Origin of the sequence: Paenibacillus andongensis, from assembly GCF_025369935.1 — a bacterium.
In the GTDB taxonomy this organism is placed as follows: Bacteria; Bacillota; Bacilli; order Paenibacillales; family NBRC-103111; genus Paenibacillus_E; species Paenibacillus_E andongensis.
Genome location: NZ_CP104467.1, coordinates 4,434,968 through 4,896,340, shown reverse-complemented (window position 1 = coordinate 4,896,340; position 461,373 = coordinate 4,434,968). Strand labels below are relative to the sequence as shown.

Below are 461,373 nucleotides of genomic sequence, written 5' to 3'. Positions count from 1 at the left end.
AAGGCTTTCATATCAACGGGAAATTAATGAAATTAATCGGAGCCAACCGACATCAGGAATATGTCTATGTGGGAGATGCCCTATCGGATTCTCTGCATAGAAGAGATGCGATCAAGCTTAGAGAAGGCGGATTTACAATCATTCGTACTGGACACTATCCGCAATCTCCGGCTTTCATGGACGCCTGTGATGAATTAGGCCTGATGTGTATTGTGCCGACTCCTGGATGGCAGTGGTTCAGGGATAACGATACGTTTAAAGAAAGATCCTATCAAGATATACGAGAAATGATTCGTTATCATAGGAATCGCCCTAGTGTCGTATTGTGGGAGCCTATCTTGAATGAAACCGATTATAGTGAACAATATACACGAACAGCCCTAGAGGTCACCCATGCCGAATATCCAGGTGATCAATGCTATGCAGCCTGTGACAATTATAGAATTGCAGCCATCGACTATGATGTCGTTTACGGAGCAGCACTTCGTGAAAATCAGGGATCTTTCATCAGAGAATGGGGGGACCATTATTTGGAGCAGGCGGGTCCAAGGCATACGCATCTCAGATGTTCAAGAGGAACAAGAGATTTCTACCCAGGCGGCGAGTCTGGCATGCTGCAGTCTTCGAAAGAGCGCACCGACATTTTAAATAATATTCTATCTACCAGTGGACTTAGCGGGGGAGCGCTGTGGACTGGTATCGATACGAACAGGGGATACTACGATAATATAGCTGCCTGTGGTGCACTGGATTTATATCGTTTACCCAAATATAGCTATTATTTATTTCAAAGCCAAAGTGAACCTCATTTACAAATATCGGGTATTCGTACAACGCCAATGGTATTCATTGCTAATGATTGGACAGCGACTTCAACTAGGGATATTACGATATATTGCAACTGTGAAAGAATCAGGCTCTATCTGAACGGAAGGCTTCTGGGTGTTAAGAAACCAGATGCAAGCTATAGCAGTATGCCGCATGCACCTTTCATTTTCGAAGGGGTAGAATGGGAGTCGGGAACATTAATGGCTGAAGCGATTGTTGACGATGTTATTGTAGCAACGCATGCCGTCATGACACCGGGGACTCCGGATTATTTATCATTATCTGTGGATGATTGCGGTATTGATCTGAAAGCGGATGGTTCTGATTTAATCATGGTTCATGTGTATGTGCGAGATGCTAATGGAACCGTAGTTCCGGATGCCTACAATAAGATCGCATTCCAGTTGACTGGGCCGGCAGAAATTGTCGGTGATGGAGATAGCAGAGTGGGGTCTAACCCCGTAGAAGCAGAAGCGGGAGCCATCGGAGTTCTCATTCGTGCGACGAAGGAACCTGGCCTAATCACACTGCTTGCGGAGTCAGATGGATTGAAACCTGCGACCGTAGAAATCATATCGAAGCCCATCTCTGAGCCATTTGTACCGGGAAAATCACAAATACCGCCAGCTCGAAAACCGGAATATGAAGTAGATCGGATTCCTTACTTTTCGCCACCATCATCAAGATATTGGGAGCACTGGACGGATGTTGCGATCAATAAACCGGCGAAAGCCAGCTCTGAGCTTCCTGGATGCAGTGCTAGCCAAGCAACAAGCAATATCATGGCTGATCGATGGAGCGAGCGTTGGAGTGCTGGAAATAATGACCTGCCGGTGTGGTGGAAGGTAGATCTTGAGGGGGTCTATGAATTGGATGGCTGTAAGATCTATTGGGAAAGTGATAATACAGAGTATGACTATCAAGTCGAAGTTTCATCTGATGATGTCCATTGGAAAGTAGTGGCTTCTCAAAGACAAACGGGACAAGAAATGGGCATGGATGAATTTCATGAAACAGGAATCCGGTACGTGCGAATTGTTGTGAGCGATGTATCCAAAGGACTAGCCAGTTTTTATGTAGTGAAAGTATTCGGGAAAGAGATGTAATCTGCCTAACTCATTCGGCAAGGCTACCTTGCTTGAAGGCAGAGGCCTTTCTGCGTTATAGTTAAGTTGAGTTTGGGCATCCTACGGCCTTGCGCACAGAGCTTTCGCGCAGGGTTGTTTTGGGTTCATCTACTATCCCTACTCTCTTTCGAATGATGTTGCAGAAAGTACAACAATAGCTGCCTGTTTCCCGCCCCTGTCACTTCATTGTTGCATTATGTACAACAATTGGGGCCTAGGAGATTTCGCATCAAATGGGCCCGAATTGTTGTACGAACTGCAACTTCAAATTGTGAAATAGCCTTTTGTCGTGTGAATTGTTGTAGAAAATGCAACATTAGTATGCACCACAGCCAATCTGCCCTCATGAGAGCTGTATGGCTCTAAAATCAATTTTGGAGTTATGTTAACTAGTGGGTAGAGGTCATAATGTAGGAATCGACAGCCTACTTCAAATATATTGAAACAATTGAAAATTAAAGCGAGGGATCTCCCATTGATACTTTAGGAAAAATAATAGGTCAGAACGATGCGAGTGCTGGGGTAAAGATTGGCATTGTCGGACCTAAGGAAACGGTGTCTAAGATACTCAAAGTCATCAAAAATTTCCCCACGTTTGAACCCGTTGTTAGGTATTCAAAGAATGAAATGGAAACACCAAATTTATCCGATGAAATAAAGAATGAAGTCGAAGTTTTGTTATTATGCGGTCCTGTCCCTTACCGAAAAGTGCTGGAGAAAGTGAAATCGGTCGTACCTGTTCATTACGTGAGGTATAACGAGACCGGACTATATAAGGCTTTTTACAACATCCAAAAAAAGCTTGCCAAGGTAAATGGTAATTATCAAATTGTTGGAAATGCCATAAGTGTAGATACGGTAACTCCGATCATGGTAAAACGATTTTTGGAAGAAATCGATGAACAAGATTTGCAAATCATTTGCTATGAAGAGGCCAGCAACCCGACAAGGGAACAACTGTTGGAGTTCCATAAAGATTGTTTTAACAAAGGTTTGACCTCGGGAGCGCTCACTGGAATCCATTCCATTTCGGCAGAATTAAATGATATAGGTATCCTCAATGAATGGATGGTACCAACCACGCAGGACATCGTTGTTGCTCTAGAGAGAGCGCTTCTATCGACGGATGCAAGAAAAAGTAAGGAATCACAGATCGTAGTTGGTTTGATTAATGTGGATGGCTTTGGCAAAATCGTCGATCGCCATAACTCGGAGCATGAAATTCAAAAGCTGAAGCTCAATATTCACCGAATTTTGCTGGATTATGTGGACTCTTTACGAGGTCATCTCACGCATCTGGGAGGAGATGAATATTTATTTTTTACAACCAGGGGGATATTTGAACAAGAAACGGCTGGATACAAAAGAGTTCCTCTGGCATCAGAAATCTATAGATCCTATCAGTTAACGTTAAGTATTGGTGTTGGATTCGGCAGAACGGCCAATGAAGCGGGCTCGAATGCAAGATCGGCCTTGCGGAAATCCAAGGAAGCGAGCGGCAACTCATGCTTTATCGTTAGAGAGGACAGAGGCATACTTGGACCTTTGGAGATGGTGGATGCCCAGGTGAAAGATTTGGAATTGGTGAATCCTGACTTTATTAAAAAAGCAGAGAACGCCAATATGACTTCTCCTTACTTAAGCAGGCTGCTTGTCACCTATGCCCGTACCGGCAAGAAAGAGTATAACGTTCAAGAATTAGCTTTGCTGCTCAATATTACGGTTAGAAGCACCCATCGATTACTGCTCGAATGGTCGGATACAGGTTTAGTCCGGACAAGCGGTATGGAGAAAATGCCGAAAGGCCGTCCACGGCAAATTTTCGAGTTTGCGTTTCTGGATGAAAGCATGAACAACTAAGGTGAGATGGAAAGGGATTCGTCCTATCCCTCTGTTTATTTATAGACATTTTAAAGACTTGTCTTTTAATGTATCGGCTCATTAAAATAGGGATGTAGACTTGAAAATCGAGAGGAGAACGACATGAAAACAATCCACGACTTAGAAACAAAGCTAGCTCAGCCTTCGTCCGCTTTAATCAATGATATTGCAGCACTCGATGGGGATATTCTGTTACTTGGTATTGGCGGTAAGATGGGACCTAGTTTGGCTAGGTTAGCCATGAACGCGATCAAAGAAGCCGGTGTAAATAAAAAGGTGATCGGCGCTTCGCGGTTCTCTTCCGAAGGCTTAAAACAAGAACTGGAAGGAGACGGTGTTGAAACGATTTCTGTTGATTTATTGAACGATCAACAGCTTCAGCAGCTGCCTGATGTGAAGAATGTGATTTATATGGCGGGAAATAAATTTGGCACGATGGGGAATGAACATTTTACATGGGCAATGAATGCTTACCTCCCTGGACGTGTTGCGGAAAAATATAAAAACTCTCGAATTGTCGCTTTTTCTACAGGGAATGTGTACCCATTCACACCGGTTGCTCATGGAGGAGCTACAGAAGATACGGCGACAGGCCCGATCGGAGAGTATGGTCAATCTTGTTTAGGTCGTGAGCGAATTTTTGAGCATTTTTCCCGTAAGTATAATACGCCATTGACCATTTTCAGACTGAATTATGCGGTGGATTTGCGCTATGGCGTGCTTTTGGAAATAGCGAAATCAGTTAAAGCAGGGAAACCTATCAACATCACCATGGGCAATGTGAACTGTATTTGGCAGGGGGATGCGAATGAAATGGCTATTCGTTCTTTGAATATTGCCAGTTCCCCGCCTAACTTCTTAAATGTATCCGGTCCTGAAACGTTATCGATGCGTTGGGCGGCAAATATGTTTGGCCAAAGATTTGGTGTAGAACCTATCTTTGTAGGTGAAGAATCGCCTACAGCTTTATTGAGCAATTCTGCAAAAGCCCATCAGTTGTTCGGTTATCCTCAAGTTTCCATGCAGCAAATGATTGAATGGACTGCCGAGTGGTGTTTGGCTGATGGTCACACTTGGAATAAACCAACCCATTTCCAAGAGCGGGAGGGGAAATATTAAAGATGAGTATATTCAAACCACTTACTCCGGAAAAATACAGAGCGCTGCACGAAGGTCAGGTTATTCCCGCACATCCGCTTGCGTTAAACGCTGCAAGAGAAATGGACGAACGCAGGCAAAGAGCCTTGACACGTTATTATATGGCTTCAGGAACTGGCGGCATCGCAGTTGCTGTGCATACGACACAGTTTGAGATCAGGGACAAGGAGCATAATCTTTTCGAAAAGGTACTGAAATTAGCATCCGAAGAAGTGAAGAATGCCAAGTTAAACAGACCTTTCCTTCAAGTAGCCGGCATATGCGGCCCAACCGAGCAAGCCGTTTATGAAGCGGAAACAGCAGTGGGTCTCGGATATGATCTCGGTCTAGTCAGCATGGGAGGACTTCAGAGCTGGACAGAGAATGACTTACTGAAGCGAATTGCCAAAATCGCGGAGATCATTCCGGTATTCGGCTTTTACCTACAGCCTTCCGTCGGTGGGAGAGTACTAAGCTACGATTTCTGGAAAGAATTTGCGAACATTTCCGGCGTGGCGGGAATCAAAATGGCACCGTTTAACCGTTATCAAACGATCGATGTCGTGCGTGCTGTATGTAATTCTGAGCGAAGAGATGAAATCGCTCTGTATACAGGCAATGACGATAATATTGTGAATGATCTGCTGACCACATACCATTTTGTCGTTAACGGAAACAAGGTTGAGAAAAAAATAGTGGGCGGTTTGTTGGGTCATTGGTCTGTTTGGACGCAAAAGGCTGTTGAACTCTTGGATGCCATCAAACTTGTACGAAACGATGAAAGTCTAAGTTCCCACTGGTTGACGCGCAATATTGAAGTAACGGACTCTAATGCGGCATTTTTCGACACAGCGAATGGATTTGCGGGCTGTATAGCCGGGATTCATGAGGTGCTTAGGAGACAAGGTCTTTTGGAAGGACGTTGGTGTTTAAATCCCGAAGAAGGGCTCTCTAACGGACAAATGGAGGAAATTGACCGCGTCTATCGCAATTATCCGAGCTTGAACGACGATGAATTTGTTAAGAAGCACTTATCTGAATGGTTAGCAGATTGATTGTGGAATGGAGGATTTACGGATGATGTCTGGTAAACCGATTCGAATTGGTATGATAGGACTCGATTCATCGCATGCTCCCACATTTACGCAATTGTTAAACGATAAGAATCATGCTTATTATGTGCCCGGCGGGGAAGTGACGGTTGCTTATCCAGGCGGTTCAGCCGACTTCGAGATGAGTTATTCACGAGTTGAAGGGTTTACGGAGCAAGTTCGCGACAAGTATGGTGTGAAAATTGTTGATTCGCCGGAAGCGGTGGCTGAGGCTTGCGATGCTATTCTGATGGTGTCGGTCGACGGGCGGGTTCATCTCGAGCTGTTTCGACGCATTGCGGCTTATCGCAAACCGATTTTCATCGATAAGCCAATGGCTCTTTCTTCCTCCGATGCGAAGGCTATCGTGGAATTGGCCCAGCTGCATCGCATACCGATGATGAGCTGTTCTTCGCTTCGTTATGCCGAAGCATTGACGGAGGCGTTACTGGAATCTGAAAGCGGCAGCATTATCGGCATGGACTGCTATGGTCCGCTAGCTATGCAACTCACACAGCCGGGGCTATACTGGTATGGCGTGCATACGGCAGAGATGCTTTTTAAAACACTGGGCAAAGGTTGTGTGAAGGTCTCGGCTGTTACAACTGATGACCATGATCTCATTACCGGTGTCTGGGAAAATGGTATCATCGGTACGATTCGCGGCAATCGCAAAGGCAACTCCGAATTTGGCGCACTGCTGCATAGGGAAACCAAAACGCAATTTATTGATGTGTATCGACATCCGAAACCTTATTATGCCAGCTTAATGGAGAAAATTATGAGCATGTTTGTATCAGGGACACCTGATATTGACATGGATGAGACACTGCAGATTATAAGATTCTTGGAAGCGGCTAACGAAAGTCGTGAATCCGGTTTAGAGGTATATTTGTAGAATCGGGAAAGGATGAAACGGCCATGCAAAAAGCAGAATTAAGGGTAGCCGTGCTTGGTGCGGGTATTATAGCCAAAGAACATTTTGATGCTATCCGGGCAACGACGGGATTTGCAGCTTGCGCGGTTGTAGATATCAATCTCGATAAAGCGAATGAAATCGCCCAGCTCTATGAAATAATGGCCTATAACGATTATCGGGAAATGATCACACAGGAAAGACCGGATGTGGTCGTCATTGCGTTGCCTCACTATTTACATAAAGAGACAGCCGTGTTTGCGGCGGAACATGGCTGCCATTTGATGTTGGAGAAACCGATGGCTTTGTCCGTAGCAGAATGTGATGAGATTATCCAAGCTGGAATTAAAGCGGATATTCGTATCTTGGTCGGACATACTCAGCATTATATTGCTGAAAATATTCAGGCCAAAAAGATCATTCAAAGTGAAGAATTAGGAAAGCTTGTCATGATTCATGATGTCAGACATACGAATTACTTCCAAGACTCGCGTCCACAGTGGTTTCTCGAAAAAGAGAAATCAGGAGGTGGTATTCTGGCCAATTTGGGAACGCACTCTATCGATAAAATTCAGTGGCTGACGGATGGTACAGTCCGTAAAGTAAGATCATCTGTGAGTTATCATGGGAGCAGAGGCAATGTAGAAGGCAGCGGAATGATTTATCTGGAACTTGCGTCAGGAATTCCTGCGATGATTGTTCAATCGGGTTATTTAGGGGCATCACGCAATGAAACGGAGATTGTGTTTACGGGTGGTATGCTGAAACTAGTAACCGGTGATAGCTTATGGATGAGTCGGGGCGGTGAGTATGAGAAGCTGGAGATATTAAACACGGCTGCTCCATTCGAATTGCAATATTCCGACTTGCTCACGGCTATTCGAGACCATTCGGAAACAAGCTGCTCTCCAGCGTATGCACGAGGTGTCATAGCTGCATTGGAAGCTGTTTACCGATCTGCAGAAACAGGTTTGGAACAGTTTGTGGATCGTGAAATTGGATAGAGTAGATGAAAAAAAGGGTTGTTTTCAAGGTCTTCTCAGACCTGGGAAATAACCCCTTTTGTTTTCTAGAATTTATGCACACATTGTTGAATTGAATGCATATACTCATGACCTCCATAGATTTATAATCTATGAGAACACCGAATGTAAACGCTTTATTTAAGGGTGGCAAACTAATTTGCTAGGAAAGGAAGGTTATTTATGAGTCGAATAAAAGGTTCGCAGTTTCTATCTGTTTTCCTATCTTTTTTAATGGTGCTTTCGGTATTTACGGTATTTCCCGGAAAAGCTAAAGCGGACCCGCTGCCGATTCTTCCTAACAGTGGATTCGAGCAGGTTTCCGGTGGAAAGCCTCTTAACTGGTCCGTTATGAGCGGGACGGTGACATCTTCAACTTATACCGTACACAGCGCAGTTTACAGCGTGCAGTTAACGGATACTAGCAATACGGCATCTGTTGGTCTGCGCAGTCAGAAGATCACGGTTACACCTGGAAAAGAGTATGAGGCTTCCGTGTATTCTTACAATGCACAGGGCAGCTCGTCCCTTTACTTAGAGTTCTGGGACGCGAATAACACGCTCATCTTGTTTCCAACAGCTACGAATAATACTTTGAATCAATGGAAGCAGCTCGGTATCACTCAAACTGCGCCGACTGGAGCTGTTTACGCAAGTCTGAGAGTTTATTCAGGGCAAGGGAATATCGGAACTTCCTATTTTGACGATGCGGATTTCCGGGAGTTGGTGAAGGATCCGAATACGCCACTCAGGAACGGTGGAATGGAGAGTACGATTGACGGAATGCCTCGCTACTGGGATTCTATCTTCGGCGGTAATATTACGTCCTCTCTGGAGAGGAAGCGTTCTGGAGATCGCAGCGTAAAAATGGTCGATACGAGCGCAACCGCTGGCATCGGAGTCCGAAGTCAGAAAATGCCAGTTTCAGTTGGGGTGAAATATGAAGCGGAGGTATTTGCCTTTGACGAATCCGGCGCCTCTACCATTTTCCTGGAATTTTGGGATACTAACAACACAAATTTAACGAACGTGATTACGGCTAGCACTTCTCAGAATGAATGGAAGCCGATTCGTGCGGTCGGTGCTGCGCCTGCTGGAGCAGCTTACGCCACGATAAGATTGTATCTGGGGGGCACTAACATCGGTACGACTTTTTTTGACGATGCCAAATTCGGTGAAGCGCCTCCGGATCCGAGTGCAAATTTGAATAACGGCAGATTCGAACTGTTGGATAATGGAAAGCCAAGCAATTGGCGTGGGGTCGACGGCACTGTGGATGTATCCAGCGAAAAGGCCTACGACGGAGTCCGCAGCATCAAAATAACCAATGCGGCGGACCAATCTGCTGGATTGCGCAGTCATCTCATTCCCGTTTCGCCCGGCGTTGAATATACGGCAAATGTGTTTGCTTCCACGAACTCAGGGACAGCTGAACTGAAGGTCGAACTATGGGATGCGGACAAAGTTTTCCTTTCATCGGTATCCCAGACGGGTTCGTCCAGTAACAGTTGGACGCCTATTACGCTCAAGAGCGTTTTTCCGGAGCAGACCGCCTATATTAGTCTGCGATTAGGCACCTCGCCGCCAGCCGGAGGAACTGTATATTTCGATAATGCGACATTCCTTAGGTCAGGTGAATTGATGAATCGTAAAACGAGGACAACATTGTACAGTCAGGAGAAGGTCGCGGCCGCCCGGCAAAATATACAGCAGCTGCAATGGGCAAAGAGCTTGAAGGATACGGCGGTTTCAAACGCGGATAAGTATCTGGCTAAAGGATTGGACTTTTTGTGGAATGCGGTTCCAAGTCAAAAGCTTCCCCGCAGTTATGCGGTTAATCAGTCGCTAGGCAGTCCGATAACCGGCAAGGAGATCGATAAATACGGGAATTATCCTTATCGTATCGATCCATTGAACGACCCATGGAAAATTGTGGATCCATCAAGTGGGTACAAATTTCCGACGAACGACTTTGGAGCTTATTACCGCAGCGGTTTGGATGAACACGGTATTTTCCTTCCGGAGCTCGCAGATCGGAGTCTGCTCGTCAACACGCTCTACCCCGAAAAGGGGCCTTCCTGGGGAGTCGATGATGGCTATGGCTGGGTAGATGAGCAAGGAAAACGGTATACTTTCATCGCCTACTATGTCCACTGGTCATGGTATGGGGGAGATTCTTTGATTCAGCGTGCGCTGAATGCATTCCGCGATGCTTATCTATATACAGGGGACATCAAGTATGGCCGTGCTGGTTCGATTTTAATAGATCGGGTGGCGGATGTTTATCCGGAAATGGATATCAGCAAGTTTGATAGAACGGTGTTTCTAAATTCATCGGGCAAATCTGTTGGTAATGGCAAAGTATTAGGCGGCATTTGGGAAACCGAATTAGTGAAGTCGTTTATTAGTGCCTACGATGCTCTATTCCCGGCACTCGATGACCCGGAAACCGTTCAGTTTCTAAGTGAGAAATCGACGCAACTTCGACTGGTCAATCCGAAAAATACCGGAGCAAACATTCGTCGCAATATAGAAGACGGTATAATTAAGCAAGTATTTCCGGCTGTAAAAAAGACGCAAATACTAGGCAATGACGGCATGCATCAAAGCGCTCTGGCCATGGCTGCGGTTGTCTACGATACGATGCCTGAAACGAAAGAATGGCTGGATTTCATATTTCAGACAGGAAGCGTCCTTGCCAATCCGACCCGCTTGACAGGTGGAAATATTCTAAATTCACTTGTTTCGGACGTTGATCGAGATGGAAACGGTAATGAAAGCGCGCCTGGTTATAATGCTTTGTGGCTGGTGAATCACCGGTTGACGGCCGATATTTTGGAGGGCTATGATTTATACCCGCAGGCCGATCTGTATAACAACGTGAAGTTTAGAAAAATGTTTTCCGCTATGAGTACGCTCATTTTGAGCGAAAAATTTACTGCAAACATCGGGGATACGGGCCGAACCGGAAATCCATTTATCATTGAGCGAATGACGGATTCTCTCAAAGCGTTTGAAAAATTCGGCGATCCGATTTATGCGCAATTGGCCTATTTTCTGAATAATAATACGACCGACGGGATTCATAAGGATGTATTTTCCTCCAGTCCTAATGCGATCGCGGGTCAAATTCAAGAGGTTATTAACGCCAAAGGTCCACTGAATATGGAGAGTGTGAATGAGAGTGGATATGGATTTGCCGCGCTGCGGGACGGTGATAACCCGAAAGTCGATTATGGAACGAGGATTGGCTTTAGCGGTATGAACGTGTCCGCACAAAGTGTACCGACGAAGTTTGTTGAGGCAACCAGTTCCATCCAGCTTACGGCAACCCAAAGCGGAGAGACGGCAGCATTTGAATTTAATGTTCCAGCTGCGGATGACTATGAGTTGGATTTACTACCCGTAAAAGCGCAGTCTAATGGCATATATCGTATTTCCATCGATGGGCAACCCGTTAAAGAGTTTGATTTTTACGGAACAGATACGAATGCATACGAAATCATCAATCAGATGAGCCTTACGCAAGGACTGCATACCATTTCCTTCGAGGGCATTGGGAAGCATCCGTCATCCAGCGGCTTTAACCTAGACGTTCGCGTATTGAATCTGCTAAATGCGCAAGCGCGTGCTCAGCGAGATGCCCAGCTGAACGCGAATAACACGCTTCGGGATGAATGGATGTTCTATGGACGCAACGTAAGCCACGGTCATGCGGACACGTTAAATGTTGGTTTTCACGCGTTTGGGCTCGATTTGTCGCCAGATTTGGGCTACCCCGAATTCGCGGACAGCGTCGATATGCATCGGGCGCAGTGGGTCATCAATACAATCAGCCATAATACAGTTGTCGTGGATAAGCGAAAACAGAACATGAATTTATGGGCTGCGGAGGCTAAGCATTTTGACGATACAGACTTGGTGAAGCTCATTGATGTGGAAGCGCCTAAGGTATATCCGCAAACGACGTTGTATAAGCGGACTACGGCCATGATCAAGGCAGATGACAAGAACTCCTATACCGTGGATCTGTTCCGGGTAAAGGGAGGCAATGATCATTATTTCAGCTTCCATGGAGCAGAAGGAACGGTTGAGACGGAAGGCTTGAACCTGGTTCCACAGGCAACGGGGACGTATGCGGGAGCTGACGTGCCTTTCGGTGAAAGGGTCGATGATGTCGCAGGAGTCGGTTACATGGGCAGTGGATTTCATTATTTGAAAAATGTGGAACGCGATGCATCTCCAGCGGACAAATTCAGTATCGACTGGAATGTGAAAGATACCTGGAATATGTATGGTCAAGGCAGCGGGGCTGCGACCGACGTGCACCTAAGGTTGACGATGTTAGGCAATGTGGATGATATAGCCCTAGCCGATGGAGTGCCGCCACGTAATAAAGTAGGCAATCCGAAAGATCTCCGGTATTTGATCGCACATCGCAGCGGCATTAGCATGGATAGTTTATTTACATCGATCATTGAACCGTATAAGGGAGAAAGTTTTATCAGCTCCATTACGCCATTGATCGTTAAGATGAATGGGCAGACCGTGGATGACAGCGGTGTTCGAGCGGTTGGTGTGAAATTGAAAAACGGCAGAACCGATTATATCGTTAGCAGCTTGGATTCCAGTAAAGCTTACACGGTTGATCTGCCTGATACCACGTACTCCTTGGAGTTTAAAGGATTCTTCGGCGTATATTCGGTTCATGAGGATGGAAGTGCGAGCACCTATTTGCACGACGGCTCGTATATCGGAAAGAACAATGAAGTCCGGCAGGATCGGGTGGGAGCCGTTACTGGAACGGTCGTTGACTTTACGAGGGATTTGTCGCCGCATAATGAGATCATTATCGAAGCGTCCGGGCTTTTTGGAACCCCTGCAGATTTGATCGGTAAGAGCATCTCCATTCAAAATGATGGAATCCGCTACGCGTCATACCGTATTAAGGATGTATCCGTCTTGGAAGGAACCCGATTGAAGCTCGACATTGGGGACATTACACTTGTCAGGTCCTATAAAGATTCAAATGATTTCAGCAAAGGATATATCTATGATATAGCAAATGGTGCCTCATTTAGGATCCCACTGACTTATAGCACAAGTCAAGCTGCGCAACCACCAGCTGATGCAACTTTTACTGCAGATATTACAGCACCGACCAACACGGATGTCACCGTTACGATTAGTTACCCGTCTGCTGCAGCAGTGAAAGAATACAAAGTAGGTGCTAGCGGCACATGGACAGCGTACACAACGCCGGTAGTCGTTTCCGAAAATGGTTTGATTTATGCGAGAGGAACAGATGCGGCAGGCCATGCGTCCAATGTTACCAGCTATACGGTGAATAACATTGACAAAGTAGCACCGGTTACAACAGCCAGTGTGAACCCGTCTCAACCGGACGGACCAAACGGTGCTTACGTTGGGCTGGTTACAGTTAGTTTAAGTGCAGTGGATGTTGATTCAAGTGTGAAGAAAACAGAATACAGTCTGGATAATGGGACTACGTTTCAGCCCTATACATCACCTGTTACGTTGGATAAGCAAGGTCAATATACCTTGATCTATAAGTCAACGGATCAAGCAGGGAATGTTGAATCTGCGCATAATCTTAGTTTTTCTCTTGTTACAACGGCGGTCAAGGTTGAGTTAAAAGACAGTAATGGCAATCCACTCAGCGGCGGAGTCGTGAAATACTACGACGGAGGATGGAAAGATTTTGGTGTGACGGACGCTAGCGGCAGGGTAAGTAAATCCATAGCTGACAAAAGCTACACCTTCGGCATTACCTACGAGGGAACCTATAAGGAGAAGGTGCAAAATACCGGAACTGATGCCGTAGTCGTATTCCAGACAGTAAAGACCAATGTGCAATTGAAGGACAGTCAAGGAAATCTGATGGACAGCGGCAGTGTGAAATACTATGCGGGTGGCTGGCTGACTTTCGGTAATACGACCGGCGGAGAGGTCAGCAAGGAGTTATTGCCAGGTTCTTATACTTTCGGTATGACGAACGAAGGAGCGTATAAGGAAAAAGCCCAGAATATAGGAACGGATGCCGTGGTCGTATTCCAAACTGTCAAGGTCAACGTACAACTGAAAGACAGTCAAGGAAATCTGATAGATAGCGGCAGTGTGAAATACTATGCGGGTGGCTGGCTGACTTTCGGTAATACGACCGGCGGAGAGGTAAGCAAGGAGTTATTGCCTGGTTCTTATACTTTCGGTATGACGAACGAGGGAGCGTATAAGGAAAAAGTCCAGAATATAGGAACGGATGCCGTGGTCGTATTTCAAACTGTCAAGGTCAACGTACAACTGAAAGACAGTCAAGGGAATCTGATGGACAGCGGCAGTGTGAAATACTATGCGGGAGGCTGGCTGACTTTCGGTAATACGACTGGCGGAGAGGTCAGCAAAGAGTTATTGCCTGGTTCTTATACTTTCGGTATGACGAACGAAGGAGCGTATAAGGAAAAAGTCCAGAATATAGGAACGGATGCCGTGGTCGTATTCCAGACCGTCAAGGTCAAGGTACAACTGAAAGACAGTCAAGGGAATCTGATGGATAGTGGCAATGTGAAATACTATGCTGGAGGCTGGCTGACTTTCGGTAATACGACCGGCGGAGAGGTCAGCAAGGAGTTATTGCCTGGTTCTTATACTTTTGGCATGACTTATGGGGGAACGTACAGAGAAATTGTAAGTAATATAACAATAAATCCCATGGTCGTATTTCAGATGTAAAAGTATGTCCTTCTAACAGGTGCTTTCTGAAAGGGAACAAATTGGTGGAGAAGCTCGCTTTTGTGGCGGGCTTCTTTATTTTATTTTGGATAAATGAAATTTTTGGATTGAATATAAATTCGTATTTATGTATAATTATGCATTATTGAATGGAGGGAATTATGGATGCCACTTATCGTGAGAGATGCAGAACCAGATGATGAAAACAGCTTGACCGAATTAATGTATGAATACATCGTTGGTTTTTATCAAAAACCTAAGCCAGCCGATGGAAAAATACATCAATTGATTCAAACCCTTTTAGAGAAACAATTAGGTATACAGTTTGTCGCCGAACAAGATGGAAAGCTAGTTGGCTTTGCGACCTTATACTTTGCGTTTAGTACGATGAAAGCAGATAAAATTACCATCATGAACGACCTTTATGTCATGGAGCCATTTAGAGGTACAGAAGTGGAATCCGAACTGTTTTTAGAATGTCAAGGTTACTCAAAGGATCAAGGCTATGCGTATATGTCTTGGATAACGGCTCCTGATAATAAACGAGCTCAACATTTCTTTGAGAAAATGGGAGGGGTTCAAGGGGAATGGGTTAACTATTCGATCAGCTAAAAGCTGTAGTGATTAATTTGGCCACTGATCGGTCCGAAATCATGATCAGCGGTCTTTTTTCAATCGCAGAATGTCCTTCGATTGGTGGAAGGGCTTTTTGCAATTGCTGCTGGCAGCTAGCAACTCCCAGGCTTCATTGGGGCGCTAATTCAGCAGCGCCCGAATAAATAAGCGCGGAAACCGCGCTTAATCGGAAGCCCCCCGAACCAATAAGCGCGGAAAGCGCGCTTAATCTGGAGCGCTTGAACCATAAGCGCGAAAACTGCGCTTACAGCGAGAGCCACGCGAGCCGAAGCTCGCCGGGAGCGCCTGAGAAGTCGGAAATCGACTTCTCAGCAGTCCATCCCGCGCGTCCGTTCGGAATAAGCGCAAAAAACGCGCTTAATCAGGCGGGACCGAACAAATAAGAGCAGAAAACGCGCTTACAGCGAGAGCCACGCGAGCCGAAGCTCGCCGGGAGCGCCTGAGAAGTCGGAAATCGACTTCTCAGCAGTCCGTCCCGCGCGTCCGTTCCGAATAAGCGCAAAAAACGCGCTTATTCGGAAGCCCCCGAACAAATAAGCGCGAAAACCGCGCTTACAGCGAGAGCGCGGCGTGCCGAAGCTCTTCGACAGCGCCTGAGAAGTCGGAAATCGGCGTCTCAGCAGTCCGTGCCACTCTTCTGTGCTGATTAAGCTCTAAAAACGTACTTAATCGAACGCTGCCGACTTCTCAGCCGGAGGAGTCCCGTCAAATATGGTCAGTTAAATGCTATCAGCCTCAAACCACCAACCCTTCCCAATTTGCAAGAACGTGCTGTGCTACTCTATAACATCGCAAACGAGCAAGACCTTCACCTGCCGGTTCAAGAAGTGATTTCTGATACATCGCTTTAAGAGTCTGTTGTGCTTTTCTTTGTCCGAACTGAAATTGTTTTTGAACATCAACAGGTTTGATTGCTCTTCCCAACTTGTGAGCTAAACGAATGACTTCTTTTTCTAAATAATTTAGCTCTAGGTGATTCTGTCGAATTAGTTGGTCTGAGAATTGGGAGCGACTGATATCAGCGAAATGGGGGCCAAAGCCATCAATTTCAATCGCTAGTCTGAAAGAGTGGCGAAGAAAGGCAAAATCTAAAAAGCGTGTACCGTCGCGAAAATCTTTGATCTCATATTCCGGATGCAAGTCTTGAAAATGTCCAAATGCGTTCCACCAAATCTGCTCAAGAAACAACTTCTCCGCATGTCCATGACCCTCTTTAAGTCGCTTTAAACGTTCCCCGCCCCTCATCGAAATGTGTTTAGTTAAAAAAGCTTCATGGGCATTTTCAAATTCATTCATAAATGTTTAGGCCGCCTCCAGAAATAAATAAGCCGCTCCTCCGAACAGCTGATGCTGATCTGGAAAAGCGGCATGTGCTTCACAACCGTTTGATATTAATTATTTAAAATAATATCATATTGTTCAAAATTTAACAATTAACCATTGAGGGACTATTTTCCTTTACATTCGTTAGTTGGAATTTTCGTTGTATTTGATTCATTCATTAGTTGGATATTTCACGTTGTATCGTATTTGATTCGTTCATTAAATAAATTTCTCGCGTTGCTTCTTCAACATACATTTCCTCCAATACATTTTTTCTTAAAATTCCTTCACATGGGGAATAATACCTTTAACTCAAAAGGGTTATTTCACAGGGGGTTATGATGATGAAAATATTACTCGCAACAACAGCAGTTACGGCATTACTCCTGACTTCGATAGGTTGCAGTTCGACTAAACCAAATGCAACGCCCTCAGCATCTGCGCCGAGCAAAGCCGAAATTACGATCGGTACCGAAGGTACATATGCACCGTTCACTTTTCATGATAAGGCTGGCAAGCTTACGGGATTTGATGTCGAGACGGTAGAAGAGGTATGCAAACGAATTGGCATGACGCCGCGTTTTGTTGAAACCAAGTGGGATGGAATGATTGCGGGACTTGATGCAAAGCGGTATGACATGGTGGCCAACGAAGTGGCTGTTCGCCCGGATCGTTTGGAGAAGTACGACATGTCTACGCCTTATATTGTTTCTCGCGCTGTTCTTGTGGTGCACGCCAATAATACGAATATCAAGACGTTGGATGACCTTAAAGGCAAGAAGGTTGGACAATCCCTCGATAGTAATTATCGGAAAATAGCGGAAGATCACGGTGCCGTAAATACAGTTGTGGAGGGTTTTAATCAAGCGATTGATCTTCTGACTTCGGGCAGGATCGATGCGACGCTTAACGATAGTTTGTCCTATTTGGATTTGAAAAAGCAGCGTCCCGAACTTCCGATCAAAACAGTTTATGAGGAGCCGTCCGCGACGACCAACGCATTTTTGTTCCGTAAAGGAAGCACGGATTTAGTTAGTAAAGTCAATAAAGCTCTGGCAGACATGAAATCGGACGGTACGTTAGTTCAAATTTCGCAAAAATGGTTCAATGCCGACGTAACGAAGTAAGGACACAGCCTAATGACAAATGATCGTATTGAGCGAATTATAGGGATCCTGTCCGATTCCTTCTTTCCTATTATAAAGGCGGGACTTGCGTACACAGTTCCGCTTACTTTAATCACATTTACTTTGGGACTTAGCTTAGCTTTTATCACGGCGCTTTCTCGATTATCAGACTTTGCCATCCTTCGGGCGATAGCGAGATTCTATGTTTGGGTTTTCCGCGGGACGCCATTACTTGTCCAGTTGTTTATTCTTTTTTATGGTTTTCCGAGTTTGGGTATAACGCTGGATCCTTTTCCGACAGCCATTATCGGGTTTACGTTAAATAAAGGAGCGTATAGCTCCGAAATCATTCGTGCCGCGATATTATCGATTCCCAAAGGCCAAAGTGAGGCCGCTTATTCGATCAATATGACGAAATGGCAGGCGATGAGGCGGATCATTTTACCCCAGGCTGTACGAGTCTCTATTCCTCCATTAGGAAATTCCTTCATTAGTTTAATTAAAGATACATCTTTGGCCGCGACAATTACGGTTACGGAAATGTTTCAAAAAGGGCAGCAGATTGCGGCGGTTACTTATGAGCCATTATGGCTTTATATCGAGGTGGCCTTCGTTTATTTAGTTTTCAGTACTGTTCTTTCCTATTTTCAATCCAAGCTTGAGATCCACTATGAACGTAACATTGCTAAGTAAAGGGGGGCCAGCATGATTCGAATGGAAGGTATACACAAACATTTTCATGACCTCCACGTCTTGAACGATATTGATTTGGATGTTAAAAAAGGGAGCACGACCGTAGTAATCGGACCTTCCGGTTCCGGCAAAACGACCCTACTAAGATGTCTGAAATTATTAGACTTTCCAGATCAGGGGACCCTCTCGATAGCCAAAGCGATGATGACATTTTCAAGTGAAGTCAAATTGAGCAAGACGGACATCCGTTCCATCCGTAAACACACGGGTATGGTATTCCAGAACTACAACTTATTTCCTCATTTAACTGTCTTGCAAAATATTATGGAAGGCCCTGTTATTGTCCTTAAACAATCCTCGAAAACCGCTAAGGATAAGGCGTTATCCATTTTAGACAAGGTTGGACTTCGTGATCGTGCCGATCATTATCCTCATCAACTGTCTGGTGGACAACAACAACGCGTTGGAATTGCTAGGGCAATGGCGATGAATCCTGAGGTGCTTTTATTCGATGAACCAACGTCAGCGCTTGACCCGGAATTGGTAGGCGAAGTGCTAAAGGTGATGAAGGATCTAGCTTTCGAAGGCATGACGATGGTCATTGTGACACATGAGATGGGCTTTGCCAAAGAAGTAGCGGACCAAGTTGTCTTTATGGATCAAGGTGCGATTGTTGAGAGAGGAACACCAGCCGACATTTTTGATGCTTCAACGAATGAGCGGACCTTGCAATTTTTGAGAAAAGTGAATCGGAAAGCAGATTAAGATTAAGATTAAGATTAACTTAGCATGCTTTTAATAGAAAGGATGGAAGGAAAATGAATGTATTTGTCGAATGTTATCTCCAGCCAACATAGAAATTTATAAGGTTGTTGTCAGTATAGAGGGGTCGTTTATATGATAAATCCTGCGAATAGATTACTTGATGTGAAGACACTCCTAAGCATGATGGATAATATGGAAGACTCGATTTACATCATGAGTGTTGATGGATCGGATATCAAATACTATTATGTAAACCGCGCTGCTACGAAATTTAGTGGAATTACAATGGATGCTTTCGGACTAACATTTTTTGATACAAACACGAGCCAGATGGCGAACTACTTACATAAGAAATATACGAGAGTGATTAATGAACGAAGAACCATCAAGTATGAGGATGGCATTGTGCTTCCCAATGGTATGTTAAGCGGAGAAAGTGTACTTACGCCTATTTTCAATGAAAACGGTGATATGGAGTTCATCGTCACGGTTACTCGTGATATTACCGAGCGTAAGCAACACGAAAATTTGCTTTATCATTATGCCTATCATGACGATCTTAGCAAGCTATATAATCGAAGATTCCTGCTTGAGCATGTGAACAATCCTGCGATCATTTATTTACTTGATCTGGACTATTTCAAAAATATTAATGATATTTTCGGACATGCTGTAGGTGATACCGTGCTCGTGGAAGTCGCTAACCGTCTTGTTGAGAAATTTGGCACGGAGTATATACTTGTACGATTGGGCGGAGATGAATTTGTTGTCGTAGCCATGGGGGGAGCTGGATCAGCTGAGGAGACTGCCGACCAAATTAATCAACTTTTCGTGGCTCCATTTACGGTAAACGATCATCCAATGAAGTTAAGCGTAAGTATCGGTGTGGCTCAAAGTGTGAATAGTGAAACTATCCAAACGCTTTTAAAACAAGCAGATATTGCCTTGTATAAGGCCAAAGGGGCGGGTAGAAAAAGATTTCATATTTTCGAAGCTTCATCTAAATACGACCATGTTGAGAATTTCATTCATGAGCTTGCTCTCTCAAATGCGATTGAGAAAGAAGAATTGCATTTGCATTACCAGCTTATTTATAATCCGGTTCGTGAGGAAGTCATCGGAGCGGAGGCGTTGTTAAGATGGAATTCTGCGAACATGGGAATGATCCAGCCCAATGATTTTATTCCAGTCGCCGAGGATACTGGATTGATTATTCCGATTGGATACTGGGTCATTAGGCAAGCTTGTAAGGATTGGCATCATTTAAACGCGGAATACGGTCCTCAATTTAAAATTTCGGTCAACATTTCAAGGATTCAATTAAATGAATCTCTTTTCGTAGATCAAATGCTTCATATATTGGAAGAAGAGCATGTGGACCCACGTGTGATGGAGTTAGAAATAACAGAAAGCACGACGATGCACTCGATGGAAGATGTCCAACAAACGCTGCGTAGGTTGCGCGCTGAAGGTTTTACCGTTGCCTTAGATGATTTTGGAACCGGTTATTCCTCGTTAAGCATGTTAACCTTGCTGCCTATAGATAAGTTGAAAATTGACAGATCTTTCATTTGGGAAATGAATGTCTCTCTCATTTCAGCCATTTTAGCCATGGCCCATGCATTGAACCTGCAAGTAATCGCAGAAGGCATAGAGACGTATGAACAATATAAGATGTTAAAAGAAATGAATTGTTGGGGAGTACAGGGTTATTATATCAACAAACCAACACAATTTGACTTGTTATCCAAACAGGTGGTTGTTAGAAAGTAAATGAGAGGTCAACGTCCAGTGTGCGCGCTGATGATGTTGATCTTTTTTGTATAGCATGAGGAATATGATACAATTTTTTAAGCAAGATTAGCTTGTTGGAGGTAGTCAATGAAAGCACTAATTTTTGAGCAATTTGGTGGGCCAGAGGTCCTACAGTATGTGGATATTCCTGAGCCCAGCTTAGAACTAGGCCATATCTTAGTGAGAACGGAAGCCATCGGTTTGAATTTCGCCGACATATATAGGAGACGAGGCAACTATCATTTGGCTGGGAAACCACCCTTCGTTCTAGGGTATGAGGGAGCCGGTATTGTTGAGCGAGTAGCTTCAAATGTGGACCAGATCAAGGTCGGAGACCGAATTGCCTTCGTGGATGTTCCTTTTGCCAATGCAGAATTGGTTGCTGTGCCTATAGATCGAGCTATACCTTTGCCTGTAGATATCACGTTCGAACACGCCGCGGGTATTTTGCTTCAAGGAATGACGGCGCACTACCTGGTAAATGACAGCTATCGCGTACAATCCGGGGACGAAATCGTCGTACATGCCGCAGCAGGGGGCGTTGGGCAGATTTTGACGCAGCTATGCAAAAGTAAAGGCGCACGAGTCCTCGGTTTGACCTCTTCAGAAGCTAAAAGGGAAATTGCCTTAAAGGCCGGTGCCGATGATGTTCTAAGTTATGTCAGCGATTGGGTAAATGCCGTCAAACATTGGTCCGTCGACCATCAAGGCGTAGATGCCGTTTACGATTCAGTTGGGTCTACGTTATTGGAAAGTTTCGCTGCTGCGAAAACGAAGGGGGCAGTCATTTTCTATGGCATGGCTGGAGGAGATCCACCTCCTATCGACCCAAGAATGCTGATGGATACCTCAAAGACGCTGACGGGGGGCGACTTATGGAACCATGTGACTACCTTGCAGAATCGAATTGATCGTTCAAACGAACTATTTGATGCGCTGCGGCGAGGGATTATTCAAATAGAGAGCTTTACATGCTTTCCTTTGAAGGAGGGGGCGGAAGCCCACAGACTCTTAGAGAGCAGGAGAAGCACAGGGAAAATCTTATTAATTCCTTAACATGGAAAAAGGCGATAGAATACGTTTTTTTACGTATTCTATTGCCTTTTTTGTTTTTTCATTGCCTGGCAGGAGGTATTGCTTGTTATGTTAATAGTATAGGTCATCTGGAAAATGAAAGCCTTTTTTTGATCATATAATCCATGGATATGCTCATCCTATGCATTCTACCTCAGCAATAATCATGCTATCCTGATTACATATGACACGAAGGAGGCAAGTATTAGCAATGAGCATAAACAAATTGAAAATTGGTGTAATCGGTGCAGGTTCCATATCCGATATGCACTTTGAGTCCTATGTGAAGCAAGCAGACGCAGAATTGGTAGCCGTATGTGACTTGAATCGTCAAAGAGCTGAGGATAAAGCCGCAAAGTATAATGTTGAGCTTATTTACACCGATTATCGGGAGCTTCTGGCCAATCCAGAGGTCGATGCTGTAAGTATTTGTACTTGGAATAATACACATGCTGAGATAAGCATTGCAGCTTTGCGTGCCGGCAAGCATGTTCTTGTAGAAAAACCACTTTGCAAAACCGTGGAAGAGGCTGAGCGCATTCAAGAAGCCGTTCGTGAAACGGGGAAAATTCTGCAGGTAGGTTTTGTACGAAGATATGATACCAATGCTCAACTCGTTAAGCGCTTTATCGATAACGGCGATTTGGGAGAATTGTACTATGCCAAAGCTTCGTGTCTTCGTCGTTTAGGTAATCCAGGGGGCTGGTTTGCTGACACGGAACGATCTGGCGGTGGACCTTTAATCGATATCGGTGTACATGTGATTGACTTATGCTGGTACTTAATGGGGAGACCGAAGCCTGTATCGGTCAGTGGCCATACCTATAATAAGCTTGGGAATCGGGCGAACGTACGCAATCTTTCCTTTTACAAAGCCGCTGATTATAATGTTGATTTGAATACCGTCGAAGATATGGCCAATGCCTTAATTCGCTTTGAAAATGGAGCTTCCCTAATGGTTGATGTTAGCTTTACCCTGCATGCCAAAAAGGATGAAATCGCTGTCAAGTTGTACGGAGATAAAGGCGGCGTGGAATTGGAGCCTGAACTTGTACTCGTTACGGAAATGCTGGATACCATTTTGAATGTATCGCCACAGACAGATAGCAAATCTATCAACATAACAGAAGCTTTTAGTCAGGAGATCAGTCATTTCTTAAGCTGTTGTCGAACTGGGAATTCACCGATTAGTCCTGTAGAAGATGGACTTACAATGATGAAAATTCTTTGCGGTATTTATGAATCAGCTGCCAAGGGTCAGGAAATCAGATTATAACTATCTAGGATCAGATATGGAGGAACGGATATGAAACTTGGGGTTAGTACGTATAGTTTATTTCAAGCTCTGAAGTCTGGAGAAATGGACATTTTTGGTGCTATTGACTGGATTGCTGACCAGGGTGGCGAACATGTTGAGATAGTGCCCCTTGGCTTTGATTTACCCGGGAATCTGGAACTTGCAGATGAGATAAGACTTAAGGCGCAGTCACGCGGCATCGAAATATCTAATTATGCGATTGGAGCAAACTTTCTAACGGATTCTCAAGAGGCCTATGAACAGGAAATTAAACGGGTCAAAGGGGAAGTCGATCTCGCTGCTAGGCTTGGTGTAAAGAGAATGCGTCATGATGTCGCATCAAGTGAGGATCGTTCTATTGCGAACTTTAACAAAGAACTTGAGCGCATGGCGGAGGCCTGTCGGCAAATTGCTGACTATGCTTCGCAGTATGGCATCATAACGAGCGTTGAGAATCACGGATACTTTGTGCAGCATAGTGACCGCGTTCAAACGTTAATTCAAGCTGTAGACCGTCCTAATTTCCGCACAACGCTAGATGTTGGCAATTTCATGTGTGTAGATGAAGATTCTGTTGCTGCAGTGAAAAATAATCTACCCTTCGCTTCGATGGTCCATGTGAAAGATTTTTACCTTCGTCCTTCGTATCAAAATCCAGGCAATGGTTGGTTTCAAACCTTACAAGGCAATCATTTGCGCGGCGCTATTGTGGGTCATGGTGATATTGATATGAAAGAAGTATTACGCGTTATTAAAAGCTCCGGCTATGACGGATTCATTTCCTTGGAATTCGAAGGCATGGAGGAATGCAAAATGGGCACGATGATTGGGTTGCAAAACATTAGAAGGCTATGGGATGATGTTGGATAGGCAATAGAATTCAGCAATGCGAAAGGTGTGTTGATGAAATATGGGGAATCCGATTGGCATTATGGTTGACAGTCTGCGTCTTGGTTTGCGCGACGGTTTGAAGAAAGCCAAAGAACTCGGTGCAGACGGGGTACAAATATATGCAGTTTCAGGTGAGATGGACCCAGCGAACTTATCACCTCAAGCGCGTAAGGAATTGAAAGCTTACATCGAGTCATTGGGGCTTAGCATCTCTGCTCTGTGTGGGGATTTAGGCGGTCATGGCTTCCAAGATCAGTCCGTGAATGCCGACAAAATTGAAAAATCAAAACGTATTCTCGACCTTGCGGTTGAACTGGGAACCAAAGTCGTAACCACTCACATCGGTGTCGTACCTGAACAAGCCAATGGCCCAATCTATGAGACGATGCTGCATGCGTGTGAGGAATTAGGCGTATATGCTAGCAGCTTAGGCGCTTACTTTGCTGTGGAAACCGGACCAGAAACAGCTGCTCACTTGAAAAGCTTTCTAGACACATTGTCTACCAATGGCGTCTCTGTTAACTTTGATCCGGCGAATATGGTGATGGTGACTGGCGATGATCCTGTTCAAGGTGTTATTACGCTGAAAGACTACATTGTCCACACACATGTGAAGGACGGTATCCGACTGCGTCAGGCAGACCCGCGTGAAGTGTATGGTTCACTGGGGTATCAGCCGATGAGTCACGAGCTTATCGCCGAGGCAGCGACATCAGGCCCCTACTATCGAGAGCTCGCTCTCGGCGAAGGTCATGTCGATTTTGGTCGCTATTTTCAGGCGCTTCGTGACATTGGTTACACGGGCTATTTAACCATTGAGCGCGAAGTTGGGGAAAAGCCTGAGGTCGACATTGCGAATGCGATTGCGTTTATTAGGAAATATCAATAGATCGTCGGGACAGCATCGGTATCATCAGGGGATTATTGGTGAACCGTCGATTGAAATCGATAAATAGAAATCGATAAAACATCGAAAAACATCGATAGAACATCGATAGAACATCGACAGAACATCGGAAAATATCGGAAATCATTGAAAAACATCAGAAAATCACCAGAATCAAAAGAACTTCGCAATCTTGCGAGTTCTTTTTTATTTTATAATTTATATGTTTTGGGTTTTGGTTTAAGGTAAAACTTAACCCTTATTTAAACTATAAGAATTTAGTCGGGAAGCAAAAAGGAAAAAACAAATAGGGGATGCCATAGTCTCCGCAAGCAACTACCTTCTGTCAGCGTATGAACAACCTGCATTTCATACATGATAAACATTCAAAAAGTAGAGTTATAAGGGATAACCTGCAAAAGATACATCTAAATCGAACGTTTTAGTCGCTATTGGCGCTTTTCGAGCAAATGAGATGTAGTTTTGCACCTAGAATTAAAAGTGGACATCTCTTAAGTGAAACTAAGATAATATCAATAAGAGGAAGAGGTGTCCGGGATGGAACGAAATCGTTATAGTGAAGAATTTAAGAAGCAGACAGTGAAGTACATCTTAGAGCAAGGTAAATCAATGCCGCAGATGTCCGAAGAGCTCGGGATATCTGCGGGTGTTCTGCACAACTGGAAAGCTACATACCGTGACGAATTTCAGACGGAGTCAGTAATTACTCCGGAAAGAGTGCGCCAGCTTGAGCAACAGTTACGTGAAAAAGATCTGGAGTATCAGGAGAAAGAACGCCAAAATCAAGATCTCCAAGAGGAACTCGCTATTTTAAAAAAGGCGCTGCACATCTTCAGCAAAGAAAAGAACTAAGGTTCCAATTCATCGAGGATCATCGCTCCGAGTTTCGATTGGAGAAGATGTGTGACGTGCTACAAGTGTCTAGGAGCGGCTATTACAAATGGAAAACTGTTGTTGTGTCCGAGCGTAACAAGCGCAAAGAGGAACTAACTAAACGCATTAAGTGGCATTTTCATGATTCGGATGAAACTTATGGCAGCCCGAGGATATTCAAAGAACTTGTGAAAGAAGGCTGGACCGTAGCGGAACGTACGGTGGGTCTTATTATGCGCGAACATGGATTACGTTCGTGTATGGCGCGGAAGTTCAGGGTCACTACGACAGATTCTAATCACGATCAGCCCATTGCTCCCAATATCCTTGAGCAAGACTTTAAAGCAACGAAACCAAATGAAAAGTGGGTAGCTGACATAACCTACATTCCTTGCCGTCAAGGGAGGCTCTATCTGGCTAGTATCATGGATCTGCACACGAAACAAATCGTTGGATGGAAACTTAGCGATCGAATGACGACTGACTTGGTAATGGATGCGCTAAATCAGGCATACGCCTCTAAGAAGCCAGGCAAAGGTCTTATCCATCATTCTGATCGCGGCTCCCAGTATGCCTCAAAGGAGTACCGTGAGCAGTTAGCAAGCTACGGTATGAAGCCAAGCATGAGTCGTAAGGGCAACTGTTATGACAATGCTTGTATTGAGGCTTTTCACAGCATCTTAAAACGTGAGTGTATCTACAGCAAACCCAAATTTAAGACGAAGCAAGAAGCGCAGGAGAAGTTGTTCCGATACCTCGAAATCTTTTACAACCGGAAACGATCTAACAGCACGATTGGCTACATGTCTCCGTTACGCTTCGAAAAGTTGTACTACCAGAACGCAGCTTAACTAAAGAAGTGTCCACTTTCTTGACAGAAGAGCATTTTTACAGGTAAGCACCTTGAAAACGGCAAATCTTCTAAAATAAGATGTACTTTTTGCAGGTCGAGGCTGGTCTGCAGACAGTGAAGTTTATTTGTTTGACTTGTTCGGAAACCGCAAACATACCGCTTAATGTTGTGCAGGATTTCGATCGAATGGATTCAGGATATGCCACAGTCCCCCCACAATTCGCATGTGAAAGTTGTGGCGGAGCCATGTACTCAGCGCATTACAAAGGGGTTCGTGGGCACGAATACAAAATTAAGGATGTTCGCTAAACCAAATAGGACCGTCGGGAAATGTTCCTGACGGTTTTCCTTATTGATCAGGTTTGGCGGTCGAAAATAGACCGCCCATGGTTGAAGCGGTAGAGAAAGTGCTGTGAGAGGTCCGAAAAGAACCTCTCAGCAGCAAGTGAATCGAACAAAAGCTGGCTTGCGACTTGAGAGGTCGAAAATAGACCGCTCGGGGTCGAAACGGTAGAGAAAGTGCTGTGAGAGGTCCGAAAGAGCCCCAAAAACGACTTTACAAAGCGTTAATAAATAAAATTCCCGTAGGGAATTTATGGTACAAAAGGATGATTTTTTTTACTGCGTTGAAATCCCTTTCAGTTTTTTATTCGCCAAATGGCTAGGTCTATGTAATCAAAACGTCTAGACCTTTACTCCTGAAAATTACTATTTTCCAATTAATGAGACAGAAAACTACAAATAATACGAAGTATGTAGTCATATCCAGCCCTTTTGACTGTAAAAATTTAACTGTTATGATAATGGTAAACTTGGGTATTGTTTAAGGAACCAAATACAAATATCGGTTAAAGGATGATTACACAGATGAGAAAGATGTTCTCTGGTGAAAGTAAAGTCTTTTACTTGTACCGGTATATTTCACTTGGTGGAACTTCGTTAGTGTATGCCATTGAGGATCGTGGTCCCCCGTTAAGTATCAAAATTGGCATCATCTTGGCGCTGTTCATCTTTGCCAAATGGATTACGGACATGTATAGCCGAAGTGGCCAAGCCTCTCGCACAATTAAAATAACCGTTGGCTTGGAAATGACCGGGATGATGATCCTGCATCTTCTAAGCGGCGGTATGGACAGTCCGTTTCTGTGGTGTGTATTCAATCCCGCCTGGATGGCTGCCAGCTATCTTTCCTCGGTTTACTGCTGGTTTATGATGCTGAGTTACTTCTTATTTGTCACCGCATTTTCCTACTTTTTTGCCAATGACCAATCGCTAACCACTATTTTGCTAGAAGAAAATCGATTTTACTTGATGTTATTGTTCATGACGCTCTCGATTCAGCTATTAGCTGGCGTCAAAAGTAGGCTTGAGATTGCGAACGCTCGAACCACGGAGACGATGGAGCATATGAAGTCGCTGTATCAAATTGTGGAAGCAGCCACGCATAGCGAATCGGAGAATTTGAAATTGATTTTTGCTGAATTTGCTCTAAAGCTGACCAAGCTCAAGATGTCCTTCTTCTGGGATGTCAGTGGGAATGGCGGGCATGATCCACTTATTACCCAAGGTGTTACGCCAGTTGGCGTAGAAGCTTCCCTGACTACAGCTATTGAAATGCAAGCAGCCGAGCTTAGACAGCTCGATAGCTGTATGGTGATGAATTTACCTGAACATGGTGATTTTCTTGTAATTCCCATCAAGTCGTCAACCCGATTCTGGGGTGTGATGGGGGTGAAGATTGAGCGTACCAGCTATGAGGAAGGCAGGCATTGGTTCGTCAAACAGCTGTATTTTCTATCTGAGCTATGCGCCGTCATTTTGGAGAGACATCAGCTCGAGCGAATCGAGAACCAGTTGATGATTATCGAGGAGCAGAATCGAATTGCCGATGAAATGCACGACAGTGTTTCGCAGTATATTTTCGGAATTGTGTATGCCGTACATTCACTGAGCCGCAAATGGAAAGACATTTCAACGGATCAGATCAAGGATCAGCTGCAAATCATCCAAGAGTCATCTGTAGCGGCATCTCAAGAGCTTCGTTCCACCATTTATAGTCTGAGCTCGCGGAAAAATGGCGGTGCGTTTTGGATCACAACCGTCAAGTCCCATCTAGACAGCTTGTCCAAGCTGCACGCTGTGAAAGTAACGTTGAATGTTACTGGAGATGATCATGGTTTACAGGTCAATTATCAAAAGGCATTGTTTAGAATCATATCGGAAGCAACCGGAAATGCCATTCGTCATGGCCGAAGCAGTCACATTAAGGTAGATCTCAGTATGAAGTCAGATGAAGTGAAGCTATCGGTCTTGGATAACGGAAGTGGATTCAGTGTCACAGAACGGTTGTCGGATCCTACGGTATCTGGACTTGGTGTGAACAACATGGAGCTGCTAGTTCAGTCTTTTGGCGGAACGATTAGCATTCAGAGCACGACAGGAAAAGGTACACATATTCAAGTGACCCTCCCATCCGGGCATCAGGATAAAAAGGAATTAAATGAACTTCAGATGATGGGCTAAACAAGGTCATGAAGGCTATTCCCATTCTTATGAAAGCAGGTGGTACTGTGAAAGTTGTTATCGTAGATGATCATCCGTTGGTGCGAAAAGGATTGTCAGCTGTGCTAAAGCTTGAAGCTAACATCGAAATTTCTGGTGAATCGGAAACGGTGGAGCATGCACTCCAGTTAATCAAGGAAACGAAACCGGATCTGGCTATTGTAGATCTTAAGCTGGGGAATCGCTCGGGGCTCGAAGTGGTTGAGAATATCAAGGATTCGTCATGCCGAAGTATCATTCTGACCTCATCGACCATGGAGCAGGATGTAAGAAGGGCAGAGGCTGTAGGTGCGGATGGTTATGTACTCAAAGAGGCGCTGCCAGAGGAATTGCTGCTTGCCATTAAATTGATTTTCAAAGGGAAAAAGTATTACGATCCAGGATTAATGGAAATGTTGTTCAAGAAAGAGGAAGAGGATAGCTTCAGTAAGCTTACGCCGAAGGAGCGGGAAGTGTTAATTGGTCTTGGAGAGGGTTTGTCCAATCAAGGAATGGCTAAGAAACTGATGGTAACTGAGTTCACAGTCAAGAAGCATGTTAGCCAAATTCTAAACAAATTATGCGTCAACGATCGTACCCAAGCGGCTTTGTTAGCGCAATCCAAGGGACTGGTCAGCAGTTTTCAGTAAGACATCCAAGCAGTCATGGTCCGAAAGTATACCATCGCTTTATTACATATAACCATTGGTGGATACACAAAATAGACCCTAAAAATTATAATATCGAGTAATATCATAATTCTGGGAATTCATATAGTATTTGTGTATAACCAACTAACTGACAAAAAGCGGCATTCTTCATTCCTTTTGATCGTAGAGTGCTTCACCTTAGCTACTAACTAGCTAACTCTGTCGAAAGAGATTGTTGAATGCTCTGGCTAAAGGAGTGATTGAATGTCGGTTCGATAGTGGGGGATTCAGGTAAATGAAACGCTTTCATTGCAAATATCATAGCTCAATTTTGTAGGAAAAGCAAGACAGTATTCATCGATTTTTAACTATTTTTTTCGGGAGGGTACCATGGAGAAATCGATCTTGGATTACTTTGTACTCATTCGCAAAAAGCTGTGGATGATTGCACTGTTCGTTCTACTCTCGTGTCTGACAACGTTCTATGTCAGCAAGACTTTCGTCGAGCCTGTTTACAAGGCAAACACACAAGTGCTGGTTAGCAGCACGTTCAAGAGTGAAGAGGCGATAGATCTTAACGATGTGTCAATGAACTTGAATTTAATCGAGAGCTACAAGGAAATCATGAAATCAGATCATATCATTCAAATGATGCTGCAGAGTCACCCTGAATTCGGAATGACCCAGAAGGAGCTGCTGAAGAATCTGAAAGTGAGCTCCACAGATAAAACGCAAATTATCAAAATTGAGCTTGAGGATCATAGCTATGAAAAAGCGGTTGTGATTACCAAGACACTTGCTGATACGTTCATTAGTGAAGTGCCAAGCTTGATGAATATGAATAATGTCAAGATTTTTTCTAGTTCTGATGCTGCTGTGAAGCCATTGCCAGTCAATTCCAGCGTAATCATCAATCTTGCTTTGAGCTTTATTTTATCGGCGATGGCAGCCATTGGTGTTTTCTTCTTCTTTGAAAACATGAATGACACTATTCGTTCTGAAAAAGAAGCCGAGCACATCGTTGGGCTGCCGGTACTCACTTCCATCGGAACAATTAAAAAGGGTAAAGCATCGAAACCTTCGCGTGCACGAAGCAGAGAGGTAGGGGAAAAGGCATATGTCACAGCTAAATAATGTTCTTGTGGCTGAGTTGGATCCGATTTCGTCGGTCTCCGAAGCTTATCGTTCCTTGCGTACAGCGGTACGCTATAAAAAGGTTGTACCAGCCGGGCAAGGAATGGTGCTCATGGTTGCATCTCCCAAGGCGCAAGAAGGCAAGACGACGACCCTTGCTAATCTGGCTATTACCTACGCTCAGGAAGGCAAGTCTGTCCTGGTTCTGGATTGTAATTTACGGCAACCAGCCCTGCATGAGATGTTTGGTGCTAAGAATACGAAAGGTTTGAGCCACTTCTTAAATAAGGGGCTAACCATAGAGGATGTCATTACACCGACAGGCATCATCGGGCTTGATCTCATCGCCAGCGGTGGTCAACCGCTGAATCCATCCGAGCTGTTAGGCTCCGCCAATATGGAAGCCTTGATGAACCAGCTAAGGCAGCGTTATGAAGTCATTCTCATCGATTCGCCATCAACGCTTGACTATACGGATGCTTGTTTACTTTCTGAGTATAGTGACGGCGTGATGTTAGTTGCCAAGAATGGCAAGACGAAGCGAGAGTGGGCTAAGCAAGCGAGAGCACAGTTAGAGATGTCTGGAGCCAGAATGCTCGGTATTGTTTTCAACCAATAATTGCATACATTAGCGGCTAGACTTTCTATAATCGGTAGGAGGATGAAAAAGATGAAAAAGGTGAAAAAAGCCATTATTCCGGCCGCAGGTTTAGGAACGAGATTCCTGCCTGCTACGAAAGCAATGCCCAAAGAGATGCTCCCGATCATCAACAAGCCGACTATTCAATACATCGTGGAAGAAGCCATTGAATCCGGAATCGAAGATATTATCATTGTTACGGGTAAAGGGAAGAGGGCAATCGAAGATCACTTCGATAATGCTTTCGAGTTAGAAAACAAGCTGTTGGAAACAGGGAAGCTGGAGCTTCTCAAGGAAGTTCAGCGTTCATCCAAGGTAGAGATTCATTACATTCGTCAAAAGGAACCCAAAGGTCTGGGACATGCGGTCTGGTGTGCAAGAAGGTTCATTGGGAATGAACCCTTCGCTGTACTGCTAGGTGATGATATTGTCACAGGGAAGGTGCCTTGCCTAAAACAGCTCATTCAGCAATATGAATTATCAGAAAATTCAGTTATTGGCGTACAAACTGTACCTCCAGAGCTTACCAATCGTTACGGTGTCATTGATCCAGGTGAGCAAAATAACCGCTTGTATCAAGTGAAAGACTTTGTTGAGAAACCAAAATTAGGCACTGCCCCTTCCAATCTTGCCATTATGGGTAGATATGTGTTCTCCCCTAAAATCTTTGAATTTTTGGAGCTTCAGGAGAAAGGCGCTGGCGGAGAAATTCAACTGACAGACGCGATTCAGAAGCTTAATCAAATAGAACGAGTGCTTGCGTATCATTTTGACGGTATCCGTTATGATGTGGGTGAACGCCTCGGTTACATTCTCACGACAATGGCATTCGCCTTGGAGAGTAAAGATCTTCGGCCCGATGTACTTGAAGCGATGGCTGCCATCCTTATCAAGGAGCAATATGCACCAATTCTAGAGCATCTGGGAGGTGGAGACCATGAGCTTGCGCGAACTGCAGGAGGATTATGAGTACCTGGGACCTCAGAAAATTCCCCAGAAGAGCTATTACACGGCTGCTACCCCTAGACCGCAAGAAGGGAAAAGCGCTGCTTCCTATTTGTTTGTTAAGCGGATGCTCGATATTGTGTTGTCCCTCATGGGCCTTCTCTTCCTGACACCGTTATTTATCATCATTGCGATTTGGATTAAGTTAGAAGATCCGAAAGGCTCTGTTTTCTTCAAACAAAATCGAGTAGGTAAAGACGAAATACAGTTTCCGATGTATAAGTTTCGCTCGATGGTGTCCAATGCGGAAGAGCTGAAGCAGCAGTTGATGAGTCAGAATGAAGTTGAAGGCGCAATGTTTAAAATGAAAAATGACCCTCGCGTCACACGCGTCGGACGATTATTGCGCAAAACAAGTATAGATGAGCTGCCACAATTGTGGAATGTACTCGTTGGTGATATGAGCTTAGTCGGACCAAGACCCGCTTTGCCGAGCGAAGTTAACGAGTACACACCTTACGAGAAGAGACGTTTGGTCGTTACTCCTGGTTGCACGGGTTTGTGGCAAGTCAGCGGACGAAGTAATTTAAGCTTCGGGCAAATGGTTGAACTCGATTTGACTTACATCAGAGAACGAAGTATTTTCTATGATTTGAAAATCATCTTGAAAACCGTTTCGGTCCTTCTTGGCTCCAAAGATGCCTTTTAGCGAACAGAAGGGAAAGGAGCAACACCATCGTGTTCATTCATTCAAAACTAAGGGTATCCATTGTCATCTGTACCTATAATCGTGCGGAATTGCTTCAAATCACCTTGGACTCGTTACCTGCTTTAAAGGCGATAGACAAGGCTGAGATTCTCATTGTGGATAACAATTCCACAGATCGTACACGAGAGATCTCACAATCGTTTATTCAGCGTCAATCAGGTGTGACGGACGTTCATTATTTATTTGAACAAACCCAAGGGCTTTCGGCTGCGCGAAATAGAGGTATCCAAGAAGCTAAGGGTGATATTATTGCCTTTCTCGATGATGATGCAGTTCCTTGCATGGAATGGATTCGCACCATCATAGACACCTTCGATAGTCGGCAGGATGTCTATGCGCTGGGAGGTGTGATTCGACCTCGTTTCGAAAGTGAACGACCGAAATGGCTGATCAAGTCGCTAGAGCTGCCCTATACGATTGTTGATATGGGAGCAACTATGCATGAGTATCCGATGAACAGGCATCCATTTGGCGCGAATATGGCGATACGTAAATCCTTTCATGACAAATACTTGTTCCCAACCGACCTAGGAAGGAAGGGGACACTGCTGTTGTCTGGGGAGGAATCCTGGATATTCGATCAGATGAAGAAAGAAGGGAAGGCTATTCTTTATCAGCCTTCCATGGTGGTTGATCACTTCATCGCGGATAGCCGGTTGACGAAGGATTGGATCAAGCAGCGCTATTATTATCAAGGTGTTACGAATGGCTCGATGCATAAGAGTCTTATCAGCAAGCTTGTTCTTCTCGGTAAGGTTGCCAGCAAGGTGCTCTACATCGCCGTAGATGCCTTGTTCGCACATACCGAAGGAAGAAAATTGCTGATCACGTGCCGGTTGCAAAGCATACGAGGCACGCTAGACACGTTACGTAGACGTGGAAAAATGCGCTTAACAGGGTGAGGATACTGATGACGACGGATCTTCCAATTCAGCTTAAAAAACCGATGTATTATGGTGCGGTCTATGTCCTTCTTGCCGTCATGTTGGGCGTAGCAGCTGCATATCAGCCTATGTTCAGTATTTTGGGGCTGGTCATGCTATTCTCAATCATTTATGCCATCTATCGGCCAGAGAAAATGAGTTATCTAGTCCTTTTATCGACCGCCATATCGATTAACTACATCGTTGAAGCGAATGTACCTGGATTAGAGATTATTTCTCTTTATAAACTTGGGATTTTAATTCTGTTAGTTCCCTGTATGCTGCAAAACGGACTTCGATTGAAGTTCATCTATCCCATAGCAGCTATCGCCAGCATGTTATTCCTTACCATTTTCTTCTCTGATTGGCATCCAAGGCTGACATTATCACTCACCTTGAAAGCATTTATCGGACTAACGCTTCCCTTCTTTTTTCTCATGATTAAATGGAAAAAAGGGATAGCGCAAAAACATATCCGGATTATTTGCCTACTGCCTTTGGTAAGTGTTGGAACTGGGGCGTTGCTTCAATTGGCTCATCTGTATTCGTTTCTCAATGTCGAGTTCACGGGAGCGATTCGGGTACAAGGGGCGAATATCGCACCCCACTTGGCGATGCTAGCTTTTCTAGGCATTACCGTTGCATTAATAGAGACTAAACGCAATCCGCAGCAAGCCAGATTTTTGTATTGTACATTGGCTGCTAACTTTGCGATTCTGATCGCTACGGGAACTAGAGGGCCTATCCTCGCCATGCTGGCCATGGCTGCTTACTATTTTTACGATATGGTTAAGCAGTATATCAAAGGGAAGCTAATCTTAATTATACCGCTGCTTTGTTCCTTGGCCTTGATCGGAGGGGCTGTCTATGTGCAGTGGGACAATATGACAAAGCGTTCGTTCGAACGCCAGACCGGCACGGGGATTGACTTGTCAGGAAGAACCGAAGCATGGAGCTACTTCTTGAAAGGGGTGAAAGATTCTCCCCTGACAGGTAGAGGGCTAGGAGCGGTTACCGTTGCAAATGATGGAAGTTTATATGAAGGATTTGTGGTCCCCCATAACGAGTACATCCGCTTTTATTACGATGCTGGTTATATCGGATGCAGCCTGTTGTTCCTTTCATTACTAGTCTTATTTGGAATGATCTATCGAGTAATCCCGCAGAGAATTAAGATTTATTACGTGGCGTTCATCCTGGCATTCTTTCTATATTCCTTGTCGGATAACACGTTATCGACTGTTCAATTCATCATTCCTTTTTGCTGGTATTTGAATAGCTTGTATATTCTGTCAACGACAAATTCGAAAAAAGAAGAAGTGATCTGATGAGTAGAGTGACTATGTTCGATGTACACTTTGATAATTATGATTTTCTGGACTTGCTTGCCTATATGGATGAAGTCATACGTCAGAAAAATCATTCTTACATTTTGACCTGTAATGTCGATCATTTAATCAAGCTCAGAAAGGATGCTGAGTTTCAGAAGGTGTATTCAGGTGCAGGGGCTATTGTTGCGGATGGTATGCCGATCATATGGGCATCGAGGATGCTCCGTAAACCGCTCAAGCAGAAAGTATCCGGATCCGACTTGTTCACAAAGTTAGGTGAAGCTTTCGCAAGCAGGCAATATAAGCTCTTCTTCTTAGGATCAGCTGTCGGAATTCCGGAGCAAGCGGTAAAGAATCTGAAGCTCGTATTTCCAAATCTGAATATCGTTGGCTGCTATTCACCCTCCTATGGTTTTGAGAAGAAAAAAGAGGAGAATGAGCAAATTGTTCAGATGCTGATTGATACGCAGCCTGACATTGTGTTTGTTGGCGTTGGCGCTCCGAAGCAGGAAAAGTGGATTTACCAGAACTATCTTCAGTATAAAGTCCCGATCTCGATTGGCGTTGGCGCAACGTTCGATTTCATTTCGGGCACAGTGAAGAGAGCTCCGAACATTATGCAGAAAACAGGATTCGAATGGTTCTGGCGTCTTGCTCAAGAACCACGAAGATTGTGGAAGCGCTACTTGGTTCACGATGCGATGTTTGCGGTCCTGCTATGGCGGGAAGTTATTAAGCAATTCAAGATGAAACGGGAGGGGACGGGAATCAAAAGTGGATGAAATAAGCAAAATGATTAAGCCCCCTTCTATCATGATGCAGGCTAGTCGGATGACAGTCCTGTTGGTTGGAATGGCTTTGCTCGTCTCTTTACTCATCGGTTATTCTAGTGCAACTCTGAGTCCTGAACTTAGTATTCAAATCACGATCCTGTCGATGCTGCTGTTTCCCGCCTTTGTACTGGCCTTGCTAGATTCGCGTCGTTTGATTCCTTATATGCTGCTCGTTTGGGTCATTTGTCCGGAGATCCGGAGAATTCAGGATTGGATGGAAGGTACATACCATTCTGTTTCCTTGCTGAGCATTGCCCCGCTGTTAACGAGTGCGGTGCTTATCATTCCAGTCCTTGCCAAGTTTCATCAGATGGAATCTCGCATATACAAGCTGCTCATCTATGTGGGGATTGTGCTGCTGTATGGAAGTCTGATTGGCGCAGCTAAGAATGGAAGCGGAGCTTTCTATGACTTAGCTAACTATGTGATTCCATTATTGTTAATCCCTTATGCTGCCTTATCTCATTTCGATAACAAAGCGTTGGACCGCTTAATTGTCGCATTCTCTAACACCGCCATCTTGGTGGCTGTATACGGCATTATCCAATATGTAATGGTACCGCCATGGGATGCATTCTGGATGAACCACGTGGAGATGACCTCCATTGGTCACCCGCTTCCTTTGGAGATCCGAGTATTCTCTACCTTGAATTCACCCGGACCAGCAGGGATGTATATGGGAACTGCGCTTGCACCGATGATTCTGGAAAAAAGGTGGCGGGGACCGCTGGGCTGGATCGGTATTATTCTAGTAACAGTAGGGCTGCTCATCACGTTAGTTCGATCTGCTTGGGTTATGTTATTCATCGATATTGCCATTTATACGGCCGTTTCTGCAGGAAGACAGAAATGGAAATTGATTGCTCAATTAACAGCGGTTATTGCAGCCATGTATCTGATTATTCCAAAGCTGCCCGGTGCACAGGGGCTGATCGCCCGATTAGATACAATGACAGCCATTCAAGACGATCATTCATATAATGAAAGACTGGATTTCTTTCATACCGTTTTCCCGATGTTGTTTGCTAAACCGCAAGGCTTAGGTCTTGGCAGTATTGGTGTCGGCACCAAGCTAAGCAACGGAGGAGCACTTGGTGAATACGGCATTTTCGATAATGGATTCGTTGCCATTTTCCTGACCTTTGGCATTCTCGGAGGCTTGTTGTTTCTATGGGCCTTATGGCTTGTGACTCGTTTTCTTTTATCCCAAAAGAAACAACCGGGCGGTATAACCGCTTACGGAAAACTAGGGCTCTCGGCTTTGCAAGGAAGTATCGTATGTCTCGTATTTGAAAATGGTTATACGGGTTTGAAAGGCTTTCTACTATGGATGGTTGTAGGAATTGGAATCATGGCGCATCAAACGATCGTTCAAGAGAGGAGGCAAATTCCGGATGCAGCAACCAGTCAACTTGAAAATAGTCCGCATAAAGCCTCTATTCGGCTTCATTAAAGCATTCTTTTCAAGCAAGAGTCATATCTCGGCTTCTATCAGAACGATGTTTTTCAGTGTACTTATCTTAGTGATTAACATGCTTACAGGTATTTTAACAGCACGTTTTCTAGGACCATCCGGCCGAGGAGAGCAAGCAGCTATGGTCTTATGGTCACAGTTCCTAGCCTTTAGTTTCACTTTCGGTCTGCCTTCCGCCATTATTTACAACGTGAAAAAGAACATGAAGGATTCCGCCAAGCTTTATTCGACCGCTGTTCTTATGGGTTTGACCGCAGGCATGCTTGCAATGAGCTTGGGGATACTGGTTTTACCCTATTGGCTCCGTACGTATTCAGACAGCGTGGTCCTTTTCTCCCAATGGTCCATGGTGCTCGTGCCTCTCATTGTATTGTCTCAGATTAATAATGCGATGATGCAGGTAAGGGGCGAATATAAGCTGTTCAACCGTCTGCGCTTTCTTGTTCCACTTAGTACGCTCATCGGCTTAGGGCTGCTAATCCTAACAAGAACAATGAATCCTTACACGTCAGCCGTGGCCTATCTCGCTCCGGCGGTTCCCTTTTACATATGGACGACAGTGCGCTTACTTAAGCAGTACGAATTCGTGATCAAGGATGCTTTGCAATCCTTCAAAACATTAATTCGGTACGGTATTGGATCTTACGGTAATGATTTAATGGGCAATGTCTCCTATTATATCGATCAAATTGTTATTATCGGTCTCCTGAATCCGGCAGAGCTTGGACTGTATGCGGTGGCGGTAAGCCTTTCCCGTGTAGTCAACATCTTCTCAACATCGATTATTGTGGTGTTGTTCCCGAAAGCCTCGGGTTTACCTAAGGATCAAGTCGTTGAGATGACCTTCCGTGTATACAGGATCAGTACATGTGTTGCCTTGTTTTGCTCATTGCTGATTATGCTGGTTGCACCTTTCGTAATGCCTTTACTGTATGGCCCTGATTTTAAGGAAGCGATCAGTGTTTTTCGAATGCTGCTCCTCGAAGTTTCCATATCCGGTGGAACCATGGTTTTGGCTCAAGCTTTCATGGCATTAGGCAAGCCCAAGATTGTTACGATTCTGCAAGGAATAGGGCTGCTCATCGTCATCCCGTTACTAACGGTACTGATTCCTAAGTTCGGATTGTTCGGTGCGGGAATGGCCATATTATCGTCGGGTTTATTGCGATTCGTCTTTATTTTATTGAATGTCAGATTCACCTTAAAGACGAAATTACCTAAATTATTGATTAATAAAGATGATGTGCGTTGGTTACTTTCAGCAATATCAGCATATAAAGCCAAATAGTTTGTTTGAAACTGGGGGAGGGGCGAACGAAATGAGTCACTATAGTGACGCTGTGGGAGAAAATCGAATTTCTGTTGTCATCATTGCACAAGACGATGAAACGAGAATAGCGAGTGCGATTGCCTCCTGCAAGCCTTTTGCAGACGAAATTGTTGTCATTGATGGCGGGAGCAAGGACGGAACAGTCCGTGTATCTGAGCAGCTGGGCTGCAAAGTATATGTGAACGCTTGGCCTGGTTATGCAAAGCAGCGTATTTATGGCAGTGATCAAGCTGCCTATGATTGGATTTTCGTTATTGATACCGATGAGGTAGTTAGTGAACCTCTGGCAGCTTCGATTCTGAAGTTGAAAAGTGACTTGTCTGATCCGAGCCAAGCTTATGCTGTCTTGCGTATTGGTGACTTTCTGGGACGCTGGATGGGCAAGGGCGAGAAGCTTGTCCGTCTATATAACCGTACCGAAATTCAGTACCGGGAAAGTCTTGTGCATGAAACACCAGATGTCGCAAGTGAGAATATCACATATGTGCCAGGTGTTCTGTGGCACTATGGTTTCCGCAGCATTCATGATCACATTCAGCGGTTTAATAAGTATACCGATCTGGAAGCGGAAGGCGCTGTTGCTGCAGGGAAACGATTCAGCCTGCTGCGAATGATCGTCCGTCCTCCCTTGCGATTTGTACAGAAATATATCGTTCATGGCTTGTATAAGAAGGGTATTCCAGGACTTGCGGTATCCCTCTTCTGGGGCATATACGAATTCCTAGTATGTATGAAACAGTATGAGCTTGGGCTTGCTCGAAAAAGAGTGAAACAGTCCCAGGAAGAGCCAATTAAGGAGGGGAAAGCTTATGCTACACTGCAATAGTTTGCGGATCTTGTGTACCGGAATGGGTTGGCCATCTGCACAGCCTGGAGGACTAAACACCTATTTCAAATATATTTGCGGAAGCTTAGCGTCCCGTCATGAGCTAGAAGTGCTAGTATGCAGTGCGAATAAGCCAGTCGTTCAAGATGACCTCCGCGTCACGAACGTAGCTGTCACAGATTTGAAGTTAAGTAAAAGACGAGATGCCTTTCGGAAGCACGCTGCCGATCTAATGAATAGCCAGAATATCGATATCGTTTATTCCCACTTTGCTCCTTATAGTATAGGAGTTGCCATGGAGGCCAAAAAGCGAAATATTCCAGTGGTGATGACGTTTCATGGTCCGTGGAGTGAGGAAATCCGGCTCGAAGGCAAGGGGTTGAGACATCGAATCAAAACCATGATCGCTAAGAACTGGGAAATGAAGGCTTATCGGCTGGCGGATGCCTTCATTGTGTTAAGTGAAACCTTCCGCGATATTCTTCATCACCAGTACGGTGTACCGCTTTCCAAGATTCACATCATTCCAGGCGGAGCTGATGTTGCCCGGTTCAAGCCGGCTGCAGATCGCACAGCGATAAGAAGAAAACTGCAGCTGGAGGAAGGGACAACAGCAGTGTTGACCTTAAGAAGATTAGTCAACCGAATGGGTCTTCTTCAATTACTGGAAGCTTGGAAAGAAGTTGCGAGAACGGTTCCGGATACTGTCCTGTTCATTGGGGGCAAAGGGCCGCTGCACGGAGAGCTGGAAAGCCGAATTGCTGAATATGGACTCCAGTCCCGTGTCCGATTGCTTGGCTACATCCCTGATCATGAGCTTGCTGACTATTATCAGGCAGCTGATCTGTTCGTTGTACCTTCCCAAGCGTTGGAAGGCTTCGGATTAATTACCGTGGAAGCCATGGCCGCCGGGGTTCCCGTCATGGCGACACCGATTGGAGGCAACCGTGAAATTCTTCAGAAATACCGGCCGGATATGCTGTTTGCAGGTAAAAGCAGTGAAGATATGGCTTCTGGTTTAATTCGCTTATTGCGGCACAGTGAAAAGTGGCCTACAGCAGAGCAATGTAGAAACCATGTGTTGGAGAATTACACTTGGGATCGTGTATCCCAACAGGTAGATGGTGTATTTAATCACGTCATCGATCAACATCTGATAGCTTACGGCGGCAGTCGTCAGGAAACCGCTGGGAAGAAAGGAGGACGTGAACAAGATGAGGGTAGCTTATTTGGATCATACCGCTAGATGGAGCGGGGGAGAAGTCGCACTTTATAACATCATTACTCATCTCGGAAACGAGGTAGATCCACTCGTCATTGTGGCTGAAGAGGGTGATCTCGTAAATCGATTAAGGGAGAAAGGTGTCGATGTTCGCGTCTTGCCTTTAAGTGATAAGGTACGTAATCGCAACCGGAATGCGGTGAATTTGCAAGCTGTATCTGCCGCTTTTGAGCTTCTCACCTATGGGAAGAGGCTCTCCAAATTATTGAAATCAGAACAAGTCGTCTGTGTACATACGAATTCGTTGAAATCAGCTTTTTATGGAGCTGTAGCTGCTAAATTAGCAGGTATTCCTCTCATCTGGCATATCCGGGATCATATCGGAGTTCCGTACTTGAAACCGATCGTCGCTCAGGCGATACGATGGATGTCCCGCTTGCTGCCTAACGGCGTCATAGCGAATTCAAATTCAACCTTGAATGCTCTGCAATTGCCGAAGTCGAAAAAAACGTTAGTGGTTTACTCGGCTTTCGCAAAAACGAAGAATTCAGGGATGGCTGTAGAGAAAAACTGGATGAAGCCCTACGTAGTTTTGCTTGTTGGCAGGCTAGCGGAGTGGAAAGGCCAACATATTTTACTCGAAGCGGCTAAGTCGTTTCTACCCGATCAGCAGGTTCAGTTCTGGTTAGCCGGGGATGCCTTGTTCGGGGAAGACGCGTATAAGCAGCAGCTGCTTCAGCAAATGGCAGATAACAAGCTCTACAATGTCACCTTATTGGGGCATGTGGATGATATTCAAACCTTAATGCAGCAAGCAGATCTTCTGGTGCATACTTCCATCACACCTGAACCTTTTGGTCAGGTCATTGTAGAGGGGATGGCGGCTGGATTACCCGTGATTGCTTCTAATGAAGGCGGTCCGACTGAAACGGTTGTGAATGGCGAAACGGGACTTCTCATTACGCCCGGGGATCCCGCATTGCTTGCCGATTCCATACGCTACCTGCTGGAACATCCAGAGGAGCGGCGCAGAATGAGCGAGAACGGCATCAAACGCGTGGAACAACATTTTGTCATCGAACGAACCGTTACCCAAATCACTCATTACTATGCAGGTTTAATTGCTAACTCGTAATTATCCGCTAGTAAATAAAGGATGGATCAAATGAAAATAGCAATCGCGCATGATTATTTGGTTCAAATGGGCGGAGCCGAACGAGTGGTTGAGGTCTTTCACCAAATGTACCCGAGTGCTCCCATCTATACGACCATGTTTAGCAATAATCGGCTGCTCGATGAGCTAAGAGATGCGGATATTCGAGCTACCTGGTTGCAAAAAATGCCCGGAGGGAAAAGCCATTTTAAAGAAATGCTCCCCCTATATCCGTTTGCGATTAAGGATTTTGATTTCCGAGAATTCGATATCGTGCTTAGCTCAAGCAGCGCTTTCATGAAAAGTATTCAGGTTCCAAAGGAAACGTTTCATCTCTGTTACTGCCATACCCCGATGCGATTCGCTTGGGATTATGACACCTATATGGAGCGACAATCCAATTCAAGCGTAATGAAGCGGCTTTTGAAGATCTATATCGATAGGCTTAAGCAATGGGATCAAAAAACGTCGGCTAACGTGAATCAGTTTATCGCGAATTCCTCCGTCGTAAAAAATCGCATTCGTAATTATTACCAACGCGATTCAGATGTCATTTTTCCGCCGATTAATACGTCGCGTTTCCACAGTTCAACATCCATTGATGATTATTATTTGATTGTATCGAGACTTGTTTCGTACAAGCGAATTGATCTTGCGGTAGAGGCTTTTAATCAAAATGGACTGCCTTTGTACATCGTTGGAGAAGGACCCGATATGGCGAGGCTTAAGGCAATGGCCAAAGGGAATGTCCGTTTCCTTGGAAGGCTGGATGATGGTTCGGTGACCCAAATGATGGCGCAGTGCCGAGCGTTAATCTTTCCTGGTGAGGAGGATTTCGGTATTACACCGCTGGAAGCGAATGCTGCCGGAAGACCCGTTGTTGCCTATCAAGCAGGAGGTGCATTAGACACGATTGTGCCTCATGTGAATGGTGTGTTTTTCAAACGGCAAGAGGTAGAAGATCTGCTGCTTGCGATTCAGGAAGTGGAAAACCATGCATGGGATGTAAGGCAAATCGTGCAGCACGCACAGAAATTTGATGAGAAAACATTCATGGATAAACTAAAAGACTACATGGGTAAGGCCTACCAACAATTCAGAGAGGGGCATTGATTATATGGATATTGCAGTAATCGGGACGGGGTATGTGGGGTTAGTTTCCGGGGTATGCTTCGCTGAAGTGGGCAATAACGTCATCTGTGTGGATCATGATGAACAGAAAATTGAAAAGCTGCAAAACCTCATTTCTCCGATCTATGAACCTGGCATTGAGCAGCTGATGGAAAAGAATCTGAATGCCGGTCGGTTGACCTTTACCTCTGATTTGGCACAAGCCATCAGTCAATCCGAGCTTATTATCATTGCGGTAGGCACACCTTCTTTACCAAATGGAGAGGCTAATCTGGCCTATATCGAGCAGGCGGCCATGGAAATCGGGAAGGCGATGAACAGCTACAAAATCATTGCAACGAAAAGCACAGTTCCTGTAGGAACGAATGAGCATATTCAAATGATAATTGCCATGAATACGATGCAGTCATTCGACGTCGTATCGATTCCAGAGTTTCTGCGGGAAGGCTCGGCGATCGACGATACCCTTCATCCGGATCGGATTGTCCTCGGGATTGAAAATCCAAGCTTAGCCGCACCTCTTACGGAGCTGCACCGTTCATTTACCGATCAAATCTTCGTTACGAGCATTCGCAGCGCGGAGATGATCAAGTACGCCTCGAATGCTTTTCTGGCGACCAAAATTTCCTTTATTAATGAAATATCAAACATTTGCGAGAAAGTTGGCGCAGATGTTACCGAAGTTGCCAAAGGAATGGGGCAAGATAAGCGAATTGGCTCTTCCTTCCTGAGTGCGGGTATCGGCTATGGGGGTTCCTGTTTTCCAAAGGATACAGATGCGTTGATTCAAATCGCCGGTAATGTCGACTATGAGTTTCAACTGCTTAAGTCGGTTGTCGAGGTGAATAAATCACAACGGTATAAGGTGATTTCCAAGCTGAAGGCGTCACTCGGTCCGCTTAGCGGCAAATCCGTTGGCATCTGGGGATTGTCTTTTAAACCGAACACGGATGACATTCGTTATGCGCCTTCCATCGAAATTGTTGAAACATTGATTCGTGCGGGAGCAAGGCTGAAGCTGTATGATCCCATTGCGATGGAGAAATTTAGGGGACGCCTCGACCATCCGGCGATTCAGTGGTGTGAGAATGCCATGGAGGCAGCCACGGGGTCTGACGCTATTTGTTTACTTACAGATTGGGAAGAATTCAAAGCTGTCCCCTTGTCACAGCTCATTTTCGTTATGGAGCAGCCGATTCTTATCGATGGTCGCAATGTGTTTAGCAAAGAGCAGGTACAGGGAACTGGGCTTAAATATTATTCCGTAGGGCGACCTGACTTGATCGGGGCATCCCGTCCGAAAGCACTGGCTAGATAATTGTCAAATAAACCGAGTGGAGCGTGGTATTCATGAAATTGGTTCTTCTTTCCGGCGGGTCGGGTAAACGACTGTGGCCATTGTCCAACGATTCCAGATCTAAGCAATTCTTAAGGGTACTTGAAGATGCTGAAGGCAGAAGCGAATCCATGGTTCAACGTGTATGGAGACAACTGCAGAATACGGGGCTCGGCGACGATGCTTACTTGGCAACGAACCGCTCCCAGGTCGAAATGATTATAAGTCAATTAGGCGGCAATGCCCCGCTTATTGTTGAGCCTGAGAGAAGAGATACCTTCCCTGCAATCGCGCTTGCTGCTGCTTATATGTATGATGTTGAGAGCTTGCCCCTGAACACAGTGATTACAGTGTTACCTGTAGATCCGTATGTCGACGAGGCTTTCTTTCAGAAAATCAAACAGTTAGAAGATGTTCTGCACGAAACGGATGCGAATTTGGCACTAATGGGCGTTGTTCCAACGGTTCCATCAGAGAAATACGGGTATATCGTTCCCTCTGATAAACGCAGAGAAGGGTCAGAAGCACTTCACGTTAACCATTTTGCGGAAAAGCCGAATCGTGAACAGGCAGCTGCTTTGATTGATCAAAAGGCGCTTTGGAACTGCGGCGTCTTCGCTTTTCGACTAGGTTACCTGATTGAAGTCATGGTAGAGAAGGGCATCCCGATTCAGTATGAAGAAATGCTTAAAAATTATCATAAATTAACGAAAATTAGCTTTGACTACGAAATCGTAGAGAAGGAAGCCAGCTGTGTTGTCGTACCTTACGACGGCTACTGGAAAGACCTTGGGACCTGGAATACACTGACAGAGGAAATGAGTCGATCCCAGATCGGAACGGGCATCGTAACCGATGATTCCGATAATACCCATTTGATTAATGAGCTTGATATCCCTGTCACGGTGATTGGGATCAAGGACGCTGTCATTGCTGTCAGCCCTGATGGGATTCTAGTAACGAGCAAGTCGGAGAGTCCTCGCATTAAGGAAGTCATGAATAAAATTGAACACCGTCCGATGTACGAGGAGCGCAGGTGGGGACGTTATCGCGTGATTGACTACGTCAAATATGCCGAAGATAATGAGGTGCTGACCAAACGGATTCTCGTCCATGCAGGTAAAAATATAAGCTATCAGCTGCATTATAAACGCAGTGAAGTGTGGACGATCGTAAGCGGCGTTGCGGATATTGTCATTAATGACAAACTCTATCAAGTGAAGCCTGGAGATGTCGTTCGAATACCTGATGGAACCCGGCACAGCATTCGAGCCATCACGGATGTTGAATTTATTGAGGTTCAGAGCGGATCCGAATTAGTTGAGGAAGACACAGTTCGTATATGTATGGCATGGAAGGATATCCCGCTTCACCAATTTATTTAAGATTTGTTTTGAAACAACGAACCGCCTTCTATTCGATTAACGCGAATGGAAGGCGATTCCTTGTTTGAAAGCATAACTGAAATTGGAAAAACTTTCAAAACATTAATATAATGCTTATACAAATCTAATATATCCCCTGTATGGTAGATTAAGCAGAATGAACACGCTTATAAGTAGCGTAAATCAGGGTTCATTGTGTCAAACTACCATACTGGAGGAAAGATGATGATCGATTTTTTTGGAAAGGCGGGTGTGCGTAAGAAGGTGGTTTCCTTATTGTTTCTACTCACTTTGCTTGCACCGAATCTGCTTCACCCTAATGTAACGAATGCGTCAGTTGTTCCAATCAACTCACAGGCTACGTACGAGGCTAAGGCAGTACTGCAGCAATTGTATGCCATCTCGGGTGTAAGCATCATTAGCGGGCAGCATGATTATCTAGAAAGTCCGGATGAATGGACGAATCAAGTCAAAGGCATGACGGGTAAATATCCGGGTCTTCACGGTTATGAATTCGGTGCCATTATGAATCAATCCGAAAGTCAACTGGCAGATCAACGACAAAAGGTGGTTAATAGTGCGATTGCGTGGAACCAGGCTGGCGGTCTGGTAACGATATCATTTCATGAAAGTATTCCCGGAACATGCCTATGCTGGTCGAATGTACAGAAGGAAATGAGTCAAGCCGATTTTGATAAATACGTTACGCCAGGTACTCCCCAGTACACGCAATTGCTGGCAGATCTCGATAAAGCAGCTGTGTACTTAGGGAAACTTAGAGATGCAGGTGTTCCTGTCTTATGGCGCCCGTATCATGAAATGAATGGGAATTGGTTCTGGTGGGGCAAGAAGAGCAACTTCTCTGCCTTATGGAATATCATGTACGACCGCTTCGTAAACGTGCATAAGTTGAACAATTTGCTTTGGGTGTGGAGCCCGAATGCACCGAATGCATGGTCTGACTCGTATACAGCCACTTTTCCTGGAGAAAATAAGGTGGATGTTCTCGCCGTTGATATTTATGACAATGATTACCATCCGGATTATTACGCGAAAATTGTTGAATTGGCGAATGGTAAGCCTGTTGCGGTGGGGGAAAACGGTGAGCTGCCTAGCGGCACTATTCTGAATGAGCAGCCCAAATGGGCCTATCTGATGACATGGGGCAAAATGCTGGCCGAAAATAATAAACTGCAAGAAATTGAAACCTTCTATACGAATTCCAAACTACTGACAAGAGAGTCTCTTCAATCTGTGAAAGCTCCTGTTTCAGCACCTGTCTTACAACCTGTCTTACAGGATGAGAGATACGGATTGCGAGCGGAATATTACGATAATAAGGATTTGACCGCGCTGAAGGAAACGAAGGAAGATGCCAAGATTGATTTCAATTGGTCAACGTCAGCTCCTTTTCCTTCTATGCAAGCAGATACGTTTTCCGTAAGATGGACAGGTAAACTTAAACCCAAATATACGGAAACCTATAAGATTTCTACCTTAAGTGACGATGGCATCCGAGTTTGGGTGAATGGCGTGTTGGTTATTGATAGTTGGTTTAATCAAAGCTGGGTGGAACGAACCGGAACCATTGCATTAACCGCTGGCGTGCCTGTTGATTTCAAGGTTGAATATTATGATAATACGAATGGTGCTGTTGCTAAAGTCATGTGGACGAGCCCGTCCCAAGTGAAAGAAATTATTCCCGCGAGTGCTCTATTACTTCCTTGATGGTTGAGAGGTATCTAACATGATGAGATATGTGATTGTACCAACTGCCTTGTTGATCTTACTGATCCTGACCTCGGCGTCGAATAACTACGGTGCATCGGCAAAAACAGATTTTGTAAAAGTGATGACAGTTTCCAATCAGCTTGGTAATCAAATATGGATGTTGGGCAATCAGGACGATTCCGATTTGGAATTTGGTAAAGAAAGCGCAGGACAGAGCAGCTATACCGTAACGCCCGAACTGAAGCAGACGGATGCTTGGGACAATGTGCCTCAAGGTCTTAATAAATCCGTGAATCCTACCTTTGCGATCAACTTCCCGCTCACTGAAATACCCGAAAATGGTGTTCATTTCCGAGTGAGAATTCTGGATGCTTATAAAGCAGTTCCACAGATGGCGGTTTTCTCCAATAAGATGCTTTCTGGCATCATCCAGATTGCTGGAGTCGGGGGGACTACAAGCTCCTACTCGTACAAGAAATTATATGAGCTTTATATTCCTAAGGAGCAGCTGCAGCTGGGAACTAACGAATTGAAGCTGTCAGCCGTAGGCTGTTTGTATTGTACGGCAGATGAGGATAAATTTCTATGGTGGAAATGGGACTACCTAGCACTTGATGCGCTGTCTTCACCTGCTGAAGAACCGATTCATGGGAGATATGTGGAATCCGGTACGAAGGTAAGCAATCTGTCATTCTACTATGATCAGGGAGCAGTAAGGCACCTTCCTTACGTATTGAAATGGTTAGGCATCGCCTACAGCGGCAATGTGATGAGGGTAGATTGTGCGACGGATGTGAAGATGGGGTGCTCGTCGATCAAGTCTTATTACGAAACCCTGCGTGATTACAATACTGCAGCGGTAGCCCTACATCTGCATACAGGGAATATTAAGTTGAAAGAGGATGGCACACTGCCAGCAGATGCAGAGAATAAATTATTGGATTATGTGAAGCAGTATGGGTCCATGTTTCAATATTATGAGATTGATAATGAGCCGGGCTTGTTCAATCGCTCCAAAGGGGTGAATCTAGCCATTGCGAAGTGGTTAAAGACCCATCTTCCTGAGCTTGCTCCTCATGTGAAAACAGTGGCTCCCGGCTGGGCATATGCACCTAAATACAACATGAGATCATGTAGAAATCAATCCTCATCCGGCATGTTTAAATGTGGAGATCCCGACGGGTGGGAAGACGATTCACAGCAGCGCATGGAGCTAGAAGAGTTGACAGATTTAACGAATGGGCATGCTTACGGAAATTCGTATATCGATAATAAGGACGGAAGCTTCTTAGAAAATCTGCAAACCTTCGGAGGGTCAGAGGATGGCCTCAAGAAGCAAATGTTGAATACGGAGTATGGAACTTCGGATAGTCATACGGATCCTAAAGAATTTGGTGCTGCGCAGCCTCATTCGGCGATCTTCGATCGCATCATGAGGGCTCATATCGGTTATGCTGATATGTTTATGCAGCATGCGGCGTTTTATCCCCAATATGCCTTGTTTGAGTCGGGGATTGATTTGAATAATCAAAATCCAGCGCAAATGAAGATTCATAAGAACGTGATGGACAAAGATACTCGAGTTGGGATTATGCGCAGGTTGAATCTGGCCTATGCCACGCATGGGAAACCGCTAGTGTACGAGCTAACTAATAAGTCTGAGTTGGCTGATAAACTTGTTTATTTTCGCGGCGTGGATACATCGACATTGCCTCCACTGCCAGGATCAGGAGCGAAGTCGGATAAAATTCTGTTGAACTTCGTAAATTTTGGGACGAGTACGCAAACGATACAAGCCAAAGTAACTATGCCCGAAGCTGCTTTGTATGAGGGAGAACGATTCGGAGCTGGTGAGACCTATGCGTCAGCTCGTACATATTTGACTGGACTGCAAGCGGCTCCTGAGCTTGAATTCAAGGAAACGCTGCTGCCAGGTGAAGCTGTACAGTATATTTTGGCGCGGACAGATCGGGTAAAACCGATTGCACCTTCGTGGATTCAGGCAAAGCCCATAGAGAATCATGCGATTGAGCTTAGCTGGAAGGAATCGGAAGGAGCTCATAGTTATGATATTTTACGTAAAATAGGTACGGCTGAAGGCGGCTACGAGGTGATCGCTGAACAAGTGGCAGATACAGGCTTTGTTGATGCGGATACGTTGGTTGGAAACACATACATGTATCAGATCCGAGTATCAGGTGCCAAAGAGATTTCACCAGCGGCAACGGCGACGGCTGCTGATGTAGTTGCCCTGAACCGGGCAGAATGGGAAGTAACCAGCAGTTCTGGTAAACCGCAAGGTGCGATTGATGGCAGCCCCTATACTCGCTGGGATACAGGGACAGCTCAAGCACCCGGGCAATACTATCAAATTGATATGAAGAATTCATTCACAATCAACAAGATAGTGCTGAGAAGTGAGAACTCGCCGAATGATTATCCAAGGAAGTATGAGGTATATGTATCTAATGATGGCTTCAATTGGGGATCTTCCGTAGCATCGGGTGTTGGCACAAGCGTTCTAGAAATCAACTTGAAGCCACAAAATGCGCGATACGTAAAGATCATCCAGACGGCGAAAGCTGGGAATTATTGGTCCATCCATGATCTGCAAATCTACGGTCAGAAAACGGATTGATAGTAGTTTATAACGAATAGCAATGAAGGAAGGACAGCTGCTCCGAAGGAGGGCTGTTTTTTTGATGCCAAATAAGAGGAAATGGGCGTTCGGTTCCCGAAAACCACTTCTTATTAGGTCACTCATCTTTGAATGGCCTTGATAGACTCTATGGTGGAGTTTTGCTGATGATCCAATCCAACCAGTCCCTTAACCCTAAACCGCTCAACCGTCCCAACTCGTGTCAACTCTCAAATTTAGCCGCTCCTTCTGCTAAGTAGCCAGATATGTATTGTTCACCTACCTGTGAACAACTTCTTGATGATCTACCTGCCCTCGTACTCAACTTTCTACAATATACGCCAATAAAGGGGCACATCTATCTCATGGCCCAATCAGAGATAAGCAGCACCAACTCATTGCGCAATCACAGGTAAGCTGCATCATCTCATGGCCCAATCACAGGTAAGTTGAGCTCCATTGTTCATCGTTCTATATCCCAAACTCAACCAGACCCAGCATCACCAGATTAAAGCGGAACGTAGAGGCCTTATTTTGCTCAAAAACGCGTATTTCACGTTTTCACGGAACGAGGAGCCTCTATTTCCTTCTTTGGAGGTGTAGAAACCAGAAAAACGCCAAAATAGCGCACCCTCGTTCCGCATGCCGGACCTGCAACGGCATAATAGCCGAAATAGCGTCGCCTCGTTCCCCGCGTTCCTCAGATTAGCAGCTTATATGTCCAAAATCACGCCTACGAGTTGGAATTGTTGTGACTTACATTATTTTTCAGGAGCTGAAGGAGCAAGTGCAAGGGGGCACATTGACCTAGGTGGTAACAACACCTTGAGAAAAGGAATAAATTCTGGGTTGCCCTTCTATTTGATACCGATTATGAAAATTCGCCGATCAAGGGAGTAAGATCATAAAGAAAGTGAGCGACATTTATGAACAGGAGTTCACACTACTGCATCAACAGAATACACTTAAAATAGGTGATATTTAACAACGGTGTGACGAGGAGGGATACAGTTGAGATATACAGTGCAATATATACCTCTAAGTAAGATTAAGCCGGAAAACATCGCTGCTAAGACAGCACTAAGAAATAAGGAGTTTAAAAAAGTTGCGCAAGATCTAATGCACCTGTTGATTGTGCGTAAAAGCAGAAAAGAAGGTGGTTACGTCATCCTTGGCGGACATCATCATTTCGATTTCCTCAAAAAGCATACAAAAAAAAGTGCTGCTGTATGTCTTGTAGATGAAAGTAAGATTTCTGCAAGTGTTAGAACATGGATGAATCGCTTCAGGAAACGACCACTACCTTATGATATTCCTGAAATCTCACCGGAGCGGATTGCAGTCAACAGCTGGTCTATCATTCGTACTTTTCTGAAAAGGGAGCCCCGATTTCGCAGGCTTTCCCGAAGACAGCAATTGAAGGTACTTCGGCTTGGTATTCAATATAGGAAAACAACGATACGATCCATGCAAGCCAAAGTAGAAGATTTATTAAAAAAGATTGTGAACTGATTAGAAAAAAGAAAGGGGCTGCCGCGGGGCAGCTCCTTCCTTTTTACCTAACTAAAAAAATGCCCAAGACGTAGACCATTTTAGCTCGTGGAGCTCTCCCTGTAAGCGCGAATTTCGCGCTTAATTGTTCGGGCGCTCTAGAATAAGCGCGTTTTCCGCGCTTATTCAGCATGGACGCGCGGGACAGTCTGCTGAGAAGTCGATTTTCGACTTCTCAGACTCTGTCAGCAAATTGTTCATAAAATAAGACCCACAGCCAGCTGCTGTGAGTCACTTTTTTGTCGTTATTCCTTCATGTACGCACCGATAAATTGGGCTACTTCACGGTCATATCTCACTGGATTCGAATGTCGGGCAAGACCGTGTCCGGCACCGGGCATGATCAGTAATTGTTTAGCCAGTGGAGCGTTCTTGAACAATGCGTATACCATCTCGGACGGCACGAATAAATCAGCGTCGCCGTGGATGAATAGCATGGGCGTTTTGGATTTTTGGATTTGGTCTATAGCCGAAGCTTCACCGAAAAAGTACCACGCTCGAAGTTTGGTCATCAAACTGGTTAAATGAAGGAGTGGAAATGCCGGGAGCCGATATATTCTTTTCAGCTGGTAAGTCAGTTGGTCCTTCACAGAAGTATAGCCGTAATCCTCTAGAATGGCTTTGACGTTAGTCGGCAAATCCTCTCCGCTGGTCATCATTACCGTAGCTCCGCCCATAGATACACCGTGTAGGACGACCTTCGACTGCTCGCCCGTATGTACGATAACTTGGTTGATCCATTGGACGTAATCCTTGCGTTCGGGCCAACCGAATCCGATATAATGGCCTTCGCTTCGGCCATGCCCGCGGGCGTCGGGGAGGAGGACGTTAAAGCCTAATGTGTCTCTATACATTTGCGCTAGATTGCCCATCTGCGTAGCTTGTCCAGCATACCCGTGCGCGAGAATGACGGTTTTATCTGTCGGTCGATCGGCGGCGATATAGTAAGCATAGAGCTTTAATCCATCGATGGACGTAATGCTCCATTCTGTAATCATTTGCTCCCTCCACCAGGATTCGTTGCCACTAAACGGATTTTCGACGCTTGAAGTAACAGCTAGATCGGGATTGTTGTTCAAAAAGCTTTTGTCGGCGCGGGCAATGGCAACGCGATAGAAATAAAAGCTTGCGGAAACGAGGATAAGAAAGACCATTGCCAATATGACTGCGATCAACAACAAAATCAACAACAAACACCCTTTCAGCTACATGTAACGGAGCCAAATTATGAAAGCAATTTCATCTCACTTAATTTATCAAAAATGATTTGGCAAACAGGAGAGACACGATCCCGGTCATGATAGGTTAACCAGACCAACTCCTCAATTTCAGAAGCTGGACGCAGCTCTCCCTCAAAATCCCCCGTGTAACAAGTCATTTTTACATGCATACCTTCCGATTTACCATGTGCCCCAGCCTCGAATGTGCCAAAATGCAAGACGGTTTCCGGCTTTATTCGAACGGATAATTCCTCTTCTATTTCTCGTAAAAGAGTGTCGACATCGGTTTCATCCGTTTCCCTTTTTCCGCCAGGTAAATAATAGATGTCTTTTCCTTTGGAACGAGCGACTAATATTTGACCATCAACAACGTATATCCAAGCAATTTTATCTATTAATGTAGTCATCAGTAACTCCCTTAGATTATTTTCTGAAATTATAGCATAACGGCATACAAGAGTGTACTCATTGATCAGGCTGCGGCGGCGGGCAGTTGACTATAAATGAAGTCGCAGAGATTAGTTGTGAAAAAGGTATTTCAACAAATGAAACCGAAATAGATATAGTGTAGAACGAGTATGGAAATGTACGATCGAATGCCACACTGCAATGGATGGCTAAATAAAAAAAAGGTCAACCCGTAAAACGGGCTGACCTCATTATATAATGCTCTATGCTTTGAAAGTGGACCAATGCGTTGGTCTAGTGAGCGACGGTGGCAGCTTGGTGTCGCCATCTCCCTTCGCCGCGTTGAGTTGGGCTTGGGTGAGAAAGATACTATCGGTAAGGTTAGCACCGCTAAGATCAGCGTCTCGGAAATCAGCCCCGATGAGGTCAGCCACTCTCAGGTCGGCACCTCTGAGGTTAGCTGCTATAAGGTAAGCCCCCCTCAAATTGGCGCCTCTCAGGTCAGCGCCTTTGAGATTGGCCCCGATGAGGTCGGCTCCTCGACCGTAGGTCTTCTTACGCCCAGCGGGGTTCTTCTGCTTGCGAAGGGCTTCGGCTCGCACGAGCTCGCTCGTCCGTAGAAGCAGAACATTGACATCGGCTCGGTGAGCTGCCACGTCCAGTTCCATGAGAGATTCGGCACTAAGGTGAGTGAGTCGTTCCGTTTCGTCGAGCGCAGAGCTGAGTTCACCGTGGATAGGACGGGCCGGCTGCAACGTCAGCGCTTCAGTCAGATACCAGAGCAGCTCATGGAGCTGGCGCATGATCGGGAACACCTCGAACATTTGCTTCGCGGACCCTGGAACTTGACGCCAGTCGCGTCCACCGAAGGTGACATGGGAAACCTTTTGTCCCGCGCCGAAGCAGTCATAAACCGTACAACCTCGAAAGCCCATCTGTCTGAGGTTCGTGTGAACGCCGCAGCGGAAGTCCGCTTGCAGGTTGGGGCAGGGCTGGCCGGCATCTTTGTCGATCGCGAAGTCTGACGAAGCAGCGTAGGGCAGTGCGACACAGCATAATCCGAAGCAATTCTCGCAGTCGGATTGCAGACTGAGGGGATTCCTGCCGTTCAAAGTTTCTGTATAATCGTGATTCTCAGACATTATTAGCCTCCTTCCGCTATACCATAATCTCATACTTGTCTATTTTAATCGGCAAAGGCTATGTAATGGTCATAGAATGTTTTTTTATAAATGAATAATGAATGATTTATTCAATTCTCTTATAGTATTACTGAATATTTTTTCTGTCAATCGTTGTCTATCACTAGGAGCTAGTTGAGCGCTCGCAAGAATAAGCACCAATACGAAGGAGTAGATATCTATCAGCAGTAATTGGTTCGTTCATAATTATGATAGATTAATGAAACCCTTGGAGACCAAAAGATTTACAGCTATTCGCTCTCAGTTAATCATCAAAGCAAAGGGAGAAGTTCTGGAAATCGGATGCGGAACAGGTATTAATTTCAGCTTCTATAAGGATGTATCTGTAACAGCAATTGAGCCGAATCCATTTCTGAGAAAGACCTCGCTTGAGCGTGCTTCCGTTGCTAAAGCGGCTATCCATGTCATTGAAGGAAGTGCTGAGCAATTGCCATTTGCAGATCATTCGTTCGATACTGTGGTTGGGACACTTGTTTTATGTACGATACCCAACCCAGTAGAAGCGATTAGAGAAATTAGTAGAGTATGTAAACCAACTGGAACCATTTTATTATTTGAGCATGTTCGACATGAAAATAGGCTGCTCAGGAAGCTGCAAGATCTCCTGACTCCGTTCTGGAAACGAGCTTGTGATGGGTGTCATTTGAATAGAGATACCATTCACTTACTGAGTCAAGAAGATATAGAAATAATTGAGATAAATAAACATTTAGGAAACATTTTTATTAGCGTTGAAGCTAGAAAAAATCAGTAGTGAGTACAAATAGGTTCAGTGTAACCATGTTAAGGCGGCAGTGGATTTATAATCATATTTTTTTTGAAAATCGTATTTTTAATAGAGGTTTTTATCCATTAGAGCCGAATAAGCTACAAACACTTGTTTGAAATAAGGGGATGTTTACTCTTGATATTGAAAGAACATCTAATCGATTCCTTTATGAATTTAACCTCAGACGGAATTGTCATCGTTGATGTTACCGGAAAAGTGTTAGAGGTGAATAAGAAGTTTGAAGAATTACATGGCTGGACAAGAGATGAAGTGATTGGGAAAGTTTTGCCGATGACTCCTGATAAATATAAGGAAGATGCTCTTCGGCTCTATCAGTCTTTAATAGATGGGCAGCAAAGTTCGGATTTCGAAGCTTTAAAACTAAGAAAAGATGGTTCTACGTTTTATGCGAATGTGACGGTCTCACCTATGAAAGATAATGAAGGAATTGTTATTGGGTTTATTGGTGTAGAAAGGGACATAAGTGAAAAGAAAAGAGCCGATGAGGAACTATTAGAAAGAGAGAATCAATTTAGAAGGTTGATTAAACTTAATCCAGAACCCATTGCTCTGCATAACGATGGTATCATCAAGTTTGTAAATGATGCTTGTTGTAAGCTGTTTGGAGGTGTTTCTTCCGATGACTTCAAGGGAAAACCCATCTACGAATTTTTCTGTTTAGCTGACAAGGATTTCATTTTGGAGCGGCTTCAGTATGTGATGCAGTCAGATTCTTACACGGAGTTTATGGAGAAAAAGCTGCGAAAATTAGATGGCTCTTTTTTTGATGCCGAAATATCCTCCATTTATGTCCACAAAAACATGGGGTTTCCTGTCGTACAGACCGTGATACGTGATCTTACTGAGCGCAAAAAGTCTGAAGAAGCCCTTATTAGATCAGAAAAACTGTCACTCATTGGCCAATTGGCAGCAGGGATCGCACATGATATACGTAATCCTTTAACCTCCTTGAAAGGCTTTGTGAAATTATTAAAGGCGAAAAATGCCGATTATGTGGATGTCATGCTGGAAGAATTAGAACATATTAACTATGTTGTCAATGAGTTCATGACGCTAGCTAAGCCGCATCTGAATTGTTACATGGAGAGCACTTCCCTAGGACTTGTCAAAAGTGTGGTTGGTTTTCTGCAACCACATGCCCATCTTTATAACGTTCAAATACATATAGATTTGGATCCAGACATACCCGCTATTTATTGTAACCCAGATCAAATCAAACAGGTTTTAATTAATATTTTTAAGAATGCCATCGAGTCTATGCCAAATGGGGGAATCATTCAAATCGCTATCCGAAAAATCCATCAAGGTGTGGTGATCCGCATCGAAGATCAGGGTGTAGGCATTTCTGTAGAGAGGTTATCCCAGTTAGGGGAGCCGTTTTATACGACTAAAGTGAATGGCACGGGTTTAGGGCTTATGGTTTGTAAACGAATAATCGAAGGGCACGGAGGCAAATTGTTAATTCAAAGCAAAGTTAATGAGGGTACTACGGTGGAAATCGAATTGCCTTTAAAAAAAAAGAGCTAGAAGAGCTAGTTCCATGTATTTAAAAAACTAAAAACCGACTCTTCCGCATAAGCTTGCGTAAAGAGCCGGTTTTCTCATTCCTTAGTCAGCGTCACTCTAAGCATTAGACTCGGCAGCTTCCTCCGCCTGATCGGCAGCTGTTTCAACCGGCACTTCAAGTTTCTGCATGCCAAGTATGGTGACCAGAATGGTTTCAGGAGCACTTAACACTTCAACATGCTTGGGAACTTCAAGATCAGCAACGGTTATATGTTCACCGATATTTAGCTTGCTAATATCAATGGCGAGATGTTCTGGCAGTTTTTTCGGCATACAGCGGATCATGACCTCATGGGTTTCTATTTGGAGAATTCCGCCTTCTTTGGTACCTTTAGCTTCTCCTGTAAAATGGACGGGAATCGATGTATCTAGCTGTTCTTTCATATTAATTTGAAGAAAATCAATATGCAGCAATTGCCCCGTCAGGCTGTCCTTCTGGACTTGATGGACGATGACCGGCTGTTTGGTTTTGGACGGCAGGGTAACATTCAGGATGGCACGCGGATTGCGTTTCAGTGATGCGCGGATTTCTTTTTCCGGGACAGTGACATGTTCGGAATCCATACGTGAGCTATACACAACAGCAGGTATATGCCCCTCAGCTCGCAGCTTCTTTACAGGACCTGATCTTTCGGATAGTAAAATCGTTGTAGTCATGCGTTGCACCTCCGTAGCATTTGTAAAGCGGCTTTCAGCCCTAAGACTCATTTACCCAATAAATTGTGCATTGAAACAGGAAAGAATCAGGAAAATTTTTCGTTTTGGGCTTCTTTATCTCTTCATTTGATAGTAAAATAGAGGACAAGAGGAGGATTGATAAATGATGAGTACACTGAAGAGTTTCACTGATTCAGATCAACAAATATCGTTGGAGTTAAGAGATGATCATTTAACTGTGCTTCGTTTCTACGGTGAAACATCCATTTACCCGTTCAAAAATATTTCTCTTGCCTCTGAGCCGATTCCTGAATATCCACTCAATCGTGTGGCTTTAACGGTTATTGATTTCAACACTGGTGTAACCGATTTCAAATTCTCTTCTAGTAAAAATGATTTTGAGATATTCGTCCAAAAACTGATCGAAATTCATAGTGAATTTATTCCGAACCACTAGTTTTTTCGGTAATTGCCCAATGCTGCCAAGGACAGACGATCCCAATCGTTCTGTCCTTTTTGTATTCGCTTATGCAAACACATTATTGTTCCAATCACGCCAAAAAAAGAGGGAGTTTGTCGTAATTTGTAGAATATATACTCTTGAACATCATACACAGTCTCAACCAAAGAGAGGGCTTGCCACATGCAATGGATTCGGAACGCTAAAATAAATTACAAGCTGATTATTATGATTGTACTGCCTATGTTGGGATTGTTGTATTTCTCCTCCAATGCCATCTATGGAAAAGTGAAAGAGCTGTCAGAATTGAACAATCTGCAAACACTGGTCACAACGGAGATCTACATCAATGATCTGATACATGAGTTACAGAAAGAACGGAGCCTTTTGTCAGGTTACTTTGAAGATAAAACGATTACGCGACAACTAGTTGATCAACGTAAGTTAACTGATGAGAAGTCTAGTGCATTTCGGGAGCAATTAAAGTCATTGAACACATCCGTTTTGGGTGATAAGTTCAAGAAAAATGCAAATACTGCGGTGAGCAAGCTAGACCAATTTGTGATTCTTAGGACACAAGTGGATCAAGGAAAAGCGAATGAGGATGAAACACTTTCCTTTTATTTGGAAACGGTGGATAGTCTCTTTGAAATGATGCAAAACACGAACGAAATTAGCTCGAATAAACAAATTTCAAACATGCTTACTTCCTATATTTTGTTTTCCAAAAGTAAGTTTGCCGTGAGCAGGGAGCGCGCAGTACTATTTCATGTTTTTTCCGGTAATCGTGCGGATTTAAATGATATTGAACAGATCGGTGTGTTAGAGAACGAACAATTGCTTTATTATAAGGAATCCAAATTACTCGCATCCGAGGCTGCCCAACAAATTTATCAGAAAATGGTGAAAGGACAAGTAGTTGCCGAGGTCGATCGTCTCGTACAACTAGTCCTAAAAGCAGAACCCGGGAAAGCCCTTGGGGTGGATTCTCAGCAATGGTATAACGTGGCGACACAAGAAGTAGATCTACTTAAAGAGGTTGAGGATGGACTTTCGTCAGAATTAATTCAAAACATGGAATCCATCAAAAAGAGTACCACGCGATCGTTGATTGGTGTGGCCATATTTAATGTCATTATTCTAATCTTCTCCTTTTTGGTCATCGTTTTGATTTCCAGAATGCTTTTATCTCAAATCCACCTGCTAAAGAGATCTACGGAACTCATTCTGACAGGCGTTACAGATATTCATCTGGATGTTCAATCGAAGGATGAATTTGGCGAGTTGATGGAAGCCTTCAATCACATGGTAGCTAGCTTTAAAGAGGTCATTACTCAGGCAGATCGCATCTCATTAGGTGAATATGAGCAGACGATTGTTCCCCGATCGGATCGAGATCAGCTAAGTGTGGCATTAATTCGAATGCTAACCTCTTTAAAAGAAACAACCGCTGAAAATGAACGGCAATTCTGGTTGAAAACGCAGTTAGCTCGTCTGACAGGGCTTTCACAAGGCGTTGCCAATGTACAGCAGCTGGTGGGCATGCTGATCTCTGAAATATCAGGTCTAGTCGGAGCAGGTCAAGGTATTATCTATTTAAAAGAGTCGCAATCGAGTGCGAGCCCATTCAATGAATTTGTCCTGCTGGGCAGCTATGCCTTTAAAGAAAGAAAGAATGTAGCAAATCGGGTTCGACCTGGTGAAGGTCTAGTCGGTCAATGTATCCTTGAGAAAAAGACGATCTTGTTATCGAATGTGCCTGGCGATTATATCCACATACAATCAGGTCTTGGGGAATCGAAACCGTTCCAAATCGTCGTTCTTCCTATCCTCTTCGAGGATGAAGTGTTGGCCGTTATAGAGCTTGCCGCTTTTAAACCATTTACTAGCATAGAGCACGAGTTATTGGAGCAATTATCCGATACACTAGGCGTTGTCATTCAAGCTGCTATCAGCCGCCAGAAAACGGAAGCGTTATTGCGTGAATCACAGCTATTAGCGGAAGAGCTTCAAACGCAGCAGGAAGAATTGCGCACGGCCAATGAAGAGCTGGAAGAACAGACGCTGATGCTGAAGCAGTCCGAAGAAAAGATGCGAATCCAAAGTGAGGAGCTTCAGGCGATTAATGAGGAGCTAGAAGAAAAAACCAACTATCTGGAAGTACAAAAAGCTGACATCGAGAAGCAAAATGCCTTTATTCAATCATCGAAGCAGGACTTAGAAGAAAAAGCGAAAGAGTTGGAGCAAGCGAGTCAGTACAAATCGGAGTTTTTGGCCAATATGTCACATGAACTTCGTACACCGCTTAACAGCTTACTGATTCTATCAAAATCATTATCCACTAATGAAGATGGTAATCTAACGGAAGATCAAATCGAGTCGGCAAAGATTATTCACAGTGGCGGCTTGGATTTATTGACTTTAATTAACGACATTTTGGATTTATCCAAAGTGGAAGCGGGCAAATTGGACATTCTAATCGAAGAAGTGAGGCTGGATGATCTACTTCAGTCACTCCGTTACCAATTTAACCCAGTTGCCAAAGAAAAGGGTCTTTCCTTTATTTTAAAACTTGACGATCAAATCCCGGAAATCGTGACGACAGATGGTCAGCGTACCGAACAAATCCTGAAGAACCTTTTATCCAATGCCTTTAAGTTTACGGCTTCCGGAAGCGTTACGGTTGAGATCGCACGTGCTGGAAAAGGAACAGCTTACCAAAATCACCATCTAGAAGAAAATGGGGCTCTAGCTTTGACTGTAACCGATACGGGGATAGGTATTCCTGCAAGTAAACAGCAAGCAATCTTTGAAGCGTTTCAGCAGGCGGATGGCACGACAAGCCGCAAGTATGGAGGAACGGGCCTTGGTTTAACCATTTCAAGAGAATTGGCTAAGTTATTGGGCGGCGAAATTCATATGCGAAGCAGCGAAGGGAAAGGCAGCAGCTTTACGCTTTATCTCCCGCTAGAAGGAACCGCTAATACCGAAATGACGGAGCCAAAGATAGCGCCGATTAAAGTTGCTGCTGCAGTTGATACTCTACAGACTTCAAGTGAATTGTTGATAGCTAGCACTATGGAAGATCATCTTTTTGCAGATCAGACAGCGAAAACGTTCTTACCTGATGATCGGGAACTCCTTAAGAATAGCATGCAAGACAAAGTTATTTTGATCGTGGAAGATGATCCGGCATTCGCCAAAATTCTTATGGACATGTCATATAAAAAGGGATTCAAATGCCTTGTATCAGGAGATGGCTTTAGTAGCCTTCAACTAGCCAAGCAATATATTCCAAGCGCGATTCTTTTGGATTTGGGGCTTCCAGACATGGATGGCCTTAAGGTTCTTGATCATTTGAAATATCATAATGAAACACGTCACATTCCTGTGCACATTATTTCAGGTCGGGATAAAAGCTCAGACTCCATGCAGCGCGGGGCCATCGGCTATTTGTCCAAACCGATTCAAGCGGAGGACATTGAAGCCGTTTTTAACAAAATTGAACATAAGCTGCAAGAACGCATCCAACAGGTCTTAGTGGTAGAGGATGATTTGAATAATCAAAAGGCTATTCATGAACTGCTCAAGCATAAGAAAGTTGATATTCATAGTGTTTCCACGGGGAAAGAAGCTCTGCAGCTTATGCGATCACAGTCCTTTGATTGTGTAATTCTGGATCTAACATTGCCGGATATGACAGGCTTTGAACTGCTGCAGCAGTTAGTTGTTGATTCGGAGGGCTCCGTACCACCAATCATTATTAATACCGGAAAAGAGCTCACACAAGAAGAGTATAAGGAATTAAACCAGTTTACGGACAGCATTGTGATCAAAGGTGCGAATTCACCGGATCGCTTGCTGGATGAGGTTTCTCTATTCCTTCACAGCGTTCATAAATCTCTGCCACAAGCGCAGAAAGAAATGATTCGTATGGTACGAGATTCCGATGAAACCTTGAAGGGACGCAAAATTTTGCTGGTGGATGATGACCTTCGCAACACGTTTGCTTTATCTAAAATATTAAGAAAACACGGCTTGGATGTTGTGATGGCGGATAATGGGAAGCTGGCTTTGGATAAACTGGAAAGTGAAACCGGGATTGAGCTGGTCATTATGGATATTATGATGCCGGTAATGGATGGATATGAAGCCATAGGTCATATTCGCACCATACCGAAGTTCCAGTCCCTCCCGATTATTGCTTTAACCGCAAAGGCCATGACGGGTGACCGTGAAAAATGTATAGAGAGGGGAGCCAATGATTATATGACGAAACCGGTAGATACCGATAAATTGTTGTCCTTAATCAGAGTGTGGCTCTTACGATAAAAAATGCCTGAGAAACTCGCCGAAAAGATTGAAGTCGATCTTGTACTGGAAGCCATCTATCAGCGGTATGGGTATGATTTCCGTAATTATGCCCGTTCATCTTTAATGAGAAGATTGCACTATGTCAGGCAGAAATCAAGTCTTGTTAGACTGTCAGATATGATTCCGTTAGTTCTCTATGATGAAGCGTTTGCCAATCAATTACTGCTGGATATTTCGGTAACCGTCACCGAAATGTTTCGGGACCCGGAGTTCTTCGTTGAGCTGCGCAGTCTCGTGATTCCCTTGCTAAAGACGTATCCGTTTGTGAAAATATGGCATGCCGGATGTGCGACAGGGGAAGAAGTTTACTCCATGGCTATTTTGCTGGAAGAAGAAGGCTTCTACGATCGTGTACAGATTTACGCGACGGATATGAATCAAGAGTCACTAGCTACTGCGGAAGAAGGCATCTATCCGATCGAAAGTATTCGGAATTTCACTAAAAATTATCAAAAAAGCGGAGGCAAGTCCTCTTTCTCGGATTACTATCATGCGAAATATCAGATGGGCAAAATGAAGGAAGCTTTGAAAAGAAACATCGTGTTCTCGCAGCATAATTTGGCAACGGACAACGCCTTTGGTGAAATGCATCTCATTATTTGCCGGAATGTGCTCATTTACTTTGATAAGCAATTGCAAAATCAAGTCTATCAGCTTTTCAACCAAAGTCTCGTTCCACGTGGCTTCTTATGCCTCGGAAGTAAGGAATCTATCGAGTTTTCGGAGATTCAGTCTCAGTATGAAGCACTCTCCCCTAAGTGGAGAATTTTTAGAAAGCAGCTGCCAGTGTAAGCAAGGTATTGGAGGGGAGTGAGTCCATGCGCCCATTGGAAGCTGTTGTTATGGGGGTATCGGCAGGCGGGTTAAAGGCACTCTCGCGTCTGTTATCTTATCTCCCGTCGGACTACAGCCTACCGATTATCATCGTACAGCATATCTTAGAGAGCAGCGACGGCTATTTAGCTGAATATTTAAATACGCAAGTTGCTATACACGTCAAAGAAGCGGTAGATAAAGAGACCATTCGATCTCAATACGTTTATCTCGCTCCACCTGGTTATCATTTGCTTATTGAAGATGATCGCTCGTTCAGCCTATCCATTGATCCTAAAGTTAATTATTCGCGGCCTTCGATTGACGTTTTGTTTGATAGTGCTGCGTTTGCCTTTCAAGAGGGGTGTATAGGCGTTGTATTAACAGGTGCAAACCGAGATGGCAGCGCTGGGCTCAAGACGATCAAGGAGAGTGGCGGCCTAACGATTGTGCAGGACCCTGAAACAGCGGAGTACCCTGTCATGCCGCAAGCAGCTATTGACACTGTAAAGGTTGATTATATTTTGTCCTTAGAAGACATAGGAAAGTTTCTGAGACAATTCCATGATCTCGAACGAATCCATCATTCTAAGAATTAGGAGGGCCTATATGGAAACTCAGAAAAATAGGCATCAGGCGCCAAAAATTTTAGTCGTTGATGATCGTAAAGAAAATTTATTCGCGATGCAGAAAATTCTCCAAGTGCTCCATTGTGATGTATATGTCGTCCAATCAGGGAATGAAGCCTTATCTTATACCCTGCGCCATGACTTTGCGCTTATTTTACTTGATGTGAATATGCCGGAAATGGATGGCTTTGAGCTTGCAGAGCTGCTGCGAAGCAATGAGGAAACGAAGCATATTCCTATCATTTTTGTAACAGCCAGTAATAAAGAGGATCAGAGCGTATTCAAAGGCTATGAGAGCGGCGCTGTGGATTACTTGTTCAAGCCTGTCAATGCCGATATTCTGCTCAGTAAAGTGAAAATATTTCTAGAACTCAATCGAAGAAATAAAGAGCTGGAGGCCATACAATCGGAGCTTGAACGCAGTAACGAGAGCTTAAGGGAGTTCGCACAGGTCGTTTCGCATGATTTGAAAAATCCGCTGAATGTAATTACAGGGTTGAGCGAGCTTCTTATTGCTAGGCATAGTGCGGATATGACGCCAAAAGGTAAAGAATATATGAACCAAATCTCAGCGACTGCTGAGCGGATGAACCACTTGATCACCGATTTGCTCTCGTATGCCCAGTTAAACGCGAAGTCGGTTACTTTTGGAAATGTTGATTTGAATGATGTCGTGACGAATGTGATCTCTGACCTAAGCAGCACGATCGAACGAAATGAAGGCCAGATCATCATCCAAGACAGGCTACCAATTATTCAAGCGGATGCTACGCAAATGTATCAACTGTTTCAAAATATTATCGCAAACGGGCTGAAGTATCGTAGAAAGGAACAATCGCCGATTATTCAGATTTCCTTATTGGAAGGAAATGAACCGGATACCTTTGTCATTCAAATCCAAGATAATGGCATTGGTATGAAAAAAGAAGACATCCCGTCGATTTTCACTCCTTTCAAACGGTTGGACAATGCCAAAGCCTACGAGGGTACCGGTTTAGGGCTTGCCACGGTGCAGAAAATCATCGAGAGACATGATGGTCTCATGGAAGTGGAAAGTGTTCTTGGTGAAGGCACGACTTTTCGTGTGTATCTTCCGATTTCTCAAGGTTTTTAAAACAAAATGTAAGGAGTCAAGTGAAAGACTTGGTTTAACCCAGGGGGTTTTCCAATGTCTATTCTATGGGGAAACTTCAAACCGCCGCGGCGGTTTTTTTGTTATTTTGGTTTGGGTAAAAAAGCTTCCCCGCGCATTAGCCCGAAAGGTGCTTATTCTCCATATATGTCTCGATAATATCGAGAAGAAATTTATTTTTGATCGGTTTGCTCAAATAATCATCCATGCCCGCAGCGAGACAGCTTGTGCGATCTTCTTTTAAGGCGTTCGCCGTTACAGCAACGATCATGGGACATCGTTCTGGCGGGAGTGTTTGTTTAATTATAGCGGTTGCATCTAATCCGTTTATGATCGGCATTTGGAGATCCATGAATATTATATCAAACCGGTCTCTTAAGGCGAACTTCACCGCTTCTTCCCCGTTAGCAGCAACTGTAATGAGATGCCCCTGCTTCTCTAGCATTTTAATTAAAACAAATTGATTAATGGCATTGTCTTCGGCGATTAGTATGTGCAGGGAAGTATGCGCGATACCTTCATTCGCATTACCCAGGTCCTCATCTGAATGATGATCCTCTTTGAGACAAAGGGTGAAGATGATCGTAGTACCAGGGTCGTCGGAAGGCTCTACCCAAATATCGCCTCCCATGAGTCGAACCAGCTTTTTTGTAATCGCCAAGCCAAGCCCTGTACCCTCATATTTGCGTGTCATCACATGATCGACTTGGTTGAAAGGCTCGAAGATATAGCTTCGCATATTAGCTGGAATGCCGATCCCGCTATCTTTTACGATGAATTCCAGCTGTATGACGTGATCCTCTTGTATACGTTTATTGACATTCACGGAGATGCCACCGAATGGCGTAAACTTGACGGCATTGCCAACTAAATTAATAAGTATCTGCTTCAACCGTTCTGAATCACCAACCAAAGAGTGTGGGATAGTGGGATCTACTGTAAAAGTCGTGGATAACTGCTTTTCATCCGCTTTGATTGATAAAATATGAAACGTTTCAGCGATCGCATCTCGGATATTGAAAGGGATTTCGTGTAATTCCGTTTTCCCAGATTCGATTTTGGAGAAGTCTAAAATGTCATTAATAATACGGAGCAGCGTTTCACCGCTCTTATGAATAATCTCGACATACTCTTTTTGTTCTTCGTCTAACGTTGTCGTTTGCAGGAGAAGGTCCGTCATTCCGATAACGCCATTCATCGGCGTCCGAATTTCATGGCTCATCATCGCCAGAAATTCACTCTTCGCTTTATTCGTATTCTCAGTGATTTGGCGGATATGATCAATCTTCTTCTCCATAGAAGCATCTAATAGGGAATCCGTAAGGATTTGTTTCACATTGTTTTTGCCAACAAATCTTGAAAATGGCATTCCTACGAATTCATTGTTGTAAAAGCCTAACAACTCCTGTGCCCGTGCATTGCCATTGACAATAATACCGTCCAAATCAAGCGAAATGACGGCATCATGTGTATGCATTTTCAGAGGTGTATACCGATCAATTGATTCTTGCAGCTTTTGTTCCACGAACTTGAGTTGCGAAATATCCGTCATATGAACGATACCATAAAGAGGAGGCCCGGATTGAGTATCGTAAACGAATGTGAGTTGGACGGAAGTCCAAATGATGTCGCCATTCTTGTGCAGATATCGTATTTCCATGGTATAAGAAGAAGCAAGACGATTTATCAAGTATTGAACTTGATCAGAGTAGGGGAGCCAATCATCAGGAAAGGTGATTTCACGAATGTTAAGCTTCTCGAGCTCATCTTCCGAATACCCCAGAATCGAGCAATAAGCTGGATTTACTTTCAGTAGGGACCCGTTTAAGGATAAACAGGCAATCCCATGAGGAGAGAACTGAACCATCTGCTCGAAGAAACGATGCTTATCGAGTTGTAAGCTGCTCATCATTAGCCCCCAATCATTTTACCCATATATAACCATCATAAGCTTTTTTTGAAACGAAAACGAATGTCATGCAGGCAGTCAAACTAACGGAAGTCTTCCGATTGGTTCTTTTTATTGTATTGATTTCTGAAAACTTCGGGCGTCATACCGACAGATTTGCGAAATGTCGAGATGAAATGCGAAGCGTCGAGGAAACCGGTCGCGTCAGCGATTTGTTTAACCGTTTGATTAGGCTGGGCGATTAGCAATTCTTTGGATTTCTGTAGGCGCAGCTGCAATAAGTATTGGTACGGAGAGAGACCAAATGCTTTGCGGAACAAGGTATTAACGTGTTGAGAGCTTATGCCAAGCAATTGTGCCATCCATCCGAGTCCAACTTCGGAAGATGAGAAGCTAATTTCAAGCTCCAATAAAAGCGGCAGTAAACGCTCGTGGCTTTGGGAAAAAGATGCACTTCTATTTACGTTGCCGTGCTTTTTGAGCAGAGTCAAGAATTGATAGATTTCAAGTGAACCATTCATGCCCGTGAAGTCATGGCTGTAGCGGTACTTTTCGTAATAGTACTCATGAATACCAGCGAGAGGAGTTTCCGTACCCCAGCTAATTGATGTGGATAACGGTATCTCTAAGGCATATACAATGGAAGCAGCGAGTGCGCCATCGAAGGTTAAATACCACGTCGACCACTTGGCGGCCGTGATGTTATATTCATGCGGGACGCCTGCAGGCAAGAGCATGCCTTGATTCTCACTCAGCTTGACGGATCCGCTTTCGAGGATGATCTCTCCGCTGCCTTCAATCGTTTGGAGCCAATGAAAGCAGGGATAGCCTTCTTCTCGCTTGTAGAACTGCTGCTCATTCTCGTAACCGACAGTTTCAAGGATGAGAGGAAGCTTCCGATCTGTTTCTGTAATGACGAAAAATTTCCTATAATCGGTAGCCATCGCTCAGATCTTCAACTCTTTCATTTTTTAATATGGAATGCGTATTATCTTATATTTTAAAAGAAAATATTGTCTTGTACAATAAGAAGGTAGTTGAAGAAATTTATACAATCTATAGAAGTGAGGAATTCAAAAGATGGCTAAAAAATTTGTATATACACCGCCCGTTAATGGATACCCGGAATGGAATAATAATCCTCAGATTTTTCAATTGAACCGCATGGAAGCGCACGCCACATTAATGCCTTACAAGTCCGAAGAAGAAGCACTTGCAGGGGTTCGTGAAGCGTCTGATTCTTACCAATCCTTGAATGGAACTTGGAAGTTTCATTTTGCTGAGAATGCTGGGGGCCGTCCGCAAGAGTTTTACAAGAGCGATTACGATTGCAGCAGTTGGGCGGACATCGCTGTGCCTTCCCATTGGCAGCTGCAAGGCTTCGACTTTCCGCAATATACGAATATCATCTATCCTTGGGTGGGCCATGAAGATTTGAAGTCCCCATTTGCTCCAGTAAAGTATAACCCTGTTGGCTCTTATTCCCGCAGTTTCACAGTCCCGGCAGCATGGGCAGATCAACCCGTATACATCAGCTTTCAAGGGGTTGAATCGGCTTTTTATGTGTGGGTAAACGGCGATTTGGTGGGCTTTAGTCAGGATTCGTTTACACCTGCGGATTTTGATATAACCCCCTACTTGGTAGAGGGTGAGAATAAGCTTGCCGTCGAGGTGTACCGTTGGAGTGATGCAAGTTGGTTGGAGGATCAAGATTTCTGGCGGTTAAGCGGTATTTTCCGCGACGTTTATTTGTACAGCACGCCAACAACGCATATTTCAGATTTCAAGGTACTGACGAATCTGGACGATTCCTTCGAGAATGCGGAGCTCCGTATTCAAGCAAAAGTCACAAATTACGATGGACTTACCAGCGGTACACGCCGTGTGGAAGCTTCTCTTTATGATAGTGAGTTGAAGCCGGTGTGGAAGGAGCCTCTTTCCGTAGAAGTAAATGTAAGTGGCGCTCCTAATCAGGAAGTAGAGCTCTCCGTCCAAGTGGATCGACCTGCAAAATGGAGCGCGGAAAAGCCAAATCTTTATACACTTGTTTTGAGCTTAAGAGATGAAGATGGCTCGCTTCTGGAAACGGAAAGCTGCAAGGTTGGATTCCGTAAATTCGAAATCCAAGACGGTTTGATGAAGATTAATGGTGAGCGCGTTGTGTTCAAAGGCGTTAATCGTCATGAATTCGATACAGATCGCGGCCGTTCGGTTGATCAGGCAAGCATGCTTTCTGATATTTTGCTCATGAAACAACATAATATCAATGCTGTGAGAACCTCACACTATCCAAACAATACGTACTGGTATGAGCTATGCGATCAATATGGGCTGTATGTGATTGATGAAACGAATCTCGAGACACATGGCACATGGAGCTACGGATCGGACGTTGAAGCAGACGCCGTACCGGGAAGTAAGCCGGAATGGACGGGAGCTGTGCTGGACCGGGCGAATTCGATGATGCAAAGAGATAAGAACCATCCATCGATTGTCATTTGGTCGTTAGGCAATGAGGCATTCGGTGGCGATAACTTTATTAAAATGCATGACTTCTTGCGGGAAGCCGATCCATCTAGAGTCGTACATTACGAAGGAGTTTTCCACTTCCGCGCATCAGGCGCGGCGTCGGACATTGAAAGTCAAATGTACTCCCGAATTGAGAATATCGAAGAATACGCGAGAAGTAACCCGAAGAAGCCGTTTATTCTGTGTGAATACAGCCATGCGATGGGGAATTCATGCGGCAATTTATTTAAGTACTGGGAGCTGTTTGATAAGTATCCGGTTCTCCAAGGCGGCTTTATTTGGGACTGGATCGATCAATCGATCCGAACAACAACACCAGATGGTGTTACCTACCAAGCCTACGGCGGCGATTTCGGTGATACACCGAATGATGGCAACTTCTGCGGCAACGGATTAATTTTCGCTGATCGTACACCATCACCGAAGATTTATGAAGTGAAGAAATGCTATCAGAATGTGAAGTTCGAGGCTGTCGATCTTGGTAATGGCCAAGTGAAAGTGACGAATCAGTATTTATTTACGGATCTGAGTGAGTTTGATTGGACATGGTCTATCGCACGTAATGGTGAGCCTCTAAGTGATTCCAAGCGTGGAGTATTCACTGTGAAGCCAGGAGAAACAGCTGTTATTGAGTTGGCTCTAGATCGTATGGAAACCATTTTGCCGAAAGATGAGTTCGTTCTGACGATCAGTCTACAGCTGAAAGAAGATACGATTTGGGCGCAGAAAGGACATGAAATCGCTTGGGAGCAATTCTTGGTTCCAGTAAGTAAAGCGGCTTGGTCTTATTCGGAAAAGGCAGTCCAAGAATCGGCAGCGACCTTGTCCGCTCAAGAAGCTGTACAAATTGCATCCACGAAGGAAACAATTAGCCTTAAGGGAAGCGACTTCTCTCTTCAATTCAGTGCTGCAACAGGTGATATCACTTCTTACGTGTACGAGGGAAGGGAGCTGTTCTTGACAGGTCCTGCACCTAATTTCTGGCGTGCTTTTACCGATAATGATCGCGGCAACCAGCATCACATTCGCTGCGCGCCATGGCAAGAGGCGGGGAGTGGAAGAACGCTGCAATCTTTGACAGCTAAATCGATTGGCGATGGCCGCGCCGAGGTGAATGTTCGCTTTGAATTAGCGACTAAGCCAAGTTCAGTGGTGCAATTGGTTTACTCAGTATCACCTAGTGGTGAAGTAGAAGTACGAATGGAGCTCGTGCCTGGAGATCGTTTGCCAGAAATTCCGGAGATTGGCGTTCTCTTCCAATTAGATAGCTCCTTCCAGCAATTGAGCTGGTACGGCCGTGGTCCGCATGAGAACTATTGGGACCGTGCTGCCGGAGCCAAACTAGCTTTGCACAGCGGTACCGTCCAAGAGCAGTTCGTTCCCTATTTACGCCCGCAGGAATGCGGCAATAAAACGGATGTGCGCTGGGCGACGTTGACAGATGCGAACGGGCATGGACTCCGTATAACAGGGCTGCCAACCGTGGAATTGAATGCTCTGCCATATTTACCTTCCGAACTGGAAGCTCATGACCATACGTATAAGCTGCCAGCTAGCGACAAAGTCGTGCTGCGGGTGAACTATAAGCAAATGGGCGTCGGCGGTGATGACAGCTGGGGTGCAAGAACACACCCTGAGTTCACGCTGTATGCCAATCGTACCTATGCCTACTCATTCACGTTTAAAGGAATTTAAGTGATTCATATCAAATGAAAAGTGCCACTTCATCTACAGGTTTGCTGTAGTTGGAGTGGCACTTTTTTTGTTCTAATGTGACATAGCCGCTTCGGTTTCTTGGGCTGGATCCAGCTTCTCTTTGCTCATCGCGATGGCACAAACGAAGGCAAGAACAGCAGGGAGTATAGTCCAAGCAAAGGTGAGCACGATGGAAGACGATAGTGCGGTTGTTATTTTCTCGAGAACAGGCGCAGGAATCTCCAGTCGTTTGGCGGGATCAAGCAGCGTATGCGAGTCCCCGGTTGGTATGGCAGCTCCCGTTTGACCTTGGCCTGCAAATACATCCGTCAATTTTCGCGTCAAAGCATGACTCTGAACAATTCCGAAAACGGTGATACCGAGCGTCATCCCCAAGGAGCGGAGGAAGTTCAGTGTTGAAGAGGCTGAACCGCGCTGCCGTGGCTCGAAGAGATGAATAGCAGCGTTACTTAATACGGAGAAGGAAGCGCCGATGCCAAGTCCGATAATAATCATGTAGATCGTGACCAGTGAGCGAGGGGATTCAGGCGATAACGTAGTCAATAGAGCTGTTCCGACAATAAGGAGGAAGGTTGTTGGAATCATTATCGCGCGATAGCTCATTTTATTCATTAAGAAACCGCCGCCTGTTGCCGTTACGACGGAGCCCAACATCATAGGAAGTAGAACTAAACCGGAATTGGTAGCGGTCCCGCCTAATACACCTTGAATGAAAATTGGGATATAGACAGACGCTGTGATAAAAGCTGCGCCGCTAAAAATGGCAACGGCATTACTTGATGCATACAACCGATTCTTGAACATTGCAAAAGAGATAATAGGCTCTGCAGCCCGACGTTCAACGAAGACGAAGATGATGGCTAACACCGCAAACAGCGTGAATAAACCAAGGATAACGGATGAATCCCAAGCGTATTGCTTGCCACCTAATTCTAACGCGAACATAAGGGATACGATGGCACCAACGAGTGTAAAAGCGCCCCACCAATCGATTCTTTGTTTAGAATGCTCAACCGATTCGCGATAGAAGAAAGCGACAAAAACAAGCGAGATTAAACCAAGCGGGAGGTTAATGTAAAATACCCATTTCCAGTTCACATAGTCTGTAATATAAGCGCCTAGAAGTGGTCCGAAAATGCTGGACATACCGAACACGGCGCCGAACAATCCACCTAATTTACCGCGGCTTTCTGCGGGAACGGCATCGAACATAATCGTAAAGGCAACCGGCATCATGGCGCCGCCGCCGATACCTTGAATAGCGCGATAGACGCTTAGCTCTATAATCGAACTTGCTGTTCCACATAGGATGGATCCAAGCATAAACACGATAACACCAAAGACGAAAAACTTTTTACGTCCGTACATATCGGATAGCTTACCGAATATCGGCATGCCGGCCATTTCCGCAACCATATAAGCCGAAGTGACCCAAACGAATTTATCCAATCCGCCTAATTCACCGATGATGGTGCCCATGGCTGTAGCTACAATGGTATTATCCATGGCTGCCATTAGGATACCCAGCAATAGCCCGGCGATGACAATGCCTAATCTTTTGTTTTTATTTTGCGCTAACATAATATTGTTTTCCTCACTTTCTTTGAATCCGATTTAATTTTATTTTCTATAGGTGAGCTGCTAAATGAGGGTAACATGACTTAAGTCGGCTTTAAAGGCTTTTAACAAAGCATAGGTTACTTTATCCATCTTAGCCCCATCAAAGATTGTTTTTTTGACGTCAGCTTTGAAGGAACAGCTTTGAAATGTGGCGTTTCGGAACGATGTTCCTTTTAGATTAGAATGATGAAAAATAGTTCCTGTAAAGTGTAGATTATCCAGACATACACCAGTTAAATCGCTAGAACGGAATTCTGCTAGATCTAACTTACAATTCTTAAAGCTGGCTCCTCTTAGATTGGATTTAGATATCTTTGCTCCCGTCAAATTCGTACCATCGAACTTAACCCGATCTAAGTTGCTGCACTTAAAGGAAGCATTCGTTAAGTCAGAATTGCTGAAATCGGAATCCTGCAGATTGCTGTAATTGAACTTGCCATTATGGACTTGGATAGACTTTAGGTCGGATTTTTGCAAATTATGCATAGAGAAATCAATGCCAATGATTTGTTGGAGCTTCGTGGTGTTGGCATGAATGCTTTCAATTAGTTCGGATATTTCGCCGATGGATGCGATCGTCCTTTGAAAGGCAGCTTCTTCATTGAAGCCATCCTTTTGCAAATCTAGGAGCCTTTCCTGCAAATCACTCAAAAGCTCTTCTTTTAATTCCTGGATGGGTCTCAAATCCTCATAATGTGAAAAAACATCATTCAAATAAGCAACGAGCCTTGGGTTTGGTTTCATTCCTCATACCACCTTTCTAAATGAGCAAATCGAGAATAGTCTTCGCATGTTCCCAATTTAACTTGTTGTTCTTGAGAACCACTTTGCCTTTATCGGTAATGCGATAGTATTTCCTGCGCCCGCCTTGCGTCTCATCCCCCCAGTAAGAGGTTATGCTTTCTTCCTGTTCTAGTCGCTTGAGGCTGGCGTACATAGTCGCTTCTTTCAGTTCATATTCCCCGCCTGAAGCAACATGCACCAGCTTTGAAATTTCATAGCCATATTTATCACCGGAAATTAAAAGCTTGAGAATAATGCTGTCGGTGTGTCCTCGAATGAGATCGGACGTTATTTTCAAGTCAACGATGACCCTCACCTCCTGTATTATAATATATGATAAAGTACTCTATCTGTCAAAGTAATTTTATTTCTGTTATACATATAGGCACATGTTCAGTTTGACCAGATGCACAGACGGTGATAACTTAAGAATGAAACATATTCGAAATCCGTTACTGTTAAAATGAGAGGTGGCATTCATTGTGGTAATCAATCCGGCACAAACGATTGTAGGCTTAGTAGGGACAGGTGTCATGGGCAAAAGTATGGCTGGCCATTTTATTCAAGCAGGCTACGAGGTACATATATATAATCGAACGAAATCCAAAGCACAGGACCTGTTGGATCAGGGGGCTCACTGGCAGGATTCACCGGGACTATTGGCGCAGCAATGTGATGTAATTATTACAATGGTAGGCTTCCCTAATGACGTTGAAGAGATATATTTAGGCGAAAATGGTCTTCTTACTAACACTAAGCCGGGCAGCTATGTCATTGATATGACTACGTCTAGTCCAATGCTGGCCAAACAGATTTATGAAAAAGCACTCGCACGTCAAGTGTTTTCACTAGATGCTCCTGTTTCCGGCGGTGATATTGGAGCAAAGGAAGCGAGATTATCAATTATGGTTGGGGGCTCGCGTGATGCTTTTGATGCCATGCTGCCGCTTTTTCAGAAGATTGGCACGAACATCGTCTACCAAGGAGATGCGGGTGCAGGCCAACATACGAAAATGTGCAACCAAATCGCAATTGCAAGTAATATGATGGGCGTTGTTGAAGCTCTGGTATATGCGAAGAAATCAGGACTCGATCCTTCGACTGTGCTCAAAAGCATTGAGTCGGGCGCGGCGGGCAGCTGGTCCTTAAGCAACCTGGCGCCGCGCATCATCGCTGGGAATTTTGCTCCTGGCTTCTATGTGAAGCACTTCATCAAAGATATGAAGATTGCGCTCGATTCTGCCGAAGAAATGAAAGTGGAGCTGCCTGGACTAACCTTGGCGAAATCCCTTTATGAGCAATTAGCAGCGAACGGTGAAGAAGACAGCGGGACTCAAGCGTTGTTTAAGATTATTGATAAGTAGCTCTGTAGGAGTAGAAAAGGAGGGCATCCCGGGGAGGGATGCTTTTTTTGTTGAGTTTTTCTGATGAGCCAATCCTTATCAGTCCCCTAACCGTAATCCGCTCAACCGTCATCTCGTGTCGATCGTGTTGGAGGCGTTGATCGGGGCTTCAGCATCATATCATGACAGGTTCTCGAATACATATGAATTAGGGAAATGGAAGGTTGTCACATACATAATCCTGTTAGCGAGCGAGAGCGCTTTACTACTTGAGTTTCAACATTTTATTGAAGAGGTGATACGAAAATGAGTACGGAAAAAAACAAGCTTACAACCAGCTGGGGAGCTCCTGTTGGGGACAACCAAAACTCAATAACGGCGGGGGCACGGGGGCCAACGTTGATTCAAGATGTTCACCTTTTAGAGAAACTGGCACACTTTAACCGAGAACGCGTACCTGAACGAGTCGTTCATGCCAAAGGTGCCGGAGCGCACGGCTACTTGGAAGTCACGCAAGATTTGACGAAGTATACGAAAGCGAGCTTATTCTCAGAGGTAGGCAAGCGTACACCGTTGTTCGTTCGATTTTCGACCGTGGCGGGGGAGAACGGTTCTTCGGACACTGTCCGGGACCCGCGCGGATTCGCCGTGAAATTTTATACGGATGAAGGTAATTATGATTTGGTCGGTAATAATACGCCTGTATTTTTCATTCGCGACGCGATTAAATTCCCTGACTTTATTCATACACAGAAAAGGCACCCTCAAACTCACTTGAAAAATCCAAATGCCGTCTGGGATTTCTGGTCATTATCTCCTGAATCTTTGCACCAAGTCACGATTTTGATGTCCGATCGGGGCATTCCCGCAACGCTGAGGCATATGCACGGATTTGGCAGTCATACATTTAAATGGGTAAATGCCGAGGGTGAAGGCGTGTGGGTGAAGTATCATTTTAAAACCGAACAAGGCGTTCAGAACTTAGCGCCAGATGTGGCTGCACAGCTCGCGGCTGACAATCCGGATTATCATACCGAGGACTTGTTTAATGCGATTGACAAAGGCGATTTCCCAGCATGGAAGCTATGCGTGCAGATTATGCCGCTGGAAGATGCGAATACGTACCGATTTGATCCCTTTGATGTCACGAAAGTGTGGTCACAGAAAGATTACCCTTTAATTGAAGTTGGGCGTATGGTGCTGGATCGCAATCCGGAAAATTATTTTGCCGAGGTTGAACAAGCCACATTTTCACCAGGGACACTTGTACCAGGCATCGAAGTATCGCCAGATAAAATGCTGCAAGGACGCTTATTTGCTTATGGGGATGCACATCGGTACCGGGTAGGGGCTAATCATCAGTCATTGCCAATCAATCGCCCGCGGAGTGAAGTGAATAACTATCAGCGTGATGGTCAGATGCGTGCGGATAACAATGGCGGGGGTTCTGTCTATTACGAGCCGAACAGCCTTGGAGGACCAAAAGAATCGCCTGCGGATAAACCGGCACCCTACGAGGTGTCTGGGGCAGCTGACAGTGTTACCTACGATCATCATGATCATTACACGCAACCAGGTGATTTATATCGCCTGTTAAGTGAAGAGGAACGTACTCGTCTTGTTCAAACGATTGTTGGTGCAATGAAACCTGTCGAATCGGATGAAATTAAGCTCAGACAGATTGGTCATTTCTATAAGGCAGATCCCGAATATGGGGTCCGCGTGGCAGAGGGTCTCGGGTTATCCATACCGGAATGAAATGAAATAGTAAGAGGCAGCTACCTTTTCGCCACAAAAGGATAGCTGTCTTTTTTCTATGGCATATGCTAAAGGGAGCAAGGCATAATCCGAAGAGGTGATCATGGTGGGAACTCGTTTATTGTCCGAGAAACTTGTGAGAAATCGTTTTCCGCATTTAAGATATATAAGAATTCATACACCTGAAAAGCATAAAGCGACGATCTACGCTTGGAATGGAGATTTGTATTTACCCGAGAAGGATGCTCAAAGCCTACAGCATTTTGCAAGCGGTTACTTATATCCCTATGTCAACTTTCAAGTCAAGGCATACAGCGCGGTTCAACCCGATAAAGTCCCACAACTGCAAGAAATACCGACAGCAATCATCGAAACTGCGATGCGTAGAAACTTAAATCAATATGGCATTATAGAGGCGATAAATCGATTATTTCCTTACGGACGTTTAAAATTTAAAAGATATAATGCTGCGGATAGTATCATCCATTTTGATTTTCATGCAATTAGATTGCTGCATGATAAGGAAAAAAGGGCCATGTACGATTATTTGCAAGAATTGATACCTCTAGGTTCCTATAGTGAAGTGACCTTTTATTAAGGTTGATGGCTGGAGCGTTCCTCGATACGGAACTCACTTTCATCCCGCAAATAATTCGTTTCACCAATCTTTACGTAATGTGTCGTATACTTTTCGATTATGCCTGCGGCAATGAAAACAGGAATATCATCCGCTGTATGTTGAATGACAGCTACAGTAACTTGCAATAGCGCAGCCGCGAATAATTCCATATCCGTTGACAGTGTTTTGTTCATTGGGCTTTTCACCTCCGTGCTCCTTGTCTCGTTAAGCCATTCCTCTGATTCTAGCACAGGAACATTAACGTTAAAAGAGTCTGGATCGGTTATCGCGGCTTTTAAGGTGAAAGCTATCGAATCATGCCGTAGTCACGAATTGTGGCGTCTACTTCTACACGGATATCTGCATGGGGGTAAATGGATTTCCAATTCAAATTGGTCCATTTCTCATAGCTCATGCTGTTTCGGACGTAAGTGCCAATACCCAAGTTATCCCCACCGCTTCGTTGCACATGATTCACGATCGATTGTAATTGTTCTCGAATGGCTTCGGACAAATCCTGATCTAATTTTTTTTGCTCTTCCGGCTTTTTGAACGTCGATTTTCCTGTGTATTCCAAAATAATGCCACTCAATCGAATACGGATAACGACTTGGGGTATAGTTCTTGTACGTTCCTGTTTTTTTACAATCACTTCTCTTTTGCTGGCGATTGAACTAATCATCGCACTTTCTTTCCGTCCAGTGGAACTATCAGTGAATTCAATATCGAATTCACCCATTTTGAAGCTTTTATTGAGAATAGCAAATAGTACGGTTTGTTCTGCATTGATTTTGCCAATGTATCGATCTTTTTTGAAAAGGGCAATCCCATCGATTTCAATATTATCACCTTTTACAACTAGCATAGGAGCGATTGGATCAGTACCATCATCATAATAGTCGCGTACGAAACTGTAGAGAGATACGTCAGGAACCTCATGGATTTTGGCATCTTTGATTAATAACTGATCAATATGACTCCCGACGGATCGTATTTGAGCATATTTATGGGTCAACATGTCTACAGCACTGCCGTTAACAACGACAATTTTTAGCTTTTCTCCAACGGTATAATCGCGGCGATAGGAATCTAGTTCCTTCCAGATCCCCTGTTTAGCCAAGTCTTTCCCGAACAGCATACTTCTCAATTGCCCTGAAACAAGGACTTTGTTGATTTTACGAGACAATTTGATCCGACCATCTTTAGGGGATTCAGCTATTGTTTGAAGAATGTCTGCTTGCTGATTGTCCAAAGTTCCAGGTTTCGGGACGGAGATAGCATTAGACACTTCCCTTTCTGAAGGTTTCCCATTCTCTTGATACACGGAGTCCAAAGCAACGGTATCAGACATGCCTAATTTCTCAATGCGATTTTGTTCGACACAACCAGTGAGACACAATAGTACGCCAACCATAACCCAGCTACGCATAATTCCGACCTCGAAACTTGTTAATTAAAAGGAGCACGAATAGAAAGATCGGCAGCAAGAAAGCAACTCCTGCTTCAGATAATCCAAATAAGTTTAACCAATGTTCTGTCTTTTCAAGTGTTGATGGTATGACAAACAAGGCAGTTATTGGGAAAATAGCAAAAATAATATAGGGGATCCACTGCTTGTTTGAGGCTGGCAGGATCCATTTTATCGTTTCAATCGCTGCCCAACCGTATAGGACATTTGTAATGAGAACTCGGAATAAGGTGAGATTAAATACGATATCATCAATTCTTTTCACAAAGGGGAGTTCCACATACGAGAGCAAACTGAGTATAGGAAACTTCATATGCTGAAGTTGATGCAGGCTGAAAAAGCCAAAGGAAACAAATGCAACTAACGTATAAGTAAATGTGGTGATCAGATTTGCAATTTGAAAAGCGCGGATTAAGTGTGTTTTTTCATTGGTATAAGGAAAAAGCAAAAGACTAAGTTCATAACCCAGAAAGGCTATGTAAACTTGAAGCCATCCTTTGAATGAGTGAGTCGCCTCCTTAAACCAAAAGGTAGTCATTCGCGATAGTTCAAAATCTTCATAAGCATAAACCAATAGCAAAACATTCCAAATAATGAAGTAAAAAGAAATGACCACGGTATTTGAGATACTCATAATGCCCTTGGTTAAAAGCAAGAAAACAAGAATCTCAAACAAAATATACAAGTAGGCGGGATGGAGCGAGGGAAAAGATAACGATGTTAGAATCAAAATAAATTCTTTCCCAACCAAGCTGCCTAGAATTGCCCATAATCCAGCTAGAACCCCGAAAAATGGAACTAAAATGAATTTCGGTAAAGCAGATTGTGAAATTTCGAAAATAGATCTTCCTTTAGCAAATCGATAAACGAATGAAATGAGCAATAGATTGAAAGCGGCAACGGAAGAACAGATAAGTAAAGCTAACCACCCATTTGTACCGATATTCTCTGATAATAGCCGAGGAAGGCTGAATACGACGACACCGGTTTGAGCGAAGTTTGCCATAATAGTGGTCTGATAAAATGGAAGCTTAGCGCGCATGAGTGTCTCCTTCATTCGTTCGGATTATTGGTGGGAGGCTTTTTGAGTTTGGTCAAAATATGAATAGGTGCTCGGATAATAAGTTCTAACCAACGACTTGGTTTCGACGGTGCAATTGGGTATAAATAAGAGATGCCAAACATGTTTAAACCAGAAAGTTGAATCATTATAAAGCTGAGTCCAAACACCAGTCCGAAATTTCCAAAGAGACCAGCCATAATAATGATCCCAAATCGGAGTAAGCGTATGGAAGAGCTCATGATATAGCTTGGTATGACGAAGGAGGCGATAGCCGAAATTGCAACCGAGATAATGAGGATATTACTAGTAATACCAGCCTGGACGGCAGCTTGTCCGATGACGATCCCGCCGACAGTACCGATGGTTGGACCGATTTTGGTAGGTAAGCGTGCGCCTGCTTCACGAAGCAGCTCGATAGTCATTTCCATGACAATGGCCTCTAGAAGAGGCGAGAACGGCACTTTATTGCGTGATTCCATTAAGTTTAATAATAGAGATGGCGGAATCATTTCATAATGATAAGTAACTAGAGATACATAAAATGCAGTGAAGCAAAGTGTGATGAATAAGGCAATGAAGCGTAGAATGCGAATAGCAGAGGCAACAGGCCACGGTTGATAAAAATCATCTGGCGATGAGAAAAATTCAATAAACGAGGTAGGCGCACTGAAAGCGAACGGACTCCCGTCAAGAAGCCCGATTATTTTGCCGCTTGTCAGCTTGTCTGCTATATGATCAGGTCGAGCACTTGTCAAGAATTGCGGAAAAATCGATAGTTTGTTAGGTGTTAAGTGTTGTGAAAGTGTATTTGTATCATAGATCGTTTGGATATCAAGCTTATCAATCATTTCGCTTAACTGCTGCACATGTGTGGGTTCTGCAAGTTCCTCTAAGTATAGCAGAACCATCGTCGTCGCTGTTCTTGTACCGATGGTGAAAGTGATCGCTTTTAATCCAGAATCCTTGATGCGCCTCCGTATCAACGACAAATTTGTATTTAGCGATTCAGTAAATGAATCCATGGGACCATTAATGACGCTTTCTGTCTCTGAATTTTGGATGGATCGAGATTCAGGCGCGTAAGCTTCGTGTAAGTAGCCTCTATTTTTATAGAAAATAGCGATGTTTCCACCCAAAATGCCTGTAACTAGCTCGCTTGCTTGCAGCTTAGTTGTATACGAAGACTGGCTCAGAATAGCGACCATATTAGCGTCTTTACTATTGAAAGGCTCTATGGCATCTTTTCTTAAAGTCTCTGTACTGACAAGGTGACCGAAATAAATGATATCAATTTGCGGAAGCGGGAGATGCAGATGAGATAAATCGGAGCAATCGCAGAGCAACTGCAAGGTTTGCTCTAGCAGACCATCTCCAAACGTCATGTCTCCGTTCATGCTTATCGATCTCCTTCCTCGCTGTGATTCAGGATTGCCCAATATTTCCATTCTTTATTATGTTTCTTTTTCGAATTCGCTATTCGACTTCAGGGAAGCGATCCCAATCCAGAGTCTTATTTTCTATACATCGCCATTTGGGATAAATCATATGTTATCATGATGAATGAATAAGTGATTAATGAATGAATAAGTGATTAATGAATGAATAACTGAATTAATTAATAACTGAATTAATTAATAACTGAATGATCCAAGAGATATACAAAAAAGGAGCTCGAATCAATATGATCAAAAATTCCCCCTACATTCTGCTAGTTCTCGCCACATGTATATGGGGAGGGAATTTTGTTGCTGGCAAGGCATTGGTCCTGCATATTCCGCCGATTACGCTTGCTGCGTTACGTTGGAGTATTGCATTTCTTTGTCTTCTTCCATTCTTTGGCAGGCAGGCTTGGCTGCTAAGAGCTGAATTTCTCCGCAGTTGGAAAATGATTCTTTTCCTATCCGCAACCGGTGTTGCCGGGTTCAATACGTTAACCTATGTGGCTGTCCAATATACAGGTTCAATTAATGCGTCTTTAATGAATTCGGCTACGCCCATTATGGTTGTACTGCTTACCTGGTTAGTCATGAAAGAGAGGTTCGCTTGGTCGGCTTTACCTGGAATTTTGGTGTCAATGGCTGGTGTGAGCTGGATAATTAGTCGAGGGAGTTTGTCGGCGCTGTTGAGTCTTTCTTTTAACAAAGGCGACCTATTCATGCTGGTTGCCATTCTGTGTTGGGCTCTATATTCGGTAGGTATGAAAAAGATGTCAGGACGATTCCCGTCCAGTCCCTATTTACTGATTCAAATGACTGTGGCCTTAGTGCTGCTGCTTCCGCTTTCGGCCGTGGAGTGGGCGCTGAAATCGCCACAAGTTGATTGGAGTCCACCTTTAGTAACTGGTCTTATTTATATTGGTTTGTTTGCATCGATTGTAGCTTTCTTGAGCTGGAATCGGGCGATTGAGCTTGCTGGACCTCAGCGTTGTGCGGGTTTTCTCAATTTGATTCCGATGTTTAGCGCCGTTTTTGCAACTGCTTTTACCGGGGAAGCATTGAGGATGTATCATCTTTTAGGGGCTATTTGGATCGTTGCTGGGGTGTACATCACGAATTATGCAATAAAGAAGCAGCAAACAAAAGGTGCAAGAATAGAGATAGCAAAAACCTAGCGAGCTTCAGCTTCCGCTAGGTTTTTCACTTCAATGTGAGACCAAATGTGCCTTCTGACGTCCTGCCGTGGAACAATTCAAAGGAATAACGTAGAAAGTTTCGTTAGAAATCAAGCAGCTGAGAGGGATGAATATATGATTGATAAAGCATACTAAACACACAACACAGATGCATTTAGGAGTGTAATAAGATGTTTATAATCAAAAGATCTCACAAAACAATGATTTTAACCGCAACGATCATGTCCATTCTTGTATCGGGATGTGCAGCTAAACCAAATACCCAAAAACAGCAAAATACACCCATTAAACAGCAACAAGTACAACAACCAGGTAATGAGGATAATCGCATCCAAATAGCGAAAGAAGCAGCAGCGAAAATAGCAGAGCTAGACAGCGTAAAACAAACAAATGTGCTGGTAACCAAAAGAAATGCCTATGTTGCTGCTGTGCTAAAACACGACCAACAATTAACACGTAATATTGAAGACCAAATTGCCAATCAAGTGAAAGCAACGGATCCGAATATCCAGAATGTTTACGTCTCAACGAATCCAGATTTAGTGAACCGCTTCAATACGTATGTACTTGATGTTCAACAAGGAAGACCTGTTGCAGGTTTTGTTGACCAGTTTAAAGAGATTGTAGCTAGAGTTTTCCCGACAGCCAAATAATTTCTTATAAGGGTTGGAAAAAGTTGATGAGGAGGCAGCCGGCATTATTAGCGGCTGCCTGATTGCGTTCCCTTGTCTATGGATGACGCTTTCTTTTGTAGTCATTGCAAAAGATTAGATTCTTTTATTTCAGTTATCAGCATATGAATCAGACAAGCCTTGTACAGGAGCTGGTTTGTTTGCCTTCGTTACAAAAAAATGCAGCAATCATTTTGGGGAGTTTACTAATCTCAATGGGTATCAATTTTTTTCTAATACCTTTTCAGATACTAGATGGCGGGCTCATTGGAATTGCTCTTATTATCAATTATTTATTTGGGCTCAAAGTAGGACTAATTATGTTTTTGTGCAGCATTCCTATTTTTATATTGGTATGGTTTCATTACAGTGAAATGTTTTACAACAGCATTTATGGGTTGCTTTTTTCTTCATTCGTTATCGATTTCTTAGGGCCATACCGTGATCTTATCTTATATTATGTGGATTTAACATCATTTAGCAGCTCCGTGATCGGCGGATTTATTGTGGGTACTGGAATAGGAATCATGCTGCGTTATGAAACCAGTACCGGAGGAACGGACTTGCTGGCTCAATATTTTTCAAAATGGGTACCTTTAAATGTCGGGTTAATTATTTTTATAATCGATGGTATGATTATCTGCCTTGGAGGATTACTGCTTTCGGCTGAAACATTCCTGCTTTCCATACTTACAATTACGGCAGGCGGGATAGCGACTAGTCTTTGTACGATGAAATGACAAAGCACCAGAGTGCCAAAAACTGCGTCCTCTACTACCGTAGAGAACGCAGTTTTTTGTATTCAATTGTGCCGATAGAGGCATAAATCTAACTTTTAACCAAAGTGAATTAAACTTAGAGTACTAATCGGGATGATCGGGATTGAACTAGACGTAAATCTTGCATTATAAGCGATAACAATGAAAGGGATTAAATCTTTTGATTGGACAAAAATCTATCTTTAGTTCAAAATAGAATTAAGTGCAGGGGAGGTCAACCAACATGCCGATGAATAACTATCGTCATTTACTACGTATTTTTTGGACGTTTCTTCGTATCAGTCCACTCACATTCGGTGGTGGTTATGCCATGCTGCCTGCTATCCAAAGAGAAGTTGTCATCACGAACAAGTGGATGACCGACGATGAGATGTCGGAACTGCTTGCGATATCTGGAGCCGCTCCGGGTGGTGTAGGCGTCAATGTATCAGCTTTAGTAGGATATCATTTGGCTGGAATAAGAGGAGCAGTAGCAGCCGTCATCGGCATTACGCTTCCTACTTTTTTTATCGTGATACTGCTGAGTATCCTATACACATTCCTTCAAAGTTATCCTAAAATGCAGGCCATTATGGAGGGTATCCATGCGGCTATCGTAGGATTAATCGCTGCTGCTGCTTACAAAATGGCGAAATCCTCTATTATTGATAAAATGACGCTAATAGCCGCAGTTTGCACGGTTCTTCTGCTGCTCTTCCTGCCGATATCACCTATTGTAATGATTATTTTCGGTCTATTGGTCGGGATTGCCGTTGTTTTCCTGAAACAACGCTGGGGAATGAAGAATCCGATCAAGAGGCAAGAAGATTCTATGTCAGTAGACAAAAGCAATCGTGCTGCCGACTATTACTTCGCAGACGGGATTTGAGGAATGAGGTGAAGTATGCTTATAAGTTTGTTTCTTACTTTCTTTAAAATTGGCATGATCTCATTCGGTGGTGGTTACGCCATGATGCCTGTTATTCAAAACGAGGTGGAGAGGCATCAATGGCTCACTTCCGATGATTTTAATAACGTTATATCCTTAGCTGGTACAGGACCCGGACCGATTGCAACGAATAGCGCCACGTTAATCGGATTTCATACAGCGGGTGTGCCAGGTGCTATTGCAGCAACGTTAGGAATGGTGCTGCCTTCACTCATCCTTATTATAGCTTTAGCCGCTTTTTTGTATAAGTGGCATGCGAATAAATGGTTTAAATCTTCTTTCTATGGTTTGAAACCAGTCGTAACGGGCTTTATCATTTTTGCAGCGATCCACTTCGGGTGGTCGGGATTAGGGCCAGTGAAGCACCAAATATCTTGGGACCAAATTGCGACAGTGCTTATTGCGGTAGGTGCCTTTCTAGCCATTATTAAATACAAGCTCCATCCTTTTATGGTCATCGTATTCGCGGGTGTTATGGGCATTGTTTTTTTTCAGTAATATATAAAGCATCTTCTTTTAGGGCTCTCTTTTCATTCCTACAGATGGAGTGAAAGGAGAGTTTTTCATATTATTGTGTATTATTTGTGTCGAATAGTGATAAAAAAATATTTTATGTGCTATAAACAATATTATATTCACTTATTTTATTATATAATGTACACTATATAATAAATAGAACACACTATATATATGATACCTTATCAACGAGAGGAATGGGAGAATGAGCATAGAACTAAAGGTTGAACAACTAAGAGCAGGTGCCACCCACTATAATTTGTCAGTGTCAGAGCTAATGAGAGTAAGCATCGAGCGCAAAGAAGGATCATTCGCGTCCTCCGGAGCGCTTCAGGTGAACACTGGTAAATATACAGGGCGTTCTCCCAAGGACAAATACATTGTAAATGAAGCCTCTGTAACTGATCATATCGATTGGGGAGCTGTGAATCAGCCGATGTCGGAGCAGCAATTCGAGCGGCTGTATCAAAAAGCGCAAGACTACATGGCGACGAAAGAATTATTCATCTTTGATGGTTTTGCAGGAGCAGATTTGGCGTACAGGCTGCCGATTCGAGTAGTCAATGAGTATGCTTGGCACAACTTGTTCGCCCGTCAACTGTTTATTCGTCCTAGTCAGATGGAATTGCTGTCGCATAAGCCGGAGTTCACAGTTATTGCTCTGCCCGGTTTTAAAGCTGATCCTCTCATCGACGGCACCAGATCGGAAACGTTCATTTCCATTTCTTTTGAGAAAAAAATCGTACTGATTGGCGGTACAGAGTATGCTGGTGAAATGAAGAAATCCATTTTCAGCGTTCTGAATTATCTCTTGCCTGGCCAAGATGTTCTACCTATGCATTGCTCGGCAAATGTTAGTGAAGAAGGAAATGTAGCCTTGTTCTTCGGGTTATCTGGCACAGGGAAAACGACACTTTCGGCGGATCCGAATCGCCGTCTTATTGGCGATGATGAACATGGCTGGACGGAGACGGGCGTATTCAATTTCGAGGGAGGCTGCTACGCAAAATGTGCTGGCCTTACAGAGGAGAAGGAACCGCAGATTTGGCAGGCCATCCGATTCGGTACGGTATTGGAGAATGTGGTGCTTGATCCTACGAGTGGCGTTGCCGATTACGGCAATACACAGATTACGGAGAATACACGTGCAGCCTATCCTTTGGAGTATATCCCTGGCGTGAAGATTCCGGGAATCGCCGGTCATCCTGATGTCATCATGTTCTTGACGGCTGATGCCTCCGGCGTTCTGCCTCCAATATCCAAGCTGACGAAAGAACAAGCGATGTACCACTTCTTGTCTGGTTACACGTCAAAGCTTGCAGGTACGGAACGCGGAGTTACTGAACCGGAAGCAACATTTTCAACTTGTTTCGGGGCGCCGTTCCTGCCGCTTCGTCCTAACGTTTATGCGCAGATGCTGGGACGTAAGATCGAAGAACATAAGGCCAACGTTTACCTCATTAATACAGGCTGGGTTGGCGGTTCATATGGCGAAGGCAAACGCATGAATTTAGCATATACAAGAGCAATGGTTACAGCTGCTCTAAACGGCAGCTTGGAGAATACGACGTTCACGGAAGTTCCTTTCTTCGGACTATTATGTCCAGATGCGGTACCAGGGGTTCCGAGCGAGCTCTTGCTGCCAAGGAATACATGGCAAGATCAAAGTCAATATGACGTCAAGGCGAAGGAATTAGCGCAGCGTTTTATCCATAACTTCCAAAAATTCGCGGGTGTCGATGAACGCATCATCGCAGCTGGACCTAAGATTTAAAACAAACTTTAGATGAGTTAGAATAGCTTTGACAAGATGTATGAAAGGAGGGAAACATCATAGAGCTTACATCCCGGCAAATGGAAATGATCGATCTCGTCAAAAAGCATGCACCTATTACAGGGGAGCGAATTGCTGAATTGCTTGGAATAAGCCGTCCGACCATTCGTTCCGATCTTGCTGTTTTGGTTATGCTTCGCTATATCGATGCCAAACCAAAAGTTGGATATTTCCTAGGCACGGCTGCTCTTGAAGTAGATTCGCCATTCAAACATATAGAAGCTGTAAAAGTAAAGGATGTTATGGGAATCCCTATTGTACTAAGGGAAACCGTTACTGTAAGCGATGCTGTAGTCACTCTTTTTCTCGAAAATGTAGGAAGCTTGATTGTTGTGAATATGCAGGGGACTTTAGCCGGTATTGTTACACGGAAGGATCTGCTAAAAGTCACGCTGGGGCAGGCGACAGCAAATACGATGCCCGTTTCACTAGTCATGACCAGGCACCCGAATATCGTGACCGTACACCCGGAAGACAGTGTATTAGAAGCAGCGCGGAAAATGATTCATCATCAAGTAGATGGGCTGCCTGTGGTTAAGAGTGAGGCTGATCAAGAGCCAGATGAAGTGGTTGGCCGAATTACGAAAACAACAATGACCAAATTGCTGCTTGATGTAGCGCTGGGTACTTAATCAGGGGGAGTGTAAGTGGGAGAGAAGATCCATACGATTTTCGTTTGTTCGGATTCAGTGGGAGAAACAGCGAATACTGTCGTACAAGCAACGATCCGCCAATTTAATGCAAGCCAAGTACAAGTCAGGCGTTTCGGATCTATCCGAACGGAAGATGAAGTACGTGCTTTAGTAGAAGAGGCTGCGAAAGTGGATGGTTTCATTGCATATACGCTCGTACTGCCTGAGCTTAGAGAGATGATGCGGCAGGAAGCCATACGATTAAGTGTAAATGCCATTGATATCATGGGACCCATGATGCAAGCTTTCATAGATACCTTTAAGGGTTCCCCGAAGCGGAAAGTCGGTTTGCTTTATCAGCTTGACGAACAATACTACCAACGAGTAGAAGCGGTAGAGTTCACGGTAAACAGTGACGATGGCAAGGACCCAAGCGCTATGAAGCAAGCGCAGATTGTTTTAATTGGACCTTCCCGAACCTCCAAAACGCCACTCAGCATTTATTTGGCGCACAAAGGCTATAAGGTGGCGAATTACCCGCTTGTTCCTGAGGTAAAGCCGCCTGCAATTATATATGAGCTTGACCCGAGTAAATTGATTGGTTTGACGATGAGTCCCGAACAACTAGTACGTATTCGTACGGAACGTTTAAAGGCCGTCGGACTTCCTTTTGGCGCTAAATATGCGACAGGGGAGCGAGTCGAAGAAGAGTTGGCATTCGCTTTGAAGTTATATCGTGATCTAGGATGTAAGATCATCGATGTAAGTGAGAAGGCCATTGAAGAAACGGCTGGTCTGATCCTAGCAGACAGATAGCCGGGAAGCCAATATTTCCTATTAGAAAGGGTGAATGATGTATGCAAAGAGATTTGTCTCTGGAAATTGTACGAGTAACAGAATCTGCAGCTTTAGCGTCCGCACGTTGGACGGGAAAAGGGAATAAACACAGCGCTGACGAGGCAGCAACTTCTGCTATGCGTTCCATTTTTAGCTCCATACCTTTCCGAGGAACGGTTGTCATTGGTGAAGGTGAGATGGATGAAGCCCCAATGCTGTTCATCGGTGAGTCTGTAGGAAATGGGTTGGGTCCCGAATACGATGTGGCAGTTGATCCGCTCGAAGGTACAGATATTGTAGCAAGCGGCAGGAACAATGCCTTGTCCGTGGTAGCCATAGCTGAGAAAGGGAACCTGCTGCATGCACCGGATATGTATATGGAGAAGCTGGCAGTAGGACCGCGTTTGGTTGGCAAATTGAATTTGGATGACCCACTCGAATTAACGATTAGAAAGGCTGCTGCTCAGTTACAAAAAGAAATAACAGAGCTGACCGTTTCCATCTTGGATCGCAAAAGGCATGCTGATAAAATTCTTGTTTTACGGACGCTGGGTGTCAAAATTCATTTACTGAATGATGGTGATGTTGCGGGTGCAATGGCAGCAGCTTTTCCAGAAACGGGCATTGATCTGCACGTAGGTTCCGGAGGCGCACCGGAAGGGGTGCTCGCAGCGGCTGCACTTCGTTGTATGGGAGGCGAATTTCAAGGACGGCTTCTTCCGGAAAATGAAGATGAGATAGGGCGATGCAAAGAGATGGGGATTGTTGATCCATCCAAAGTGCTTGGCATGCGCGAGTTAGTAGGCGAGTCTGACATTTATTTCGCTGCGACCGGTGTAACCTCGGGAGACTTCCTGAGCGGGGTTAAATTTTTATTTGGCGGTCGCGCAGAAACACATTCGGTCGTAATGAGGGCGCAAACTCAGACGGTCCGTTTCATCCAATGCGTTCATCAGATGCATGAGTACCACCTCGGAAGCGCCTGAGATGACCTATTGAGAATATAATCAACGCATGCAAAGAAATCTCTCTTTCGTATAAGGAGAGATTTCTTTGTGTTTTAACAATAGATTCAACTTTTATATGATATTATAATCAGATGGCACGATTCTTGCTAGATATCGATTGGAAATCTATACTTAGTGAGCTATAATAGAATTATAATAACCGTAAGCGTTTTCATGAAGAGAAACGTATGCACACCCCGAAAAGTGTTACCAAGGCATAACTCAAGGAGGAACAAGGTATGAAAACAGGCTATAGTCTAACACAAGTGCAGAACCAAAAGTTAACGATGACTCCTGAACTGCAGCAGTCCATTCATATATTGCAATTATCAAGCTATGAGTTGTCGCAGTACCTCCAAGAGCAAGCCTTGGAAAATCCCTTACTGGACATTGAATCTTTCACAAGTTCGTATTTGAAAGCGGGTAAATCTTCACAAATGGCTGGTTCAATTACAGATCCGCTATGGAAGGCGAAGGCGAGAGAGGAAACATTGGAACAGTGGCTTCTCAGCCAGCTGCGGATAGCAGGGGTTTCCGATACCTTGTATCAGACGGCAGCTTATCTGGCAGGAAATTTAGATGATCGAGGTTATTTGCCTCTTTCGATTACGGAAATAAGCTCGTTTTTGAATAAGCCTAGTGAGGCTGTCGAAGAAGCGCTAGCTTGTCTACAATCGCTGGATCCTCCGGGGGTAGGAGCTAGAGACTTGCAGGAATGCTTATTGCTGCAGATTTCTAAGGATGACGACGCACCGGATGGCACTTATGAAGTGGTCAGCCAATGTATGCAGCAGCTTGCTCAGATGAAGCTGGATAAGATTGCGCTGCAGTTAGGTTTAACACTCTTACAAGTGAAGGAGATCGTCACCTATATTCGTAATTTGAATCCACGACCAGGTATGGCCTTCAGCCGGATCGAAGAATCTTATATCATTCCCGATGCTACCATTTATAAAGAACACGGGAACATCGTGATCCAGATGAATGCAGGCGCAGTACCAAAGACCTCGGTTAATACCGACTATTATAGCCAAATCCAGCATGCTGGTTGTAAAGAATCCGTTTCTTTTCTGAAAGAAAAATGGAAAACAGCCGATTGGATTGTGCGCAGCTTGGAGCAGCGAAAGATGACTCTGTACCGGGTTATTTGGGCTATTTTTGAAGAACAGCTGACGTTTTTAGAAATTGGCGAACGCGGCATGAAGCCTTTAACCTTAAAAATGATTTCCGAGAAACTTGACCTCCATGAATCTACGATAAGTAGGACGGTACAAAATAAGTACATCCGTACCCCGTACGGCGTGCTTGAGCTAAAATATTTCTTTTCCTCGGGACTGCAATCGGATGAAGGTGAACTAACGTCTATCAAAACAATCAAGATTAGAATCAAAGAACTCATTTCACAAGAACAAAAGAAACAGCCTTATTCTGATCAAAAGGTTGTAGAAATCTTAACGGAAGAGGGCATTCGCATTTCACGCAGAACGGTAACCAAATATCGTGAGGAGCTGCATATTCTATCTTCTGCACTGCGTAAAAGTATTTTGTAAGCATGAACCCGCCAGAGGCAATTTGTCTCGGCGGTTTTTTTGTCTTTTAGCTATGCAAAAGATAGTTATTATTACCGCTCCCCAAACAGCAAATACCGAATAGGAAAGCGGCGTTTTCTTCACGGACCGGCATGACTATGAATAAATATAGTTATCGTAGATGATTGAATGGAGTCAACCACTACCAACAACAAAAGTGGCATCATTATTGCTAAGAAGTATATACATATGCTAATTTCAGCGTTGTTAATAAGGAGGATGCTTAACATGAGCACTAATCATCGACAATTTGTATCTATCGCAAGTGCAGTACCAGGAGTTAAATCACTGGAACTGCTTGAGCAAAGAAAAAGATATGTACCTAAGGGAGTTAGTAATAATACGCCTATCTTTGTTGAAAAGGCAGAAGGGGCTTTATTGTACGACGTAGATGGTAATGTATTTTTGGATTTTGTTGGTGCGATCGGTTCATTAAATGCAGGGCATTGCCCGCCGGAAGTTGTCCAAGCAATTCAAAAACAAGCAGAATTATATCTGCATACCTGTTTCCATATTGCGATGTACGAACCTTACGTGCAGCTTGCCAAGAAATTAGATGAGATCACGCCAGGCAATTTTGAGAAAAAGACGATTTTTCTGAACAGCGGTGCGGAAGCCGTTGAAAATGCGGTGAAAATCGCTCGGAAATATACGGGGAAAACAGGCATCGTTTCGTTCACACGCGGCTTTCATGGACGCACATTACTTGGCTTGTCACTGACTAGTAAAGTAAAGCCATATAAATTTAACATGGGACCTTTTGCACCGGCTACCTATAAAGCTCCGTTCCCGTATCCTTTCAATCGTCCTGCATCGATGACGGAAGAAGAATATGCAGATTTTTGCCTGAAGCAGTTTGAAGACTTCCTATATACAGAAGTTGCCCCAGAAGAGATTGCCGCGGTTATTATGGAGCCTGTACAGGGTGAAGGCGGATTTATTGTGCCTCCCAAATCTTTTGTGCAAGGTGTTTACAATATCTGTAAGCAGCATGATATTCTTTTTATCGCTGATGAGATTCAGACGGGTTTTGGACGGACAGGTACGATGTTTGCCACTAGTCAATTCGATATTGAGCCGGATTTAATGACGTTATCTAAATCGATTGCGGCGGGACTTCCCATTAGTGCAGTGGTCGGCAGAGCGGGCATTATGGATGCGCCTGGGCCCGGGGAAATCGGAGGCACCTACGGTGGGAGCCCGTTAGGCTGCGTGGCTGCTTTGGCTGTTATTGAAATGATGGAGCGAGACGACCTTCCAGGGAAATCCAAAATCATTGGCGATAAAATCCGCAGTTTTTTTATTGACTTGCAAAATGATGTTCCACACATTGCCGATGTGAGAGGACTTGGAGCGATGTGCGGGATTGAGTTTGTCGACCCGGTAACGGGTAAACCCTCGAAAGAACTGGTGGCTAACTGCGTAAAAGCTTGCTATGAAGAGGGCGTCATCGTGCTGAGTGCAGGTGTTCAAGGTAACGTTCTGCGTTTCCTCACGCCGCTGGTCATTACAGATGAGCAGCTTCAAGAGGGATTGGACATTATCGGCGAGGTTCTGAGGAAGTTAGTTCCGGCCAAATCAACGATGGGGGTATGATGTTCGTATGAAAAAACATTTATTTATTAATGGAAAATGGAAAGAAGCAGCCGTCTATACCGATTTGTTCTCGCCCTATTCCGGGGAACTTATTGCTCAGGTAGCCCAAGCAGATGATGAGGATGCTGAAGACGCGATTCAGGCAGCCGAGGCTGCAAGCACGATTATGAAAAAAATGCCTGCGCACGAACGCGCAGCCATTTTGGAGAAAACTGCACATCTGATGGAAGAGCGCAAAGAGGAGTTAGCCCGTCTGCTGGCGATGGAAGCGGCCAAACCGATAAGAACAGGCAGAACAGAAATTTCTCGGACGATTCATACTTACAAATTTGCTGCTGAAGAAGCTAAACGCATTCACGGCGAGACAGTCCCCCTAGATGCCGCCCCTGGTGGCGAGGGGCGACTAGCATTCACTGTGCGTAAACCGCTTGGTGTTGTGGGGGCCATTACACCATTTAATTTCCCATTCAACCTTGTTGCCCATAAAGTAGGGCCTGCGATTGCAGCCGGCAATACGGTTGTATTGAAACCAGCAGGTCAAACTCCGTTGAGTTCGCTTGCATTAGCAGAGATTATGCTCGAAGCGGGCTTACCTGCGGGTGCTCTTAACGTAATCCCAGGTAAAGGATCAGTCGTTGGCGAGAAGCTGGTTCGCGATCGGAGAATTGCGGCTATCACCTTTACAGGCAGTCCTGAAGTGGGCATTGCAATGAGGAATAAAGCAGGGCTTAAGCGTGTCACCCTTGAGTTAGGATCCAATTCAGCCGTAATCATCGACAGTAATGTGGACATTACGCAGCAGCTAGTGGATCGTTGTGTGCTGGGAGCTTTCTCCTTCAGCGGTCAAGTGTGCATTTCCATTCAACGTATTTATGTTCATGAAAGCAAATACGAAGCGTTTGCAACTATGATCAAAACTGCGGTAGAGAAATTGGTCATTGGTGATCCACTTGAGGAATCTACCGACATGTCATCTTTGATTTCCTGTAAAGAGGTTGAGCGCATTGCAAGCTGGGTATCCGCTGCAATCGCAGGTGGAGCGAATGCTCTGTCCGGAGGCAAAGCTTTATCACCGAGCCTATTTCCGCCAACGATTTTGACGAATGTGGCTGAAACGGCAACGGTCTCGTGTCAAGAAGTCTTCGGACCCATTGTGACATTGACTCCTTTTACCACGTTGGATGAAGCTGTCTCCGCCGTCAACAACTCTCGGTTCGGGTTGCAAGCAGGCATCTATACGAACGATATCAACGCGGCATTACGAGCTGCAGAAGATTTAGAGGTAGGCGGAGTGATGATCAACGACATTCCGACCTTCCGTGTCGACAACATGCCTTATGGAGGGCTCAAAGATAGCGGAGTCGGACGTGAAGGTGTGAAGTATGCGGTGGAAGAAATGACTGAACTGAAACTAATCAGTTTGAAGTTGTAATCATACCGAAACTGGCGTGAGTTCGAAACGTTGTGACTGAGTGCACATGGGGCAAGTTCTCTACCGCATATACTTTAGTTGAGAATGATGCGAAAAGAGGGATAACGATGAGTGTGACCCCAATTGATTTTCAATCCGTCGTCCGAAGCTGTATACCTCAGGAAGCCGAGGTTGTCGTTTTGCAGAGAGATGGGAGCCCGGCGGCTATTATTTATGCGGATGTAGATGGCGATGGTCACCCTGAAATTACAGCCTTGTATAGATATTTAGACAATCAATATCTGTTTTCGCTCAAAAACTATTCCGGTAACTGGTTTCCAATTGCCTCTGCTCCTACGGGCAGAACCCAAACAGTTACGGATTTCGCTGCTGCCCCAGTGTCACGAAGAGAAGGCTGGGACCTTGTTATTGGCTGGCAAAATGAGCGTGAATCCGCCTCCGAGCTAGATATCGTGCAGTGGACTCCAACCGGTTTCCAGCGCCTGATTCCTCCGGGAACTTTCTACAACCATCTGGAAATTGAAGATATGCCTGGCCGAGCCGGAAGAGACGGCCTTTGCGAAATAGCGCTTTGGGTGCGTGAACAGGATCAAGCCTTCAATGTGGAAACCTATCGTTGGGATCCTTACAGACTTATCCCCATACAAGATGTGTATTCGTATTATTTCCAGAAGGTTACTCGTTATTATGAGGATTTAACCCGTGATCATCCGGATGAGCAAGTATATAGAAGTTATCTGGAGGATGCACAAAGGAAAGCAGGCGGAAGTGAGTCATCGTAGAAACATGATAAACCAGGTGGTTAACACCCATCTGGTTTTTTATGTCGTAATTTCTTAATCTGATTGTCCTAAAGTTAGACTAAAAATATCGCTATTCCTATGCTACATTTATGACAGATGTCTTAATATCATATAGCGATGAGGTAATCTCGATGAACAAAACGTTGAGGATTGGCATTATTGGAGGCGGCGGAATTGCTGGCGCTCATGTCAGAGCATATCGTGAGCTTTCTGACGTAGAGATTGTAGCGGTGGCGGATGCGGTACCAGGCAAAGCGGCGCAATTCATTGATTTTTGGCAAATTCCTTCGGCACAAGCCTTTGATGATTATCGGCAGCTGTTGGAATTAGACCTTGATGGGGTAAGCATTTGTACTCCAAATGTGGCTCATCACCGGACGACTGTTGATGCTTTACTGGCAGGGAAAAACGTTATGCTGGAAAAGCCGATGTCCGTCACGCTGGAAGAAGCCGTGGAGATGGCGCAAACGGCGAAGAAAACGGGCTTCATGCTCAATGTTGGCTTCCAGCCGAGATATGATCCTAACATGAAGATTATTCAGGACGTGGTTCAATCCGGTCAACTTGGTAAGGTCTATTATGTAGAAACAGGCGGAGGACGCCGCAGAGGCATGCCTGGCGGCACATTTATTAGCAAGGAAATCGCCGGAGCAGGAGCAATGGCTGATATCGGTTGTTATTCACTCGATATGGCTCTGAATGCGATGGGCTATCCGAAACCGCTTACCGTATCCGCTTACAGCAGTAATTATTTTGGAACGAATCCGTTATATCATAACGAAGCTAGTCGATTCGATGTAGAGGATTTCGGTGTCGCGATGATCCGTTTTGAAGACGATCTCGTACTGAATTTCAAAATTTCATGGGCGATGCATATGGATACACTAGGACCGACCTTATTCCTTGGTACCGATGGCGGACTCAAAGTAACGCCAGCCGGTAAAGGGCCATGGAGCGGAGTGTTCGACGGAAATGTAGGTTCCATTTCCTATTTCCATGACGTTCGCGGACATCACACGGAAAGCCAAATTCCGTTGATTGATCATAAACTAAATTTGTTTAACGAGAAAGTCCGCGATTTCGTTGAGGCTGTTCGGGATGGCAAACCAGCCCCGATTCCTGGCGAACAGATCGTTCGCAATCAAGCTATCATTGATGGCATCATTCGGTCATCTCTCATTAAACGCGAAGTCACGATTGAACTTCCTAATTAATTCAAAACTACACACTACTCTGGAGGTATTCTCATGTCACGTATTTTCCGTATTGGTATTATCGGTTGTGGAGGCATTGCAAACGGCAAGCATTTGCCAAGTTTGAAAAAACTTTCGAATGTTGAACTGGTCGCATTCTGTGACATCGTGCAAGAGAAGGCTGAAACTGCCGCTGAGAAATATGGCTCCAAAGCAGCTAAAGTATATGAAGATTACAAAGAGCTTTTAGAGGATGCTACGATTGATATCGTTCATGTGTTAACACCGAATGATTCACACGCCGAAATTGCCATTGCTGCGTTGGAAGCTGGCAAGCATGTGATGTGTGAGAAGCCAATGGCCAAGACAGCAGCGGATGCTAAGCGCATGGTTGAAACAGCGAAACGCACTGGCAAAAAGCTGACGATCGGATACAACAACCGTTTCCGTGCTGACAGCCAGCATTTGAAGCGCGTATGTGAGGAAGGGGAGCTTGGCGAGATTTATTTCGCGAAAGCACATGCTATTCGTCGTCGCGCTGTTCCGACATGGGGCGTATTCCTGGATGAAGAGAAGCAAGGCGGAGGACCGCTTATTGATATCGGTACACATGCTTTGGATCTAACGCTTTGGATGATGAATAACTACAAGCCGAAAGTGGTGCTGGGAACGTCTTACCACGAATTGTCCCAAAAAGAAAATGCCGCCAATGCTTGGGGGCCTTGGGATCCGAGTAAATTTACGGTGGAGGATTCCGCTTTTGGGATGATTGTGATGGAAAACGGAGCAACGATTATGCTGGAATCCAGCTGGGCACTGAATACGCTTGAAGTCGATGAGGCCAAATGCTCATTAAGCGGTACCGAAGGCGGAGCCGACATGAAAGGCGGGCTTCGCATCAACGGTGAGAAACATAGCCGTTTATTTACAACAGAGGTGGATCTGAAAGCAGGCGGTGTTGCTTTCTATGACGGTGCTAAGGAAAGCGATGCGGATCTCGAAATGCGTACATGGATTAAAGCCATTGAAACGGATACAGATCCTGTAGTGACGCCTGAGCAAGCTTATGTCGTTTCACAAATTCTTGAGGCGATTTATGAGTCTGCACGTACAGGGAAAGCCGTTTATTTGAATGCTTAATGCGTCAAACCTAAAAGAGTTATCAGGAGGAGCCTAGGCTCCTCTTTTTTTAGCAGTTTTTGAATAAGCGCGTTTTCCGCGCTTATTCAGAACGAATGCGCAGGATGGTCTGCTGAGAAGCCGTTTTTCGGCTTATAAACTGCACTTTCGCAGTTATTGTGGGCCGTTGAACACCCCACATCACCCTCTCCGTGAACTAAAGTATGAGTTTACACCAAGGAGCTGGCCTGAGTTTTTTTAAAATCCATAGAAATTTGAAAAAATGAGTGGAATAGGAGTATGCTAGAATTATTGAAATACCCAACTAAGATTGATGGAAAGGAAGCGTGAAGCGATGCATTTGGGATTGCAGGGGAAGGTCGCCTTGATTACTGGGGGAAGTAAAGGAATTGGATTGGCAACAGCTATTTCCTTATCGCGAGAGGGAGCCAAAGTTGCGATACTCGCGCGGAATGAGGAACAGCTTCAAGAAGCCGCTATCCAAATAGGTAATTTGACAGAGGGTGAGGTGCTTACGATACAAGCGGATGTGACCTCGGAAGCTGATTGTCAGCGCGCTGTGGAACAAACCGTTCAGCGATTTGGGGGTTTACATATTTTGGTAAATAATGCAGGCACGTCTGCAGCTGGGCCATTTGAACAGGTAGGCACGGAATTATGGCGGCAAGATCTTGAGTTGAAATTATTTGGAGCCATTCATTGCTCCCGGTATGCCATCCCTTACATGCGTCAAGCAGGAGGCGGCTCTATCGTGAATATAACGACTTCCGCAGCCAAAACACCGCCTGCTTCTTCGCTGCCGACTTCGGTCAGTCGTGCTGCGGGTCTTGCATTAACGAATGCGATGAGTAAAGATCTGGCATCAGCCCAGATTCGTGTGAACACCGTTTGCATTGGGAAAATTCGCAGCAGCCAGATTGAGAGAGGTTGGAAGAAAGAGGCGCCAGAGCAGACTTGGGAGGAGTATGCATCGGATCCCAAGCATGACATTCCGCTCGGTAGGATTGGGAACGCGGAGGAAGCAGCTAATGTCATCACCTTCTTATCCTCGGATGCAGCTTCCTACGTTACTGGCACTTCCGTCAATATAGATGGCGGTAAGGGTGCGGCACTTTAGGTTGAACAGTGAAGGGTTCTAACCCTTAAACATGAATATTTTACTAACAGTAAAAAGGCTGCATCTCTTGAAGGAATGAATTCTTCAGAGGAGCAGCCTTTTTCCAATCAACCTCGACGAACGCTGGCGTCCTGCTGGACGTCGTAGGTTTTTATCCGGATGTATTTATTTCGTAGGGACACGAGTCATGTTACGCTCTTCGCTTCTTTCGTAAATACCAGACCAACATAGAGATAGTGTCCCGGATTGAAGCGGTTTGATGAAAAGCGAGTGTCGTTGTCATAAGCAAGAAACCTCCCTAACGCTGAAAAATGTCATGCATAAAAAGTATTACGTAAGAAAAGTGTAAATGGTTTTATTTTTTTTTATGTAAATGCACACAGAAAGAGACCCACAGCGTGTGCTGTGGATCTGAATTTTATTTTTACAGAATACGCTCTATTACCAAGCAAAAGTCATTGTAATAATAACCAATAAAATAAAGAGAACCAATACTGCTGCTGAACTAGTACCGTAGCCTGCTGTTGTTGCTGCTGCTGGATATCCCATATTTAGCCACTCCTTTCATCGTTTTTTGAGGACTCCTCATTAGCCATTAAATCAATAAGGACAAGTGGAGAGATTGGGGTGAAAAATGGGTTGAATGACATCCATGTACTTCCTACGAATGTTGCATTCTATTTAAGGTGTTTTACGAATTACCATACAAATGCGCTTGTAATTATCACCAGTAGAATGAAGAGAACCAAGACTACACCTGTACTTGTACCCAAACCACCGCCATAACAACCTCCTGCAGCATAACCCATTCCATATCGCTCCCTTCTGCATTAAGATAGACTATTGTATTTCAATGGCATATAAAATGTATGGACGAATGCCAGTTAAGGGAGCCCGTTTTGAAATTGGAATCAATTGTTATCAAAAATGGTTCGTGGGCTGAACAAACAGCAGTCAAGTGATCCTCCAAATCCAGTGGGTTCCATCGAAATTGAGAAGCTGTTAAATTATATATTTTACTCTTGACAGGTTAAACGTTTCAAATTAAGCTAATAGAGGATGTTAAACGTTTAACAAAACGGAGTTGAAACAAGTATGAGCAAGCCCAAACAAGTCACAATTGTAGAAGTGGCGGCAGCAGCAGGAGTATCCATTGCCACAGTCTCCAATGTGCTGAATCGAGGTGGTATTCGTTCGTCCAAAGAGACGATTCGCAAGGTCGAATTGGCTGCTGAGCAATTAGGTTATCGACGGAATACGATGGCAGCGGGGTTAAGCCGCAGTAAAACGTATGAGATCGGTCTTATCTTACCAGGGTTAACGAATTACTATGGACAGCTCGCTGAACGTTTGCAAATTGAAGCACATAATGCGGGGTATCACTTATCAGTGTTTTCTTCTGGGGGATTCGATCCGGATATTGAGCGGAGAAATCTCGAAGTTTTGCTGCAGCGTAGAGTAGACGGATTGATTTGTCATGGTTTAGCCATGGGTTTCGAATCTACACGGTCGATCGTAAACAGCGGAACGCCATTAGTTCTTATCAATGGTTGGAACTGGCCGGAGGATATTGCGTTAGGCGCAGTGAATTTAGGTTTTGCCGAGGCTTGCAAACAATCCACGAAATTGTTGGTGGAACGTGGCTGTGGAGCGCTTTGCTATGTAGGCAGTAAAGGTTCTAAAGTCATCGACGAACAGCGTCGCAAGGGTTTCAATACCGGGGTTCAGCAATATGCAAGCGATGTCATTCATGAAATCGTGGACACGAAGGATTTGGATATAGAAGCTTTTCTTAAAAGTTTATTGCAGCGGCATGCGATGCCCGTAGGTATTGTTGCTTTTGATGACCATGTTGCCTTACGAATCTTATCGGCAGCCAATAAGCTGCGGATTGATATCCCAAACCAGCTTCAGATTATTGGGATTAATAACGATTTTATAGCTAAAAACAGTTATCCGGGTATATCAAGTTGGGATATTCCTTATGACTATCAAGCCCAAACGGCCATTAACAAGCTGCTACATAAGTTTGGCAATAAGGCTGAGTCTGTTGAGGAACGAGAGATCGAGGTCCCGCTTACTTTTATAGAACGAGAATCAACCAAATCATTGAAAACGGAGTGAATCGAACATGTGGAAACAAGCCATTGAAGATGCTTTGCAAAAAACGAAAGTGAATATCGAACGTTTTGGGGATTTATTTCCTCACGTAAGTGAAAATGATGTGTATCATTTGAATCCGAATACGGATTGGACGGACGGCTTTTGGTCAGGTATTTTGTGGTTAGGTTACGAATATAGCGGTGACAAAGCGTTCCAACAAGCCGCTCAGAAAACAGTTGCGAGCTTTAAGCAAAGACTCGAAAACAATGTAGCACTAGACCACCACGATATTGGGTTCTTATATTCTTTATCTTCTAAAGCGCAATGGATTATTGAGAAAGATGACTCTGCGAGACAACTTACGCTGCAAGCTGCCGATGTGCTGATGAAGCGCTGGAGACCGAAGGGTCAATATATTCAAGCTTGGGGACCAGAAGGGGATAAAGAAAATGGGGGCCGTATCATCATTGATTGCTTAATGAATTTGCCTTTGCTGTACTGGGCTTACGAGCAAACAGGCGATGCCAAATACAAGGATGTTGCCATGATTCATGCGGATTTGAGCCGCCGCTATTTGGTTCGTGGCGATGATTCTTCCTATCATACGTTCTACTTTGATCAAGAGAATGGTGAACCACTTCATGGCGGGACTGCGCAAGGTTATAGCGATGGATCGACGTGGACTCGCGGCCAATCTTGGGGAATTTACGGGTTCGCGCTTTCTTACCGCTACACCAAGAACCCGCTTTATCTAGAAACTGCCAAACGCTTAGCCCGTTATTTCTTTGACCGCTTGCCTGAGGATGATGTTGTTTACTGGGATTTCAATGCGCCTGTGAACGCAGAAACGAAGCGGGACAGCTCAGCTTCAGCCATTGCTTCAGCGGGGGCTTTGGAAATATTAGAGCATTTATCGGCAGATGATGCAGATCGCGGTTATTTGGAAAATGCGATTCAGCGTTCCATGGCTGGCTTAGTGAAATCATACGCAAGCAAGCCAGATGCACAAGGCTTCATTGAGCGCGGTTCTTATAGCGTTCGCGGCGGAGCGGCGCCTGATGATTTCGTGATTTGGGGCGATTACTACTATTTAGAGGCCCTGGTTAGATTGGAAAAAGGAATCAAAGGCTACTGGTATGAATAATCGCGCTGCAGCCGGCAATGACCGAGCCTATTGGTTGGCTACGATGCTTCGCATAGCTGATCCTGTGATCAAGGCATTGGCATCTAGAAAGCTGCGCGCAACAATGCCGGTAGAAAATAAAAAAGAGGAGCAGCTCCAGTATTCGCATCTAGAAGCATTTGCGCGGACACTGGTAGGCATGGCACCGTGGTTAGAAAATCCAGCTCTGGACGTTGAGGAAGAGAAACTTCGTCTTCACTACGGCGAGTTGGTCCGAGCCGGTCTGGACGCGGCGACGGATCCGGAGTCGCCTGATTTTTTGAACTTTTCCAAAGGCATGCAGCCGATTGTAGATACGGCATTCTTGGCTAATGCGATCCTAAGAGCCCCTAACACGCTTTGGCATCGTTTGGACAGCCGTGTTCAGGGCAATCTGGTGAAAGCCATGAAGGCAACAAGAACGCGCAAACCGGGTTTCAACAACTGGCTCTTATTTGCAGCTATGACCGAAACGGCATTAGGTGTAATGGGCGAGGATTGGGATACGATGCGTGTGGACTTTGCTCTTAAGCAGCACGAGCAGTGGTACCTTGGTGATGGGATGTACGGTGATGGTCCTCATTATCATGCCGATTATTACAACAGCTTCGTGATTCAACCCATGTTGGTTGATATCATTGAGCAGGTTCAGGGGCATTACGAAGATTGGGCGGAAATGCGCGAGAATATTCTGATTAGAGCCCAGCGTTATGCAGCTGTGCAGGAGCGATCGATCTCACCGGAGGGGACATTTCCTGTTACTGGCCGGTCGCTTGCCTATCGTTTCGGCGCTTTTCAATCACTCGCGCATTCTGCATTACGCCGAGAGTTGCCGGCTGGTGTTGCGCCAGCACAAGTAAGGTGCGCATTAAGTGCGGTCATCCACCGGCTAATTGAAGCCCCAGATACATTCGATGAGGCCGGCTGGCTAAAGATTGGACTTTGCGGACACCAGCCCGAACTTGGCGAAACGTATATCTCCACAGGCAGCCTATACTTATGTTCCGCTGTTTTCCTTCCTTTAGGATTGCGAGCAGATGATGAATTTTGGCAGGGGGCAGATACCCCTTGGACGTCTCAAAAGGTATGGTCTGGGCAAACCGTTACCATTGATAAAGCGTTATAATTGATTGGCTTAATAAAAAGCGTTCTGTTTCCTAATGAAACAGGCGCTTTTTTCGTGTAAACTTAGAGGGACAATTAGCTTGAACTTATGTCAATTAGCTGTTGATTCGTATTTATCCACAGATAGCCAGAATGGACGGTTGTGGATAACTTTTGATATGAGTGGAAAGAAAGTGGAGTGACTCCTTTGAATCAAGATTATCAATTAACGCTGCAGGAAGTGCTGGGACGACCCAGTTTTGAGCAGGCTTATATGGCGGCAGGCAAACAGGGATTACAGCGTCTAGTGCGCTGGGTACATATCATTGAAGTGATACAGTTTGAACAATTGCTGCAGGGCGGAGAAATGATCCTTACGACAGGAGCTGCCTTTAAGAGCGATACGGAATTGTTCATGTCATATCTAAAGCAATTGATTAATAAAAACGTGACGTGTCTCTGTATCGAAATGGGACACTATTTGAGTTCAGTTCCACAGGAATGGATACAAGCGGCGGAAACCTATCATTTCCCGCTCATTATTTTTCCGCAAGCTGTGCGGTTCATTGACATTACGCAGGATATTCATGCCCATATTATCAATCAACACCATAAAGCACTTCAGGATTTGGAGAAAATATCACGTGAATTCCATCGAATGACGCTATCTTCACAAGGAGTTTCCCATGTATTGGGTCTGCTGCAAAGTAGTACCAAAGCACAAGTTATTTATGTACCACTGAATGGACAGCCGAAGTTTATCCCGCATTTAGGGAGCCGGGAGTCAGGACAGTGGCTGGATTTTCTTGAAAGCCGACTGGTCGAAAGCCTGAACAATGGAAATACAGCAGCTCCTTACGTGATGGAAGTTGAGGGTCAAACTGTTATCGTACAACCCGTTGGGGCTATGGGTAAAACATGGGCACATATCATCCTAGTGTTCAGCCGAAAGCCGCAGGAATATGAGTACTTAATTCTGGATTCCGCCTCATTGTCTATCGCACAGGATTTGCTGCGCAAACGATATATCGAAGAGCGCAAATTGTATTCACAAACGCTTTGGGTAGATGATCTGCTCCACCTGCGGATTCATGACGAAGAGCAAATTAAAGTATTGATTGGGTCTGAATTTAAGCGGCTTAACGAGCTACCCTATCACGTCATTTTGATCGAATTTGAGCATGAACAAGCGGAGGGGGATAACAAGGAAGAAGAGGGAGTGGAGTCTTCGGGTATTCATCTTTCACTTGCCGTAAGATCTGTTTTTGAGCAGCATTCCTTTCATCCATTGATTACGTTAAAAAATAATAGACTCGTCGTCGTAGCCTTTGATAAAGCAACGAAAAAACGGCCGTCTAAAGAACGCCTTCAGCAGGTTTTCCAATCCATTCAATACCTGAAGGCCGAGGATGAGATCAAGTTAACCATTGGCGTTGGCCAGAGCAATCGAAGCTTTTTGCAAGCTCACATTAGCTACCAGGAGGCGCTTCAAGCGATTTCGCTTTCTCCAACACTGCAGGGAAAGGTGCTGTTTTTCGATGAGCTTGGCGTGTTTCAATTGTTATTACACATGCCAGATAAACAGATATTACAATCCTTCGTACGTACGTATCTAGGACCAATCATCGATCATGATCAAATGAAAGGCAGCGAGCTCCTGCGCACACTCAAGGTTTACCTCGATACGGATGGCTCCAAGCAAATTGCAGCTCAGCAGCTATTTATCGTCCGACAATCGCTTTATTACCGCTTGGAAAAAATAGAAGAGCTGCTTGGAGCCGACTACATGCTGCCGGAAAAGCGCTTGGCGCTTCAGGTGGGGATACGGGCTTACCAGCTTTTGAATCCGCAAATGAAAATGTGAAAAGAATTTGTAAACATTTTTTACAATTTGTCTAATGGAACGTCCATGGATCGGTCTTATACTTGGAGACGAGATGAGATTGATCCATTTTTTATGGGATCATCCAGAGAGGTAGATGCAGAATGATCATTGGGGTTCCTAAGGAAATAAAAAATAATGAGTTTCGTGTGGGCATGACGCCTAGCTCCGTGCTATCTTACAAAAAAGCAGGTCATGACATTATCATCGAAACCTTAGCAGGTCAAAGCATTGGATTTACGGATGAAGATTATGCAGGGGCAGGGGCAACCATCGTTGCCTCAGCTGCTGAAGTATGGTCGGCAGATATGGTCGTTAAAGTGAAAGAACCACTCCCTGAAGAGTATGGTTACTTCCACGAGGGTTTGATTTTATACACGTATTTACACCTTGCACCTGAGGCCGAATTGACGCACGCTTTAGCTCATAATAAAGTAACTGCAATCGCCTATGAAACCATTCAATTGGACAACGGCAGCCTTCCATTGCTGACGCCAATGAGTGAAGTGGCAGGACGCATGTCCGTTCAAATCGGTGCTCATTTCCTAGAGAAAGCGCATGGGGGTAAAGGAATTCTACTAGGCGGTGTACCCGGAGTTGAGCCCGGTAAGGTAGCTGTAATTGGTGGGGGGATTGTTGGTGCGAATGCGGCGAAAATGGCCATCGGTCTTGGTGCTGATGTTAGCATCGTTGACTTGAATCCAGATCGCTTACGTCAATTGGACGATCAGTTCCAAGGTCGCGTGAAGACAATTATGTCCAATCCCTACAACATCGCCGAGGTCGTTCGTCGCGCTGATTTGGTCATTGGAGCTGTCCTTATTCCAGGAGCTCGCGCACCGCGTCTCGTGACCGAAGACATGGTCAAAATGATGAGCCCTGGCAGCGTTATCGTTGATGTTGCAATTGACCAAGGCGGCTCCATCGAGACGATCGACCGCATTACGACGCATGATCAACCGACCTATGTGAAGCATGGTGTCATTCATTACGCGGTGGCCAACATGCCAGGAGCTGTCGCACGTACGTCCACGCTGGCACTGACGAATGTGACAACACCGTATGGCTTGCAAATTGCAAGCAAAGGCTATGCACGTGCAGCTTTGGACAACAAAGCGATTGCAAAGGGCATCAACGTGGTCGCGGGTCATGTTACTTACCAAGCTGTTGCTGAGGCACATGGCTACAGCTATACCGATATTTACTCGCTCTTAAAGTAATGAATAGTGATTGAACTTTTGAGGACTTCCGCAACTTTGGCGGGAGTCTTTTTTAATAGATAATTTATGTGTTTTATGCTTAGGGTTTGGACTGGAGCGAACTTTAACGAGAAGGCGTGACTTTGGTTTTGGTAAACCTGCAGATTGTACATGCTTTTTTTCTTTAAATAGCTCAAATCTCGTAAATGCCTGCAATCGTGCACGCTTTTTCGGTCTTTTTTCATTTGAGGATGGAAAGTCAGGGAATTCATAGTTTCCGTAACTATCTTATGTTAGCGGATGAACAACCTGCATTTCATTCATGAAAAAGCACACAATAGGAGAATTATAGGAGTTGACCTGCAAATGATACCTCTAAATCGAACACTTTATTCGCTTTTGGCGCTTTTCGAGCAAATAAGATGCAGGTTTTACAGGTAAACACCTTAAAAACAGCAAATCTTCTAAAATAAGATGTACGATTTGCAGGTCGAGGCTGGACGAATCTGGCTAGGTTGGCCGGTTTCTTATGAACATTACCTATAGAGGAGGATTATCATGCTTATTAGAATGAAATGGATGAATATAGCTGCCATTATTGGAGGTTCTGCCATCATTGCTTTTGGTATCAATTATTTCAATCTTGCAAACGGACTGGCAGAAGGGGGGATTACCGGCCTTGCTCTTTTGCTCAAATATGTGCTCGGATGGAACCCGGCATGGACGAATCTACTCATTAATATTCCGCTTATTCTTATCGGGTGGAAAATGCTCGGACGCATTAGTTTCATTTACACAGTCGTAGGGATGCTATCGGTTTCACTGTTTTTGTGGTTGTTCGAGAGCTTTTCCATGCCAATGCCTGACCCTTTGTTAGCTTCGTTATACGCGGGAGGGATTGTTGGACTAGGTTTTGGCATTGTATTCCGTTTCGAAGGGATGACAGAGGGGACAGATATCATTGCACGTCTGATGCAAAAGCATTATGGGATAGGGATCGCGAAGACTATACTAGCAATAGATTTCATCATTCTACTGTTATCTTTGATTTATTTGGATCTCACGCGTGCGATGTATACGTTAGTTGCGATTATCGTTGGAGCTAGAGTCATTGATTTTGTGCTGGAGGGTGCCTCCGGCGGGCGAGCAGCTTTTATTATAACGGCCCTCCCAGATCTGACAGCAAATAAGATTATGACGGAATTAAATAGAGGGGTTACATTCCTTGAAGGAAGAGGCGGCTATACAGGTAAACACAGAGAAGTGATTTATTGTATCGTAAGCCGCAAAGAAATCATCAAACTGAAAACAATTGTACATCGCGTTGATCCAACCGCTTTCGTTACATTCAGTGATGTGAGGGAAGTGGTTGGGAAAGGGTTCGCTACGCATGATGAATAAAAAAACAGCCCGTCCCTGCAAAAAGGGGCGGACTGTTTTTTTAGTTTGATTAGAACGCAGGCACGATAGCGCCTTTGTATTTATCTTCGATGAACTTTTTCGTGTCAGTGGAGTTCAGTTCCTTAGCAAGCTTTTGCATGGCTTCGGAATCTTTGTTGTCCGGACGGGAAACGACGATGTTTACGTAAGGTGAATTTTTATCCTCGATGAACAAAGCGTCTTTCGTTGGATTTAGATTCGCTTGAAGAGCGTAGTTGGTATTGATTAGAGCCAAATCAAACTCACCGATCGTACGTGGCAGCATGGCAGGGTCTAATTCTTTGATTTGAAGTTTCTTAGTGTTTTCTACGATATCTTTAACTGTACCTTTGATGCCAACGCCGTCTTTTAGTTTAATCAAACCGTTTTTCTCCATCAACGCAAGCGCACGGCCGACATTAGAAGGATCGTTAGGAATAGCAACTGAAGAGCCATCTTTCAATTCAGCAGCGGATTTCACTTTCTGTGAGTAAGCACCGAATGGTTCGATGTGCACGCCAACTACTTTTACGAGGTTTTGCTTCTTATCCGCATTGTATTGGTCCAGGTAAGGCTGATGTTGGAAAAAGTTAGCGTCCAATTGTTTTTCAAACACTTGCACGTTCGGTTGAACATAATCATTAAACTCAATAACTTCAAGCTTCACGCCTTGTGCCTTCATTTTGTCTTTAAGGCTATTCAGTATTTCGGCATGAGGGACGGAAGAGGCACCGACTTTCAGTGTAACTTCTTTTGCAGCAGCTGGCGTAGTAGAGGCAGCAGGTGCCGAGCTTGCAGGCGTTTCAGCGGCTTTCTGTCCGCAAGCTGCAAGAGCAAGCACTACGAATACAGCCATTAATGATAGCGTAAGTTTCTTCATGATGAGATTACCTCCGATATAATGTGTTTTATTTGCGGTTGAATTTAGCGACCATTCGATCTCCTAGCATTTGCAGGAGCTGAACGAATAGAACGAGAATGACGACGGTCACGATCATGATATCGGTACGGAACCGCATGTAGCCGTAACGGAGCGAGAGATCGCCAAGCCCGCCGCCGCCAACGACGCCTGACATGGCGGAGTAGGAGAGCAGGGCAACAGCCGTCACGGTGACGGCTGAGATCAGACCCGGGCGCGCTTCCGGCATCAGGACGCGCCAGACGATTTGCCACGGCGTAGCGCCCATCGATTGCGCGGCTTCAATGACGCCGCTGTCGATCTCGCGCAGCGCGGTTTCAACCAGCCGCGCGAGAAACGGCGCGGCGGCGATAACGAGAGGCGGGATCGCGCCCTGTACGCCGATGGTTGTATGCACGATGGCCTTCGTGATCGGAAATACCGAGATCATCAGAATCACGAAAGGCACAGAGCGCAGGATGTTCACGATCAGCGAGAGCACTCCGTAAAGCGGCAGATTTTGCAGCAGCTGCCCTTTGGAGGTAAGAAATAAAATGATGCCCAGTGCCATGCCAATGATGACGGTGAATAAGAGCGACCATCCCAGCATGACGAGTGTATCGCCAGTTGCTTTCATAATTTCGGTCCAGTTAATGTCCCAGGTCATATTCATGCGTTGAGCACCTCCACGTCGATTCCTTCTTGCTCAAGTTTGGCAATCACAGAATCGATTTCTTCTTGGTGTCCGCCTGTTAATTCCACAACCAATTGACCGTAGGGTACACTTTTCATGGAAGAAATAGTCCCCTGAAGGATGGCAAAGGACACATTCGTCGACTTGACGGTTTCGAACAAGATCGGCTCATATGTTTTGGCACCGATGTAGGTAATCCGAATCACCGTACCATGCTTTTCTCCCTGGTTCACCACCGGATCCGGATCTGAACTTTGTGCGAAATCAGAAACTTGTCCAACGAACTCCTTCGTAACCGCATGCTGAGGCTTCAGGAATACATCGAGCACTTTCCCGGTTTCAACGATCAAGCCTTTCTCCATCACAGCAACACGGTCGCAGATCGCACGAATGACCTGCATCTCATGTGTGATGAGCAGGATCGTAATGCCAAGCTTTCGATTGATATCGAGAAGCAGCGCAAGAATGGCATTCGTTGTCTGAGGATCAAGCGCTGAGGTCGCTTCGTCGCAGAGCAGAATATCCGGATGATTGGCCAAAGCTCTTGCAATACCGACACGCTGCTTCTGTCCGCCTGAGAGCTGGCTTGGATACTTATGCGCGTGTTCCTGAAGACCGACTAAATCGAGCAGCTCCTTAATTCGCGCTTGAATCGCCCCATGCCCCATCCCAGCCAATTTCAGAGGAAAGGCAATATTTTCGGCAATGGTCGATGAAGAGAGGAGATTAAAATGTTGGAAAATCATCCCGATTTTGCGGCGTTTCGTTTGCAGCTGGCGAGAATCCAACTTTGTCATTTCTTCCCCATCAATGTGAATGCTGCCAGAGGATGGTCGCTCCAGTAGATTTACACAACGCAGTAATGTACTCTTTCCTGCACCGGAGTGTCCGATGATGCCGAATATTTCTCCGCGATCGATATGTAAATGGATCTGCTGGATGGCCGGTACGCGTCCCGGTATATCCTCATATACTTTTTGTAAATTTTCGATATGAATCAGGATGAATACCTCCTATTCCATGCAAATATTGGTGATGATATATTTTGACCAACGGTAGATCATTTTATAAGAAATTGCAAGAGGATGCAACGTCTAAAATATGGAAAACGAATGTTTACTTTGCATTGACGCTCCAATTATTAACATATAAACTGAGGTTAACCGTTTCAATTTTGTAAGATTGCGCTTAAATAAGGCGTAAATCGGCATTTTTGAAATTTTTGTTAAGGAGGTGACAAAATTGACAAATTTGCAACAACGCCAAAATGAGATGAAGTCCAGAATTGCTGAAGCGGCATTCAAGCAGCCTATTTTAAACAGCGGATTATTATTTCAACACGATATCCGAGATAATTTTTACTATGCTTCTTATTTATTTGCAGCTTCTCAGGAAGAAACAATCCCTTTTGACGGAGATCGCGTACAAGCTAAGATCAAGGCTGAGGGCATCCTGTCTCATGTGCTGGAACTCCAGGACCAGAATCAAGAGAGTGTAACTTATGGTCACTTCCCCTTACATCTAAGACCTACTCCGCAAGAAGCACCGAAAAATACACTTCCTGTTGAATTAATGGGGAGTTTGATGGTTTATTTCTATCAACGCTATTCAGACAATTTGAGTGAATCCTTGCGAAACTTATTAGCTATAGCGCTGCTGCATATTTATAGAAGCAACTTCTATCGTAAACCATTAGAGCATTACAACCATCATGAAGCGAAATATACAGCAGCTAAGCTTATTTTCGGACAGCTTTATGAGGATACGGCATTGCTTGAGGATGGCTTCCAAAGCTTGCGCAATACGCTGAATCGGGTTACTTCGATAGGCATGTCGGAATATGGGGGATTACCTTGGTTCTGGCACTGGATGCAGGCTTTTACGTGCGCTTGGGAGCTTATGAAGGATGCAGAAATCAAAGCGGAATTGGCTCGACTATTGGACTACCTCTGGGAGGTTCGCTCGACGTACTATCTGGGAGGGGCATGGGTGGGCCCGCATTCACGGATATGGCCGCATGATATGCCAAGGGACACCAATGTGCTGCACGATTATGTTCAGTTTGGCGATTTCACATTACCGGAGTACATGCCTCGAACCGAATATGCAGGTTTTATTGCCTATGAAGCCTCGTCAGAAGTTCGGCGTTCAGCCTTACAACGTACGAATCCGGTAGAAGTTATTCGCAAAGTTCCCAAACAAGCAGCTCTAGCTGTTAACGATAACGATGTGCTGCACAGTTATGTATATATCACAGAAAACTTTGCAATAGGTGGTATGTGGGAGCGCGTACAGGAGTTTGATAATGAACAACATCGCTGGGATGTAGCCCTTCCGTTGGAGGCGGTCCAGGGTGTAAATCATTTGTATTTTTTTCACCCAGGTCAAGGCTATGCAGAAGGAGATTTACGTCATCAAAGTGAATTTTCAGAAGTGCTTTTTCATCAAAATGCATTGATCGCTTCTTATCAAATTCCAGTTGGTCAGCCTGAATTTATCATGGGATGTCTGCCTGAAGGAGATTGGGTAGAGGAACCAAACGGACTGTTTGGATTATGTGGTCATGTTTACATAGCTGTTTATGTGCAGCAGTCCTTTCAAAGGGAAGTACGCGAAGATCGATCCGTTGTTACAAGCAAAGGAAGATCGAATTCCGTAGTTGTCGAGTGTATCGACCAGCGAACAGCTGAAACTCTCCAGATAAGGGATATACAGCAATTTGCGAGTGTGATGAAGCAGAAACAACCCGTTTATACCCTGTCCAGCGAGGACGATTTGCAAATTACCTATACGAATTTGAAGGATGAAACGATGGTTTTAAGCAGTGGCTTACATAGTGATAGGAAGATTATCAGACTTGTAAATGGCGAGGCTGTTGATTTCTCCAGCTATACGGTCGCATGAAAATAATAGAAAAGAGGATTTGACATGCCATTATTTGATTTTCCATTAGACAAGCTAGTTACTTATGAAGGACTTAATCCCCGCCCTGAAGATTTCGATTCTTATTGGGAGCGGGCTCTTGCTGAAATGAAGGCAGTCGATCCTCAAATCGAACTTCGTCCGAGTGATTTTCAAGTGCCTTACGCCGAATGTTTTGATCTCTATTTTACGGGTGTCAAAGGGGCTCGTATTTATGCCAAATATGTTCGTCCTAAACATGCAGATAAGCCTCATCCAGCTATCGTTGAATTCCATGGTTACTCTGGAAGCTCAGGCGATTGGTCAGGTAAATTAGCGTATGCCGCTCTAGGCTACTCGTTCTTTTCCATGGATTGCCGTGGTCAAGGCGGTTTATCGGAAGATACGGGAGGAGTTAAAGGGACGACCCTTCGCGGCCATATCGTTCGCGGCTTAGATGATCACCCGGATCAATTGTTGTATCGGGATATTTTCTTAGATACGGCTCAACTCGCCGGCATTGCGATGAGTATGCCAGAGGTTGATCCCGAACGTGTAGGCGCATTGGGTGGCTCTCAAGGTGGCGCCTTGACGATCGCATGTGCGGCACTCGAGCCTCGCATTAAGCGGTTAGCGCCAGTTTATCCATTCCTTAGCGATTATAAGCGCGTATGGGAAATGGATTTGGCGAAGGATGCCTACCAGGAGCTGAAGGACTTCTTCCGCCGTCATGATCCACAGCACAAACGCGAAGATGAAATATTCACGAAGCTGGGCTATATTGACATTCAGAATCTAGCAAATCGCATTCAAGGTGAAGTACTGATGGCCGTTGGACTTAGCGACACTGTATGCCCGCCTTCCACGCAGTTCGCTGCTTATAACAAAATCAAGTCGAAAAAGGAATTTGAGTTGTACCCGGATTATGGTCATGAAGGTTTACCTGGCTTCAGCGATAAAACCTTGCAATTTATGTTGGGCCTTTAAAATAAAATGCCTCTCACATCTTCGTGATGGAGGGGCATTTTTTGTTTATCTATGCTGCTGTCGGTACTGGCTAGGCGTGACGCCGGTCATTTTTTTAAACAGATGGTTAAAAAATTTCATATCCTGATAGCCGACATTTGCAGCAACATCGCTAATCTTATGATCGTTCGTTCTTAATTGCTGACAACAGGCTTCAATTCGCGCGTGCTGCACGTACTCCATGAAGGACATCCCCGTATGCTTTTTAAGCTGGCGATGAAGCTGACGCTCGCTGATCGACAGTCTGGAGGCAGCTTCCGTGAGCGAGATTGGGCTGCTGCAATGCCCGCGAATATGGGCGAGTAGACTATCTAAGTCCTGAAGATTAGCTTTGGACGCTTCGGGTGTGAAATCCAGTTTGGAACGATACATGTATACAAGAAGCTGTGCCACACATGTTTGTAAAATCGTCATAAAACCGCTCCGATGGGCGTTATATTCGAAATGCAATCGTTCAAAAAGAGGCTGGAATTCCCCATTGCGTTCTTTAAAAGAAAGCCAAGCTGCGTGTTTGGTTGCCTGCATGAATAGGACGTAGAAGTCATCTTTATTGCCACTCAATTGCAAGTGAAATAATTGGTTCAACCATTCCTGGGTGAAAATGCAATTGTAAACCACAAGGTTATTTTTCTGAGCCACAGATGATGGGCGGAACACATGGGAGACGCCAACCGGAATGAAAAAGAGATCTCCTTTGGATACGGGTAATGAGGTATTGTCGATGTAATGTGCACCATTGCCCTCAGCTACATAGCTAATTTCAATGAAATCGTGCGTATGCTGCAGCATTTCAAATGATTCGTGAACTCGGTTGACGTAAAGTGGAAGCTCCGGAAGGAAGAATTGATCGCCGGGCGTTTCGATAATGCTACGCTTAATGGTCATTTCGTTCTACTCCTATGATGTCAATTAAGACCCTAATGAATGTCGGAATTAACCCTAAAAATGAGTGCGCTCTCATCATAAAATAAAGGCATGGAAGTAACAATCATTATTTTTGGTGGAGGCAACCGACATGAGACAATTAGAAATTGACTGGCAAGCTCAATGGGTTTGGGGGAATGGTGAAGCAAGTCCGCGAAATGAGTGGCGTTGTTTCAGAAAGACATTTGATGTGGGCGCTAAAGGCTGGGGAGCAGCAAAGTTATCTATAACTGCTGATTCACGATACGCTTTATTTGTAAATGGAACCAAAGTGGGAAGAGGCCCTGTTCGTTCATGGCCATTTGAGCAGTCCTATGATACATATGAAATTGGACATTTGCTGCACAAAGGACGGCCTAATGTGATTGGGGTCATGGTGCTGCATTTTGGTGTGTCCAATTTCTACTATTTGCGCGGACGCGGCGGTTTATTAGTGCAGGTGGAAAGTGAGCATGAAGGTAATTCTGTCGTAGAGTTAGTGACGGATGAAAACTGGAAAACCTCGCTGCATCATGGATATGATAGCCGCTCCGGGCGTATGTCATGTCAGCAAGGCTTTGCTGAGCGGATGGATGCGAGCGCTTGGAGATCGGATTGGTATTTGCCAGACTACGATGATTCTGCATGGGATCAAGTCGCTATTGTTGGGGCTGTTGGTATTGAGCCTTGGAGCAAGCTTGTACCGAGAGATATTCCATTCCTTACAGAAGAAGTCGTATGGCCGGTTCGTATCGAATCCCTTAATCGGGTAAAGCCTGCAGCATGGACGGCATCGATTGATGTCCGCAATCAAATGGTGCCAGAGAGTGTGAATCATGCGAATCCAGTGGGATTTGCTGGGTATATAGCAACGGTTGTGAGAACCGAGAAGGCAGTAAAAGCTGTGATAGGAATCGTTCAACCGAGCACTGTGAAGGGTTGTAGTGTGAATGGAGAATGGCTGGATGCGGAGCGTTATACGGGTGTTTTGCCGGAAAGGTATGCTGAGATAGAGCTGAATGCAGGCGACAATTTCATCTTGTTGGAAACGACCGGCGTTGATCATGGCCGAACGCTGCAGTTGGGCATGGATTGCGATGCTTATTTTGAGGTCGTCTCTCCGTTAGGAGAGGCAGGCGGCGAACATGCACCATTTATTTCAATTGGTCCGTTTACATCTTTTGAATACATAGATCACCAGGAAAGCAGTGACTCTTTGCATCCATACGATATATATGGCGCTTTTTCAGTGGGGGATGGACTGAATGATGAACTGAAGGATGAATTAGCTGCGGATGCCATTCCCGCTTTTAACACGTATGTGGAGATCCGCAGCATTGCTAGTGCAATGGATTTGAGCCGTTATATGAATTGGATTCGACCCTTCCCACTGGAATTAGTGAGCAGGGGCTCTATCTTTGCGCTTAGTGTCTGGAAAAAGGAAGTCCTGACGCAAGCTGTGCCTTACCCTTTGCAGCAGGCAGTTATCCCTAGTGTGAATCCTGCCATATTGCCGAGATATGAGGGTGCGGATACGGAAATCATTTTTGATTTTGGCCGTGAATTATCTGGCTTTATACAGTTTGAAGTTGATGCCGCTGAAGGAACCATCCTAGATTTCTATGGCTACGAATACATGCGCGACGGGTGGCGTCAAGATACGTTCGATTTAGATAATACGCTGCGTTACACGTGCTCAGAAGGACGTCAATCGTATACCTCTTATGTGCGGAGAGGATTCCGCTATTTGATGGTTACGGTAAGGAATGCTGCTAGAGCAGTCAAAATGTACGGCGTTCAGCTGCTTCAAAGTAATTATCCAATAGCAGAGATAGGCAAGTTTCAGAGCTCTGATGCGCTTTTGAACGATATATGGCAGATTAGTAAGCATACAACCCGCCTTTGTATGGAGGATACGTTCGTTGATTGTCCCGCTTATGAGCAGGTTTTCTGGGTGGGGGACAGCCGGAACGAGGCTTTAGTTAATTATTACGTGTTCGGAGCCACGGACATTGTTGAGCGTTGTTTGCGGCTGGTGCCTGGTTCCAGAACCCAAACACCTTTATATGTGGATCAAGTTCCTAGTGGTTGGAGCAGTGTTATTCCGAACTGGACGTTTTTCTGGGCTCTGGCTAGCTGTGAATATTACGAGCATACAGGAGACGAGGTGTTTGCGAAAGACTTATGGCCGCATATTCGTTATACCCTTGAGCATTATGAACAAAAGCTTGATGATCGCGGATTGTTGTTCATAAAAGGCTGGAATCTGCTGGACTGGGCACCGATTGATCAGCCGAACAATGGGGTCGTCACCCACCAGAATATGATTTTGGTCAAAACCCTGCGCAGCGCAGCAGAGTTGGCCAAAGCCGTAGGCGATGAGCGTGAAGCAGCTGAGTATGAAGGGAAAGCGCTTCGGCTGAGCCAAGCCATTAACAAACATTTATGGAGCGAGGAGCGTGAGGCATACTTGGATTGTATCCATGTGAATGGCCAGGCTTCGACTGTTTTTAGTATGCAGACGCAGGTTATTGCGTACTTGTGCGGTGTCGCTGAGGGAGAGCGTGCTGAGCAGATGAAAACCTATTTGTTCGCTCCACCGACGGATTTTGTTCAAATCGGCAGTCCGTTTATGTCCTTCTTTTATTATGAGGCACTCGCAAAAATGGGCAGCATCGGTATAGATCGGATGATCAAAGATATGCGGCAGCATTTTGGTCAAATGATTGACTATGACGCCACGACCTGCTGGGAAATGTATCCGAATTTCACGGAGAATAGAGCGAACCCTGACATGCTGACGCGCAGTCATTGTCATGCGTGGTCGGCAGCGCCGGGCTATTTCCTTGGCGCACATGTGCTTGGAGTTACGCCCGCCGACAAAGGCTGGCGGAAGGTCGTTGTTGCCCCGCAGCCGGCGGATTTGCAGTGGGCGAGGGGCACTGTTCCGCTGCCGCAGGAGGGACGCATCGATGTCGCTTGGCGACTCGAGGAGGACGGACGCGTGATGCGGCTGCAGGTTTGGGCGCCGCGCAGCGTGGATGTGGAGATCCGCATCCCGGACGGCATGGACGGCATCGTGGAGCGTCACGAGGTGTGACGTTATAGACGCCGGCTGTTGTGGCCGGCGATCCAGCTGAGAAGACCGAAAGGGACGTCTCAGATCCAAGGTGGGGTTGTATTGGACGGGAAATTGAGCTTAGAGGACCAAAAAATACTTCTCAAAGGTGAAAAAGCAGCTAAATCCAGCTGAGAAGACCGAAAAAAACATTCCGTTCCTAGTTACGCTAGATTCAGCGATGCAGCCACGGTCTACGAGGCTCAACACCTGTAATCAAGCATTTTTCCTCCGGTACACCCGCTCTGGCCGACCGACCACACCATAAGACAAGTCGGCGTATAAATCGCCTGAGCTGACTAAGTGCTCGAGATAACGGCGGCCGGTGGAGCGGCTGACACCAATTTCTTTGGCGATTTGATCAGCGGTCAAGCCGCCAGATGCGCTCGAAATCGCTTGCACGATTTTTACTAACGTGAGCTTATCAATTCCTTTGGGCAGGAAAGAGGTGTCTAAGTTGGTTTCCTTCTTGGAGGTTCCAGACATAAGGCGATCAACATCGCTCTGATTGATCATGCCGCTTTCGTTCATCCGGCTCAGTTCACGATGGAAATTCAGATAGCGCAATAGCGTTTCTTGAAGCCGATTAAAGACGAGCGGCTTAATGATATAATCAAACGCACCGCTCCGTATAGCGTCACGAATGGCGTCTATTTCTTTGGCAGCTGTGATCATAATGACGTCTGTTTCCCGGTAATGCTGCCGAATAAAGGAAAGCATCTCTAAGCCGTTGGCACCCGGTAAGTAGACATCGAGCAGGACGAGATGCGGAGTCAGGATTTCCAACTGTTCCTTGGCTTGACCCACATCCGTGGCGATACCAACAACGTGGAATCCTTCCACTTTTTCTATGAATCGTCTGTTAATCTCGGCAATTTTCACATCGTCTTCTACAATCAATACTTCAACGGTTTGATTCTGGTGTTCCATGGGGCAGACTCCTTTCTTTGAGATCAGGGATCTTGGGAATCGCAACGGTGAAAATGGTGCCGCCAGCGGGGTTTTTATGAAAGGTAATGTACCCACTCAACTTTCCGACAGCATGCTGGACCAAAGTGAGACCAATGCCGCGGTGTTCCCCCTCTTTGGTCGAAAAACCTTTTTCAAAAACAGCCATACTCGTTTCCTCAGGAATGCCTACGCCTCGATCCTCGCATTCAATGATAAGATCCTCTCCAAGGTCGGTTAGAAACAACTTCACATAAGGCTCCGTATGATCGCCACCAGCAAGTACCGCTTCCATAGCATTGTCAACAAGGTTACCAATGATGGTAACAAGCATATTTCGATCAATCTTAGCCGGGATATCGCTGAATGAGCTTTCGTGATCAATTTCGAACGTTATTTTTAATTCCTGTGCATGATTAAATTTGCCAATAAGCAGCCCGCCAATCATGGGATCGGGGATTTCTCGCATAATGAATTGTACCCAATTCTGATGCACATCGGCCTCCCGAGAGATAAGTTCGACCGCTTCTTGATACGATTCGAGCTGGATTAGCCCGGAGATGACGTACAGCTTGTTCGAAAATTCATGCGTTTGTGCGCGAAGCGCTTCTGCAAAGCGTTTGACTTGAGACAGTTCTTCGGCCAATCGATACAGCTCTGATTTGCTGCGAAAGCTCGAAACTGCACCCGTCACGCCTAGTTTTCGCTCAATTATCGGTACCCGATTCACAATAACCTCATGGTCGCCAATGAGCATTTCATGGTCAAATTCGGCTTTACCCGAACGAACGACTTCATACAATCTCGTATTTGGTATAACGTCTTCAATTTGTCTTCCAGTAATTTTTGCCGTGACAGGCAGCTGCAGCAGCTGAAGCGCATAGCGGTTTGCCATCGTTATAACACCCTCACGGTTAACAGCAATAATGCCTTCGCGAATGGATTCTAGAATCGCCTTCTTTTCGGTATATAAGGCGCCGATTTCCTTGGGCTCCAAGCCATGAATGGAACGCCTTACGTTATTAGCGATGAGGACGGAGCCGACAAGTCCAACGACGAGAACGATCAATGAGATCATCTCAATTCGTGTTTGATACGCAGTGGTAATATGTGCAATGTCCTCTGTCAGGAAGCCAACGGATACGATACCAATCACGTGGCCATTGTCGCCAAATACTGGAGCTTTCCCGCGGAGGGAGGGACCCAGAGACCCAATTGCCTTGGAAATAATGGATTGCCCTTCAAGAACGGGACCGTTATCTCCCCCAACCATTTCTTTGCCTATTCGGTCAGGCAGGGGATGCGAATAACGGATACCTTCGCGGTTCCCAACAACGATGTATTCCGCATCTATTTTCTCACGTATCGTTTCCGCTATGGGTTGAATAACAGCCGAGGGATCGTTTAATTGAAAGGCATGTCTGATTTCAGGCATACTAGCCACTGTTTCGGCTACCTTCAAGGCGCGTGTGCCAATCTGATCCTCAAGGGCGGAAGTCATTAAGTAATAGAAAATGCCGCCTAGACTTAGGATGATGAAGACAAGCAATGAACAAATAATCAAGATTAGCTTGGTTTGCAGCCTCATTCCGAGTTAAAGCCCCCCGTTTTTGCTAGTATTGTATCATAAAGCGCTCTCATTTTGAGGGAAAACGCGTCGAAGCTACCGTGAACAATATGAACAAAATGCCCAAAACGACGTTATTATAATTAATCTTGTTAAACTTTTCAATTTTCTATTCAGGTGATATTCTGAAAGCGCTTCAAAGAAAGCGGATACACATACAAAACCAAAAAGTTGGAGGGGTTTCATTTGATAAAAAATGTATTGGCAGCATCTTGGAAAGTAACATCGATCAGTTTATTAGCAATCTCCTTGGCGGCATGCGGTAATGGGGCAGCTAAACCAACAGACACAACAGGTGACAAGGCCAAAGAAACAACAGCACCAGCACAAGCGGCATCCAAATATCCAGAAAAAGCGCTGAGTATCATCGCGCCATCCGGTGCAGGCGGCGGTTGGGATATGACGGCTCGTACGATTGCTAAAGTATTGTCAGAAACGAAAGCACTCGATAAGCCAGTTTCGGTAGAAAATAAACCGGGCGGAGGCGGAGCAGTTTTCTTAGCCGAATACGCGACGAAAGATGTGAAAGACAATTACAAATTGTTTGTAAGCTCGCCGCCGATTCTCATTAACCATCTGAAAAAAGAAGGCAACACGCCATACGGTTACACAGATACAACGCCACTTGCTCAATTGACGAAGGATTATGGCGCAATTGCGGTTGCGGCAAACTCGAAATATAAAGATTTGAAATCACTACTGGATGATTTGAAAGCGGATCCTACGAAATTGACGGTCGCTGGCGGTTCTGCACCTGGCTCCATGGATCACTTGGTTTCCATTCTTCCTGCTTTTAAATACGGTATCGACCCGAAAAAGGTGAAATACGTATCTTATGATGGCGGCGGAGAAGCAGTAACAGCTTTACTAGGCGGGAATGCAGATGTACTTGGAACTGATGCATCTTCCTTGGATCAGTATGTGAAAGCTGGCAAGATCAGAGTGCTCGCGGTAGCAGCTCCAGGGCGGCTTGGTGGCAGCATGAAAGATGTTCCAACGATGAAAGAACAAGGTGTTGATGCTGAGTTCTTGATCTGGCGCGGCTTCTTCGGACCGAAGAATATGGATGCTGGTGCGAAGAAATTCTGGGAAGATACGATCAAGAAAATGGTTGAGTCCGATACATGGAAAAAAGAAATGACTGCAAACAACTGGGAAACAGACTATAAAAAAGCGGATGATTTCAAAGCTTTCCTAGGTCAGCAAGAAACGCAATTGAAAGATATGTTGACAGCTTTGGGTATGCAGAAATAAGAGAGCCTTGGGATGCTGGGGAGAAGCGAATTCGGCTTCTTCCCATGCACGAAGGGCGGGAGGTTGAGAAGGCAGATGAATACCATGTTTGACCGTTATGCAGGCATCGTTTTTTTTGCTATCGGCACCACATTTGTGATCGGCAGCAGAAGCATTTCAACAAGTGCATATGGCAGTAACGTAGGCGCGAATATATTCCCAATGATGCTGGGAGCTTTCTTAGCGCTAATGAGCATTCGTCTTATTTATGATTCGTTCCGCAAGCAGCAAGCGAAAAGACATAAAGAAGATTTAGATTACAAAAGATTTGGCATCATTTTTGTTGCAGCAGTCCTTTATGCATTATTTCTCGAAGATGTCGGATTCGTCATCTCCACATTTCTCTTTTTAATGATTGGGTTCCAAACGATGCAAAAAGGTAGAGTTTGGGTTTCACTGGTGATATCAATTGCTTTTTCCTGTGGTGTTTACTATTTGTATGTGAACGTGTTGGATGGTTCTCTTCCTGGATTCCCAAGTTGGTTAGGCTTCTAAGATATCGCTTATGCAGTGGGTTTGCTAAAAAGCAAGCTCTAAGGAGGTTATTGAAATGGGCACGATTGATTATGTGCTTCATGGCTTGGGTACTGCAATGCAGTGGCACAATGTCGTGTTTGTTTTTCTAGGCGTATTAATTGGTACAGTGGTAGGTGTCCTACCCGGGATTGGACCTATGAGCGGTGTAGCTCTCTTAATCCCGATTACAGCGACTATGACCGCAGGATTAGGTCCTGAAGAAGCCGCGACGAGTTCCATTATTCTGCTCGCTGGTGTCTATTATGGAGCGATGTACGGAGGTTCGACGACTTCTATCCTGCTGAATACACCGGGAGAATCTTCTTCCGTAGTAACGACCTTAGATGGTTATCAAATGGCCAAACAAGGCAGAGCCGGGGCAGCACTTGCGATTTCGGCGATCGGCTCCTTTGCGGCCGGCATTATTTCCCTAATAGGCCTTATCTTTCTAGCTAGGCCATTATCGGCAGTTGCGATCAAGTTTGGTCCTGCCGAATATTTCTCCCTCATGGTTCTCGGCTTACTCGCAATCAGCGGTCTAGCTGGCAAATCCATGGTCAAAGCTTTAATGATGACAGCTTTCGGTCTGCTGCTCGCAACGATTGGGATTGATAATGTATCCGGCGTTGAACGATTTACATTTAATATTCCGGAGCTCTATCAGGGCTTGGAATTCCTTACCGTGGCCGTAGGTACTTTCGCTGTCGGTGAAGTATTCAAGACCATTCTACAGCGTGAAGGAAACGATGGTGAATTAGCCAAAATCAATCGAATCCTGCCAACCAAGCAGGATATGAAAGATAGCGCAGGACCGATTGCCCGCGGTTCAGTTCTTGGATTTTTCATCGGGCTATTGCCAGGAGCCGGTGCGATTCTAGCCTCCTTTTTCGCTTACATTGTAGAAAAGAAAATCAGTAAAAATCCCGAGAAATTCGGGAAGGGTGCCATTGAAGGGGTGGCTTCTCCGGAAGCTGCGAATAATGCGGCGTCAGGCGGCGCAATGATTCCACTTCTGACACTCGGCATCCCTTCATCTGGTACGACGGCTATTCTGATGGGTGCTTTCATTATGTACAATGTGCAACCAGGTCCTTTGTTATTCCAAGATCACCCGCAGCTTGCATGGGGCGTTATAGCCAGTATGTTTGTAGGCAACCTGATGCTGCTTATTCTGAATATGCCGCTCGTTAAAGTGTTTGCCAAAGTTATTGAGACACCAACGAAATATTTGATTCCATTAATTATTGTGTTTTCTGTATTCGGTGTCTACGCGGTTCAATATTCAACGTTTGATTTGCTACTAATTATGGGCTGCGGTCTTGTTGGGTACTTCTTATCGAAAAACGATTACCCGTTAGCACCACTGGTACTTGGTCTTATTCTTGGACCGATGCTGGAAAATAACATGCGCAGAGCGTTGACCATTTCGAATGGAGATTTCATGATTTTCCTACAAAAACCTGTTTCCCTCGCTTTCTTGATCATTGGCTTCTTATGGTTGACGATCCCGTTAATCTTGAAGATGAGAGGCAAAAATGTTCTTGTAAACGAAGAAGCATAAGCTGGACGAAAGCCCCTATGTTGCTGGGTGGAGATCTGATGCCAATCAGCCTCTATCGGTAGACTAGGGGTTTCATTTCATGGAGTGAAATCTAATGGATGTACTTTATCTTATCGTACTCAATGTTATTGTACCTGTATTTTTATTAATTGGAGCAGGGGCTTTTATGCATCGTGTTTTTCATTTTGATATGCATACACTGTCTAAGCTCAATGCGTATTTCTTACTTCCAGCCGTCTCGTTTACGAATATTTATCAAAGTAAGCTGGAGTGGAGTACGCTGCTGCAAATCGTTAGCTTTTTGCTTCTCCAAAGCATTGCTCTAATCGCGTTGAGCGCAGGAACAGCAAAGCTGGCTAAATTTGATAAAAGTTTGTCCTCTAGCTATTCGAATAGTGTCGTACTTAGCAACTCTGGTAATTTCGGTTTACCGGTGTCACAGCTCGTGTTTCAGGGGAACCCGGTCGGCTTGTCTGTTCAAGTCATTGTAACCATCTATCAAAACTTGTTAACTAACACATTTGGATTGGCGAATGCCGTTTCCGCTCATAATCAGGGGCAGAAGATGCTGCGGGAGCTTTTGAAAAATCCCATGATACATGCATTTGTATTGGGGCTTCTGATGCATGTTCTGGCGATTCCAATCCCGGCATTCATATGGCATCCACTCCAAAATGTATCTAACGCCTTCCTTGCTATAGCATTAGTGACGCTAGGTGCACAGAGTGCTTACTTGCAGTTTAGGAGGCTAAGCAGCGTACTTATCTTCAGTCTGATTGGAAGACTAGTTGTCTCCCCGATCCTAGCATTAATTTTAATTTTACTGCTTCATTTAGAAGGTACAACGGCACAAGCATTGTTTATCGCCAGCTCGTTTCCCACCTCAAGGAACAGCGCGGTATTTGCATTAGAATACGGGAATCACCCGGAATACGCAGCTCAAGTGGTACTGCTTTCTACTTTGTTCAGCAGCTTGACTGTTGCCGTAGTCGTGTATGTATCGAAACTATTATTTTAGCCTAAAGTGCCGATTCAGAATCGGGACGATCTATCTCGCGTGTATACACCAGATGTTGCTTTCGGGTTCATTGCAGGTCCTATGCTTTCCGGGTAACTTCCGAGCTGCCCTGGATTGCCGAGTGACTACCATCAATGAGGAAATGAAGCTAGCTGCTTCCGCGGCTATCGCCTCGGTTGTCTCACCTCAAGAGTTGAACAAGCTGTATATCATTCCGAGCGTATTTAATCAGAAGGTCGTCAGACGGATACGGGAAGCTGTTATTTTGGCTGCTTTGGAAACGGGAGTGGCTAGAAGAATTCCCCGTGAGTTCGGACATCAGAGCAAGCGGCCCGGAATGTACACCCAGAAAACAATTAGAAAGGAAGTATAATTTAATATGGAACTGGAATGGCTTTTACTCGGATTATTTAAAATTATCATTATTAACATCATCTTAAGTGGCGATAACGCGGTAGTTATCGCCTTGGCATGCCGGAATTTGCCTGTAGAACAGCAGAAAAAAGCGATCTTCTTCGGCAGCTTTGGAGCTATCGTCCTTCGAGTGGTACTTACTTTTGTTGCCGTATGGATGCTCCAAATTCCATTCGTACAAGTGATTGGCGGCATCATGCTGATCTGGATCGCCTTAAAGCTAATGAAAAATGAGGAAGCGGAAGATCATATTTCTTCCAGCCAGCACCTTGGCGCAGCCATCAAAACGATCCTTATCGCCGATCTGGTAATGAGTCTGGACAACGTCCTCGCTGTGGCCGGGGCGGCTAACGGTCAGTTCCTGCTGATTGCTTTAGGACTTGGCATCAGTATTCCTTTGATCATTTGGGGAAGTCAGCTTTTAATGAAGTTAATGAACCGTTTTCCAATCATTGTTGTGCTTGGCGTTGGTTTACTGGGCTACACATCGGGGGAAATGATCATGAGCGATAGAGTAATCGCTTCCCAAATGGAATCGGTGCATCCAGCGATGCATTTCGTTCTCCCTGTTTTGCTTACTGTAGCAGTAATCGTTGTAGGCAAGCTAATGCAAAAAAAGCAAAAAGAGGAGTCCATTCAAGGAGATTTGGCAGGATAATAAAAATATAGTTTTGGAGGAATTGCTATGGGTGGTTTGGAAACAAAAGCAATCGTAGAGATAAATCAGCTGGCTAACCAATATAAATCGAGCATCGTTCTCAAGGTTGGGACTCGTTTCATTGATGTGAAAAGCATTCTTGGTCTGAGTATAACGCTATTCAGCAACCAAGTTTACCAGCTCGAAATTCATGGGCCCGATGAAGCTGAGGCTAAACATGCAATGGAGGAGCTATTTAATAAACATGGGCTACCGCTAAGCGAAGATTAGACATAACACCCAAGTGCAATTCCGATTGCACCACCAAGTGAGGCATCCCAGACTTGGAACAAAAAAACCTTCAACACCACTTATAAGGTGGAGTTGAAGGTTTTTTCTATCCCAATTTTTCTGTTCATGGCAAGGCATAAGAGAGCAAGTTGTTGTAAAAAGTACAACATCGAGAGTAACAAAAGGAACTAGAATGCGTTATTCATCGAAAAATCTACCTTTTTGCGTGTTAAGGGATTATGGATGCGCTAGTATGTTCACCACGAGACCTGAGGCCTAGACCCCAGGCTATTCTTCATTACTTCACCTTAAAATGCACAACCGCACTGTACAGCATTTTACCAGCGTTCGGATCGAACACGATGTGATGCTGAATCGCGAAGACGTCAAGCAATAAAGCTTTGTTGTTATCGATTTGCTCGTTGATTTGCCGTTCCAGCGTCTTCATATCATAAGCTTGAAAAAACTCGATTTTATTATCGATACGATCCAAAATAAAGTCCATGATCTTACTCCTCTCCAGGCTAAATTGTAAACTTAAGACAACTTCTCTTATTATAACGTCAATATCTGATATAGGAAGTACATGTGAATAGGCGTATACTGTAAGGGAATACATGACCGCATGTTGCAATGGATCGGGAATACCTCATTTGCTAGACAAACTTGTAGTAGGAAGTGATGTCGTTTTGAAGTCTACACGGTTATTGGTTGATTTCTTCAAAGAGAAATGGCCGTTGTACGTTGTAGCCGCATTGTCCATTTCTTTAGGTAACATTGTTCACTCTTACTACCCCAAACTGTTAGGCATATTTACAGATCAGCTGCAGCAAGAACGTTTGAGCAAATCTCTTATTATTGACTACAGTCTAAAACTGCTAATGATCGGTGTTACATTCGGTGTTTTAACAGCGATTGGTCAGTACATGATCATGCGTAATGGAAGACGCTTCGAGTTTGTTTCAAGAAACCGCTTGTTTAACCATTTCACACAGCTGGGCGCAACATTTTACTCGAAAAACGGCGTTGGTAAGCTGCTGAGTTACGTGATGAATGATGTCACTGTCATTCGAGAATCGATCTCCATGGGGATTAACCATGTGGTAAACTCTGCGATTTTGATCACGGCTGTCATTCTTATGATGCTGTTCAGTTCGATCCCGCTCTATTTAATTCTCATCTGCATATTGCCCTTATTGCTTATTCCAGTTCTAACTGTTCGATTTCAGCCTATTATTAAAAAGCATTCCTTACAGGTACAAGAAGCATTAGGTAAAATGACGGAGTCGGCCGAGGAGCAATTCGGCGGTATCCGGGTAGCCAAGAAATTTGCGGTGGAACCGATCATGGTTCGTAGGTTCAGTGAAACGGTAGATCGGATTCGTGACAACCAATTGAGGCTCGTTCGGCTATCATCCTTATTTGAAGCACTTATTCCGTTTCTGGGCGCAATATCGCTGATCATCGCGATTGCTTTTGGGGGCTATTTGACCATTCAAGGGAGGATTACGATCGGCAATTTCGTTGAATTAACGCTATACATACGGATGATGGTAAACCCTTTACAGCAAATTGGCCGCGTCATTAATGCCATGCAGCGTTCTCGAGCTTCGCTTGAACGAATGAATGAGCTGCTCGATTTGAAATCCGAAATTGTGCAAAAGGAGCTTGCGCAAATATCCGATCTCGATCACGAAGGAATTCGGATTGAACATTTGTCCTTTGCTTATCCAGATGACGAAGACGAAGTGCTTCATGACATTACATTAACGATTGAACCAGGTAAATCCATTGGCATTATCGGGAAAACAGGCAGTGGCAAATCGACCTTGGTGAAGCTGATGCTTAGAATATACGACCCGCCGGAGGGAACGGTATGGATCGGGGATACGGATATTCGCGATGTGACATTAGAAAGCCTGCGTAATCAAATCGCTTACGTTCCTCAAGAGGGTTTCTTGTTTAGCACGACCATTCGGGATAACATCGCCTTTTATAAAAGAGAATCACCCTTAGAACAGGTTGAGCGGGCTGCCAAAAAAGCGCAAATCCTCTCCAGCATAACGTCATTTCCTGAAAAGTTTGAGACGAAGCTGGGTGAGCGCGGTGTCACCTTATCGGGTGGGCAGCGTCAACGAACAAGCTTAGCCAGAGGGATCATTAAGGATTCTCCTTTGATGATTTTAGATGATAGTGTAAGCGCTGTAGACTCTGTAACGGAGAGGCATATTATCGATACAATTCGTAAAGAGAGATCGAACAAAACGACCATTTGGATTGCTCATCGGATCTCCGCACTGAAGCATACGGATGAGATTATCGTGCTTCATGAAGGCAGGATTGTGCAGCGCGGTACGCACGAAGAGCTAATTGCGCAAGAAGGATTGTACGCCGAGCTTCATGCGATACAAGAGGGAGGTAGCGACGATGCCCATACGGAGCAACAAAAGCAGTGAGGAGCGGCAGAAGACGCGATCTTCTTTTCGTGCTTTATCTGCTTATGCCAAACCGCACAGGTTCACCTTTGCAGCTGTTTTATTTTGCGCGTTACTGGGGATAGCTGCGGACTTGCTTCAGCCTTATCTGGTTAAAATCGCGATTGATGATAATTTGATGATTGGGAAAAATGATTATCGCTCACTGCTGCTCATATGCTTGTTTTATGCAGGTCTGTCTATCAGCAGTTTATTTTTCAGTTATTTGCAGAACAATTTATTGCAGTTTGCCGGGCAAAGCATCGTCGCCAAAATTCGCAAGGATTTATTCGAACACATCTTTAAGCAGTCGATGTCTTATTATGACCGGACGCCAAGCGGCAGCCTGATTACGCATGTTTCTAGTGACACGGAAACGCTGAATCAGTTTTTTACGCAGGTTCTTCTTAGCCTGGTACGCGATAGTATGACGCTCGTATTCATCATCGTGCTGATGTACCATCTAGACCCTCAGCTAACGCTGTACAGTATGATCGTGATCCCAATCATTCTTCTCATAGCGGTCAGTTTTCGCAGATATATGCGCAAAACGTATCAGCTCTCGAGGACGCAGCTGTCTCAAATGGTTGCTTTTGCCGCTGAGAATTTATCTGGGATGCATCTCATTCAGGCTTTTCATCAAGAGAAGGAACAGATGAATCGCTTTACGGAGAAAAATCTAGGGTATTTTCGTGCTAATTTGAGAGAAATTCGAACCAATGTTTTGTTCAATCGCTCCTTTGATATTTTGGGAAATTTATCGGTAGCCTTTATCACTTGGATTGGCGGTATGGCCGTTTTTGATAAAACGATTGAATTCGGTGTATTGTATGCTTTTATAACGTATATCCGGCAGTTTTTTCAACCGATTAATAACATTACGCAGCAGTGGAATACTCTTCAATCTACGACGGTATCTGTCAATCGAATTTGGAATATCTTCTCTATTCAACCGGAAGTAAAAGATAAGGAAGGCGTGTCGCCGCTTTCGTTGTCCGATGTGAAGGGGGACATACATTTCAATCATGTGCATTTTGGTTATTTGAAAGATACAGCAGTTATCGAGGATTTAGAGCTTCATATTGAGCCGGGCGAAATGATCGGTATTGTTGGGACGACGGGCGCTGGTAAAAGCTCGCTGATTAGTTTGCTTTGCCGCTTTTATGATGTGCAGGAAGGAAGTATTCGCATTGATGGCACGGATCTGCGGGATATCCCGCAGGCTGATTTACACCGAATGGTAGGACTTGTACAGCAGGAACCGTACTTATACGCAGGCAGTATTCTGGATAATGTGCGGATGTTCGATGAAAGCATAACGCGTGAGGAAGTAATTGAGGCATGCCGGATGGTTGGGGCAGACAATCTTATTTCACGAATGAAGGATGGTTATGAAACACGCATATCCGAGAGAGGAAGCGGGCTTTCCGCAGGAGAGAGACAGCTGATCTCATTCGCGCGAATTATCGTATTCAAGCCGAAAGTACTGATTCTTGATGAAGCGACAGCGAATTTGGACTCCCAAACGGAGCAGTTGATTCAATCTGCGCTGCAGGTCGTTGCTGAAGGAAGAACGACACTTGTCATCGCGCATCGCATCTCGACCATTATGCATGCTAACCGCATCATTGTGATGAGTCATGGGAAAATTGTTGAAGAAGGGAATCACGCTCAATTACTTGCGCTCCGTGGCTATTACGAGCAGTTATATCTGCATTCACAAGGGAATATGGATTCTGCACAAACCATTTCTTAGCATGAATGCGCAGCAATTGAGGGTTGAAATAAGCTTTGTCGGACTCCTTGTTAGGAAGTCGTGACGAAGCTTTTTTTTGTATATGCATGATAATAGTCCTAGAAAGATGCCGGAAGATTCTATCGGTTTATTGCATAATTTGACTGGTATAACTGTCTTGAAAAGAGAATGTTGATACTATTTTACCATTGATTTGAATTATGTTAAAAAAGCAATTTAGTTACAATATAATAACTTTACAAACAATAATGGAAAATTGTGTTGTTTTATTTAGTTTACTATACTATACTAATGTATAAAATTGTAAAGTTTTGCTGTCGATTATTGTCGAAGATGGGAATTTTCACCTACAACTTAATAATGGCAAACCTATTGAAAAATAGGGACGCAAAACTAGAGGGACTACATCCAACAAGGATATGTCAGCCAGTTGCATTGTAGCAATTGGTGGAATAGGGCATTTATGCCTGTGTTTCTCCTTTTTTTTGTGAACATTTTCTTCAAGCAATTCTATCGATAGGAGAGAAAATAATGAGAGAGAAAAGACTTACGAATGTTCAGCAATTATTCCCCAGTGAGGATGGAAACCAACAAACGCGTCAACTGGTTTTGCGGCTCATTGAACAATTAGTAACAGGAGTGGATGATCTCAAAAATCCGGACGGCGTCAATCTTAAAGGCGAGAAAAATCGAACAGGGACTTTCTATAACAATCTTATTCGAGATAGCTCCATCCCTAATGGCAGTGTCCCCCTAGAGGAAGTTAATACAGAGTTATTGAAATTGCTGCATGATCATCCCTATCATACGAAAAATTTCTTGACGAATATTTTACCGATGGCTAGCATCCCGGGTATTATGGGCATGATTGCGGCGTTCTTGGTTAACGGCAACAATTTATGGGATGTATACGGCCCAGCCGGAGCTGAAGCGGAAGTTAGGGTAATCAGCATGATGTCCAAATTAATAAGCTATGATGCGCTGAAAAGCGGCGGGTATACGACGTGGGGCGGACAAGGAGCTGTATTCTCAGGACTCCGGATAGCGATCGCCAAATTCGTTCCGGACGCCTTGCAAAAAGGTGTTCCCGATAACTTGTATGCTTTTTGTTCCGATGCCGCTCACTACAGCTTGTTTAAATCTATGGAGGCAGTAGGCATTGGGAGCGATAAATTGGTCAGAGTTCGCACGAATGCAGACAGCTCCATGGATGTGAATGATCTCAGAGTGAAAATGGAAGAAGTGATCGCACGGGGTGGGATCCCGATTTACATTGTAGCTACGACAGGAACGACGGATGCCATGGGGATTGACGATTTGGAACAAATTTATGCTGTGTCTGACAAGCTAGCCGTTCACCATGGGTTACATAGACCGCATATTCATGCAGACTCTGCATTAGGTGGCTTCTTTGCATTCTTTAATGACTATGATTTCAACGCCAATCCACTCGAATTTAAGAAAGATGTCGCTCAGGCTTTAATGGCTATCCAAAGCAAGATGAGGCATTTGCATTTGGCCGACTCGCTTTGTTTTGATTTTCAAAAGCTAGGGCAAACCCCTTACCTGACTAGTCTGTTCCTGGTCAAGGATGCCGCCGATTTAACACTAATGGATCTGCATTCGGATGAAACCCCCTATGTAGGACATCGGGGATACGGTCAGTATCATACCGGATATACGTTGGAGTGTTCGCGCATGGCTAGCTCCATCAGTATATACAGCGCATTGCTTGCATTCGGCATTCAAGGGTATCAGCAATTGCTAGCCCAGTTCGTTGAGGTTAATCTTGCTTTCAGGGAAGCGCTGCGCCAAGAAATTCCGCAAGCTGAAATCGTTAATAACGACAACCCTGGCATTATGACACTTTTTCGTATATATCCGGAAGAAAGCCCACATTTTCAGGAAGAAATTTCGGGTACATGCACGGTTAAGGAAATTGAACGGAATAATAAATTTAACGAGCGTTTGTTCGAAATGTTAGGGAATCATCGCGACCGTATATTTTTTGGTGATACCAAAAAGCATCTGCTCGTTCAAACGAAGGATGATTGTTCTGTTGCTCTATACGCGACAAAGATTTTTGTAATCTCCCCTTATACGGAGACCAAACATGTACATGACATCGTTCAATATTTGAAGGAAACTGTAGCGCAAGTCTACGAGAAATATTCGGAAACATCGATTTTAAGCGGGAGGTAATTGAAGGTGGCAAAGCATGCTCCAACAAAAATAATAAACTGGTTCAGAGGGCAAATCGCGGTAAAGATGACAAGCAGTATCATACTGCTGTTGATATTTGTTTGTGCGGCATTCTCCGTCTCTGGCTATTTGACCAGCAAAAAATTAACAACGAAGCTTGAAGATCAATTCGTTTTGAGATTAACGACCAATATTGAAAATGTTTCGAAATATTTGACATCAATTCCCGAACATGCGGATGAAATTACAGGCAAAGATAAACCGGCCTATACCAAAATTAAACAGCAATTTGAACAATTCAAAAAGCAAGACTCTCTTGAGAATGTTTATGTCCTGCAGAAAGTTCAAAATAAAGATCAAATTGTCATTTTAACCGGCGTTGATGAAGATTACGGCTCCGAGTATCCCTTTACACCTGAGATGAACAGCGCGATCAAAGAAAATAAATTAACGATCAGTGAGATTTACAAGGATGAATTTGGCATACATAAATCCGTCTTTGTTCCCCTCAAAAACGGTAAAGGCGAAAACGTCGGAATTGTCGGCATTGATTTAGACGCCTCGGTCGTTCCCAAAACGCAGCAAGAATTGTTATGGACAACCTTTACGATTACCTTGATCGTTATCGTTCTAGGCGGCCTGATTGCTTATTTCATAAGCCGAAGTGTGACGAAACCGGTCAAACAATTGATGCGTGTAACTGAGAAGGTTGCTGCCGGAGATTTGTCTGCACAAGTCTCGATCCAGCGAGTAGATGAGATCGGTAAATTGGCAAATGCTTTTAATGAGATGCGTCAGAATTTAGATTCTCTAATCCGTCAAATATTTTCATCCTCCAACCTCATTACCAATACAAGCGCGCAATTGTATCAGTCTGCGGACGAATCCAGCTCAAGTGCTGGTCAGGTTGCCGTTTCTATGAACAGTATGAACGAAGGGGTTGCTGAAGTTGTTTCTTCCATTTCAGAGAGTACTTCATCCATCGTTGAGATCAATACGGAATTATCAGAAGTAACATCCGAAGTCAAAGAGATGCAGGAGATGGCCCATAAGGTAGGTGCACAATCTGCAGACGGCCAGCAGCTTGTTGAGAAGACATTACATCAGATGAATGTGATTCAGAAAGAGATGAAGCATTCCCAAGAAGCCGCGCAGCAGCTAGGGAACCGCTCGAAGGAAATCGGAGAAATTATTCATATCATTACCGAAATTGCACAGCAAACGAACCTGCTCGCTCTGAATGCATCCATTGAAGCGGCACGGGTTGGCGAACAGGGGAAAGGATTTGCTGTTGTAGCTGGTGAAGTGAAGAAGCTGGCGGAGCAATCGACGAAAGCCGCAAGCTCGATCACCGAGCTCGTTTCCAGTACCCAAAATGACAGTCTTCTTGTCATGGAGAGCATTGTTCAGGGGAACCAAGCTGTCGAACAAGGTCAAAGCTGGATTAACGATACGTATGAAAATTTTAAAGTTATTTTTAATGGTATTTCCGTTTTCACGAGTCGGACGGATCACTTGATCGAGACTTTAGAGAAGGCGGAAAGATCCTTTGAGACTATTTCTAATGCCATGCAGAAAATCTCAGGAATTACCGAGGAACAATCTGCTGGCTACGAGGAAGTGGCGGCTGCGGCTCAAGAGCAAAGTGCTTCCATTCAGGAGATTACTTCGGCTATTCGCCAGCTATCAGATATGGCTGCCCATCTGCAAGGCTCTGTTCAAAATTTTAAGATTACAGATTAATTTAATGTCTTCCTTTAATAGATAACTTGCCAGCCTAGAGCTGGCTTTTTTCATGTCATAAAATCGTAATCATCCATAGGCTAATGATCTGGTACTAGGAATAGATAGTACTTCTCAAACTGAACATCTCTAGTACAATTAGAAGTAAGGGAGAGGGGGAATATCATCATGAAATCCAAATTTATTGCGATTGGGCTAGGCTATGTATTGGGAGCTAGTGCTTTACTAACCGCCATTGTATATTTTTTTGCTACGAACTGGGAGAAATTAAACCGCTCTGAGAAATTTATTCCTATCTTTGTTCTCATTATGGGATTTTACGGCTTATCCGTATGGCTTTCAAGTCAAAATGGCAGGCAGTTTCTAAGCAAACTAAGCCTTTTTGCAAGCTGCATATCCTTCGGTGTTGGTGTTGGACTCATTGGGCAAACCTACAATTCTCATGCTGACAGTTACAGCTTATTCGCCATATGGTTCATTCCGGCATTTTTACTTGCCTTATTAACCAGATGGCAGCCTTATTATGTACTTTCCTATATTTTAGGTCATCTCGCTTATGGGATTTATTTCTTTGGGCGTTGGGGAGTGAGCTCAGATGCGGAAATCATCCAAATTGTCATCTGGCTCGGAATCGCCATTGCGAATGGCATCTTGTATGTTTTGACTGAGAAGGGACGATTGCACTCGCCATTTCTCAAATGGATCTCTTTTCAAGTTGGGATGGCAGTTTTAGTCGCAGCTTCAAATTCGCAAACGTACGAAAAGTACGGTGTCTTTATGAACTTACCTTTAATCCTAGTACTTGCGGTAGCCGTTTACTATACACACAAGACAAGGAACAAAGCTTATCTACTGTTTGCCGGTCTGTGGGTTTCGATCACAGTGACAGTCAAATATATCGAGCTTATTATCCAGCATTATAACGAGTTCTTTTTCATTGCCAGTTTGTTGTTTATTATCGTGTTCATCTTTGCGAATGTGAAATTCATGAACTTTATTCGCTCTTGGAATCCTGCATCCAAGCAGTTGAATCTTGAAAACAGCTCAGAACTAGAAGCTGCGGATCAAGCGAAGCCTGATGGAGATTTTACCAAATGGCTCGTCCGTGTCCTTACGGTTTCGGTCATCATTATTGGTTCGCTTCTAGGAAGCTTGACGATCATTGGGATCGTTACAGTTGTACTAGGAATTGATGAACCGGAGAATGTGCTTATAGGTTTTGGTATTGTAACTGTCATTGCGATGATTATAGCGAAAAAACTAAATTCATTAGTGCGATACACGATTCTCATTAGTGGCTTGCTGCTTGGCGCGGGAGCGGCTGTTTTTAAGGAGAATGTTCCTATTCTCTTGGTTTTCATGGCTCTTACAATTGCAGCTTTTATCTACATTGCTGGGTTGGTACATCGTATATTCTTTTTCCTTGCCGCTGTCATTATTGCTTCCTTCGTCCTTTTCAATTGGATCGATAGCGGAATTATTGTTCTTACCGTACTCTCCGGCTTATTATTCGTTATGTTTGCCAGTGGTCAGATCATAGCAAATGCGGGAGTCAGACAACCTATTCGTTACAGCAGCTTTCCTTCATTTCTGCTAACTTTGTTTGCTTTAACCTTTATGGCGGAGTCAGCTTGGTATTATATCGTCAATGTTCTGTTCTTTATCGTCGTTATTCTTGCCATGGTCATTAGTAAACAATTGCACATCAAATGGATTTACGCTTGGTCGATGGGCTTCTGGATTGCTTTCCTGGTATACAAATACTACGATCTGGCCTGGAAGCTTCTGCACAAATCGATTAGCTTCGCTGTCATCGGGATTTTGGTTCTTGCCTTTACGGTATGGTATGAAAAAAGACATCGTTTGGAAGCGATTGAATCAATAGAGGTTAACTCTAATTATGCAATGAACCGCTGGATTATTTCTCTGTTAGTTCTACTGCAAGTCATGGCCATGTCCTTACAAATTGGTAAAAGTGAGTGGCTGCTCGCTCACGGACAGCTGATTAAGCTGCAGCTTAAACCGATTGATCCACGTTCTCTCATTCAGGGTGATTATGTACGATTACGCTATACGATATCTGAGCCGGAAATCTTTGAAGTGATGAATCATGCTTCCAGTTCTAAAAAGAAAATTACAGTCGTTCTCGCTCCGAACCAGGCGACAGGTGTATATGAATATCGTCGCGTATATACAAAAGGGGAAACTCTTGCCCCAGGAGAGGTTCGCTTGAATGGCAGAGTCGGTTATGAGGGTATTGAATACGGGATTGAGACTTATTTCATTCCAGAAGGAACAGGCCATGAATATGAGCGGGATGCCAAATTTGCTGAAGTAAAAGTTTCTGCTGGTGGCGATGCGATCCTTGTGCGTCTATTATTACAACCAAGTGTTGTCCAATAATGATTATTGTGGTAAAATTACCCGATCTTTGCTTAAAAGAGAGGGGTATCCGTTGTCATGTGGCTCATATTTTCAGTTCTTGCGGCTGTCAGCTTCGGGCTGCGGGGCATTCTATATCATTGGACCAGTCAGCAATCGCTCGATCGGAATGTGCTGCTATGCGGCACATTTTTCATGGGGGCGCTCGTCAGCATTGGCTGCGCCCTTATTTCACAGCAACAGTGGACAGTGTCTGCTCTGATTGGTGTTCAGATGGGGTTGTTCTCCTTTGGAGCCAATGCCAGTATGTTCAAAGGCTTTGCGGTTGGCAAAGCCTCGTTAGTTGCCATCCTCACCGGTTTACCATCGGTTGTTGTGGTCTTTGTCGCATTTCTGCTTTGGGATGAACGACTCAATTTATGGCAATTCTTTGCCTTCCTTGTCATTGTTGTGGGTATATTATTTGTTCGTTACTCGAATGATATTACATTAAAGAATCTGCAAGGAGCTGGATGGGGAGTACTTGCTTTGTTTCTTTTTGCCGGGAATGATTTGTCCAGCAAATGGACAACCATCGTTTCTGCACCATTGTTTCCAACGCTATTTTTTATGTTTGCAACTGGGACATGCTGTTTTGGATTGTGGTGGTTGAAGGACAGGGCAAAGGATAACGGCAAGGAAACTGCGCGAGCCAGTTGGACAGAACGAAGAACCTTCCTGTTTGGGATGGTCGTCGGGATTACGAACGTCATTGGTATGATCTTCATTATTCATGCGTTCGCTCATGGGAAAACGGGGTTAGTTTCCGCTGTCGTTGCACTTAATGTATTGATTGTCTTATTGTATACACGCTTTGTTTTGCGGGACAAATTCTCAATAATGGAACAATCCGGTCTAGCTTTAGCATTCATTGGCATTATGATGATGAAATTAGTTGCATCTTGACAACGTAATATTATTGCTGTAATATTCAGTAAATTCTTAATTTCATAAGCAACATTGGTGAACAGGACAGTAATTCTTGTCGGACAGTCGCAGCGAGCCGGAGCAGGTGAGAACCGGTACGAATGTCAAGAGTGAAGCGGGCCTGGGAAATGGTCTTCCGAATGTAAGAAGTAGGGAGATCCGGCATAAGCCGTTATCGTTGGAGTGGTTAAACCAATGGTTTAACACTTAGAGTGGTACCGCGGGAATGAACAGCTCTCGTCTCTTATTGTAGAGACGGGGGCTTTTTTGCGTTTTCCCGTAAAATTAGCTTCTCATCATCCTTTTAAGGAGGAATTGTCCATGATTCAGCAGCTTCTTACTCATGAAATTGAGTATCATGTAGGTGTTTTATTTCAAGAGTACGGATTAGAACAGCCTGCGACTCTGAAAATCTTGATCGAGCACCCAGCTCATCTTGAGCACGGTGATTACAGCACGAACGTAGCTATGCTTTTAGCAAAAATAGCTCGTAAAGCTCCTTTGCAAATCGCACTAGAGCTTCAACAACGCATAGAAAAGAGCGGCTCTGTTCAGGGCTTATTCGCCAAAGTAGCTGCGGTGCCGCCGGGGTTTCTGAACTTTTATCTAAATTGGGACACCTGGTCTTCTGGTTATTATGGAACTGAAAAAGGGCTTGTTGACGAAAGAAACAAAACAAAAATTTTGATTGAGCATACGTCAATCAATCCCAATAAAGCTGCTCATGTTGGCCATTTGAGAAATTCCTGTATTGGTGATTCGTTGTCACGCATGCTCTCACAAGCAGGCTACCAGGTAGAGGTGCATAACTATATTGATGATCTGGGGAATCAACTGGCAGATACAGTGGTGGGCATTCTTCAAACACAATCAGATGAGAATTTTAAGCGTTTTGGCGACTTTTGTTGGGAGACCTACGCGAAGGTGAATCAGGCTTACAAAGTGCAGCCGGAGCTTGTAGCTCAGCGTTCTACCGTTCTACATGCACTAGAGAGCGGGCATTCCAATCTTGCTTGGATGGGTGCTTTGGTAGCGGAAAGGATCGTTCGCGAGCAGTTGGAAGAAATGAAGCAATTCGGCATTCACTACGATGTACTGGTTTGGGAAAGCAGTATTGTGAGAGCGGGACTCTGGGATTCGACCTTCGAACTGCTGACGCAAACAGACATGTTTCATAAGGTGACGGATGGGAAATTGGCAGGCTGCTGGGTGCTGAAGAATCTAGAAGAAGGGGCTGTTACAGCTGGGGAAAGCACGGATTATCAAGGGGATAAAGTGCTTGTTCGTTCCAATGGTATTTTAACGTATACAGCGAAGGATATTGCCTATCATCTATGGAAATTCGGTGTGCTGCCGAATGATTTTGTCTATAAAAAATGGGAAGACGGACTGTGGTCCACAGCTTCCCAAGGCAGGAAGAAATCGATCGGGCAAGCGGATATCGTCATTAATGTCATTGACTATCGTCAGCAATACCCGCAGGAGATGGTGAAGCTAGCACTAGAAGTGCTGGGCTATGAGCAGCAGGCGAGTCAGCTTAAGCACGTGAGCTACGGAGTCGTTTCCTTGAGTCCAGATACTGCGGCAGGACTGGGGATTGACATTTCGGATGCCAAAAGCTCCTATGCGATGTCTGGGCGCCAAGGAATTGGGATTAAAGTCGCGGACCTACTTGATCACATGGAAAGGGTCATTGACGCTAAACGCTCAAGAAAAGCGGGGATTTCCAGCAGATCGATAGCTTCAGCTGCGATCCGATATTATTTGCTGAAATATCAGCTGCAGACGGAAGTTGTTTTTGACTTAGAGCAAGCGACGGAAATAACAGGGAACACGGGTGTCTACTTGCTTTATGCCTACACAAGAGCAAATCGTATTTTGGACAAAGCGAAGAAAGATACTCGTCATCTTAGGATGGAGGCTAAGTTCGATGGGACTCTTTTGGAAGATCAGGAATACCAACTTTTGAGACACATCGCCTATTGGCCCGAAACACTGGAAACGGCTACTAAGCAATTGGCGCCTAGTTTACTGTGCCATTATGCCTTCGAGCTAGCTTCGCTTTTTAACCACTTTTACAGTGTTTGTCCGGTCTTAAAAGGAAGTGAAGAAAGCATGTCCCATCGACTTTGGATCACACAAACGTATAAAGACACCATGCATCAAGCATTGGAACTACTGGGTATGCCGACGCCAAAACGATTGTAACTAGAAAAACGATCGAATGCACCCTATGTACTCGCCGAGACAACCTGTCACTCTTGCGCATAATCTACAGCAATATGTAGCTGTTGTTCATGCGCTCAAAGAGGAGGAGGAGCTCGTCTATGCTTAAATCTCACGTGAAAACGTATAGATACCGTATTGGCAAAAAGCATGTAATTGTCATTCATATTTATCAAACGGCAAAAGCGACGGCTAAGCAAGGCAATGTACTTGCAAGCAATGCTTTAAATATTCAAATTTTCAAGAAACAGAAAAAGCGCTGAACGCTCTTCCCCTGTAAGCAGCATGATTGCGAATACGGTTTGGGGAAGGGGGTGATTCTGTATGCGGCGTAAATCAGTCAAAAAGGTGAGCTTCAGCAATGGAAAAACGAAGGTAAGAGTAGGACAATCCGCTAGTGCAACGATCGGTCAAGGAGGCAATGCCATTTCGATTAATGCTTCGGAAGTCGGGGTTGTTCGCATTCGTCCTTAAAAATGCAACATAAGCTTTCTGATCTTGAGCAAATGCGGTACAATAGGAATATTCGTGCCAATTTGAATGATTCAGGAGGCTTTAACCACAATGACAGAAAAAGATATCGATACACAAGCTCCAGTAGATAACGAACAAGAACAAGATCAAGAACGCGAGCAGGCCCAAATCATTATGACTTGGTTTCAGCACATTCAAGAAGTAATGAAAGATCAATTTCCTGAATATGAAGTAGATGGGCAAATCGGCAATAATCCGACTTACGGTCCAATGTTTGCTTTCACACTTAAAAATGATGAAAAGTCCACATCCTGCGGATTTTTCTTGAATGAAATTATGAGAAACTTCCAAACGAATCCGAATGCGGGGCTGTGGTTATCGTCCTTCTTCGTCGACTTGCTGAGAAGCCCAGAAAATCATCCGCTGCCGAATCCTCCGCAATCGGAAGATGAAGCCAAAGAGCTGTTGGATAAACATATTGTTCCTTATTGCGCGTCTACTGTGCGTGAAGAATTCCCTGACCAAAAGATCTATGTTGACTTGGAGCTTCATGAGGAGCATGGTCCAGTCCTGGAGGCAGGCTTCGTAGCTGTTGAAGATGGCAATAATACGTGTGCGCTTCCTTTGCAATATTTAATGACGTTATATTTATTGAATCGTGACCCGGCAGAGCCTTTAATTCAAGCGATGTATCGCTTATATGAAGAAAATAATCTAGGTCAATAAGGTTGAGAAGTGAACAGCCAGGAGGGTTTCCTCCTGGCTGTTTTGTTTGGTTATTGGGAGCTAAGAATGGCTAGAGTAAGCCACCCTCTCTTTCATACAAGCTCGACAAACCCAAGTAAACGTCAAAGTTCACTTCCTACAGACGGAGATACTCCTCATAGCTTTTAATAATCGGAAGTGCAGAGATGGAACCAAACTTCACATATTTCATCGCGTGCGACGTATTAAAAAGCACAACGGAATCACTCGGACGCAACCATCCGCTGTCGCAGAGAGCGAGCAGACCTGCCCAAGTTGCCGAGCCTTCGGGGGACGAAGAGATGCCGAGCGAACCTAGCGTGAGAGTGGCCTCGGCGATTTGGCTCTTGGACAGGGCGATGGCTGTGCCGCCGCTTTGTTCCACAATCGACAGGATGAACGCCAAGTCTGGCGGATTCGGTACGCGCATGCCTGTCGGACTTGCTTCTACTCCGGCAGCTTGTGCACTCTCAGTATGGCTGCATGCTAGGCCGTCTACAATTGGCTGGCATCCCTCTTCCTGCACACAAACGAATCTTGGCATGGGACCGTCAATCCAGCGGAGTGCTTTGAGCTCCTGGTATGCTTTCCACATGCCAATAATACCGGAGCCGCCACCGGTAGGATAGATGATGACGTCCGGGAACGTCCAACCGAGTTGTTCGGCGAGCTCAAGTCCCATTGTTTTCTTGCCTTCTACACGTCCGGGCTCCTTCAGTGTTCCAATGTTAACCCAGCCCTGATCTTGTTTACCAGCTTCAATGATAGCTGCTGCATCATGAATAAAGCCATCGACGAGGAAGGTGGCTGCTCCATATAACGGACATTCGTCCACAATTAATGGCGGGCAATCCATGGGAATAAAAACGGAAGCTTCGATCCCGGCACGTCCTGCATAAGCGGCTAATGCACCCGCGGCATTTCCATTGGATGGAACGGCCGCTTTCGTAGCCCCCGCTTCCTTGAGTAAGGAAACAGCGACGGAGAAGCCTCTCGACTTAAAGCTCCCCGTAGGGTTCTGCTCTTCTCTCTTAATCCATAGATGTTTAATAGGCAGTTTCTGCTCCCATTCCTGCATACGCAGCAGTGGTGTCCAGCCTTCGCCTAAGGTGACGATACAATCAGGGTTACTCACTGGAAGCAATTCATGATATCTCCACATCGATGGGTAGCGTGTTTGTAAAGCTTCCTTCGTTAACGTTCTAGCTATGTGCTCCAAGTCGTAATCGACTAATAGAGTGCCGCCGCAATCGCATTTCATTTCTTGATAGCGGAAAGGGAGCCTTGCAGAACATCGTGAGCAATAAAGCCCTAATCGATTCATCTCCGGGCCTCCTCAAAGTTTTCAACAGGAAAACTATCGTAGTTGTAATTTGAGTATTGCTGCCTCAAACTCTTATTTAGACTATTACCAAGAAGTGAGGAAGGAAACGGCTTGTGTCTTTTGATTTATTTTATTTTCTAATTTATTCTTTTTTTGAGTCATTTATTTCTTGGTTTGGTTTTGCCAAATGACTTCATCTTGTGGAACATCGATTTATCCTTCAGTTTCAAAAACAGCTCAAGCATAGGAATAAAATTAACCTCAATAATCCATACATTTCCATCTTTGTCCAAAGCCATATCAATTCCCATCGTCCGCACCCAAGGGTAATAAGGGCTTAATTTCTGAGCTGCATGTAGAGCAACTTTATCGAGCTGTGAGAGGAGGTCATTAGCCCGCATCTTTTTGAGCATCGAGTTTTTAAGAACTTGCTCCACCGATACGACTTTACCGCTGCTCAGGCGAATATTCGTTACGATATAACCCTTCCCAGCCACTTTGGCCAGCTTACCGGTTACTTCCCAAGGAGAATTGAGCCGGCGCTGCACCATCACTCTGAGATCAAAAGGGCGGTCATTCACAGTGGCAAGTGGAATTCGCTGCTGAATAATGTTGTTCTTGCTCGCTTGCTTTTTGATATAAGCGTTTAATTGGCTGTGTTGGGTGAAGTTTTTCTTCGTAGCGCCATCCTGTACCTCATATATGGAAGAATCCATCTTTTTAATCCGAATGACACCGTGGCCCCCATAACTTCCAGTCGGTTTAATGATGACCTCACCGTATTTTTTTATCAAGCGCCAGAAAGAGCTCTCTCGCAGCCATGCTGTTTCTGGAAGATTCACTCTCAGTTTAGACGATTTCCGCAGCAGCTTATATTTGGTCCATTTGCTTGTGTTTGGTTTAGTCATTGGGTTTCACTTGTTTGAGAATAACGAGATCATGTTCTTCAACTCTGAGCAGCTGATTGCGTTCATCAACGAAAACCACTTGAGGTTTGAGGCCGTTTATTTCGGTTTCATTCATAAGTCCCATACTAAGAATAATAACGAGGTCGCCAGGAGCAAAAAGGTGGGCAGGGGGACCATTCAAACCGATCTTGCCGCAGCCTTCAGGCGCAGGTATCGCGTATGTTTTCCACCGAGTAGCGTTTCGCAGACTAGTAACTTGAACCATTTCATAGGGTAAAATATTCGCTTTGCGCATCAATAAACCATCTATGGTAATGCTTCCCACGTAATCCAAATCGGCTTCCGTTACCGTCGCACGGTGGATCTTCCCTTTACACATTAGTCGCTGCATTTGCAGTAGCTCCTTTATCATCACATTGGGTATTCATCACAAAGTATGCCTAAGGCCGGTCTCTAGGTGTAGGCTAAAGTCTATTTCCCATTTAAAATGGGTAAATGTCACGTAGAATTATGGCTGTGATATACTAATTAAACGGATATATGTAAAACTTCGGTAGTTGGGAGTGAAGCGTTCTGCAGCCTATTCTGGTCATTGAAAATCTACATAAGAAGCATCCAAACGAAGGGCTGACGCCTTTAATGGAGCAAATAAGTGCGAACGTATTGTCCAAAGATCGTATCGCGATTCTGGGTCCTTCCGGCCAAGGGAAGAGTACACTGCTTCGAATTTTGTCCACCTTGGAAAGCATGGATGGCGGAAGCTTATCCTTGCATGGACGACTTGTTGCGAGCTGGGGACCAAGTGAATGGCGGAAGAGGGTCTGCTATGTCCCCCAACAGCCGGTTATGCTGCCTACTACGGTTGCTGACAACCTAGCTTTGGTAAGTAAACTGCATCAGCGTAATTTCGATAAATCATTGGCGCTAAGCTTGATGGAGCAGGTTGGCCTCGGTGACCTGAATTGGTCTCAGAAGGCGGCTGATTTATCTGGAGGACAGAAGCAGAGGGTTCAACTCGTGCGGTCAATGCTGCTAGGACCGGATATCCTCTTACTTGATGAAGTAACTTCTGCGCTGGATTCGCACAGCAAGCAAGCTGTAGAAAATACACTGATGAATTGGCTTGATGAGCGGGAAGGCGGGCTTATTTGGGTAACGCATGAAATGGAGCAAGCCAAAAGGGTTGGCAATCGGTTCTGGTATTTGAATCGTGGATCATTATCTGAATCTGTACCGGAAGACACGTTGGAATGGTCGGATTCATCCTTAATTGAAGGGGGAATGGATTCGTAGTGTCTACGCTAGCTTTAGGCTTTACATTGACCTTTGTCATGATTACGATGGCCTTATCGAAATGGCAGAAGCTTGGGCTTGAGAAGGACATTGCTGTGGGAACCATTCGTGGAGCCTTGCAGCTGTTGTTCATTGGGTATGTGCTTCATTTTGTTTTTCAGACGGAGCATTGGGGACTTATCTTTATGATCATTGCGATTATGATTGTGGTTGCTACACACAATGCGGGCAAACGCGGAGAAGGGTTAAAGGGGATAAATTGGAGAATAGCGGCAGCTATTGCTGTAACGGAAACGTTAACAATGTCACTTATGCTCGGTTTACATATTATCAAGCCAACGAGCCAATTCATTATCCCAATTAGTGGGATGACCATTGGTAGTTCGATGATCGTTTGTGGTTTATTTTTGAATCAAATGAACCGTGAGGTGCAATCGTCACGCGGGGAAATTGAAGCACTGCTTGCTCTCGGATCTTCGGTTAGACAGGCGATTCAGCAATCACTGCAGCGCTCTGTCAAGGCCAGCATGATTCCGACGATTGACGGAATGAAAACAGTTGGACTCGTTCAACTTCCTGGCATGATGACGGGGATGATTATTGCAGGCGCAAATCCTGTGGAGGCGGTTCGTTATCAAATGTTGATTCTGTTTGCTTTCACAGCAGCAGCGGCTATTACAAGTATCATATTGAGCATACTTAGTTATAAATTGTGGTTTACTCGGGAAATGACGCTGAAATAAAGGAGCGGATATTTCCTGGGGAACCGCACAAAACGACATGATGTGAGAGCAGCAAGAAGCGTCCGATTGGTTTACTCGGACGCTTCTTTGTATGGATGAACGGTTGCTGCTGCACTTCATCCTATTAATTTAAGGCCGCTAATTAATACCAGACTTGCAATAATCGTGCGCAGAAAATTGGTCGGTGCCTTGGTGGATAGTATGCTGCCTATAACGACTCCGGGAATGGAACCGATAAGAAGATTGAGGACGAGTGTATAATTCACATTTCCCATACTTGCGTGAAGAATGCCTGCTGTTGTCGCAAGGAAGAAAGCATGAGCGATGTCAGTGCCTACGAGCTGAGCAGGGTTCATACGGAAAAAGTAAAGCATCGCAATCGCATACAGGGAGCCAGATCCAATGGACGTAAGTCCGACAACAAAACCTAGTACAGCACCAATTGTAATCGTTAGTCCTTGCTTCTCGTTCAAAGACTGGAGCTGCCAGCGATTTTCTTTGATCTTGTGGCCGAAGAAAACTTTAAACAAGGTAGCAAACGCTACCAGAATCAAGACATAACCAAGAGCATGCTTGATAATGATCTCCTGATTATGAAAGAACGAATTGAATAATTTAAGAAAAATAACGGCTGCGGTTACACCTGGAATACTACCCATGGCCAGCATTTTAACCAGCTTGAAATCAATCGTTTTCTGCCGCCAATGCTGAATCGTGCCAAAAAGCTTTGTAATCGAATTATAAAGAAGGTCTGTTCCTACGGCAATTGAAGGATTAATACCAATCAGGATCAAAATGGGGGTGAGCAGCGAAGCTCCGCCTACACCAGTCAATCCAACCATAAAACCAACAAATACACCCATAAATAAAACAGTTAAAGTCATGTTGTCATGTCCCCAATCGAATTACCCACTAACCACATTGGATTAATTTTATTATATAGAAAAGCATTATGTAAAGGAAATTTTTAATTTGCTTTGTTAATTGACATCTTCGTACTCTGCACATGCTATTCATCCATACTGGAATCAGTTACAATATGTGGATGTGAAAAAAGTCAGCATGTAGGAGGGGACATCCGTGAGAAATCGAACAACGGTTATGGTGAGTATTGTATTGGCGGTATTGGTGTCGTCTATCGATACCACGATTGCGAATACCACCATGCCGATTATTGTGAAAGAAATTGGCGGCAATGACTTGTACGCATGGGCATTTACCTCTTATATGGTTCTTTCAACTGTATTAGCACCATTAGCAGGCAGATTATCTGACCTATTTGGGCGGAAACGGATTTTTGCAGCGGGTATACTATTGTTTCTTTTTGGATCTGTGCTCTGCGGTCTATCTCAGAACATGCTGCAGCTGATCTTATTCAGAGCGATACAAGGGATTGGTGCAGGGGTGATGATGCCTTTTCCTGCCATCATTGCGGGAGATATTTATCCGGTTGAGCAGCGAGGTAAAGTACAAGCTTATTTCACAGGGATGTGGGGCTTATCTGCCATATTAGCACCTCTACTGGGGACGTTCTTCGTAACCTACCTGAGTTGGCGGTGGATTTTTTTCGTGAATATACCGGTATGTATCGTTTCACTTCTTACCTTACAGCCGTATAAGGAAGTGTATCAACCAAAGAAAGCAGTGGTCGATTATGGCGGAGCAATTTTGTTTGCTTGTGGTATATCCTTTTTGCTGCTTACTACAGCAGTTGAGCATTATAGTTACATGTATGGCGCGCTAGGAGGCCTATGTATGATTGCTTTCTTTTTATATGAAAGGAAGCATCCTGCGCCGTTCGTTCCCTTAAATCTGCTGCGCAATCGCCCGGTGGCCATTATGATTGCAAGCTCATTTCTCAGCTGCGCGGCTCTCTTTGGGGCTTCCAGCTTCATACCTCTCTTCTTGCAAAATCAAGGCTACTCGTTGTTTGTCAGCGGTATTGCACTTCTGAGTACATCCATGGGGTGGATGGCTGTTGCTGTACCAGGTGGAAAATGGGTGCTTCGATATGGCTATAAACGGCTTTTAGTCATAGGTAATATGATACTCGTCATTACAGCCGCCTTATTTTATTTCATTCACGAGGGTACTCCTTTTTGGTACACGTTTAGCGCACTAACAATGCTTGGTCTTGCCTATGGTTTGATCTTCACCATTACTACAATCGGTTCACAGCAGCTTGTAGAAGCGCACCAGAAGGGGATTTCCACTTCACTGCAACTCTTTGCACGGAATATTGGGACAGCGGTCAGCGTAACGATTATGGGGGCAATCCTTACTAAATCCATCATCTTTTATACGGGTATTCATGGTATGTTCGTGTTTGGACTTGTGGCAAGCTTACTTTCATTAGCCATGCCGTTTGCTATTCGTTCAGTGTCCAATCTGAAAAGCCAGAAGGCGAAGTAGTCTACGTCTTCTGGCTTTATTCATAAAGCACCAGCATTTGCATCATGGATAACAAAACTCGTTTCAAATAGCTGGGCAGTAAGTGGAACTGAGAATAAATATCCTTGGATATTTTGACAGCCACATTTCTCTAGAAAAGAGAGCTGTTCATTAGTTTCTACACCTACCGCAAGGACACTCAAGTTTAAACGATGTGACATGGCCATAATAGCTTCAATGATAGAAGATGAGGATGTGGCGGTGGAAATGTCTTGTACAATCGATTTATCAATTTTCAACGTATCGACAGGAGATTTATGTAAATAACTTAATGAAGAATAACCAACTCCAAAATCATTGACAGTGATTTTAACCCCCTCGCGCTTTAAAGCATAAAGCTTTTCCATGATGCTGAGGCTATTATGCATTGATACGCTTTCGGTAATTTCAATTTCTAAGTACTGTGTTTCTAGCTCATTTTGATGCAGAATATCGAGAATCATTGTCACCAAATCTTCTTGATGAAACTGGACAGTAGAGACATTGACTGCAATAGGAACAGGCTCCATCCCCGCAGCTTGCCATTTTTTCATTTGTAAGCAGGCTGTTTGTAAAACCCATTTCCCTATGGCAATAATTTGTCCGGATTCCTCAGCAATTGGAACAAATTCCTTCGGCGAGACGCTTCCTAACTCATGGCTTTCCCACCGTAGTAAAGCTTCTACCCCGATTATTTTTCCGGTAGGAAGATGGAATTTGGGCTGGTACATCAGATAGAGCTCATTATGTTCGATGGCCGTTCGGAGGGATTGTTCACATGTACTTCTCCTCGAAAAAATGACACTCATTTCCTGTTCATAAAACTGATAATGGTTTCCTCCACGTTCTTTGGCCAGATACATCGCTTGATCGGCATTTTTCAGTAAAACCTCCGGATCTTCTCCATCGATCGGATACAATGAGATACCAATACTGGTTGAAACAAAAACATTGCGTCCGTCTATTTGGAAAGGTGCTTCCAATTGCTGAATGATTTTCTCCGCTTGCACTGCTGCTGACATCCTATTTCCGAATGGGTACAGAATCACAAATTCATCGCCGCTGAGTCTAGAGACAATGCTTTGTGAAATTAAGTTTTCCGAGAGAAGTAGGGAGAACTTTTGCAAAACTAGATCTCCTAAGTGATGGCCTAAGGTGTCATTGATGAGTTTAAACCGATTTACATCAAGGAAGAGTAGAGCTAAGCTCTGATTATGTTTTTTGGCATTGCTTAACGCATCTTGGAAAAGCTGGTTGAATTGGTTGCGATTCGGCAAGCCTGTCAGCAAATCAAAGTAGGCTAGCTGATGTATCATTTCCTCGGACTTCTTTTTTTCAGTCAGATCACGTAGATAAGCTGTATAGATATCCTTTCCTTTATACGGAGTGTACGTAATCGTTATTTCCGCCGGAAATACACTGCCGTCCGATCGATATGCTTTTAATTCGATTCGCTTACCGATCATCGTTTCGTCTTTCGCCGTGAATAGCAGATTTAAGAAGGTGGTCTCCTGGCCATCTTTTTCAAAAAGAAAATCGATTAACGTAAGCCCTAGCGCTTCTTCTCGTTCGTAACCAAAGATGGCTTCTGCCGCAGGATTAAATGCAATGATTCTCCCACTTGTATTAAACATCATGATACAATCGATAGCAGACTCTAAAATAGAAGCTTGGAGTGCAGTTTTGTTAGTAAAAGATAAGTAAATAGCAGTTATTGAAATAATGAACGTTAGCAGCATGAGGTAAATAGGAAAATTATCTATTAGCATATGATGCATGAATCGACCTCATTTCGTATAAATAAAAAAGTCCATCCCGAATGAAAGGATGAACTCCTTGACTCGGTAACCTGTCGTCCATAGCATCCCAATTAGGGATGCCTTAGGTCATGGCTTTGCGTCGCATTGTTTCCAATGGTTTGCTTTTGACGATTCTATATATGTAGTTCAAAAGGCACTAGTTAATGATGTATTAAGCCTATATACCAGTTAATACGACTCATTATAATTAGTTAAAAATGACGTGTCTATAGCGGTAATTAGCGAATCATGTCGAATTCTACTAAAAATAATTTATAATACTAATTTCTCAAATTTTCTGTAGTTCTAGAGATGGATAGGTGAGGTTCAATGATGAAATCAAGCCAAGTTCGAGGCATTATTTTTGACATGGATAATACACTGCTGAGGTCTAGAATTAATTTCCAAATGATGAAAAAGCAAGTGGCGGACTACCTTATTGAACATGATCTATTGCCGGTTAGCTTTCCGTTTCAAGAACATACAACATCAACCATGATTGCGTATGTGAAAGCGAAGGGGATGCCTGAAGAGTCCTATACCGAAGTGATGAAAATGGTCGTTGAGCACGAACTAATCGGCATGGAGGGCGCAGGACTGGAGTCCGATGTTTCTGAGCTTTTGAATGTTTTAATGAAGGGTTATGTCCTGGTTATTGTGACAAACAATTCTTATAAGGCAGCGGTTCATGCGCTGGAAACGACTGGAATTCGTCCATACTTTGATTTGGTTATCGGAAGAGAGCAGATGGAAGACATGAAACCATCGCCTTCCGGATACTTAGCTGCAAAGCAGCATTTTCCACAAATTCTTGAGAGCGAATGGATATCCATCGGAGATTCGTGGATAGATGGCAGAGCATCCATAGATGCTGGGATCCCCTTTATCAGCTATGGGCCTAACGGGCACTTGATGGAGGAGAAGGGGATTACCCCTATAGCGAATATTGACAGCTTGCTTAAGTTGTTAGATTATGTGTAGATAATGATTAATGAAAGTAGTGAATGAAGATGTTAGTGAATGTGAAATCTCGACTAAACGAAAACGAAATACAAGAACTGCTTAGTTACAGTGTTTTTCCCGATCCAGAGGCGCTGCAGCCTGTTCTTGAGCGTTATGAAAATGATGCTAATCTGTGGTTATTTGGGTATGAATCCGAAGGTATCATGGTGGGCATCATCGGCTTTGAACTTAGTAATAATCAGGAGATGACGATCACTCATCTTGCCGTTGAACCGGAGAGCAGAGGGGTAGGCTTTGGGCGAGGGATTATCCTTGAAATTATTGAAGATATGAGTCCCATTCGAATCGTGGCTGAAACCGATGAAGAAAGTGTCCAGTTCTATAGAAATATTGGATTCGTTATTCGAAGCTTAGGGGAGAAATATCCCGGTGTAGAGCGTTTCTTATGTACGTATGAGGTAGAAGAAGCGGAAGAAGATTAATAATGTCGGGCCCGCTACTTTAGTGGAACTAGAATTCGTTATTTTTGGAAATTGAAATTGGAAAAAAGGATCTTAGTCGCGACTCGCGGCTCAGATCCTTTTTTTTGTGTTCCGATCAAGATCGGTAAGATTTCATTCGAGCCTTGGACGAAAGTAAGAGTCATGTTAGGAAGCTTTTCGCATATATTGTTGTAGATTATTAACTTTATACAAGTGCTTTGAAAGCGATTTCGATTCGTCATTTTAAGTGACGAAATTCACAATGCTGACAAGCCCAGATCCGTTAGCTGTCGAATGTGCAAGCAAGTTCCTAAGAAATAGGAGGGTGCAGAGATGCTGCATATTGTCGTTTGTATCAAGCAGGTACCTGACTCTAGAGAAATTCGCATTGACCCGAAAAATAATACGTTAATTCGCCAAGGTGTCCCAAGTATCGTGAACTTCTATGATATGCATGGGCTGGAAGAGGCGCTCCGTATTAAAGATGAACAAGGTGCGAGGATTACAGTGGTAACAATGGGGCCGCCACCTGCGGAGAAAGGGTTAAAGGAGTGCATCTCCCTTGGCGCTGACGATGCTGTATTAGTGACGGACCGCGGCTTCGCAGGTGCGGACACGCTGGCGACATCGTACGTTGTTGCCCGAACCATCCGTAAAATTGCCGAAACGTGGGGACCGGTGGACATCGTTTTTTGCGGCAAACAAACGCTGGACGGCGACACGGGGCAGGTTGGGCCTGGCGTCGCATGCCGATTGGATTTGGAACAGCTTACTTATGTAAACAAAGTTGCCAGTGTGGATGAAAAGCGGCGGAAAGTTCGTGTTCATCGGCTATTGGAAGATGGCATTGAAGTCGTTGAGACAAGCATGCCGGTGCTGATCACGGCGCTGAAGGAACTGAATAAGGTGAGACGAGCATCGCTGCCTGGCATGATTCGGGCTGCGCGTTATAAGCCGACGGTTTGGACGACAGCTGATTTCCCGGATCTTGAAAAAGCGAAAATCGGGCTAAAAGGCTCACCCACGATCGTTGCCAAAACATGGGTGCCGGAGGTAAGAGCGGTTAAAACGCATATGATCGCGTTTGATTCGCCAGAGGCAGCGGCTGCTCAGCTAGCTGATCAGCTCATGACGAAGGAGATGCAGACTTTGTTGGACTGGTCTTCGTGACAATAAAGCATGTGCACGACCTAAACTCAGAATCACCGGTACGGGAATGGAGGAAGTCACGATGTCAAATGAACAATCACTAGACCAGCCTGAAGTGTCGATGCCCGATTGGTCGGCTTATCGGGGGGTATTGATCGTTGTGGAGCAGCGAGATGGAGCTGCGAAGAAGGTTTCCTGGCAGCTGCTAGGCGAAGGCAAAAAGCTGGCCGCGAAGCTTGACGCGCCGCTCATGGCGCTCGTCATCGGCGAGGATGTTGCTCACCTCGCCGATGAAGCCGTGCATTACGGCGCGGACAAGGTGTACTTATGCGAAGCACCCGAGCTTCGCACGTACAGGACTCGGCCATACAGCCGAGTCTGCTTGAAGCTGATCGAGGAAGCGAAGCCCGAGATCGTCCTGTTCGGCGCGACAGCGACGGGCCGCGACTTGGCAGGCGCGATAGCGACTCACCTGCCGACGGGGCTGACGGCCGACACGACGCAGCTCGACGTGGAGCCGCCGCCGTCCAGGCTGCTGCTGGCCAGCCGGCCGGCTTTTTCCGAGAAGATGATGGCCACCATCCTCTGTAAGCAGTACCGGCCGCAGATGGCGACGGCGCGGGCCGGGGTGTTTCAGGCGCTGCCGAAGGACGCGACGCGCCAAGGCGAAATCATCGCTATCTCCGCGACGATGCGCGAGGAAGAGATTGCCGCGCAGGTGCTCGACTTTCTGCGCGAAACAGGCAAGCTCAATCTCGAGGATGCCGAGATTATCGTGGCGGGGGGCCGCGGGCTTGGCGGGCCTGATGCTTTCGGGCTGCTCGCCGAGCTAGCGGATGCGCTCGGCGGTGTCGTTGGCGCATCGCGTGCCGCGGTCGATGCGGGCTGGATCGGGCACGAGCACCAGGTTGGTCAAACCGGTGCCACGGTCAGGCCGAAGCTATACTTCGCCATCGGCATTTCCGGTGCTGTCCAGCATACCGTAGGTATGAGCCATGCGGATGTCGTCGTGGCGATTAACAAAGATGAAAAAGCGCCAATCTTTCAATTCGCTCATTATGGAATTGTAGGCGATATGTTCAAAATTGTTCCGGCCATTACGAATGAGATCAAACAGCGCCGAACGTTATTTGGCAAACAACTAGCTGCTGCCGACACCTCCATGCCACAGGACGATTCGAAGACAGGGGTCAGCGCAGCTCTTGGGAGGAGTGAAGCCAAATGAACGAGAAATTTGACGCGATTGTTGTTGGCGGTGGTCCGGCGGGCGCAGCAGCCGCTTTGACGATGGCACGTGCTGGATTATCCGTTGTTTTGTTGGAGAGGGGGGAGTTCCCCGGAGCCAAAAACATTTTCGGAGGCGTCCTGTACCGTAAGCAAATCGAAGAGCTGATTCCCGAATTTTGGAAAGAAAAAAACTTTCCGATGGAGCGTTACATTGTGGAGCAGCGCATCTGGATGATGGGCAAAGAATCCATGGTTACCTTCGGACACCGCAATGAGGCTTACAAGGAGCCTTACAATTGCTTTACTGGACTGCGGGTTAAGTTCGATCAGTGGTTCGCGGACAAAGCCGTTGCAGCTGGGGCCATTCCTATTTACGAAACCGTTGCGCTCGATGTGATACGCGAAGGTAACAAGATCGTTGGTGTTCGAACTGATCGAGATGACGGTGATTTATACGCCGATGTTGTCGTCATTGCCGATGGCGTGAACTCCTTGCTCGGAAAGGCGATGGGTATTCACAAAGAATGGATGCCGGACGAAGTTTCGTTGGCTGTGAAAGAAGTCATAGCACTTCCTAGGGAGAAAATCGAAGACCGATTCGGACTCGAAGGTGACGAAGGCGTTACGATTGAGTTTATGGGAGAGACCTCGCTGGGTATGGCTGGCATGGGTTTTCTGTATACGAATAAAGAAACCATTTCACTGGGCGTAGGGGTTATGGTTAATCATTTGCGGGACAAAAAAGTGAAGCCTTATGCGGTCCTCGATGCTGTTAAACAGCACCCTATGATTCGGAAATTGATTCAAGGGGGAGAAACGAAGGAGTACTCCGGGCACTTGATTCCCGAGGGTGGCTTCCACTCCATCCCGCCGTTGTCGGGAGATGGTTGGTGCGTCTGCGGGGATGCCGCGCAGTTAATCAACTTTGTGCACCGCGAAGGAACGAATTTAGCTATGACCTCTGGTCGACTGGCCGGCGAGGCGATTGTCGAGGCCAAAGCGCAAAGCGATTTTTCCGCCGCTTCACTCAAAGCTTACGACCAGAAAATTCGCGAATCATTTGTCCATAAAGACTTACAGAAATACAAAGGTATGCATCAATTCCTCAAAGAACAGGACCCAGAGTTATTGTTCGACAAGCTGCCCAGAGCGCTGAATGAAGCAGCTTACAACATGTTCCTCGTAGATGGGATTACCAAAGCAAATAAGCAAAAAATGGCTATGAAGCTCATCAAAAATGCCGCAGGCGGTACAGTAAATTTGATGAAGCTAGGCTACAAGGGATGGAGGGCGATGAACGGATGAGCCAAAGCGACATTTCAGATAAGCTATTTACCATTCGTTATAAATGCGATGATAAGTCGCACCTCGTAATCAAGGATACACAGACCTGCTTAAATTGTGTTACGAAGGATTGCAATTATTTCTGTCCCTCGGACGTCTATGAATGGGAAAAGAAACTCAAGATTACAACCGTTGCATTTGAAAATTGTATCGAGTGCGGGACCTGCCGAATTGCGTGTCCATCGTACAACATTGATTGGGTCTACCCCAAAGGCGGATATGGTATGACATATAAATTTGGCTAAAATGAAAAATACGAAACGGAGTTAAGGCTATTTCGAGCCTTGGCTCCTTTTTTTATTGTAATTAAAAACTACATTCCTCCATATGTAGGTGCTAATCCTCCATAGTTTTGTTCGCGAAGGGATATGATAATAGAAGGTAGGAGGGATATTATGCGAATTACATTTGAACCAACACAAGAACTATTCCATTTACAAAACAAACACATGAGCTATGTTATTCAACTAATCAAATCCGCTTACCCAGCCCATGTTTACTGGGGACGCCCTATCCGATCAGGTCAATTGGCTTCGATCCTACAATTTCAGGAGAGATGTTCGTTTTCACCCAATCCTGTTCCTGAAGATCGCAGCATTTCTTTTGATACACTGCCTCAAGAGTACCCGGCATACGGTACGAGTGATTATCGGGAGCCAGCTTATCAAGTTGCTCTTCCGGATGGATCTACAATTTCTGAACTCGTCTATGACAAACATCGAATCTACCAAGGGAAACCTGTGCTCGAAGGGCTCCCTGCGACATATGTAGAGCAGGATAATGAAGCGGAAACATTGGAGCTTGAGCTCGTTGATTCTGTCATTGGCCTTCGTGTCATTCTTACTTATACAATTTTTGAGCAGCATGCAGCGATGTCAAGATCGGTGCGGTTCGTAAATGAAGGATCTGGTGATCTAAAGCTGCTTCGAGCGCTTAGTATGAGCCTTGATTATCAGCATAGCGAGTTTGATCTTCTTCAACTTTCAGGTAGTTGGGTTAGAGAACGACATATCGAGAGAAGACCCTTAGCACCAGGGAAATTGACCGTAGAAAGTCGCCGCGGATCGAGTAGTCATCAGCACAATCCTTTCGTTGCACTACTTTCCAAGGACGCAAATGAAGATCATGGCGATGTGTATGGTTTCAGCCTTGTTTATAGTGGCAATTTCGCTGCCCATGCAGAGGTTGAGCCGTATGGTTCAGCACGTGTATCCATGGGGATTAATCCATTTGATTTTGGCTGGTTGCTTGAGCCAGGACAACATTTTCAAACGCCTGAAGCCGTAATGGTTTATTCAAATGCTGGTCTAGGGGACATGTCAAGAACGTATCACAAGCTTTATCGTACTCGGCTTTGCCGCGGTGAATTCCGTGATCGGACAAGACCTGTTCTCGTGAATAACTGGGAAGCAACCTATTTTCAATTTAATGCGGATAAAATAGAAAGCATCGCCAGCGCCGGCAAGGAGCTTGGCATCGAGCTATTTGTTCTTGACGATGGTTGGTTCGGCAAAAGAGACAGCGATAACAGCTCCTTGGGAGACTGGGTCGTGGATAAAGCCAAGTTACCGGGGGGACTGGAGGATCTCGTTTCCAGAGTCAATGGGATGGGACTTGAGTTTGGGCTGTGGTTTGAACCCGAAATGGTATCCCCAGACAGTGACTTATATCGAAAACACCCAGACTGGTGCTTACATGTACCGAATCGTAGACGTACGGAAGGCCGTCAGCAATTAATATTGGATTTTTCACGTGCAGATGTATGTGAGGCGATCGCGAAAATGATCCGTGATATCCTAAGCAGCGCGCCGATCACTTACGTCAAATGGGACATGAACCGTAATATGACCGAAATTGGTTCCGCCGCATTGCCTCCGGAAAGACAAAGAGAAACCGCCCATCGCTATATACTTGGGCTCTACAGCGTTCTAGAAACATTGACGACCGAGTTCCCGCATATTTTGTTCGAGAGCTGCTCTGGTGGCGGTGGGCGGTTTGACCCTGGCATGTTGTATTATATGCCGCAAACGTGGACAAGCGATAACACAGATGCCATCTCCCGTTTGAAAATTCAGTATGGGACGAGCATCGTTTATCCTGTTAGTTCCATGGGAGCGCACGTATCCGCCGTACCTAATCACCAAGTTCACCGTGAGACATCTCTGGAAATGCGCGGCGATGTTGCGATGTCTGGCAATTTTGGTTATGAACTTGACCTAACGCGGTTTACTGACGAGGAAAAAGAAATCGTCAAAAAGCAAATTGCTGATTATAAGCATATTCGGCCGCTTATCCAATTCGGCGACATGTACCGCTTACTCAGTCCATTCGAAGGTAATGAAACCGCTTGGATGATCGTTTCTGAAGATAAGACCCAAGCTATGGTCGCTTATTTCCGAGTACTCGCCGAGCCGAATGCGCCTCTCAAAACGCTGCGGCTCAAAGGTCTCAACCCATCCTTCGATTACCAAATCGCAGGCTTGCAAGGTGAGTACCCCGGCGATCATCTTCTTTACGCCGGACTGCCAGTCTCTGGTCTCCATGGAGACTTCCAAAGTAAAATCTGGCTGCTCGAGCATAAGCCATTATAGACAGTCAAAAACACTGACTTCTTCACTGAGGTCAGTGTTCTTTTGTTTCATGGAATTTGGAAAGATACAAATTTGGTTTGAGTAGAGGTAACTATGAGCACTATCCCTTTAGCTCAGATAGCTGAAACTCTGTGGTGCTTCTGACCACTATCCCCTTGACTCAGTTAGAAGTGAAGTAATCCAGAGCTGGCCATTTTTATTTCCTAGAAGTGCCCTGTGAACGCCCTGACCAAACTCTCCGCTGGACACAAGGCTTTTTAATCAGATTTGTAGATATCACAGAATAGCATAGTTGAAAAAGTTGAAGAGCGTGAAACACCACTGAAAACAATAAGTGGTTTAAGTCTGGTATTTGTAAATACCACAGAATCTATGAAAAGTAGAGCGTTAACTCCAAACGAGCTTTATAATTTTGAGAGTTAAGCTGGCTTCATATTTGTTGGGGTTTACGATATGATTAGAATATACATACTTTCAATTTTTTTATCACGAAGGGAGAATCATTCGATATGCTGCAGCGACCTGGTAGTGAAGAATACTCACCATTTTTTACTGGCTATATTAGTCAAGTTCCTGAAGGCGACTATCTGTCTTTTTTGCACAGCCAATTAGACGCTGTCATCGCTTTGTTTTCACCGATTAATGACGAGCAAGGGCTTTATCGATATGAACCGGGAAAGTGGAGCTTGAAGGAAGTTTTGGGGCATATGACGGATACGGAGCGGATTATGAGTTATCGGATGCTGCGTATTGCTCGTGGAGATACAACGAATTTACCAGGATTTGATCAGGATTTATACATCACAAATGCATCTTTCGACGAATTGTCGATAGAGGATTTGTTAAACGATTTTAAAGCGGTACGTCAAGCCACATTTTCACTGGTGAAAACAATTTCAGAAGCAGCCTGGTTACGTAAAGGGATCGCTAATAACAATGAAATCTCTGCACGCGCACTTGCCTATGTAATAGCCGGTCATGCTCAGCATCATCTTGGCATCATCCAACAAAAATACAATCACTAAAAAACGAGAAGTCCTGGGGACTTCTCGTTTTTTTAGTATAAGGATAAGGCAAGGGAGTCGCGCTCATTAAAGGAATGGAGAATCGCTTCACAACCTACGATCTCAATACTAATGATAGAGTCCAAACATTTCTTAATCGTCGCTCTTCCTTTAGTCACTTTCGCTTCAAGTGCGGATTTCAATAAATTGAATTTCTTTTTATTTTTCTCATCTGAGTAGACTGGCACGGGTTTGTTGTGAATTGTAATAAACATTTTCATCATTTTTCACCATCCTAGGAATTGGATATAAGATTAGCATATATGAATATTATTAAATTAACCTTAAAATAGTTTTACAATTTTGAAACAAAACCAAATATTTCTATGTATTTCTACTTCTCATAAGAATATACGTATGAGAGAGAAGAATTGTTTCATACTTAGATCGCATTTCTTGAAATATTTGTGAATTCGATGATTTTAATTTTGCTGAGCATTTTGGCGAAAAAGCTTTGGGGATGTCCCAAATCTATGTTTAAATGCTCGGTGAAAGTAGGGATAGCTACCGAAACCGCAGCTTAGAGCAATTTGCTCCAGAGACATTGAACTATCATGCATGCGTTCCACAGCGCTGGATAAGCGTACTTCAAGGGCGTATTGAATCATGGTCTTGCCGAAGCATTCTTTGAACAAATGAACCGCGCGGGAAACGCTTAGCCCAACATGATTGGCAACATCATCAACTTTAAAAGTAGCAGTAGCTTGTGCTTCAATGAACCTCTTCATACGTGTTCCGGTAAATGGGCGTCCTTGTAAGGAGACGGTTTCTGTTGCGGCACGCTCTACATATAGGCAAAGTGCTTGCAGCAAATAGCCGCTAAGCTCTTGATTTTCTTCTTCCATTCTTCGTTTTTCGAGAATAAGCTGTCGCCATAGAGAGATTAACCGAGCATCTAAGTCGATGCGCGTACAAGTTTGTTTGAGGCTGCGTTTCCACCATGCATCGATCCAAGGGCCTTTACAGAATACATAATAGTCGCCACTGGCGATTTTATTGCTAGGTTGATCCAACTCGTGCTCGATACGCAGTTCATAAGGGTCTCCCGGTTTATAAAGGAGTAGATGACCAGCTTCGATCCGTTGCATACGGCCATCAATTAGAACCTCGGAATTTCCTTCAGTTTGTAAACGGAAAAGATAAGAATTTAGACCAGATTTGGTACTCACATTAAACGGTTCCATATGAAAAGAATAGCCGCAGGTTAAGACCTCAGTTTTCATTGTATTCACCTTTCGTAGCCAAATAGGAGATGTTTTGATTATATCGTGAATGGTCATATAAGGCTATGATCCAGTATACTAATTCTATTATGTTCGATTTATCAAAATATGGATGATAAGAAAAGAGGAGAACAAATGGGACGTTTAGGAATTGGTCTGCAATTGTATACATTAAGAGATGATATGGAGAAAGACATGGAAGGCACACTTCGTCATGTAGCGAAGTTAGGATATGAAGGCGTAGAATTTGCAGGGTATTATGGTAAGCCAGCAGCAGAACTCAAAGAGCTGTTGGATGAGCTAGGTTTGAAAGCATTCGGCAGTCACGTGAGTTTAGAGAGATTCCGTAAAGATCTGCAAGGTGAACTGGATTACCTAAAAACAATCGGTGCGAAATACGCTATTTGCCCTTATGTTGGTGCTGAAGAACGCGAGTCAGCAGATCAATGGAAAGCACTGATTGCTGAATGCCAAGCGATTGCCATAGAAACGAATAAGCAAGGTTTGCAGTTCCTTTATCACAATCATGACTTCGAATTTCATTATAAAGTGGATGACGAGTTCGTTTTTGATGCCATGTTTGCCAAAACAGGTGAAGATGCAATTAACGTAGAGATGGACGTTTGTTGGGTTCAATACGCTGGTCAAGATCCACTTGCCTACATAGCAAAATATGCAGGCCGTTTACCGCTGATTCATTTCAAAGATTTCACGAAAGATGCCGAAGGCAAATTAGTAACACTAGAACTGGGTTTAGGCGATGTACCATTGGAAAAAGTGATTAAAGCGGCTGAGCAAGCAGGCGTGGAATGGCTTGTTGTTGAGCAGGATCACTGCCAGAAGCCGCCACTTACAAGTGTTGAGAACAGCTTGAACTGGGTAAAAGAGCATTACACGAATGTTCATAACTAACATTTAAAAGGAGCATTAATAAACATGAGTAAAATTAAAGTGGCCGTTGTAGGTTGCGGTTCTATCGCTAAACATAGACACATCCCGGAATATGCTTGGAATTCGAATGTTGAACTCGTCGCTTTCGTAGATCCAGTCCTAGAGAGAGCCGAGCACTTTGCGCAGCTGCATGGGGGCAAAGCATACAGCAGTTATACTGAAATGTTGAAGCAGGAGAAAGTGGACGCAGTTAGTGTTTGTACACCGAACTTTCTCCATGCTGAAGTATCCATTGCGGCTGCAAATGCAGGTGCTCATGTACTGGTTGAGAAGCCAATGGCTTCAACGGCTGAAGAAGCGGAAGCCATGATTGAAGCGGCAAAGAAAAATGGCGTGTTTTTAATGGTTGGTCACAACCAACGACTGATGCCTCCGCATGTCAAAGCCAAAGAAATTTTGAATTCCGGCAAATTGGGTAAAGTGTTGACATTCCGTACATCTTTCGGACATCCAGGTCCGGAAGGCTGGAGCGTGGACGGCCGCGAAAGCTGGTTCTTCCGCAAAGAAGAAGCAACCATGGGTGCGATGGGCGATCTTGGTGTACACAAGTCGGATTTAATTCGTTGGTTGCTTGCTGACGAGGTTGCACAAGTGGCTGCTTTCGTGGGTACTCTGCACAAAGAAGGTACAGATGTTGACGACAATGCGACTTGTTTGCTTCGCATGAAAAGCGGCGCAACTGGCTCATTAGTCGCTAGCTGGACTTATTATAAAGGTCAAGACAACTCAACCGTGTTATGGTGCGAGAATGGTGTCATCAAAATTGATACCGATCCGAATGATCAAGTTATCGTTGAGCTTCGTGATGGTACGGTTGAACGTTATAAAGTTGGACAAATCGCAACGAATGAGAAACAAACGCATAGCGGTGTCATTGACGAGTTCATTACAAGCATCCTGGAAGGCAAAAAGCCGCGTATTTCCGGCGAAGAGGGGCTTCGCTCCTTGCAGGTCATACTTGCAGCTTTTGAATCCGAAGCAACAGGAAAAATTATCTCCCTTTAATCTAGGTCATACGAGAAATGAAAAGCTCATCCATTCGTGGATGGAGCTTTTCTTTTTCCTTGGAGTTGAAAAACCCCCTTATTCTCAAATTAGAGAAAAGGGGGCTTGGCGTCTAACTTCGTTTAACGCCCGCCTATTTCAATCGGCAAGGTGTTTGATTTACCAACGATAGTTTCCTTTGAATCTTTCACATTGACTTGAATGTCCCAGATTCCAGACTTGAGTAAATGGCCTTCGACCTTGGCAGTCAGTGTATGTTCATCTTGCCAAGTGCTTGGAACGGCTTTGCCATTTAAAGTAACATAGCCAAGAGGGGGGATATTGCTTCCTCTCACCGTTAATGTCACACTTGAACGACCAGATAAATCCATTGTATCAGATTCGACTTTATCAAGCTGGATCGGTCCAAATCCGAGCATATACTTAGAATTAATAATGGGAACTTTATAATCCTTGTAAGCATGCCGATCGCCGAAAATGATATCATATTGCAAAGTCTCGTAATCCTTAAGGTCCTGCTCGTTAATATTCATGGCCTCATAATGATCTTTCGGTGGTATGACAGGGATCTTTTTCGAAAGTTGGCTTAAATAATCGGTATAATAGCTGCCTTGCTGTTTGGATAATTCAATAAGATAAGGGCCTAAGAATGAAGGACTAATATTTAATGTATCTTTGCGCTCATGGTCAAAATTGTTCCAAACGACAAGCGGAACGCTGTACATCTTTTTCAGGAAATCAGGATCGTCTTTGCCGCTAATATACTTAGTGTCAATGTATGTGGCATAATCATCACCCAGGGCTGGTAAGTGGTCTCCCCAGAAAGCGATAATCGTTGGTTCACCCTTTTTCTCGTAGTAGTCAACTAATTCCTTCAACATTTTATCTGAGGCATTAATGCCTTGAGCAAGCGTTTCAAGCATACCTTGAGAAGAGGGAGATATATTGCCAGTAACATCGATTGTGTTTTTGGGAAACTTGCCCGGGAAAAAGTGAAAATGGTTTTCCATCGTGTTGGCAAATACGAAATCGGGTCCATCGCTTTGGTCCGTCGCATGAATAATATTAGCAGCAACTTCGCTGTCTGCGATATAAGGACCTGAGTAGTTAGGCTTAAAATATTCGATTGGAATATACTTGGAAAAGCCAAAGTATTTATATATTCTATTACTGTTGAAATACCAGTTGTAGAATGGACTTATCGCCGTTGATGTATAACCTTGTCTGGCATAAATACTTGCCAAAGAATCTACTTCATTCGTAAGGAATTGATTGTAGGCGATTGACCCTTGCGGTAGAAAACGCATAGAGTTACCGGTTAATACCTCGAACTCGACATTAGCTGTACCCCCGCCATACTGTGGTGAAAGCATCGTGCCGCTTGTCCCCGTCTGCTGCAGCTTATGAAAGAAAGGGATGGGATCACGACTGAATTCCACACCTTTGATAACGGTTGGATCCCAGAATGCCTCACTTAAAACGACAATAACGTTTGGTTTTATAGGGTTGTTTGGATCCCCGGCTTTAATCGGCTTAGGTGTATTACTGACAATAGCTTCAACTGCTTTATCATCGTAACCTTCACGTTTTTCGGTTAACATCGACTTGGTATTCAGAAACGTTGCTAATGCATAGCCGTTCGTTGTGGTATTCTCAACTTGGTTCCATACGGATGCTTGGATACCGCACCATTTCTGAATCGGAAGGGGGAGATCCGTGTAAACCGCAGACAACATTGCAATCGCGATTATAGCAAGGATTCCACGTTCTTTTAGGGCAACCTTTTTCGAGAATAAGGTCGTGCGGTATAACAAAAAATAACTGGCCACTACGAACAACAGAATGATGATCAAAATTTTGAAGCTTAGAATATTAGAGATGTATTTCACCATATCCGACGCTTCGCCGGCCAAGACGATGTCCCAAGGTGTCAATGGGACCCCTAATATTTTCAACTTAACGCCACTTACAAGGGCCAAGGTAAGAAGAATACCCGAAATGACCCAATAGGCAATTCTAGTCCGGCCGATCATGGCGATGAACAATAATAATAAGCTGAATACGATCCATTCATTGAATACCAGTTCAAGCAGATGCTTGTAACTCCAAGTAATCATTTCTATATAATGTCCGCGGCTCAAAATTTCCATAATCAAAACAGGAATTAGGGCAATTAATAATAGTGGCAATCGTTGCCGGGTTAGAAGCAAAAAGCGATTAATGTGCTGGTTCATATATGTCTCCTATGAGATTCAAATTAAGAAATTGTAAATGATAACAGCCACCATTATACCATGGCCTACGTTAATATTCGATGGTATTATATCTAACAATTTTTATAATAAAGTCTCAAAAGAAAGGTTTAATTTGCAGGAAATAGATGGTTTTGTCGAGAAATGTATGTATAGAGGTTAGAGAAATGGAGGGGATTGTATGGCAGAAGAACAAATTCAATTTGTGAAAAAAGCGGCAATGCAAATGCAGCATCGAAGAATGACCAAGAAAGCCTTACTTCGGCGCAGCGTTTTTTTATTTTTAGGTGCTGTGTTAATGTCTATTGGATTGGAGATTTTCTTGGTCCCCAATAAAATTATTGACGGGGGCATTACAGGGATATCCATCATTTTATCTTATCTAACTAATATTCAAATCGGAATATTTCTGACTCTATTAAATCTTCCATTCCTGTTTATCGGATATAAATTAATAGGAAAAACGTTTGCATTATCAACCCTTTTCGCAATTCTAATCATGTCGACAGGAACGTATCTGCTACACCCCGTGAAAGAGCTAACCAATGATCCTTTGCTTGCAGCTGTATTCGGCGGCATTATTCTCGGTATTGGGGTAGGAATGGTGATTCGTTTCGGGGGATCTCTGGATGGAACAGAAATTGTTGCGATTCTCGTTTCCAAAAAGATACCGTTCTCCGTAGGCGAGATTGTTATGTTTTTCAACCTATTCATTCTAGGCAGCGCAGGATTTGTATACAGTTGGGATCGTGCGATGTATTCTCTAATCGCATATTTTATTGCCTATAAAATGATTGATGTGACCATTGAAGGGTTTGATGAGTCGAAGTCCGTGTGGATTATCAGTGATAGCTTCAGACAAATAGGTGAAGCTATACTGGACCGCTTAGGGCGCGGTGTCACTTATCTGGAAGGGGAAGGCGGCTTCACGGGAGATAACAAGAAGGTCATCTTCTGTGTCATTACGCGGCTGGAGGAAGCGAAGTTAAAATCCATCGTGGATGAGCTCGATCCTGCAGCATTTCTCGCAGTTGGCAATATCCACGATGTCAAAGGCGGACGTTTCAAGAAGCGGGACATCCATTAGTCCCCTTTGCCGTTTCCGCCGCTTTCATTTCCTCGTTCAAACAAACCCAAGTCTCTGATTTTTTGTGCGGCATCTTTGCTGCTCGGACTACCTAGTTTCTTCAAGATATGCCCCACATGAATTTTGACGGTTCGCAACGATATGAAAAAGCGATTTGCAATTTCGGTTTGCGTATGTCCTTGATCAATCATTTCCAGCACCTGAAGCTCTGTTGGCGTGATTAGATCGCTGACTTCTTTGACTTTGAATTGGTGTTCTAACCGTTTGAGTCTGCGGAATTCCTCTCGCATTTGTTCAGCTACTGCCGCGTTAATGGAAGATTGACGTGCATGCACAGCTCGAATAATGGCAGGAAGCTCTTCGAATCGGGATTTGATCTGATAGTCAATAGCACCGGCTTGAAAGGAACGGAAGATGAAATCTTTCTCCTCCATAGAGGTAAGCATAATGACTTTAGCTCCCCAAGATAAGAGCGCTTGTTCAGCAAGACCAATGCCCGCTGGCTCATCTTGCAGCATAATATCCATAAGTACGACATCGGCTTCTGGTTCTGCATTAGCAAATAGTTCTCTTGCCTCTTCTGCTGTTGATACAGTGCCCACGACACTCAAATCTGGCTGACGACTCAAAAAAGCTTTAAGGCCGCGAAGCCAATCAAGGTCATCCTCAACAATCAAAATACGAATTGGTTCCAAATAGGAATCCCCCTTTATTTCTACTTTAGTCGGTTGCCAGGGAAGGTTAGAAACACACTCGTGCCGTTCCCTGGCGAACTGCTTAATTCCAAGGACCCTCCATGTTTCTTCATGACACTGTAGCAGTAGGCGAGTCCGAGTCCAAAGTTGCTATGACTGTCGCTTTTGGTCGTATAGAACGGTTCTAATACTTGCTTCAGCACGGATTTCTCCATACCTATTCCGCTATCTCTTATTTCCAAAATAATATTCTTTTTGGCGTGAAACGCTTTAATTGTAAGATCGCCGCCTTTTGGCATAGCTTCTACTGCATTCATGAGTATATTAGTTAACGTTTCCGCAATTTGAATAGGATCTAAATGAAGAATTAAATTCTCTGGGATGTTCTGGTTCACCTGGATCTTACTAAGGTAAGGTCTAAGTGGAAGAAGGACTTCATGAATAAGCACATCTAAATTAGTTGAGGATTCCCGAAGAGGGAGCTCTTGGGTTTGTTCGTGTACTCGGCTAATCATGTCACGGATATGCATGGAGGACCCCATAACGACATCGATGTCCTGCATAAGTTCCTGCTGATTCGTTTCCTCGGCATACTGCTTCATTTTCTCGAGGAACAAACGCATTTTCCCGACATCGTTCTTAATCGAATGGTTTAAAATCGTTGTTCCCGATGTGATGGCGCGGAGCGTCGAGTCGAGCTTACGACGTTCAATGAGCAGGCGCATGCCGAGAAAACCGTATTTGAAAAAGGTAAATACAAAAAAAGGTACAACGAAAGCAAGAATCCATACGTGATAGACCCACATACGGTAAAAACCGAAGCTCGGCATAACGTAATTAAGTATCCCTACACAAAGGATAGGCGGGAGGAGGGCTAAGCAGGTGAACAAATGCGTTCGTTTCATTGCCGGAAGCCGTTCTGTTTTAAGTACAATAAGTACAGTGCCTATGAAAATGTAAGGAACAGCCCAGGAGGCTACGATGGGAAAGGTAATAGGCATTTCCTCCGTATAACCAGGTGTGAATAGGATGCAGGCAATGGGAGGAAGGAGTAGACCTATTGGCAGCCACGTTTGGATGGCTGGTTTCTGCCAGGATGCGTTATATCTCAAAGAGAGCATGACAAATGAATATGGTAAACCATAGTAGGATATCAGTGAGCTAATACCCATGACGCGATTAAGTAGAGCACTAATTGATGGATTGGGTACTGTTTGCTGAATATAGGGGATAAAAGTTTCTGATAAAACGGCAGCAAGCGCGCCGAAGCCACCGGTAAAAGCAATGGCGCTCATCCAGCGCATTGTACTGGATCGTGGATCTACCATGACAAGCCCCAAGGCGATGATCCAGAGTGCAAATAGAACGAAAAGCATGTTTCCTCCGTCAAATGAGTCTAATGTTTCTTCTATTGTGGCATGGAGCCAACATTTGCACAAGAGTATCCTTTCCTTCAGAGACTGGCAGGATATAGGCGATAATTCTCGAATAAGTGGTTTAGAAGGGAGTGGAACCTTATAGAGGAAAACAAGTCTAAGTTTTTATCCATACTAACGATCGTGGGTAAAGTACTATTAACACTCGTTTTTATTGTTGTTATTACCGTGTTATTATCAATCGTAGCCGCGGTTGTATCTATTCTGAGGCATCCTACATCTCAGGAGTTAAGTATGGCAGGAGTTGCTGCAGATCCATTCTTTATAAAGGCGGCTTTATGGGCGCAAATCATTGGTTTTGTTAGCGGGGTTATGCTTTCATATGCCATTTTCGAAAGACGTAAAGGCTGGACACTTGGACTTCATACTCATCTGCTTGGCAGAAGATTAGGAGAAGGCTTCGCTGCAGGCGCTTTACTCATTACGATCAGCAGTGCAGGGATATGGCTGCTGGGTGGGATTAAGATCGTATCGTTGCAATGGACTGGAACGCTCGGGCTCGAGCTGACGTGGGGCTTTTTACTCTTCATAGGGGTTGCGGTTAATGAAGAGTTATTCGCACGCGGCTATTTACAAGGACTGGTGAAACAAAGGTTCGGCACCATATCCGGCATAACGGTTTCAACCGTTGTATTTGCTTTCTTGCATACATTTAATCCAGGCATGTGGAATTCGCCGCTTCCAGTCTTGAATTTACTTCTAGCAGGCCTATTGTTCGCCTTAAGTCGAGAGTACACCGGCGGTTTGTGGATGCCGATAGGCATGCACTTGTCTTGGAATTTTTTTCAGGGTTGTATTCTCGGATTCGAAGTATCCGGTACACCGATGTCGTCGCTCATTAAGTCCGAGATACAGGGAGCTTCATTTATTTCTGGAGCTGATTTTGGGGCTGAAGGCAGCTTGGTCACCACCATCATCCTTATACTTGGAATTGTTTTGATATCTACATACTATCAAGGTCGTTCTAAGCAAATACAAGATACTAAGGAGGATTCATTATGAGTCAGTACGAGATTATCAGCAGCGAGTGGGACGGGGAGTTGACCCTGCGCCTAGTCGACCATCATGCCCAGGCCGAGGCCGAAGTTATCCCGGCCGTCGGACTGCATCTGTTCCGCTTCGATGTGCGGAACCAGGCCTACATCGCGAAGCCAGCCAGCTTGGCTGAGCTTCGCGTCAAGTCTTCGCGCTACGGCGTGCCCATTCTGTTCCCGCCGGGGCGCGTCAAGCTTGCGGCCTTCTCCTTCGAAGGCCGCGAATACAGGCTCCCCGCGAATCGGGAGCCAGACCACGCCCACGGCGAGCTGCGCGAGCGGCCGTGGAAGGTCATTGCCAGCGGCGCGGATGCCGCTGGCGGGGCGTATGTCTCCGCGGAGTTCGACTTCGCGGAGCATCCGGACATGCTGGCGTATTATCCACACGCCGCATGCTTTCGCTTCACGTACCGTCTGAAGGACGGTACGCTGTCGCTCAGCGGTGAAATCGCCAACCGCAGCGGCCAAACGATGCCGCTATCTCTTGGCTTTCACCCGTATTTCGCGTTCGCGAAGGGCGAAGAGAGCCGCGTGCGGGTCATGATCCCCGCGGCGGCAGAGTGGCCGCTCAGCGCGGATGGCTACGCGGCGGCGGAGCCCGCATCTTCGCCACTCACTGCGGCGCTGAAGGAAGGCACGCTCGTCACGGAGCTGCCGAATTACCCAGGCGGCTCGCAAATGCTCAGCATCGAGCCAGGCCCGCAAACCTGCGAGCTTCATTATGAAGCTCGAGGGACTAAGCTCGTGTACGACATGGGAGATAAGTTCCCCATTCATGTGCTATTCACAGCGCCGTGGACGGAAGCTGTGTCGCTTGAACCTTATACGAGTATCATGAACGTGTTTAACGAGTCCTTTTCTCCAGAAATTTCGGGTGCTCAAGGCTTAGAACCGGGAGAATCATTCAAATTCAATTGGTCAATCCATATTGAACCAATGCAATAACACTCAAAAAAGAGTCAAGTGAAGGGTCATCCTTCATACTTGACTCTTTTTGTTTTCCGTTTCATGATGGCTCACCAAGGCTCGTAGCTGAGACCAACAGATGAATAACCAGCGTAATTGTGTCGGTGGAGCTCCTTAATAAGACCTTCTATTTGCTTCGATTTTACCAGCGCACCTCCACGCGAGGTGTTGTAGGCGTTCAGCTCAACAGTGCCATCAAGTAAATGAAAGTGAGTTCCATCTTGGAGCGCAATGGCAGGACCAGTCGTACCATAATAGGCATGATAATGGCCAAATCGGATGCCGGAAATGCCTTGGTATTGATGTACGTGATTGTCGTAAGCTGTACCGTTTACACTAAATGTATATAGTCGCAATAAGTGATGATGGTTTAATTCTTCTGATGTTATTATTTTAAAGAAATGAACATGAGCAGGCGGTATACGTGGGTGCATGAAAACCCCCCTCGGCTACAGGATATGCTTCATCCTATTCGAGGGGGGCTAGAGTCATGACTAGGGGAGTGGATAAAGGTTCGACTGGCCGATCTTCATCTTTTTATCATCGTGAATACGTACTTCGACTTGATGCGGTTTCCCAGGCTCTAAAGGTGGGTTCTCTGATAGATCGACATAGAGCGTATCTTCACCATCGAAATTGGATTTAAAAGCTACACCATCAATATAAACATTGCAGGAAGAATAAAAGGGCTTACCAACAACCTGGAGTTTGTTTTCAACTTGAGTCACCTTTGTTATGACGGGATCGCCGTAGCCCAAGGTATATCCAGGTTGTACAATCGAGTTTTTAAAGCCCTTGGCTTCGTACCCATAACGGCCTCCGAATAAGTTATCGTATTGAAGCTTCATGTAGTCGGAGAGATCACTTTCTTTGATTTGATACTTGTCCCACATCTCATTTGGCGGAATAACAGGAATTTTTTGCGACAATTCGTAGAGATAGTCTGTATAGTAACTGCCCTGCACACCAGCCATTTGAAGAACCTTGGGACCTAGAAACGATGGGCTGATCTTAAGATCCTTTTTCTCTTGATCCGCAGGCAGGAAATTGTTCCAAATCAAGAAAGGCGTGTAATGAGTCTTTGTATATAGATCCGGATCATCAGGAAGAACGTACTTGGCATCGCGGTAAACCTTATAATTTTCCTCGAAAAAAGGTAAATGATCCCCGAAAAAGAGAATAATCGTTGGCTCGGACTTTTTTGAGTAATACTCCACAAGGGATTGCAGCGCTTTGTCAGTACCCGAGATACCCTGGGCGTATGTCTCTAAAATACCCTTGGATTCAGGTGAGATATCTCCTTTCACTTCAATTGTATTTTTGACGAATTTCCCTGGTTTGAAGGGATGATGATTCTCCATCGTGTTCGCGAAAATGAAATCAGGACCCTGACTTTTCTCCGTTTCCTCAATAATCTTCTTTACAACAGCGCGGTCCGCATAGTTAGGGCCTTCAAAATCATTTGGGAAAAACTCACTGGCAATGAATCGTGAAAACCCAAAATGCTTATATACCTTTCTGCTGTCGAAGAAATAGCTGAAGAACGGGTTAATGGAGGTGGCGGTATAACCTTGCCTCGTCGTAATACTGGCTAAAGAGTCAACGCCATGATTCATATACTCAATGTAAGGCAATATTTTATCCGGTGATTTTCCAAAGAATCGCATGGAATTACTTGATAGGACTTCAAATTCAACGTTCGCAGTGCTGCCTCCGAATTGAGGGGACAACATCCAACCGCTGGTGAATGTTTTTTGTAATTGGTGCAAATTTGGAATTGGATCTCGACTAAATGTGATGTTTTTCATGATCGTTGGATCCCAGAAGGCTTCTCCAAGCATCACGATGATGTTTGGCTTTTTGTCATTCGTCGCTTTTTTCTCAGGAATTTGTTCCAGAATGGACGTAATGGCTTTTTTGCTATAACCATCTGGTTTTGCGACCTTCAGAAAACCTAACATTTGTACGGAGGAATACAAGTATCCATTTTCGTCGTAGGTGATCGTTTGATCCCAAGGCACCGTGTAAATGCCATAAAGATTCATGAAAGGAATAGGCTTGTCCGTATAAAGACTAGTCGCCATAACAATGGCAATGATGGCATAAATACTACGTTCAATCCAAGTGAATTGGATACGTCGATGCAGCAAAACCAAATGAAATAATAAAGCAATTATCGCCAGCAAGATCACAACTGTACCTATAATTCTAAAATTAAGATACGCTAGCAAAAATGCCTTGTATTCAACAATTTGATTATTAAATACGAGGTCCCAAGGATAATAGGGCGCTCCAATGGCTTTTGATTTACTGCCGCTAATAGCTCCTAGAGGGAGCAAAATTGCACATAGCGTCCAAAAGGATAACCGGCTTCGACCCGTTAATGCAATAAGGAACAAATACATAGTACCAACAACAAAGTAGGCAAGAACCATGGAAAGTGGGTGAGACGTGACCCATTTATGAAGTTCTTCGTAGGAGCCTCTTTCAAGGTATTCAACCATGCCCATCAGTAGCAAAGGTAATACGATAATCAAAACGCGAGAGGGTACATGCTTAAGTGTTTGAATTAAATTAGTCATTCTTATAACTCCTGTTCTATATGAGCCATTTCCATTCGTCCATTATCTTATATTATTGAAAAAGATGAAAGATAGCCCTTGACAGTCCTAACTATAACATTTATTATTACAGTTAATTGTTATGAAATATATTACAGTTAGTTGATTGTAATTGTTTTTTCCGGTCAATATAAGAAACTCTTATGATAAGATGGCTGGAGACTTAGAAAATGGAGGTGGAGACCATGCAGCATGTTGCTACAGCAACAGACATGACACAAGAAAAGGTTATAGATGCCAAGAAGGCTGTGCCATGGATTATTTTTCTTATTTTTTTCGCGGTGTTGAACGAGACCGTTTTTAACGTATCCACGCCAGCGATCGCCAAGCAATACGCGATTACCCCGACAGGTGTGAGTTGGGTACTCACCACATTTATTATCTTTTTTGGGATAGGCTCTGTTATTTATGGCCGCTTATCCGATATTTTCAGCTTGAAAAAGCTAATTGTTGCAGGAATCGTCATCTATAGTGCAGGTTCCGCTCTGGGCTTTCTTCTTCAGGCTTGGTATCCAGCCGTCATTTTTGCCCGCGCGGTTCAAGGTGCAGGCGCATCAGCTATTCCGGCATTAATCATGGTTGTAGTTGCTCGATACTTTTCTCCCTCGGATCGAGGGAAAATATTCGGGATTTTAACTTCAACCGTATCATTTGCTATTGCTGTAGGCCCCGTTGTCGGCGGATTTGTCTCATCGACCTTGCATTGGACCTATTTATTTATCATTCCACTATTTACACTGATTTCAATTCCTTTCTTCAGACAGATCTTACCTGAGGAGAAGCGAAAAGAAGGTAGTGTTGATATTCTTGGCGCAGCCCTCGTTGCCTTTTCCGTAGCAGGTATCACGGTATATTTATCATTCCCTCATTGGTACTATTTGGCCGCGAGCGTAGTCTTATTCATTTGGTTCGTTGCCCATATTAGACGAGCTAAAGAGCCTTTCATCGAGCCTGCCTTGTTCCGTAACAAGCTGCTTCGTGGCGGTTTGATCGTTGGTTTTCTCATCTTCTGTACAGTGATGGGGATTATGTTTGTTATTCCTTTGATGCTGGCGACAGTCAATGACTTGAGTACGAGTACGATCGGTCTCATTCTGTTCCCTGGTGCGATTTGCGCTGTTGTGTTCGGAACAATAGGCGGTAATTTGGCAGATAAGAAAGGAAATAATTTCGTAGTCTACATTGGAATGGGGCTTCTGTTTGTAAGTCTCGCGGCCATTGCCCTTACGGTAGGTCATTCCCCTTGGTTCATTTCAGCAGCATTGCTTCCGACCTATGTTGGTTTTTCCTTTATTCAGACTGCTTTAGCTAACCGTGTTTCATTGACGTTAGAGGTGCATGAGACAGGTGTAGGGATGGGATTATTTAATCTCATTTCGTTTATCTCAGGCGCCGTAGGAACGGCACTTGTTGCCAAACTGTTAGATGGCGGCATGATGGAGTTTTACAAAAATCCCGTTTTGAGTACAATAAAAGCTGTGCCTTACAGCAATCTTCTCCTAATTTTTGCGGTTGTAGTGATTATTAGTGCATTATTTTACAAGCAAATATTTGGGAAAAAGCTGCAGACAACTTAATCCCTTCGTGTTATAAACAAAAAAACCGACTACTTCTCAATAATGAGAGAGTCGGTTTTGTTTGTTTTAAGCCTCTTCTTCCGTTTGCTCCTCACTGATTTGCTGCAGGGCTTGCAGGAAGGTAGCCGAAGGCTGAGCACCAGTAAGTGCATATTTACGATTGATAACGAAAAAGGGAACTCCCGAAACCCCAGCTTGTCTGGCAAAATCAAGATCATCCTCGACCTGCTCTAACCCTTCCTTTGCATTTAAGCGAGCAGAGGTTTGTTCCCGATTCATGCCGAGTTTCTCAGCGAAATCAAGCAAAATATCCACATTTCCAATATCTTTTCCATCTTCAAAATAAGCTTTAAACAAATCGTCAACAAGATCTTTTTTGTGATCTTCCGGTGCGATAGCGATGAGTTGATGTGCCTTTAACGTGTTAGGCATCTTCTCAACTTTTGAGAAATCGAAATGTAAACCTGACGCTTGACCAGCTTGAGTAACCTGCTGCAGCATGCCATTCAGCTTAGCTTCATCCGCACGAACCTTTTGGAGCATAACATCACGGAAGGGTGATCCCTCTGGAGGTGTTGAAGGGTCAAGTTGATAAGCACGATAGTGGATTTCAACAGGCTCCGCTGTAAAATTGGTTAACGCATCAGTCAAATTCTTTTTGCCGATACGGCACCATGGACAAACGATATCTTGAAATATTTCAATAATCATAAATGAGACTCCTTTAATGAAAAAATAGTTACTATATTTTTATTATAGCACACTAATTCATTTGCCTAAACCGCTCGGGTGTTAGTCCGACGTGCTTGCGAAAACTCGCGACAAAGTGGCTTGTATCTCGGAAACCTACCTGCTCAGCCACATCCTTGACAGTCTGATGCTGCTGCTTCAATAGCATCTCTTTAGATTTCCGAAGCCGCATCATAATTAAATAGGAATAAGGAGACAGCCCAAAGGCATGTTGAAACAGTGTATTCATGTGTCTAGGTGTAATCTGTAGGATCCCAGCCATTACTTCAAGTCCGATATCAGGGTTATGGTAGTGACTATCAAGCCAAATCAATAACGGTTGCAGCTGAACCATTTGATTGCGAATAGAGGCGCGGTTATTGATTTGTCCATGCTTTTTTAGCTGAATTAGAAAGTGATATAAATCCGCAGAGGCTTCATACCCCGAATATTCGTCTACAGCATCCATATTGGCCAAAATTCGTCCTATTTCCACATGCAGCGGGCCTTCCTCATCCCAACGAAAAATAGCAGACTCCATCAAATCAAAGGAACGAAGAATGGCATCTGCACAAGTCCCTCCGAAAGTGACATATTGCGTACACCATTGTTCAGTTAGTGCCCAATAAGAATGAGGTATACCTGGAAGCAATAAAACCCCTGAACCTTTGGTTAGGCGGAATTTTTTTCCTTCCATAGTGAATTCCCCTTCACCAGCAAAAGTTTGCAGCCAATGATAACTAGGGAACCCCTCAGGTCTAATTAACTTTTCTTGATCCTCATGGTGACCAATACTTTCTATAAATAATGGGTACGGTTGCGCAGTTGAGGGCATTAATTCATATCTTTTATGCATTTCTCACGATCCTGTTCCATTTTATTATATAGATGTGCAAGAATATTATATTTTAAGCTAGAAAATAATCCAATACAATGTACTTATTCTTATATTAATAATAAAGTAAAGAGGTGCAAATCTTGATTAACAAGAAACTTCCTAAAATTTGGTATGGTGGAGATTACAACCCAGAACAATGGGACAAAGAGATCATGAATGAAGATATACGGATGTTCAATCTTTCAGGGATTGATGTTGTGACCTTAAATGTTTTTTCTTGGGCGCTTTCACAGCCGAATGAAGATGCTTACAACTTTGCATGGCTGGATGAAATTATCGACCGACTGTTTGAAAACGGAACCTACATATGCCTTGCAACAAGTACAGGGGCTCATCCTGCATGGATGGCACGTAAATATCCAGATGTATTACGAGTTGATTTCGAGGGGCGTAAACGTAAATTTGGAGGACGACATAATTCTTGTCCAAACAGCCCTACCTATCGGAAATATTCGGAACGAATTGCAGAAAAGCTTGCAGAACGCTACAAGGATCACCCTGCAGTACTAATCTGGCATGTCTCTAATGAATACGGTGGCTATTGTTACTGCGACCATTGCGCGGACAGTTTCCGAAATTGGCTCCAAGAGCGCTATACAACACTCGAAACTTTGAATAAAGCGTGGAATACGGGTTTTTGGGGTCATACTTTCTATGAATGGGAAGAGATTGTTCCGCCAAATGCCCTTTCCGAAGAATGGGGCGTGGATAATACCAACTTCCAAGGAATTTCTCTCGATTACCGCCGTTTTATGTCTGATAGCTTGTTAGAGTGTTACAAACTTGAATATAACGCCATCAAAAAACATACACCTGACATACCCATTACAACAAATTTAATGGGACTATATAAACCATTGGACTATTTCAAATGGGCAAAGCATCTTGATGTCGTCTCTTGGGATAATTATCCATCCCTAAATACACCTATTAGTTTGACAGCTATGACACATGACCTTATGCGCGGCTTGAAACAAGGACAGCCATTCATGCTTATGGAACAAACCCCGAGCCAACAAAACTGGCAGCCCTACAATTCACTCAAACGACCAGGAGTTATGAAGCTTTGGAGTTATCAGGCTGTGGCTCGTGGAGCGGATACCGTGTTGTTTTTCCAACTCCGCCGATCAGTAGGTGCATGCGAGAAATATCATGGAGCCGTCATCGAGCACGTTGGACATGAACATACTCGTGTTTTCCGCGAATGCGCGGAGCTAGGATCTGAATTGCAAAAACTCTCAGACAAGCTGTTAGATACTAGAATCAATGCTCGGGTTGCCATCGTTTTCGACTGGGAGAATCGCTGGGCGATTGAGTTGTCCAGTGGACCGACCGTTGCACTCAAATATGTAGATGAAGTCCACAAATACTATGACGCTCTATTTCAGCAAAATATTCAAGTAGATCTAATTGGTACAGACACAGATCTATCAAACTATGACATCGTTATCGCACCTGTGCTTTACATGGTGAAAAAAGGCTATGCAAAGCGAGTGGAGGACTTCGTCCGTTCAGGAGGAACCTTCCTGACGACATTCTTTAGCGGAATAGTCAATGAGAACGATATCGTCTCACTTGGCGGTTACCCTGGGGAATTACGCGAGGTGCTCGGCATTTGGGCAGAAGAAATCGATGCGCTTTTCCCTGACCAAAGCAACCAAATCGTGATAAATGAACCGTGGGGAGCGCTCAGCGGCGAGTACCAATGTGGACTTCTATGTGACCTAATCCATTCAGAAGGAGCCGAAATAAAAGCGGTCTATGGCAGCGATTTCTATAAAGGAATGCCAGCACTCACCGTAAATAAATTCGGGGTAGGTCAAGCTTGGTATGTAGCCTCTAGTCCTGAACCATCCTTTTTGCAGGGGTTCCTAGCTAATTTGTGTAAAGAAAAAGGGATAATAGCACCTATTACCCCAGTTCCTGGTGTTGAAATTTCACAAAGAACCAATGAGAGTGAAACATATCTGTTTATCCTGAATCACAATGATCAACCCGTTAATGTAGATTTAGGTACCTTAAAGGGAATGGATATATTAGAAAGTCAACCAGTCACCAATACCGTTACTCTTTCAGCAAAAGGCGTTCTTATTCTATCAATAAGTTGACCATAAACTTCTATACCTTTTCGGAAAATAACCTCAGTCTTAAGATAGAGGTTATTTTCATTTTTTTGTGAAATTTCACTTTAACAACAAACAGAACGTCCTGTCAGTAACTGAGTAGAAAAGTCAGGCCAGGCTAATGTACTACAAAACGTAAATTCTGTGATATCTACAATGAATGAGAACAGTGTACAAATGTTAGTAAAATGGCCTTGAAATGGCTAAAGTAGTCAAATATCTTTTAAAATTAGTAATAATAGTTAAGATACTTTCAGTTACTGAGTGGATAAGTTAGTCCATGCTACTCATCAACAAAACGTAAATTCTGTGGTATCTACAATGAATGAGAAAATAAAAATTTTCAACTAATAACTAATAACTAATAACAACTGATTGCTGATTGCTGATTACAAAATCAATTTTAAAGTAATTCTTCTAATAGTATTTCAAACAGAGACCGTCGATTCATTGTTTATTGCAGTAAAGGTAATCAATTTATATCGATTTTCTTAAGTGGTTTGTCTCATTGAAAAAATAAAATTGTTTAAAATGATTAAAACGATTAAAACGATCTCAAGAACGATACTTTACTCTAAATTTGTTAGTCAGAATTCTCTCAACAATTAATCGACGGTCTCAACTAAACAACATCAACTTAATTTTTCAACTCAACCGTTCGTACAAAATGGACTACAGTGACTACAAAAAATAACCTGAAATAAACATAATACCAAAGTTAGCGGAGTTAGCAGAACTACCAGAACTACCTGAACTACCTGAACTACCAGAACTGCCAGAACTACCAGGACTACCAGAACTACCAGAACTACCGGAACTGCCGAAACTGCGAGGAACTGCCGGAACTACCGTAACTGCCGTAACTGCCGAAACTGCGCGGAACTGCCGGAACTGCCGTAACTGCCGTAACTGCCGTAACTGCCGAAACTGCGCGGAACTGCCGGAACTGCGCGGAACTGCCGGAACTACCGGAACTGCCGAAACTGCGCGGAACTGCCGGAACTGCCGGAACTGCCGGAACTGCCGGAACTGCGCGGAACTGCCGTAACTGCCGGAACTGCCGGAACTACCAGACATACCAAAAAAAGCAAACTTGCAGAGAGCTTGAAACAAATTGGCATTTTTGTATATGTCACAGAATTTCGTTTTTACAAAGTATATCTCACAGCTCGAAAAGTCTGAAACCAAAAGTTTGTACTTTATAAGAATTCATATACATAAAATGAGAGTTCTTTTAATAAAAGAGCTTCACAAGAGAACGTTTGTTTGGTATAATATAAACAAGAACAAATGTTCTAAAGTGAAGAGGTGAGGATATGGAACTGCAATTTACTGATGTGCAATCTCATATGTTTCAAACGGAAGAGGAATGTGAGAATTTCTTAATGAAGATGCGCTGGTCTAATGGGTTTTGTTGTCCTCGCTGTGATAATAATGAAGCTTTTAAAATACGTACACGTAGATTACTAGAGTGCAAGGAATGTAGAATGCAAGTCTCAATAACTGCTGGGACGATTATGCATAAATCCAAGCTCTCATTACTCCAATGGTTCCGTGCCATTCAACTGCTATTACAAGAAGGCAAAGAGTATACTGAGAGTTCTTTATCTCATATCCTAGAAATTAATTATAGAAGTGCTAAATTGTTGCTGCAGAAAATTCAGTATGCAAATTTGGTTAAGGAAAATAGAATTAATTTGCTTCAAAAATTAAGAGAATCAGCCTCTGAAACTTCAATTTATAATGATAAGGAATTTAATGAAGAGATGACTCAAACCAATTTAAGCCAAAACTCCCCTAATGAGTGGAATCTGCGTTCTTATCTAGAATCCAAAATAAATAGACTTAATTCCAAACTTATGATACTGAGTATTTTGCCTAAGGAATACCAAAGATATTTGCATATTAAGAATCGATCGAGGGTAACGTTTAATAATTGGATCAGGACGTTCTTATCGGTCTATTTATATCCTACTTTTCTTAAGTGTTATCAACTCTCTGCGTAACACAATGGCTTGAATTGACTCAGTCCTTTTTTTCAGGCATGATGGAAGTGCAGCGTATGTTGAAAAACGATGGAGTAGGGAGAGAGGCCCGGTTGAAAAAAACTTTACAAGTACCTATTCATTTCTATCGGAAGTTTATTTCTCCATTGAAGCCGCCTACTTGCCGATTCTATCCCTCTTGTTCGCAATATGCGTTAGAAGCAATTGAAGTCCACGGTGCGTTGAAGGGAACCTGGTTGTCGGTGAAACGGATTTGTAAATGCCATCCTTTTCATCCGGGGGGGATTGATCATGTGCCGGCACGAGCGGAAAAATTATCTCATAATGATCAGTCTGCTTGACAGGCAGCTCATATTTTCGATATATTTGCCTTAAGTTGTAAATATGGTTTCGATGAACGGATAAGTACAAACGGATGCCTATAAACAGAGAGCCGGGTTAGGTGAAAGCCGGTATAGGAGTAGGTTTGGAATATGGTCCCGGAGAATAGGCCTTCGAGCTGCCCAAATTTCATTTGTGTATCAAATGGTAAAATGGGAGTAAGCTGGCCTCGTGTCCCAGCGTTAATGGGCAAGTCGTAATCGACTTACTGAGCCCCGAGCTTGTGAAAGGCGGGGGAACCTGGGTGGTACCGCGTGAGTTCAGCTCTCGTCCCAAGATGGATGAGGGCTTTTTGTGTTTTCTACTATTTGCTAGGAGGAACGAATGATGTCAACGAAATCGAAAACATTTTACATTACAACACCGATTTATTACCCGAGTGATAAGTTGCACATTGGTCACGCTTATTCTACGGTAGCTGGTGACGCTATGGCACGCTACAAGCGACTACGCGGCTTCGATGTCAGGTATTTAACCGGTACGGATGAACATGGTCAGAAGATCGAGCGCAAGGCTCAGGAGAAAGGGACGACGCCTCAGCAATTTGTTGATCATATTGTTTCGGGGATCAAAGAACTTTGGGCGAAGCTGGATATTTCATATGATGATTTTATTCGAACAACCGAAGATCGTCATAAAGATGCCGTTGGTAAGATTTTTCAAAGATTACTGGATCAAGGGGATATTTATTTAGGGGAGTATGAGGGCTGGTACTGTATTCCTGATGAATCTTTTTTTCCGGAGAGCAAGCTGGTAGATGGGAAATGTCCAGATTGTGGGCGACCTGTGGAGAAAATGAAAGAGCAGACTTATTTCTTCCGGATGAGTAAGTATGCCGATCGCTTAGTGCAGTATTATGAGGATAATCCAGATTTCATTCACCCAGAATCTCGTAAAAATGAAATGCTGAATAACTTTATTAAACCAGGTCTTGAGGATTTGGCTGTGTCCAGAACGACATTTGACTGGGGAATTAAAGTTCCAGGGGATCCGAAGCATGTCATTTATGTCTGGATCGATGCGCTTTCCAACTACATTACTGCACTTGGCTATGGTTCTGAAGATGAAAGTAACTTCAAGACATATTGGCCTGCGGATGTACACTTAATGAGTAAGGAGATTGTTCGATTCCACACGATTTATTGGCCTATTATGTTAATGGCTCTTGACTTGCCTTTGCCGAAGAAGGTATTTGCGCACGGCTGGCTGCTCATGAAGGACGGCAAAATGTCGAAGTCCAAAGGGAATGTTGTCGATCCGGTTACGTTGATCGACCGTTATGGGTTAGATGCGCTGCGTTACTATCTCATGCGCGAAGTGCCTTTTGGGGCGGATGGAACATTTACGCCGGAAAGTTTTGTTGAGCGAGTCAATCATGACCTCGCTAATGATCTCGGGAATCTATTGAACCGTACGATCGTGATGATCGATAAGTACTTTGCAGGCAAGATTCCCGCTTATGTTGCGGGGGCTACCGAATTTGACGAAAGTCTATTGGAGACTGTTCATTCTACGGTAGCGAAGTATGAGGAAGCAATGGAAAAGATGGAATTTTCCATTGCGCTTTCAGCCGTGTGGCAGCTTATTAGCCGCACGAATAAATATATCGACGAGACGCAGCCGTGGTCGATGGTGAAGGATGAAGCCAAGCGTGAAACACTTGGCTCTGTGATGTATGTGCTGGCTGAGTCCCAGCGCATTTCATCTGTGCTCCTGCGTCCGTTTTTGACCAAGACGCCGCAATTGATTTGGCAGCAGCTAGGCTTAGCTGCCGAAGACCTGCCACGTTTGACAGCGTGGGAGAGCGTGCAGACCTTCGGGCATCTCCCTGCCGGTACAAAGGTGCAGAAGGGGGAGCCAATGTTTCCTCGGCTGGACGTGGAGGCAGAAGTCGCCTACATCGTCGAGGCTATGGGAGGTGGCGCTGCAACTAGCGCCGACGAATCAACAATAGCGGCAGCTCCTGCGGCTGCTGCCAACACAGTGCCCGCGCCAGAGGCAAAGGAGGAAATCGCGATTGACGATTTCGCCAAGGTGGAGTTGCGCGTAGCACAGGTCATATCGGCTGAGCCTGTGAAAGGCGCCGATAAGCTTCTCAAGCTGCAGCTCGACCTCGGATACGAGCAGCGCCAGGTTGTATCGGGCATCGCGAAGTTTTACTCGCCCGAAGAGCTTGCAGGACGCAAAGTGATTTGCGTCACGAATTTAAAGCCCGTCAAGCTGCGCGGCGAGCTGTCACAAGGTATGATTCTCGCCGCTTCACATGGCGAACAGCTGACTCTTGCTACAGTCCCTGATTCGATGCCAAATGGAGCAATTGTGAAATAAATAGGCGTCAAAACAACAAACACCTCATCCCTTATTTTTCCGGGATGGGGTGTTTGTGTTAGAAGGGTGGTTTTAATGTGAGTGGGGTATGATAAAGGAAACTAACCACGGAGTGAGGCATATGAGAGTTCGGTTTCTTGTGAAAATAATGGGTATTACAGGAATGGTTATTCTTATATCGGCTTGTTCAATTTTCGGTGGCGACTCGGCTAAGAAGAAGGAGGATGCCAAAAAGGAGCAATCGAAATCTAAAGAGCAGAGTACGAAAGGGAAAGAAAGTATTATTAATCAAGAGTTGAAAAAGCAATACGAGATTTATAATGAGATTCTTCAGTATAAGATTGAACAAGATCAAAAGCTTATCAAACAGTCAGAAGAACATTTTAAAAAATTAAAAGAGGAAAGTGAAAAACCATCTGATTCTAAGGAAAGCAAAGATACAAGTAAAAAGGACTCAGGTGGGAAGAAAAGTGAAGAATCAGGTGATTCAAAAGATGGGAGTTCAGATGGTTCGAAAAATACAGAAGATAGTGGAGATCAATCGAAATAATTAATACGAACTGTTACTTGCGACAGATGAGGCCATGCTGTGAATTCAACAGCTGGCTTTTTTGTTTTTTGCGCTTCGATGTATTGACTTCAATTAAGGGGACTCGTATAATCAATTCGTTAATAAAAATTATTACGATTTAGAATGGGTGGATAGATGATAATGTTAAGAAATAAGAAAGTTCTTTACATAGTCTTGTTGGCTATTTTAACTGTTATCATGGCGGGTTGTGGAAGTACTGCAAGTTCGAAAGCTAAGATAGTTCAAGGCAAAGTCAATGTAGTGACCAGTTTTTATCCCTTATATGAATTTACCCGCAACATTGGCGGAGAGTATGTGAATGCGATCAATTTGGTCCCTGCTGGCGTAGAACCGCATGATTGGTCGCCAAAGAGCAGAGACATCAAAAATATGACCCAAGCTCAGGTTTTTGTGTATCAAGGAGCAGGATTTGAGGGTTGGGTACAGGACTTCCTCGGTAGTTTGTCAGCAGACTCTACTTTAAAGGTAGTTGAGGCCAGTAAAGGGGCAGAGCTAATAAAAACGACAGAAAATAAAGAAGAATATGACCCTCATGCTTGGTTAAGCCCGTTAAACGCTGTGAAAATGGCTAATAATATTAAAATAGCACTGATTGAAGCGGATCCTGCTCATAAGGATGTTTTTGAGCAAAATTATGCGAAATATGCAGCTAAATTGACCGATTTGGATGGGCGATACAAAAAAGAAATTGCTCGTACATCGAAGAAAGAGATTGCGGTTTCCCATCATGCTTTTGCGTATTTATGTCGGGATTATGGTTTGACACAAATGTCCATAATGGGACTATCGCCGGATGCTGAGCCGACTGCTCAGGATTTGAAAAAAATGAATGAGTTTTTGAAAGATCATGACTTGAAATATATCTTTTTTGAAGAACTGGTATCCGATAAATTAGCTAAAACGTTAGCGAAAGATGCTCATGTGGACACAATGGTACTTAACCCGCTTGAGGGATTAACGGATGAACAGATGAAGGCGGGCAAAGATTATATCTCCATCATGGATGAAAATTTGAAAAACCTAGTAATTGCCTTACAATAAGGTAAGATTGATTTTATTCTTAATAAGTCAGGAGCATGAAGATGGAGAATAACAGTACAAACTTTTGCCATCGGAGCATAGTATCTATTGATGACCTTTCATTCTCTTATGATAATAAGAAAGTGATAGATAAGCTTCATTTCGATGTTCTTGAACGTGACTTTGTGGGTGTCATTGGTTCCAATGGCGCTGGTAAAACCACATTGCTTAAAATGCTTGTCGGTTTGTTAACGCCAACTGTAGGGGAGATCAGGTTGTTTGATCGCCCGCTGAGCCAATTTAAGGATTGGGAACGTATCGGTTATGTTCCTCAAAAAAATGCGTTCAACCCTCTATTCCCAGCTACAGTCAGGGAAATTGTTTTATCCGGTATGTACAGCAAGAAGCGGATCTATCGCCGGTTGACCAAGGCCGACCTTCAAAAGGCTGAAGACGCGATGCTCGCAATGCGCATCGAGGATTTGGCCGACCGACGCATCGGTCAACTGTCTGGCGGACAGCAGCAGCGTGCTTTCCTCGCACGCGCGATCGTAAACAACCCTGAACTGCTCATTCTCGATGAGCCGACGGTTGGCATTGATGCTGAAACGCAGGTCGGATTTTTCCGGATGATCCGCCATATGCACCAGCATCATCATATGACCTTCATCATGGTGTCCCATGATATGGACATGATGCAGTCTTATCTAGGGACAGAGCCGCAGAAGGTTAGCGGCGGCATTAAATTTTATGTTAAGCATACCCATGATCCGGAGGATTGCCGTGAGACGAATTTAACACACTCGATCGGCCAGATACGTGAGATGATCGGAGTTCAATAAAGAGGAGAGACTTTGTTCTCCGAACAAAGTTCTCTATATTAGGAGCGGGCATTTTGGACATTTTTACGGAATACTTTTTTCAACGAGCTTTAATTGGTGGCATATTGATTGGGCTTACAGCGCCTCTTATGGGCGTTTTTCTTGTCCTTCGACGGTTGTCTATGATTGGCGATACGCTTGCGCATGTTTCAATTGCAGGAGTTGCTCTTGGATTTCTCATTAATGTGTATCCTTTGGGTGTTGGCCTCGTGTTCGCTTTGCTTGCATCGTTTGCCATTGAACGTTTGCGCAAAGCCTACAAGACTTACGCAGAGCTTTCCATAGCCATTATTATGTCAGGCGGCGTTGCGCTGGCGACTCTCCTTTTTACGATTGGCAAAGGCTTTAATATGAACGTTATGAGTTATTTATTCGGCAGTATTTATACATTGGATTCAACGGATTTATGGGTTGTTTTTACTGTTTGTGTACTCGTTGTTGGTGTAATCGCGGCTCATTTCAAAGAGTTCTTCCTGATGTTCTTTGATGAAGATGCAGCGAGTGTAAGTGGACTTCCGCTTAAATATTATAATATGATGATTACAATGCTGACGGCCCTTGTGATTTCAGTCGCTATCAAAATTGTTGGAGCATTGCTCGTTTCCTCGCTATTAACCATTCCGGTAGCGTGCAGTTTATTGATCGCTCGGAGCTTTAAACACTCGGTTTTTTTAGCAATATTATTTTCTGAAATTGCTGTTGTCATTGGGCTTGTTGTTGCAGGAGTATGGGATCTTGCTCCGGGTGGAACGGTAGTACTCACGCTTATAGCGATACTGATCGGGATCATTTTGAAAAAAGGATTGAGGATTTAATATGGATTCTGTTAATTTATGGATAGCTTTATGGGCGGGAATTGCTTCCTTCATATCACCTTGTTGTTTGCCCTTATATCCTTCTTATCTTTCTTACATAACAGGCATTTCAGTTAGTGAATTGAAATCTGGGGAATCTTCTTCAGCCGTTCGGCGTCAAACAATGCTACATACGTTAAGTTTTATCGTTGGGTTTTCGATCATTTTTTATGCGTTAGGCTTAACAGCGGGTTTCCTAGGTAATTTTTTCATCGATTATCGTGATTTGCTTCGACAAATAGCAGCTTTATTAATTTTCATCATGGGATTGTTCCTGCTTGGCATTTTTCAGCCTCAATGGTTAATGAAGGAACGTAAATTCAATATCAAGTTTCGTCCTGCTGGATATATTGGTTCAGTGCTTGTTGGAATGGGGTTTGCAGCAGGGTGGTCCCCTTGTGTTGGACCGATTCTGTCCGCGATCCTTGCACTGGCTACAACGGAACCTGGAACATGGTTTCAATTAACGACAGCTTATTCCCTTGGTTTTGCGATTCCATTTTTTGTACTTTCTTTTTTTATTGGATCTACGAAATGGATATTACGCTATTCAAACCTGATTATGAAAATAGGAGGGGGCTTGATGATCGTCATTGCGGTTCTGCTCTATACAGGCAAAATGACGCAAATCACGCTTTGGTTAAACTCCATAACCCCCGATTGGTTAAAGTTCTAGTTACGTGAAATATTCGATCTTCGCATCAGGGAATTTATCAAAGATTTGTTCTGTGATAAATTCCCTTAATGCGTTTGCTTGTTCATCTTTGTACACATATTTTCCTTTCCCGTATTTCCCCCACTTGTACTTTCGTTTTTCTTCGTCCATTTCCAGTTTCGTTTTTGGATATCTTTTTTCAATGATATTTTTGGCTGTTCTCGTGAAACGATGCTGTATCATTTCAAAGGATAAATCTTTCGTCGCATCTACAGGGAGTTCTTTATAAAGCCGTTCAAGCAAAGTACTATAGCCTTCTTCCCATCCTTCATGCCAAATGATTGGTGCAATAATAAAGCCAAGTGGATAACCTGCACGTGCTACTTTACCTGCGGCTTCGATTCGTTCATGAAACTTGGAAGTGCCAGGTTCGAAGTTTTTAATGACATAGTCTGCATTCACACTAAAACGAAACCGTGTATGTTTGTTGTGTTTGGCATCTAACAAAGGTTCTACGTGATGGTATTTGGTTACAAAACGCAGACGACCGTTCTCCTGCTTCCCCATAAACTCAATTAATTGCTTTAATGAGCCTGAGATATGCTCCAGCCCAACGGGGTCAGAGGTACAAGCGGCTTCAAAGCGGGTGATTTCCGGTTCTCGCTCTTCAATATAATGTTTAGCGGCTTCAAGGATATCGTCCATATTCACATAGATACGTATATAAGGCTTGGCTCCCATTGTCGTTTGGAGATAACAGTAATGGCAATGTCCCATACAGCCTGTAGCAATAGGAATTGCATATTCCGCAGAAGGTTTAGAAGATTCAAATTTGAGAGTTTTTCGAATACCAACGACAAGTGTGCGTTTCGCAATTCGATACTTTTTGAGTTCCGAATCACCTGGCAAATCACGAATTTGATTGTGTGAGGTCGTCTTATGAATCTCTAAGCCTTGCTGTTTGGCCCATTCATATATGTGTTGTCCCTTAGGATAATTCATCGCGTCAGGTTCAAAATAAACAAGCTCCGGAACGAAAAAAGCTGAGCTTGGTACGGGTCTGGAGAGCAATTCAGTTGACATGATAAGCTCCTTTCACCAATATCTGTTCATATCTTTGTCGTTCATTAGTGTGCCAACGTCATAACTTAATCAACCATGGGATATTTGACCGCATCTGGGTTGATGCATTATGATAGTTAAGCAGTAAGCACGAAATAAAGGAAAAGCAGGGGGAAATAAAGCAATGGCAACGCCAAGCATGGAAGATTATTTGGAGAGAATATACAAGCTTATTGACGAGAAAGGTTACGCTCGTGTCTCCGACATTGCTGAAGGGCTTGAGGTGCACCCCTCTTCTGTAACTAAAATGATTCAAAAGCTGGATAAAGATAATTACTTGATCTATGAAAAATATCGCGGACTCATGTTAACGCCCAAAGGGAAGAAAATGGGGAAACGTTTAGTGGAGCGTCATCAACTTCTAGAAAATTTCTTAACGACTATTGGTGTCCAAGAGGACAATATATATAAGGATGTAGAAGGAATTGAGCATCATCTAAGCTGGGATTCCATTACTTGTATTGAAACGTTATTAGAATATTTTCGAAGAGAACCGAACCGGATGGATGATCTAATGAATGTACGTAAAGAATTAGAAGCTGAAAGCTAGGCAGAGACCGCTATTTGCGGTGCTCTGTCTTTTTTTATGGGTATATAAACAAACTGCCTCTGCATACATAACAATGGAAGCCCTATCGTCGATATACTAGGAGGGGTGTCGATTTGAAGATCAATGGCGTGTTTGAAGGCGGAGGCGTAAAGGGGATTGCACTGGCCGGTGGAGTAAGCGCGGCGATGAAGCAGGGGCATGTCTTCAATGAAGTCGCAGGTACAAGCTCAGGGGCCATTGTCGCGGCTCTTTTGGCCGCAGGTTATACAGGAGAAGACATGAAAGAAATGATCCTGAGAGCACCTTTCAGGTCGTTTATGCAGCGCTCCCCAATTTTTAATACGAAAATTATTGGTCCAGCCGCACGTCTGTTCATCAAAAAGGGCTTGTACTCCGGAGAAGCGTTGGAGGATTGGGTAAATCAGCAATTAGCAGCGAAAGGAATCCGTACATTCGGTGACTTAAGACATAATCAGCTGCGCGTTATTGCATCCGATATTACACAAGGTAAGCTTTTGATCTTACCTAATGATATCGCGCAATATGGGATCGATCCTCGCAAATTCTCTATCGCCAAAGCCGTGCGAATGAGCACAAGCATTCCTTATTTCTTCGATCCTGTGATGATCCGGCGTAAAATAAAAAGCTCTGCAAAGGCAGCGCCATTCGCAGAGCAATTTTATTATATTGTGGACGGCGGCTTGTTAAGCAACTATCCACTTTGGGTGTTCGATCAGGAAACGGATCGCGAGGATATCATCCCTGTTATTGGGTTCCAATTAGTCGGTAAGAGCGATATGCCCACTCGTAAAATTAAAGGACCGATAACCATGCTGGAAGCGTTATTCGGAACGATGTTGAGCGCTCATGATGAGCGCTACATTGAGCAAAAGAATCGTTTCCGAACGGTCAAAATTCCTACGTTAGGTGTTGGAAATACGCAGTTTAACTTATCGAAGGAACTCAGCATGTCTTTATACGACTCAGGCTTTAAAGCTTCCAATGATTACTTCAATAATTGGTCCGCTGAATCCTATGAACAAAATTATGAGAAGTTAGTATTGCGACGCCCATAACGCTGAGTGTTTTTAATGATATTTGGGATAATCATCTGGATCCGAATCTTTACTGCCGTTGATAACACGGAACTTGGCGTTTTTCCTTTTCCCTTTGGCAGGCCCACGACCCGTCGAAGTCTTTTTCCAACGAGAAGGTGGGAATTTGTATAGAAGAAAAATAATCCCTAACACGAGAATAGGAATGAATAAAGTTCGCAAACTTACCAGCAAACCAATCGCAATCAAAATCGCAATGGCGATCTCGATCGGGGAAAATTTTCTTCTCATACCCGTCCCTCCAAAATTCGTTGTTCTGCTTCACGCATGCGGTTGAAAGAAGCAATCGACACCTCAACTTGACTGTCTTCAGGTTCCTTGGTCGTAAGCAGTTGAAGCCATAGCCCAGGGTAACCTAAGTAACGAAGGACAGGAACCTCACGAAGCGAGTTAGTGAAACGTAATACCTCGTAAGAAACACCGATGACTACGGGCAGTAATATTAAACGCTGCACGATGCGTTCGACATATCCGTCATAGTGAAGGAAGGAGTAAATGACGACCCCGATCAATACGGTGAAAACGATGAAACTGCTGCCACAACGATAATGGAGCGTGTTGAATTTCTGTACATTACTTACTGTAAGCTCTACGCCAGCCTCATAAGCACTAATGACCTTGTGCTCAGCGCCGTGATATTGAAACAATCTACGGATCATAGGTGTCAAAGATATGAAATAAATATATCCGACAAGTAAAATAATCTTAATAATACCTTCTATAAGATTATGAAGAAATTGATTGCTAAATACATTTTGGAACAAAAACTGTTCGATGACTGCTGGAACCAGCGTGAATATGAATTTCCCGAATAGAAATGAAAGCACACCCACAACAGCTACGCCAAGAATCATCGAAATGTTAGAAAAGAAGCCTGCTTTTTCATCTTTCTTGGCACTATTACTATCCTCGCCTTCTTGTTCAGCGAAGGATTCAGCCGAGAAATTCAAATGCTGAGCGCCTTTAGCGCTTGATTCAATGATTCCCACAATACCGCGAATAAACGGAATTTTCTTGAGTGTTTGAACCCAAGGAATCACTTTCTTCGGTACTTCTAAGTAATCAAGGGAACCGTCTTTTTTGCGCACAGCGGTTACATGCACATTTTTTCCTGCGAACATGACGCCTTCAATGACGGCTTGTCCTCCGTATATACTGTTTTGTTCTGCCACAAGATCCACCTTCTTATCTTTCTCAAAGTCAGTTATTTGTACTTTCTTATTGTAACGGATTCGTAGATTGAATGCTACCGATAGCGGTAGAACATACTATTCTTACCTAAGGAAAGACAAGTAACATCTGCAGAGGGAGGAAAATAATAGATGAAAAGAGATAAAAAGGAAGGAAAACTTCTAACAAATCGTTGGCTGTTTGTCCTTTACATCGGTTTTTTCGCTGGATTCATATGGGGTGCAATTAAAATTGTCGAGTACTATTTGAAGTTCACGAAAATTACAATCGGTTTTCTTGTGGAGCCTTTTTTCAAACATGATTTTCTGCATACTTGGCAAGGGACACTCATTGGTTGGGGGTTCTTCACAGTATTTTCAATCATTGCAGCGTTCATCTATATGGTCTCAATGTGGAAGCTTCAAGGCCCTTGGTGGGGGCTTGGGTATGGAGCGTTATGGTGGGCTGCAATATACCTGCTCATAGGGCCGTTATCGGGGATGACCTATTGGATTTATAATCTGGATCTAGATACAGTTCTAAGTGATTTTTGTTTGTTCCTATTATGGGGGATGTTTATTGGTTATTCCATTTCCATTGAATACACGGATGTAAGAACAAGACGACCTATACACAAGACATGAAAGTTATGGTAAAATATCAAAGGTTAAATAGGCTCGAAAGGCCCATTTTTCAATGAAAAATGCTTGGGAGTGATTTCCTGTTGAAAAAGGTTCTAGTCATTAATGGTCCGAACTTAAATATGCTCGGCGTACGTGAACCTGGCGTGTACGGAACGCTTTCGCTTTCAACGATTATTCAAGGTTTGAATGAATTAGCTGGGGCGCTGTCGATCGAGCTGGAGAGCTTTCAATCGAATCATGAAGGCGATATTATTGACAAAATTCATGAAGCGTTCGGCACAAAAGATGGTATTGTGATCAACCCAGGAGCATTCACGCATTATAGTTATGCCATTCGCGATGCACTTTCCGCGGTTCAATTGCCAACTGTAGAGGTTCACATTTCGAATATTCATAAGCGCGAGGAGTTTCGTCATCATTCGGTTACTGCGCCGGTCGTTATCGGTCAAATCAGCGGATTCGGTGCACAAAGCTATGAACTTGGTTTACGAGCATTATTACCTCATCTGTAAGAAAGAATGGTGATCTGAATGCAGGAGAAACGTATTGAACGTCTTCGCAAGGTTATGCAACAGCAAGATTTACCGGCAATACTCATCACGAATGCATACAACCGTACATATGTATCTGGTTTCACTGGTTCTTCAGGCTATGTTCTTATAACGTTAGACCGTGCCTTATTGTTAACTGATTTTCGTTATATGACGCAGGCGCCTCAGCAAGCTAAGTTATTTGAAGTTGTTGAGCACAAAGCTAAAGCAATCGAGACAGTGAAGGAACTCTTGCAGCAGCAAGGGATCACGAAGCTTGGTTTCGAGCAAGTGGATGTATCCTATGGCGATTTCCTAAGCTACCAAGAAGGATTAGCGGGTATCGAATTGGTGCCTACATCACGCGTTGTTGAGTTGATTCGTATGGTTAAAGATGAGGCGGAATTACAGATCATGCAAGAGGCCGCCGATCTAGCCGATCAAACATTCTCACACATTCTGTCTTTCATCAAGCCGGGTGTTAGGGAGATTGATATTGCCCTTGAGATCGAGATGTTTATTCGCAAAAATGGGGGGACTTCTACATCTTTTGAATCAATTGTAGCCTCTGGAGAACGATCTGCGCTTCCTCATGGCAAAGCAAGTGATCGCGTGCTCCAAATAAACGAATTTGTCAAATTAGATTTTGGAGCGTATTATAAAGGGTATTGCTCAGATATCACTAGAACGGTTATGCTAGGTAAGCCGACAGACAAGCACAAAGAAATTTATGACATTGTACTGGAAGCTCAATTAAACTGTTTAGCCAATCTCAAACCAGGTATCACTGGCAGAGAAGGCGATGCTTTTGCACGTGATGTTATCGTAAAGCATGGCTATGGCGATTACTTCGGTCATGGTACCGGGCATGGTTTAGGCATGGAGGTTCATGAATCTCCGCGTTTGTCGAAAACCGAGGATATGATTTTAACACCTGGTATGGTGGTTACGGTTGAACCCGGCATTTATCTCCCCAACTTTGGCGGAGTTCGAATTGAGGATGACGCAGTAATTACTGACACCGGCATTAAAATACTCACAAATTCTACCAAAGATTTTCTTATTATTGACTAGCGGAGGGATTCACAAGTGATATCAGTTAATGATTTTAAAACAGGTCTTACGATTGTAGTTGAGCATGACATTTTTACAGTTCTAGATTTCCAACACGTTAAGCCAGGTAAAGGTGCTGCATTCGTGCGCTCCAAGCTAAAAAACCTGCGCAACGGCAACACGGTTGAACGCACATTCCGTGCTGGCGAAAACGTTGGTCGTGCTCACATTGAAAACCGTGAAATGCAGTACCTGTATGCGGCTGGCGACGAGTACACATTCATGGATACAGAAACGTTTGACCAAATCTCTCTTTCCCACGAGCAATTGAAATGGGAATTGAACTTCCTGATCGAAAACATGAACATTAAAATCATGAGTTATCAAGGTGAAATTCTTGGGATTAACCTACCGAAAAGCGTTGATTTGAAAGTAGTCGAAACTGAGCCAAGCGTTAAAGGTAACACGTCTCAGGGCGCTTTGAAAAATGCGAAAGTGGAAACGGGTCTTAATGTAATGGTACCGTTGTTCATCAACGAAGGCGATGTACTTTCCGTTGATACAGATGATGGAAAATACCTTTCCCGCGCAAGCAACTAATAAGACAAGCCTTTCAGACTCATGTGAGTCTGAAAGGCTTTTTTTCTTTTCTTACCACAGTCCGTCGTTTATATGCTATAATGTTGAATTGTTATGCTACTTGATGCGTTGGGAGTGGGTCAGCTTTGTCTCTTATAGTGATGAAATTTGGCGGAAGCTCTGTCGGTGATGCAGAGCGAATGAAGCGTGTTGCAAAAAGAATCGTTGAGCGCAAACAAGCAGGACATAGCTGCGTTGTTGTCGTTTCAGCGATGGGAGATACAACGGATGATTTGATCGACCTGTCTAAGCAAATTTACGATGGAGCCCCTCCGGCTCGTGAAATGGATATGCTGTTAACGACAGGAGAGCAGGTATCGGTAGCTCTCTTATCGATGGCGATACATAATTTGGGAGAGCAGGCGGTATCTTATACCGGTTGGCAAAGTGGTATTTATACGGAACCGGTTCATGGTAAGGCAAGAATTACGGATATTCAGCCGCACCGTGTTCTGAAGGCTCTAGAACAAGGCAATGTCGTCATCGTAGCCGGCTTCCAAGGGATGACCGAAGCAGGTGAGATTACCACACTAGGCCGCGGCGGGTCAGATACAACAGCTGTGGCGCTAGCTGCAGCAATTAAAGCAGATCTATGTGAGATTTATACCGATGTAGACGGGATTTATTCGACAGATCCGCGTATCGTGAAGGTAGCGAGAAAGCTAAATGAGATTTCCTATGATGAGATGCTGGAGCTGGCTAATTTAGGGGCTGCTGTTCTGCACCCAAGAGCTGTAGAATATGCCAAAAATTATAACGTTACCTTAGTGGTGCGTTCCAGCTTTACTTACAATGAAGGTACCAACGTGAAGGAGGAAGCAGTGATGGAGCAAGGAATCGTCGTTCGAGGCATCGCTTACGATAAAAATGTGGCAAGAATTAGTATTCTGGGTGTACCTGAGAAACCGGGACAGCTGGCGAAAGTGTTTATTGCGCTTGCCGAAGAGCAAATTGATGTCGACATCATCGTACAAAGCGGTGTGATCAGCGGCTCGGCTGATTTCTCTTTCACAACAAGCCTTGCAGATCGTGAAAAAGCATTGACCGTACTTGAACAAATTCGCCGTGACATCGGATATCGTGAAGTGACTTCTGAAGTGAACCTTGTGAAAGTATCCATTGTTGGCGCTGGGATGGTAAGCACACCGGGCGTAGCTGCAACGATGTTCAAAGTGATTTCTGATCTTGGTATCTCTATTTCGTTAGTTAGTACATCCGAGATTAAAATGTCGTGTGTCGTTGACAACACGAACCTAACCGAAGTTATCCGTGCTTTACACACAGCGTATGGCTTGGACACTACCGAGCAAGCGTTTGTTGGTGGACCAGAAGATCGCAGATAACCGAAATCTTAACCGATTTTATCCGCAATGAAATAAGCTAGCTTTAATAAAAAAGCCGTTATTCCGGCTGCCATTAAGGGGCCAACCGGAATGCCGCGCATAAATATAATGCCAAATATAGAACCAATCACAAGACCCACAATTAATTGTGGGTCTAATTTTAGCAGTTCCAACCCTTTTCCATTCATATAGGTAGCAATAGCTCCGCCAAGTAGTGCGATGATGCCCGGCCAAGTGGTGAATACTGACAGGATATCCTTCAAGGAGATGCGCTCGCTGGCAAAGGGGACCAGCACCCCAATCGTTAAGAACAACAACCCGAGTTCTAAACCTCTGCGCTCCATCGTAGGGAAAAAACGGTCTAACCCAATAAGCTTAATCGCAAGTAAAATACAAGCAGCGGTCGTAATAATGGGTGATCGGCCAATGAGTCCAATAATAATGAGAATAACTAAGAGCAAATCGCCATTCATAGTGTCAAAACCCCTCGTCCTCATAACTTCAATCTTAGTTTATGAGAAGGGCTTGTATTTAGAACGCAGACGAGTTTGTCAGTGGTTGAACAGTACCATCTGATCTCGTTCCAAGACGGGGACAAGATCTGTGGTATTCGCTTTTGAGCACAAAGCCAAATCAGCCTGGAAACCAGACTTATTCATTTTCTTTCCATTATTGCAGCTTAATATGGTTTCATACAACGTATCCTTCGATTGCAGATAACACCCTCGCATAGCCATGCCGAAATCATTGACTGCCATATTTTTGTCACCGAGCATAATTGACAATTCCTCAAGGATTAGACCTGCGCAAAGCCCATCTTCCAATGAGAAAACATCTTGAGTACCTGCACACAAAATAACGGTGTCCCTTTTGAAATCAATCGCGGCTTTCGCACAGGCTCTGCTATTCAATAGAGCTCCCGCTATAACGTGATCGGCTTTCATCGCTTTCTGAATGCCTCTTGTTCCATTTGTGGTTGTGAGAATAATTCGCTTGCCTTGGACGGCTGCTTTTGTGTATTCCAGTGGCGAATTACCGAAATCGAAACCAGGAATCTTTTTGCAAAAACGTTCGCCTCCAAGCAAATCACCTTCTCGAAATAACTCTTTTGCCTTCAGAACCGTTTCGACAGGAACAATGGCTTTGCAATCGTTCATTAATGCGGTGATGATCGTGCTAGTTGCACGTAAAACATCAACGACTATGACGGTTTTATGGAGAAATTCGTCACTTCTAGCTTCGCCGATGTTGGCGACAACCTCGATATGCATCGTTTAATCCTTTCTGGTACCCAAAGACAACGTATCGGAACGGAGTCCTCTCCGTAATGCTTCCAACGCAATCAACTCATCCGGCGGAATATTGCCCAAGTGGATGTTGGGGCCTAGCATGTTAATTAAATGCACCTGCTGACTTTTGAGCGGTGCTTCCCATAAGAGCTGCTCCCCGGGAATGGCGGTAAGCACTCTTTGCAGCTCGTCGTCTTTACATTTCCCGTTCTGATCAAAAATACCTACGCCCATGCCGGATTCCCGTGCTTCAATGGTAACCATTTTTGCCCCGAGTTCTGTGTCAATCAAGACCGTTTCTATTAATTCCTCTAACTCAATGGAGGAACCCCAGCCTTTCTTGCCATATTCGGTAATGACCTCGAAACCCTCTTCCAAACCTCTGGCAATAAGCTCATTTCGAAGTCTGCGCTCCATCTCAATCGTCCCGTCAGAAATTTCAACACCATTAAAACCAAGTGCGATTAGCATGTCAAAAAAAGAGTTTACTGCATTTTGTCTGATAGCGACCTCCAGAAAGGTCCCCCCCGGATAAATGCATATGCCGTTTTCTTTTGCTGAATTAATCTTACTTTTAAGTACGTGTAACGGATAAAGCGGCGAGGTACCGAAGCCAATTTTGATCATATCCAGATGGCTGCTAGACGTGCTGAGCAGATCTTGATAAGCGTTCAACCCTAATCCTTTATCCATCACCATCGTTTTGCCCAGCGTTCTTGGTTTAGCCTGCCTTTGTCCTGTAGGATCGGCTAGAACGGGGTTCCATTTCAAATGAGAGGTCAATTCCATCGGTAATTCTCCTCACTGTCCTTTGAAGGTTCAATTCTGTGTTCAGCATATGCATCTTCACAAATGGAGGTGCCCAGCATGCCTAAAATCAGACGAGCTTGCATAAGGTAGGGTAAAAAGGGTGAGCTGCCGTTGCGCTCTACTGGAGTTACTATCGAGTGCTCCACGAATTTATAAAAACGTCCAGGACTCCATTGTAAAGCTGTTCCTTTTATTGGGTTGAGTTGGTAGGAACAGCTTTACAAAAGTCGCTCTTCCTGCCTTTTATAAATTCGCTCCGCGGAGTAACTTTGGCAAAGTTCAAAAGAGCTCAAACATTTTACAGGGAGGTAGTAGAAAAAAATGAACAAAATTGTCCTAACGATGGCTTCGCTGAGGATGATGTCGGGGAGTATCGAAATTATTGCAGCGATCTTGATGCTGAGGCTTGCGACGGTGGAGAAAGCGCTGCTGGTCAACTCAGGGCTGGCTCTAGTAGGTCCTCTAGTATTACTAGCAACAACGACGATTGGATTGGTAGGGATCGCAGAGAAACTATCAATGGGTAAGATGCTTTGGGTGATTGCTGGGGTTAGCTGTCTGTTTATAGGTATTTTAAAAAAGTAATCGGTCATATTTCTTTCTATTAAGCATAGAAATAAGTATAGAAGACTGGACAACTTGGAGGGATGTCTCCCTATGCTCGATTCGATTATGCACTTGCTGCCTCAAACCTTTCGATTTCTCTTAGCCGCATTGCCGCCAGACGTACAAGCTAGTGTTGAAGAAATCAGGGTGAGAGAGTCACGGCCCCTTGAGATTAGCTGGGGGGATCGTTATACCTTTGTAGGTGAACGGGGGGAGATGGTGACACAGGAAATGAAGGCATACAAGCCTTCACGGCAGGACTGTCTTACGCTGTTAGAGATGCTCACGAATCATTCCTTGTATACCTTCGAGGAAGAGCTGCGAAGAGGCTATATTACGATTGCTGGCGGTCATCGAGTAGGACTAGCAGGGCGAACCGTTTTGGACCAGGGACATGTCAAGCAAATACGTGATGTGAGTTCTTTTAATATCAGGATTGCCCGTGAGATCCAAGGGGTCGGTCGAGAGGTGTTACCACAGTTATTTGATCCTTTGCTAAGAAGCATCCATCATACGCTCATCATTTCACCTCCGCAGCATGGGAAGACTACGTTGATCCGCGATCTAGCTAGATTGATTAGCAGGGGAGAGTGGGGAGCGAATAACGTATCGACGGCTGGTAAGAAAGTGGGAGTAGTAGATGAACGATCGGAACTGGCTGCATGTATCAAAGGAGTGCCTAGATTCGATCTGGGGCCGCGTACCGACGTCATGGATGGTTGTCCGAAGGCGGAAGGCATGATGATGATGATTCGATCGTTATCACCAGATGTTCTGATTGTGGATGAGATTGGGCGTCCAGAAGATGCAAATGCCATCCATGAGGCTGTACACACCGGGATTCGCGTCGTAGCTACTGCGCATGGTGCAGATTATGAGGATGTACGCAGGAGACCAGTTTTGAAGCAGCTGCTGGATGAGGGTGTATTCACGAGATATGTCATCCTGCATAGAAGAAAAGGTGCACTGGCCTCTTATCGCATCTTGGATTCTCTGGGGAAGTCCTTGGAACTCTATCCTGTACGTAAAGGATGATGCTAGATGCTTAAATTTGTCGGTGGGGTTCTTATTATCGGCGCTGCCACATTGTTTGGCTTCCTAAAGGCTGCGCACTATGTAAGGCGTCCCAAGCAAATTCGTAGTCTTATCAGTGCGTTAGGGAGAATGGAGACGGAAATTATGTACGCACTCACGCCGCTGCCTGAAGCATTCGCCTCACTAAGCAAGCAGGTTGCAGAACCGCTATCTTCCTTATTTCGAATAACTTCAGAGCGTTTATCGAAGAGTGACGGTAAATCCACCCGCGAGATTTGGCAATGGAGTGTCAATGATGTATGGACAAGAACTTCGATGAAGCAAGCGGAACAAGAAGTGGTGCTGCAGCTGGGAGCTGTTCTTGGGCTCACAGATCGAAGTGATCAAATCAAACATTTACGGCTCGCGATTAGTCAACTTCAAACGGAAGAAACCGAGTCTAGGGAAGAGCAGAACCGCTACGAGAAAATGTGGAAAAGCCTAGGTGTCTTAATCGGAGCATTGATCGTGATAGTGATGTATTAAGGGTAGCAAGGGATACTTGGCCGTACAAGTGAGTTCCTTGTCAACAGAGTGAGGTGCCTGGAATGAACGTAGATGTGAATGCCATTTTCCAGATCGCCGGCATCGGTATCATCATTGCGATGATCCATTCGGTGCTCAAGCAGATGGGCAAAGAGGATATGGCACACTGGGTCACGGTCATTGGCTTCGTGGTCGTGCTCTTTATGGTCGTCAGTATGCTCGATCATTTATTTAAAGAAATCAAAACGATCTTCCTATTCCAATGAGGTGGGCCTGATGGAAATCATCCAGATCGTAGGTTTAGGACTCATCGTTACGATATTAACGCTCATCATCAAAGAGCAGAAGCCAATGTTCGCTTTCTTGCTGGCAGCATTTACGGGCATCATGATTTTCTTGTTCCTGATCGGTAAAATTTCTTCTGTCATCCAGGTACTTGAAGACTTAGCTCAAAAGTCAAGTATTAACATGGTTTTTCTCAAAACAATACTGAAAATCATTGGCGTTGCTTACATCGCTGAATTCGGCGCTCAAATCGTGCGAGATGCCGGCCAAGAATCAATTGCCTCCAAGATCGAGCTTTCTGGGAAAGTGCTCATTATGGTGATGGCTATTCCAATCATTTCCGTCATCATAGAGACCGTCGTTAAACTGCTCCCTGCTTAGATGATCCATGAGGAGTGACATTTATGAATCTACTTTATTCGCACCAGAAGCTGAACAACCGCTGGATTATTTTGTTCATCATGACAATGGGCCTTTGGCTTGGATTGACGGGTACTATGGCCGCTGAATCGCCAACGGATATCATGATCAAGGAGCAGGCCAACCATCTAAACACCGAACCTGTTGAGCAATATTGGGATAAGCTCATGAAGGATTACGGCGGTTACTTCCCTGAAAGTAAGACGCCAACCTTCATGGAATTGCTGCTTGGGACCAAGGGCATTAGCATGAAAAGCATTTTCAAGGGGCTACTAAGCTATGTGTTCCACGAAATCATCATTAATGGAAAGCTGCTAGCTTCGATCGTGATCCTGACGATTTTCAGTATGATTCTTGAAACACTGCAAAGCTCCTTTGAAAGAAACACGGTTAGCAAGCTTGGTTATTCAATTACCTATATGGTTCTGATCATTATAGCCATAAACAGCTTCAGCGTAGCAATCGGTTACGCCAAAACGGCTATTTCATCCATGATTCAATTCATGATTGCCATCGTTCCTTTGCTGTTAACTCTTTTGGCATCTATGGGAAATGTTACTTCTGTGGCGATTTTACATCCACTGATTGTGTTCATGATCCATTCAGTTGGCACAGCGATATATGTGTTTATATTCCCTTTGTTGTTCTTTTCCGCTGTTCTGCACATCGTAAGTTCTCTAAGTGAGAAATACAAAGTCACCCAGTTAGCGAACCTGCTGCGCACAATAAGTTTAAGTATGCTGGGCGTATTCGTCACTGTTTTCCTTGGCGTAATATCGATTCAAGGGACTGCCGGAGCGGTTAGAGATGGGGTTGCGATTCGAACGGCAAAATACATTACCGGAAACTTTGTCCCCGTTGTGGGACGCTTATTCTCGGATGCGACAGAGACAGTGATTGGGGCATCGCTGCTTGTGAAGAATGCAATCGGACTCGTCGGCGTTGTCATTCTAATCATGTTGTGTGCATTTCCAGCTATTAAAATTTTAACGCTAGCTTTCATCTATAACTTATCCGCAGCGATCATGCAGCCCTTGGGAGATAGTCCGATAATCGCTTGTTTGCAAACGATTGGGAAGAGCTTAATTTATGTTTTTGCGGCACTGGCAGCCGTCAGCCTCATGTTCTTTTTAGCTCTAACGATCATGATTGCGATCAGTAATGTCTCCGTGATGATGCGGTGAAAGGAGGCAGCTATGGATTGGTTAGCGGGATGGCTAAAAAGCGTCATCATGGTCATTATGTTGGCTACATTTGTTGATCTACTACTTCCTAGTAATACCATGCAGCGATATGTCAAAACAGTTATGAGTTTATTCATCCTGCTCACGCTTTTAACGCCAGTACTTCAATTGTTTCAAAAGAATTGGGACATTGATCAATTGATCGGTCAAGCGGAGCAGCGGCAAAATGAGAAAACAATGCTTGCGAGCAGCGGCGGTGGAAATTCATTAATGAAATCGCTCGATGTGATAACGAAGGATGCCCAAAAGCTTCAAGAAGCAGGACAAAAGCAATCGCAGCAAATGATTCAAACACAGCTGGCTGAGCTGATGAAAGAGGATTTACAGAAGCAAACTGAGTTGATCATCCAAGATGTTCAAGTGCTGGCGCAAATTGACAATAACGGGAAACCCGCTATAACGAAAGTCAGGGTAACCCTTGATGATATAGAAACGACGAAACAGGGACAATCAAAGTCAGCTTCCAAAAGCATAGCGGTCATGGAACCAGTCAAGCCAATTGATCCGATACGGATCGAATCAACAACGAATCTGCAGGGAAGTAACCCAAGCGACTTAGAAGCAGCTGCTCAGCCTAAGTTATCGTCACGAATCGAGCAAGAGGTTGACCATCTTAAGCAAAAAATCGTACGTGATTGGACCTTGGAGCCTACACAGATTGATATCCAAATGAAACAAAGGAATGGAAGGATTGCGAGGTGATAGGGTGGGAACATTGCTGCAATGGATGGAGCACAAATTCGGCGGAGGTCCGGGAGGACCCAAACGCAAGAACACGCTCTTGTGGGTCGTAATGATTGGACTCTTGGGAGCTGCGCTGATGATTATGAATGCATTTATGACTGTAAAAGATGTTGATCCCATCAATGCGGGCAGAGCCTCTCCGCAACCCAGCAAAGAGACATTTCTCAACAGTACATCTAAAGAAAATTCTAGCTTTCACGATTATGAAGCAGCCTATCAAACACAGTTGAAGGAGATTTTGCAGAAAATTGTGGGCGTAGGCGATGTTGAAGTGCTCGTTACAATTGAGTCCACGGAAGAACTGACAGTCGACAAAAATTATAATGACAATCAGCAAATGACGACAGAACGCGACAATGGTGGAGCGACACGGAATATATCCCAGGTAACGCGGAGTGGTGAAGTGGTTGTCTATCAAGTTTCCGGTGACCAGAAACCGCTTGTGCTTAAATACATTAAACCTAAGATCAGAGGCGTCATCGTTGTCGCCAAAGGCGCCGAGAATCTCACAGTGAAAAAAATGATTACAGAAGCTGTAGAGCGAGGACTTGATGTGCAAGCGAGTAGGATCTCTATTTTACCCCGCAAAACCGGGGGATGAATGTGGTAGTCAATTAAAATTGAGGAGGAATTTCAATGAATGCGAAAAGACAAACAATTTGGCTCGTTTCTATGCTTAGTTTAATGGTGGTGCTTTCCGCCTATTATTTGTTCACAGAGGATGTTAACAAGCTTGACTTAGCAACAACAGAAACGGTCAATAAATCACAAGAAGTGAAGATTGATATGAGTCAGGTTGACCCTGCGAACGCGGCCAAAACAGATGTGAAAGCGACAACAGGCGGAGATGCAAAAGTCGACACAAAAGCTGTAACTCCGCAGAACCCAACAAAAACAGACGTGAAAACCGATGCTAAAACGGATGTTAAAACGGATGCTAAAACAACAACGCAAGATGCTTCCAAAGCAGCTCAACCAAATACAGCCAAAACGGATGATCAAGTTCTGAAGATTGTTGAAGAACAAGCGAGAACGACATCTGCTAGCGATTATTTCACGAATGAGCAAATGAAACAAAGAGATTATTTTAGCAAAGCTTCCTCTGATTTAATGGAAATCATTATCGATTCCAAGAAGACGCCGGAAGCTGTTGCCAAAGCGACAAATGATTTAGCGAAGCTGACAGATATTCAAGAAAAAGTAGAAAATTTACAAGATGTGCTGATGAAAGATTTCCCGCAAGCTATTATTAATCAAGATGGTAACAAGTGGAAAGTAACTGTTCAAAGCGATAAACTAGAGAAAAGCCAAGGCGTAACGATCGTTGATATGGTGATGAAAGAGCTTGGTACAGGTCCGGAAAATATTAAGATTCAATATGTTCGTCCTTAGTAAAATGAGGTGAGATTAGCCTGCCTAGGATGGCGATGGAAAGGGTCCTGACAAACTGGACTCTTTCCATTTCCTGCGTTTATGGGTATAATACATACGTTGCGGCTATGAAACCGCATTTTTTACTGGTTCACCAACCTTGAAGGAGTGACATGAATGTTTAAATTGAGTGAAATCAAAGAGTTGATCAAACTCGTCGATCAATCCTCTTTACAAGAGCTTGAAATCGAAAATGAAGGTGCACGCCTTTCTATTCGCAAGCCGAATAAAACGGAGCCTGTCTATGTAACAGCCCCCGTTCAACAAACGTATGCTCCGATCGGTCAAGCAAGCATTGCTAACACAGCGCCTGCTGCCGCTCTCGAAGCTTCTATCCCTACGACTAATGGACATGCTAAGCAAGAGGACTCATCTTTACATAAGATAGTTTCACCGATGGTAGGAACGTTCTATCAGTCTGCTTCTCCTGGCTCTGCTCCTTTCGTAAGTGTTGGCTCCAAAGTAGGCGACAAAAACGTCGTCTGTATTGTGGAAGCTATGAAATTGATGAATGAAATCGAAGCTGAAATTAAAGGTGAAATCGTTGAAGTGCTCGTAGATAACGGTCAGCTTGTTGAGTACGGACAACCTTTATTTTTAGTTAGACCAGAGTAAGCGATTAGTAAGCTTATGCTTATGACGCAGTTTTGCTTGAGCAAAACTCAGTACACGCTTATGATGCAAGTTTTCCTAACGGAAAACTCTTAGGAGGTAAAATAATGAAATTTCATAAAATCCTAATAGCGAACCGCGGAGAAATTGCTGTTCGTATTATCCGAGCTTGTCGTGAGCTTGGCATTTATACAGTAGCTGTCTATTCTGAGGCTGATCGTGATGCGCTGCATGTGCGTCTAGCCGATGAAGCTTATTGCATTGGGCCGACTGCCTCCAAGGACAGCTATTTGAACTTTACGAACTTGATGAGTGTTGCTACGCTAACAGAATGTGATGCGATCCATCCAGGATACGGCTTCTTAGCGGAAAATGCGGACTTCGCAGAAATTTGCGAGAGCTGCAATATTACCTTTATCGGTCCATCCCCAGATGCCATAAGCCGGATGGGTGATAAAGCGGTTGCCAAGCAAACGATGAAAGAAGCTAGAGTTCCGATCATTCCAGGGTCAGACGGTTTGGTTGAGAACATTGAAGACGCGATCGTCATTGCCAGAGATATCGGGTACCCGATCATCATTAAAGCGACAGCAGGCGGCGGCGGTAAAGGTATCCGTATTGCCGAGAATGAGGAAACACTCGTACAGCAAATAACTGCCGCGCAGCAAGAAGCACAAAATGCTTTTGGTAACGCAGGTATATATTTAGAGAAATACTTAACAGGCATGAAGCATGTTGAGATTCAAATTTTAGCTGATAAACACGGTAATGTTATTCACTTAGGTGAGCGTGACTGTTCCGTTCAGCGCCGTAGACAGAAGCTTGTTGAGGAAGCTCCATGCCCGATTCTGACAGCTGAAACACGCACAGCAATGGGGCAAGCGGCTGTTCGTGCAGCGAAAGCCGTTAATTACTCAGGTGCAGGAACACTTGAGTTCCTACTTGGTCCTGATGGGAATTTCTACTTCATGGAAATGAACACGAGAATTCAGGTTGAGCATCCGGTAACCGAAATGATTACAGGAATCGATATCATCCAAGAGATGATTCGTGTTGCAGAAGGCAATCCATTATCTTTTGCACAAGAGGACGTCCGCATCAATGGATGGGCCATTGAGTGTCGTGTGAATGCGGAGGATCCGAATCGGAACTTCATGCCTTCAGCCGGTCAAGTGAAATTCTACTTGCCGCCAGGTGGTTTTGGCGTTCGTGTTGACAGCGCGGTATATCCGGGCTACACAATCCCTCCACACTATGATTCTATGATCGCGAAGCTGATCGTTTGGGGAAGTACGCGTGAAGAAGCGATTGCCCGTATGAAAAGAGCGCTCACCGAATTTGCGGTGGATGGCGTGAACACAACGATTCCATTCCATTTGAAGCTGCTTGAGCACAAGAAATTTATCAAGGGTGACCATGATATTAAATTCTTGGAAGAGCATGACGTGAATGATCCAGAATCGTAGACAAACATTTGTCATATTTTTGGTGAAATGGTATAGTAATAAATTAAGATGGCTTATCCAAACCATGGATTAAGCAAGGGAAAGCTTACGAAGAAAGTTTGTTTCACAAACTCTAGGGAGGTGCCACAATGAGCACAATCGCTCCGGATTACGTCAAAACAGACATGGGCAGCATCCAAATTGCCCCCGAGGTTATCGAAATCATTGCCGGTTTGGCAACGGTGGAAGTGCAAGGAGTAGCGGGGATGAGTGGCGGATTAGCTGGCGGCATTGCTGAATTACTTGGACGCAAAAATTTGTCCAAAGGCGTAAAGGTAGAAGTCGGACAACGTGAAGCAGCCATTGACGTCTCCATCATTATTGAATATGGCAATCGAATTCCAGAAGTTGCAAGCGACATTCAACAGAATGTGAAGCACGCCATTGAATCGATGACAGGCTTAAACGTTGTTGAAGTCAACGTTCATATTCATGATGTTCATTTTAAACAGGCAGATAAACCGGTTGAAGAAGAAACAGCAGCTGCCCATCGAGTGAAATAGGCGGATTGCTGCATCCATATGGATCAATTGAAACCCCCTACAGGTTGCAGGGGGTTTCCTCTAACTATAGGAAGGGGACAAGCTTACGTGGGTAAAATTGTGGACAGGCTCTTGCTACTTCTCTATAGCCTAATTATTCTAGTTGCTTCTATCGTTGTTTTGTTCACCGCTTCGAGCTGGATCCCGTTAGAACAAGCAGGTCAAATGCTAAGTAATTTTTATTTCGAAAAAAGCTTTGCGTACCCGGCGATTATCATCAGCCTGATCATGCTGCTGATCTCTGTTCGCTTCCTCATTTTGACACTGCGTCGTGGTCGTTCTCAGGCGCCATCGATCGACCAACGAACGGATTTCGGAGATATTCGCATCTCGATAGAAACAGTTGAGAACTTATCTTTGAAAGCTGCTGGTCGAATCAAAGGATCCAAAGATCTGCGCGCCCGTGTAAGGGTGAATCAATCAGGTCTAGAAATTACGATCAGAACCATTGTGGATGGGGAAAGTTCGATTCCTGAACTTACTGAAGAGATGCAAAGTACAGTGAAAAGTTACATCGAAGATATTACTGGCATTCCTGTAGCTTCCGTAACCGTATTCGTAGCGAACATCGTGCAATCAGCCCCAACTTTTAAAAGCCGAGTCGAATAGAGGTGAACCCACTCATGTGGAATGAGCTGTGGGCGTCCCATAGGGGCAAAGTGATCGGAGTGGCAGCAGGCGTTTTCTTCGGCTTCATTTATTTATTTTTTGGTTTTTGGGATATGTTGATCTTTGGATTCATTGTTCTGCTCGGCTTGTATGTAGGGAACAAACTGGATCGGAAAGAGAGTTTCGTCATTCTTGAAGACATTTGGCGCTATCTCACGCAAAAATGGAGAATGTTTCGCTAAAATCCCTGGTTCTACCATGGATTTTTTTGTTTGGATTCATTCCAATATGACGTATACTAGTAAAAAGAGATTTTAGGACGAATTACACAATCGAATGCTTACGAAGTCAATTTTCTGGCGAAAACTTTAGGAGGACCACAATGAAACGCAGAGTTGCACGAGAAATTGCTGTACAAAGCCTTTACCAAATCCAGATGAATGAGGCTACACCTCAGGAAGCTGTCCAAATTGCGATTCATGAAGCAGAACATGATAATGAAACAGAGTTGAATTTTTCCGGAGATAAAATTGACCCTCTTTACATTATTGAACTCGTTGAGGGTACATACAGTAACAAAGTTAGAATTGATGAACTGCTTGAAGAGTACTTAAAAGGATGGGCGATGGACAGGCTCTCACGGATTGATCGTGAAGTGCTGCGTTTAGCTGCGTATGAAATGCTATACAGAGATGATGTTCCACCTAAAGTTGTCGTCAATGAGGCGATTGATTTGGCCAAGCATTATGGCACGGAGGAGTCAGGTAAGTTCGTTAACGGTGTACTTGGTAAAATGATTAAAGAAGTTGAAGAGTTGAAGGGCAAAGTAACACCGTCCTAATTAGCATTGATTATTCAACCATTTATATATTTAGCTTTAGCAAGCCCGAAGCAAATGTTTTTCACAAAACTCTTAGGGGGAAATAACATGTCTGCACAAGTTATTAATGGGAAAGAACTCGTGAGTTCCATCCGTGAGGAGATCAGGTCGGATGCGGCCGCGCTTACTGCGCAAGGCAACCAGCCTGGTCTTGTCGTTGTTATTGTGGGAGAAGATGCGGCTTCACAGGTCTATGTAAGAAACAAAGCGAAAGCCTGTGATGATGTAGGAATTTATTCCGAAGTACATCGTTTACCGGAACATACAACGCAACAAGAGTTAATTGCACTTATTCATAAATTTAATAGCGATAACCGAATTAACGGCATTCTTGTTCAATCACCGCTGCCTAAGCATATCAATGAAGAAGCAGTTGTTGATGAAATTGATCCGCTTAAGGACGTGGATTGCTTCCACCCCATGAATGTCGGTAATTTGATGATTGGCAAAGACGGTATGAAGCCATGTACACCGCATGGTGTTATCGAAATTCTAAAACGCACAGGAGTCGAAATAGCAGGTAAGCACGCTGTTGTTGTAGGAAGAAGCAACATCGTAGGCAAACCAATGGCTATGCTGCTTCTGCGCGAGCACGCGACGGTATCCGTTGTTCACTCTCGTACTCCGAATATGGAGGAAATCACGAAACAAGCGGATATTCTTGTTGTTGCGGTCGGTAAAGCACATTTGATTAAAGCTCATCACGTGAAGCCTGGTGCTGTCGTTATCGATGTGGGGATGAATCGTCCTGCTGATGGTAAACTGACAGGGGATGTTGATTTCGAAGCGGTTAAAGAGGTTGCAAGTGCAATTACACCGGTACCTGGTTGCGTAGGTCCAATGACGATTACGATGCTGCTTCGCAATACCGTTGATGCTGCTAGCCGCGCAGCTAAAGCGAATGTGAGCGTTTAATCGAGAGTATGGCGAGAAACGAGACGAAGATCTTATCTGTCAAGGATTTGAACCGGTATATTAAACTCATGCTAGAGAGCGATTCCCGTCTGCAGGATGTTTGGGTTCGTGGGGAAATCTCTAATTTCACTCACCATTCCAGCGGCCATATGTATTTTACGATTAAAGACGCAGATGGCAGGCTGAAAAGCATCATGTTTGCTTCTCATAACCAGAAGCTCGGTTTTATTCCGAAAGAGGGAACGAAAGTGATCGCTCGCGGTAATATTTCCGTATATGAAAGAGACGGAGCGTATCAGTTCTATGTGACGGCGATGCAGCCAGACGGCATCGGCAGTTTGTATATGGCCTTCGAGCAGCTTAAGAAGAAGCTCGAAGGGGAAGGGCTGTTCGCGGCGGAGCGCAAGAAACCGATTCCTCGGTTTCCGCGCGCGATCGGCGTGATCACGTCACCGACGGGGGCCGCCATTCGTGATGTCATTATCACGCTGCAACGGCGTTTTCCGTCGATTCCGATTCTCCTGTACCCGGTCTTGGTACAGGGGGCTGGGGCGGCACCTTCGATCATCAAGGCGATCGAAGTGATGAACCGGCTCGGTGAAGCCGACGTGCTCATCGTTGGCCGCGGCGGCGGCTCGCTCGAGGAGCTCTGGGCATTCAACGAGGAGGCCGTTGCGCGGAGTATCGCCGCTTCCGCAATTCCCGTCATCTCGGCCGTCGGCCACGAGACGGACTTTACGATCGCGGACTTCGTCGCCGATCTCAGAGCGCCGACGCCTACGGCGGCGGCCGAGCTCGCGGTGCCGCACCACCACGAGCTGAAGCAGCAGCTGTCGCAGCTGTCGCAGCGGCTGCACTACGGGCTGCTCCAGCAGCTGCGCCGCAAGCAGGAACGGCTGGAGCGCGCGAAGCGCTCCCCGTTCCTGACGAACCCCCGCAGGCAGCTGCTGATGCAGCCTGCGGAGCGGCTCGACCGGCTGGCGGAGCAGCTCGGTTACCGCATGCGCCAGCGTATCACGCTGCTGGCGGAACGGCGATTGAAGCTGGAGCGCCGCTTATCCAGCTTCAATCCCAAAGAGCAGGCCGTGGCCGCAAGGCGGCGCTTGGATACAGCGGGGCGGCAGATGTTCACGGCCATGCAGACCCTCCTGCGCACGAAGAAGCAGGAGTGGCAGTCCGGCGTCCGTCATTTGGACGCCCTCAGCCCGCTGAAGGTCATGCAGCGGGGCTACAGCTTGGCGTATGACGAACAAGAGCAGGAGCTCATTCGTTCCGTCTCTCAAGTGAAGGTTGGGGATTTCGTTAAGATTCGTCTGAAGGACGGTAGATTGAATTGTCAGGTATCGGGGATGGAGGAGAACAGAGATGTCTACGAGTGAAACGGAAGTTAGCTTTGAACTAGCCATTGAACAGCTGGAGCGCATTGTTGCCCAATTAGAAAGCGGCGATGTGCCATTGGAGAAAGCCATTGAGTTATATCAGGAAGGCGTGCGGCTCTCCCATCTGTGCGGTGTGAAGCTTGAACAAGTGGAGAAGAAAATTGAGATGCTGGTTGAAGGTGAAACAGGCACTGTGAGCAGGAAGCCTTTCCAACCTGTCTTGGAAGATAAGGGGAATTAGGTTGAAGAAGACGTCAACGATTCATGAATATATTGCTTCCCATGCAGACATGGTCGAAGCAGCTTTAATTCAAGCGCTGCCTACAGCTTGGGACGTTCCTGGTTCTCTACGTGAGTCCATGAACTATTCCTTAATGGCTGGAGGCAAGCGCTTGCGCCCCATTCTGGTACTCGCAGCCGCTGAAGTGCTTGGGGGCTCCCTAGAAGCTGCGATGCCTGTTGCTTTAGCTATTGAGATGGTTCATACCTACTCTCTGGTTCATGACGATTTACCAGCAATGGATAATGATGATTATCGCCGTGGCAAGCTGACGAATCATAAGGTATACGGGGAGGCCATGGCCATTCTAGCTGGCGATGCATTGCTGACGCAAGCATTCTTCAGCGTTACGCAAGCTCATAAAAGCCATGGCATTCCAGCAGAACGCGTGCTGGCTATTACAGAAGAACTTGCCATATATGCGGGAGCAAGAGGGATGGTTGGCGGTCAAGCCGCAGATATGCTTGGGGAGCAAGGCATGACCAAACTCGAAGAATTAACCTTTATTCATATGCATAAGACGAGTGATCTCATTGTTTTCTCCTTACGTGCTGGCGGTCATATTGCCGGTGCAACGGATGCGCAACTGAGTGCACTTAGTGAATTCGGCAATGCTATTGGTCTTGCTTTTCAAATTCAGGATGATATTTTGGATATTATCGGTGATGAGAAGAAGTTAGGTAAGCCCGTGAAGAGCGATGAGAAGCAGCAGAAGGTAACTTATCCCTTTTTTATTGGGTTGGAAGCCTCGGAACAGAAGGTCAAGGATTTAACGAATCATGCCAAAGAAACACTGCTTCGTGCACAGATTGCACACCCTGAGAGGCTTCTCCAACTGGCGGATTACTTAATGCAGAGGGATCATTAAATCCTTTATTGGGATCAACTTTTCCACTAGTGTTGAGTCGTTTTACACGAAATACCCAAATTATGATATAATGGTGAAATCGATCTCAGTATTTTCACATTGAAAGTGAGGAAACAAGCGTGCTGCTCGAACAAATCAATCGGCCTGAGGACTTGAAGCGTTTATCCTTGACGGAGCTTGAGACATTGGCTGGTGAAATTCGTCAATTTCTGATTGAGAAGCTTTCCGTTACAGGTGGACACTTGTCCTCCAATTTAGGTGTGGTTGAGCTCACCATTGCTTTACATACCTTGTTCCACAGCCCGTATGATAAATTTATTTTTGATGTGGGTCATCAAGCTTACGTACACAAAATTTTAACCGGTCGCAAAGATAAATTCGATACCCTGCGCAAGTACAAGGGACTTTGTGGATTCGTTAAACGTTCTGAAAGTGAACATGACGTCTGGGAAGCCGGGCATAGCAGTACTTCGCTATCTGCCGCAATGGGAATGGCGATGGCTCGCGATCTTAAAGGTGAACACAATAAAGTTGTTGCCGTTATCGGTGATGGGGCGATTACCGGTGGTATGGCGTTAGAAGCAATGAACCACATTGGTCATGAGAAGAAAAATATTATGGTCATTCTGAATGACAATGAAATGTCGATTGCGCCCAATGTCGGGGCTATTCATAATTATTTGAGCAAAATTCGTTCGGATCGTCATTATCTGAAGGCCAAAGAAGAAGTTGAACATTTACTAAAGAAAATTCCTGCCATCGGCGACACCTTGGCCAAAACCGCGGAAAAGCTGAAGGACAGTCTCAAATATTTTGTACTAAACGGTGTTTGGTTTGAGGAATTAGGGTTCACTTACATTGGGCCTGTAGATGGACATAATTTGCCGGTGTTGCTCGACACGCTTAAACAGGCCGAGAAAGTAGGCGGTCCTGTGCTTGTTCATGTCGTAACGACCAAAGGTAAGGGATACACGCCAGCCGAACAGGATTCGCATAGTTGGCATGGTCCAGGACCTTACAAGATCGAATCAGGTCAAGTACTTAAATCCGTAGGTCCTCCTATGTATACAGAAATTTTTGGGAATACGTTAATCGAGCTTGCTGAGAAGGACTCCAGAATTGTTGCGGTTACTCCTGCTATGCCTGGAGGCTCTGGGTTATTGAAGTTCGCGAAGCAGTTTCCTAACCGGATGATTGACGTCGGGATTGCGGAGCAGCATGCGGCTACACTTTGTGCAGGACTTGCGAGTGAAGGGTTGAAACCGGTATTTGCCGTCTATTCCACTTTTCTACAGAGAGCTTACGACCAAGTCGTTCACGACATTTGCCGTCCGAAGCTGAATGTTACATTTGCTATTGACCGTGCGGGGTTTGTGGGTCCTGATGGTGAGACTCATCATGGCGCATACGACATTTCATTTTTACGGTCGCTGCCGAACATGGTGCTTATGATGCCGAAGGACGAACGTGAGTTAAGAGATATGATGCAGACTGCTCTTGAGTACAATGATGGACCTATCGCATACCGCTATCCAAGAAATAGTGGAACGGGTTCGAGTATTGTTGACGCGCCAAAAGCAATCCCAATCGGTACGTGGGAGACACTACGTGACGGTGATTATGCGGCTGTACTTGCTGTAGGACCGATGGTGCAGATTGCGGAAGAGGCAGCCGAACAATTAGCTAAGGAAGGCATCAACCTTCGCATTGTCAATGCACGATTCATTAAGCCGCTGGATGAAGCCTACTTACTTCAGTTAGCGAGCGAGTCTATTCCAATGATCACGATGGAAGAAGGGGCAATCCAAGGCGGACTTGGCAGCAGCGTCATGGAATTCTATGCAGCCAAAGGAGTCGTTGGACTAAACGTTCAAATCATGGGTATCCCGGATTACTTCGTTGAGCATGGAAGCGTGAAGGAACAACGTGAAGAAGTTGGACTTACCGCTCAAAACTTAATCGCTGAAGTGAAGAAACTAGTGCCACGTAAACGACAACGAGCATAAGGATATGGATGATAAGAATAGGAGTAACACAAACACAATGTCATCGGATAAAGAACGATTAGATCTATTGCTTCTTGAGCAAGGTTATTTCGAAAGTAGAGAGAAAGCAAAGGCCGCCATTATGGCAGGCCTTGTTTTTGCTGACGAAGAACCTGTAGATAAAGCGGGAATGAAGATCAGCCGTAAGGCTGTTTTGAAAGTGAAAGGGGCCATTCATCCTTATGTAAGTAGAGGCGGCCTTAAATTAGAGAAGGCATTGAAACAATTTGATATCGACTTAAACGGAGCAGTTATGCTAGATATAGGAGCATCGACAGGCGGGTTTACAGACTGTGCTCTGCAAAATGGTGCTTCTTCTGTATATGCTGTTGATGTTGGCTATAATCAATTGGACTGGTCGCTTCGTAATGATGAACGTGTTCATGTTATGGAGAGAACGAATTTCCGCTATACGAAAATGGAGGACTTGAACGGTCCACGACCTACCTTTGCAAGCATTGATGTTTCGTTCATTTCATTGCGTATTATTTTACCGCCACTGAAGGAGATCTTGTTAAATCAGGGGCGAGTGGTTGCCCTCATTAAGCCTCAGTTCGAGGCAGGTAGAGAGAAAGTTGGGAAATCTGGTGTTGTACGCGATCCCGATGTGCATGTGGATGTGCTGACCACTGTGTTAACTTTTGCAGAAGAGTTAGGCTTTCGCTTGAAAGGGCTGACCTTCTCACCGATAACAGGCGGAGAAGGGAACATTGAATTCCTTGCCTATTGGTCTAGTGATACGGATGACAGTGTTTCTCTTGCTGACGCTTCTTCTCTGAAGGTTTTGATTGCGGAGACGGTCAAAGAAGCACAAAAATTGCACGGCAAATAAACTCATCTTTGAGAACGCCTTTGCGGCCCAGAGATGGGTTTTTTCACTTACGCTTGCTTCATAAAAAAGGATTTTCCGGGTAAATCCGCGAATACTATGGCGAGGTGAAGGACATGGAACAAGGCGATGTTAAAGTCATTTTGTTAATCCTGATCATAGTTGTAGGCATTATCTTTTGGCGATTCCAAAGGTGGCTAGACGGACCGAATAAGAAGCGAAGAAGGTTTCCTAGACACTCAGAAATACCGCAGGATGAAGTTGTGGAACTGCTTGAAGGAGCTGGCTTCGATGTGATTGCCGGTAAAACGAAAATCCCTATCAGGATGACGATCAATGAAAGAGAACAGCTGGAAAGCCGGTTATTCATCGACTATTTTGCCCAGAAAGAAGAGCAGATTTACCTCGTGAAAGTAGCGAAGGAACGTAAACCGCTTGAAATGACAGGCAGCGCTGTTCGAGATATGCTGCTAGCCTATAGTTTGATTTATCCAGAAGCTGACGGCGTGCTATATGTGGATATGGCTCTAAACAAAATAAAAAAAATCACATTTCATATAGAGGTGTAAGGATGAAAGGTCAAAGGCATGTAAAAATCAGAGAGATTATTACGAACCACGAGATTGAAACGCAGGATGAATTGGTAGAGACTCTTCGAGCTGCTGGCTTTCATGTCACACAAGCGACAGTCTCACGCGATATCAAAGAGCTTCATTTGATTAAGGTTCCCTTAGATGATGGCAGATATAAGTACTCCATGCCGGCCGATCAGCGATTTAATCCGATGCAAAGACTGCGAAGGGCTTTGAGTGACCATTTTGTAAGCATCGACCATACCGACAATCTTGTCGTGATGAAATGTTTGCCAGGCACCGCGAACACGATATGCGCACTTATTGATAATCTGGAGTGGAACGGTGTTATGGGGACGATTTGCGGAGATGATACTATTCTTGTGATTTGCCGCGGCAAAGAGAACAGCCTTACTTTTGTGGATGAAGTTATGTCATTACTATCTTAATTTCAGGGGGAGCACATGCTTACAGAACTTTCGATTCGTAATTTGGCTGTAATTGAACATGTACATATTCGTTTTAAAGCTGGTTTTCATGTCCTAACAGGAGAAACAGGTGCAGGTAAATCGATCATTATCGATGCCTTAACACTCATTGTTGGCGGTAGAGGATCTTCGGAGTTGGTACGCTATGGTGCGGACAAAGCAGAGATTGAAGCAATGTTCGAATTACCGCCTACGCATCCGGTTTGGCATACGCTTACAGAACTCGGCATCAGTGCGGATGCCAGTGAACATTTACTCATTCGTAGAGAAATCACCGCGTCGGGTAAAAGCTCCAGCCGAATTAATGGTCAGCTTGTAAACTTGACGATGCTTCGCAAAACAGGGGAGTGGCTGGTTAATATTCATGGTCAGCATGAGCATCAATCCCTGCTAAATGTAGATGAACATGTTGATTCTCTCGATTTATTCGGTGATTCTGAAGTTGAGGCTGCGAAAAAAAACTATCAAGCTAGCTATGATCAATACATGAAGCTGCAAAAAGAGCTGCGAGAGATTCAAGAAACTAGCAAACAGGCGCTGCAAATGCTAGATTTATATCGTTTTCAAATCGATGAAATTTCGGCTGCAAAGCTCAAAATGGGGGAAGACGAGACCTTAATCGAAGAGAAGCGAAAACTGGCTAACGCGGAAAAATTATTTCAAAGCACTTCTGAGGCTTATGATTTCCTCTATGCGACCAACCGTGGCTTAGATGCTGCCGGAAAGGCTGTTTCCAGACTGCAGGATATCGTACAACTTGACCCTACGAAGCTAAATCCTCTTCTCGAGCAGGCGCAATCCGCTTATTATCAAATGGAAGACGCTGCCTATCAACTGCGTGACTACCGAGATGGCATTGAGTTTAACCCTTCACGTTTGGATTTTATTGAACAAAGATTAGATCTGATCACGTCTCTTCGGCGAAAATATGGAGAGAATATTAAAGAAATACTCGTTTATTTGGATAAAATTAAAAGTGAAGTCGACACCATTGAAAATAAAGATGAGCATATTCGTAAATTAGAAGACAAGCTTGCGGCCGAAGAAAAGCAGTTGGGTGTAGCAGCTTTGGATCTTTCCAATTTGCGCAAAGGGATTGCAGTACAGCTTGCAGGTCAAATTGAGCACGAACTACGCGATTTGCAGATGGAACGCACGCAGTTCCGTGTGCAAGTGGAACAAATACTTGACGAACGCGGCATTCTAGTTGAAGGCAACAAAGTACGTTTCTCACGGCAAGGAATCGATCAAATTGAGTTTCTCATGGCACCCAATCCTGGAGAGCCTTTACGCGGTCTTAGTAAAATTGCTTCTGGCGGAGAGCTCTCTCGTATTATGCTCGCGATGAAAACCATATTTGCACGGATTGATCAAATTCCTGTACTTGTATTCGACGAAGTGGATACGGGTGTAAGTGGCCGCGCGGCGCAAGCTATTGCAGAGAAAATGTCCGCATTGTCGACAAACTGCCAAGTTTTCTCGATTACGCATTTACCACAAGTGGCTAGTTTCGCAGATGTTCATTTCTACATTCGTAAAGAAGTAGATCAAGAACGAACATTTACGCGTGTCCAAGATATGCCTGATTCTGGACGAATTGAGGAATTAGCGAGGATGCTCGGGGGTGTTGAAGTGACGGAAACCACCCTGCATCATGCTGGGGAAATGCTTGCCATGGCAAGAAATAAGAAAGCAAGGGCATGAAAGTATAGATAGTCAGCATTTTCAGTTATAAAACGGGGAGAGTGGGGTTAACTTAAAGGTACGCATTTGACGAGACAATCGTCAGGGCTCAAGGAAGTGTGAAGGAGCGTGAAGATATTGCAATCCAGCAAAAGAAAAAGATTGTTCGGACTCCTGCTCGTCTTCTTCGTTTGTATGGTAAGTTTGTCTCCGCCTTTTCAAAGCTTTGCCTCCTTCCCCCAGGAACTTCGCTTATTCAGCGGGCAGGGGAAGCAGCTCCAACTAACAATGCCGGTCAACGCCCAAGTCACGGTAAAAGATACGGATATTGTAAAGGTTAACGGCAATGCCAAGCACTCATTTCAAGTTAATTTGAAAGAACCCATCTCTTTGCAATCCGATCACTCTGGGCAAACAGAAATGAAGCTCAAGCTGTTCGGTGCAATCCCCATCAAGACCGTTAAAGTCAATGTCGTACCGGATTTGAAAGTCATCCCAGGTGGTCAAACAATCGGTGTGAAAATTAAGTCTGCCGGTATTTTGGTCGTAGGTCATCATTTAGTAACTGTTGCCCAAGACCAAAAAGTTTCACCTGGTGAAGAAGCGAAAATTCAAGTAGGTGATTTAATTACTAAGATCAATGGCAAAGATTCCAAGGATGTTAGTAAGGTTGCTGATCTTGTAGCCAAATCCGGAGAAAGCAAAACACCGCTGGAGCTAAAAATCCTTCGTAACAATGAAGAGATTATGGTTAAGCTGCAGCCTGTCTATGACGTCGTAGATAAGTCCTATCGCTTAGGTTTGTACATTCGGGACTCAGCTGCGGGTGTTGGTACTCTAACCTTCTACGCACCGGATCAAGGCGTGTACGGGGCACTGGGACATGTGATCACCGATATGGATACCCAAACGCCAATCATCGTTGGTGACGGCGATATTGTGTACTCTAATGTGACCTCAATTTCTAAGAGCCATAATGGAGATCCTGGCGAGAAACATGCTACCTTGTACAAAGATAGTAAAGTCATTGGTAATATCGAAAGAAACACGGCATTCGGTATTTTTGGCAAAATGTATGCTGCTCCTGACCACAGCTTGGATAAAGAACCCATACCTGTTGCTTTCGCTGAAGAAGTGAAAGAAGGCCCTGCTCAAATTTATACAGTTGTGGAAGGACAGAAGGTCGAGAAATTTGACATTCAAGTAGTCCATGTATCTAAACAAGACATTCCAGGAACCAAAGGAATGGTCATCAAAATCACGGATCCGCGATTGTTAGATAAGACTGGCGGTATTGTGCAAGGGATGAGCGGCAGCCCTATTATCCAGAATGGCAAGTTAATCGGAGCTGTTACTCACGTATTTGTGAATGATCCAACAAGTGGTTACGGTTGTTTTATCGAGTGGATGCTTCAGGACTCAGGTATTATCCTTAGACCTTCTTCAGGAGCCTCTTACAAAGAATCAAAGGCGAGCTAGAAGCCTTTGATTCTTTATTTTATTTTAACCTCATTCTACAAGGAAAAACATAGTTTTCTGTGAATTTGTCGAAAAATGTTGGATATAGAAGATAAATATATTATTATATAAGAAAGTGAATTAAAAGAAAAGAAAAATAATATTCGACAGAAGGAATTTAAGTTGGGGTGTCGAATACCTTTACTTAAGAGAGAATTACCAACTTGTTGAGTAGCTAAAGGAGGATTTTAAGTTGCAAAAAATTCAAGTGTTACTAGCAGATGACAACCGTGAGTTTACCCATTTATTATCAGAGTTCATTGGTGAGCAAGAGGATATGGAAATTGTGGGAGTGGCGTACAACGGTAACGAAGTTCTTCGGTTTCTAGAACAACAACGTGAATTACCGGATGTACTCATTTTAGATATTATTATGCCTCACTTAGATGGCTTGGGTGTACTTGAAAAAATGCGTGAGATGAATCTTCCCACACAACCGAAAATCATCATGCTAACTGCATTTGGGCAAGAAAATATCACTCAAAAAGCTGTGCAACTTGGAGCCTCTTACTACATTCTCAAGCCTTTTGATATGGAAACATTAACGAATCGTATTCGCCAGCTTGTTGGTAACAATCAAACATCCGCAACCACTTCCACATCACGTGCAAATATCGTACATATGCCTAAAGGTAAAAACTTAGATGCTAATATCACCAGCATCATACATGAAATCGGCGTTCCTGCGCATATTAAAGGATATCAATATCTTCGCGAAGCGATTACGATGGTTTACAATAATATCGAAATCCTTGGTGCGATCACCAAAACATTGTACCCAGCTATTGCAGAGAAGTACAAGACTACACCTAGCCGCGTTGAGCGTGCCATTCGTCATGCGATTGAAGTTGCTTGGACGCGCGGCAACATTGACTCCATCTCGTTTATCTTCGGATATACAATCAACATCTCGAAATCGAAACCGACCAATTCAGAATTTATTGCGATGGTTGCTGATAAGCTCCGCATCGAGCATAAGGTTTCTTGAGAGGGTTAGAATCTTTGTAATGTTTCGGAGGTCATCAGAATGAAATATGAGCTCGGTCGCTGCCTGCTTAGTGAGCGATTACTTGAATCCAACATGACTGCCTTTGATCTTGCTCGAACTTTGCTTTACAAGCCAGAGCGGATTACCGACTTTGTTGAAAACAAAAGAATCATGCCGCTTAAGTCTGCTATATCAATCGCTGACACCTTAGGGTGTGATGTGAATGATTTGTATGAATTAGTCGCGATCGAGTCTAACGTGTTAAATTGATGGCTGTAAGACTATATATCAAAAAGAGGGCGCTCCAATCCAGAGCGTTCTTTTTTATTTTATCAAACTTTCAATGTACTTTTCATATAAAAAATGGACCTTATCGTTGCAGGGGAATGTCAGAAAGACTACCTATGAGGATAGGTAGCCTTTCTGTATTTGTTTTCAAATTACCAAACAAAAGCGCTAGTGATGATAACCAATAAAATGAACAGTACCAAGATTGCTGCTGAAGAAGTATAACCTACGCCAGTTCCACAACTCATTCGAATCAACCTCCAACTGAAAGTGGTTTGTGTTTCGAGATAGCTTATGACTATTTTGGAGGAATGTTTGGGCGAATCGACTGATTGTGCTTTTGTCCCTATTTTTGAAAAAAATTGCGACTTTCATCAGGGTAGTTAATCAAATCTTGGAACCATACGGTGCGGATTTACGTTAATACATCTAGTTGTAAAAAGACTATTCCAATAAGCTTAACCTGGAGGCGGAAGAGAAGTTGTTACTTATTTTGACGAGTATTGTAGTGGGCATTGTGTGCTTTATTGTTCTTTTTATGAATGTTTATCCTGTATTTGGACGGAGACCCTCGAAGGAGAAGACCCAGGCTTTCTCTCGATCCCCTCAGTATTTGAATGGGAAATTCCAAAATCCTGTCCCGACCATGATGAATATGGGCATTGGGAATACGGTCGGGATCTTGCTAGATTTTGCGAAAAGCAGTCCTAATCGACGTCCAATGACGCCATTAGCGATGGAAACACCTAATTTGACCAAGGATATGGAAACGAAAGTGACCTGGTTTGGTCATTCGGCCTCCTTGCTAACGATCGATGGAAAAGCCCTATTATTAGATCCCATGTTCGGCAAAGCTCCTTCGCCGTTTCCATGGTTCGGGAAGGGAAGATATAGCGGTGGATTGCCTTTTGAAATTGCGCAGCTGCCCGTGATTGATGCCGTCATTTTGTCACATGACCATTATGATCATTTGGATTATGGATCGATCATGAAAATAAAGCATAAAGTGAATAAGTTTTTTGTCCCGCTTGGGGTTGGCGGTCATCTGATCAGATGGGGTGTGCAGCCAGAGAAGATCGAAGAGTATGATTGGTGGGATGAGTTTGCGTTTGAAGGTTTAGCGTTGGCCTGTACGCCAGCTATACACTTTTCGGGGAGAAGCATGACAGATCGTGGTGCATCCCTTTGGTGTTCGTGGGTGATCAAAGGAAGACAATCCAAGATCTTCTTCAGTGGTGATAGTGGGTATTCCCCTCATTTCAAAGAAATTGGGCTAAAATATGGTCCGTTCGATCTTACTCTGATGGAGTGTGGTCAATACGATGATCGCTGGTCTGATATTCATATGATGCCGGAAGAAACGGTGAAAGCCCATATGGATGTGAATGGTAAGCTGATGATTCCGATACATTGGGGGGCGTTCACGCTGGCTTTACATGATTGGACAGATCCGGTAGAGCGTGCCACAAGGGCAGCGCATGCTAACAAAGTGTCAATTGTCACACCGAAAATAGGTCAAACGGTCACCGTTGATGCTGCGGATTATCCGATAGAAACTTGGTGGAAGTAGAGGAGTCAATGCCGATTATACGTCAGGAGTTACTTATTCATGCACCTATTGAAGTGTGTTTTGATTTGGCAAGGAGTATAGATATCCATGCAGAATCAACCTCTCATACGAAGGAAAGAGCGTTAGCAGGCAGGACTCAGGGTTTGATTGAGCGTGGCGAAACAGTGACTTGGGAAGCTTATCACTTAGGTATTAAGCAGCAATTGACTGCCCAGATTACAGAGATGGAGAAGCCACATTACTTTGTGGATGAAATGGTAAGAGGGGCGTTCAAGCGATTTCGTCATACTCATGAGTTTGTAACTGTAGAACAAGGAACTTTGATGATAGATACGTTCGATTACACCTCGCCATTTGGAGGATTGGGGAAGCTTGTCGATCATTTGTTTTTAGCAAAATATATGACTCAATTTCTTGAAAAGCGCAATAATTACGTGAAGATGATAGCCGAAGAGACAGCCGAGTCTGCAAGGTCATCTAGGTGAGAACTGGATACTAAGACGGCCACATGGTATTATGGATAAGGTTGGTAGGTCGAAGTGATCAGGAGAGAAGAAGAATCTATGGTTGAACAAAAAAGTGAACGAAAATTTCATTTTCTGGGTGTATTGCTTGGCATAGCGGTTGATAATTTGGGGACTTTGATATCGACTTCGTTAATTGGCGGTATATATTTTGCTAATCGCCCAGTGGATGAGCATGATGTTAGTGTTATATATTCGAATGTAGGCCTGATGCTTTTGCTTCTGGTAGTTGGTTTGTTCTGGTCGTTTCTTGGCGGATTCATCGCCGCTAAGGTTGCAAAGCGTGCCGAATATTTCAATGCGGCCATTATTGGTGTCATAGGCGCTGCAATCGGATTTGATTCCATGTTAACCAATCATAGCATTCCGTTATGGTATGAGCTGCTTGGTTTTGTCGTCATTGTACCGGTTTCACTATTAGGCGGATTCGTGGCTTTGAAGCGGAAAAAAGCCCCATTAAAATGAAATGTTGGATCGTAAAAAAGAGACTCGGTGATGTCGATCACCGGGTCTCTTGGTGTTATTGGCACATTTAACTAGTTGTAGTCGGCATGTGAGCGAGCATGGTTGCTTTTACTTTGCCGATCGTTTCTTGTAAATTCATATTCTCAAAAACATGCTCACAATCCTTGCGGTAGGAGACTTCCTCTATGTAGTGGTTCATGTAGTGGTCAATGACGTCCGTTGGCGTGTTTCGAGCAAGCATGCGTTCCATGATCGTTTGTTTATTGACATAGATGAACAAGCGGATCGCTCTTTCTCCAAATGTATACTTGAAACGGTTAGCTGCATAACGATTCACAATGACATAGATAAGTCCGTCTTTGCGAAGCGCTTCATCGATGTCCGCTTTCTTAATTCCATAGAAATTCCCGTCAATTTCAACAGTTTGAAAAAATTCACCTGCAATGTCACTGTCAATGAACGCTTTGCGCGAGATGAAATTATAATCCTTCCCGTTGATTTCTTTGGGTCTAGGTGTTCGAGTTGTGTAGGAGACGACAGATGAGAAACCAAGCTCTTTGGCAATGTGATGGGCAATTGTTTTACGACCAGAACCGCTAGTGCCCGTAAAGACAAAGACCAATCCATTCGTTTCATGACTGCTCATATCAATTCCTCCTTCATATAATGAAAGCGATATCTTGATAGATTCATTATAGTACGAAAATTCTGAAAATTAAAGAAATACTTTCTTGTTTTGATAGGAATCAAAGGGTAAAAATACGTTATAATAGATAGCATCACTTCGTTTAATGGAAAGGAAGCTAACTATGCCTAAATATGCGAATTTGAGTGCGGAAGCAACGGAATTTTTACGTCAAAAAACGGGAAGCAATCACTTAGAGTGCTATACTTATATTGACCCGGAGCGTGGGGAGGATAGTTTTTTTATCGTTAAAACGATCAACAAGGTCATTCAAGTTTCTTTTGCTGAAGTGACCTATGATCCAAGCAGTTACCAGAGTTTGATGGAAGGACTCTACCAGGCTATCTATGAATAAATACGTGACAACCCTATCGATAGATGGTAGGATGATCGTAATTGCATATCAAAGGAATTAGGTGCCATAGATCCATTCGGGTGTATGGTTAAAAGGGAAGACCGGTGAAATACCGGCACGGACCCGCCACTGTGAACATCGCCGTTTATTCGGTAACTCCTTGCAGCATGCCACTGGGTGACAAACCTGGGAAGGTGCAAGGGGATGATGAAGTCAGGAGACCTGCCTAATTCAACAACACAATAACCCTACGAGGAATTAGGGAGTGTTAGAGAGCGGTTACTTCTGGTTTTTTTAACTGTTGTAATTTAACAAGCATTTCTAACATGACTTATGTTAGGGATGCTTTTTTTGTTTGTGTAATTCTGGGGAAGGGTGATACAAATTGTCAGGAAAACTGCTCATAATCGGCTTTGGACCGGGGAGTTTTGAACATATTACGAAGCGTGCACGGGAAGCGATACAGGAAAGTGAAGTTATCATTGGATATAACACCTATGTGGATCTTATCGCAGGTCTATTAAGCGAACAGCAAGTCGTTCGTACTGGCATGACGGAAGAAGTGAGTCGTGCGCAAGAGGCTGTGCGGCAAGCCAAGCAGGGTAAGAAAGTTGCTGTTATTTCCAGTGGAGACTCCGGTGTGTATGGGATGGCCGGTCTTGTTTATGAGGTTTTGATGGAACAAGGCTGGACTCAGCATGAAGGCGTTCAAGTGGAAGTGATTCCTGGCATTTCAGCTGTTCATTCGGCTGGTTCTCTGCTGGGGGCACCCATAATGCATGATTCTTGCACCATCAGCTTGAGTGATCATCTGACGCCTTGGGAGCTGATTGCGAAGCGGGTTGAGGCTGCGGGTATGGCTGATTTCGTCATTGCTCTCTATAACCCGCGAAGCGGTAGACGGACCAGACAAATCGTGGAAACGCAGCGCATTCTCCTAAAGCATCGTTCTCCTTTAACACCCGTTGGGATTGTAAAAAGCGCGTATCGAGATCGCGAGCATGTTGTTGTGACGACGCTTGCTGATATGTTGAATCATGATATTGGCATGTTAACGACCATTATTATTGGAAATTCCGCAACCAAGCTGTATGACGGTCTCATGATTACACCGCGCGGTTATCAGCGGAAATACACATTAGGGGCTGAAACACAGCCGCTTAAACCACACCAAAGGTTGAAATCCGAGGCTGAGCCGTGGGCTTTGGAACAATTGGATGAGCAGATCTTTGATGAATCCATGGAGGAGTTCGATGAAGAAGATGAATTCATGGATGATGAGGTAACTGAAAATAAAGAAACTTCCCAGCTGAAATCATCGCCTAATTTATCTCCTAGCAACTCCTTACAACTTGCAATGGAAGCCTTGCAGCTAGTATCCAAAGGGACTGAAGAGGTGTCTTTTGAATTTGACAATAAGCTGACTGCGACCCAATCTATCTTTGAGTTTGCCGTAAGTCCCGGTATCGCGAATAAAAAGTTAACAGCTGCCCAGTTGTGTGCGTTAGGCGAGATTGTTGGAGATCGTGGAGATATTGAATATTCACCGCATCATCAACTGATTGTTCGTGTGCAAACCAATAACCCTAACCAGATTACATCCGAATTAAGTGCGCTTGGTTTATTGTTATCTCCGATTGGTGATGTTGCCCAAATCAAAGCATGCGACTTTTGTAATTTGGAAAAAGGCGAATCTATTCCATATGCGGAAGCCATCCACCATCGTATTGGCAATCTAGAGGTACCTAAAGAGTTGAAAATTGGTTTCAACGGGTGTGGAATGGCTTGTTATGGGGCAGTTCAGCAAGATATCGGCATCGTCTACCGCAAAGAGAAATTTGATCTTTTTCTTGGCGGAAAAACAGTTGGTCGAAATGCACATGCGGCTCAACCCGTTGCAGAAGGAATTGCACCCGAGGAGCTTGTCGATTTAGTTGGCAGGATCGTGGAACGTTACCAAAAAGAAGGACATCCGAACGAACGGTTTCATAAATTTTTCAAGCGTGTCAAAGAAATTGAAGGCTACCGTCATCAAGAAATGGTAGGTTTCGTTATCGAAAATGCCATTTGCGGCGATTAAAATGAGGGGGAAATAAAGGATGAATGCTGTTTTATTTGTGGGTCATGGGAGTCGGGAAGAAGGCGGGAATGAGGAAGTTCGTCTCTTTGTTTCAGAAATTGCGAGTAAGATGAAAGAACAAATTGTGGAAACATGTTTCCTGGAATTTGTTCAACCAACGATTATGCAAGGAATTGACCGCTGTGTAGAATTAGGGGCAACTCACATTGTGGTCATTCCGATTATTTTATTTGCGGCTGGGCATGCCAAAATTCATATCCCGTCTTCTATTGATGACGCGAAAATAAAATATCCTTTGGTGAAGTTTACATACGGCAGGCCTATTGGGGTGCATGAACAAATTCTGGATATTTTATCCTCCAGGGTAGAAGATCTCGGAGTTCAATTGAAAGAGGTTTTAGATGAAACAGCTTTACTTATTGTTGGACGTGGAAGCAGTGATGCAGACGCGAATAGCGATCTGTTTAAAATCTCTCGCTTATTCTGGGAGAAGCTTCAGGTGAAGTGGGTGGAAACAGCTTTTATCGGAGTTACAGCACCTCTGATGGATGCTGGGATTGAGCGTTGTTTGCTGCTTGGCGCAAAGAAGGTCATCATTTTGCCTTATTTCCTGTTCACGGGTGTTTTGATTCAACGAATGGAACAAATGGTTCAAGGATATCGGGAAACGTATCCGGATAAACAATTCCAAATGGCTCCTTATTTTGGCTTCCATCCACTGCTTCAAGAGATTTTGATTGGACGCGCACAGGAAGCGCTTCAGGATGAAGTGAAGATGAACTGTGACATGTGCCAATATCGTCTTGAGGCGATGAAGCATATCGATCATCATCACCATCATGATCATGACGACCATCACCACCAGGATCACGATCACGATCATGACCACGATCATCACGATCATCACGCCCATGATCATGACCATGCTCATTCAAGAGGTGACAAACGATGATTCTCGTTCTTGCAGGTACGAGTGACGCGAGGGAGCTGGCGTTAGGAATTCGCGCGTCAGGTTATGCAGTGCTCACAACGGTTGTGACCGAAAGCGCAGCGAAGAGCATGGAAGCGGAAGGGCTTCCGGTACTCACAGGTCGCCTGACTGCGGAAAACATGAACCAGCTAATTCAAGATAAAGGCTTTCGCATGGTTGTCGATGCGACCCACCCTTTTGCGGAGGAAGCGTCCAAGAATGCGATAGCGGCTGCTAAGCTGGCAGCAGTACCATATGTGCGTTTCGAACGTCAAAGCTTGTCCATCGAGCAAAGTGCGCTTGTTACGACGGTTGATGATTATAAACAGGCTGCAGAGTTAGCAGCTGAGAAGCGTGGCAGCATTATGCTGACAACCGGGAGCAAAACGTTGAAGATTTTTGCTGATCGTCTCATTGGGCTTCCTGATACGAGGCTCATTGCGCGGATGCTTCCGCGCCAAGATAATATGGAGAAATGCGAAGAACTGGGTATTGAGCAGAAAAATATAGTGGCTATGCAGGGCCCTTTTTCCAAAGAGTTAAATAAAGCTCTTTATGACCATTACAAAGTGACCTTGATGATAACAAAAGAAAGCGGGAAAGTCGGTGCTGTGGATGAGAAGCTCGAAGCCGCGCTGGAAATGGGTATTCCGAGTATTGTGATCGGTAGACCGGAACTGGAATATGGTACGCATTATTCTGACTTTGAAGGCGTTATCCAATTTATAAACGATAGCATTCATAAGGAGGGCTAAATAGGATGGATTTTCATACGGATTTTAAACCTTTAACGGTACAACCACAAGAAATTGAAGAGAAAAGCTTTGAGATGATTACAGAGGAATTAGGCGAGCATACGTTTACACCGGAGCAATATCCGGTTGTTCAGCGTGTGATTCATGCTTCTGCGGACTTTGAATTAGGACGCAGTCTTGTCTTTCATCCGAGGGCAATCGAAGCGGGTATTGCTGCCATTCGAGCTGGTAAACTCGTTGTAGCCGACGTTCAGATGGTGCAAGTCGGTATCAGTAAACCGCGTATCGAGCAATTCGGCGGCGATGTGAGAGTGTATATTTCGGACAAGGATGTCATGGAGGAAGCCAAGCGTCTGAACACGACACGGGCGATTATTTCCATTCGCAAAGCGATCAAGGAAGCAGATGGCGCCATCTATGCGATTGGGAATGCACCGACAGCTCTGCTGGAATTGATTCGTCTCGTCAAAGAAGGAATCGCGAAGCCGGGGCTCATCGTCGGTGTGCCTGTTGGCTTCGTTTCCGCAGCGGAATCGAAGGATGAACTGGCCAAGCTGGACATTCCGTTCATCACGAACATTGGCCGCAAAGGCGGAAGTCCGGTTGCCGTCGCAGCCGTCAACGCGCTGTCCATCATGGCGGCGCGCAAGGAGTAGCGCCTATGGAGGAAGTACCGGGCAAGCCGCTGCGCCACGGCTACACCACCGGCTCCTGCGCAACCGCAGGAGCCAAAGCAGCACTAGTGGCGCTCATCGAGCAAGCGCCGCAAACGCACGTGCACATCCGTATCCCCATTGGAGAGACGGTTGAATTTGCCCTGCACAGCTGCGCATTCACGCAGCTGTGGGGTGAGGCCGCCGTCATCAAGGACGGCGGCGATGATCCCGATGCGACGCACGGTGCGGAGATCATCGTGCGCGTAAGCTTTCGTGCCGAGCCTGGCGTCGGCATCGATGGCGGCATTGGCGTCGGGCGCGTGACGAAGCCCGGCCTGCCGGTTGAGATCGGTCAAGCAGCGATCAACCCGGTCCCGCGGAAAATGATCCGCGATACCGTGCAGGAGGTGCTTGACCAGTACGAGATCGTGCACGGTGTAGACGTGCTCGTATCTGTGCCCGCCGGCGAAGAAATCGCCAAGAAGACGCTGAATGGGCGTCTTGGCATTCTCGGCGGCATTTCAATCCTCGGTACCCGTGGCACGGTGGTGCCATTTTCGAGTGCGGCCTACAAGGCCAGTGTCGCACAAGCGATTCGCGTTGCCGTGAAATGCGGCTGCAAGCATCTGGTACTCTCGACCGGCGGCCGAACGGAAATATTCGGGATTAACATGTATCCCGAGCTTCCGGAGGAAGCTTTTATCGAGATGGGCGATTTCGTCGGGTTTGCGCTGATGCAAGCCCAAAGACAAGGCATTCGTAAGGTAACGTTGGTCGGCATGATGGGCAAGTTCTCTAAGGTGGCACAAGGTGTGATGATGGTGCACTCGAAGAGCGCTCCGGTTGATTTTGGGTTCCTTGCGCAGGTCGCGATCGAATCGGAAGCGTCCGAAGCGCTTGTTGAAGATATCAGAGGCGCCAACACAGCCTCACAGGTTGGAGATTTAATGGCGGCTACGGGCAATTTACGTTATTTTGAACGATTGTGTGAGCGCTGCAACCTAGCTGGACTAGAAGAAGTTGCGAGAGACGGGTTTGATTTCATAGAAACCGTGATCATTTCAATGAAAGCCGAACTCTTAGGGAAATCGGCGATGGTGAAGCGGAGCGAGAATGGAGAGATGGCATACGAATGAGTAGAAGCGTGAAAGTGATTGGTGTTGGCGATAACGGACAAGGGAGCCTGCTCCCTTTATATATCAAATGGATTCATGAAAGTGAAGTGCTTGTTGGCGGCGAGCGTAATCTTGCCCTTTTTCCTGAATATACAGGCGAGAAGGTTGTCATAAAAGGCAGTTTGCCAGGGCTGATGAATAAGCTTCAGAAAGAAGATCGTTCCGTAGTTATCTTGGCTTCTGGCGACCCGCTCTTTTACGGGATTGGCGGTTATGTAGTGAAGAAGCTGGAGGGTGTACAACTGTACCCGGCAGTTAGCTCGATTCAATTGGCTTTTGCCCGCATGGGAGAAAGCTGGCACGATGCTTATATCACAAGTGTTCACGGACGGAGCATCAAGGGCTTGGCGCAGCGAATAGACGGGAAAGACAAAGTGGCCCTGCTCACGGATGAAACGAATTCACCGAGTGCGATTGCGGCTTATTTGCTTTCTTTTGGCATGACGGAATATCGGGCCTTTGTCGCTGAGAATTTGGACGGAGCCGAGGAGCGCTGTGGTTGGTACGATTTGGACCAGCTGGTCACGGAAACATTTTCACCACTCAATGTCGTTATTTTGAAAAAACAAGCCCAAGGTCCTGTATGGCCGCTTGGCATTGAAGATGATCAATTCGCCCAACGCAAACCGGATAAAGGGCTAATCACGAAAAAAGAAATTCGCGTTTTAAGTATCAGTCAATTGGCGTTACAAGTGGATAGTGTCGTATGGGATATTGGAACTTGTACAGGCTCTATAGCCATTGAGGCGGCACGCATAGCTCGTGAAGGCGCCGTATTTGCCATCGAGAAAAACGAAGACGATCTCCAAAATTGCCTGGAAAACAGCGCCAAATTTCGTGTTGATCTTACGGCCGTGCATGGCAGAGCACCAAAGGGTCTCGATACTTTTGCTGATCCGGATGCGATCTTTATTGGCGGAAGCGGTGGAGAGATGCAAGAGCTGCTTGAAATATGTGCAGCTAGACTGAAGCCGAATGGCAGAATTGTGTTGAATGCAGCGACGATAGAGACGTTATATGAGGCTGATAAGACGTTTGAGAAGGTTGGTTTCGGGGCTCAGATTTCGCTTGTACAAGTATCGCGCAGCAAGCCTATCCTACATATGAAACGATTCGACGCACTGAATCCAATCTACATCATTACAGCGCAGCGCAAGCAGACAGATATAGAGGGAGGAAAAGGTGATGAGTAATCTCGGCACACTGTATGGTTTGGGTGTTGGTCCAGGCGATCCGGAATTAATTACGGTTAAGGCTTTTCGATTGTTAAAAGAATGTCCAGTCATCGCTTACCCTAGAAAGAAGCGTGGAGCCAAGAGCTATGCGCTCGCGATTACAGAGCTGTATGTGAATACAGAGAAAAAAGAGATGATGGGGCTCACCTTTCCAATGACAAGGGATAAAGAAGCGCTTGAAATGCAGTGGACGAAGACAGTTGAAAGTGTCTGGGCTCATTTGGTCCAAGGGAAAGATGTTGCTTTCGTGACGGAAGGCGACCCGATGATTTACAGCACCTACATTCACTTGATGCGTCTTATGAACGAACGTCACCCTGAAGTAAAGGCTGTCTCTATTCCAGGGATTTCTTCGATTAACGCGTCTGCTTCCCGTTTGGGCATCCCCTTAGCGGATGGTGATGAGCAAATTGCCATAGTCCCGGCTACGGACGACTACGACAAGATGCGCAAAGCCATCGAAGAACATGATTGTGTCGTGTTCATTAAAGTCGCTAAAGTAATTGATTTGATGCTATCCGTGCTTCGCGATCTCGGACTTGTTAATAAGGCATCCGTTCTAACCAAAGTCACTTCTTCGGAGGAAGAGGTTTGGCGTAATGTGGAAGAGCTGCAAGGACGTAAATTGGAATATTTAACCTTGATGGTGGTGAGAAAATAGATGAAACTCTATATTATTGGTGCGGGACCAGGCGATCCGGATTTGATCACGGTGAAAGGATTGAAGCTTCTTCAGCAAGCAGACGTAGTCATGTATACAGACTCGTTAGTGAATGATGAATTGATTGCCAAGGCAAAGCCTGAAGCAGAAGTATTGAAAAGCTCCGGCATGGAGCTGGTTGAAATGGTGGGCATCATCGTCGATCGCCTTAAACAAGGGAAGATGGTCGTGCGCGTGCATACCGGAGATCCAGCCATGTTCGGTGCAACGATGGAGCAAATCGCTTTGCTGCGTAAAGAGGAGATCGGCTACGAAATCGTTCCAGGCGTAAGCTCGGTCTTCGCCTCTGCTGCAGCGGTTGGGGCAGAATTGACGATTCCCGACCTTACCCAAACGGTTATTCTAACTCGAGCCGAAGGCCGTACACCTGTGCCGGAGCTTGAGAAATTGCGTGATCTTGCCGCACATCATTGTACAATTGCTTTGTTTCTGAGCGCGACTTTAATCAAGAAAGTCGTTAGCGAGTTTATCGAGGCGGGGTGGAGCGAGGAGACACCTGTTGCGGTTGTTCAGCGTGCTACTTGGCCGGATCAGCTCATTGTTCGCACAACGGTAGGAAAGCTGGAAGAGGATATGCGGAGCCATGGTATCCGTTCACACGCGATGATTTTGGCAGGCTGGGCGCTGGATCCAGAAATTCACGGCAAAGAGGAGTATCGCTCCAAGTTGTACGATAAATCATTTACACACCGCTTCCGCAGAGGTGTTAAGCCATGACGATTAGTCTTCAAGAGGGAGTCATTCCTGTTATACGACAACAAAATGACTATGCGATCGTAGCTATTACGAAGCATGGTGTCGAGATTGCACGCAAGCTGAATGAACAAATGAGCGGCACGGATGTCTATTACATGAGCAAGTTTGTCAAAGGTGATGAAGAGCAGCGCTCGATACAAATGTTCGAGGGTAGTGTTCGTTTATTATTTCCTGCGCTATTTCCCGCATACCAAGGACTTATTATCATCATTTCCCTAGGCGCCGTCGTGCGAATGATCGCTCCCTTACTTCAGGATAAGAAGAAAGATCCTGGTGTTGTTGTTATTGATGATAATGGGGAGCATGTCATCAGCGTGCTTTCTGGGCATTTGGGTGGTGCTAATGAGCTAACTCATGAGGTTGCAGCTGCAATAGATGCAAGGGCTGTGATTACGACGGCATCGGATGTTCAGAAAACGATTCCTGTCGACCTCTTCGGCCGCCGTTTCGGCTGGGTTTGGGACTCGGCAGATAAACTGACCCCGGTCAGCGCAGCTGTCGTTAATGAAGAGAGAATTGCTGTTATTCAGGAATCGGGTGAACCGAATTGGTGGACGCATGAGCGACCTATACCCGCCAATATTAGGCGGTTCACATCGATTTCGGATGGTCGAGCAAGTGAGCCGAATGCGGTGCTGCTCATCACTCATCGTCTTCTGGGACCAGAGGAGGAAAGCATTCTAACTAACGGTGTGCTGTACAGGCCGAAAGTTATCATTCTCGGAATAGGCTGTAACCGCGGTACTTCAGCTGAAGAAATTGAACAAGTCATTCAAGCAACACTTGAAGAATTATCATTTTCCATACGAAGTGTGAAAGCAGTATGTACGATTGATTTGAAGAAAGACGAAGCAGGCTTACTAGAGGTTACTCGTAATCACGGCTGGGAGTTCATCACCTACACACCCGAAGAATTGAACACGGTGACCGTTGAGGCTCCCTCTGAGACTGTTTATCAGTTTACAGGAGCGTATGCGGTAAGTGAGCCGACTGTTAAGCTGTATACGGGCCAAGACAAACTAGCATTAGTTAAGAAAAAATCAGGAAATGTCACGATTTCTGTGGGATTGCTCGACTTTTCCGCTGGAGCTCCATTGCAGCGAGGTGCCTTGTGATGGATCGGCGGATTGTCATTGCAGGCACCGGCAGTGGTGTAGGGAAGACTACCTTGACCATCGGTATAATGGCTGCTTTACAGAAACGAGGACTATCGGTTCAGGGATTTAAGTGCGGTCCCGATTATATTGATCCAACCTATCATTCGGCGGTAACGGGCAGGCCTTCACGCAACTTGGATTCATGGATGACTGGGCGTGAAGCGGTGAAGGAAATATTTGAACGAGGAAGCCAAGGGTCAGATATTTCGATTATCGAAGGTGTTATGGGGATGTTTGATGGCAAAAATCCGCTGACCGATGAAGGCAGTACTGCGGATATAGGTCGTATTCTAGGTGCTCCGATCGTGTTAATTGTTAACATTGCCAGCATGGCAAGAAGCGCCGCTGCGATCGTGAAAGGCTTTCAGCAGTTTGGTCAAGGCGATAACATTGTAGGTGTTATTGCCAATCGAGCGGGCAGCGAAGGGCATTATAAAATGGTAAAGCAAGCTATCGAGCAGGAATGCGGTATCCCTGTTCTTGGATATCTGCCTCGTGACGCGAACATTGAACTTCCCGAAAGGCACTTAGGTCTGGTTCCATCGATTGAGCGAGGCGAGCTCCGACCTTTTTTTGAGCTTTTGGCTGAAAAAGTGACCGCGCATATAGATTTGGACCTTTTGTTGGATTTAGCCGCGGCAGAGCCAATAGATTGTAAGCCTGTTTTATTTACAAGCAATGGTCAACTAGATGTACCTAAACGAGTTAAAATCGCGATCGCCAAAGATGCCGCATTTCACTTTTATTATCCGGAAAATCTGGAACTGTTAGAGGCGGGAGGTGCGGAATGTGTATTCTTTTCGCCGCTTGCAGGTGAACAGGTTCCTCCTGATGCAGATGGACTTTACATTGGCGGAGGGTTTCCCGAGGAATTCGCAGAGCGATTAGCTGCCGAAGAAGGGGTCAAGGCCTCTGTCCGCAGCCGAATTGAGGAAGGGATACCAACACTCGCTGAATGCGGTGGATTTATGTTCCTCACAGAACAAATTGTAGATACGACAGGAAACGAATTTCCTATGGTTGGCATGATCCCCGGAAAAGTTACCATGCAGACGAAGTTAGCAGCTTTAGGTTACCGAGAGACTATAGGTGTAAAGGAAAACTTCTTGCTGTCCGAAGGTGAACAGGCTCGCGGCCATGAATTTCATTATTCAACTTTTCAAGTTAATGAGGGTGCGGATGTGAAAGCTGCCTTTCAATCGAAGGGCAGGCTTGGAACCAAAGCAGACGGGTATCTCACCGGGAATCTTGTTGCCGGTTATACACATTTACATTTCGCATCTAATCCGAACATGGTGAGGGAATGGATTCGAGCTTGTACGCAGTATCAACAAAGCCGTAAATAACAATGAAACCCCTTAGCTGAGTTAGCTAGGGGGGTTCGTCATGCCATTATTTTATGAAGGTTAGCGCTTGATCCGCAATGGAATATTTGTATCGGTCAAGACAGTTGCAAAGGTAATCTTTGCGACAGATCGGGCAAGGTTCTTTCATCAATCTATTCAAATCAGTCACTTTGCCGATACCGGTTTCGGAATCTCTTTCGAAGAAAAGACGGCATTTGTTGCGGTCTTTCAGGGAAACAACGACTTCGAAAAGACCATTTTTTTTGTTATCACTAACTATTGTTGCATCTACTACCTGCGGATCGTATGCCATTGTAATTCCTCCTAAGAGTTTTGCTTTAGCAAAACTTTCTACGTAAGCTTAAGCATAAACTAGCATTGTCGTATAGGGATCTTTGACCTGTGATCAAAGTGTCACCTCGTTGTTTAGCTTGTGCGCATTAGTATATTATATAAATAAAAAAGATTTAATTCAATAGGAGGACCTACACTCGTGATTATGGACTATTGTGAGCAAGAAATTACGGAAGGGAAGGTACAACTCCATATTGGTCTTCAATTTGAAGATGAACCTGATTCCTTATATGTAGCTGAGTTAGAGCTTGGAGATAATGGAGTTGTAAGGGAGTGGAAGCTGTTCTTTAACGGGTTTGACTGTAACTATACCTTTCGTCCTGCGGAAAGAGAAGCGTTAGTCCGTTATGCAGCCGAACAAGGAATCACGATCCAAGAACGTTAGGAAGCATGAAAAAAGGAATCGTCACCATGTGAATGGTTCAAATTCCTTGATTTGTGTTTATGATTTTGTTTAGCTAGTAATTGTTTCAGTGTAGGCGTCGTTTTGGTTACTGGGTTGACGCCATGCCAATGCAGTCGATGGATAGCAGGATCGAGCTTGCCTTCGCGTAAACTTCGCTGGCGATTTTTTTGTGCTTGGGTTCGTGACATTAGGATTCCTCTTTTCCTCATGCAAATTTGATTGTTGTACTTATTAATTGTAAATAATCTGTTGACTAGCTGCAATGGAAAGTTTTCTTATCAATTATTTTCACTGTAATCAGAAAAGGGTGATAGGTTTGCGTATTCAAATTCAACTAGCCGTATCAGGCGAATTGGTTAAGCAGGATGTACTTGAAATAGCGGAATATAAACTTGGTGAAATGACGGATGAAGAAATCGAAAGTGCGATTGAAATAAAAATCCGTACATGGGTAGACCGCATGGTACAAGTTGAATGGGAAGTACTTGAATAACGAAGCTAGGATCGCTTGAACGTATAGAGCTCCGAAGAGGTTAAATCCTCTTCGGAGCTCTTTGTATGCAATCTTATGTATGGTTAGTGAACGATATTGCCCACTCCTGTCTTCTGCAAGGCGTGTTCCCAGCTAGGGTAGTAATACAGGGCGTTTTTCATAAGATCAGGATGCAGCTTCTTCACATTTTTTTTGGCTAACGACTCCCCGGTGTTGTGAAGCTGTACAATGTGGCCTAACACTTCGTCTGCGCTCATGTTTAGCTCCATGGATGTTTCAACTCCTTTCCATAAGAATATAACCCAATACTTGCCATCGGATGGGGAAAATATACATAGAATATAGTGGCAAAGGATAAAATAAGTGGGCCAGGAGACGAAAGGAAAGTCGGTGTCTATCATGAATTGGCCCTCGTTGTCATTGTTTTCTTCGAAGCCGCTGCCGCTCTGCAAGGGGAAGATTAGCGTAGGGGCGATTACGAAAGTGTTGCTGCGTGATTTGCCGCCAGGCCGAATCGTTGTTTTACAGCACCGTGACCTTGATGAAGTCATTGCACAGGAACTCATCGATCATAAAGTTAAAGCAATCATTAATTGCCAACCAACAATGAGTGGCGCGTATCCGACCCAAGGCCCCCTGTTGCTGCTGCAGCAGCATATACCGATTTGGGAAGTGGAGTCGTCTGCGTTTGAAGTTTTTCAATCGAATAAGGAAATTGCGATTTATGAGGATAGGATCATCGTCGGAGATCAACATATCCCCTGTACCGCATTTACACGTGAGAATTGGATAAGCTTGCAGCAGTTTGCGAATGATCAATCGTCAAAGCTATTGGAGCAATTTATTGATAATACATTAAACTATGCAATTCGGGAGAAGCAAGCTGTTATGGAGCCGCTGCCCCCACTTCCCCTAAGGGTGAATTGCGAGGGTCAGCACGTGTTGGTTGTTTCCAGAAGGAAGGGATATAAGAAGGATTTGCTTGCCGCAAAAGCATTTATCTCAAAGGTCAAGCCGATTATGATTGGGGTTGATGGGGGAGCCGATGCACTGCTGGAATGCGGTTATCAACCGGATCTCATTGTTGGAGATATGGACAGTGTGACAGATCGAGCACTTTTGTGCGGCGCGGAATTAATTGTCCATGCCTACCCTAATGGAACAGCACCGGGAATGGCTCGAACGAACGCATTAGGGTTATTCGCGCATGTACTACCTTGCTTCGGAACCAGTGAGGATGCGGCGCTTTTACTTGCCTTTGAGCAGCGGGGGGAGTGGCTAGTTACGGTTGGCGCGCATACCCACATGATTGATTTTCTGGAGAAAGGGAGGGAAGGCATGGGAAGTACACTTCTTGTTCGGATGAAGGTAGGGTCGCGTTTGGTTGATATCAAAAGTATAGGAGCCCTGTATAAGCAGTCATATCTATGGACGAAAGAGGCAGCCACCACTGTTTTTCTTTCACTTTTCTTTATTGCTTTAGGGCTTTTTCAGCTTCACTGGATTTTGAAACGAGTTGCTCACGTGGTTTGGAATCTTGGAGGTGAAGGGTGAAGCCATGAAGCCATATCTATCCATCATTATTCCAGCTTGGAATGAAGCAAGCACGATTCCGAGTACTCTTGAACATCTTTTGAATCAAGCTGACTTCATTCGGGGGGCGGGGATGAGATACGAAATTATTGTGGTCGACGATGGCAGCGTCGATAATACATATGAGGTTGCTTGGCCTTGGGTGGACAAGCTGGTCAAGCATAATCGCCGCCTCGGCAAGGGAGCGGCGCTGCAATCAGGTGTCGCCAAGGCACGCGGCGATCTGCTGCTCTTCCTTGACGCCGACCTGCAGGCTACGGCCGGGGAGGCGCTTGTCCTCATCGAGCCGCTGCTGCGGCGCGAAGCGGACATGGCGATAGCGAAGCTGCCGCCTTCCGGCGCCAAAGCAGGCTTCGGCTTGGTCAAGGGCTTAGCCCGCCGCGGTATTCACCGGCTCAGCGGCTATAAGACCGAAGCTCCCTTATCCGGACAGCGCGCGGTGCGTGCTGATCGGCTGCGGGAGCTAGGGGGGTTCGCGCGCGGCTTCGGCGTGGAAGTCGCGCTAACGATCGATGCGGTGAGGCATGGCCTGCGCATCGTAGAGCTGGACGTGCCAATCACGCACCGGGAGACGGGGCGGGATTGGCACGGATATATGCACCGCGGCAGGCAGTTCGCCGCGGTTGGTTTGACGCTGCTAACTCGCTGGAAGGAGAGGAAGCAGGTATGGTACTCATCGGATCGATCTTCGATCTGATTGTGCTTGGAGCGGCAGGGTGGTGGATGCTGCCGCACGTAAGGCGCTTTCTGGAGGCCCATGGGCAGGTGGGGCCGAACTATCTTGGCCATACCATCCCTCGCGGGATGGGGGTTGTTCTTTGGTTGCTCTTATGGCTGCAGGAACTGGTTCTTCAGGGTGCTGCAAGGTTAGAATCTTCAGGCTTGATGGGCGAAATTTCAGGAATGAAAGAACTTAGTTCCCTTGAAATGAATCATCGGGTATTCACCCTTGCTGCTACATTTATTTTTTTATTAGGTTGGACAGATGATTTAATTGGCAGTAAAGAGGTAAAAGGTCTTAAGGGACACCTCCGGTATTGGATGGAGTCAAAGACTTTATCGATGGGAGCCGTTAAGGCGTTAGGCACTCTAACGATTGCCGCATGGCTTGTATTAACGGTCGGAAACGATCAAACCCCCATCTGGCAGATGGGGGTTGAGCTAATACTGCTCATACTGATGACGAATACCTTGAATTTGCTTGATGTTCGTCCAGGTCGCTCTTTAAAAGCATTTTTGGGTAGTTTTTGTGCGATTTTGTTCTTTGGGTTGTATTTTTTAGACTTGGACATGCGAATGTTTTTTCCAATGATCCCGGTCTGCATAGGTGGATTGCTGCTATTAAGCCTTGATATTCGTGGCTTCGGGATGCTTGGTGATGCCGGATCAAATCTGCTTGGTTTTACATTAGGTTATGGAGTCATCTTGAGCTTGCCTTGGGAGGCACAATGTGTGACTGTTGCTGTCATCGGCTTCCTTCATAAACAAGCGGAGGTGAGTTCCATCACGCAAATGATTGAACAGAATCGGTTCCTTCATTGGTTAGATCGTTTAGGCCGAACTTGAAAGTTCGGTCTATTTGCGGCGGTTAGGTTTAAATCTGGGTGCCACATAGTTTCGTTTCCGATCACGGAAAAACGTCCATCCTCCAATAAAAGCAACACCGAGGAGAAACAAAATAAGCCCAAGGATAAATTTTCCCCACAGGATATGACCGTCTGTATCGAATTGAGCGAAAAAGGCGTCCTTCATGGCAAGGAACCCATAGGTGGCTGTCAAACCGGGGATAACGAGAAGAAGAATGGCAATAAATCGATAAAATGGCGCTCTCATAGCTGCTCCTTACTTTGCGTGATACCTATTTTATATCATCATACTCTGAATCTGTTAGTGTGTCTAATTCACAAATAAGACTATGATTTGGTAACCAAAAAAGGGTAATATAATAGAGAGAAGTGTATACATATGAGGAATTAATCGCTTAATAGGGAGGAAATACATAATGAGTGAACATAGATATGATGTCGTCGTTCTTGGTGGTGGTATTGGAGGTTATACCGCTGCTATACGGGCTGCACAATTAGGAAAAACGGTGGCTGTCGTGGAAAGGGACAAGCTCGGAGGCACTTGTCTACATCAAGGCTGTATTCCAAGTAAATCTCTTCTTCGGAGTGCTGAAGTGTATGCAACAATGAAGAAAAGTGAGGAATATGGCATTGCTGCAGAGTCCATTGAAGTGAAGTTTGACAGTGTGCTTAACCGTAAACAACGAATTGTTGATCAACTGCATCAAGGATTGCAATTCCTGATGAAGAAAAATAAAATCACGGTACATTACGGCAATGGTCGCATTATTGGGCCTTCTATCTTTTCACCACGGAGTGGTGCCGTCTCTGTAGAGAAAGAAGACGGGGATATCGAAACGCTTTTATCGAGTAATTTAATCATTGCTACAGGTTCCAGACCGCGTACTTTACCAGGCTTAGAGATCGATGGTACCCATATTTTAACAAGTGAAGACGCTTTGCGTATGGAGAGCCTTCCGAAGTCCATCCTTATTGTCGGTGGCGGTGTGATTGGGGTAGAATGGGCTTCGATGCTGAGCGATTTTGGCGTAGCGGTTACCATAGTTGAGCTGGATAAACGATTGGTTAGCTTAGAAGATGCGGATATCTCCAAAGAATTGGAGCGCTTGTTTAAGAAACGCGGAATTAACTTGGTTACTGGAGCAAAAGTACTACCTGATTCCGTGAAGGTAACGGAAGGCGGTGTTTCTTTGCAAGCGGACAAGCAAGGGGAGATCGTTGAACTAACAGCTGATAAGGTGCTTGTTTCTGTTGGGCGTATCGCCAATATTGAGGGAATCGGACTTGAAAATACAGATATAAAAATCGATAAAGGTGTCGTTCGTGTGAATCGCTTTATGCAAACGACGGAATCACATATCTATGCGGTTGGCGATGTTATTGGAGGGCTCATGCTCGCGCATATGGCCGGTCATGAAGGGATATTGGCAGCTGAACATCTGGCTGGTCAAACTCCGCATGAGCTGCAAGCGCATCTCGTTTCAAGATGTACATATACAAGACCCGAGATAGCTAGTGTTGGTTGGACCGAACAGCAGGCTGTGGACCAAGGGCACAAAGTGAAAATAGGCAAATTCAGCTTCAAAGGGATCGGAAAAGCACTCGTATACGGAGATACTGATGGCTTCGTAAAGGTTATTGCTGATAGCGAAACGAATGACATTCTAGGTGTGCACATGATTGGACCGCATGTGACTAACAGTATATCCGAAGCAGCACTTGCACAGGTACTGAATGCGACACCTTGGGAAGTGGGCCAAACCATTCATCCGCATCCAACTTTGTCGGAAGCATTAGGAGAGGCGATGCTGGCTGTCGATGGGATTGCAATTAGCGGATAAAAATTGTAATCATAAACATTTGCGTTTATAATAAGCATATAGAGTCAAGTACTAGGACCAGGTAATAAATTTCACGTGGTACCTAAAATTACTAAAGGAGGCAACCTCCATGTCTATTGGTCAATTATATAAACATAGAAGTCTAGGTTTGTCTGACGACGAAGCCGTTCGTATGTATACAGTCATGAATCTTGCTGCTAAATATGATGAGCGAGCTTTCATGCTGCAGCGAGCAGGTAAAATACCATTTCATGTGTCTGGAATGGGACAATATGCCGGCCAGGTTGGGATGGCTTTTGCTATGCAAGCGCAAAAAGATTATTTCTTGCCGTATTATCGTGACTATGCATTTGTACTATCTGTAGGCATGACAGTGAAGGATTTAATGCTTGCGGTTTTTTGTAAAGCAGAAGATGTCAACAGCGGTGGAAGACAAATGGCTGGTCACTTTGGCGATAAGAAAAACCATATCGTCACAGGGTCGTCTCCTGTTACAACGCAAGTGCCGCATGCTGCAGGTATCGCGCTTGCTGCCAAAATGAAAAAGCAAGACTTCGTCACTTTTGTTTCATTCGGTGAAGGCTCCAGCAATCAAGGGGATTTCCACGAGGGCTGTAATTTCGCAGGTGTACATAAACTGCCTGTTATTTTCGTATGTGAAAATAATCAATATGCGATTTCCGTTCCTCTGCATAAACAAGTAGCAGGAAAAATCGCAGATCGTGCGTTGGGGTACGGTTTCCCAGGTATTCAAGTAGATGGCAGCGATGTATTAGAAATGTATCGGGTGATGAAGGAAGCAAGAGAAAGAGCAGTTCGTGGCGAAGGTCCAACGCTCATCGAAATGATGTCATATCGCCTCATGCCTCATTCAACTTCGGATGATGACATGCTTTACCGGACAAAAGAAGAAGTTGAACAGAACCGTCAAAAAGACGGCATCCTTAAATTCAAAGAATATTTAATGGAATGCGGACTATGGAGTGAAGATCAAGATCGCGACCTTCAGGAACGGCAAAAGCAAGAGATTAACGAAGCTACCAAGTATGCGGATCTCGCGCCTTATCCGAAACCGGAAGATACGCTCCTTCATGTTTACGCGGAAGGAGATGTGCAATAAATTATGGCTGTCATTACATATTTGGAAGCAATCCGCTCTGCTATGCAGGAGGAAATGCAGCAGGATGATAACGTCTTCGTACTCGGTGAAGATGTTGGTAAAGGTGGTGTCTTGAACACGACCAAAGGGCTGCGTGATTTGTTTGGTGAAGAGCGTGTTCTAGACACGCCGTTAGCGGAGTCTGCCATTGTAGGCGTGGCAATTGGCGCGGCGATGTACGGGATGAAACCGATCGCCGAAATTCAATTTGCTGATTTCATCTTCCCGGCAACGAATCAAATTCTTAGCGAAGCGGCGAAGATTCGCTATCGTTCCAATAATGACTGGACATGCCCGATCGTTATTCGTGCTCCCTATGGGGCGACCGGTGCAGGTGCCTTATACCACTCCCAATGTCCGGAATCTGTTTTCTTCGGCACGCCGGGTGTTAAGATCGTAGCGCCTTCGAATCCATATGATGCTAAGGGGTTGTTGAAGGCAGCCATCAGAGACGCAGATCCTGTGTTATTCTTCGAGCATAAGAAGTGCTATCTGGCGCTATCTGCGGACGTTCCAGATGACGATTATATCGTGCCGATCGGCAAGGCTGACATCAAACGCCAGGGCACAGACATTACAGTCATCGCCTACGGTATGGTTGTCAATTATGCATTACAGGCAGCTGAAGAGCTTGCGAAGGAAGGCATTTCCGCACACGTACTTGACCTGCGCTCCTTACAGCCGCTTGACAAAGAGGCTATTTTGGAAGCTGCTAGAAAGACGGGCAAAGTGCTCATCGCTCATGAAGACAACAAAACAGGCGGTGTTGGTGCTGAAGTTTCAGCGATTATCGCCGAAGAAATGCTTTTTGAACTCGATGCGCCTATCGCAAGACTTTGCGGTCCAGACGTTCCAGCGGTTGGCAGCAATCCACCCATGGAGAAATTTTTCTTGCTTAACCCAGATAAGCTGAAGGATGCCATGCTCAAGTTGGCTATGTTCTAATATACAAATCTAAATTCCTTTCATTGATCATTTCCTGAACAATAAGCGTATGCTTACGATGCCAGTTTTCTTGCGGAAACTTTTAGGAGGTACACCTATGAACCAAACCAACAGCCGACTAACCGAGGTAACGGTCCCGCATCTAGCGGAGAGCCTCGTTTCGGCTACAATAGGCAAATGGCTCAAGCAGCCTGGCGATTATATCGAACAATATGATGTCCTTTGTGAGCTTTTCACAGAGAAAGTGAATACGGAAATGCCTTCACCAATTGAAGGCACACTCGTAAAAATTATTGTCGGCGATGGCGAAACAGCTGCTGTTGGCGAAGCTATTTGTTTGATTGAAGAGCCGGGCTCAGCTATATCGAACGGAGCATCAACCGCAGGAGCTGCAGCTGCTAATCATGCCGGAGCCGCGCTGGAGGAAGACTCTGACCAAAGCATGCGCGGTCGTTATTCACCAGCTGTACAGCGGCTTGCACAAGACAATCGCGTAGATTTGTCACGTGTAGCAGGAACGGGGCTTGGCGGAAGGATTACCCGTAAGGACGTTGAGCAATTCATCGCTTCGGGTGGAGCGAATGCAGCTCCTGCCGCTGTACAAACGAATCAACCGGCAGCTCCGGTGGCTCCACAAACTGCTTCACCTGTGGATCCGCAACAGGCTCACCAGCCTGTTCGCAGCACCGGCATTCATTTATCCGCCAGTCCGCAAACGCCGCTGATTGAAGCAGAAGGACATTCATTAGACTCTCGCAATGAGCATTTCATTGACGTTACGCCAATGCGCAATGCCATTGCTTCAAAAATGCGCCAGAGTGTAACAGAAATTCCACATGCTTGGACAATGATTGAGGTTGATGTAACGAACCTTGTTGTTCTGCGGAATAAAGTAAAAGACGAGTTTATGCGTCGAGAAGGCATTAACTTAACGTATTTGGCATTCATGCTGAAAGCGGTCGTCAATGCCATTAAGGATTACCCGATCATCAACTCCGTCTGGGCCGTCGATAAAATCATTGTGAAACGCGATATTAACATTTCGTTGTCCGTAGGAACGGAAGATTCGGTCTTGACGCCGGTCATCAAAAAAGCGGATCAAAAAAATATCGCCGGACTGGCCAGAGAAATCGATGAATTGACGAAGAAAACACGTGCGGGGAAATTATCACTGAATGATATGGTTGGCGGGACATTTACTGTAAATAATACAGGCTCCTTCGGTTCGATTCTGTCTTATCCGATCATCAACTACCCGCAAGCAGCTATTGTGACCTTCGAATCGATTGTGAAGAAGCCTGTCGTTATTCAAGATATGATTGCGGTTCGATCAATGGTTAACCTTTGTCTCTCACTGGATCACCGCATTCTTGACGGAGTCATCTGTGGTAGGTTCCTGCAGAGAGTGAAAGAAAATTTAGAAAGTTATAACGCGGATACAAAGATTTATTAAGCTATGCTTTAAAAAATAAACCCGCAGTAAACAATATGCTTGATAGCAGCATCGTGAGCAGCATAACGTAAATCACGATTTTAAACCAACGCTTATTCTGTAACAATGAAGACTCACTCCTTTTTCGTGAAAAGCTTGTACGTTTTTATTGTAACCCATAGTGTGTATCGGAGGAAAGTACATGATTCAGCAAAATCGTTTGGTGGAAGAGTTCATCTCCTTAGTGCAAGTAGACAGCGAGACCCGATTTGAGCAAGAGATTTGTGTCGTTCTTAAAGAAAAGTTCGGACGTTTAGGGCTGCATGTCATGGAAGATAATTCGATGGCGAAAAGCGGCCACGGATCAGGTAATTTGATCTGTACACTTGAAGCAACCGACAGCAACGCAGCTATTCCGGCTATTTTCTTCACTTCTCATATGGACACGGTAGCTCCTGGGAAAGGTATCAAGCCGCAAATTGGCGATGATGGCTATATCCGCAGCGACGGAACGACGATCCTTGGCAGCGATGACAAAGCGGGTATCGCGGCGATGATCGAAGGCATACAAGTGTTAAAAGAGCAAAACATCCCACATGGCCGCATTCAATTCGTGATAACGGCAGGGGAAGAGAGCGGTCTGAAAGGCGCTCGTGCCATGGATCGCAGTGTTATGGAAGCTGAGTTCGGCTTCGCACTTGATTCGAACGGCGCCATTGGCGATATCGCGACAGCAGCGCCTGGCCGTGCTGAAATAGAAATTGTATTCCACGGAAAGTCAGCTCATGCCGGCGTTAATCCAGAAGATGGCATCAGTGCCATCCAAGTAGCAAGCAAAGCGGTTTCGCGTATGTCGCTTGGTCGAATTGATAGCGAAACTACAGCGAATATCGGCAGTTTCTCAGGCGTAGGTCCCTTGAACGTGGTATGCGATAAAGTGAAGATGGAAGCGGAAGCTCGCAGCATTGTTCAGCACAAGCTGGAAGCGCAAATCGCCGCGATGAAAGAGGCTTGTGAATCAGCTGCAGCTGATGCTGGCACCACTTGCGAGTTTAATGCGGATATTGTGTATGCTTCCTATATGCATGAAGACTCTGCTCCGATTGTTCAATTGACTTCTAGAGCACTCTCAACACTTGGATTGACAGCTCGAACTTTCCACTCCGGTGGCGGCAGTGATGCGAATATCTTTAACGGAATGGGCATACCAACGGTTAATCTCGCGGTTGGATACCATGAAATTCATACTACGAAAGAACATATTGCCATCAGTGATTTAGTCAAAACGGCTGAATTAGTCGTAGCTCTCGTGAAGGAAGCTGCGAAAGTTTAATCATCTATTGTCTGCGAACCGATTAGTCTGCCAATCTCATGGCATGCTGATCGGTTTTTTTTGTTCATTTACTCGATAAAATGGGGTAAAATTGACTTTTTCCTCATATGCTTCGAGTAAGACACGTCCAGGAAGGGGAAACTGGCTTGATGATGCGGGATGAGGGTACGGTTGCGGATATTATTTCGGTCAGGGAGGGACTACAGATTGTCACCGTATGGATGCGGACCGGTGAGCTTGAGCACGCTGTACACTACACCGATACATTACCTTTGTTAAATCCAGGGGACGTGGTTGACTTAAATGTAACAGCCGTGAAGCTGATGTTAGGTTCAGGGGGATTTCATATCGTACTATCCATTCGTGACCGAGGATTCGATAACCATTCGACTACATCCACAAATGGACACATCATGAAGCTCAAATATACCCCAATGCAGCGAAGTGTGCTTTCTATTGAAGAACCAGCCAGCTCGTTTCATTCTTCGTTTCAAGGTGAGATGAATGTGGAGGGAATGCCGGTTTTGCTGGGCGAACTGCACAGTATGCTGCCTGTAGTGATGTGTTGGCTCCGATATCGACATCAACAGAACAAAACATCTGATCGAGCATTGGAGGTCGCCTATATCATGACAGATGGGGGGGCTCTTCCACTTGCCTTGAGTGAGCATGTGGCCATACTTGAGGGGATGGAATGGCTTAAAACAACCATTACTTATGGTCAAGCCTACGGGGGTAAGGTAGAAGCGGTTAATAAATTTAGCGCATTAGTTGCAGCGAAGCATGTTGTCAATGCAGATATCAGTCTTGTAACCATGGGGCCAGGCATTGTGGGAACGAATAGCCGATACGGTTTTTCGGGTCTTGAGGTTGGTGAACTTGTAAATGCGGTATATGCTCTTGGAGGGATTCCAGTGGTCATTCCGAGAATTTCCTTCGCTGATCCAAGGTCTCGGCATCAGGGCATTAGTCATCATACGCTTACAGCGCTGCAGCTGGCAGCGAGATGTCCGGCTGTAGTGCCTCTCCCACTTTTAGAGGCGAAAGAAAGTGCCGTTATTCAGAAGCAAGCACAGAATCTACAGCTGCATCGAATTGAAGCCATGCCGAGCCCATCGATTGCGGAAATCGCCGAAGCTTTTTCCCTGTATCCACAGCCCATTACCTCGATGGGAAGGGGATTATCGCAGGACCCGGCTTATTTCCAAGCGATTTGTGCCGCTGCGGATTGTGCAAGCCAGTTACATAATCGACTAAGGTAATTGTATGTCCACCTTGCTGCAGCATGAGCTGCAATTGACGTTTGATTTCCCAAGCCTTTCCTACAAGTCGAATTTGACGGTCGGTTACATAGCTCTTCATATCCATTTTCCTCTTTTCAGGTGAAATTTTGATATAATGAACGATATGCGTGAATGGGACAAGTTAGACCAACTTTAGCAAAGATGAGGTGTTCGTATGACATTACACAAAAAATTCGAAGAAATAACTATCAAGTCCGAACCTATTTTCAAAGGTAAAATCATTTCACTTCAGGTGGATCATGTCCTACTCCCAAATGGGGAATCCGCAACACGTGAAATCGTAAAGCACCCTGGCGCTGTGGCTGTGATTCCTCTGCTAGGGCATAAAATGATCGTTGTGGAACAATATCGAAAACCGCTTGAGAAAAGTCAGGTCGAGATCCCGGCAGGCAAACTGGATGCAGGTGAAGAGCCGCTTAAGGCAGCTTTACGCGAATTAGAGGAAGAAACAGGCTTTCGCACGGAAAATATCAGGTTGGTCAGTTCCTTCTATACATCACCAGGTTTCGCGGATGAAATCATTCATCTTTATATCGCAGAAGATTTGGTGAAGGGCGATGCCAATCCGGATGAGGATGAGTTCCTTGAATGCGAAGCGATCACTTTGGAACAAGCTCAGCAGTACATACGTGAAGGGCGAATTAGTGATGCGAAGACGATTATGGCTGTTTACGCCTGGCAGCTGTACCTTTTGACGGGACAAATCTAAATGAATGCTTATTATGTTGATCTCCATATTCACATAGGTCGATCAGAGAATGGACAAGCGGTGAAGATCAGCGCTGCGAATGACCTGACTTTCTTCAATATTGCGCAGGAAGCTGCCGTCAGAAAAGGAATGGAGATCATAGGGATTATCGACTGTCACTCGCCTTCCGTACAGGATGACATCATGACGTACTTGGATCGTGGTGAGATGGTGGAGCTGGAAGGCGGCGGCATCCGGTATCAGGACACAACGGTTATACTGGGCAGTGAAATAGAAGTGCGCGACCCAGGCATGGGCCCGGCCCATTTGCTTGCTTATATGCCAAATCTTGCGTTGATGCAGGGATTCACGCAATGGATGAAGGGTCACATGAAAAATGTGGAGCTAAGCTCTCAACGCATTTATGCACCTGCTCGCGTAGTTCAAGAAGAAGTACTCGGCAGGGGCGGCATCCTTATACCCGCGCATATTTTCACTCCGCACAAGAGTGTGTACGGAAGCGCGACTTCTAAGATGGAGCACCTTCTTGATGTTAAGGGCATCTCAGCTGTTGAGCTTGGTTTAAGTGCTGATTCCGATATGGCTGGATTAATTTCGGAGCTCGATCCATTCACGTTCGTTACGAACTCAGATGCTCACTCTCTTAGTAAAATCGGACGTGAATACAACGAAATGAAGCTGGCTGCCCCTACTTATGAGGAACTCGTCAAAGCGCTGCATCGTCAAGATGAACGCGGTATACTAGCGAACTACGGCCTTAATCCACGACTTGGTAAATACCACCGAACCTATTGCAGCTTATGCGAATCTGTTCTGGATGAAAGTGAAACGACCGCTGAGCGCTGTGCCGACTGTGGCAGTAATAAAATCATCAGAGGAGTCATGGATCGGATTATGAACTTAGCAGACCGTGAAATGGCTTACCTCCCGCCTTATCGACCTCCGTATCATTTTCAAGTTCCATTAGAATTTATCCCTGGTTTAGGGCCTAAGAAGCTTGATCAGCTGCTTCACCGCTTCGGAACGGAAATGAATGTCCTGCATCGAACGACCCCGGAGGAGCTTGCAAGTGAAGTTGGTGAAGAAATTGCTGCTTATATTGTAAAAGCGCGAGAAGGCACTTTACAGCTTGAGGTTGGCGGCGGGGGTAGGTACGGCAAAGTTAAAAATCGTTCATAGTTTCCAGCACTCGCTCATAAGCTTGTCTTTGTAGAGGTTGACACAAGGAAGGAGCAGCGAGATGAATAGGAATCTAACGATGAAACAATATATGAAAGATAATTTGCCGCTATTTATATTCGTCTCCGTACTTTTCATCATTGGGGTCGTGTTCGGCGCCGTGATGGTGAATGCACTTTCTTTGGAACAAAAGCAAGAAATGACTCGTCATTTGGGCAGTTTTTTTCATGAAATTAATGAAGGCGCCGAGTTTGACAACAGACAATCGTTCGTTCAAGCTTTTGGCATGCATATGAAGTGGATTTTGTTAATATGGCTTTTTGGTTTGTCGATTGTCGGGCTGCCATTGATTCTCGTCTTGGACTTTCTTAAAGGTGTGCTAATTGGGTTTACGGTTGGGTATCTGGTCGGCCAAATGTCATGGAAGGGCATGTTATTTGCACTTGTATCCGTTGCGCCCCAGAATCTGATTGTGATACCGGCTATCCTATTCTGCAGTGTAGCTGCGATGGCGTTCTCGATCTATATGATCAAAAATCGCTTTATGAGCCGTAATGGAAACATATATCAGCCCTTTATGCGCTATACAACGATAACACTCCTGATGGGGGTGTTCCTTCTTGGAGCAGCGCTTTGGGAAGGATATATGTCCCAAATGATGATGAAATGGGTAACGCCTATGCTTGTTGGCCTTTATGGATAACAGATTCGCTTATGTTTCTGTTTGACTTTGTCCGTCAGCTCCCCCTATAATAAAAAGAGTGGCTAAAACTGGGCTTGGATGCCCACCTTTCTGAGGGGGAGGCATATGGAAGCAAGGATCGAGAAGATTAAGCAGCAATTGCAATCCCAAGGGTACAAACTAACCCCTCAACGGGAAGCGACAGTACGCGTACTTTTAGAGAATGAACAAGATCATTTAAGTGCTGAAGATGTGTTTATGCTTGTGAAGGACAAGGCCCCAGAGATCGGACTGGCGACAGTGTACCGGACTCTAGAGCTGCTGAGTGAGCTGCATGTCTTGGAGAAAATGAATTTTGGCGACGGTGTCGCTCGTTACGATTTACGTGACGACAGTACACGTCATCATCACCATCACTTAATCTGCGTACAATGCGGGTCCGTGGATGAAATTATGGAAGATTGGCTCGGACCTTTGGAAGAACGGTTAGAGCAAGATTTTCATTTTCAAGTGCTAGATCATCGACTTGATTTTCAAGGTATTTGCTATCGCTGTAACGATCGAGGAAAACCGGACTCATTGGACAAATCTAAAATAACAGTTTCCGAATAGAAACTGTTTATACAATGAAAATGCCTGTATGATCACCTTGTGCATACAGGCATTTTTGTGTTCTTTTCATATACTAACTAATAAGAAAGTCGGATGTTTACTCACATAATTCGCAGTGAAGCATGGCACATTATGTTTAGTGATATTAAGGAAGAAGGTAGCAACTATGACACAGCAGCCTATTGTAGTTGGGGTTCCAAAAGAAATCAAAAACAATGAAAACAGAGTGGCGTTAACGCCTGGCGGAGCGGGTATGCTCTTGATGGCAGGACATCAAGTGCTTGTTGAAGCTGGAGCTGGAGTTGGCAGCGGCTTCGGGGATGAGGACTATGCTCGTGAAGGTGCCGTTATTGTCGCGGATGCAGCTGAGGTATGGGCCTCCAGCGATATGATAATGAAAGTCAAGGAACCACTACCCGCAGAGTATGGTTATTTCCGAGAAGGCCAGATGTTGTTCACATATTTGCATTTGGCAGCAGCAGGAGACTTGGCAGAACATTTGCTAAGTAAGAAAGTGACAGGGATTGCCTACGAAACAATTCAACTTCCGAATGGCTCACTTCCGCTTTTGACACCGATGAGTGAAGTAGCTGGCCGGATGTCGGTACAGATCGGCGCCCACTTTCTGGAAAAGTTCTATGGGGGACGCGGAATATTATTGGGTGGTGTTCCAGGTGTGCCGCCAGCTGATGTCATTATTTTGGGCGGAGGGATCGTTGGAACGAACGCGGCCAAAATGGCGCTAGGACTTGGAGCTAATGTTGTGATTATTGAACGGAGTGCGGATCGGATGAGAGCTCTGGACGATATATTCGGGGGAAGACTGCGAACATTAATGTCTAATCCACATAATATTGCGAGTGCTGTACAGAAGGCGGATTTATTAATTGGCGCTGTTCTTATTCCTGGCGCAAGAGCTCCAAGATTAGTAACGGAAGCTATGGTTCAAAGCATGAAGCCAGGCGCTGTCATTGTGGATGTTGCTGTGGACCAAGGTGGATCGATTGAAACGATTGACCGTGTGACAACTCACAGCAATCCCACTTATGAGAAGCATGGTGTGCTGCATTATGCGGTTGCCAATATGCCTGGTGCCGTTCCGCGAACTTCAACGCTTGGGTTAACCAATGTGACGATACCTTATGCCATGGAGCTTGCCAATAAAGGTTTTACACAGGCAATAGAAGCTAATTACGCACTCCAATTAGGCGTGAATACGTACAAGGGAAGCGTAACGCATCCCGCGGTGGCTGAGGCTCTAGGAATGCCGTATGTGAAGTTGTCCGATCTGTCATAATCAGAGAACAAGCCTCATATCTTGATCTTAAAAAGGGGATAGAAATGAGGAATGGCTATGATATTTTCATATCGAAAACTCCTTGTTCGCTTACGGTTTATATTACTTTTTATGACTTTGACAGTGATTCTATATCAAGTTATGGTTATTCTAACCGGATGGATTCAACCTGTGAACAAATACAGAACACCAACGGGAAAGTCCGTCAAGGTGTTTGGCTATCACGAGCATGCTTCGGTTTCGGATACAGGTAAAATGAGTGACCGTTTGCGTTTATTTTATTGGTATGGGGAATAAAGAAAGCGTAAAAAAGAGGAGTTCGCACTGGCATCGTTGAATGCTATTCGTTATGAAGATATGGCATGATAACGAAGGAGTATATCGGCATGATGACGAATGACCTGCAATCCTTCATCCGATTTTTGTCAGTTGAACGGGGACTATCGCGGAATACGCTGGAGTCCTATGAAAGAGACCTACAGCAATTTGTTGATTATCTACAGCAGCAAGGCATCACGGGTTGGAGAGATTCAGGGAAAACTCACATCTCAGGATATTTATCGCAGCTGAAAATGTTCGGACGAGCATCGGCAACCTTGTCTCGTAATATGGTTTCCATTCGAGCACTTTATCAATATTTAGTGAAAGAACGTGTCATGGATTCAGATCCAAGTATTTATGTGGAGGCCCCCAAGTTGGAAAAAAAGCTTCCAAAAGTGCTGACAATTGGTGAGGTAGAGAAGCTGCTCGATGCACCACAAACTGAGCTTGTAAGCGGCGCACGTGATAAGGCTATGCTCGAGCTGCTCTATGCGACAGGGATTCGAGTATCGGAGCTCATTTCTCTGAATGTAACGGATATCAATTTGCATATGGGCTTCATCCGCTGTATGGGTAAATCGGATAAAGAACGCAATATTCCTCTTAGCTCAATCGCCATTCGGTGTTTAACGACTTATATACATAATTATCGGATGAAGTTATTGAAAAAAACGACGGATGAAGAAGCCTTATTTATCGGTCATTTGGGAACAAGGATGACAAGGCAAGGTTTTTGGAAGATTTTGAAAAAATATGCGAGTGAGATGAATATCGCGAATGAGATAACACCGCATGCTTTAAGGCATTCCTTCGCTGCCCATTTAATTGAGAATGGCGCAGATCTGAGATCGGTTCAAGAAATGCTGGGACATTCCGATATTTCCTCGACACAAATGTATGTTCAAGTCACCAAGCTCAAAATGAAGGACGTTTACAACCTTGCACACCCGAGAGCGAATTTATAACCTGCACAGCGGCATTTCCTTTAGGGGGAAGCTGCTGTTTTGCATTCATAGGGTGGAAGTGAGATAATCGAGGGTGGATAACATTAGGAATTGATGTGGAGGGACTTTTTGTGCGCTTCGAACGAATATGTTTAATTGTATTGGATAGTGTAGGCATCGGCGAATTACCGGATGCCAAGCAATTTGGCGATAGTGGCGCTCACACACTAGGACATATTGCAGAGAAAGTAAACGGATTTGCACTCCCTAATTTACAGCGAATGGGACTAGGGAGCATTGCTGATATTAAAGGGATTCCTGCTACAGATTCACCCGAAGGATATTATGGAAAAATGGCTGAGGTCTCTGTTGGGAAAGACACGATGACTGGACACTGGGAATTGATGGGGCTTCGAATCACTACACCATTTAATGTATTCCCCAATGGATTTCCAGCCAAATTGATTTCTCAATTTGAGCAGGAGACAGGGCGTAAGGTCATAGGTAATAAGCCGGCCTCAGGCACTGAAATTTTAGATGAGCTCGGAGAAGAGCAGATGAAAACAGGGGCTTGGATCGTTTATACATCTGCCGATAGTGTATTTCAATTAGCTGCGCATGAAGACATCATTCCGTTAGAAGAGCTGTATCGGGCATGTAAGATTGCCAGACGGTTAACTATGCAGGATGAGTTTGCGGTGGGCAGAGTAATTGCAAGACCGTACCTCGGGGAGCCTGGTGCTTTCAAACGTACACCGAATCGCCATGATTATGCCGTGAAGCCGCCAGCGCCTACAGTTATGAATCATTTGAAAGATGCTGGATTTGATGTGATTGCGATTGGAAAAATCAATGATATTTTTGATGGTGAAGGTGTTACAAAAGCCACGTCAACGAAAAGTAATCTAGATGGTATTCAGAAGACAATTGAAGTTCTGGGCACCTCATACAAAGGTCTGGCTTTTACGAATCTTGTTGATTTTGACTCGCTGTTTGGTCATCGTCGTGATCCTGAGGGCTATGGAAGGTCACTGGAGGAATTTGATGCTTATGTGCCTCAGCTCAAAGCAGGTCTAGGACCTAAGGATTTATTAATCCTTACAGCGGACCATGGCAATGATCCTGTGCATCCGGGAACCGACCATACGCGCGAATATGTACCTATTTTGTTGTATAGCCCAAGCTTTCAGTTACCTGCATCGCTTGGCATTCGCGGAACTTTCGCTGATCTGGGAGCAACTATCGCAGATAATTTTGGCGTGAGTGCAACTGATCAAGGCGAGAGTTTCTTACATCTTTTAAAATAAATAAATACGAAATACTCAGTTTATATGAACTGAAATCGCTCAGGAGGAATCTATCTATGTCCGAGACGTCCATGATTCAAAAAATTCAAGAAGCAGCTGCATTTATTAGCAAAGAAACGAATATTAAACCCCAAATTGGACTGATTTTAGGTTCGGGTCTCGGCGTTCTTGCTGATCTTATTGAGCAGCCTATCGTTGTAGATTACTCGAAAATTCCCCATTTCCCAGTGTCCACCGTGGAAGGGCATGCCGGGGAATTGGTCGTGGGTACGATTCAAGGCAAGCAAGTGTTAGTGATGAAAGGCCGTTTTCATGCTTACGAAGGCTATGGCGCGGAAACGGTTTCTTTTCCAGTAAGAGTCATGAAAGAGCTAGGTGTGAAAACGTTGATCGTAACGAATGCAGCGGGTGGAATCAATGAATCTTATCAGGTTGGCGATCTGATGGTCATAAGTGATCATCTGAATTTGACCTACCGCAATCCGCTCATCGGCCCGAATGATTCGGCTTTAGGTGTTCGCTTTCCGGACATGTCGGAAGCTTACAGCAAGCGTCTGCGTAAATTGGCGCACGAAGTGGCGGCTTCACAGAACTTCCACTTACAAGAAGGCGTATATGTGGGACTTCTCGGACCTAACTATGAAACTCCAGCAGAGATTCGCATGTTCCGCACATTAGGCGGGGATTCCGTTGGTATGTCGACGGTACCGGAAGTGATTGTAGCACGTCATGCAGGAATTGAAGTGCTTGGTTTCTCCTGTATTTCGAATATGGCATCAGGTATTTTGGACCAGCCGCTCTCCCATGCAGAAGTTATGGAAACGACGGAGAAAGTAAAGCCTAAGTTTTTGAAATTAGTACTGGGCATTATTGAAGCACTTTAATTAGAAGAGGAGAACAAAATGGAACTGACTTACATAGAGAAAATCAAAGAAGCAGCGAGCTTTATTGAGCAGCGTTTAGGCAGTGTTAAGCCTGTGATCGGATTAGTATTGGGATCAGGATTGGGAGATATGGCGAATCAGGTTGAGCAGCCGATAGCCATCGATTATAGTGAGGTTCCTCACTTTCCCGTTTCAACCGTTGAAGGTCATGAAGGTCGTTTTGTTGTAGGCACACTAGAAGGTAAGCCGGTCATCGTTATGCAGGGACGTTTTCATTATTATGAAGGTTATGATATGAAAAAGGTTGTATTTCCTGTTTACGTGATGAAAGCGATCGGCGTTCAGACCGTTGTGATGACGAACGCGGCAGGCGGCATGAATCGAGCATTCAAAGCAGGAGATCTTATGGTCATCAGCGACCATCTGAACATGACGGGAGATAACCCTCTTATCGGGCCTAACCATGCTGATCTCGGTGTTCGTTTCCCAGACATGTCGGAAGCTTACAACCGCGAATACCGTAAGCTGGCGCATGAGCTGGCACAAACGGTCGTAGGAGAAGATGGCGTGCCGCTGAAGCTGCAGGAAGGGGTCTATGCGGGGATTACAGGCCCAACCTACTGTACGCCAGCTGAACTTACAATGTTAGCTCGTATCGGCGGCGACGCGATTGGCATGTCCACGGTGGGTGAAGTTATTGCTGCACGTCATGCAGGTCTTAAGGTATTAGGGATATCGTGTATTACCGATATGGCGATAGGCGAAGAGCTGGAACCTTTGACGCATGAGCAAGTTGTAGCTGTCGCAAATCGGACGAAACCGAAGTTCATTGCTCTCGTTAAGGCTTTTGTTCGTGAGGTCCGTCTGGGATAAATTGGCTATATTTTTTATGAACTTTTAATGAAAATAAGCTTCTATAGACCTATGAATTCGGAGGAAGTCATGCTAATATATAGTTAATTAGAACTATATTAAAGGGTGTCCTAGATACGGATACCCATTCCATAACAAGGATGTGATGGAGCATGTCAGTCCAACAATTAATGGTCGCAAACTGTCCTAGATGCGGGAAAGTGTTCCAGAAAAATTTGCGAAACCAATGTTCAGATTGCAGCCGAAGCATGGATTCCATGCTCATGAGCAGTCTTGAATTTCTACGTAAAAATCATCGCTCAACGAATACGCAATTCACTGAAGCGACAGGTGTTTCACACGAGCAAATGTATACTTGGATCAAAGAGGGAAAGCTGCTGCTTTCGGATTATCCGAATTTGAACTATCCCTGCGCTTCATGCTCGAAACCGATTCGTGGGCAAAAGCTTTGCCCGGATTGCACGTACCGCATTAATCGGGATATAAGAGAGCTGAAAGAGAAAGACCGATCTTTTCAACCGCTTCTTAGAGAAAAACAAACAGTTTCCGCTGGCGGTTTCCAAATACGTGAAAGACTTAGTGGTGTGTAATTTATAACAATATGGGCAATAGTAATGATGATATCCCCCGCTATGGGGGATGTTTTTTGGAAAGGCACATTCACAATTTCGTCACAAAATATTCAAGGTTTTGCCACTGACTATGTATGGGATTGTCTTTAAATGTTAGGTAGAATAGATGAAGTGAACACATTATGAGGGGGATATGCATGCAAAAGTGGATTTTCTTTGTGTTATTTATACTTGCGGGCGCATTGGGGCTGGGAGTCCTCTTTCAAGATATTTCTGACCGCCAAGTGGCTAAGGAAGCAGAGGCTGCCGCTGGCAAAGGTCAACAGCTTAAAATTGCAGCTTCTAACTGGCAGTTCGATTCTGCAGATTACACAGTTAAAAGCGGTGAGCCAACGAAAGTTTCCTTGTCTTTAAAAGAAGGTGTACATGCGATTGAAATCGTAGGATTGGATATCAAGTTGGATAAAGAAAATCCTTCCAAGCAAATAACGTTTGATAAACCAGGTACATATGAAATTCAGTGTGTACTTCCTTGTGGCGAAGGCCATGCTAAAATGAAAAGCAAATTAGTTGTTTCTTAATCAATAATGGTAGTATCAAAGGGGGCTCTAGCAGCTCCCTTTTTTCGATTTTGATGAGTATGCATAAGAGACAAGTTTTCTAACGAAACTCTTAGGTAATCTTAAGGAGGAATGCACATGAGAATGGTTGATTTAATCCATAAGAAACGTTCTGCTGAAGTGCTAAGCGAGCAAGAAATTACGTATATCGTTAACGGATATACACGTGGTGATATTCCGGATTATCAAATGTCGGCTTTACTGATGGCTATTTTCTTCAATGGGATGACAAGTGAAGAGATTTCTTCACTCACGCTAGCCATGGCAGGATCGGGAGAAATGATTGACTTATCTGAGATTGCTGGGATTAAAGTGGATAAACACTCAACAGGCGGGGTTGGGGACAAAATAAGCCTAATCGTTGGACCTATTGTTGCTTCCCTTGGCATCCCTGTTGCCAAAATGTCTGGCAGAGGATTAGGACATACGGGCGGTACGGTAGATAAGCTGGAGTCGATTCCAGGCTTTCAGATTGAATTGTCCAAAGAAGATTTTATTCATGCCGTGAATACGAATAAAATTGCTATCGTTGGCCAGAGTGGTAACTTAGCTCCTGCTGACAAGAAGATGTATGCACTTCGGGATGTAACAGCAACGGTAGATTCGATTCCCTTAATCGCCAGTTCAATTATGAGCAAGAAGATTGCTTCCGGAGCAGATGCCATAGTGCTGGACGTGAAGATAGGTTCAGGCGCTTTTATGAAAACTGTGGACGATGCAAGAGCTCTGGCTCGTACGATGGTTGATATCGGAACGCAATTAAAGCGGAACACGATTGCTATGATTACCGACATGGAGCAGCCACTAGGACGTGAAATCGGAAACGCGAATGAGATTCGTGAATCCATTGAAGTGCTCCGCGGTACCGGTGATAAAGAGCTGACTGAGGTAGCGATTTCGGTTGCAGCCTATATGTCGCTGCTGGGGAAAGTGTTTGAGAGCTTCGAGGAGGCTCAGGTGGCTGTCCGCGATATTGTTTTGAATGGTAAGGCGTTAGAAACGTTCAAACGCTTCATAGCAAGCCAAGGCGGCGATCCGAATGTGGTTGACCAACCTGAGCTTCTTCCAACGGCAGCTTATCAATTCGAAGTACTCGCTGAGAAAGATGGCTATATCAATCAGATCAATGCGGAACAAATCGGTATTGCCGCGATGCTGCTTGGTGCCGGTCGTGCGAAGAAGGAAGATCAGATTGATTATGCAGTGGGTCTTACTTTGAATAAGAAATTCGGTGACGAAGTGAAGGTTGGGGAATCGATCTGTACCATTCATGCGAATCAACAGGATGTGAAGGCTGTCGAGATCATGATTCAAGGGGCTTATCGCATCGAGAATAGCAAGCCTGCACCAGTTCAATTAATTTATGATGTCATTGTCTAATGCCAAATGATTGCCCAAGCACTTTCCACTCGGAAAGTGCCTTTTTTATTTTCTCCCTTTTGGAATATTTTGTGCGGAATTCGTCAAGACTGATTAGCAGTCATTCAAGCTGCAAGTGTCAGGCTTTCACTTCATACATCACAGGAGGGGTACAATTGCTATGCGAAAAAAAGGGCTAATAAGTTTAATCTGTTTACAGCTATGTTTGATGCTGCTTATACCTGCCGCATTTGCGGAAGAGAAGAAGGCGCCATCGGTCGATTTGACACCGAATGCACTATCAGCTGTGTTAATGGATGCAGACACGGGCACGGTCATTGCCGAAAAGAATAAGGATGCAAAGCTTCCTCCGGCCAGTATTACGAAAATAATGACGATGCTGCTCATTATGGAAGCTGTCGACAAAGGCAACATCAAAATGGATGAGAAGGTCAAAGTCAGTGAATATGCGGCTTCCATGGGTGGATCGCAAATTTTCCTTGAGCCTGGCGAAGAGATGACAGTTGAGGAAATGTTAAAGGGAATTGCCATGGCTTCCGGAAACGATGCTTCTGTGGCAATGGCTGAGAAAATCGCAGGTTCGGAAGAGAATTTTGTACAAATGATGAACGATCGTGCGCAGCAATTAGGCATGAAAAATACGCATTTCTCAAACTGCAACGGACTCCCTGTGGCCAATCATTATACAACAGCGAATGATATCGCCGTCATGTCGAGAGAATTGCTCAAGCATGAGGGGATCACTAAATTTACAGGTGCTTATCAAGACTATCTGCGAAAAGAAACAGCCAATCCTTTCTGGCTAGTGAATACAAACAAGCTGGTGCGTTTCTACAGCGGTGCGGATGGTTTAAAAACGGGATACACAAGCGAAGCGAAATTTTGTTTATCTGCAACAGCCAAACGGGAAAATTTACGCGTCGTTGCCGTGGTCCTCGGTGAACCGAATACAAAAACACGGAATGCTGAAGTAACGAAGCTGTTTGATTACGCTTTTGCGCAATTTACGAACTATCCTTTGTTTAAGTCAGGCGATAGTCTTGGAAGCTTTACGATTAATAAAGGGCAGGTTTCGACAGTACCATTAGTTGCGAAGCAGAATTATAGCATTTTAATGAAAAAGGGCACCGTAACTGGGGAGATTCGACATGAGTTGAAACTCGAACCTAACCTAAAAGCACCGATTGCCATGGGTCAGCCTATCGGTAGAATTATTGTATACAATGGAGATAATTTGCTTGCTGAATACCCGCTCGAGTCTCCAGTTGCTGTAGATAAAGCATCTTGGTGGAAGTTATTTAAGCGAACCACATCGAACCTGTTTCATACAGATAAATGATGAGAATTCGCGAATAATCGCAGTTTTCTTCTAGTTTTAGCAGTTTTCTTCTAGTTTTGTCGTGGTGCAGGAGATTCTCTCTCAGCTGTAGAAACTTAAGTTTCATGACTTAATATAGGGATCTTTGAGCGTGCTCAAAGTCTCTCCGCTTTAGGGATCTTTGAGTGTAGCTCAAAATTCGCTATAGGGACCTTTGAGCTTTGCTCATGGTCCAACAGGAGGGACCTTTGAGCGTGCTCAAAGTCTCTCAGCTGAGAGGAGTGAACATGTTGAGCCTGCAAATTGAATTCGAGCAAGGCCGAAGAGCGCTGATTGTTAGATTGAAAGGCGAGCTGGATCATCACACAGCCGATGTTGTGAAGGCGAGGATGGAGGAAGCGATTGCCAAAGAGCATACGCGCCATTTGATCCTTAGTTTGAAGGATCTATCCTTCATGGACAGCTCAGGTCTAGGCGTCATACTCGGTCGCTATAAGCAGATTACGAGTAAAGGCGGAAAGATGGTCGTCTGTGACGTTGCTCCTGCTGTCTACCGCTTGTTCGAGCTTTCTGGAATGTTCAAGATTGTTTCTATACAGGACAACGAACGCAATGCAATGTCCAGTTTGGAGGTTGCATTATGAGCGAACATAACTTTATGACTCTAGAGTTTGCCAGTCGTTCGGAGAATGAAGCTTTTGCTCGTGTAGCCGTTGCTGCTTTCGTCTCTCAATTGGATCCTACGCTGAATGAATTGACCGATATCAAGACAGTTGTTTCTGAAGCGGTTACGAATTCGATCATTCATGGTTATAACAATAGAACGGATGGCGTTATCATCATTTCGACGCAAATTGATGATGACGTGGTTCGGATTACGATTGAAGATAAAGGTTCAGGCATTGCTGATTTAGAACAGGCGAAACAGCCACTATATACATCCAAACCAGAGTTGGAACGTTCTGGCATGGGTTTCACGATTATGGAAAATTTCATGGACGAAGTAGAAGTTGTGACGGCCGTCGGAATCGGAACCAAAATAAACATGTTGAAGCGAATTGAATCTAAAAAAGCTTTATACAATTAGGGGTTTGATCTATGGATGTCGATCTGAAACATGCTTCTCATAGTTATTTAGACGATTCGGAAGTCAAACGGTTAATCGCCCTCAGCCAATCCGGAGATGGACTCGCCAGAGAAACACTTGTCAGCTGCAATATCCGCTTGGTTTGGTCTGTAGTTCAACGTTTCTTGAACCGAGGATACGAAGCCGAAGACTTGTTCCAGATCGGTTGTATCGGACTCCTAAAGTCCGTTGACAAATTCGATCTATCTTATGATGTAAAATTTTCAACCTATGCGGTACCGATGATTATCGGTGAAATTCAACGTTTTCTTCGCGATGACGGAACACTTAAAGTAAGCCGTTCGCTTAAAGAATTGGCGAATAAGATTCGCAAGACGAAGGACGAGCTGTCGAAGCGGTTAGGCAGATTGCCTACGATTAAAGAGGTCGCCGAGGAGCTTATGATAACGGCGGAGGAAGTTGTTTTCGCGCAAGAGGCGAATAAACCTCTCTCTTCCATCCATGAGACCGTCTTTGAGAATGATGGTGATCCAATCACACTCATGGATCAAATTTCGGATGAGTCCGGTGAGAAGTGGTTCGAGAAGCTTGCGCTGAATGAAGCCATTGGGACGCTGTCAGAGCGAGAACGGCTCATTGTTTATCTCCGTTATTTCCGAGATCAAACGCAATCCGAGGTCGCAAGCAGGCTAGGTATTTCCCAAGTGCAGGTATCACGGTTGGAAAAGAAAATCTTGCAATCGATTAAAGATCAGATTGCTCAATAACAGTCTTTCGAGACAAATAACCGTTCCTCTTATGAGGAACGGTTATTGTCTATGTAGAGACAGAGCGTAAATTAATGGTTGAACAAGTTAGATAGTCCGCACTGCATATTAAAGAGCCGCTGATTACCCGAATTCTTCACTTGGGTAGTTTGCGGCTTTTTGTGGTCACGAACATGTTTATCGGGCAGAGTGCCTGTCGTCTGAATAAAATCTCACGCAGTAAATTCCGCATAAGCCTACTATCGTATAAACGATGCGGCTTAGACCGGAAGATTCACGATGTGAATCTCCTCCCAATAAAGCAGAAACTAAATCCCACTCGAAAAGCCCAACCAAGAGCCAATTCAGCGCACCAATAATGACTAGTGTTAACGCGAATTTCGCCATGTTATCACCTTCTTTATATGGAATAAGTTATCGTTATTCGATCTTACTATGCCATAATGCAGGTGACATTATTCCTGGAGAATTTACCATCTTATCAGGTGTTTATGGGAAGGAAAGATTTTGCATACTACTGCTATACATGGAGGATTCACCGTAAAGCTCTGAGGGGGAGTGAAACCATGGTTCGAGAGGGAAAACCTTGTCTATACATCCGGCTTCGCCGAAAAGCTAGCGTTCGCAAAGGGAATGTTGTGCATTTACGTCATATCGCTCAGATATTCGTGGAGCCTGAATATGAGAAAGCTCTAAACGAGTTGGTCATCCATCATCCTCAACATGAAGATGGTAATCGCGTACTCATTGACATGATGCTGATCGTTCGTAAAGTGAAAGATCTTTATCCACAGCTGCAAATAGAGCATTTCGGAGAACCACATGTGCTTCTCGAGATTATCTCCGATCCTAGAAAGCCAAGTCCGATACTAATCGGATTGGTTTGGTTGCTCTTGTTCATCGGTTCGGGATTGGCCATCATGAATTTTCATGCTGATGTATCCATGTTGGAAGTTCACCAACGCATTTATGAATTGATGACAGGGAAAAAGGTGGAGCATCCACTCATTCTGCAAATCCCTTATTCCTTAGGGATAGGGGTTGGAATGGTCATTTTTTTCAACCATCTGTTTAAGAAGAAATTCAATGAAGAACCGAGTCCGCTTGAAGTGGAGATGTTCATGTATCAGGAAAATATAAACCATTATGTGATAACCGAAGAATACATCAAAATTCATGAGAAAGGAGACCGTCCGTGATTACCCTATTTGGGGGAGCCTTCTTGGCGGCTTTTATCGGATTAGCTGGTGGAATCGCTGTTGGCAGCGGCATGGTAGCGTTCCTTGTGGTACTGGATATTATTCCGAGACTTGCCCAGATCACACGTTCGTTTTCGAAAATTCATGCGTATGAAGCGGCTGTTGTGATGGGCTCACTTTTATTTACTTGGGTTGATTTCAGCGATGCCAAGGTCCACCTTTTTCCGATGGGAACAGCATTAGTGGGCATATTTGCCGGTTGTTTTGTTGGCATGCTAGCGGCAGCCTTAACAGAAATCATTAACGTGCTGCCTATTCTTGCCAAGCGTGTTGGCATGGGATCTTACATGATTTTGCTGCTCATGGCGATGATTTTCGGTAAAGTATTTGGATCTTTGTTTGAATGGTTATTTTATTAACGTGTGTTGAAGGAGGCGCTAAAGTGAAGTTTATTGTGAAAAGGGGAAGCGGGAGCGATCAGAATGATTCGAATGAACGAAATGAATCAGACGAATCGAACAAATCACAGGAACAGAATGAGAAATTAGCCATAGATGAGGAAGGGAATTTATCTGCATACAATCCGATTACGGACATGACGTCGGAGGAAAAGGCACTCAAAATTCAGGAAGATATCCCCAGAAGTATTCGAGAAGTTCGAAGGGTGCTGGAAGAACGAGTAGGGCTCGATCGAAGTTTTGATCTCGTCCTCAGAGAAATGGTGTTCGGATCCAAGCGTGTAGGTATTTTCTATTGCAATGGATTTGCCAAAGATACGGTGTTAACCGATATCATTACACGTCTCACTTATGCGGATGAAGAATCCGTCTCACATCATACCTTGGAAGCATTCATTGAAAAATTAATTCCGCACATTCAAGTGAAGACCTACAAGAAAATGTCTGAAGTCGTAGGACAAGTTTTAATGGGCGGAACGGCGTTTTTCATTGAAGGGGAGACAGCAGGCATTACGATCGATGCCAAAAGTTTTCCGATTCGCTCGATCGGTGAACCTGATTTGGAGCGGGTTGTGCGAGGTTCTCGAGATGGCTTCGTGGAAACCCTTTTATTGAATGTGACTCTTGTCAGACGTAGAATTCGCGATGAGAGATTTAAGCTGGAAATCATGCAAATCGGCAAACGAACCAAGACGGATGTCTGTTTAGCTTATATCAATGATATTGCTGACGCAAGCTTGGTTCAAGCCGTGAAAGATAAAATAAAGAATGTTGAAATCGACGGACTTCCTCTCGCTGAAAAGCAGCTGGAAGAAGCGATTGTAAATAAGGGGTGGAACCCGTATCCGATGGTTCGATATTCGGAACGGCCGGATGTTGTCTCCGCCCATTTACTTGAAGGACATGTATGTGTTTTTGTGGACACATCGCCGAGCGTCATGATCCTGCCGACAACGTTTTTCCATCATGTACAGCATGCAGAGGAATATCGACAAACGCCTTTCATTGGTACTTATTTAAGGTGGGTACGTTTTGCTGGAATTATGGCTTCGATTTTCCTGCTCCCTCTTTGGTTTATGATGGTAATGGATCCTTCCTTAAAGCCGCCGGGACTAGAATTTCTCGGTCCGCAGAAGGAAGGAACCCTGCCGCTATTGGTTCAGTTCTTGTTAGCGGATATAGGGATTGATCTCATGCGAATGGCAGCGGTACATACACCTACACCGCTCGCTACAGCAATGGGTTTGGTGGCAGCCATTTTGGTTGGAGATATCGCGGTAAAAACGGGTCTCTTTATCAATGAGGTTATCCTGTATCTGGCCCTCGCCTCCATTGGGATGTTCGCGACACCGAGCTATGAATTGGGTCTAGCTAATCGAATAGTAAGGCTCGCTCTCTTAATCATCGTGGCGATCTTCCACGTCCCTGGATTTGTAGTAGGCTCAACGTTATGGCTGATTCTGCTGGCCACGAGGAAATCCTTTAATGCACCCTATATGTGGCCCTTTATTCCATTTAACGCCAAAAGCTTCTTTGCGATTCTGGTTCGTCGTCCGGTGCTTGCTGGCAAAACGCGGCTAAGTATTACAAAGCCAATCGATGGCACACGTCAACCAAAATCAAAATAACCTAAAAAGGACAGGGGATTTCCCTGTCCTTTTTTGCTTTTATGTCGAAGCGTGTATTGTCAAAAGCGCATGCCATATGGTACTTTTAATAGTAATGTACATTAACCTCTTTGGCGGAATATAGCAAGAAGATGGTTCAGGGAGAGAGGGAATTAAAGCTATGTATTTACATGGTACTAGTAAAATAAACGACCAAGGCCACCTCGAAATCGGCGGTGTCGATGCAACGAAATTGGTTGCAGAATACGGCACACCTTTATATGTATTTGACGAAGCGTTAGTACGCGGGCGCTGCCGTGAATTCGTAGAAGCTTTCAAAGCATCCGGTCTGAAATTCCAAGTGGCTTATGCAAGTAAAGCATTCTGCGTAATGGCGATGTGCCGAATCGTAGACGAAGAGGGAATGTCACTTGATGTTGTTTCCGATGGTGAGCTTTATACGGCGCTCCAAGCAGGCTTCCCAGCAGAGCGAATTCATTTCCATGGCAATAACAAAACAATCGCTGAATTGGAAATGGCGATCGATGCCAAAATCGGCTGTTTCGTCGTTGATAACTTTATCGAACTTCAAATGTTGAATGCAATTGCCGAAGAGAAGCACCAAAAGGTGAAGATCTTACTGCGGATTACACCGGGCGTTGAGGCACATACGCATGAATATATTTCTACTGGCCAGGAGGATTCCAAATTCGGATTCGACATGGGCAATGGATCGGCATTCCGCGCAGTTCAAGAAGCTTCGCAATTAAGTAATGTGGAACTATTGGGCGTTCATTCCCATATTGGCTCCCAAATTTTTGAAGTAGAAGGCTTCCGCATGGCAGCTGAGAAAGTGGCTGGCTTTGCCGTTCAAGTTCGCAAAGAAATAGGCATTACGTTCAAGGTCATTAACTTGGGCGGTGGTTTCGGAATTCGTTATGTGAATGAAGATAGTCCACTTCCGGTTGCCGTTTATGTGAAAGCTATTACAGACGCGATTAAAGACAACTTCGGCAGCAATGATTTTCCGATGCCCGAAATTTGGGTTGAACCAGGTCGCAGCATCGTTGGTGACGCGGGAACTACGTTGTACACAGTAGGTACAACCAAGGATATTCCAGGGGTGCGTAAATATGTAGCTGTTGATGGCGGCATGACTGACAATCCACGTCCTGCTTTGTATGATGCTGTGTATGAGGCGATGTTGGCTAATCGCGCAACAGAGCAACCGACCGAGGTTGTATCTATTGCAGGGAAATGCTGTGAGAGCGGCGATATGCTGATCTGGGATCTGAACCTGCCAAAAGTAAGTTCAGGAGACATTCTCGCTGTATCTTGTACAGGTGCATACAATTATGCAATGGCAAGCAATTATAACCGTATCCGCCGTCCAGGCGTTGTGTTCGTGAAAGATGGTCAAAGTGATCTCGTCGTGAAACGCGAAACGTTCGAAAATATCGTGGGTAATGACATCATTCCTGCAAGAATGAAACAGATGAGCGAGACCGTTTAATTGGTTGTTTAATAATAAGAAGGAAACCTCAGCTTTTCCGGGGTTTCCTTCTTTGCGTTTTTTTCATCGAAATGGAATGTCAGTTCGAGTTTCGAATGTCGCGATGTAAACCTGCTCATGGACCAGACCAGCCATATCGGCAACTTCACACGTTGCGGGAAGCACATATTCGCTGTCAAACCGAACATGGTCGGGGTAGAATTGTGTTAGAAATATAGTGCAGTTTGTGAAATGGAAGGTTTCATAGTAGAATAAGATATTATTTCCTAAAGGAGTGGACCACAAATGGCCAAACAAGCAAAAATTAAACTAGCAGGTGGCGGCGAAGTCGTTATCGATCTTTTCGAAAACGATGCTCCGAATACCGTTGCTAACTTTGAAAAATTAGCAAACTCCGGTTTCTACAACGGACTTGTTTTTCATCGTGTTATTCCAGGATTCGTAGCACAAGGTGGTTGTCCTTCAGGAACAGGAACTGGTGGCCCTGGTTACCAAATCAACTGTGAAATCAACCCGAACAAACATGAGCGCGGCTCCTTGGCTATGGCTCATGCAGGCAGAAATACAGGTGGAAGCCAGTTCTATATTGCTTACCAACCACAACCGCATTTGGATGGACAACACACCGTATTCGGTAAAGTAACCAAAGGCATGGAGTTAGTCGATGCTTTCAAAGGCAAAGATTTGATGGAGAAAGTTGAAGTTGTAGAAGTATAAATCGTTTCTTCGAAAAGAAGTCTGTTGATTCATTTCAACAGGTTTCTTTTTTTGAGTTAATTCCGAGTGAAATCATAGAAAAAGTAAGAAATTAACATGAAAAGCAAAAAAGCACTTGCTTTTTGTAAGTGTGAGTGATAAATTTTTCATTACCAAAGTAATTTTTAGCTAGTTCTTAGTTGTAAGTTACTTTTATATGTATGCAAAACCTTCGGGGCGTGGTGAAATTCCACACCGGCGGTGATTCGATCGCATGTACCCGTTACATGATTTCGATAAGTCCGTGACCCGTTTTGAAGCTAGCGGTACCTGACACACAGCTTCGCTACGGCTGATCCGGTGCAATTCCGGAACCGACAGTATAGTCTGGATGGGAGAAGGAAAACGCGAACATTTGATTTCGCTATGCATGCTTGTACATTTTTTCACGTAAACAAAAATTCGGCAGGTCTGTTTTTTGAAGCAGATACGTCGGTGTTGTTTGATTTGATCAAAAATGCGGCAAGTATGGATGGTAGAAGCTTCTTCGTGTTATCTAGACAATCTCTGGCCCCTATCCGATATACGGAGGGGCCTTTTTGCATTCAAATTTTGGAAGGAATTTTGAAAGGCGGTGAACTTCGTGCATGTACTGAATGACGAAGCATACATGAGACTGGCTCTGCAAATGGCTGAAAGTGCTCTTGGGCAGACGGGGATTAATCCTGTAGTAGGGTGTGTCCTTGTGAAAAATGGACGCATCGTTGGCATGGGAGCACACCTGAAGCGCGGACATGGCCATGCCGAGGTTCTCGCCTTGCAAATGGCAGGCGAGGAAGCTAAGGGCAGCACGGCTTACGTGACATTAGAGCCGTGCAGTCACTTTGGCAAGACGCCACCTTGCAGCGACCGACTCATTGAGGCGGGCGTGTCACGGGTTGTCGTCGCTGGAACAGATCCGAACCCGCAGGTTGCTGGGACAGGCATCGCTAAGTTGAGAGAGCATGGGCTCGATGTGACGGTTGGGCTGCTTGCAGAGGAGGCCGCGACCATGAACGAGGCCTTCAACAAATACATCGTCACCCGCATGCCTTATGTGACGATGAAGACTGCGAGCACGCTGGACGGTCGCATCGCCTCGCATACTGGCGACAGCAAGTGGATCACGTCGCCAGCGTCACGTGCCTTCGTTCACACCCTGCGCCATCGGCACCAGGGGATCATGGTCGGCGTTAGCACGGTCATCGCCGACGACCCGCTGCTGAGCGCGCGCGGCGACGTACCGGCTGTGCAGCCGGTACGGATCGTCGCGGACTCGCGCTTGCGAGTCCCTCTGGGTGCCCGGGTGCTCACGGAGCAGGATCGTCAGCCGACGATCCTGCTCGCGAGCGCTCAGGCGCCCGCAGAGAGACGTGCCGCGCTGGAAGCGCACGGCATCACGGTCCTTACCTGCGGGGACGGCCCGCAGGTAGACCTGACGCTCGCCATGCGGCAGCTCGGCGAGCGCGAAATCGGCTCCATCCTCCTAGAGGGTGGAGGGAAGCTTAACGGCGCCATGCTGGAACGGCGCCTGATCGATAAGCTGGTGCTGATGTTTGCGCCGAAAATTATCGGCGGTGGCTCTGCAGCACCTGTAAACATCAACTTCGACGGCTTCGCGAAGATGGATGATGCGATTACGCTCGACCGACTCAAGGTCGAGCAGTTCGGTCCGGATATTTGCATAACCGGCTATCCGAATTATAAGAGCTAACGAATGGAGGACTTGCATGTTTACCGGAATTATCGAAGAAATCGGCCACATGCGCCGCATTCATAGTCAAGGGCAAGCGATGGTGTTGACTATCGCTGCCAAGAAAGTGCTTGAAGATGTCCACCTGGGTGACAGCATTTCTGTAAACGGCGTCTGTTTGACGGTCATTGCCTTTGATAACGACTCATTTTCCGTGGATGTTATGCCAGAAACATATCGCAAGACGAATCTTCGCAAACTACAAACTGGCACACGCGTGAATTTGGAGCGGGCCATGGCAGCGAATGGTCGGTTCGGCGGGCATATTGTCCAAGGACATGTGGATGCAACCGCAACGATACTTTCACGAATACCCGAAGAAAATGCTGTCGTATATCGGTTCGAACCGGAGAATAAGTACATTTTCCGATATATCATTTCCGGGGGTTCCATCACAATTGACGGCATAAGCCTTACCGTTGTTGATGTCAATGATCGTGAAGTGGCGGTTTCCATCATCCCGCATACTCTCGCTCAAACGGTTCTCCATGATAAAAAGGCCGGGGATTCGGTCAATATAGAATGTGACGTGCTAGGTAAGTATATGGAGCGTCTACTAAAGTTCGGTCCATCTGAATCTTCCGATGGAAACGGGAAAAAGCAAAGTACGCTGACTGCGAGCTTTCTTGCCGATAACGGCTTTATGTAGCAGTACGAATTTTGTTTTGCAAAAGCAAAACTCAAGCTTATGCTTACGAAGAAAGCTTTGCTAAAGCAAAGCTCAAGCTTATGCTTACGAAGATAGTTTTGCTAAAGCAAAACTCTTAGGAGAGGTGAATATGACACAAATAATCTTCAACACCATAGAAGAAGCGCTTAACGATCTCAAACTAGGCAAAGTCATTATTGCGGTGGACGATGAAGACCGTGAGAACGAAGGCGACTTTATCGCGCTTGCCGATAAAACAACACCTGAAGTCATTAATTTCATGATCAAGGAAGGACGTGGACTCGTATGTGCACCAATTACAGAGGAACGTGCACAAGAACTTGACCTGCCTCCCATGGTCGCGCGGAATACGGATTATCACGGAACAGCGTTTACGGTTTCTGTTGACCATGTAGAAACAAGCACGGGAATATCTGCGCATGAGCGTTCAAGAACGATTATGGGCTTGATAGATCCGGAAGCAAAACCTCAAGATTTCCGTAGACCCGGCCATATTTTCCCTTTAATTGCCAAAAAGGGCGGCGTACTCCGCAGAACTGGACATACAGAAGCGGCTGTTGATTTGGCTATCTTGTGCGAATCTTATCCGGCAGCCGTCATTTGCGAAGTTATTAAAGAAGACGGAACAATGGCGCGTGTACCGGATCTGATGGAAATTGCAGCGAAACATGACTTGCGCATTATCACGATTCAGGACTTAATTCATTACCGAAATCAGCAGGAGAAATTGGTTGAGCGAGAAGTTGAAATTAAGCTTCCAACTGATTTTGGCACTTTCAAGGCTATTGCCTATACGAACCTACTGGATAACAAAGAGCACGTGGCCCTTGTCAAAGGGACAATTGACCCTTCCAAACCAACGTTGGTACGCGTTCATTCTGAGTGCTTGACTGGAGATGTCTTCCATTCTCATCGCTGCGACTGCGGTCCACAACTGGATGCCGCATTAAAACAGATTGATCAAGAGGGCAATGGTGTATTATTATATATGCGACAGGAAGGTCGCGGAATCGGTTTAATCAATAAATTGAAGGCTTATGCCTTGCAAGAGCAGGGATTAGACACCGTAGAGGCGAATATTAAGCTTGGCTTTGCTCCAGATCTTCGGGATTATGGGATTGGGGCGCAAATTTTGAAAGATCTTGGCATCACTCAACTTCGTCTATTAACGAATAATCCACGCAAAATTAAAGGATTGGAAGGCTACGGCCTTGAAGTGGTTGAGCGGGTTCCGATTCAAATGGAGAGTAAGGCTGATAACCTCAGTTATTTACAAACGAAGAAAAACAAGCTTGGTCATATGCTTAGTTTTCATGACTCAGGCAGCGGCATATAATCCAATCTAATCCAAATAACTTGTTCAAATAGGAAAGGGAGAATCTCACCATGGCTAACATTTTTGAAGGACATTTAATTTCGCAAAACTTGAAATATGGTATCGTTGTAGGTCGTTTCAATGAATTTATTACATCCAAATTGTTGGGTGGCGCACAGGACGCTCTGAAACGTCATGGCGTTAATGAGGACGAAGTAGATATTGCTTGGGTACCAGGCGCATTCGAACTTCCGCTAATCGCTCAAAAAATGGCTGAAAGCGGAAAGTACGATGCTGTTATTACACTAGGTGCGGTAATTCGAGGATCAACTCCACATTTTGATTATGTGTGCAGCGAAGTGGCAAAAGGTGTTTCTGCTATTAACCTGAAAACAGGCATTCCCACGATTTTCGGTGTTTTGACGACAGATTCCATTGAGCAAGCAGTGGAACGTGCGGGTACCAAAGCTGGAAATAAAGGCTGGGAAGCTGCCGTAACTGCGATTGAAATGGCGAACTTGACGAAGCAATTCACTTCGTAATGCTTTCTTATTATCATTTGGAAACACTGCTGCCCAGGCTGTTCGCATTTCTGATCGCAATGACGCTGCACGATGCGGCCCATGCGGGGGTAGCTTGGCTGCTCGGAGATCGTACAGCTCGAGAAAGCAAACGATTATCGCTAAACCCCTTGGCACATTTAGATGCCTTGGGGCTAGCTATGATCGTCTTCGGTCCCTATGGCTGGTCAAAGAGAATACCGGTAGATGAATCACGTTTTAAGAAGAGACCGAGGCTATCGCACACACTTGTATTTTTAGCGGGACCTTTTACGAATTTACTGCTCGTTTTGTTCTTCTGGTGGCTTTATTTCTTTCTGCCGGCTTTGGTGGGAGGAGGGACAGAATCCACTGCCGTTGAACAGTGGCGAGTCTATTTGCAGTACTGCGTTATCGTCAATGTAATGATTTGCCTTATACATATACTACCCCTTTATCCGCTCGACGGATGGTTTATTTTGAAAGGACTAGTTGCTTCCCGCAAGCAAGGATGGTTCGCACGTAATCAACGCTATGCACTTATTCTGGTTATTGTTTTACTGGTTACACCAGTTGGTCAATGGGCGCTCGGACATTTGTATCCGTTTGCCGCGCAGTTTGTTATGAATCTATTTTCACTATGACAAGGGGGAGAATGAAATGAAAGTAACCTATAAGTTAGAAGCATTTGAAGGCCCCCTTGATCTTTTACTTCATCTTATCGATAAAAATGAACTCGACATTTATAATATTCCGATCAAAGAAATAACAGATCAATACTTGGGCTATGTTCAAGCTATGCATGAATTGGAGCTGGATATTACGAGTGAATTTCTTGTGATGGCCGCAACACTTCTCTCTATCAAGAGCAAAATGCTATTGCCTAAGCCGCCTGTTATTGAATTTGATGAATATTTTGATGATATGGACGACTCGTTAGATCCTCGCGCGGAACTTGTTGCGAAGCTAATTGAATACCGGAAGTACAAATCAATTGCCGACATGCTCAGGGATAAAGAGGTAGAACGCAGTCTCGTGTACACGCGAGAACCAGAGGATTTGACATCATACCGGCCAGACATTCAGGAGAACCCTGTAGAGGGACTTGATGTCGCAGATCTACTGTTTGCCTTTCAGAGAACGTTAAGGAAGCTGGCTAACCGCAATGTGGTAACTAGAATACGAAGAGATGAAATTTCAGTTAAAGAGCGCATTCGAGAGGTTATTGACTTACTTAAATTTAAAGGCGGTAAGCTGCTTTTCTCAAAGCTATTTGATTACGAAATGACACGTGAAGAAATAGTCGTGACTTTCTTGGCGATACTCGAATTAATGAAAATGAAAAAAGTGATTTGTTATCAGTACAAACTATTTGAAGACATCGTCATCCAAGCAAAAGAGGAGGTTTCTGACATTGACACTCAATTTCCAACAGATGAAATCAATTATTGAAGGACTGCTCTTTGCCTCTGGCGACGAAGGATTGGATGCCAAGCAATTAGCTGAAGTCATGGAGCTTGATCTTTATTTGGTTCGTGATCTGCTCAAAGATATGAGAACGGACTTCAAACGAAAGGGTCGCGGCGTTCAGATTGTGGAAGTAGCTGGAGCGTATCAGTTAACAACCTTAGCTGAGCATGCGCCCTATTTTGAGCGTCTTGCTTATTCGCCTTCACGATCGTCCCTATCGCAAGCCGCGTTAGAGACATTATCCATCGTTGCTTATAAACAGCCAATTACAAGAGTTGAAATTGAGGAGATTCGCGGCGTGAAATGCGATCGGGCCTTGGCAACCTTAACCGGCAAAGACTTAATTACGGAAGTCGGACGCGCCGATGCGGTAGGTAGACCGATTTTGTACGGAACTTCCAAGCAATTTCTAGAATATTTCGGTCTTAGTTCGATTACGGAGCTGCCGGATTCGGCAAGCTTCCAAGGGAATTTCGATTTAGAAGAAGAGACCCGTCTATTATTTGACCGAATTGGCGGAGATCAGAAGCAGATTACTCTCGAAGATGTAAGCGATGAAACCGAATAAGATCCCGCAGACATGCATTTCATTTCCTTTTTAGGGTCATACTAACTCCACCTACGAGAAGAATTTTTCTTGCAGGCGGAGTTTTTTATTAAGCGGTGAGACTTTGAGCTACGCTCAAAGATTCCAAAGTGGTGAGACTTTGAGCTACGCTCAAAGATCCCTATATTAGGAGGGATTCCAAGTTGTTGTGGGTGGGGATAGTATTACTAATAATCATTTTTGTGATCATTGGTTTCTTATTTAGTTTCATTCGCGGTGAATTCAACTTCTCTAGAGTGAAAGACAATGATACATTATCAGTGGAAATGCGGGCGTTATTCGGGCTTATACGCTATCGTTACGTCATTCCAATCATACAATTCAAAGGCTTTACGAAGGGGATTATGGTTAAATCGGAAATAATCACCAAATCCAGTTCCAAACTTAAAGATGAAAGCAAGGATCATATTACGAAAGATAAAATAATCAACGCATTCAAAGAAGCAAAGGAAGCACTAGTACATACATTAAACTTCTATGATTGGATGAAGCAGACATTGGCGAAAGTCGAGTGTACCGATTTAAAATGGATAACTCGTATAGGCGTAGGTGATGCTCCTGAAACAGCGATTACAACAGGGGCAATATGGGGAATCAAATCTTCGCTGCTTGGCTTTTCCATTCGCTATGTGAACTTAACGGCAAAACCGCAAATCGATGTTATACCGCAATATAATGAGAAACAATTTTCAACCGAATTTCGTTTTGCAGGACGTATTCGCGTATGGTTTATCGTAGTTGCAGGAATACGTTTGATTAGCAGAGCGGCCAAAATAAAAGGTGGTATTCGTACATGGATTCAAATTGTTTTGAAAACAATGAAGTTAAGGTCTCGAGTTAAAACGGCTTCTTAAAGTGTACATAACGATATTCCACTAAGGGCATTCTACAAATGAACCATTTTTGCTTTTCGACGCATGTGCTTCTATTGCCAGTTTATCTGGCTAAAAAATCTCTAAGGAGGAATAAGATCATGTCCGAACACCCGATTCAAGGCCTCATGAAAGTCGCCATGGAAAATATCAAAGAAATGGTCGATGTAAACACGATTGTTGGTGACCCCGTCGAGACCCCTGATGGTAGTGTTATTATGCCAATATCCAAAGTAGGTTTCGGTTTTGCTGCGGGCGGCAGCGAATTCGTGACAGATTCCGAAATTGAAATCGAAGGCGGCTCAGCAAATAGAAGCGATGCGCTGAATGCGAAGGTTGCTCTTCCTTTCGGCGGCGGTAGCGGCGGCGGGGTATCCATTACACCTATTGCTTTCCTCGTCGTAGGTAAAAATGGTGTGAAGGTTGTTCCGCTTGACAACCAAACACATATTCTTGAACGCCTCATTGACTCCGCTCCGCAAGTGGTTGACAGAATTCAAAGCATGATCAAAGGCATGGGAGCCAAGACACCTGCCAGCACTGTAGCCACTAACGGAACAAATGTAACTAATATCGAGAATCAAAATTTCATTGTGTAGCTGATTGGCCTTCGTTTGAGCTGTCCTTTGGGGACAGCTTTTTTAGTGCATAAAGACGCATTAGCGTCGTGGTCAAGCATGAATTCATGTCTGTAAGCCGGTGGAGCTTGATTTATCATGTGGGGGCAGACCCTTGGGAAAAAGCCAGCCTGTGTTCAGCGCATAAGTCTGAAAAGTTCGCCTCAGCAGCAAATAGCTAGAATCATCGTATGTTGTCTTCTCCTCTACAGCAGATAACGGATATAAATATAAACATGGGCCAATGCCAAAGACACAAGGGTTATTGGAGCTCCCACTTTCAGAAATTCCAAATAACTGAAGCTTTTGCCCTCTTTGGCGGCGAGTCCGGCAACGATAACATTGGCGGAAGCGCCGATAATTGTGCCATTTCCTCCTAAACAAGCGCCTAAAGCAAGCGACCACCAAAGGATATTGATAGGATCCGAATCAACGGCAAGTCCAAGTCCCTCAGCCATGTCTTTAATTAAAGGGATCATCGTAGCAACAAAGGGAATATTGTCAATGGTTGCTGATGCAAGACCTGAACCCCAGAGAATCAATAATGAAGCTGTAGTGATGTCTCCTTCCGTCACATCTAGAGCTTTCATGGCTATCGTTTTAATTAAACCAACCTCTTGTAAACCTCCTACTAAGCTAAAAAGGCCAGCAAAGAAGAAAATCGTTACCCACTCAATAGAATCAAAGGCTTTTTCGACATCGTGTTCCTTAAGACCTAAAAGCATGAGCAAAATTGCACCGGTTATCGCGATAACAGCGGCATCAACATGAATAATGGCATGAAGCATGAATCCGAGAATCGTCAGTGATAAAATAAGTAAAGATTTCTTCATGAGCAGCTTATCCTTGATATAATCGCGTTCATTCAGCTCTAAAAGTTTAGTTTGCAAAGCAGGATTAGGCTGCAGTTGCTTTCTATACATGAAATACAACATGAAAAGGGTAACAACGAAAATAAGGATCGTAATAGGCGCTAAATTAAGTAAAAAGGCATTAAAGGTTAAATGAGGGTTGGCAGATCCGATCATGATGTTGGGAGGATCTCCAATGAGTGTAGCTGTACCTCCTATATTGGAAGCAATGATTTCAGACATCAAGAAAGGGATTGGATTAATTTCAAGTATTCGCGTAATCGCAATGGTGACAGGAACGACCAATAAAACGGTTGTCACATTATCCAATAGGGCGGAACCAACAGCCGTTAACACAGATAGTACGAGTAAAATTCGCAACGGATCCCCCTTCACAGCTTTCGCGGCGCGGATGGCAACGAACTGAAATACACCCGTTTGATTTGTAATTCCAACGAGAATCATCATCCCAATAAGAAGTGTGATGGTTTCCCATTCGATATACTGTTGAAACACTTTGTGCACATCTAGAATACCGGCAAATACCATGATCACAGCACCGAGTAAGGCAATGACCGCTCGATTGACTTTCTCAGAAATAATAAGCGCATAAGTCACAATAAAAATAATTAAGGCAACCCAAGTTAACATGTTTTCCTCCTAAAATAGGGATCTTTGAGCTATGCTCAAAGTCTCTCCGCTTGCAAGCTTAAGCTTGACTGACTCTAAATAGAAATTATTATGTCCAAATTCAAGGAGAACCCCAAAAAACGCAAAAAGAAGCCTGCAGTGGCAGGCTCCTCCGGTGATCTCCGTATTAAATTATTTTTCATTATACGGGCTGATTTCTGTTTTGTAAATAAGAAGACTTGGACATATCCCTATTCTATAAGCATATACTTGTACAAAGTTTTGTCTAGTTAAATAGGTACAAGTTCTTTTGCGTAGGGGGAAAACGATGAAGATAAGAGTCAGGATTATCCTATTATGGAGTGCGATCATCAGTTTACTTTTGTCACCATTTGGACAAGTAGAGGCAGCACCGCCTGGCATCCGTACGAATGCTGTGGGTGCTTCCCTTATTGATGTGGAGTCAGGCCGTATCCTCTACAGTGAAAAAGGGGACACGCCTATGCGAATAGCCAGCTTGACCAAAATCATGACCGCAATCATTGCGATTGAACAAGGTAAATTGACGGATAAAGTCAAAGTGAGTAAAAATGCGTTCGGCAAGGAAGGTTCTTCCATTTATCTGAAGCTTGGCGAAGAAATGCGTCTGCACGACATGCTGTATGGTCTGATGATGCGTTCTGGAAATGATGCAGCTACCGCTATTGCTGAGCATATAGGAGGAAGCGTGGAAGGCTTCGTCTATTTGATGAATGAAAAGGCGAAGATGCTCGGTATGGAACATTCGCATTTCACGAATCCCTCGGGTCTCGATGAGGGAGATGGTCATCGCTCTAGTCCAAATGATATGGCTAAGCTGACGGCTTATGCGCTAAAAAATCCCGTATTTCAAGACATTGTTTCCACGAAAATCAAGAAAGTGCCGAACCCGAATGAACCTTGGGATTATTCGTGGCTTAATAAAAATAAGATGCTGTCTCTCTTTGAAGGAGCTGACGGTGTGAAAACAGGCTATACGAAGCTTGCTAAGCGCTGCTTGGTCTCATCAGCAACCAGAGGCGGCCAGCAGCTCGTCGTTGTTACGCTCAATGATCCGGATGATTGGGGGGATCATGCTCGATTACTCCAATATGGCTTTAATTATTATCCGTTACAAACGATTGTCAAAAAAGGCGATGCCGTGGAGGGCACTCCGTGGGTCGCGGGGAGGACGTTTTCCTATCCATTAGCTGAAGGTGAAGCAGCCCAACTGACTCGGAAAGTTGCATTAGTCGATCCTGCTTCTATGGAATATCGGTTAGCAGAACGAGGGACGCTGCAATTTACACTCAACCAGAAGTCCATTCAAACCGTACCCATCTATGATTCAACAAGTCCGTTACTGCAAACGACCAGTAAGTCTACTTTCTCTTTTAAAGAAGGTAATGCTTATCAAGAAACATGGCTTTCACACTATGGATATATTTGCAGATTGTTAGTACAGAGCCTGTTCACAGTCTCGGAATCACAATGGGCGAATTAAACTAAAACTTAATCTTACGATGCCAGTTTTGATAAAGCAAAACTCAAGTTTATGCTTATGATGCTAGTTTTGCTAAAGCAAATCTTATAGGAGGCCATACGATATGGTGAATTGGATTTGGCTGTTTTTTATTGTCGTTGGATTCGGCGTGGCGGCATTGAATGGGAATATTGAGACTGTCACACAAGCCGCTTTCGATGGTGCTAAGAGTGGTGTAACGGTCTGCTTTGGATTAATTAGTGTGTTGGTCTTTTGGATGGGAATGATGCGGATAGCCGAGGATGCTGGTCTTCTAAGCAAACTTGCGAGATTATTGCAGCCGGCGGTTCGTTTCTTATTCCCTAGTGTTCCTAAGAATCACCCAGCCATCGGTTACATCATGTCCAACATGAGTGCCAATATTCTTGGTCTTGGGAACGCAGCTACCCCCATGGGAATTAAGGCGATGCAGGAGCTGCAGAAGTTGAATCCCGATAAAGACACGGCTAGCACGGCTATGTGTACCCTTTTAGCGCTTAACACATCAAGTATTACTCTGATTCCTACCACGTTAATCGCCATTCGGATGAATTACAATTCTTTAAATCCTGCGGAAATCGTCGGCACAACGCTCATTGCCACTATCATTTCGACAGCTGCAGCTATTTTTGTGGATCGATGGTATCGAAGGTCACGCTCCCCCATCCCTCCTTTGAAAGGATGATTACGAATGTATGCCTTCGTTTCGCTTATCTCTGCATGGGCAATCCCAATCATGATCGTCTTCATTCCTTTATACGCGGCCTATCGAAAGGTGCCGGTTTATGAATCGTTTGTTGACGGAGCAAAAGAGGGCTTTGATACAGCTATCAAGATCATCCCCCATCTAGTCGGCATGATGGTAGCCATATCAGTCTTCCGCGCCTCCGGTGCGATGGATTTATTAATTGGCTGGATGCGTCCATTCTTTGAAAGCATCGGCGTTCCAACCGAAGTGCTGCCATTGGCCATTCTGCGTCCGATTACTGGAGCGGGTTCGCTCGCTTTTACAACGGATCTTATTGAGCAGTTTGGCCCAGATTCTATGATTGGCCGCATTGCTTCTACGGTTCAAGGGAGTACGGATACGACTTTATATGTGATTACGGTATATTTCGGCGCTATCGGTATTCGGAAGGCTGGTTATGCGTTAAAAGTAGGACTTATTTCTGACTTAGTCGGTTTTGTAGCTTCCATCATCATCTGCTTTTTGGTATTCACTTAGAATGATTACTTCATGTGCCTTGCTACCGAATCACAGTCTCAATATGTCTTCGCTCTTGAGATTTACATAGAACTCCGTTATCATTAGCTTGAGGTGAAAGCGGATCATGGAAAGACTGCAAAAAGTATTAGCCGAAGCGGGGATCGCATCCCGTCGGAAATGTGAGGAAATTATCACAGCGGGACGTGTTCAAGTGAATGGTGAAGTCGTCACCACGCTTGGCGTGAAAGTAAACACGGAAGAAGATGAAATTAGAGTTGATGGACGTGCTATTGGTCAACAAAAGAAGATCTATGTGATTTTGAATAAGCCCAAAGGTGTTATTACAAGTGCTACGGACCCAGAGGGACGTAAAGTGGTCACGGACTTCTTGCCTGGGATTAGAGAACGCGTTTATCCAGTCGGACGATTGGATTATGATACGGAAGGGTTGCTCCTTCTGACGAATGACGGTGAATTTGCCCATTTACTCACGCATCCCAAACATCATGTGCCCAAAACCTATCAAGCCACAGTCAAAGGGGTACCGCACGGAACGTTATTAGACAAGCTAAAAACGGGTATACAGTTAGAGGATGGCATGACGGCTCCGGCTGAAGTTGAATATGCGGATGTAAATATGGAGAAGAATGAGTCCATTATTCAAATTACGATCTACGAAGGTAGGAATCGACAAGTCAGACGTATGTTCGAGGCCATTTCCTTTCCTGTGATCAAATTAAAGCGGATTAAATTCGGTCCAATCTTTTTAACGGGCTTGCCTAGAGCCAAGTATCGTCACTTGACGCCAAAAGAGGTTGAGGAGCTTAGGAACGAGGCTCTCAAGACACATAACGTTCAAAAAGGCCAATAAGAATTGGCCTTCTTTTCGTTATAATATAAGGTATATACCTATGTGAAAAAACTAACATTGTTAAAAAAAGCGAAGGTGATTATACGTGGGTCCAAATAAGAAATGGGTGCAGATTGGGATTTTTGCGGTCGTGCTTATTATTGGCGTATTTACCATTATTACCAATTTATCGGCTTCTGACAGCAAGAAGTATCCGCAACAAGGCGACAAAGCGACGAATTTCTCCTTAGTTGGATTAGATGGTAAAACGCATGAATTATCGGATTATAAAGGCAAACCGGTTTTGGTTAATTTCTGGGGAACCTTTTGTCCGCCGTGCAAAGAAGAAATGCCTGCTCTCCAAAAGCAATATGAGAAATGGAGCAAAGAAGGCGTGGTTTTCTTAGAGGTCAACGTTGATAAGAATAAAGTAACGGTTCAAAGCTTCATGGATCAATATAAGTTGAATATGCCCGTGCTTTTGGATGCCAAAGAAGTCGTACGAAAGCAGTACGGTGTCATGGATTATCCGACCACCTTCTTTATTGGAACAGACGGCAAAGTAAGCATCAAAAAAATCGGCCAAATGACTGAGACTTTTATCGATGAATCGATCGCAAAGTTAGTTAACAAATCTTAAAATGAACGAATGCTTAAAGTTTTCAGGAGGTCATCATGTTCTACAACACCAAATGCGATTGCGGGCATCAGAATCCCACAGGCACTACGCTTTGTGAATCTTGTGGTAACCCGCTGATTGACACGGAGGGCAGAGATATACTAGAAATGCGGTACGACGGTATGGCCCGTCGTTCTCAGAAATCGAACCCTACTTTGCTAGATAAAGTCTGGAATTTCTTTTCCTCGGTTAAAATAGCGGTATGGATCATTATTTGGACGGTCGTCGCATCTGCTGTAGGTACTATTTTTCCACAAGAAAATACGTTCTTAGATATGGATCCGGCTCAGTATTACTCGCAAAACTATGGGACACTTGGGACCATTTATCACTTTCTAGGCTTCTCTCACACGTTTAGTTCTTGGTGGTTCATAACACTGTTATTCATGATAGGAACATCTTTAGTCATTTGTAGTTTGGATCGGGTTCTGCCCTTATATCGCGCGCTATCTAAGCAGCAAATCCGCAAGCATTTGAATTTTCTCACGAGACAGAAAGTAACCCTTGTTGCCGAATTGCCGCCGGGTACGGATGAGGAAGCATGGACAAAGAAGCTCGGTGATCATTTGCGTAAAAAAAATTACCGTGTACATACAGATGGAACAGCCCTTTTAGCTGAGAAATACCGTTTTAGCCGCTGGGGCCCTTATATCAATCATATTGGTCTCATTATTTTTCTGATCGGTGTATTAATGAGAAGCATTCCAGGTTGGCATATGGATGAGTACATGGGTATTCTGGAAGGGGAAACCAAGCAAATCCCTCACACTTCTTATTTCATCAAAAATGAAAAGTTCACGTTGGAGCTGTACGACGAGAAAGATTTGCCAGAAAGTATTAAGGCTAAAGGACAAATTGTCCCGAAAACCTATGAAACTCAGGCAGTTTTGTATCATTGTTCCGCGGATTGTGACGACTCATCCAAAGAACCGGTGCTAACCGAAGTGCACAAAGAGAATATCATCGTGAATCATCCGCTTGATTACAAAGGGCTTCAAGCTTATCAATTTGATTATAAGTCTACTCCAATGCTAATCTCCGTGAAGCCCACACTTAGCAATCCTGCAACGGGTGAGTCTTATGGAAGTTTTGAATTGCCGATGAATAATCCTAAAGATGAATATCAAGCAGGTCCTTACAAGCTGACGCTGAAAGGGTATTTCCCCGAGTTTGGTCTTGAAAAGGGACAGCCCATCAGCAAGTCGAATGAGCCCAAAGCACCTGCATTTATATTTAGCATCACAGGTCCCGATCTAGCAGCAAACGGCGTACCTTACCTGTACTTCCCAAGACAAATAGATAAAGAAGCGTTCTCTCAAGATACAATTAACGGCCCCATAAGCCAAAAACTGAAACTAGCTGTCGGCTCCATGGAAGGTGTTCAATTTGCCAATTACACAACCTATCTGAACATTCGTGTAGACAAGGCTATGCCTTATATCTGGGTAGGATCTGCGATATTCATGATTGGTGTGATTATGGGCTTCTATTGGCAGCATCGCCGGATCTGGATTCGAATTGACAGCGGGAAGTTAACTCTTGGTGGACATACGAATAAGAACTGGTTTGGACTTCGGAATGAAGTAGCAGCAGCACTTAAAAAGAACAATTTGGAAGTTTCACCGAAATCATTAGATATTGGAGGGGACCAGGGGTGAATGTGAACTCACTGAGCAGCACCTTTTTACTTATAGCTTTTTTCGTTTACCTCATTGCATTTCTATTATTTGTCCTCTCGATAACGGGTAGGAAATGGAGTAACCGGGACCCTGAACAACATACGAAGCGATGGGGATTTGTTGCTTTCATAGCTTCACTAGTTGGATTTGCGTGTCACGTGACTTTCTTTTTTACCAGATGGGCAGAAGGTAATCATATTCCGACATCGAATATGTACGAATTCATGACCTTTCTAGGTATGATGATCATGTTTGCCTTCTTGATCGTGTATCTCATTTATCGCACACCAGTCCTTGGTGTTTTCGCATTACCCATTGGCTTTATCATTATTGCTTATGCTTCTGTTTTCCCGAGTGAAGTACAACCCTTAATACCGGCCTTGCAAAGTTACTGGCTCAAGATCCACGTAACAACTGCAGCTACGGGAGAAGCGTTCTTCGGAGTCGGCTTTGCCGGGGGACTGATGTATCTGCTTCGTGCTGTAGATTACAAAGGAACATCCAAAGTGGATAAGCGTGAGCAAAGAGGTGTGGAGCTTACCATCTTTTTCATTCTGATGTTAATCGCCTTCATTGCTTCCATCTTTACATTTAATGGTTCTGGCTATAAAGCCGTTTTCTCAAGCGAAGTCACGACCAATGCACAAGGTCAACAAGAAACGAGTATTCACAAAGAAACGTATGTATTGCCTCCAATTGTGAAGCCTTATGATACGAAGGTTGATGAAATGAAGCCTTTCTTGGGCATGACGGAACCTTTATTCACAGCTCCATCTTGGATGGAAGGTGCAAGTGCAGGACGTAAGTTGAATACGGTCATTTGGTCGATTCTTGGAGGTCTTCTGCTCTATGGACTCGCACGTGTTGTTGCACGTAAGCCAATAGGAGCAGCGATTGGACCCATCGTCAAAGGAATGGACCCGGAGGATCTGGATGAAATCAGCTATCGTGCCATTGCGATCGGCTATCCGATTTTCACATTAGGCGCATTGATTTTTGCGATGATTTGGGCTCAAGAAGCATGGGGCCGTTTCTGGGGTTGGGATCCCAAAGAAGTGTGGGCCTTAATTACGTGGTTGTTCTATGCGGTGTTCTTGCATCTTCGTCTCTCCAAGGGCTGGCAAGGTAAGAAATCAGCTTGGTTGACTGTTATTGGATTTATTGTAGTTATGTTTACATTAGTTGGTGTGAACCTTGTTATTGCAGGTCTTCACTCCTATGCAGGTGTATAAATCATTCGAACTTAATTAGATAAGGATGTGAAGCTCCATGGAAATGAAAGCTAGCATACTCGTTGTTGATGATGAGGAACGAATTCGTCGTTTACTCAGAATGTATTTGGAAAAAGAGGGCTATATCATTGAAGAAGCAGAAGACGGTGAGACCGCGCTGCGGATGGCCACAGAAACGGACTATGACTTAGTGCTGCTAGATGTGATGCTGCCTGGTATTGATGGGATTGAAGTTTGCGCACGGCTTCGTCAAGTGAAGTCAACCCCTGTCATTATGCTGACAGCCAAGGGCGAAGAGACGAACCGAGTGAGTGGATTTGAAGTTGGTGCAGATGATTATGTCGTCAAACCTTTCTCACCGCGAGAAGTCATCTACCGGGTTAAAGCAATTCTGCGTCGTTCTTCGGCGACAGCGTACTTGTCCAAGGATGCGAGTTCGAGCAACAATATTGTATTTCCTAACCTCATTATCGAACATGATGCGCATCGGGTAACCGCTGGAGGACAGGAAGTAGCGTTGACTCCGAAAGAATATGAGCTGCTGCATTATTTGGCCGTATCTCCGGATAAAGTGTTCTCACGTGAGGAACTGCTTAAGGATGTTTGGAACTATGAATTTTTTGGAGACCTGCGTACTGTAGATACTCATGTAAAAAGACTCCGTGAAAAATTAAACAAAGTATCCCCGGATGCTGCGGCAATGATCACGACCGTATGGGGAGTAGGCTATAAGCTAGAGGTGCCCAAATAACGTGTTTATTTTCAGAAGTGTCGTAGGTAAGCTCTGGTTAACGATTATTGGCCTAGTTGGGGTTGTTCTGCTCATACTAGGTTTTTTTCTTGTCAATTACATGGAAAATTATTTTGCTCAAGCGAATGATCAAACGAAAAACATGAAGAATATGGCCACCAAATTCTCGGAAGAAGCTTCGAATCACATGTATGATGAGCAGTTTTATCAATTGAGTAATGAACTGTTAAGCTTTCAAGATGCTAAAATGCTGGTGATCTTCACCGATATGAAGGAAATGGTTATTCCTTCGACTCAAGGAAGTAATTTAGCCAGTTTCCATGTAACTGATTTTTTCACAGAAGCGGAGCTCAAACAAGTATTCGCAGGACAGACGAAGGACAAACAAGTCAATAAGTCCAGTACAGGGAAAATTAAATCAGGGGCTGAGTACCTCGTTGTTGCCGTACCGTTAAGAAATCTTCAAGGCACCATCGTTGGCGCAACGCTGCTGTATCAATCACTACAATCGTTAGAAGCAACGCAGTCCTACATGTTGAGATTGTTTATCTATGTATCCATAGTCGGCTTCCTTATGACGACTTTCTTCGCGTTCTTCTTATTTTCTCGAATTACTAGACCGCTTCAGCAGTTGAAGAAAGCAGCTGATTTCATCACCATGGGGGAGTATGGTACCCGTGTACCTATTCTGTCCAAGGATGAAATTGGCGAGCTGGCCAAAACGTTCAACCACATGGGCGAGAAGATGCAGGAAAGCATACGAGCCCTTAGTCAGGAAAAAGAGCATTTATCCAGTATACTGCGAAGCATGACCGATGCGGTCATTACGCTCGATGCGAATGGATCTGTTATGCTGACCAATCCGCAAGGTGAGAAGATTGTGCAAGAGTGGAGCAAGATTGAGTGGTCAGAGGATGATGAGGAGACTAGGCGTTTCCGCAAACCGGATACAGCGCTCGGAGATTGGGGATTAATGAGCTACAGCAATCCTTACTCGATTCCAATTCCTGTGCCGCTGATTCCGTTGTTTGAAGCGGTGGTTGACGAATCCTCGGAAGCAGCCACGAAGCTTCACGTGCAAAACGGTGTGTGGTCCGTCGCGATGACACCGTTGTACACGAGCGATCAGGTGCGCGGCGCCGTGGCTGTACTCCGTAATGTCACAGAGGAGGAGCGCCTCGATAAGCTGCGCAAGGATTTCGTGGCGAACGTGTCGCACGAGCTGCGTACGCCGATCTCGATGCTGCAGGGCTACAGCGAAGCCCTGCTGGATGACATTCCCTCCACGCCGGAGGAGCGCATGGAGCTGGTGCAGGTCATTCACGACGAGTCGCTCCGCATGGGGCGCCTCGTACGTGACCTGCTCGATCTGGCGCGGATGGAAGCCGGCCATCTCGAGTTGGTCTACAGGGAGGTCGAATTCGACTCCCTGGTCAGACGCATGCACCGCAAATTCGCGGTGCTGGCCAAAGAGCGCAGCATCACGCTAAGCGCTTCGCTGCCTGAGGAGCCCCTCATCCTTGGGCGGGGGGATGAGGATCGGCTTGAGCAGGTGTTAACGAACCTGCTCGACAATGCTTTTCGGCATACGGCCTCTGGGGCACGTATTGCCATTAAGGCAGAGACCGCCGTCTACAAGGATCGGCCGGCGATCCGCATTGAGGTCTCCGACGAGGGGCAGGGGATTCCTGCCGACGACCTGCCGTTCATATTTGAACGCTTCTACAAGGCGGATAAAGCCCGAACGCGCGGTTCATCGGGTGGTACAGGGCTTGGACTTGCCATCGTTAAAAATATCATAGATGCGCATCACGGCAGCGTGACTGTACAAAGTACTTTGGGACATGGAACGACTTTTACTTTGCTTTTACCATGTGAGCCTTAATAAGCTATAAATAACGTAATTCGACATAAGAAGAGGCGTTTGCTGAGAAAACTCACAGCAAACGCCTTTTAATTTGTAGAATATTCAGACAAAATCTTGTTGTTCGTGAAACACTTTGTTACTTAAACGCTATTAGGTTATACCGTAAGCGCACGTACATTCACGATTTCTGCTTGATTTGTAAGGTCAGCCAGCACTTCAGCAGGAGCTGATTTATCAATAGTAAGGACCATGATCGCTGATCCACCAATGACTTTACGACCTACTTGCATCGTTGCGATGTTCACATTATTGCTACCTAGAAGTGTACCAACACGGCCGATAATACCTGGTTTGTCGTTGTGGGAAATCAACAACAGGTTGCCTTCTGCTGCGAAATCAACCGGATATTGATCGATACGAACGATTCGTTCTCCATAGCCTGCAAGTAAAGTACCAGCAAGTGTTTTCTCTTCTTGCTTCGTTTTTACAGTAACTGTAACTAGATTTGTAAAGCTGTTGGATGTGTTTGATGTTTGAACAACGATATTCACATCGCGTGATTTAGCCAAGTGCATGGCATTCACGATATTAATAGACTCTAGTTGGTTCTCGAACACACCTTTTACGATGTAACGTGTTAATTGACTTGTATCTACATCAATCAAATCACCCGCATAGTTTACAACAATTTCATAAACAGCGCCTTGTGCGATTTGACCAAGAATGGAGCCGATTTTTTCGCCGAGTCCAAAGTAAGGTTGAAGTTTATTCAATACATTAGCTGGTACTGGCGGTAAGTTAACTGCATTTTTGAAAGGTTCATTACGCAGGATATGAAGGACTTCTTCAGAAACGTCAATCGCTACGTTTTCTTGAGCTTCAATTGTAGAAGCACCAAGATGTGGGGTTACAATGATTTTAGGGTTGTTCAAGAATGGGTGATCCTTTTGTGGTGGCTCTACTTCGAATACGTCGAATGCAGCTCCGGCTACAATTCCTTGATCAATCGCTTCAACCATTGCCATTTCATCAATAATACCGCCGCGTGCACAGTTGATAAGGCGCATACCCTTTTTCATAATGTCGAATTGCGGTTTAGAGATCAGGTGGCGCGTTTCTGGCGTTAGTGGCGTATGAACCGTGATAAAATCTGCTTTTGCAACAATTTCATTAACTGTACCAAGCTTTACGCCAATTTTCTCAGCGCGTTCTTCTGTCAAGAAAGGGTCATACCCGATGACTTCCATACCAAATACTTTAGCACGTTTGGCTACTTCGCTGCCGATACGTCCCATACCGAGAATACCAAGCGTTTTGTTACGAAGCTCAACACCGATAAATTTACGATCCCATTCACCGCCAACTGTTTTCTTGTAGGCTTGCGGGATCATACGTGCTGTTGACATCATCATGGCAAATGTAAGCTCACAAGTAGCAATCGTATTTCCGTCCGGTGCGTTGATGACGATAATACCGCGTTTTGTTGCTGCTTCCAAATCAATATTGTCTACACCAACACCTGCGCGGCCAATAACTTTAAGCTTCGTTCCGGCATTCATGATTTTCTCAGTTACTTTCGTTTGGCTGCGAACTAGAAGCGCATCATATTCACCAATGATGGCAATGAGCTCATCTTCGGATAAACCAGATTGCTTAACCACTTCAACATCGTCTGCATCGTAAAGCATTTGAATTCCCATGTCACTAATTGGATCGGATACTAGAACTTTGTACATAATTCGAACCCTCCTTAGAATATGAACATAAAAAAACTCCCAACCCCTCGGGTACAGACACGTATGTCTGTAGCCAAAGGGACGAGAGATTGCTTTCGTGGTACCACCCTAGTTCGCTGCCCATTCACATGGGTAGCCTCAATTGGTCTTGCGACCTGGAACTGTAACGTGTTCCTATTCCGATTGCATCTACTTCATTCAATGCAATAACTCTGGAGTGCTCCGCAAAATGTTCGCTACCGATTCGCACCTACCATCGGTTCTCTGAAAGCTACTTTACTTGCTTGGCTCCGTCAACGCTGTGCTGTGATATAGAATTTTCATAAGATTAACATGCGTTTGAAATCGTGTCAATACATGTCGAATCAATTTCACATGAAAGTCATAATTGAAATATGAATGACTGATTTTCCAAAGCTTTTCGTTTATTTTAAAGCAAGGACGCTTAGAAAGCAATGCTATTTCACTTGTATTTTAGCCCGATTTTCGCTATTGTACTCGTTAAACAGCAAGTAAGGAAGGAAGTGCCGTCATCGACATAACGAGTATTCATCCAAATAAATTCCTTGAAGCATTGGAACAGCAGGAACTGAAAGATAGCCTTATTATCGACGTAAGGGAACTTCATGAATGGGAGTTTTATCATCTGGAAGAAGCACAGCTTATCCCGATGCAGCAAATCCCACATCGGATGGGTGAACTGCCGGATGATCGGGATATTTATCTCGTATGTGCACATGGTGTGCGCAGTTATCGCGTTGCTGAATATTTGCTTGCGAACGGTTTTGATCGTGTCATTAATGTTGATGGAGGGATGGCAGCTGTCGCCATGCTTCGAGGTTTCCAATATGATTAAAATCAAAAGCCGAGCGCATCTGCGCCCGGCTTTGATTCAATTCACATCTGAGAAAAATGGTAGCTGTGGTAACAACTCATTGGCATACCACTTTGATTTCCCTTTGACAAAGTCTCCAGGACGAACGGCATTTGTACTTAGCAGTAGATCCATCGTTTGATTGACATCGTTCACGTTCATTTTCTTAGCTTGACCTGAGGCAATGAATTCATCAATACGTATCGTCAAATCCTGGGGGTAAAAAGGGGCAAATGCTTTATTTTTAAGTAATTTTGCTGTTATGTAATGATTCTTGACGTTAATGTTCATCGCACGCCATTGATCCAAATTGGCATTATTGTTTGGATCGAAATTTTCAATATCGTGATCGATCGTTCCGTTCCAAGCAACAATGGAATCAAAATAATTTTTCTGAGCCGTCAAAGCTTGTGTTTTCGCTTCTAGGAAGTAGGCATCCTTCTGAATGACATCGAGCAATTGTGGGCTAGTGAGTCCGTTGGCCTTGCTCTGATAATTTTTTAATGTATCAGCAAAAAGTTTCAAACTTTTGAGATAGCCTTGGTGAGACTGCACAAGCAGCGGTGAGGAGGCCGGCATACTCTTTTTTTGCAACTCTATATATTTCTCGTCAGCAAGCTTGTACAACTCTTTAAGAACGGCAGAAGCATCGACTGTAGAGTTGCCTAATTCGATTTGACTCATCAACTCAAACCATTTATTCTGAAATTCCCTAAAGGGCAAAAAGATGGTATGGTAATAAGATACGAGTACTTGTTGGTCGTAGGCTCCAATTTCCGGAACGGCAGCCTTGTCGGCGTGCAATATTTTATCGTATTTTTGATCTGATTTCTCCTGGCCGACTCTTAAACCGTAGAAAAAGGCGCCAAGTATACAAACAAGCATAAAGATAAACATGAGGGCGAATAAATAATCAGTGCGGGTTAGACGTTTATCCATAATTAAAGCTCCTTATTCTCTCTTTTTCTTTTAACTTAGTATAGGGGAAATAGCTATAAAAGGGAATATGTGAGGAAATGAGGCTGCTTCCTTGAAAAAATTCGATTTTAAGAACATTCGCTTCGGGAAAATTGATGTGAATGAATTAAATGACCGAACTTTATTGCTCAATCTTTACATAACTCAGCTGCTTACGCTTATTATCGGTATTATCATCTTGTTTTTTCAGAGCAATCATAAGATTCTTTCCATGTTCACCTTTCAAGGGGGCTGGAAGATTCTTATATGGGGAAGTTTGTTTGCTCTTCTTGTCCTCGGGATCGATATTTTGATTTCTAGGTGGGTGCCCAAGGAAGTGTCAGATGACGGTGGAATTAATCAGATGTTATTCGGGAATCGACCTGTATGGCATATCGCTTTGATTTCTCTCATCGTTGCGATCTGTGAAGAAGTGCTGTTTCGAGGTGCGATTCAGTATGCATGGGGTCCTTATTGGACCAGCATATTGTTTGCAGCGATCCATATTCGGTATTTGCAGCATTGGTTAATGACAGGAATGGTTTTCAGTATAAGTTATGGTCTTGGATGGATTTATCTTCAAACTGGGAGCTTGTGGACTCCGATCATAGCTCATTTTATTATTGATCTTGTAATGGGCTGCATACTTCGATACGGCAAGGAGGAAGAACAGGGCACATGAGTGTAGGGGAAAGATCACCTTTAGGGTCTGATCGGAGGCCACTAGAGGTACAGGAAGACGATACATATTTACCGCCGCGTAATGCTGTGCATCCCTCTGAGCGAGGAAAGTGGACGCGTATATTCTATCTAACTTTACTGTGGTTATTCATTATTCTTGTGGTTAGTTTAACGGTTTGGGGCATTAAATATTATTCTTAAAAACTAACATATGACAATCAACCTAAGTTGTGTAAAAGAAGCGGAGAAGCTATGATAGATTCATAGTTTCTTTTATTTATCATCACAGTTTCTTTTTAACAGGAGGATGCAGCGATTATGTTGGCGAATCACACATCAAGATGGATTTTTAATGTAAAATTAATTGTGATTATATTTGTTTTATTGTCTAGTATCTTTTGGTCAGCGAAACCATCCTATGCCCTATCTTATGGAACCTTGTCTTATCCGCAAGGCGATGTTGGGCTCTTACGTCCAGATATTGGTGTCACGCTTGAGCTTAGTGAAGGAAAAACGCCAGAAAGCTATCATTTTTATTTAAACGATAAGGAATTAAATGTTAACTACGATCCGGTTTCTGTTAAATTTGTATATCGTCCAACAGCTGATTTACTGCCAGGGAACTACAATGCTCGTTTAATGCTTTCTTTTAATGGTTATCAACCAATAAATATTAATTGGAAATTTACAGTGATTAAAGATGCGGTTTCGTTAACGTCTGAAACGAGCAAAGAGCAGGAGGATGGACTTCAGGCGATCAATGATTATCGGGCTAAATTGGGGCTGTCGAAGGTCAAATTCAGCAATGCTCTGAATACAGCGGCCCAGAAGCACGCACAGTACTTATCTCGAAATAAAATCGATCCTATTCGGACATCTGTTTCTTTGCATGATGAGGACCCAGCGCTACCTGGTTATATCGGCAAGTCATTAAGAGAGCGGGTACAATTTATCGGTTACTCGCGTTCAAGCAGTGAGGATGTAGCTTACAATCGGGTAACCTTAGTTGAAGCTATAGATAGTCTATTTGATGCCCCCTACCATCGTTCGCCTTTTATGGTGCCGGGACTCGTAGAAATCGGTGTGTTTAGAGATGGCGATTATCATGTTATCGAATTTGGTTTTTCGGACGGGATTGCACCAGAACTTGTTGTTTCTCCAGGTAATAATGATGTGTATGTGCCAACTCTTTTTGATGGCCATGAGACTCCGGATCCAATTCGTCTGCATGCGGGGGCTGAATATCCAGTTGGCTATCCGATCATGGCTTCCTTAAACGGTCCAGGAGTAAAGAAGGTAAGTTTGGATGAGGCGGAGTTAAAAGATGAGAGCGGTAAGGCTGTATCTCTACTGAAGAATGAGCCGGGTAAAGATGATCATCTGGATACCGAAGTGATCATAATGCCTTCGAAACCATTGGATTTGGATACAACCTATAAAGCCAAAATCAAATTGACAGCAATCATGGAAGATGGAAGTACTAGACCATATTCGAAAGAATGGACATTCCGCACGGAACCTCGGATAGGTGTTGGTGTACTTAAACTTCATAAGGATGCTGTTGCTTACACTCTGCAAATGGCTAATTTCGGGCTAAACCGCAATCACATGGTTTCATTTGGATTAAATGAGGACAAGTATCTACTTGACTTAATTCCTTATCCTATGAAGCAAAAGCCATATATTCAAGAGGGGACTTCATACCTTTACATTAGAGACCTTGCCGCGGCACTAGGTGCAACTGTTGAATGGGACGACAACCAGAAAGCTGCTATTTACAAAAAGAAAGACAAGACGATTAACTTCTATACGAATCGAAATGCGTATAGTTTGAATGGTGTTGAGTATACAACTGAATCTGCTGCTAAGCTTATTCATGAAACAACGATGATTCCAGTGCGGCTACTTTCTGAAACACTAGGAGCAAAAGTGACCTACGAGGAAAGTACAAGAACAGTAAATATTAGTTATTAATGAACAAGAGCCCTGCATACCGACACCTGACGTGTAGGAAATGCAAGGCTCTTTTCTCATTTCATTTCCAGCTCAATGGCATTCGGATCCACGAATGAATATCCTTGTTCCTCAAGTTTGGTAAGAAGAGTATCTAAGGCTTTCACTGTCCAAGGCAGCTCGTGCATCAAAATATTGCTGCCGGGATGCAATTGTTTCATCACGTTTTCGATCACTTTACCGGAATCGTTATTTTTATTGGTCATATCCCAGTCTAATGAACCGTTGGACCATGTCATATAAAGCATCTTATTGTCTTTTATTTTGGTTTTCAAATAGTCATTGCCCGAACCAAAAGGAGGTCGGAAAAATACAGGCGATTGTCCGGTTAATTCTTTTACTATTTTTTGGACATCATCCACTTGTTGGTCAATCTTTTCATTTGTCATGCTTTTCAAATTATCGTGGTCCCAGGCATGATTACCAATGATATTACCGCTGTCATGAATGAGTTTGACAAGTTCGGGCTTTTGTTTGATACGGTATCCATTCAAGAAGAAGATTGCCTTGGCATTATGTTTTTTTAGGATGTCGATTAATGCCTGATTCATAGCTTGTTCTTTAGGACCGTCATCAAAGGTTAAAAGGACGATCTTTTTGTTTCCATTGGGATCGTTTGGTACAATATCATAGTTTTTGTTCATATGATATTCTTTTTTGACGGCTTCTGGAACTGATGGTGTCGTTGTTGGTGTTGGAGTTGGTACAGGTGTTGCAGAAGGTGCAGGACTCGGTGTTGTAGTGGCAACTGCTACCGGTGTAGAGCTAGTTGTTGCGACTGGACTTGTCTGGTTCGCACTGCATGCTGCTAATAAGATCATGACACTCATCATTAGTACACTGGCTTTTTTGTTCATTATCCTTCGTTCTCCTCAGGTCTTTATACTTATAGGTCAATTCTTATAGTACCACATTTCGCAGATAACTTATCTCCTTTGTTTTCCTCTATCCTTTACGTATGCCCTCTTAGAAACTCGCACAACCTATGGAGGAATCATACTACTTGACATGGAGGGAGACCCAATGAAGATAGGTACATTTTTGCTCGGCGGTATTGCCGGTGCGGCAGCGGTTATATATCTCAATCGTAAGAGTAAATCTATGTTGTTCTCAGCATTCAGCTCGTCCAGTGAGTCGATGGGTAAAGTTGTTGATAAAGCAAAGGACTCGTTTGTGAACAAATCATTTGGAAGTTCGGCAGCTAAAAGTTTCTCGACTTCAAACTCGAATGGCCTGAATCAAGTTGAAAAAATTGTGAAAGAAGATCCTCATTTAAAAGCAACTGTCAATGAAATCATGCGTGAAAATAAAGAGAGTTCGTCGACGATCCAATGAACATAAGTAGAAGCACAGTCCGGCATCCCCATGGTGCCAGCTGTGCTTTTCTTTTTATACATAACTTATCGCGTGCAATTGTACGCAATTAATGTTAACATGATAGGTGAAAACGAAAGCAAGATGCGTGTCCATTTCGTTCTCAAAGGTTCACCTTTTTGTTTTTTTATCATATTCTGTTTTAATAAGATGACCATGCTTTCGATGCAAGCTTTCCAGTCGGAAAGCTCAAAGGAGGATCCTATCATGAAAATAGAACGCTTAAGTCAGGATAAGATACGGATTTTCCTAACATTCGATGACTTAACTGAACGCGGTATTCAAAAGGACGACATGTGGAGAGAAATTCCCAAAGTACACGAATTATTTAGTGAAATGATGGATCAAGCCTATTCAGAGCTCGGATTTGACCCGTCCGGCCCGCTTGCTGTTGAGGTGTTTGCACTTCCGGCACAAGGAATGGTTGTAATTGTAACCAGAGGGAAGCTTGATTTATATGCAAACTCAGATGCATATGACGATCATGAAGCTGAAGAAGTGTATGAAATGGAAGTAACGCTTGAACAAAGCGATTTAGTCTCCTATGCTTTCCGTGATTTTGAAGACCTGCTGCGTGTATCCAAAGTAATTAATCCCCTTCTCATGGAAGGCGGTACCCTTTATTCCTACAAAGGGAAATATATTTTACAACTCGAGCCTGTTGACCTCGAAGAAACGAAATACCAAGCGTTAATTGCAGTCTTATCTGAATTTGGCGAAGCCGCTTCCGTTACACAAGCTGTGCTTGAAGAATATGGGAAGACCATCATTGCAGATGATGCCGTTAAGGTACTCTGCCGTCATTTCAAATAAGGCCATCTTCCTTACTTTTTAATGTAGAATGAAACAAGCATTTTCAAAAACGATTGTTTTTGTGGATGCTTGTTTTGTTAGTTAATTGTGATCATTTATCAACGTAGCGAAGAGATAATGGGGGAGACCTAGATGACTAGCATAGATCTCAAACGACTGGCGCCTACTCTGGCTGCTGTTGATTTGGACGGGTTATTGGCCTATTACCAAAAACAGCTCCGCGAGGAGGCTTATTTCTATTTACAAAAAAGAGGGATAACAGAAGAAACGGTTATACAGTACCGTATCGGCTTTGAGATTGGCAAGATAGGATTCTATGTTAATCAGAATCAGCTAGGTGATTATTTCGAGCATAGAGTTATTGTTCCTATCCGGAACTACGACGGCGAAATTGTCGACTTAATCGGACGCTCGATAGACAATAGAGAACCGAAATATAAACCCTTATATGGTTTAGATCAGTATCTATTTAATTATTCAGCACTTGAAGATTCAGATGAAGTTGTTCTTTGCAACGGGATTTTCGATGTCCTAACCTTAACTCAGGCCAAAATGCCAGCTGTTTGTGTACCTGATAACGGTATATTTAAAGAACAACATTTATCATTATTTGCCGGTAAACGGGTTTATATTTGCCTGGGGAATGATGAGACCGGAAGAAGGGATTCTGCACGTATAGAAGCCTTATTAAGGGAACAGGGTAATGAGACGTATATTATTAATTTACCCGAAACAATTCGGGATATTAACGATTTGTTCATGCGAGCTCAGAATCCGGTTGAGACTTTTCTGGCATTAGTGAATCAAACCGTTGAGGAAACCAGGCTAGTCCCTGTAGCTCCGGATATTAAAAATAGCACTGTTTATTTAGAAGAATATATGAAACGGTTCCGCGGGCAAGTCGCTAGTATCCGCACTGGCTTTGCTAAGCTGGACCATTTACTTTTCGGCGGCTTCGGGAATGGCTTGTATTTATTAGCAGGTTCTGGCTCTATTGGCAAAAGCATGCTGCTTAAACAAATCGCCGATGAACTTGCTTTTCAACAGAATCCGGTCATTTTTGTGTCATGGGATATGACGAATTTCGAACTATGGGCACGCAGCATAGCAAGGATTATTGGCATAGCTCCACAGAAAGTGCTCGGGGGCAAAATTGAGCCTGAACAGGTTGCAGAAGCGAATAAGCAATATGTGAAAATTAGTAAAATGCTTTGGATGCTTGAATGTACGATGGATACAACGCTTGATCAAGTAGCCGCTTCCATTGAACGGATTGCGGCTGTTGTTGGCAAAGAACCTGTAATTTTCATTGATCATTTGCAGCGTATTCCTGCAGTTAAAGGGGTAACACCACTAACTTGGGAGCAGCAGCAGGCTGCGATTGCCTATACGCTTAAACAATGGTCCAGAGAATGGAATTGCCCTATTATCGCAGCTACGGCTTTAGAGCTTGGCCAAGATAACGTGCCTTACAATGTCCAAGCTTCAGCAGATGTGGTCATGATTATGCAGCCTAATGAATCAGAAAAGGATCAACCGCAGTCCATATCGCTTGTATTGAAGAAGAATCGTAATGGTACAATAGGGAATATCCCACTCATTTTCCACAATGATCGTGCATTGTTTACCGAATAAGACATAGAAAAGTCATTAGAAAATGACTATAATGTTCATATTATGTATGGAATAAATTAGCGGTTCTACATGGTATTGATCGAAAAGGGGGGGCTGCATTTGCAAATTCTGCCGATTATTATGGCAGCCATAGCACCAGGTCTCTCATTGCTAACGTACTTTTACTTGAAGGACCGATATGAAACTGAACCGATTCATTTGGTTATTCGAATGTTTTTGTTCGGTGTTCTGCTTGTATACCCTACGATGGTACTGCAGAATGCGTTGATAGAGGAGTTTGGAAAAGGTACGTTTTTCTCGGCCTTTTTTCTATCTGGTGGCATTGAAGAGTTTATGAAATGGTTTGTCCTCTATCATTTGATTTTTAGGCATGAAGCCTTTGATGAACCCTATGATGGAATTGTGTATGCGGTGGCCGTAAGCTTAGGTTATGCGACATTGGAAAATATCATTTATGCTTTCCTGAATGCCTCATCATTCTCTGCACTGATGATTCGCGCCCTGCTGCCTGTTTCAGCGCATGCTTTGTTCGGTGTCATGATGGGTTACTACTTGGGTAAAGCTAAATTCATTCCGCACAAAGCGCGAAGGTATCTTTGGATTTCGTTGCTGCTGCCTATTTTGTGGCATGGATTGTTTGATTATATTTTGCTTTTATTCAAATCGAACTGGATTTGGATCATGATTCCTGTTATGTCTTTTTTATGGATTCGTACAATTTGGCGGGTCGACCGTGCGAATGCTCATTCCCCACTTCGCATCGCGACTGCAGAAGAGAAGATTAAAGTGAGCTAAAATAGGTCATAATGGACAGTATAGATGGCGATTTCAGGTTGTAAGCTCGGAACGACCGGGAGGGTATATATGTCCACGACAAGAGTTAAAGTAAAGATCCGCTGTCGGCTATGCGGTGAAAAGTTTGTGCTGAAAGGCAAAAAAGAAAAAGGGAAAATTGAAACGGGATTCCGTCAATGCATTTGTAGCAATGAGCAAAACTTTGAAGTAGAGACGGAAGATTAGCGGGAGGCCATTCTTTTAAGAATTGGCCTTTTTTTGTTGCCAATCTTGTATAAACCTGTCTCCTCACGTAAAAACTAAGCGCAAGTTTGGGTATGAAAGGAGCAGTCGCGTGTATAAAAGATTAAGTATTGTCATGTTTCCATTCCTCTTGATTGCCTTGATTGGTGCTTCAGTGTGGGGATACTTGGAACATCAGGAGAAGAATACGATTTTGATCAAAGCGGAGAATCAGTATCAACGTGCTTTCCATGATCTTTCTTTCCATGTGGATAAGCTTCATACAGAGCTTGGTAATACGTTGGCTGTTAACGCAACCTCGGAGCCATCTTACCGAAAGGGACTGGTGAATGTATGGCGGCTAACGAGTCAAGCGCAAAGCGATATTACGCAGCTCCCGCTAACCCTGCTGCCGTTCAACAAAACCGAAGATTTCTTAGCTAATATGGCTAATTTCTCATACCGAATGTCCGTACGTGACATGACGAAACAGCCTCTAAATGAGCAAGAAATAAAAACGTTAAACGCTCTCTACGATCATTCCTCCGAGATAACGAAGGAAATTCGCGGTGTTCAGGAAAAGGTTTTGTCTAAAAACTTGCGATGGATGGACGTCGAGGTCGCCCTAGCTTCTAAAAATGAACCACATGATAATGCGATCATTGATGGCTTTTCAACCGTTGACAAAAAAGTTGGAGCCTATGAGGAACTAAACTGGGGACCGGGGAATTTAAGTATTTTTTCAAAAAATGATGGTAGCGTTTTGTCAGGGAATGACATGACGGCAGATCAAATTAAGCAAAAAGCAGCGCAATTTCTGGGACAGAGTGATACGAGCGCGATGAAAGTAGTTGAGAATGGCAGCAGTGCGCCAGAATTTCAAAGCTTTAGCGTAGTGGTTCCAGGCGGAAACGGCAGTGAAAATGATATTCAGATGGATTACACCAAAAAAGGCGGCCATCTCATTTATTTTATGAAGCCGCGAACTGTAAAAGAATCCAAGTTTGATCTTAGACATGCGCGGGATATTGCTAATGAGTTCTTAGATCAACATGAATATAAAGATATGAGCGCAGTTAGCTATGATCAATATCAAAATATCGCTAACATCATTTTCGCTAAGCGAGAAAAGGATGTTACGATTTATCCACAGCAGGTTAGTGTTAAAGTAGCTTTGGACACGCTAGAAGTCATTGGTGTGCAGGCAACAGATTATATATTTGGTCAGAAACAACGCGCGATTGGTCAGCCCAAAATGTCTGCAGCCGAAGCACGTAAGCAGCTTAGCCCGAAAATGGAAGTGACTGGCGAGTCTTTGGCGATTATCAAAAATGAATTAGACGAAGAAGTGCTTTGCCATGAATTTATTGGGAAAATGAACAATAACATATATCGTGTTTATATGAATAGTGAGAATGGAATGGAAGAGAAAATTGAGACCATTCGCCCTGAACAGGCAGAAGCAGCAGCTGCCGCAAAGAAATAATCATCGAGAAGAAGCGGGTTCAATCCTAGCTTCTTTTTTTTGCTATCATAATTAATAGGTCATTGGTATAATTAAGATATATTACGTCTCGGAGGTGCAGAAATTGCTTCCTAAAGTCAACCAGATCTTACATATGCAAGTGAATAGCATCGACGATGAAGAATCCAAAATTGAGTACAAGTCGAGAATTGCTGACGTTACGGATAGTGTGATTGCCATTGAGGTTCCGCTAAATGAGAAAACAGGCCGACTCAAGAAGCTTTATCAAGGTGATGAATTAAGCACATTCTTTTTAGGTCAAGGCGGAGTGAAGCACTACTTCACAACTTCCGTTACTGGTTTCAGAGAAGACGTGATTCGCTTAGTGGAACTGCGTAAACCAGAGCCCGAAGCCATTACGCAAGTTCAACGCAGAAGTTTTCTAAGGGTACTCGCAGAGCTTGAAATTGCCGTTAAATTGTCAGATCAAATTCAATTCATTGGTGTGACAGACGATGTCGGCGGTGGCGGGATTTCGTTTATCTGTGAGGGACATATCCCAATCGGAATGAATGCCATTATCTCTTGTTGGGTTCTAGCTCCATTCAAGAATGGTAATATTGAACATATTCCGTTTATTGGCGAGGTTGTCCGCGTTAAACAGCTAGAGTCTGGCAAGCAATTGGCTATGATTAGATTTACGGATATAGCCGATCGTGAACGTCAGAAACTTATTCGCTTTTGCTTCGAGCGACAAATGGATTTCCGTAAACGATAATATTGGGATCTTTTGACTACGTCAAAAGTCTCTCCGCTTGTAAGCATGAGATTTCACCTGCATGGGCATACTACCAAACAATATGTCAATGTGAGCAGGTGAGGCATCTCATGTCAAGGGATCAGGACCATAAGTCATACGAGCAGCTGTTTGTCCTATTTTCTGCGAAAGTAGAAAAGGTGATCATTCGGACAACGCTCGTATTTTTCGTTGTACTTATTTGTGTTCAAGCAATGCTTCAAATTCCCTACATACGAAAGCATTTTACACGTGTTGAACCACTTGAGGGAAAGCCCTACATATGGCCTCAAAATGGGAAGGAAGAGCGCTCTTAGGTACGACTTAACGCAATCTAATATGCGTCCAAGTTTTGCATATGCCTTTTTAATGTGCTATAATTTCAATTAATTAGCAGGCAGTGCCTGCTTTTTTGTTCGTAAGGTACTGTAAGGTATTGTTGGGAGGAACAGCAGCTTGGAAAAGTTCAATATTGCCATTGATGGTCCTGCTGGAGCCGGTAAAAGCACCATTGCGCGGCTAGTAGCTAGGGCACTTGGTTTCGTTTACGTGGATACAGGAGCCATGTATCGGGCAGTAACGTGGAAAGTACAACAAGAAGGGCTGCTACCTGATCAAGAACTAGAAGTGGCTGCCTTGGCGAATCGCATGAAGATTGAGCTCATTCCTCGCGAGGAGGGACAACAGGTTATCGTGGATGGCGTCGATGTGACCAAAGAAATTCGTACGACAGCCATAACGGATCATGTCTCCCAAATCGCTAGCTACGGAGCTATACGCCAGCTCCTGGTAACTCTTCAGAAGCAAATGGCCATAACCAAAGGCGTAGTCATGGATGGCCGTGACATCGGTACTCATGTTATGCCTGATGCCGAGCTCAAAGTATTTCTGACAGCTAGCGTAAAGGAAAGAGCAGAGCGTCGATTCAAAGAGATGCAAACCAGCGGGACTTGCACCCTTACGCTCTCTGAACTTGAACAGGACATTGCTAGGCGCGATCAACTGGACCAGGATAGAGAGATTTCACCGCTTAGACGAGCTCACGATGCAGTATTAATGGACAGTACTTCAATGACCATTGAGGAAGTTGTGGACGAAATCCTTGGGCTTTGCAAAGACAAAGTCGGAGGTGGCAAATAAGATGCTTTATCGCATCGGCAGGGCTTTATTTCGTTTTGTATTTACTTTGTTTTTCCGTATGCAGGCTTTAGGAATGGAGAATGTTCCTACACATGGAGCGGTTGTGCTTTGCGGGAATCATACCAGTTTGTTGGATCCGCCTTTGTTAGGAACTCCGCTTAAGCGTATGGTTCATTTCATGGCGAAGGCCGAACTGTTTGATATCCCTGTGTTGGGTTCCATTATTTCTAAAGTAGGTGCTTTCCCTGTCAAACGCGGTGGCGTTAGCAGAGAATCGATCCGACTTGCGGTACAATTGCTTCGCGATGGTAACATGTTGGGCGTTTTCCCAGAAGGATCGCGGAACAACGCCGGAGGGATGGGCAAGAAGGGCGCAGCCAGTCTTGCACTTAAATCTGGAGCTGCCGTAGTTCCTGTGGCTATTATAGGCAATTATTCCTTATTCCGCCGCATGACAATTGTATATGGAAAACCGCTTGACCTAAGTGCTTATGCGGGTGCAAGCTCCGAAGATTTGGAGCAGGCAACGGAAGCTATTATGAAAGAAATTCGCCGATTACATACTGCTTATAGCAAAGGTTAACAAAGATGTATGGAATCGAAAGCTTGGAATTATACTATCTTTAAAGCGAATGGTAGTTATTGTTTTGTTTGAAACAGAGTAGAAGCTTTCAATACTGCTTTGTGACTTATAAATTATTTATTGTTGGTTGTAATTAGAGGAGGGTAATCCCATGTCAGATGAAGTAAAAGTTGAAGATCAAACGCAAGAAGTACAAGAATCAGCCGTATCGCAAGCAGAAGCTGAGCACGCTCTTAACAACGTTGCTGTGCTGAAGAAAGGCGCTACCGTTAAAGGTAAAATTGTTAAGGTAGACGCAGATCAAGCCTTCGTGGATATCGGTTACAAATACGATGGTGTTATCCCTGTTCGCGAGCTGTCTTCCGATGCGGAAGCAACTTTGCTTGGACAAGAAGTTGAACTGAAAGTTGTTTCAATCAACGATGCGAAAGAAACTTTGGTTCTTTCCAAACGTGTTGTTGACAACAGCAAAGTATGGGAGTCACTGCAAGGTCAACTGGATAGCAAAGAAATCATTGAAGCTGCTGTAACTGAAGTTGTAAAAGGTGGCCTTGTTGTGGATATCGGCGTTCGTGGATTCGTACCTGCTTCCATGGTTGAGCGTCAATTCGTTGAAGATTTCTCCTCTTACAAAGGCCGCACATTGCGCCTTCGTGTAAAAGAAATTGATCGCGAGAAAAACAAAGTGATCCTTTCTCAAAAAGATGTTCTAGATGAAGAATTCGAAGCTAACAAAAAGAAAATCATCGAAGGTCTTCAAGTGGGTCAAGTACTGGAAGGTACTGTTCAACGCTTGACACAATTCGGTGCGTTTATTGATATCGGTGGTATCGATGGACTTGTACACATCTCCGAGCTAGCTTGGCACCATGTAGAACAAGCTTCTGATGTTGTCAAAGAAGGCGATAAAGTGAAGGTGCAAATCCTTAAGCTTGATCCTTCCAATGATAAAATCAGCTTAAGCATCAAAGCTACACAAGCAGGTCCATGGTCCAATGTGGAGAATGATTTCAAAGCTGGCGATATCGTAACAGGTACAGTGAAACGTCTTGCAGCTTTCGGCGCATTCGTTGAAGTGGCTCCTGGTGTTGAAGGTCTTGTGCATATTTCCCAAATTGCTCACCGTCACATCGGTACTCCGCATGAAGTATTGAAAGAAGGCCAAGAAGTTCAAGTGAAAATCTTGGAAATCAATACGGCTGAGAAACGCGTTAGCTTGAGTATTAAAGACACTGAAGAAGCTCCAGCAGCTCCTGCTGGTGCAGCGGCTCCTTCTGCTGGTAAACCAGAGAGAGAAAGACAACCAAGAGGCGATCGTGACCGCGGAAACAGCGCAAGTCACCAAAAAGAGATTGCTGGCAATGAGAACGTGTCCTTGAGCAATCAAGGTCTGTCCATGACACTTGGCGAGCGTTTTGGCGATAAACTTTCCAAATTCAAAAAGTAAATGATACGACGCTTAGGGGGACCATAAGAATGCGCATCTCACGCAAAATGGAGCATGTCCATTACGCGCTGGAGCTTGGTCAATCGCGGCAGCAAGGGCTGTCGGATATCAAGCTTGTGCATAACTGTCTACCTGAGACTTCGACGGATCATATAGCATTAACTACGGAAATCGGCGATCTCATTATGAGTTCGCCGATTTTAATTAATGCAATGACGGGCGGCGCTCAGGAGACGGAAAGCATTAATCGTGAATTGGCCATCTTGGCAAGGGAAAAGGGCATGGCTATGGCTGTTGGATCTCAGATGTCAGCAATTAAAAACAGTGAGGTTGCTTCGAGCTATCAAGTTGTTCGCCGCGAAAATCCCAAAGGGATCGTATTCGCGAATTTGGGAAGCGAGGCAACCACCGAGCAAGCTGTCCGTGCTGTCGATATGATTGAAGCGGATGCGCTTCAAATTCATCTGAATGTGATGCAGGAGCTCATTATGCCGGAAGGGGATCGCAGCTTTGTGGGCATGCTCGGGCGCATTGAGGCGATTGTTCGGCATGTACAGGTACCCGTCATCGTGAAGGAAGTTGGCTTTGGAATCCTGAAGGATAACGCCAAACAATTGCAGAGCATCGGCGTCCGCTTTTTAGATGTCGGCGGCTCGGGCGGCACGAATTTCGCCGCTATAGAGAATGCCAGACGTCCAGCGGCTTTGGAGTGGTTGAACGATTGGGGCACGCCAACCAGCATCTCCTTACTAGAGGCGCTCTCGGTTTATCCGCGAGGCGGAGTTATTGCTTCTGGCGGCATTACGAACGCTTTAGAAGCGGCCAAAGCGTTGACGCTCGGAGCATCAGCGGTTGGCATGGCAGGCGCATTCCTGAGGGTTTTGCGCAGCGAGGGTGTCGATGAGCTCCACCATTTTGCTGATGAGCTACATCAAGGACTTATTCTTATTATGACTGCGCTAGGAGCTAATACGATTCAGGCTTTGGGGAATTGTCCAGTTGTCATCATGGGCGAAACGGCAGAATGGTGCCAAACAAGAGGGATTAATTTAACTTCATATGCAGAAAGAGCCAATCGGAGTAAATAATCGAAATATTGCCATACTATAGATCAGGCGGCGCTTCCCTCGTTGTGTGGGAGTGGAAGCCTGAAGATCCGCAGGCAGGTCGGTGGCATATGTCACCTGATCGCCTATGCATGGTAGGGTGGTCCGATTATGAACGCCGGTTATTTGTCTCTAATTCTCCTTTGTATCACGTTGATCTTATTTGCCAGCGGATGGAAAGAACTGTACATCAGAAGTATATCGCACAAGGGCATGCTTCTTTTTTTTGCCTCATGGATTGTCTTTTCCAGGTTTACCGTAACGATTCAGCATATTCAAGTAGGGCTCGTTTATGTTTGGGTTCTGCTCATTAGTCTAGGAATTCTTTATAAGACAAAAGGGTTCATACATAAGCTTCATTTACTTTCCATCGGCCTTTTATTAGGTTCTCTTCATTTCTTGCTGCATCAGCTGCTTGAGATGGATCCCATACTTATCGTTCGTAACTCGGAGTGGGATACAGCTTTATTGCTTGCCGTTGTAGTTCTCGTATTACAGCGCAGTGCATGGGAGCAGATCGCAGCACTCTCGATTGGCTACTTATTAGGAGATATGTATCAAGCGGGAATTCATCCGGTAAATGGTTACCATCAAGTCGGTAAGGCGACTTTTCAAGACCAATGGTGGCTATCTGTTTTTGCGGCAAGAACGATGACCATCATCCTTCAATCCGCTTATAACGGCTGTCGAAGTATCATACGCAGCTGGATGAACCGAAGAGGAGGCTGGAAGAAGTAATGGATTGGTTCTATTCGCACCGTTATACGATAGGTATCGTTGTGGGGGTAATTTTTGGTATTCTGGCACGTCTGAATATGCTGAGAACGGATTATAGGCAGTATCCGACCTATCCTCATGGTAAGATTATACATATCTCCCTTGGTGTCATAGCAGCTGGACTAGGAGCCGTGGCTGTCCCAGCTTTGCTGGACAAAAACTATACGGCAGTGACTTTCTTATCGCTAGCCGCTCAACAGTTTCGTGATGTGCGCAATATGGAAAGACAAAGTCTATCCAAGGTTGATGAATTAGAATTAGTTCCAAGAGGGGCGGCATATATTGAAGGAATAGCGATGGTGTTCGAGGGAAGAAATTATCTTGTTATTTTCTCAGCATTTCTTGCTTCTTTATTCAGTATTTTGTTTGCTTGGTACTGGGGAATCGTTGCGGGTATAGTGTCCATTTGGATTGCTAACTATTTTAAATCTGGTAACAAACTAGCGAAAATAGCAGACATCGAGCCTGCCGATATTCGGATGGATGGCCCGGATCTGTTCGTTGGCTCGGTATATATCATGAACGTTGGACTCACTGACAGCCGTGACAAAATACTAGAACACGGGCTTGGTTTCTTAATTAAACCCAAAAATCGCAATGCCCGCGTGACGTTAGCTCATTTAGGCCAAAGACAAGCTATTCTTCATGACATTTCAACTTTATTCGGTGCTTATCGAGATGAAGGGGAGCCTTCACTGCTTCCGATGGCTAAGCTGGATATGAATACAGGCACATTAGCCGTTCTGCTCCTCCTTCAGGAGAAAGATGTTGAGAAAACGTATATTGCACTTCATCGGGTACCTGTGTTGGAAAGTGCTGTTCGCATGCCGTCTGAAGCGGGGATAAACAAAAAGAAGGAGGCCTAAATCAGGATGTCGCAAATCCTTGCTATTGTAACCTTGACGAAGGAACGAATAGGTGGAGGGGCTCCAATCTTTGTGGTGGATCAGGAAGACGACCTCCAGAAGGTCTCTTTCTCTCTAGAAAAGATATTGGATGCTAGTGCACACGATTTGAAAAATGGCACGATGATTTTGGTCAAGCATACCTGAATTAGCTGGTGTGCCCGCATGGTATCGTGCGGAGTCTCAAATGAGATTAGCCAAGTCGTGTCTTTTTTGTTATGATGTAAGTTGCGTATTTTTCCATGGCTGATCATGGAATTCGAAGGAGTGAATGAGTAGTGGCTAGACCTGTACTTGCAATTGTTGGCCGACCCAATGTCGGCAAGTCCACCATTTTCAATCGGATCGTAGGCGATCGGCTTGCGATTGTGGAAGATAAACCGGGTGTTACACGTGATCGATTATACGGTGTAGGTGAATGGCTTAATACGTCATTCAGTGTCATTGATACAGGCGGTATTGAAATTGATGGGGAGGATGCGATCCTCAAATCTGTTCGTATTCAAGCGGAGCTTGCTATTGAAGAGGCGGATGTTATTGTTTTTATGGTAGATGCCAAAGCGGGCGTAACACCTTCAGATGAAGAAGTTGCCCAATTGTTATTCCGTTCCAAAAAGCCGGTCGTACTTGCCGTTAACAAAGTAGATAACCTTGCGCGTCAAGATGATATTTATGAGTTCTATTCTTTAGGCTTCGGCGATCCGGTTGGGATTTCAGGTTCCCACGGTATCGGGATCGGCGATTTACTTGAAGTTGTTTGCAATTTGTTTCCTGATAAGAAAGACGATGAATACGGCGAAGAGGTCATTAAATTTGCCCTAATCGGTCGCCCGAATGTGGGGAAATCTTCGATGACGAATGCCATTCTTGGAGAAGAAAGGGTCATCGTAAGTGACGTAGCAGGAACGACGCGCGATGCAATCGATACGCCTTTTGAACGGGATGGACAAAAGTTTGTTATTATCGATACGGCGGGAATGCGTAAGCGGGGTAAAGTCTACGAGAACACGGAAAAGTATAGTGTCATGCGTGCTATGAAAGCGATTGAGCGTGCTGATGTTATACTCGTCGTTATCGATGGTCAAGAGGGCATTATCGATCAGGACAAGCATATTGCCGGTTATGCGCATGAAGCAGGAAAAGCTATCGTGATTGTCGTAAATAAATGGGACATCGTCGATAAAGACGATAAAACGATGCAGCATTTTACACAAACCATTCGTGATCACTTCTTATTCTTAAGCTACGCGCCAATTGTATTTGTTTCAGCCAAAACGACCCAGCGCTTGCACAAGCTATTGCCTGTTATTGTTCAAGTTGCGGAGAATCATTCCCTGCGTGTACAAACACATCTTCTCAATGATGTTGTTTCGGATGCTGTAGCCTACAATCCGCCTCCTACGGATAAAGGTAAGCGCCTGCGTATTAACTATGTGACACAAGTTGCAGTTAAGCCTCCTGTCTTTGTGCTCTTCGTGAATGAGCCTGAGCTCATGCACTTTTCATATGAACGGTACTTGGATAACAAGATTCGTGCTGCCTTTGGTTTTGAAGGAACACCGATTCGTATCTTAAGCCGTAGGAAATCATCGGACAAAGAATAGGAGATGTTGTGCATTGCTTTCGATAATAACAATTGTAGCGGGTTATTTATTAGGCTCCATAAGCTTTAGTTATTTATTCGGAAAATGGTTCAAAGGCATTGATATACGTAAGCATGGGAGTGGCAATGCGGGGGCGACAAATACGCTTCGTGTTCTGGGCAAGGGGCCTGCCATCTCAGTTCTCTTGCTGGATGCCTTGAAGGGAGTTGCTGCCGTGTGGATTGGAACATGGGCAGCTCCTGAACCCGATGACATCTGGATACGTGTATTATGTGGTCTCGCAGCCATCGTCGGGCATAATTGGCCGGTTTACTTCGGCTTCCGAGGTGGTAAAGGAATCGCAACCACCATCGGTGTTATGGCAACGCTCTGCTTCATTCCGACGTTAATTGCTGGTTTAACAGCGATCGTCATCATTGCGGTCACCAGATTCGTATCGCTCGGTTCCCTTATTCTAACTGCACTTTTACCTTTCCTTATTTGGGGGATGGACCGACCTTTGCCTATTTTGTGGATTAGCATCTTGCTGTGTGCGTTTGCCTTTATGCGTCACCGTACGAATATTGTGAAGCTCATTCAAGGCAAAGAGAACAAGCTGGGTCAGAAAAGGGCTTAGCTTTGCTAAAGCAAAACTTTTAGGAGGGGTAACCTTGTCAAACAAAGTATCGGTCCTAGTAGCTGGAAGTTGGGGGACGGCACTTGCCTCGGTACTGGCGGATAATGGCAAACAAGTGCTTTTGTGGACTCGTAATGAGGATCAGGTAATAGAAATAAATGAAAAGCATCGTAATAGCCGTTTTCTTCAAGATGTGGAGCTATCGCCGCTAATCGTAGCGACAAACTCGCTGCAGGAAGCGGTAGAGGATGCAGATGCGATCATAATGGTCGTACCTTCATCCGGCATGCGCGAAGTAGCGTCACGTATGCGTCCTTTTTTGAAAAAGGATGCATTAATCATTCACGCGACCAAAGGCTTTGAAATAGGGACGCTAAAGCGAATGACCGAAGTTCTTGCCGATGAGCTTCCTGACGTGGATGCCAAACGGCTTGTCGTCCTTTCCGGTCCAAGTCATGCCGAGGAAGTTATTCGCAAATACCCGACCACTGTCGTTGTCGCGGCCCAAGAGTTGGGAGCGGCAGAAGCTGCACAGGATTTGCTAATTAACTCTTACTTTCGAGTGTATACGAATCCAGATGTTACAGGCGTAGAGGTCGGGGGAGCGCTAAAGAACATTATTGGTCTTGGCGCTGGTTTGACAGATGGTCTAGGCTTTGGTGATAACGCAAAGGCTGCTCTTGTAACGAGAGGACTGGCCGAGATTGCTCGTTTGGGTACCGCAATGGGAGCCAATCCGCTTACATTTGCCGGCTTAGCAGGGATTGGCGATCTGATCGCGACCTGTACAAGTAAACATAGCAGGAATTGGCGTGCCGGCAATGAGTTAGCGAAGGGCATCCCCTTGGACGACGTGCTCAGAGAGATGGGAATGGTCGTAGAAGGCGTGAAAACAACGAAGGCTGCTTATGAGTTGTGCCGCAGATTTGACGTCACCATGCCGATTACGGCTGAGCTGCACAATGTTCTCTTCGAAGGGAAATCGCCTCAGTTAGCAGCGCAAGATTTGATGGGACGCGTTAGAACCCATGAGATTGAAGAGGTTGCCAGCGGCTCAGCAACAAATGTATTGAAATAGCCTACACCACATCCTTACCGCATTCATACTATACCTTAGAAGATCCAGTCATCCATAGGTATAGGGAGGCGGCACATTTGTCGAATAAGGATATCTCGAAAGACGTATTAAATGTGGTGAAAAAGAAAACGGGTAAATCCGTTACATCAAAAGATATTGAGAAGTTAGCCAGTGGTGTAAACCAATCTACTCTGCAAAGTGAAACTCAACTTCGCCAACTTATCAAACAAGTTTCAGGTTTAGTAAATGTAAAGGTATCTGAAGAGACTATCAATGATATCGTTCAGGCAGTTAAAAGCAGTAAACTGGATTCCAATAATATGCAGCAATTAATGAACATGATGATGGGCAAGAAATAAAAAGCATGAAGGGGAGAAAGTTCCCCTTTATGCTTTTTTTCTCATCCTATGCTATACTTACTGATGATTAATTTGAATGTTTCATACATAAGGGGTTAAGATTATGTCAAGTTTAGACAAAATGTGGGCATCATTCGTGGCGATCGGACTCATGGTAGTCGCGTCATTATTAATTTCTTACGCAAGAACTCGAACCACAGGGGTGCTTCGTGTTGTGTTATCCGTCATTGCTTTTTTCCTATTTATTCCGATTTTACTTTACATGCTGCTATCTTTGTTTTAGCAATCTGGAGGCGAGATATCGATGTTAGAATTGAAAACACGCAAAACGCAGAAAACGATAGAGTCAGTTACCGGATTAACGATTCTGGACCATGCTCTCAAAGAAGATTTGGATTGGGGCTTTTCGTGTACACGGGGCACTTGCGCAAGATGCAGGTGTTATGTAGCTTCAGGCCAGGAGCTGCTGTCACTGCCTTCAGATGAAGAAGAGAGCCGTTTGGAGCCAGAGGAGATCGAGCAGGGCTATCGGTTAGCTTGCCAGTGTGTAGTGAAGCAATCCGGTGATATTTCCGTTACGCATAAACCTTATTTCTAAAATTTCTGCCTGAAAGGTGTGGGCATCTTGGTCCTGCTTGAGCCGTTACTGCCAACGATTACAACCATCCATACACAATTATTGCAAGTTCCAGACGTACGATGGCTCATCGGTGGAAGCTGCGGACTGCTTTTACAACATGTAGAAATTGGAAGAAGTCCGAGAGATTTGGACATTTATGTAGATGACAACGATGTAAATGCTGTACATACTTCCTTATTAGATTATTCGGTGGATGCACCGAATTATAGTGAAACTCCCATATATGCTTCAATCCTAAGTCATTATCATATCGGTGGGAATGCTGTGGAAGTCGTTGGTGATTTTAGGGTTAATGCCCTCCATTCTTTTTACCAGGTCGAAGCTTCTTATCTTTGGGAAAATCATAGCCATTCGGTCACGATCGACGAACAGGAAGTTAAATTGATGCCGTTAGCTCATGAACTCCTCTTTAATTTACTTCGTAATCGTCCTGATCGTTATGAGGCTATTGCGAAAACAATAAAAGCTTTTCCAGAGCTGCACATGCAGGCGCTAAGCGATTTAATGCAACGAAATCGCTGGGGCAGCGAGTTTGAGCGGAAATTGGAGCGGCTGATAGATTCAAACAAATAGCAGGAAGATAGCCTATCAGAAGGTGGACACGATGAGTGGATCAGAAGTACATTTTTGGCCTGATGACAAAAAAATAAGCGTTCGACCGGGAACGACCTTGCTGGATGCAGGACGCAAAGCTAAAGTTCACATACGTACCCGTTGTGATGGCAAGGCGGCTTGCCTTATGTGTAAGGTCAAGGTTAGTGATCCTAGTGGCCTTGCACCAATGAATGTGAATGAGCGGCTAAAGCTAGGCACTCAGGCTGACGAGGGCTTTCGACTTGCTTGTCAGGCTCGTGTGAATGGCACTGTACAGGTAACGGTGCCAGAAGATCCTCTTAAGGCAGCCATACGTGCCCAACTAGCGAGGCAGGCGGAGGATGACGATTTATTTTAGAAAAAAGATAGGATGAGTATGTCGTGAAAATAGCTCGAAACCTTTTACACGGTAGATGGGTAGGTATCATTCTTTGTTTAGTTCTGCTTCTCAGTGGTTGTGCTTACCCTAAGGAAATGCGGAAAGAGAATCAAATGAATCCAGCTGAGTTTATTACCGTTGTTCAGCAGGCTATAGATCTCTACCACGAGAAGAACGGCGTTCTTCCGATAAAGAATAGTGAGATGACTACACCCCTTTATGAGAAATATGTGATCGATTTTGGTAAATTGAAAAAAACCAACCTGTTGAGTACGGTTCCGGCAAATGCGTTCGAAAGCGGCGGCATATTTATCTACGTGCTGGTCGATGTGGAAACAAAGCCAGTGGTTAAGTTGATGGATATATCTGCTTATCAAAGTGTGGAGGACGTCCAGAAGAAGATTAATGACTATAAAGTGAAGCATGATGGTAACCTGCCTCCGGGCATTGCTATTAATGAAGCTTTCGACTACGTTGATTTTGATAAGCTTGGCATGAAAGCTCCCGAGATCAAGTCCGTTTACAATCGCCAAAATTTCATATCCTATTTGGTGAACAAGCAAACGGGTGATGTGGCGATTGATTATGCGATGGACATTATGCAGCTAATCCAAAGCAATTCGTTAGGAAGCTCTTTGAAATCCGATCAGGATTTGCGAGAGATTCTCGTAAATAAATCGTATTTCGTGCCTATACGCAGCAACCCGTATTTATGGCAAAATAATCAGCCAATGCCTCAGAATAAACAATAGACGCAAACCTCTTGCAGAAATCTGTAAGAGGTTTTTTTATATTTTCAGAATAACCTCTACAAATCAATCATATATTTTTTCAATGTGGTGAGACTTTGATCTAGCATCGAGGTCCCTAGAATATGGTTCTATAAGGAAAGCCGTATGTGCTTCATAAAATATGAGCGGCAAAAAAAAGATTATACGCATCTATCATATTTCTATCGAAAGTACATATATTTCTTACTAGTCCAAATGAATGTACGAGTAGTCAATTGTTACCGTCACAAAAGTCAGTTGACGACCAAACTGTAGGAGGGATTCTCTTGGAGAAAGTGGATATCTTTAAGGACATTGCAGAACGAACGGGAGGGGACATTTACCTGGGGGTTGTCGGAGCGGTCCGGACAGGAAAATCAACCTTTATTAAGCGTTTTGTGGAATCTGTAGTGCTTCCTAACATTCAAAGTGAAGCGGATAGGATCCGGGCTACCGATGAACTCCCGCAGAGCGCTGCTGGCCGTACGATTATGACAACGGAGCCGAAATTCGTACCGAATACGGCGGTCCAAATTTCGGTGGCCGAAGGGCTGAATGTGAATGTTCGCCTTGTTGATTGTGTAGGTTACGCAGTCGATGGCGCCAAAGGCTATGAAGACGAGAATGGACCGAGGATGATTAATACACCTTGGTTCGATGAACCGATTCCATTCCAGGAAGCGGCCGAAATCGGAACTCGCAAGGTCATTCAGGAGCATTCGACTCTCGGTGTTGTTGTAACTACCGATGGTACGATTTCTGATATTCCGAGGTCTTCGTACGTGTTGGCAGAAGAAAGAGTCATTAATGAGCTGAAAGAAGTAGGCAAACCTTTCATTGTCATCATTAACTCACAGAAACCGAATAGTGAGCCTGCTCTTGAGCTGCGCAGCGAGCTGCAAAGTCGCTATGACGTCCCTGTTGTGACAATGAGTGTAGCAAGCGCAGGCGAAGAGGAAATGGTCTCTGTGCTGCGCGAAGTGCTTTACGAGTTCCCTGTTCATGAAGTGAACGTGAACTTACCAAGCTGGGTGATGGTTCTGGACGAGAATCATTGGCTGCGGACTCAATTCGAGGCTTCCGTACGTGATACGGTTCAAGATATTAGACGTCTGCGCGACGTTGATCGTGTCGTCAGTCAATTCGGCGATTATGAGTTCATTGATAAAGCGGCTTTGGCCGGACTTAATATGGGGCAGGGTGTAGCTGAGATTGACTTGTTTGCGCCTGATGAGCTTTATGACCGCATTCTGGTCGAAGTTGTCGGGGTAGAAATTCGCGGCAAAGATCATCTGCTTCAGCTCATGCAGGATTTCACGCATGCGAAACGAGAATATGATCAATTCGCCGAGGCACTCGAAATGGTGAAAACGACAGGCTACGGCATAGCGCCTCCGACGCTCGCTGAGATGGCTTTGGATGAGCCGGAGTTAATCCGTCAAGGATCAAGGTTCGGTGTCCGTTTGCGGGCTACAGCACCGTCTATTCATATGATTCGTGTGGATGTAGAGTCGGAGTTCTCGCCAATTATCGGTACAGAGAAGCAAAGTGAGGAACTCGTCCGCTATCTCATGCAGGATTTCGAAGATAATCCGCTTAAAATATGGGAGTCCGATATATTCGGAAGATCGCTTCATTCGATTGTTCGTGAGGGGATTCAAGGGAAACTTGCCCAGATGCCGGACAATGCTCGTTATAAACTGCAAGAGACGCTTGGCCGAATTATTAACGAAGGATCAGGCGGTTTAATTGCTATAATTTTGTAAATATGTTGACAAAAAACACTCAAAAGAGTGTTTTTTGTCGTTAAATAGCATAAATACCCACATAAATTGGAAAGCGATACTTGAAATTGCTGTCGGAGTGTATTACTATAAATTTATTCGTCTGCTTTCGAAGTTCATTTTTACTAAGAAAATCAACGATTTTTCATTGGATAATGTATATTTTCTGAAGAAACGGTGAAAACAGGAAGTAACGGAAGTGAGAAATCTTGGGGGGAGGTGAATGGCATGAATAAATCTGAATTGATTAACAAGGTTGCTGAAACCTCTGAGCTTTCCAAGAAAGATGCAACTAAAGCAGTTGATGCTGTTTTTGATGCAATTTCCGAAGCGCTGCAAGGCGGGGATAAAGTACAACTAGTTGGATTCGGTAACTTTGAAGTTCGTGAACGTTCTGCTCGTAAAGGACGTAATCCACAGACTGGTGATGAAATCGAAATTCCAGCAAGCAAAATTCCAGCTTTCAAACCTGGTAAAGCACTTAAAGATGGCATTCAATAATTGCGTTTTACATACTATTGAACGTTATATAACAACAAAGCCGTGACCGCTTAATAGCTGTCGCGGCTTTATTTATTGGTATTAGAAAATGCCTTTACAATTCCAAAATCTCCTACTATAATTACAAAAGTGAATAAGTAAACCTGAGCTACAAACGGGGTATGGCGCAGCCTGGTAGCGCGCACCCTTGGGGTGGGTGAGGTCGCACGTTCGAATCGTGTTACTCCGATTATGAAAAAGACATCGAAAGTCCGATGTCTTTTTCTCATGATGAGGACTTGTTCCAGAAAACAGATAGAACTTCTTAGAAGATGTAGGGGGAACGGTCTTGAATAAGTTGAAACTGAACGCGCTCGTGAAATCGCAAGATTGGACGATGTTTGGCATTATCGCTTCTATTTACTTGGTTTGGCGCATCGGTACGGTTGGGAATTGGAGCAAGGAATGTTGGATCCTGCTGTTAATTTGTTTGCTAGGTATCCGCAAAGACCAAGTTGACGTGGATTGGAAACGATTCTTCCTTTTTGGTATTCCATTATTAGGTGTATTTTATTACTTCTACGGGACGGGAAATGGTTTCTGGTGGAGAATCGCCAATTGGATGTTTGAGAATAACCGCCATCCTTGGCATTGGGATGCGTATATGAACGCAATTCCGTTGAATACAGGCGGCTGGGCGAGATGGATTGCGTCTCCTTTTCTAGATAAGGCGATGGTTTGGATTTATAACTATGGCTTTGTCTTATCTTTGTGGATCTGCATTGTGAGGAGTTTCTGGACACGCAGTATTAAAAAAATGCTTTCTTATGCCTTATCCGGTCACATGCTGCAATTCCCGCTGATTTTGCCCTTTTACAATTTAATTTTGCTGCATGAAGTCTGGTATGTTAATAAGCAGCCTGATTTATTACACCGCGTTTTTGCAGATGAAAACTCTTTACTTGTCGCTACGATGAACTGTTTCCCTAGTATGCATACATCCATCTCTTTTGCGATGCTTCTTCTCGCCCTACGAGAAAAGGACCGTATATTCAAAACGATGATGGTTACCTACTGCGCGGCAATCATTTTCTCAACCTTGTACTTACAAATTCATTGGCTGATCGATGTATTCGCGGGTATGTTATTTGCATATGGCACGGTCAAGCTATCTGATTTACTCATTCGGATAGGATCCAAAAACATACTGCCAACGACATTTAAGAAATTTTACCAAAAAGGAACGAAAGCTGCCTCCAATGAGATCACTGTTTAAGGTTGGTTGACTTTCCGGTGCTTTTTTTGGCATCATGAAGGTTGGGATTGTAGTTTAGGGCAAGAACGGAGGATGAAAATGGAACAATCGAATAAATCAAATAATCCGAATACGAACGGCAATGAATATTTCGTTATTAAAGCCAAAGATAATGGTGTACATGTAATTGGTTTAACTCGTGGTCAAGATACTCGCTTTCATCATACAGAAAAACTGGACAAGGGCGAAGTTATGATTGCTCAGTTCACGGAGCATACATCCGCGGTAAAGGTAAGAGGCAAGGCGATTATTATGACCAAATACGGTACGATTGACACAGAAGAATAATTTATAATTATTAAAGCAGGCATAGCCTGCTTTTTTTCTATGTAGAATGGTGTATAGGGCTTAGAATTATCGAATGTGTAGTTATATCGTTTTGTGCTTTCAAAGTGTAGGAGGTGCTTGTTCATGCAATGGTCGATGCGTATTATGATGACGTTAGGTCTATCTATTATTATGGTCGTCTGTCTATCTGTACTTCCAAAGATGGATCGTTCCACGGGGCTAGGCTCGCCTCATAATTGGTCAAGCAATCGTGCAGGGGAGCTCACAAATAATAATATGGTAGATTTACTTGTTCAAGTCCCACTTCAGCTGCGGATTCGCAAAGTCGAGCTGAGCAACTCCCGCATGTCCCTTGATTTGAGCTTACCGAAAAACGCAGATTCAGCAGCCGTCTATCGAGATTTGTACACCATCGCACAAACCATGATCACGAAAACGAAAAATGTAAATCAAATATGGGTTCGCGTCATCGATTATTCTGGCGTTACAGATTCAACATCTACACAGCTTGTGCTGGCGATGGTTGCAGAGCGAGAATATGGGAAAGATATGGAGAAGAATGCGAATGAACTCAGCCTTATTCAACTTGAACAGCAATTACAAAACCGTTTTCGTATCACATACACTTCAAAATGGCAGCAAAGATATCCCTTATAATTAAATGTGCGTCTATTTACGTGTTATGATATAATGACTTGAATTGAGCATATTTTGAACATAAATGATTTGGCACACGGTTACGGAGGCTTTTGCATGAATTCTTATCGGATCCCAGAGATCGCTAAGCAATACACAGAGTATGATATGATTCAAACTCACACAGACTTGCCCGATTTTCCGGAGCTTCGCACACGTCTGTTGTTTGCATTCTTGAACGGAAACAGTAAGTTTAGTTCTTCAAGCGAGTTGTATACGCTAGCTACGTCGCTTGTTCAACTAGCGCTCGATACCCATGATTTGGTTACAGCTTCCAATGAGGTCAAAGAGAAAAAAGCAGCAAGATCAAGGCAGCTAAAAGTTCTTGCAGGGGATTATTTCAGTTCCCGCTTTTACAATCTCCTTGCTCAGGCTGGCCAGATCGAGATGATTAAGCAGTTGTCGAATGCAATCTGTGAAGTCAACCGACTCAAGATGAATATCTACATGAAAATGAAGCAATTGAAATTGACGGCAGAAGATTACATCCACCTAACCGTGGAAATTAAATCTCAGCTGTTTTTGTCTTTCTCTGAATTTATGACTGAGGTGTATGATCAAGCATGGCCAGATATTCTGAGAAGCTATGCAAAGTGTGAGGTCATATTTGAAGAAATTTTCCGTATTGAATCTGCGGCGAATTTCAAGGACAGCTGGGGATTCTGGCACATTCTGCAGCATGGTACGAAAGAAGAACGGAAGCAGTTGCACGCGGAAGAATCCGATCAAGCCAGACTTCGTACACTCATTCATAAATATAATATTACTTCGCAGCTTTATCAGATGCTGGAATCTCACACCAAGCAATTACAGTCCAAAGTACAGCAACTTGAATCGGATAAACTAATAAGTGAACTGTTTCACATTGGGGAGCCGTTTCTTCGATTCTCAGCGAAGCAGCCCAAAGTGCTAGAAGAAATTTGAGGTGACATCCAAGATGAATATGACAAAAACAAATACCAAATCGAATACAACCAAAACCAAAGAAGAGTTCGTTCACTCTGTCTTTGAAAGTATTGCACCCAAATATGATCTTATGAACAGTATTCTAAGTTTCCGCAGGCATAAAGCATGGCGTAAATTCACAATGAAGAAGATGAACGTGCAGCCTGGGGAGACAGCCATTGACTTGTGCTGCGGCACATGTGACTGGACGATCAGTCTTGCTCAGGCAAGTGGAAGCGGTAAGATGGTTGGGCTGGATTTTAGCCAAAACATGCTGGATTACGGTGCAGTGAAAATCAAGCAGCTTCACTTGGATCAGCAGATTGAGCTCATTCAAGGCAATGCAATGAGTCTTCCGTTTGACGACAATACGTTTGATTACGCAACGATCGGATTTGCGCTTCGTAACGTTCCCGATTTGGAGCAGGTCATCCGTGAAATGCAGCGTGTCGTTAAGCCAGGAGGGCTAGTTGTGTCTTTAGAGCTCTCTAAGCCAACTTGGCAACCATTTAAGTCCATTTATTATTTTTATTTTCAACGTGTCCTCCCTTTTTTGGGCAAGCTAATTGTAAAGAAGTACGAGCAGTACAAGTGGCTGCCGGAATCATTGATCCATTTTCCGGATCATAAACAGTTAGCCGCTATTTTTACGAAGCAAGGATTGGAACATGTACAGGCGCACCCCTTAACAGGTGGAGTTGCAGCTTTGCATATAGGCACTAAGGGGAAAACGAAATCAGGAGTGTAGTCAGCATATGTTTACTAAATTGAAAATATTTTTGGAAATGATTAAATTTGAGCACAGTGTGTTTGCATTGCCTTTTGCTTTCATGGGAGCCATTCTAGGCTCAGTCGTATTAATTGGACATCTGCCTAGCTGGGCCCAGATCGGTTGGATAACGCTAGCTATGGTTGGAGCACGAACTGCAGCGATGGCCTTGAATCGTGTCATTGATAAAGCCATTGATAAAAGAAATCCAAGGACAGAGAATCGAGCCATACCCGCGGGTCTTATCTCCATTCAACAGGTAATTATCTATATTATTATTTCGTTTGCAATGCTTTTCTGGGCAACGTCTAATTTAAGCTCTTTATCCATGAAACTGCTGCCAATTGCAGTGTTTTTTCTTGTCTTTTACTCATACACCAAAAGATTTACGTGGACTTGCCACTTTGTATTAGGATTGACATTAGGGTTAGCTCCACTTGGGGGCTGGGTTGCCGTAACCGGGCAATTTACATGGTCTTCTATTATTTTTTACTTGACGGTAGTCTGTTGGAGCGCTGGTTTCGATCTGATTTATGCCTGTCAAGATGCAGAGTTTGACCGGAATGAAGGTCTTCATTCATTACCTAGCCGATTCGGGATCAAGGCTGCCTTGAATACCGCTCGTGTCCTGCATGTTCTTACGGCCGTTGGTTTGGTTACATTGTTTTTCATTACGCATTTGAGTTGGTTTTACTTAATTGGACTCGTTATCGCTTATTTTATTTTGTATAAAGAACATCGACTTGTCTCACCGCAAGACTTGTCCAAATTGAACACAGCGTTTTTCACGATGAACGGTGTACTAAGCTTAGTGATGTTTGCCTTCACCTTACTTGATGTGTTAGTGAGTCAACATTCATGAGCGGCAATTGGGTTGTAGGAATCACTGGTGCTAGTGGTGCTATTTATGGCGTGCGGCTCAGCCAAATATTGCTGGATCAAGGTTTAAGTGTACATCTAATCATTACGGATGCAGGCTGGAGAGTGCTGCATGATGAATTGGATTGGAACGCAAGCAAACGACAAGAAATGCTGCAGGAACATTTTGGCGGGCGTGCAGGTTCTTTTGACTATCATCCAATTGCTGATATAGGGGCAACCGTGGCCAGTGGATCTTTTCGGACCAAGGGCATGGTTGTTATTCCTTGCTCAATGGGAACTTTATCAGGGATCGCACATGGTTCATCCGATAATTTATTGGAACGAACAGCAGATGTCATGCTCAAAGAAGGAAGAAAATTAATCCTGGTGCCAAGGGAAACGCCATTGCACGCCATACATTTGGAGAACATGTTAACCTTGTCGAGAATGGGCGTACGCATGCTTCCGGCTATGCCGGCCTTTTATAATCGTCCGCGCTCAATCGATGAGATGGTCGATTTTTTGGTGGGTAAAGTGCTGGACAGCATGGACATTGAACATTCCTTGTACCGAAGATGGGGAGATAACAATGAGCAACCTAGACCCTAAAATACGAATTGGCCGGATTAATTATACAAACGTTTGGCCGATCTACTATTACTTTCCTGAACTAATGAACAGCTCAGAGGTCGACATTATTGAACAAGTCCCTACCTCACTGAATCGAGAAATGGCTGCTGGGAACATCGATATGGGGCCTATTTCTTCCTTTGCTTACGGAGAATCCTTTGAAAATTATGTGCTATACCCGGATCTTTCCGTTAGTGCCTATGGAGAGGTGAATTCCATTCTGCTGTTCCATGAAAAGCCATTACGCGAAATTGCGAATGGGCATATTGTGCTGCCAACAACCTCAGCTACGTCAGTGAATTTACTCAAAATCATTCTCCAGAAATTCTATAACGGGAATCCGACTTATGAATTTGCGAAACCCAATTTAGAAGAGATGATGGAAAAAGCAGACGGGGCTTTATTGATCGGAGACGATGCAATTAAAGAGAGTTGGCGCAATAAAACGTATATGATTACGGATCTTGGGCAAGAATGGGCCAAATGGACAGGACAATGGATGTCATTCGCTGTATGGGCGATTCGTAAAGAGACAACTCAAAAGTATCCGGCATTAGTTGCAGCGGCGTTTGAGGCCTTTATGGCAAGTAAAACAAAGGCACACAAAAATCCGGAAGAGATGATACGCGAAGCACAAAGTACAGTAGGCGGGACATCTCAATATTGGCATCATTATTTTCATACGCTATGTTATGACTTCGCATCGGAGCAATGGGAAGGTCTTGCAATGTATTACAAGTACTGCTATGAGCTTGGTTTCCTGCCGAAGCCGGTAAGCATTGGGCTATGGTCAGAGAAAAAGAACGCACGGGTGACGGAATGAAAAATTTAATGGAAATCTATACAAGAAAGAAAAAGGATATAGCTGCTATTGAAAAAGAGCTTGAAGAAAGCGTGTATACAGATCATGCAATGCTTCGTGAAACTTCAATGCACTTACTGAAAGCGGGAGGGAAGCGGATTCGCCCCGTCTTTGTTTTGCTTTCAGGCGAGTTTGGGAACTATCAGCTCCAAACGATGAAGCATGTCGCAGTACCTCTCGAGCTGATTCATATGGCATCGCTTGTTCATGATGATGTAATTGACGATGCAAACACAAGACGCGGACAACTGACGGTCCGATCCAAGTGGGATAATCGGATTGCTATGTTCACGGGGGATTATATTTTTGCCAAAGCTTTAGGAGTCATTACCCAAATTCATAAGCCGGCAGTCCATCAAATTATGTCTAAAGCCATCGTAGAGATGTCGATTGGGGAAATGGAACAGATTCGTTTCTTTTTCCACTCCGAACAAACAATACGAGATTACTTATTACGGATTAGACGTAAAACGGCACTGCTAATTGCCATTTCATGCCAATTAGGAGCGATGGCAGCGGATGCACCCGCCTGGATAAGCAGCAAACTGTATGCTTTTGGCTATAACGTAGGAATGGTGTTTCAAATCCGCGATGATATTTTGGATTTAATCGGAACGGAAAAGCAAATAGGGAAACCGCCGGGCAGCGATGTCAAACAAGGAAACATAACGCTACCTGTCCTGCTCGCGATGCAGGATCCATCTTTGAAGCCGCTCATTTTATCGGAATTAGACCGTATTCATAAGTTGGATGGACAAACTGATGTAAGCAGATTCTTGGATATGATCCGTGGCAGTGAAGGGATAAATAAAGCAGAGATACTTTCTCAGAAGTATCTTGATAAGGCCATAGCTTCTCTGGACAAGCTGCCAAATGTTCAAGCTAAGAAAGATCTCATTGAAATTGCACATTTTATCGGAAATCGTTCTTATTAATGTTTTGTCTTTCGATTTGAGAAAAACTGCCAAAACGTGTAAACTAGTGGAGAATACATAGATTGAACTTGAGTAAGTTAATGCACAAGTTTTCATACGGAAACTATAAGGAGGAAGTCCTTACATGGAAAAAACATTCTTGATGGTTAAACCGGATGGCGTACAACGGGGCCTTGTAGGCGAAATCGTAAAACGCTTTGAACAAAAGGGCTTTCAATTAATCGGCAGCAAGCTAACAGTTATTTCGAGGGAGCAAGCCGAGCTTCACTATGCGGAGCATATAGGTAAAGATTTTTTCGAAAGACTCGTGACGTTTATTACGTCCGGACCTGTATTTGCGATGGTGTGGCAAGGTGAACAAGTCATTGCTTTATCTCGCACGATGATTGGGAAAACGAATTCGCTTGAAGCCGCTCCTGGAACAATACGTGGTGACTTTGCCGTACATACGCATTTAAATCTCATTCATGGATCGGATTCACCTGAAAGCGCTGAGCGCGAAATTAGCAATTTCTTTCAATCGGACGAGCTTTTTGAATACAATAAAGTCATTCAACAATGGATCTAGTCCAAAAAAATCAAAGAACCTGACATCTTCATGGATGCGGGTTCTTTTTTTTGTCGTTTTATAAAGGATTTTGGCATTTGCTTACAGAATGTATGTTAACAGAAAATGACCAAGGTGGGTGGACAGCATGGAAGATCAAGATTTTTTGTTATTTATTAAAAAAGTAAAAGAACACACGTCCATTGATCTTGCTCTTTATAAAGAAGCGCAAATGAAAAGACGTCTTACAACTCTACGAATGAAGCGTGGCTACAATACGTTTGTCGCTTTTTTTGATGCGATGATGAAGGATAAAGAATTATTCTATGAATTTTTGGATCGTATGACGATTAATGTCTCTGAGTTTTGGAGGAATCCGAATCGTTGGGAGCTCGTCGAGCAGAAATTTGTACCCGAGATGTTGAAGAAGAACAGACGCTTAAAAGTATGGAGTGCGGCTTGTTCAACCGGAGAAGAGCCATATACGCTAGCGATGATTCTTGCAGAACAGGGAGCGCTTCATGAAGCTCATTTACATGCGACGGATATCGATGATGGCGCCTTGGAAAAAGCACGCAAAGCGATCTACCTTGATCGTTCATTGCGAGATGTGCCTGAAAAGTATGCGAAGAAATATTTTCGACAAGAACAAATGATGTATCATATAACGGACGATCTGAAAAAGTCCATTAAATTTCAAAAGCAAAACCTGCTTGTCGATACATTTGATACGGGATATGATCTCATCGTTTGCCGTAATGTGATCATTTACTTTACGGAAGAAGCAAAGCATGTCCTGTACCAGAAATTTTCTAAAGCGCTGAAACCAGGTGGTTTATTGTTCGTTGGTTCTACCGAGCAAATTTTCTCCCCAGGGCAATATGATCTAGAACCGGCGGATACTTTCTTTTATCGCAAGAAGGGTGTATAAGATCTTCCATAAATTCCAATACTAAGATGTACGATGCAAGTTATTGCTAAGGCAATACGCTTAGGAGGCAATTATGGACAAACGCAAAGTGATTACCGCTTATCGCAGGGGAATGATCTCCATTCAGGAATGTGCGCAGATTTTGGGAGTCGACTCATCACAAATCGTGGGTCTCATGAATGATCCACAGCTCTCCGAACTCCCAAGAGTCGTCCAAAAGCAGCCTATGCACGGGTAATCTTTGCTCATGACTAGATGTAGACACGCTCTCGCTAAGGGGATTCTCCCTTACGTGCGAAGCGTGTTTTTGCGTTTGTGCTGTTGCCAAACCTGAGTACCTATACTATAATGACAAAAGATAATCGCGCGTCAAAGCGCTAAAGTGTTTGAAAAAAGCAACAACTCAAGAGCAGATGCTTATGAAGTTCGTATTGCTATGCAAATCTTTATATTCAATACTTACGAGGTTAGTTTTATTCCGTAATACTCAAAAGTGTATGCTTACGAAGCTGTAATGCTTCGCAAAACTCATAGGGGGTAACAGATTGTGAGATATTTAACAGCAGGTGAAACGCACGGCCCGCAGCTTACTGCGATTATTGAAGGGTTTCCAAGTAATGTAACTCTAAACTTTGAAGATTTGAACTTCCAACTACATAGACGTCAAAAAGGCTATGGCCGCGGTCGTCGGATGCAAATTGAGAAAGATACAGCGACCATTGCAGGCGGAGTACGCCATGGTAAAACTACAGGAGCTCCAATCGCGCTAGTTGTTGTAAATAACGACTGGAAGCATTGGACAACGGTAATGGGTATTGAGCCCGTAGAAGAGGATAATGAAGGCAAGCGTCGTGTAAACCGTCCTCGTCCGGGACATGCGGATCTAAACGGAGGTCTCAAATATAATCAAAAAGATTTGCGCAACATTCTTGAGCGTTCAAGTGCTCGTGAAACGACGATGCGTGTAGCAACAGGAGCTGTAGCACGCCAATTGTTGGCCGAGTTCGGCATTAAAGTAGCAGGACAAGTCATCCGTATCGGCGATGTAGAAGTAGAGCGTCAAGAGCTTCCTGTCGATGAACTGATTCGTATCACAGAAGAATCTCCGGTACGCGTGGTTGATAAAGAGGCTGAAGCCAAAATGATCGCCGCGATCGACGCAGCCAAGGAAGATGGAGATACACTTGGCGGGATCGTTGAAGTTATCATTGAAGGTGTTCCTGTAGGGCTTGGCAGCCATGTACAATGGGATCGTAAGTTGGATGGTAAAATTGCGCAAGCGGTTCTTTCCATTCAAGCTTTCAAAGGTGTTGAATTCGGAATCGGCTTCGAGGCTGCAGAGCGCAGAGGCTCTAACGTTCATGACGAAATTCTGTACACGCAAGAAGATGGCTTTAGTCGCAGAACGAATCGCGCAGGCGGCTTCGAGGGCGGTATGACAACGGGTGAGCAAATCATCGTACGCGGTGTGATGAAACCCATTTCGACACTTTACAAACCGCTGCAAAGCGTAGATATTGATACGAAGGAAGTATTCACGGCTCAAGTTGAGCGTTCTGACACTTGTGCGGTCCCGGCTGCAGGAGTAATTATGGAGAATGTAATTGCTTGGGAAGTAGCGAATGCTTTCTTGGATAAATTCGGCGGCGACTCCATCGAGGAAATTCGTGCGAACTTAACCAACTTCTTAGCCCAAGTGGAGAGCTACTAATATGAGAGAGCTCACCGTAGATCTTGGAGAACGGTCTTATCCTATTTATATCGGCCAAGGCATTCTTAACGATATCACGGCTCTGTTTGACCGGGCGAAGCTTAGCCGCAAGTCGCCATTACTCGTAGTCACCGATGACGCGGTGGCTCCGCTGCACCTGGAGCGCGTCATGACGCTGCTCCGTGATGGCGGCTTCGCCGCCACGGCCTGCGTCGTGCCCGCAGGCGAAACCTCCAAATCCCTCGCGCAGCTCGAGGGAATTGTCACCGCCGCCCTCCAGGCGGGCCTCGATCGCAGTTCTGCGATCGTCGCCCTCGGAGGAGGCGTGGTCGGCGACCTCGCCGGCTTCGCTGCGGCGAGCTTCATGCGCGGGATCCGCTTCGTGCAGATCCCGACTACGATCCTTGCCCACGACAGTTCTGTCGGCGGCAAGGTCGCGGTCAACCATCCGATGGCGAAGAACATCATCGGGGCGTTCCACCAGCCCGAGCTCGTTCTCTTCGACATCGACTTGCTTCTAACCTTGCCGCCCCGCCAGGTGAAGGCGGGCCTCTCAGAAGTGATCAAGCACGGCTTGATCTGGGATGCTGCTTTCACGCAGTGGTGCGACGACAATGCGGAGAAGCTGCTTGCCTTAGATCCGGAAGCGCTCAGTTATGCGCTTTACATAGGTTGTAAAGTCAAGTCCATCGTCGTATCCCAAGATGAGCGTGAGAATGACTTGCGAGCCATCTTGAACCTTGGACACACGATAGGCCATGCCTTGGAAGCTGTTGCTGGATATGGCGAACTGCTGCATGGTGAGGCTATTGCGATTGGCATGGTAGGAGCTGCTAAGCTTGCTCAGCAGTTCGGTTATGCCGAGGACATCCATACGGTGACGAAGGGGCTATTCGAGAAATACGGATTACCCGTCAACATTCCGTCTCATTTGGATACGAATAGCATTATGAGTGCGATGATGCACGATAAGAAATTCAAAGAAGGCACCATGGTCTACATCATCCCAATGGAAATTGGCAAAGTAGAAATCCGTAAGGATGTTACGGTAGAACAAGTCAGACAAATTGTTGAGCTTTTAAAAGGGGAGAGTTAGCCGATGTTCTTAAGGGGAATTCGTGGAGCGACGACGGTTGAACACAATGAGGCTCAGGAGATTTTAACCGCTACTGGTGAACTGCTTGCAGCCATTGTAGAGGCCAATGATTTTCGTCCTGAAGATATTTGTTCCGTTTTCATTACAGTTACAGAGGATATTACGGCTACATTCCCGGCTCGGGCGATCCGCACGATGATCGGTTGGGAACTAGTCCCATTAATGTGTTCACTGGAAGTTCCGGTTGAGAACTCATTGCCCAAATGTATCCGATTAATGGTGCAGGTGAATACAACCAAAAGCCAAGCTGAGATCAACCATATCTACTTGAAGGAAGCTAAAGCGCTGCGACCTGATATTGTTAAATTGACAAATGAAGCAACACGGTAGTATAGTTTGAGTAGATGAGTTTAGGTAAGTAGAGAAGCATTTAGTCGAGTAGAGCTTAGCCCAGTTGAGTTGAGAAAAGGTAACATAGGTTTGTATGAAGAGAAGAGCGACTCTATTCGAGGGTGTTTGTTTGTTCATACGCAGCCATGGCTTCTTTTTTCATATTCTATTGATCTTCTACTTTTACTAAAGTCAACCTCTACTCCGGTAGAGGTTTTTTTGTTTTCGAATAGAGTTTTGTGCACCACTGCGATCGACGAGATGCACAAGCTGAGAGGGGATGTTTCCATGTATACACCTGAAATTCAAGAAGTTATTCGTTTAGCCAAAGATTATAATCTCATTCCTGTCGTACGTCATTTATTAGCAGATACTGAAACCCCGATACGTGTATTTCAACATCTTTACCAAGAACCGCGTGCCTTCCTTTTAGAAAGTGTTGAGGGCGGCGTGAAATGGGCTCGATATTCTTTTATCGGCAGCGATCCCTTCTTGATGATTAAAGCGAAGCATGGGAAGACCATGGTTGAAACACAAACCGAGAATAAGGTTTCAGACGAGAAACCCATCGATGTGTTGAAAGCCTATCTGAGATCCTACTCCAGTCCTCAGCTTGCGGACTTGCCGCGTTTTACAGGTGGTGCTGTCGGATTCTTCGGATACGATTTGCTTCAGTACTATGAGAATCTTCCTGCTCATCAAATTGATGATTTACAAATGAATGACATTCAATTCATGTTCTGCGATCAAGTCATTGTTTTCGATCATTTCAAACAGCAGATCAAAGTGATTGCCAATGTGCATGTGCAGCCTTTTGCTACGGATGCTGACATTGTAAAAGCTTATCATGCGACTTGTGAGAAAATCGATGCCACAATCGAGAAGATCAAGCGTCCGCTCGGCTCCGAGACGATGACCCATAATCCGATTGTATCTGAACCGGATCTTGGAGATATTCGATCCAACATCACGAAAGAAAAGTATATGGCCAACGTGAATAAAGCGAAGGAATACATTAGAGCCGGTGATATTTTCCAAGTCGTGTTGTCGCAGCGTTTTGAAATGGAAACGACCGTTTCGCCTCTTCAAGTGTATCGAGTACTGCGTACGATGAATCCTTCTCCTTATATGTATGTGCTCAAAATGGATGATGAAGTCGTTGTGGGTACATCGCCAGAGTTGTTGGTTCGCGTTGAAGAAGAAAAGGTGGAGACGCGCCCAATTGCAGGTACAAGACCTAGAGGGAAGACGCCAGAAGAAGATCTTGCTCTGGAAAAAGAATTACTCGCAGATGAGAAAGAACGCGCGGAACACTTGATGCTGGTAGACTTAGGTCGCAATGACATCGGTCGTGTATCGGAATTCGGAACTGTGAAGTGCGATACTTTCATGGACGTTGAACGGTATTCACACGTCATGCATATCGTTTCAAACGTTTCTGGTAAAATTGCAAAAGACAAAGATTTCTTCGATGCTTTTCTTTCCTGTATGCCCGCAGGTACGGTGTCTGGAGCACCGAAACTGAGAGCTATGGAGATTATTGCTGAATTGGAACCAGAATCTCGCGGTGCTTATGCCGGAGCGATTGGTTACCTGGGATTTTCGGGGAATTTGGACACTTGTATTACGATCCGCACGATTATTTTCAAAAATGGTAAAGCTTATGTACAAGCCGGGGCTGGTATTGTTTGGGATTCTGTTCCTGAGAGTGAATACCAAGAGACGGTTAACAAAGCGACGGCTTTGCTTAAATCAATTCGGATGGCGGAGGCCATGTTCAGCCCTGAGCCTAGACCAGTTAGCGATATTAACAAAGATTATTTTGTTAACTCTTAAGGGAGAAAAGGAGAGGAGACTCTAGTCATGAGTGGACTTATTCATATACAGCAAGCGCTCGGGAAAGTCATTAGCGGTAGTCATTTGTCACGTGAGGAAGCGCGTGGTGTCATGTCTGAAATCATGGATGGTGCTGCGACACAGGCTCAAATCGGCAGTTTGCTTACAGCACTTCGTATCAAAGGAGAGACGCTGGAGGAGATTACGGGATTCGCAGAAGCAATGCGGAGCAAAGCCGTTCAGGTCAACGTACTGCAGAATGATCTGTTGGATACATGCGGAACAGGCGGAGATGGCGCAGAGACGTTCAATATCTCCACAACGGCAGCGATCGTCGCTTCTGCTGGGGGAATTCGCGTAGCGAAGCATGGCAATCGGGCGATGTCGAGCAAAAGCGGTAGCGCTGATGTCCTTGAAGCTCTTGGCGTGAAGATTACGCTAAGCGGTGAACAAGCGGCTAAATGCTTAGACAAAACAGGCATCTGTTTCATGTTTGCCCAAGCGTATCATCAATCCATGAAGCATGTCGCAGCACCACGGCGCGAGCTTGGCTTCAGAACCGTATTCAACCTGCTGGGGCCGTTAACGAATCCAGCGGGTGCTGACCGTCAAGTGCTTGGTGTATTCGACAGTACGAAGACCGAGCTCATTGCGCAAGCGCTGCAAGCGCTTGGACTGAAACGTGCATTGGTCATCGCAAGCGAGGACGGGTTGGATGAATTCAGCATTTCGGCACCTACGAAAGTAACGGAACTGAAGGCTAACACCATTAGCACTTACATGATTACTCCGGATGATCTTGGTTTACGCGCACATAGCATCAAAGATGTAGCGGGTGGAGATGCGATACTTAACGCTGAAATCATTCGCCATATTTTTGCTGGTGAGAAGGGGCCTTATCGCGATATCGTACTTGCAAACGCAGCGGCCTGCTTCTACGTGACAGGGCAAGTCGGAACCCTTCAACAAGGTGTGAAATTAGCGGCTGATGTTATTGATTCCGGTCGTGCTGAGCAAAAATTGAATGATTTAATCCAATATACAGGAGAACTATGCCATGTTTCTTGATAAAATTGTTGCCACCAAGCGGGCAGAGGTTGAAGCAATGAGCAGCTTTTCAATCAAAGATGCTGAGAAGTTAATCTCAGACCTGCCTCCTTGTTTAGGCTTTGAACAAGCGTTAACTACACGGAAAAACCGTGCGATGGGTCTAATTGCCGAGGTAAAGAAGGCTTCCCCTTCCAAGGGATTGATTCGCGATGATTTTGAACCGGTTCTTTTAGCAGAAGCCTATGAAAGAGCCGGTGCCGATTGTATCTCCGTTCTGACGGATGTGGACTACTTCCAAGGCAGCAACGAGTATTTGAAAGCTGTTCGTAAGGCGGTCAATGTGCCATTGCTTCGTAAGGATTTCACCATTGATCCGAAGCAAATTTATGAAGCGCGCTTGATTGGCGCCGATGCTATCTTGCTGATTGCTGCCATTTTGACAACAGATCAAATGAAGCAGTATCTGAAGCTAGCTAGTGATCTTGGTCTAGATGCACTTGTTGAGGTCCATGATCGTGAAGAGCTTGAACGTGCATTAGAATTGAATACACAATTGATAGGCATCAACAATCGGAATTTGAAGACATTTGTTACCGACTTAGGCACAACAGAAGAACTGATTCAATACATTCCCGCAGGGAAAACGGTTGTCAGTGAAAGCGGCATTTCTACCGCCAAAGATATGGCTTATTTACAGCAAGTTGGTGCTCAAGCTGTTTTAATCGGCGAGCATTTCATGCGACAACCTATTGTTGAGCAGGCCGTTCATGATCTAATGGGAACGAGGGTTCAAAGGGCGAAGTAGTTGAAGGAGAAAGAGGCGAATTTGATGGCTGTGGGGACGGTTCCAACGGTAAAAATTTGTGGACTTCAAAGCGTTGAAGTGTTAAAATCAATCGTGCATTTGCCGATAGCACATATCGGTTTTGTATTTGCACCGAGCAAGCGGCAGGTAACGGCAGAGAAGGCTAGAGAACTGATTTCTTATTTGAAATCAGAAGAGGCAAATGGGGGATCTGTCCCTTTAACTGTAGGGGTATTCGTTAATCCGAGCAAGGAGGAGTTAACGGACATTCTGGCGGTGGCTCCACTTGATGTCGTACAGCTGCATAGTCAGGAAACACCTGAATTTTGCCGATGGGTTCGTGAACATTTTCAGGTGAAAGTGTTCAAATCCGTTTCGATTTCCAAAACAGATAATAAAATCCCCAATTTAGAGGATGTAGCCGCGCAGCTTGACCCTTATATGGGGACTGTCGATGCTGTTTTATTGGATACCTTTGACCCTGTTTATGGGGGAGGATCAGGCAAAACTTTTGCTTGGGACTGCATTCCTGTCTATCAGGAGTGGGCGCGTTCAGCGGGAGTGTCGCTGCTAGTTGCAGGCGGACTTCAACCAGATAATGTGGATCAACTAGTAACAGCCTATTACCCCGATGGCGTAGATGTTTCCAGCGGCGTTGAGACCGATGGCGTAAAAGATATAGTCAAAATTACAGCATTTGTGGAAAGGGTGACTCGAAAGTGACGCAAGTACCTGACCAGCATGGCAGATTTGGCAAGTTCGGCGGCCGTTATGTACCTGAAACGTTAATGAATGCTCTTATTGAGCTTGAAGAAGCTTATGAACAATATAAAGATGATCCTGAGTTTATTGCCGAGGTGCGTTACCTGCAAAAACAATATTCGGGCCGGCCAACACCGCTTTATTACGCAGAGCGACTTTCTGAGCTTCTGGGCGGAGCCAAAATTTATTTAAAGCGTGAGGATTTGAACCATACGGGTGCTCACAAAATTAATAACACCATCGGACAAGCGGTTCTCGCTAAACGAATGGGGAAGAAGAAGATTATTGCGGAAACTGGAGCTGGACAGCATGGAGTTGCATCAGCAACTGTAGCTGCTTTAATGGGATTTGAGTGTAAAGTATTTATGGGCGAGGAAGACACAAAGCGTCAGCAGTTAAATGTTTTCCGCATGAAATTGCTTGGCTCTGATGTTATTCCTGTTACGTCTGGTACACGTACGTTGAAAGATGCTTGTAATGAAACGCTTCGTTACTGGGTTAGCAACGTACAGGATACTTATTATATTCTAGGGTCCGTTACAGGACCGCACCCTTATCCCATGATGGTACGTGATTTCCAACGTGTCATTGGTGATGAGTCGCGTGAGCAAATCCTTGAAATCGAAGGCAGATTGCCCGATGCTGTAATTGCTTGCGTTGGCGGAGGCAGTAACGCCATGGGGATTTTCTATCCGTTCGTCCAAGACGAAACAGTGAAACTCATTGGTGTGGAAGCGGCTGGCCGCGGTATTCATACTGAGGAGCATGCAGCTACAATGACCAAGGGAACTCCTGGCGTTTTCCAAGGTTCACTTAGCTATTTGCTGCAGGATGAGTATGGTCAAGTACTGCCGGCTCACTCGATCTCAGCTGGTTTGGATTACCCCGGCATTGGACCGGAACATTCCTACCTCAAAGATATTGAGCGTGCAGCGTATTATCCGATCACGGATCAGGAAGCACTAGACGCACTTCAGCTGCTTAGCCGTACAGAAGGAATCATTCCAGCTTTAGAGAGTGCACATGCTATTGCACAAACGGTTAAAATAGCCCCAACCATGTCCAAGGATGAAATTATTATCGTCAATCTTTCTGGACGTGGCGATAAAGATGTTGAATCCATTATGAGCTATCTCGGCATGGGGAGGGAATAAGCGATGAACCGTATTGATAGCCGATTTGCTGAGCTCAAAGAGCGCGGGGAAACAGCGATGATTCCTTTCTTGACCATTGGAGATCCTTCCCTTGAAGCATCCCTTGAGCTTATTCTGGAAATGGAACGCGCAGGTGCCGATTTGATAGAGCTAGGTGTTCCTTATTCCGATCCTTTAGCTGACGGTCCTGTTATTCAACGTTCCTCTGAACGTGCTTTACAGCGTAAAATTTCTATCTTTGATGTGATGGATGTTGCTCGTCAGGCGAGAAGCAGAGGCTCTAAGCTTCCTTTCATTCTTTTTACGTATTATAATCCGGTGTTACAAATTGGACTGGAGCGCATATTCAAAGCTATGCAGGAGAATGAAATCAGCGGCATTATTATTCCTGATCTTCCGCTCGAAGAAGACAGTGAGACAAGAGCGATTGCCGAAGCTAATGGGATTCATCTTATCCCGTTGGTTGCGCCAACCTCCAATGAACGCGTTAAGCGAATTGCAGCTGGAGCACGCGGATTCGTCTATTGTGTATCCTCGTTAGGTGTAACAGGTGAGCGCGCTGAATTCTTCGGAGGCATTGAGGACTTCCTTGCAACGGTACGGGAAGCTGCTAGTGTTCCGATTGTCGTTGGCTTCGGTATTTCGAATCGCGAGCAAGTTAAGCGCTTTGAGAAGCTTTGTGATGGAGTCGTTGTAGGAAGTGCCATCGTACGAACGATTGAGAACGTACTGCCTCATCTTGAGGCAGATAGCGCACACCCGGAAGGACTCTTGCAAATTCGTAACTTTGTGGGACAATTAAAACGTTCGGACAACTAATTGACGAGGTGACTTGACTATCATGAAACCGAAACAAACGATTGTGCATTTGCCTGTCTATCAACCAGGTAAACCTATTGAAGAAGTGAAACGCGAGCTAGGTTTGACAGAAGTAATTAAGCTGGCATCTAACGAAAACCCTTTCGGCTCCTCACCAAAAGTAAAAGCTGCAATTGAAGCGGAATTATCCAACATCAGCTTGTATCCGGATGGGGGAGCTGTGCAATTGACTGAAGCAGTTGCTGAATCCCTTGGCGTGGCAACGAATCAGCTTATTTTTGGCGCAGGCTCTGATGAAGTTATTCTGATGCTGGCGCGGGCTTTCCTTGTTCAAGGTGATGAATCCGTTATGGCTTCACACACGTTCCCACAATACAAGCATAACTGTGAAATCGAAGGCGCTGTGTCCATTGAAGTTCCATTGAAAGAAGGAACACACGATCTGGATGGTATGCTTGCGGCCATTACGGAACGTACGAAAATCGTGTGGATTTGTAACCCGAACAATCCGACAGGAACGATGAATACAGATGGGGAGATTAAGGCGTTTTTGGCCAAAGTTCCAGATCATGTTATCGTCGTTCTTGATGAAGCTTACTGCGAGTACAACACGACGGGGGAATTCCCGGATAGCATAGAACTAATTGGTCAATACCGCAATGTCATAGCGTTGCGTACTTTCTCAAAAATTTATGGGTTGGCTTCTCTGCGAATTGGTTACGGGATCGGACATCCAGATGTTATTCGATCAATTAACCAAGTGCGTGAACCTTTTAACACAACCAGATTTGCTCAAGCCGCTGCGCTTGCTGCAATTAAGGATCAAGATTTTATCCAAAGCTGCCGAGAAGCGAACACGGCTGGCTTACAATACTTAACTGAAGAGTTTGGCAAGATGGGTCTGCAGGCATTCCCGGCACATGGTAACTTCATCATGGTGAATGTTGGCCGTCCAGCAGCAGATGTATTTAATGGTTTGCTGCGTCGAGGTATTATCATCCGTGGAGGTCATATGTTGGGCTTCCCAACGTCGCTTCGCGTTACAATCGGTTCGCGCGAGCAGAATGAGAAATTCATTGCGGCTTTAACGCAAGTGCTTGCTGAGGTTGCAGTTCAGGCCTAATTTAAATCATAAAGGTTGATTTCATTGACGAAAATTGCGATATTCGGTGTAGGGCTGATCGGTGGATCACTCGCCCTATGCTATAAAGGAAAACCAGGGTTTACGGTCGTCGGTCACTCGCCGAATCCGAAATCAGTTGAAAAGCTTCTAAAGCGGAATGTTGTTGATACGGCAACAACGAGTATGGCGGAAGCGGTAAAAGGCGCGGACTTCATTTTTCTATGCGTGCCAGTTGGTATGTTAGAGGAATATGTTCAGCAGCTCGTGCAGCTCCCACTAAAAGATGGTTGTATCATTACCGATGTCGGCAGTACCAAAGCTTCAATCACGGAGAGTGCAGCCTCCTTTGTCAAGGAAAACGTCTATTTTATCGGCGGTCATCCAATGGCAGGCTCTGAACGTCATGGGGTGGAAGCGGCTTCCTCGCATCTTTTCGAAAATGCGTTCTATGTCCTGACACCAGCAGAGGGTACACCTCAAGCTGAGGTTGATCGTCTGACAGAGCTGCTTAGGAAGACGAAGGCTCAAATTGTCCAAGTAGGTGCCCGTGAACACGATGATATCGTAGGAGCAATCAGCCATTTGCCGCATATTATTGCGGTTGCATTGGTTAATCAAGTAAGAGGTTATAACGAAACGAATCCTTTGTATCAAAATCTGGCCGCTGGCGGCTTCAGGGATATCACACGTATTGCTTCAAGTGAACCGATGATTTGGCGCGATATTCTTGTTAACAATAAAGACGTGCTGCTTAAACTGCTCACGGATTGGAATCTAGAAATGTCGCGTTTTATTAAGTTGCTGGAACAAAGTGACGGAGAAGGGATCGCTGAACAGTTCCGTGTTGCAGGTGAGTTCCGCAGTCAATTGCCTGAACGCAGAAAAGGAATGATTACATCCTTATTCGATATTTATGTGGATATTCCCGATCATCCTGGTATCATAGGCCAAATTACAACCTTACTTGGCAACGCTAGAATCAATTTAAGCAACATTCAAATTATTGAAAGCCGTGAAGATGTTCCCGGTGTACTGCGTCTTTCATTTCGAAATCAAGAAGACGCTGATAGGGCATCTGGGCTGCTCAGTGGGCCATACGCAGTGCATGTATAACACTCAGAGTTGGTTGATAAATAAGCTGTTTTCTTTCCTTTTTGAACCATTCACAAAGAGGGAAGGGATCAGCTTATTTTATTTTTGTTAACAGATATTCAAAGAAAAAGCTTCGTGATATAATGACATCTGTTCATATATATATTACATATTTTATTGTGGGGCGAACGTGATGAAGATCCAATGGATAGGGAAAAGTATGCTTATTTTGTTAATCGCTTTCATGAATTTTTTACCATCCTTAGTACGAGCCAATGATGTTGTTTATTCAAATGAAGTTGTTGTATTGGTATATCACCATATCGATGATCAAATACAGGGCTCAGTGACAATATCGACAAAACTGTTCGAAAAGCAGTTAGAAGCTATGCAGCGGAAAGGCTATCATTTCATTAGCATGGATGAGTTTAAAAGCTTTAAGTCAGAGGGGACGGCAATTCCCGACAATGCGGTACTAGTAACGTTTGATGATGGCTACAAAAGCTTCTACACCAATGCTTTTCCGATACTCAAAAAAATGCGAATACCTGCTGTGAATTTCGTCATTACCAAAGATTTGGACAACCCAGGAGAAACACCTTTACCATCCTTGTCTAGAGAAGAGATTAAGAAAATGAGAAAAGAGTTTGCCGGTATTGATTTTCAATGTCATTCGGATGCGCTGCATGCGATGAACAATGGCAAGCCACTGTTGACGAACAAAATAACACAAAACGGTATAACAGAAACAGACGATGAATTCAAACAAAGAATTCTGAACGATACCCGTACAGGCCTTTCTAAACTAATTGAAGTGAATGGCTCAAAGTCCGTCGATTCCTATGCGTATCCTTTTGGAAGCTATGATAATCAAACGATTACGTATCTCCAGGAAGCCGGAGTTAAGTTCGCCTTTACAACTAAGCAAGGTATAACTACGAAGGAAACGGATTCTATGCAAATCCCACGGATCAATGCAGGCAGTCCATTCATTCGACCACATTCCATAAATAATTTAATTAAACAAGCCAAGCGGCATCAAATACAACCTATTCAATCTTAAAAAAAATGAGTTGGTAAACGTTTTCAAAATAAGTATTGACAGAATGAAACCGTATACATATAATAAAAGTACAGTATGGTTTCTCTCCACTCCTATCCGATAATCGCACCATAAGTGCAACCGCCGATTCGGCGGTTTTTTTTTGTGCTTAAGTACCATATTTTTCTGATTTTATTATATAATGGGAAGGACAGTCCTGTTGTGTGCATCAGACACGCTGCAAATTGAACTTTATTGAACATTTTGTCGAATCTAGCAGGAATTTCGTAATGAATCAAGAAGGTTTTATAGGCTCGTATTTTATTCGTACATAAATTCATAATTCTTTTACAAATAACCGCAACTTTTCACTCCTGCCGCAGTACAACATGTATGAGCAGTTGGAGTGGTACCCGGAATCGTTAGGAGGGCCGCCACGTAATGACCGATTCCCAATTGATCAGAGAAATCAAGGATGGAAATGTTCAGATTTACAATGAACTTATGCGTCGTTACGAGCGTAAAATCCTTGCATTTATATTTCATATGTTAAAGAATACGCAGATGGAAGCCATTGCTGAAGATCTGTGTAACGAAACTTTTTATAAAGCGTATCGCAGTTTGCATTCTTTCCGTGAAATCGAGGCATCCTTTTCAACCTGGTTGTACACCATTGCCCGTAACACAGTTCTGAGTGAGCTGCGCAAAAATAAAAGTGTTCAAATCTCGCTGGAACAAAGTGGACTGACGCCACATGCATCCTTTGATGCTATGCCAGAGCAAGCTATGCTGCGTAATGAGAAAGTGTCTATGGTTCGCGAAGCTATTAATAGTTTACCAGAGAAACAACGATCGGCTTTGATACTTAGAGAGTACGATCAGATGGATTATCAAGAAATCGCGAACATTTTAGGCCAAACGGTAAGCTCGGTGAAGTCACTCTTGTTTAGAGCAAGGGCATCCGTTAAATTACAACTGGATCCTTATTTCAGTGAACCGATATTCGAAGAATCGAAGGGATGAAAGAGCATGAAGTGTAGTGAGATCCAGGAATTATTTGGGGTATATTGGGATTTGCCGAATGATGACCTGCGTCGTTCCGCAGTAGATGAGCATATAACAACTTGTGCCGAATGTGCGGAAGAATTTCAAATATGGGAAGAAAGTACGATACTGATTCGTACTGCAGCGATCGAGAGTGAGCTGCCTGATTATGAGCCAATGGTTTCGGGCAAGGTTATGAATCGGATTTACGAAAATGAGTCATGGCGAATTCCAGTTTCTGAACGTATGTATGCCATCTCTTACACACTTAGACGTAATCTTACCGCTGTTATTGCTTTTTGTTTAGCTTTATTCGTATTTAGCTTCTTATTTGCCATCGTGTACGATGGTACGCCTCAATCTTCAATAGCAACTGCAGATAATTCCTTGTTTGATCTGCAAGCGCCGCAAGCCTTGAAGTCCAGCGGTACTGAATCGATGAATGGTCATAAAATGGGAGACGCTGTGGCGAGTCTGAATCCTAGTTTTATGGAACCTTTACGCTTCCACGTAGGACCTATTCACTCCTATCCGCATTACTTACTGGTCGTTTCGATACTAGGTCTAATTGCAACAATCATTATTATGAATTGGTTGTCACGAACAAAAGCATAATGCTCCTGTAGGAGCATTTTTTATTTTATAGAGATATTGGAGGGACAAGCAATGACAACAATCGGATTCATACGTCATGGGAGCACAGAATGGAATCGTCTTGGTAAGCTTCAGGGGCAGCTAGATACGGATTTAACTGAAGAAGGAAGAGAACAAGCGCGATTACTTGGACTAAGATTAGCAAAAGAAACTTGGGATGGCATTATAAGCAGTGATCTGAAGAGAGCTAGAGAAACTGCACAAATTGTTTCGGATCTATCGGGGATACCTTTTATAAGCACTGACAAGAGGCTTAGGGAGCGTAAATATGGGCAGGTAGAAGGAACTACCGTTGCAGAAAGAGAAGAGCGCTGGGGGCCCGATTGGAAGCTTCAGGATTTAGGTCAAGAGTCGGATGCTGATTTATGGAATCGATGGACAGAGCTAGAAGCAGAATTAATTCAGGCTTATCCGAATGGGAAAATATTATTAATTTCTCATGGTGGATTTATCGTGCAGATTCTTAGGGTTCTTCGCATGGATAGTGAAGATTATCTACAGAATACTTCGCTTACAATTCTACTGCGTCAAGAAGAAGGCTGGGAGCTTCAATTATACAACTGTTTAACTCACTTACAATCTATAACTGAATAATAGCTATTAAGTAAAACATGACTTTTTTGAAAGAGTCATGTTTTTTTATTTGGATTGGAATATTTTTGGTGAAAAATCCCATAATGGTTACTAGAAACCTCGGAGCTGAAAGCTTCGTTAATTGGGGGATGTAGGATGGAAATGAACCTAGCGGATATGCTCAGTTACGCCGATATCCATGAATTAGGCCGAATTGCTCATACCTACGAGTGTGAGTGTAATGGTCATTCGAAGAATGAATTGATTCAATCGATTTTGAGCACGGCGCTGCGCAGAGAGATTTTCGAGAAGCATATTCAAGGCTTGGCTTTAGAGGATATTCGGTTCTTGAATTCGCTGCTTTTCGATCCTCGCAATGCATTCAGTATTGAAGAACTTATCGCTAGAGTTGGGCAATCACGATTTCAGAAGGAGGATTCGGAGGAATGGAATCCCCGGGATATGATCATTAAATTCAAGAAGCTGGGATGGTTGTTCAACGGTTATTCACAGCAAACGAAGTTTTTATTTCATGTCCCGCAAGATCTGAAACGTAGATTTAGTGATGTTCTAACTAGTCAATTCAAACAAAGCCTGAAGACAACAAATGAACCCAATGTTTACCGTGATGAGCAGTTACTTATCGTCGAAGACATTTTTCATTTCTTGACGTTCATCTCTCAAGAACAGGAAATACCACTCACAGCGGAAGGTTCTATGTACAAAAGGCAGCTTCAACAGATTCTCAATCGTTTATCAGTTCAAGAAGAAATGGTAACAAAGGGGACATGGCGATTCGGCTATGGCCGCATGTTTAAAGAGTATCCGAACCGGTTTTCTTTCATCTATGATTATTGCTTTTACAGGCAGCTGATTAGTGAACATTCACAAATACTTCGATTAACAGAAGAGGGAAAAGCAAGGTTGGTAGAAGGCAAGAAAGAAAACCCAGCTGAAGTGTACAAGTTCTGGCTGCGGCTTTATAAAAATCCAATTCCGAATGTGCAAAGCGTTGTGGCCTGGATTGACCGCTTAGGTGGACAATGGGTAACCACGGCATCACTTGGAGAGGTGCTTTGTAAGCTTGTTAAACCTTTCTATTATGATAGTTCTGAATCGATCGTGGAACAACGTATTCTACAAATGATGATGCATTTGGGCCTAATTAGGATCGGGGAAGATCAGGAGAATGGTGCTGTGATCCAAGTCACCAAGCTCGGAACGAAAGTGATTCAAGGAACCTTTGTAGCTGAAGAAGATAAGGTCGTCCTCTTTCTGGATAAGGAAAGTATACGTTTCAGAGAAGAAGTTAAGTAGATAGGTAAAGACACATTCCTATTGAATCGGGCGATTGAAGGAAGCGCTAATGTAACGAGTGAATATGATGCAGTAGGGGCAAACACAAGGGATTGGCATACACCAAGAAACAGACTTACATGTTTTTGCGAAAAAGAAGCTCCTGACAAACCGCGGACAACATTTGGAGGTAGGTCTCATGGGAAAAATGAATGTATCTAACGATGCGCTGCTGGCACTTTTCGCGGAAATGGTTTGGGATAATGCCATACGCAAATATAAAGAAGAAAATCTCTATAAGGAGATTGACCGCGCTTTAGCCAAGGGAGATCAAACTACGTTCTTAGCTCTTACATCTGAGCTTAAAACGTTACAATCATTGGGTTGATTACTTATTTGGTGGCGGCTATAAACACACAAAAAAAGGCGCGTGAATCTTATTCACGTGTCTTTTTTGCTGGATATCGCGTGAAAAAAGAACTAATTTGACGACCCGCGCGTCTCTTTAAAAGAACATAATATCAAAACCTAAAAGGAGAAAAGAATGAAAAAAATGATAAAAAATTCTCGTATTCGCAAAGTAATGTTACCCGTTCTTTTGATCACAGGGCTAATTGTAGGAGCTGCGTCTGTATATGCAGCTTTTCTATATAACAAATTGAATCAAACGTTGGATCATATTGCTGCGCCTGAAGCCACCACAGCATCAAATTTATCTGCTGAAAGCTTTGTTCCTGCTACGCAAGCAAGCAATCCCATTGAGAAGCCGCTAACTTTCCTTCTAACGGCAATAGATGAACGAGAAGGCAATGAGGGATCACTGAATACTGATGTCATGATGCTGTTCCGTGTTGATCCGCAAACGCATCAAGGTACGGTGGTATCCATTCCAAGGGATTTAGAGATTGAAGCGGATAAGTCCGGATTAGACGGATCTCATAAAGCCAATTATTTCTATGCTTATTATTACAATAAAAATAAAGATACGGCCCTTCAAGAAACTAAAAGACTGTTCAGTGATGTTTATCAAGTGCCAATTGATTATATGGCCGTTATTAATTTTGATGGCTTTCGGAAGCTTATCGATCAATTAGGGGGAATGACCGTCGATGTTGATATGGATATGCGTTATCAGGATGAAAGTGACGGAACGGATATTCATCTGAACAAAGGAAAACAGCGGTTGAATGGCAAACAAGTGTTAGATTTTATTCGTTACCGGAAATCCAATTTAGGAACAGCAGAATCCTCGGATATGGAGCGGAATCAACGAGAACAGCTTGTACTTAATCAGTTACTAGATAAGTTAACCACATTGAATGGTTTGACCGCTTGGGGAAGTGTGCTTGATATCATTGGAGGGACCATTAAAACGGATATTCCAGCCGATCAGCTTCGTACATTGACGAAATCCTATCGTGACTTGAAACCGGCAACCGTAAACTACATCCAATTAAAAGGCGAATGGGAGAGCCCCTATCTAGTTGTAAAGCAGCAAGATCTAGAGGAAGCGCTCGGCGCTTTGCGTGGTCAACAATCTGGCGAGCAGATTGACAGTCAGAAAAGGACGGATTAAAGTACAAGATGAGCTTTATGCTATTACATAGTGAGTGGACATTTGGCAAACAATAGGGGAGGACAATTCATTGAAGTTTAATGAAATATCAGCGCAAGATTGGCCAGAATTGAAACCGTATTTGGACACCTGTTTACTTCCATTGACTGGGTTGACTGGGTTTGAAGATCCAGCACAAGTGACACTCGCGCTAGAACAGCTTCGAGATGCTCTGGAAACAATTGAAATTCCTTACAAGGGAAGAGTTGTAACCTATCCAGCGCTGCACTACATAACGGGTACGGATATGAGAGAACAGTTGAACACCATTTCACTTCATTTAAAAAGAATGGGGTTCCGTTATGTTATAGGTCTTACCATACATACAGAAGCAGCTCTTTGGAAAGATGAGCAAACGGATTTGCTGATTGTTGTCGATATGGAGCAGTGGACGAGCCAATCGGAACTAATTAAATCAAGTATTTCCAAACAAGTACAAGCACTATGGCAGCCGAACGATTAACTTTAAGCGGATAAGCGTATTAATGGAAAAAAAGTTGTGCAGGATAAGGGGAGAAATTAATTTCTATCGCTTCCAAAAAGTTGTGACAATTTCGTTAAAATTTGTCCGATGGCCGAGTTTTCAACCGATGAAAAGGAGTTATGGATTCTTGACGACCTAGTAGACGTAGGCTATTATTAGTAATGTCCTAGTTATGTAGTGTAATGTCGAACGACACGTGATAGAGGTAACTGATGTCCGAGAGGGTTCGGATTTCGGCCAATGTAGGAGGGTAGACCTGAGAATGAGTGATCATAACAATCACAAAGAAGAACAGCATGGGAAGAAGCCCGGGACCAAACGCGAAATGTCTCGTCGACAATTTCTTTCTTACACCCTTGGTGGCGCTGGTGGATTCATGGGAGCCGGTATTATTATACCGATGATACGGTTTGCTATTGATCCTGTCCTTCAAAAGAAAAGTGCTGCGGATTGGGTTAAAGTTGTCGAAGAAAGTAAAATTACAAATGTTCCACAAGCGTTTACGTTCCAAGTCCATCAGGTTGACGGCTGGTATGAAAGCGATGCAGAACTGGTTGCATGGATTTCCAAAGACAAAAGCGGCAAACTCTTTGCATTGAATCCAACTTGTAAGCATCTTGGTTGTACAGTCAACTGGAACGATAATCCTGCTTACAAAGATCAGTATTTCTGTCCTTGTCACGGTGCTCACTATACGCAAGATGGTAAGAACCTTGCTGTTGCACCAAAGCCTTTGGATGAGTACACGACCAAAGTAGAGAATGGTTTCGTTTATGTGGGACAACTACATGCTAACACAAGAGTATAAGGAGGCGTCAGCATCAGATGTTTAAAAACGTATACAACTGGATTGACGAACGTCTTGATATTACGCCAATGTGGAGGGATGTAGCAGACCACGAGGTTCCAGAGCACGTAAACCCTGCTCATCATTTTTCCGCTTTCGTATATTGCTTCGGCGGATTGACGTTTTTCATTACAGTCATTCAAATTTTGTCAGGTATGTTCTTAACTATGTACTACACACCTGATATTATCAACGCGTATGCCAGCGTAGACTATTTACAACATAAAGTGGCTTTCGGTGTTATTGTCAGAGGTATGCACCATTGGGGAGCCAGCTTAGTAATTGTCATGATGTTTTTACATACCCTGCGCGTGTTCTTCACAGGCTCTTATAAAGCACCCCGTGAAATGAACTGGGTTGTAGGCATGTTGATTTTCTTCGTTATGTTAGGTCTTGGTTTTACCGGATACCTGCTTCCATGGGATAACAAAGCATATTTCGCAACACAAGTAGGTATGAAGATCGCAGCAGCGGTGCCGTTCGCGGGACCTTATATTGAAACATTGCTGCAAGGTGGAAGCATTGTTGGCGCACAAACATTGACTCGTTTCTTCGCCATCCACGTATTCTTCCTGCCGGGCGTTCTGCTAGCTTTGCTTGCTGGACATTTCTTCATGATTCGCAAACAAGGTATTTCCGGACCGCTATAATTGAAAGGAGGGTCAATGCGTGGCGCATGGTCATAAGTCTGACGAAAAAATCGTTTATGTGGGAGATTCCCGCGTAATAAAGAAAACACAAGAGCAACGACTGATTCCTAAAGATTATTCTGCATATCCGGGGAAATCAGAAGCATTCATACCAAACTTCTTGTTGAAGGAATGGATGGTTGGTGTAGTCGTATTGGTCGGTATGCTAGTACTGGTCATGTCGGATCCAGCTCCGCTAGGATATCCTGCGGATCCTAAGAACACCGCGTTCATTCCAATGCCGGATTGGTATTTCTTATTCATGTATCAATTATTGAAATACCCATATACATCAGGAGACTATGTTGTACTTGGTGCGGTTGTTGTACCTGGTTTACTGTTCGGCGGCTTGATGCTTGCTCCTTTCTTGGATACAGGTAAAGAGCGTCGTTTCTACAGAAGACCGATTGCTTCAAGCTTGATGATTTTATCTCTTATCGCTTGTACGTATTTGACGTATACATCTTGGTCACATTACCAAGTAGAATTGAAAGAGAAAAACATCGTTCCAGAGCACATTAAGCGTGAGGAAGAGATGCACGCGAAAAAAGGTGCAGCTGGTGGTGGTGGCGGCGCTGCGAAGGATACGAAGAAATCTGCAGCTATCGTTGCTGCGGATGATCCTGGTGCAGAGATTTACAAGAAAGCAACTTGCTTATCTTGTCACGGTGCTGGACTTAAAGGGATGCCTGCTTCTGGTGTACCTGCCTTACTTGGTGTTGGTGATAAGCATCCCCAAGATGAGATTCTTGGCATTATCAAAAACGGTAAAGGCAATATGGGTAAGCAATATCAAGCTAACATTGATAAAGGCTTAAGTGATGCTGATATTAATAAACTTGCTGAATGGTTATCCAAACAAAAAGCTCAATAAACAAGGAAACCTGATCGCGAGAGCGGTCAGGTTTTTTTAGATAAGTTCACACAAGAGGAGGAGCTTACTTGCAGCAAGGGTTGTCCGTTTCCTATTTTTGGAGCAAGGATTTTCTGCTCAGTAAAAAGATGTTGTGGGCGTTTTTCATTTCAAACCTTTTAGGAACCATTTATGGCTATGAGTGGTACTGGGCACAAATGGTCGATACGATTGCTAATTACCCGCTTTGGTACGTACTTTTCGTTCCAGACAGCCCAACAGCCAGCTTGTTTTTCACACTATCAATCGGCTTCCTGCTGATAGACCGTTCTTTGGATCAGCAACCTAGTAAGCTCTATCGTGCTTTTCGCGGGTTTGTTGAAGCGTTTGCACTGATTACTTCATTTAAATATGGAATCTGGGCGGTTGCCATGATTTGGACAGGGGCCTGGCAGGGAGTTCCCGTCGGCTGGGATGGTTGGATGCTGACAGGCTCGCATTTGGCAATGGCTGTGGAAGCGCTGCTATTTGTTCGTTGGTATAAGTACAGGCTAACGGCTGTTATTATTGTCGCCATCTGGACATTTTGGAATGATTTCATGGATTATGAAAGAGGGATTTTTCCACGATTGCCTCGAGAACTTGAAGACAATCTAAATACGATAGAATGGTTCACAGTTGGGTTAAGTGCGACAGGCATTCTGATAGCAATCGTTTGTCTGCTTATCCGCAAGAATAGAAGTACATAACCGCATAGCAGCTGGTCTAAATTGGGACAAACCTCCATATGATGATGGTGAAGGAGGGGATGTCCCATGTTTAATTATTCCAGTATGAAATGGTTAACAACCACACTTCTGCTGGCAGTTGTTATAAGTATTAGCTCAGCTTGCGGAGTTAGCACGAGCACAATCGGACAAGCCGCGCCAATAGATCCTGTGCAAGTAGAGCGGATAGCGTTTTTGAACCAAATTGCTGATGAGATGTATAAACAAACCATGGATGGTCAAGTCACAGAAGCGAGAAATAAACTGATGCAAATGTCTGATCAGATTCCTAAGATTCATTTCGAGGGGATAACATCTGTAGAGGGGTTAAATGCTTTAACGGAGACGATTACACAAGCGAAAAGGGTCTATAATGCCGTAACTTATTCACCAGAAGAAGGGCAGATCGCTGTCGCCAAAATCCGTCTCGCCACGGATGCGCTAACACATAAGAACCAGCCTATGTGGCTGCAATATCATAAAGTACTGCAAAATGATACCAATATCCTACATGAGGCTGTAAAAGCGAATAAACAGAAGGAGGCGTTGGCGAATTTCGGCAAGCTGTCCCAGCATGTTGCCATTATTCATCCTTCCTTGCTGATTAGCCGAGATGCCTCTTCCGTTGAGAAACTTGATTCGCTGCTCACTTTCATCCGAACGAATTTGAATAGTCAGCCTATGTCGATCCGACAATTGGAATCAGCGCTTGATCATTTAAATCAAGTATTGGATGATTTATTTCTGAAGAACAAGGATGCGATCGCTTTCGTGCCACTTACGGACCCTAGACAGCCAATCATCTGGTCGTTAGGTATTGGTCTCATTATTGTCAGTGTGCTATCCTTCGTAGGATGGAGAATGTATCAATCAGGACGAAATATTGTCCATGTTAAGCAAACAAAAGAAGGCGAAAATAGGTGAAACATAAAGTGGGTTGAGCATGCTTAGAAAGCTGCTTAACCCACTTTTTGCGTTACTGTTTTTTGAATCCTTCCCCAATAACATCATGTACTTCACCAATAATGATGAATGCCCTCGGATCCATGGCATGAATGAGCTCGCGAAGCCTCCTCGTTTCGTGACGGTAGACAACGCAATACACAACTTCCTTATTATTGCCGGAGTAGGCTCCTCTAGCTGGGAATAAAGTCACTCCTCTGTCTAGTTCTGTCGTAATGGCTTGTGCTAACTGACTTGCTTGATCGCTAATAATGGTAAAGACTTTGGCGGCGTAAGCACCCTCGGAAATATAATCGATAAGTCGAGAGCTTACGAAGACGGCCACAAGTGAATATAGAACTTTCTCTTTAGGTAAATAGATTAACGAGGAGCCAATGACGATGACGTCAATAATAAGGATGACTTGGCCGACACTCCAGCCTCTCTTCTTATTACCGATATGAGCCAAGATATCAGAGCCGCCTGTAGTACCTCCGAAACGGAAGACAAGTCCGAGTCCAGCCCCGAGTGTGATACCCGCATATAGAGTCGCTAGAAAGTAATCCTGAGTGGTGTGAAAAGGGATCAGCCATTGCTTTTTAATAAGAAGCTCCATGATCCATAAAAAGAAAGACAAAGAGACGACGCCGAAAATGGTGTATAGCATCCTTCCTTTGCCGAAATTTTTCCAACCGATATAAAACAAAGGAATATTAATCAACAAGGTAGATATGGAAGGTGGGACGTTTAATACATATTTGAGCAGCAAGGAAACACCTGTAACTCCGCCCTCCATTAACTCATTAGAAATAACAAAATAGTGCAAACCAAACGCATAAATAGCCGTGCCGATCATAATTGCAACAACATTCGTAAATCGATCAGCAAATCGTTCTTTAAATCTCATTCCTGTTCCTCCAAATACTTGATGGTTTTGCCAAAAAAATTTGTCAACTTTTCTTCTATAGTTTAACATAGTAATGATAGCTCGGTGAAGATGATGGAAAGAAGGGTGAATATGTCTGAACGTACTCTTAAAGATATACAACAAGAGGTTGACACTTATATTTCCCAGTTTAAGGAAGGATATTTCAGTCCTTTAGCTATGCTGGCCAGAATGTCAGAAGAAGTTGGCGAATTAGCCCGAGAAGTGAACCATACCTACGGTGAAAAGCCAAAAAAAAGCACGGAAGAAGACAATTCTATTGAGCTCGAACTCGGTGATATTCTCTTCATAACGATCTGTTTCGCGAACTCTTTGGGCATTGATTTGACGGAAGCGCACGATAAAATCATGCATAAATTCAACACACGGGACGCGGGTCGATGGACCAAAATTAACACCGAAACTACATAAGCTTCATAAACTATACCATCCCCAATAACGGGAGACTCGATTTCGGGTGGAGGAGGATGGGCAGATGAATGGAGAAACTCAAATACAGAAAGCGTACGAATCCATACTTGGTCATGATTTTGAAAAAGCCATTGAATGGTTTGAAAAAGCGATAGCTGAAGAACCAAACAATGCTGCCTATCACTACAAGCTATCGATTACTTTTGCAAGAAGTAACAAATTGTATAAAGCCATTGAGCATGCTTATAGGGCAGTAGAGCTGGTTAAAGATAATGAAGCTTATCGTTATCATTTGCAAGTGCTGCATGCAAGAGAATTAGTTGAAAAAGCACAAAAACAGCTAAGTGCCCAGTCTGAGCATGCGGAACGCGCGATTTTCTTACTAAAAGAAGCGATTACTCTTGATCCTCTGGCTATTGAAGCGTATCTTATTCTAGGAGAAGCCTTTGCTTTTCGAAAGGATTATGGGAGAGCTTACCAAACTGTTATGGAAGCAGTTCGTCTTGAGCCTCATCATGAAATTGCGAAACAGTATGCGGCGCTCTATCAACAAAAGATGAAATCATAGACCTGAAACATACAAAAAGGAGATATTCTCAACATGGATCGTAAAATTCGAGTAGCCGTTATTGGTGCAAGTGGAAGAATGGGGCGAGAGGTCGTGAAGACCGTGCTCACAGAGTCCGATATGGAATTGGTGGCTGGGGTTAGCCGCTCCTCTGGCCCAATTGATTTGGGAAGGATGGTAGGATTTGAAGAATGTGGGGTTCAAATGAGCAATGATTTGGAGCAGGCTCTCACTGAATCCAGACCAGACGTTTTAGTTGATTTTACAGGACCGCAAACAGCGGTTTCACATACAAACTTAGCTATTCGCCTAGGAATTCGCCCAGTAATGGGAACAACAGGATTTACACCCCAAGCTATTGCTGAATTGGACAAGCAGTGTCAAGAAAATGGCATTGGCGGAATCATAGCTCCGAATTTCTCAATAGGGGCTATACTTATGATGAGATTTGCGGCTCAGGCGTCTAAATACTTCCCAAATCTCGAAATCATTGAGTATCACGGCGATCAAAAGCTGGACGCGCCTTCAGGAACAGCAGTGAAAACCGCGGAACTGATCTCCGAAGTTAGAGGAGAGCTGCGTCAAGGTAATCCAAATGAAGAAGAAACAATTGAAGGTTCGCGCGGCGGGTATTACAATGGATTTAGAATACATAGCGTTCGATTGCCTGGTGTCTTTGCTCAGCAGGAAGTGATTATGGCAGAGCAGGGCCAAGCGCTCAAAATTAGACATGACTCCTATGATCGTGCAGCCTATATGCCGGGCGTTGCGATTGCTGTACGTAAAGTGATGACATATAGCGGAATGATTTATGGATTCGAGCATTTTATAGATTAAAGAGCCCTAGGGGAGTGGAAGACAAGATGTTAAAGATTGCGTTAATTGCCCATGATCGTAAGAAAGATGAAATGGTGAACTTCGTTACCGCGTATGAACATGTATTCGAAGGTCATAAGTTATATGGAACAGGTACGACTGCACAGCGGATTATGGATGGCACAAAATTAGACGTACATCGATTTATGTCAGGTCCGCTTGGGGGAGACCAGCAGATTGGCGCTTTGGTAGCACAAAATGAAATGGATTTTATTATTTTCCTTCGAGATCCATTAATGGCTCAACCACATGAACCGGACATTATTGCTCTTCTTCGTCTGTGTGATGTTCAGGGAATTCCTTGCGCTACGAATGTAGCAACAGCAGAACTGCTCGTCAGAGCGCTTGATCGCGGGGATTTTGGATGGAGAGAGTTAGTACATAAATATAAGCCAGGTATTGAATAAGATGAGCGATTCTCTCGATATTCTTATATTTGGCGCACATGCAGATGATGCTGAGATTGGAATGGGGGCTACGATTGCCAAACATACCAAGCTTGGGCTTAAGGTAGGGCTTTGTGATTTAACCTATGCCGAAATGTCCTCTAATGGCACAGTTGAAACAAGGATTGAAGAAGCGGAACTAGCTGCGAGTATTCTTGGCGTTAAGGTTCGGACGAATCTGGGACTACCGGATCGAGGATTATTTGCCACACAGGCCAATATTGAGCGGATTACACAAGAAATTCGTAAATTTAAGCCTAGAATCGTGTTTGCTCCCTACTGGCAGGACCGACATCCAGACCATATAGCCTGTTCGGGGTTGGTTCAGGAAGCTGTTTTTAACGCCAAGTTACGCAAGTATTTGCCTGATTCTGAGCCTGTGAACGTGGAGCAGATGTACTTTTATTTTATAAATGACGTTTACGAAGCTGATCTCATGGTGGATGTAACCGATTATTACGATGAAAAAATTGCCGCACTGAGCGCTTATCGCTCACAATTTATAACAGGTCAAGGTACGGTAGCCACGCCCTTAAATCAAGGCTATATCGAACGAGTTGAAGCTCGTGATCGCGTGTTAGGTCAAAAGCGTTTGTTAACTTATGCGGAAGGTTTCATTTCAAAGCTGCCTTTGGTGGTAGATCGATTCGTTTGATCGGAAAAGAGGTGCATGATGAAAGATAAACTCAAGATTGGAATTACCTGTTATCCAACTTTAGGTGGTTCAGGTGTTGTTGCTACGGAACTTGGCAAGCTGCTTGCCGAAAAAGGACACGAGGTTCATTTTATTACACACAGCATGCCTTTTCGTTTGGGCAAATTTCATAAAAATATTTTTTATCATGAAGTGGAAGTCAGTCAATATTATGTCTTTCGGTATCCACCTTATGACCTGTCTCTCGCCAGTAAATTGGCGCAGGTCGCCAAGATGGAGGAGCTAGATTTACTACATGTTCATTATGCTATTCCTCATGCTGTGTGTGCTCTACTGGCGAAGCAGATGGTTGGAAGCAATCTCAAGGTTGTTACGACACTCCACGGAACCGATATTACTGTTCTGGGACAGGATCAATCGATTTCTGACTTGATTCGTTATGCCATTAATGAAAGCGATGCGGTTACAGCGGTTTCCAAAGACTTGATTAAAGAAACAAGGGAATTATTGGACATCGACCGCGACATCGATCTAACTTATAATTTCGTCGACAAACGGGTGTATTACCCGCGTGATATTACGAAGCTTAGAGGCGAGTTTGCCCGGCCGGAAGAAAAGATTCTCATTCATATTTCTAATTTCAGACCTGTCAAACGTGTGCAGGATGTTATTGATATTTTTGCAAAAGTCAGCAAGGAGATTCCATCACGTCTCTTGTTCGTGGGAGAAGGTCCCGATTTATCCAAAATGATTGCAAAAGTTAAAGAACTTGGACTTACAGATAAAGTTACATTCTGTGGTAAACAGGATGATGTAGCGCAGGTGATTTCCCTTGCCGACGTGATGCTGCTTCCTTCGGAAAAAGAGAGCTTCGGTCTAGTCGCGCTAGAAGCAATGGCATGCGGAGTACCAACAATCGGCTCCAATGCCGGCGGGATTCCCGAACTCATTACGCATGGTGAAACTGGCTATTTAGCAGATGTTGGAGATACTGATAAAATGGCTGAACATGTCGTAAACTTGCTTAGTAATCAAGTGTTGTATGAGCGAGTATCGCAGAATTGCTTGACTCGTGCTCGGAATACCTTCTGTAATGATATAACTACGGTTCAATATGAGGAAATTTATTATCGCGTGCTGGGAAGAGAGCTTCCAGAATCCCATCGCATTACAGCTTCGTCCTGTCAATAAGAGGATGTTAGCAGGTTAGGAGTAACATGTCGGATGATGTTAAAGTAAAAGTAATAGATCCTGGAGCTTCTATCGTTCTCACTAAGCTTGCCCAAGCAGGTTATGAGGCGTATCTTGTAGGTGGTTGCGTTCGTGATGCTGTGCTTGGCCGACCGATCAAAGACATCGACATTGCGACGTCTGCTTTGCCTGAGCAGGTGATGTCCTGCTTCCCGCGGACAGCGCCGACGGGGCTGCAGCACGGCACCGTTACCGTTATCCTGTCACAGGGGACGTATGAGGTGACAACGTTCCGGAAGGAAACGGAGTATGAAGGCTTCCGCCGCCCGACATCCGTCGAGTATATTTCGGATTTGACGGAGGATTTGAAGCGGCGCGATTTTACGATGAACGCGATGGCGATGGATGCGGCGGGTGTCGTTCTTGATCCATTTGCCGGGCAGAAGGATCTTATGGCGGGGGTGCTCCGCTGCGTAGGCGCCGCGGAGGAGCGTTTCGGCGAAGATGCGCTGCGCATGCTTCGCTGTGTTCGTTTTGCCTCGACCTACGGACTGGACGTCGAGTCGAGTACGTGGCAAGCGCTGCTGGCGCAAGCTCCGCTTCTTCGCCACATCGCTATGGAGCGCGTGCGCAGTGAGCTGCAGCGCATGATCGAAGGCCCAGCCCCCGCACGGGCTGTGCGGTTGCTGCTGGCGAGCCGCCTCACGGCGCACCTCAAAAAGCAGCTGCCGCTGCCTTTTGAGCGCTGGCTCGCCTGGGATGACGCGCTGGATGCTGTCAGTGCGCTGGAAGGGCAGCATGACCGTTGGGCCATGCTGCTGATGCTCCTGGAGATGCCGGCGGACACAGTCCGCACGGCGCTCCAGGAGCTGACTTTCTCCCGCGCCGATGGCGAAGCGGTCGTGGCGGTGCTGGCCCTACGCGAGGCTGTGGCCGCGCAGCTTACGAGCGGCGCTGCGCAGGACGCCGCTTTCGCGCTAGTGCAGGACCCGGCTCCGCTGGAGCGGGTCTGGAAGCTTGGCGCGGTGCACAGCGGCGAAGCCGCTGCCCGCGCTCTGCTGCGGCTGCTGCGCGTGCTGCCGCAGTGCCCTGAGCAGCGCGGCGAGCTCGCGCGCTTCCTACGCTCTGCCGCGCCGGAGCTGCTGCGGCGCGGGGATACTTGGCTGAAGGAGGTTCCCTGCTTCAGCCTGAAGGAACTTGCCATATCCGGCACGGATTTGGCGGAGGAGCTTGGCCGGCAGCCTGGCCCATGGATGGGCATACTGCTGCAGCAGCTGCTTGAACGAACTGCGCTCGGTGAAATCCCGAATGAGCGAGCATCACTTTTACAAGCCGCGCGTGCTGCGAAGTAGCAGCGCAGCGCGGTTTTTTTCAAAGAGGAATTCGTCTTCACAATGGTGAATCGTGAGGATGAATGAATCCATATACGAGATTGAATGATGTTGTAAAAATGCAACAATTTGTACCTAAATCCTGCTTATGAGCCTATGATGTTACATAATGGAAATCGTTGATTCATTCATTATGGCCTCCTCGTAACTGGTATTCAACTCCAAAATTTGATTTTAGAGTCATACAGCTCTAGTGAGGGCAGTTTGGCCTGTGGTGGATACCAATGTTGCACACCACCATGTAGAGCACGACTGGATGTTGTCTCCAAACTGAATAGCTTTGACGCGCATGAATTGTTGTTACTTTCAACAATACTTTTGAACGATATAATTCAATTTTGGAGTTTTGCTAGCCAGAAATAAATTACCGATAGATCGTGAGTGGAAATCGTATGAACAAACGAATATTAGAACTATTCCAAGAGTCTCAGGATACTTACGTTTCCGGCGAGGAAATCAGCCGACGACTTAACGTTAGCCGCACCGCGATCTGGAAGCATATCGAAGAGCTTCGGGCGGCAGGCTATGAATTTGAAGCTGCGCCTCGCAAAGGGTATCGATTGCTGAGTAAGCCTAATTCATGGCAAGTGAACGAACTGTTGAGCGGATTGAAAACCAAGGTACTTGGTCAGAAAATCCATGTTTACGGGGAAGTCGAATCTACACAGACAATTGCACACGCTCTCGTTGCTTCAGGTGCGCAAGAAGGCACGATTGTGCTAGCAGAGGCACAGACAGCAGGAAGAGGCAGAATGGGGCGTACGTGGCATTCTCCGGCTGGTAAAGGGATTTGGATGAGTCTGGTGTTAACGCCGCGCATCCCTGTTTTTTTCATGCCCCAATTAACGCTGCTTAGTGCGGTAGCACTGTGCCGCTCGATCCAGAAGGTTTGCCAGGTAGACATTGGCATCAAGTGGCCGAATGATCTTCTGATTAAAGGCAAGAAGGTAAGCGGAATCTTGCTGGAAAGCAGTGGGGAAGATGAGCGGCTCAAGTATGTGATAGCAGGGATTGGCATCAGTGTGAATTTGAAGACGGAAGATTATCCCGAGGAACTGAGGAATATTGCGACTTCACTTGCGATTGAATCGGGCGCTGACATCTCAAGAGAAAGTTTGGTACAAGCTTTTCTTTTAGAATTTGAAGAACTATATGCGCTTTATATGGAAAATGGCTTCGCCCCAATTCGTTTGCTTTGGGAGGCCCTTAGTGTAACTTTGAAGCGTCCAATCCGCACGCATTCACCAACAGGAATTATTGAAGGTATCGCTGACTCATTGGATGATTCAGGGGCTTTAACGGTAATTACGCAAACTGGTGAGAAAATAAAGATCTATTCCGGAGATATTGAACTGAAGTAAAGGTATCAAATGGAAGCAACATTTGGTATAATAGCATGATAAGGCGGTATCCTTATAGGAACTGCACTTGCAGCTTGACGGTTATAGTTTGTTTACAAAGGAATAGAACTTGAAACAAGATGTTGGATTCTGCTCTGAGCCTTATGGGACCGAGACAGAGGGATCATTGGATTCTTTCTGCATGCGATCCTTTTAGCTCTTAGCTAAAAGGTTTTTTATTTTATATGAGGAAGCTGGGATACCGATGGAACAACGTAAGCCGCTTACGACAGCAAAGATGAGAAAAATGAAGCAAGATGGCGTTCCCATTACAATGGTAACTGCTTATGATTATCCCTCAGCCCGCTTGGCGGAAGAGGCTGGCATTGATGTTATCCTTGTAGGAGATTCACTGGGGAATGTCGTACTAGGCTACGATTCAACCCTGCCGGTCACTCTGGATGATATGGTTTACCAGACGCGAGCCGCGGTGCGCGGAGCTTCAAATACGTTCATTGTAGCGGATATGCCTTTCTTGACGTACCATGGAAGCTTGGACTCGACATTTCGAGGTGTTGCCCGATTAATGCAAGAGGGCGGAGCAAAAGCGGTTAAGCTGGAAGGCGGAGCTGAGATTGCGGCAACTGTTAAAGCGATCACGGAAGCAGGTGTGCCAGTCGTCGGACATCTGGGTTTAACTCCGCAATCCGTACATCAACTTGGTGGATTCCGTGTGCAAGGACGCAGCTCCGAACAAGCAGAGAAACTGCTCAGAGATGCCAAAGCGCTGGAGGAAGCGGGGGCTTTCGCGGTGGTCTTAGAGCTGGTGACTGACGAGTTGGCCGAATGGATAACGAAGCAGCTGTCGATCCCGACGATTGGCATTGGTTCTGGCGTTCATTGCGATGGCCAGGTTCTTGTTTATCATGATCTTCTCCAGTATGGTTCTGACAGTGCTGCCAGAAAGTTTGTAAAAGCATACGCGAATATAGGGGAAACTATTCGAGCAGGTATAGGTGAATATGTGAAAGAAGTCAAAGCGCGGGCATTTCCTGCGCCAGAGCATACGTTTCATATGGACAACGACGTTGTTGAATACCTATATGGCGATAAGGAGAAGTGAGAGGTATGGAAGCGATCCAGACCATGGAAGTGATTCATTCAATTGCTGATTTGCGTTCTCGCATAAGGGACTACCGACGCAAGAATGATCAATCTGTTGGGTTTGTGCCCACAATGGGTTATTTACACGAAGGTCATGCTAGTTTGCTACGGAAAGCACGAGCTCAAAGTGGACTTGTTGTGTTAAGTATTTTTGTTAATCCGCTCCAGTTCGGTCCAGGTGAAGATTTCGAGCGATACCCGCGCAATACGGAGCGGGACTTGCAATTAGCCGAAGCCGCGGGCGCTGATCTAGTGTTTATGCCATCTGTGAGCGAAATGTATCCGTCACCGACGCGCACTACGGTTAGTGTGACAGGTCTTACCTCTAGACTTTGCGGAGCATCGCGCCCTGGACACTTTGATGGGGTTGCTACTGTCGTTAGCAAGCTGTTTCATATTGTTCAGCCTGATCAAGCTTTTTTTGGTCTGAAGGATGCCCAGCAGGTTGCTGTGATTGAACAAATGGTCCAGGATCTCAATCTCGACATTGAGATTGTTCCTTGTCCAATATTGCGTGAATCAGACGGGCTGGCCATGAGCTCGCGTAACGTATATCTGTCTGAGGAAGAGCGTAAGCAAGCTTTAGTTTTGTCTCAATCTTTACAGAAAGCAAAGGCATATGTGGAATCACATGAAACAATTACACCGCAAGAGCTTGAAAGCTTGGTCAGCCAACATATCGCGACTACACCATTAGCCGTCATTGACTATGTAGAGGTATTAGCTTATCCGACATTAGAACCTTTTGAAAATAGCCATCATACCGATTCTATTATTATTGCTTTGGCCGTGAAATTCGGCAAAACGCGTTTGATCGATAATTTAATTTTACAAGTAAGGAAGTGACCTCATGTTTCGAACGATGATGAAAGCGAAAATCCACCGGGCAACTGTTACGGAAGCGAATTTGAATTATATCGGAAGTATTACGATTGATGAAGATTTGATCGATTTGGTTGGTATGCTGCCGAATGAGAAAGTGCAAATTGTGAATAACAACAATGGCGCACGTCTTGAAACTTATATTATTCCGGGGCCGCGCGGCACAGGTGTGATTTGTTTAAATGGGGCAGCTGCTAGGTTGGTTCAAACCGGTGACACGGTAATTATTATTTCTTATGCGATGATGACTGATGAAGAGGCCAAGAAGCATCAACCTACGGTTGCCATAATGGGTGAAAATAATAAAGTGGCGCAGCTTCTCAAACAAGAAGAGCATTCCACGATCCTTTAAGAGGAACACTTCCATGCATGAAATCGGCTCTGTTTACAAAGAATGAGGATAAGCTTTCGAAGCAAAGGTGGGATGCCAAATGTTTAAGCATTTATTTTCCACAATGAACGAGGTTTTGGAAGAAATCCAAAAAGAATATCCGAATAGTGGTGTGGAAAAAAAGGCGGAGCTCGACGAACAACTGCAAGTGTTGAAAACGATGAGCGATGAGTTCATCGAGGCGTGGCTGCTTTTTGAGGAGAAGTTGGGAAAGTTTTATGGGGCCGTACCGATGAGTACCCAAACCCTTCATGATGAGCTGATGGATCTAGACGTGTCTGGGAAGCAGACAGATGAATTCATGAGGGGCCAGGGATATTACAAACTTTATATGTACGATCAAGCGATCAAAGAATTCGAAGTGCTGATAAAGAGGCAGCCGGATTTCTTGCTAGCTAGGGTTTATTTAGCGATGGGGCATCTGCGCAAAGGGGAATTTGGAGAAGCATATCAACACTTCAAGTTCCTTCTGCCCTTGACCGACAATACCAAGATGAAGGCTATTTCTTACAACGCTATGGGCTGTATACAAGTGCAAAATCAGAATATGGAAAAAGCCTTCGAATATTTTCAAAAAGCGTATCACACCGATCCTTCTTGCATGGAGCCGCTGATCAATTTGGACGAATCCTAAAACGGAAGCGGCTAACTGGGTATTCCCTTTTCCTAATAAGATTTGGTATGCTAGGAGAAGTGCAGGACGAAAGGATTGAAGATACACGTCATGAAATTTGCAGTTTTGGATTTTGAAACGACAGGAAGTCAGCCTGCGGATGAAATTATTCAGGTTGGACTCGTCATTATAGATCAATTTCAAATTACTCACAGGTATACTTCTCTGGTTAAACCAGTGATAAGTATACCTTCTTCGATTACAACCCTTACAGGGATTACGGAAGATATGGTTGCGGATGCTCCCCCGCTTGACCAAGTCATGGCGGATATGTTTCCGCTATTGTTTGATTGTGTACTTGTGGCGCATCACGCGGCTTTTGATTTATCCTTTTTGCAAAAAGGATTAACGAAAACAGGATACCCGCACTTCACAGGACGTGTGCTGGATACAATGGATTTGCTGCGCATCCTATTTCCATCTATTTCGAGTCTTCAGCTCAGCATGGTAGCCAGTTTGTTTGGTATTGATCATGAAAGGCCACACCAAGCGGATAGTGATGCGGAAGTCACGGCGGCCATTTGGATTATTTGTTTGGAGCGTTTGCTGGGGTTGCCGCTTCTTACTGTTCAACGCTTGCAGCATATTTTTGAAAATGGTAACAGCGATTTGGGTTGGTTCCTTGACGAAATATGCTTATACAAAGAGTCTATTACCAGTGTTGATATGGATACGAATCGGTATTTCCGGCAATTTACACTTAATGTCACCGATTGGGGCGAAGAGGATGATACGCGTAAAGACTCTGATGCGGATGATTTAGGTGCATCTTTTACCGAGTTCCATCAAGGTTTGAAAACAGCTTTAAGAGAAAAATTCGAGATCTTCGAAGATCGTGAATCCCAAGAGCAAATGATTCGGGAAGTTGAGAAGTCGCTAAGGGCTGATCAGCATTTGATGATTGAAGCGGGGACAGGAACAGGGAAGTCGCTTGGGTATTTGATACCATCCATTTATTATGGCATCAAGTATGAGAAGAAAGTGATCGTCTCTACACACACGATTAACTTGCAAGAACAGCTCCGAGAGAGGGACATTCCACTCTTGAAGGAGATTTTCCCTATCCCATTCAAAGCTGCTGTGCTTAAAGGCAGAAGTCATTACTTATGCTTGCGCAAATTCGAAACAAAGCTAACTACACGTGATTACGAGAATGGCAAGGAAGATCCGATTACGGCAGCGCAAATGGTTGTATGGCTTAGTGAGACGGAGCATGGAGATGAAGAAGAGCTGCATTTTGGAAACAAGGGTGCGCAGTTCTGGTATTCGGTTGCAAGTGACACAGATTCTTGTTTGAATCGCATGTGTCCTTGGTACAAAAAATGCTTCTATCACCGCGCTCGGAATGATGCCAATACGGCCGATGTGATCATCACGAACCATTCCCTCCTCTTCACGGATATGAAGGCTGAGAACCGCCTTCTACCTTCTTACAAGCACCTTGTCATCGATGAGGCACATCACTTTGAAGAAGTGGCCAGTAAGCATCTTGGCATTGAGCTGCATTCTTCCGCATTTTATCATTCGCTACTATGGCTATATAAAGATAATCGCAGTGGCCAATTGCCGATGCTGCGGTTTCGATTGCAGAAATCGGATGAGCAGCCTGAACGCACCGCCGCTTGGAGTCAAACCATTGACGGGCTTTTCCCAAAAATCGTGAAAATCAAAGAGGATTGGGACCGGCTCAGCGAAGCGCTCTATGAGTTGTTATCTTCTAGAAGCGATCCTGCGCAATCGGAAAACTCACAATATGTACTCCGGATGAAGCCCGAAACGCTTCCACCTGAGTGGCGAGAGCTTCTGATTATGGAAGACAATATTTATTTGAATGCGAATGATTTACTCCGAACGCTTGATAAATTATTAAATGAAGTGAAGGACATGCAGGAAGTTTTCGGGGTCCAAGGTTTAGTCACTGACTTGAATGGTACGGTAAAGGAACTGTACAATCACCGAGATGCCCTGCACTTTTTTATGAAAATGGCCGATGAGGGTTATGTGTATTGGATGGAAGCGGGCACGTATGCCAAATCCAAATCACTGCAGCTTGTATCGGTACCTACGGATGTAAGTGGACTGCTACAGCAGCATTTCTTTGAGACCAAAGACAGTATTATCCTGACATCCGCGACTTTGTCTGTTAATAAATCATTTCAATATTCTGCGGATCAATTAGGGTTAGTCATCCCTGAGGATGAAGAATCGGGCAAGTTGAAAACCGTTCAATTGCCATCTCCATTCAATTACAGAGAGCAAGCTCTCGTCGTCATTCCTCGGGACTTTCCGACGATCAAAGGTGCCGGTGATCCTGTTTTTATCAACGCACTTATTGAGTCGCTTAGTGAAGTTGCGCGAATTACCAAAGGTCGTATGTTGATTCTGTGCACTTCGAATCGCATGCTGAAGCAAATTTATGCTGGCATGAAGGATCTCTTGAAGCCGCATGGGATTACGGTGCTCGGGCAAGGGGTAGACAGCGGCAATCGGAGTAAACTGACCCGGATGTTCCAAGATAACAAAATGTGCGTCCTACTGGGCACCAGCTCGTTCTGGGAAGGTGTCGACATTCCAGGAGATGCGTTAAGCTGTCTTGCTATTATACGATTACCGTTTCAACCGCCTAATCATCCTCTTGTTGAGGCCAAGTGTGAAAATATTAAGAAGCGCAACGAGAATCCATTTATGAAATTTTCTGTGCCTCAGGCTGTCATTCGATTTAAGCAGGGCTTTGGCCGACTGGTCAGACGTGCATCCGATAAAGGCATCGTAATCATCTATGATACTCGTGTCATTGATACGTATTATGGCAAGCACTTCCTTTATTCATTGCCTGGTCCGAAGATTGAGCATATGACGACCGAGCAAATGTTACCTAGGATTGAAGAGTGGATGGGGGAGGCGTAGCGTTGAAAACACAAAAAATATCGGAAGCAGTCGTCAGGAGACTGCCCATTTATTTACGCTTTCTGAATGAACTTGCAATGAAAAATATCTCGACGGTATCTTCGCAGGATTTGGGTCAAAAGCTTGATCTGAATCCGGCACAGATTCGCAAGGATTTGGCTTATTTCGGGGAATTCGGCAAAAAGGGAATCGGCTACGACATTGCTTACTTGATTGAGAAGATTAGACAGATTCTGAAATTAGATCGCCATATTCAAGTTGCTCTTGTTGGAGCGGGTAATCTAGGCCGCGCTTTATGCAATTATAATACTTATTTACGGAATGATATGAAAATTGTCGCTGTGTTCGATGCAATGCCAAGCAAAGCAGGAGAATCGATCAACAATCTAGTCGTTCAACCGATGCATGAGATGAAGAAAGTTTTATCTGAATTAGGCGTCCGCATCGGCATCATTACGGTCCCTGCGAATGAAGCTCAAAATGTAGCTAATCAATTCGTAGACTGCGGGATTGAAGCCATATTGAATTTTGCTCCGGTCATTATTAAAGTTCCTCCGGAAGTGCGTGTGCATCATGCGGATTTTACAACCGAGTTGCAAAGTTTAGCTTATTATTTGGATTAGAAAAAGGCACGACCCAATTCGCATGGGTCGTGCCTTTATTTTTAGAAAATGAGTCTGAACAAAACGAAGTAAATCGAGAATGCGAGAGCGATGCTGATTGGAATCGTAATAACCCAAGTAATCAACATGCGTCCAACAGTGCCCCATTGAACTTCATGGAAGCGCATGACACTGCCTGTTCCGATAATCGCAGAGGAAATAACATGCGTCGTTGATAATGGTTTACCCAAATGCGTAGAGAATTGAATAACGAGTGATGACGTTAAATCCGAGGCAAAGCCATTGATCGGCTCGATTTTAACAATCTTACCGGAAACGGTTTTAATAATTCGCCATCCACCGATGGATGTTCCAAGTCCCATGGCCAAAGCGGCAGCAATTTTCACCCAAATAGGTACTTCCAGGTCGGTTTGAACACCGGCTGCGACTAAACCAAATACGATAATACCCATTGCTTTCTGTGCATCGTTTCCACCGTGGGAGTATGAAAGTAATCCCGCGGATAAAATTTGCAAGGTACGGAATACGCGATTAAGCTTTGATCTTGATGTATTCCCAGACCATATAATGATGTACTTGATCAAGATCATGATTAGGTAACCTAGGGCGAAAGCAATAATAGGCGATAAAACCAAAATGATAATAATTTGAGTAAAACCACTCCAATTCACTGCATGGACCCCAGCGCCAGCGATAACAGCTCCAGCAAGAGAACCAAGCAGCGTATGAGAAGATGATGAAGGAATCGCCAGATACCAAGTTAATAAGTTCCAGATGATGGCCGCTAGTAAGGCCGCGATGACGATTTCAACGCCGTTTTCAATTTTGGCTGGGTTCGCAATGCTTCCTCCAACGGTTTTGGCAACCTTTGAGGAAACCATAGCTCCGACAAAGTTGAGTGTGGCGGCCATGGCGATGGCTACACGCGGACTTAAAGCACGTGTGGAAATGGATGTTGCAATCGCATTAGCTGTATCGTGAAATCCATTAATGAAATCAAAAAGTAAGGCAAGCACAACGATAACGATTAAATAAGTTAACATGATTTCCTCCTAAGAGTTTTCCATTGGGAAAACTTTCTTCGTACACATAGAACACGAAGGTGCTTTATGAATAACGAAGTACAACACTATCAAGGATATTGGCTACATCTTCACAAGCATCTGTTGTTTCTTCTAAACGCTCATAGATTTCTTTTAATTTAAAATCTTCATACGGGTCTTTACGTGTGATGAAAATTTGGCGAATCCCTTCGCGCATCAAACGGTCTCCGTCATTTTCGAGGGAATTAATAGCAACCGTATGCTCAGGAATTTGCATGTATTTTTTCTTCGCCAGAAGCTTGAACGCATCCAGCATATGTTGGCAAGAGTCTACAATGACAGCCGAAAACTCTTTCATATAAGAATCTGTATGGGATACAGCTAGATAATCGAAACGAGCAATGGTTGCTTCAATACCATCCGTAACATCATCCACTTTGGAGGCTAGAATCATAATATCTTCACGATCAATCGGTGTAATAAAGACTTTGTTCAAACCTTTAAAAATTTCGTGAGTTATGGAATCGCCTGCATGCTCTAAATCATGAATCGCTTTAACATATTCAATAGGCGGTTTATCCCCCATCATGGCTGTGCGAAATAGTTGAGCTGTTTGCAATGCGTTTTCTGCAGCACGGATGAGAAGTTGCAAGAAATCGACTTCGTTCTTTTTCGTGAATAACGTTGTCATATAATCCTCCTATATTTTGCTATATGTACTAGTTTTTGATCGAATATTTAAGATAAACAGACCAAATGACAGTAAAAACTCACGAAGTTAAAAATATCATAACAATTGTATGGAAAGCAACGAAAATTCCGTGAAATTTTACAATTTCTTAACATGGTGAAGCTTCCTTGATTTTACAAGCCCGAAGATGTAAAGTTTATAAAGCAGTGTTTGTTAATAGAATGAGCATAGAGAGGGATTTTTAGTATGAAAAAAACATTAATTATGAACGGTATTTTTATCTCAAATAATGAAGCAAAATCGTCTATCAAGGGCTGTATGGTCGTAGAGGGCAGCCTGATTACATACATCGGTGAGGAAATACCTGAACCTCGAGAAAATTATGACGAAGTGATTGACGGCACGAACAAGCTTTATATGCCTGGTCTTGTGAATACGCATGGACATGCAGCGATGTCGCTTTTACGCGGATACGGAGACGATCTCGCTCTCCAAATTTGGTTAGAAGAGAAAATGTGGCCGATGGAAGCCAAATTCACCTCTCAAGATGTGAAGTGGGGGACGCTTTTAACTATTCTGGAAATGGTTAAAGGTGGTACGACGACTTTCGTAGATATGTATGACCATATGAACGAAGTTGCTAAGGCTGTTGAAGAGTCAGGTATGCGCGGTGTTCTGACCCGAGGCATTATTGGTCTTTGTCCACCAGAAGTACAAGACGCTAAATTAAAAGAGGCTACCGAGTTTGCTAAGAACTGGCATGGCGGTGCGAATGGAAGAATCACGACGATGATGTCTCCACATGCGCCTTATACATGTCCACCGGACTATATCGAGCGGATTGTTCAAGTGGCCCATGATTTGAACCTGCCCATCCATACTCACATGTCGGAGACCCATCGTGAAGTTCAAGGAAATGTGGAACAATACGGTTTGAGACCCGTCGCACATCTAGAAAAGCATGGTGTGTTCAGCAGACCAACTCTCATCGCGCATGGTGTTCATCTCACTGATGAAGAAATCAGTATCCTTAAGCAATATGATGTACGTATTTCCCACAACCCAGGAAGCAATTTGAAGCTTGCTAGCGGTGTTGCCCGAGTTCCTGAGCTTCTTCGTGCAGGCGTGAAGGTTTCGCTTGGAACAGACGGAGCAGCTTCCAATAATAACTTGGACATGTTCGAAGAAATGAGACTTGCCGCGCTGATTCATAAAGGTGTTTCCGGCGATCCTCTTGCTGTACCTGCTGCAGAAGCACTGCTTTTGGGAACAAAAATGGGTGCAGAATCCATATGGTTAGATAATGTAGGTTTACTACAGGCTGGGATGAAGGCAGATTTCATCGCACTGGATATCGATCAACCACATTTCCTTCCGAAAACGGACTTTGTTTCCCATATTGTTTACTCTGCTTGTGCAAAAGATGTAGTAGATGTGTGTGTAGACGGAAATTGGATTGTTCGCAAAGGTGAATGTTTAACACTTGATGAAGAAAAAATTAAGCGTGAGTTTGAACAATGCTTCGATAAGCTCATTGGCTAAGTGATTTCCTTGTAAGTTCGTCTGGGGAGGTGAGCGGCGTTCATGAATGCGAAGCGAACAAGGATCATAACATTCGGTGTATTTATTATATTGACACTTGGTGTAGTGCTGAGCCGTTTTTATCTAAATGTTCAGAATGAGCACTGGGACGATAAGCGCAAAGCGGTAGAAATAGCCTATGAGAAAAGCATTATGACGAAAGCAACCAAAGTGGATTTCTTCTATGGTGATGAGCCCGTTCAAATCGTTTATGGCGAAGACAAGCTGGGTCAAGGCGTCATCGTTTGGGTTTCAGACAAAGGGATTCATACGGAGATGACGGCTGAAGCGTTCACCGAAACGCAAGTACGGGAATCCGTCCTAAAAAAAGCTCCAGAGATAGAAATAGAACGCGTGCTGCCAGGTAAGCTTGGTAACGATTATGTCTGGGAAGTCTTCTATAAAAAGAAAGAAAACAACAGTACACGTTATTTCTATGACTATTACAAATTCAAAGATGGACTCTATATGGATACGTACAGACTCAGCCTGCATTAGGCTGAGTTTTGTTGTTTCCACTGATTTCATAGAGCTAATGCATGTATCGCGTGATATACTCTTCGTATAGCAATTGAAGCAATAAAATATGCATAGAAAGGGGGACGTTGACTGATGAAGCTGCGTCTCTTACCTGTCGTCATGAGTGTTATTATCTCTGCTGGAGTTTTATTCGGTGGTTGGTTCGCTTATACAAGCTTAGCTATGGAAAATCCCTTATCTGATATCATTAGCAAGGTTCCCGGTGTAACGAGCTCAACGATGAAACTGGATAATAACCAAGTTGACATAGAAGTTAGTCTAAACCAAGACGCCAATTTACGAAATGTAGTCGATCGTATTCATAAAGATGGTGCATCCATTATCGGAAAGCGTTCTGTGAATATAAAAGTGAATAGCAATCCGTCCGAGAAGCTGGATCAGTGGTGGTCTAAAGCATTATTTGAGGTTGCCCAAGCCATGGAGACAAAGCATTATGCAGATATTCCAACAACACTGCAGAAATATGCTGAAGGTGTTCCAACTATGAAAGTAGAGAGTGAAATGGACCAAACTTATGTATATATTCGTTTGACAGATGGTGATGCCACTAAATTCATCATGCTACCTAGAACTTCCCAGATAGGAGTGTGGCCGAATGAGTAAAATTTATAAAGAAATTGGGATTGGATTTATACCGGTTCTCCTAATCTTTTTAGCCTTTCTTGGTGTGAATGTGATACCTATCTTGTTTGTTGGGGTATTGGGTGTATCCTTGTTTTATATGATTAAAGGCCGCAGTGGTGCTGGTATATCTGCAGGTGGTGGTGATCGTAAAAGCAAAAATCGCACGCCCTCTTACTTGACGTTTGATGAGATTGGCGGACAAGATCGCGCTAAGAAAGAATTGATGGAAGCTCTTGATTTTCTGATCAAGCATGAAGAAATTAAGAAATTAGGTATTCGTCCGCTCAAAGGGATTCTGCTTACGGGCCCTCCCGGAACAGGGAAAACGTTAATGGCTAAAGCTGCCGCGCATTATACGAATTCCGTTTATATTGCCGCTTCAGGTAGTGAATTTGTTGAAATGTACGTTGGTGTCGGTGCAAGTCGTGTACGTGACCTCTTTAAGGAAGCAAGAACCCGTGCTGTTAAAGAAGGCAAAGACAATGCGATTATTTTTATTGATGAAATTGATGTTATCGGCGGAAAACGGGATGGCGGTCAACATCGTGAGTACGATCAAACGCTGAACCAGCTATTAACTGAAATGGATGGTATTCATACGAATGATGCTCCCCGTATTTTGATCATTGCAGCAACGAACCGTAAAGAAATGCTCGACAGTGCTTTATTGCGTCCAGGACGGTTTGACCGTCATATTGAAGTGGACTTACCGGATAAAAAGGGACGTCTGTCCATTCTTGATATACATGTTAAAAATAAACCGCTGGCTCAAGGCGTTTCTTTGGACATGATTGCTGATCAAACCTTTGGTTTCTCCGGTGCACAGCTAGAAGGCGTTCTGAATGAAGCCGCTATTTATGCCATGAGAGAAGATAAACCGGCTATTGAACAGCACCATCTAGCTTCCGCAATTGATAAAGTGATGATGGGGGAAAGAACAGACAAAGAAACGGCGCAAGAGGAAAAAGAGCGCGTTGCTTATCACGAATTGGGTCACGCGATTGTTGCTGAAATTGTGCGCCCTGGTTCTGTTTCTCAGGTTACCGTTAGTCCGCGGGGGAAAGCGCTCGGATATGTGCGTCATAATCCGCCGAAAGATCATTATTTGTATACCAAGGATTATATTGAGCAGCAAATCATGATTGCTCTCGGTGGTGCCGCGGCTGAAGAAATCTTCTATGGCGGACGCAGTACAGGTTCGCGTAATGATTTCGAGCAGTCACTTTCCATGGTGCGTAATATGATGGATTCCGGACTTACTTCCCTCGGTATCATCGACCGTGATATGGTGACGAAGGATCAACTTATGAAAGAGAATACGAGCATCCTTGATGCGCTCATGATTCGCACGAAAGAGCTGTTGGAGCAGCAGCGTAGTGTATTCGAACATTCCTTTGCGATCTTGATGAAAGAGGAAGTTCTTTCTGGTGACACGTTCCGCAAATTGTTTGATGCTTCTGTTTCGAAGAGTGCATAAGTTGACCGTTGGCCTTGAGGCCAGCGGTTTTTTTGTGTAGCTTTTTACTCCTCTGAGTGCCTGTCCATCACATGCGTCGCATTGTTCTGACTTGGAATTGTGTCAAAGCTGAGATAATCTAACGAATGTTTTGTGTATACTAATGAAAATGGGGAACAAAAATTGTATGATATGATTGGGTTTTCTAGATGGTTGAATTATTGGTAAGATGCAGCGTGGGAGAAGGAGAAACTTGGCATGGTAATCAAAACAATTGGTGTAATCGGCGGAGGAACGATGGGACAGGGGATTGCAGAAATGCTCGCCGCCCGCGGTTTGGACGTATTACTCGTTGAAAAAACAACAGATAAGCTCGATCGAGCCATGGAACAGATAACGGTCAGCTTGGATAAGCAAATCGAACGGTGGTCATTGACGGAATCGGAGAAAAAACTGATTTTAGCCAAAATCAGAAAAGCCGACTCGCTGCAAGACATGGCCTTATGTGATATGGTTATAGAGACGATTTCGGAAGATTTGAATGCGAAAAAGCATGTATTTTTCCAATTGAATCAAATTTGTTCACCAGCGACTATTTTAGCAACGAATACATCTACGCTTAGTGTTACTGAAATTGCGGCGGTCACTACGAATCCTGAACGTGTAATTGGACTTCATTTTTTGCATCCCGTGGCGAAAATTGATCTCGTTGAAATTATTCGAGCAATGAAAACGTCAGATGAAACGTTCAAACAAACACGCCGTTTCGTGGACGAACTCATTTTAAAGAAAAGTATTAAGGTCATGGAGTCGCCTGGCTTCATCACAACGAGGCTGATTTGCACATTGATTAACGAGGCGCTGCATACGTTGTCAGAAGGTGTGGCTTCCGCTGAGGATATCGATTCCGCCATGCGGATCGGCTATGATTTCAAATATGGTCCACTGGAGATGTGTGACCGATTCGGATTAGATTCGGTACATGCAGCACTTGAAGGCATGTTCCGCGATTATGGAGACATGAAGTATCGCCCGTCCTTCCTATTGAAGCAAATGGTACGAGCGGGGCATCTAGGAGTCAAAACGGGAGAAGGCTTTTTCCGTTATGATAAGGACGGTGACCGTTTGTGAATATTCTTGTAATTAATGCTGGGAGCTCTTCGCTTAAATATCAACTGTTCCAAATGGAGCACGGAGAAGTTCTCGCCAAAGGTAAGGTAGAGCGAATCGGTATGGAAACGGCGATATTGACGCATGAACCGACGGGGAAAGCCGAAGTTCATGAGGTTAGGGAAATTCTCGAGCATACGACAGCCATTCGCAAGGTGCTGGAGCTGCTGGTGCACCCAGAACACGGCGTGCTGGCGTCCACGTCAGAAATCGACGCCGTCGGCCACCGAGTCGTTCACGGTGGCGAATCCTTCAAGAGCTCCGTCCTCGTCACAGACGAGGTGAAGAAGGAGATCAAGCGGCTCTTCGATTTGGCGCCGCTCCACAACCCGGCGCATATGCTCGGCATCTCGGCGGTGGAGGCGAACATGCCCGGCGTGCCGCAGGCCGTCGTCTTCGATACCGCCTTCCATCAGTCGATGCCGGCGCACGCCTATCTATACCCGGTGCCGATGGCGCTATACCGGAAGCACAAGGTGCGCCGCTATGGCTTCCACGGCACCTCGCACAACTACGTGAGCGAGCGTGCCGCAGCCTTCCTAGGCCGCCCGCTGGAGCAGCTGAAGCTCGTTACCTGTCACATCGGTAACGGAGCTTCCTGTGCTGCCGTGATGGGCGGCAAGTCCGTGGATACGAGCATGGGGATGACCCCGCTCGAAGGGCTAATGATGGGCACGCGCAGCGGCGATCTCGATCCGGCCATCGTGCCTTATGCGATGGGCAAGGAGGATTTGACGCTGGGCGAGATCAGCTCCATGCTGAACAAGCACAGCGGGCTGCAGGCGATCTCGGGGATCTCGAGCGATATGCGCGAGATCGTGGAGGCACTGAAGGCGGGCGATAAGAACGCTGCGCTTGCTTTTGAGATGTATGAGTATCGGCTGCGCAAATATATAGGTGCTTACGCCGCGGCGATGAATGGCGTCGATGTAATTGTTTTTACAGCTGGCGTCGGAGAAAATTCTGAGCTGCTTCGTAAAACAGTCTGCGAACGCCTGACATTTCTCGGAGTGGAATTCGATGAAGAAGCGAACCGCAAGGGGAGAGGTCTGGAGCGACGGATTACGAAGCAAGGCTCCAAAGTGGAAGTGCTTGTGATCCCAACGAATGAGGAGTGGGTGATCGCTCGGGATACCTTTGGACTCATTCAATCGCAAACCGTCTGATTTGGAATGGTCTTGATAGATTTTTCTCATAGAAATAGAAATAGTGTACAATAAAGAAGTGTGCAGTTAGATGTTTCCGAAAACATGAAGGAGGTTCAGAAGCAGAATGAAAAGTACGATAAGCGAAGTTAAACATCATGTCGGCGAGTCGGTTACCATTGGCTGTTGGCTAAACAAGAAACGTTCAAGTGGTAAAATTCAGTTTTTACAACTAAGAGACGGATCCGGATATATACAAGGTGTCGTAGTTAAAAGTGATGTAGGAGAAGACGTGTGGGAAGCCGCTTCTAAACTAACGCAGGAAAGCTCTCTTTACATAACAGGAAAAGTGAAAGAGGATACGAGGAGTAAAGGCGGCTTTGAACTTGATGTCCTAGGCATTGAAATCATCCAAGTGACCGAAGAATATCCGATAACACCGAAGGAACATGGCGTTGATTTCTTGATGGATAACCGTCACTTGTGGATTCGGAGTCCGCGTCAGCGTGCGGTGCTCGTGATTCGCGCTCAAATTATTCAAGCGGTCCAGCAATTTTTCAATGAGCGTGGCTTCCATTTGGTCGATCCGCCGATATTAACTCCTTCCTCATGTGAAGGAACAACGAATTTATTTCATACCAAATACTTTGATGAGGATGCCTTCCTTACACAAAGCGGACAGCTCTATATGGAAGCAGCCGCGATGGCACTTGGCCGTGTATACTCTTTCGGTCCTACCTTCCGTGCTGAGAAGTCCAAAACACGCCGACATCTTATCGAGTTCTGGATGATTGAACCGGAAATGGCTTTTGTTGATCATGTCGAGAACTTGGAAGTACAGGAGCAATTCGTTTCTTATATCGTTCAAACCGTGCTCAAAAATTGTGGACCAGAGCTAGAAACCTTAGAAAGAGACACAACGAAGCTGGAGAAAATTCAAGGCAGCTTCCCGCGAATTACGTATGATGAGGCTGTAGATTATTTACAAAAGAACGGTCATGAATTCGAATGGGGCGAAGATTTCGGCGCTCCGCATGAAACAGCGATTGCTGCTCAATATGAGACACCGGTGTTCATTACACATTGGCCGACAGAAATTAAAGCATTCTATATGAAGCCTGATCCTAGCCGTCCTGAAGTCGTGCTTTGTGCCGATATGATTGCGCCTGAGGGGTATGGTGAGATCATTGGAGGCAGTCAAAGGATTGATGATCCTGAGCTAATGGAGCAGCGCTTCCAGGAGCATGAGCTGTCGAAAGAAGCTTATCAATGGTACCTTGATCTTCGGAAATATGGCACCGTGCCTCATTCCGGATTCGGGCTTGGACTAGAACGTACCGTTGCTTGGATTTGCGGTTTGGATCACGTACGCGAAACGATTCCATTTCCTCGTCTCTTATACCGTCTGTACCCGTAAACGGGTTTATCGACCATGGGTAGAAAGGGGATCGGAGGAGTCATGCAATCTAGTACACAGCAGCAGATAGAAGCTGTCCTTGTGGCCGGCTTTCTGGAAGGAAATGTTGGAGTCCCAAGCCTTCTTCTTAAGAATTACCGTGCCCTTCAATTGAGCGAAATTGAAGTCATGACACTGATTCATTTGATATCATTTTTGGAAAAGGAAAAGAATGACTTTCCAACCACGGATGAGATTCAATTCCGAATGTCAGCTTCACCAGATCTAGTCATTGCCAGCCTTCAGAAATTGATACATGAGCAGTTCATCACGATTGATGAGGATACAGCAGAAATTACGGGAATACGCAGTGAGCGATATAATCTTACGCCGTTATATCAGAAATTAGCCAAACGGCTGGCCGAACAGCAGATGGCAGAGTCAAGCACGATCCGCGCATCTATACCGTCTGATGAGAGTGCCAAGAATATTTATACAACATTCGAAAAAGAATTTGCACGTCCGTTAACACCTATGGAGCTGGAAACTATCAGCGGTTGGTTGGATAAGGATATGTACAAAGAAGAGCTCATTACAACCGCTTTAAAAGAAGCCGTATTTGCAGGTAAAGTTCACTTCCGTTACATTGACCGGATCTTACTGGAATGGAGCCGCAATCGTGTAGCGACGGTGGACCAAGCAAAGGAATATTCGCAACGATTCAGGCAATCCAGATAATTAGAAAAACGTCCTCATCTTCTCACAGTTCTCAACTGGAGAAAATGGGACGTTTTTTTTACCACACAAGAAAGTATAAGTTTTCGGTGCCGAAAACTGCTTGATTGTTGGCGATAAAACCTACCTCTAAACGCGGTCGCTCATCTATGAATGGCCTCGATAGAGGTTTTCTCATTGGATTTTCCAGTTTTTGTAATGCTTTTTAGCCAAACTATATAAGAGTGTGTTCATCCCAAAGGTTAAGAGATAGACAGGAAAGGAGTAGATAAGCTCCCAACCATAATATTGAAACACCGAAAAGGTAACTGCAAGAGCTTCAAAGCCAACAGAGGCAATCGACCAAACCAGGATATGTATAAACTGAAAAGGGGCACGAATGGGATACTTGTCATAAAAATAAACATAGAAATAGCCAACTAGCGGAAAAGGAATCGTGTATAGCAGAAAATCGAACAAATCATAGTTTGAAGTATCCATAATATCATACACATTATAGGGGTATGAGGAAGACAAGATATTATCGACGGCTCGTCCCAAATAGGAGTTGAAAATCATAATGAGCAGTGTGATGGGAAGTGGAATTCGCTTAGGAAGCATGCCATATAACAGGATCAAAGCGATCATAATGATCGTAGTAAATCCTTCGTTTGCGTCAAAAGTAATCGGTGGAATTAAGATCATACAGGTTGTTTGTCCCTACCTTTCAACCATCGAATGATGTACATGAGTCCCACAGTAGAAATGATAAAAGTTAACCAAATAACAATAGACCACCAAAATTTCCAGTTCACAATATATACATAACCGGCAAGCTCCATAATAATAGGCATGCTCGCTAAAATAAGGGTATAAATACTTGTGAGAATTAAGCGCTGCCACTTACGGTTCATTTTTAAATAAAAATGCAGAAACCAAATCATGGACATAGGAAATAATAATAAATAATAGAACATGGTATCCCAAAATATTTGATAAGTGCGATAAGGCACAATGAGCTGTAAATTGTTTACTACAATTTCAGAAAAATCTTCCCCGAATAATGAGACCCAAAACCAATAGACTAAGACCTCGAAGAGATTCATGCTTTTTTTAACATAGACATAAGAGATGAATAAAAGTAGAAATAAACTTGTATTAATGACTGAGAACATAGGCGTATTGTATTCCTTTGCAAACGGATTTAACCAGTAAAAGTAGTTTTACCCATCCTGAGTGATTCTATGAGACAAAAAAAGTCAGGACCTTCTCCCTTTTGGGCAAGGACCTGACTTTTCTACTTTTTATTCAAATAAAGCTATTAGTTTCCTTTGTTCAGCAAGTGCGAACGGTAAACATATTCGAAAAGGAACTCGAAAGCTTCGAGATGGCGCTTAGCTTCAAAAGCATTCGCTCCCCAGGCATAAATGCCATGCTTACGCAGCACGATACCAGGAATTCGTGGAACAATCGCACCTTCCACCAGCTCGGCGATGCGAGGGATTTCAGCATAATTGGGTAAAATAGGAATTTCGATTTGAGCTTCTTCATCCCAAATATTGAAAGCCTTAATAAGTTCAACACCGTCTACGGGTATGCTTTTACGTTCCCAATACAGTTCTGAGATCAAATTATTGAATATCGTATGTACATGAAAAATGGCGCCTGCACCTGTTAAACGGTAGATTTCACTATGAATCAAGGTTTCTGCCGATGGCTTCAGGCTTGTAGCTTCCGTCGGTTGACCTTTCTCATTTACGAGTAGAAAGTCCTCAGGTGTTTGCACGGATTTATCTCTACCGCTTGATGTAATTGCGAATGTGAATGCTTCAGGCTCGAAGCCTCCTACACGGACGGATAGATTGCCGCTCGTTGCAGGAAACCATCCTCTAGCCGCTAAATTAGCTTTAATATCACGCAAATCAGCGAATGCACGCTGCTTCTCTTCCAGTAAAATACTCATACTACAGGCTCAGCCTCCAATTGCTTCATAATATCAAAGAAAGTATCGAATGGGTGATACGGATAGTCTAGCTGCTTACACATCTCGATGAGATGAGAGCGAGCAAAGATCGTATCGACCAGTTTAGCACCCTCGAAATCCGTTATACTATCACCGATGATAATTCGTTCAAATTGATTAGCGTCATATGAGCGAATAATGCTTGTTTTGCACATCCCACAGTCTGTCGTACAATGCTCGTCACAACGGTTTGGCCATAATATCTCAATGGTGTCTCCTTCAAATGTGCTGGCATTGCAGTAGATATGCTCGCTAGGGATTGCAAAGGGCTTCAGCAGAGGATAGATAAAAAAATCAATGCCGCCGCTCGTAATCAAAAGCTGGATATTCTGTTCTTTGCAATAATCTACGAATTCTTTGAATCCATCACGAATCACGGCGTTATTAATCGCATATTCGACAATCTCATCCTTGCGGGAAGTAGGGAGGAGAGCGAACATCTCACCAACACCTTGACGTATCGAGATGGATTTGTCCAAAATTCGTTCTACGATGGCTTCCCATCCAGCTGGATTGAAATGCTTCATGATGGCAACGATGTTATCGTTCACGGTAATGGTACCGTCAAAGTCACAAAAAATAATGCGTTCCTTACTCATTCTCGAATCCCCCAAGTGTCAATAGCTGATTGTAACTCTGGATGTGTTCGGGCATAGTCTTGAAGTGTAATACCTTGAATGGTTGCGTCAATCGCCTGACGGAAGGCTTGCCCACCGGCAATCGTACCAAGTGGATGTCCATGGATGCCTCCGCCCGCATTGACAATGACATCCTGGCCAAAATCACGCAGAATAAGCGGAACAAGTCCAGGATGAATGCCTGCGGAAGGGACAGGAAAGCTTGAAGCTAATTTCAATTGTACATCGGCAGGAGCGTTATAGATGTAATCTTTTCGTAAATCGTCTGTTAGCAGCGCATGCTTAATCGCCATGTTTTCTTCCCTAGGCATAACGACAGAGCCATAAGGAGAAGGGAACAGCACTAAATCCGCTCCGGCCAAGCGCATAAGCTTGCCAAGAAGCACAGAAGCGGATATACCATAATGCGGTGACGGATAAGTCGCACCTGCCATGGCTGGATGAGCCATGATGGGAATCGTAATCTCCGGATCGGAGCTTAATTCGTGCAGCGTATCGAAACCGTAAGCTAATACGTTGAAAAGTAATGCGTTAGCTCCCGCACCGATTGCTTTCTTAGCTTGAGCTGCAAGCTTAGATGTAGGCCCGGTTAAATTGACAGCATAGAGCAGCTTTTGACCTGTTTCCTTGGTGGCTTGTGCGGCTGCTTCTAGGCAAATCTCGATCCGTTTCTCCAATGGTGTTAATGGATTTTCAAATAAAATTTCATCGTCTTTAATGAGATCCACACCGCCGGCGGCTTGCAAATAAAATTGTTCACGCAGAGCTGGAAGTTCATACCCGACAACCGATTTAAAGATACTCATTAATAAGGGGCGATCATGCACACCAAGGAGCTCTCGCACACCTTGCATACCGAATTTGGGACCGGAAAAGGCAGATAAGAAATCAGATGAGAAGGATAAGTCAATAAGCTTAATTTTGCCGTCCATCGACAGTTTACCGAATACAGTGACCAATAAGGCAGGAATGTCCCGGCTGAAGTTAACATCTGGATAGGCGATTGTGATATCGGCATAGCGGTTTGAAATCGGTTCTCCCTGAGCGGGCTCATGAACTTCAACCGAAATCACTTTTCCTAAATGCTTCTCCATTTGCGCTTTTTGGGCTTCGGGCAGTTCGGTCCAGCTGCCAACCGTCAGGCCGACAGCGATACTTGTTGCTTTTTTATGAAAATCGGCTTTCTCATCGAAACTCCGATAGGTAGCTAGACAATATGCGTTCATTGTAAACTTTCACCTGCTTTAGATAGAATTAGATCTCAAATAAATTTAGGAGGATTTCGCTACGGGGCTTGGCGCAGCAATTTGTTCGCCCATTTCTTTGGCTCGCTCCGCAGAACGAAATACGGCTTGTGAGATAGCTTCGCTAAACTGAAAACGATCCAATGCTTCAATGGAAGCTTGCGTTGCCCCATTTGGCGAAGTGACCTTGCGGCGAAGCTCAGCAGGATTTTCTTGCGTAAGCTGAACCATATGAGCGGCTCCGAGCACCGTTTGAAGTGTTAATTGATGTGCATCTTCAGCGGAAAGACCACCATCAATGCCGGCTTTGATCATGGCTTCCATGAAATAGTAGACATAGGCAGGACCGCTGCCGGATACGCCAGTCAAAATTTCTAGTTTTTCTTCCTCCACGATCGTTACAATACCAACGGCTTCGAACATTTGGATAGCAACTTGTTTGAATGTAGCATTGACCTTGGAAGAGAAGCTCATTCCTGTAGCGCCTAAACCAATTGTGCTGGACGTGTTCGGCATCGTGCGAACAATCGGCATATTAGTTTGCAGCAAAGCTTCTGCTTTCGCGATAGAGAGCCCAGCAATGACCGAAACGAGAAGCTGCTGCTCGTTCAAAAGCGGCTGCAGCTCGGCGAAGGCATTCTCCACATCCTTAGGCTTCATGCAGAGGACAACGACATCGGCTTCACGAAGAAATGTTTCTTTCGTTGACGGGTCTGACGTTGCCTGCAGACCGTATTCCGATCGCAGAAAAGCTAATCTGTCTTGATCCGAGCGGTTCATTACATAAATATATTGGGGATCAGCGACTTTTGTTTCAATGAGTCCGCGGATGATCGCTTCCGCCATTGAACCCGCGCCGACAAAGGCAATTTTGGTTTGGGATAAAGTAGTGGACATCGTACATTCCTCCTTGAGTTTTGAATCGTTATTCGCGTATTTGTCCGCTTCCATAAACGCGGTATTTGGTTGAAGTTAATGCGGGTAGACCCATAGGTCCGCGAGCGTGAAGCTTTTGGGTGGAGATGCCGATTTCCGCTCCGAAGCCGAATTCAAAACCATCGGTGAAGCGAGTCGAAGCATTGTGATAAACAGCCGCTGCATCCACTTCTTGTAAGAATCTTTCGGCATTGGCCGCATCTTCCGTCACGATACACTCGGAATGCATCGTGCCGTATTCACGAATGTGAGCAAGGGCTTCATCGAGATCTTTCACAACTTTGATGTTAAGAATGTAGTCCCCATATTCGGTTTTCCAATCTTCGATTTCGGCAACTTGCATATTCGGCACTAACTCACGAGCTCGTTCGTTACCTTTGAGTGCTACATGAGCACCTTGGAAAGCCTCTGCTATGGCACTTAAATGCTTTTCTGCAATAGACTCATGCACAAGCAATGTTTCCATACTATTACAAACAGAAGGACGCTGTGCTTTGGCATTAATACCGATGCGAACAGCCATATCGAGCTGTGCACTTTCATCTATAAAAGTATGACATACACCCGCACCTGTTTCAATGACAGGAACAGAGGCGTTATTGACAACATTTTGAATGAGTGAATGTCCGCCTCTTGGTATGAGCACATCGATGAGACCGTTCAATTTCAGCATTTCATCCACAGAGCTGCGGTCTGCGCTTAGAATCAATTGAAGTGCATCAGCGGGAATGGCTGAACGGCTTAACGCACCATGAAGAACTTCTACGATTTTCTCGTTGGAAAATAAAGCGGAAGAACCGCCACGCAGAACGACTGCGTTGCCTGTCTTGAGACATAAACCTGCTGCATCAACGGTGACGTTAGGTCTTGCTTCATAAATGATGCCGATCACACCAAGGGGAACACGGAGCTTACGAATACGCAGACCGTTTGGACGATCAAATGCTTCCAAAGTATCCCCAATTGGATCAGGGAGCTCGGCTATTTGGCGCAGACCTTCAGCAATAGCTGCGATTCGGGATTCATTTAGGGCTAAACGATCGAGTAGGGAAGCGCTTGTGCCTAGTTCTTTGCCTCGCTGCAAATCTTTGGCATTCGCTTCGATAATCGCCTGCTGCTCCGTTACAAGGCTATCTGCCATAAGGAGGAGTGCCGCATTCTTTTGTTCAGTTGTCAGATTACCCATCGTCTGGGCAGCTTGTTTGGCTAATTTAGATTTTTGAACGACTTCACTCATGGGAAGATCGACCTCCTGATTGGAATAAGGAATGACAATGCGTAAGTATATGCTCTACAGATCGTTCATATTGACTACCATCTCGGCGTTCTTTACATTCTACAACTCGCTCACTTGCTTTCTTGCCGACAGTTATTCGCAAAGGGAAGCCGAGTAGATCTGAATCATTGAATTTGACGCCAGGACGCTCATCTCGATCATCCCATAGGACAGAGTAGCCTGCCCTAATTAACGTCGTATAAATCTCTTCGGATAATTTCATTTGAACTTCATCCTGAACATGCACGGTCAGTAGATGAATGGTAAAAGGCGTAATGGACTCAGGCCATATAATGCCTCGTTCATCATAGTTTTGCTCGATAATGGCAGCTAGCACACGTGAGACTCCAATGCCATAGCAGCCCATAATGATGGGCTCGGAAACACCGTTCTCATCGCTGAAAGTTGCGCCAAGGGAACGGCTGTACTTGGTACCGAGCTTAAATACGTGGCCAAGCTCTATCCCTTTAGCAAAAGAGAGTTCGTGCCCACAATGGGTACATAACTCACCTTGGGCGACATTGTGTACGTCATGATAAGTAATTGCTCCGAGGTCCCGGTCGACCTCCACATGAACCAGATGGAAATCGCGCTCATTGGCTCCAACAACAGCATCCTTCAAGCCCTTGATAGAAGAATCAGCGATAATTCTCACATGCTGAAGTCCAATTGGACCGATAAATCCGGCAATGGATCCTAACTTCTCTATTTCTGCTTCAGAAAGCATGGAGACCTCGTCATCAGTTCCAATGGCTTGCTTCAGCTTGATCTCATTTAATTCATAATCGCCTCGTAGGAGGACAATAACTGGCGCTCCATTTACTTGTAAAGCAACAGATTTAATGATCTGATTGGCTTTTATTTGTAGAAATTGACTAAGCTGCTTAATGCTTGTCACTTGCGGTGTGTGAATCTTCACGGGTTGTGAAGTTGGTGAAATGGTATCGGATATCAGATGTTCCGGTATAACTCCGATTGCTTTTTCAATATTCGCTGCATATTGGCAGGAGTTGCAGTGGACGATGGTATCCTCACCAATATCAGCAAGGGCCATGAATTCATGGGTGTCCGTACCGCCGATAGCGCCGGAGTCGGCTTCAACCGCTCGGAACTCTAATCCGCATCGTGTGAAAATGTTAACATAAGCGTTATACATACTTTGATAACTAGCATCTAGTCCGCTTTCCGTCCGGTCGAAGGAATAGGCATCCTTCATGAGGAACTCACGTCCACGGAGCAGACCGAATCGGGGTCTGCGTTCATCGCGATACTTCGTTTGAATCTGATATAACGTGACAGGCAGCTTCTTGTAGGAATGAATCTCGTCTTTCACGATCGTCGTGATGACTTCTTCATGGGTAGCTCCAAGTGCAAATTCTCGGCCGTTCCGATCTTCCAGACGCATCAACTCGGGACCATAGACATCCCATCGGCCTGAGGCTTTCCATAATTCGGAAGGGTGGAGTGCTGGCATAAGCATTTCCTGTGCACCGGCTGCATCCATTTCCTCCCGGACAATTTGTTGTATGTTGTGCAGGGCTTTAAGACCCAAGGGTAAATAAGAATAAATACCGCTGGAGAGCTGTCGTATGAATCCCGCTCGCAGCATGAGTCGGTGGCTCGCTGCTTCCGCATCTCCCGGAATATCTCGCAAGGTTGGGTTAAGCAATCGTTGTTGTCTCATGGCTAGGAGAACCTCACTTTCGTCATTAAGTCAAAGGAACCCATTCATCACGGTGAATGACTTCGATACGAGCAACTTCCACACGTTTCTGGACTTCATCGGTCGATAACCCTGCGGCGGCTTGCACCTGCCAAGCCGCGTAATTGACGACGCCGCGTCCTAGAAGCGAGCCTTCGATACTGATCACCTCAACGACGTCGCCGGGGTGGAAGTCCCCTGAAGCGCCAGTGATACCGGCAGGAAGCAAGCTCTTGCCACCGCTGAGCAGGGCCGCCTTCGCGCCTTGGTCAACGATGATTTGCCCTTTGGGCAGCGAGTGGAAGCCGACCCATTGTTTCTTCACCGGCAGGTTGTTCAGCGCCGTGTCGAAGTACGTGCCCTTGCCGCTGCCGTCTACGGCCTGCGGCAGATCACCGGGCTCGAGTACGCGCCCGATGAACACCGGCACGCCCCCGCGCATCGCGATGCGGGCGGCCTCAACCTTCGAGCGCATGCCGCCGGTGCCGACCGCGCTGCCAGAGCCTCCAGCGAAGCTGAACAGCTCATCGCTGATGGCGTCCACGCGGTCGATACGCTGCGCGTTCGCGTTTTTGCGGGGATCGTCCGTGTACAGGCCGTCCATGTCCGTAATGATGATCAATTTGTTCGCTTTGACCAAATTGCCAACCAAAGCCGACAATGTATCATTGTCGCCGAATTTCAGTTCGTCCACCGAGACGGTGTCATTCTCGTTAATAATCGGTACGACGCCGCGCTGCAGCAGCTCGTCGATCGTCATCAGCGCGTTCTGCACGCGCTTACGATTAGAGAAGTCGTACCTAGTAAGCAAAATTTGCGCCACGCTGATGCCGTGGGACGCAAATGCTTCGTGGTACGCCTGCATGAGAAGCGCTTGCCCGACTGCGGCTGCGGCCTGCTTCTCGTGCAGCACCTTAGGCCGCGTGCGGTAGCCAAGGGAGGTGAAGCCTGCGGCAACCGCGCCGGAAGTAACCAGCAGGAGTTGATGGCCGTCCTGCTTCAATTGCGCCAGCTCCGACGCGAAAAAACGTATTTTATCCGGGTTGAGGCCCCCGGTATCTGAAGTTAAAGAGCTGCTGCCGATTTTGACGACGATTCGCTGAGTCATATCGATCCCATCCTTTGATTTACATGTATGTAGATACAAAAAAGACTCCCGTCCTTATAACATAAGGACGAAAGTCTGTAGCTTCCGCGGTACCACCTTAGATTGGCGCACACCGATAGCGGCTGCACCCAACTCTAGATTCCCTAAATAACAGCAGGGCACTGTTCAACTCATCGTTGACTGTTCAGGGGCGGGTTCGGAGTCGGTTCACGGCAAGCTCTCTCAGTCTAAGGAGCTTACTCTCTGTTTACGTGCTTAACGCTTCCTACTATTCCCATCATAACGTTGCGATATAGAAGTTTTTGAGTAAATGCGCTCGTCCCTGAGGGCGACGGAGTCGTTTATCGTTGGGACTTCCTTTTTTGGTTCTATCTAGAATAGCACGCAGTACAAGCGTTTGTAAAGAAGCGGCAGCCTCTATTTTTCTGCTTATCCAAATAGATTCAGTTTGCCAATCCGCTGTACAGCTTCTTCTAATCTTTCCTCTGTGGATAAGAGCCCAAGCCTTACATAGCCTTCTCCGTGCGTTCCGAAGCCAACACCTGGTGCGACGACAACCTTAGCTTCTTGCAATAGCAAATCGGCAAGACTCTGTGAGGTATGTCCTTTTGGAACGGGCAACCAAGAGAAGAAAGACCCCTGTGAAGGGCGGGCATGCCAGCCAATACTGGAAAGAGCTGCATAAAGGGCATTGCGGCGGCTCTCGTAAACTTCACGCAGCTCAGTAACACAATCTTGCGAGGCTGTGAGAGCTGTTGCAGCTGCCGCTTGGATACCGCCGAACAACGAGCAGTAGTAATGATCCTGCATCAAGTTAATAAGGCGGATCACTTCTCGGTTCCCTAGGGCAAAACCTACACGCCAGCCAGCCATATTGTATGTTTTGGAGAGCGTATAGAACTCGATACCCACTTCTTTGGCACCTGGTGTCTGCAGGAAGCTGACCGGCTTCTGACCGTCGAAGCCTATCGCGCCATAGGCGAAATCACTTGCGACGACAACACCATGCTTGTGTGCGAAATCGACCGTTTCTTCATAAAAGGAAGCGGGAGCCGTTGCACCTGTTGGGTTGTTCGGATAATTAATGAACATCAGCTTTGCGCGGTTCAAATCGGATTCTTTGAGCTGTGAGTAATCTGGAAGAAAGTTGTTTTCTTCACGTAAAGGCATGAAAGCCATTTCGGCGCCGGCAAGAGCAACTCCGGACCAATAATCCGGGTAGCCAGGATCAGGAACCAGACAGACATCGCCTGGATTAAGCAAGCACTGAGCGATCTCGATCAGCCCTGTTTTACCCCCAAAAAGAATCGCTACTTCCGTTTCAGGATCAAGATCTACGTTGTGATCTTCCTTATACCGCTGAGCAATGGCTTGTTTTAGAAATGAAAATCCGCTGAACGGCGGATATTTATGATACAGCGGGTTAGCCGCGGCTTCTTGTATGGATGACACGATATGCGGAGGCGTAGGGCGGTCTGGATTCCCTTGGCCGAGATTAATGACGTCATGACCCGCAGCAATTTGCTCATTGGCTTTGCGTACGAGTGTTGCGAAAAATTGCGTTGGAAGTCCATTCATGCGTTCAGCAGGCTGTATTGTAAAAGGGCTTTTTGTAGGGGATACTTTAGTCACGTTTTAATTCACACTCCGGAGGTCGGGATTTTAATTAATAACCTTAATGTAACATGATTAATCTTTTTTTCATAGTGATGAAAATAATCGATTTTACATCGAGCGGTCAATATCATAAAGTTAGTTCATTCGTTGCGGAAAGGTGCTGAAGACCATGTCGGACAACACACAAATGGCACAAGTTTTTTTACTGGAATCCATACGAGCATTTGAAAATATGAAGAAGCTGGCGGATAAGGCTTTCGCGCAAACGGAAGATGCTCATTTTTATCTTACGTTAGATGAGGAGTCGAATTCGTTGGAATTGTTGATTAAGCACATGCACGGGAACATGTTGTCACGGTGGACAGATTTCTTAACAACGGATGGGGAAAAGGAAACTCGGCTTCGTGATGATGAATTTGAAAGCAGCCAGTACACGCGAGATGAGCTTATTTCCAAGTGGGAGGAAGGCTGGAGGGTACTGTTTGATACCTTGCACGCGCTAACTCCGGATGATGTTCTTAAGACCGTTCAAATTCGAGGCGAGGGACATTCTGTGCTTCAAGCCATTCAGCGCCAAGTATCTCATTATGGTTACCATGTGGGACAAATCGTTCTGCTCAGTAAACATTGGGAAAAGTCTCATTGGGAGACTTTAAGTATAGCAAGAGGACAGTCCAAAGCGTTCAAACCTATATGAGTTCCATTGAGTTCAAACTTAAATTAGACTACTATATAGAGATATTGGTAATTTGACGCTGGAAGGAGTCTTCAACGTATGTCCGAATCACAATTACTTCACATTGCACTTATTCAAATGGATATTCAGATCGGTTTGCCTGATACGAACTTTGCTCAGTTGGAGAAGCTTCTGCATCAAGCGGTTAGTGGAGATCAAAAGCCTGATGTGATCGTTTTTCCTGAGATGTGGAACACCGGCTATGCCTTAACGGAGATTCAGCAGTTGGCTGATCCTAACGGAGTTAGGACGAAAGCCTTCTTGAGTGATTTTGCCCGGACCCATCGTGTTAATATTATCGGCGGCTCCATTGCGGATAAAAGAGACGATCGTGTTCTGAACACCATTTATGCGTTTGATCGCGAAGGCGCGGAAACAGCGGAGTATTCCAAAATCCACTTGTTCCGTCTTATGGACGAGGAAAAGTTTCTACATAGCGGCGACCAGCTTGGCCGATTTGAGCTTGAAGGCGTTCCAGCTGGAGCGATGATCTGCTATGATATTCGTTTCCCTGAGCTTGCGCGCAAATTAGCGCTCGATGGGGCACGGATTCTATTCGTACCTGCGGAATGGCCGCATCCGCGTTTGCACCACTGGCGTACGCTGCTCATGGCCAGAGCTATTGAGAATCAGATGTATGTCGTTTCCTGTAATCGTGTTGGAACTAGTGGAACGACGAACTTCTTTGGGCACTCGATGGTTATTGATCCTTGGGGCGAAGTGCTTGTGGAAGGCGATGAGAACGAAGCGATTTTGCATGCAACCATCGACTTGACGGAAGTTGTTCGTGTTCGTGCTAAAATTCCGGTCTTTGAAGATCGTCGTCCACATTTGTATTAGTCGTATAAAAAAGTAGCTACACCTATTTGATTTTTTGTCGGTTTTTCTGTAAACTAAAGCCAATTGAATGATCAATTGTGGCTGTGAAGGATGAATAGTACTTGAACAACTTCAAGTTCAGCGAGCTGGGGACGGTGAAAGCCCAGATTGAAGCTCAAGGAAAAGGCTATCCGGAGCCAATACGATAAAGGGGATACGCTGCTTTACAGGTGTATCAACTAGGGTGGAACCGCGGGTGCGTAAGGCTCTCGTCCCTAGGCATTATTTGATGCCTTTGGATGTTGAGCTTTTTTTGCGTCTGCTCATATCCAAAGGGTCGTCAAAGGTCATTGACCTATAAACGAGAAGCTGAAGGAGCGAAAGAACAATGAGTGTTACTATGGATCAAGTTGTAGCATTAGCAAAGCACAGAGGTTTTGTATTCCCAGGTTCAGAGGTGTATGGCGGTTTGGCTAACACATGGGACTACGGTCCGCTTGGTGTCGAGCTGAAAAACAACATCAAGCGCGCTTGGTGGAAAAAATTCATTCAAGAATCCCCCTATAACGTGGGTCTTGACGCGGCAATTCTGATGAACCCGCAAGCTTGGGTAGCATCCGGCCACGTAGGCAATTTCAACGATCCAATGATCGATTGCAAAAGCTGTAAGGCACGTCATCGTGCGGATAAATTGATTGAAAATAAATTGGCGGAAAAAGATATCGAAATCATCGTTGACGGCATGACGTTTGACGATATGATGAAGCTTATCGTAGAGCACAACATCGTTTGTCCGGATTGCGGCAGCAAGGACTTTACTGAAATCCGTCAGTTCAACCTGATGTTCAAAACATTCCAAGGTGTAACGGAAGCTAGCACCAACGTGGTTTACTTACGTCCTGAGACAGCACAAGGGATTTTCGTCAACTTCAAAAACGTTCAACGTACGATGCGCAAGAAGCTGCCATTTGGTATCGGCCAAATCGGTAAAAGCTTCCGTAACGAAATCACGCCAGGTAACTTTACGTTCCGTACACGTGAATTCGAACAAATGGAGCTTGAGTTTTTCTGTAAGCCCGGCGAGGACATGAAATGGTTCGAGTATTGGAGAAGCTTCTGCCATAACTGGCTGTTGTCCCTAGGTGCCAAATCAGATAACCTTAGACTTCGCGATCACAACGAGGATGAGTTGTCCCATTACAGCAATGCGACGACGGATATCGAGTACAAATTCCCGTTTGGCTGGGGCGAGCTCTGGGGTATCGCGGATCGTACAGATTTTGACTTAAAACAGCACATGGAGCACTCTGGTTCTGACTTCAACTATATTGATCCAGAAACAAACGAGCGTTACATTCCTTACTGTATCGAGCCTTCACTTGGCGCAGACCGTGTAACTTTAGCGCTTTTGATTGATGCATTTGAAGAGCAAAAGCTGGAAGGTGACGACAGTCGTACAGTTTTACATTTCCATCCTGCACTAGCACCGATTAAAGCTGCTATTTTCCCACTTTCCAAAAAGTTGAATGAAGGTGCGCAGGCTATATTTGCCGATCTAGCGAAGCATTTCATGGTGGATTATGATGATACAGGTTCTATCGGTAAAAGATATCGCCGCCACGATGAAATCGGTACACCATTCTGTATCACCTACGACTTTGAATCCGAGACAGATGGTCAAGTTACGGTACGTGACCGTGATACCATGGAACAGAAGCGGATGCCAATTTCCGAATTGAAAGCATTCATTGAAAATTCACTTCAATTTTAATACCAAGCCCCCTGTGAGGACGTCGATTGACGTCATTACAAGGGGCTTTTTTAGATGACATAATCCAAGATTTCGCTGTAAGGCAAGTAGCGTGTTACTCCCTGGAGAGGCGGGCTGTACACATGGATGGAAACAGCAGGCTCGTGGAAAGGGTTGCTTAATTGATGAATTTGCTCGCAAGGAGCTTCAAAATATTCACCTGACCCAATATAGTCATCTGTTTGGGCGACGGGATAACCTTCTGAGTCCAAACGGTACTTGGTATTGACTAATGTTCCCTCAACTAAACAAGCGGAGCCGATGGATGTGCCATGGTTATGAATCGCTGTTGCCTCCGAAGCAGGTATGTGAATCACAATAACTTCGAGATCTTTCGTGCTATAAACGACATTACGACCATAAGGTAAATGTTTGGGCTCAGTTTTATAACCAGGCACCTCATGGAGTATGCTGCTTAAGGATTGTAGGGCTTCCTTCAGCTGTTCTAATGAGGGTTCTTGCAATTTACAGAACGTCTGCTCAATTGCGCTTAATAAGGTCATGGTTTCCGCCTCCTGGGCTAATGCTATCTTTTTATCATTTATTATTGGGGATCGGATAAGTTTTATTTATATATCCTATGCTTTCGGAGGTCAAAGGGTTAGGGGATCTGTGGAATAAATTCATTTTAGTATGTAATCGGTCTGTGGACTGGGATTTTTTCATACTCTGGAGCGATTTCTTGAGTAGGTTATTATGTCAAAATTGGAAGTGTAGAGTGATGACCATTACATTTATTTAGCGGAACCTGAATGCGCTATGTCTTGTAAATTCGGTATACTGCGCCAAAAAAATGATTTTAAAGAGAGGATGAGGTTTATATGGTGGATGTTAAAGAACAAGACACGAATGCGATACTCGCGATTTTTGAGGCGCTTGGCAAAGCTTGGAATGAGCATAATGGGCAGGCGTTTGGTCAATGTTTCACAGATGAGGCGGATTATGTCACCTTCAACGGACAGCATATTAAGGGTCGCCAAGACATTGCGGAAATTCATCAAAAGCTGTTTGATGGTGTGTTGAGAGGCTCGTCAATGGTGAATGGCGGTTCAATTCAGATCCGCTTTCTAACTCCCGACATGGCTGTTGCTCATTGTGTGGGTGCGGTTAAACTCAGATGGCAGAAAAAGGCACCAAAGAACAGAGATTCCATCAATACGAATGTGATTGTCAAAGAAAATGGCGATTGGAAAATTGCAGCTTTTCATAACTGCCGCATCCAACCGCCGAATTTTATTCAAAAATGGTTTATGAAGTAATCGAATTCGAATAACCTAAACCCGGAAAGGCGGTATTCGTCTGCCATCGATATCCGTGAAGCCATACTGTTCCGCTAGTGCGCCTACCTCGAGAAGCTGACCTGCCTTTTGATTTATATGAGGATCGGATGCCAAAGCGACAACGGCTCGACCGATATATTCCACAGATTCCGTCGAATGAAGTGCTTCGACTTTCATGAAATCAGGATCGCCTGGTTCTAAGCCATAATGCTTATAAACGGCTTCCGTACGCATCCAGCCAGGGGCTAAAGTAAGTGCGGTTACATCGATATGGTTTGCTTTCAGATTTTGAGACATAGCACGCGTCATGTTCGCAACGGCTCGTTTCACCGTGTCATAAAAAACATTGACAGGGTAGTCACCCCCAAAGTCAGAGTAGACGCCTGTGTTAATCAGAAGACCGCGATTTTGTTCGAGGTAAAAGTTAGACATTGCATACCGGCTTGAAACCATCTGAGCACGCAGTCCTGCCTCGAACATTTTGTCCCAACGCGTCATTGGCTGCTCCCAGAAGGGAACAGAGAAATCGACATCATAATAATCCTCGTAACCGCCCCAAGCATTATTGACCACTATATCTAGTGTTCCTTGTTCTTGTTTAATACGTTCGTATAAAGCTTTGACATCTGTGTCAATGGTATGGTCACAACGAACAGCGATTCCTAATCCACCGCGCTGCGCAACGGCTTCAGCGGTATCTTCAATCGTACCCGTAAGATCAGGTCTCGTGGACTTCGCTCTGGTACTGCGTCCTGTCACATAGACAGTTGCTCCAGCCTCCCCAAGTGCTATGGCAATGCCGCGTCCTCCGCCTCGACTGGAACCGGTAACCAAAGCAACTCGTCCTTGCAGGTTTTTTGTATGCATGTTATGCCTCCTTCGTATTTTTCGCGCCAGAAAAACTGACATCGTAAGCATGAGCGTTTTCGCCTGAAAAACGGACAGCATCATTCGCCTCGAGTGCTCAGTTTTCATATTACATTGAATCCATGACAATTCTTGTCATAGTATTTATGGCGCTGGAGAGTTGTGTCTCTCGACTAAAGAGGAGGATTGATTTAGGGATAAGGGTTGTATTAGATTTATAAAAAGAGATGTAAAAAGTACATGAAAACTCTGGTCGAATTAACTTTTTTTATTTTGCCTCAAAATTAGAAGGACCACGAAAGCGACAGATAAATTGAACTCGCAACTCAAGTCAACTCATTCCCATAGGCATGCTGCATCAGACGAATTTGCTCTCGAATCCAGTTCACCATCTCCAAGGGCTCTTCGACTAGAGCGTCCGCACCCAGACTGAGAAAATACTTTGAAAAGTATGATAAATTGCTTCGATGCATGTCTATAACTAATCGTCCACTGCCATCGTCATTGAGTCTCATATTTGCGTCCAGTCCATGGCTACGCTCATAAGTCCTAACTCCAGCTGGAGTCAGTTTCACTTGGAGCTTCATTGACTTGGGGCCTGCCTCACGCTCTTGCCCCGCTAACAGCCAATCACCAATTGTGTAGTGTTTAAAGTTTTTGCTTGGGTGTTCGGATTCGGCTCGTTCCAAGCTAAGTAAGCGATCTGCGCGAAATAAGAGAAATCCCTCTTTTTGAAAGCAATAGGAGGGGAAGTACCAAAAACCATTGGATGCGTAAATGCCAATTGGCTGCACGACTCTCTCTGTGGATCCATCTTTGGACGCGTAGGTCATGCGTAAAGGTATTTCATCAATAGAAGCTTCCAATAGCTGCTCCAAATAGGGGGAACCTTGCGTTCTCGTAGGCGTCCAGAAAGATACTCGATCTTTAAGAGCATCGATTCTCACCCTCGTATCTGTCGGGAGGTAGTGGTAGAACTTATTCAGAGCCGAAGTCGATTCCGCTGCAAAAGGGAGCGCGCCATAATACTGGAGCGACTGAAAGGCGAAGAACATCGCAACAGCCTCTTGTTCGGAGAAGAGAATCGGAGGGAGCATCCGCTTCTTTAATAAGCGATATCCCCCGTGTGGGCCAAATTCGGTATACAGCGGCATACCAAGCTCACTCAACTCCTGTAAATCGCGGTGCATTGTACGTTCCGAGACGCCGAATTCATCGGCCATCTCTTTCGTGGTGAACTGCATTCGTTCGTTTACCGCCATCATGAGCTGAATTAACCGTTGTGTTTTATTCATTGCAGGTTATACCTCCTTGTGCTAACCGATTGTTCGCATAACCTCTTTCATTGTGGAAACGAAGGCTTCGGCCGCTTTAGAGATGTATCTGCCCTTGCGATAGGCAATAACGAGCGTGCGAGTAGGTCTGCCTTCAAGGGTGAGGTGAATGGGTGATAACTCACTAAAGCTTCTTTTTGAAATTAAAAAAGGGACGAAACCGATTCCCATGCCTGCAGCGACGAGGGACTGAACCGTTTCCATATTGCTGGATTCGAAGACGATATTGGGAGTAATGCCTGCTTTTTGGCATAGTTCCAGTGTTAGCTTGCGAAATCCTTGTCCCTTTTTCAAAGCGATGAAAGCTTCCTTCTCTAATTGCTCGATTCGAATAGGTTCTTTACTTGCTGTTAATGGATGTGTTGGAGGTACTGCGAGGACGATTTCTTCCTCCAGCAAAGTCTCATAAACGAGAGAATCCTCTCGCAAAGGCAAGGAGAGCAATGAGATATCGGTTTGTCCATTCATTGTAAGTGTTTCTAAGTTAGAAGAGGTCTCTTCAACGAGTGTGATTTCAATATCCGGATAAGCCGCTTGGAAGACAGGAACAACGAAAGGGAGGATCGTTGAGCCCGTAATTGGCATACTGCCTACGACAAGGCGACCTTTTTTCATTTGTGAAATATCTTCCATTTCTTTCTTCAGCTGCTCGACCATGTCGAGGATTTTTTGTGATTTTTCAACGAAAAGGGACCCAGCATGGGTAAGCTCAACCGAATTGGTGCTGCGCTGAAAAAGAAGGACACCGATCTCTTTCTCTAGCTTGGATAGCTGCTGGCTTAGGGATGGCTGGGCAATATGAAGTTTCTCCGCGGCGCGGGAAAAGTTGCGTTCGATCGCGATTTGAATCGCATATTGAAGTTGACGTAATTCCATTGAGGGTTCATCTCCTGATATGTAATAATCATAGCTTGTTTTATTGGTGCAGCCTATAAAGCATACAGATAATATACCAGATTTTATAGTTTGATATGAAAAAACTTGATCAAGGACAATTAGTTGATGAGCGACAGTATTTAGAAGTACAAACAAAAGCAGTCTGTGGACAAATTCCACAAACTGCTTACTAAATGATAGATTTGGATCATCAGTGAAGCAATATTAACTACCTCTTCTACCTGTAACCAAATTAAATACCAAAGAAATAACGGCCAAAACGAGCAGAAGATGGATTAAACTACCTCCGATATCAAACCCGATTCCTAAAGCCCACAAGACAAGAATCACAACAAAAATGGCCCAAAGCATAGTAACACATCCTTTTCAAAATGTCATAATTGCTTATGTAAGATACTAACCACCTTTTTCAAAATCGAATCAATCTATAGGAATAATCTATGAAGCTTATAGTTATTATATCTTGGAGCTATGACGATATCCGTGCTAAACTACGTTATGAGGGTAAGACATTAACAATTAGAGCGGACAATGACAAGAGGTGACTGGATATGAGTAAAAAGACAATGTTTCAGAAGATTTGGGATAATCACGTTATTAACCAGGAAGAAGGCAAGCCCAGCGTCATCTATATTGACTTGCATCTGGTGCATGAAGTAACTTCACCGCAAGCTTTCGAGGGCCTTCGTTTATCGGGTCGTAAAGTTCGCAGACCAGACCTAACGTATGCGACGATGGATCATAACGTACCAACGAAGGATCGTTTCAACATCACAGATCCTATTTCCAAACAACAAATTGATACACTTTCGCAAAACTGCCGTGATTTCGGCGTTACATTGTTCGACCTAGATAGCCTTGACCAAGGTGTTGTACACGTTATGGGACCTGAGCTTGGACTTACACATCCAGGTAAAACAATCGTTTGCGGCGATAGCCATACATCGACACATGGCGCATTCGGCGCACTTGCTTTCGGTATTGGAACAAGTGAAGTGGAGCATGTTCTTGCTACACAAACACTGCAACAATCCAGAGCAAAATCATTGGAAGTACGCATTACAGGCAATCTGAAACCAGGCGTAACTGCGAAGGATTTGATTCTTGGTGTTATTGCTAAATACGGGACAGATTTTGCAACGGGTTATGTTATTGAATATACCGGTGAAGCGATTCGTGGACTTTCCATGGAAGAGCGTATGACGGTTTGTAACATGTCCATTGAAGGTGGAGCTAGAGCAGGTCTTATTGCACCTGACGAAACAACATTTAACTATCTGCGTGGCCGTGAATACGTTCCACAAGGTGCTGACTTTGACGCTGCAGTGGCAGAATGGTCTAACCTAGTTACAGACGAAGGCGCTGTGTATGATTGGGTGCTGGAGTTTGATGCTGATTCCTTGATTCCGCAAGTGACCTGGGGAACTAGCCCAGGAATGGGGACGAGTATTACAGCACTGGTTCCGGATCCGCAAAGCTTCGAAACAGAAAATGAACGTAAAGCTGCCGAAAAAGCGCTTGAATATATGGATTTAACACCAGGAACACCAATGACTGAACTGAAAGTTGATTATGTCTTCATCGGTTCTTGTACAAATGGACGTATCGAGGATCTTCGTGCAGCTGCCAAAATTGCACAAGGTTACAAGGTGGATCCAAGCGTTACAGCTATCGTAGTTCCAGGTTCCGGACGCGTTAAAATTCAAGCTGAGAAAGAAGGCTTGGACAAGATTTTTGAAGGTGCAGGCTTCGAATGGCGTGATGCGGGCTGCAGTATGTGTTTGGCCATGAACCCAGACGTTCTGCAACCAGGTCAACGCTGTGCATCGACATCCAACCGTAACTTCGAAGGTCGTCAAGGCCGCGGTGGACGTACGCATCTCGTGTCTCCAGCAATGGCTGTTGCTGCAGCAATCAAAGGTCATTTCTACGACGTTCGTGATTGGGAAATCAAAGAATACCAACAAGCTTAATTTGCGCTGATTAAGGCAAATCTTACGATGCTAGTTTTGCTAAAGCAAAACTTTAAGGAGAATGAAAACATGGAAGCTTTTAAACAACATACAGGCCTAGTCGGTCCTGTAGATCGCGTGAATGTAGATACAGATGCCATTATTCCTAAGCAATTTCTTAAAAGAATTGAGCGTTCCGGTTTCGGTCAATTCCTCTTCTTCGAATGGAGATGGGATGAAGCGGGCAATGTTATCGAGAACTTCCCATTAAACCAAGAGCGTTATCAAGGAGCATCTGTTCTGCTCTCCAGAGCGAACTTCGGCTGCGGATCTTCCCGTGAGCATGCACCTTGGGCAATTCAAGACTTCGGTTTCCGCGTCATTATTGCACCGTCTTATGCGGATATCTTCTACAACAACTGCTTCAAAAACAGCATTCTGCCAATCAAGCTATCGGAAGAACAAGTGGATGATTTGTTCGCCCGTACAGCGAAATATGAAGGCTACAAGCTGAATGTCGATCTGGAGAACAATAAGTTGACTGACGACTACGGTTTGAGCATCACGTTTGATTTGGATGAGCACCGTCGTCAGTTCCTGCTGCAAGGCTTAGATGACATCGGCTTAACACTTCAACATGAAGATAAAATCACAGCCTACGAGCAAGCTCACCAAAAACGTTTAGCTTATAAATAAAAAATGATAAAAGAAGTCGCAATCAATGAGCTCTTGCATTGGTTGCGTTTTTTTTAAATTTATTATGAAATTATATGTTTTTGGTTCTCGGGTAAGCGATGATTGTCTCTTATTTATCATTTTTAGCTAGATATTGTAAAAAGTACAACAATCTTTGACCTAGCTTATGGCTAGGTTTTTTTCTTCTTCTTTTTTTGCAACTTTTGGCAGTTTTGCGCGTCTAATAGATTACTAGATTGTCGATTGGACGGAGGTTTTGCTGTCGGGCATATGATTATTTTGGTATAAAGGACAAGTTGCTGCCAGTTTTTAAAAGATAGATTTTAAGAGTATGAACTTACAATCCCAATTCCGACATTACATAGAGGTGAATGATGAAATTTCCTGCATTTTGTTTAATGCTGCTAGTTTGCATGCTGCTACTCCCTACTTATGCGATGGGAGCCGAACCTCCCAGTGGAATTATGCTTTATATGAATGAAAAAAAGCTGGTGTCTAACGAAGTCCAGCCCCGTATTGTAAGTGGCAATACGATTGTACCTGTAAGAATTATCGTTGAAGAAATTGGTGCAAAGGTGAGTTGGGATGAACCTACACGCAAGGTAACCATCGTCAAAGACGATATGAACATACAATTGGTTATCGACAGTAAAACGGCCCTGATTAAAGGTAAGAAGGAAAGCTTAGAAGTAGCGCCAATTATCGAAAAAGGCAATACAATGCTGCCACTTCGTTTCATTGGTCAACTTATGGGTATTGAATTTAAATGGGACTCTTTAACCTCATCTGTTCATATGTTCAAAAAGGATGATTCCGATTCTAAACCAGTCACAGGACCCGTTGATGTTGTAGAAGACCACAATCAAGGCGAAGTAACACCTCCAAAACCGCCTGCTCCGGGTACAGGCACTGATCCAGGTAAGAATATACCCGATCCGAATGTGCATTTGTTGACTTCGATAGTGCTTTCTGAGAAGGAGTTAGCTGTTACTGCGAAAGACGGTTCTTTAGTTCCGACTATGATGAAATTATCGAACCCGAATCGTATCGTGTTTGACTTCCCTAACACATCTTTAGATTCTTCTCTCCAAAAATTGCTTGTAAATAATGCAGGGGAGCTGCCTTCTAAGCATCCTCTAGTTGAGAAAGTGCGCTTTTCTAACTTTTCTGATAACCCGGCAACGGTGAGAGTTATTTTGGATTTGAAGGGTTCTGCTGACTATCGCGTTCAGCCGTCTAAGCTTACGAATCAATGGACAGCCGCGATAGTGGAGCATCAATTAACCGTGGTGATTGATGCAGGTCACGGTGATAATGATCCTGGAGCATTATCCATAACTGGCAAGCATGAGAAGGATTTTACACTTGCTACAGCGAAGAAGGTAGAGAAGCTACTTGTTCAGGACAAACGTATTAACGTCCTTATGACTCGCTCTGATGATACGTTTATACCACTGGATGGCCGGGTTTCTTTTGCGAACGACATTCAAACAGATCTATTCCTGTCGATTCACGGGAATAGCGCCAAAGCATCGGTATCTGGAACGGAAACGTATTATAACAGACCGGAAAGCTTAGCTTTTGCTAATGTCATCCACAAAAATGTGGTTGCCGCTGCAGGACTTCCTGATCGCAAAGTACGTCAAGCTGATTTCAGGGTCATCACGAAAACGACGATGCCGGCTGTCCTGGTCGAAGTGGGGTATTTGTCCAATAAAAACGATGAATCTGCCATGTACAAGGAAGCTTTTCAAGACAAAGTTGCGGCTTCTATCGTTACTGCCATCAAAGAATACCTGAACCTCAATTAAGAGACGAAAGCTTTAAGCGTATGCTTTCGAAGTTCGTTTTGCTATGCAAAACGCTAAGGAGTGAGTGAGATGACCAAAACAAGTCGCCTATTCTATGGGGTGGTTCTTGTAAGTGCCATCACGTTGTCTGTAACTGCCTGCGGTCAGAAAGGTCAGCTCGTCGGTGGAGCAACACCGCAAGTGACGAGTGCACCGACCCCTACAACTGTGGTACAAAGTCCTGCACCAACCCCAACGGCAACACCAGAACCTTTAAAGCAAAAAAAGGTCAAAGCCTTTTACAGTGACCAGGACGAAATGAAACTTATAGAAAAAGAAGTCACAATCAGCTATAAGCAGGACGCAGACGTGTATGAAGCAGCTTTAAACGCACTCAAAAAGAGTGATGATCCTAAAGCTATTCCTTTATTTGATGATCTTACATTCACTAGCACTTCGTTTGATAAACCGAAGGGAGAATTGAAGATTGATCTTAAATTTGGCCCCAAAACGCAATTAGGCGCTCCGGGTGAGGAGTTGTTTTTACAAGCTTTGAAGAAAACTGTGTTTCAATTTCCAGATGTGAAAAATTTATATGTGCTGAAAAACGGCAAACAAGTGGATAGCTTAATGGGGCATCTAGAGCTTCCGTATCCAATTAAAAGACCTAATTAAATGTAGTGGTAGAGGAGTCTAAATCAACGATGAGAAACAAGAAATTAGCAAGTGCAATGGTTAGCTCTTTAATTATTACAAGCCTGGCGGGGACACCCGTTTTGGCTGCTGAGTCAGCAAATACGACATCAACTAGCAATGTAAAGCTCTCTTTCCCTGACGTAAAATCAGACTATTGGGGTATTCGACATATATCCAAGCTTGCTTTGGAAGGCATTATTGAAGGCTACGAGGATGGTGCTTATCGGGCAGAGAACTCGGTTTCGCAGCAAGATGTTCTTATTATGGCAACTCGTATGATGGGGTTGCAAGGCGAAGTAGACACAATGACAACAGCAACGGTGTTTCCCGATTTCATGCTGGTTGATAACTATGCGCGTAATTATGTAGCCATTGCTCTCCAAAAAGGCTTAATTTCCAACGAGGAAGAGAAAGTGAGAAGCCAAAGCGATAAATCCAAAGATAAATGGGGCCAGCGGAAGGCAACAAGAGAATGGGTAGCTGAAGTGGTTATTCGCGCAATTGGTAAGTCTACAACCGCACAAAGCTTATCGTCAACACCGACGGCTTTCAAAGATAATAATGACATTAGCAGCACATCGTTGGGCTTTGTTAATGCAGCAGTTGCTTTGAAAGTTGTTGATGGCTTTGAAGATGGCACGTTCCAACCCAAAGGGGCAGTTACGCGTGCTCAAATGGCCGCTTTTTTAAGTCGTTCCCAAAAAGAGCTAACAACATTGCCTTCACGTGCTGTGAAAGGGTACATGACAAGCTTAACGAGCGGCACTATTGGTCTTATGGATAAAGACGGGAATACGAGTACATATAAACTTTCGCCGAACACAGTTTTCTTTGGGAATAAAAATGATACCGCAATTCCTGCGAAAACTTTGCAAGAAACGTTTGAAGTCTCTCTGGTTCAAGTGAATGGAACAGCCTATTATGTTGAAATCATTAGTGATGAGCTTCAACTGGATATCCATGAAGGTAAATTATTGAAATTGAATATGAGCAGCCTCAAGGCAACATTGGATGATTATGAGAGCTATGATTTAGCACCGGATGTCGCCGTAACTGATACAGAAGGTCGAGGTCTCAGCCTAGGTTCTATTGTGAATGGTAGTACGATCGAATTGCGTAAAAGCAAGATTGTCAAAACCGATAAATATACGTCGATCATAGTTAAACAGGTGCCAGTTAATAAAACAGCAGACGGCGCGATTCAAACGATTAACAAAGATGCCATGCAAATTACGCTGCTTGACACTGTATCAGGGCAGCCTGAGACATATGGTTTCTCAAGCAATTTGATTGCGACTTTACCAGATAACAGCCTCGTAGATATCAATTCACTTCACGTTGGAGATTCGGTCGAGTATACGGTTAAGAACAGTGAAATTGTGAAGATCGTCATTAAAAAGCAAGCGGATGTCGGTGTAAGTGTTGAGGGGACATTGAAAGCACTTGGCGATGACAAAACATTTTTAACGATAACCAAAACAGCTGGCGGAGCATTAGCATCCTATGTTCTAAGCGATAACGTGCAAGTCAGAATTAATGGTTTAGCTACAGCTAGTATTTATGATATTGCTCCTGGTGATCAGCTTAAGCTGGATGTTTTGAACAACAAAGTAACTTTAATTACAGTAACCAACAGATCTATTGAGAACTTATACTTTGCAAAAATCATATCATACGATCAAGCATCAAAATTATTAACCGTAATAGATAATACAGGTAAACCACATGCTTATATTTTAAAAGATACAGTTTCCATTTCATATGCTGGAGTGAAACTTCCTTTTGCAAACTTTAGCAGTACATTTACAGCTGGGAAATATGTAGATTTACTTGTTTCAAAAGATAACGTCACTCAAATTCAAATGTCCTCCCAACTGGATGGCGCATTAACGCAATTAAATTTACAAACGAATGATATTACTTTGAAAACGGACAGCGGTCAAAGCTTGACGTTCAAGCTTAATTACGCTCCACAAGTTGAGCTTGCTAATAAGCCAAACAGCACACTGTCTGATTTAAAAGTTGGGGACAATGTTAGTTTACTTCTAAGCTTCGATCAGGGAATTGTCACGAAAATTGTGACGAGTAAAACAGCACTTTATAAAACAATTTTAACTAATGTGAACAGTAAGCAAATTACCGTGACGGATGAGGCGAACACTTCGTTTGTCCTTTCCCTGGATGGTGTTCCAATCGTCAAAGCGGATCAAAGTGTAGGTTCTATTACAGACATTGCTCTTGATGATTATGTAAAGCTTACGTTCAAAGGTCTAGCTGTTGTAAAAGCAGAACTCATCAGTCCTGTTCGCGGTAAGGTTACAGCTGTGAATGCGGCTAGCTCAAGCTTAACCGTTCAAGATTTTTCAGGTAAAAGTCAAGTAATTAACGCAGGCAGCAATTATACCGTTAAACTTAATGGCGGCGTAGCATGGAGTTTCACTTCCATCAAAGTAGGCGATCGCGTCCAAGTGATGAAAGACGCCAATGACAAGATGCTTATTCAAGTAGCTGTAGGATCTAAGCGGGAAGTGGATAACTACAATAACGTCGTGAACCAATTCTACTTCAAAGCTACAAGTTCCGGAGAAAAAACAGCTTATAGTATTTTCCCAAGAGCCTATTTCCATAAAGGAACAGATGTTGTATCGGCATCATCTTTCGCAGCTGGAGATCAAGTAACTCTTTATGTGTTAGACGATAAAATTGTTGAGATTGAGAAATAAATTTGAACAAAAATTAAGTTCATCCGTCTGTATATTAGGAGCTTGACTTCTAAGACAGGCGGTTTTTTTCTAATTTATAAAAAAATATGGCAATTATTTAGAAAATGTTCGCATTTTGACGCTTTCAAGCATTGATTCTAACGCCACAATTCGCTACACTGGAGATTATTACGACCCTAAGGAAGTAAAGACATGACACAGAAGTTAGTAAGACATATTTTGGATACAATCGGTGAGCTCTTTCCGGATGCACATTGCGAGCTGCGCCACAGTAATCCGTTTGAATTAACGATTGCTGTACTATTATCGGCTCAATGCACCGATGAAACCGTGAATAAGGTGACATTGGATTTATTTCAGAAATATAAGCGTCCTGAAGATTACTTGGCCGTTCCACTTTCGGAACTGGAGCAAGACATTCGACGGATTGGATTATTTCGAAATAAGGCAAGCAATATTCAAAAATTGTGTCAATTGCTGCTGGACAAGTTTGAAGGCGAAATTCCAGAGAAGCACGAACACTTGGTCGAACTGCCCGGCGTAGGCCGTAAAACGGCAAATGTCGTCGTATCGAACGCTTTCGGGGTACCAGCCATAGCGGTTGACACCCATGTTGAGCGAGTATCCAAAAGACTAGGATTAGTTGGCTGGGACGATTCGGTGCTTGAAGTTGAAAAGAAGCTGATGAAGAAGGTTCCGCGTGAAGAGTGGACTCAAACGCATCATCGTCTTATATTCTTCGGTCGGTATCACTGCAAAGCTCAGAACCCGCAGTGCGCGATATGTCCATTGCTGGGCAATTGCCGTGAGGGTAAGAAACGTATGAAACCAAGTGCAACTAGGAAAACTATTACAAACAAATGATATGCAGACAAAGGATGGGATTTGAAATGAAATGCATCGCCGTATACACCAATAGTTTTGAACTGTTCTCCGATATTTATGAGCAAGTGATTAACACGCCCCTAGCCGATAATGAGGAAAAAGTCATTGAAGGTGTAACAGTCAGTGAATCCGGTGAAGTTCCTCAGAATTACATAGACAAGATGAAAACGAAATCCGAAGTCGTTGTTATGAAAGTAAAAGACTCCGACATTACGATTCTGCAGCATCGCGATGTCTTTGAGATTTTCTTGCCGGAAAAAGAAAATGCAGTAATGTCCTAAAACCTAAATCTCCCTTTGGGAGATTTTTTTCTGTAGATAAGAAAGTATAAGTTATATACTTTTGCTTCGCATCTACCTTGACAAACGCTCTCGTCCTGAAGGACGATGGAGTCGTTTATCCTTGGTTATGTTTGGAGAGAAGAACGGATCATAAGGAGCGGAATGGACGAATGACGCAAATGGTGGATAGAAGCATCTCGGTCATGCCGGATGCGATCAGGAACATGCAAGTTAATCTGCAAGCAAAAGGGGATTACGACAATGCAAGCAAGCTGGGTCAGCTGCTTGACAAAATAGACGCAGGACGGATGAATATAGCGTTCTGCGGCCATTTCTCAGCGGGGAAATCCACGCTGATTAATCAGCTCTGTGGGCACGCCTTATTGCCTTCAAGCCCAATTCCTACAAGTGCAAACATCGTGAGTATTCGCAATGGATCACCCGGTGCTCATGTTACGCATCGCGTGAAGGATGGCAGCGTAAACAATATGGGAGAACAGAAGACAATTGCGCTTGAAGAATTAGAAGCGTATTGCGTCAATGGTACTGATATTGAAACGGTAGAGATTACGTATCCGATTCCATTTCTGGGTAATCAAACGGCGCTGCTTGATACGCCTGGAATTGATTCTACGGATGATGCCCATCATCAATCTACGGAGTCGGCCTTACATCTAGCCGATGTCGTTTTCTATGTGATGGATTACAATCATGTTCAATCGGAGGTCAATCTCGCGTTCACGAAAAAGATGAAGGAATGGGGGAAGCCGCTCTATCTGGTTGTAAATATGATTGATAAGCACAAGGAATGGGAGCTTCCTTTTGCACAGTATCAGGAGGGGACGAAACAAGCTTTTCTAAGCTGGGGCATCGAGCCGGATGATTTGCTGTTCGTTACCATGAAGGAGCCGAGCCATCCGCATAATGAGTATGCGAAGCTTCAATGGCTCCTAAGCCGTTTGATTGAGCGCGGGGATGATCTGCGAAGCTTCAGCATCGACGCATCCGCGCGTTATCTTGCAGCGGAGCACGGCAAATGGTTGGCTGATCAGCATGAGCCGCAGAAAGCGGTGCTTATGGAGCAAATCAGCCAGGAAGGTGACGTGCAGGAGGTTCAAGCGCAAGCTGCCGCGAAGCAGGAAGAGCTTGCAGCGGTGAATGGACGGCCGGAAGCGTTAACGGCGGCGCTCCGTAAGGAAGTTGGCATGATTATTGAGAATGCCAATATAACACCAGCCTTGACCAGGGATCAGGCTCATGCGTATTTGGAGAGCCGTAAGCCCGGGTTCAAGGTCGGCTTTTTCTCCAGAGCTGCGCAAACAGCACTAGAGACGGAGAAACGCCTTGGCGCGTTTCAAGCAGATTTGGCTGAGCAGGTAGAAGCGCAGCTGGATTGGCATCTGAGGGATGCTTTGAAAAAGGCTGCTCAGGAGCAAGGCGAGTACGATCCTTCGTTGATAGCAGAGATCGAAGCATTGAAGGTTGATGTGACGACGCAATGGCTGGCAGCACAAGTGAATGCTGGCGCAACCTTCGGCGGCGAATATACGCTCAACTTCATGAAGCAGGTGTCATCTGATATTAAACAGCAGTACCGCAAACAGGCTTTTGCGGTGATTGATCTGCTCGCGGCTGCAGTCCGCGAAGGGGGGGCGCAAGCGGCTGACGCGCTTGCGGCAGAGCTCGAAGCGCTGGGCATGCGCCTCAGCGCTTGGCGGGAACTGCAGCACCTCGAGGAAGCCGAGGCGGAGGCAGAGGCCCAGCTGCTGCGCATGGCCAGCTGGCCTAGACCGGCTGCGCCGGCACTGCCGGCTGCGCAGCAGTATACAGCCATGGAGGAGCCGGCAGCCGCCCCGCTGAGCGGGGGGCTTCACGTGACCTCCATGGGCACGATCCTGCAGGCCGCTGCTATGGCATCGGCGGCCGCAGGCATTGCAGCTGCCCCTGTTGAGGCAGCTGCCTCAGCGCCTACCGCGTTCACCTCGGGTGAACACGGTAGGCGCATGGAGCGCAAGGCCGCCGACTTGCAGGCGGCCTCAAGCCTCATCGAGGGCCTGCCGTCGATGAGGTCGATCGCGCGCTCCATGCGTGAGAAATCGGAACGTCTGCGGCAGCGGACGTTCACGATCGCTCTGTTCGGCGCCTTCAGCGCCGGCAAATCCTCTTTTGCCAATGCGTTGATTGGCGAAAGAGTGCTGCCGGTTTCGCCGAACCCTACGACGGCGGCGATCAATAAGATTATGCCGCCGCAGGAAGGTTGGCCGCATGGCACAGCCAAGGTCAAGATGAAGAAGACGGACGCGATTCTGCAGGACGTTCTCTATTCTTTGGACATACTCGGCGTACAGGCGACAGACATGGCTTCTGCCCTTAAACGCATAAGCGCACTTTCTCCAGCGGACGTTACGGCCAAAGGGAAGCCGCACTATTCCTTCCTGAAGGCAGTAGAGAAAGGCTGGGCGTTAGCACAAGATCATTTAGGCACAGAACTAAAAATCACCAAAGATGAGTTCCCAAGCTATGTCGCAGACGAATCTAAGTCCTGTTTTGTTGAATTTATCGAATTATATTATTCCAATCCATTGACGGAACAAGGCATTATATTCGTTGATACACCAGGGGCCGATTCCATTAATGCCCGCCATACCGGTGTAGCTTTTAACTATATTAAAAATGCGGATGCTATTCTTTTCGTTACTTATTACAATCATGCTTTCTCACAGGCAGACCGTGAATTCCTGTTGCAGCTCGGTCGGGTGAAGGACAGCTTTGAGATGGATAAAATGTTCTTTATTGTCAATGCTGCTGATCTTGCCGCTAGTTCGGAAGAATTAAATGGCGTCATTAAACATGTGGAAACGAATTTGCTGCAGCACGGCATTCGAAATCCGCGTATTTATCCAATATCCAGTTATTTGGCAGCAGAGGGCAAAATAACTGGAAACGAAACGCTGGTTACCCAATCTGGCATTCAGCCGTTTGAGCAAGATTTTGTGAAGTTTACGTTTAATGAGCTTAGCGATGTCGCCATCCATGCTGCTAATTTGGAGCTGAATCGCGCCATTGCTACCATGCAGCAATGGCTGGAGCGCGCGCAGACTGGGGAAGAAGAGCGTAAGCTTCAATTAACCAAGCTTGGTCAGGCAGAGGATGCCGGAACTGAGCTTCTGGAAAATACGCTGTATGACGCGGAGCTCAAAGAATTAAAGAAAGAAATTCAGGAGCTATTGTACTACGTCAAGCAGCGCACGATGTACCGCTTCGGTGAATTATACAATTATGCGTTTAATCCTTCGACCTTTAGGGATGATGCCAGAGATCCAAAGCAAGCTCTGCAATCCGCTTGGGGTGAGCTGCTGCGAATGATTGGCTACGATTTATCCCAGGAGGTGTTGGCCACAACGCTCAGGGTTGAAAATCGCATGAATTTGATTAGCAATAGCCGTGTAAAGCGCTGGGAAGAGCAGCTTGGTGAGTTGATGGAAGGATTCGAAAGTGGAACGTATGAATCAAATAAATTCGTGACACCAGAAATTACGTCTAAACTAGATGTTCCAGATGTAACCTTGAAGCTGCTCCAAAGTCATTTCAAAAATGCGAAGCAATTTTTCGAAGGCGATGGTAAAAGCAAGCTCAGGTCAGACTTGGAAAATCGGATGAACATGCCGGTTGCCGAATTTATCGAGCAGCAAACCGTGGAGCTTGAACAAGCTTATGCGAATCAGTTGGAAAATTGGCTAGCAGCACAGAAAAATCTGATGCTGCAGCAGTTGAATGAACATGCTGAAGGGCTTCGCGATGCTCTCGAAATGAAGATTGATTTGAACGAACTTATATCCAAACAGCATCAATTAAAGGGTTTTGTTTAATGATTAAACAAAAGGGTTGGTCGGGTTCAATGAACTTGGCCAACCCTTTACTGCGTAATGTCATGTAAGGGCTTACATCAATGGTTATCGGGATGATTTTAAAGAATAGGGGGGATTCCTGCAAGTTTTTGTGAAGTTATGGGCATTTAAGCGTTTAAATCCTCGTATCCTCTGATTGCTCGCTAATAGGGATGGTGTTAAGATTCATTAGGTAATAAAACGCTTTCTAAGCTTTTCCAATTTATCCTTCTTGAGGAGGGGGCCCCAAAGTGGAAGTGTTCAGGCAACTGAAGCCGTATTTTTGGCCAGAGAAAAAATTATTTTTTGGAGCAATTCTATGTTTAGCAGTGGCAACTGCACTCGGTCTCGTTTATCCGAATTTACTGCGGTATTTAATCGACGACGTCATCACACAGAAACAATTTGAGCTCGTTCCCAGATTAGCGCTTGTAGTCGTACTAGTGGTTTCTATGAAGGGTATGTTTCAATTTCTTCATGGCTTATGCGGAGGCCGTCTAGGTAACCGAGTCGCGTTTCATTTACGTAATGCGCTGTACAACAAGCTTCAGTACTTATCCTTTCAATACTATGATCAGGCAAGAACTGGGGACTTAATGTCTAGATTGACGGCTGATTTGGAGGCCATTCGACAGTTTATCGGCTTCGGCTTCGCTCAGCTTTTAAACGTGATGTTGATGCTAGTTTTCGGTATGGGGATGATGTTTTCGATTAACTGGAAGCTGGCTTTGCTTACGATGATTACGATGCCATTTCTGGCGTTTACTGCTATTCGGTTTGAAGGTAAAATTCATCCAGCTTTTCGGATGGTACGACAATCCCTTAGTACGATGACCACTGCGGTGCAAGAAAATATCACAGGTGTTCGAACGGTGAAATCTTTTGCGCGCGAACCTCATGAAGTAACGAAGTTTTCAACACGCAATGAGGATTACAAGGCCATGAATATTGAAACCTCTGGGATTTGGGCAAAGTATTTTCCCATCATGGAAATATTGGCGAATTTAAGTGTCGTCACATTGCTCGGAGTTGGCGGGTACATGGTGATCGAGAATACCATTACGTTAGGTGAACTCGTTGCGTGTTTCAGTCTCATTTGGTACATTATTGGACCGATGTGGGGTCTTGGTTTTCATATCAATAACTTTACACAAACCAAAGCTTCCGGCGAGAAAATTTTGGAAATTTTGAATCATTACATGCATGTGAAAAATCAACAAGATGCAGTCGCCTTGAAGAGTGAAGATATTAAAGGTCATGTACGTTTTGATCATGTGACATTTTCATATCCGGATAAACAGCCTGCACTTTATGATTTCTCGGTTGATGCTCCTCCTGGTTCGGTCATAGGTTTATTAGGCAGCACAGGTTCGGGTAAAACGACAGTGATTTCCTTGCTGATGAGAGCTTATAACGTTAAAGAAGGCAAAGTTATGTTAGATGGTCAAGATATTCGATCTTTACAAGTTGAAAGTTATCGCAATCAGATTGCTACAGTTTTCCAAGAAACTTTCTTGTTCTCATCTACAATACGCAACAATATCGCTTATGGACGTAAAGATGTGACGATGGATGACATTATTCGAGCAGCTAAGCTGTCCAAAGCGCATGATTTCATTATGGAACTTCCGGAAGGGTATGACACGGTTGTTGGCGAGCGCGGACTAGGCTTGTCTGGCGGTCAAAAACAGCGGATTGCCATCGCTCGGGCGCTTATCAAAGATCCTAAAATTCTTGTTCTTGATGACGCGACTAGCGCGGTTGATATGGAAACCGAACATGAGATTCAAGCTGGCTTCGGTGAGGTTATGAAAGGGCGTACAACCTTCATTATTGCTCACCGGATTTCTTCCTTGAAGCATGCCGATGAAATTATTGTCCTAGACAAAGGACGGATTGTACAAAGAGGCACACATCAAGAGCTGCTGCAGCAGGAAGGTCTTTACCGTCAAACCTATGACATTCAGTATGCGGATGGGCCCCAGAAAACGGCTGCAAGCAGCCAGGCTGCGGCAACAAAGGATTTAGAAATGGATGCATTAAACCATTCTCCATCGCAAGAAAGAAGGTTAGCACATTGAGTACTAATTCGACGCAAGCCGAGGCATCTGCCAAAAGAGATGATTCCCAAGCGGGGCAACGATTCGTATATCAAGATGATGAACTGATTGAAAAGCCTTTTGATTGGGGTCAGTTGAAACGTTTATTTAGTTATATGAAGCCTTATAAGAAACAAATGCTGCCTATCATTATTATTATGATGTTGGTAGGAGCAATCACCAAGCTGACCATACCACTGCTTATTCGTGAAGCCATTGATAATTCCATCATTCCTAAGGATAAGAACTTGCTTTTCCTAATTGTTGGTATCATGCTTGCTGTATATGTCATTCAATGGCTAGCCAATACATTCCGCATTAAATATACGAATATGATTGGTCAGCGTGTCATCTACGATCTGCGTCATGATTTATTCAGTCATATTCAGAAGTTGTCGTTTCGTTTCTTCGATACACGTCCGGCAGGATCTGTGCTCGTTCGAGTCACAAACTATGTGAATTCTTTACAAGATTTGTTCACGAACGGTGTTGTTAACTTATTAATTGATGTTGTGCAGCTCTGCGGCATTATCATTATTTTATTGACGTTTAATTTCAAATTAGGCGCCGCAATCATCGTTACCGTTCCGATTATGTTTCTGATTTCGACTCAGCTTCGGAAAAAGATTCGCCGTGCCTGGCAGGACGTGACGATGAAGCAATCCCGTTTGAATGCGCATTTAAATGAATGTATACAAGGCATCAAAGTTACACAAGCCTATACACAAGAAAAAGAAAATATACAATTCTTCACCAAAATGAATATGGTCAATCGGTTGTCTTGGAATCGAGCTTCGATGCTCAACCAATCGTTCGGTCCGCTCATTGAAATTACGGGAGCTGTTGGTTACTGCATTCTGTTCTGGCTAGGCGCTCATTTAATCCAAACGGAAGAAATATCGGTCGGTTTGTTAGTTGCATTTGCTACTTACATAGGCTATTTCTGGGAACCTATTACACGGTTAGGTCAAATGTATTCGCAACTGCTCATTGCAATGGCTTCAGCGGAGCGGATCTTCGAGTTTATTGATGAGGAACCAACTGTGGCTGAAATTGAAGGCGCTAAAGATCTGCCAAGCATCCAAGGCAAAGTGAAGTTTGAGAATCTCGTATTTGAGTATGAGCCTGGAAGACCAGCGCTCAACGGCATTAATTTAGATGTACAGGCTGGGCAATCCATTGCGCTTGTCGGTCATACAGGTTCTGGAAAAAGTACGATTATGAATCTATTATGCCGATTCTACGATCCGGTTGAAGGCAAGATACTTATCGATGGGCACGATATTCGAAATGTCACCATTCAAAGCTTGCGCTCCCAAATTGGAGTTGTCCTGCAAGATACGTTTATCTTCTCGGGAACGATAAGAGAAAATATCCGCTTCGGTCGCTTGGATGCTACCAATGAAGAGATTGAACTTGTAGCCAAGGCTGTTCATGCACATGATTTTATCATGAGCTTGCCAAGCGGCTATGATACAGAGGTTCAAGAGCGCGGTAACGTACTCTCGATGGGTCAGCGTCAGTTGATTTCCTTTGCCAGAGCGCTCCTTGCGAACCCGCGTGTACTTATCTTGGACGAAGCAACAGCTAGTATTGATACGGATACGGAGCTCAAAATTCAGGAAGCTCTCAAAACGCTGCTGGCTGGTCGAACCTCCTTTATCGTCGCGCACCGACTATCCACAATCCGGAATGCAGATAAAATCGTAGTACTCGATCATGGGCGTATGATGGAGATCGGTAATCATGAAGAACTCATGAAGGAACAAAAGATTTACTACGGACTTATTCAGGCTCAATACAAATTTTTGCAGGATGCGGTTTAAAGTTCTGAGAAAAAGCTGTTTAGCTGCTGTGGCGGTTAAACAGCTTTTTTCGATCTGCATCGGGCGAAAGCGCGGATTCCGAGCCAATTTACTCAAGGCTCGTGTGAAAGCTCATTTGCCCGTTCCGTATTGCAATGTTTGCAAATTTATTCAAGAAGCTATACTCTTAGAGTGAATTATGCCATTTATTCGCAGGAGGGGACTTCCTTGAGATCATCTCGTTTTATGTGGGGCGCAATTGGCCTTACAGCTTCGATATCTACGATTGTTTTCGCAGTAGGCTTTGCTTACGCGGCGAATCAAATATGGTTTCCTAAAGCGTCTGGAGACCTCAATGTTGTAACGTCATCAGCACCTAAGAAAGAAACAATGATTGAGAGCAAAAGTAAGCTTCAGATTGTTGCTCTCGGTGATTCATTGACTGCTGGAACAGGTGATAATACTGGCAAAGGCTACGTTGGTCGTGTCCGCGAAAAGCTGGAGAAGGTAAGCGGTAAGCCGGTATTCGTCCTTAATAATCTGGCGATCCCAGGCTATAAGAGTGACCAACTTCTCTCTGATTTAGCACTGAAAAAGACGCAAGACGCACTCGCTCAGGCGGATATCATTTTACTCACGATTGGTGGCAATGATATTTTTGCTGGCGGGGAAGGGCTTTTTAAAGGCGAAAATCAGACGGAGTTCAACCCAGAGGGTGCACTTAAACGAGTAGATCCTGCGCTGGCCAAAATGGATAAGGTAATACAAGCAATTAATAAGGCGAATCCGAATGCAACTGTGTTGTATGTTGGCTTATATCATCCTTTTCTTGATTTAGATCCCAAAAAAGAAGGTTCGCTTATTGTACAACGATGGAATAATAGTGTTTTTGAGATGATGAATCGATATCCTCATATGGCTATTGTCCCGACCTATGATTTGTTTGAACAAAATTTGATCAAATATTTGTCTTCAGCCGATCATTTTCATCCTAATGGGGACGGCTATGAGCGCATTGCCGATCGGATTGTACAAATTCTGAAATAGGGGAGGCCAAGCAAATGGCTGTAGCAGCTGTTTCAACAACGGTTTTATCTGTGAAAAATTTAAAAAAACGAATTAAAAATAAAGAGATTATTAAAGGGATTTCATTTGATGTATACGCGGGTGAGATCTTTGGTTTTTTAGGACCCAATGGATCAGGTAAAACAACGACGATTCGCATGCTCGTTGATTTAATACGTCCGACTGAAGGGTCTATTCAGATTTGTGGGCACGATGTTCACAAGGAGCATAATCAAGCGATGCGTCATGTTGGCTGTATCGTCGAGAATCCCGAGCTATACTCCTATTTGACAGGTTGGGAAAATCTTGAGCATTTTGCAAGAATGCTGCCGAATGTCGATGAGAAACGAATCCAAGAGGTTGTTGAGATTGTCTCTATGGATCAACGGATACATGATAAGGTACGTACGTATTCTCTTGGTATGCGGCAACGACTTGGTATTGCACAGGCACTGCTTGGACGGCCTAGTTTATTGATATTGGACGAGCCGACGAATGGTCTTGATCCACAAGGGATTAAGGAAATGAGGGAGTTCATTCAGCATTTGGCCGCGGGTGGACTTAGCTTGTTCGTGTCCAGTCACCTACTTAGCGAGATTCAGCAAATGTGTGATCGTGTAGCCATCATCAGCCATGGTGAAGTCATTCAAGTGGGTGCCGTTGATGATTTGGTCGCTCAAGGCGGTAAAGTCGTTTGGTCCGTGTCTCCGGCCGAGAAGGCCGAGGGGCTTTTAGAGGCGTCGCCGCTCGTGCAGGGCATTGAGGAAGTTTCGCAAGGAAGTCCGATAGGCTTACCGCTCGCGGTGAAACAAATCGTTACTCAAATGGACAAGGAAAACGTCCCGCAGGTAAGTCAGCATTTGATGGAAGCAGGAATTAGCCTATTTGCTGTAGAAATCAAAAATCCAACACTGGAAGATTTGTTCTTGAGCCTAACCGAAGGTGAAAGAATTGAGTAGGGGAAGGTGAAAGAATTGCTTAGTTTATATGCCCTTGTGAAGAATGAATGTATTAAAATGATTAAGAAAAAACGCTTTTATGTTATCCTACTAATACTTCTTGCATTAATCCCTATGTTCACTTATGCTCAAATGCGAGTTGCCCAAAATACACAAAAGCAATTTGGAACGACGGACTGGAAAGCAGACCAAAGGCAGAAAATTGCCGATTGGGAAAAGCGTTTAAGCTCGGCTCGAACGCCGGATGAGTGGAAGCAACAGCTTAGAGTGCAAATTCAAATCGCTAACTATTATCTAGAAAAGGATGTAGATCCGAGTACTCCCAATGCGGTTACTTTTACGCGCGAGTTTGTGAAAAATGCGGTTGGTTTATTCATTCCACTCATTATCATGGTCATTTCGGCTGACATCGTATCATCTGAGCATTCTACGGGGACTATTAAATTATTGTTGACAAGACCGGTCCGGCGATGGAAAATCCTATTGAGTAAATTAATTACGGTTGTCTTCTTTACTTCGCTAACCGTATTGTCCACTGGCGTCTTATGTTATTTGATTTCCGGTGTTGTTTTCGGTTATAACGGATGGACGATGCCTGTATTTACAGGTATTCAACTAACGGGTACGGATGTGGATTTTAGTCTTGTACGTGCAGTTGATCAATGGTTCTTCCTGATCATGGAGTTTGGATTGGTTTGGTTCTCAGCATTAGTCGTAGCACTCATGTCACTAATGCTATCTGTACTCATTCGTTCCACAGCAGCAGGTATGGGGGTCATGCTTGCCGTATTAATATCAGGGACCATTCTTTCGAATATGGTGTCGTCTTGGGAAACTGCAAAATATTTGTTTATGGTCAATTTGGACTTAACGAAGTATTTAACAGGAGGCCTTCCGCCAATTAAAGGGATGGACTTGACCTTCTCCCTTAGCGTTTTAAGTGTGTGGGCGATCGCTTCACTCATTGTTTCATTTACGGTATTTTCACGAAAAGATGTTTTGAATTAACGGTTATATTAGATAAAGGAGGGCTTCAATGTCCGAGCAGCTAGAATTTGCGAATGCAATAGCCCCAGCATCGAATTATGAGGCAGATGATATACAAGTCCTGGAAGGTCTTGTCGCGGTTCGTAAAAGACCAGGGATGTATATTGGGAGTACAAGTTCATCTGGTCTACATCATCTGATCTGGGAGATTGTGGACAATGCAGTTGACGAGCATCTTGCCAAACATTGTTCCAAAATTAATGTGACGATACATAAAGATCAGTCCATTACAGTTCAGGATAATGGTAGGGGGATTCCTACCGGTATGCATAAAACTGGCGTGCCAACTCCGCAAGTTGTATTTACTATTTTACATGCTGGCGGCAAATTTGGTGGTTCAGGCTATAAGAAGTCTGGCGGACTCCATGGCGTTGGCGCATCGGTAACGAATGCTTTATCCGAATGGCTGGAAGTTGAAATTTACCGAGATGGCAAAGTGCATAAAATGCGCTTTGAATATTGGGTAGACGATGCAGGAATCGAGCATGTCGGTGAACCGGTTACTGGACTCGAAGTCGTAGGTAATACGAATCGCACAGGAACAAAAGTAACCTTCAAGCCAGACAAACGCGTATTTCAAGGCGGAACAACGATAAACTACGATACTTTAGCAGAACGTTTGCAAGAAATTGCTTTCCTCAACTCAGGACTTCTCGTTAACTTGAAAGACGAACGATCAGATAAACTGGATACTTTTCAATATGAGGGTGGCGCAAGTCAATTTGTTGAATTCCTGAATGAGGAGAAAACGGTTCTTCATCCTGTGATTCATTTTGCCGCAGAAAAAGATGAAATCGAAGTCGAGGTGGCCCTGCAATATAACGATGGCTACACAGAAACGATCGCTTCCTTCGTTAACTCCATCCCCACTCGCGGCGGCGGTACGCATGAGACTGGCTTTAAGACAGCTTATACGCGCGTCATGAATGAATATGCCCGTAAAGGGGGCATTATCAAAGAAAAAGAAAAAAATCTGGATGGTACCGACCTTCGGGAAGGTATGATGGTTGTTATCAATATCAAGATGGGCGATGTTGAATTCGTTGGTCAAACGAAAGATCAGCTTGGAAGCGCGAATGCAAGAAGTGCAGTGGATGCGGTTGTTTCCGATAAAATGACAGTTTTCTTGGAGGAAAATCCACAGATCGCGCAAATGATGCTGAAGAAGGCAGTACAAGCTTCCAAAGCACGCGAAGCCGCGCGTAAAGCGCGGGAAGAAATTCGCAGCGGTAAAAAAGGAAAGAGTGAGAGCTCGAATCTGAATGGCAAGCTTACCCCTGCACAATCGAAGGATTTGCAGCGCAATGAATTGTTCATTGTCGAAGGAGATTCCGCTGGCGGTTCAGCCAAGCAAGGACGTGATTCCAAGCATCAGGCGATTTTACCGCTCAAAGGAAAACCGATGAATCCAGAGAAATCCAAGCTTCTCGATATTATGAAAAATGATGAATACAAAGCGATCATTGCCGCTATTGGGGCGGGGGTTGGTTCTGAATTCGAAGCGGAAGAGATGAATTACGGTAAAATTATTATAATGACAGATGCAGACACGGACGGTGCACACATTCAGGTTCTGCTTTTGACCTTCTTTTACCGCTATATGAAACCATTGATTGATCAGGGCAGGGTGTACATCGCACAACCTCCGCTTTACAAAGTGACCAGAAAAGGCAAGAATGGTGGATACAAGTACGCTTGGACGGACGATCAACTACAGGTCGTTGTCAAAGAACTTGGCAAGAATACCGAGCTGCAGCGTTATAAAGGACTTGGTGAAATGAATCCGGAGCAGTTGTGGGAAACGACGATGAATCCGGAAAGCCGTACCTTGCTGCAGGTACAAATTGAAGATCCCGCTAAAGCGGAACGACGAGTAACAACATTAATGGGCGATAAGGTAGATCCACGCAAACGGTGGATTATCGAGAACGTCGATTTTACCGAATATGTAGAGTAGACCAAAAAGAGTGGTGAATGAAAGATGAACATATTAGAAGAGTTTTTACCTGCCTATCTGGAGGAGATCGTTGGCGATCGTTTCGGGCGTTATTCTAAATATATTATTCAGGATCGCGCGATTCCAGATGTAAGAGATGGTTTGAAACCTGTACAACGACGTGTATTGTACGCGATGTACGACTCTGGCAATACCCCTGATAAGCCTTATCGTAAATCGGCCAAAACCGTCGGTGATGTCATGGGGAATTACCATCCGCACGGAGATGCTTCCATTTATGATGGTATGGTTCGTATGGCGCAGCCGTGGAAGATGGGCCACACCCTTGTGGATGGCCATGGTAACTGGGGATCACTGGATGATGATCCGCCGGCTGCTATGCGTTACACAGAGGCCAGATTATCTGAGATCGCGATGGAACTTCTGCGTGATATCGAGAAACGTACGGTCATGTTCAAGGATAATTTCGATAATTCCACAAAGGAGCCCGTTGTGCTCCCTGCGCGGTATCCGAACTTACTTGTAAATGGTGTTAGTGGGATTTCGGCTGGATTTGCAACGGAAATTCCTCCACATAATTTGCGGGAAATCATCGATGCTTGTACAGCCATGATCGACAAGCCTGAGATTACCGTCGAAGAATTGATGACAATTGTCAAAGGACCCGACTTCCCTACTTCTGGCATTATCATGGGTGAAGAAGGCATTCGCGAAGCTTATCGCACAGGAAAAGGCCGTATTTACATACGTTCCAAAACAGCGATAGAAGATATGCGCGGCGGCAGACAACAAATAGTAATCACGGAGATCCCTTATCAAGTTGTCAAATCTCGTCTGGTAACGGCCATGGAGAACATTCGGCTTGAGAAGAAAATTGAAGGAATTGCCGAAGTACGCGATGAAAGCGGTCGTAATGGGTTACGGATCGTCGTGGAGCTTAAGAAGGAAGCTGATGCCCAGGGTATTTTGGCTTACTTACTGAAGAAGACAGACTTGCAAGTGACCTACAATTTCAATATGGTTGCGATTGTGAATAAAGCGCCTCGTCAATTGGGTATTCGTGAAATCCTTGAAGCTTACATTGAGCATCAGAAGGAAGTTGTCACGTTCCGTTCTCAATACGAGCTCGAGAAAGCTGAGGACCGCGCACATGTGTTAGAGGGGCTTGTCAAAGCTCTTAACATTTTGGACGAAGTTATCGCAACGATAAAAGCTTCCAAGAATCGGCAAGATGCGCAAAATAACCTTGTTGAGAAGTTTGGATTTTCAGACCGACAAGCAGATGCTATTCTTGTTTTGCAATTATACCGATTAACGAATTTAGAAATCACAACGCTTGAAAAAGAGTTGAAAGATGTTGAGAAAACGATTGCCTATTTACGTGGTATTCTTGGCAGCTTGAAGAAGCTGTTGGGCGTTATCAAAGATGAAATGGGCGAAATCCGCAAGAAATATGGCATTGACCGCCGCTCAGATATTCAAGGTGAAGTGGAAGAACTGAAAGTTAATCTTGAGGTACTCGTGAACGCGGAGGACGTCCTGGTTACGTTGTCCAATGAAGGTTACTTGAAACGGACGAGCAAGCTTTCCTTCACACGTTCAGGCGGAGAACTCGAGAATACAGGGCTGAAGGAAGGCGATTACTTGCGCTTCCTGCTCGACGTGAATACGATCGAAAGCTTGCTGATCTTCACGAAGAAAGGTCAATATTACTTACTGCCTGTCCATCAAGTGCCTGAGTATAAGTGGAAAGAGAACGGTACCGCGATCGTAAATGTCATTCCTATTGCCAAGGAAGATCGCATTGTAAACGTTATTCCAGTGAAGGGCTTTGAGGATCCGACCAAGTCGCTTGTGTTCGTCACACGCAAAGGACAAGTGAAGCGTACAGAGCTGAAAGAATATATGACGAACCGCTCCAACGGAATCGTGGCTTGTAAGCTCGGTGAGCATGACGAAGTCCTTCATGTACATCTAAGTGATAATACGAAAGAAATCTTGCTTGTCACGAAGCAGGGCATGAGCATCCGTTTCCGTGAGGAAGAAGTGAACCCGATGGGCCGTGCGGCCGCGGGTGTGCGCGGCATCCAGCTCAAGGAGGACGATGAAGTCGTCTCAGCCGAGTGGATTTATGGGGATGAAGGGGAAGTGCTGGTCATTTCGGACCTCGGGTATGCAAAGCGTTCCCTAGTCGTGGACTATCCCATCCAAGGACGCGGCGGGAAGGGCATACTTACCTTCGAATTTAAAGAAGGCAAGCGTGTGAGACCTAACGGTTCAACCTTAATACGAACATTTATCGTGAAGATGGATTATCTCATTACGGCTGTCATGAGTAATGGGGAGAAGCTGCGTTTCTCAACAGAGACAGCACCTCTGGAGGATCGGAAAGCACAAGGCAAACAACTTATTCCTGTTTCCAAAACAGATGCGATCGTAGAGATCCTGAGATTCCCTCAATCATAGCTGACTGTAGGTGGATCCAGCTTCTCAATGAGCATAAAAGCTAACTCCAATAGGACCCACAGGGGCATCGGTTCGTCTAATCGATCCAGCCACTGTGGGTCTTTCATTATGCCAGCTTCAAGTGCCTTTTTACCAAGCTCTATTTTCCAAGCTTCCACCGTAAACCACTCCTTTGAATTTTCATTCGAAACTAGCATCGTAAGATTAGACTATTGAAAACGTCGATTCATTCATCCATCCCATTTGCCTCTCACCTTTCGTTGTTGCATAATTCACAACAATTTGGTCCTCCTATATAGGCCATTTCGCAACAAATGGGCTCAAACTGTTGTACGAAATGCAACTTCAAGCTGCTAAATAGAGTGAATCGAAAGTCTCCTCTTGGTGAAAATGACAAAGCCATATAAACTATTTTCGTTAGTAAGAACCGTACATACCTGCTTCACAGTATATGTAAGTAGTGGGCGAGGTGTTAAAAGAAGTCGAGAAGCTTGGGCGAATTCTTGTTAATCAGACAAAGTAATAGAAGGATCGACAGCAAGACACAGCATGTCTCAAACCGTGCAATTTTTGTCTGAAAATATTAATGGCATTAACCTTTAAACCAAAGAAAAGGCATGCTATACTTGCCTTAGGAGATGTTGGAAGCGAGTTGATGAGGGTGTATTCTGATGAATTTGGGAAGCTATGGTTGAAATTGTCTAAGGAATTGAAGAACCAGATGGAGGTAGGATTAGCCCCTACTATTACTGAAGGACAGCTTAACGTGTTAGAGCTGCTTATGACGAATGAACGGATGAAGCCTTCTGATTTAATCGAATATTTATCCACAACACCAGCAGCTGTGACAACATTGTTAGATCGGATGGAGAAAGGTGAATTGATCGTAAGGGAGCGGGATGAGAAAGACCGCCGCATCGTTTGGGTCAACGTCACGGATAAAGGAAAGGCGGAATGCGAGCGAGGTATGAGAATCCGGGAACAACTTTTGGATTCGTACCTGAGCCGCGTTTCCGCCCATAATCAGAAATTGCTTATTTATTTGCTTGGGAAGGTCGCCAATTAATAGCGACCCAGGAGTGTGCAAGAATTTACAGCTCTGGGAGTGTAAATTCGCTCCAGGGCCGCTGCAACGGCGGCAGCGACCGAAAGCGCAGCGTCTCTTTGAGCGTAGGATGCTCAAAGGCAAGAGCCGTGGCCCACAGCGCAAGCTGCTGGCCGGGCTTGTTGACCGCGCTGCCGTAGCGCTGGTCGCCGTAGAGCGTGCAGCCGATGGCTGCCAGCTGCACGCGGATTTGATGCGGCCGCCCGGTGTGCAGCTTGATCTGGATCAAGCTGAGCCCGTCTTGGCTGCCGAGCAGCTTATAGTCCAGCACAGCCTCCTTGGCGTCCTGCTGGCCTTCTCTGACCACGCTGACGGTATTTGTCCGCGTGTCTTTCCAAAGCCAGTGACGCAGCGTAGCGGACGGCTGTGGCGGCTTGCCATGCACGACAGCGACGTACGTCTTGTCGAGCTGCCTCGTTCTTACCGCGTCAGATAGCCGGGACGCGGCTTTTGACGTTTTGGCGAATACCATCACACCGCCAACGGGACGATCAAGCCGGTGTACAAGCCCGAGGTATACATTGCCGGGCTTGTTATGACGCTGCTTCAGATCTGCCTTCAGTACATTCAGCAGATCAGGATCGCGAGAATCGTCTTCCTGCGTAGGCATGTTGACGGGCTTCTCCACCACAAGAATGTGGTTGTCTTCGAACAGTATCGGAATTTGTGATGCTCCCGAGCCATCTCTAGATGCTGCCACTGTTACGCCTCCCAGCGTCCCAGAATACCGCAAGGGAGCATCAACCCAGAGTGGGTGATCGGCAGGCCGATTTCGCCACTGGAGATCGTGCCGCCATGCTTGGCTTTCATCGACATGCTTAAAATGTTCTGAAGCACAGTTGCCGAGATTCCCGTTGTATAAGAGTTGATCAACAGGAACAACGGATTGTCTGTCAGAATCGATTGGCAGGTCTCAATGAAAGGGAAGAGATCATCTTCTAATTTCCAAGTCTCACCGTTTGGTCCACGTCCGTAGGAAGGCGGATCCATGATGATCGCATCGTATTTGCTTCCGCGGCGCTGTTCTCTTTGTACGAATTTGAACACGTCATCCGTAATAAATCGAACAGGACGGCTGCCAAGGCCGCTCAGATGCAGATTTTCCTTTGCCCATTGAACGACTCCTTTGGAGGCATCCACATGGCAAACTTCGGCACCTGCGTAAGCGCAAGCCAGTGAGGCTCCGCCTGTATAAGCAAACAGGTTCAATACCTTGATTGGACGTCCAGCTCCTTGGATTTTGTCCATCATCCATTTCCAGTTGACGGCTTGTTCAGGGAATAAGCCCGTATGCTTGAAGCTGGTTGGCTTAATATAGAAGGACAACTTCTGGTCATAATTAATCGTCCAGCGCTCAGGAAGCTCTGCGCGCTGCTCCCATTGTCCGCCGCCGCTGGAACTGCGGTGATAATGGGCGTCAGCTTGACGCCAGGCCGGTGTTTCTTTTTGTAGCGGCCAAATGATTTGCGGGTCTGGTCTTCTTAGTACGATCGTGCCCCAACGCTCGAGCTTTTCGCCGCCGCCAGTATCGAGGAGCTCATAATCAACCCAGTCTTTTGCATAAAACATGCTGCATTCCATCCTTCAACTTGTATACTTTAACAAACATTCATTGTACACCATTTATTGACCTAAATCGATCTTTTCAATCAAACCTGGCAGTTCTTTTTCTACAAATTGTTGAAATTGCGATTGTTCAAGCGAAGCTTTCAGCTGATCTTTCACAGAATCAAAGGATTTAACAGATCTGGCTTCTACTTTAATAACGTGATAGCCAAAATCTGTCGCAATAGGTTCACCAATTGTTCCGATCGTTTGCTCGATAGCTGCTTTCTTAAACTCAGGTACCCACTGACTTACATCAGCATCCGCATAAAGACCTCCTGCATCTTTGGAGCCTGGGTCATCTGAGTATTCTTTGGCTAACTTAGCAAAATCTTCACCGTTCTTAAGCTTCTGTTGTACTTCTTTTGCTCGTTTGAGTGCTTCCTCTTTCGTACGAATAACTTTGTTGTCTGAGCTTGATGGGTCATTCAATCCAATTAAAATGTGACGCACGGAAGCAATGGTATAAGCATCTTTATCTGCTTTAAGTGTTTCATCATATTTGGCTTTTAATTGGGCATCAGAAATGCTGGACTTGATATAATTTTGTGCACCGATATTGCCAACTAGGAAATATTGAAGATCAGCGACTGTCGTGTTCACCTTTTTCAAATCTTCCAGGAATTTCGCTTCACCAAATTGGTTTTTCCAATCAGCGATTTGTTTAACAGCACCGTCTTTGGCAGCGTTCTGGTCGGCTTCGGATGCTTTACTGAAAAGGATTCGGTTTTGAATTAATTGTGTAATCATGCTTGTTTGATACTTCGGGTCATCTTTAGAAGCAGCATGAGCTCCATTGAAGAGAGCTTGCAAGGCAAAGAAAGTATCAAATTCGCCCTTGGTGACAGTTCCACCCTTGTAAGTTGCAACTACATGATTAGGATTGTTTCCGATCCAAATGGTTCCATTCTCTTCGTCCCACTCGACCTTTTTGCCTAGTGCTTCACTTACGAATCTAAGAGGTACATAAGTTGAGCCTTCGTAAATAAATCCTTTTCCATCGGAAGGTGCTTTCTCAACACCGTCAAACATATACTTAAGACTTCGGAATGCTACTTCAATCTGACTGTTCGCTGCAAAAGCTACGGTCCCGCTTAATACGGAACCGATCGTTAAACCAATTATAAGACCCTTTACTTTATCTTTCATTATTTGTGTTCCACCTCTCGAGATAATGTCCCTCAAATAATTCACCGAGGGTCAGGTAATTTCCTTTTTTTTTTAATGTAAAAATGAAGGATTCTTTGCCTGTTTGTTGTATTTGTAACGTAAGGCCGATTATAAGTAAAATCCAGTTTTGACGAAATCAGGTTGATCTAAGGAGGGATAACGTGGGGGCAAATGTTGGAATACCTAGCCCAGAAGATTTGTTTCTGCTTCATGAAGGATCCCTTTACCACAGTTATCGCATCTTAGGGGCGCATGTAAGCAAAACAAAAGGACAAGAGGGAGTTCGTTTTGCGGTATGGGCACCTCATGCCAAACAGATTTGCTTGCTTGGTGATTTCAACAGTTGGCAATCGGGGATTCACCGTATGGAGAAGTTTAGTACTCTTGGCTTATGGATATTATTCGTTCCAGAAGCAAGGGAAGGCGATTATTACAAGTTTGAAATTCATAGCGAGACGGGTCAGATTTTGTTGAAAGCAGACCCGTATGCCTTTTATTCGGAATTACGTCCGGGTACCGCATCGCGTGTCGTTGATCTAGAAGGTTACGAATGGCAGGATCAGGCATGGCAGCAGCAGAAAAAGGAAAGCCCCGCTTACAATAAGCCACTATCCATTTATGAGGTTCATCTAGGTACATGGCGCAAAAAGGAACGACATAGTGAAGACTTATATACCTATGATCAGCTTGCTGAAGAGCTAGTCGATTATGCAGTTGAGATGGGGTATACACACATTGAATTAATGCCGCTTGCAGAACATCCGTATGACCGTTCATGGGGTTATCAAGCAACAGGTTATTTCTCCGTAACGAGCCGCCATGGTGCTCCAAAGGAGTTCATGCATTTCGTTGACCGGTGTCATCAGAAGGGTATTGGGGTCATTATGGATTGGGTCCCTGGCCATTTCTGTAAGGACAGTCATGGACTTAGGCAATTTGATGGCAAGCCTTTGTATGAATACGAAAACCCGCGTAAAGCTGAGAAGTTGGAGTGGGGTACACTTACTTTCGATTTTGGTCGACCCGAAGTACAAGCCTTTTTAATTTCAAATGCTGTATTTTGGATGGACATGTACCATATTGATGGGATAAGAGTGGATGCTGTAGCTTCCATGCTGCACTTGAATTTTGGCAGATGGAGCGAGGAACCGATCAAGAATCAATGGGGTGGGGATGATAATCCCGAAGCGATCGCATTCCTGCGCAAGCTGAATCAGGTCGTCTTCTCTTTCTACCCTGATGCATTGATGATGGCCGAGGATTCTACCGATTGGCCGCTCGTTACTGCGCCTGTCCATGATGGAGGTCTCGGATTTAATTATAAGTGGAACATGGGTTGGATGAACGATATGCTGCGATATATGAAATTAGATCCTATTAATCGCAAGTATCATCACAAGCTGATCACGTTCTCATTCATGTATGCTTTTAGTGAGAATTATGTACTTCCGCTTTCGCACGATGAAGTTGTGCATGGCAAACGTTCGCTCCTTCACAAGATGCCAGGCGATTATTGGCAGAAATTTGCTAATCTACGCGTTCTATATGGGTATATGACGGGTCACCCTGGTAAAAAGCTGCTGTTTATGGGCAGTGAGTTCGGTCAATTCGACGAATGGAAAGATCTTGAAGAACTCGATTGGTTTTTACTTGAAGGCTACGAAAAACATAGTCAAATGCATCACTATGTCAAGGCACTAAATCAATTTTATTTGGACCAGCCGGCGTTGTGGCAGTTGGATCATCATCCGGATGGGTTCCAGTGGATCAACCCTCATGATGAGAGCCAGAGCGTTGTGACTTTTATGCGTAAAGGGAAATTGCCTGAGGATGACTTGATTCTCGTATGTAATTTCACCCCTGTCGTACACCCGGATTACCGGATTGGCGTTCCACGCCATGGTGTGTACGAAGTCGTATTTAACAGCGATGCACCCGAGTTTGGAGGTTCTGGTCAAGGTAACACAGAGCCAATATCCAGTGAAAAGCGGTCATGGCACGGGCTGCCTAATAGTTTAGCGTTGTGTATTCCGCCGCTTGCGGCTGTTTATATAAAATGTGTGAGTGAATTCCAAACTGTGATTGACGAAGTTGAAGGGGGAAATCAGATATGCGCAGTAAAGAATGTGTTGCCATGCTCCTTGCTGGAGGAGAAGGACGAAGATTAGGCGTTCTGACGAACAATTTAGCCAAGCCGGCCGTTCATTTTGGCGGGAAGTATCGTATCATTGATTTTACCCTCAGCAATTGTACGAATTCAGGGATTGACACCGTTGGTGTTCTAACCCAGTATCAACCTCTCGTACTCAATACGTACATTGGGATTGGAAGCTCGTGGGATCTTGACCGCAAATATGGTGGTGTGACGGTTTTGCCGCCGTTCATGGAGCAAAAGGGCGGGGATTGGTATAAAGGAACAGCGAATGCCATTTATCGCAATATCGGCTTTATTGAGCAATATGATCCCGAATATGTTTTGGTCATCTCGGGTGATCACATCTATAAAATGGACTACGATTTGATGTTGTCTTACCACAAAGAGAAGAAAGCCGACGCAACGATTGCTGTCATTGAAGTGAAGTGGGAGGAAACGAACCGATTCGGCATCATGAGTGTCAATGACAAACAAGAAATAACTGAATTTGCAGAAAAACCGAAAGAAGCGAATAGTAATTTGGCTTCGATGGGTATTTATATTTTTAATTGGAGCGTACTGAAATCTTATCTTACCCAGGATGAAGAAAATCCTAACTCCAGCAAAGATTTTGGGAAAGATATTATTCCAATGATGTTGAAAGATGAGGCGAGAATGTTCGCTTATCCATTTGAGGGTTACTGGAAAGATGTCGGTACGATCGACAGTCTGTGGGAAGCGAACATGGACCTGCTGGACGATAATAATGAGCTTAATTTAAATGATAAGGATTGGCGGGTATACTCCCAGAATCCTTACCAGCCAGCACAGTATGTGGCGCCAACTGCGAATATAAAACGTTCTCTCGTTAATGAAGGCTGCGCGATATTCGGGGATGTCGATCATTCCGTTCTGTTCTTCGGAGTACAGGTTGGCGAAGGAAGCCAGATTCGCGACTCCGTCATTATGCCTAATGCCAAAATTGGTAATAACGTAACGATTAACAAAGCCATTATTGGCGAAAACACGGTCGTTGAAGACGGTGCTGTGGTAGATGGCAAAGGAGAAATTGTGCTTATTGGTGGTAATGAACGGATATCAGCGAATGCCAATCAGAAGGGATGATGTCGTGTGAAACATGTAATGGGTGTCATTAATTTAGTGAATGAACCGGATGATTTGGAAGAACTGACCTACTTTCGTTGCCCAGCATCTGTGCCGTTCGGCGGCCGTTATCGATTAATTGATTTTACATTGTCCAATATGGTGAATTCCGGCATTGATAATGTTGCTGTATTCACTCAACATAAATATCGTTCGCTCATGGATCATTTGGGTTCTGGGAAGGAATGGGACTTAGACCGGAAGCGGGGCGGCTTGTTCGTGCTCCCGTCTGTGCTCAATGAACCAACAGGCATTTCACGTGGTGATTTATACCAGTTCTATAGCCATAGGGATTATTTCTATCGCGGTAAAGAAGAGCTTGTCATAATTTCACGAAGCCATATGGTATGCAATCTCGATCTGCGTGACGCTGTGCGTTACCATGAGGATACACAAGCAGACATTACGGTTATCTATAAGCAAACAGATGAGGATATTCAAGGGAAATTCCGTCGTCTAGCAGTCAAGGATAGCGGACAAGTGACTCTTATGGAGGATCACACAGGCAGATTGCGCACTAACAACATTTCAATGGAAATGTACATCATGAGCAAAGCGCTCCTGCTGGATATGGTTGAATCTTGCTTAGCGCAAGGTTACGATCATTTGGTGCGCGATGGCATTATGAAAAACATTGATAAGCTGAGTGTGTATGGCTACAAATTTGAAGGCCATGTAGGGATTGTGAATTCGATCCAAGGCTATTACAAGCACAGTATGCAGCTGCTTAATCCGGCGATCTGGAGAGAGTTATTCTTCCAGAAAAACCTGATTTACACGAAGGTTAAGGATGAACCGCCAGCGAAGTACTTGGATACCGCAGCAGCTAAAAACGCACTCATCGCTAACGGCTGTGTCATCGAAGGTAAAGTGGAGAATAGTATCCTGTTCCGTGGTGTCAAAATCAGAAAAGGTGCTTACGTGAAGAACAGTATCATCCTCCAAAACTGTGAGATTGAAGAGAATGTTATTATTGAGAACGCAATCCTGGATAAGGATGTCTTCATTAGTCGCGGACGTGTCTTAACGGGAGATAACAAAGCACCATTCATTGCTGCGAAAACGAAAGTGATCTAGATCAAATAAAAGGAGTAGGAAGATGAAAGTTTTATTTGCTGCATCTGAGGCTGTACCTTTTATTAAAACAGGCGGTCTAGCTGACGTAATTGGCTCGTTACCAAAGGAGCTTACTCGTCAAGGACTGGATGTGCGGGTTATTTTACCTAAATATGGCGATATCCCTGCTGTATATCGGAAAGCAATGACGAAGGTAATCACATTTGATGTGTACATCGGTTGGAGAAAGCAATACATCGGGATAGAGATGCTTCAGCATGATGGAGTTACTTTTTATTTCGTGGATAATGAATTTTATTACAAGCGTCCAGGCATTTATGGGTATGGCGACGAGGCGGAGCGTTTTGGGTTCTTCTGCAGAGGGGTTATTGAGGCGCTCCCGTTACTTGACTTCCAGCCGGATGTGATTCATTGCCATGATTGGCAGACGGGTATGATTCCTGTCCTGCTAAAGGCGCATTATCAACATCTCCCTTTCTATAGCGAGATGAAGACGATGTCTACCGTTCATAATTTGAAATACCAAGGTGTGTTTGATCAATCCCTACTAAAAGATTTGTTCGGTTTATCAGACGATCATTTCACCGGAACAGCGCTTGAATTGCATGGTGGAGCAAGCTTCCTCAAAGGCGGGCTCCTCTATTCGGATCGGATAACAACGGTAAGTCAGACCTATGCGGAGGAAATTCAAACTCCTTTTTATGGTGAATGTTTGGACAGCCTGCTGCGCCATCGCAAAGATCAATTAACGGGCATCGTCAATGGTATTGATTATGATGTGTTCGATCCCATGACCGATTCGCATCTAGTGGTGAATTATCGAGATTCCTTACCGAAGAAGCAGCAGAATAAGCTAGCTCTACAGGAGCGCTTGGGTCTGCCTGTGAACGCTGATGTACCAATGATTGCGTTGGTCACTCGTTTGGTACAGCAAAAAGGGCTTGATCTCATCCAGCATGTCATTTCAGAGATTCTCGCTTTAGACATTCAACTCGTCGTTCTCGGTACTGGCGATTATAGTTATGAGCAAATGTTCCGATATGCGGCTCAGATGCATCCAGATAAAGTATCTGCTCAAATCTATTTCGATGAATCATTAGCCCATCAAATCTATGCCGCATCTGACTTATTCTTGATGCCGTCACAGTTCGAGCCTTGTGGGATTGGACAGTTGATCGCACTACGTTATCGATCTGTACCTGTTGTCAGAGAAACTGGCGGATTGAAAGATACCGTGCAGCCTTACAATGAATTCACGGGTGAAGGAACCGGGTTCACATTCAGCAATTATAACGCGCATGACATGCTGCATATCATTCGACGTGCTGTATTTTTCTACAAGAATGATAGAGAGGCATGGCTGAAAATTCAGCAAAATATGAAAAAAGGCGATTTCAGCTGGAAAAAGTCAGCGCAGCAGTATATCGCACTTTATAAAGTAATGGTTAATCCCAACGCTTAAAAGGAGACTGGAGGCAACTTGCTTCCAGTCTCTTCTTCTATCTAGTTCCTCTTCATTTTTTCCTTGATCGTGTCGATAAAGACATTACCGGGTGAAATTTTTTTAGGAGAGGCAGTTGTTCATAATGAGCCGGACTGAGGTATGTTTAACGGATGCAGATATGTATCATTGCATGTTGTTTCAAACACCTGTAGAGGTGTGGTTTGATGGTGAATTGGAAGACGCAGGTTCATTGATTGAAGCTTATTCGGATGATGTCATTAAAGTAGGCGGCGTTTATTATTTAAGAAAACTGTGCCTAATTAAGAAAATAGCATAAATGGCAGCTTGTAAATGACCTCTTATTCACGATGTGAATAGGGGGTCTTTTCCTAATTTGTCGAAATTCAGGTATAATAGTGAAGAGTGGATATAAATGGTTTGGAGTGGTGTTATGGACTGGCTATCACATGTACTAACTGTCGTCTTTGTGATCAATATTTTACTTGCCATAACGGTTGTGTTCTTAGAACGTCGAAACGTGGCGGCAACCTGGTCATGGCTTATGGTGCTCTTATTCATTCCGATCCTCGGATTCCTACTCTACGTGATGCTTGGACAAAATTTAAGCCGCAGAAAACTGTATAAATGGAATCGCCGCATGCTAGAAAGAGTGCAAACCGTCATTTCAGAGCAGCGAGAACAGCTAATCGACGGGACGCTGCCCTATATTGATCCGATGGTAAGTCAGTACCGAGATTTGATTTATTTGAATGTCGCAACGAATGATGCGTTCCTCACGCAGGATAATGGTGTACATATTTTCACAGACGGTGTTGCTAAATTCAATGATTTACTGACGAAAATTGAAGCTGCGGAGTCCCATATACATATGCAGTATTATATCGTTAAGAATGATTCGTTGGGTCACAAGATCATGGAAGCTCTCACGAGGAAAGCGGAGCAGGGGGTCCACGTTAAATTCTTATATGACGATATTGGCTCAAGGTCGTTGAAGGATTCCTTTTTTCGAGATTTCCTTAAGGCTGGCGGGCAAAAAGCGGCATTTTTCCCATCACGAATTCCATTTCTGAACTATCGGGTAAATTATCGCAATCATCGTAAATTGGTTATTATTGATGGTCAGATTGGGTACATAGGCGGATTCAATGTCGGTAATGAATATCTGGGTTTAGATCCGCGATTTGGGTACTGGCGGGATACACACCTTCGTTTGACCGGAAGCGTCGTTCGCGCTTTGCAGTCGAGATTTATTCTGGACTGGAACTTAGCATCCGTGCATCAAATGGAAGTTGCGCCTGAGTATTTTCCCGAAACTATGGTGGAAGCCAATAGCCTGGAACACGTGCCAATGCAGATTGTGGCAAGTGGACCTAATGAAGCATGGCCGCATTTCGTGTTTACATTCCTTAAAATGATTCACATGGCCAAGTGCAGAATCCTCCTGCAGACTCCTTATTTTATCCCTGAAGAGAGTATGTTGAATGCGCTGCGCATTGCCGCTCTATCGGGCATTGACGTTAGAATCATGATCCCTGAGAAAGCAGACCATATGTTTGTACATTGGGCTTCCTTGTATTATGTAGGTGAATTGCTGCGAGCTGGAGTGAAATGCTACTTATATGATCAAGGCTTCCTTCATGCGAAAACGATCATCGTCGATGGGCAGGTTGCCTCTGTAGGGACGGCCAACTTCGATATTCGCAGCCTTCGGCTGAATTTCGAGACTAACGCCTTGATGTATCATGCGGAGACGGCGAAGAAGCTGGAAAACACGTTCTGGAAGGATATGGACGGCTGTATGGAGCTGACATTGGAGGAATATGATAAGCGGTCCTTACGGATTCGGTTTCTGGAGTCCGTATCGAAATTGGTTTCTCCGATATTGTAAATGAATGTAAAAAAGGATATCCAATTTTTTCTTGAGAAAGAAAGATTGAATATCCTTTTTGTATAGTGAAAAAATTTAATTAATAAACCGTTTCACCATTGTCGTAGTTAAACTGCCATTGAATGCCGAATTTATCTTCTAGGTTGCCATAGCATTTGCTCCAGAAAGTTTCTTGAAGCTCCATGCCTACTTTGCCGCCTTCTTTCAACTTATGAAAAGCTGACTTCACTTCATCGATATCTTTGCTCACTAAGGAAAGGCTAATGTTGTTACCGGCAATGTAAGGCATGCCCGGGAAAACATCGGAGAACATAACTGTACTTCCAGAAATGCTTAAGCGTGCATGCATAACTAAATGTTTGGCTTCCTCAGGAAGAGGATAGGATGGGTCGGGTGGTGTATCTCCAAAGGTCATGATTTGTGGCTTGTCTAGTCCAAATACTTCTGCGTAAAACTCAATAACTTCACGAGTGTTTCCGTTAAAATTAAGATATACATCAATAGCCATTACATTCACTCCTCAGGTTTGATTGTCTATCATTTCCATATTGTATCATTTAACCATTCTAAAACCAATATACCATCGGATGAACAAATATAAAAATTATATGAATGTCGGTGATACTTACACGTTCCTGCGGAAAATGAACCGACTTGACATGCTTCATATATTTGGGATATTATGATTTTACGAAATTATATTTTGAGCAATTTAATTTAGGGTTAATAAATTAGGAATATACATCAAAAATGACAGAAGGAGACTGGAGATGACAGCGATGTCTATGAATGAATCCAATAAAGCATTTGGTGAAGCACTTGTGAAATCATTAGTAGGAGAACGAGGGCATATTCCGATAACCAGAGCACTGCGCGATATTACTGCTGAACTTGCAGGTACTAGCACCGCGGGTGCGCCATACACCATATATCAGTTGTTGAAGCATATGAGCTACTGGCAGGTATTTTTGTTGGCTTACCTTGAGGGTGGCAAGCCCGAATTGCCTTCGCATGTTATGGACAGTTGGCCTAGCGCAGCAAGTCCTGAGAGTGAAGAGGAATGGGAGACGATCGTTCAAAATTTTCTACAAGGGATTGAGAGAGCTTGTGAGATTGCTCGAACATCACAACTAGATGAAACTCTTGAAAAGTTTCCGACGGAGACGAAAGCAGGGATTTTGCGCAACATTGCCTCTCACAATTCCTATCACTTGGGAGAAATCGTTTTGCTCCGCCGAATGAATGGAGCTTGGCCGCCACCTGGCGGAGGTTACCCCGCATAATATGTAGAAGTCGGATTAAAGATGAGACTTTAGTAAGTAACAGCTAATTTATATAAACCATTAAACAAGGAGTGCAAACCAAAATGGCAAAAACCTTTAAAGACATGGTAACTGAAGCTCGCGAGAATGTGCCTGGAATTTCCTCTAAGGAAGCAAGAGAAAAAATGAATGCTAATCCTGAGACTTTGGTCATTGATGTCCAGGATGCCGCGGATGCAGGAGCATGCGGACTTATTCCAAGCAGTGTAAACATTTCCTTAGGTATGCTGCCAATTCGAGCGGATTTAGGCGTGCCTGAGCGGCTGCGTGACGAGCGGCTTTCCGATAGGAACCGCCCCATCTTGGTTACATGCGGAGCAGGCGGACAAGCTTCCTTAGGAGCCTACTTGCTGAAACAAATGGGCTTTCAAGACGTGGCTTATATCGATGGTGGTACTGCCGCTTGGAAAGATGCGGGTTTTGATGTTGAATAACTGATGATAGATAATGATAGGGGCTGACCTTAAGTAGATACAATCTACTTGGGGTCAGCCCTGTTCTCTTTAAATTAGACTTGTTATCAAAAAAAAGCGGGACAGTAACCGGTCATTGACCGTGTGTTCCCATTCGAACGTGCAGTCGATGCGCTGCATTACTTAGCGAAGGGATCGCATTTTGGAAAGATTTGCATCAAGTTCTAACTCGATCATTTGAGTAAAAGATAATTAGGATACTTGTATGTTTTTTGAGATTGGGGCAATAGAAGCGTGCCCCTGTTAAGCATCGTTAGCTAACAGGCTTGGCCCTCGTATTCAAGGACGGCGTAAGCCGTTTTTCTTTTCATTTTAACGATATAAGTTGCTAGTTGCTGATCGAAAATACATTTCGTATGAGCGAGTTATGGTTAAATAACCGGATTGACAGATGATGAAATGCAGGGTAATATTAATTTAAATTTTAGTAATTTAGTAAATTACTGAATTAGTAAATTAGTGAATCGAATGATGGAGCGTGTAAACAAATGAAAATACCAACTACTTTAAAACATAAGCCAGTTATTGTTTCAGAAAACTATGAGCAGGTTGACGGCCGGTACGCCCGAAATACGGATGCAAAAGGTCTGTCCCTAGGATTGGCCCAATGGAATGATAGGGGAAAGGTCGATATCTCAGCAAAAGTATGGAGATACACAGGGGAAAAATGGTCAAGGCAGTCGGAAGAGTTGCCTATGCACCGTGTTCTTGACCTTGCCATTTTGATTTGCAGAAGCAACTTATATTTTCAGGACGCGTATCGTTTCCCGAAAATGTATGACCCTGATAACACGATGATTGACCGCATTGGGCTGCAAGGGGATGCGATGAGTGTGTCCGTGTGTGCAGAAAATCCCATGATCGATAATGATATTAAGCTGTTTGCTCAAGCTCTTAGTGATGATGGCGAAATGATTGGCGAACGCCTTCGTGTCTTATCCAGTCTTCTGAAAGAGATGGGGTATTAACCAATTTAGGAAAGGTGAAAAGGTATGAACAATCAGGATGAATATAAATTGTCGCCAACAAGGCAACTGACGGAGATAGAAGAAGGACTTATTTGGAAAAAGCCGTTATCTCATAAGGTAAGTGAAGAAGAATTGCGTATTTGTAAAGAAATAAAGCGCAACTGGCATCGCGGGGAGATGAAAATCGCCAATATTTTGTTAGAAGGTGACGCCGGTTCCGGTAAAACACAACTTGCCAAAGCATTGTCGGCGGAATTCGGGCTGCCTTATACGAAAGTGACTTGTTTCGCTGATATGGATAAATCAGACGTTATTGGCGCTATTTTGCCGGTCATTTCATCTGAGCGTTTAGAAAAGATGGAGCCTGCGGAGCAAAATACCGAGGACGAAGAGATTGAGTATCGTTTTTACCCCTCCGAAATCGTCAGAGCCTATCAAAAAGGATATCTTCTAGAAATTCAAGAACCCACTGTTATCCGGGATGCCGCAGTATTAATGGCACTTAACTCTGCCTTAGAGCTGGATGGCAGCATTAATCTTCCCACTGAAATCATACGCAGACACCCGGATTTCATAGCGGTCATCACAACAAACCGCAGTTATGCAGGGACAAGACCGCTAAATGAAGCACTGCGTGACAGAGTTCAGCATACAGAGAAGATGGATCTCCCAACCAAAGAAATCATGATTGAACGGGCAATGTCCAAAACCGGTTTTACCGATGAAAAGGTGTTGGATGTTTTGGCAGAGATCATTATGATCTTGGACAAAACAGCCCGTGCCAATGCAATAAAAGGAGTGGCGGGCATGCGTTCATTTTTCTATTGGGCGGATGCGGTTGCCGGAGGTGCTTCACCAAAAGAATCCCTTTATCATAAAGTCATCTACAAGATAACAACCGATTCCGAAGAAATTAAACTATTGGAAGAAGCACTGAAAAGCCATGGTTTATTAGCGGGATTAGATCAAGTTGAGATTGAATTAAAAAAAAAAGAATTTTTGATGAAGTAGAGATAAGAACGTGGGGAAATATCGACGATACTGATTTTGAGCACGATAACAAAGATGAAGAACAGGGGATTGCAATAAAAAAATCTGCGGATAGTGATGAAAGTACTACCGACGTTTCTGATGATTCTACCGATATGGAAAGTTCAGATAGGGGAGTGGTACTCCCAAATATCATCAGGCAAACCCTGAATCAATGTCAGACGAAGCGAAACAAAAAGATCGAGATTTCCGTAAAAAACTGAATCGCGACGCAAGGGAGGTTGTGTCCGATTCTATTCATAAAAGGGTTAAACTTATTGTTCACCGTCCGGATTATACGTTTGAAAACCAACAGGAATATGTCAGTCTAAGTATGGAACTCATGCCTGTCGTACGGGAAATTGCCAGAAAGACACTTCCTCTTTTAGAACATGAGACATCTTCTGAATTTGCGAGGAATCAATATTATGGCAGTAAATTTCAAGCGGATAGCGTTGCTTATCGGGATTTTAGATATTTTGCCAAGAAACGTCCTCCTACAGATTCCCCTTCCTTAGTGGTCGGTCTAAGGGTTGATGAGTCAGCATCCATGTCAGCGTTTGGGAGATTAGAAGCTGCAAAGCGTGCCGTGATTGCCGTCTATGAGTTTTGTCAAATTTGTCATATTCCCATTTTGATTTACGGGGATACTGCGGATGCTTCCAAGTTGGAGCAAATGTCGATTTATGCTTATACCGATTTTGATCATACAGATACCAATGATCGATTCAGACTTATGGGGATTCGTGCTAGAAGTAATAATCGTGATGGGATGTCTCTTAGAATTATGGCAGACCGAATAGCCGGTTCACCTGGGCAAACAAAATTATTGATCAGCCTAAGTGATGGGCAACCCAAAGCCATGGATGATTATACCGGAAATTATGCAATCAAAGACATGCAGCAAACCATAGCCGAGTATGAACGGAAAGGAATTACATTTCTTGCAGCGGCAATAGGCCAGGACAAGGATGTGATTAATGAAATCTATGGGAATGAGAAATTTTTGGATATAACGAATCTATCAGAGCTGCCTGCAAAGTTGGTTCGGATTATCGCTCGGTATTTGTAATTGTTATAGCAATTTATAGGACCAGAAAGGAGAGAAAAGCATGGACAAGAACAAACGCAAGGAGCTTCAGGAGGAATACAAGCAGATTAAGACCTACATGGGTGCAATACAGATAACGAACAAGGTCAATGGCAAAATTTACGTAGATAGCTATCCTAACCTGAAAAACAAATGGATGACCTTACAGATGCAACTGGACGCGGGAAGATTCGCAAATGCCCAATTACAAAAGGACTGGAAAGAACTGGGGAGCGAAACTTTCACCTATGAGGTGCTTGAGGAGAAGGAAGCTGACGGAGTTATTGATGTGCGCTGGGAGGTTAAGCAAATGGAAAAGCGGTGGCTGGAGAAATTGCAGCCTTACGAGGATAGAGGATATAATAGAGCGCGATCATGATAGAATGGGTGAATGGACTTCGTCAGCAAACAAGCAACGACTCCGAGCTTTTAAAAAGATCGGAGTCGTTTATTATTCGTTGGATTCGCTTGATTGACCAAGTGAACTCCCTTAAGTGATGGAGGCTTCATAAATGTCACGAATGGTTTTGGACAGCATCGTGTTGAATTCATCGTCTGTTTGCTCGGCGGTAAGTCCCTGTGATAAGGCTCGTGAGAAACTGGCGATCAATCCATGATTATGAGCCAGTTTTTCGTTTGCTTCCGCTTGCGTGTAGCCGCCTGATAAAGCGACTACCCGAACTACATGCGGATCCTCCATTAAATCGCTGTAGAAATTGTTTTCCGTCGGTATGGAGAGTTTTAACATGACTTTTACGTCTTTGCCAAGTTTGGATAATTGATCGAAAATCTCAACTTTTAATAGTTTCTCAGATGCTCCCTTATCAGCGCTGTGGATATCAACTTCCGGTTCGATAATCGGAACCAGCCCCATCTGAGCGATTTGGTTACCGATGGCAAACTGTTGCTCAACGACTTGTTTGATTCCGGCAGGATTGGCTTCCTTAATAAGCGAGCGCATTTTCGTTCCGAAGATGTTTCGCTCAACCGCTCGCTTCAGAAGGTCGTCTAAACCTGAAAAGGGCTTCATGAGCTGAACCCCATTTTCAAGATCGGCGAGCCCTTTATCGACTTTTAGAAACGGCACAACGCCTTTCTTCTCCCAAAGATAATCGGCTGTAAATTGCCCGTCAATGGAACGATCCATTGTGTTCTCAAATAAAATCGCACCTAAAATGTACTGGGAATCAAACGCGGAACTCTTAATAATACGCGTTCTCATCTCATGCACTAATGCATACATCTCTTCTTCATTGGAATAGCTGTTTTCCTTAATGCCATACTGAAGCAAAGCCTTTGGAGTACTTCCGCCGCTTTGGTCCAAGGCTGCTATAAAGCCTTTTCCTGTATGGATACGATTCAATTGCACTGAATTCATGGTTGTTTCTCCTTCCATTTCGTGGACTGACTTGCATCGTAAATCTTATTAATTATAGCACTTTTACTTGCAGGGATACATGCTAGGTTGTCCTCGCCGAGTAAGTATTGTCAGCAAGTTCAATCAAGATTCATACCTAGGCTCAATATGCGAAAGTCACCTTCGGGTGGCTTTTTATATTCTAAAACTTGGTTTGACATAAGTGGGATTTATGTATATATTTTATTTATTCCGACTGTACGGTATAAAAAAACTTGAGTAAACATGGAGGATAACAATGCCTAAAGTAGGAATGGAGCCAAAGCGTCGAGCAGATGTCATTAACGCTACACTAATGTGTATGAGCAAACACGGGATTGATGGCATGACGCTGGATAAGGTCGCTGAGTATGCGGACTGTTCAAAGGGCGTTGTCACTTATTATTTTAAGAATAAAGATAGCTTGATCATTGAAGCTTTCAAGTCTTTCTTAGCCTATTATGGTTTGAAAATCCAGTCAGAAATTCAGAAAACAATGGCAGCAGAGGAAATGATCGATGTCACGCTTAAGCACATCCTGCCGCCATATAGCGATGATAAGCAAAAGACTCTCAATGTTTCGGAACTTGATGGGATTGAGAGAATGTTTATCCCACATGAAGATCAAGCCAAGCTGTTTCTTCAGTTCTTTTCCAAAGCCGTATTGGATCACAATTTACAAGATGTAGTATCCAAGAGCTATATGAAAGATCTTCACGGCATTGCGAGGATCTATGAGTACGGCAATATGTCAGGGCAAATGAAGGTGGACGATTCTAGTAGTGCCGCTTACGGCCTTTTGGCGATGGTGGTTGGACTAAGCTTCTTTAGAGTAGCGAATATTCCTACATTGAATAATGAAGATAATCGGTATATCTGTGAGGATTATGTCAGAAGATTAATTAAAGGTTGAAAGACGGATGGAGGACGAATATGAAGATAATTACAATCAAAAAGAACGATGTAGAAATTGCCGTCGTTGAAAGCAACGAAATATTGATAACGGATGTTCAGTCGGCTTTAGATCTAATGGCAACTGTACGATATGAAGCAGATTGTGACCGTATAATTTTAAATAGCTCGGCATTAAGTGAGGACTTTTTCGAATTAAAAACACGGCTTGCAGGAGAAATATTACAAAAATATATGAATTATCGAGTGAAAGTTGCAATCGTTGGTGATTTTTCTATCTATTCAAGTGAAAGCTTGAAGGATTTCATCTATGAGTGTAACAAAGGGAAGGATATCTTTTTCTTGTCAAACGAAGAACAAGCTATGGATAAATTGAGCAGCAGTTAACACGAGCTAACCTAGGAGGAAGATGGAGTGTCACATGGATTGCAGCGTCTTGTTGATTATCCGATGGTAAAAGTTCCTGGTGGAGAAATAGATCTAAGGGACGATCGAACAACATCGAAATGGAAGGTTGACATACTACCGTTTCTTCTTGCCCAGTATCCAGTCACTAAGCAACTTTATGATGCCATTTCACAAAAATCAGTTATTTCATATGACGGAGATCAACATCCGGTTGTGAATATATCATGGAATGATGCGATTTCTTTTTGTAATCTACTTTCTCAGAATGTTGGTTTGAAGGAATGTTATTCAATAAGTAATGATGGTGAAACTATCATCTGTGATTGGGAATCAGACGGCTATCGCCTCCCTTCCGAGGCGGAATGGCAGTACGCATGTAAAGCAGGAACTGCAGGATATAGATACGGAGAGCTTGATAAGATTGCCTGGTATCATGAAAATTCAGCTGGCACTACTCATGAAGTAGGAGGAAAGGAACCGAATGCATGGGGGCTGCATGATATGTTAGGGAATGTTTGGGAGTGGTGCTGGGATTTATATGATCAGAACGTATACGGCTCTTACCGAATTTTCCGCGGTGGCAGCTGGGCTGAAGAGGCCAGAGGTTGTGGGGCTACGTGTCGTCGTCGCAGTCACCCGACATTTGCCATCGATGACCTTGGATTTCGACTTGCAAGATCTATGTAAGCAGAAGGCTAATCTCAAAGCATGATGTATCCCTAATTTATGAGGGGGGCATCATGCTTTTTTGAATAAGGAAGTATAAGTTCTCGGATCCCGAGAACCGCTTTCTTATTGGTGATAAAACCTAATATAGGGATCTTTGGTCGTAGACCAAAGTCTCTCCTCGTTAAACGCGGTCGCACATCCTTGAATGGCCGAGGGTAGAGGTTTTCTCACTTTTATGTTTTAGGATTCTGGAATAATGGTAAAGGCAATCGTTCGAATGGGTGCATCCAGATCATTAATGTTGTTAGTCGTGTTGTAGTATTTTATCATTAGCTCGTTTAATTCATTTTGAAACTTGATAAAATTTGCATCATCAAGCTTTAATTCTACAAGTGAAAAAGTAGAACCATCATCAGAGCTTTCTTGTTCTTCTAATTTGTCAAGATAATTTTGATATTGCGTCATAAGCGATAATTGGTAATGCGAAACATAATTCAGCTTGTCCTTCATAGAAGATTTTTTCCACTCAGCTGCACTAAGTCGGGCTTCTTCTTCATTTAAAGTGTAGTATTTTTCGGAAATGGATCTCACTTTTTTTTCTTTCAAAATGCGGATAATTCCAGCATCTAACAAAACTTGAATATGTCTATATAGCGTTGCCTGAGGCACATCTTTTATGATTTTTACCATTTCGAGTGAAGTAAGTCCATTTTCTTTGTTTCTCATCAAAGCTTGAGAAATCTTCATCCTTACGGGGTGCAGGATAATTTCAGCTTTATTAACCATTTTTTTCTCCCCAATCATAAAAGATCTCGTTATTATCTATAATGATAATATTATCAGTGTAAATAACAATAAGAATTAAAACAATATTCTTTAAAGAAGAAAATAATTGTAACATTTTACATTCATATGTTATCATTATCGATAATGATAACATAATTTAAAAACAATGACTTTAGGGGAGATGGTTGATTTGCAAATGCATTACGGGTGGAACGAATTAAAAGAGTTTGATTTCATGTCTTTGTTGCCGGTAATTTTACCGGTCTTAGCTGTAGGATTGATTTTGATCCTAATCGCATTAATGGATTTATACAAGAACAGAAAAACGAGGAAAAATGTTTTGCTATGGAGCCTCCTTATTATTTTTCTAAATATGTTTGGTCCAATTCTATACTTTGTTATTGGCAGAAAGGACCGTGAAAGAACATGAAATTAGAAGTTAAAAATGTTACTAAAACATATAAAGCAAAAACAGCTGTAAAAGACTTTTCAATGCTTCTGCAATCTGGAGAATGCGTGGGATTAATAGGGCCGAATGGGGCTGGTAAATCGACACTCATCCAAGTTATTTCAGATATTATTCATCCTACAATGGGAGAAGTATTGCTTAACGGGAAGAAAATTTCGCAAATGAAAAAGGAAATTGGCTACTTGCCACAGTACCCTAACTTTTATCATTGGATGACTGCACAAGAAACTCTTGCTTTCATGGGGGAACTATCAGGATTAAGCAAAGAAGAATTGACGAAGGCGATCCCAGAGATATTATCAAAAGTAGGGTTAAGCGGAGAAGAGAATTCAAAAGTAGGAACATTTTCAGGTGGAATGAAACAGAGACTTGGCATTGCACAGGCGTTGTTACACAAACCATCATTGATTGTCATGGATGAGCCGGTATCGGCATTAGACCCAATTGGTCGAAGAGAAGTACTGAATCTAATCGGAGAAATCAAGAGAGATACGACAATATTATTGTCGACGCATATATTAAGTGATGCAGAAGAAATATGTGAAAGGTTCATAATAATCAAAAATGGGCAAAAAATTGAAGATACAACCATCTCCAACTTGTTAAACCGTAATAGCGAAAATAAAATGCTTATTGAGGTTACTTCTATCGATCAAGAATGGATGGAAGTTTTGAAAAATTTGAACTATGTAAAGAATGTAGAAGCAGTAGGAAATAAAATAAAAATAGAAGTTGAACACATAGGCTTGAACAAGGATTTGTTACTAAGAAGTGCCTTGGAACATCAGGTTGACCTCGTAAAGTTTGAAATCAATAACGATACATTAGAAGAGATATTCATGAAAATGGTGGTAGAAAAATGAATAATTATAATGTGCTAATGAAAAAAGAGTTTGTGCAAATGATACGTGAATTTAAAATTATTTGGCTGCCGTTAGTATTTATATTTTTAGGAATAACTCAACCCGTTGTTAGTCATTATTTACCCTCCATATTAAAAGCACTCGGTGGAGCACAAGGTATCACAATTGATCCTAGTATGGCTGCTCAACAAGGTGGGGAAGTACTCGCGAGTACTTTAGCTGCTCAATTTGATCAGTTAGGGGTTATCATAATTGCAATTTCAATGATGGGGGTCTTACAGACAGATAAAGTCAACGGGATGTTGGCTTTTATTCTTACAAGACCGGTCACTGTAGTATCGTACATAGGTGGGAAAATCATTGCCAATTACCTATTTGTTGTTTGTTCTGTAGCATTAGGTTACTTGGTTTCGTATGTGTACGTTAATTTGTTGTTTACAAATGTTAACTTTGTGGACGCGATAATCGCTTTGTTGTTTTATTTGTTATGGGTTCTGTTTATGGTGTCCTTCACTACGATGATCAGTACTATTTTTAATAGCCAAGGTATTATTGCATTAATTTCAATTGTATTCTTGCTGGGCTGTAGAATTGTACTTGGTTTGAGTTCAATTACGGATTCTTTGAATCCCGCAAGTATGAGTAAACATGCCATGGAAGTGTTAGTTACAGGAGCAGTCAACCCCAATGTAATATGGGATGTTTTAGTGGTACTTATATGGATTGCACTAACAATTAGTGTAACGATCTTTTGGATTTCTAGTAAAAGATTTAATAATGAATAGTTGTGCTAGTGAAACTCGTGCCTGTCGGTAGGAGTTTTTCTTTAACATATTGGCTGCGATTTTTGTGAGAGAGAGGAGTATTTGTGCAACGCTCTACAAATTTCATTATAGTAGGATTGATGTGGTCAATGGTACGATAGGCTAACCAAACTTCATTCGTTATGGGATTAGTTGGAACCCATAATTCCTTCAAAGCGCCATCGAACAATTCAACCTTGATCATATCATCAGTCATGACACTTACGCCTTTTCCTTGAACTAACATGGATTTAATAATACGGATATCAGGTATAATTACACGTGGAAGCAATGGTGGACATTCTCCGAATGTTTCGATCCAGAATTTTCTATGAATGGAAGATCGGAACTATAGCTAATCTAGTCCAATTGTTCCAATGCCTCTTTTATTGAAGCTAAATCATCGAGTCCCTCTGGGAGCCTAGTATTCGCTGGCCCTACAAGTCGTATCGTTTCCTTCAACAAACGGACATTCGGAAGTACAAGTCAGATACACATACAATGAATTGATATGATTAATAGGAGCTGCATTCAGCAGTTCCTATATGTTTAATTAGGGACTAAGGAATCAAAGTTGAAAACATTTATTGAGAAACCCCATTGCCTCAACACTGCATTTCCCTGTTAAGCAGTTCTTCAGTTCCTTCTTGGCAAGCTCCACATGAATATCAGTTTGAAGTATGCTGACGTTCTCCATCCAATGGTCAGTTGACTCGAATGAGGAACTCTTCCACGCGCTATTCACATCTAAAATAATTCTACTTTCTTTGGCACCTGAAATAACAATATCCATAGTTTCTTGTAATTCCAAAAGAGACCGTTCGAATGGCTTCTTCATTTCTTTGCCATGCATTCTGGCTTTTAATCTTAAGGACCTAGTTTCGATTCCTTCTTCCTCTCTGATTTGTTGATAAAGCACTAAAGTATCCTTCGAAATCAGACCTTGCTGATAGCGAACTTCAATAGATAGGTTGCTTCCTAGAATGGCTTTAACCCATGGGAACAATTCGCGTGAAATGAGAACCGGTTTTTTCTTAATGAATTTACCATAAGCCGCTGCGCCATCACGGGGAAGACGGGTTCGCCAAAGCCAAGGGTCAGCATCAGTACCTGTTAACCATTGCTCTCCCAAAGTGTTATCATAAAGTGAAGGATGATTTGGAATAAGTGGTGCCAGTGGTAAAATGCCCACTTCATTAATTAGCAGAACAGCATCTTCATATGTGGAAATCTTTCCTTGGAACATTCGTTTTTCCTCCTAATAGTTGCTTCTTATAGAGTAAAACGACTTTAACAATAATACAAATTATAAAAACGGTAGGAAGATATAAGGTTTTTTATGACACCAAATAAATTGTACGAAATTAGCGTTATTGTAGGGTTTTTCTTTTTATAATAGGGTATGCTAAGCTCTTTGTATTGACAAATATATCCTAAAAAACAAGGAGGTGTTTCATGACAACGAATATCAAACCTAATAGATTAATCACTGAGAAATCGCCATACTTACTGCAACATGCTCACAATCCTGTGGAATGGTTTCCTTGGGGTGAAGAAGCATTTGACAAAGCGAAACGAGAAAATAAGCCTATTTTCTTATCTGTTGGGTATAGCACTTGTCATTGGTGCCATGTCATGGCACATGAATCATTCGAAGATCAAACGGTCGCGGACATGCTGAACAAAGATTTTATTTCGATAAAAGTGGACCGCGAAGAGCGTCCCGATGTTGATCATATTTACATGGCTGTTTGTCTGGCGATGACAGGGCAAGGAGGTTGGCCGCTTACGGTGTTTTTGACACCTGAGAAGAAGCCTTTCTTCGCAGGGACGTATTTCCCGCGCAGTCGGAAGTACAACCGTGCAGGGATGGTTGAGATTGTTGCGCAGATTGCGGGTAAATGGCAAGAAGATGCTGACCGCTTTCGCGAGGTTGGTGATCAAGTTATTCAAGAGACATCCAGTCGTTTATTAGAGCATCGCACAGGTGGCGAATTAACGGAAGAAACGCTTCATGAAGCTTTCCTGTTATTTGACAAGATGTTTGACTCTGAACATGGCGGATTTGGCAGCTCTCCGAAGTTCCCGACATCACACAATCTATCTTTCCTCCTGAGATATTATCAAAAAACGGGCAAAGAACGTGCGCGTGAGATTGTGGAAAAAACGCTTGATGCTATGTATCGTGGTGGCATGTATGACCACATTGGGTTCGGATTTTCTCGTTATTCGGTGGATGAAAAATGGTTAGTGCCGCATTTTGAAAAGATGCTATACGATAATGCTCTACTAATTATGACTTATATTGAAGCCTATCAAGTGACTGGAAAAGAGAAGTATGCTGTGGTAGCTGAGCAAATTATTACTTACGTTCTTCGCGATATGACGGACGAGGGAGGAGCTTTCTATTCCGCAGAGGATGCGGATTCAGAAGGGGAGGAAGGCAAGTTCTACGTCTGGACGCCGGATGAAGTGGAGAACGTATTAGGCATAGAGGAAGGCGATCTATATTCCGAGCTGTACGATATTACGGAGTCGGGCAATTTTGAGGGGCATAATATCCCGAATTTAATTGGAACGACGATGGAATCTTTTGCGAAGCGTAAGCAAATCCCACTGGATGAGCTGAAGCAGCGGATTGAGGTTTCCCGCGTCAAACTGTTCGCGCATCGCGAACGTCGCATCCATCCGGGCAAGGATGATAAGATTCTGACCGCGTGGAACGGTCTGATGATCACTGCGCTGTCCAAGGCGGCACGCGCCATGGATAAGCCTGCTTACGCGGAGGCAGCCGCGAAAGCCGCGGACTTTCTCCTGCGCGAGCTGCGCCGCGAAGATGGGCGGTTGCTTGCCCGCTATCGCGATGGTGAAGCGGCTTTCCTCGGCTACGTGGACGACTATGCGTTCCTCGTGTGGGGCCTCATCGAGCTGTACGAAACCACGTTCGAGCTGCGTTATCTCCGTGAGGCTGTCCAGCTGAACGCAGAGATGCTTCGCCTCTTCGGAGACGAAGAGAAGGGCGGGCTCTTCTTCTACGGCAGCGATGCCGAGCAGCTGCTCACCCGCCCCAAAGAGATCTACGACGGCGCGATGCCGTCGGGGAACGGAGCAGCCGCGCTGAATATGCAGCGGCTTGCTAAGTTGACCTACGACGCGAAGCTGTCGCAGGCAGCAGATGTGCAGCTCCAGGCGTTCGCCGGAGCTGTCGCGTCTTACCCGCCGGGCCACGCGCTCACGCTGGCCGCGCTCGACTTCGCTTATGGCGAAGCCAGCGAAATCGTCATCGCCGGCGACCCGGCGAAGCAAGAGACACAGCACATGCTGCGCACGGTGCAGCGGCAGTACCTGCCGAATGCGCTGCTGATTCTTCATCCGCCGGGAGCGGCGGGCGAAGAAGTGCGCAAGCTCATTCCGCTTGTGCAAGACAAGCTGCCGCTTGGAGGGCAGGCAACGGCCTACGTGTGCCAGAACTTTACCTGCCAAGCGCCAACGCAGGATCTAGAGGAGCTCGAAAATCTCTCCTCGAAACACTGATAATAATTATCATTATTGGTTACAATGAGAATAAGGGCATGGGAAAAAGAAAAGAGGCCCCCGACAGGGCCTCTTTTTACGCTCTAACTCTAACGCTCTAAATCTTAGACTCAAAAGTCTTACAATCTGTTTCCTCAGAATTACGAGCTTGGTTGCTGCCGCGGTGACTCACGACGTAAATCGAGCTCGCATTGCATTTGTTTTCGGTAGCCCAATATTTGCAGGAATTCACTTCGCAAAGAACATCTTTAGCCATGCCTCTTTCACCTCCTCAATGATAATAAGGGAGCTTTGTTCGAGAACAAAGTTCCTCCTTATTAGGGTGGGCGAAAGAGGCCTATTTTTATACATAGGCTGGAAGGGTTTGTTATTCACCTCAGCTGTGTTAATCCACATATACATGAAGTAGCTACCAAACTTCAAGGGGTTGAACCTATGGCTAAGGATGAGCTGCAACAATGTGTTCGGTGTAAATATGTAGCTGATAAAGAAGATAACTACTGCATTCGGTGTGGAGCGCCGCTTAAGAATAAGTGCACCAAAGAGAAAACTTTATTACACAAAGGGTGCTATAAAGTTAACAAGCCGGATGCCAAATTTTGTTCGGGCTGCGGTACTGAAACCATTTTTAGCGAATGGGGACTTATTTGATATGCACAAAAAAACCTGAGGCTCTGCCTCAGGTCCTTGATGTAACCCATTCTTTTGTGCATGGGGAGGGATGGATATGGGTTTGCATATGCATCCCCTAGGGCTTCGCTAACGTACAAGGAGAACGATTATTCACTCAAAGTCCACAATAACTGCGAAAGTGCAGGTGTTTTTGCTAAAATCGTTTGAAAAGAGGAAATGCCTGCTATTACGCAGGAATTTTAGCTTTTCCGTCCTAAAAATAAAGAAAGACCGTAAAAGCCTGCACGATCGCAGGAATTTACGAATAAGAGCTATTCAAAGAAAAAAGCATGTATAATTGCAGGCTTACCACAACTGTAGTCACTTCTTCTTGTTAAAGTTCGCTCTAACCAAAAACTCATTAAAAAAAGACCACAGCAGTTCAAACTGATGTGGTCAAATTTTATATGTTCTAATATGTATCCATTCATTTATTCTGCAAAATCAATTTCCATAAGTCCGATTGATCATAACCAAGCCGCCAAGCTGCGACACCAGCGATGTCGTACTTTTTCGCCATGTCCAGACGAGCTTTCACTGTGGCCTCATCTTCCAACCAGAACACATAAGTGAAGCCATCCTCTTGGTACTCGATCCGATATTGTTCATAGGTTGTGTCCCAAGTTTGTTTGGTTGATTTGGAAGCCAATAAGGCTGGGATGTCTTTCATCAGCAAGGTTCGATTACTTTGCAACGCTCCGGCTGCGTCAAGCTTCCATTCACGCACATAGTAGGGGATACCTAGAATGATTTTGTCCCGCGGAATGCCATAGGAAAGGAATTCCTGAATACCGCCATCCGTCCAAGGAAGTCCGGCTACGGACCCTGCAGAAGTACTGCCGCGCCAGAATTGATCATAGGCCATGATGACAACGTAATCAACCAGACTTCCCAGCTTCTCATGATCAAATGCAGAAAGATGGTTCCATTTGACACTTCCACGCGGCAGGTCAATGGATACTACTAAGCTGTTCAAGTGAGCATAAGAAGTTAATTTGGCAATGAAGGCAGTAAAAGCATTCCGATCCGTACCAGCCAGGCTTTCGAAATCCACATTGATCCCCGGAACACCAAGCTGCACAGAGCGGTCTACCAAATCTTTCACGAATTTGTCTTGGGCAGCGCTATCCGCAAGAAATTGCGTCGTCAAAGTAGCGTTGAATTGGTTGCTGACTAGCGGATACACGGTGTATCCATTCTTTTGGAGCCATTTGACGGTATCGGCATTGGATTGATCCTTCAAATTACCAGCTGCATCCGCAAGCTCGAAATAGCTCGGAGAATCAACGTCAAGTCCGACTGTATTATTTACATGCGCTTTAATCGCATCACCACCGGCCATGCCGTTCCAGCCCCATACTTGCAGCTTTTTGAAGTTATCCCAAAGAAAGCGATGATCGAGCGTTTGGACAGAAGAATTACTATACTGCACACTGTAACTTAATGCTTCGGGAATCGTCTTGAATTCGCCAATGAGTGCAGTATTTTGAAACACTTGATAGGAGGCGTAGTTGTTCCAAATTTTGTGGCCATCCATGAAGATAGAGCTGTGTCCCCAAAGGCGTGCGTAATCTGCTGCTTCATTCAAGGAAGCAAAGTCCTGCAGAAACGTGTCATTCTGAAATACTTTATAAACTTTAAGATTGCTATATACCGTTTTTTGCGATTTTTTATTGACGACAGTTGAATTTCCCCATTTGAGAGCTTCATTAATAGCGTCTTCTAAGGATGCAAATTCCCAATTGTTTGCTGAAAATGTACCTTGATACACCTTGTAAATAAGCTCGCCAGTGCGAAGTGCATTTTTATCCTCGCTAGAAATATTGTCCCAAATCCACTTATTACTATTTAAATCAATAATATGGGCGCCGCCCCATTTCTTCGCTTCGGCAACGGCTTCGTTCAGCGTTTGAAACTTCCATGAATCCTGTGTGATCTCATTTTGGTACACTTGGAAATTAGGGTAGTTGTTCCACACCCAACCTGTAGATTGCAGGTCTCGTACACTTGCGTAGCTCCATTTCTTTGCTTCAGCGATGGCTGCGTCGAGTGAGGTAAATTGCCACTCAGGCAGTGATGCATCCAACTGAAAAACTTGATAGCGGGGGAAATTGTTCCACAGCCATTTGCGAGTGCTTATTTCTTCGACATGGCTATTCGAAAAGCCCTTTGCAAATGCTTCTGCTTGCCCATAAGCTGCAAATTCCATGAGTACATGATTGTATTGATAGACGCGGTATTTCGTTGTTTTGTCCGGATTTGATTGAACCGTACCTGCTGCCTGAACAGCATTTGGTACGCTCATTGATAATATCAGGGTGCCTGTGAGCATCCATTTTCCAATTTTCATCCATCACGCCTCTTTCTAGTAAACTATTTAATTGGACGTAGGAAATGATAGTTTGGTTGCGTTGGAAATTATATGAAAGTTAACGAGTCCTATGATCGATGTTGGACGGAGGCATAACTTTTGGAGTAACATGAGAAGTAATTAGGCATTACTCGTGATCACAACAAGGTGAGGGGAACGATTCATGAAGCTGTATCCGGAGGCATATATCGATTATTTACTTTATTTCCATGCACAGCGGGATTATTTTGAATGCCATGAAGTCATGGAGGAGTTCTGGAAGGAGCATCCTGGCGATGCACGCAGCAGGACCTATGTCGCACTTATTCAAATTGCAGTAGGTATGTATCATATTCGTAGAGGCAACCGCAGTGGTGCTGTAAAAATGCTGCAAAGCGCGGGCAGGAATGCGGAAGCTCCTCATGTCCTTTCTTTGGGATTAAACCCTGATAAGCTTCAAGAGCTTCTTAACCAGGTTTGGTCTTCTATTGAGCGAGATGAATTCTTGTATACGGATATTAATTTGCCGATTACTGATCCGGAACTTATCGATTTCTGCTTAAAAGAATGTGAAAGAAGAGGGCTGAGATGGCAGGCGCCAAGCCAAATGGAAGACGAACTGCTCATCCAGAAACATACGCGAAGAGATCGTTCAGAGGTAATCAATGAAAGAGCAAGGCAGCATCAGATTCGTAAGGAAAAGGGTGGCGCTAGATGAGTTCGGAAGGCAAAGTTCTAGTTGTAGATGACGAACCGAATATTGCTGAAGTCGTCAGATTATATTTGGAGCACTCGAACTATGAGGCGATTATACTGCCGCGAGGGCAGGAAGTGCTTCGTACGATAATAAATGAGAAACCAAACTTGGTTCTACTGGACATCATGCTGCCTGATATATCCGGCTATGAGTTATGTGAGCAAATTCGCAAAATGGAGGCCCCCTTTCATCAAACGCCAATCATTTTCCTTACGGCAAAAGGGGAGTCCATCGATAAGCTGAGAGGCTTTAATCTGGGGGTTGACGATTATTTGGTCAAGCCATTCGATCCGAATGAGCTCATTGCCCGTATTAAGGCCGTGCTGCGCCGCATGATTCAAGTACCTATGGATCTGTCTCAAGCCCAGAATTCATCCCGCAAATGGCTGGAAATCGGCAATATTGTTATCGATCTTGAGCAGTATCGGGTCACAGTCGGTGGGAAACGAGTTGAGCTTACGCCGAAGGAGATTGAACTGTTATATTTCCTAACTAGTCATCCAAGCCGCGTATTTACACGAGAGGATCTTCTTGGTTATGTGTGGAATTTTGATTTTACAGGCGGTACGCGCACGGTTGATGCCCATGTGAAAAACTTGCGAAAAAAACTTGGACAGCATGACATGTGGTGCATCCAGACCCTGTGGGGAATTGGCTACTCTTTTGAGGTGGTTCAGCATGTTTAAACGGTGGTTGACGGGAAAGAGCAACAGCTTGTATTTGAAAATTTTCCTGTCTTTTCTTGCGACATGTGTGCTGTTTTTTGCTGGTCTATTTCTGTTCTGGAACTACTATTTTACGGATTTATTTTATAAAGATAAGATTGAATTGATGGAGAAGCGTAATGTAGAAGTCACTCGCTTAATGAATTCATTGCAGGATGGGACGATCTCAACCCGCGAGCTGAAATATACGGTACGTATTTTGGCTAGAAGCATTAATGGACAAGTTTGGCTTGTTGACGATAAGGGCAACATTCTGAATGGCTCCTCGGATAGTGAAGGGAGAGCAATTCCTAAGCAGATGGATGCGCTGTTTATTGATGGTCTTCACGGTCATTCCGGCTATGGCATGGTTGGCTTAACGGCACCTGATGGGCGCAACGTAAATTTGTTTACTTATCACGCACCGTACCAACTAAACGGACAACCTATGGTCATTTTCCTTCAGTTTCCTGCTGGAGATATTAGCGAAGCCATTTCCGCTGTGCGTGTTAATATTCTGGTTCCCCTCTTATTTTCACTGGTAGCTGTTGGTTTCATTCTGTTTATTATTTCTCGCAAATTGGCTGGCCCGCTTCAACAGATGAATCGAGCTGCACTCGAGCTCGCGCACGGTGATTTCACTACACGGGTTCCGGTTGCCTCACAGGATGAGGTAGGGCAGCTTGCGGCTAGCTTCAACTTCATGGTAGAGCAGCTGGAGGAATGGGAAGGAACGAGGCAGGAGTTTTTGACGAATGTCTCACATGAACTTCGTTCTCCGCTGACGACTCTTCGCGGCTTAATTGTGGCCATGAATGATAAGGTCATTCCGGAGGAGAAATATTCGCATTACCTGCGTATCTGCGATCAGGAAGTTCAACGGCTTCAGCGTCTTGTGACCGATCTTTTAGATTTGGCGCAGATTCAAAATGGGGTCGATGTGTTCCGACTAAGGCCTGTATCCATCGCAGAAACACTTGAAGATTCGTTGGAGCTGCTGAAAGAGCCGATTGCAATGAAGGAAATAAACTTTCACCTCATTCTTCCTGAGCCTGATAGGGTGCCCTCACAGGTTCAATTAGACCCTGATCGATTTGCCCAAATTGTACAGAATTTAATCTATAATTCGTTGAAGTTCACACCAAAGGGCGGAACGCTAACGGTAGCTCTGGAAGAGCAGGAGCGAGAGGTTCATTTGTATGTTTGTGACACAGGGGAAGGGATGACCGATACCGAGTTAGCACGCATTTGGGATCGTTTCTACAAAGCAGATGAAGCAAGAACTTCACGGTCCGACGTTAAGACAGGAACGGGTCTTGGACTTACGATTGTGAAGCATTTGGTTACTGGTATGAATGGAACGATACATGTTCGCAGTCGGGTAGGCGAAGGGACCGAATTTTGTGTTACTTTTCCTCGTATTACGTAAATCTTTCACAATTTTTTTACATCTAAAGCAAACTTAATTCATCATTATTTCGTATCCTGTTGCTGTTGGACAGGATTTTTTTGTTTTGGAGGTGTATGTAAGTTGAGATACACACAGAAAATGGTGCTGCATTTAACACTCATTTCCTTCCTGCTAAGTGGTTGCAGTGGGCACATGCCATTGCTTGACAGTACTTCGACATTGGTATCGCCGACGCCATCTTCTGGGAAAACTCCGCAGGATGCCCCCCTCGCTGAAGATGTCCAAAATCTTAGAGAGATGCAGCTCGTTATGCTGTTTCAGGGATTAATTCGAATGGATCGGCTTGACTCCCTTACCATTACCGCCAAGCAGGCTAAGGCTATACTGCCTTTTGTTCGCAAAAGTATGGATGAAGGAAGCATTACCGAGTCTGAACAAAAACAAGTCATTAGTGGCTTAACGCTTTCGCAGCGAACATTTCTGGATGAGCAATCCAAACAAATGAAGAAACGTATGGCGGAGCGAATGGACAATCGGGGTGAAGAGGTATCTTCAGAAGAACGGGAAAGGCGAGTCAATGCGTTTATTCAAAAAAGAAAGGCGGAGCGCCAGGTTGAAGCTGGCATGATGGACCGTGGAAACGGTGAATTTCAGCAATTTGACCAAAGAAGTATGGGAGTCAGTGTAGAACAGCAGCTAATGGAGCTGCTTACGTCCAAACATGATTAAATGTAAGCGGCAAGCGATGTAGGAACACTTTTAGGCTTACGTTACAAGTTTTGATTGAGCAAAAAAGTTAAGCATAAGCTTTCTAAGCCAGTTTTCTGGCGAAAATTATAAGGGGGAAGTCACTACATGAAATGGTATCGCAGTAAGTGGTTCATTGTGATAGTCGCAGTAAGCGTTTGTGCGGGTGGTTCGTATGCTTACTTCGGTGGGAAAGGGAAGAAATCAAAAGCTGCTGCTGTTAAAGAGGTGACGGTCGATGCCAAAAAAGGGAATATCCGCTTCTCCGTCTCCGGCACGGCACAGTTCGAGCCTAAAGATACACAAACGATTTCATCAACAGAAAATGCGAATATTAAGTCAATCAATTTAACTAGAAACCAAGCGGTTAAAGCTGGAGATGTGCTAATTGAACTAACAAGTACAAGCTTGGAAAGCGATTTGCAAGATGCGCTTTTGACTTATGAGCAGCTTGAGAAAGATCTGAACTCCTTACAGCAGCAGCAAGGATTAATGGGTGTTAAAGCACCTATTTCCGGTAAACTTACATACGCAAATAACATCGATTTAGGGTCTACAATCAATAAATCGACCAAAATTGCTACGATTGGCGATTTAAGTACTTTAACTGTTACACTTCCTTTCTTTGTGGAAGATGCTTCGCAGCTGCATAAGGGAGATCCGGTGGATATTACGTTAGATGGATTTATGATCACAAAAACAGGATCGATTCAAAGTATCTCCAAAGATCCAAAATCGGATGGAAAAGGCGGTAAACTGATCGACATCGAAGTTGTAGTCCCGAATGACAACTCCATGGATGCAGGAACGAATGTGTCGGGTTCGGTTACGCTCGGTGGACGAACTGTCGATTCTCAAGGCAAGAGTGCCCTGCAGTACTTGAAGGTGACGACGATTCTGGCTGGGACAACGGGGAGTGTTTCCGTATTGCCATTTAAAACGGGGAACATAGTACATCAAGGTGATACGATAGCAACCTTCGTGAATGATACATTGTCCGATGATATTTTGACGAAACAGTCTGCTCTTGAACGGCAGAAGCTGAAAGTGGACGCGGCTAAGGACAAGGTGGATTCCCTCAAAATTGTTGCTCCCTTTGATGGCGTATTTTCAACCGACTTTGTGAATAAGAAAAATGACATTTTGAGTAATTTCAGGGTCGGCAGCAAGGTAACCAACGGTACGCAGTTCGGAGCTGTCGCTAGCTTAGCGAAAATGCAGCTGCCGGTGCAAGTGGATGAGCTGGATTTACCTAATATTAAGACGGGGATGAAGGCTGAAATCAAGGTAGATTCTTACCCAGGACGCATATTCCCGGCTGAAGTGACGCAAATCTCTTCTGTGGGAACGACAACGAATGGCGTAACGTTCTATGATGTTGTCCTAGCTGCTGAAAATAAAGACAACATGTTGAAATATGGGATGACGGCAACTGGCGAAATTTTAATTCAAGATAAAAAAGACGTTATTTATTTACCGCCAGAAGCGCTGCAATCACAAAAAGGGAAGCGTGTTGTTTCTTTGAAGAAAGCTGATGGTACGGTTGAAAGTGAACATGAAGTTAAAATAGGGATTCGATCCAAAACGCAAATCGAAATCACTGAAGGTCTTAAAGAAGGCGATAAAGTTGTTCTGCCTGGCGTGGTGAAGAGACAACAGAATTTAAGTCAGGATGAAATTAACCGCTTGAGACAGCAATTCCAGCAAAACGGTGGCGCTGGAGGCAATGGTGGATTTGGTGGTGGTGCAGGTGGTGCTGGGTTCCAAGGCGGAGCTGGTGGAGCAGGTGCAGGCGGTAACGGCGGTGCTGGGGGCAACGGCAATACGGGGGCTACTCGGACAAACGGCGGTGGCGGTAACAGATAATGCGGCCGGGAAAGGAGTTATTGCGGTATGAATATCATTGAACTGAAAGAGATTACCAAAACATATAAACGTGGGGAAGAAGATCTTCATATTCTGCGAAGCATATCGCTATCCGTAGCCGAGGGTGATTTTGTCGCTATTATCGGACCGAGTGGATCAGGGAAATCGACCCTCATGAACACGATTGGCCTACTCGATGTGCCTACGACAGGCAGTTATACGCTCGATGGCGTTGTAACCGAGAATATGGGTGATAATGCCCTTGCTGAGCTGCGCAACCAGAAGATCGGATTCATTTTCCAACAATTTAACTTATTGCCTCGTCTGTCAGCTATGGAAAATGTAGAGCTACCGATGATCTATGCCGGTATTCCAAGGAAGGAACGGCGCGAGCGGGCGAATAACATGTTGAAGATGCTTGGGATGGGGGAGCGTGGTCATCATAAGCCGAGTGAGCTATCAGGCGGCCAGCAGCAGCGTGTGGCCATCGCGCGGGCGCTTGCGATATCACCTTCGCTCATCTTAGCAGATGAACCAACGGGTGCGCTTGACTCCAGAACGGGTGAGGAAGTGTTGGAGTTAATCCTGCAGCTGAATGCACAAGGGAATACCATCGTATTGATTACGCATGATCACCATATTGCCGAAAATGCCAAACGTGTAGTATCCCTTAAAGATGGCGTCATTATGGATGACTACCGGAATAACATTCAGATGCGTGCTCAGCATGAGGTGAGTGTATGAAGCTAAGTGAACTCATTCGAATGTCGCTTCGTACGATCATATCGAGTCCGCTGCGAACATTTTTGACTATGTTAGGCGTCATTATTGGCGTGAGCTCAGTTGTAACCTTGGTATCGATAGGTCAAGGCACTTCAGAGCAAATCGCCAAGCAATATGAGAACATGGGAACAAATCTGCTTGTTGTCACCGCGACTGGGAACGGACGTGCAACGCAATTGAATTATGATGAGCTGATGAATTTCGAGAACTTCCCGGAATTCAAGTCGATTGCGCCAACGATGACGAAGAACGGATCCAACGTTAAATATGATCGTACGCAGGAGAAATACAACGTTATTGGAACGAACGATCGCTATTTTAACATTATTAAAGCAAATATTGATAAGGGGCGGAATCTCGCTCCAGCTGATTTAGAGTTTCGCTCGAATGTCGCTATATTGGGTAGTGAAGTGGCAAAAACGTTCTTTGGTCAGTTAAACCCTGTAGGTGAAGATATCAATATCGACGGTGTCGTGTTCAATGTTATTGGAACTCTGAAAGAGAAGGGATCGAACATTGGCGGAGCCTCTGTCGATAGCGCAGTGATTATGCCTCTGGAAACAGCAAGACGACAGTTCAAGCTGGGGCAAATACGCACAACTTACGTCGAAGCGCCGACGAAGGATGATATTTATACCGCTCAAGATACAATGAAGCAGTATTTAACGTACAAATTCAAAAGCGATACGGGCTTTGTCTTAACGAATCAGGATGAGCTGCTTAAAGCACGGACTGAAGCAACGAATACCCTTACGAATCAATTAGTAGCTGTTGCGCTAATCTCTCTACTCGTCGGTGGCATCGGAATCATGAATATTATGTTGGTGACGGTGAGTGAACGAACGCGTGAAATCGGGATCCGCAAATCGATTGGCGCTAAGCGTCGAAATATTTTGCTGCAATTTCTCGTCGAAGCTGTCGTCATCAGCGGGATGGGCGGATTAATCGGACTTGCGCTTGGCATCGGATTATCCTATGCGCTGCCTTATTTTAGCCCGAAGCAAACAACCAGTTTGTCTTTTGACATTAGTCTGTATGCCTTTTTATTTTCGGTGCTTGTCGGCGTTATTTTTGGCTTGTATCCGGCGAACAAAGCGTCTAAATTGCGTCCAATCGACGCGTTGCGATCTGATTGATTTTGATTTGATCTACGAAAACTCTGAGGAGGACTACCTGTGAACCAACAACGAAAGATGAAACGCTTGCTCAGTCGTTCGGCTTTAATGCTAACCGCAGCAAGCTTCCTAACATTCCCCTTTGCGACATCGGCTTTTGCTGGAAAGGAAGGCGTGTTTCTCAGTGATTCCGTCTACTTTACTTTGGACAAAGTAACCTTGTCTGCAGGGGCTGAAGATGGGTCACTTCGCTTCTCATTAGGCCTGAACAATAACAGCAGCTCGCCGATTGATTTCAACAACTATGGGGTCAAAGTTATAGACACGAATGGTGTGTCTTACACGGCGAAGCTGAGTGAGAAAGTAACGGCTCGTGTGAAAGCGGGAGAAACCGGCACCTTCAAATTTACTTCTGAAATTCCTGCGAATTTGACTCCGTCCCAGTTAAAGGTCGATATTTTCGAATGGAACTATAATGCAATGGAAGATATTGGTGCTCTATCCGTAGAGGCTGCTTTGGCGGAGTCGGGTCAATCCGTGCTTCAACAAGCTGTTCTTAATTTGAAGGAATTGGACTCTACGCTTGCTGATGATGCGTTAGTAACGGCCCAATTAGGCAATAGCTATAAGGTCTATAAAGACGGGGTATGGATGGTGAATACAGACTTATTACTTGAAAATCTAAGTAGTTCAACGTTAAAGCTGCCTGATGGACTTGAATTCAATTTTCAAGATAGTAAAGGGCTAACATACAGTGCCCAGTTTGCTCAAGGGGGAGGGCAATCTTTACTTCCTCAGCAGCCTGTTAAAGCCACCTTACAAGCTGCGATTCCAGCAGCCCTGGAGACCAAAGATTTGGCATTGCTGTTCTCTCCAAAAGGTAAGGTGAAAACCACCGTTTTGGGTTCACTGAATGTTGCGAAGTCTTTTTCCGTTGGTAAAATCGGTGACAAGACGGAGTACCCAAACTCGGATGTTAAGGGCCTAACAATCTCAACCTCATGGGCAGCAGCTAGTAAGCAATCGGATGGATTACATTTGCAAGCGAATGTGACCTTAACGAATCAAAGCGATGGAATTGTGACCATACCCGCCTTATCGGCAGAGTTCCAAGCACTTCGAGGCAGCGTAGCTGTTACCTCTAGTGATAACGCCGTACGTACGTCGTATTTATCACCGAATGAGTCTACGACATTCCGTTTTTCTGGTATTTTGCCTGCTGGGTTGAACACTGATGCGCTGCAGTTGGTTGTGCTTGAAAAGCAGACCGGTGCTTCAACAACGACACAACCAAGTACAGGAACCGGTAGTTCAGATTCAAGCGCCAGTAAGCAAGCGGTAAATTTACCGGTTTCGATTACGACGCTTGCCGGAGCAGGAAGTGGTGGAGAGGTTTCCTCTTACGCAGCAGCACAAGCATATACCCTTGGCACACCATTCAAGCTTACGGCAAGTAATCTTATTGATTCGAATGTTGATGTATCCCTTGTGGAGTTTGGGATGAGTGAGAATTCGGACTTCGGCTTTAAAACGGTAGTTGCAAAGTATAAGCTGACGAATAAAGGAACAGCATCTTTGACCGTTCCGGATTTCCAAACGGATTTGACAAGCGCTGAGGGCTACACATACTCAGGCGTTCGACAGTCAGCAATAGCGAAGACGATTGCACCCAACACCAGCTATGTGATGAGTTATTCTTACATGCTGCCTGCTGGCGAGAAAGCCGATCAGCTTGCACTTAATGTTTATGATGCCAATCGCCTAGCGGTAGGGTCATACCAAACAGCCGTTCAACCAATACCAAGTACGGGCCCTATCTCCTTGTATCCATTCACCATCGACTTGAAGGATTACTCCGTGAGCGCTACTTATAGCAAAGATTCATCCTATGCTTACAGGTTACGATTGGATTTGGATGTGAAGAGGCAGGAGCAGGTGATTACGGATGCGAACTTCTCAACACTTGCTTTTGAAGTTGTTGACTCGGAAGGACGACTGCTAAGCTCCAAGTCGATGACCTTCACAGGGCAGCAAAAAATCATGTCCGGCGTTCAATTCATTGATTTCGGCAATATCAAATCCGAACAATTGAGTTCCGATGTCAGCATCAACGTGTATGAAGTAGTAGCAACACCTAACGGCGACGCTAAACGCTTAGTGAAAACGATAAAAATGTAACACGGTAAGTGCAAAGGCGCCTACCCCGTTAAGGGGGAAGGCGCCTTTTTTGAAATTTATATGTTTTTGGTTGGAGCGAACTTTAACGAACAGGAGTGACTACGGTTTTGGTAAACCTGCAATTATACAAGCTTTTTTGCTCGAAAACCGCGCTTAAGATGAGCGAGAACAGCGAAGAGCTGAGTATTTGAAGGAGATCCACAACGAGTGTAAATGTCACAGAAAAAAAGCCCTCAACTCCACATTCGCAGTGGGTTAGAAGGCTTCTTTGTTATGGATTTTTTTTGGCTAGCTCATTTTACTCCTTAGATACGGAACCGTCTGACTCATAACCGACTTCCACCAAATCGAGTCGTCCTGATTCGGGGTCCATAATGAGACCGTGAACAGGTAAATTTTTTGGAAGCAAAGGATGGTTTCGAATGATGTTAACGCTCTTCTCAATGCCTTCGCGCACATGATTAAAGCCTGTTAACCAGCGAGACAAGTCGATACCTGAATGTCCAAGTGTCTCAATGACATCATCGGAGATGCCTCTGTTTTTCGCTTTCGTAATTACACTCTCTGAATTTAACCCCGTCATCCCGCAGTCGTGATGCCCAATAACGAATATTTCATCCGCTTCTAACTGATAGACGGCGACGATAATACTACGCATAACACTTCCGAAGGGATGAGAGACAATCGCTCCGGCATTTTTAATGATTTTGGCGTCTCCATTTTGAAGATTCATGGCTTTGGGCAGCAGTTCGACCAGCCGCGTATCCATGCAAGTAAGAACAACCATCCGTTTGTCTGGAAATTTCGTAGTCAGAAACTCTTGATACTGCTTCGTTTCTACGAATTCCTTGTTGTAATTCAAGATTTCGCTAATCAAAGACATGGTTTCCCTCCAGGTAAGTTGATGTGCTGCTTGTCTATATTTTTAGCAGATTTATCTTTTGTCGACTAAGCTCATACCCGCATTATAAATTTGATTATTACTCTTAAGTATATAGGATTTATTCCCTTCATGGTAGTCAATTTTCATGTTTTCTTCAAAAAAGATTTCATCCTTGGCTTTATAAATGAGCTTGAGAGATTCGGTTTCAGCGGTAAGATCACCATCATTTGCTTGGGAAACTAGCCAAAGGGTAGGCACTCCATTCACAGAGCAGCCGCAGTCTTCGGTATCAAAAACTAGCTTTAATATAGCTTCATTTTGTCCTATAAATGGTCTCAATCTATGAATAGCTGTATCGGTAAACGTGATTTTCATAAGAGTCATCTCCTTCGAGTGTTTGCACAGATAGGCTTTTTGACTAAGCTTGTCATTATTCTATCATACCTCAGCATAAATTTGATTCTGAGTAGGGGACGAAGTATGATAAAATAAGAAACTTTTGGGAGGAGATTAGAGCATGAGTGTGCAAGCAGCCCCAGCAAAGCTGGAATCTTTCAAGGCCTATGTCCGCAAAATGAAGCAATATGAGGAGGCCATCGCCTTAATTTATTGGGATATGCGTACCGGCGCTCCAAAAAAAGGAATAGAAACGCGTTCTGAAGTCGTCGGAGAGCTGTCCACCGAAGTTTTCCGTATGTCTACATCCGATGAAATGGGAAGTTATTTGGACTTTTTCATGCAGCCTTCCGAACTGGAGAAGCTAGATGCCATTTCCAAAAAAATGGTCGTAGAATGCAAAAAAGAATATGATCGCAGTAAAAAAATCCCGGCTGAGAAATATCAGGCTTATGTTGTCCTTACTTCGCAAGCTGAATCCGCATGGGAAGATGCGAAGCATAACTCCGATTGGGCTTCGTTCCAACCTTTTTTGGAGAAAATCGTAGCTACAACCCAAGAATTTATCGAGCTTTGGGGCTATGAAGGCAATAAATACAACACGTTATTAGATATGTATGAACCGGGAATGACCGTTGAGAAATTAGACGAAGTATTCGGTGCGCTGCGTGAAAAAGCGGTTCCCTTACTTCAGCGTATTCAAGCTTCAGCCAATCAGCCTAATCGATCCTTTTTGGATCAGCAATTTGAAATTAGCAAGCAGAAGAAGTTCTCACTTTCTATTTTGAAGCAAATGCAGTATGACTTTGAAGCGGGCCGACTAGATGAAACGGTGCATCCTTTCGCGACGGCGCTGAACCCAGGTGATGTACGGATCACAACACGCTATTTGCCGAATGACATTACGTCCGCTTTGTTCGGAACGATTCATGAAGGTGGACATGCGCTGTATGAGCAAAACATTTCAAAAGACTTAGTTGGCACGAATCTGTGCACAGGCACGTCGATGGGAATCCACGAATCACAATCCCGCTTCTGGGAAAATGTGATCGGTCGCAGTAAACAGTTCTGGGATCGTTACTATGGTGAGCTGCAAACGACGTTTAGCGGGCAAATTGATGATGTGGACGTAGATTCCTTCTATCGTGCCATCAACCATATTGAGCCTTCATTAATCCGCATTGAAGCCGATGAATTGACTTACAACTTACATATTATGATTCGCTATGAGCTGGAAAAAGGGTTGTTCAACGGGACGATTGCCGTAGCAGATCTGCCTAAAGCTTGGAACGCCAAATACGAAGAGTATTTGGGCGTTGTTCCTGAGAATGACGGCGAAGGTGTACTGCAGGATGTGCACTGGTCTGGTGGCGCATTTGGTTACTTCCCGTCGTATGCACTCGGTAATATGTACGCGGCGCAATTCACGCATACCCTTCGTAAAGAGCTTCCGAATTTCGATAGCTTGATTGCAGAAGGCAATCTGGTACCGATTAAGGAATGGTTAACGGATAAAGTGTACCAGTATGGCAAGCTTTTGACGCCGAATGAAATCATTCGCCAAGTGACTGGGGAAGAGTTGAATCCCGACTATTTGGTTCAATACTTGGAAGAAAAGTACCAAACGGTTTACGGTATTTAACATGGTTAAAGCAGCATCTTGAGGCAGGAATATGGCCTTGAGGTGCTGTTTTTTTTGCTTACCGTGTTGCATTTTTTACAACATAGATTGTGTGAACATATGAGGAGTTTGCTGAGGGTCAGGAACTCCCATATTTTCAGAAAAACAATATTAACCGACTTCTGGGCTCCTGCATAGGATACATTACTACTTTTATCGGAGGGACGTCTATGAACAATCGGAAAAGATGGGGATTCACTTTATCCACCGTCCTACTGCTCAGTGTAATCGTTACGGCGTGCGGAACGAAGAGCCAAGAAACCACTAAGGTTCGTATTGGCGAAGTGACGCGATCCATCTTTTATGCACCGCAGTATGTGGCTTTATCGCAAGGTTTTTTCAAGGATGAAGGGCTTGACGTTGAATTGACCACCACACCAGGTGGCGACAAGACGATGACAGCCTTATTGTCAAACGCTATTGATGTAGCTTTAGTTGGATCGGAAACTTCGATCTACGTATCTCAACAAGGCTCGGATGATCCGGTTATTAATTTTGCTCAGCTGACACAAACGGACGGTACTTTCCTGGTTGCTCGGAAGAAAGTGGATAAGTTCGACTGGAACTCGCTTAAGGGATCTGTTTTCCTCGGTCAACGAAAAGGCGGCATGCCTCAGATGGCAGGAGAGTTCACGCTGAAGAAACACAATATCAACCCGCAAAAGGATCTCCAGCTCATTCAGAATATCGAATTTGCAAATATTGCTTCCGCGTATGCATCGGGAACAGGGGAATATGTACAGCTCTTCGAACCGCAAGCTTCCATTATTGAAAAAGAAGGCAAGGGCTTCGTTTTGGCTTCCTTTGGTGTGGAGAGCGGACACCTGCCTTATACGGTATTTATGGCCAAACAAAGCTTCATGAAATCAAACACTAGTACAGTTCAGAAGTTCACGAATGCGGTACAACGAGCTCAGCTTTGGGTTGCAGCAAAAAGTGTGGATGAAATCACGAATGCGGTTCTGCCTTATTTTAAAGATATTGATGTAGAAATTGTTAAAAGTGTTGTCAAACGTTATAAGGATCAAGGATCATTCGCGACTGACGGTATTATTGATGAACAAGAATGGAACAATTTGCTGGATGTGATGACTTCTGCGGGTGAGTTGAAAGAAAAGGTAGCTTGGAAAAAGCTAGTGAACAATACCTACGCTGAAAAAGCGAAATCGAACGTAAAACCATAGTATTCAGTACTAGGCATGTCGATGAATCGAACAAGAGGGGGTACGAACATGGATACAGCTGTGACTGTGAAAGACGTGACACAAGTTTATGTGACCGAGGAAAGAGCTACGCTTGCTGTGGAGCAGATTGATTTTGAAATCCAGCGTGGTGAATTTGTTAGTCTGATTGGTCCAAGTGGCTGTGGGAAGACAACTCTCTTATCGATCATTGCCGGGCTCATTCGTCCGACAGCAGGTACAGTGACTGTAGCGGGAGAAGTCGTTAACGGGCCATCGACAAGGGTAGGGTATATGCTTCAGCAGGATTATTTATTCCCATGGCGCTCGATCGAAGACAATGCTTGTATGGGATTGGAAATTACAGGCACGTTAACCAAAGAGAAGAAACAGGGTGTGCTTCATTTATTGGATGAGATGGGGCTGCTCGGATTCAAAGATTATTATCCCTCTCAGCTATCCGGAGGCATGCGTCAGCGAGTAGCTTTAGTAAGAACATTAGCCACAGAGCCAGAACTGCTTCTGCTGGATGAACCGTTCTCCGCGCTTGATTATCAAACCAAGCTTCAGTTGGAGGATTTGGTTGTAGAGACACTTCGTGCGAAGAAGAAGACAGCTCTCCTCGTGACACATGATATCTCTGAGGCGATAGCGATGAGTGATCGTATCATTGTGCTGGATCCTAATCCGGGAAGAATTCGCAAAGCATTTATAATTCCGCAGGATATTCGGTCTTCCGTGCCTTTCGCTGCGCGTGAATTGCCCGATTTTCATGTACTCTTTCGATTGATATGGCAGGAGTTTGGGGGCGTGTATCATGAGTGATGGTCAGCAGCAGGCGCGTCTCAACGTAAATGCGGACGATACGCTTAAACAGCAGGTTCATCAGCAATTTTTGGCCGCAAGGAAAAAGAAAACGAACTATGTAAGGCTTGTTCAACTAGCCATCCTACTTTTGTTTTTTTTCTTTTGGGAATTGGCTGCCCGTTTAAAATGGATCGATGTGCTGCTTTTTAGTTATCCAACGAAAGTGTTTAAGCTGCTCTGGGATAAACTCCTTGATGGCAGCCTCCTTCCGCATGTGGGCGTAACGGTCGTTGAAACCATTATCGGTTTTGTGCTAGGCACTTTGTTCGGTACTGCGTTAGCTGTTGTGATTTGGTGGTCGCCGTTTCTCTCTCGCGTGCTTGATCCATATATTGTCGTGCTGAATAGTATGCCTAAAGTAGCGCTTGGACCGTTATTTATCGTAGGGTTGGGTCCAGGCTTGCTTTCGATCATTGCAACTACGCTTTCGATAACAGTGATTATCACAACCCTGGTCGTATACGGGAGCTTCAAAGAGGTGGACCACAACTATGTAAAGGTCGTCACATTATTTGGGGGTAATCAGCGAAAAGTGTTCTTAAAAGCTATTCTACCCGCTTCATTCCCCGCCATTGTCTCGACGTTGAAAGTGAATGTAGGTTTAGCATGGATCGGTGTGATCGTAGGCGAATTTCTCGTTTCGCAAATGGGTCTTGGTTATTTAATTATATACGGTTTTCAAGTGTTTAATTTTACGTTGGTTATCTCTACTTTGTTCGTCATTGCGAGTGTGGCTACAGTCATGTATCAAATTGTGTCCAATTTGGAAAAAAGAATGACAAAACATCGATAAAGCTTGCCACTTATTGCCCAAAATGAAATAATGAGCCCATAGTTAAAACCAACAAAGAGGTGAAAAAGCTATGGGCTTTCGTGTGCTCAAAACAGCGCTGGCGGTCGTTATAGCGATGTATCTAGCGCACGTTTTCGAGATAAAATCACCTGCGGCAGCGGGACTTCTCGCTATTCTGGGTATCGAAGTGACGAAGAAAAAAGGGATTCAAAGCGCACTTCATCGGATCGGAGCTTCCTTGCTCGCGCTTCTTACAGGCTCTCTTCTTTTTATGGTATTAGGCTTCCATGTGTGGGTAGTGGGTATATTCATTCTTGTTGTGTTCCCCATCCTGCATCGGCTGCGAATTACGGAGGGTGCTGTGACTGGGGCTGTCGTCATGTTACACCTCTTCGCCTATGAGTCTGCTGGATGGACGGCAGTAATGAATGAAATATTACTTCTGCTCGTTGGACTGGGTACAGCAACACTCATCAACATCGCCTATATGCCTAAGACGGATAAAGCGATCGAGGCGCATAAGCAACGAATCGAGTCGTTATTCTCGGATATTTTTGTAAACATGGCTAAGCATTTGAGAGACAATACCGTTGTCTGGGATGGCAAGGAGCTTTTGGAAGTAAGTGATGAGATTAATCAAGGGGCTGGACTGGCTAAACGTACGATGGAGAATACACTTATTTTCGGAGGAGACCCCTACTTGCAGGTATATTTCTTTATGAGGGGTGAGCAGTTGGAGTCTATCCATCGGATGATCGATCTGGTAGCACAAGTGTATCAAACTTTGCCGCAGGGGGAGTGGGTGGCAGCGATTCTTGAAGATATTAGTCAATCCGTTAAGGAAGACTACTATACTGGTGATGCGGAGAAAGAATTGCAAGCTCTAGATGCTCGTTATAAACAGCTGCCTCTGCCGGAAAGTCGGGAAGAATTCGAGGTGCGATCTGCCATTTTACAGCTTAACAGGGAGCTGATGCAATATTTATCTATAGCCAAAAAGCAAAAAAAACAGCGCCCAGAGGCGGGTTGACTCTTAAAGATATGAGTATTTTTATATCGTAAAAATAATATAAAATAATTGTCACTCTAGACTACTGTCCTGCATACACTTGTAATGAATGATTGTATGGAGGAGGTTGAAAGGATGTCATTAGATAAAGATTTGCAAAGCAGAGAGATCATAACAAAAGCTGTCTGCGGTAAAGGTCGCAAATTTTCGCATGTAAGTCATACCGTGACTCCGCCCTTTTCTCCGACCAGTATATTGGGCGCTTGGATTATTAATAACCAATTCGAGGCGATCCAATCCGGAGAGGGCGTAGAGGTAGTTGGTACTTATGATATCAACATCTGGTATTCTTACGATCGTAACACCAAAACAGACGTAGCAAAAGAAACCGTTTCTTATGTAGAAATTGTTGGGCTAAGCTACCTGGACAAAAAACATAAGCCGACGACAGCCGAAGTTTCTGCTGTTGCGACGCAAGAGCCTAACTGTGTGGAAGCTAGTATCTCTTCAAGTGGCAACAGCGTTATCATTCGGGTGGAACGCGAGTTCTCAGTCGAGCTCATTGCCGAAACGAAAGTTTTTGTCATTGTTAGCCCGTATGGTCCAAGTGACTTCGACGACAAGCATGTGGATTTCGATGACGGCGGCGATGGAGATTTCGAGGATCTCGATGCCGATCTGCTTGAGGATGGATTGGATTAAGGAATCTTATACACCAGTGTATGCGGGTGAAAGAGGTTCGGCAGAGGGCATTTGCCCTCTTTTTTGTTTTATTTCAATAAATGGGCAGTTCGAACAGATGCAGAGGACTGTGAGGATGGAATGAGAACGGAGAAGGGGCAAAACGGATGGAAACATTCTTACTGCACGCACAGGAAAAAGAAGCGCTCGAGCTAGCGAATCTCATCCGCATACCCAGTGGATCCAATCTGCCGGTTGATTGGCGAGGCCAGGTCGTCATTCATTGGGGAGCTGCTCATGATGAGTGGCCGCAGAAGCCCGCTCTGCAGCCCATCAGGGCTATTCTTAGGGCTCAGATGCGTTCGAAGCGGGAAGAACTGCTTCACTTGCATGGCATCAAAACCGTAGCGTGGCATCATAGCCGAAGTGCAAAAGATGAGCGGTTGGCATTCACACATAAGTATAAGGTTGCTGTATTTCATTTACAGACATTGATTGTTTATGAGAAGAAGGAAACGCTTCTGTTATCGGAGAAAACGCTCTATGATCAAAGACAATTAAATACCAACCCGGCCTACATAGAAGTTACACCAGATCGTGCCAATTTTCATGTCCGAAGGGCTAGCCGTGAGTCTGTAAAAGCTGTCTATGCGCTCGGCCTAGACTATGGTCTTGTCACCATAGGTGTGTTACCTAGTGGGCACACCTTAGTACTAGATGTGGATCCCGTTCCGAAGCTGAACGGGAAGCTGACGCAGTTATTCGCGCAAGCGATCGATCGCTATGAGATCGCCTGCGCGAAGGAGCAGCGGCGCGAGGAGCGGGCGATGCTCGGCAGCGACCCCGAGTTCCTGCTGCTCAGCCCGCAGGGCAAGGTCGTCTTCGCCGACCGCTTCCTGACGCGGGACGGCGAGGTCGGCTGCGATGCCGTCGTGCTCAGCGGGCATCGCTTGATCTTGCCGCTGGCAGAGCTGCGCCCGCAGCCCAGCACAGACCCGCGCGAGCTGGCGAGGAACCTGCGATCTACGATGCAGCTCGCCGCGCGGAAGATCGACGACGAGAGCCTCTCGTGGCTCTCGGGAGGCATGCCGGTGGGGGGCTACCCCCTTGGCGGACATATCCACTTCAGCCGCTGCTGGCTGAATGTACATTTATTGCGCGCGCTCGATAACTACCTCGCGCTGCCCTTGATCTTGATCGAGGGCGACTCGACGCGGGAGCGTCGCCCTCGGTACGGCTTCCTAGGCGACTTCCGCAAGAAGTCGCATGGGGGCTTCGAGTACCGCACACTGCCGAGCTGGCTGCAGTCGCCTGATATTACGCGCGGTGTGTTCGCGCTATCCTCGCTCATTGCTGACAACTATTGGCTGCTGCCTCGGCAGCCCCTGCAGGATCCGGAGATCCAAGCTGCTTACTATCGTGGGGATAAGCAGCGGCTTCAAGCGACAGTTGCGAAGCTTTGGCAGGATCTTGAGCAGCTGAAGGGCTATGACCTATTCGCTGACGTTTTGGAACGTCTTCGAGCAAGAATCATATCGATGGAACCATGGAACGAAAAAGCAGATTTTCGCAAAGCTTGGAAAATTGCACCCTACCATCGTAAAGAAGCTTTTGAAGAACAAATCATGCTATAATAGTGTATCTATAAGAGATTTGAAATGGTTTTAATCTGTGCATGGGGATCCGCATGTAGATGCTGCATTTACAGCTGAATAAGAGCCTCCGGAAGCTGCTATTTTACATAAGCGATGCAGGTTGATGGTTAGCGGTTTTTAGAGGCTCTTATTCCGTGAATTTGTACGGAAGAAAGTTTATAAATTGCAGTCTGCAGAGGTTCGTCCTCAGCAATTCTTTTTGCACACATATGAAAATGAAGTTTAGTAGTTTCATAGACTTTGACAATGAATATAGTGATTGGTTGGAGGAACGCAAGGTGGCCCAATATACGCCGATGATTCAGCAATACTTGGCCGTGAAGGCGCAAGTCCCGGATGCTTTTTTGTTTTTTCGTCTGGGTGATTTCTATGAAATGTTTTTTGATGATGCGATCAATGCTTCTCGTGAGTTGGAGATTACGTTAACAGGTAGAGAAGGCGGCGGCGAAGAGAAAATTCCGATGTGTGGTGTTCCTTATCACGCGGCGGACAATTACATGTCTCGGTTAATCGAGAAAGGGTATAAGGTCGCCATATGCGAGCAAGTTGAAGACCCTGCTGAAGCCAAAGGTGTCGTGCGACGTGAGATTGTTCGTATCGTTACACCGGGGACGGTCATGGATAGCAAGCTTTTGGGCGAATCGAGCAACAATTACATCGTTTCCCTAGTGAGTCAGGAACACGGTTATGCCTTTACGGCATGCGATATTTCAACGGGTGAACTGTATACAACACGCCTTTCCAACTCATGGGAACTAGTCGTGGATGAACTCAATGTATATAATCCTTCGGAGATCATTACGGATAAGGGCTTATTAACAACAATTCGGGAAACGGGCCTCACTTGGGGACGCAGCACGGTGCTGACGGAATGGACGCAAGCGGATGAGAAGCTGCTGGATGAGCACTTTGCCGAGGATGCCGCTCTGCCTGCTTTATCAGCCTTGAACCGACAAGGTGTTGCCTTGCTGCTTGCCTATTTGAAAGAAACACAAAAAAGAGCATTGACCCATGTAAAGCATATCCGGATATATGAACCCGATCAATTCATGACGATGGATCCTTTTACACGTAGAAATCTTGAACTCGTAGAAACAGTACGTGAACGTGCTAAAAAAGGTTCTTTGCTTTGGCTGCTCGACAAAACGGTGACAGCGATGGGTGCACGAATGCTGCGTCGTTGGATCGAAAAGCCGCTCATGAGCGTATCACGCATCGAAGAGCGTCTGGAAGCTGTTAATCTGCTCTACAATCAGCTCATTATCAGAGAAGATGTGAAGCAAGCACTGAAGGAAGTCTACGATTTGGAGCGTTTAGTTGCTCGTATTTCCTACGGGAATGCCAATGCTCGCGATATGATCGCTCTCAAGCACTCCTTGCAGCATGTTCCGCTGCTGCAAGAAGTCTGTGCAGCTTCCGGCTCCGAAACACTTCGCAAACTCGTAGAAAATATGGATGCCTGTGAAGATGTCATGTCTTGGATTGCCAGCGCCATTGAGGACGAGCCTCCTGTATCCATTCGGGATGGCGGAATGATCCGCGAAGGTTACCAGCCTTATCTGGATCAACTACGGGAAGCCAGTAAGAATGGAAAACAGTGGATCGCGGAGCTCGAGCGTCAGGAGCGGGAGGCGACGGGCATCAAGTCGCTCAAAATCGGCTACAACAAAGTGTTCGGTTACTTTATTGAGGTCACCAAGGCGAACATGTCCGCGCTGCAGGAGGGCCGCTACGAACGCAAGCAGACGCTTGCGAATGCCGAGCGCTACGTAACGCCGGAGCTCAAAGAGAAAGAAGCGCTCATTCTGGAAGCGCAGGATAAAATGGTTGATCTGGAGTATGAACTGTTCACGGAGCTTCGCGACCGGATCTCAGAGCATATCTCCAGATTACAGAAGCTGGCGGAAGTGATCGCTACCGCCGATGTTTATCAGTCGCTGGCCACGGTCAGCGCGGCGCATCACTACCGCAAACCGGAGATCGGCGAAGGCTTCGATCTCGAGATTGAAGAAGGCCGCCACCCCGTGGTGGAGGCGGTCATTCAAGACGGCTCGTTCATTGCGAACGAAACGAGCTTGCTGCTAGATCAGGGCCGCATTCTGCTTATTACCGGACCGAATATGGCCGGTAAAAGTACCTATATGCGGCAGGTTGCCGTGATCTGCCTGATGGCGCAGATCGGCTGTTTTGTCCCTGCCAAATCTGCGCGCATTCCGGTCACCGATCGAATCTTCACGCGGATTGGCGCTGCTGATGATCTGATCGGCGGTCAGAGTACATTCATGGTTGAGATGATGGACATCCAAGTGATGACTGAGAAGGCGACAAGCAAGAGCCTTGTCATCATCGATGAGCTTGGCCGCGGAACCTCGACCGGGGAAGGGATGGCGATCGCGCAGGCGGTCATTGAGTTCCTGCATGACCGGATCGGCTGTAAGACGCTCGTTTCGACGCATTTCCATGAGCTTGCGCATCTGGAAGAAAGCCTCTTGCATCTGCGCAACCACTGCATGGCTGTGAAAGAGAGCGGCAGGCAGGTGACCTTCCTGCGCAAGCTCATCCCCGGGGCAGCGAGTACAAGTTACGGCATCTATTGTGC

The 461,373-nt window shown here is 44.6% G+C and carries 447 protein-coding genes, 1 tRNA gene, 1 pseudogene, 4 riboswitches and 2 other annotated features (2 of these 455 only partly in view); of the genes and pseudogenes, 361 read left to right on the top strand and 88 right to left on the bottom strand.

Features of this window, described 5'->3' with window-relative positions:
• From NYR53_RS22365 to NYR53_RS22330, 8 genes are all read left to right on the top strand, one after another.
• Positions 1–1,934: the 3' portion of a glycoside hydrolase family 2 TIM barrel-domain containing protein gene (locus tag NYR53_RS22365; RefSeq protein WP_261301361.1), read on the top strand. Its footprint begins 922 nt before the window's first position; only the last 1,934 of its 2,856 coding nucleotides appear in the window; its start codon lies off the left edge, out of view; the stop codon is at positions 1,932–1,934.
• A 648-nt stretch (positions 1,935–2,582) separates the two neighbouring features.
• Positions 2,583–3,815, top strand: a complete 1,233-nt coding sequence (locus tag NYR53_RS22360; RefSeq protein ID WP_261301360.1) for a GTP cyclohydrolase IIa — start codon at positions 2,583–2,585, stop codon at positions 3,813–3,815.
• A 123-nt stretch (positions 3,816–3,938) separates the two neighbouring features.
• On the top strand, positions 3,939–4,955 hold the full coding sequence (locus tag NYR53_RS22355) for an NAD-dependent epimerase/dehydratase family protein (protein ID WP_261301359.1): 1,017 nt from the start codon (positions 3,939–3,941) through the stop codon (positions 4,953–4,955).
• 2 nt (positions 4,956–4,957) lie between these two features.
• On the top strand, positions 4,958–6,028 hold the full coding sequence (locus NYR53_RS22350) for a dihydrodipicolinate synthase family protein (protein WP_261301358.1): 1,071 nt from the start codon (positions 4,958–4,960) through the stop codon (positions 6,026–6,028).
• A gap of 22 nt (positions 6,029–6,050) precedes the next feature.
• Positions 6,051–6,962, top strand: a complete 912-nt coding sequence (locus NYR53_RS22345) for a Gfo/Idh/MocA family protein (protein WP_367618560.1) — start codon at positions 6,051–6,053, stop codon at positions 6,960–6,962.
• Positions 6,963–6,985: 23 nt separating this feature from the next.
• Positions 6,986–7,984 (top strand): Gfo/Idh/MocA family protein, encoded by a 999-nt coding sequence (locus NYR53_RS22340; protein WP_261301357.1) that lies wholly within the window; start codon positions 6,986–6,988, stop codon positions 7,982–7,984.
• Between the two features lie 201 nt (positions 7,985–8,185).
• The gene (locus NYR53_RS22335) at positions 8,186–14,752 is read left to right on the top strand and encodes an OmpL47-type beta-barrel domain-containing protein (RefSeq protein ID WP_261301356.1); all 6,567 of its coding nucleotides are present in this window, start codon (positions 8,186–8,188) and stop codon (positions 14,750–14,752) included.
• Between the two features lie 165 nt (positions 14,753–14,917).
• On the top strand, positions 14,918–15,364 hold the full coding sequence (locus tag NYR53_RS22330; protein WP_261301355.1) for a GNAT family N-acetyltransferase: 447 nt from the start codon (positions 14,918–14,920) through the stop codon (positions 15,362–15,364).
• A 759-nt stretch (positions 15,365–16,123) separates the two neighbouring features.
• Here the strand turns inward: NYR53_RS22330 and NYR53_RS22325 are convergent.
• Positions 16,124–16,684, bottom strand: coding sequence for a DNA-binding response regulator (locus NYR53_RS22325; protein ID WP_261301354.1), 561 nt, complete (start codon positions 16,682–16,684; stop codon positions 16,124–16,126).
• A 371-nt stretch (positions 16,685–17,055) separates the two neighbouring features.
• Here NYR53_RS22325 and NYR53_RS22320 point away from each other — a divergent pair, with 371 nt between their 5' ends.
• The 30 genes from NYR53_RS22320 to NYR53_RS22175 all read left to right on the top strand — a co-directional run bounded on the left by NYR53_RS22320 (position 17,056) and on the right by NYR53_RS22175 (position 52,489).
• Positions 17,056–17,838 carry an amino acid ABC transporter substrate-binding protein gene (locus tag NYR53_RS22320; protein ID WP_261301353.1) on the top strand — a complete coding sequence of 261 codons (783 nt, stop codon included), beginning with the start codon at positions 17,056–17,058 and terminating at the stop codon, positions 17,836–17,838.
• 12 nt (positions 17,839–17,850) lie between these two features.
• Positions 17,851–18,531: an amino acid ABC transporter permease gene (locus tag NYR53_RS22315; RefSeq protein ID WP_261301352.1), complete on the top strand. Its 681-nt coding sequence runs from the start codon at positions 17,851–17,853 to the stop codon at positions 18,529–18,531.
• A gap of 12 nt (positions 18,532–18,543) precedes the next feature.
• On the top strand, positions 18,544–19,296 hold the full coding sequence (locus tag NYR53_RS22310; protein WP_261301351.1) for an amino acid ABC transporter ATP-binding protein: 753 nt from the start codon (positions 18,544–18,546) through the stop codon (positions 19,294–19,296).
• 132 nt (positions 19,297–19,428) lie between these two features.
• Positions 19,429–21,069, top strand: a complete 1,641-nt coding sequence (locus NYR53_RS22305; RefSeq protein WP_261301350.1) for a putative bifunctional diguanylate cyclase/phosphodiesterase — start codon at positions 19,429–19,431, stop codon at positions 21,067–21,069.
• 108 nt (positions 21,070–21,177) lie between these two features.
• Positions 21,178–22,146 (top strand): quinone oxidoreductase family protein, encoded by a 969-nt coding sequence (locus NYR53_RS22300; RefSeq protein ID WP_261301349.1) that lies wholly within the window; start codon positions 21,178–21,180, stop codon positions 22,144–22,146.
• A 229-nt stretch (positions 22,147–22,375) separates the two neighbouring features.
• The gene (locus tag NYR53_RS22295; protein ID WP_437180062.1) at positions 22,376–23,440 is read left to right on the top strand and encodes a Gfo/Idh/MocA family protein; all 1,065 of its coding nucleotides are present in this window, start codon (positions 22,376–22,378) and stop codon (positions 23,438–23,440) included.
• 30 nt (positions 23,441–23,470) lie between these two features.
• Positions 23,471–24,331, top strand: a complete 861-nt coding sequence (locus NYR53_RS22290; protein ID WP_261301348.1) for a sugar phosphate isomerase/epimerase family protein — start codon at positions 23,471–23,473, stop codon at positions 24,329–24,331.
• 40 nt (positions 24,332–24,371) lie between these two features.
• Entirely contained in the window at positions 24,372–25,241 is an 870-nt protein-coding gene (locus tag NYR53_RS22285; protein ID WP_261301347.1) for a sugar phosphate isomerase/epimerase family protein, read from the top strand.
• Between the two features lie 555 nt (positions 25,242–25,796).
• The gene (locus NYR53_RS22280; protein WP_261300801.1) at positions 25,797–26,111 is read left to right on the top strand and encodes a transposase; all 315 of its coding nucleotides are present in this window, start codon (positions 25,797–25,799) and stop codon (positions 26,109–26,111) included.
• Between the two features lie 11 nt (positions 26,112–26,122).
• Complete coding sequence (locus NYR53_RS22275) at positions 26,123–26,983, top strand: IS3 family transposase (protein ID WP_261306251.1); 861 nt, start codon at positions 26,123–26,125, stop codon at positions 26,981–26,983.
• Between the two features lie 869 nt (positions 26,984–27,852).
• Positions 27,853–29,508 carry a sensor histidine kinase gene (locus tag NYR53_RS22270; RefSeq protein ID WP_261301346.1) on the top strand — a complete coding sequence of 552 codons (1,656 nt, stop codon included), beginning with the start codon at positions 27,853–27,855 and terminating at the stop codon, positions 29,506–29,508.
• A gap of 8 nt (positions 29,509–29,516) precedes the next feature.
• A complete protein-coding gene (locus tag NYR53_RS22265; RefSeq protein WP_367618558.1) occupies positions 29,517–30,176 on the top strand; it encodes a response regulator in 660 nt (219 codons plus the stop codon).
• Between the two features lie 390 nt (positions 30,177–30,566).
• Positions 30,567–31,310 (top strand): YveK family protein, encoded by a 744-nt coding sequence (locus tag NYR53_RS22260; protein ID WP_261301345.1) that lies wholly within the window; start codon positions 30,567–30,569, stop codon positions 31,308–31,310.
• Entirely contained in the window at positions 31,294–31,929 is a 636-nt protein-coding gene (locus tag NYR53_RS22255; RefSeq protein WP_261301344.1) for a CpsD/CapB family tyrosine-protein kinase, read from the top strand. The genes NYR53_RS22260 and NYR53_RS22255 overlap by 17 nt, the downstream gene beginning before the upstream one ends.
• A 51-nt stretch (positions 31,930–31,980) precedes the next feature.
• Positions 31,981–32,919, top strand: a complete 939-nt coding sequence (galU, locus tag NYR53_RS22250; RefSeq protein WP_261301343.1) for a UTP--glucose-1-phosphate uridylyltransferase GalU — start codon at positions 31,981–31,983, stop codon at positions 32,917–32,919.
• Entirely contained in the window at positions 32,888–33,604 is a 717-nt protein-coding gene (locus tag NYR53_RS22245; protein ID WP_290428953.1) for a sugar transferase, read from the top strand. The genes galU and NYR53_RS22245 overlap by 32 nt, the downstream gene beginning before the upstream one ends.
• A 29-nt stretch (positions 33,605–33,633) precedes the next feature.
• Positions 33,634–34,566 carry a glycosyltransferase gene (locus tag NYR53_RS22240; RefSeq protein ID WP_261301342.1) on the top strand — a complete coding sequence of 311 codons (933 nt, stop codon included), beginning with the start codon at positions 33,634–33,636 and terminating at the stop codon, positions 34,564–34,566.
• An 8-nt stretch (positions 34,567–34,574) separates the two neighbouring features.
• Positions 34,575–35,915 carry an O-antigen ligase family protein gene (locus NYR53_RS22235; protein ID WP_261301341.1) on the top strand — a complete coding sequence of 447 codons (1,341 nt, stop codon included), beginning with the start codon at positions 34,575–34,577 and terminating at the stop codon, positions 35,913–35,915.
• On the top strand, positions 35,915–36,700 hold the full coding sequence (locus NYR53_RS22230; protein ID WP_261301340.1) for a WecB/TagA/CpsF family glycosyltransferase: 786 nt from the start codon (positions 35,915–35,917) through the stop codon (positions 36,698–36,700). The genes NYR53_RS22235 and NYR53_RS22230 overlap by 1 nt, the downstream gene beginning before the upstream one ends.
• Before the next feature lie 10 nt (positions 36,701–36,710).
• On the top strand, positions 36,711–38,204 hold the full coding sequence (locus NYR53_RS22225) for an O-antigen ligase family protein (protein ID WP_261301339.1): 1,494 nt from the start codon (positions 36,711–36,713) through the stop codon (positions 38,202–38,204).
• Complete coding sequence (locus NYR53_RS22220; RefSeq protein ID WP_261301338.1) at positions 38,146–39,513, top strand: lipopolysaccharide biosynthesis protein; 1,368 nt, start codon at positions 38,146–38,148, stop codon at positions 39,511–39,513. The genes NYR53_RS22225 and NYR53_RS22220 overlap by 59 nt, the downstream gene beginning before the upstream one ends.
• A gap of 31 nt (positions 39,514–39,544) precedes the next feature.
• Positions 39,545–40,381, top strand: a complete 837-nt coding sequence (locus NYR53_RS22215) for a glycosyltransferase family 2 protein (protein ID WP_261301337.1) — start codon at positions 39,545–39,547, stop codon at positions 40,379–40,381.
• On the top strand, positions 40,365–41,627 hold the full coding sequence (locus NYR53_RS22210; protein ID WP_261301336.1) for a glycosyltransferase family 4 protein: 1,263 nt from the start codon (positions 40,365–40,367) through the stop codon (positions 41,625–41,627). The genes NYR53_RS22215 and NYR53_RS22210 overlap by 17 nt, the downstream gene beginning before the upstream one ends.
• Complete coding sequence (locus tag NYR53_RS22205) at positions 41,596–42,738, top strand: glycosyltransferase family 4 protein (RefSeq protein ID WP_261301335.1); 1,143 nt, start codon at positions 41,596–41,598, stop codon at positions 42,736–42,738. Before NYR53_RS22210 ends, NYR53_RS22205 begins: the two co-directional genes overlap by 32 nt.
• Before the next feature lie 30 nt (positions 42,739–42,768).
• A complete protein-coding gene (locus NYR53_RS22200) occupies positions 42,769–43,869 on the top strand; it encodes a glycosyltransferase (protein WP_261301334.1) in 1,101 nt (366 codons plus the stop codon).
• Between the two features lie 4 nt (positions 43,870–43,873).
• Positions 43,874–45,205, top strand: a complete 1,332-nt coding sequence (locus NYR53_RS22195) for a UDP-glucose dehydrogenase family protein (protein WP_261301333.1) — start codon at positions 43,874–43,876, stop codon at positions 45,203–45,205.
• Between the two features lie 32 nt (positions 45,206–45,237).
• Positions 45,238–46,608, top strand: a complete 1,371-nt coding sequence (locus NYR53_RS22190) for a sugar phosphate nucleotidyltransferase (RefSeq protein WP_261301332.1) — start codon at positions 45,238–45,240, stop codon at positions 46,606–46,608.
• Between the two features lie 222 nt (positions 46,609–46,830).
• The gene (locus NYR53_RS22185) at positions 46,831–48,336 is read left to right on the top strand and encodes a glycosyl hydrolase (RefSeq protein ID WP_261301331.1); all 1,506 of its coding nucleotides are present in this window, start codon (positions 46,831–46,833) and stop codon (positions 48,334–48,336) included.
• Between the two features lie 19 nt (positions 48,337–48,355).
• Entirely contained in the window at positions 48,356–50,977 is a 2,622-nt protein-coding gene (locus NYR53_RS22180) for a discoidin domain-containing protein (protein WP_261301330.1), read from the top strand.
• 1,011 nt (positions 50,978–51,988) lie between these two features.
• Entirely contained in the window at positions 51,989–52,489 is a 501-nt protein-coding gene (locus tag NYR53_RS22175; RefSeq protein WP_261301329.1) for a hypothetical protein, read from the top strand.
• A 284-nt stretch (positions 52,490–52,773) separates the two neighbouring features.
• On the opposite strand, the gene NYR53_RS22170 is transcribed toward NYR53_RS22175, so the two are convergent.
• From NYR53_RS22170 to NYR53_RS22160, 3 genes are all read right to left on the bottom strand, one after another.
• Positions 52,774–53,715, bottom strand: coding sequence for an alpha/beta hydrolase (locus tag NYR53_RS22170; RefSeq protein ID WP_261301328.1), 942 nt, complete (start codon positions 53,713–53,715; stop codon positions 52,774–52,776).
• A gap of 38 nt (positions 53,716–53,753) precedes the next feature.
• Positions 53,754–54,155: an NUDIX hydrolase gene (locus NYR53_RS22165; RefSeq protein WP_261301327.1), complete on the bottom strand. Its 402-nt coding sequence runs from the start codon at positions 54,153–54,155 to the stop codon at positions 53,754–53,756.
• Positions 54,156–54,419: 264 nt separating this feature from the next.
• Positions 54,420–55,298 carry a pentapeptide repeat-containing protein gene (locus NYR53_RS22160; protein WP_261301326.1) on the bottom strand — a complete coding sequence of 293 codons (879 nt, stop codon included), beginning with the start codon at positions 55,296–55,298 and terminating at the stop codon, positions 54,420–54,422.
• 259 nt (positions 55,299–55,557) lie between these two features.
• Between NYR53_RS22160 and NYR53_RS22155 the strand changes: the two genes are divergently transcribed.
• Positions 55,558–56,112, top strand: coding sequence for a class I SAM-dependent methyltransferase (locus NYR53_RS22155; protein ID WP_261301325.1), 555 nt, complete (start codon positions 55,558–55,560; stop codon positions 56,110–56,112).
• A gap of 150 nt (positions 56,113–56,262) precedes the next feature.
• The gene (locus tag NYR53_RS22150; RefSeq protein WP_261301324.1) at positions 56,263–57,675 is read left to right on the top strand and encodes a PAS domain-containing sensor histidine kinase; all 1,413 of its coding nucleotides are present in this window, start codon (positions 56,263–56,265) and stop codon (positions 57,673–57,675) included.
• A gap of 96 nt (positions 57,676–57,771) precedes the next feature.
• On the opposite strand, the gene NYR53_RS22145 is transcribed toward NYR53_RS22150, so the two are convergent.
• On the bottom strand, positions 57,772–58,371 hold the full coding sequence (locus NYR53_RS22145) for a 50S ribosomal protein L25 (protein WP_261301323.1): 600 nt from the start codon (positions 58,369–58,371) through the stop codon (positions 57,772–57,774).
• 163 nt (positions 58,372–58,534) lie between these two features.
• Here NYR53_RS22145 and NYR53_RS22140 point away from each other — a divergent pair, with 163 nt between their 5' ends.
• The 5 genes from NYR53_RS22140 (at position 58,535) to NYR53_RS22120 (ending at position 65,761) form a co-directional block, all read left to right on the top strand.
• The gene (locus tag NYR53_RS22140; protein ID WP_047673785.1) at positions 58,535–58,828 is read left to right on the top strand and encodes a hypothetical protein; all 294 of its coding nucleotides are present in this window, start codon (positions 58,535–58,537) and stop codon (positions 58,826–58,828) included.
• A gap of 186 nt (positions 58,829–59,014) precedes the next feature.
• Positions 59,015–63,163, top strand: coding sequence for a response regulator (locus NYR53_RS22135; protein ID WP_261301322.1), 4,149 nt, complete (start codon positions 59,015–59,017; stop codon positions 63,161–63,163).
• 3 nt (positions 63,164–63,166) lie between these two features.
• Positions 63,167–63,997, top strand: a complete 831-nt coding sequence (locus NYR53_RS22130; protein ID WP_261301321.1) for a CheR family methyltransferase — start codon at positions 63,167–63,169, stop codon at positions 63,995–63,997.
• Between the two features lie 26 nt (positions 63,998–64,023).
• Positions 64,024–64,617 (top strand): chemotaxis protein CheB, encoded by a 594-nt coding sequence (locus NYR53_RS22125; RefSeq protein WP_261301320.1) that lies wholly within the window; start codon positions 64,024–64,026, stop codon positions 64,615–64,617.
• Between the two features lie 10 nt (positions 64,618–64,627).
• Positions 64,628–65,761, top strand: a complete 1,134-nt coding sequence (locus tag NYR53_RS22120) for a response regulator (protein ID WP_261301319.1) — start codon at positions 64,628–64,630, stop codon at positions 65,759–65,761.
• A 136-nt stretch (positions 65,762–65,897) separates the two neighbouring features.
• Here NYR53_RS22120 and NYR53_RS22115 read toward each other — a convergent pair whose 3' ends face one another.
• Together NYR53_RS22115 and NYR53_RS22110 are read right to left on the bottom strand one after the other, a co-directional pair.
• Positions 65,898–67,688 carry a PAS domain-containing hybrid sensor histidine kinase/response regulator gene (locus tag NYR53_RS22115; RefSeq protein WP_261301318.1) on the bottom strand — a complete coding sequence of 597 codons (1,791 nt, stop codon included), beginning with the start codon at positions 67,686–67,688 and terminating at the stop codon, positions 65,898–65,900.
• A gap of 83 nt (positions 67,689–67,771) precedes the next feature.
• Positions 67,772–68,632 (bottom strand): AraC family transcriptional regulator, encoded by an 861-nt coding sequence (locus tag NYR53_RS22110; protein WP_261301317.1) that lies wholly within the window; start codon positions 68,630–68,632, stop codon positions 67,772–67,774.
• A 136-nt stretch (positions 68,633–68,768) separates the two neighbouring features.
• Between NYR53_RS22110 and lacZ the strand changes: the two genes are divergently transcribed.
• Positions 68,769–71,912: a beta-galactosidase, LacZ type gene (gene lacZ / locus NYR53_RS22105; protein WP_261301316.1), complete on the top strand. Its 3,144-nt coding sequence runs from the start codon at positions 68,769–68,771 to the stop codon at positions 71,910–71,912.
• Between the two features lie 72 nt (positions 71,913–71,984).
• On the opposite strand, the gene NYR53_RS22100 is transcribed toward lacZ, so the two are convergent.
• Genes NYR53_RS22100 through NYR53_RS22090 form a run of 3 tightly spaced genes read right to left on the bottom strand, consistent with a single transcriptional unit; the run spans position 71,985 to position 74,643 of the window.
• Positions 71,985–73,514 (bottom strand): MDR family MFS transporter, encoded by a 1,530-nt coding sequence (locus tag NYR53_RS22100; protein WP_261301315.1) that lies wholly within the window; start codon positions 73,512–73,514, stop codon positions 71,985–71,987.
• 60 nt (positions 73,515–73,574) lie between these two features.
• On the bottom strand, positions 73,575–74,297 hold the full coding sequence (locus NYR53_RS22095; RefSeq protein WP_261301314.1) for a pentapeptide repeat-containing protein: 723 nt from the start codon (positions 74,295–74,297) through the stop codon (positions 73,575–73,577).
• Between the two features lie 16 nt (positions 74,298–74,313).
• Positions 74,314–74,643: a PadR family transcriptional regulator gene (locus tag NYR53_RS22090; protein WP_261306481.1), complete on the bottom strand. Its 330-nt coding sequence runs from the start codon at positions 74,641–74,643 to the stop codon at positions 74,314–74,316.
• Positions 74,644–74,818: 175 nt separating this feature from the next.
• Here NYR53_RS22090 and NYR53_RS22085 point away from each other — a divergent pair, with 175 nt between their 5' ends.
• From NYR53_RS22085 to NYR53_RS22075, 3 genes are all read left to right on the top strand, one after another.
• Positions 74,819–75,700 (top strand): NAD(P)-dependent oxidoreductase, encoded by an 882-nt coding sequence (locus tag NYR53_RS22085; protein ID WP_261301313.1) that lies wholly within the window; start codon positions 74,819–74,821, stop codon positions 75,698–75,700.
• 285 nt (positions 75,701–75,985) lie between these two features.
• Positions 75,986–77,437 (top strand): catalase KatA, encoded by a 1,452-nt coding sequence (gene katA, locus NYR53_RS22080; RefSeq protein WP_261301312.1) that lies wholly within the window; start codon positions 75,986–75,988, stop codon positions 77,435–77,437.
• 136 nt (positions 77,438–77,573) lie between these two features.
• Entirely contained in the window at positions 77,574–78,035 is a 462-nt protein-coding gene (locus tag NYR53_RS22075) for a hypothetical protein (RefSeq protein ID WP_261301311.1), read from the top strand.
• On the opposite strand, the gene NYR53_RS22070 is transcribed toward NYR53_RS22075, so the two are convergent.
• The 4 genes from NYR53_RS22070 to NYR53_RS22055 all read right to left on the bottom strand — a co-directional run bounded on the left by NYR53_RS22070 (position 78,032) and on the right by NYR53_RS22055 (position 81,981).
• Positions 78,032–78,250, bottom strand: coding sequence for a hypothetical protein (locus tag NYR53_RS22070; RefSeq protein ID WP_261301310.1), 219 nt, complete (start codon positions 78,248–78,250; stop codon positions 78,032–78,034). The genes NYR53_RS22075 and NYR53_RS22070 overlap by 4 nt on opposite strands.
• Positions 78,251–78,363: 113 nt before the next feature.
• Positions 78,364–79,485 (bottom strand): Ger(x)C family spore germination protein, encoded by a 1,122-nt coding sequence (locus NYR53_RS22065; RefSeq protein ID WP_261301309.1) that lies wholly within the window; start codon positions 79,483–79,485, stop codon positions 78,364–78,366.
• Positions 79,478–80,566, bottom strand: a complete 1,089-nt coding sequence (locus tag NYR53_RS22060; protein WP_261301308.1) for a GerAB/ArcD/ProY family transporter — start codon at positions 80,564–80,566, stop codon at positions 79,478–79,480. The genes NYR53_RS22065 and NYR53_RS22060 overlap by 8 nt, the downstream gene beginning before the upstream one ends.
• A gap of 11 nt (positions 80,567–80,577) precedes the next feature.
• On the bottom strand, positions 80,578–81,981 hold the full coding sequence (locus NYR53_RS22055; RefSeq protein ID WP_261301307.1) for a spore germination protein: 1,404 nt from the start codon (positions 81,979–81,981) through the stop codon (positions 80,578–80,580).
• A gap of 287 nt (positions 81,982–82,268) precedes the next feature.
• Here NYR53_RS22055 and NYR53_RS22050 point away from each other — a divergent pair, with 287 nt between their 5' ends.
• The 16 genes from NYR53_RS22050 to NYR53_RS21975 all read left to right on the top strand — a co-directional run bounded on the left by NYR53_RS22050 (position 82,269) and on the right by NYR53_RS21975 (position 99,293).
• On the top strand, positions 82,269–83,198 hold the full coding sequence (locus NYR53_RS22050) for a DMT family transporter (RefSeq protein WP_261301306.1): 930 nt from the start codon (positions 82,269–82,271) through the stop codon (positions 83,196–83,198).
• A 191-nt stretch (positions 83,199–83,389) separates the two neighbouring features.
• Positions 83,390–83,872: a YhcN/YlaJ family sporulation lipoprotein gene (locus NYR53_RS22045; protein ID WP_261301305.1), complete on the top strand. Its 483-nt coding sequence runs from the start codon at positions 83,390–83,392 to the stop codon at positions 83,870–83,872.
• Between the two features lie 143 nt (positions 83,873–84,015).
• The gene (locus NYR53_RS22040; RefSeq protein WP_261301304.1) at positions 84,016–84,630 is read left to right on the top strand and encodes a YitT family protein; all 615 of its coding nucleotides are present in this window, start codon (positions 84,016–84,018) and stop codon (positions 84,628–84,630) included.
• A gap of 262 nt (positions 84,631–84,892) precedes the next feature.
• Complete coding sequence (locus NYR53_RS22035) at positions 84,893–85,537, top strand: chromate transporter (protein WP_261301303.1); 645 nt, start codon at positions 84,893–84,895, stop codon at positions 85,535–85,537.
• A 15-nt stretch (positions 85,538–85,552) separates the two neighbouring features.
• Positions 85,553–86,095 (top strand): chromate transporter, encoded by a 543-nt coding sequence (locus tag NYR53_RS22030; RefSeq protein WP_261301302.1) that lies wholly within the window; start codon positions 85,553–85,555, stop codon positions 86,093–86,095.
• 223 nt (positions 86,096–86,318) lie between these two features.
• Entirely contained in the window at positions 86,319–87,887 is a 1,569-nt protein-coding gene (gene pckA / locus NYR53_RS22025) for a phosphoenolpyruvate carboxykinase (ATP) (RefSeq protein WP_261301301.1), read from the top strand.
• Between the two features lie 80 nt (positions 87,888–87,967).
• Positions 87,968–88,579 carry a helix-turn-helix transcriptional regulator gene (locus NYR53_RS22020; RefSeq protein WP_261301300.1) on the top strand — a complete coding sequence of 204 codons (612 nt, stop codon included), beginning with the start codon at positions 87,968–87,970 and terminating at the stop codon, positions 88,577–88,579.
• A gap of 15 nt (positions 88,580–88,594) precedes the next feature.
• Positions 88,595–89,395 (top strand): pyruvate, water dikinase regulatory protein, encoded by an 801-nt coding sequence (locus NYR53_RS22015; protein ID WP_261301299.1) that lies wholly within the window; start codon positions 88,595–88,597, stop codon positions 89,393–89,395.
• A gap of 41 nt (positions 89,396–89,436) precedes the next feature.
• Positions 89,437–90,402, top strand: a complete 966-nt coding sequence (gene glpX, locus NYR53_RS22010) for a class II fructose-bisphosphatase (RefSeq protein WP_261301298.1) — start codon at positions 89,437–89,439, stop codon at positions 90,400–90,402.
• Between the two features lie 260 nt (positions 90,403–90,662).
• Complete coding sequence (gene rpoN, locus NYR53_RS22005; protein ID WP_261301297.1) at positions 90,663–91,973, top strand: RNA polymerase factor sigma-54; 1,311 nt, start codon at positions 90,663–90,665, stop codon at positions 91,971–91,973.
• Positions 91,974–92,240: 267 nt separating this feature from the next.
• Positions 92,241–93,608, top strand: a complete 1,368-nt coding sequence (gene gabT / locus NYR53_RS22000) for a 4-aminobutyrate--2-oxoglutarate transaminase (RefSeq protein WP_261301296.1) — start codon at positions 92,241–92,243, stop codon at positions 93,606–93,608.
• A gap of 7 nt (positions 93,609–93,615) precedes the next feature.
• Positions 93,616–95,040 carry an aldehyde dehydrogenase family protein gene (locus tag NYR53_RS21995; RefSeq protein WP_261301295.1) on the top strand — a complete coding sequence of 475 codons (1,425 nt, stop codon included), beginning with the start codon at positions 93,616–93,618 and terminating at the stop codon, positions 95,038–95,040.
• A 107-nt stretch (positions 95,041–95,147) separates the two neighbouring features.
• Positions 95,148–95,822 carry a PliI family lysozyme inhibitor of I-type lysozyme gene (locus NYR53_RS21990; RefSeq protein ID WP_261301294.1) on the top strand — a complete coding sequence of 225 codons (675 nt, stop codon included), beginning with the start codon at positions 95,148–95,150 and terminating at the stop codon, positions 95,820–95,822.
• A 152-nt stretch (positions 95,823–95,974) separates the two neighbouring features.
• On the top strand, positions 95,975–97,057 hold the full coding sequence (locus NYR53_RS21985) for a Gfo/Idh/MocA family protein (RefSeq protein WP_261301293.1): 1,083 nt from the start codon (positions 95,975–95,977) through the stop codon (positions 97,055–97,057).
• Between the two features lie 33 nt (positions 97,058–97,090).
• A complete protein-coding gene (locus tag NYR53_RS21980; protein ID WP_261301292.1) occupies positions 97,091–98,176 on the top strand; it encodes a Gfo/Idh/MocA family protein in 1,086 nt (361 codons plus the stop codon).
• A gap of 334 nt (positions 98,177–98,510) precedes the next feature.
• On the top strand, positions 98,511–99,293 hold the full coding sequence (locus NYR53_RS21975; RefSeq protein ID WP_261306480.1) for an SDR family NAD(P)-dependent oxidoreductase: 783 nt from the start codon (positions 98,511–98,513) through the stop codon (positions 99,291–99,293).
• A gap of 441 nt (positions 99,294–99,734) precedes the next feature.
• Here the strand turns inward: NYR53_RS21975 and NYR53_RS21970 are convergent, their stop codons facing one another.
• Positions 99,735–99,842: a YjcZ family sporulation protein gene (locus NYR53_RS21970; RefSeq protein ID WP_171689839.1), complete on the bottom strand. Its 108-nt coding sequence runs from the start codon at positions 99,840–99,842 to the stop codon at positions 99,735–99,737.
• A 149-nt stretch (positions 99,843–99,991) separates the two neighbouring features.
• On the bottom strand, positions 99,992–100,102 hold the full coding sequence (locus NYR53_RS21965; RefSeq protein ID WP_157036562.1) for a sporulation protein YjcZ: 111 nt from the start codon (positions 100,100–100,102) through the stop codon (positions 99,992–99,994).
• A 286-nt stretch (positions 100,103–100,388) separates the two neighbouring features.
• Here NYR53_RS21965 and NYR53_RS21960 point away from each other — a divergent pair, with 286 nt between their 5' ends.
• The 6 genes from NYR53_RS21960 to NYR53_RS21935 all read left to right on the top strand — a co-directional run bounded on the left by NYR53_RS21960 (position 100,389) and on the right by NYR53_RS21935 (position 108,144).
• Positions 100,389–101,417, top strand: a complete 1,029-nt coding sequence (locus tag NYR53_RS21960) for a LacI family DNA-binding transcriptional regulator (RefSeq protein ID WP_261301291.1) — start codon at positions 100,389–100,391, stop codon at positions 101,415–101,417.
• A gap of 7 nt (positions 101,418–101,424) precedes the next feature.
• On the top strand, positions 101,425–102,540 hold the full coding sequence (locus NYR53_RS21955) for a glycoside hydrolase family 88 protein (protein WP_261301290.1): 1,116 nt from the start codon (positions 101,425–101,427) through the stop codon (positions 102,538–102,540).
• Entirely contained in the window at positions 102,533–103,684 is a 1,152-nt protein-coding gene (locus NYR53_RS21950) for a DUF2264 domain-containing protein (protein WP_261301289.1), read from the top strand. Before NYR53_RS21955 ends, NYR53_RS21950 begins: the two co-directional genes overlap by 8 nt.
• Positions 103,685–103,870: 186 nt before the next feature.
• Positions 103,871–105,526 carry a PucR family transcriptional regulator gene (locus NYR53_RS21945; protein WP_261301288.1) on the top strand — a complete coding sequence of 552 codons (1,656 nt, stop codon included), beginning with the start codon at positions 103,871–103,873 and terminating at the stop codon, positions 105,524–105,526.
• 122 nt (positions 105,527–105,648) lie between these two features.
• Complete coding sequence (ald, locus tag NYR53_RS21940) at positions 105,649–106,764, top strand: alanine dehydrogenase (RefSeq protein WP_261301287.1); 1,116 nt, start codon at positions 105,649–105,651, stop codon at positions 106,762–106,764.
• 537 nt (positions 106,765–107,301) lie between these two features.
• Positions 107,302–108,144: a YitT family protein gene (locus tag NYR53_RS21935; RefSeq protein ID WP_261301286.1), complete on the top strand. Its 843-nt coding sequence runs from the start codon at positions 107,302–107,304 to the stop codon at positions 108,142–108,144.
• A gap of 49 nt (positions 108,145–108,193) precedes the next feature.
• Here the strand turns inward: NYR53_RS21935 and NYR53_RS21930 are convergent, their stop codons facing one another.
• From NYR53_RS21930 to NYR53_RS21920, 3 genes are read right to left on the bottom strand one after another with little or no spacing between them, the layout of a single operon-like run.
• Positions 108,194–109,042 carry a MetQ/NlpA family ABC transporter substrate-binding protein gene (locus tag NYR53_RS21930; protein ID WP_261301285.1) on the bottom strand — a complete coding sequence of 283 codons (849 nt, stop codon included), beginning with the start codon at positions 109,040–109,042 and terminating at the stop codon, positions 108,194–108,196.
• A 28-nt stretch (positions 109,043–109,070) separates the two neighbouring features.
• Positions 109,071–109,733, bottom strand: coding sequence for a methionine ABC transporter permease (locus NYR53_RS21925; protein ID WP_437180061.1), 663 nt, complete (start codon positions 109,731–109,733; stop codon positions 109,071–109,073).
• Complete coding sequence (locus NYR53_RS21920) at positions 109,730–110,755, bottom strand: methionine ABC transporter ATP-binding protein (RefSeq protein ID WP_261306478.1); 1,026 nt, start codon at positions 110,753–110,755, stop codon at positions 109,730–109,732. The genes NYR53_RS21925 and NYR53_RS21920 overlap by 4 nt, the downstream gene beginning before the upstream one ends.
• A gap of 241 nt (positions 110,756–110,996) precedes the next feature.
• Between NYR53_RS21920 and NYR53_RS21915 the strand changes: the two genes are divergently transcribed.
• On the top strand, positions 110,997–112,658 hold the full coding sequence (locus tag NYR53_RS21915) for a hypothetical protein (RefSeq protein ID WP_261301284.1): 1,662 nt from the start codon (positions 110,997–110,999) through the stop codon (positions 112,656–112,658).
• A 24-nt stretch (positions 112,659–112,682) separates the two neighbouring features.
• Positions 112,683–113,642, top strand: a complete 960-nt coding sequence (locus NYR53_RS21910; protein WP_261301283.1) for an alpha/beta fold hydrolase — start codon at positions 112,683–112,685, stop codon at positions 113,640–113,642.
• A 45-nt stretch (positions 113,643–113,687) separates the two neighbouring features.
• Here the strand turns inward: NYR53_RS21910 and NYR53_RS21905 are convergent, their stop codons facing one another.
• Positions 113,688–114,566, bottom strand: a complete 879-nt coding sequence (locus tag NYR53_RS21905) for a helix-turn-helix domain-containing protein (RefSeq protein WP_261301282.1) — start codon at positions 114,564–114,566, stop codon at positions 113,688–113,690.
• Between the two features lie 130 nt (positions 114,567–114,696).
• Here NYR53_RS21905 and NYR53_RS21900 point away from each other — a divergent pair, with 130 nt between their 5' ends.
• The gene (locus NYR53_RS21900; RefSeq protein ID WP_261301281.1) at positions 114,697–117,684 is read left to right on the top strand and encodes a family 78 glycoside hydrolase catalytic domain; all 2,988 of its coding nucleotides are present in this window, start codon (positions 114,697–114,699) and stop codon (positions 117,682–117,684) included.
• 234 nt (positions 117,685–117,918) lie between these two features.
• On the opposite strand, the gene NYR53_RS21895 is transcribed toward NYR53_RS21900, so the two are convergent.
• The gene (locus NYR53_RS21895; RefSeq protein WP_261301280.1) at positions 117,919–118,632 is read right to left on the bottom strand and encodes a DUF977 family protein; all 714 of its coding nucleotides are present in this window, start codon (positions 118,630–118,632) and stop codon (positions 117,919–117,921) included.
• Positions 118,607–120,238 (bottom strand): ATP-binding protein, encoded by a 1,632-nt coding sequence (locus NYR53_RS21890; protein ID WP_261301279.1) that lies wholly within the window; start codon positions 120,236–120,238, stop codon positions 118,607–118,609. Before NYR53_RS21890 ends, NYR53_RS21895 begins: the two co-directional genes overlap by 26 nt.
• Positions 120,239–120,463: 225 nt before the next feature.
• On the opposite strand from NYR53_RS21890, the gene NYR53_RS21885 reads away from it, so the two are divergent.
• The 7 genes and pseudogenes from NYR53_RS21885 to NYR53_RS21855 all read left to right on the top strand — a co-directional run bounded on the left by NYR53_RS21885 (position 120,464) and on the right by NYR53_RS21855 (position 126,007).
• Positions 120,464–121,531, top strand: a complete 1,068-nt coding sequence (locus tag NYR53_RS21885) for a Bug family tripartite tricarboxylate transporter substrate binding protein (RefSeq protein ID WP_261301278.1) — start codon at positions 120,464–120,466, stop codon at positions 121,529–121,531.
• 75 nt (positions 121,532–121,606) lie between these two features.
• Positions 121,607–122,065 (top strand): tripartite tricarboxylate transporter TctB family protein, encoded by a 459-nt coding sequence (locus NYR53_RS21880; RefSeq protein ID WP_261301277.1) that lies wholly within the window; start codon positions 121,607–121,609, stop codon positions 122,063–122,065.
• A gap of 55 nt (positions 122,066–122,120) precedes the next feature.
• Positions 122,121–123,647, top strand: a complete 1,527-nt coding sequence (locus NYR53_RS21875) for a tripartite tricarboxylate transporter permease (RefSeq protein ID WP_261301276.1) — start codon at positions 122,121–122,123, stop codon at positions 123,645–123,647.
• Positions 123,648–123,741: 94 nt separating this feature from the next.
• The gene (locus NYR53_RS21870) at positions 123,742–124,665 is read left to right on the top strand and encodes an AEC family transporter (protein WP_261301275.1); all 924 of its coding nucleotides are present in this window, start codon (positions 123,742–123,744) and stop codon (positions 124,663–124,665) included.
• A gap of 76 nt (positions 124,666–124,741) precedes the next feature.
• Positions 124,742–125,038: pseudogene (locus NYR53_RS21865) on the top strand (hypothetical protein); the annotation flags it as partial.
• Positions 125,039–125,044: 6 nt separating this feature from the next.
• Complete coding sequence (locus NYR53_RS21860) at positions 125,045–125,737, top strand: TerC family protein (RefSeq protein WP_261301274.1); 693 nt, start codon at positions 125,045–125,047, stop codon at positions 125,735–125,737.
• A 27-nt stretch (positions 125,738–125,764) separates the two neighbouring features.
• Positions 125,765–126,007, top strand: coding sequence for an HPr family phosphocarrier protein (locus NYR53_RS21855; RefSeq protein ID WP_261301273.1), 243 nt, complete (start codon positions 125,765–125,767; stop codon positions 126,005–126,007).
• 298 nt (positions 126,008–126,305) lie between these two features.
• Here the strand turns inward: NYR53_RS21855 and NYR53_RS21850 are convergent, their stop codons facing one another.
• Positions 126,306–126,512 (bottom strand): YrzA family protein, encoded by a 207-nt coding sequence (locus NYR53_RS21850; protein WP_047673864.1) that lies wholly within the window; start codon positions 126,510–126,512, stop codon positions 126,306–126,308.
• Positions 126,513–126,696: 184 nt separating this feature from the next.
• Between NYR53_RS21850 and NYR53_RS21845 the strand changes: the two genes are divergently transcribed.
• The 10 genes from NYR53_RS21845 (at position 126,697) to NYR53_RS21800 (ending at position 140,956) form a co-directional block, all read left to right on the top strand.
• Positions 126,697–128,463, top strand: coding sequence for an ABC transporter ATP-binding protein (locus tag NYR53_RS21845; RefSeq protein ID WP_261301272.1), 1,767 nt, complete (start codon positions 126,697–126,699; stop codon positions 128,461–128,463).
• Positions 128,435–130,237 (top strand): ABC transporter ATP-binding protein, encoded by a 1,803-nt coding sequence (locus tag NYR53_RS21840; protein WP_261301271.1) that lies wholly within the window; start codon positions 128,435–128,437, stop codon positions 130,235–130,237. The genes NYR53_RS21845 and NYR53_RS21840 overlap by 29 nt, the downstream gene beginning before the upstream one ends.
• 352 nt (positions 130,238–130,589) lie before the next feature.
• Positions 130,590–130,675, top strand: a riboswitch (cyclic di-GMP riboswitch).
• 93 nt (positions 130,676–130,768) lie between these two features.
• The gene (locus NYR53_RS21835) at positions 130,769–132,439 is read left to right on the top strand and encodes a pyridoxal phosphate-dependent decarboxylase family protein (RefSeq protein WP_261301270.1); all 1,671 of its coding nucleotides are present in this window, start codon (positions 130,769–130,771) and stop codon (positions 132,437–132,439) included.
• 6 nt (positions 132,440–132,445) lie between these two features.
• Complete coding sequence (locus NYR53_RS21830) at positions 132,446–134,182, top strand: methyl-accepting chemotaxis protein (RefSeq protein ID WP_261301269.1); 1,737 nt, start codon at positions 132,446–132,448, stop codon at positions 134,180–134,182.
• 168 nt (positions 134,183–134,350) lie between these two features.
• Positions 134,351–136,585: a GDYXXLXY domain-containing protein gene (locus NYR53_RS21825; protein ID WP_261301268.1), complete on the top strand. Its 2,235-nt coding sequence runs from the start codon at positions 134,351–134,353 to the stop codon at positions 136,583–136,585.
• 57 nt (positions 136,586–136,642) lie between these two features.
• On the top strand, positions 136,643–137,509 hold the full coding sequence (locus NYR53_RS21820) for an EamA family transporter (RefSeq protein WP_261301267.1): 867 nt from the start codon (positions 136,643–136,645) through the stop codon (positions 137,507–137,509).
• Between the two features lie 48 nt (positions 137,510–137,557).
• Positions 137,558–137,778 (top strand) — a binding site (T-box leader).
• A 73-nt stretch (positions 137,779–137,851) separates the two neighbouring features.
• Complete coding sequence (locus NYR53_RS21815; protein ID WP_261301266.1) at positions 137,852–139,738, top strand: arginine--tRNA ligase; 1,887 nt, start codon at positions 137,852–137,854, stop codon at positions 139,736–139,738.
• Between the two features lie 119 nt (positions 139,739–139,857).
• Positions 139,858–140,019 (top strand): hypothetical protein, encoded by a 162-nt coding sequence (locus NYR53_RS21810; RefSeq protein WP_261301265.1) that lies wholly within the window; start codon positions 139,858–139,860, stop codon positions 140,017–140,019.
• A gap of 61 nt (positions 140,020–140,080) precedes the next feature.
• Positions 140,081–140,230 carry a hypothetical protein gene (locus NYR53_RS21805; protein WP_261301264.1) on the top strand — a complete coding sequence of 50 codons (150 nt, stop codon included), beginning with the start codon at positions 140,081–140,083 and terminating at the stop codon, positions 140,228–140,230.
• Between the two features lie 90 nt (positions 140,231–140,320).
• Positions 140,321–140,956: a hypothetical protein gene (locus NYR53_RS21800; protein WP_261301263.1), complete on the top strand. Its 636-nt coding sequence runs from the start codon at positions 140,321–140,323 to the stop codon at positions 140,954–140,956.
• Between the two features lie 136 nt (positions 140,957–141,092).
• Here NYR53_RS21800 and NYR53_RS21795 read toward each other — a convergent pair whose 3' ends face one another.
• The 3 genes from NYR53_RS21795 to panD (NYR53_RS21785) all read right to left on the bottom strand — a co-directional run bounded on the left by NYR53_RS21795 (position 141,093) and on the right by panD (NYR53_RS21785) (position 143,597).
• On the bottom strand, positions 141,093–142,298 hold the full coding sequence (locus NYR53_RS21795; protein WP_261301262.1) for a threonine synthase: 1,206 nt from the start codon (positions 142,296–142,298) through the stop codon (positions 141,093–141,095).
• Positions 142,299–142,456: 158 nt separating this feature from the next.
• On the bottom strand, positions 142,457–143,206 hold the full coding sequence (locus NYR53_RS21790; protein ID WP_261301261.1) for a YheC/YheD family protein: 750 nt from the start codon (positions 143,204–143,206) through the stop codon (positions 142,457–142,459).
• Positions 143,199–143,597: an aspartate 1-decarboxylase gene (panD, locus tag NYR53_RS21785; protein ID WP_261301260.1), complete on the bottom strand. Its 399-nt coding sequence runs from the start codon at positions 143,595–143,597 to the stop codon at positions 143,199–143,201. The genes NYR53_RS21790 and panD (NYR53_RS21785) overlap by 8 nt, the downstream gene beginning before the upstream one ends.
• A gap of 248 nt (positions 143,598–143,845) precedes the next feature.
• Between panD (NYR53_RS21785) and NYR53_RS21780 the strand changes: the two genes are divergently transcribed.
• Entirely contained in the window at positions 143,846–144,499 is a 654-nt protein-coding gene (locus NYR53_RS21780) for an ABC transporter ATP-binding protein (RefSeq protein ID WP_261301259.1), read from the top strand.
• Positions 144,499–145,242 carry an ABC transporter permease gene (locus tag NYR53_RS21775; RefSeq protein ID WP_261301258.1) on the top strand — a complete coding sequence of 248 codons (744 nt, stop codon included), beginning with the start codon at positions 144,499–144,501 and terminating at the stop codon, positions 145,240–145,242. Before NYR53_RS21780 ends, NYR53_RS21775 begins: the two co-directional genes overlap by 1 nt.
• Positions 145,243–145,358: 116 nt before the next feature.
• Here NYR53_RS21775 and NYR53_RS21770 read toward each other — a convergent pair whose 3' ends face one another.
• Entirely contained in the window at positions 145,359–146,126 is a 768-nt protein-coding gene (locus NYR53_RS21770) for a sulfite exporter TauE/SafE family protein (RefSeq protein WP_261301257.1), read from the bottom strand.
• Between the two features lie 196 nt (positions 146,127–146,322).
• Between NYR53_RS21770 and NYR53_RS21765 the strand changes: the two genes are divergently transcribed.
• Positions 146,323–147,654 (top strand): MFS transporter, encoded by a 1,332-nt coding sequence (locus tag NYR53_RS21765; protein WP_261301256.1) that lies wholly within the window; start codon positions 146,323–146,325, stop codon positions 147,652–147,654.
• Between the two features lie 20 nt (positions 147,655–147,674).
• Here NYR53_RS21765 and NYR53_RS21760 read toward each other — a convergent pair whose 3' ends face one another.
• Entirely contained in the window at positions 147,675–149,450 is a 1,776-nt protein-coding gene (locus NYR53_RS21760) for a putative bifunctional diguanylate cyclase/phosphodiesterase (protein ID WP_261301255.1), read from the bottom strand.
• A 62-nt stretch (positions 149,451–149,512) separates the two neighbouring features.
• A riboswitch (cyclic di-GMP riboswitch) is annotated at positions 149,513–149,605 on the bottom strand.
• A gap of 196 nt (positions 149,606–149,801) precedes the next feature.
• Between NYR53_RS21760 and NYR53_RS21755 the strand changes: the two genes are divergently transcribed.
• From NYR53_RS21755 to NYR53_RS21720, 8 genes are all read left to right on the top strand, one after another.
• Complete coding sequence (locus tag NYR53_RS21755) at positions 149,802–150,452, top strand: HAD family hydrolase (RefSeq protein WP_261301254.1); 651 nt, start codon at positions 149,802–149,804, stop codon at positions 150,450–150,452.
• Between the two features lie 23 nt (positions 150,453–150,475).
• On the top strand, positions 150,476–150,916 hold the full coding sequence (locus NYR53_RS21750) for a GNAT family N-acetyltransferase (protein ID WP_367618557.1): 441 nt from the start codon (positions 150,476–150,478) through the stop codon (positions 150,914–150,916).
• A 333-nt stretch (positions 150,917–151,249) separates the two neighbouring features.
• Complete coding sequence (locus NYR53_RS21745) at positions 151,250–152,086, top strand: electron transfer flavoprotein subunit beta/FixA family protein (RefSeq protein ID WP_261301253.1); 837 nt, start codon at positions 151,250–151,252, stop codon at positions 152,084–152,086.
• Positions 152,087–152,147: 61 nt separating this feature from the next.
• On the top strand, positions 152,148–153,290 hold the full coding sequence (locus NYR53_RS21740; protein ID WP_261301252.1) for an electron transfer flavoprotein subunit alpha/FixB family protein: 1,143 nt from the start codon (positions 152,148–152,150) through the stop codon (positions 153,288–153,290).
• Entirely contained in the window at positions 153,287–154,597 is a 1,311-nt protein-coding gene (locus tag NYR53_RS21735; RefSeq protein ID WP_261301251.1) for an FAD-dependent oxidoreductase, read from the top strand. The genes NYR53_RS21740 and NYR53_RS21735 overlap by 4 nt, the downstream gene beginning before the upstream one ends.
• Positions 154,576–154,881: a ferredoxin family protein gene (locus tag NYR53_RS21730; RefSeq protein ID WP_029198044.1), complete on the top strand. Its 306-nt coding sequence runs from the start codon at positions 154,576–154,578 to the stop codon at positions 154,879–154,881. The genes NYR53_RS21735 and NYR53_RS21730 overlap by 22 nt, the downstream gene beginning before the upstream one ends.
• Before the next feature lie 150 nt (positions 154,882–155,031).
• The gene (locus NYR53_RS21725; protein ID WP_261301250.1) at positions 155,032–157,227 is read left to right on the top strand and encodes an alpha-galactosidase; all 2,196 of its coding nucleotides are present in this window, start codon (positions 155,032–155,034) and stop codon (positions 157,225–157,227) included.
• A gap of 509 nt (positions 157,228–157,736) precedes the next feature.
• Positions 157,737–158,252 carry a DinB family protein gene (locus NYR53_RS21720; RefSeq protein ID WP_261301249.1) on the top strand — a complete coding sequence of 172 codons (516 nt, stop codon included), beginning with the start codon at positions 157,737–157,739 and terminating at the stop codon, positions 158,250–158,252.
• A 32-nt stretch (positions 158,253–158,284) separates the two neighbouring features.
• Here the strand turns inward: NYR53_RS21720 and NYR53_RS21715 are convergent, their stop codons facing one another.
• Together NYR53_RS21715 and NYR53_RS21710 are read right to left on the bottom strand one after the other, a co-directional pair.
• Complete coding sequence (locus NYR53_RS21715) at positions 158,285–158,512, bottom strand: hypothetical protein (RefSeq protein WP_029198041.1); 228 nt, start codon at positions 158,510–158,512, stop codon at positions 158,285–158,287.
• 201 nt (positions 158,513–158,713) lie between these two features.
• The gene (locus NYR53_RS21710) at positions 158,714–159,475 is read right to left on the bottom strand and encodes a helix-turn-helix domain-containing protein (RefSeq protein ID WP_367618676.1); all 762 of its coding nucleotides are present in this window, start codon (positions 159,473–159,475) and stop codon (positions 158,714–158,716) included.
• A 174-nt stretch (positions 159,476–159,649) separates the two neighbouring features.
• Between NYR53_RS21710 and NYR53_RS21705 the strand changes: the two genes are divergently transcribed.
• Together NYR53_RS21705 and NYR53_RS21700 are read left to right on the top strand one after the other, a co-directional pair.
• Positions 159,650–160,426, top strand: a complete 777-nt coding sequence (locus NYR53_RS21705; RefSeq protein WP_261301247.1) for a sugar phosphate isomerase/epimerase family protein — start codon at positions 159,650–159,652, stop codon at positions 160,424–160,426.
• Positions 160,427–160,450: 24 nt separating this feature from the next.
• Entirely contained in the window at positions 160,451–161,470 is a 1,020-nt protein-coding gene (locus NYR53_RS21700) for a Gfo/Idh/MocA family protein (RefSeq protein WP_261301246.1), read from the top strand.
• Between the two features lie 122 nt (positions 161,471–161,592).
• On the opposite strand, the gene NYR53_RS21695 is transcribed toward NYR53_RS21700, so the two are convergent.
• A complete protein-coding gene (locus NYR53_RS21695) occupies positions 161,593–163,704 on the bottom strand; it encodes an LTA synthase family protein (RefSeq protein WP_261301245.1) in 2,112 nt (703 codons plus the stop codon).
• 244 nt (positions 163,705–163,948) lie between these two features.
• Here NYR53_RS21695 and NYR53_RS21690 point away from each other — a divergent pair, with 244 nt between their 5' ends.
• Entirely contained in the window at positions 163,949–164,809 is an 861-nt protein-coding gene (locus tag NYR53_RS21690) for a YitT family protein (protein WP_437180192.1), read from the top strand.
• Here NYR53_RS21690 and NYR53_RS21685 read toward each other — a convergent pair.
• Positions 164,806–165,504: a response regulator transcription factor gene (locus NYR53_RS21685; protein WP_261301244.1), complete on the bottom strand. Its 699-nt coding sequence runs from the start codon at positions 165,502–165,504 to the stop codon at positions 164,806–164,808. The two genes, NYR53_RS21690 and NYR53_RS21685, sit on opposite strands and share 4 nt — an antisense overlap.
• Before the next feature lie 20 nt (positions 165,505–165,524).
• Positions 165,525–166,880 (bottom strand): sensor histidine kinase, encoded by a 1,356-nt coding sequence (locus tag NYR53_RS21680; protein WP_261301243.1) that lies wholly within the window; start codon positions 166,878–166,880, stop codon positions 165,525–165,527.
• 183 nt (positions 166,881–167,063) lie between these two features.
• Here NYR53_RS21680 and NYR53_RS21675 point away from each other — a divergent pair, with 183 nt between their 5' ends.
• Both NYR53_RS21675 and NYR53_RS21670 read left to right on the top strand, forming a co-directional pair.
• Entirely contained in the window at positions 167,064–167,942 is an 879-nt protein-coding gene (locus NYR53_RS21675; protein WP_261301242.1) for a CPBP family intramembrane glutamic endopeptidase, read from the top strand.
• Positions 167,939–168,919, top strand: a complete 981-nt coding sequence (locus NYR53_RS21670; RefSeq protein ID WP_261301241.1) for an aldose 1-epimerase — start codon at positions 167,939–167,941, stop codon at positions 168,917–168,919. The genes NYR53_RS21675 and NYR53_RS21670 overlap by 4 nt, the downstream gene beginning before the upstream one ends.
• A gap of 71 nt (positions 168,920–168,990) precedes the next feature.
• Here NYR53_RS21670 and NYR53_RS21665 read toward each other — a convergent pair whose 3' ends face one another.
• Positions 168,991–169,374: a YmaF family protein gene (locus NYR53_RS21665; RefSeq protein ID WP_261301240.1), complete on the bottom strand. Its 384-nt coding sequence runs from the start codon at positions 169,372–169,374 to the stop codon at positions 168,991–168,993.
• A gap of 60 nt (positions 169,375–169,434) precedes the next feature.
• On the bottom strand, positions 169,435–171,522 hold the full coding sequence (locus NYR53_RS21660) for an LTA synthase family protein (RefSeq protein ID WP_261301239.1): 2,088 nt from the start codon (positions 171,520–171,522) through the stop codon (positions 169,435–169,437).
• A 224-nt stretch (positions 171,523–171,746) separates the two neighbouring features.
• Here NYR53_RS21660 and NYR53_RS21655 point away from each other — a divergent pair, with 224 nt between their 5' ends.
• Complete coding sequence (locus tag NYR53_RS21655; protein ID WP_261301238.1) at positions 171,747–173,138, top strand: MFS transporter; 1,392 nt, start codon at positions 171,747–171,749, stop codon at positions 173,136–173,138.
• Positions 173,139–173,204: 66 nt separating this feature from the next.
• On the opposite strand, the gene NYR53_RS21650 is transcribed toward NYR53_RS21655, so the two are convergent.
• Together NYR53_RS21650 and NYR53_RS21645 are read right to left on the bottom strand one after the other, a co-directional pair.
• Complete coding sequence (locus NYR53_RS21650; protein ID WP_261301237.1) at positions 173,205–173,849, bottom strand: DsbA family oxidoreductase; 645 nt, start codon at positions 173,847–173,849, stop codon at positions 173,205–173,207.
• Between the two features lie 52 nt (positions 173,850–173,901).
• Entirely contained in the window at positions 173,902–174,702 is an 801-nt protein-coding gene (locus NYR53_RS21645; RefSeq protein WP_261306475.1) for an AraC family transcriptional regulator, read from the bottom strand.
• 143 nt (positions 174,703–174,845) lie between these two features.
• Between NYR53_RS21645 and NYR53_RS21640 the strand changes: the two genes are divergently transcribed.
• Complete coding sequence (locus NYR53_RS21640) at positions 174,846–176,873, top strand: beta-galactosidase (RefSeq protein ID WP_261301236.1); 2,028 nt, start codon at positions 174,846–174,848, stop codon at positions 176,871–176,873.
• Between the two features lie 696 nt (positions 176,874–177,569).
• On the opposite strand, the gene NYR53_RS21635 is transcribed toward NYR53_RS21640, so the two are convergent.
• Entirely contained in the window at positions 177,570–177,965 is a 396-nt protein-coding gene (locus tag NYR53_RS21635) for a hypothetical protein (protein ID WP_261301235.1), read from the bottom strand.
• A gap of 239 nt (positions 177,966–178,204) precedes the next feature.
• Between NYR53_RS21635 and NYR53_RS21630 the strand changes: the two genes are divergently transcribed.
• The 8 genes from NYR53_RS21630 to NYR53_RS21595 all read left to right on the top strand — a co-directional run bounded on the left by NYR53_RS21630 (position 178,205) and on the right by NYR53_RS21595 (position 185,626).
• Positions 178,205–178,894 (top strand): transposase, encoded by a 690-nt coding sequence (locus NYR53_RS21630; RefSeq protein WP_261301234.1) that lies wholly within the window; start codon positions 178,205–178,207, stop codon positions 178,892–178,894.
• 56 nt (positions 178,895–178,950) lie between these two features.
• Positions 178,951–179,235 (top strand): membrane protein insertion efficiency factor YidD, encoded by a 285-nt coding sequence (yidD, locus tag NYR53_RS21625; protein WP_437180191.1) that lies wholly within the window; start codon positions 178,951–178,953, stop codon positions 179,233–179,235.
• A gap of 367 nt (positions 179,236–179,602) precedes the next feature.
• Positions 179,603–181,603 carry a methionine--tRNA ligase gene (gene metG / locus NYR53_RS21620; protein WP_261306473.1) on the top strand — a complete coding sequence of 667 codons (2,001 nt, stop codon included), beginning with the start codon at positions 179,603–179,605 and terminating at the stop codon, positions 181,601–181,603.
• Positions 181,604–181,724: 121 nt separating this feature from the next.
• Positions 181,725–182,153, top strand: a complete 429-nt coding sequence (locus tag NYR53_RS21615) for a hypothetical protein (RefSeq protein WP_261301233.1) — start codon at positions 181,725–181,727, stop codon at positions 182,151–182,153.
• Between the two features lie 162 nt (positions 182,154–182,315).
• A complete protein-coding gene (locus NYR53_RS21610) occupies positions 182,316–183,236 on the top strand; it encodes a metal ABC transporter substrate-binding protein (RefSeq protein ID WP_367618556.1) in 921 nt (306 codons plus the stop codon).
• 41 nt (positions 183,237–183,277) lie between these two features.
• Entirely contained in the window at positions 183,278–184,057 is a 780-nt protein-coding gene (locus NYR53_RS21605; RefSeq protein WP_261301231.1) for a metal ABC transporter ATP-binding protein, read from the top strand.
• Between the two features lie 53 nt (positions 184,058–184,110).
• A complete protein-coding gene (locus NYR53_RS21600) occupies positions 184,111–184,911 on the top strand; it encodes a metal ABC transporter permease (RefSeq protein WP_261301230.1) in 801 nt (266 codons plus the stop codon).
• 1 nt (position 184,912) lies between these two features.
• Positions 184,913–185,626: a cytochrome c biogenesis CcdA family protein gene (locus NYR53_RS21595; protein WP_171692466.1), complete on the top strand. Its 714-nt coding sequence runs from the start codon at positions 184,913–184,915 to the stop codon at positions 185,624–185,626.
• Here the strand turns inward: NYR53_RS21595 and splB are convergent, their stop codons facing one another.
• Positions 185,627–186,688: a spore photoproduct lyase gene (gene splB, locus NYR53_RS21590; protein ID WP_261301229.1), complete on the bottom strand. Its 1,062-nt coding sequence runs from the start codon at positions 186,686–186,688 to the stop codon at positions 185,627–185,629.
• A 163-nt stretch (positions 186,689–186,851) separates the two neighbouring features.
• Here splB and mntR point away from each other — a divergent pair, with 163 nt between their 5' ends.
• Together mntR and NYR53_RS21580 are read left to right on the top strand one after the other, a co-directional pair.
• The gene (mntR, locus tag NYR53_RS21585; protein ID WP_029197173.1) at positions 186,852–187,277 is read left to right on the top strand and encodes a transcriptional regulator MntR; all 426 of its coding nucleotides are present in this window, start codon (positions 186,852–186,854) and stop codon (positions 187,275–187,277) included.
• Between the two features lie 113 nt (positions 187,278–187,390).
• Positions 187,391–188,353 (top strand): patatin-like phospholipase family protein, encoded by a 963-nt coding sequence (locus NYR53_RS21580; protein WP_261301228.1) that lies wholly within the window; start codon positions 187,391–187,393, stop codon positions 188,351–188,353.
• Between the two features lie 12 nt (positions 188,354–188,365).
• Here the strand turns inward: NYR53_RS21580 and NYR53_RS21575 are convergent, their stop codons facing one another.
• Together NYR53_RS21575 and NYR53_RS21570 are read right to left on the bottom strand one after the other, a co-directional pair.
• Positions 188,366–188,623: a hypothetical protein gene (locus NYR53_RS21575; protein WP_261301227.1), complete on the bottom strand. Its 258-nt coding sequence runs from the start codon at positions 188,621–188,623 to the stop codon at positions 188,366–188,368.
• A complete protein-coding gene (locus NYR53_RS21570; protein ID WP_261306472.1) occupies positions 188,620–189,513 on the bottom strand; it encodes a DUF1385 domain-containing protein in 894 nt (297 codons plus the stop codon). Before NYR53_RS21570 ends, NYR53_RS21575 begins: the two co-directional genes overlap by 4 nt.
• Before the next feature lie 201 nt (positions 189,514–189,714).
• On the opposite strand from NYR53_RS21570, the gene NYR53_RS21565 reads away from it, so the two are divergent.
• The 5 genes from NYR53_RS21565 (at position 189,715) to NYR53_RS21545 (ending at position 193,771) form a co-directional block, all read left to right on the top strand.
• Entirely contained in the window at positions 189,715–190,206 is a 492-nt protein-coding gene (locus NYR53_RS21565) for a YqhR family membrane protein (protein ID WP_261301226.1), read from the top strand.
• An 80-nt stretch (positions 190,207–190,286) separates the two neighbouring features.
• A complete protein-coding gene (gene aroQ / locus NYR53_RS21560) occupies positions 190,287–190,718 on the top strand; it encodes a type II 3-dehydroquinate dehydratase (RefSeq protein WP_261301225.1) in 432 nt (143 codons plus the stop codon).
• A gap of 18 nt (positions 190,719–190,736) precedes the next feature.
• Positions 190,737–191,810: a M24 family metallopeptidase gene (locus NYR53_RS21555; RefSeq protein WP_261301224.1), complete on the top strand. Its 1,074-nt coding sequence runs from the start codon at positions 190,737–190,739 to the stop codon at positions 191,808–191,810.
• A gap of 15 nt (positions 191,811–191,825) precedes the next feature.
• Positions 191,826–192,389, top strand: coding sequence for an elongation factor P (efp, locus tag NYR53_RS21550; protein WP_261301223.1), 564 nt, complete (start codon positions 191,826–191,828; stop codon positions 192,387–192,389).
• Positions 192,390–192,514: 125 nt separating this feature from the next.
• Positions 192,515–193,771, top strand: a complete 1,257-nt coding sequence (locus tag NYR53_RS21545) for an aspartate kinase (RefSeq protein WP_261301222.1) — start codon at positions 192,515–192,517, stop codon at positions 193,769–193,771.
• Between the two features lie 8 nt (positions 193,772–193,779).
• Here NYR53_RS21545 and NYR53_RS21540 read toward each other — a convergent pair whose 3' ends face one another.
• The 3 genes from NYR53_RS21540 to comA form a co-directional block, all read right to left on the bottom strand.
• A complete protein-coding gene (locus tag NYR53_RS21540) occupies positions 193,780–194,244 on the bottom strand; it encodes a DUF441 domain-containing protein (RefSeq protein WP_261301221.1) in 465 nt (154 codons plus the stop codon).
• A gap of 78 nt (positions 194,245–194,322) precedes the next feature.
• Positions 194,323–195,042 (bottom strand): 2-phosphosulfolactate phosphatase, encoded by a 720-nt coding sequence (locus tag NYR53_RS21535; protein ID WP_261301220.1) that lies wholly within the window; start codon positions 195,040–195,042, stop codon positions 194,323–194,325.
• A gap of 3 nt (positions 195,043–195,045) precedes the next feature.
• Positions 195,046–195,849 carry a phosphosulfolactate synthase gene (gene comA, locus NYR53_RS21530; protein ID WP_261301219.1) on the bottom strand — a complete coding sequence of 268 codons (804 nt, stop codon included), beginning with the start codon at positions 195,847–195,849 and terminating at the stop codon, positions 195,046–195,048.
• 342 nt (positions 195,850–196,191) lie between these two features.
• Between comA and NYR53_RS21525 the strand changes: the two genes are divergently transcribed.
• The 27 genes from NYR53_RS21525 (at position 196,192) to NYR53_RS21395 (ending at position 218,143) form a co-directional block, all read left to right on the top strand.
• Positions 196,192–196,455: a YqhV family protein gene (locus tag NYR53_RS21525; RefSeq protein ID WP_029197161.1), complete on the top strand. Its 264-nt coding sequence runs from the start codon at positions 196,192–196,194 to the stop codon at positions 196,453–196,455.
• Between the two features lie 72 nt (positions 196,456–196,527).
• Complete coding sequence (gene spoIIIAA, locus NYR53_RS21520) at positions 196,528–197,511, top strand: stage III sporulation protein AA (RefSeq protein WP_261301218.1); 984 nt, start codon at positions 196,528–196,530, stop codon at positions 197,509–197,511.
• A 6-nt stretch (positions 197,512–197,517) separates the two neighbouring features.
• Positions 197,518–198,036 (top strand): stage III sporulation protein SpoIIIAB, encoded by a 519-nt coding sequence (gene spoIIIAB / locus NYR53_RS21515; RefSeq protein ID WP_261301217.1) that lies wholly within the window; start codon positions 197,518–197,520, stop codon positions 198,034–198,036.
• Between the two features lie 62 nt (positions 198,037–198,098).
• Positions 198,099–198,302 carry a stage III sporulation protein AC gene (spoIIIAC, locus tag NYR53_RS21510; RefSeq protein ID WP_029197158.1) on the top strand — a complete coding sequence of 68 codons (204 nt, stop codon included), beginning with the start codon at positions 198,099–198,101 and terminating at the stop codon, positions 198,300–198,302.
• 10 nt (positions 198,303–198,312) lie between these two features.
• Positions 198,313–198,702, top strand: coding sequence for a stage III sporulation protein AD (gene spoIIIAD / locus NYR53_RS21505; RefSeq protein ID WP_056837867.1), 390 nt, complete (start codon positions 198,313–198,315; stop codon positions 198,700–198,702).
• 23 nt (positions 198,703–198,725) lie between these two features.
• Positions 198,726–199,925 (top strand): stage III sporulation protein AE, encoded by a 1,200-nt coding sequence (gene spoIIIAE, locus NYR53_RS21500; protein WP_437180059.1) that lies wholly within the window; start codon positions 198,726–198,728, stop codon positions 199,923–199,925.
• A gap of 12 nt (positions 199,926–199,937) precedes the next feature.
• Complete coding sequence (spoIIIAF, locus tag NYR53_RS21495; RefSeq protein WP_261301216.1) at positions 199,938–200,687, top strand: stage III sporulation protein AF; 750 nt, start codon at positions 199,938–199,940, stop codon at positions 200,685–200,687.
• Between the two features lie 4 nt (positions 200,688–200,691).
• Positions 200,692–201,330, top strand: coding sequence for a stage III sporulation protein AG (gene spoIIIAG, locus NYR53_RS21490; RefSeq protein WP_367618555.1), 639 nt, complete (start codon positions 200,692–200,694; stop codon positions 201,328–201,330).
• Between the two features lie 35 nt (positions 201,331–201,365).
• A complete protein-coding gene (locus NYR53_RS21485) occupies positions 201,366–202,121 on the top strand; it encodes a SpoIIIAH-like family protein (protein WP_261301215.1) in 756 nt (251 codons plus the stop codon).
• A 156-nt stretch (positions 202,122–202,277) separates the two neighbouring features.
• Positions 202,278–202,775, top strand: coding sequence for an acetyl-CoA carboxylase biotin carboxyl carrier protein (accB, locus tag NYR53_RS21480; RefSeq protein ID WP_261301214.1), 498 nt, complete (start codon positions 202,278–202,280; stop codon positions 202,773–202,775).
• A 104-nt stretch (positions 202,776–202,879) separates the two neighbouring features.
• Positions 202,880–204,238 carry an acetyl-CoA carboxylase biotin carboxylase subunit gene (gene accC / locus NYR53_RS21475; RefSeq protein ID WP_261301213.1) on the top strand — a complete coding sequence of 453 codons (1,359 nt, stop codon included), beginning with the start codon at positions 202,880–202,882 and terminating at the stop codon, positions 204,236–204,238.
• A 128-nt stretch (positions 204,239–204,366) separates the two neighbouring features.
• Complete coding sequence (locus NYR53_RS21470; protein ID WP_261301212.1) at positions 204,367–204,780, top strand: Asp23/Gls24 family envelope stress response protein; 414 nt, start codon at positions 204,367–204,369, stop codon at positions 204,778–204,780.
• 87 nt (positions 204,781–204,867) lie between these two features.
• Entirely contained in the window at positions 204,868–205,428 is a 561-nt protein-coding gene (gene amaP, locus NYR53_RS21465) for an alkaline shock response membrane anchor protein AmaP (RefSeq protein WP_047673941.1), read from the top strand.
• 14 nt (positions 205,429–205,442) lie between these two features.
• Positions 205,443–205,670 carry a DUF2273 domain-containing protein gene (locus NYR53_RS21460; RefSeq protein WP_261301211.1) on the top strand — a complete coding sequence of 76 codons (228 nt, stop codon included), beginning with the start codon at positions 205,443–205,445 and terminating at the stop codon, positions 205,668–205,670.
• 140 nt (positions 205,671–205,810) lie between these two features.
• Positions 205,811–206,269 carry a transcription antitermination factor NusB gene (gene nusB, locus NYR53_RS21455; protein ID WP_261301210.1) on the top strand — a complete coding sequence of 153 codons (459 nt, stop codon included), beginning with the start codon at positions 205,811–205,813 and terminating at the stop codon, positions 206,267–206,269.
• Between the two features lie 87 nt (positions 206,270–206,356).
• Complete coding sequence (gene folD, locus NYR53_RS21450; RefSeq protein WP_261301209.1) at positions 206,357–207,223, top strand: bifunctional methylenetetrahydrofolate dehydrogenase/methenyltetrahydrofolate cyclohydrolase FolD; 867 nt, start codon at positions 206,357–206,359, stop codon at positions 207,221–207,223.
• Positions 207,224–207,231: 8 nt separating this feature from the next.
• The gene (gene xseA, locus NYR53_RS21445; protein WP_261301208.1) at positions 207,232–208,602 is read left to right on the top strand and encodes an exodeoxyribonuclease VII large subunit; all 1,371 of its coding nucleotides are present in this window, start codon (positions 207,232–207,234) and stop codon (positions 208,600–208,602) included.
• Positions 208,589–208,843 carry an exodeoxyribonuclease VII small subunit gene (gene xseB, locus NYR53_RS21440; protein ID WP_029197145.1) on the top strand — a complete coding sequence of 85 codons (255 nt, stop codon included), beginning with the start codon at positions 208,589–208,591 and terminating at the stop codon, positions 208,841–208,843. The genes xseA and xseB overlap by 14 nt, the downstream gene beginning before the upstream one ends.
• Before the next feature lie 49 nt (positions 208,844–208,892).
• Positions 208,893–209,750 carry a polyprenyl synthetase family protein gene (locus tag NYR53_RS21435; protein WP_261306469.1) on the top strand — a complete coding sequence of 286 codons (858 nt, stop codon included), beginning with the start codon at positions 208,893–208,895 and terminating at the stop codon, positions 209,748–209,750.
• Positions 209,751–209,869: 119 nt separating this feature from the next.
• On the top strand, positions 209,870–211,756 hold the full coding sequence (gene dxs, locus NYR53_RS21430; protein WP_261301207.1) for a 1-deoxy-D-xylulose-5-phosphate synthase: 1,887 nt from the start codon (positions 209,870–209,872) through the stop codon (positions 211,754–211,756).
• A 37-nt stretch (positions 211,757–211,793) separates the two neighbouring features.
• Positions 211,794–212,627, top strand: coding sequence for a TlyA family RNA methyltransferase (locus NYR53_RS21425; protein ID WP_261301206.1), 834 nt, complete (start codon positions 211,794–211,796; stop codon positions 212,625–212,627).
• Positions 212,628–212,740: 113 nt separating this feature from the next.
• Complete coding sequence (locus tag NYR53_RS21420) at positions 212,741–213,193, top strand: hypothetical protein (RefSeq protein ID WP_261301205.1); 453 nt, start codon at positions 212,741–212,743, stop codon at positions 213,191–213,193.
• A gap of 2 nt (positions 213,194–213,195) precedes the next feature.
• Positions 213,196–213,645, top strand: a complete 450-nt coding sequence (ahrC, locus tag NYR53_RS21415; RefSeq protein WP_029197140.1) for a transcriptional regulator AhrC/ArgR — start codon at positions 213,196–213,198, stop codon at positions 213,643–213,645.
• Between the two features lie 15 nt (positions 213,646–213,660).
• On the top strand, positions 213,661–215,388 hold the full coding sequence (gene recN / locus NYR53_RS21410; RefSeq protein WP_261301204.1) for a DNA repair protein RecN: 1,728 nt from the start codon (positions 213,661–213,663) through the stop codon (positions 215,386–215,388).
• 117 nt (positions 215,389–215,505) lie between these two features.
• Positions 215,506–216,846 (top strand): SpoIVB peptidase, encoded by a 1,341-nt coding sequence (gene spoIVB, locus NYR53_RS21405; RefSeq protein WP_261306468.1) that lies wholly within the window; start codon positions 215,506–215,508, stop codon positions 216,844–216,846.
• 232 nt (positions 216,847–217,078) lie between these two features.
• Positions 217,079–217,873: a sporulation transcription factor Spo0A gene (gene spo0A, locus NYR53_RS21400; protein WP_261301203.1), complete on the top strand. Its 795-nt coding sequence runs from the start codon at positions 217,079–217,081 to the stop codon at positions 217,871–217,873.
• Between the two features lie 39 nt (positions 217,874–217,912).
• Complete coding sequence (locus NYR53_RS21395) at positions 217,913–218,143, top strand: helix-turn-helix domain-containing protein (RefSeq protein ID WP_261301202.1); 231 nt, start codon at positions 217,913–217,915, stop codon at positions 218,141–218,143.
• 170 nt (positions 218,144–218,313) lie between these two features.
• On the opposite strand, the gene NYR53_RS21390 is transcribed toward NYR53_RS21395, so the two are convergent.
• Positions 218,314–218,409 (bottom strand): YjcZ family sporulation protein, encoded by a 96-nt coding sequence (locus NYR53_RS21390; protein WP_082615175.1) that lies wholly within the window; start codon positions 218,407–218,409, stop codon positions 218,314–218,316.
• 365 nt (positions 218,410–218,774) lie between these two features.
• Here NYR53_RS21390 and NYR53_RS21385 point away from each other — a divergent pair, with 365 nt between their 5' ends.
• The 3 genes from NYR53_RS21385 to NYR53_RS21375 all read left to right on the top strand — a co-directional run bounded on the left by NYR53_RS21385 (position 218,775) and on the right by NYR53_RS21375 (position 220,720).
• Positions 218,775–219,731: an MBL fold metallo-hydrolase gene (locus tag NYR53_RS21385; protein WP_261301201.1), complete on the top strand. Its 957-nt coding sequence runs from the start codon at positions 218,775–218,777 to the stop codon at positions 219,729–219,731.
• 8 nt (positions 219,732–219,739) lie between these two features.
• Positions 219,740–220,216: an SRPBCC family protein gene (locus tag NYR53_RS21380; RefSeq protein ID WP_261306467.1), complete on the top strand. Its 477-nt coding sequence runs from the start codon at positions 219,740–219,742 to the stop codon at positions 220,214–220,216.
• Between the two features lie 78 nt (positions 220,217–220,294).
• A complete protein-coding gene (locus tag NYR53_RS21375) occupies positions 220,295–220,720 on the top strand; it encodes a hypothetical protein (protein ID WP_261301200.1) in 426 nt (141 codons plus the stop codon).
• A gap of 67 nt (positions 220,721–220,787) precedes the next feature.
• On the opposite strand, the gene NYR53_RS21370 is transcribed toward NYR53_RS21375, so the two are convergent.
• Positions 220,788–221,366: a guanylate kinase gene (locus NYR53_RS21370; RefSeq protein WP_261301199.1), complete on the bottom strand. Its 579-nt coding sequence runs from the start codon at positions 221,364–221,366 to the stop codon at positions 220,788–220,790.
• Between the two features lie 163 nt (positions 221,367–221,529).
• Here NYR53_RS21370 and NYR53_RS21365 point away from each other — a divergent pair, with 163 nt between their 5' ends.
• From NYR53_RS21365 to NYR53_RS21315, 11 genes are all read left to right on the top strand, one after another.
• On the top strand, positions 221,530–221,760 hold the full coding sequence (locus NYR53_RS21365) for a hypothetical protein (RefSeq protein ID WP_261301198.1): 231 nt from the start codon (positions 221,530–221,532) through the stop codon (positions 221,758–221,760).
• A gap of 42 nt (positions 221,761–221,802) precedes the next feature.
• Positions 221,803–222,004: riboswitch (cobalamin riboswitch) on the top strand.
• 141 nt (positions 222,005–222,145) lie between these two features.
• Positions 222,146–223,840 carry a precorrin-3B C(17)-methyltransferase gene (gene cobJ, locus NYR53_RS21360; protein WP_261301197.1) on the top strand — a complete coding sequence of 565 codons (1,695 nt, stop codon included), beginning with the start codon at positions 222,146–222,148 and terminating at the stop codon, positions 223,838–223,840.
• Between the two features lie 19 nt (positions 223,841–223,859).
• Positions 223,860–224,792 carry a sirohydrochlorin chelatase gene (locus tag NYR53_RS21355; RefSeq protein WP_261301196.1) on the top strand — a complete coding sequence of 311 codons (933 nt, stop codon included), beginning with the start codon at positions 223,860–223,862 and terminating at the stop codon, positions 224,790–224,792.
• The gene (gene cobK, locus NYR53_RS21350) at positions 224,789–225,565 is read left to right on the top strand and encodes a precorrin-6A reductase (protein WP_261301195.1); all 777 of its coding nucleotides are present in this window, start codon (positions 224,789–224,791) and stop codon (positions 225,563–225,565) included. Before NYR53_RS21355 ends, cobK begins: the two co-directional genes overlap by 4 nt.
• 5 nt (positions 225,566–225,570) lie before the next feature.
• Positions 225,571–226,221 (top strand): precorrin-8X methylmutase, encoded by a 651-nt coding sequence (locus NYR53_RS21345; RefSeq protein WP_029192918.1) that lies wholly within the window; start codon positions 225,571–225,573, stop codon positions 226,219–226,221.
• Positions 226,222–226,226: 5 nt separating this feature from the next.
• Positions 226,227–227,357, top strand: coding sequence for a cobalt-precorrin-5B (C(1))-methyltransferase (locus tag NYR53_RS21340; RefSeq protein ID WP_261301194.1), 1,131 nt, complete (start codon positions 226,227–226,229; stop codon positions 227,355–227,357).
• On the top strand, positions 227,354–228,589 hold the full coding sequence (gene cbiE / locus NYR53_RS21335; RefSeq protein ID WP_261301193.1) for a precorrin-6y C5,15-methyltransferase (decarboxylating) subunit CbiE: 1,236 nt from the start codon (positions 227,354–227,356) through the stop codon (positions 228,587–228,589). Before NYR53_RS21340 ends, cbiE begins: the two co-directional genes overlap by 4 nt.
• The gene (gene cobI, locus NYR53_RS21330) at positions 228,582–229,292 is read left to right on the top strand and encodes a precorrin-2 C(20)-methyltransferase (RefSeq protein WP_261301192.1); all 711 of its coding nucleotides are present in this window, start codon (positions 228,582–228,584) and stop codon (positions 229,290–229,292) included. The genes cbiE and cobI overlap by 8 nt, the downstream gene beginning before the upstream one ends.
• The gene (cobM, locus tag NYR53_RS21325; RefSeq protein ID WP_261301191.1) at positions 229,293–230,069 is read left to right on the top strand and encodes a precorrin-4 C(11)-methyltransferase; all 777 of its coding nucleotides are present in this window, start codon (positions 229,293–229,295) and stop codon (positions 230,067–230,069) included. It begins immediately after the preceding gene.
• The gene (locus NYR53_RS21320) at positions 230,066–231,223 is read left to right on the top strand and encodes a cobalt-precorrin 5A hydrolase (protein WP_261301190.1); all 1,158 of its coding nucleotides are present in this window, start codon (positions 230,066–230,068) and stop codon (positions 231,221–231,223) included. Before cobM ends, NYR53_RS21320 begins: the two co-directional genes overlap by 4 nt.
• Positions 231,223–232,611: a cobyrinic acid a,c-diamide synthase CobB gene (locus NYR53_RS21315; protein WP_261301189.1), complete on the top strand. Its 1,389-nt coding sequence runs from the start codon at positions 231,223–231,225 to the stop codon at positions 232,609–232,611. The genes NYR53_RS21320 and NYR53_RS21315 overlap by 1 nt, the downstream gene beginning before the upstream one ends.
• A 46-nt stretch (positions 232,612–232,657) precedes the next feature.
• Here the strand turns inward: NYR53_RS21315 and NYR53_RS21310 are convergent, their stop codons facing one another.
• Positions 232,658–232,924, bottom strand: a complete 267-nt coding sequence (locus tag NYR53_RS21310) for a hypothetical protein (RefSeq protein WP_029192924.1) — start codon at positions 232,922–232,924, stop codon at positions 232,658–232,660.
• Between the two features lie 180 nt (positions 232,925–233,104).
• Here NYR53_RS21310 and NYR53_RS21305 point away from each other — a divergent pair, with 180 nt between their 5' ends.
• On the top strand, positions 233,105–233,350 hold the full coding sequence (locus NYR53_RS21305; RefSeq protein WP_261301188.1) for a hypothetical protein: 246 nt from the start codon (positions 233,105–233,107) through the stop codon (positions 233,348–233,350).
• Here the strand turns inward: NYR53_RS21305 and brfA are convergent.
• The gene (gene brfA, locus NYR53_RS21300) at positions 233,347–233,559 is read right to left on the bottom strand and encodes a ribosome rescue factor BrfA (RefSeq protein ID WP_261301187.1); all 213 of its coding nucleotides are present in this window, start codon (positions 233,557–233,559) and stop codon (positions 233,347–233,349) included. The genes NYR53_RS21305 and brfA overlap by 4 nt on opposite strands.
• A gap of 119 nt (positions 233,560–233,678) precedes the next feature.
• Here brfA and NYR53_RS21295 point away from each other — a divergent pair, with 119 nt between their 5' ends.
• Positions 233,679–233,864 carry a hypothetical protein gene (locus NYR53_RS21295; RefSeq protein ID WP_261301186.1) on the top strand — a complete coding sequence of 62 codons (186 nt, stop codon included), beginning with the start codon at positions 233,679–233,681 and terminating at the stop codon, positions 233,862–233,864.
• An 83-nt stretch (positions 233,865–233,947) separates the two neighbouring features.
• On the opposite strand, the gene NYR53_RS21290 is transcribed toward NYR53_RS21295, so the two are convergent.
• Positions 233,948–234,133 (bottom strand): hypothetical protein, encoded by a 186-nt coding sequence (locus NYR53_RS21290; RefSeq protein ID WP_047674694.1) that lies wholly within the window; start codon positions 234,131–234,133, stop codon positions 233,948–233,950.
• Positions 234,134–234,263: 130 nt separating this feature from the next.
• On the opposite strand from NYR53_RS21290, the gene steA reads away from it, so the two are divergent.
• The 3 genes from steA to NYR53_RS21275 are packed head-to-tail and all read left to right on the top strand — an operon-like array spanning position 234,264 to position 237,023.
• A complete protein-coding gene (steA, locus tag NYR53_RS21285) occupies positions 234,264–235,418 on the top strand; it encodes a putative cytokinetic ring protein SteA (RefSeq protein WP_261301185.1) in 1,155 nt (384 codons plus the stop codon).
• Complete coding sequence (locus NYR53_RS21280; RefSeq protein ID WP_261306466.1) at positions 235,408–236,154, top strand: glycosyltransferase family 2 protein; 747 nt, start codon at positions 235,408–235,410, stop codon at positions 236,152–236,154. The genes steA and NYR53_RS21280 overlap by 11 nt, the downstream gene beginning before the upstream one ends.
• Positions 236,040–237,023 (top strand): MraY family glycosyltransferase, encoded by a 984-nt coding sequence (locus tag NYR53_RS21275; RefSeq protein ID WP_261301184.1) that lies wholly within the window; start codon positions 236,040–236,042, stop codon positions 237,021–237,023. The genes NYR53_RS21280 and NYR53_RS21275 overlap by 115 nt, the downstream gene beginning before the upstream one ends.
• Before the next feature lie 9 nt (positions 237,024–237,032).
• Here the strand turns inward: NYR53_RS21275 and NYR53_RS21270 are convergent, their stop codons facing one another.
• Complete coding sequence (locus NYR53_RS21270) at positions 237,033–237,290, bottom strand: DUF2627 domain-containing protein (RefSeq protein WP_029192929.1); 258 nt, start codon at positions 237,288–237,290, stop codon at positions 237,033–237,035.
• 169 nt (positions 237,291–237,459) lie between these two features.
• Here NYR53_RS21270 and lpdA point away from each other — a divergent pair, with 169 nt between their 5' ends.
• The 4 genes from lpdA (at position 237,460) to NYR53_RS21250 (ending at position 242,441) form a co-directional block, all read left to right on the top strand.
• Positions 237,460–238,884 carry a dihydrolipoyl dehydrogenase gene (gene lpdA / locus NYR53_RS21265; protein ID WP_261301183.1) on the top strand — a complete coding sequence of 475 codons (1,425 nt, stop codon included), beginning with the start codon at positions 237,460–237,462 and terminating at the stop codon, positions 238,882–238,884.
• Between the two features lie 109 nt (positions 238,885–238,993).
• Complete coding sequence (locus NYR53_RS21260; protein ID WP_261301182.1) at positions 238,994–240,004, top strand: thiamine pyrophosphate-dependent dehydrogenase E1 component subunit alpha; 1,011 nt, start codon at positions 238,994–238,996, stop codon at positions 240,002–240,004.
• 3 nt (positions 240,005–240,007) lie between these two features.
• Positions 240,008–240,988: an alpha-ketoacid dehydrogenase subunit beta gene (locus tag NYR53_RS21255; protein WP_261301181.1), complete on the top strand. Its 981-nt coding sequence runs from the start codon at positions 240,008–240,010 to the stop codon at positions 240,986–240,988.
• 97 nt (positions 240,989–241,085) lie between these two features.
• A complete protein-coding gene (locus NYR53_RS21250; RefSeq protein ID WP_261301180.1) occupies positions 241,086–242,441 on the top strand; it encodes a dihydrolipoamide acetyltransferase family protein in 1,356 nt (451 codons plus the stop codon).
• Position 242,442: 1 nt separating this feature from the next.
• On the opposite strand, the gene prli42 is transcribed toward NYR53_RS21250, so the two are convergent.
• Positions 242,443–242,547 carry a stressosome-associated protein Prli42 gene (gene prli42, locus NYR53_RS21245; protein ID WP_244279968.1) on the bottom strand — a complete coding sequence of 35 codons (105 nt, stop codon included), beginning with the start codon at positions 242,545–242,547 and terminating at the stop codon, positions 242,443–242,445.
• Positions 242,548–242,622: 75 nt separating this feature from the next.
• On the opposite strand from prli42, the gene NYR53_RS21240 reads away from it, so the two are divergent.
• Positions 242,623–243,753: a M20/M25/M40 family metallo-hydrolase gene (locus tag NYR53_RS21240; RefSeq protein WP_261301179.1), complete on the top strand. Its 1,131-nt coding sequence runs from the start codon at positions 242,623–242,625 to the stop codon at positions 243,751–243,753.
• 107 nt (positions 243,754–243,860) lie between these two features.
• Positions 243,861–245,015, top strand: coding sequence for a DUF3866 family protein (locus NYR53_RS21235; RefSeq protein WP_261301178.1), 1,155 nt, complete (start codon positions 243,861–243,863; stop codon positions 245,013–245,015).
• On the opposite strand, the gene mciZ is transcribed toward NYR53_RS21235, so the two are convergent.
• A complete protein-coding gene (mciZ, locus tag NYR53_RS34500; RefSeq protein WP_367618554.1) occupies positions 244,915–245,121 on the bottom strand; it encodes a Z-ring formation inhibitor MciZ in 207 nt (68 codons plus the stop codon). The two genes, NYR53_RS21235 and mciZ, sit on opposite strands and share 101 nt — an antisense overlap.
• Before the next feature lie 90 nt (positions 245,122–245,211).
• Here mciZ and NYR53_RS21230 point away from each other — a divergent pair, with 90 nt between their 5' ends.
• From NYR53_RS21230 to sigF, 17 genes are all read left to right on the top strand, one after another.
• A complete protein-coding gene (locus tag NYR53_RS21230) occupies positions 245,212–245,766 on the top strand; it encodes an NUDIX hydrolase (RefSeq protein ID WP_261301177.1) in 555 nt (184 codons plus the stop codon).
• Complete coding sequence (locus NYR53_RS21225) at positions 245,767–246,945, top strand: endonuclease Q family protein (RefSeq protein ID WP_261301176.1); 1,179 nt, start codon at positions 245,767–245,769, stop codon at positions 246,943–246,945.
• A gap of 61 nt (positions 246,946–247,006) precedes the next feature.
• Complete coding sequence (spoIIM, locus tag NYR53_RS21220) at positions 247,007–247,648, top strand: stage II sporulation protein M (RefSeq protein WP_261301175.1); 642 nt, start codon at positions 247,007–247,009, stop codon at positions 247,646–247,648.
• A 105-nt stretch (positions 247,649–247,753) separates the two neighbouring features.
• Positions 247,754–248,239 carry a ferric iron uptake transcriptional regulator gene (gene fur, locus NYR53_RS21215; RefSeq protein ID WP_029192940.1) on the top strand — a complete coding sequence of 162 codons (486 nt, stop codon included), beginning with the start codon at positions 247,754–247,756 and terminating at the stop codon, positions 248,237–248,239.
• A gap of 181 nt (positions 248,240–248,420) precedes the next feature.
• Positions 248,421–249,536, top strand: a complete 1,116-nt coding sequence (ald, locus tag NYR53_RS21210; RefSeq protein WP_261306465.1) for an alanine dehydrogenase — start codon at positions 248,421–248,423, stop codon at positions 249,534–249,536.
• A gap of 51 nt (positions 249,537–249,587) precedes the next feature.
• Complete coding sequence (locus NYR53_RS21205; RefSeq protein ID WP_367618553.1) at positions 249,588–249,833, top strand: DUF4227 family protein; 246 nt, start codon at positions 249,588–249,590, stop codon at positions 249,831–249,833.
• 92 nt (positions 249,834–249,925) lie between these two features.
• On the top strand, positions 249,926–250,822 hold the full coding sequence (xerD, locus tag NYR53_RS21200) for a site-specific tyrosine recombinase XerD (RefSeq protein ID WP_261306464.1): 897 nt from the start codon (positions 249,926–249,928) through the stop codon (positions 250,820–250,822).
• A 110-nt stretch (positions 250,823–250,932) separates the two neighbouring features.
• A complete protein-coding gene (gene deoB, locus NYR53_RS21195; protein WP_261301173.1) occupies positions 250,933–252,108 on the top strand; it encodes a phosphopentomutase in 1,176 nt (391 codons plus the stop codon).
• 56 nt (positions 252,109–252,164) lie between these two features.
• Positions 252,165–252,992 (top strand): purine-nucleoside phosphorylase, encoded by an 828-nt coding sequence (locus tag NYR53_RS21190; protein WP_261301172.1) that lies wholly within the window; start codon positions 252,165–252,167, stop codon positions 252,990–252,992.
• Positions 252,993–253,010: 18 nt separating this feature from the next.
• Positions 253,011–253,865: a purine-nucleoside phosphorylase gene (locus tag NYR53_RS21185; protein ID WP_261301171.1), complete on the top strand. Its 855-nt coding sequence runs from the start codon at positions 253,011–253,013 to the stop codon at positions 253,863–253,865.
• Between the two features lie 248 nt (positions 253,866–254,113).
• Complete coding sequence (locus NYR53_RS21180) at positions 254,114–254,455, top strand: hypothetical protein (RefSeq protein ID WP_261301170.1); 342 nt, start codon at positions 254,114–254,116, stop codon at positions 254,453–254,455.
• Between the two features lie 179 nt (positions 254,456–254,634).
• On the top strand, positions 254,635–255,018 hold the full coding sequence (locus tag NYR53_RS21175; protein ID WP_261301169.1) for a cytochrome c oxidase subunit II: 384 nt from the start codon (positions 254,635–254,637) through the stop codon (positions 255,016–255,018).
• A gap of 117 nt (positions 255,019–255,135) precedes the next feature.
• Complete coding sequence (locus NYR53_RS21170) at positions 255,136–256,437, top strand: pyrimidine-nucleoside phosphorylase (RefSeq protein ID WP_261301168.1); 1,302 nt, start codon at positions 255,136–255,138, stop codon at positions 256,435–256,437.
• Positions 256,438–256,597: 160 nt separating this feature from the next.
• Positions 256,598–257,776, top strand: a complete 1,179-nt coding sequence (locus tag NYR53_RS21165) for a D-alanyl-D-alanine carboxypeptidase family protein (protein ID WP_261301167.1) — start codon at positions 256,598–256,600, stop codon at positions 257,774–257,776.
• Between the two features lie 269 nt (positions 257,777–258,045).
• Positions 258,046–258,399 carry an anti-sigma F factor antagonist gene (spoIIAA, locus tag NYR53_RS21160; protein ID WP_047674049.1) on the top strand — a complete coding sequence of 118 codons (354 nt, stop codon included), beginning with the start codon at positions 258,046–258,048 and terminating at the stop codon, positions 258,397–258,399.
• Complete coding sequence (gene spoIIAB, locus NYR53_RS21155; protein ID WP_029192951.1) at positions 258,396–258,842, top strand: anti-sigma F factor; 447 nt, start codon at positions 258,396–258,398, stop codon at positions 258,840–258,842. Before spoIIAA ends, spoIIAB begins: the two co-directional genes overlap by 4 nt.
• A gap of 11 nt (positions 258,843–258,853) precedes the next feature.
• Positions 258,854–259,609: an RNA polymerase sporulation sigma factor SigF gene (gene sigF, locus NYR53_RS21150; RefSeq protein WP_029192952.1), complete on the top strand. Its 756-nt coding sequence runs from the start codon at positions 258,854–258,856 to the stop codon at positions 259,607–259,609.
• Positions 259,610–259,786: 177 nt separating this feature from the next.
• Here sigF and NYR53_RS21145 read toward each other — a convergent pair whose 3' ends face one another.
• Positions 259,787–259,996, bottom strand: coding sequence for a DUF378 domain-containing protein (locus NYR53_RS21145; RefSeq protein ID WP_261301166.1), 210 nt, complete (start codon positions 259,994–259,996; stop codon positions 259,787–259,789).
• A gap of 179 nt (positions 259,997–260,175) precedes the next feature.
• Between NYR53_RS21145 and NYR53_RS21140 the strand changes: the two genes are divergently transcribed.
• The 14 genes from NYR53_RS21140 (at position 260,176) to ytfJ (ending at position 272,946) form a co-directional block, all read left to right on the top strand.
• Positions 260,176–260,808 (top strand): stage V sporulation protein AA, encoded by a 633-nt coding sequence (locus NYR53_RS21140; protein ID WP_261301165.1) that lies wholly within the window; start codon positions 260,176–260,178, stop codon positions 260,806–260,808.
• Complete coding sequence (locus NYR53_RS21135) at positions 260,805–261,227, top strand: stage V sporulation protein AB (RefSeq protein ID WP_261301164.1); 423 nt, start codon at positions 260,805–260,807, stop codon at positions 261,225–261,227. The genes NYR53_RS21140 and NYR53_RS21135 overlap by 4 nt, the downstream gene beginning before the upstream one ends.
• 176 nt (positions 261,228–261,403) lie before the next feature.
• Positions 261,404–262,894, top strand: a complete 1,491-nt coding sequence (locus NYR53_RS21130) for a spore germination protein (protein WP_437180190.1) — start codon at positions 261,404–261,406, stop codon at positions 262,892–262,894.
• A 160-nt stretch (positions 262,895–263,054) separates the two neighbouring features.
• A complete protein-coding gene (gene lysA, locus NYR53_RS21125) occupies positions 263,055–264,386 on the top strand; it encodes a diaminopimelate decarboxylase (protein WP_261301163.1) in 1,332 nt (443 codons plus the stop codon).
• Positions 264,387–264,671: 285 nt separating this feature from the next.
• Positions 264,672–265,103 (top strand): peptidylprolyl isomerase, encoded by a 432-nt coding sequence (locus NYR53_RS21120; RefSeq protein ID WP_261301162.1) that lies wholly within the window; start codon positions 264,672–264,674, stop codon positions 265,101–265,103.
• A 203-nt stretch (positions 265,104–265,306) separates the two neighbouring features.
• A riboswitch (FMN riboswitch) is annotated at positions 265,307–265,489 on the top strand.
• Between the two features lie 236 nt (positions 265,490–265,725).
• A complete protein-coding gene (ribD, locus tag NYR53_RS21115) occupies positions 265,726–266,835 on the top strand; it encodes a bifunctional diaminohydroxyphosphoribosylaminopyrimidine deaminase/5-amino-6-(5-phosphoribosylamino)uracil reductase RibD (RefSeq protein ID WP_261301161.1) in 1,110 nt (369 codons plus the stop codon).
• Positions 266,836–266,851: 16 nt separating this feature from the next.
• Complete coding sequence (gene ribE / locus NYR53_RS21110; protein ID WP_261301160.1) at positions 266,852–267,523, top strand: riboflavin synthase; 672 nt, start codon at positions 266,852–266,854, stop codon at positions 267,521–267,523.
• A 130-nt stretch (positions 267,524–267,653) separates the two neighbouring features.
• Entirely contained in the window at positions 267,654–268,880 is a 1,227-nt protein-coding gene (locus NYR53_RS21105; protein ID WP_290428952.1) for a bifunctional 3,4-dihydroxy-2-butanone-4-phosphate synthase/GTP cyclohydrolase II, read from the top strand.
• Positions 268,881–268,930: 50 nt separating this feature from the next.
• Entirely contained in the window at positions 268,931–269,401 is a 471-nt protein-coding gene (gene ribH, locus NYR53_RS21100; RefSeq protein ID WP_261301159.1) for a 6,7-dimethyl-8-ribityllumazine synthase, read from the top strand.
• Positions 269,401–270,042: a site-2 protease family protein gene (locus tag NYR53_RS21095; protein ID WP_261301158.1), complete on the top strand. Its 642-nt coding sequence runs from the start codon at positions 269,401–269,403 to the stop codon at positions 270,040–270,042. Before ribH ends, NYR53_RS21095 begins: the two co-directional genes overlap by 1 nt.
• 16 nt (positions 270,043–270,058) lie before the next feature.
• The gene (locus NYR53_RS21090; protein ID WP_261301157.1) at positions 270,059–270,850 is read left to right on the top strand and encodes a segregation and condensation protein A; all 792 of its coding nucleotides are present in this window, start codon (positions 270,059–270,061) and stop codon (positions 270,848–270,850) included.
• Positions 270,834–271,436, top strand: a complete 603-nt coding sequence (gene scpB, locus NYR53_RS21085) for an SMC-Scp complex subunit ScpB (protein ID WP_261301156.1) — start codon at positions 270,834–270,836, stop codon at positions 271,434–271,436. Before NYR53_RS21090 ends, scpB begins: the two co-directional genes overlap by 17 nt.
• Before the next feature lie 191 nt (positions 271,437–271,627).
• The gene (locus tag NYR53_RS21080; protein ID WP_261301155.1) at positions 271,628–272,329 is read left to right on the top strand and encodes a DUF2953 domain-containing protein; all 702 of its coding nucleotides are present in this window, start codon (positions 271,628–271,630) and stop codon (positions 272,327–272,329) included.
• Positions 272,330–272,448: 119 nt separating this feature from the next.
• The gene (gene ytfJ / locus NYR53_RS21075; protein WP_261301154.1) at positions 272,449–272,946 is read left to right on the top strand and encodes a GerW family sporulation protein; all 498 of its coding nucleotides are present in this window, start codon (positions 272,449–272,451) and stop codon (positions 272,944–272,946) included.
• 224 nt (positions 272,947–273,170) lie between these two features.
• Here ytfJ and NYR53_RS21070 read toward each other — a convergent pair whose 3' ends face one another.
• Positions 273,171–274,466: an ArsB/NhaD family transporter gene (locus NYR53_RS21070; protein ID WP_261301153.1), complete on the bottom strand. Its 1,296-nt coding sequence runs from the start codon at positions 274,464–274,466 to the stop codon at positions 273,171–273,173.
• Positions 274,467–274,773: 307 nt separating this feature from the next.
• Between NYR53_RS21070 and NYR53_RS21065 the strand changes: the two genes are divergently transcribed.
• The 9 genes from NYR53_RS21065 (at position 274,774) to NYR53_RS21025 (ending at position 284,268) form a co-directional block, all read left to right on the top strand.
• Complete coding sequence (locus NYR53_RS21065; RefSeq protein ID WP_261301152.1) at positions 274,774–275,967, top strand: D-alanyl-D-alanine carboxypeptidase family protein; 1,194 nt, start codon at positions 274,774–274,776, stop codon at positions 275,965–275,967.
• A gap of 103 nt (positions 275,968–276,070) precedes the next feature.
• Positions 276,071–276,670 carry a nucleoside recognition domain-containing protein gene (locus NYR53_RS21060; RefSeq protein WP_047674091.1) on the top strand — a complete coding sequence of 200 codons (600 nt, stop codon included), beginning with the start codon at positions 276,071–276,073 and terminating at the stop codon, positions 276,668–276,670.
• Positions 276,671–276,676: 6 nt separating this feature from the next.
• Positions 276,677–277,210 carry a spore maturation protein gene (locus NYR53_RS21055; protein WP_029192970.1) on the top strand — a complete coding sequence of 178 codons (534 nt, stop codon included), beginning with the start codon at positions 276,677–276,679 and terminating at the stop codon, positions 277,208–277,210.
• Between the two features lie 106 nt (positions 277,211–277,316).
• On the top strand, positions 277,317–278,063 hold the full coding sequence (locus NYR53_RS21050; RefSeq protein WP_047674099.1) for a pseudouridine synthase: 747 nt from the start codon (positions 277,317–277,319) through the stop codon (positions 278,061–278,063).
• 85 nt (positions 278,064–278,148) lie between these two features.
• A complete protein-coding gene (locus tag NYR53_RS21045; RefSeq protein ID WP_261301151.1) occupies positions 278,149–278,682 on the top strand; it encodes a redoxin domain-containing protein in 534 nt (177 codons plus the stop codon).
• Between the two features lie 35 nt (positions 278,683–278,717).
• Positions 278,718–280,379 (top strand): cytochrome c biogenesis protein ResB, encoded by a 1,662-nt coding sequence (gene resB, locus NYR53_RS21040; RefSeq protein WP_261301150.1) that lies wholly within the window; start codon positions 278,718–278,720, stop codon positions 280,377–280,379.
• Positions 280,376–281,632, top strand: a complete 1,257-nt coding sequence (gene ccsA / locus NYR53_RS21035; protein WP_290428951.1) for a cytochrome c biogenesis protein CcsA — start codon at positions 280,376–280,378, stop codon at positions 281,630–281,632. Before resB ends, ccsA begins: the two co-directional genes overlap by 4 nt.
• 37 nt (positions 281,633–281,669) lie before the next feature.
• Positions 281,670–282,383: a response regulator transcription factor gene (locus tag NYR53_RS21030; protein ID WP_029192975.1), complete on the top strand. Its 714-nt coding sequence runs from the start codon at positions 281,670–281,672 to the stop codon at positions 282,381–282,383.
• Position 282,384: 1 nt separating this feature from the next.
• The gene (locus NYR53_RS21025) at positions 282,385–284,268 is read left to right on the top strand and encodes a sensor histidine kinase (protein WP_261301149.1); all 1,884 of its coding nucleotides are present in this window, start codon (positions 282,385–282,387) and stop codon (positions 284,266–284,268) included.
• A 137-nt stretch (positions 284,269–284,405) separates the two neighbouring features.
• On the opposite strand, the gene serA is transcribed toward NYR53_RS21025, so the two are convergent.
• Complete coding sequence (serA, locus tag NYR53_RS21020; RefSeq protein ID WP_261301148.1) at positions 284,406–285,986, bottom strand: phosphoglycerate dehydrogenase; 1,581 nt, start codon at positions 285,984–285,986, stop codon at positions 284,406–284,408.
• A 74-nt stretch (positions 285,987–286,060) separates the two neighbouring features.
• Positions 286,061–286,292, bottom strand: a binding site (T-box leader).
• A 268-nt stretch (positions 286,293–286,560) separates the two neighbouring features.
• Here serA and NYR53_RS21015 point away from each other — a divergent pair.
• Positions 286,561–286,842 carry a rhodanese-like domain-containing protein gene (locus tag NYR53_RS21015; RefSeq protein ID WP_261301147.1) on the top strand — a complete coding sequence of 94 codons (282 nt, stop codon included), beginning with the start codon at positions 286,561–286,563 and terminating at the stop codon, positions 286,840–286,842.
• Positions 286,843–286,878: 36 nt separating this feature from the next.
• Here the strand turns inward: NYR53_RS21015 and NYR53_RS21010 are convergent, their stop codons facing one another.
• Positions 286,879–287,799, bottom strand: a complete 921-nt coding sequence (locus NYR53_RS21010) for a hypothetical protein (RefSeq protein ID WP_261301146.1) — start codon at positions 287,797–287,799, stop codon at positions 286,879–286,881.
• A gap of 91 nt (positions 287,800–287,890) precedes the next feature.
• On the opposite strand from NYR53_RS21010, the gene NYR53_RS21005 reads away from it, so the two are divergent.
• Together NYR53_RS21005 and NYR53_RS21000 are read left to right on the top strand one after the other, a co-directional pair.
• The gene (locus NYR53_RS21005) at positions 287,891–288,499 is read left to right on the top strand and encodes a CPBP family intramembrane glutamic endopeptidase (RefSeq protein ID WP_261301145.1); all 609 of its coding nucleotides are present in this window, start codon (positions 287,891–287,893) and stop codon (positions 288,497–288,499) included.
• A 317-nt stretch (positions 288,500–288,816) separates the two neighbouring features.
• Positions 288,817–290,472 carry a stalk domain-containing protein gene (locus NYR53_RS21000; RefSeq protein WP_261301144.1) on the top strand — a complete coding sequence of 552 codons (1,656 nt, stop codon included), beginning with the start codon at positions 288,817–288,819 and terminating at the stop codon, positions 290,470–290,472.
• A gap of 56 nt (positions 290,473–290,528) precedes the next feature.
• Here NYR53_RS21000 and NYR53_RS20995 read toward each other — a convergent pair whose 3' ends face one another.
• Positions 290,529–291,368 carry a polysaccharide deacetylase family protein gene (locus NYR53_RS20995; protein ID WP_261301143.1) on the bottom strand — a complete coding sequence of 280 codons (840 nt, stop codon included), beginning with the start codon at positions 291,366–291,368 and terminating at the stop codon, positions 290,529–290,531.
• Between the two features lie 166 nt (positions 291,369–291,534).
• Between NYR53_RS20995 and NYR53_RS20990 the strand changes: the two genes are divergently transcribed.
• The 63 genes from NYR53_RS20990 to NYR53_RS20680 all read left to right on the top strand — a co-directional run bounded on the left by NYR53_RS20990 (position 291,535) and on the right by NYR53_RS20680 (position 343,278).
• Complete coding sequence (locus NYR53_RS20990; RefSeq protein WP_261301142.1) at positions 291,535–291,846, top strand: hypothetical protein; 312 nt, start codon at positions 291,535–291,537, stop codon at positions 291,844–291,846.
• A gap of 246 nt (positions 291,847–292,092) precedes the next feature.
• A complete protein-coding gene (locus NYR53_RS20985) occupies positions 292,093–292,698 on the top strand; it encodes a genetic competence negative regulator (protein WP_047674131.1) in 606 nt (201 codons plus the stop codon).
• A 132-nt stretch (positions 292,699–292,830) separates the two neighbouring features.
• Positions 292,831–294,333 (top strand): DnaB-like helicase C-terminal domain-containing protein, encoded by a 1,503-nt coding sequence (locus tag NYR53_RS20980; RefSeq protein ID WP_261301141.1) that lies wholly within the window; start codon positions 292,831–292,833, stop codon positions 294,331–294,333.
• Between the two features lie 99 nt (positions 294,334–294,432).
• Positions 294,433–295,128 carry a glutamic-type intramembrane protease PrsW gene (prsW, locus tag NYR53_RS20975; RefSeq protein ID WP_261301140.1) on the top strand — a complete coding sequence of 232 codons (696 nt, stop codon included), beginning with the start codon at positions 294,433–294,435 and terminating at the stop codon, positions 295,126–295,128.
• 69 nt (positions 295,129–295,197) lie between these two features.
• Complete coding sequence (locus NYR53_RS20970; protein WP_261301139.1) at positions 295,198–295,353, top strand: hypothetical protein; 156 nt, start codon at positions 295,198–295,200, stop codon at positions 295,351–295,353.
• 109 nt (positions 295,354–295,462) lie between these two features.
• Positions 295,463–296,836 (top strand): germination protein YpeB, encoded by a 1,374-nt coding sequence (gene ypeB / locus NYR53_RS20965; RefSeq protein WP_261301138.1) that lies wholly within the window; start codon positions 295,463–295,465, stop codon positions 296,834–296,836.
• A 103-nt stretch (positions 296,837–296,939) separates the two neighbouring features.
• Positions 296,940–297,593, top strand: a complete 654-nt coding sequence (locus NYR53_RS20960) for a flagellar brake protein (RefSeq protein WP_261301137.1) — start codon at positions 296,940–296,942, stop codon at positions 297,591–297,593.
• A 110-nt stretch (positions 297,594–297,703) separates the two neighbouring features.
• Positions 297,704–297,928 (top strand): hypothetical protein, encoded by a 225-nt coding sequence (locus tag NYR53_RS20955; RefSeq protein ID WP_261301136.1) that lies wholly within the window; start codon positions 297,704–297,706, stop codon positions 297,926–297,928.
• Between the two features lie 139 nt (positions 297,929–298,067).
• On the top strand, positions 298,068–298,751 hold the full coding sequence (gene cmk / locus NYR53_RS20950) for a (d)CMP kinase (RefSeq protein WP_261301135.1): 684 nt from the start codon (positions 298,068–298,070) through the stop codon (positions 298,749–298,751).
• 1 nt (position 298,752) lies between these two features.
• Entirely contained in the window at positions 298,753–299,334 is a 582-nt protein-coding gene (locus tag NYR53_RS20945) for a lysophospholipid acyltransferase family protein (protein ID WP_261301134.1), read from the top strand.
• A gap of 151 nt (positions 299,335–299,485) precedes the next feature.
• The gene (rpsA, locus tag NYR53_RS20940; protein ID WP_261301133.1) at positions 299,486–300,781 is read left to right on the top strand and encodes a 30S ribosomal protein S1; all 1,296 of its coding nucleotides are present in this window, start codon (positions 299,486–299,488) and stop codon (positions 300,779–300,781) included.
• Between the two features lie 29 nt (positions 300,782–300,810).
• Complete coding sequence (fni, locus tag NYR53_RS20935) at positions 300,811–301,869, top strand: type 2 isopentenyl-diphosphate Delta-isomerase (RefSeq protein ID WP_261301132.1); 1,059 nt, start codon at positions 300,811–300,813, stop codon at positions 301,867–301,869.
• 129 nt (positions 301,870–301,998) lie between these two features.
• A complete protein-coding gene (locus tag NYR53_RS20930; protein ID WP_261301131.1) occupies positions 301,999–302,625 on the top strand; it encodes a YphA family membrane protein in 627 nt (208 codons plus the stop codon).
• The gene (locus NYR53_RS20925; RefSeq protein ID WP_261301130.1) at positions 302,625–303,530 is read left to right on the top strand and encodes a YIEGIA family protein; all 906 of its coding nucleotides are present in this window, start codon (positions 302,625–302,627) and stop codon (positions 303,528–303,530) included. Before NYR53_RS20930 ends, NYR53_RS20925 begins: the two co-directional genes overlap by 1 nt.
• Before the next feature lie 6 nt (positions 303,531–303,536).
• Positions 303,537–303,716 carry a capping complex subunit for YIEGIA gene (locus NYR53_RS20920; protein ID WP_261301129.1) on the top strand — a complete coding sequence of 60 codons (180 nt, stop codon included), beginning with the start codon at positions 303,537–303,539 and terminating at the stop codon, positions 303,714–303,716.
• Between the two features lie 131 nt (positions 303,717–303,847).
• Positions 303,848–305,173 (top strand): ribosome biogenesis GTPase Der, encoded by a 1,326-nt coding sequence (gene der, locus NYR53_RS20915; protein ID WP_261301128.1) that lies wholly within the window; start codon positions 303,848–303,850, stop codon positions 305,171–305,173.
• Positions 305,174–305,186: 13 nt separating this feature from the next.
• A complete protein-coding gene (gene plsY / locus NYR53_RS20910) occupies positions 305,187–305,789 on the top strand; it encodes a glycerol-3-phosphate 1-O-acyltransferase PlsY (RefSeq protein WP_261301127.1) in 603 nt (200 codons plus the stop codon).
• Positions 305,790–305,823: 34 nt separating this feature from the next.
• Positions 305,824–306,867 carry an NAD(P)H-dependent glycerol-3-phosphate dehydrogenase gene (locus tag NYR53_RS20905; RefSeq protein WP_261301126.1) on the top strand — a complete coding sequence of 348 codons (1,044 nt, stop codon included), beginning with the start codon at positions 305,824–305,826 and terminating at the stop codon, positions 306,865–306,867.
• A 77-nt stretch (positions 306,868–306,944) separates the two neighbouring features.
• Positions 306,945–307,226: a stage VI sporulation protein F gene (locus NYR53_RS20900; protein WP_261301125.1), complete on the top strand. Its 282-nt coding sequence runs from the start codon at positions 306,945–306,947 to the stop codon at positions 307,224–307,226.
• Positions 307,227–307,329: 103 nt separating this feature from the next.
• Positions 307,330–307,509, top strand: a complete 180-nt coding sequence (locus tag NYR53_RS20895; RefSeq protein WP_047674167.1) for a DUF2768 family protein — start codon at positions 307,330–307,332, stop codon at positions 307,507–307,509.
• Positions 307,510–307,530: 21 nt separating this feature from the next.
• Positions 307,531–307,824, top strand: a complete 294-nt coding sequence (locus NYR53_RS20890; protein ID WP_261301124.1) for a 2Fe-2S iron-sulfur cluster-binding protein — start codon at positions 307,531–307,533, stop codon at positions 307,822–307,824.
• 18 nt (positions 307,825–307,842) lie between these two features.
• Positions 307,843–308,439 carry a nucleotidyltransferase family protein gene (locus NYR53_RS20885; protein WP_261301123.1) on the top strand — a complete coding sequence of 199 codons (597 nt, stop codon included), beginning with the start codon at positions 307,843–307,845 and terminating at the stop codon, positions 308,437–308,439.
• Positions 308,440–308,470: 31 nt separating this feature from the next.
• Entirely contained in the window at positions 308,471–308,818 is a 348-nt protein-coding gene (locus NYR53_RS20880; protein WP_261301122.1) for a 2Fe-2S iron-sulfur cluster-binding protein, read from the top strand.
• A 23-nt stretch (positions 308,819–308,841) separates the two neighbouring features.
• Complete coding sequence (locus tag NYR53_RS20875; protein ID WP_261301121.1) at positions 308,842–309,591, top strand: YphF family lipoprotein; 750 nt, start codon at positions 308,842–308,844, stop codon at positions 309,589–309,591.
• A 305-nt stretch (positions 309,592–309,896) separates the two neighbouring features.
• Positions 309,897–311,375: a stage IV sporulation protein A gene (gene spoIVA / locus NYR53_RS20870; protein ID WP_029193007.1), complete on the top strand. Its 1,479-nt coding sequence runs from the start codon at positions 309,897–309,899 to the stop codon at positions 311,373–311,375.
• Between the two features lie 246 nt (positions 311,376–311,621).
• Positions 311,622–311,894, top strand: coding sequence for an HU family DNA-binding protein (locus NYR53_RS20865; RefSeq protein WP_029193008.1), 273 nt, complete (start codon positions 311,622–311,624; stop codon positions 311,892–311,894).
• 155 nt (positions 311,895–312,049) lie between these two features.
• Positions 312,050–312,123: transfer RNA gene (locus NYR53_RS20860), tRNA-Pro, on the top strand.
• Positions 312,124–312,222: 99 nt separating this feature from the next.
• Positions 312,223–313,149 carry a phosphatase PAP2 family protein gene (locus NYR53_RS20855; protein WP_261301120.1) on the top strand — a complete coding sequence of 309 codons (927 nt, stop codon included), beginning with the start codon at positions 312,223–312,225 and terminating at the stop codon, positions 313,147–313,149.
• Positions 313,150–313,227: 78 nt separating this feature from the next.
• Positions 313,228–313,476, top strand: a complete 249-nt coding sequence (gene mtrB, locus NYR53_RS20850) for a trp RNA-binding attenuation protein MtrB (RefSeq protein WP_056838064.1) — start codon at positions 313,228–313,230, stop codon at positions 313,474–313,476.
• A gap of 123 nt (positions 313,477–313,599) precedes the next feature.
• The gene (locus NYR53_RS20845) at positions 313,600–314,133 is read left to right on the top strand and encodes a hypothetical protein (protein WP_261301119.1); all 534 of its coding nucleotides are present in this window, start codon (positions 313,600–313,602) and stop codon (positions 314,131–314,133) included.
• A 96-nt stretch (positions 314,134–314,229) separates the two neighbouring features.
• Positions 314,230–315,096, top strand: coding sequence for a heptaprenyl diphosphate synthase component 1 (locus NYR53_RS20840; protein ID WP_261301118.1), 867 nt, complete (start codon positions 314,230–314,232; stop codon positions 315,094–315,096).
• Positions 315,097–315,115: 19 nt separating this feature from the next.
• Positions 315,116–315,865 (top strand): demethylmenaquinone methyltransferase, encoded by a 750-nt coding sequence (locus tag NYR53_RS20835; RefSeq protein WP_261306460.1) that lies wholly within the window; start codon positions 315,116–315,118, stop codon positions 315,863–315,865.
• Between the two features lie 7 nt (positions 315,866–315,872).
• On the top strand, positions 315,873–316,748 hold the full coding sequence (locus tag NYR53_RS20830) for a UbiA-like polyprenyltransferase (RefSeq protein ID WP_261301117.1): 876 nt from the start codon (positions 315,873–315,875) through the stop codon (positions 316,746–316,748).
• Positions 316,745–317,356, top strand: coding sequence for a UbiX family flavin prenyltransferase (locus tag NYR53_RS20825; protein WP_261301116.1), 612 nt, complete (start codon positions 316,745–316,747; stop codon positions 317,354–317,356). Before NYR53_RS20830 ends, NYR53_RS20825 begins: the two co-directional genes overlap by 4 nt.
• Entirely contained in the window at positions 317,337–318,200 is an 864-nt protein-coding gene (locus NYR53_RS20820; protein WP_261301115.1) for a menaquinone biosynthetic enzyme MqnA/MqnD family protein, read from the top strand. The genes NYR53_RS20825 and NYR53_RS20820 overlap by 20 nt, the downstream gene beginning before the upstream one ends.
• Entirely contained in the window at positions 318,197–319,174 is a 978-nt protein-coding gene (locus NYR53_RS20815; RefSeq protein ID WP_261301114.1) for a polyprenyl synthetase family protein, read from the top strand. The genes NYR53_RS20820 and NYR53_RS20815 overlap by 4 nt, the downstream gene beginning before the upstream one ends.
• A gap of 124 nt (positions 319,175–319,298) precedes the next feature.
• Positions 319,299–319,742 carry a nucleoside-diphosphate kinase gene (ndk, locus tag NYR53_RS20810; protein ID WP_261301113.1) on the top strand — a complete coding sequence of 148 codons (444 nt, stop codon included), beginning with the start codon at positions 319,299–319,301 and terminating at the stop codon, positions 319,740–319,742.
• A 127-nt stretch (positions 319,743–319,869) separates the two neighbouring features.
• Positions 319,870–320,652 (top strand): CheR family methyltransferase, encoded by a 783-nt coding sequence (locus tag NYR53_RS20805; protein WP_261301112.1) that lies wholly within the window; start codon positions 319,870–319,872, stop codon positions 320,650–320,652.
• A 73-nt stretch (positions 320,653–320,725) separates the two neighbouring features.
• On the top strand, positions 320,726–320,890 hold the full coding sequence (locus NYR53_RS20800) for a hypothetical protein (protein ID WP_164826741.1): 165 nt from the start codon (positions 320,726–320,728) through the stop codon (positions 320,888–320,890).
• 309 nt (positions 320,891–321,199) lie between these two features.
• Complete coding sequence (gene aroC / locus NYR53_RS20795) at positions 321,200–322,363, top strand: chorismate synthase (protein WP_261301111.1); 1,164 nt, start codon at positions 321,200–321,202, stop codon at positions 322,361–322,363.
• Between the two features lies 1 nt (position 322,364).
• A complete protein-coding gene (aroB, locus tag NYR53_RS20790; protein ID WP_261301110.1) occupies positions 322,365–323,459 on the top strand; it encodes a 3-dehydroquinate synthase in 1,095 nt (364 codons plus the stop codon).
• A 3-nt stretch (positions 323,460–323,462) separates the two neighbouring features.
• Complete coding sequence (gene aroH, locus NYR53_RS20785; RefSeq protein ID WP_047674202.1) at positions 323,463–323,849, top strand: chorismate mutase; 387 nt, start codon at positions 323,463–323,465, stop codon at positions 323,847–323,849.
• 288 nt (positions 323,850–324,137) lie between these two features.
• Positions 324,138–325,685 (top strand): anthranilate synthase component I, encoded by a 1,548-nt coding sequence (gene trpE / locus NYR53_RS20780; RefSeq protein ID WP_261301109.1) that lies wholly within the window; start codon positions 324,138–324,140, stop codon positions 325,683–325,685.
• A gap of 27 nt (positions 325,686–325,712) precedes the next feature.
• Positions 325,713–326,753: an anthranilate phosphoribosyltransferase gene (trpD, locus tag NYR53_RS20775; RefSeq protein ID WP_261301108.1), complete on the top strand. Its 1,041-nt coding sequence runs from the start codon at positions 325,713–325,715 to the stop codon at positions 326,751–326,753.
• A complete protein-coding gene (gene trpC / locus NYR53_RS20770; protein ID WP_261301107.1) occupies positions 326,743–327,540 on the top strand; it encodes an indole-3-glycerol phosphate synthase TrpC in 798 nt (265 codons plus the stop codon). Before trpD ends, trpC begins: the two co-directional genes overlap by 11 nt.
• 24 nt (positions 327,541–327,564) lie before the next feature.
• A complete protein-coding gene (locus tag NYR53_RS20765) occupies positions 327,565–328,263 on the top strand; it encodes a phosphoribosylanthranilate isomerase (protein ID WP_261306459.1) in 699 nt (232 codons plus the stop codon).
• Entirely contained in the window at positions 328,260–329,456 is a 1,197-nt protein-coding gene (gene trpB, locus NYR53_RS20760) for a tryptophan synthase subunit beta (RefSeq protein ID WP_261301106.1), read from the top strand. Before NYR53_RS20765 ends, trpB begins: the two co-directional genes overlap by 4 nt.
• Before the next feature lie 3 nt (positions 329,457–329,459).
• Complete coding sequence (gene trpA / locus NYR53_RS20755) at positions 329,460–330,275, top strand: tryptophan synthase subunit alpha (protein WP_261301105.1); 816 nt, start codon at positions 329,460–329,462, stop codon at positions 330,273–330,275.
• Positions 330,276–330,297: 22 nt separating this feature from the next.
• Entirely contained in the window at positions 330,298–331,398 is a 1,101-nt protein-coding gene (gene hisC / locus NYR53_RS20750; RefSeq protein WP_261301104.1) for a histidinol-phosphate transaminase, read from the top strand.
• 24 nt (positions 331,399–331,422) lie between these two features.
• Positions 331,423–332,511: a prephenate dehydrogenase gene (locus tag NYR53_RS20745; RefSeq protein WP_261306458.1), complete on the top strand. Its 1,089-nt coding sequence runs from the start codon at positions 331,423–331,425 to the stop codon at positions 332,509–332,511.
• A 223-nt stretch (positions 332,512–332,734) separates the two neighbouring features.
• Positions 332,735–333,553 (top strand): polysaccharide deacetylase family protein, encoded by an 819-nt coding sequence (locus tag NYR53_RS20740; RefSeq protein ID WP_261301103.1) that lies wholly within the window; start codon positions 332,735–332,737, stop codon positions 333,551–333,553.
• Between the two features lie 420 nt (positions 333,554–333,973).
• Complete coding sequence (locus tag NYR53_RS20735; RefSeq protein WP_261301102.1) at positions 333,974–334,555, top strand: RNA polymerase sigma factor; 582 nt, start codon at positions 333,974–333,976, stop codon at positions 334,553–334,555.
• Positions 334,556–334,561: 6 nt separating this feature from the next.
• The gene (locus tag NYR53_RS20730; RefSeq protein WP_261301101.1) at positions 334,562–335,191 is read left to right on the top strand and encodes an anti-sigma factor family protein; all 630 of its coding nucleotides are present in this window, start codon (positions 334,562–334,564) and stop codon (positions 335,189–335,191) included.
• 51 nt (positions 335,192–335,242) lie between these two features.
• Positions 335,243–335,824 carry a histidine phosphatase family protein gene (locus tag NYR53_RS20725; RefSeq protein WP_261301100.1) on the top strand — a complete coding sequence of 194 codons (582 nt, stop codon included), beginning with the start codon at positions 335,243–335,245 and terminating at the stop codon, positions 335,822–335,824.
• Between the two features lie 141 nt (positions 335,825–335,965).
• Positions 335,966–337,120: a hypothetical protein gene (locus tag NYR53_RS20720; protein ID WP_261306457.1), complete on the top strand. Its 1,155-nt coding sequence runs from the start codon at positions 335,966–335,968 to the stop codon at positions 337,118–337,120.
• A gap of 178 nt (positions 337,121–337,298) precedes the next feature.
• Complete coding sequence (locus tag NYR53_RS20715) at positions 337,299–337,487, top strand: IDEAL domain-containing protein (protein WP_047674234.1); 189 nt, start codon at positions 337,299–337,301, stop codon at positions 337,485–337,487.
• 156 nt (positions 337,488–337,643) lie between these two features.
• Positions 337,644–338,675: an LCP family protein gene (locus NYR53_RS20710; protein WP_261301099.1), complete on the top strand. Its 1,032-nt coding sequence runs from the start codon at positions 337,644–337,646 to the stop codon at positions 338,673–338,675.
• A 70-nt stretch (positions 338,676–338,745) separates the two neighbouring features.
• A complete protein-coding gene (locus tag NYR53_RS20705) occupies positions 338,746–339,177 on the top strand; it encodes a DUF2487 family protein (RefSeq protein ID WP_261301098.1) in 432 nt (143 codons plus the stop codon).
• Between the two features lie 283 nt (positions 339,178–339,460).
• Positions 339,461–340,006 (top strand): QcrA and Rieske domain-containing protein, encoded by a 546-nt coding sequence (locus NYR53_RS20700; protein WP_290428950.1) that lies wholly within the window; start codon positions 339,461–339,463, stop codon positions 340,004–340,006.
• A gap of 17 nt (positions 340,007–340,023) precedes the next feature.
• Entirely contained in the window at positions 340,024–340,695 is a 672-nt protein-coding gene (gene qcrB, locus NYR53_RS20695) for a menaquinol-cytochrome c reductase cytochrome b subunit (RefSeq protein ID WP_029193037.1), read from the top strand.
• Positions 340,696–340,714: 19 nt separating this feature from the next.
• Positions 340,715–341,608 carry a menaquinol-cytochrome c reductase cytochrome b/c subunit gene (locus NYR53_RS20690; RefSeq protein WP_261301097.1) on the top strand — a complete coding sequence of 298 codons (894 nt, stop codon included), beginning with the start codon at positions 340,715–340,717 and terminating at the stop codon, positions 341,606–341,608.
• 68 nt (positions 341,609–341,676) lie between these two features.
• Positions 341,677–342,336, top strand: a complete 660-nt coding sequence (locus tag NYR53_RS20685) for a DUF1405 domain-containing protein (RefSeq protein ID WP_261301096.1) — start codon at positions 341,677–341,679, stop codon at positions 342,334–342,336.
• Positions 342,337–342,402: 66 nt separating this feature from the next.
• Entirely contained in the window at positions 342,403–343,278 is an 876-nt protein-coding gene (locus NYR53_RS20680) for a sporulation protein YpjB (RefSeq protein ID WP_261301095.1), read from the top strand.
• A 52-nt stretch (positions 343,279–343,330) separates the two neighbouring features.
• Here NYR53_RS20680 and NYR53_RS20675 read toward each other — a convergent pair whose 3' ends face one another.
• The gene (locus NYR53_RS20675; RefSeq protein WP_261301094.1) at positions 343,331–344,203 is read right to left on the bottom strand and encodes a YitT family protein; all 873 of its coding nucleotides are present in this window, start codon (positions 344,201–344,203) and stop codon (positions 343,331–343,333) included.
• A gap of 111 nt (positions 344,204–344,314) precedes the next feature.
• Between NYR53_RS20675 and NYR53_RS20670 the strand changes: the two genes are divergently transcribed.
• The 14 genes from NYR53_RS20670 to NYR53_RS20605 all read left to right on the top strand — a co-directional run bounded on the left by NYR53_RS20670 (position 344,315) and on the right by NYR53_RS20605 (position 357,760).
• Positions 344,315–344,653 (top strand): nucleotide pyrophosphohydrolase, encoded by a 339-nt coding sequence (locus tag NYR53_RS20670; RefSeq protein WP_029193041.1) that lies wholly within the window; start codon positions 344,315–344,317, stop codon positions 344,651–344,653.
• Positions 344,654–344,717: 64 nt separating this feature from the next.
• Positions 344,718–345,221 carry a tetratricopeptide repeat protein gene (locus NYR53_RS20665; RefSeq protein WP_261301093.1) on the top strand — a complete coding sequence of 168 codons (504 nt, stop codon included), beginning with the start codon at positions 344,718–344,720 and terminating at the stop codon, positions 345,219–345,221.
• 33 nt (positions 345,222–345,254) lie between these two features.
• Positions 345,255–346,058 carry a 4-hydroxy-tetrahydrodipicolinate reductase gene (dapB, locus tag NYR53_RS20660; protein ID WP_261301092.1) on the top strand — a complete coding sequence of 268 codons (804 nt, stop codon included), beginning with the start codon at positions 345,255–345,257 and terminating at the stop codon, positions 346,056–346,058.
• A 26-nt stretch (positions 346,059–346,084) separates the two neighbouring features.
• Positions 346,085–346,504, top strand: a complete 420-nt coding sequence (locus NYR53_RS20655; RefSeq protein WP_261301091.1) for a methylglyoxal synthase — start codon at positions 346,085–346,087, stop codon at positions 346,502–346,504.
• A gap of 1 nt (position 346,505) precedes the next feature.
• Positions 346,506–347,198 (top strand): bacillithiol biosynthesis deacetylase BshB1, encoded by a 693-nt coding sequence (gene bshB1 / locus NYR53_RS20650; RefSeq protein WP_261301090.1) that lies wholly within the window; start codon positions 346,506–346,508, stop codon positions 347,196–347,198.
• An 18-nt stretch (positions 347,199–347,216) separates the two neighbouring features.
• On the top strand, positions 347,217–348,389 hold the full coding sequence (gene bshA / locus NYR53_RS20645) for an N-acetyl-alpha-D-glucosaminyl L-malate synthase BshA (RefSeq protein WP_261306455.1): 1,173 nt from the start codon (positions 347,217–347,219) through the stop codon (positions 348,387–348,389).
• A gap of 26 nt (positions 348,390–348,415) precedes the next feature.
• Entirely contained in the window at positions 348,416–349,741 is a 1,326-nt protein-coding gene (locus tag NYR53_RS20640) for a CCA tRNA nucleotidyltransferase (RefSeq protein WP_261301089.1), read from the top strand.
• Between the two features lie 431 nt (positions 349,742–350,172).
• Positions 350,173–351,141 carry a biotin--[acetyl-CoA-carboxylase] ligase gene (locus tag NYR53_RS20635; protein ID WP_261306454.1) on the top strand — a complete coding sequence of 323 codons (969 nt, stop codon included), beginning with the start codon at positions 350,173–350,175 and terminating at the stop codon, positions 351,139–351,141.
• Between the two features lie 244 nt (positions 351,142–351,385).
• Positions 351,386–352,243, top strand: coding sequence for a 3-methyl-2-oxobutanoate hydroxymethyltransferase (panB, locus tag NYR53_RS20630; RefSeq protein WP_261301088.1), 858 nt, complete (start codon positions 351,386–351,388; stop codon positions 352,241–352,243).
• 23 nt (positions 352,244–352,266) lie between these two features.
• Positions 352,267–353,130: a pantoate--beta-alanine ligase gene (gene panC, locus NYR53_RS20625; RefSeq protein WP_261306453.1), complete on the top strand. Its 864-nt coding sequence runs from the start codon at positions 352,267–352,269 to the stop codon at positions 353,128–353,130.
• Positions 353,131–353,134: 4 nt separating this feature from the next.
• Positions 353,135–353,518, top strand: a complete 384-nt coding sequence (panD, locus tag NYR53_RS20620; RefSeq protein WP_261301087.1) for an aspartate 1-decarboxylase — start codon at positions 353,135–353,137, stop codon at positions 353,516–353,518.
• 103 nt (positions 353,519–353,621) lie between these two features.
• Entirely contained in the window at positions 353,622–354,191 is a 570-nt protein-coding gene (locus tag NYR53_RS20615; protein ID WP_261301086.1) for a tetratricopeptide repeat protein, read from the top strand.
• A gap of 90 nt (positions 354,192–354,281) precedes the next feature.
• Positions 354,282–357,137: an ATP-dependent DNA helicase DinG gene (gene dinG, locus NYR53_RS20610; RefSeq protein ID WP_261301085.1), complete on the top strand. Its 2,856-nt coding sequence runs from the start codon at positions 354,282–354,284 to the stop codon at positions 357,135–357,137.
• A gap of 2 nt (positions 357,138–357,139) precedes the next feature.
• On the top strand, positions 357,140–357,760 hold the full coding sequence (locus NYR53_RS20605; protein ID WP_261301084.1) for a redox-sensing transcriptional repressor Rex: 621 nt from the start codon (positions 357,140–357,142) through the stop codon (positions 357,758–357,760).
• Between the two features lie 41 nt (positions 357,761–357,801).
• On the opposite strand, the gene NYR53_RS20600 is transcribed toward NYR53_RS20605, so the two are convergent.
• Together NYR53_RS20600 and NYR53_RS20595 are read right to left on the bottom strand one after the other, a co-directional pair.
• Positions 357,802–358,803, bottom strand: a complete 1,002-nt coding sequence (locus NYR53_RS20600; RefSeq protein WP_261301083.1) for an inorganic phosphate transporter — start codon at positions 358,801–358,803, stop codon at positions 357,802–357,804.
• A 64-nt stretch (positions 358,804–358,867) separates the two neighbouring features.
• Positions 358,868–359,494: a DUF47 domain-containing protein gene (locus NYR53_RS20595; RefSeq protein WP_261301082.1), complete on the bottom strand. Its 627-nt coding sequence runs from the start codon at positions 359,492–359,494 to the stop codon at positions 358,868–358,870.
• A 246-nt stretch (positions 359,495–359,740) separates the two neighbouring features.
• Between NYR53_RS20595 and NYR53_RS20590 the strand changes: the two genes are divergently transcribed.
• From NYR53_RS20590 to NYR53_RS20555, 8 genes are all read left to right on the top strand, one after another.
• Entirely contained in the window at positions 359,741–361,036 is a 1,296-nt protein-coding gene (locus NYR53_RS20590) for an amidohydrolase (protein WP_261301081.1), read from the top strand.
• Positions 361,037–361,078: 42 nt separating this feature from the next.
• Positions 361,079–361,573: a cell wall elongation regulator TseB-like domain-containing protein gene (locus tag NYR53_RS20585; protein WP_261301080.1), complete on the top strand. Its 495-nt coding sequence runs from the start codon at positions 361,079–361,081 to the stop codon at positions 361,571–361,573.
• Between the two features lie 114 nt (positions 361,574–361,687).
• Positions 361,688–362,218 carry a hypothetical protein gene (locus tag NYR53_RS20580; protein WP_261301079.1) on the top strand — a complete coding sequence of 177 codons (531 nt, stop codon included), beginning with the start codon at positions 361,688–361,690 and terminating at the stop codon, positions 362,216–362,218.
• Complete coding sequence (locus NYR53_RS20575) at positions 362,211–363,716, top strand: AAA family ATPase (protein WP_261301078.1); 1,506 nt, start codon at positions 362,211–362,213, stop codon at positions 363,714–363,716. Before NYR53_RS20580 ends, NYR53_RS20575 begins: the two co-directional genes overlap by 8 nt.
• Before the next feature lie 237 nt (positions 363,717–363,953).
• On the top strand, positions 363,954–364,826 hold the full coding sequence (locus NYR53_RS20570; RefSeq protein WP_261301077.1) for a 3-hydroxyacyl-CoA dehydrogenase family protein: 873 nt from the start codon (positions 363,954–363,956) through the stop codon (positions 364,824–364,826).
• Positions 364,823–366,031, top strand: a complete 1,209-nt coding sequence (locus tag NYR53_RS20565; RefSeq protein WP_261301076.1) for an acetate/propionate family kinase — start codon at positions 364,823–364,825, stop codon at positions 366,029–366,031. Before NYR53_RS20570 ends, NYR53_RS20565 begins: the two co-directional genes overlap by 4 nt.
• Positions 366,032–366,137: 106 nt before the next feature.
• On the top strand, positions 366,138–367,427 hold the full coding sequence (asnS, locus tag NYR53_RS20560; protein WP_261301075.1) for an asparagine--tRNA ligase: 1,290 nt from the start codon (positions 366,138–366,140) through the stop codon (positions 367,425–367,427).
• Positions 367,428–367,469: 42 nt separating this feature from the next.
• Positions 367,470–368,144: a DnaD domain-containing protein gene (locus NYR53_RS20555; protein ID WP_261301074.1), complete on the top strand. Its 675-nt coding sequence runs from the start codon at positions 367,470–367,472 to the stop codon at positions 368,142–368,144.
• 171 nt (positions 368,145–368,315) lie between these two features.
• Here NYR53_RS20555 and NYR53_RS20550 read toward each other — a convergent pair whose 3' ends face one another.
• From NYR53_RS20550 to NYR53_RS20505, 10 genes are all read right to left on the bottom strand, one after another.
• Entirely contained in the window at positions 368,316–368,825 is a 510-nt protein-coding gene (locus NYR53_RS20550; protein WP_261301073.1) for a hypothetical protein, read from the bottom strand.
• Complete coding sequence (locus NYR53_RS20545) at positions 368,822–369,226, bottom strand: hypothetical protein (protein WP_261301072.1); 405 nt, start codon at positions 369,224–369,226, stop codon at positions 368,822–368,824. Before NYR53_RS20545 ends, NYR53_RS20550 begins: the two co-directional genes overlap by 4 nt.
• Before the next feature lie 215 nt (positions 369,227–369,441).
• Complete coding sequence (gene mtnB / locus NYR53_RS20540; protein ID WP_261301071.1) at positions 369,442–370,083, bottom strand: methylthioribulose 1-phosphate dehydratase; 642 nt, start codon at positions 370,081–370,083, stop codon at positions 369,442–369,444.
• The gene (locus tag NYR53_RS20535; RefSeq protein ID WP_261301070.1) at positions 370,080–370,742 is read right to left on the bottom strand and encodes a 2-hydroxy-3-keto-5-methylthiopentenyl-1-phosphate phosphatase; all 663 of its coding nucleotides are present in this window, start codon (positions 370,740–370,742) and stop codon (positions 370,080–370,082) included. The genes mtnB and NYR53_RS20535 overlap by 4 nt, the downstream gene beginning before the upstream one ends.
• Positions 370,739–372,007: a 2,3-diketo-5-methylthiopentyl-1-phosphate enolase gene (locus NYR53_RS20530; protein WP_261301069.1), complete on the bottom strand. Its 1,269-nt coding sequence runs from the start codon at positions 372,005–372,007 to the stop codon at positions 370,739–370,741. The genes NYR53_RS20535 and NYR53_RS20530 overlap by 4 nt, the downstream gene beginning before the upstream one ends.
• Positions 372,008–372,052: 45 nt before the next feature.
• On the bottom strand, positions 372,053–372,922 hold the full coding sequence (gene proC, locus NYR53_RS20525) for a pyrroline-5-carboxylate reductase (RefSeq protein WP_261301068.1): 870 nt from the start codon (positions 372,920–372,922) through the stop codon (positions 372,053–372,055).
• Between the two features lie 28 nt (positions 372,923–372,950).
• Positions 372,951–374,198, bottom strand: a complete 1,248-nt coding sequence (locus NYR53_RS20520) for a glutamate-5-semialdehyde dehydrogenase (RefSeq protein ID WP_261301067.1) — start codon at positions 374,196–374,198, stop codon at positions 372,951–372,953.
• Entirely contained in the window at positions 374,191–375,921 is a 1,731-nt protein-coding gene (locus tag NYR53_RS20515; RefSeq protein ID WP_261301066.1) for a proline--tRNA ligase, read from the bottom strand. The genes NYR53_RS20520 and NYR53_RS20515 overlap by 8 nt, the downstream gene beginning before the upstream one ends.
• A 25-nt stretch (positions 375,922–375,946) precedes the next feature.
• Positions 375,947–377,047: a glutamate 5-kinase gene (proB, locus tag NYR53_RS20510; protein WP_261301065.1), complete on the bottom strand. Its 1,101-nt coding sequence runs from the start codon at positions 377,045–377,047 to the stop codon at positions 375,947–375,949.
• A gap of 429 nt (positions 377,048–377,476) precedes the next feature.
• Entirely contained in the window at positions 377,477–378,679 is a 1,203-nt protein-coding gene (locus NYR53_RS20505) for a pyridoxal phosphate-dependent aminotransferase (protein ID WP_290428949.1), read from the bottom strand.
• 154 nt (positions 378,680–378,833) lie between these two features.
• Here NYR53_RS20505 and NYR53_RS20500 point away from each other — a divergent pair, with 154 nt between their 5' ends.
• From NYR53_RS20500 to NYR53_RS20490, 3 genes are all read left to right on the top strand, one after another.
• A complete protein-coding gene (locus NYR53_RS20500; protein WP_261301064.1) occupies positions 378,834–379,361 on the top strand; it encodes a DUF1572 family protein in 528 nt (175 codons plus the stop codon).
• A gap of 78 nt (positions 379,362–379,439) precedes the next feature.
• Positions 379,440–380,240 carry a carbon-nitrogen family hydrolase gene (locus NYR53_RS20495; protein ID WP_261301063.1) on the top strand — a complete coding sequence of 267 codons (801 nt, stop codon included), beginning with the start codon at positions 379,440–379,442 and terminating at the stop codon, positions 380,238–380,240.
• Between the two features lie 367 nt (positions 380,241–380,607).
• Entirely contained in the window at positions 380,608–381,990 is a 1,383-nt protein-coding gene (locus tag NYR53_RS20490; RefSeq protein ID WP_261301062.1) for a glycine--tRNA ligase, read from the top strand.
• Positions 381,991–382,040: 50 nt separating this feature from the next.
• Here NYR53_RS20490 and NYR53_RS20485 read toward each other — a convergent pair whose 3' ends face one another.
• Entirely contained in the window at positions 382,041–382,532 is a 492-nt protein-coding gene (locus tag NYR53_RS20485) for a cysteine dioxygenase (protein WP_261301061.1), read from the bottom strand.
• Positions 382,533–382,850: 318 nt separating this feature from the next.
• Here NYR53_RS20485 and NYR53_RS20480 point away from each other — a divergent pair, with 318 nt between their 5' ends.
• Positions 382,851–383,288, top strand: a complete 438-nt coding sequence (locus NYR53_RS20480) for an SgcJ/EcaC family oxidoreductase (protein ID WP_367618552.1) — start codon at positions 382,851–382,853, stop codon at positions 383,286–383,288.
• 15 nt (positions 383,289–383,303) lie between these two features.
• On the opposite strand, the gene NYR53_RS20475 is transcribed toward NYR53_RS20480, so the two are convergent.
• The 4 genes from NYR53_RS20475 to NYR53_RS20460 all read right to left on the bottom strand — a co-directional run bounded on the left by NYR53_RS20475 (position 383,304) and on the right by NYR53_RS20460 (position 386,758).
• A complete protein-coding gene (locus tag NYR53_RS20475; protein WP_261301060.1) occupies positions 383,304–384,176 on the bottom strand; it encodes an SDR family NAD(P)-dependent oxidoreductase in 873 nt (290 codons plus the stop codon).
• Between the two features lie 326 nt (positions 384,177–384,502).
• The gene (locus NYR53_RS20470) at positions 384,503–385,471 is read right to left on the bottom strand and encodes a helix-turn-helix transcriptional regulator (RefSeq protein ID WP_261301059.1); all 969 of its coding nucleotides are present in this window, start codon (positions 385,469–385,471) and stop codon (positions 384,503–384,505) included.
• A 21-nt stretch (positions 385,472–385,492) separates the two neighbouring features.
• Entirely contained in the window at positions 385,493–386,386 is an 894-nt protein-coding gene (locus NYR53_RS20465; protein WP_261301058.1) for a LysR family transcriptional regulator, read from the bottom strand.
• Positions 386,387–386,611: 225 nt separating this feature from the next.
• Positions 386,612–386,758, bottom strand: coding sequence for a lmo0937 family membrane protein (locus NYR53_RS20460; RefSeq protein WP_261301057.1), 147 nt, complete (start codon positions 386,756–386,758; stop codon positions 386,612–386,614).
• 200 nt (positions 386,759–386,958) lie between these two features.
• On the opposite strand from NYR53_RS20460, the gene leuC reads away from it, so the two are divergent.
• The 15 genes from leuC (at position 386,959) to gyrA (ending at position 410,715) form a co-directional block, all read left to right on the top strand.
• On the top strand, positions 386,959–388,380 hold the full coding sequence (gene leuC, locus NYR53_RS20455) for a 3-isopropylmalate dehydratase large subunit (RefSeq protein WP_261301056.1): 1,422 nt from the start codon (positions 386,959–386,961) through the stop codon (positions 388,378–388,380).
• A gap of 69 nt (positions 388,381–388,449) precedes the next feature.
• Positions 388,450–389,055 carry a 3-isopropylmalate dehydratase small subunit gene (leuD, locus tag NYR53_RS20450; RefSeq protein ID WP_261301055.1) on the top strand — a complete coding sequence of 202 codons (606 nt, stop codon included), beginning with the start codon at positions 388,450–388,452 and terminating at the stop codon, positions 389,053–389,055.
• Positions 389,056–389,468: 413 nt separating this feature from the next.
• Positions 389,469–390,866 carry an N-acetylmuramoyl-L-alanine amidase family protein gene (locus NYR53_RS20445; protein ID WP_261301054.1) on the top strand — a complete coding sequence of 466 codons (1,398 nt, stop codon included), beginning with the start codon at positions 389,469–389,471 and terminating at the stop codon, positions 390,864–390,866.
• Positions 390,867–390,935: 69 nt separating this feature from the next.
• Positions 390,936–391,520 (top strand): GerMN domain-containing protein, encoded by a 585-nt coding sequence (locus tag NYR53_RS20440; protein WP_261301053.1) that lies wholly within the window; start codon positions 390,936–390,938, stop codon positions 391,518–391,520.
• A 29-nt stretch (positions 391,521–391,549) separates the two neighbouring features.
• The gene (locus NYR53_RS20435; protein ID WP_261301052.1) at positions 391,550–394,264 is read left to right on the top strand and encodes an S-layer homology domain-containing protein; all 2,715 of its coding nucleotides are present in this window, start codon (positions 391,550–391,552) and stop codon (positions 394,262–394,264) included.
• A 192-nt stretch (positions 394,265–394,456) separates the two neighbouring features.
• Positions 394,457–395,128, top strand: coding sequence for an endonuclease III (nth, locus tag NYR53_RS20430; RefSeq protein ID WP_261301051.1), 672 nt, complete (start codon positions 394,457–394,459; stop codon positions 395,126–395,128).
• A gap of 26 nt (positions 395,129–395,154) precedes the next feature.
• Positions 395,155–395,430, top strand: a complete 276-nt coding sequence (locus NYR53_RS20425) for an NAD/NADP transhydrogenase alpha subunit (protein ID WP_171649338.1) — start codon at positions 395,155–395,157, stop codon at positions 395,428–395,430.
• Between the two features lie 131 nt (positions 395,431–395,561).
• Complete coding sequence (locus NYR53_RS20420; RefSeq protein ID WP_261301050.1) at positions 395,562–399,299, top strand: dynamin family protein; 3,738 nt, start codon at positions 395,562–395,564, stop codon at positions 399,297–399,299.
• A 269-nt stretch (positions 399,300–399,568) separates the two neighbouring features.
• On the top strand, positions 399,569–401,398 hold the full coding sequence (locus tag NYR53_RS20415) for an ABC transporter ATP-binding protein (RefSeq protein WP_261301049.1): 1,830 nt from the start codon (positions 399,569–399,571) through the stop codon (positions 401,396–401,398).
• On the top strand, positions 401,395–403,242 hold the full coding sequence (locus NYR53_RS20410) for an ABC transporter ATP-binding protein (RefSeq protein ID WP_261301048.1): 1,848 nt from the start codon (positions 401,395–401,397) through the stop codon (positions 403,240–403,242). The genes NYR53_RS20415 and NYR53_RS20410 overlap by 4 nt, the downstream gene beginning before the upstream one ends.
• Before the next feature lie 207 nt (positions 403,243–403,449).
• Positions 403,450–404,268: a GDSL-type esterase/lipase family protein gene (locus NYR53_RS20405; RefSeq protein ID WP_261301047.1), complete on the top strand. Its 819-nt coding sequence runs from the start codon at positions 403,450–403,452 to the stop codon at positions 404,266–404,268.
• A 14-nt stretch (positions 404,269–404,282) separates the two neighbouring features.
• Positions 404,283–405,245, top strand: a complete 963-nt coding sequence (locus NYR53_RS20400) for an ABC transporter ATP-binding protein (protein WP_261301046.1) — start codon at positions 404,283–404,285, stop codon at positions 405,243–405,245.
• Positions 405,246–405,260: 15 nt separating this feature from the next.
• Entirely contained in the window at positions 405,261–406,253 is a 993-nt protein-coding gene (locus NYR53_RS20395; RefSeq protein WP_261301045.1) for a DUF2705 family protein, read from the top strand.
• A 28-nt stretch (positions 406,254–406,281) separates the two neighbouring features.
• Positions 406,282–408,249 (top strand): DNA topoisomerase IV subunit B, encoded by a 1,968-nt coding sequence (parE, locus tag NYR53_RS20390; RefSeq protein WP_261301044.1) that lies wholly within the window; start codon positions 406,282–406,284, stop codon positions 408,247–408,249.
• A gap of 24 nt (positions 408,250–408,273) precedes the next feature.
• Entirely contained in the window at positions 408,274–410,715 is a 2,442-nt protein-coding gene (gyrA, locus tag NYR53_RS20385) for a DNA gyrase subunit A (protein WP_261301043.1), read from the top strand.
• Here gyrA and NYR53_RS20380 read toward each other — a convergent pair.
• Positions 410,706–410,873: a hypothetical protein gene (locus NYR53_RS20380; RefSeq protein WP_200957347.1), complete on the bottom strand. Its 168-nt coding sequence runs from the start codon at positions 410,871–410,873 to the stop codon at positions 410,706–410,708. The genes gyrA and NYR53_RS20380 overlap by 10 nt on opposite strands.
• Positions 410,874–411,370: 497 nt before the next feature.
• Between NYR53_RS20380 and NYR53_RS20375 the strand changes: the two genes are divergently transcribed.
• Positions 411,371–411,781: a MarR family winged helix-turn-helix transcriptional regulator gene (locus NYR53_RS20375; protein ID WP_437180058.1), complete on the top strand. Its 411-nt coding sequence runs from the start codon at positions 411,371–411,373 to the stop codon at positions 411,779–411,781.
• Between the two features lie 25 nt (positions 411,782–411,806).
• Here the strand turns inward: NYR53_RS20375 and NYR53_RS20370 are convergent, their stop codons facing one another.
• The 3 genes from NYR53_RS20370 to NYR53_RS20360 are packed head-to-tail and all read right to left on the bottom strand — an operon-like array spanning position 411,807 to position 414,574.
• Complete coding sequence (locus NYR53_RS20370) at positions 411,807–412,520, bottom strand: RluA family pseudouridine synthase (protein WP_261301042.1); 714 nt, start codon at positions 412,518–412,520, stop codon at positions 411,807–411,809.
• Between the two features lie 2 nt (positions 412,521–412,522).
• On the bottom strand, positions 412,523–413,389 hold the full coding sequence (locus tag NYR53_RS20365; protein ID WP_261301041.1) for a class I SAM-dependent methyltransferase: 867 nt from the start codon (positions 413,387–413,389) through the stop codon (positions 412,523–412,525).
• A gap of 54 nt (positions 413,390–413,443) precedes the next feature.
• The gene (locus NYR53_RS20360) at positions 413,444–414,574 is read right to left on the bottom strand and encodes a peptidylprolyl isomerase (RefSeq protein ID WP_261301040.1); all 1,131 of its coding nucleotides are present in this window, start codon (positions 414,572–414,574) and stop codon (positions 413,444–413,446) included.
• A gap of 182 nt (positions 414,575–414,756) precedes the next feature.
• Here NYR53_RS20360 and glgB point away from each other — a divergent pair, with 182 nt between their 5' ends.
• The 6 genes from glgB (at position 414,757) to cls (ending at position 422,323) form a co-directional block, all read left to right on the top strand.
• Complete coding sequence (gene glgB, locus NYR53_RS20355) at positions 414,757–416,763, top strand: 1,4-alpha-glucan branching protein GlgB (protein WP_261301039.1); 2,007 nt, start codon at positions 414,757–414,759, stop codon at positions 416,761–416,763.
• Positions 416,706–417,854, top strand: a complete 1,149-nt coding sequence (locus NYR53_RS20350; RefSeq protein ID WP_261301038.1) for a glucose-1-phosphate adenylyltransferase — start codon at positions 416,706–416,708, stop codon at positions 417,852–417,854. The genes glgB and NYR53_RS20350 overlap by 58 nt, the downstream gene beginning before the upstream one ends.
• Before the next feature lie 6 nt (positions 417,855–417,860).
• Positions 417,861–418,970: a glucose-1-phosphate adenylyltransferase subunit GlgD gene (gene glgD, locus NYR53_RS20345; protein ID WP_047674386.1), complete on the top strand. Its 1,110-nt coding sequence runs from the start codon at positions 417,861–417,863 to the stop codon at positions 418,968–418,970.
• 22 nt (positions 418,971–418,992) lie between these two features.
• Positions 418,993–420,432, top strand: coding sequence for a glycogen synthase GlgA (gene glgA / locus NYR53_RS20340; protein ID WP_261301037.1), 1,440 nt, complete (start codon positions 418,993–418,995; stop codon positions 420,430–420,432).
• Between the two features lie 124 nt (positions 420,433–420,556).
• Positions 420,557–420,751: a hypothetical protein gene (locus NYR53_RS20335; protein ID WP_171692658.1), complete on the top strand. Its 195-nt coding sequence runs from the start codon at positions 420,557–420,559 to the stop codon at positions 420,749–420,751.
• 114 nt (positions 420,752–420,865) lie between these two features.
• Positions 420,866–422,323, top strand: a complete 1,458-nt coding sequence (gene cls / locus NYR53_RS20330) for a cardiolipin synthase (RefSeq protein ID WP_261301036.1) — start codon at positions 420,866–420,868, stop codon at positions 422,321–422,323.
• Positions 422,324–422,402: 79 nt separating this feature from the next.
• Here cls and NYR53_RS20325 read toward each other — a convergent pair whose 3' ends face one another.
• On the bottom strand, positions 422,403–422,831 hold the full coding sequence (locus NYR53_RS20325; protein WP_261301035.1) for a VOC family protein: 429 nt from the start codon (positions 422,829–422,831) through the stop codon (positions 422,403–422,405).
• Between the two features lie 277 nt (positions 422,832–423,108).
• Here NYR53_RS20325 and NYR53_RS20320 point away from each other — a divergent pair, with 277 nt between their 5' ends.
• From NYR53_RS20320 to NYR53_RS20285, 8 genes are all read left to right on the top strand, one after another.
• A complete protein-coding gene (locus tag NYR53_RS20320; protein ID WP_261306450.1) occupies positions 423,109–423,606 on the top strand; it encodes a DinB family protein in 498 nt (165 codons plus the stop codon).
• A gap of 83 nt (positions 423,607–423,689) precedes the next feature.
• The gene (locus tag NYR53_RS20315) at positions 423,690–424,079 is read left to right on the top strand and encodes a rhodanese-like domain-containing protein (protein ID WP_261301034.1); all 390 of its coding nucleotides are present in this window, start codon (positions 423,690–423,692) and stop codon (positions 424,077–424,079) included.
• Between the two features lie 114 nt (positions 424,080–424,193).
• Positions 424,194–424,286, top strand: coding sequence for a zinc-binding dehydrogenase (locus NYR53_RS20310; protein WP_290429012.1), 93 nt, complete (start codon positions 424,194–424,196; stop codon positions 424,284–424,286).
• Between the two features lie 320 nt (positions 424,287–424,606).
• Complete coding sequence (locus NYR53_RS20305; protein ID WP_261301033.1) at positions 424,607–425,086, top strand: DUF6530 family protein; 480 nt, start codon at positions 424,607–424,609, stop codon at positions 425,084–425,086.
• Between the two features lie 24 nt (positions 425,087–425,110).
• Positions 425,111–426,097 (top strand): AAA family ATPase, encoded by a 987-nt coding sequence (locus NYR53_RS20300; protein WP_261301032.1) that lies wholly within the window; start codon positions 425,111–425,113, stop codon positions 426,095–426,097.
• A 193-nt stretch (positions 426,098–426,290) separates the two neighbouring features.
• On the top strand, positions 426,291–427,187 hold the full coding sequence (locus NYR53_RS20295; RefSeq protein ID WP_261301031.1) for a vWA domain-containing protein: 897 nt from the start codon (positions 426,291–426,293) through the stop codon (positions 427,185–427,187).
• Positions 427,188–427,227: 40 nt separating this feature from the next.
• Positions 427,228–427,584, top strand: a complete 357-nt coding sequence (locus NYR53_RS20290) for a GIY-YIG nuclease family protein (protein WP_261301030.1) — start codon at positions 427,228–427,230, stop codon at positions 427,582–427,584.
• Positions 427,581–427,703, top strand: a complete 123-nt coding sequence (locus tag NYR53_RS20285) for a hypothetical protein (protein WP_261301029.1) — start codon at positions 427,581–427,583, stop codon at positions 427,701–427,703. Before NYR53_RS20290 ends, NYR53_RS20285 begins: the two co-directional genes overlap by 4 nt.
• Here NYR53_RS20285 and NYR53_RS20280 read toward each other — a convergent pair.
• Entirely contained in the window at positions 427,696–428,583 is an 888-nt protein-coding gene (locus NYR53_RS20280) for a fructose bisphosphate aldolase (RefSeq protein ID WP_261301028.1), read from the bottom strand. The genes NYR53_RS20285 and NYR53_RS20280 overlap by 8 nt on opposite strands.
• A 277-nt stretch (positions 428,584–428,860) precedes the next feature.
• On the opposite strand from NYR53_RS20280, the gene NYR53_RS20275 reads away from it, so the two are divergent.
• The 3 genes from NYR53_RS20275 to NYR53_RS20265 all read left to right on the top strand — a co-directional run bounded on the left by NYR53_RS20275 (position 428,861) and on the right by NYR53_RS20265 (position 430,608).
• The gene (locus NYR53_RS20275) at positions 428,861–429,514 is read left to right on the top strand and encodes a TetR/AcrR family transcriptional regulator (RefSeq protein WP_261301027.1); all 654 of its coding nucleotides are present in this window, start codon (positions 428,861–428,863) and stop codon (positions 429,512–429,514) included.
• A 20-nt stretch (positions 429,515–429,534) separates the two neighbouring features.
• Entirely contained in the window at positions 429,535–429,900 is a 366-nt protein-coding gene (locus NYR53_RS20270) for a DUF4180 domain-containing protein (RefSeq protein WP_261301026.1), read from the top strand.
• A 63-nt stretch (positions 429,901–429,963) separates the two neighbouring features.
• Positions 429,964–430,608 (top strand): formylglycine-generating enzyme family protein, encoded by a 645-nt coding sequence (locus tag NYR53_RS20265; protein ID WP_261306448.1) that lies wholly within the window; start codon positions 429,964–429,966, stop codon positions 430,606–430,608.
• A 222-nt stretch (positions 430,609–430,830) separates the two neighbouring features.
• Here NYR53_RS20265 and NYR53_RS20260 read toward each other — a convergent pair whose 3' ends face one another.
• Entirely contained in the window at positions 430,831–431,376 is a 546-nt protein-coding gene (locus NYR53_RS20260) for a helix-turn-helix domain-containing protein (RefSeq protein ID WP_261301025.1), read from the bottom strand.
• A gap of 190 nt (positions 431,377–431,566) precedes the next feature.
• Between NYR53_RS20260 and NYR53_RS20255 the strand changes: the two genes are divergently transcribed.
• From NYR53_RS20255 to NYR53_RS20245, 3 genes are read left to right on the top strand one after another with little or no spacing between them, the layout of a single operon-like run.
• The gene (locus tag NYR53_RS20255) at positions 431,567–431,806 is read left to right on the top strand and encodes a PLD nuclease N-terminal domain-containing protein (protein WP_261301024.1); all 240 of its coding nucleotides are present in this window, start codon (positions 431,567–431,569) and stop codon (positions 431,804–431,806) included.
• Positions 431,803–432,708: an ABC transporter ATP-binding protein gene (locus tag NYR53_RS20250; protein ID WP_261301023.1), complete on the top strand. Its 906-nt coding sequence runs from the start codon at positions 431,803–431,805 to the stop codon at positions 432,706–432,708. The genes NYR53_RS20255 and NYR53_RS20250 overlap by 4 nt, the downstream gene beginning before the upstream one ends.
• Positions 432,705–433,493: an ABC transporter permease gene (locus tag NYR53_RS20245; protein ID WP_261301022.1), complete on the top strand. Its 789-nt coding sequence runs from the start codon at positions 432,705–432,707 to the stop codon at positions 433,491–433,493. The genes NYR53_RS20250 and NYR53_RS20245 overlap by 4 nt, the downstream gene beginning before the upstream one ends.
• On the opposite strand, the gene NYR53_RS20240 is transcribed toward NYR53_RS20245, so the two are convergent.
• Both NYR53_RS20240 and NYR53_RS20235 read right to left on the bottom strand, forming a co-directional pair.
• Positions 433,480–433,848: a LysR substrate-binding domain-containing protein gene (locus tag NYR53_RS20240; protein ID WP_367618675.1), complete on the bottom strand. Its 369-nt coding sequence runs from the start codon at positions 433,846–433,848 to the stop codon at positions 433,480–433,482. The genes NYR53_RS20245 and NYR53_RS20240 overlap by 14 nt on opposite strands.
• A 231-nt stretch (positions 433,849–434,079) precedes the next feature.
• Positions 434,080–434,757 carry an AlkZ-related protein gene (locus tag NYR53_RS20235; protein WP_261301021.1) on the bottom strand — a complete coding sequence of 226 codons (678 nt, stop codon included), beginning with the start codon at positions 434,755–434,757 and terminating at the stop codon, positions 434,080–434,082.
• Between the two features lie 209 nt (positions 434,758–434,966).
• Here NYR53_RS20235 and NYR53_RS20230 point away from each other — a divergent pair, with 209 nt between their 5' ends.
• Positions 434,967–437,045 carry a thioredoxin domain-containing protein gene (locus NYR53_RS20230; RefSeq protein ID WP_261301020.1) on the top strand — a complete coding sequence of 693 codons (2,079 nt, stop codon included), beginning with the start codon at positions 434,967–434,969 and terminating at the stop codon, positions 437,043–437,045.
• A gap of 97 nt (positions 437,046–437,142) precedes the next feature.
• Here NYR53_RS20230 and NYR53_RS20225 read toward each other — a convergent pair whose 3' ends face one another.
• Both NYR53_RS20225 and NYR53_RS20220 read right to left on the bottom strand, forming a co-directional pair.
• A complete protein-coding gene (locus tag NYR53_RS20225) occupies positions 437,143–437,301 on the bottom strand; it encodes a DUF1540 domain-containing protein (RefSeq protein WP_084159967.1) in 159 nt (52 codons plus the stop codon).
• A gap of 843 nt (positions 437,302–438,144) precedes the next feature.
• A complete protein-coding gene (locus NYR53_RS20220; RefSeq protein WP_261301019.1) occupies positions 438,145–440,067 on the bottom strand; it encodes a glycosyl hydrolase family 18 protein in 1,923 nt (640 codons plus the stop codon).
• 184 nt (positions 440,068–440,251) lie between these two features.
• Here NYR53_RS20220 and NYR53_RS20215 point away from each other — a divergent pair, with 184 nt between their 5' ends.
• From NYR53_RS20215 to NYR53_RS20180, 8 genes are all read left to right on the top strand, one after another.
• The gene (locus tag NYR53_RS20215) at positions 440,252–440,785 is read left to right on the top strand and encodes a DUF309 domain-containing protein (RefSeq protein WP_261301018.1); all 534 of its coding nucleotides are present in this window, start codon (positions 440,252–440,254) and stop codon (positions 440,783–440,785) included.
• On the top strand, positions 440,782–441,510 hold the full coding sequence (locus tag NYR53_RS20210; protein WP_261301017.1) for a response regulator transcription factor: 729 nt from the start codon (positions 440,782–440,784) through the stop codon (positions 441,508–441,510). Before NYR53_RS20215 ends, NYR53_RS20210 begins: the two co-directional genes overlap by 4 nt.
• Complete coding sequence (locus NYR53_RS20205; RefSeq protein WP_261301016.1) at positions 441,503–442,957, top strand: sensor histidine kinase; 1,455 nt, start codon at positions 441,503–441,505, stop codon at positions 442,955–442,957. Before NYR53_RS20210 ends, NYR53_RS20205 begins: the two co-directional genes overlap by 8 nt.
• A 102-nt stretch (positions 442,958–443,059) precedes the next feature.
• Positions 443,060–443,668 (top strand): hypothetical protein, encoded by a 609-nt coding sequence (locus tag NYR53_RS20200; RefSeq protein ID WP_261301015.1) that lies wholly within the window; start codon positions 443,060–443,062, stop codon positions 443,666–443,668.
• A gap of 126 nt (positions 443,669–443,794) precedes the next feature.
• Positions 443,795–445,552, top strand: coding sequence for an efflux RND transporter periplasmic adaptor subunit (locus NYR53_RS20195; RefSeq protein WP_261301014.1), 1,758 nt, complete (start codon positions 443,795–443,797; stop codon positions 445,550–445,552).
• A 27-nt stretch (positions 445,553–445,579) separates the two neighbouring features.
• Entirely contained in the window at positions 445,580–446,296 is a 717-nt protein-coding gene (locus tag NYR53_RS20190) for an ABC transporter ATP-binding protein (RefSeq protein WP_290428948.1), read from the top strand.
• A complete protein-coding gene (locus tag NYR53_RS20185) occupies positions 446,293–447,471 on the top strand; it encodes an ABC transporter permease (RefSeq protein WP_261301013.1) in 1,179 nt (392 codons plus the stop codon). Before NYR53_RS20190 ends, NYR53_RS20185 begins: the two co-directional genes overlap by 4 nt.
• A 39-nt stretch (positions 447,472–447,510) precedes the next feature.
• Positions 447,511–449,628 (top strand): hypothetical protein, encoded by a 2,118-nt coding sequence (locus NYR53_RS20180; protein WP_261301012.1) that lies wholly within the window; start codon positions 447,511–447,513, stop codon positions 449,626–449,628.
• Between the two features lie 298 nt (positions 449,629–449,926).
• Here NYR53_RS20180 and NYR53_RS20175 read toward each other — a convergent pair whose 3' ends face one another.
• Entirely contained in the window at positions 449,927–450,511 is a 585-nt protein-coding gene (locus NYR53_RS20175) for a beta-class carbonic anhydrase (protein ID WP_261301011.1), read from the bottom strand.
• A gap of 51 nt (positions 450,512–450,562) precedes the next feature.
• Entirely contained in the window at positions 450,563–450,886 is a 324-nt protein-coding gene (locus tag NYR53_RS20170) for an iron-sulfur cluster biosynthesis family protein (protein WP_261301010.1), read from the bottom strand.
• Between the two features lie 142 nt (positions 450,887–451,028).
• Here NYR53_RS20170 and NYR53_RS20165 point away from each other — a divergent pair, with 142 nt between their 5' ends.
• The 8 genes from NYR53_RS20165 to mutS all read left to right on the top strand — a co-directional run.
• Positions 451,029–452,549, top strand: coding sequence for a carboxypeptidase M32 (locus NYR53_RS20165; RefSeq protein WP_261301009.1), 1,521 nt, complete (start codon positions 451,029–451,031; stop codon positions 452,547–452,549).
• Between the two features lie 209 nt (positions 452,550–452,758).
• Positions 452,759–453,772, top strand: a complete 1,014-nt coding sequence (locus tag NYR53_RS20160; RefSeq protein ID WP_261301008.1) for an ABC transporter substrate-binding protein — start codon at positions 452,759–452,761, stop codon at positions 453,770–453,772.
• 48 nt (positions 453,773–453,820) lie between these two features.
• A complete protein-coding gene (locus NYR53_RS20155) occupies positions 453,821–454,594 on the top strand; it encodes an ABC transporter ATP-binding protein (protein WP_261301007.1) in 774 nt (257 codons plus the stop codon).
• Complete coding sequence (locus NYR53_RS20150; protein ID WP_261301006.1) at positions 454,587–455,429, top strand: ABC transporter permease; 843 nt, start codon at positions 454,587–454,589, stop codon at positions 455,427–455,429. Before NYR53_RS20155 ends, NYR53_RS20150 begins: the two co-directional genes overlap by 8 nt.
• A 70-nt stretch (positions 455,430–455,499) precedes the next feature.
• On the top strand, positions 455,500–456,459 hold the full coding sequence (locus tag NYR53_RS20145) for an aromatic acid exporter family protein (RefSeq protein ID WP_261301005.1): 960 nt from the start codon (positions 455,500–455,502) through the stop codon (positions 456,457–456,459).
• 114 nt (positions 456,460–456,573) lie between these two features.
• Positions 456,574–457,140, top strand: a complete 567-nt coding sequence (cotE, locus tag NYR53_RS20140) for an outer spore coat protein CotE (protein ID WP_173190417.1) — start codon at positions 456,574–456,576, stop codon at positions 457,138–457,140.
• Between the two features lie 146 nt (positions 457,141–457,286).
• On the top strand, positions 457,287–458,753 hold the full coding sequence (locus tag NYR53_RS20135) for a putative amidoligase domain-containing protein (protein WP_261301004.1): 1,467 nt from the start codon (positions 457,287–457,289) through the stop codon (positions 458,751–458,753).
• A 299-nt stretch (positions 458,754–459,052) separates the two neighbouring features.
• On the top strand, positions 459,053–461,373 hold the 5' portion of the coding sequence (gene mutS, locus NYR53_RS20130) for a DNA mismatch repair protein MutS (protein ID WP_261306445.1). The gene runs 307 nt beyond the window's last position; the window shows 2,321 of its 2,628 coding nt (coding positions 1–2,321); its start codon is at positions 459,053–459,055; its stop codon lies beyond the right edge, outside the window.

What these genes read in the sequence shown, in the direction of transcription:
- NYR53_RS20665 (WP_261301093.1), top strand. Translation starts at nt 344,718, where the DNA reads ATGAATGGAGAAACTCAAATACAGAAAGCGTACGAATCCATACTTGGT.
- NYR53_RS22050 (WP_261301306.1), top strand. Translation starts at nt 82,269, where the DNA reads ATGATCAAAAATTCCCCCTACATTCTGCTAGTTCTCGCCACATGTATA.
- NYR53_RS20215 (WP_261301018.1), top strand. Translation starts at nt 440,252, where the DNA reads ATGAAGCTGTATCCGGAGGCATATATCGATTATTTACTTTATTTCCAT.
- sigF (WP_029192952.1), top strand. Translation starts at nt 258,854, where the DNA reads ATGGATGTCGATCTGAAACATGCTTCTCATAGTTATTTAGACGATTCG.
- NYR53_RS22255 (WP_261301344.1), top strand. Translation starts at nt 31,294, where the DNA reads ATGTCACAGCTAAATAATGTTCTTGTGGCTGAGTTGGATCCGATTTCG.
- NYR53_RS20235 (WP_261301021.1), bottom strand. Translation starts at nt 434,757, where the DNA reads ATGTTCCAAGGAAAGATTTCCACATATGAAGATGCTGTTCTGCTAATT.
- glpX (WP_261301298.1), top strand. Translation starts at nt 89,437, where the DNA reads ATGCAAAGAGATTTGTCTCTGGAAATTGTACGAGTAACAGAATCTGCA.
- NYR53_RS20425 (WP_171649338.1), top strand. Translation starts at nt 395,155, where the DNA reads ATGAAATGCATCGCCGTATACACCAATAGTTTTGAACTGTTCTCCGAT.
- NYR53_RS20570 (WP_261301077.1), top strand. Translation starts at nt 363,954, where the DNA reads ATGGTAATCAAAACAATTGGTGTAATCGGCGGAGGAACGATGGGACAG.
- NYR53_RS22325 (WP_261301354.1), bottom strand. Translation starts at nt 16,684, where the DNA reads ATGAATGAATTTGAAAATGCCCATGAAGCTTTTTTAACTAAACACATT.
- NYR53_RS21985 (WP_261301293.1), top strand. Translation starts at nt 95,975, where the DNA reads ATGAACAAAACGTTGAGGATTGGCATTATTGGAGGCGGCGGAATTGCT.
- NYR53_RS22335 (WP_261301356.1), top strand. Translation starts at nt 8,186, where the DNA reads ATGAGTCGAATAAAAGGTTCGCAGTTTCTATCTGTTTTCCTATCTTTT.
- NYR53_RS21145 (WP_261301166.1), bottom strand. Translation starts at nt 259,996, where the DNA reads ATGGCGAAATTCGCGTTAACACTAGTCATTATTGGTGCGCTGAATTGG.
- cbiE (WP_261301193.1), top strand. Translation starts at nt 227,354, where the DNA reads ATGAGTAGAAGCGTGAAAGTGATTGGTGTTGGCGATAACGGACAAGGG.
- NYR53_RS20220 (WP_261301019.1), bottom strand. Translation starts at nt 440,067, where the DNA reads ATGAAAATTGGAAAATGGATGCTCACAGGCACCCTGATATTATCAATG.
- spoIIIAA (WP_261301218.1), top strand. Translation starts at nt 196,528, where the DNA reads ATGCTCGATTCGATTATGCACTTGCTGCCTCAAACCTTTCGATTTCTC.
- NYR53_RS21320 (WP_261301190.1), top strand. Translation starts at nt 230,066, where the DNA reads ATGACGATTAGTCTTCAAGAGGGAGTCATTCCTGTTATACGACAACAA.
- NYR53_RS21655 (WP_261301238.1), top strand. Translation starts at nt 171,747, where the DNA reads ATGCAGCATGTTGCTACAGCAACAGACATGACACAAGAAAAGGTTATA.
- NYR53_RS20535 (WP_261301070.1), bottom strand. Translation starts at nt 370,742, where the DNA reads ATGAGTAAGGAACGCATTATTTTTTGTGACTTTGACGGTACCATTACC.
- folD (WP_261301209.1), top strand. Translation starts at nt 206,357, where the DNA reads ATGTCTGCACAAGTTATTAATGGGAAAGAACTCGTGAGTTCCATCCGT.
- NYR53_RS21185 (WP_261301171.1), top strand. Translation starts at nt 253,011, where the DNA reads ATGGAACTGACTTACATAGAGAAAATCAAAGAAGCAGCGAGCTTTATT.
- NYR53_RS21340 (WP_261301194.1), top strand. Translation starts at nt 226,227, where the DNA reads ATGGAGGAAGTACCGGGCAAGCCGCTGCGCCACGGCTACACCACCGGC.
- NYR53_RS21175 (WP_261301169.1), top strand. Translation starts at nt 254,635, where the DNA reads ATGCAAAAGTGGATTTTCTTTGTGTTATTTATACTTGCGGGCGCATTG.
- accC (WP_261301213.1), top strand. Translation starts at nt 202,880, where the DNA reads ATGAAATTTCATAAAATCCTAATAGCGAACCGCGGAGAAATTGCTGTT.
- NYR53_RS20545 (WP_261301072.1), bottom strand. Translation starts at nt 369,226, where the DNA reads ATGAATCTCTTCGAGGTCTTAGTCTATTGGTTTTGGGTCTCATTATTC.
- katA (WP_261301312.1), top strand. Translation starts at nt 75,986, where the DNA reads ATGAGTACGGAAAAAAACAAGCTTACAACCAGCTGGGGAGCTCCTGTT.
- NYR53_RS21740 (WP_261301252.1), top strand. Translation starts at nt 152,148, where the DNA reads ATGTCAAATGAACAATCACTAGACCAGCCTGAAGTGTCGATGCCCGAT.
- NYR53_RS20400 (WP_261301046.1), top strand. Translation starts at nt 404,283, where the DNA reads ATGGCTGTAGCAGCTGTTTCAACAACGGTTTTATCTGTGAAAAATTTA.
- NYR53_RS21715 (WP_029198041.1), bottom strand. Translation starts at nt 158,512, where the DNA reads ATGAAAATGTTTATTACAATTCACAACAAACCCGTGCCAGTCTACTCA.
- lysA (WP_261301163.1), top strand. Translation starts at nt 263,055, where the DNA reads ATGTATTTACATGGTACTAGTAAAATAAACGACCAAGGCCACCTCGAA.
- ytfJ (WP_261301154.1), top strand. Translation starts at nt 272,449, where the DNA reads ATGTCCGAACACCCGATTCAAGGCCTCATGAAAGTCGCCATGGAAAAT.
- NYR53_RS22195 (WP_261301333.1), top strand. Translation starts at nt 43,874, where the DNA reads ATGGATATTGCAGTAATCGGGACGGGGTATGTGGGGTTAGTTTCCGGG.
- NYR53_RS20320 (WP_261306450.1), top strand. Translation starts at nt 423,109, where the DNA reads ATGAATGAATCCAATAAAGCATTTGGTGAAGCACTTGTGAAATCATTA.
- NYR53_RS21610 (WP_367618556.1), top strand. Translation starts at nt 182,316, where the DNA reads ATGTTAAGAAATAAGAAAGTTCTTTACATAGTCTTGTTGGCTATTTTA.
- NYR53_RS21240 (WP_261301179.1), top strand. Translation starts at nt 242,623, where the DNA reads ATGATTCAGCAAAATCGTTTGGTGGAAGAGTTCATCTCCTTAGTGCAA.
- metG (WP_261306473.1), top strand. Translation starts at nt 179,603, where the DNA reads ATGTCAACGAAATCGAAAACATTTTACATTACAACACCGATTTATTAC.
- NYR53_RS22320 (WP_261301353.1), top strand. Translation starts at nt 17,056, where the DNA reads ATGAAAATATTACTCGCAACAACAGCAGTTACGGCATTACTCCTGACT.
- NYR53_RS21780 (WP_261301259.1), top strand. Translation starts at nt 143,846, where the DNA reads ATGGAGCAAATAAGTGCGAACGTATTGTCCAAAGATCGTATCGCGATT.
- steA (WP_261301185.1), top strand. Translation starts at nt 234,264, where the DNA reads ATGAATTGGCCCTCGTTGTCATTGTTTTCTTCGAAGCCGCTGCCGCTC.
- NYR53_RS21805 (WP_261301264.1), top strand. Translation starts at nt 140,081, where the DNA reads ATGCGGCGTAAATCAGTCAAAAAGGTGAGCTTCAGCAATGGAAAAACG.
- NYR53_RS20265 (WP_261306448.1), top strand. Translation starts at nt 429,964, where the DNA reads ATGGTAAAAGTTCCTGGTGGAGAAATAGATCTAAGGGACGATCGAACA.
- NYR53_RS20245 (WP_261301022.1), top strand. Translation starts at nt 432,705, where the DNA reads ATGAATAATTATAATGTGCTAATGAAAAAAGAGTTTGTGCAAATGATA.
- NYR53_RS20835 (WP_261306460.1), top strand. Translation starts at nt 315,116, where the DNA reads ATGACAAAAACAAATACCAAATCGAATACAACCAAAACCAAAGAAGAG.
- NYR53_RS21605 (WP_261301231.1), top strand. Translation starts at nt 183,278, where the DNA reads ATGGAGAATAACAGTACAAACTTTTGCCATCGGAGCATAGTATCTATT.
- NYR53_RS21910 (WP_261301283.1), top strand. Translation starts at nt 112,683, where the DNA reads ATGCCATTATTTGATTTTCCATTAGACAAGCTAGTTACTTATGAAGGA.
- qcrB (WP_029193037.1), top strand. Translation starts at nt 340,024, where the DNA reads ATGTTTAAAAACGTATACAACTGGATTGACGAACGTCTTGATATTACG.
- NYR53_RS22020 (WP_261301300.1), top strand. Translation starts at nt 87,968, where the DNA reads ATGGAAATGATCGATCTCGTCAAAAAGCATGCACCTATTACAGGGGAG.
- nth (WP_261301051.1), top strand. Translation starts at nt 394,457, where the DNA reads ATGACACAGAAGTTAGTAAGACATATTTTGGATACAATCGGTGAGCTC.
- NYR53_RS20720 (WP_261306457.1), top strand. Translation starts at nt 335,966, where the DNA reads ATGAACCTAGCGGATATGCTCAGTTACGCCGATATCCATGAATTAGGC.
- NYR53_RS21120 (WP_261301162.1), top strand. Translation starts at nt 264,672, where the DNA reads ATGGCCAAACAAGCAAAAATTAAACTAGCAGGTGGCGGCGAAGTCGTT.
- NYR53_RS21835 (WP_261301270.1), top strand. Translation starts at nt 130,769, where the DNA reads ATGAGAGAGAAAAGACTTACGAATGTTCAGCAATTATTCCCCAGTGAG.
- aroB (WP_261301110.1), top strand. Translation starts at nt 322,365, where the DNA reads ATGAGAGAGCTCACCGTAGATCTTGGAGAACGGTCTTATCCTATTTAT.
- spoIIM (WP_261301175.1), top strand. Translation starts at nt 247,007, where the DNA reads ATGAATAGGAATCTAACGATGAAACAATATATGAAAGATAATTTGCCG.
- NYR53_RS20980 (WP_261301141.1), top strand. Translation starts at nt 292,831, where the DNA reads ATGACTAGCATAGATCTCAAACGACTGGCGCCTACTCTGGCTGCTGTT.
- NYR53_RS20250 (WP_261301023.1), top strand. Translation starts at nt 431,803, where the DNA reads ATGAAATTAGAAGTTAAAAATGTTACTAAAACATATAAAGCAAAAACA.
- NYR53_RS20815 (WP_261301114.1), top strand. Translation starts at nt 318,197, where the DNA reads ATGAAAAATTTAATGGAAATCTATACAAGAAAGAAAAAGGATATAGCT.
- NYR53_RS20740 (WP_261301103.1), top strand. Translation starts at nt 332,735, where the DNA reads ATGAATTTTTTACCATCCTTAGTACGAGCCAATGATGTTGTTTATTCA.
- NYR53_RS22110 (WP_261301317.1), bottom strand. Translation starts at nt 68,632, where the DNA reads ATGGCTACCGATTATAGGAAATTTTTCGTCATTACAGAAACAGATCGG.
- leuD (WP_261301055.1), top strand. Translation starts at nt 388,450, where the DNA reads ATGGAAGCTTTTAAACAACATACAGGCCTAGTCGGTCCTGTAGATCGC.
- yidD (WP_437180191.1), top strand. Translation starts at nt 178,951, where the DNA reads ATGTTGAAAAACGATGGAGTAGGGAGAGAGGCCCGGTTGAAAAAAACT.
- NYR53_RS22035 (WP_261301303.1), top strand. Translation starts at nt 84,893, where the DNA reads ATGCCGATGAATAACTATCGTCATTTACTACGTATTTTTTGGACGTTT.
- NYR53_RS20270 (WP_261301026.1), top strand. Translation starts at nt 429,535, where the DNA reads ATGAAGATAATTACAATCAAAAAGAACGATGTAGAAATTGCCGTCGTT.
- NYR53_RS21615 (WP_261301233.1), top strand. Translation starts at nt 181,725, where the DNA reads ATGAGAGTTCGGTTTCTTGTGAAAATAATGGGTATTACAGGAATGGTT.
- NYR53_RS21995 (WP_261301295.1), top strand. Translation starts at nt 93,616, where the DNA reads ATGAAAAAACATTTATTTATTAATGGAAAATGGAAAGAAGCAGCCGTC.
- NYR53_RS20460 (WP_261301057.1), bottom strand. Translation starts at nt 386,758, where the DNA reads ATGCTTTGGGCCATTTTTGTTGTGATTCTTGTCTTGTGGGCTTTAGGA.
- NYR53_RS20805 (WP_261301112.1), top strand. Translation starts at nt 319,870, where the DNA reads ATGGAAGATCAAGATTTTTTGTTATTTATTAAAAAAGTAAAAGAACAC.
- NYR53_RS22155 (WP_261301325.1), top strand. Translation starts at nt 55,558, where the DNA reads ATGAAACCCTTGGAGACCAAAAGATTTACAGCTATTCGCTCTCAGTTA.
- NYR53_RS20230 (WP_261301020.1), top strand. Translation starts at nt 434,967, where the DNA reads ATGACAACGAATATCAAACCTAATAGATTAATCACTGAGAAATCGCCA.
- NYR53_RS20655 (WP_261301091.1), top strand. Translation starts at nt 346,085, where the DNA reads ATGTTAAAGATTGCGTTAATTGCCCATGATCGTAAGAAAGATGAAATG.
- NYR53_RS22310 (WP_261301351.1), top strand. Translation starts at nt 18,544, where the DNA reads ATGATTCGAATGGAAGGTATACACAAACATTTTCATGACCTCCACGTC.
- NYR53_RS21880 (WP_261301277.1), top strand. Translation starts at nt 121,607, where the DNA reads ATGAATACCATGTTTGACCGTTATGCAGGCATCGTTTTTTTTGCTATC.
- NYR53_RS22065 (WP_261301309.1), bottom strand. Translation starts at nt 79,485, where the DNA reads ATGCGTAGCTGGGTTATGGTTGGCGTACTATTGTGTCTCACTGGTTGT.
- NYR53_RS22355 (WP_261301359.1), top strand. Translation starts at nt 3,939, where the DNA reads ATGAAAACAATCCACGACTTAGAAACAAAGCTAGCTCAGCCTTCGTCC.
- NYR53_RS20825 (WP_261301116.1), top strand. Translation starts at nt 316,745, where the DNA reads ATGAGCGGCAATTGGGTTGTAGGAATCACTGGTGCTAGTGGTGCTATT.
- NYR53_RS21980 (WP_261301292.1), top strand. Translation starts at nt 97,091, where the DNA reads ATGTCACGTATTTTCCGTATTGGTATTATCGGTTGTGGAGGCATTGCA.
- gyrA (WP_261301043.1), top strand. Translation starts at nt 408,274, where the DNA reads ATGAACATATTAGAAGAGTTTTTACCTGCCTATCTGGAGGAGATCGTT.
- NYR53_RS20145 (WP_261301005.1), top strand. Translation starts at nt 455,500, where the DNA reads ATGGGCTTTCGTGTGCTCAAAACAGCGCTGGCGGTCGTTATAGCGATG.
- bshA (WP_261306455.1), top strand. Translation starts at nt 347,217, where the DNA reads ATGAAAGATAAACTCAAGATTGGAATTACCTGTTATCCAACTTTAGGT.
- NYR53_RS21680 (WP_261301243.1), bottom strand. Translation starts at nt 166,880, where the DNA reads ATGCTTTTCGTTCTATTTGCACTCTGGATCATCGCCTTGGGGCTTGTC.
- NYR53_RS21225 (WP_261301176.1), top strand. Translation starts at nt 245,767, where the DNA reads ATGAATGCTTATTATGTTGATCTCCATATTCACATAGGTCGATCAGAG.
- NYR53_RS20470 (WP_261301059.1), bottom strand. Translation starts at nt 385,471, where the DNA reads ATGAATAAAACACAACGGTTAATTCAGCTCATGATGGCGGTAAACGAA.
- NYR53_RS21355 (WP_261301196.1), top strand. Translation starts at nt 223,860, where the DNA reads ATGAATGCTGTTTTATTTGTGGGTCATGGGAGTCGGGAAGAAGGCGGG.
- recN (WP_261301204.1), top strand. Translation starts at nt 213,661, where the DNA reads ATGCTTACAGAACTTTCGATTCGTAATTTGGCTGTAATTGAACATGTA.
- NYR53_RS20615 (WP_261301086.1), top strand. Translation starts at nt 353,622, where the DNA reads ATGAACGAGGTTTTGGAAGAAATCCAAAAAGAATATCCGAATAGTGGT.
- NYR53_RS21050 (WP_047674099.1), top strand. Translation starts at nt 277,317, where the DNA reads ATGGAAAGACTGCAAAAAGTATTAGCCGAAGCGGGGATCGCATCCCGT.
- NYR53_RS20635 (WP_261306454.1), top strand. Translation starts at nt 350,173, where the DNA reads ATGAACAAACGAATATTAGAACTATTCCAAGAGTCTCAGGATACTTAC.
- NYR53_RS20475 (WP_261301060.1), bottom strand. Translation starts at nt 384,176, where the DNA reads ATGCATACAAAAAACCTGCAAGGACGAGTTGCTTTGGTTACCGGTTCC.
- NYR53_RS22260 (WP_261301345.1), top strand. Translation starts at nt 30,567, where the DNA reads ATGGAGAAATCGATCTTGGATTACTTTGTACTCATTCGCAAAAAGCTG.
- NYR53_RS20830 (WP_261301117.1), top strand. Translation starts at nt 315,873, where the DNA reads ATGTTTACTAAATTGAAAATATTTTTGGAAATGATTAAATTTGAGCAC.
- NYR53_RS21650 (WP_261301237.1), bottom strand. Translation starts at nt 173,849, where the DNA reads ATGATTATTGAAATATTTCAAGATATCGTTTGTCCATGGTGCCGTATC.
- NYR53_RS22180 (WP_261301330.1), top strand. Translation starts at nt 48,356, where the DNA reads ATGATGAGATATGTGATTGTACCAACTGCCTTGTTGATCTTACTGATC.
- NYR53_RS20735 (WP_261301102.1), top strand. Translation starts at nt 333,974, where the DNA reads ATGACCGATTCCCAATTGATCAGAGAAATCAAGGATGGAAATGTTCAG.
- spoIIIAF (WP_261301216.1), top strand. Translation starts at nt 199,938, where the DNA reads ATGGATTGGTTAGCGGGATGGCTAAAAAGCGTCATCATGGTCATTATG.
- NYR53_RS21205 (WP_367618553.1), top strand. Translation starts at nt 249,588, where the DNA reads ATGGCTATGATATTTTCATATCGAAAACTCCTTGTTCGCTTACGGTTT.
- cobM (WP_261301191.1), top strand. Translation starts at nt 229,293, where the DNA reads ATGAAACTCTATATTATTGGTGCGGGACCAGGCGATCCGGATTTGATC.
- spoIIAB (WP_029192951.1), top strand. Translation starts at nt 258,396, where the DNA reads ATGAGCGAACATAACTTTATGACTCTAGAGTTTGCCAGTCGTTCGGAG.
- NYR53_RS20865 (WP_029193008.1), top strand. Translation starts at nt 311,622, where the DNA reads ATGAATAAATCTGAATTGATTAACAAGGTTGCTGAAACCTCTGAGCTT.
- NYR53_RS22220 (WP_261301338.1), top strand. Translation starts at nt 38,146, where the DNA reads ATGCAGCAACCAGTCAACTTGAAAATAGTCCGCATAAAGCCTCTATTC.
- NYR53_RS22145 (WP_261301323.1), bottom strand. Translation starts at nt 58,371, where the DNA reads ATGACTACAACGATTTTACTATCCGAAAGATCAGGTCCTGTAAAGAAG.
- NYR53_RS21670 (WP_261301241.1), top strand. Translation starts at nt 167,939, where the DNA reads ATGAGTCAGTACGAGATTATCAGCAGCGAGTGGGACGGGGAGTTGACC.
- NYR53_RS20290 (WP_261301030.1), top strand. Translation starts at nt 427,228, where the DNA reads ATGGACAAGAACAAACGCAAGGAGCTTCAGGAGGAATACAAGCAGATT.
- NYR53_RS20150 (WP_261301006.1), top strand. Translation starts at nt 454,587, where the DNA reads ATGAGTGATGGTCAGCAGCAGGCGCGTCTCAACGTAAATGCGGACGAT.
- NYR53_RS20315 (WP_261301034.1), top strand. Translation starts at nt 423,690, where the DNA reads ATGGCAAAAACCTTTAAAGACATGGTAACTGAAGCTCGCGAGAATGTG.
- NYR53_RS20800 (WP_164826741.1), top strand. Translation starts at nt 320,726, where the DNA reads ATGGACAAACGCAAAGTGATTACCGCTTATCGCAGGGGAATGATCTCC.
- NYR53_RS22095 (WP_261301314.1), bottom strand. Translation starts at nt 74,297, where the DNA reads ATGAAACCAAACCCAAGGCTCGTTGCTTATTTGAATGATGTTTTTTCA.
- NYR53_RS21250 (WP_261301180.1), top strand. Translation starts at nt 241,086, where the DNA reads ATGAACCAAACCAACAGCCGACTAACCGAGGTAACGGTCCCGCATCTA.
- NYR53_RS21470 (WP_261301212.1), top strand. Translation starts at nt 204,367, where the DNA reads ATGAGCACAATCGCTCCGGATTACGTCAAAACAGACATGGGCAGCATC.
- NYR53_RS21875 (WP_261301276.1), top strand. Translation starts at nt 122,121, where the DNA reads ATGGGCACGATTGATTATGTGCTTCATGGCTTGGGTACTGCAATGCAG.
- brfA (WP_261301187.1), bottom strand. Translation starts at nt 233,559, where the DNA reads ATGTCACGAACCCAAGCACAAAAAAATCGCCAGCGAAGTTTACGCGAA.
- ribE (WP_261301160.1), top strand. Translation starts at nt 266,852, where the DNA reads ATGTTTACCGGAATTATCGAAGAAATCGGCCACATGCGCCGCATTCAT.
- bshB1 (WP_261301090.1), top strand. Translation starts at nt 346,506, where the DNA reads ATGAGCGATTCTCTCGATATTCTTATATTTGGCGCACATGCAGATGAT.
- NYR53_RS21290 (WP_047674694.1), bottom strand. Translation starts at nt 234,133, where the DNA reads ATGGAGCTAAACATGAGCGCAGACGAAGTGTTAGGCCACATTGTACAG.
- NYR53_RS20170 (WP_261301010.1), bottom strand. Translation starts at nt 450,886, where the DNA reads ATGAAAATCACGTTTACCGATACAGCTATTCATAGATTGAGACCATTT.
- NYR53_RS20300 (WP_261301032.1), top strand. Translation starts at nt 425,111, where the DNA reads ATGAACAATCAGGATGAATATAAATTGTCGCCAACAAGGCAACTGACG.
- NYR53_RS21660 (WP_261301239.1), bottom strand. Translation starts at nt 171,522, where the DNA reads ATGACTAATTTAATTCAAACACTTAAGCATGTACCCTCTCGCGTTTTG.
- xseA (WP_261301208.1), top strand. Translation starts at nt 207,232, where the DNA reads ATGGCGAGAAACGAGACGAAGATCTTATCTGTCAAGGATTTGAACCGG.
- NYR53_RS21810 (WP_261301265.1), top strand. Translation starts at nt 139,858, where the DNA reads ATGCTTAAATCTCACGTGAAAACGTATAGATACCGTATTGGCAAAAAG.
- NYR53_RS20930 (WP_261301131.1), top strand. Translation starts at nt 301,999, where the DNA reads ATGAACGCCGGTTATTTGTCTCTAATTCTCCTTTGTATCACGTTGATC.
- NYR53_RS20485 (WP_261301061.1), bottom strand. Translation starts at nt 382,532, where the DNA reads ATGACCTTATTAAGCGCAATTGAGCAGACGTTCTGTAAATTGCAAGAA.
- NYR53_RS20440 (WP_261301053.1), top strand. Translation starts at nt 390,936, where the DNA reads ATGACCAAAACAAGTCGCCTATTCTATGGGGTGGTTCTTGTAAGTGCC.
- NYR53_RS22115 (WP_261301318.1), bottom strand. Translation starts at nt 67,688, where the DNA reads ATGAGCAGCTTACAACTCGATAAGCATCGTTTCTTCGAGCAGATGGTT.
- NYR53_RS21000 (WP_261301144.1), top strand. Translation starts at nt 288,817, where the DNA reads ATGTTGGCGAATCACACATCAAGATGGATTTTTAATGTAAAATTAATT.
- NYR53_RS21460 (WP_261301211.1), top strand. Translation starts at nt 205,443, where the DNA reads ATGTGGAATGAGCTGTGGGCGTCCCATAGGGGCAAAGTGATCGGAGTG.
- NYR53_RS21635 (WP_261301235.1), bottom strand. Translation starts at nt 177,965, where the DNA reads ATGTCTGGTAGTTCCGGCAGTTCCGGCAGTTACGGCAGTTCCGCGCAG.
- NYR53_RS22120 (WP_261301319.1), top strand. Translation starts at nt 64,628, where the DNA reads ATGGAAACTCAGAAAAATAGGCATCAGGCGCCAAAAATTTTAGTCGTT.
- proC (WP_261301068.1), bottom strand. Translation starts at nt 372,922, where the DNA reads ATGTCCACTACTTTATCCCAAACCAAAATTGCCTTTGTCGGCGCGGGT.
- NYR53_RS21760 (WP_261301255.1), bottom strand. Translation starts at nt 149,450, where the DNA reads ATGCATCATATGCTAATAGATAATTTTCCTATTTACCTCATGCTGCTA.
- NYR53_RS20715 (WP_047674234.1), top strand. Translation starts at nt 337,299, where the DNA reads ATGGGAAAAATGAATGTATCTAACGATGCGCTGCTGGCACTTTTCGCG.
- NYR53_RS21370 (WP_261301199.1), bottom strand. Translation starts at nt 221,366, where the DNA reads ATGAGCAGTCATGAAACGAATGGATTGGTCTTTGTCTTTACGGGCACT.
- NYR53_RS21750 (WP_367618557.1), top strand. Translation starts at nt 150,476, where the DNA reads ATGAAGATGTTAGTGAATGTGAAATCTCGACTAAACGAAAACGAAATA.
- NYR53_RS21725 (WP_261301250.1), top strand. Translation starts at nt 155,032, where the DNA reads ATGCGAATTACATTTGAACCAACACAAGAACTATTCCATTTACAAAAC.
- fur (WP_029192940.1), top strand. Translation starts at nt 247,754, where the DNA reads ATGGAAGCAAGGATCGAGAAGATTAAGCAGCAATTGCAATCCCAAGGG.
- NYR53_RS21170 (WP_261301168.1), top strand. Translation starts at nt 255,136, where the DNA reads ATGAGAATGGTTGATTTAATCCATAAGAAACGTTCTGCTGAAGTGCTA.
- NYR53_RS22245 (WP_290428953.1), top strand. Translation starts at nt 32,888, where the DNA reads ATGAGCTTGCGCGAACTGCAGGAGGATTATGAGTACCTGGGACCTCAG.
- NYR53_RS22030 (WP_261301302.1), top strand. Translation starts at nt 85,553, where the DNA reads ATGCTTATAAGTTTGTTTCTTACTTTCTTTAAAATTGGCATGATCTCA.
- NYR53_RS21105 (WP_290428952.1), top strand. Translation starts at nt 267,654, where the DNA reads ATGACACAAATAATCTTCAACACCATAGAAGAAGCGCTTAACGATCTC.
- NYR53_RS20325 (WP_261301035.1), bottom strand. Translation starts at nt 422,831, where the DNA reads ATGGCTATTGATGTATATCTTAATTTTAACGGAAACACTCGTGAAGTT.
- NYR53_RS21905 (WP_261301282.1), bottom strand. Translation starts at nt 114,566, where the DNA reads ATGACCATTAAGCGTAGCATTATCGAAACGCCCGGCGATCAATTCTTC.
- NYR53_RS21365 (WP_261301198.1), top strand. Translation starts at nt 221,530, where the DNA reads ATGCCTAAATATGCGAATTTGAGTGCGGAAGCAACGGAATTTTTACGT.
- NYR53_RS21790 (WP_261301261.1), bottom strand. Translation starts at nt 143,206, where the DNA reads ATGACTAAACCAAACACAAGCAAATGGACCAAATATAAGCTGCTGCGG.
- galU (WP_261301343.1), top strand. Translation starts at nt 31,981, where the DNA reads ATGAAAAAGGTGAAAAAAGCCATTATTCCGGCCGCAGGTTTAGGAACG.
- pckA (WP_261301301.1), top strand. Translation starts at nt 86,319, where the DNA reads ATGAGCATAGAACTAAAGGTTGAACAACTAAGAGCAGGTGCCACCCAC.
- ribH (WP_261301159.1), top strand. Translation starts at nt 268,931, where the DNA reads ATGGCTAACATTTTTGAAGGACATTTAATTTCGCAAAACTTGAAATAT.
- mciZ (WP_367618554.1), bottom strand. Translation starts at nt 245,121, where the DNA reads ATGGATATGAAGAGCTATGTAACCGACCGTCAAATTCGACTTGTAGGA.
- NYR53_RS20575 (WP_261301078.1), top strand. Translation starts at nt 362,211, where the DNA reads ATGAGTAAAATTTATAAAGAAATTGGGATTGGATTTATACCGGTTCTC.
- NYR53_RS20985 (WP_047674131.1), top strand. Translation starts at nt 292,093, where the DNA reads ATGAAAATAGAACGCTTAAGTCAGGATAAGATACGGATTTTCCTAACA.
- NYR53_RS20895 (WP_047674167.1), top strand. Translation starts at nt 307,330, where the DNA reads ATGTCAAGTTTAGACAAAATGTGGGCATCATTCGTGGCGATCGGACTC.
- NYR53_RS21895 (WP_261301280.1), bottom strand. Translation starts at nt 118,632, where the DNA reads ATGGAACACCAGAATCAAACCGTTGAAGTATTGATTGTAGAAGACGAT.
- NYR53_RS21090 (WP_261301157.1), top strand. Translation starts at nt 270,059, where the DNA reads ATGAAAGTAACCTATAAGTTAGAAGCATTTGAAGGCCCCCTTGATCTT.
- resB (WP_261301150.1), top strand. Translation starts at nt 278,718, where the DNA reads ATGTTCTACAACACCAAATGCGATTGCGGGCATCAGAATCCCACAGGC.
- NYR53_RS22205 (WP_261301335.1), top strand. Translation starts at nt 41,596, where the DNA reads ATGAGGGTAGCTTATTTGGATCATACCGCTAGATGGAGCGGGGGAGAA.
- NYR53_RS20555 (WP_261301074.1), top strand. Translation starts at nt 367,470, where the DNA reads ATGCAATCTAGTACACAGCAGCAGATAGAAGCTGTCCTTGTGGCCGGC.
- NYR53_RS21140 (WP_261301165.1), top strand. Translation starts at nt 260,176, where the DNA reads ATGGTTCGAGAGGGAAAACCTTGTCTATACATCCGGCTTCGCCGAAAA.
- NYR53_RS21235 (WP_261301178.1), top strand. Translation starts at nt 243,861, where the DNA reads ATGCTTCGAGTAAGACACGTCCAGGAAGGGGAAACTGGCTTGATGATG.
- NYR53_RS21930 (WP_261301285.1), bottom strand. Translation starts at nt 109,042, where the DNA reads ATGAAGAAACTTACGCTATCATTAATGGCTGTATTCGTAGTGCTTGCT.
- NYR53_RS21975 (WP_261306480.1), top strand. Translation starts at nt 98,511, where the DNA reads ATGCATTTGGGATTGCAGGGGAAGGTCGCCTTGATTACTGGGGGAAGT.
- NYR53_RS21700 (WP_261301246.1), top strand. Translation starts at nt 160,451, where the DNA reads ATGAGTAAAATTAAAGTGGCCGTTGTAGGTTGCGGTTCTATCGCTAAA.
- NYR53_RS20955 (WP_261301136.1), top strand. Translation starts at nt 297,704, where the DNA reads ATGTCAAGGGATCAGGACCATAAGTCATACGAGCAGCTGTTTGTCCTA.
- fni (WP_261301132.1), top strand. Translation starts at nt 300,811, where the DNA reads ATGCGCATCTCACGCAAAATGGAGCATGTCCATTACGCGCTGGAGCTT.
- ahrC (WP_029197140.1), top strand. Translation starts at nt 213,196, where the DNA reads ATGAAAGGTCAAAGGCATGTAAAAATCAGAGAGATTATTACGAACCAC.
- trpC (WP_261301107.1), top strand. Translation starts at nt 326,743, where the DNA reads ATGTTTCTTGATAAAATTGTTGCCACCAAGCGGGCAGAGGTTGAAGCA.
- serA (WP_261301148.1), bottom strand. Translation starts at nt 285,986, where the DNA reads ATGTACAAAGTTCTAGTATCCGATCCAATTAGTGACATGGGAATTCAA.
- NYR53_RS20365 (WP_261301041.1), bottom strand. Translation starts at nt 413,389, where the DNA reads ATGTTTTATGCAAAAGACTGGGTTGATTATGAGCTCCTCGATACTGGC.
- NYR53_RS22040 (WP_261301304.1), top strand. Translation starts at nt 84,016, where the DNA reads ATGAATCAGACAAGCCTTGTACAGGAGCTGGTTTGTTTGCCTTCGTTA.
- lacZ (WP_261301316.1), top strand. Translation starts at nt 68,769, where the DNA reads ATGGCTAAAAAATTTGTATATACACCGCCCGTTAATGGATACCCGGAA.
- NYR53_RS20490 (WP_261301062.1), top strand. Translation starts at nt 380,608, where the DNA reads ATGAGTGTTACTATGGATCAAGTTGTAGCATTAGCAAAGCACAGAGGT.
- NYR53_RS22315 (WP_261301352.1), top strand. Translation starts at nt 17,851, where the DNA reads ATGACAAATGATCGTATTGAGCGAATTATAGGGATCCTGTCCGATTCC.
- NYR53_RS20730 (WP_261301101.1), top strand. Translation starts at nt 334,562, where the DNA reads ATGAAGTGTAGTGAGATCCAGGAATTATTTGGGGTATATTGGGATTTG.
- NYR53_RS22340 (WP_261301357.1), top strand. Translation starts at nt 6,986, where the DNA reads ATGCAAAAAGCAGAATTAAGGGTAGCCGTGCTTGGTGCGGGTATTATA.
- NYR53_RS21420 (WP_261301205.1), top strand. Translation starts at nt 212,741, where the DNA reads ATGGAACAAGGCGATGTTAAAGTCATTTTGTTAATCCTGATCATAGTT.
- NYR53_RS21380 (WP_261306467.1), top strand. Translation starts at nt 219,740, where the DNA reads ATGCCGATTATACGTCAGGAGTTACTTATTCATGCACCTATTGAAGTG.
- mtrB (WP_056838064.1), top strand. Translation starts at nt 313,228, where the DNA reads ATGGAACAATCGAATAAATCAAATAATCCGAATACGAACGGCAATGAA.
- parE (WP_261301044.1), top strand. Translation starts at nt 406,282, where the DNA reads ATGTCCGAGCAGCTAGAATTTGCGAATGCAATAGCCCCAGCATCGAAT.
- NYR53_RS21770 (WP_261301257.1), bottom strand. Translation starts at nt 146,126, where the DNA reads ATGACTTTAACTGTTTTATTTATGGGTGTATTTGTTGGTTTTATGGTT.
- NYR53_RS21855 (WP_261301273.1), top strand. Translation starts at nt 125,765, where the DNA reads ATGGGTGGTTTGGAAACAAAAGCAATCGTAGAGATAAATCAGCTGGCT.
- NYR53_RS22295 (WP_437180062.1), top strand. Translation starts at nt 22,376, where the DNA reads ATGAGCATAAACAAATTGAAAATTGGTGTAATCGGTGCAGGTTCCATA.
- NYR53_RS22130 (WP_261301321.1), top strand. Translation starts at nt 63,167, where the DNA reads ATGCCTGAGAAACTCGCCGAAAAGATTGAAGTCGATCTTGTACTGGAA.
- leuC (WP_261301056.1), top strand. Translation starts at nt 386,959, where the DNA reads ATGAGTAAAAAGACAATGTTTCAGAAGATTTGGGATAATCACGTTATT.
- NYR53_RS21840 (WP_261301271.1), top strand. Translation starts at nt 128,435, where the DNA reads ATGCCCATACGGAGCAACAAAAGCAGTGAGGAGCGGCAGAAGACGCGA.
- NYR53_RS20925 (WP_261301130.1), top strand. Translation starts at nt 302,625, where the DNA reads ATGGATTGGTTCTATTCGCACCGTTATACGATAGGTATCGTTGTGGGG.
- NYR53_RS22265 (WP_367618558.1), top strand. Translation starts at nt 29,517, where the DNA reads ATGAAGGCTATTCCCATTCTTATGAAAGCAGGTGGTACTGTGAAAGTT.
- spoIIIAD (WP_056837867.1), top strand. Translation starts at nt 198,313, where the DNA reads ATGGAAATCATCCAGATCGTAGGTTTAGGACTCATCGTTACGATATTA.
- NYR53_RS20595 (WP_261301082.1), bottom strand. Translation starts at nt 359,494, where the DNA reads ATGACAACGTTATTCACGAAAAAGAACGAAGTCGATTTCTTGCAACTT.
- NYR53_RS21010 (WP_261301146.1), bottom strand. Translation starts at nt 287,799, where the DNA reads ATGGATAAACGTCTAACCCGCACTGATTATTTATTCGCCCTCATGTTT.
- asnS (WP_261301075.1), top strand. Translation starts at nt 366,138, where the DNA reads ATGAAAAGTACGATAAGCGAAGTTAAACATCATGTCGGCGAGTCGGTT.
- NYR53_RS20920 (WP_261301129.1), top strand. Translation starts at nt 303,537, where the DNA reads ATGTCGCAAATCCTTGCTATTGTAACCTTGACGAAGGAACGAATAGGT.
- NYR53_RS22270 (WP_261301346.1), top strand. Translation starts at nt 27,853, where the DNA reads ATGAGAAAGATGTTCTCTGGTGAAAGTAAAGTCTTTTACTTGTACCGG.
- NYR53_RS21375 (WP_261301200.1), top strand. Translation starts at nt 220,295, where the DNA reads ATGGTTGAACAAAAAAGTGAACGAAAATTTCATTTTCTGGGTGTATTG.
- NYR53_RS22165 (WP_261301327.1), bottom strand. Translation starts at nt 54,155, where the DNA reads ATGACTACATTAATAGATAAAATTGCTTGGATATACGTTGTTGATGGT.
- mntR (WP_029197173.1), top strand. Translation starts at nt 186,852, where the DNA reads ATGGCAACGCCAAGCATGGAAGATTATTTGGAGAGAATATACAAGCTT.
- NYR53_RS21425 (WP_261301206.1), top strand. Translation starts at nt 211,794, where the DNA reads ATGTCATCGGATAAAGAACGATTAGATCTATTGCTTCTTGAGCAAGGT.
- NYR53_RS20550 (WP_261301073.1), bottom strand. Translation starts at nt 368,825, where the DNA reads ATGATCTTAATTCCACCGATTACTTTTGACGCAAACGAAGGATTTACT.
- NYR53_RS20500 (WP_261301064.1), top strand. Translation starts at nt 378,834, where the DNA reads ATGTCGGACAACACACAAATGGCACAAGTTTTTTTACTGGAATCCATA.
- NYR53_RS20710 (WP_261301099.1), top strand. Translation starts at nt 337,644, where the DNA reads ATGAAAAAAATGATAAAAAATTCTCGTATTCGCAAAGTAATGTTACCC.
- NYR53_RS21315 (WP_261301189.1), top strand. Translation starts at nt 231,223, where the DNA reads ATGGATCGGCGGATTGTCATTGCAGGCACCGGCAGTGGTGTAGGGAAG.
- accB (WP_261301214.1), top strand. Translation starts at nt 202,278, where the DNA reads ATGTTTAAATTGAGTGAAATCAAAGAGTTGATCAAACTCGTCGATCAA.
- trpA (WP_261301105.1), top strand. Translation starts at nt 329,460, where the DNA reads ATGAACCGTATTGATAGCCGATTTGCTGAGCTCAAAGAGCGCGGGGAA.
- NYR53_RS20210 (WP_261301017.1), top strand. Translation starts at nt 440,782, where the DNA reads ATGAGTTCGGAAGGCAAAGTTCTAGTTGTAGATGACGAACCGAATATT.
- NYR53_RS22350 (WP_261301358.1), top strand. Translation starts at nt 4,958, where the DNA reads ATGAGTATATTCAAACCACTTACTCCGGAAAAATACAGAGCGCTGCAC.
- NYR53_RS21165 (WP_261301167.1), top strand. Translation starts at nt 256,598, where the DNA reads ATGCGAAAAAAAGGGCTAATAAGTTTAATCTGTTTACAGCTATGTTTG.
- NYR53_RS21310 (WP_029192924.1), bottom strand. Translation starts at nt 232,924, where the DNA reads ATGGCATACGATCCGCAGGTAGTAGATGCAACAATAGTTAGTGATAAC.
- NYR53_RS21745 (WP_261301253.1), top strand. Translation starts at nt 151,250, where the DNA reads ATGCTGCATATTGTCGTTTGTATCAAGCAGGTACCTGACTCTAGAGAA.
- NYR53_RS20375 (WP_437180058.1), top strand. Translation starts at nt 411,371, where the DNA reads ATGAGGGTGTATTCTGATGAATTTGGGAAGCTATGGTTGAAATTGTCT.
- NYR53_RS22055 (WP_261301307.1), bottom strand. Translation starts at nt 81,981, where the DNA reads ATGAACGGAGACATGACGTTTGGAGATGGTCTGCTAGAGCAAACCTTG.
- NYR53_RS21535 (WP_261301220.1), bottom strand. Translation starts at nt 195,042, where the DNA reads ATGCATATCGAGGTTGTCGCCAACATCGGCGAAGCTAGAAGTGACGAA.
- NYR53_RS21575 (WP_261301227.1), bottom strand. Translation starts at nt 188,623, where the DNA reads ATGAGAAGAAAATTTTCCCCGATCGAGATCGCCATTGCGATTTTGATT.
- NYR53_RS20155 (WP_261301007.1), top strand. Translation starts at nt 453,821, where the DNA reads ATGGATACAGCTGTGACTGTGAAAGACGTGACACAAGTTTATGTGACC.
- dinG (WP_261301085.1), top strand. Translation starts at nt 354,282, where the DNA reads ATGAAATTTGCAGTTTTGGATTTTGAAACGACAGGAAGTCAGCCTGCG.
- NYR53_RS22210 (WP_261301336.1), top strand. Translation starts at nt 40,365, where the DNA reads ATGCTACACTGCAATAGTTTGCGGATCTTGTGTACCGGAATGGGTTGG.
- glgA (WP_261301037.1), top strand. Translation starts at nt 418,993, where the DNA reads ATGAAAGTTTTATTTGCTGCATCTGAGGCTGTACCTTTTATTAAAACA.
- proB (WP_261301065.1), bottom strand. Translation starts at nt 377,047, where the DNA reads ATGACTCAGCGAATCGTCGTCAAAATCGGCAGCAGCTCTTTAACTTCA.
- NYR53_RS20445 (WP_261301054.1), top strand. Translation starts at nt 389,469, where the DNA reads ATGCTGCTACTCCCTACTTATGCGATGGGAGCCGAACCTCCCAGTGGA.
- NYR53_RS22360 (WP_261301360.1), top strand. Translation starts at nt 2,583, where the DNA reads ATGGAAACACCAAATTTATCCGATGAAATAAAGAATGAAGTCGAAGTT.
- NYR53_RS22225 (WP_261301339.1), top strand. Translation starts at nt 36,711, where the DNA reads ATGATTAAGCCCCCTTCTATCATGATGCAGGCTAGTCGGATGACAGTC.
- NYR53_RS21270 (WP_029192929.1), bottom strand. Translation starts at nt 237,290, where the DNA reads ATGAGAGCGCCATTTTATCGATTTATTGCCATTCTTCTTCTCGTTATC.
- xseB (WP_029197145.1), top strand. Translation starts at nt 208,589, where the DNA reads ATGTCTACGAGTGAAACGGAAGTTAGCTTTGAACTAGCCATTGAACAG.
- NYR53_RS20165 (WP_261301009.1), top strand. Translation starts at nt 451,029, where the DNA reads ATGAGTGTGCAAGCAGCCCCAGCAAAGCTGGAATCTTTCAAGGCCTAT.
- NYR53_RS21850 (WP_047673864.1), bottom strand. Translation starts at nt 126,512, where the DNA reads ATGGACTTTATTTTGGATCGTATCGATAATAAAATCGAGTTTTTTCAA.
- NYR53_RS21630 (WP_261301234.1), top strand. Translation starts at nt 178,205, where the DNA reads ATGGAACTGCAATTTACTGATGTGCAATCTCATATGTTTCAAACGGAA.
- NYR53_RS21395 (WP_261301202.1), top strand. Translation starts at nt 217,913, where the DNA reads ATGAAATATGAGCTCGGTCGCTGCCTGCTTAGTGAGCGATTACTTGAA.
- NYR53_RS22185 (WP_261301331.1), top strand. Translation starts at nt 46,831, where the DNA reads ATGATGATCGATTTTTTTGGAAAGGCGGGTGTGCGTAAGAAGGTGGTT.
- NYR53_RS20675 (WP_261301094.1), bottom strand. Translation starts at nt 344,203, where the DNA reads ATGAGATTTAAAGAACGATTTGCTGATCGATTTACGAATGTTGTTGCA.
- cls (WP_261301036.1), top strand. Translation starts at nt 420,866, where the DNA reads ATGGACTGGCTATCACATGTACTAACTGTCGTCTTTGTGATCAATATT.
- NYR53_RS22285 (WP_261301347.1), top strand. Translation starts at nt 24,372, where the DNA reads ATGGGGAATCCGATTGGCATTATGGTTGACAGTCTGCGTCTTGGTTTG.
- NYR53_RS21345 (WP_029192918.1), top strand. Translation starts at nt 225,571, where the DNA reads ATGGATTTTCATACGGATTTTAAACCTTTAACGGTACAACCACAAGAA.
- NYR53_RS20990 (WP_261301142.1), top strand. Translation starts at nt 291,535, where the DNA reads ATGAAGATAGGTACATTTTTGCTCGGCGGTATTGCCGGTGCGGCAGCG.
- NYR53_RS22045 (WP_261301305.1), top strand. Translation starts at nt 83,390, where the DNA reads ATGTTTATAATCAAAAGATCTCACAAAACAATGATTTTAACCGCAACG.
- ald (WP_261301287.1), top strand. Translation starts at nt 105,649, where the DNA reads ATGATCATTGGGGTTCCTAAGGAAATAAAAAATAATGAGTTTCGTGTG.
- NYR53_RS20225 (WP_084159967.1), bottom strand. Translation starts at nt 437,301, where the DNA reads ATGGCTAAAGATGTTCTTTGCGAAGTGAATTCCTGCAAATATTGGGCT.
- NYR53_RS21565 (WP_261301226.1), top strand. Translation starts at nt 189,715, where the DNA reads ATGAAAAGAGATAAAAAGGAAGGAAAACTTCTAACAAATCGTTGGCTG.
- NYR53_RS20305 (WP_261301033.1), top strand. Translation starts at nt 424,607, where the DNA reads ATGAAAATACCAACTACTTTAAAACATAAGCCAGTTATTGTTTCAGAA.
- NYR53_RS20295 (WP_261301031.1), top strand. Translation starts at nt 426,291, where the DNA reads ATGTCAGACGAAGCGAAACAAAAAGATCGAGATTTCCGTAAAAAACTG.
- NYR53_RS21230 (WP_261301177.1), top strand. Translation starts at nt 245,212, where the DNA reads ATGACATTACACAAAAAATTCGAAGAAATAACTATCAAGTCCGAACCT.
- NYR53_RS20285 (WP_261301029.1), top strand. Translation starts at nt 427,581, where the DNA reads ATGATAGAATGGGTGAATGGACTTCGTCAGCAAACAAGCAACGACTCC.
- NYR53_RS20640 (WP_261301089.1), top strand. Translation starts at nt 348,416, where the DNA reads ATGTCGGATGATGTTAAAGTAAAAGTAATAGATCCTGGAGCTTCTATC.
- NYR53_RS22280 (WP_261300801.1), top strand. Translation starts at nt 25,797, where the DNA reads ATGGAACGAAATCGTTATAGTGAAGAATTTAAGAAGCAGACAGTGAAG.
- NYR53_RS20205 (WP_261301016.1), top strand. Translation starts at nt 441,503, where the DNA reads ATGTTTAAACGGTGGTTGACGGGAAAGAGCAACAGCTTGTATTTGAAA.
- NYR53_RS21815 (WP_261301266.1), top strand. Translation starts at nt 137,852, where the DNA reads ATGATTCAGCAGCTTCTTACTCATGAAATTGAGTATCATGTAGGTGTT.
- NYR53_RS21645 (WP_261306475.1), bottom strand. Translation starts at nt 174,702, where the DNA reads ATGCCCTCAACTGCGCAACCGTACCCATTATTTATAGAAAGTATTGGT.
- NYR53_RS21690 (WP_437180192.1), top strand. Translation starts at nt 163,949, where the DNA reads ATGCAGCATCGAAGAATGACCAAGAAAGCCTTACTTCGGCGCAGCGTT.
- panD (WP_261301087.1), top strand. Translation starts at nt 353,135, where the DNA reads ATGTTTCGAACGATGATGAAAGCGAAAATCCACCGGGCAACTGTTACG.
- NYR53_RS20585 (WP_261301080.1), top strand. Translation starts at nt 361,079, where the DNA reads ATGAATGCGAAGCGAACAAGGATCATAACATTCGGTGTATTTATTATA.
- NYR53_RS20970 (WP_261301139.1), top strand. Translation starts at nt 295,198, where the DNA reads ATGTCCACGACAAGAGTTAAAGTAAAGATCCGCTGTCGGCTATGCGGT.
- NYR53_RS21735 (WP_261301251.1), top strand. Translation starts at nt 153,287, where the DNA reads ATGAACGAGAAATTTGACGCGATTGTTGTTGGCGGTGGTCCGGCGGGC.
- panC (WP_261306453.1), top strand. Translation starts at nt 352,267, where the DNA reads ATGGAAGTGATTCATTCAATTGCTGATTTGCGTTCTCGCATAAGGGAC.
- NYR53_RS20260 (WP_261301025.1), bottom strand. Translation starts at nt 431,376, where the DNA reads ATGGTTAATAAAGCTGAAATTATCCTGCACCCCGTAAGGATGAAGATT.
- NYR53_RS22230 (WP_261301340.1), top strand. Translation starts at nt 35,915, where the DNA reads ATGAGTAGAGTGACTATGTTCGATGTACACTTTGATAATTATGATTTT.
- NYR53_RS21595 (WP_171692466.1), top strand. Translation starts at nt 184,913, where the DNA reads ATGGATTCTGTTAATTTATGGATAGCTTTATGGGCGGGAATTGCTTCC.
- NYR53_RS20845 (WP_261301119.1), top strand. Translation starts at nt 313,600, where the DNA reads ATGCAATGGTCGATGCGTATTATGATGACGTTAGGTCTATCTATTATT.
- hisC (WP_261301104.1), top strand. Translation starts at nt 330,298, where the DNA reads ATGAAACCGAAACAAACGATTGTGCATTTGCCTGTCTATCAACCAGGT.
- NYR53_RS20185 (WP_261301013.1), top strand. Translation starts at nt 446,293, where the DNA reads ATGAAGCTAAGTGAACTCATTCGAATGTCGCTTCGTACGATCATATCG.
- NYR53_RS22160 (WP_261301326.1), bottom strand. Translation starts at nt 55,298, where the DNA reads ATGTCTGAGAATCACGATTATACAGAAACTTTGAACGGCAGGAATCCC.
- NYR53_RS21900 (WP_261301281.1), top strand. Translation starts at nt 114,697, where the DNA reads ATGAGACAATTAGAAATTGACTGGCAAGCTCAATGGGTTTGGGGGAAT.
- NYR53_RS20700 (WP_290428950.1), top strand. Translation starts at nt 339,461, where the DNA reads ATGAGTGATCATAACAATCACAAAGAAGAACAGCATGGGAAGAAGCCC.
- spoIIIAE (WP_437180059.1), top strand. Translation starts at nt 198,726, where the DNA reads ATGAATCTACTTTATTCGCACCAGAAGCTGAACAACCGCTGGATTATT.
- NYR53_RS21720 (WP_261301249.1), top strand. Translation starts at nt 157,737, where the DNA reads ATGCTGCAGCGACCTGGTAGTGAAGAATACTCACCATTTTTTACTGGC.
- spoIIIAC (WP_029197158.1), top strand. Translation starts at nt 198,099, where the DNA reads ATGAACGTAGATGTGAATGCCATTTTCCAGATCGCCGGCATCGGTATC.
- ndk (WP_261301113.1), top strand. Translation starts at nt 319,299, where the DNA reads ATGGAAAAAACATTCTTGATGGTTAAACCGGATGGCGTACAACGGGGC.
- cobK (WP_261301195.1), top strand. Translation starts at nt 224,789, where the DNA reads ATGATTCTCGTTCTTGCAGGTACGAGTGACGCGAGGGAGCTGGCGTTA.
- rpsA (WP_261301133.1), top strand. Translation starts at nt 299,486, where the DNA reads ATGTCAGATGAAGTAAAAGTTGAAGATCAAACGCAAGAAGTACAAGAA.
- NYR53_RS21870 (WP_261301275.1), top strand. Translation starts at nt 123,742, where the DNA reads ATGGATGTACTTTATCTTATCGTACTCAATGTTATTGTACCTGTATTT.
- trpD (WP_261301108.1), top strand. Translation starts at nt 325,713, where the DNA reads ATGAGTGGACTTATTCATATACAGCAAGCGCTCGGGAAAGTCATTAGC.
- NYR53_RS21970 (WP_171689839.1), bottom strand. Translation starts at nt 99,842, where the DNA reads ATGGGATATCCAGCAGCAGCAACAACAGCAGGCTACGGTACTAGTTCA.
- cotE (WP_173190417.1), top strand. Translation starts at nt 456,574, where the DNA reads ATGTCATTAGATAAAGATTTGCAAAGCAGAGAGATCATAACAAAAGCT.
- NYR53_RS20135 (WP_261301004.1), top strand. Translation starts at nt 457,287, where the DNA reads ATGGAAACATTCTTACTGCACGCACAGGAAAAAGAAGCGCTCGAGCTA.
- NYR53_RS20360 (WP_261301040.1), bottom strand. Translation starts at nt 414,574, where the DNA reads ATGAAAGATAAAGTAAAGGGTCTTATAATTGGTTTAACGATCGGTTCC.
- NYR53_RS20820 (WP_261301115.1), top strand. Translation starts at nt 317,337, where the DNA reads ATGAGCAACCTAGACCCTAAAATACGAATTGGCCGGATTAATTATACA.
- NYR53_RS21710 (WP_367618676.1), bottom strand. Translation starts at nt 159,475, where the DNA reads ATGGAACCGTTTAATGTGAGTACCAAATCTGGTCTAAATTCTTATCTT.
- NYR53_RS22215 (WP_261301337.1), top strand. Translation starts at nt 39,545, where the DNA reads ATGAGTCACTATAGTGACGCTGTGGGAGAAAATCGAATTTCTGTTGTC.
- NYR53_RS22190 (WP_261301332.1), top strand. Translation starts at nt 45,238, where the DNA reads ATGAAATTGGTTCTTCTTTCCGGCGGGTCGGGTAAACGACTGTGGCCA.
- NYR53_RS20765 (WP_261306459.1), top strand. Translation starts at nt 327,565, where the DNA reads ATGGCTGTGGGGACGGTTCCAACGGTAAAAATTTGTGGACTTCAAAGC.
- NYR53_RS20175 (WP_261301011.1), bottom strand. Translation starts at nt 450,511, where the DNA reads ATGTCTTTGATTAGCGAAATCTTGAATTACAACAAGGAATTCGTAGAA.
- NYR53_RS22235 (WP_261301341.1), top strand. Translation starts at nt 34,575, where the DNA reads ATGACGACGGATCTTCCAATTCAGCTTAAAAAACCGATGTATTATGGT.
- NYR53_RS21180 (WP_261301170.1), top strand. Translation starts at nt 254,114, where the DNA reads ATGGATTCCATGCTCATGAGCAGTCTTGAATTTCTACGTAAAAATCAT.
- NYR53_RS22305 (WP_261301350.1), top strand. Translation starts at nt 19,429, where the DNA reads ATGATAAATCCTGCGAATAGATTACTTGATGTGAAGACACTCCTAAGC.
- NYR53_RS21095 (WP_261301158.1), top strand. Translation starts at nt 269,401, where the DNA reads ATGCTTTCTTATTATCATTTGGAAACACTGCTGCCCAGGCTGTTCGCA.
- NYR53_RS22100 (WP_261301315.1), bottom strand. Translation starts at nt 73,514, where the DNA reads ATGTTAGCGCAAAATAAAAACAAAAGATTAGGCATTGTCATCGCCGGG.
- NYR53_RS22125 (WP_261301320.1), top strand. Translation starts at nt 64,024, where the DNA reads ATGCGCCCATTGGAAGCTGTTGTTATGGGGGTATCGGCAGGCGGGTTA.
- NYR53_RS21030 (WP_029192975.1), top strand. Translation starts at nt 281,670, where the DNA reads ATGGAAATGAAAGCTAGCATACTCGTTGTTGATGATGAGGAACGAATT.
- NYR53_RS21260 (WP_261301182.1), top strand. Translation starts at nt 238,994, where the DNA reads ATGTCTATTGGTCAATTATATAAACATAGAAGTCTAGGTTTGTCTGAC.
- NYR53_RS20590 (WP_261301081.1), top strand. Translation starts at nt 359,741, where the DNA reads ATGAAAAAAACATTAATTATGAACGGTATTTTTATCTCAAATAATGAA.
- NYR53_RS21665 (WP_261301240.1), bottom strand. Translation starts at nt 169,374, where the DNA reads ATGCACCCACGTATACCGCCTGCTCATGTTCATTTCTTTAAAATAATA.
- NYR53_RS20435 (WP_261301052.1), top strand. Translation starts at nt 391,550, where the DNA reads ATGAGAAACAAGAAATTAGCAAGTGCAATGGTTAGCTCTTTAATTATT.
- NYR53_RS22140 (WP_047673785.1), top strand. Translation starts at nt 58,535, where the DNA reads ATGATGAGTACACTGAAGAGTTTCACTGATTCAGATCAACAAATATCG.
- NYR53_RS22060 (WP_261301308.1), bottom strand. Translation starts at nt 80,566, where the DNA reads ATGCGCGCTAAGCTTCCATTTTATCAGACCACTATTATGGCAAACTTC.
- spoIIIAB (WP_261301217.1), top strand. Translation starts at nt 197,518, where the DNA reads ATGCTTAAATTTGTCGGTGGGGTTCTTATTATCGGCGCTGCCACATTG.
- NYR53_RS22135 (WP_261301322.1), top strand. Translation starts at nt 59,015, where the DNA reads ATGCAATGGATTCGGAACGCTAAAATAAATTACAAGCTGATTATTATG.
- NYR53_RS21890 (WP_261301279.1), bottom strand. Translation starts at nt 120,238, where the DNA reads ATGAGGCTGCAAACCAAGCTAATCTTGATTATTTGTTCATTGCTTGTC.
- lpdA (WP_261301183.1), top strand. Translation starts at nt 237,460, where the DNA reads ATGAGTGAACATAGATATGATGTCGTCGTTCTTGGTGGTGGTATTGGA.
- NYR53_RS21990 (WP_261301294.1), top strand. Translation starts at nt 95,148, where the DNA reads ATGAGTGTGACCCCAATTGATTTTCAATCCGTCGTCCGAAGCTGTATA.
- NYR53_RS20160 (WP_261301008.1), top strand. Translation starts at nt 452,759, where the DNA reads ATGAACAATCGGAAAAGATGGGGATTCACTTTATCCACCGTCCTACTG.
- NYR53_RS21955 (WP_261301290.1), top strand. Translation starts at nt 101,425, where the DNA reads ATGTGGAAACAAGCCATTGAAGATGCTTTGCAAAAAACGAAAGTGAAT.
- NYR53_RS20480 (WP_367618552.1), top strand. Translation starts at nt 382,851, where the DNA reads ATGGTGGATGTTAAAGAACAAGACACGAATGCGATACTCGCGATTTTT.
- NYR53_RS21255 (WP_261301181.1), top strand. Translation starts at nt 240,008, where the DNA reads ATGGCTGTCATTACATATTTGGAAGCAATCCGCTCTGCTATGCAGGAG.
- NYR53_RS20600 (WP_261301083.1), bottom strand. Translation starts at nt 358,803, where the DNA reads ATGTTAACTTATTTAATCGTTATCGTTGTGCTTGCCTTACTTTTTGAT.
- NYR53_RS20195 (WP_261301014.1), top strand. Translation starts at nt 443,795, where the DNA reads ATGAAATGGTATCGCAGTAAGTGGTTCATTGTGATAGTCGCAGTAAGC.
- NYR53_RS21825 (WP_261301268.1), top strand. Translation starts at nt 134,351, where the DNA reads ATGAAATCCAAATTTATTGCGATTGGGCTAGGCTATGTATTGGGAGCT.
- xerD (WP_261306464.1), top strand. Translation starts at nt 249,926, where the DNA reads ATGACGAATGACCTGCAATCCTTCATCCGATTTTTGTCAGTTGAACGG.
- cobI (WP_261301192.1), top strand. Translation starts at nt 228,582, where the DNA reads ATGAGTAATCTCGGCACACTGTATGGTTTGGGTGTTGGTCCAGGCGAT.
- panB (WP_261301088.1), top strand. Translation starts at nt 351,386, where the DNA reads ATGGAACAACGTAAGCCGCTTACGACAGCAAAGATGAGAAAAATGAAG.
- NYR53_RS22345 (WP_367618560.1), top strand. Translation starts at nt 6,051, where the DNA reads ATGATGTCTGGTAAACCGATTCGAATTGGTATGATAGGACTCGATTCA.
- aroH (WP_047674202.1), top strand. Translation starts at nt 323,463, where the DNA reads ATGTTCTTAAGGGGAATTCGTGGAGCGACGACGGTTGAACACAATGAG.
- NYR53_RS21820 (WP_261301267.1), top strand. Translation starts at nt 136,643, where the DNA reads ATGTGGCTCATATTTTCAGTTCTTGCGGCTGTCAGCTTCGGGCTGCGG.
- NYR53_RS21965 (WP_157036562.1), bottom strand. Translation starts at nt 100,102, where the DNA reads ATGGGTTATGCTGCAGGAGGTTGTTATGGCGGTGGTTTGGGTACAAGT.
- NYR53_RS22200 (WP_261301334.1), top strand. Translation starts at nt 42,769, where the DNA reads ATGAAAATAGCAATCGCGCATGATTATTTGGTTCAAATGGGCGGAGCC.
- NYR53_RS21130 (WP_437180190.1), top strand. Translation starts at nt 261,404, where the DNA reads ATGACGTCGGAGGAAAAGGCACTCAAAATTCAGGAAGATATCCCCAGA.
- NYR53_RS21540 (WP_261301221.1), bottom strand. Translation starts at nt 194,244, where the DNA reads ATGAATGGCGATTTGCTCTTAGTTATTCTCATTATTATTGGACTCATT.
- NYR53_RS22300 (WP_261301349.1), top strand. Translation starts at nt 21,178, where the DNA reads ATGAAAGCACTAATTTTTGAGCAATTTGGTGGGCCAGAGGTCCTACAG.
- NYR53_RS21390 (WP_082615175.1), bottom strand. Translation starts at nt 218,409, where the DNA reads ATGAGTTGTGGAACTGGCGTAGGTTATACTTCTTCAGCAGCAATCTTG.
- NYR53_RS20725 (WP_261301100.1), top strand. Translation starts at nt 335,243, where the DNA reads ATGACAACAATCGGATTCATACGTCATGGGAGCACAGAATGGAATCGT.
- dapB (WP_261301092.1), top strand. Translation starts at nt 345,255, where the DNA reads ATGGATCGTAAAATTCGAGTAGCCGTTATTGGTGCAAGTGGAAGAATG.
- NYR53_RS21800 (WP_261301263.1), top strand. Translation starts at nt 140,321, where the DNA reads ATGACAGAAAAAGATATCGATACACAAGCTCCAGTAGATAACGAACAA.
- splB (WP_261301229.1), bottom strand. Translation starts at nt 186,688, where the DNA reads ATGTCAACTGAATTGCTCTCCAGACCCGTACCAAGCTCAGCTTTTTTC.
- NYR53_RS20335 (WP_171692658.1), top strand. Translation starts at nt 420,557, where the DNA reads ATGAGCCGGACTGAGGTATGTTTAACGGATGCAGATATGTATCATTGC.
- NYR53_RS21435 (WP_261306469.1), top strand. Translation starts at nt 208,893, where the DNA reads ATGGTCGAAGCAGCTTTAATTCAAGCGCTGCCTACAGCTTGGGACGTT.
- NYR53_RS20520 (WP_261301067.1), bottom strand. Translation starts at nt 374,198, where the DNA reads ATGAGTGAAGTCGTTCAAAAATCTAAATTAGCCAAACAAGCTGCCCAG.
- NYR53_RS21935 (WP_261301286.1), top strand. Translation starts at nt 107,302, where the DNA reads ATGCTTATTAGAATGAAATGGATGAATATAGCTGCCATTATTGGAGGT.
- gabT (WP_261301296.1), top strand. Translation starts at nt 92,241, where the DNA reads ATGAGCACTAATCATCGACAATTTGTATCTATCGCAAGTGCAGTACCA.
- NYR53_RS21925 (WP_437180061.1), bottom strand. Translation starts at nt 109,733, where the DNA reads ATGAATATGACCTGGGACATTAACTGGACCGAAATTATGAAAGCAACT.
- NYR53_RS20280 (WP_261301028.1), bottom strand. Translation starts at nt 428,583, where the DNA reads ATGAATTCAGTGCAATTGAATCGTATCCATACAGGAAAAGGCTTTATA.
- panD (WP_261301260.1), bottom strand. Translation starts at nt 143,597, where the DNA reads ATGCAGCGACTAATGTGTAAAGGGAAGATCCACCGTGCGACGGTAACG.
- NYR53_RS20190 (WP_290428948.1), top strand. Translation starts at nt 445,580, where the DNA reads ATGAATATCATTGAACTGAAAGAGATTACCAAAACATATAAACGTGGG.
- NYR53_RS20840 (WP_261301118.1), top strand. Translation starts at nt 314,230, where the DNA reads ATGAATTCTTATCGGATCCCAGAGATCGCTAAGCAATACACAGAGTAT.
- NYR53_RS21695 (WP_261301245.1), bottom strand. Translation starts at nt 163,704, where the DNA reads ATGAACCAGCACATTAATCGCTTTTTGCTTCTAACCCGGCAACGATTG.
- NYR53_RS20495 (WP_261301063.1), top strand. Translation starts at nt 379,440, where the DNA reads ATGTCCGAATCACAATTACTTCACATTGCACTTATTCAAATGGATATT.
- NYR53_RS20515 (WP_261301066.1), bottom strand. Translation starts at nt 375,921, where the DNA reads ATGAGACAACAACGATTGCTTAACCCAACCTTGCGAGATATTCCGGGA.
- NYR53_RS21065 (WP_261301152.1), top strand. Translation starts at nt 274,774, where the DNA reads ATGAAGATAAGAGTCAGGATTATCCTATTATGGAGTGCGATCATCAGT.
- NYR53_RS20275 (WP_261301027.1), top strand. Translation starts at nt 428,861, where the DNA reads ATGCCTAAAGTAGGAATGGAGCCAAAGCGTCGAGCAGATGTCATTAAC.
- NYR53_RS20530 (WP_261301069.1), bottom strand. Translation starts at nt 372,007, where the DNA reads ATGAACGCATATTGTCTAGCTACCTATCGGAGTTTCGATGAGAAAGCC.
- NYR53_RS20465 (WP_261301058.1), bottom strand. Translation starts at nt 386,386, where the DNA reads ATGGAATTACGTCAACTTCAATATGCGATTCAAATCGCGATCGAACGC.
- NYR53_RS20680 (WP_261301095.1), top strand. Translation starts at nt 342,403, where the DNA reads ATGTTTAATTATTCCAGTATGAAATGGTTAACAACCACACTTCTGCTG.
- NYR53_RS21190 (WP_261301172.1), top strand. Translation starts at nt 252,165, where the DNA reads ATGTCCGAGACGTCCATGATTCAAAAAATTCAAGAAGCAGCTGCATTT.
- NYR53_RS21795 (WP_261301262.1), bottom strand. Translation starts at nt 142,298, where the DNA reads ATGAATCGATTAGGGCTTTATTGCTCACGATGTTCTGCAAGGCTCCCT.
- NYR53_RS21555 (WP_261301224.1), top strand. Translation starts at nt 190,737, where the DNA reads ATGCAGGAGAAACGTATTGAACGTCTTCGCAAGGTTATGCAACAGCAA.
- nusB (WP_261301210.1), top strand. Translation starts at nt 205,811, where the DNA reads ATGAAACGCAGAGTTGCACGAGAAATTGCTGTACAAAGCCTTTACCAA.
- scpB (WP_261301156.1), top strand. Translation starts at nt 270,834, where the DNA reads ATGAAATCAATTATTGAAGGACTGCTCTTTGCCTCTGGCGACGAAGGA.
- NYR53_RS21525 (WP_029197161.1), top strand. Translation starts at nt 196,192, where the DNA reads ATGAACAAAATTGTCCTAACGATGGCTTCGCTGAGGATGATGTCGGGG.
- comA (WP_261301219.1), bottom strand. Translation starts at nt 195,849, where the DNA reads ATGGAATTGACCTCTCATTTGAAATGGAACCCCGTTCTAGCCGATCCT.
- NYR53_RS22330 (WP_261301355.1), top strand. Translation starts at nt 14,918, where the DNA reads ATGCCACTTATCGTGAGAGATGCAGAACCAGATGATGAAAACAGCTTG.
- NYR53_RS21485 (WP_261301215.1), top strand. Translation starts at nt 201,366, where the DNA reads ATGAATGCGAAAAGACAAACAATTTGGCTCGTTTCTATGCTTAGTTTA.
- NYR53_RS22070 (WP_261301310.1), bottom strand. Translation starts at nt 78,250, where the DNA reads ATGAACAAAACACTGTCAACGGATATGGAATTATTCGCGGCTGCGCTA.
- trpE (WP_261301109.1), top strand. Translation starts at nt 324,138, where the DNA reads ATGTATACACCTGAAATTCAAGAAGTTATTCGTTTAGCCAAAGATTAT.
- NYR53_RS21070 (WP_261301153.1), bottom strand. Translation starts at nt 274,466, where the DNA reads ATGTTAACTTGGGTTGCCTTAATTATTTTTATTGTGACTTATGCGCTT.
- NYR53_RS20670 (WP_029193041.1), top strand. Translation starts at nt 344,315, where the DNA reads ATGTCTGAACGTACTCTTAAAGATATACAACAAGAGGTTGACACTTAT.
- NYR53_RS21755 (WP_261301254.1), top strand. Translation starts at nt 149,802, where the DNA reads ATGATGAAATCAAGCCAAGTTCGAGGCATTATTTTTGACATGGATAAT.
- NYR53_RS21060 (WP_047674091.1), top strand. Translation starts at nt 276,071, where the DNA reads ATGGTGAATTGGATTTGGCTGTTTTTTATTGTCGTTGGATTCGGCGTG.
- NYR53_RS20890 (WP_261301124.1), top strand. Translation starts at nt 307,531, where the DNA reads ATGTTAGAATTGAAAACACGCAAAACGCAGAAAACGATAGAGTCAGTT.
- NYR53_RS21950 (WP_261301289.1), top strand. Translation starts at nt 102,533, where the DNA reads ATGAATAATCGCGCTGCAGCCGGCAATGACCGAGCCTATTGGTTGGCT.
- NYR53_RS21705 (WP_261301247.1), top strand. Translation starts at nt 159,650, where the DNA reads ATGGGACGTTTAGGAATTGGTCTGCAATTGTATACATTAAGAGATGAT.
- NYR53_RS21860 (WP_261301274.1), top strand. Translation starts at nt 125,045, where the DNA reads ATGGAACTGGAATGGCTTTTACTCGGATTATTTAAAATTATCATTATT.
- NYR53_RS21570 (WP_261306472.1), bottom strand. Translation starts at nt 189,513, where the DNA reads ATGTTCGCAGGAAAAAATGTGCATGTAACCGCTGTGCGCAAAAAAGAC.
- rpoN (WP_261301297.1), top strand. Translation starts at nt 90,663, where the DNA reads ATGAAAACAGGCTATAGTCTAACACAAGTGCAGAACCAAAAGTTAACG.
- NYR53_RS20350 (WP_261301038.1), top strand. Translation starts at nt 416,706, where the DNA reads ATGCGCAGTAAAGAATGTGTTGCCATGCTCCTTGCTGGAGGAGAAGGA.
- NYR53_RS21960 (WP_261301291.1), top strand. Translation starts at nt 100,389, where the DNA reads ATGAGCAAGCCCAAACAAGTCACAATTGTAGAAGTGGCGGCAGCAGCA.
- mtnB (WP_261301071.1), bottom strand. Translation starts at nt 370,083, where the DNA reads ATGAGTATTTTACTGGAAGAGAAGCAGCGTGCATTCGCTGATTTGCGT.
- NYR53_RS21055 (WP_029192970.1), top strand. Translation starts at nt 276,677, where the DNA reads ATGTATGCCTTCGTTTCGCTTATCTCTGCATGGGCAATCCCAATCATG.
- NYR53_RS21730 (WP_029198044.1), top strand. Translation starts at nt 154,576, where the DNA reads ATGGAGGGCGATGAACGGATGAGCCAAAGCGACATTTCAGATAAGCTA.
- NYR53_RS22290 (WP_261301348.1), top strand. Translation starts at nt 23,471, where the DNA reads ATGAAACTTGGGGTTAGTACGTATAGTTTATTTCAAGCTCTGAAGTCT.
- NYR53_RS20995 (WP_261301143.1), bottom strand. Translation starts at nt 291,368, where the DNA reads ATGAACAAAAAAGCCAGTGTACTAATGATGAGTGTCATGATCTTATTA.
- NYR53_RS20945 (WP_261301134.1), top strand. Translation starts at nt 298,753, where the DNA reads ATGCTTTATCGCATCGGCAGGGCTTTATTTCGTTTTGTATTTACTTTG.
- NYR53_RS20880 (WP_261301122.1), top strand. Translation starts at nt 308,471, where the DNA reads ATGAGTGGATCAGAAGTACATTTTTGGCCTGATGACAAAAAAATAAGC.
- NYR53_RS20580 (WP_261301079.1), top strand. Translation starts at nt 361,688, where the DNA reads ATGAAGCTGCGTCTCTTACCTGTCGTCATGAGTGTTATTATCTCTGCT.